The 427,481-nt window shown below is 63.7% G+C and carries 371 protein-coding genes, 2 tRNA genes and 6 pseudogenes; 171 read left to right on the forward strand and 208 right to left on the reverse strand.

Translation table 11 applies throughout. The annotated features are described in order from the left end of the window. Positions 1 to 181: 181 nt before the first annotated feature. Together T31B1_RS16855 and T31B1_RS16860 are read right to left on the reverse strand one after the other, a co-directional pair. Positions 182 to 1,801 carry an electron transfer flavoprotein-ubiquinone oxidoreductase gene (locus T31B1_RS16855; RefSeq protein ID WP_353250703.1) on the reverse strand — a complete coding sequence of 540 codons (1,620 nt, stop codon included), beginning with the start codon at positions 1,799 to 1,801 and terminating at the stop codon, positions 182 to 184. A gap of 307 nt (positions 1,802 to 2,108) precedes the next feature. After that, positions 2,109 to 2,900: an SDR family NAD(P)-dependent oxidoreductase gene (locus T31B1_RS16860; RefSeq protein ID WP_353250704.1), complete on the reverse strand. Its 792-nt coding sequence runs from the start codon at positions 2,898 to 2,900 to the stop codon at positions 2,109 to 2,111. Between the two features lie 720 nt (positions 2,901 to 3,620). On the opposite strand from T31B1_RS16860, the gene T31B1_RS16865 reads away from it, so the two are divergent. From T31B1_RS16865 to T31B1_RS16915, 11 genes are all read left to right on the forward strand, one after another. Then, positions 3,621 to 4,484 carry a branched-chain amino acid ABC transporter permease gene (locus tag T31B1_RS16865; RefSeq protein WP_353250705.1) on the forward strand — a complete coding sequence of 288 codons (864 nt, stop codon included), beginning with the start codon at positions 3,621 to 3,623 and terminating at the stop codon, positions 4,482 to 4,484. Next, on the forward strand, positions 4,484 to 5,524 hold the full coding sequence (locus tag T31B1_RS16870) for a branched-chain amino acid ABC transporter permease (protein WP_353250706.1): 1,041 nt from the start codon (positions 4,484 to 4,486) through the stop codon (positions 5,522 to 5,524). Before T31B1_RS16865 ends, T31B1_RS16870 begins: the two co-directional genes overlap by 1 nt. Beyond that, positions 5,517 to 6,284 (forward strand): ABC transporter ATP-binding protein, encoded by a 768-nt coding sequence (locus T31B1_RS16875; RefSeq protein ID WP_353250707.1) that lies wholly within the window; start codon positions 5,517 to 5,519, stop codon positions 6,282 to 6,284. Before T31B1_RS16870 ends, T31B1_RS16875 begins: the two co-directional genes overlap by 8 nt. Continuing rightward, entirely contained in the window at positions 6,271 to 6,978 is a 708-nt protein-coding gene (locus T31B1_RS16880) for an ABC transporter ATP-binding protein (protein WP_353250708.1), read from the forward strand. Before T31B1_RS16875 ends, T31B1_RS16880 begins: the two co-directional genes overlap by 14 nt. 64 nt (positions 6,979 to 7,042) lie before the next feature. Further along, positions 7,043 to 8,218, forward strand: a complete 1,176-nt coding sequence (locus tag T31B1_RS16885) for an ABC transporter substrate-binding protein (RefSeq protein ID WP_353250709.1) — start codon at positions 7,043 to 7,045, stop codon at positions 8,216 to 8,218. 72 nt (positions 8,219 to 8,290) lie between these two features. Continuing rightward, positions 8,291 to 9,322 (forward strand): NADPH-dependent curcumin/dihydrocurcumin reductase, encoded by a 1,032-nt coding sequence (gene curA, locus T31B1_RS16890; protein WP_353250710.1) that lies wholly within the window; start codon positions 8,291 to 8,293, stop codon positions 9,320 to 9,322. A gap of 15 nt (positions 9,323 to 9,337) precedes the next feature. Then, positions 9,338 to 10,807, forward strand: coding sequence for a DHA2 family efflux MFS transporter permease subunit (locus tag T31B1_RS16895; RefSeq protein WP_353250711.1), 1,470 nt, complete (start codon positions 9,338 to 9,340; stop codon positions 10,805 to 10,807). A gap of 592 nt (positions 10,808 to 11,399) precedes the next feature. Next, positions 11,400 to 12,788, forward strand: coding sequence for a hypothetical protein (locus tag T31B1_RS16900; RefSeq protein WP_353250712.1), 1,389 nt, complete (start codon positions 11,400 to 11,402; stop codon positions 12,786 to 12,788). 37 nt (positions 12,789 to 12,825) lie between these two features. Then, the gene (locus T31B1_RS16905; protein ID WP_353250713.1) at positions 12,826 to 13,851 is read left to right on the forward strand and encodes a hypothetical protein; all 1,026 of its coding nucleotides are present in this window, start codon (positions 12,826 to 12,828) and stop codon (positions 13,849 to 13,851) included. Positions 13,852 to 14,205: 354 nt separating this feature from the next. After that, positions 14,206 to 15,009, forward strand: a complete 804-nt coding sequence (locus tag T31B1_RS16910) for an IclR family transcriptional regulator (protein ID WP_353250714.1) — start codon at positions 14,206 to 14,208, stop codon at positions 15,007 to 15,009. 42 nt (positions 15,010 to 15,051) lie between these two features. After that, positions 15,052 to 15,507: a PaaI family thioesterase gene (locus T31B1_RS16915; RefSeq protein ID WP_353250715.1), complete on the forward strand. Its 456-nt coding sequence runs from the start codon at positions 15,052 to 15,054 to the stop codon at positions 15,505 to 15,507. 25 nt (positions 15,508 to 15,532) lie between these two features. On the opposite strand, the gene T31B1_RS16920 is transcribed toward T31B1_RS16915, so the two are convergent. After that, the gene (locus T31B1_RS16920) at positions 15,533 to 16,027 is read right to left on the reverse strand and encodes a MaoC family dehydratase (RefSeq protein ID WP_353250716.1); all 495 of its coding nucleotides are present in this window, start codon (positions 16,025 to 16,027) and stop codon (positions 15,533 to 15,535) included. Between the two features lie 23 nt (positions 16,028 to 16,050). Next, positions 16,051 to 17,187, reverse strand: a complete 1,137-nt coding sequence (locus T31B1_RS16925) for a TAXI family TRAP transporter solute-binding subunit (protein ID WP_353250717.1) — start codon at positions 17,185 to 17,187, stop codon at positions 16,051 to 16,053. Between the two features lie 614 nt (positions 17,188 to 17,801). Here T31B1_RS16925 and T31B1_RS16930 point away from each other — a divergent pair. The 13 genes from T31B1_RS16930 (at position 17,802) to T31B1_RS16990 (ending at position 33,226) form a co-directional block, all read left to right on the forward strand. After that, complete coding sequence (locus T31B1_RS16930; protein ID WP_353250718.1) at positions 17,802 to 19,019, forward strand: acyl-CoA dehydrogenase family protein; 1,218 nt, start codon at positions 17,802 to 17,804, stop codon at positions 19,017 to 19,019. Between the two features lie 129 nt (positions 19,020 to 19,148). Further along, positions 19,149 to 19,913 carry an SDR family NAD(P)-dependent oxidoreductase gene (locus T31B1_RS16935; protein WP_353250719.1) on the forward strand — a complete coding sequence of 255 codons (765 nt, stop codon included), beginning with the start codon at positions 19,149 to 19,151 and terminating at the stop codon, positions 19,911 to 19,913. Between the two features lie 2 nt (positions 19,914 to 19,915). Continuing rightward, positions 19,916 to 20,998, forward strand: coding sequence for a phosphotransferase family protein (locus T31B1_RS16940; protein ID WP_353250720.1), 1,083 nt, complete (start codon positions 19,916 to 19,918; stop codon positions 20,996 to 20,998). A 199-nt stretch (positions 20,999 to 21,197) separates the two neighbouring features. Next, positions 21,198 to 22,010 (forward strand): 5'/3'-nucleotidase SurE, encoded by an 813-nt coding sequence (gene surE / locus T31B1_RS16945; RefSeq protein WP_353250721.1) that lies wholly within the window; start codon positions 21,198 to 21,200, stop codon positions 22,008 to 22,010. A gap of 163 nt (positions 22,011 to 22,173) precedes the next feature. Next, positions 22,174 to 23,850 (forward strand): long-chain fatty acid--CoA ligase, encoded by a 1,677-nt coding sequence (locus T31B1_RS16950; protein ID WP_353250722.1) that lies wholly within the window; start codon positions 22,174 to 22,176, stop codon positions 23,848 to 23,850. Between the two features lie 137 nt (positions 23,851 to 23,987). Beyond that, positions 23,988 to 26,075 carry a 3-hydroxyacyl-CoA dehydrogenase NAD-binding domain-containing protein gene (locus tag T31B1_RS16955; RefSeq protein ID WP_353250723.1) on the forward strand — a complete coding sequence of 696 codons (2,088 nt, stop codon included), beginning with the start codon at positions 23,988 to 23,990 and terminating at the stop codon, positions 26,073 to 26,075. A gap of 27 nt (positions 26,076 to 26,102) precedes the next feature. Then, positions 26,103 to 27,281, forward strand: a complete 1,179-nt coding sequence (locus T31B1_RS16960; protein WP_353250724.1) for an acyl-CoA dehydrogenase family protein — start codon at positions 26,103 to 26,105, stop codon at positions 27,279 to 27,281. Between the two features lie 27 nt (positions 27,282 to 27,308). Continuing rightward, positions 27,309 to 28,460 carry an acyl-CoA dehydrogenase family protein gene (locus T31B1_RS16965; protein WP_353250725.1) on the forward strand — a complete coding sequence of 384 codons (1,152 nt, stop codon included), beginning with the start codon at positions 27,309 to 27,311 and terminating at the stop codon, positions 28,458 to 28,460. Between the two features lie 107 nt (positions 28,461 to 28,567). Next, complete coding sequence (locus tag T31B1_RS16970; RefSeq protein ID WP_353250726.1) at positions 28,568 to 29,506, forward strand: ketopantoate reductase family protein; 939 nt, start codon at positions 28,568 to 28,570, stop codon at positions 29,504 to 29,506. A 103-nt stretch (positions 29,507 to 29,609) separates the two neighbouring features. Further along, positions 29,610 to 30,722 carry a histone deacetylase family protein gene (locus T31B1_RS16975; protein WP_353250727.1) on the forward strand — a complete coding sequence of 371 codons (1,113 nt, stop codon included), beginning with the start codon at positions 29,610 to 29,612 and terminating at the stop codon, positions 30,720 to 30,722. Beyond that, complete coding sequence (locus T31B1_RS16980) at positions 30,719 to 31,192, forward strand: GNAT family N-acetyltransferase (protein WP_353250728.1); 474 nt, start codon at positions 30,719 to 30,721, stop codon at positions 31,190 to 31,192. Before T31B1_RS16975 ends, T31B1_RS16980 begins: the two co-directional genes overlap by 4 nt. Positions 31,193 to 31,384: 192 nt before the next feature. Then, positions 31,385 to 32,989, forward strand: coding sequence for a class I adenylate-forming enzyme family protein (locus tag T31B1_RS16985; RefSeq protein WP_353250729.1), 1,605 nt, complete (start codon positions 31,385 to 31,387; stop codon positions 32,987 to 32,989). A gap of 78 nt (positions 32,990 to 33,067) precedes the next feature. Continuing rightward, entirely contained in the window at positions 33,068 to 33,226 is a 159-nt protein-coding gene (locus tag T31B1_RS16990) for a DUF2256 domain-containing protein (protein ID WP_353250730.1), read from the forward strand. 611 nt (positions 33,227 to 33,837) lie between these two features. Here the strand turns inward: T31B1_RS16990 and T31B1_RS16995 are convergent. Together T31B1_RS16995 and T31B1_RS17000 are read right to left on the reverse strand one after the other, a co-directional pair. Further along, on the reverse strand, positions 33,838 to 35,283 hold the full coding sequence (locus tag T31B1_RS16995) for an alanine/glycine:cation symporter family protein (protein ID WP_353250731.1): 1,446 nt from the start codon (positions 35,281 to 35,283) through the stop codon (positions 33,838 to 33,840). Between the two features lie 383 nt (positions 35,284 to 35,666). Then, positions 35,667 to 36,167 carry an OsmC family protein gene (locus tag T31B1_RS17000; protein WP_353250732.1) on the reverse strand — a complete coding sequence of 167 codons (501 nt, stop codon included), beginning with the start codon at positions 36,165 to 36,167 and terminating at the stop codon, positions 35,667 to 35,669. A gap of 234 nt (positions 36,168 to 36,401) precedes the next feature. Here T31B1_RS17000 and T31B1_RS17005 point away from each other — a divergent pair, with 234 nt between their 5' ends. Continuing rightward, positions 36,402 to 37,820 carry a dynamin family protein gene (locus T31B1_RS17005; RefSeq protein WP_353250733.1) on the forward strand — a complete coding sequence of 473 codons (1,419 nt, stop codon included), beginning with the start codon at positions 36,402 to 36,404 and terminating at the stop codon, positions 37,818 to 37,820. 222 nt (positions 37,821 to 38,042) lie between these two features. Further along, positions 38,043 to 38,558 carry a hypothetical protein gene (locus tag T31B1_RS17010; RefSeq protein ID WP_353250734.1) on the forward strand — a complete coding sequence of 172 codons (516 nt, stop codon included), beginning with the start codon at positions 38,043 to 38,045 and terminating at the stop codon, positions 38,556 to 38,558. 122 nt (positions 38,559 to 38,680) lie between these two features. On the opposite strand, the gene T31B1_RS17015 is transcribed toward T31B1_RS17010, so the two are convergent. Together T31B1_RS17015 and T31B1_RS17020 are read right to left on the reverse strand one after the other, a co-directional pair. Continuing rightward, complete coding sequence (locus tag T31B1_RS17015; RefSeq protein ID WP_353250735.1) at positions 38,681 to 39,439, reverse strand: class II aldolase/adducin family protein; 759 nt, start codon at positions 39,437 to 39,439, stop codon at positions 38,681 to 38,683. A gap of 84 nt (positions 39,440 to 39,523) precedes the next feature. Next, a complete protein-coding gene (locus T31B1_RS17020) occupies positions 39,524 to 40,984 on the reverse strand; it encodes a hypothetical protein (protein WP_353250736.1) in 1,461 nt (486 codons plus the stop codon). Positions 40,985 to 41,371: 387 nt separating this feature from the next. Here T31B1_RS17020 and T31B1_RS17025 point away from each other — a divergent pair, with 387 nt between their 5' ends. Both T31B1_RS17025 and T31B1_RS17030 read left to right on the forward strand, forming a co-directional pair. Further along, on the forward strand, positions 41,372 to 42,580 hold the full coding sequence (locus T31B1_RS17025; protein ID WP_353250737.1) for a 3-oxoadipyl-CoA thiolase: 1,209 nt from the start codon (positions 41,372 to 41,374) through the stop codon (positions 42,578 to 42,580). Further along, on the forward strand, positions 42,577 to 43,743 hold the full coding sequence (locus tag T31B1_RS17030) for an acyl-CoA dehydrogenase (RefSeq protein WP_353250738.1): 1,167 nt from the start codon (positions 42,577 to 42,579) through the stop codon (positions 43,741 to 43,743). Before T31B1_RS17025 ends, T31B1_RS17030 begins: the two co-directional genes overlap by 4 nt. 425 nt (positions 43,744 to 44,168) lie before the next feature. On the opposite strand, the gene T31B1_RS17035 is transcribed toward T31B1_RS17030, so the two are convergent. The 5 genes from T31B1_RS17035 to T31B1_RS17055 all read right to left on the reverse strand — a co-directional run bounded on the left by T31B1_RS17035 (position 44,169) and on the right by T31B1_RS17055 (position 48,203). Beyond that, positions 44,169 to 44,801 (reverse strand): hypothetical protein, encoded by a 633-nt coding sequence (locus tag T31B1_RS17035; protein ID WP_353250739.1) that lies wholly within the window; start codon positions 44,799 to 44,801, stop codon positions 44,169 to 44,171. 106 nt (positions 44,802 to 44,907) lie between these two features. Then, complete coding sequence (locus tag T31B1_RS17040) at positions 44,908 to 45,360, reverse strand: MarR family winged helix-turn-helix transcriptional regulator (protein ID WP_353250740.1); 453 nt, start codon at positions 45,358 to 45,360, stop codon at positions 44,908 to 44,910. Between the two features lie 78 nt (positions 45,361 to 45,438). Then, complete coding sequence (locus T31B1_RS17045) at positions 45,439 to 46,458, reverse strand: LLM class flavin-dependent oxidoreductase (RefSeq protein ID WP_353250741.1); 1,020 nt, start codon at positions 46,456 to 46,458, stop codon at positions 45,439 to 45,441. An 84-nt stretch (positions 46,459 to 46,542) separates the two neighbouring features. After that, on the reverse strand, positions 46,543 to 46,701 hold the full coding sequence (locus tag T31B1_RS17050) for a YqaE/Pmp3 family membrane protein (protein WP_353250742.1): 159 nt from the start codon (positions 46,699 to 46,701) through the stop codon (positions 46,543 to 46,545). Positions 46,702 to 46,982: 281 nt separating this feature from the next. Beyond that, on the reverse strand, positions 46,983 to 48,203 hold the full coding sequence (locus tag T31B1_RS17055) for an acetamidase/formamidase family protein (RefSeq protein ID WP_353251066.1): 1,221 nt from the start codon (positions 48,201 to 48,203) through the stop codon (positions 46,983 to 46,985). A gap of 340 nt (positions 48,204 to 48,543) precedes the next feature. Here T31B1_RS17055 and T31B1_RS17060 point away from each other — a divergent pair, with 340 nt between their 5' ends. Beyond that, positions 48,544 to 50,130, forward strand: a complete 1,587-nt coding sequence (locus tag T31B1_RS17060) for a BCCT family transporter (RefSeq protein WP_502951044.1) — start codon at positions 48,544 to 48,546, stop codon at positions 50,128 to 50,130. A gap of 160 nt (positions 50,131 to 50,290) precedes the next feature. Next, a complete protein-coding gene (locus tag T31B1_RS17065; RefSeq protein WP_353250744.1) occupies positions 50,291 to 50,626 on the forward strand; it encodes a YMGG-like glycine zipper-containing protein in 336 nt (111 codons plus the stop codon). 91 nt (positions 50,627 to 50,717) lie between these two features. On the opposite strand, the gene T31B1_RS17070 is transcribed toward T31B1_RS17065, so the two are convergent. The 5 genes from T31B1_RS17070 to T31B1_RS17090 all read right to left on the reverse strand — a co-directional run bounded on the left by T31B1_RS17070 (position 50,718) and on the right by T31B1_RS17090 (position 57,550). Beyond that, positions 50,718 to 52,199 carry a peptidoglycan DD-metalloendopeptidase family protein gene (locus tag T31B1_RS17070; RefSeq protein ID WP_353250745.1) on the reverse strand — a complete coding sequence of 494 codons (1,482 nt, stop codon included), beginning with the start codon at positions 52,197 to 52,199 and terminating at the stop codon, positions 50,718 to 50,720. A 114-nt stretch (positions 52,200 to 52,313) separates the two neighbouring features. After that, a complete protein-coding gene (locus T31B1_RS17075) occupies positions 52,314 to 53,108 on the reverse strand; it encodes a ZIP family metal transporter (RefSeq protein WP_353250746.1) in 795 nt (264 codons plus the stop codon). A 71-nt stretch (positions 53,109 to 53,179) separates the two neighbouring features. Next, on the reverse strand, positions 53,180 to 54,703 hold the full coding sequence (locus T31B1_RS17080; protein ID WP_353250747.1) for a DHA2 family efflux MFS transporter permease subunit: 1,524 nt from the start codon (positions 54,701 to 54,703) through the stop codon (positions 53,180 to 53,182). Then, positions 54,700 to 55,947, reverse strand: a complete 1,248-nt coding sequence (locus tag T31B1_RS17085) for an HlyD family secretion protein (RefSeq protein WP_353250748.1) — start codon at positions 55,945 to 55,947, stop codon at positions 54,700 to 54,702. The genes T31B1_RS17080 and T31B1_RS17085 overlap by 4 nt, the downstream gene beginning before the upstream one ends. 31 nt (positions 55,948 to 55,978) lie before the next feature. Beyond that, positions 55,979 to 57,550: an efflux transporter outer membrane subunit gene (locus T31B1_RS17090; protein WP_353250749.1), complete on the reverse strand. Its 1,572-nt coding sequence runs from the start codon at positions 57,548 to 57,550 to the stop codon at positions 55,979 to 55,981. Between the two features lie 135 nt (positions 57,551 to 57,685). Between T31B1_RS17090 and T31B1_RS17095 the strand changes: the two genes are divergently transcribed. The 3 genes from T31B1_RS17095 to T31B1_RS17105 all read left to right on the forward strand — a co-directional run bounded on the left by T31B1_RS17095 (position 57,686) and on the right by T31B1_RS17105 (position 60,918). Next, positions 57,686 to 58,318 carry a TetR/AcrR family transcriptional regulator gene (locus T31B1_RS17095; RefSeq protein WP_353250750.1) on the forward strand — a complete coding sequence of 211 codons (633 nt, stop codon included), beginning with the start codon at positions 57,686 to 57,688 and terminating at the stop codon, positions 58,316 to 58,318. 73 nt (positions 58,319 to 58,391) lie between these two features. Continuing rightward, positions 58,392 to 59,789 (forward strand): APC family permease, encoded by a 1,398-nt coding sequence (locus tag T31B1_RS17100; protein WP_353250751.1) that lies wholly within the window; start codon positions 58,392 to 58,394, stop codon positions 59,787 to 59,789. Between the two features lie 103 nt (positions 59,790 to 59,892). Further along, the gene (locus tag T31B1_RS17105; protein ID WP_353250752.1) at positions 59,893 to 60,918 is read left to right on the forward strand and encodes an SH3 domain-containing protein; all 1,026 of its coding nucleotides are present in this window, start codon (positions 59,893 to 59,895) and stop codon (positions 60,916 to 60,918) included. A gap of 68 nt (positions 60,919 to 60,986) precedes the next feature. Here T31B1_RS17105 and T31B1_RS17110 read toward each other — a convergent pair whose 3' ends face one another. From T31B1_RS17110 to T31B1_RS17125, 4 genes are all read right to left on the reverse strand, one after another. Beyond that, on the reverse strand, positions 60,987 to 61,679 hold the full coding sequence (locus T31B1_RS17110; RefSeq protein ID WP_353250753.1) for an SDR family oxidoreductase: 693 nt from the start codon (positions 61,677 to 61,679) through the stop codon (positions 60,987 to 60,989). Between the two features lie 123 nt (positions 61,680 to 61,802). Further along, entirely contained in the window at positions 61,803 to 62,282 is a 480-nt protein-coding gene (locus T31B1_RS17115) for an FKBP-type peptidyl-prolyl cis-trans isomerase (protein WP_353250754.1), read from the reverse strand. Positions 62,283 to 62,380: 98 nt separating this feature from the next. Next, positions 62,381 to 63,082: a glutathione S-transferase family protein gene (locus T31B1_RS17120; protein WP_353250755.1), complete on the reverse strand. Its 702-nt coding sequence runs from the start codon at positions 63,080 to 63,082 to the stop codon at positions 62,381 to 62,383. A 92-nt stretch (positions 63,083 to 63,174) separates the two neighbouring features. Continuing rightward, positions 63,175 to 63,600: an OsmC family protein gene (locus T31B1_RS17125; RefSeq protein ID WP_353250756.1), complete on the reverse strand. Its 426-nt coding sequence runs from the start codon at positions 63,598 to 63,600 to the stop codon at positions 63,175 to 63,177. A gap of 305 nt (positions 63,601 to 63,905) precedes the next feature. Between T31B1_RS17125 and T31B1_RS17130 the strand changes: the two genes are divergently transcribed. Next, a complete protein-coding gene (locus T31B1_RS17130) occupies positions 63,906 to 65,258 on the forward strand; it encodes an MFS transporter (protein WP_353250757.1) in 1,353 nt (450 codons plus the stop codon). A 41-nt stretch (positions 65,259 to 65,299) separates the two neighbouring features. Here T31B1_RS17130 and T31B1_RS17135 read toward each other — a convergent pair whose 3' ends face one another. From T31B1_RS17135 to purT, 3 genes are all read right to left on the reverse strand, one after another. Further along, complete coding sequence (locus T31B1_RS17135) at positions 65,300 to 66,073, reverse strand: SDR family oxidoreductase (protein ID WP_353250758.1); 774 nt, start codon at positions 66,071 to 66,073, stop codon at positions 65,300 to 65,302. A gap of 114 nt (positions 66,074 to 66,187) precedes the next feature. Next, a complete protein-coding gene (locus T31B1_RS17140) occupies positions 66,188 to 66,412 on the reverse strand; it encodes a hypothetical protein (RefSeq protein ID WP_353250759.1) in 225 nt (74 codons plus the stop codon). Positions 66,413 to 66,555: 143 nt separating this feature from the next. Then, a complete protein-coding gene (purT, locus tag T31B1_RS17145) occupies positions 66,556 to 67,746 on the reverse strand; it encodes a formate-dependent phosphoribosylglycinamide formyltransferase (RefSeq protein WP_353250760.1) in 1,191 nt (396 codons plus the stop codon). Positions 67,747 to 67,879: 133 nt separating this feature from the next. Between purT and T31B1_RS17150 the strand changes: the two genes are divergently transcribed. From T31B1_RS17150 to T31B1_RS17160, 3 genes are read left to right on the forward strand one after another with little or no spacing between them, the layout of a single operon-like run. Further along, the gene (locus tag T31B1_RS17150) at positions 67,880 to 69,091 is read left to right on the forward strand and encodes a CaiB/BaiF CoA transferase family protein (protein ID WP_353250761.1); all 1,212 of its coding nucleotides are present in this window, start codon (positions 67,880 to 67,882) and stop codon (positions 69,089 to 69,091) included. Continuing rightward, positions 69,088 to 69,801: a glutathione S-transferase family protein gene (locus T31B1_RS17155; protein ID WP_353250762.1), complete on the forward strand. Its 714-nt coding sequence runs from the start codon at positions 69,088 to 69,090 to the stop codon at positions 69,799 to 69,801. Before T31B1_RS17150 ends, T31B1_RS17155 begins: the two co-directional genes overlap by 4 nt. Before the next feature lie 36 nt (positions 69,802 to 69,837). After that, complete coding sequence (locus tag T31B1_RS17160; RefSeq protein ID WP_353250763.1) at positions 69,838 to 70,266, forward strand: hypothetical protein; 429 nt, start codon at positions 69,838 to 69,840, stop codon at positions 70,264 to 70,266. 20 nt (positions 70,267 to 70,286) lie between these two features. Here the strand turns inward: T31B1_RS17160 and T31B1_RS17165 are convergent, their stop codons facing one another. Then, positions 70,287 to 71,498 (reverse strand): sensor histidine kinase, encoded by a 1,212-nt coding sequence (locus T31B1_RS17165; protein ID WP_353250764.1) that lies wholly within the window; start codon positions 71,496 to 71,498, stop codon positions 70,287 to 70,289. A 144-nt stretch (positions 71,499 to 71,642) separates the two neighbouring features. On the opposite strand from T31B1_RS17165, the gene T31B1_RS17170 reads away from it, so the two are divergent. Further along, a complete protein-coding gene (locus T31B1_RS17170; RefSeq protein WP_353250765.1) occupies positions 71,643 to 72,263 on the forward strand; it encodes a response regulator transcription factor in 621 nt (206 codons plus the stop codon). 90 nt (positions 72,264 to 72,353) lie between these two features. Here the strand turns inward: T31B1_RS17170 and T31B1_RS17175 are convergent, their stop codons facing one another. From T31B1_RS17175 to T31B1_RS17190, 4 genes are all read right to left on the reverse strand, one after another. Then, a complete protein-coding gene (locus T31B1_RS17175; protein ID WP_353250766.1) occupies positions 72,354 to 72,530 on the reverse strand; it encodes a DUF1328 domain-containing protein in 177 nt (58 codons plus the stop codon). 178 nt (positions 72,531 to 72,708) lie between these two features. Then, complete coding sequence (locus tag T31B1_RS17180) at positions 72,709 to 73,143, reverse strand: host attachment protein (protein ID WP_353250767.1); 435 nt, start codon at positions 73,141 to 73,143, stop codon at positions 72,709 to 72,711. 91 nt (positions 73,144 to 73,234) lie between these two features. Further along, positions 73,235 to 74,167, reverse strand: a complete 933-nt coding sequence (thpD, locus tag T31B1_RS17185) for an ectoine hydroxylase (RefSeq protein ID WP_353250768.1) — start codon at positions 74,165 to 74,167, stop codon at positions 73,235 to 73,237. 311 nt (positions 74,168 to 74,478) lie between these two features. After that, positions 74,479 to 74,676: a CsbD family protein gene (locus T31B1_RS17190; protein ID WP_353250769.1), complete on the reverse strand. Its 198-nt coding sequence runs from the start codon at positions 74,674 to 74,676 to the stop codon at positions 74,479 to 74,481. Positions 74,677 to 74,828: 152 nt separating this feature from the next. Between T31B1_RS17190 and T31B1_RS17195 the strand changes: the two genes are divergently transcribed. Next, positions 74,829 to 75,869, forward strand: coding sequence for a hypothetical protein (locus T31B1_RS17195; RefSeq protein ID WP_353250770.1), 1,041 nt, complete (start codon positions 74,829 to 74,831; stop codon positions 75,867 to 75,869). Between the two features lie 16 nt (positions 75,870 to 75,885). Here the strand turns inward: T31B1_RS17195 and speE are convergent, their stop codons facing one another. After that, positions 75,886 to 76,731: a polyamine aminopropyltransferase gene (speE, locus tag T31B1_RS17200; RefSeq protein ID WP_353250771.1), complete on the reverse strand. Its 846-nt coding sequence runs from the start codon at positions 76,729 to 76,731 to the stop codon at positions 75,886 to 75,888. A 55-nt stretch (positions 76,732 to 76,786) separates the two neighbouring features. On the opposite strand from speE, the gene speA reads away from it, so the two are divergent. Beyond that, entirely contained in the window at positions 76,787 to 78,640 is a 1,854-nt protein-coding gene (speA, locus tag T31B1_RS17205) for a biosynthetic arginine decarboxylase (RefSeq protein WP_353250772.1), read from the forward strand. A 126-nt stretch (positions 78,641 to 78,766) separates the two neighbouring features. Here the strand turns inward: speA and T31B1_RS17210 are convergent, their stop codons facing one another. After that, positions 78,767 to 82,045 carry a DUF748 domain-containing protein gene (locus T31B1_RS17210; protein WP_353250773.1) on the reverse strand — a complete coding sequence of 1,093 codons (3,279 nt, stop codon included), beginning with the start codon at positions 82,043 to 82,045 and terminating at the stop codon, positions 78,767 to 78,769. Between the two features lie 71 nt (positions 82,046 to 82,116). Here T31B1_RS17210 and T31B1_RS17215 point away from each other — a divergent pair, with 71 nt between their 5' ends. Further along, positions 82,117 to 82,986 (forward strand): NAD(P)-dependent oxidoreductase, encoded by an 870-nt coding sequence (locus T31B1_RS17215; RefSeq protein ID WP_353250774.1) that lies wholly within the window; start codon positions 82,117 to 82,119, stop codon positions 82,984 to 82,986. Between the two features lie 841 nt (positions 82,987 to 83,827). Here the strand turns inward: T31B1_RS17215 and T31B1_RS17225 are convergent. Together T31B1_RS17225 and argH are read right to left on the reverse strand one after the other, a co-directional pair. Next, positions 83,828 to 84,340 (reverse strand): DUF1269 domain-containing protein, encoded by a 513-nt coding sequence (locus T31B1_RS17225; RefSeq protein ID WP_353250775.1) that lies wholly within the window; start codon positions 84,338 to 84,340, stop codon positions 83,828 to 83,830. 80 nt (positions 84,341 to 84,420) lie between these two features. Continuing rightward, the gene (gene argH, locus T31B1_RS17230; protein ID WP_353250776.1) at positions 84,421 to 85,806 is read right to left on the reverse strand and encodes an argininosuccinate lyase; all 1,386 of its coding nucleotides are present in this window, start codon (positions 85,804 to 85,806) and stop codon (positions 84,421 to 84,423) included. A gap of 168 nt (positions 85,807 to 85,974) precedes the next feature. Here argH and T31B1_RS17235 point away from each other — a divergent pair, with 168 nt between their 5' ends. Genes T31B1_RS17235 through T31B1_RS17265 form a run of 7 tightly spaced genes read left to right on the forward strand, consistent with a single transcriptional unit; the run spans position 85,975 to position 93,366 of the window. Beyond that, positions 85,975 to 87,024, forward strand: a complete 1,050-nt coding sequence (locus T31B1_RS17235; RefSeq protein ID WP_353250777.1) for a sensor histidine kinase — start codon at positions 85,975 to 85,977, stop codon at positions 87,022 to 87,024. Beyond that, positions 87,021 to 87,749, forward strand: a complete 729-nt coding sequence (locus T31B1_RS17240) for a LytR/AlgR family response regulator transcription factor (protein WP_353250778.1) — start codon at positions 87,021 to 87,023, stop codon at positions 87,747 to 87,749. Before T31B1_RS17235 ends, T31B1_RS17240 begins: the two co-directional genes overlap by 4 nt. A 56-nt stretch (positions 87,750 to 87,805) precedes the next feature. Further along, entirely contained in the window at positions 87,806 to 88,729 is a 924-nt protein-coding gene (gene hemC / locus T31B1_RS17245) for a hydroxymethylbilane synthase (protein WP_353251067.1), read from the forward strand. Between the two features lie 10 nt (positions 88,730 to 88,739). Further along, complete coding sequence (locus T31B1_RS17250; protein ID WP_353250779.1) at positions 88,740 to 89,519, forward strand: uroporphyrinogen-III synthase; 780 nt, start codon at positions 88,740 to 88,742, stop codon at positions 89,517 to 89,519. Positions 89,520 to 89,553: 34 nt separating this feature from the next. Next, on the forward strand, positions 89,554 to 91,284 hold the full coding sequence (locus tag T31B1_RS17255; protein WP_353250780.1) for a uroporphyrinogen-III C-methyltransferase: 1,731 nt from the start codon (positions 89,554 to 89,556) through the stop codon (positions 91,282 to 91,284). Then, positions 91,284 to 92,465: a heme biosynthesis HemY N-terminal domain-containing protein gene (locus tag T31B1_RS17260; protein WP_353250781.1), complete on the forward strand. Its 1,182-nt coding sequence runs from the start codon at positions 91,284 to 91,286 to the stop codon at positions 92,463 to 92,465. Before T31B1_RS17255 ends, T31B1_RS17260 begins: the two co-directional genes overlap by 1 nt. A gap of 28 nt (positions 92,466 to 92,493) precedes the next feature. Further along, on the forward strand, positions 92,494 to 93,366 hold the full coding sequence (locus T31B1_RS17265; RefSeq protein ID WP_353250782.1) for an SDR family oxidoreductase: 873 nt from the start codon (positions 92,494 to 92,496) through the stop codon (positions 93,364 to 93,366). A 7-nt stretch (positions 93,367 to 93,373) separates the two neighbouring features. Here T31B1_RS17265 and T31B1_RS17270 read toward each other — a convergent pair whose 3' ends face one another. Then, positions 93,374 to 93,841 carry a hypothetical protein gene (locus T31B1_RS17270; RefSeq protein ID WP_353250783.1) on the reverse strand — a complete coding sequence of 156 codons (468 nt, stop codon included), beginning with the start codon at positions 93,839 to 93,841 and terminating at the stop codon, positions 93,374 to 93,376. Positions 93,842 to 94,075: 234 nt separating this feature from the next. Between T31B1_RS17270 and cynS the strand changes: the two genes are divergently transcribed. Further along, positions 94,076 to 94,522 carry a cyanase gene (gene cynS, locus T31B1_RS17275; RefSeq protein WP_353250784.1) on the forward strand — a complete coding sequence of 149 codons (447 nt, stop codon included), beginning with the start codon at positions 94,076 to 94,078 and terminating at the stop codon, positions 94,520 to 94,522. Between the two features lie 32 nt (positions 94,523 to 94,554). On the opposite strand, the gene T31B1_RS17280 is transcribed toward cynS, so the two are convergent. The 4 genes from T31B1_RS17280 to T31B1_RS17295 all read right to left on the reverse strand — a co-directional run bounded on the left by T31B1_RS17280 (position 94,555) and on the right by T31B1_RS17295 (position 101,245). Next, positions 94,555 to 97,671 carry an efflux RND transporter permease subunit gene (locus T31B1_RS17280; protein ID WP_353250785.1) on the reverse strand — a complete coding sequence of 1,039 codons (3,117 nt, stop codon included), beginning with the start codon at positions 97,669 to 97,671 and terminating at the stop codon, positions 94,555 to 94,557. Continuing rightward, positions 97,668 to 99,044, reverse strand: coding sequence for an efflux RND transporter periplasmic adaptor subunit (locus tag T31B1_RS17285; RefSeq protein ID WP_353250786.1), 1,377 nt, complete (start codon positions 99,042 to 99,044; stop codon positions 97,668 to 97,670). Before T31B1_RS17285 ends, T31B1_RS17280 begins: the two co-directional genes overlap by 4 nt. Next, on the reverse strand, positions 99,041 to 100,537 hold the full coding sequence (locus T31B1_RS17290; RefSeq protein ID WP_353250787.1) for an efflux transporter outer membrane subunit: 1,497 nt from the start codon (positions 100,535 to 100,537) through the stop codon (positions 99,041 to 99,043). The genes T31B1_RS17285 and T31B1_RS17290 overlap by 4 nt, the downstream gene beginning before the upstream one ends. Before the next feature lie 150 nt (positions 100,538 to 100,687). After that, positions 100,688 to 101,245: an EF-hand domain-containing protein gene (locus tag T31B1_RS17295; protein ID WP_353250788.1), complete on the reverse strand. Its 558-nt coding sequence runs from the start codon at positions 101,243 to 101,245 to the stop codon at positions 100,688 to 100,690. A 214-nt stretch (positions 101,246 to 101,459) separates the two neighbouring features. On the opposite strand from T31B1_RS17295, the gene T31B1_RS17300 reads away from it, so the two are divergent. The 15 genes from T31B1_RS17300 to T31B1_RS17370 all read left to right on the forward strand — a co-directional run bounded on the left by T31B1_RS17300 (position 101,460) and on the right by T31B1_RS17370 (position 120,900). Next, entirely contained in the window at positions 101,460 to 102,182 is a 723-nt protein-coding gene (locus T31B1_RS17300; RefSeq protein WP_353250789.1) for a response regulator, read from the forward strand. A 5-nt stretch (positions 102,183 to 102,187) separates the two neighbouring features. Then, on the forward strand, positions 102,188 to 103,528 hold the full coding sequence (locus tag T31B1_RS17305) for an ATP-binding protein (RefSeq protein WP_353250790.1): 1,341 nt from the start codon (positions 102,188 to 102,190) through the stop codon (positions 103,526 to 103,528). 66 nt (positions 103,529 to 103,594) lie between these two features. Then, positions 103,595 to 104,398 carry a phosphatase PAP2 family protein gene (locus tag T31B1_RS17310; RefSeq protein WP_353250791.1) on the forward strand — a complete coding sequence of 268 codons (804 nt, stop codon included), beginning with the start codon at positions 103,595 to 103,597 and terminating at the stop codon, positions 104,396 to 104,398. Between the two features lie 351 nt (positions 104,399 to 104,749). Beyond that, positions 104,750 to 105,433: a type 1 glutamine amidotransferase domain-containing protein gene (locus tag T31B1_RS17315; RefSeq protein ID WP_353251068.1), complete on the forward strand. Its 684-nt coding sequence runs from the start codon at positions 104,750 to 104,752 to the stop codon at positions 105,431 to 105,433. 83 nt (positions 105,434 to 105,516) lie between these two features. After that, positions 105,517 to 105,978 carry a GNAT family N-acetyltransferase gene (locus tag T31B1_RS17320; RefSeq protein ID WP_353250792.1) on the forward strand — a complete coding sequence of 154 codons (462 nt, stop codon included), beginning with the start codon at positions 105,517 to 105,519 and terminating at the stop codon, positions 105,976 to 105,978. Positions 105,979 to 105,993: 15 nt separating this feature from the next. Next, a complete protein-coding gene (locus T31B1_RS17325) occupies positions 105,994 to 107,475 on the forward strand; it encodes a RimK family ATP-grasp domain-containing protein (RefSeq protein ID WP_353250793.1) in 1,482 nt (493 codons plus the stop codon). 103 nt (positions 107,476 to 107,578) lie between these two features. After that, positions 107,579 to 109,747: a malate synthase G gene (locus tag T31B1_RS17330; RefSeq protein WP_353250794.1), complete on the forward strand. Its 2,169-nt coding sequence runs from the start codon at positions 107,579 to 107,581 to the stop codon at positions 109,745 to 109,747. A gap of 234 nt (positions 109,748 to 109,981) precedes the next feature. Beyond that, a complete protein-coding gene (locus tag T31B1_RS17335; RefSeq protein ID WP_353250795.1) occupies positions 109,982 to 110,251 on the forward strand; it encodes a DUF4212 domain-containing protein in 270 nt (89 codons plus the stop codon). A 9-nt stretch (positions 110,252 to 110,260) separates the two neighbouring features. Beyond that, positions 110,261 to 112,033, forward strand: a complete 1,773-nt coding sequence (locus tag T31B1_RS17340) for a sodium:solute symporter family protein (RefSeq protein ID WP_353250796.1) — start codon at positions 110,261 to 110,263, stop codon at positions 112,031 to 112,033. 184 nt (positions 112,034 to 112,217) lie between these two features. Further along, the gene (locus T31B1_RS17345; protein ID WP_353250797.1) at positions 112,218 to 113,468 is read left to right on the forward strand and encodes a DUF445 family protein; all 1,251 of its coding nucleotides are present in this window, start codon (positions 112,218 to 112,220) and stop codon (positions 113,466 to 113,468) included. A 48-nt stretch (positions 113,469 to 113,516) separates the two neighbouring features. Next, positions 113,517 to 114,290, forward strand: a complete 774-nt coding sequence (locus tag T31B1_RS17350; RefSeq protein WP_353250798.1) for an Abi-alpha family protein — start codon at positions 113,517 to 113,519, stop codon at positions 114,288 to 114,290. A gap of 130 nt (positions 114,291 to 114,420) precedes the next feature. Beyond that, positions 114,421 to 117,276 carry a PAS domain-containing protein gene (locus T31B1_RS17355; RefSeq protein ID WP_353250799.1) on the forward strand — a complete coding sequence of 952 codons (2,856 nt, stop codon included), beginning with the start codon at positions 114,421 to 114,423 and terminating at the stop codon, positions 117,274 to 117,276. 135 nt (positions 117,277 to 117,411) lie between these two features. Then, complete coding sequence (locus T31B1_RS17360; RefSeq protein ID WP_353250800.1) at positions 117,412 to 118,599, forward strand: acetyl-CoA C-acyltransferase; 1,188 nt, start codon at positions 117,412 to 117,414, stop codon at positions 118,597 to 118,599. Positions 118,600 to 118,605: 6 nt separating this feature from the next. Then, on the forward strand, positions 118,606 to 119,733 hold the full coding sequence (locus tag T31B1_RS17365) for an acyl-CoA dehydrogenase family protein (RefSeq protein ID WP_353250801.1): 1,128 nt from the start codon (positions 118,606 to 118,608) through the stop codon (positions 119,731 to 119,733). 282 nt (positions 119,734 to 120,015) lie between these two features. Continuing rightward, positions 120,016 to 120,900 (forward strand): M23 family metallopeptidase, encoded by an 885-nt coding sequence (locus T31B1_RS17370; RefSeq protein WP_353250802.1) that lies wholly within the window; start codon positions 120,016 to 120,018, stop codon positions 120,898 to 120,900. A gap of 106 nt (positions 120,901 to 121,006) precedes the next feature. Here T31B1_RS17370 and T31B1_RS17375 read toward each other — a convergent pair whose 3' ends face one another. From T31B1_RS17375 to rpsU, 16 genes are all read right to left on the reverse strand, one after another. Continuing rightward, positions 121,007 to 121,792 (reverse strand): transporter substrate-binding domain-containing protein, encoded by a 786-nt coding sequence (locus tag T31B1_RS17375; RefSeq protein ID WP_353250803.1) that lies wholly within the window; start codon positions 121,790 to 121,792, stop codon positions 121,007 to 121,009. A 192-nt stretch (positions 121,793 to 121,984) separates the two neighbouring features. Beyond that, positions 121,985 to 122,713 (reverse strand): ABC transporter permease, encoded by a 729-nt coding sequence (locus tag T31B1_RS17380; RefSeq protein ID WP_353250804.1) that lies wholly within the window; start codon positions 122,711 to 122,713, stop codon positions 121,985 to 121,987. Then, positions 122,713 to 123,423 carry an ABC transporter permease gene (locus T31B1_RS17385; protein ID WP_353250805.1) on the reverse strand — a complete coding sequence of 237 codons (711 nt, stop codon included), beginning with the start codon at positions 123,421 to 123,423 and terminating at the stop codon, positions 122,713 to 122,715. Before T31B1_RS17385 ends, T31B1_RS17380 begins: the two co-directional genes overlap by 1 nt. Positions 123,424 to 123,428: 5 nt before the next feature. Beyond that, on the reverse strand, positions 123,429 to 124,199 hold the full coding sequence (locus T31B1_RS17390) for an ABC transporter ATP-binding protein (RefSeq protein ID WP_353250806.1): 771 nt from the start codon (positions 124,197 to 124,199) through the stop codon (positions 123,429 to 123,431). A gap of 106 nt (positions 124,200 to 124,305) precedes the next feature. Next, entirely contained in the window at positions 124,306 to 125,373 is a 1,068-nt protein-coding gene (locus T31B1_RS17395) for an AbrB family transcriptional regulator (protein ID WP_353250807.1), read from the reverse strand. A gap of 27 nt (positions 125,374 to 125,400) precedes the next feature. Beyond that, positions 125,401 to 126,696 (reverse strand): TRAP transporter large permease, encoded by a 1,296-nt coding sequence (locus T31B1_RS17400; protein ID WP_353250808.1) that lies wholly within the window; start codon positions 126,694 to 126,696, stop codon positions 125,401 to 125,403. Positions 126,697 to 126,771: 75 nt separating this feature from the next. Continuing rightward, positions 126,772 to 127,302: a TRAP transporter small permease gene (locus tag T31B1_RS17405; RefSeq protein ID WP_353250809.1), complete on the reverse strand. Its 531-nt coding sequence runs from the start codon at positions 127,300 to 127,302 to the stop codon at positions 126,772 to 126,774. A 25-nt stretch (positions 127,303 to 127,327) separates the two neighbouring features. Next, entirely contained in the window at positions 127,328 to 128,371 is a 1,044-nt protein-coding gene (locus tag T31B1_RS17410) for a TRAP transporter substrate-binding protein (RefSeq protein WP_353250810.1), read from the reverse strand. Between the two features lie 346 nt (positions 128,372 to 128,717). Next, the gene (locus T31B1_RS17415; RefSeq protein WP_353250811.1) at positions 128,718 to 129,389 is read right to left on the reverse strand and encodes a GntR family transcriptional regulator; all 672 of its coding nucleotides are present in this window, start codon (positions 129,387 to 129,389) and stop codon (positions 128,718 to 128,720) included. Positions 129,390 to 129,525: 136 nt separating this feature from the next. Next, positions 129,526 to 130,644, reverse strand: a complete 1,119-nt coding sequence (gene tcuB, locus T31B1_RS17420) for a tricarballylate utilization 4Fe-4S protein TcuB (RefSeq protein ID WP_353250812.1) — start codon at positions 130,642 to 130,644, stop codon at positions 129,526 to 129,528. Next, positions 130,631 to 132,037, reverse strand: coding sequence for an FAD-dependent tricarballylate dehydrogenase TcuA (tcuA, locus tag T31B1_RS17425; RefSeq protein WP_353250813.1), 1,407 nt, complete (start codon positions 132,035 to 132,037; stop codon positions 130,631 to 130,633). Before tcuA ends, tcuB begins: the two co-directional genes overlap by 14 nt. 298 nt (positions 132,038 to 132,335) lie before the next feature. Continuing rightward, a tRNA-Ile gene (locus tag T31B1_RS17430) sits at positions 132,336 to 132,412 on the reverse strand. A gap of 82 nt (positions 132,413 to 132,494) precedes the next feature. Then, on the reverse strand, positions 132,495 to 134,351 hold the full coding sequence (gene rpoD / locus T31B1_RS17435) for an RNA polymerase sigma factor RpoD (protein ID WP_353250814.1): 1,857 nt from the start codon (positions 134,349 to 134,351) through the stop codon (positions 132,495 to 132,497). 78 nt (positions 134,352 to 134,429) lie between these two features. Then, complete coding sequence (dnaG, locus tag T31B1_RS17440) at positions 134,430 to 136,178, reverse strand: DNA primase (RefSeq protein WP_353250815.1); 1,749 nt, start codon at positions 136,176 to 136,178, stop codon at positions 134,430 to 134,432. 51 nt (positions 136,179 to 136,229) lie between these two features. Then, a complete protein-coding gene (locus tag T31B1_RS17445; RefSeq protein ID WP_353250816.1) occupies positions 136,230 to 136,676 on the reverse strand; it encodes a GatB/YqeY domain-containing protein in 447 nt (148 codons plus the stop codon). Between the two features lie 99 nt (positions 136,677 to 136,775). After that, positions 136,776 to 136,991 carry a 30S ribosomal protein S21 gene (rpsU, locus tag T31B1_RS17450; RefSeq protein WP_006915178.1) on the reverse strand — a complete coding sequence of 72 codons (216 nt, stop codon included), beginning with the start codon at positions 136,989 to 136,991 and terminating at the stop codon, positions 136,776 to 136,778. 110 nt (positions 136,992 to 137,101) lie between these two features. Here rpsU and tsaD point away from each other — a divergent pair, with 110 nt between their 5' ends. Further along, positions 137,102 to 138,130, forward strand: coding sequence for a tRNA (adenosine(37)-N6)-threonylcarbamoyltransferase complex transferase subunit TsaD (tsaD, locus tag T31B1_RS17455; protein WP_353250817.1), 1,029 nt, complete (start codon positions 137,102 to 137,104; stop codon positions 138,128 to 138,130). Positions 138,131 to 138,134: 4 nt separating this feature from the next. Here the strand turns inward: tsaD and T31B1_RS17460 are convergent, their stop codons facing one another. Further along, positions 138,135 to 139,049 (reverse strand): AEC family transporter, encoded by a 915-nt coding sequence (locus T31B1_RS17460; protein WP_353250818.1) that lies wholly within the window; start codon positions 139,047 to 139,049, stop codon positions 138,135 to 138,137. 169 nt (positions 139,050 to 139,218) lie between these two features. On the opposite strand from T31B1_RS17460, the gene folB reads away from it, so the two are divergent. Continuing rightward, entirely contained in the window at positions 139,219 to 139,575 is a 357-nt protein-coding gene (gene folB / locus T31B1_RS17465; protein WP_353250819.1) for a dihydroneopterin aldolase, read from the forward strand. Then, positions 139,572 to 140,075: a 2-amino-4-hydroxy-6-hydroxymethyldihydropteridine diphosphokinase gene (folK, locus tag T31B1_RS17470; protein WP_353250820.1), complete on the forward strand. Its 504-nt coding sequence runs from the start codon at positions 139,572 to 139,574 to the stop codon at positions 140,073 to 140,075. Before folB ends, folK begins: the two co-directional genes overlap by 4 nt. Here folK and T31B1_RS17475 read toward each other — a convergent pair. Then, positions 140,072 to 140,809, reverse strand: coding sequence for an SDR family oxidoreductase (locus T31B1_RS17475; protein WP_353250821.1), 738 nt, complete (start codon positions 140,807 to 140,809; stop codon positions 140,072 to 140,074). The two genes, folK and T31B1_RS17475, sit on opposite strands and share 4 nt — an antisense overlap. A 92-nt stretch (positions 140,810 to 140,901) precedes the next feature. Between T31B1_RS17475 and T31B1_RS17480 the strand changes: the two genes are divergently transcribed. Further along, entirely contained in the window at positions 140,902 to 141,708 is an 807-nt protein-coding gene (locus T31B1_RS17480; RefSeq protein WP_353250822.1) for an undecaprenyl-diphosphate phosphatase, read from the forward strand. An 86-nt stretch (positions 141,709 to 141,794) separates the two neighbouring features. On the opposite strand, the gene T31B1_RS17485 is transcribed toward T31B1_RS17480, so the two are convergent. The 9 genes from T31B1_RS17485 to T31B1_RS17525 form a co-directional block, all read right to left on the reverse strand. Continuing rightward, positions 141,795 to 143,015, reverse strand: a complete 1,221-nt coding sequence (locus T31B1_RS17485) for a multifunctional CCA addition/repair protein (RefSeq protein WP_353250823.1) — start codon at positions 143,013 to 143,015, stop codon at positions 141,795 to 141,797. Between the two features lie 49 nt (positions 143,016 to 143,064). Beyond that, on the reverse strand, positions 143,065 to 144,987 hold the full coding sequence (locus tag T31B1_RS17490; protein WP_353250824.1) for a transglycosylase SLT domain-containing protein: 1,923 nt from the start codon (positions 144,985 to 144,987) through the stop codon (positions 143,065 to 143,067). Positions 144,988 to 145,090: 103 nt separating this feature from the next. Next, complete coding sequence (locus T31B1_RS17495; protein ID WP_502951045.1) at positions 145,091 to 146,053, reverse strand: hydrogen peroxide-inducible genes activator; 963 nt, start codon at positions 146,051 to 146,053, stop codon at positions 145,091 to 145,093. Between the two features lie 19 nt (positions 146,054 to 146,072). Beyond that, complete coding sequence (gene hemF, locus T31B1_RS17500; protein WP_353250826.1) at positions 146,073 to 147,002, reverse strand: oxygen-dependent coproporphyrinogen oxidase; 930 nt, start codon at positions 147,000 to 147,002, stop codon at positions 146,073 to 146,075. 3 nt (positions 147,003 to 147,005) lie between these two features. After that, a complete protein-coding gene (locus tag T31B1_RS17505; protein WP_353250827.1) occupies positions 147,006 to 147,578 on the reverse strand; it encodes an L-threonylcarbamoyladenylate synthase in 573 nt (190 codons plus the stop codon). Between the two features lie 54 nt (positions 147,579 to 147,632). Next, positions 147,633 to 150,116 (reverse strand): DNA topoisomerase I, encoded by a 2,484-nt coding sequence (locus T31B1_RS17510; protein ID WP_353250828.1) that lies wholly within the window; start codon positions 150,114 to 150,116, stop codon positions 147,633 to 147,635. A gap of 156 nt (positions 150,117 to 150,272) precedes the next feature. Continuing rightward, complete coding sequence (locus T31B1_RS17515; protein WP_353250829.1) at positions 150,273 to 150,743, reverse strand: Smg family protein; 471 nt, start codon at positions 150,741 to 150,743, stop codon at positions 150,273 to 150,275. A gap of 50 nt (positions 150,744 to 150,793) precedes the next feature. Next, a complete protein-coding gene (gene dprA / locus T31B1_RS17520) occupies positions 150,794 to 151,918 on the reverse strand; it encodes a DNA-processing protein DprA (RefSeq protein WP_353250830.1) in 1,125 nt (374 codons plus the stop codon). Positions 151,919 to 151,962: 44 nt separating this feature from the next. Next, positions 151,963 to 153,060 (reverse strand): LysM peptidoglycan-binding domain-containing protein, encoded by a 1,098-nt coding sequence (locus tag T31B1_RS17525; protein ID WP_353250831.1) that lies wholly within the window; start codon positions 153,058 to 153,060, stop codon positions 151,963 to 151,965. A gap of 191 nt (positions 153,061 to 153,251) precedes the next feature. Between T31B1_RS17525 and def the strand changes: the two genes are divergently transcribed. The 4 genes from def to T31B1_RS17545 all read left to right on the forward strand — a co-directional run bounded on the left by def (position 153,252) and on the right by T31B1_RS17545 (position 156,699). Continuing rightward, on the forward strand, positions 153,252 to 153,773 hold the full coding sequence (gene def / locus T31B1_RS17530; RefSeq protein WP_353250832.1) for a peptide deformylase: 522 nt from the start codon (positions 153,252 to 153,254) through the stop codon (positions 153,771 to 153,773). A 15-nt stretch (positions 153,774 to 153,788) separates the two neighbouring features. After that, entirely contained in the window at positions 153,789 to 154,715 is a 927-nt protein-coding gene (gene fmt, locus T31B1_RS17535; protein ID WP_353250833.1) for a methionyl-tRNA formyltransferase, read from the forward strand. Then, entirely contained in the window at positions 154,708 to 156,036 is a 1,329-nt protein-coding gene (gene rsmB / locus T31B1_RS17540) for a 16S rRNA (cytosine(967)-C(5))-methyltransferase RsmB (RefSeq protein ID WP_353250834.1), read from the forward strand. The genes fmt and rsmB overlap by 8 nt, the downstream gene beginning before the upstream one ends. A gap of 96 nt (positions 156,037 to 156,132) precedes the next feature. Next, entirely contained in the window at positions 156,133 to 156,699 is a 567-nt protein-coding gene (locus T31B1_RS17545) for a type 1 glutamine amidotransferase domain-containing protein (RefSeq protein WP_353250835.1), read from the forward strand. Positions 156,700 to 157,266: 567 nt separating this feature from the next. On the opposite strand, the gene T31B1_RS17550 is transcribed toward T31B1_RS17545, so the two are convergent. The 10 genes from T31B1_RS17550 to trkA all read right to left on the reverse strand — a co-directional run bounded on the left by T31B1_RS17550 (position 157,267) and on the right by trkA (position 165,672). Then, entirely contained in the window at positions 157,267 to 157,977 is a 711-nt protein-coding gene (locus T31B1_RS17550) for an SIMPL domain-containing protein (protein ID WP_353250836.1), read from the reverse strand. Between the two features lie 31 nt (positions 157,978 to 158,008). Continuing rightward, on the reverse strand, positions 158,009 to 158,794 hold the full coding sequence (gene hisF / locus T31B1_RS17555; RefSeq protein ID WP_353250837.1) for an imidazole glycerol phosphate synthase subunit HisF: 786 nt from the start codon (positions 158,792 to 158,794) through the stop codon (positions 158,009 to 158,011). Continuing rightward, a complete protein-coding gene (gene hisA / locus T31B1_RS17560) occupies positions 158,791 to 159,549 on the reverse strand; it encodes a 1-(5-phosphoribosyl)-5-[(5-phosphoribosylamino)methylideneamino]imidazole-4-carboxamide isomerase (RefSeq protein ID WP_353250838.1) in 759 nt (252 codons plus the stop codon). Before hisA ends, hisF begins: the two co-directional genes overlap by 4 nt. A 62-nt stretch (positions 159,550 to 159,611) precedes the next feature. Next, positions 159,612 to 160,256, reverse strand: a complete 645-nt coding sequence (gene hisH, locus T31B1_RS17565) for an imidazole glycerol phosphate synthase subunit HisH (protein WP_353250839.1) — start codon at positions 160,254 to 160,256, stop codon at positions 159,612 to 159,614. Positions 160,257 to 160,274: 18 nt separating this feature from the next. Continuing rightward, the gene (hisB, locus tag T31B1_RS17570) at positions 160,275 to 160,868 is read right to left on the reverse strand and encodes an imidazoleglycerol-phosphate dehydratase HisB (RefSeq protein WP_353250840.1); all 594 of its coding nucleotides are present in this window, start codon (positions 160,866 to 160,868) and stop codon (positions 160,275 to 160,277) included. A 103-nt stretch (positions 160,869 to 160,971) separates the two neighbouring features. Beyond that, entirely contained in the window at positions 160,972 to 161,409 is a 438-nt protein-coding gene (gene dtd, locus T31B1_RS17575; protein ID WP_353250841.1) for a D-aminoacyl-tRNA deacylase, read from the reverse strand. After that, positions 161,406 to 162,383, reverse strand: a complete 978-nt coding sequence (locus tag T31B1_RS17580; RefSeq protein WP_353250842.1) for a homoserine kinase — start codon at positions 162,381 to 162,383, stop codon at positions 161,406 to 161,408. The genes dtd and T31B1_RS17580 overlap by 4 nt, the downstream gene beginning before the upstream one ends. Further along, positions 162,383 to 162,727 (reverse strand): tetratricopeptide repeat protein, encoded by a 345-nt coding sequence (locus tag T31B1_RS17585; RefSeq protein ID WP_353251069.1) that lies wholly within the window; start codon positions 162,725 to 162,727, stop codon positions 162,383 to 162,385. Before T31B1_RS17585 ends, T31B1_RS17580 begins: the two co-directional genes overlap by 1 nt. A 46-nt stretch (positions 162,728 to 162,773) precedes the next feature. Beyond that, a complete protein-coding gene (locus T31B1_RS17590; protein ID WP_353250843.1) occupies positions 162,774 to 164,243 on the reverse strand; it encodes a TrkH family potassium uptake protein in 1,470 nt (489 codons plus the stop codon). Positions 164,244 to 164,280: 37 nt separating this feature from the next. Continuing rightward, the gene (gene trkA / locus T31B1_RS17595; RefSeq protein ID WP_353250844.1) at positions 164,281 to 165,672 is read right to left on the reverse strand and encodes a Trk system potassium transporter TrkA; all 1,392 of its coding nucleotides are present in this window, start codon (positions 165,670 to 165,672) and stop codon (positions 164,281 to 164,283) included. 102 nt (positions 165,673 to 165,774) lie between these two features. On the opposite strand from trkA, the gene hisI reads away from it, so the two are divergent. From hisI to T31B1_RS17675, 16 genes and pseudogenes are all read left to right on the forward strand, one after another. Further along, positions 165,775 to 166,206, forward strand: coding sequence for a phosphoribosyl-AMP cyclohydrolase (gene hisI / locus T31B1_RS17600; protein ID WP_353250845.1), 432 nt, complete (start codon positions 165,775 to 165,777; stop codon positions 166,204 to 166,206). Beyond that, positions 166,199 to 166,522, forward strand: a complete 324-nt coding sequence (locus tag T31B1_RS17605) for a phosphoribosyl-ATP diphosphatase (RefSeq protein ID WP_353250846.1) — start codon at positions 166,199 to 166,201, stop codon at positions 166,520 to 166,522. Before hisI ends, T31B1_RS17605 begins: the two co-directional genes overlap by 8 nt. A gap of 28 nt (positions 166,523 to 166,550) precedes the next feature. After that, a pseudogene (tatA, locus tag T31B1_RS20080) lies at positions 166,551 to 166,692 on the forward strand (twin-arginine translocase TatA/TatE family subunit); the annotation flags it as partial. Between the two features lie 200 nt (positions 166,693 to 166,892). Continuing rightward, complete coding sequence (gene tatB, locus T31B1_RS17615; RefSeq protein WP_353250847.1) at positions 166,893 to 167,318, forward strand: Sec-independent protein translocase protein TatB; 426 nt, start codon at positions 166,893 to 166,895, stop codon at positions 167,316 to 167,318. Beyond that, positions 167,315 to 168,094 carry a twin-arginine translocase subunit TatC gene (gene tatC, locus T31B1_RS17620; RefSeq protein WP_353250848.1) on the forward strand — a complete coding sequence of 260 codons (780 nt, stop codon included), beginning with the start codon at positions 167,315 to 167,317 and terminating at the stop codon, positions 168,092 to 168,094. Before tatB ends, tatC begins: the two co-directional genes overlap by 4 nt. A 95-nt stretch (positions 168,095 to 168,189) precedes the next feature. After that, complete coding sequence (locus tag T31B1_RS17625) at positions 168,190 to 168,873, forward strand: EF-hand domain-containing protein (RefSeq protein WP_353250849.1); 684 nt, start codon at positions 168,190 to 168,192, stop codon at positions 168,871 to 168,873. A 314-nt stretch (positions 168,874 to 169,187) separates the two neighbouring features. Then, positions 169,188 to 170,036, forward strand: a complete 849-nt coding sequence (locus T31B1_RS17630) for an NAD-dependent protein deacetylase (RefSeq protein ID WP_353250850.1) — start codon at positions 169,188 to 169,190, stop codon at positions 170,034 to 170,036. Positions 170,037 to 170,248: 212 nt separating this feature from the next. Further along, a complete protein-coding gene (locus T31B1_RS17635; RefSeq protein ID WP_353250851.1) occupies positions 170,249 to 171,181 on the forward strand; it encodes an ROK family protein in 933 nt (310 codons plus the stop codon). A 97-nt stretch (positions 171,182 to 171,278) separates the two neighbouring features. Then, a complete protein-coding gene (locus tag T31B1_RS17640; protein WP_353250852.1) occupies positions 171,279 to 171,890 on the forward strand; it encodes a thermostable hemolysin in 612 nt (203 codons plus the stop codon). After that, the gene (locus tag T31B1_RS17645; RefSeq protein WP_353250853.1) at positions 171,884 to 173,350 is read left to right on the forward strand and encodes an AMP-binding protein; all 1,467 of its coding nucleotides are present in this window, start codon (positions 171,884 to 171,886) and stop codon (positions 173,348 to 173,350) included. The genes T31B1_RS17640 and T31B1_RS17645 overlap by 7 nt, the downstream gene beginning before the upstream one ends. 20 nt (positions 173,351 to 173,370) lie before the next feature. After that, positions 173,371 to 174,042, forward strand: coding sequence for an iron-containing redox enzyme family protein (locus tag T31B1_RS17650; protein WP_353250854.1), 672 nt, complete (start codon positions 173,371 to 173,373; stop codon positions 174,040 to 174,042). After that, positions 174,039 to 174,836 carry an SDR family oxidoreductase gene (locus T31B1_RS17655; protein WP_353250855.1) on the forward strand — a complete coding sequence of 266 codons (798 nt, stop codon included), beginning with the start codon at positions 174,039 to 174,041 and terminating at the stop codon, positions 174,834 to 174,836. Before T31B1_RS17650 ends, T31B1_RS17655 begins: the two co-directional genes overlap by 4 nt. Before the next feature lie 43 nt (positions 174,837 to 174,879). Then, positions 174,880 to 175,536 carry a tetratricopeptide repeat protein gene (locus T31B1_RS17660; RefSeq protein WP_353250856.1) on the forward strand — a complete coding sequence of 219 codons (657 nt, stop codon included), beginning with the start codon at positions 174,880 to 174,882 and terminating at the stop codon, positions 175,534 to 175,536. Further along, positions 175,523 to 176,206 carry a response regulator gene (locus T31B1_RS17665; RefSeq protein WP_353250857.1) on the forward strand — a complete coding sequence of 228 codons (684 nt, stop codon included), beginning with the start codon at positions 175,523 to 175,525 and terminating at the stop codon, positions 176,204 to 176,206. The genes T31B1_RS17660 and T31B1_RS17665 overlap by 14 nt, the downstream gene beginning before the upstream one ends. Beyond that, positions 176,203 to 177,630, forward strand: a complete 1,428-nt coding sequence (locus tag T31B1_RS17670) for an ATP-binding protein (protein ID WP_353250858.1) — start codon at positions 176,203 to 176,205, stop codon at positions 177,628 to 177,630. The genes T31B1_RS17665 and T31B1_RS17670 overlap by 4 nt, the downstream gene beginning before the upstream one ends. 73 nt (positions 177,631 to 177,703) lie before the next feature. Then, positions 177,704 to 178,930 (forward strand): ATP-grasp domain-containing protein, encoded by a 1,227-nt coding sequence (locus tag T31B1_RS17675; RefSeq protein WP_353250859.1) that lies wholly within the window; start codon positions 177,704 to 177,706, stop codon positions 178,928 to 178,930. A gap of 84 nt (positions 178,931 to 179,014) precedes the next feature. Here T31B1_RS17675 and T31B1_RS17680 read toward each other — a convergent pair whose 3' ends face one another. Continuing rightward, entirely contained in the window at positions 179,015 to 180,976 is a 1,962-nt protein-coding gene (locus tag T31B1_RS17680) for a hypothetical protein (RefSeq protein ID WP_353250860.1), read from the reverse strand. A gap of 492 nt (positions 180,977 to 181,468) precedes the next feature. On the opposite strand from T31B1_RS17680, the gene T31B1_RS17685 reads away from it, so the two are divergent. Beyond that, on the forward strand, positions 181,469 to 181,657 hold the full coding sequence (locus T31B1_RS17685; RefSeq protein WP_353250861.1) for a helix-turn-helix domain-containing protein: 189 nt from the start codon (positions 181,469 to 181,471) through the stop codon (positions 181,655 to 181,657). Positions 181,658 to 181,666: 9 nt separating this feature from the next. Here the strand turns inward: T31B1_RS17685 and T31B1_RS17690 are convergent, their stop codons facing one another. Together T31B1_RS17690 and T31B1_RS17695 are read right to left on the reverse strand one after the other, a co-directional pair. After that, positions 181,667 to 182,143, reverse strand: coding sequence for a hypothetical protein (locus T31B1_RS17690; RefSeq protein WP_353250862.1), 477 nt, complete (start codon positions 182,141 to 182,143; stop codon positions 181,667 to 181,669). Further along, positions 182,140 to 182,499 carry a DUF4870 family protein gene (locus T31B1_RS17695; RefSeq protein WP_353250863.1) on the reverse strand — a complete coding sequence of 120 codons (360 nt, stop codon included), beginning with the start codon at positions 182,497 to 182,499 and terminating at the stop codon, positions 182,140 to 182,142. Before T31B1_RS17695 ends, T31B1_RS17690 begins: the two co-directional genes overlap by 4 nt. A gap of 84 nt (positions 182,500 to 182,583) precedes the next feature. Between T31B1_RS17695 and maiA the strand changes: the two genes are divergently transcribed. The 3 genes from maiA (at position 182,584) to T31B1_RS17710 (ending at position 189,402) form a co-directional block, all read left to right on the forward strand. Next, positions 182,584 to 183,237, forward strand: coding sequence for a maleylacetoacetate isomerase (maiA, locus tag T31B1_RS17700; RefSeq protein WP_353250864.1), 654 nt, complete (start codon positions 182,584 to 182,586; stop codon positions 183,235 to 183,237). Positions 183,238 to 183,363: 126 nt separating this feature from the next. Further along, positions 183,364 to 188,187 (forward strand): NAD-glutamate dehydrogenase, encoded by a 4,824-nt coding sequence (locus T31B1_RS17705; RefSeq protein WP_353250865.1) that lies wholly within the window; start codon positions 183,364 to 183,366, stop codon positions 188,185 to 188,187. Positions 188,188 to 188,238: 51 nt separating this feature from the next. Beyond that, the gene (locus tag T31B1_RS17710) at positions 188,239 to 189,402 is read left to right on the forward strand and encodes a hypothetical protein (protein WP_353250866.1); all 1,164 of its coding nucleotides are present in this window, start codon (positions 188,239 to 188,241) and stop codon (positions 189,400 to 189,402) included. Here T31B1_RS17710 and T31B1_RS17715 read toward each other — a convergent pair. Next, the gene (locus T31B1_RS17715) at positions 189,385 to 190,452 is read right to left on the reverse strand and encodes an AraC family transcriptional regulator (RefSeq protein WP_353250867.1); all 1,068 of its coding nucleotides are present in this window, start codon (positions 190,450 to 190,452) and stop codon (positions 189,385 to 189,387) included. The two genes, T31B1_RS17710 and T31B1_RS17715, sit on opposite strands and share 18 nt — an antisense overlap. Positions 190,453 to 190,542: 90 nt before the next feature. Here T31B1_RS17715 and T31B1_RS17720 point away from each other — a divergent pair, with 90 nt between their 5' ends. The 3 genes from T31B1_RS17720 to T31B1_RS17730 are packed head-to-tail and all read left to right on the forward strand — an operon-like array spanning position 190,543 to position 195,276. Continuing rightward, positions 190,543 to 192,174, forward strand: a complete 1,632-nt coding sequence (locus T31B1_RS17720) for an FAD-binding oxidoreductase (RefSeq protein ID WP_353250868.1) — start codon at positions 190,543 to 190,545, stop codon at positions 192,172 to 192,174. Then, positions 192,164 to 193,708 carry a glycerol-3-phosphate dehydrogenase/oxidase gene (locus tag T31B1_RS17725; RefSeq protein WP_353250869.1) on the forward strand — a complete coding sequence of 515 codons (1,545 nt, stop codon included), beginning with the start codon at positions 192,164 to 192,166 and terminating at the stop codon, positions 193,706 to 193,708. Before T31B1_RS17720 ends, T31B1_RS17725 begins: the two co-directional genes overlap by 11 nt. Further along, complete coding sequence (locus T31B1_RS17730; RefSeq protein ID WP_353250870.1) at positions 193,705 to 195,276, forward strand: FGGY-family carbohydrate kinase; 1,572 nt, start codon at positions 193,705 to 193,707, stop codon at positions 195,274 to 195,276. Before T31B1_RS17725 ends, T31B1_RS17730 begins: the two co-directional genes overlap by 4 nt. Here the strand turns inward: T31B1_RS17730 and T31B1_RS17735 are convergent. From T31B1_RS17735 to T31B1_RS17755, 5 genes are all read right to left on the reverse strand, one after another. Continuing rightward, positions 195,223 to 196,704: a glycosyltransferase family protein gene (locus T31B1_RS17735; RefSeq protein ID WP_353250871.1), complete on the reverse strand. Its 1,482-nt coding sequence runs from the start codon at positions 196,702 to 196,704 to the stop codon at positions 195,223 to 195,225. The genes T31B1_RS17730 and T31B1_RS17735 overlap by 54 nt on opposite strands. Next, on the reverse strand, positions 196,701 to 197,438 hold the full coding sequence (locus T31B1_RS17740; protein ID WP_353250872.1) for an SDR family oxidoreductase: 738 nt from the start codon (positions 197,436 to 197,438) through the stop codon (positions 196,701 to 196,703). Before T31B1_RS17740 ends, T31B1_RS17735 begins: the two co-directional genes overlap by 4 nt. Then, positions 197,435 to 198,778 (reverse strand): FAD-binding oxidoreductase, encoded by a 1,344-nt coding sequence (locus tag T31B1_RS17745; RefSeq protein ID WP_353250873.1) that lies wholly within the window; start codon positions 198,776 to 198,778, stop codon positions 197,435 to 197,437. The genes T31B1_RS17740 and T31B1_RS17745 overlap by 4 nt, the downstream gene beginning before the upstream one ends. Before the next feature lie 86 nt (positions 198,779 to 198,864). Next, positions 198,865 to 200,310, reverse strand: coding sequence for a UbiA family prenyltransferase (locus T31B1_RS17750; RefSeq protein ID WP_353250874.1), 1,446 nt, complete (start codon positions 200,308 to 200,310; stop codon positions 198,865 to 198,867). Next, entirely contained in the window at positions 200,310 to 201,281 is a 972-nt protein-coding gene (locus T31B1_RS17755) for a lysylphosphatidylglycerol synthase transmembrane domain-containing protein (protein ID WP_353250875.1), read from the reverse strand. Before T31B1_RS17755 ends, T31B1_RS17750 begins: the two co-directional genes overlap by 1 nt. A 334-nt stretch (positions 201,282 to 201,615) precedes the next feature. Between T31B1_RS17755 and T31B1_RS17760 the strand changes: the two genes are divergently transcribed. Beyond that, the gene (locus T31B1_RS17760) at positions 201,616 to 203,373 is read left to right on the forward strand and encodes an acyl-CoA dehydrogenase (protein ID WP_353250876.1); all 1,758 of its coding nucleotides are present in this window, start codon (positions 201,616 to 201,618) and stop codon (positions 203,371 to 203,373) included. Positions 203,374 to 203,485: 112 nt separating this feature from the next. Here T31B1_RS17760 and T31B1_RS17765 read toward each other — a convergent pair whose 3' ends face one another. From T31B1_RS17765 to T31B1_RS17805, 9 genes are all read right to left on the reverse strand, one after another. Next, positions 203,486 to 205,666, reverse strand: coding sequence for a dihydrolipoyl dehydrogenase family protein (locus tag T31B1_RS17765; protein ID WP_353250877.1), 2,181 nt, complete (start codon positions 205,664 to 205,666; stop codon positions 203,486 to 203,488). A 23-nt stretch (positions 205,667 to 205,689) separates the two neighbouring features. Beyond that, positions 205,690 to 206,388 (reverse strand): DUF3047 domain-containing protein, encoded by a 699-nt coding sequence (locus tag T31B1_RS17770; RefSeq protein ID WP_353250878.1) that lies wholly within the window; start codon positions 206,386 to 206,388, stop codon positions 205,690 to 205,692. 77 nt (positions 206,389 to 206,465) lie between these two features. Further along, positions 206,466 to 206,831 carry a glutaredoxin family protein gene (locus T31B1_RS17775; RefSeq protein ID WP_353250879.1) on the reverse strand — a complete coding sequence of 122 codons (366 nt, stop codon included), beginning with the start codon at positions 206,829 to 206,831 and terminating at the stop codon, positions 206,466 to 206,468. Between the two features lie 603 nt (positions 206,832 to 207,434). Further along, positions 207,435 to 208,547 carry a fatty acid desaturase family protein gene (locus T31B1_RS17780; protein WP_353250880.1) on the reverse strand — a complete coding sequence of 371 codons (1,113 nt, stop codon included), beginning with the start codon at positions 208,545 to 208,547 and terminating at the stop codon, positions 207,435 to 207,437. A 54-nt stretch (positions 208,548 to 208,601) separates the two neighbouring features. Beyond that, positions 208,602 to 209,660, reverse strand: coding sequence for a ferredoxin reductase (locus T31B1_RS17785; protein ID WP_353250881.1), 1,059 nt, complete (start codon positions 209,658 to 209,660; stop codon positions 208,602 to 208,604). A gap of 534 nt (positions 209,661 to 210,194) precedes the next feature. Further along, positions 210,195 to 210,797: a helix-turn-helix transcriptional regulator gene (locus tag T31B1_RS17790; protein ID WP_353250882.1), complete on the reverse strand. Its 603-nt coding sequence runs from the start codon at positions 210,795 to 210,797 to the stop codon at positions 210,195 to 210,197. Positions 210,798 to 210,885: 88 nt separating this feature from the next. Beyond that, positions 210,886 to 212,001 (reverse strand): fatty acid desaturase family protein, encoded by a 1,116-nt coding sequence (locus tag T31B1_RS17795; RefSeq protein ID WP_353250883.1) that lies wholly within the window; start codon positions 211,999 to 212,001, stop codon positions 210,886 to 210,888. Positions 212,002 to 212,066: 65 nt separating this feature from the next. Beyond that, positions 212,067 to 213,176 carry a ferredoxin reductase gene (locus T31B1_RS17800; RefSeq protein WP_353250884.1) on the reverse strand — a complete coding sequence of 370 codons (1,110 nt, stop codon included), beginning with the start codon at positions 213,174 to 213,176 and terminating at the stop codon, positions 212,067 to 212,069. Between the two features lie 236 nt (positions 213,177 to 213,412). Further along, complete coding sequence (locus tag T31B1_RS17805; protein WP_353250885.1) at positions 213,413 to 215,023, reverse strand: long-chain fatty acid--CoA ligase; 1,611 nt, start codon at positions 215,021 to 215,023, stop codon at positions 213,413 to 213,415. Positions 215,024 to 215,295: 272 nt separating this feature from the next. Here T31B1_RS17805 and T31B1_RS17810 point away from each other — a divergent pair, with 272 nt between their 5' ends. Genes T31B1_RS17810 through T31B1_RS17820 form a run of 3 tightly spaced genes read left to right on the forward strand, consistent with a single transcriptional unit; the run spans position 215,296 to position 217,041 of the window. Then, a complete protein-coding gene (locus T31B1_RS17810; protein ID WP_353250886.1) occupies positions 215,296 to 216,069 on the forward strand; it encodes a pentapeptide repeat-containing protein in 774 nt (257 codons plus the stop codon). Between the two features lie 55 nt (positions 216,070 to 216,124). Beyond that, positions 216,125 to 216,586 carry a MaoC family dehydratase gene (locus tag T31B1_RS17815; protein ID WP_353250887.1) on the forward strand — a complete coding sequence of 154 codons (462 nt, stop codon included), beginning with the start codon at positions 216,125 to 216,127 and terminating at the stop codon, positions 216,584 to 216,586. Beyond that, positions 216,583 to 217,041 carry a MaoC family dehydratase gene (locus T31B1_RS17820; RefSeq protein WP_353250888.1) on the forward strand — a complete coding sequence of 153 codons (459 nt, stop codon included), beginning with the start codon at positions 216,583 to 216,585 and terminating at the stop codon, positions 217,039 to 217,041. The genes T31B1_RS17815 and T31B1_RS17820 overlap by 4 nt, the downstream gene beginning before the upstream one ends. On the opposite strand, the gene T31B1_RS17825 is transcribed toward T31B1_RS17820, so the two are convergent. Further along, a complete protein-coding gene (locus T31B1_RS17825) occupies positions 217,042 to 218,040 on the reverse strand; it encodes an alpha/beta fold hydrolase (RefSeq protein WP_353250889.1) in 999 nt (332 codons plus the stop codon). A 79-nt stretch (positions 218,041 to 218,119) separates the two neighbouring features. Then, entirely contained in the window at positions 218,120 to 219,214 is a 1,095-nt protein-coding gene (gene zapE / locus T31B1_RS17830) for a cell division protein ZapE (RefSeq protein WP_353250890.1), read from the reverse strand. A 47-nt stretch (positions 219,215 to 219,261) separates the two neighbouring features. On the opposite strand from zapE, the gene xerD reads away from it, so the two are divergent. Both xerD and T31B1_RS17840 read left to right on the forward strand, forming a co-directional pair. Continuing rightward, positions 219,262 to 220,170 (forward strand): site-specific tyrosine recombinase XerD, encoded by a 909-nt coding sequence (gene xerD / locus T31B1_RS17835; protein ID WP_353250891.1) that lies wholly within the window; start codon positions 219,262 to 219,264, stop codon positions 220,168 to 220,170. Beyond that, positions 220,145 to 220,696 carry a class IV adenylate cyclase gene (locus T31B1_RS17840; RefSeq protein ID WP_353250892.1) on the forward strand — a complete coding sequence of 184 codons (552 nt, stop codon included), beginning with the start codon at positions 220,145 to 220,147 and terminating at the stop codon, positions 220,694 to 220,696. Before xerD ends, T31B1_RS17840 begins: the two co-directional genes overlap by 26 nt. A 10-nt stretch (positions 220,697 to 220,706) precedes the next feature. Here the strand turns inward: T31B1_RS17840 and fdxA are convergent, their stop codons facing one another. Further along, positions 220,707 to 221,030, reverse strand: coding sequence for a ferredoxin FdxA (fdxA, locus tag T31B1_RS17845; RefSeq protein ID WP_353250893.1), 324 nt, complete (start codon positions 221,028 to 221,030; stop codon positions 220,707 to 220,709). Between the two features lie 57 nt (positions 221,031 to 221,087). After that, positions 221,088 to 221,669, reverse strand: a complete 582-nt coding sequence (locus T31B1_RS17850; RefSeq protein WP_353250894.1) for an NUDIX hydrolase — start codon at positions 221,667 to 221,669, stop codon at positions 221,088 to 221,090. 150 nt (positions 221,670 to 221,819) lie between these two features. Between T31B1_RS17850 and ppc the strand changes: the two genes are divergently transcribed. The 3 genes from ppc to T31B1_RS17865 all read left to right on the forward strand — a co-directional run bounded on the left by ppc (position 221,820) and on the right by T31B1_RS17865 (position 225,700). Next, positions 221,820 to 224,621 carry a phosphoenolpyruvate carboxylase gene (gene ppc, locus T31B1_RS17855; protein ID WP_353250895.1) on the forward strand — a complete coding sequence of 934 codons (2,802 nt, stop codon included), beginning with the start codon at positions 221,820 to 221,822 and terminating at the stop codon, positions 224,619 to 224,621. Positions 224,622 to 224,693: 72 nt separating this feature from the next. After that, positions 224,694 to 225,227 carry a hypothetical protein gene (locus tag T31B1_RS17860; protein ID WP_353250896.1) on the forward strand — a complete coding sequence of 178 codons (534 nt, stop codon included), beginning with the start codon at positions 224,694 to 224,696 and terminating at the stop codon, positions 225,225 to 225,227. A 71-nt stretch (positions 225,228 to 225,298) separates the two neighbouring features. Continuing rightward, a complete protein-coding gene (locus tag T31B1_RS17865) occupies positions 225,299 to 225,700 on the forward strand; it encodes a hypothetical protein (protein ID WP_353250897.1) in 402 nt (133 codons plus the stop codon). 24 nt (positions 225,701 to 225,724) lie between these two features. Here T31B1_RS17865 and T31B1_RS17870 read toward each other — a convergent pair whose 3' ends face one another. From T31B1_RS17870 to T31B1_RS17880, 3 genes are read right to left on the reverse strand one after another with little or no spacing between them, the layout of a single operon-like run. Next, complete coding sequence (locus tag T31B1_RS17870) at positions 225,725 to 225,928, reverse strand: SlyX family protein (RefSeq protein WP_353250898.1); 204 nt, start codon at positions 225,926 to 225,928, stop codon at positions 225,725 to 225,727. Then, positions 225,925 to 226,344 carry an HIT domain-containing protein gene (locus T31B1_RS17875; RefSeq protein ID WP_353250899.1) on the reverse strand — a complete coding sequence of 140 codons (420 nt, stop codon included), beginning with the start codon at positions 226,342 to 226,344 and terminating at the stop codon, positions 225,925 to 225,927. The genes T31B1_RS17870 and T31B1_RS17875 overlap by 4 nt, the downstream gene beginning before the upstream one ends. A gap of 50 nt (positions 226,345 to 226,394) precedes the next feature. Continuing rightward, positions 226,395 to 226,616 carry a hypothetical protein gene (locus tag T31B1_RS17880; RefSeq protein ID WP_353250900.1) on the reverse strand — a complete coding sequence of 74 codons (222 nt, stop codon included), beginning with the start codon at positions 226,614 to 226,616 and terminating at the stop codon, positions 226,395 to 226,397. A gap of 211 nt (positions 226,617 to 226,827) precedes the next feature. Here T31B1_RS17880 and T31B1_RS17885 point away from each other — a divergent pair, with 211 nt between their 5' ends. The 6 genes from T31B1_RS17885 to T31B1_RS17910 all read left to right on the forward strand — a co-directional run bounded on the left by T31B1_RS17885 (position 226,828) and on the right by T31B1_RS17910 (position 254,547). Further along, positions 226,828 to 247,560: an Ig-like domain-containing protein gene (locus T31B1_RS17885; RefSeq protein ID WP_353250901.1), complete on the forward strand. Its 20,733-nt coding sequence runs from the start codon at positions 226,828 to 226,830 to the stop codon at positions 247,558 to 247,560. Positions 247,561 to 247,638: 78 nt separating this feature from the next. After that, the gene (locus T31B1_RS17890) at positions 247,639 to 249,450 is read left to right on the forward strand and encodes a TolC family protein (RefSeq protein WP_353250902.1); all 1,812 of its coding nucleotides are present in this window, start codon (positions 247,639 to 247,641) and stop codon (positions 249,448 to 249,450) included. A gap of 58 nt (positions 249,451 to 249,508) precedes the next feature. After that, on the forward strand, positions 249,509 to 250,255 hold the full coding sequence (locus T31B1_RS17895) for a SapC family protein (protein WP_353250903.1): 747 nt from the start codon (positions 249,509 to 249,511) through the stop codon (positions 250,253 to 250,255). After that, complete coding sequence (locus T31B1_RS17900) at positions 250,239 to 251,042, forward strand: efflux RND transporter periplasmic adaptor subunit (RefSeq protein WP_353250904.1); 804 nt, start codon at positions 250,239 to 250,241, stop codon at positions 251,040 to 251,042. The genes T31B1_RS17895 and T31B1_RS17900 overlap by 17 nt, the downstream gene beginning before the upstream one ends. Before the next feature lie 18 nt (positions 251,043 to 251,060). Next, positions 251,061 to 252,401: an efflux RND transporter periplasmic adaptor subunit gene (locus tag T31B1_RS17905; RefSeq protein WP_353250905.1), complete on the forward strand. Its 1,341-nt coding sequence runs from the start codon at positions 251,061 to 251,063 to the stop codon at positions 252,399 to 252,401. Between the two features lie 4 nt (positions 252,402 to 252,405). After that, positions 252,406 to 254,547, forward strand: a complete 2,142-nt coding sequence (locus T31B1_RS17910) for an HlyD family efflux transporter periplasmic adaptor subunit (protein ID WP_353250906.1) — start codon at positions 252,406 to 252,408, stop codon at positions 254,545 to 254,547. A gap of 575 nt (positions 254,548 to 255,122) precedes the next feature. Here T31B1_RS17910 and mobH read toward each other — a convergent pair. The 28 genes and pseudogenes from mobH to T31B1_RS18050 form a co-directional block, all read right to left on the reverse strand. Beyond that, positions 255,123 to 256,949: a MobH family relaxase gene (mobH, locus tag T31B1_RS17915; RefSeq protein ID WP_353250907.1), complete on the reverse strand. Its 1,827-nt coding sequence runs from the start codon at positions 256,947 to 256,949 to the stop codon at positions 255,123 to 255,125. An 802-nt stretch (positions 256,950 to 257,751) separates the two neighbouring features. Then, entirely contained in the window at positions 257,752 to 258,636 is an 885-nt protein-coding gene (locus T31B1_RS17920; RefSeq protein ID WP_353250908.1) for an ArdC family protein, read from the reverse strand. Between the two features lie 260 nt (positions 258,637 to 258,896). Beyond that, positions 258,897 to 259,397: pseudogene (locus T31B1_RS17925) on the reverse strand (STY4534 family ICE replication protein); the annotation flags it as partial. A gap of 906 nt (positions 259,398 to 260,303) precedes the next feature. After that, positions 260,304 to 262,718, reverse strand: coding sequence for a heavy metal translocating P-type ATPase (locus tag T31B1_RS17930; protein WP_353250910.1), 2,415 nt, complete (start codon positions 262,716 to 262,718; stop codon positions 260,304 to 260,306). Further along, complete coding sequence (locus T31B1_RS17935) at positions 262,715 to 263,119, reverse strand: MerR family transcriptional regulator (protein ID WP_353250911.1); 405 nt, start codon at positions 263,117 to 263,119, stop codon at positions 262,715 to 262,717. Before T31B1_RS17935 ends, T31B1_RS17930 begins: the two co-directional genes overlap by 4 nt. Before the next feature lie 125 nt (positions 263,120 to 263,244). Further along, a complete protein-coding gene (locus T31B1_RS17940) occupies positions 263,245 to 263,952 on the reverse strand; it encodes a DUF4396 domain-containing protein (RefSeq protein ID WP_353250912.1) in 708 nt (235 codons plus the stop codon). Positions 263,953 to 264,077: 125 nt separating this feature from the next. Continuing rightward, a complete protein-coding gene (locus T31B1_RS17945) occupies positions 264,078 to 264,887 on the reverse strand; it encodes a copper resistance protein B (RefSeq protein WP_353250913.1) in 810 nt (269 codons plus the stop codon). Beyond that, entirely contained in the window at positions 264,880 to 266,805 is a 1,926-nt protein-coding gene (locus T31B1_RS17950) for a copper resistance system multicopper oxidase (protein WP_353250914.1), read from the reverse strand. The genes T31B1_RS17945 and T31B1_RS17950 overlap by 8 nt, the downstream gene beginning before the upstream one ends. 34 nt (positions 266,806 to 266,839) lie before the next feature. Then, positions 266,840 to 267,505, reverse strand: coding sequence for a c-type cytochrome (locus T31B1_RS17955; RefSeq protein ID WP_353250915.1), 666 nt, complete (start codon positions 267,503 to 267,505; stop codon positions 266,840 to 266,842). 860 nt (positions 267,506 to 268,365) lie between these two features. Continuing rightward, positions 268,366 to 268,932, reverse strand: coding sequence for a UbiA family prenyltransferase (locus tag T31B1_RS17960; RefSeq protein ID WP_353250916.1), 567 nt, complete (start codon positions 268,930 to 268,932; stop codon positions 268,366 to 268,368). 560 nt (positions 268,933 to 269,492) lie between these two features. Then, a complete protein-coding gene (locus tag T31B1_RS17965; RefSeq protein ID WP_353250917.1) occupies positions 269,493 to 270,110 on the reverse strand; it encodes a protein-disulfide reductase DsbD domain-containing protein in 618 nt (205 codons plus the stop codon). 4 nt (positions 270,111 to 270,114) lie between these two features. After that, the gene (locus tag T31B1_RS17970; RefSeq protein WP_353250918.1) at positions 270,115 to 271,284 is read right to left on the reverse strand and encodes a protein-disulfide reductase DsbD family protein; all 1,170 of its coding nucleotides are present in this window, start codon (positions 271,282 to 271,284) and stop codon (positions 270,115 to 270,117) included. Beyond that, the gene (locus T31B1_RS17975; RefSeq protein ID WP_353250919.1) at positions 271,281 to 272,117 is read right to left on the reverse strand and encodes a TVP38/TMEM64 family protein; all 837 of its coding nucleotides are present in this window, start codon (positions 272,115 to 272,117) and stop codon (positions 271,281 to 271,283) included. Before T31B1_RS17975 ends, T31B1_RS17970 begins: the two co-directional genes overlap by 4 nt. A gap of 387 nt (positions 272,118 to 272,504) precedes the next feature. After that, positions 272,505 to 273,140, reverse strand: a complete 636-nt coding sequence (locus T31B1_RS17980; RefSeq protein WP_353250920.1) for a peroxiredoxin — start codon at positions 273,138 to 273,140, stop codon at positions 272,505 to 272,507. A gap of 80 nt (positions 273,141 to 273,220) precedes the next feature. Next, positions 273,221 to 273,511 carry a hypothetical protein gene (locus tag T31B1_RS17985; protein ID WP_353250921.1) on the reverse strand — a complete coding sequence of 97 codons (291 nt, stop codon included), beginning with the start codon at positions 273,509 to 273,511 and terminating at the stop codon, positions 273,221 to 273,223. A gap of 13 nt (positions 273,512 to 273,524) precedes the next feature. After that, positions 273,525 to 273,851 carry a hypothetical protein gene (locus T31B1_RS17990; protein WP_353250922.1) on the reverse strand — a complete coding sequence of 109 codons (327 nt, stop codon included), beginning with the start codon at positions 273,849 to 273,851 and terminating at the stop codon, positions 273,525 to 273,527. Positions 273,852 to 273,882: 31 nt separating this feature from the next. Beyond that, entirely contained in the window at positions 273,883 to 274,323 is a 441-nt protein-coding gene (locus tag T31B1_RS17995; RefSeq protein WP_353250923.1) for a DUF411 domain-containing protein, read from the reverse strand. A gap of 617 nt (positions 274,324 to 274,940) precedes the next feature. Beyond that, on the reverse strand, positions 274,941 to 276,539 hold the full coding sequence (locus tag T31B1_RS18000) for a multicopper oxidase family protein (protein ID WP_353250924.1): 1,599 nt from the start codon (positions 276,537 to 276,539) through the stop codon (positions 274,941 to 274,943). Continuing rightward, positions 276,536 to 276,772: a hypothetical protein gene (locus T31B1_RS18005; RefSeq protein WP_353250925.1), complete on the reverse strand. Its 237-nt coding sequence runs from the start codon at positions 276,770 to 276,772 to the stop codon at positions 276,536 to 276,538. Before T31B1_RS18005 ends, T31B1_RS18000 begins: the two co-directional genes overlap by 4 nt. A gap of 61 nt (positions 276,773 to 276,833) precedes the next feature. Next, complete coding sequence (locus T31B1_RS18010) at positions 276,834 to 279,965, reverse strand: efflux RND transporter permease subunit (protein WP_353250926.1); 3,132 nt, start codon at positions 279,963 to 279,965, stop codon at positions 276,834 to 276,836. Next, the gene (locus T31B1_RS18015) at positions 279,962 to 281,371 is read right to left on the reverse strand and encodes an efflux RND transporter periplasmic adaptor subunit (RefSeq protein ID WP_353250927.1); all 1,410 of its coding nucleotides are present in this window, start codon (positions 281,369 to 281,371) and stop codon (positions 279,962 to 279,964) included. Before T31B1_RS18015 ends, T31B1_RS18010 begins: the two co-directional genes overlap by 4 nt. Before the next feature lie 235 nt (positions 281,372 to 281,606). Further along, complete coding sequence (locus T31B1_RS18020; RefSeq protein WP_353250928.1) at positions 281,607 to 282,992, reverse strand: TolC family protein; 1,386 nt, start codon at positions 282,990 to 282,992, stop codon at positions 281,607 to 281,609. A 563-nt stretch (positions 282,993 to 283,555) separates the two neighbouring features. Beyond that, a pseudogene (locus T31B1_RS18025) lies at positions 283,556 to 285,985 on the reverse strand (heavy metal translocating P-type ATPase). Between the two features lie 56 nt (positions 285,986 to 286,041). After that, complete coding sequence (locus T31B1_RS18030; RefSeq protein ID WP_502951037.1) at positions 286,042 to 286,563, reverse strand: hypothetical protein; 522 nt, start codon at positions 286,561 to 286,563, stop codon at positions 286,042 to 286,044. Positions 286,564 to 286,694: 131 nt separating this feature from the next. Next, positions 286,695 to 286,913 carry a heavy-metal-associated domain-containing protein gene (locus tag T31B1_RS18035; RefSeq protein WP_353250929.1) on the reverse strand — a complete coding sequence of 73 codons (219 nt, stop codon included), beginning with the start codon at positions 286,911 to 286,913 and terminating at the stop codon, positions 286,695 to 286,697. Between the two features lie 133 nt (positions 286,914 to 287,046). Continuing rightward, positions 287,047 to 287,403, reverse strand: coding sequence for a MerR family DNA-binding protein (locus T31B1_RS18040; protein ID WP_502951038.1), 357 nt, complete (start codon positions 287,401 to 287,403; stop codon positions 287,047 to 287,049). A gap of 409 nt (positions 287,404 to 287,812) precedes the next feature. After that, a complete protein-coding gene (locus T31B1_RS18045; RefSeq protein WP_353250931.1) occupies positions 287,813 to 288,157 on the reverse strand; it encodes a YnfA family protein in 345 nt (114 codons plus the stop codon). Positions 288,158 to 288,209: 52 nt separating this feature from the next. Further along, positions 288,210 to 288,521, reverse strand: coding sequence for a hypothetical protein (locus tag T31B1_RS18050; RefSeq protein WP_353250932.1), 312 nt, complete (start codon positions 288,519 to 288,521; stop codon positions 288,210 to 288,212). A 197-nt stretch (positions 288,522 to 288,718) separates the two neighbouring features. Here T31B1_RS18050 and T31B1_RS18055 point away from each other — a divergent pair. After that, positions 288,719 to 289,854 (forward strand): IS3 family transposase gene (locus T31B1_RS18055; RefSeq protein WP_353250933.1). Its coding sequence is split into 2 segments (ribosomal slippage): positions 288,719 to 288,962 and positions 288,962 to 289,854, totalling 1,137 coding nucleotides; the frame shifts between segments, so codons are not numbered across the junction. Positions 289,855 to 289,874: 20 nt separating this feature from the next. Here T31B1_RS18055 and T31B1_RS18060 read toward each other — a convergent pair. From T31B1_RS18060 to T31B1_RS18070, 3 genes are read right to left on the reverse strand one after another with little or no spacing between them, the layout of a single operon-like run. Then, positions 289,875 to 290,003 carry a hypothetical protein gene (locus tag T31B1_RS18060; RefSeq protein WP_353250934.1) on the reverse strand — a complete coding sequence of 43 codons (129 nt, stop codon included), beginning with the start codon at positions 290,001 to 290,003 and terminating at the stop codon, positions 289,875 to 289,877. 36 nt (positions 290,004 to 290,039) lie between these two features. Then, on the reverse strand, positions 290,040 to 290,396 hold the full coding sequence (locus tag T31B1_RS18065; RefSeq protein WP_353250935.1) for an ArsR/SmtB family transcription factor: 357 nt from the start codon (positions 290,394 to 290,396) through the stop codon (positions 290,040 to 290,042). Next, the gene (locus tag T31B1_RS18070) at positions 290,393 to 291,049 is read right to left on the reverse strand and encodes a glutathione S-transferase family protein (protein WP_353250936.1); all 657 of its coding nucleotides are present in this window, start codon (positions 291,047 to 291,049) and stop codon (positions 290,393 to 290,395) included. Before T31B1_RS18070 ends, T31B1_RS18065 begins: the two co-directional genes overlap by 4 nt. Positions 291,050 to 291,200: 151 nt before the next feature. Here T31B1_RS18070 and merR point away from each other — a divergent pair, with 151 nt between their 5' ends. The 3 genes from merR (at position 291,201) to T31B1_RS18085 (ending at position 293,640) form a co-directional block, all read left to right on the forward strand. Further along, complete coding sequence (merR, locus tag T31B1_RS18075) at positions 291,201 to 291,602, forward strand: mercury resistance transcriptional regulator MerR (RefSeq protein ID WP_353250937.1); 402 nt, start codon at positions 291,201 to 291,203, stop codon at positions 291,600 to 291,602. 89 nt (positions 291,603 to 291,691) lie between these two features. Continuing rightward, positions 291,692 to 293,173, forward strand: coding sequence for a mercury(II) reductase (gene merA, locus T31B1_RS18080; RefSeq protein WP_353250938.1), 1,482 nt, complete (start codon positions 291,692 to 291,694; stop codon positions 293,171 to 293,173). A gap of 44 nt (positions 293,174 to 293,217) precedes the next feature. After that, the gene (locus tag T31B1_RS18085; RefSeq protein ID WP_353250939.1) at positions 293,218 to 293,640 is read left to right on the forward strand and encodes a hypothetical protein; all 423 of its coding nucleotides are present in this window, start codon (positions 293,218 to 293,220) and stop codon (positions 293,638 to 293,640) included. A gap of 109 nt (positions 293,641 to 293,749) precedes the next feature. On the opposite strand, the gene T31B1_RS18090 is transcribed toward T31B1_RS18085, so the two are convergent. The 7 genes from T31B1_RS18090 to T31B1_RS18120 all read right to left on the reverse strand — a co-directional run bounded on the left by T31B1_RS18090 (position 293,750) and on the right by T31B1_RS18120 (position 299,059). Continuing rightward, positions 293,750 to 295,057, reverse strand: a complete 1,308-nt coding sequence (locus tag T31B1_RS18090) for an arsenic transporter (protein WP_353250940.1) — start codon at positions 295,055 to 295,057, stop codon at positions 293,750 to 293,752. A 23-nt stretch (positions 295,058 to 295,080) separates the two neighbouring features. Then, positions 295,081 to 295,809, reverse strand: a complete 729-nt coding sequence (gene arsH / locus T31B1_RS18095) for an arsenical resistance protein ArsH (RefSeq protein ID WP_353250941.1) — start codon at positions 295,807 to 295,809, stop codon at positions 295,081 to 295,083. Next, positions 295,809 to 296,219, reverse strand: coding sequence for an arsenate reductase (glutaredoxin) (arsC, locus tag T31B1_RS18100; RefSeq protein ID WP_353250942.1), 411 nt, complete (start codon positions 296,217 to 296,219; stop codon positions 295,809 to 295,811). Before arsC ends, arsH begins: the two co-directional genes overlap by 1 nt. Positions 296,220 to 296,322: 103 nt before the next feature. After that, the gene (locus T31B1_RS18105; RefSeq protein ID WP_353250943.1) at positions 296,323 to 296,745 is read right to left on the reverse strand and encodes an arsenate reductase ArsC; all 423 of its coding nucleotides are present in this window, start codon (positions 296,743 to 296,745) and stop codon (positions 296,323 to 296,325) included. A 17-nt stretch (positions 296,746 to 296,762) separates the two neighbouring features. Beyond that, complete coding sequence (locus T31B1_RS18110) at positions 296,763 to 297,155, reverse strand: metalloregulator ArsR/SmtB family transcription factor (RefSeq protein WP_353250944.1); 393 nt, start codon at positions 297,153 to 297,155, stop codon at positions 296,763 to 296,765. Next, entirely contained in the window at positions 297,152 to 297,655 is a 504-nt protein-coding gene (locus T31B1_RS18115) for an arsenate reductase ArsC (RefSeq protein WP_353250945.1), read from the reverse strand. Before T31B1_RS18115 ends, T31B1_RS18110 begins: the two co-directional genes overlap by 4 nt. 204 nt (positions 297,656 to 297,859) lie before the next feature. Further along, positions 297,860 to 299,059, reverse strand: coding sequence for an MFS transporter (locus T31B1_RS18120; protein ID WP_353250946.1), 1,200 nt, complete (start codon positions 299,057 to 299,059; stop codon positions 297,860 to 297,862). A gap of 66 nt (positions 299,060 to 299,125) precedes the next feature. Between T31B1_RS18120 and T31B1_RS18125 the strand changes: the two genes are divergently transcribed. The 3 genes from T31B1_RS18125 to T31B1_RS18135 are packed head-to-tail and all read left to right on the forward strand — an operon-like array spanning position 299,126 to position 301,605. Beyond that, entirely contained in the window at positions 299,126 to 299,398 is a 273-nt protein-coding gene (locus tag T31B1_RS18125) for a metal/formaldehyde-sensitive transcriptional repressor (protein WP_353250947.1), read from the forward strand. 14 nt (positions 299,399 to 299,412) lie between these two features. After that, positions 299,413 to 301,422 carry a heavy metal translocating P-type ATPase gene (locus tag T31B1_RS18130; protein WP_353250948.1) on the forward strand — a complete coding sequence of 670 codons (2,010 nt, stop codon included), beginning with the start codon at positions 299,413 to 299,415 and terminating at the stop codon, positions 301,420 to 301,422. Between the two features lie 3 nt (positions 301,423 to 301,425). Beyond that, positions 301,426 to 301,605: a DUF1289 domain-containing protein gene (locus tag T31B1_RS18135; RefSeq protein WP_353250949.1), complete on the forward strand. Its 180-nt coding sequence runs from the start codon at positions 301,426 to 301,428 to the stop codon at positions 301,603 to 301,605. Positions 301,606 to 301,698: 93 nt separating this feature from the next. On the opposite strand, the gene T31B1_RS18140 is transcribed toward T31B1_RS18135, so the two are convergent. After that, a complete protein-coding gene (locus tag T31B1_RS18140; RefSeq protein WP_353250950.1) occupies positions 301,699 to 302,529 on the reverse strand; it encodes a cation efflux transmembrane domain-containing protein in 831 nt (276 codons plus the stop codon). Positions 302,530 to 302,670: 141 nt separating this feature from the next. Between T31B1_RS18140 and T31B1_RS18145 the strand changes: the two genes are divergently transcribed. Together T31B1_RS18145 and T31B1_RS18150 are read left to right on the forward strand one after the other, a co-directional pair. Further along, a complete protein-coding gene (locus T31B1_RS18145; RefSeq protein WP_353250951.1) occupies positions 302,671 to 303,387 on the forward strand; it encodes a ZIP family metal transporter in 717 nt (238 codons plus the stop codon). A 322-nt stretch (positions 303,388 to 303,709) separates the two neighbouring features. Then, a pseudogene (locus T31B1_RS18150) lies at positions 303,710 to 304,554 on the forward strand (cation diffusion facilitator family transporter). A 159-nt stretch (positions 304,555 to 304,713) separates the two neighbouring features. Here T31B1_RS18150 and T31B1_RS18155 read toward each other — a convergent pair. Next, complete coding sequence (locus T31B1_RS18155; RefSeq protein ID WP_353250952.1) at positions 304,714 to 305,136, reverse strand: MerR family transcriptional regulator; 423 nt, start codon at positions 305,134 to 305,136, stop codon at positions 304,714 to 304,716. A gap of 166 nt (positions 305,137 to 305,302) precedes the next feature. On the opposite strand from T31B1_RS18155, the gene T31B1_RS18160 reads away from it, so the two are divergent. From T31B1_RS18160 to T31B1_RS18180, 5 genes are all read left to right on the forward strand, one after another. Further along, on the forward strand, positions 305,303 to 307,879 hold the full coding sequence (locus tag T31B1_RS18160) for a heavy metal translocating P-type ATPase (RefSeq protein WP_353250953.1): 2,577 nt from the start codon (positions 305,303 to 305,305) through the stop codon (positions 307,877 to 307,879). Positions 307,880 to 308,102: 223 nt separating this feature from the next. Next, complete coding sequence (locus T31B1_RS18165; protein WP_353250954.1) at positions 308,103 to 309,056, forward strand: cation diffusion facilitator family transporter; 954 nt, start codon at positions 308,103 to 308,105, stop codon at positions 309,054 to 309,056. 101 nt (positions 309,057 to 309,157) lie between these two features. After that, on the forward strand, positions 309,158 to 309,598 hold the full coding sequence (locus tag T31B1_RS18170) for a CopD family protein (RefSeq protein ID WP_353250955.1): 441 nt from the start codon (positions 309,158 to 309,160) through the stop codon (positions 309,596 to 309,598). A 31-nt stretch (positions 309,599 to 309,629) separates the two neighbouring features. Continuing rightward, positions 309,630 to 310,286: a class I SAM-dependent methyltransferase gene (locus T31B1_RS18175; RefSeq protein WP_353250956.1), complete on the forward strand. Its 657-nt coding sequence runs from the start codon at positions 309,630 to 309,632 to the stop codon at positions 310,284 to 310,286. Between the two features lie 548 nt (positions 310,287 to 310,834). Beyond that, entirely contained in the window at positions 310,835 to 311,548 is a 714-nt protein-coding gene (locus tag T31B1_RS18180; protein WP_353250957.1) for a ZIP family metal transporter, read from the forward strand. 157 nt (positions 311,549 to 311,705) lie between these two features. On the opposite strand, the gene T31B1_RS18185 is transcribed toward T31B1_RS18180, so the two are convergent. Genes T31B1_RS18185 through T31B1_RS18210 form a run of 6 tightly spaced genes read right to left on the reverse strand, consistent with a single transcriptional unit; the run spans position 311,706 to position 319,752 of the window. Beyond that, positions 311,706 to 312,611, reverse strand: coding sequence for a cation diffusion facilitator family transporter (locus T31B1_RS18185; protein WP_353250958.1), 906 nt, complete (start codon positions 312,609 to 312,611; stop codon positions 311,706 to 311,708). 57 nt (positions 312,612 to 312,668) lie between these two features. Then, positions 312,669 to 313,697: a tetratricopeptide repeat protein gene (locus T31B1_RS18190; RefSeq protein ID WP_353250959.1), complete on the reverse strand. Its 1,029-nt coding sequence runs from the start codon at positions 313,695 to 313,697 to the stop codon at positions 312,669 to 312,671. After that, positions 313,694 to 314,023 carry a P-II family nitrogen regulator gene (locus T31B1_RS18195; protein ID WP_353250960.1) on the reverse strand — a complete coding sequence of 110 codons (330 nt, stop codon included), beginning with the start codon at positions 314,021 to 314,023 and terminating at the stop codon, positions 313,694 to 313,696. The genes T31B1_RS18190 and T31B1_RS18195 overlap by 4 nt, the downstream gene beginning before the upstream one ends. Positions 314,024 to 314,037: 14 nt before the next feature. Continuing rightward, entirely contained in the window at positions 314,038 to 317,142 is a 3,105-nt protein-coding gene (locus T31B1_RS18200) for an efflux RND transporter permease subunit (RefSeq protein ID WP_353250961.1), read from the reverse strand. 13 nt (positions 317,143 to 317,155) lie between these two features. Continuing rightward, entirely contained in the window at positions 317,156 to 318,445 is a 1,290-nt protein-coding gene (locus T31B1_RS18205; RefSeq protein WP_353250962.1) for an efflux RND transporter periplasmic adaptor subunit, read from the reverse strand. Next, the gene (locus T31B1_RS18210; protein WP_353250963.1) at positions 318,442 to 319,752 is read right to left on the reverse strand and encodes a TolC family protein; all 1,311 of its coding nucleotides are present in this window, start codon (positions 319,750 to 319,752) and stop codon (positions 318,442 to 318,444) included. Before T31B1_RS18210 ends, T31B1_RS18205 begins: the two co-directional genes overlap by 4 nt. Before the next feature lie 91 nt (positions 319,753 to 319,843). Here T31B1_RS18210 and T31B1_RS18215 point away from each other — a divergent pair, with 91 nt between their 5' ends. Then, complete coding sequence (locus T31B1_RS18215; protein WP_353250964.1) at positions 319,844 to 320,122, forward strand: hypothetical protein; 279 nt, start codon at positions 319,844 to 319,846, stop codon at positions 320,120 to 320,122. A gap of 393 nt (positions 320,123 to 320,515) precedes the next feature. On the opposite strand, the gene T31B1_RS18220 is transcribed toward T31B1_RS18215, so the two are convergent. Then, complete coding sequence (locus tag T31B1_RS18220; protein WP_353250965.1) at positions 320,516 to 320,695, reverse strand: hypothetical protein; 180 nt, start codon at positions 320,693 to 320,695, stop codon at positions 320,516 to 320,518. 418 nt (positions 320,696 to 321,113) lie between these two features. Here T31B1_RS18220 and T31B1_RS18230 point away from each other — a divergent pair, with 418 nt between their 5' ends. After that, positions 321,114 to 321,545 carry a hypothetical protein gene (locus T31B1_RS18230; RefSeq protein ID WP_353251076.1) on the forward strand — a complete coding sequence of 144 codons (432 nt, stop codon included), beginning with the start codon at positions 321,114 to 321,116 and terminating at the stop codon, positions 321,543 to 321,545. Between the two features lie 485 nt (positions 321,546 to 322,030). On the opposite strand, the gene T31B1_RS18235 is transcribed toward T31B1_RS18230, so the two are convergent. The 6 genes from T31B1_RS18235 to T31B1_RS18260 form a co-directional block, all read right to left on the reverse strand. After that, a complete protein-coding gene (locus T31B1_RS18235) occupies positions 322,031 to 322,234 on the reverse strand; it encodes a hypothetical protein (RefSeq protein WP_353250966.1) in 204 nt (67 codons plus the stop codon). Positions 322,235 to 322,356: 122 nt separating this feature from the next. Next, the gene (dsbG, locus tag T31B1_RS18240) at positions 322,357 to 323,181 is read right to left on the reverse strand and encodes a thiol:disulfide interchange protein DsbG (RefSeq protein WP_353250967.1); all 825 of its coding nucleotides are present in this window, start codon (positions 323,179 to 323,181) and stop codon (positions 322,357 to 322,359) included. Positions 323,182 to 323,248: 67 nt separating this feature from the next. Then, a complete protein-coding gene (locus T31B1_RS18245; RefSeq protein ID WP_353250968.1) occupies positions 323,249 to 323,767 on the reverse strand; it encodes a PH domain-containing protein in 519 nt (172 codons plus the stop codon). A 340-nt stretch (positions 323,768 to 324,107) separates the two neighbouring features. Continuing rightward, on the reverse strand, positions 324,108 to 325,043 hold the full coding sequence (locus T31B1_RS18250; protein WP_353250969.1) for a JAB domain-containing protein: 936 nt from the start codon (positions 325,041 to 325,043) through the stop codon (positions 324,108 to 324,110). A gap of 104 nt (positions 325,044 to 325,147) precedes the next feature. Beyond that, entirely contained in the window at positions 325,148 to 325,594 is a 447-nt protein-coding gene (locus T31B1_RS18255) for an antirestriction protein (RefSeq protein ID WP_353250970.1), read from the reverse strand. 88 nt (positions 325,595 to 325,682) lie between these two features. Next, the gene (locus T31B1_RS18260) at positions 325,683 to 326,141 is read right to left on the reverse strand and encodes a hypothetical protein (RefSeq protein WP_353250971.1); all 459 of its coding nucleotides are present in this window, start codon (positions 326,139 to 326,141) and stop codon (positions 325,683 to 325,685) included. 576 nt (positions 326,142 to 326,717) lie between these two features. Here T31B1_RS18260 and T31B1_RS18265 point away from each other — a divergent pair. The 3 genes from T31B1_RS18265 to T31B1_RS18275 all read left to right on the forward strand — a co-directional run bounded on the left by T31B1_RS18265 (position 326,718) and on the right by T31B1_RS18275 (position 327,669). Further along, positions 326,718 to 326,957 (forward strand): type II toxin-antitoxin system ParD family antitoxin, encoded by a 240-nt coding sequence (locus T31B1_RS18265; protein WP_353250972.1) that lies wholly within the window; start codon positions 326,718 to 326,720, stop codon positions 326,955 to 326,957. After that, a complete protein-coding gene (locus T31B1_RS18270; RefSeq protein ID WP_353250973.1) occupies positions 326,947 to 327,243 on the forward strand; it encodes a type II toxin-antitoxin system RelE/ParE family toxin in 297 nt (98 codons plus the stop codon). Before T31B1_RS18265 ends, T31B1_RS18270 begins: the two co-directional genes overlap by 11 nt. 117 nt (positions 327,244 to 327,360) lie before the next feature. Further along, a complete protein-coding gene (locus tag T31B1_RS18275) occupies positions 327,361 to 327,669 on the forward strand; it encodes a hypothetical protein (protein WP_353250974.1) in 309 nt (102 codons plus the stop codon). Between the two features lie 25 nt (positions 327,670 to 327,694). On the opposite strand, the gene T31B1_RS18280 is transcribed toward T31B1_RS18275, so the two are convergent. The 23 genes from T31B1_RS18280 to pilL2 all read right to left on the reverse strand — a co-directional run bounded on the left by T31B1_RS18280 (position 327,695) and on the right by pilL2 (position 347,754). Further along, positions 327,695 to 329,203: a conjugal transfer protein TraG N-terminal domain-containing protein gene (locus T31B1_RS18280; protein WP_353250975.1), complete on the reverse strand. Its 1,509-nt coding sequence runs from the start codon at positions 329,201 to 329,203 to the stop codon at positions 327,695 to 327,697. 11 nt (positions 329,204 to 329,214) lie between these two features. Beyond that, positions 329,215 to 329,589, reverse strand: coding sequence for a hypothetical protein (locus tag T31B1_RS18285; RefSeq protein ID WP_353250976.1), 375 nt, complete (start codon positions 329,587 to 329,589; stop codon positions 329,215 to 329,217). After that, on the reverse strand, positions 329,576 to 331,030 hold the full coding sequence (locus T31B1_RS18290) for a hypothetical protein (protein WP_353250977.1): 1,455 nt from the start codon (positions 331,028 to 331,030) through the stop codon (positions 329,576 to 329,578). The genes T31B1_RS18285 and T31B1_RS18290 overlap by 14 nt, the downstream gene beginning before the upstream one ends. 12 nt (positions 331,031 to 331,042) lie before the next feature. Then, a complete protein-coding gene (locus T31B1_RS18295; RefSeq protein WP_353250978.1) occupies positions 331,043 to 331,462 on the reverse strand; it encodes a hypothetical protein in 420 nt (139 codons plus the stop codon). A gap of 10 nt (positions 331,463 to 331,472) precedes the next feature. After that, positions 331,473 to 332,423: a TIGR03756 family integrating conjugative element protein gene (locus T31B1_RS18300; protein ID WP_353250979.1), complete on the reverse strand. Its 951-nt coding sequence runs from the start codon at positions 332,421 to 332,423 to the stop codon at positions 331,473 to 331,475. 2 nt (positions 332,424 to 332,425) lie between these two features. Next, positions 332,426 to 332,917, reverse strand: a complete 492-nt coding sequence (locus T31B1_RS18305) for a TIGR03757 family integrating conjugative element protein (RefSeq protein WP_353250980.1) — start codon at positions 332,915 to 332,917, stop codon at positions 332,426 to 332,428. Then, complete coding sequence (locus T31B1_RS18310) at positions 332,914 to 335,802, reverse strand: conjugative transfer ATPase (protein WP_353250981.1); 2,889 nt, start codon at positions 335,800 to 335,802, stop codon at positions 332,914 to 332,916. Before T31B1_RS18310 ends, T31B1_RS18305 begins: the two co-directional genes overlap by 4 nt. Then, on the reverse strand, positions 335,799 to 336,236 hold the full coding sequence (locus tag T31B1_RS18315) for a TIGR03751 family conjugal transfer lipoprotein (protein WP_353250982.1): 438 nt from the start codon (positions 336,234 to 336,236) through the stop codon (positions 335,799 to 335,801). Before T31B1_RS18315 ends, T31B1_RS18310 begins: the two co-directional genes overlap by 4 nt. Before the next feature lie 22 nt (positions 336,237 to 336,258). Beyond that, the gene (locus T31B1_RS18320) at positions 336,259 to 337,704 is read right to left on the reverse strand and encodes a TIGR03752 family integrating conjugative element protein (protein WP_353250983.1); all 1,446 of its coding nucleotides are present in this window, start codon (positions 337,702 to 337,704) and stop codon (positions 336,259 to 336,261) included. Further along, positions 337,691 to 338,602: a TIGR03749 family integrating conjugative element protein gene (locus T31B1_RS18325; RefSeq protein WP_353250984.1), complete on the reverse strand. Its 912-nt coding sequence runs from the start codon at positions 338,600 to 338,602 to the stop codon at positions 337,691 to 337,693. Before T31B1_RS18325 ends, T31B1_RS18320 begins: the two co-directional genes overlap by 14 nt. Next, complete coding sequence (locus T31B1_RS18330) at positions 338,602 to 339,291, reverse strand: PFL_4703 family integrating conjugative element protein (RefSeq protein WP_353250985.1); 690 nt, start codon at positions 339,289 to 339,291, stop codon at positions 338,602 to 338,604. The genes T31B1_RS18325 and T31B1_RS18330 overlap by 1 nt, the downstream gene beginning before the upstream one ends. Continuing rightward, entirely contained in the window at positions 339,288 to 339,644 is a 357-nt protein-coding gene (locus T31B1_RS18335) for a TIGR03750 family conjugal transfer protein (protein WP_353250986.1), read from the reverse strand. The genes T31B1_RS18330 and T31B1_RS18335 overlap by 4 nt, the downstream gene beginning before the upstream one ends. A 39-nt stretch (positions 339,645 to 339,683) precedes the next feature. Next, positions 339,684 to 340,097 carry a TIGR03745 family integrating conjugative element membrane protein gene (locus tag T31B1_RS18340; protein WP_353250987.1) on the reverse strand — a complete coding sequence of 138 codons (414 nt, stop codon included), beginning with the start codon at positions 340,095 to 340,097 and terminating at the stop codon, positions 339,684 to 339,686. A gap of 19 nt (positions 340,098 to 340,116) precedes the next feature. Beyond that, positions 340,117 to 340,350, reverse strand: a complete 234-nt coding sequence (locus T31B1_RS18345) for a TIGR03758 family integrating conjugative element protein (RefSeq protein ID WP_353250988.1) — start codon at positions 340,348 to 340,350, stop codon at positions 340,117 to 340,119. After that, the gene (locus tag T31B1_RS18350) at positions 340,347 to 340,715 is read right to left on the reverse strand and encodes an integrative conjugative element protein, RAQPRD family (RefSeq protein ID WP_353250989.1); all 369 of its coding nucleotides are present in this window, start codon (positions 340,713 to 340,715) and stop codon (positions 340,347 to 340,349) included. The genes T31B1_RS18345 and T31B1_RS18350 overlap by 4 nt, the downstream gene beginning before the upstream one ends. A 143-nt stretch (positions 340,716 to 340,858) precedes the next feature. Next, positions 340,859 to 341,557, reverse strand: a complete 699-nt coding sequence (locus T31B1_RS18355) for a TIGR03747 family integrating conjugative element membrane protein (RefSeq protein ID WP_353250990.1) — start codon at positions 341,555 to 341,557, stop codon at positions 340,859 to 340,861. 2 nt (positions 341,558 to 341,559) lie between these two features. Next, entirely contained in the window at positions 341,560 to 343,788 is a 2,229-nt protein-coding gene (traD, locus tag T31B1_RS18360) for a type IV conjugative transfer system coupling protein TraD (protein WP_353250991.1), read from the reverse strand. Beyond that, positions 343,788 to 343,976 carry a hypothetical protein gene (locus tag T31B1_RS18365; protein WP_353250992.1) on the reverse strand — a complete coding sequence of 63 codons (189 nt, stop codon included), beginning with the start codon at positions 343,974 to 343,976 and terminating at the stop codon, positions 343,788 to 343,790. The genes traD and T31B1_RS18365 overlap by 1 nt, the downstream gene beginning before the upstream one ends. Beyond that, on the reverse strand, positions 343,973 to 344,506 hold the full coding sequence (locus T31B1_RS18370; RefSeq protein WP_353250993.1) for an integrating conjugative element protein: 534 nt from the start codon (positions 344,504 to 344,506) through the stop codon (positions 343,973 to 343,975). Before T31B1_RS18370 ends, T31B1_RS18365 begins: the two co-directional genes overlap by 4 nt. Beyond that, on the reverse strand, positions 344,493 to 345,191 hold the full coding sequence (locus T31B1_RS18375) for a transglycosylase SLT domain-containing protein (RefSeq protein WP_353250994.1): 699 nt from the start codon (positions 345,189 to 345,191) through the stop codon (positions 344,493 to 344,495). Before T31B1_RS18375 ends, T31B1_RS18370 begins: the two co-directional genes overlap by 14 nt. Before the next feature lie 3 nt (positions 345,192 to 345,194). Further along, a complete protein-coding gene (locus T31B1_RS18380) occupies positions 345,195 to 345,944 on the reverse strand; it encodes a TIGR03759 family integrating conjugative element protein (protein ID WP_353250995.1) in 750 nt (249 codons plus the stop codon). Between the two features lie 3 nt (positions 345,945 to 345,947). Next, positions 345,948 to 347,120, reverse strand: coding sequence for a hypothetical protein (locus T31B1_RS18385; RefSeq protein WP_353250996.1), 1,173 nt, complete (start codon positions 347,118 to 347,120; stop codon positions 345,948 to 345,950). Positions 347,121 to 347,175: 55 nt separating this feature from the next. Continuing rightward, entirely contained in the window at positions 347,176 to 347,754 is a 579-nt protein-coding gene (pilL2, locus tag T31B1_RS18390; RefSeq protein WP_353250997.1) for a PFGI-1 class ICE element type IV pilus protein PilL2, read from the reverse strand. A 298-nt stretch (positions 347,755 to 348,052) separates the two neighbouring features. On the opposite strand from pilL2, the gene T31B1_RS18395 reads away from it, so the two are divergent. Both T31B1_RS18395 and T31B1_RS18400 read left to right on the forward strand, forming a co-directional pair. Continuing rightward, positions 348,053 to 349,066, forward strand: a complete 1,014-nt coding sequence (locus tag T31B1_RS18395) for a nucleoid-associated protein (RefSeq protein ID WP_353250998.1) — start codon at positions 348,053 to 348,055, stop codon at positions 349,064 to 349,066. A gap of 75 nt (positions 349,067 to 349,141) precedes the next feature. Next, the gene (locus tag T31B1_RS18400) at positions 349,142 to 350,260 is read left to right on the forward strand and encodes a hypothetical protein (protein WP_353250999.1); all 1,119 of its coding nucleotides are present in this window, start codon (positions 349,142 to 349,144) and stop codon (positions 350,258 to 350,260) included. Positions 350,261 to 350,513: 253 nt separating this feature from the next. On the opposite strand, the pseudogene T31B1_RS18410 reads toward T31B1_RS18400, so the two are convergent. Further along, positions 350,514 to 352,511: pseudogene (locus T31B1_RS18410) on the reverse strand (DNA topoisomerase III). A gap of 651 nt (positions 352,512 to 353,162) precedes the next feature. Here T31B1_RS18410 and T31B1_RS18415 point away from each other — a divergent pair. Together T31B1_RS18415 and T31B1_RS18420 are read left to right on the forward strand one after the other, a co-directional pair. After that, a complete protein-coding gene (locus tag T31B1_RS18415) occupies positions 353,163 to 354,173 on the forward strand; it encodes a hypothetical protein (protein ID WP_353251000.1) in 1,011 nt (336 codons plus the stop codon). Between the two features lie 133 nt (positions 354,174 to 354,306). Then, positions 354,307 to 354,912 (forward strand): tyrosine-type recombinase/integrase, encoded by a 606-nt coding sequence (locus tag T31B1_RS18420; RefSeq protein ID WP_353251001.1) that lies wholly within the window; start codon positions 354,307 to 354,309, stop codon positions 354,910 to 354,912. On the opposite strand, the gene T31B1_RS18425 is transcribed toward T31B1_RS18420, so the two are convergent. The 13 genes from T31B1_RS18425 to dacB form a co-directional block, all read right to left on the reverse strand. After that, a complete protein-coding gene (locus T31B1_RS18425) occupies positions 354,820 to 356,061 on the reverse strand; it encodes an IS256 family transposase (protein WP_353251002.1) in 1,242 nt (413 codons plus the stop codon). The genes T31B1_RS18420 and T31B1_RS18425 overlap by 93 nt on opposite strands. A gap of 138 nt (positions 356,062 to 356,199) precedes the next feature. Continuing rightward, the gene (locus T31B1_RS18430; RefSeq protein ID WP_353251003.1) at positions 356,200 to 356,619 is read right to left on the reverse strand and encodes a single-stranded DNA-binding protein; all 420 of its coding nucleotides are present in this window, start codon (positions 356,617 to 356,619) and stop codon (positions 356,200 to 356,202) included. A gap of 387 nt (positions 356,620 to 357,006) precedes the next feature. Next, positions 357,007 to 357,513 (reverse strand): hypothetical protein, encoded by a 507-nt coding sequence (locus tag T31B1_RS18435; RefSeq protein ID WP_353251004.1) that lies wholly within the window; start codon positions 357,511 to 357,513, stop codon positions 357,007 to 357,009. Positions 357,514 to 357,536: 23 nt separating this feature from the next. After that, complete coding sequence (locus tag T31B1_RS18440; RefSeq protein ID WP_353251005.1) at positions 357,537 to 358,322, reverse strand: PFL_4669 family integrating conjugative element protein; 786 nt, start codon at positions 358,320 to 358,322, stop codon at positions 357,537 to 357,539. Positions 358,323 to 358,513: 191 nt separating this feature from the next. Further along, positions 358,514 to 359,971, reverse strand: coding sequence for a hypothetical protein (locus T31B1_RS18445; protein WP_353251006.1), 1,458 nt, complete (start codon positions 359,969 to 359,971; stop codon positions 358,514 to 358,516). Next, entirely contained in the window at positions 359,968 to 360,528 is a 561-nt protein-coding gene (locus T31B1_RS18450) for an STY4526/YPO1902 family pathogenicity island replication protein (RefSeq protein WP_353251007.1), read from the reverse strand. The genes T31B1_RS18445 and T31B1_RS18450 overlap by 4 nt, the downstream gene beginning before the upstream one ends. Next, a complete protein-coding gene (locus T31B1_RS18455) occupies positions 360,515 to 362,134 on the reverse strand; it encodes a ParB family protein (RefSeq protein ID WP_353251008.1) in 1,620 nt (539 codons plus the stop codon). The genes T31B1_RS18450 and T31B1_RS18455 overlap by 14 nt, the downstream gene beginning before the upstream one ends. A 38-nt stretch (positions 362,135 to 362,172) precedes the next feature. Continuing rightward, the gene (locus T31B1_RS18460; RefSeq protein ID WP_353251009.1) at positions 362,173 to 362,988 is read right to left on the reverse strand and encodes a ParA family protein; all 816 of its coding nucleotides are present in this window, start codon (positions 362,986 to 362,988) and stop codon (positions 362,173 to 362,175) included. A 34-nt stretch (positions 362,989 to 363,022) separates the two neighbouring features. Then, entirely contained in the window at positions 363,023 to 363,238 is a 216-nt protein-coding gene (locus tag T31B1_RS18465; protein WP_353251010.1) for an AlpA family transcriptional regulator, read from the reverse strand. A 118-nt stretch (positions 363,239 to 363,356) separates the two neighbouring features. Continuing rightward, positions 363,357 to 364,112, reverse strand: a complete 756-nt coding sequence (locus tag T31B1_RS18470) for a hypothetical protein (RefSeq protein WP_353251011.1) — start codon at positions 364,110 to 364,112, stop codon at positions 363,357 to 363,359. A 603-nt stretch (positions 364,113 to 364,715) separates the two neighbouring features. Beyond that, the gene (locus T31B1_RS18475) at positions 364,716 to 365,918 is read right to left on the reverse strand and encodes a tyrosine-type recombinase/integrase (protein ID WP_353251012.1); all 1,203 of its coding nucleotides are present in this window, start codon (positions 365,916 to 365,918) and stop codon (positions 364,716 to 364,718) included. A gap of 167 nt (positions 365,919 to 366,085) precedes the next feature. After that, positions 366,086 to 366,172, reverse strand: a tRNA-Leu gene (locus T31B1_RS18480). Positions 366,173 to 366,236: 64 nt separating this feature from the next. Further along, positions 366,237 to 367,688, reverse strand: coding sequence for a D-alanyl-D-alanine carboxypeptidase/D-alanyl-D-alanine endopeptidase (gene dacB / locus T31B1_RS18485; RefSeq protein WP_353251013.1), 1,452 nt, complete (start codon positions 367,686 to 367,688; stop codon positions 366,237 to 366,239). 180 nt (positions 367,689 to 367,868) lie between these two features. Between dacB and tgt the strand changes: the two genes are divergently transcribed. The 5 genes from tgt to T31B1_RS18510 all read left to right on the forward strand — a co-directional run bounded on the left by tgt (position 367,869) and on the right by T31B1_RS18510 (position 374,163). Next, a complete protein-coding gene (tgt, locus tag T31B1_RS18490) occupies positions 367,869 to 369,002 on the forward strand; it encodes a tRNA guanosine(34) transglycosylase Tgt (RefSeq protein ID WP_353251014.1) in 1,134 nt (377 codons plus the stop codon). Positions 369,003 to 369,110: 108 nt separating this feature from the next. Continuing rightward, positions 369,111 to 369,440 (forward strand): preprotein translocase subunit YajC, encoded by a 330-nt coding sequence (gene yajC, locus T31B1_RS18495; RefSeq protein ID WP_353251015.1) that lies wholly within the window; start codon positions 369,111 to 369,113, stop codon positions 369,438 to 369,440. A gap of 69 nt (positions 369,441 to 369,509) precedes the next feature. Continuing rightward, on the forward strand, positions 369,510 to 371,363 hold the full coding sequence (gene secD / locus T31B1_RS18500; protein WP_353251016.1) for a protein translocase subunit SecD: 1,854 nt from the start codon (positions 369,510 to 369,512) through the stop codon (positions 371,361 to 371,363). Between the two features lie 34 nt (positions 371,364 to 371,397). Further along, positions 371,398 to 372,339 (forward strand): protein translocase subunit SecF, encoded by a 942-nt coding sequence (gene secF / locus T31B1_RS18505; protein WP_353251017.1) that lies wholly within the window; start codon positions 371,398 to 371,400, stop codon positions 372,337 to 372,339. 255 nt (positions 372,340 to 372,594) lie between these two features. Then, on the forward strand, positions 372,595 to 374,163 hold the full coding sequence (locus T31B1_RS18510; RefSeq protein ID WP_353251018.1) for a cation:proton antiporter domain-containing protein: 1,569 nt from the start codon (positions 372,595 to 372,597) through the stop codon (positions 374,161 to 374,163). Between the two features lie 7 nt (positions 374,164 to 374,170). On the opposite strand, the gene T31B1_RS18515 is transcribed toward T31B1_RS18510, so the two are convergent. Next, positions 374,171 to 374,956: an inositol monophosphatase family protein gene (locus T31B1_RS18515; RefSeq protein ID WP_353251019.1), complete on the reverse strand. Its 786-nt coding sequence runs from the start codon at positions 374,954 to 374,956 to the stop codon at positions 374,171 to 374,173. Between the two features lie 107 nt (positions 374,957 to 375,063). Between T31B1_RS18515 and T31B1_RS18520 the strand changes: the two genes are divergently transcribed. The 14 genes from T31B1_RS18520 (at position 375,064) to der (ending at position 387,977) form a co-directional block, all read left to right on the forward strand. Then, a complete protein-coding gene (locus T31B1_RS18520; RefSeq protein WP_353251020.1) occupies positions 375,064 to 375,915 on the forward strand; it encodes an RNA methyltransferase in 852 nt (283 codons plus the stop codon). A 54-nt stretch (positions 375,916 to 375,969) separates the two neighbouring features. Then, complete coding sequence (gene cysE, locus T31B1_RS18525; protein ID WP_353251021.1) at positions 375,970 to 376,695, forward strand: serine O-acetyltransferase; 726 nt, start codon at positions 375,970 to 375,972, stop codon at positions 376,693 to 376,695. 37 nt (positions 376,696 to 376,732) lie between these two features. After that, the gene (locus T31B1_RS18530) at positions 376,733 to 377,902 is read left to right on the forward strand and encodes a cysteine desulfurase family protein (protein ID WP_353251022.1); all 1,170 of its coding nucleotides are present in this window, start codon (positions 376,733 to 376,735) and stop codon (positions 377,900 to 377,902) included. Continuing rightward, positions 377,899 to 379,077: a cysteine desulfurase family protein gene (locus tag T31B1_RS18535; protein ID WP_353251023.1), complete on the forward strand. Its 1,179-nt coding sequence runs from the start codon at positions 377,899 to 377,901 to the stop codon at positions 379,075 to 379,077. Before T31B1_RS18530 ends, T31B1_RS18535 begins: the two co-directional genes overlap by 4 nt. Beyond that, positions 379,074 to 379,448: an iron-sulfur cluster assembly scaffold protein gene (locus tag T31B1_RS18540; RefSeq protein ID WP_353251024.1), complete on the forward strand. Its 375-nt coding sequence runs from the start codon at positions 379,074 to 379,076 to the stop codon at positions 379,446 to 379,448. The genes T31B1_RS18535 and T31B1_RS18540 overlap by 4 nt, the downstream gene beginning before the upstream one ends. A gap of 57 nt (positions 379,449 to 379,505) precedes the next feature. Next, a complete protein-coding gene (locus T31B1_RS18545; protein WP_353251025.1) occupies positions 379,506 to 379,853 on the forward strand; it encodes a HesB/IscA family protein in 348 nt (115 codons plus the stop codon). A 116-nt stretch (positions 379,854 to 379,969) separates the two neighbouring features. Further along, positions 379,970 to 380,395: a nucleoside-diphosphate kinase gene (gene ndk / locus T31B1_RS18550; RefSeq protein ID WP_353251026.1), complete on the forward strand. Its 426-nt coding sequence runs from the start codon at positions 379,970 to 379,972 to the stop codon at positions 380,393 to 380,395. A gap of 19 nt (positions 380,396 to 380,414) precedes the next feature. Continuing rightward, positions 380,415 to 381,599 carry a dual-specificity RNA methyltransferase RlmN gene (gene rlmN / locus T31B1_RS18555; RefSeq protein WP_353251027.1) on the forward strand — a complete coding sequence of 395 codons (1,185 nt, stop codon included), beginning with the start codon at positions 380,415 to 380,417 and terminating at the stop codon, positions 381,597 to 381,599. Then, complete coding sequence (gene pilW / locus T31B1_RS18560; RefSeq protein ID WP_353251028.1) at positions 381,596 to 382,351, forward strand: type IV pilus biogenesis/stability protein PilW; 756 nt, start codon at positions 381,596 to 381,598, stop codon at positions 382,349 to 382,351. Before rlmN ends, pilW begins: the two co-directional genes overlap by 4 nt. Further along, the gene (locus tag T31B1_RS18565; protein ID WP_353251029.1) at positions 382,348 to 383,382 is read left to right on the forward strand and encodes a RodZ domain-containing protein; all 1,035 of its coding nucleotides are present in this window, start codon (positions 382,348 to 382,350) and stop codon (positions 383,380 to 383,382) included. Before pilW ends, T31B1_RS18565 begins: the two co-directional genes overlap by 4 nt. 14 nt (positions 383,383 to 383,396) lie before the next feature. Continuing rightward, the gene (gene hisS, locus T31B1_RS18570) at positions 383,397 to 384,668 is read left to right on the forward strand and encodes a histidine--tRNA ligase (RefSeq protein WP_353251030.1); all 1,272 of its coding nucleotides are present in this window, start codon (positions 383,397 to 383,399) and stop codon (positions 384,666 to 384,668) included. A gap of 77 nt (positions 384,669 to 384,745) precedes the next feature. Continuing rightward, positions 384,746 to 385,423 carry a YfgM family protein gene (locus tag T31B1_RS18575; protein ID WP_353251031.1) on the forward strand — a complete coding sequence of 226 codons (678 nt, stop codon included), beginning with the start codon at positions 384,746 to 384,748 and terminating at the stop codon, positions 385,421 to 385,423. After that, positions 385,420 to 386,592 (forward strand): outer membrane protein assembly factor BamB, encoded by a 1,173-nt coding sequence (bamB, locus tag T31B1_RS18580; protein ID WP_353251032.1) that lies wholly within the window; start codon positions 385,420 to 385,422, stop codon positions 386,590 to 386,592. The genes T31B1_RS18575 and bamB overlap by 4 nt, the downstream gene beginning before the upstream one ends. 20 nt (positions 386,593 to 386,612) lie before the next feature. Continuing rightward, on the forward strand, positions 386,613 to 387,977 hold the full coding sequence (gene der, locus T31B1_RS18585; protein WP_353251033.1) for a ribosome biogenesis GTPase Der: 1,365 nt from the start codon (positions 386,613 to 386,615) through the stop codon (positions 387,975 to 387,977). 615 nt (positions 387,978 to 388,592) lie between these two features. Here der and T31B1_RS18590 read toward each other — a convergent pair. Both T31B1_RS18590 and xseA read right to left on the reverse strand, forming a co-directional pair. Further along, entirely contained in the window at positions 388,593 to 389,669 is a 1,077-nt protein-coding gene (locus T31B1_RS18590) for an SH3 domain-containing protein (RefSeq protein WP_353251034.1), read from the reverse strand. A gap of 81 nt (positions 389,670 to 389,750) precedes the next feature. Continuing rightward, entirely contained in the window at positions 389,751 to 391,121 is a 1,371-nt protein-coding gene (gene xseA, locus T31B1_RS18595) for an exodeoxyribonuclease VII large subunit (RefSeq protein ID WP_353251035.1), read from the reverse strand. Between the two features lie 152 nt (positions 391,122 to 391,273). Here xseA and guaB point away from each other — a divergent pair, with 152 nt between their 5' ends. The 7 genes from guaB (at position 391,274) to T31B1_RS18630 (ending at position 399,376) form a co-directional block, all read left to right on the forward strand. Next, entirely contained in the window at positions 391,274 to 392,746 is a 1,473-nt protein-coding gene (gene guaB / locus T31B1_RS18600) for an IMP dehydrogenase (RefSeq protein WP_353251036.1), read from the forward strand. Positions 392,747 to 392,847: 101 nt separating this feature from the next. After that, complete coding sequence (guaA, locus tag T31B1_RS18605) at positions 392,848 to 394,425, forward strand: glutamine-hydrolyzing GMP synthase (RefSeq protein ID WP_353251037.1); 1,578 nt, start codon at positions 392,848 to 392,850, stop codon at positions 394,423 to 394,425. Positions 394,426 to 394,517: 92 nt separating this feature from the next. Beyond that, positions 394,518 to 394,715: a ribbon-helix-helix domain-containing protein gene (locus T31B1_RS18610; protein WP_353251038.1), complete on the forward strand. Its 198-nt coding sequence runs from the start codon at positions 394,518 to 394,520 to the stop codon at positions 394,713 to 394,715. Between the two features lie 113 nt (positions 394,716 to 394,828). Next, the gene (locus tag T31B1_RS18615; protein ID WP_353251073.1) at positions 394,829 to 395,113 is read left to right on the forward strand and encodes a type II toxin-antitoxin system RelE/ParE family toxin; all 285 of its coding nucleotides are present in this window, start codon (positions 394,829 to 394,831) and stop codon (positions 395,111 to 395,113) included. Between the two features lie 51 nt (positions 395,114 to 395,164). After that, positions 395,165 to 395,407, forward strand: coding sequence for a hypothetical protein (locus tag T31B1_RS18620; protein ID WP_353251039.1), 243 nt, complete (start codon positions 395,165 to 395,167; stop codon positions 395,405 to 395,407). 74 nt (positions 395,408 to 395,481) lie between these two features. After that, positions 395,482 to 398,217, forward strand: coding sequence for a hypothetical protein (locus T31B1_RS18625; protein ID WP_353251040.1), 2,736 nt, complete (start codon positions 395,482 to 395,484; stop codon positions 398,215 to 398,217). Next, positions 398,153 to 399,376: a hypothetical protein gene (locus tag T31B1_RS18630; RefSeq protein WP_353251041.1), complete on the forward strand. Its 1,224-nt coding sequence runs from the start codon at positions 398,153 to 398,155 to the stop codon at positions 399,374 to 399,376. The genes T31B1_RS18625 and T31B1_RS18630 overlap by 65 nt, the downstream gene beginning before the upstream one ends. A gap of 141 nt (positions 399,377 to 399,517) precedes the next feature. On the opposite strand, the gene T31B1_RS18635 is transcribed toward T31B1_RS18630, so the two are convergent. From T31B1_RS18635 to T31B1_RS18650, 4 genes are all read right to left on the reverse strand, one after another. Next, positions 399,518 to 400,402 carry an HNH endonuclease gene (locus tag T31B1_RS18635; RefSeq protein WP_353251074.1) on the reverse strand — a complete coding sequence of 295 codons (885 nt, stop codon included), beginning with the start codon at positions 400,400 to 400,402 and terminating at the stop codon, positions 399,518 to 399,520. 285 nt (positions 400,403 to 400,687) lie between these two features. Continuing rightward, entirely contained in the window at positions 400,688 to 401,119 is a 432-nt protein-coding gene (locus T31B1_RS18640; protein WP_353251042.1) for a YybH family protein, read from the reverse strand. 101 nt (positions 401,120 to 401,220) lie between these two features. Beyond that, positions 401,221 to 401,805, reverse strand: a complete 585-nt coding sequence (locus T31B1_RS18645; RefSeq protein ID WP_353251043.1) for an O-methyltransferase — start codon at positions 401,803 to 401,805, stop codon at positions 401,221 to 401,223. After that, entirely contained in the window at positions 401,802 to 402,731 is a 930-nt protein-coding gene (locus T31B1_RS18650) for an alpha/beta hydrolase family protein (protein ID WP_353251044.1), read from the reverse strand. Before T31B1_RS18650 ends, T31B1_RS18645 begins: the two co-directional genes overlap by 4 nt. A 103-nt stretch (positions 402,732 to 402,834) precedes the next feature. On the opposite strand from T31B1_RS18650, the gene T31B1_RS18655 reads away from it, so the two are divergent. Continuing rightward, positions 402,835 to 403,770, forward strand: coding sequence for a LysR family transcriptional regulator (locus tag T31B1_RS18655; RefSeq protein WP_353251045.1), 936 nt, complete (start codon positions 402,835 to 402,837; stop codon positions 403,768 to 403,770). Between the two features lie 229 nt (positions 403,771 to 403,999). Here T31B1_RS18655 and T31B1_RS18660 read toward each other — a convergent pair whose 3' ends face one another. Then, the gene (locus T31B1_RS18660) at positions 404,000 to 404,965 is read right to left on the reverse strand and encodes a LysR family transcriptional regulator (RefSeq protein WP_353251046.1); all 966 of its coding nucleotides are present in this window, start codon (positions 404,963 to 404,965) and stop codon (positions 404,000 to 404,002) included. Positions 404,966 to 405,580: 615 nt separating this feature from the next. Between T31B1_RS18660 and T31B1_RS18665 the strand changes: the two genes are divergently transcribed. After that, positions 405,581 to 406,369, forward strand: coding sequence for an NAD(P)H-dependent oxidoreductase (locus tag T31B1_RS18665; protein ID WP_353251047.1), 789 nt, complete (start codon positions 405,581 to 405,583; stop codon positions 406,367 to 406,369). A gap of 194 nt (positions 406,370 to 406,563) precedes the next feature. Here T31B1_RS18665 and T31B1_RS18670 read toward each other — a convergent pair whose 3' ends face one another. Continuing rightward, positions 406,564 to 407,484 (reverse strand): LysR family transcriptional regulator, encoded by a 921-nt coding sequence (locus T31B1_RS18670; protein WP_353251075.1) that lies wholly within the window; start codon positions 407,482 to 407,484, stop codon positions 406,564 to 406,566. A gap of 150 nt (positions 407,485 to 407,634) precedes the next feature. On the opposite strand from T31B1_RS18670, the gene T31B1_RS18675 reads away from it, so the two are divergent. The 3 genes from T31B1_RS18675 (at position 407,635) to T31B1_RS18685 (ending at position 409,358) form a co-directional block, all read left to right on the forward strand. After that, a complete protein-coding gene (locus T31B1_RS18675; protein ID WP_353251048.1) occupies positions 407,635 to 408,288 on the forward strand; it encodes a hydrolase in 654 nt (217 codons plus the stop codon). A 54-nt stretch (positions 408,289 to 408,342) separates the two neighbouring features. Then, the gene (locus tag T31B1_RS18680) at positions 408,343 to 408,999 is read left to right on the forward strand and encodes a hydrolase (protein ID WP_353251049.1); all 657 of its coding nucleotides are present in this window, start codon (positions 408,343 to 408,345) and stop codon (positions 408,997 to 408,999) included. A 62-nt stretch (positions 409,000 to 409,061) separates the two neighbouring features. Further along, entirely contained in the window at positions 409,062 to 409,358 is a 297-nt protein-coding gene (locus T31B1_RS18685; protein WP_353251050.1) for a putative quinol monooxygenase, read from the forward strand. Between the two features lie 173 nt (positions 409,359 to 409,531). On the opposite strand, the gene T31B1_RS18690 is transcribed toward T31B1_RS18685, so the two are convergent. Beyond that, a complete protein-coding gene (locus T31B1_RS18690; protein ID WP_353251051.1) occupies positions 409,532 to 409,888 on the reverse strand; it encodes a DUF1428 domain-containing protein in 357 nt (118 codons plus the stop codon). 989 nt (positions 409,889 to 410,877) lie between these two features. Here T31B1_RS18690 and T31B1_RS18695 point away from each other — a divergent pair. Further along, positions 410,878 to 412,470: an esterase/lipase family protein gene (locus tag T31B1_RS18695; protein ID WP_353251052.1), complete on the forward strand. Its 1,593-nt coding sequence runs from the start codon at positions 410,878 to 410,880 to the stop codon at positions 412,468 to 412,470. A 342-nt stretch (positions 412,471 to 412,812) separates the two neighbouring features. Here the strand turns inward: T31B1_RS18695 and T31B1_RS18700 are convergent, their stop codons facing one another. From T31B1_RS18700 to T31B1_RS18710, 3 genes are all read right to left on the reverse strand, one after another. After that, the gene (locus T31B1_RS18700; protein WP_353251053.1) at positions 412,813 to 414,828 is read right to left on the reverse strand and encodes a M48 family metalloprotease; all 2,016 of its coding nucleotides are present in this window, start codon (positions 414,826 to 414,828) and stop codon (positions 412,813 to 412,815) included. Between the two features lie 350 nt (positions 414,829 to 415,178). Further along, entirely contained in the window at positions 415,179 to 415,334 is a 156-nt protein-coding gene (locus T31B1_RS18705; RefSeq protein WP_353251054.1) for a hypothetical protein, read from the reverse strand. A 522-nt stretch (positions 415,335 to 415,856) separates the two neighbouring features. Beyond that, entirely contained in the window at positions 415,857 to 416,606 is a 750-nt protein-coding gene (locus T31B1_RS18710; protein ID WP_353251055.1) for an AraC family transcriptional regulator, read from the reverse strand. Positions 416,607 to 416,789: 183 nt separating this feature from the next. Between T31B1_RS18710 and T31B1_RS18715 the strand changes: the two genes are divergently transcribed. The 3 genes from T31B1_RS18715 (at position 416,790) to T31B1_RS18725 (ending at position 421,024) form a co-directional block, all read left to right on the forward strand. Then, the gene (locus T31B1_RS18715) at positions 416,790 to 417,839 is read left to right on the forward strand and encodes an MBL fold metallo-hydrolase (protein ID WP_353251056.1); all 1,050 of its coding nucleotides are present in this window, start codon (positions 416,790 to 416,792) and stop codon (positions 417,837 to 417,839) included. A 515-nt stretch (positions 417,840 to 418,354) separates the two neighbouring features. Next, positions 418,355 to 419,635 (forward strand): WD40/YVTN/BNR-like repeat-containing protein, encoded by a 1,281-nt coding sequence (locus T31B1_RS18720; RefSeq protein ID WP_353251057.1) that lies wholly within the window; start codon positions 418,355 to 418,357, stop codon positions 419,633 to 419,635. 771 nt (positions 419,636 to 420,406) lie between these two features. Next, positions 420,407 to 421,024, forward strand: coding sequence for a trimeric intracellular cation channel family protein (locus tag T31B1_RS18725; RefSeq protein WP_353251058.1), 618 nt, complete (start codon positions 420,407 to 420,409; stop codon positions 421,022 to 421,024). 176 nt (positions 421,025 to 421,200) lie between these two features. Here T31B1_RS18725 and T31B1_RS18730 read toward each other — a convergent pair whose 3' ends face one another. Beyond that, positions 421,201 to 421,947, reverse strand: a complete 747-nt coding sequence (locus T31B1_RS18730; protein ID WP_353251059.1) for a glucose 1-dehydrogenase — start codon at positions 421,945 to 421,947, stop codon at positions 421,201 to 421,203. Between the two features lie 99 nt (positions 421,948 to 422,046). Between T31B1_RS18730 and T31B1_RS18735 the strand changes: the two genes are divergently transcribed. Continuing rightward, complete coding sequence (locus T31B1_RS18735; RefSeq protein ID WP_353251060.1) at positions 422,047 to 422,397, forward strand: ArsR/SmtB family transcription factor; 351 nt, start codon at positions 422,047 to 422,049, stop codon at positions 422,395 to 422,397. Between the two features lie 562 nt (positions 422,398 to 422,959). Here the strand turns inward: T31B1_RS18735 and T31B1_RS18740 are convergent. The 3 genes from T31B1_RS18740 to T31B1_RS18750 form a co-directional block, all read right to left on the reverse strand. Then, positions 422,960 to 424,222 carry a TAXI family TRAP transporter solute-binding subunit gene (locus T31B1_RS18740; RefSeq protein ID WP_353251061.1) on the reverse strand — a complete coding sequence of 421 codons (1,263 nt, stop codon included), beginning with the start codon at positions 424,220 to 424,222 and terminating at the stop codon, positions 422,960 to 422,962. A 316-nt stretch (positions 424,223 to 424,538) separates the two neighbouring features. Further along, complete coding sequence (locus T31B1_RS18745) at positions 424,539 to 425,021, reverse strand: hypothetical protein (protein ID WP_353251062.1); 483 nt, start codon at positions 425,019 to 425,021, stop codon at positions 424,539 to 424,541. 192 nt (positions 425,022 to 425,213) lie between these two features. Beyond that, positions 425,214 to 426,110: a LysR family transcriptional regulator gene (locus T31B1_RS18750; protein WP_353251063.1), complete on the reverse strand. Its 897-nt coding sequence runs from the start codon at positions 426,108 to 426,110 to the stop codon at positions 425,214 to 425,216. A 202-nt stretch (positions 426,111 to 426,312) separates the two neighbouring features. On the opposite strand from T31B1_RS18750, the gene T31B1_RS18755 reads away from it, so the two are divergent. Beyond that, complete coding sequence (locus T31B1_RS18755) at positions 426,313 to 426,954, forward strand: glutathione S-transferase family protein (RefSeq protein WP_353251064.1); 642 nt, start codon at positions 426,313 to 426,315, stop codon at positions 426,952 to 426,954. 66 nt (positions 426,955 to 427,020) lie between these two features. Beyond that, positions 427,021 to 427,481, forward strand: a pseudogene (locus tag T31B1_RS18760) (pyridoxamine 5'-phosphate oxidase family protein); the annotation flags it as partial.

Below are 427,481 nucleotides of genomic sequence, written 5' to 3' on the forward strand. Positions count from 1 at the left end.
CACGTTGTAGTCGATCGCGCGCTTGATGCTCACAAGTACTTTCATAGCCACCTTTTATTCGTGATGGACCGGTTGCGATCGAGCTCGCCCACCGGTGCGTGATTCAAAGATGCAAGGCCGGATCGAGCAATCGTACACTGTATACCGAACGCCTGCATCTCGCCTCCATGGCCTCCCGCCGCTACATATTGTAGTAGTTGGGGCCGGCCCCGCCTTCCGGCGTCACCCAGTTGATGATCTGATACGGATCCTTAATGTCGCAGGTCTTGCAGTGGACACAGTTGGCTGCATTGATCTTGAGTTCCTGCTCGCCGGCTTCGTTGTCGACCATCTCATAGACATTGGCCGGGCAGAACCGGGTACAGGGATTGCCGTACTCTTCGGTACAGCGCGTGGTGCAGATATCCGGCTCGAGAATCTGCAGGTGGACGGGCTGATCCTCGTCGTGTTCGGTCTGGGCGAAATATACCGAGGCGAGCCGGTCGCGGGGCGGCAGATCCCGCTTCACATAGCCCTGCGCTTCGTCCGGCGTCTGGTCTTCGAGTTCGCTGAGTTTCTTGGTCGCGCGCCAGTCGGCGTGGTTGTGCAGTGTCCAGGGCGACTTGCCGGCCACGACGGTTTCCCAGCCGGCGTTCATCAGCCCGACCCATTTGCCCTTGAAGAAACCGGGTCGGATGTTGCGCACCTTCTTGAGCTCGGCGCCCACGCTGGACGCGCGCAGTGCGGCATCATAGCCGTCGACCTTGCCGGTCTCGATGACGTGATCGGCGGCGATCATGCCGCTCTTCATGGCGGTATGGATACCCTTGATCTTGGGTACGTTCAAAGTGCCCCCGGCATCGCCGACGATTACCGCGCCGGGCATTTCCAGCTTGGGTAGCGACTGCCAGCCGCCTTCGACCAAGGCCCGCGCGCCGGCCGAGACGATCTCGCCGCCTTCGAGCAGCGGCTTGATCTTGGGATGCTGTTTGAGCTGCTGGAACGCCTCGAACGGCTTGAAGCGCGGGTCTTCATAATCGAGCCCGACCACGAAGCCGATGGCGATGCGATTGTCATCCAGGTGATAGATGAAGCTGCCGCCGTAGGTGTCGTTGGACAGCGGCCAGCCGATCGTGTGCTGGATCAACCCGGGCTTGCACTGGCCTTCAGGAACCTTCCAGAGTTCTTTCAGACCGATGCCGTAGGTCTGCGGATCGCAGTCCTTGTCCAGCTCGAATTTCTTGATCAGCTGCTTGGTGCAGTTGCCGCGACAGCCCTCGGCAAAGATCGTGATCGGTGCGTGGATTTCGATGCCGGGCGTGTAGCCATCCTTGGGATTGCCCTGACGGTCGAGCCCCATATCGGGCGTACGCACACCCTTGACCGCGCCGTTTTCGTCGAAGACGGCCTCGGCAGCGGAAAAGCCGGGATAAATCTCGACCCCGAGCGCCTCGGCCTTCGGCGCCATCCAGCTCATCATGTTGGCCAGCGAGACGATCACGTTGCCGTGGTTGTTCTGCTGCGGCGGTGTGGGCATCTTGGTGGCGCCATCGGCCTTGAGCATCCAGAACTCGTCGTCGGCCGCGTTTACGCAGATCGACGGCGGATCGTCACGCCAATCGGGAATGAGCTCGTCCAGCGGGCCGGTTTCGATGACCGCGCCGGCCAGGTTCTGCGCACCGACTTCGGATGCCTTTTCCAGCACACAGACGTTGCGCTCCGGATCCTTTTGCTTGATCCGCATCGCCGCCGACAGGCCCGCCGGGCCCGCACCGACGACGATCACGTCGTACTCCATTACATCGCGTTCTTGTTCAGTCATCGTGTTAAATGCTCGTCGCTAGAGAAAATGGCACCGATCAAATCGACGACACTTTAACGCCACCGGAGCGCGGGCGCGTCCGGAATACCGCGCATCGTTCAAAATGAAACGCCATTTTACGTTTTCGGCTTGTGCAATGCACGTATGCCGCCGTTACTGGCTCCGGGGAATCGTCTCGCGGTATCGATGCCCGATCACTCTATGCGATTCGCGGAGTAAATGAACAAACGATAATTCATGCCAGCCCAACCTTAGTTACTGCCGGACCGGACGAGCAGATGCCCGAAGCTGTCTGCCGGGTCGCCAGCTATACCTTCATCCCCGGCATGTTCAGCGAACTGCTGTTGCCGCCGTCGACCGGTAAGATCTGACCGGTGATATAGCTGGCATCGTCGCTAGCCAGAAACGCGATGGCCGCGGCGATCTCTTCCGGGCGGCCATAGCGCCCCAGCTCGCATCGGTTTCCGAGTTTGTGAGTCTTGTCATGGGCTTCGGCGTAGTCGAACACGCGCTGGGTCATGCCCGTCCGCACGAGGCCCGGGCAGACCGCGTTCACGCGGATGTTGTAGCTGCCCAGGTCGCAGGCGCTGGTCTGGGTGAGATTGATGATCGCGGCTTTCGATGCACTGTAGGCATTGCCGCCGGCGCCGGAGCGCAGGCCTGCCACCGAGGCCGTGTTGACGATCGCACCGCGACCAGCGCCGCACATCACGCGCGCCACCGCGCGGGTCAGATACATCGTACCCAGCAGATTGACATCCACGACGTCGCGCCAGGTCTGGCTGTCGTTGTCGGTTATCGGCGAGTAATCGCCGCCGGCCACGCCGGCGTTGTTGCACAGCACGTCGATACGTCCGTGTCGTTCCACCAGTTGGGCAACCAGTGCGGCGATGGCCTGTTCGTCGCGGACATCGACGCCGTGTCGCTCGTGTGTCGTGCCGGCCACAGGCAGGCCAGTGAACACATCGGCCAGTGCCTCGGTATTGCGATCGACCGCGATCACGGTCGCGCCCTCCTCGGCGAATCGTGCCACGCAGGCACGGCCGATACCGCTTGCCGCGCCGGTGACGATGACGCTGCGCTCGGAAAATCTCTGCACTGTGTTGCTCCCCGTTTTATCCGGATTCTACCGCTCGCGCGCGGGGCGTCAATTGACGGCGAAATAGGGTTTCGCACGGGCGTTGCGCAATTCGAATCCAGCAATCGCTGCGCGCCGGCCGGCACACGTCTCGGCCTGTCTCCACGGGTTAGACATTGGTCGAGGTTCGCGGTTTAGCAGCCACCCGCCGAAAAACGCATGTTGGACCCCGCGACATCCGCGCGTTCGGGGGCGAATGCGATGCACTCGATGGGGTTCATCCGACAGCACCGGTGCCCGCGATTGTCGCGCCAGCGTGGTCTTAAGACGTTTTGAATGATCGTTAATTATCGGTAATCAAAAGAGAAATTTATGGATCGAGTCCGCCGGGTTTGATGGTTCATTCAAATGAAACGAGATTTCAAAATCCTATTGACGGGTATGGGGCGGCGTGGCAGCGTTGACGGCAACGAAAGAACAGGCGGCGAGGACAACCGGCGCAGATCGGGCCGTCCGCGACCGACCACGGATCGATGGAGGAGATCTGAGATGGCAAAGCGTCATGCCGCCGTGTGCGTGTGTGCAAACGGTTCATCCAGGCCGGTGGGCCGGCTCGACACGTCGGCCGGGGCCGATGTTGCCGCGCACGCCGTTCGATGTATTCCGGTCTCCGGCGAGCGCCATGTTCATGGCGATGTCGTCGCGACGGCCGGCTAGCCCGCCCGTCGAGGAGAATACGTCTTGGAACTGTTCCTTCAGCAGGTGCTCAACGGCCTGACGCTCGGCAGTATCTATGGCCTGGTTGCCCTCGGCCTGACGCTCGTCTACGGCATTCTGCACGTCCCCAATTTCGCCCATGGCGCGCTGTACATGATCGGTGCGTACGTAGCGTATTTCGCCATGGTCGATATCGGCCTGAACTACTGGGTGGCGATGGTGGTCGCAGCGGCGGTCGTGGCCATGGTGTCGGTCGTCTGTGAGCGGCTGGTATTCCACCCGCTGCGCAACGCTCCGCCCATCCACGACAAGATCGCGGCGATCGGCATATTGCTGTTTTTCGAAGCGGTGGTGCAGATGGTCTGGGGGGCTGATTTCCGGCGTCTGCCGACGCCTTATACGGAGATCTTCCATTTCGCCGGGCTGACGCTGCCGGCCCAGCGATTGCTGATCATCGTCGGCGCGTTTTCGCTGATGGCCGGGCTGCATCTCTATCTGAAGAAGACCATGACCGGATCGACCATCATCGCCATGGCGCAGAACCGGGAGGGGGCCTTTCTGGTGGGCATCGACGCCAACCGCGTGGCGATGATGACGTTCGCCATCGCCGGCGCGTTGGCCGCAATCGCGGCCACGCTGTTCGCGCCGATCAACCTGGTCTATCCCGCCATGGGCAATCTGGTGCTGCTCAAGGCGTTCGTGATCATCATCCTGGGCGGCATGGGCAGTATTCCGGGGGCGATCATCGGCGGGCTGATCATCGGCTTTTCCGAAGCGCTCGGGGGGTTCTATCTGTCCAACGACTATAAGGACCTGATCGCCTTCGGTTTGCTGGTGGCCATACTCTCGATCAAGCCCACCGGACTGTTCACGCGGGGGGTGCGCTGATGAACGCCGTCACGAACTTCCTGACCAGTTCGGCGATGCGCTGGCTGCTGCTGGGCCTGGCGATCGTCTATCCGTTCGTTGCCCCGGGCGAATACCAGATCTATGTGATGGCGATGGCCTTCGTGTGGGCGATCGCGGTCTACGGCATGAACATCATCACCGGTTACTGCGGGCAGCTGAATCTGGCCCATGGCGGCTTCTTTGCCATCGGCGCCTACACGGTGGCGATTCTCACCGTGGACCATGCCTGGCTGTTCTGGCCGGCCTTTATGGCCGCCGGCGTGGCCGGTGCCGTGTTCGGGCTCGTGGTCGGCCTGATCTCGCTGCGCTTGAAAGAACACTACTTCGCGATCTTCACGCTGTGCGTGGGTTTCATCATCTATATCCTGATCGAGAAATGGGGGGCGCTGACCCACGGCACCCTGGGGATCATCAACATCGCGCCGCCGGAAGGCTTCGGCGTATTCGATTTCGCCCGCACGCTGGATTTCTACTATCTCGTGCTCGGTTTTCTGGTGGTCGCGGTCTGGCTGACGCGGCGCATCTCTGAATCCTTGCTGGGTCGCACCTTCCGGGCGATCCGTATCAGCGACGACCTGGCCGCCTCGCTGGGCATCAATCTCATGCGCAACAAGGTGCTGGCCTTCGTGCTGTCGACCATCTATGCGGCGCTCGCGGGTGCGCTCTATGCCGGGGTCGTACGCTTCATCGGCCCGGCCGAAGCCGACATCCTGCATACCTTCGACATGATCGCCTATCTTCTGGTCGGCGGGATCGGCACGCTCATGGGCCCGATCGTCGGCACGCTCATCATCACCTGGGCGACCCAGTGGCTGCAGTCGTTCGAGGAGTACCGGATGATCATTTTCGGGCCGATGCTCGTCCTGCTCGTGATCTTCTTCCCCAAGGGTATCGTGGGCAGCTTCCTGGCGTGGCGCGCTCGGCGCGCGGCACGCCGGGCAACCGTGCCGGCGCGCTCGTCGCCGGTCTCCACAGCCCGGAGCACCCCGCGCGCCTCGGAGGGCCGGGATCATGCTTAAAATCGAATCGCTGACCAAACGATTCGGCGGGTTGGCGGCGGTCAACGATGTCAGCATCGAGTTCGGCGCCCACCAGATCAATGCCATCATCGGGCCCAACGGAGCGGGTAAGACGACCTTTTTCAATCTGGTCGCCGGTGCGATGGCGCCGTCGGCCGGACGTATCGAGTTCAAGGGCACCGATATCGCGGGCCTGGCGCCCGACCGGATCGCCCGGCTGGGCATCGCACGCACGTTCCAGACGACCATGCTGTTCGAGGAGTCGACCGTGCTCGACAACCTCATCGTCGGTCATCGTCTGCGGACCGAAGCCCGTCTGTGGGATGTGATCGTCAACTCCAAACGGCTTCGCCGCGACGAAAAACGCTGCCGGGACAAGGCCGAACAGACACTCGAATTCGTAGGCCTGTCGCATCTTGGCCAGCGGTATATCGCCGATACGAGCCAGGAGGAGCGCAAACGGGTGGCGTTCGCACTGGCGCTGGCCACCGATCCGGAGCTGGTCCTGCTCGACGAGCCGGCCGGCGGCATCAATCCGGAAGAAACCGACAGCCTGGCGGCGATGATTCGCAAGATGGTCGACCACGGCATCACCGTATGTCTGATCGAACACAAGATGGACATGATCATGGCACTGGCCGATCAGATCCTGGTGCTGGATCACGGCGAGATGATCGCCGCCGGCACGCCGGAGCAGATACGCCGTGATCCGGTGGTCATCGAAGCCTACCTCGGGAGCGATGAAGATGCTGACGCTTGAGAATGTCGACGCCCGATACGACAGTTTCAAGGCGCTGGACGGCGTATCCATGGAGATCGCCGCCGGCGAACTGGTTGTGCTGCTGGGCGCCAACGGCGCCGGCAAAACCACTCTGTTCAACACCATCAGCGGCCTGCTCAAGCCGGCGGCCGGCCATATCCGGGTCGATGGCCGCGAGGTGACCGGTGCGCGCCCGTCGGCGTTGGTCCAGGCCGGTGTGGTGCAGTGTCCGGAAGGCCGTAAGCTGTTCCCGGACATGTCGGTGGCCAAGAACCTCATGCTCGGTGGCTATGTTCATCGCCGCGACCGGGCGGGCATGAAACGCACGCTCGAACATGTACTGGCCATGTTCCCGATTCTCGAGGAGAAGAAGGACGAAGCGGCCGGCTCGCTGTCTGGTGGCCAGCAGCAGATGGTGTCACTCGGCCGGGCCCTGATGGGCCGGCCGAAGTTGTTGCTGCTCGACGAACCTTCGCTAGGCCTGGCGCCGCTGGTGGTCAAGCAGGTCTTTGCCACCGTCAGCGAAATCAATCGCGAGGGCACCACCGTGCTGCTCGCCGAACAGAACGCATTCGCCGCACTCAAGATCGCAACCCGTGCCTATGTCATCGAAAACGGCCGCCTGGTCATGTCCGGCGATCGTGACGAAATGCTGGGCAACGAAGCGGTGCGGCGTGCCTATATCGGTGCCTGAAGGCCACCGGGCTGCGGTAGGACACATTACGTCACGACAAAAACCGAGAAGGGGAGACACGATCATGAAGCTCAACCGAATCATCCGCCGGGCAATCGGTGTAGGTGCGGTCACCGCCGTCCTTGGCCTGGGCACGGCCGGTCTCGCGCAGGCCGCCGAGGTGAATATCGGCTTCACCGGCCCGCTGTCCGGCGGCGCCGCGTTGTATGGCCAGAATACGCTCGAGGGGCTCAAGATGGCGGCCGCCGAGATCAACGAGGCGGGCGGTATCGAAGTCGACGGACAGTCCTACGATATCAATCTGGTCTCTCTGGACGACAAGTACGCACCCAGCCAGTCGGCGGTCAATGGCAAACGGCTGGTTCAGCAATACCACGCGCCGGTGGTGTTCGTGCCGCATTCGGGGGGCACATTCGCGCTGCAGGCGTTCAACCAGCGCGACAACTTCCTGGTGATGTCCTATACCTCGATCCCGTCGGTGACCGAGAAGGGCAACAAGCTCACGGTCAAGATTCCGCCCAATTTCACCGACTACATCAAGCCGTTCGTGAATATCGAGATGCAGCGCTTCGGCAAGAAACTGGCCGTGGCCAACGCCACGCACGACTACGCCAAATACTGGACCAAGGCGTTCGTGCCGGCCTGGGAAGCCGCTGGCGGCGAAGTTGTGGCCAGCAACCCGATGGACTACAACAAGTCGGCGGATTTCTATACCGGCGTGAGCAAGGTGCTGGCTGCCGATCCCGACGTACTGTTCGTCGGCGGTGCCTCCGAGCCGACCGGCCTGGTGGTGCGCCAGGCCCGCGAATTGGGCTTTGAGGGTGGTTTCGTGATCATGGATCAGGCCAAGATCGATGAGGTCGCGCAGGTCGCCGGCGGCATGGATGCGGTCGAGGGCGCGGTCGGTGTAACGCCACTGGCCGAATCCACCAATCCCGGTGCGCCGATTTTCGTGAAGAAGTTCAAGGCCGACCACGACGGTCTGCCGACCTCGGAGACCGCTTACAACTACTTCGCGCTGCATCTGATCGCCCGCGCAATGCAGGCGGCTGGCAGCGTCGACGATCCGAAGGCGATCCGAGCGGCGATCCCCGAGGCGCTGGCCGATCTGCCGATCGAACAAAATCCGTACGACGTGAAGAAAATCACCGACTCCGGCAATCTGGCGGTCGACGTCGAGATCGCCGAAGTCGTCGACGGCAAGATCGAGCTCAAGCGAAAATCCGATATCGACGAATAGACACCGCGATCGCCGATCCACCACGCCGGGGCGCCTTGAGCGCCCCTTTTCGATGCCACGAGGCCAGAGCCTATGACCATGAACCGACAGATCATCCTTGCCGAACGTCCGGACGGCATGCCCGACGCCACGCACCTGCCGCTGCGCGAAGCCGCCATGCCGAAGCCGCAGGACGGGCAGGTGCTGGTGCGTACGATCTACCTGTCTCTGGACCCGTACATGCGCGGTCGTATGAGTGCAGCCAAGTCCTATGCGGCCAGCGTCGAGGTGGGGGCCGTGATGGAAGGCCAGACCGTCGGCCAGGTGGTGGCTTCACGCCATCCTGAGTTCGCCGAGGACGATTTCGTGCTTGCGCCGGGCGGCTGGCAGGCCTACGCGGCGGTGGCCGGCAAAACGCTACGCAAGCTGGATCCGGCTGTGGCCCCGATCAGCACCGCGGTGGGTGTGCTCGGCATGCCCGGCTTCACGGCGTATGCCGGGCTCGAGGAGATCGGCAAGCCGCAGGCCGGCGAAACCGTGGTCGTATCCGCGGCGGCCGGCGCGGTCGGCCAGGTGGTGGGCCAGATCGCGCGTATCAAGGGGTGTCGTGTGGTGGGTGTCGCCGGCGCCGACGACAAATGCCGGCATGTGGTCGAGACCTATGGCTTCGATGCCTGCGTGAATTACAAGGACGACGATTTCGCCGAGCAGTTGGCCGCTGCCTGTCCGGACGGAGTGGACGTCTATTGGGAGAACGTCGGCGGCAAGGTGTTCACCACCGTGCTCGATCTGTTCAACGATTTCGCCCGGATTCCGGTATGCGGACGGATCGCCCATTACAATGACAGCGGCGCGCCGGACGGGCCCGATCGTCTGCCTGGGCTGATGGGCCGGATCCTGGTCAAGCGTCTGTTGTTCAAGGGCTTCATCCAGTTCGACTATCGTCATCGGCAGCCCGATTTCGTGCAGGACATGGGTGCCTGGGTACGCGACGGCAAAGTGCGTTATCAGGAAGATATCGTCGACGGGCTGGAGCACGCCGTCGATGCGTTTCAAGGCCTGTTGTCCGGCCGCAACCGCGGCAAACTGCTGGTTCGCGTCGGTGACGATCCCACCCGCAACTGATCCGGGTCGCATGTGATGCGCGACCGCCGATACGCGCCGCCGACGCTCGACACACTGTTCGAGCGCTTCGGGTCGCGCTATCGCTGGTATGTCACCACCACCGTCATGCTGGGCACTTTCTCGGTGATCCTGGCCTCGACGATCATCAACGTCGCCGTACCGGCGATCATGCAGGAGTTCGCGGTCGCCCAGGACCAGGTCCACTGGCTGGCGACCGGTTTTCTAGCGGCGATGACGGTCGGCATGCTCCTCAATGCATGGGCCGTGTCGCGGTTCGGCTCGCGCGGGGCCTTCGCGATCGCGATGACATGTTTCATCGCCGCCTCGATCGTGGGCGGGTCGAGCACGCAGTTCGGTGTGCTCGTCGCTGCGCGCGTGCTTCAAGGGCTGATGGCCGGTATGATCCAGCCGCATGCGCTGGTGGCGGTGTTCCAGGTGTTTCCGGTGGCGCGCCGCGGCCAGGCGATGGGCATCTACGGCATGGGCGTGGTGCTCGGCCCGGCCATCGCGCCGGCGCTGGGCGGGATTCTGGTCGATGCGGTGTCTTGGCGTGCGACCTTCTTCGTGGTGATTCCGGCCTGTCTGCTGGCGACCGGCATGGCGTGGTGTTTCCTGCCGGGCCGGCATCGGCGCAATACGCCCCGGCCCGATCTGCCGGGGTTGGTTCTGTTGAGCGCCACGCTGGTGACCTCGCTATGGGCTTTGGCCTCTGTGCATCGGCGCGGCCTGACTGATCCGGTACTGTGGGCAGCCCTGACCGGCGGTGCCCTGTTGGCGGCGTTATTCGTCGGATGGCAACGACGCGCGGACAATCCGTTGTTCGAGTTCGCGGTGTTTCGGGAGCCGGGCTTCGGTGCGAGCTTTCTGCTGTCGATGGCCATGGGAGCCGGCCTGTTCGCCAGTACCTACCTCACGCCGCTTTATTTTCAGCAGGTGGCCGGAATGAGTGCGTCCGCTGCGGGGCTGACCCTGGTCCCCGCGGGGCTGGCCATGGCCTTCATCTTCCCGATCGCCGGGCATCTGACCGACCGAGCACCGGTCGCGCGCGTCATCGCGGCCGGCATGCTGCTATTCGTGGCCAGCCTCGTGCTGCTGTGTCTGGCCGGCCCGACGACCGCTGGATTGTGGCTGATCCTGTGGAGTGCACTCGGGCGGTTGGGGATCGGGCTCATGATGCCGCCGGTGACCACCGCCGGCCTGTCGCTGCTCGGGCCTGCGCTGCTGGATCGTGGCTCGGGCATCATCAACTTCGCGCGCCAGATCGGCGGGGCGATCGGGATCAACCTGTGTGCCGTGATTGCCCAATATGCCAGCGATTTCCATGCGATGGGCCCGGGCTACCGCGTGGAAAGCGTGGACGCTTTCGAGGCCGGCTTCGACAGCGCGTTTGCGGCGCTCGCGCTCGCCTTCGTACTCGCCGCATGGGCGCTGTACCGCATGCAGGCGGCACTGCGTGTGCAAGGTGCTCATTCGGCCGGCCACTGACGCCCGGCGACGGTCTCCGCCGTGTCGCTCTGTTCGAACGGCGGTGGCCTGCCCCGTGGCGTCGGTCTGGCAACCGATGCCGCATCTTCAGCGCATACGACGGATCGAGTCAGCGGGTAATCGTGGGCTTGCCGGTCGATGTATGGGACGCACATACGAGCGGGCGCATACATTCAAACAGCAGGCCGTTGGCGGGTCGAATTAGACCAATGTCGTATGATCGGACAAGACCAGCGGAAGACGATATATTTAAAATAAAATCAAATGCTTGTGTTAAATAGCGAGACCTTGACACGGGTATTCGTTATGCATGGATGTCGTTTGCTTGGCCGGTGCTATTAAATGGCTTGCCAAGAAAAATGAAATCCCGTATCAAAATAACGGCGCGCCTTCGCGGCGACGCGACAGGGGATTGAAATATAACGCTGGTTACGTTTGGAGGCTGCTTTGGCAGCCGCCCGTGCCGCGCCAGCACGCACGACGGCCGTACTCCGATAATCGCGAATCTTGCCCAGCCGGAAACGATATAACCGGGCTGGTCCGGCCGCGGGTTGTGCAGGCGACAACGATAATAATTCTGGGAGGAGTTGGGATGTCGAACAATCAAACGCCGTGGTGTGCCACGAGCGGCCGTCGAACCGTGTCCTGTGCGGCGAGCCTCGTGGCCGCTCTGGCCACGAGCACGCTCACCCTGTTTTCGGCCAATGCGCTGGCCATGAAGACCGATTTCAATATCGACTACCGGGCGACCGGCTTCTATGCCGAGTCCGACTCATTCGACACCAACGATGAAAGCAATGCCGGCAGCGACACCGGCTTTGCCCAGTACCTGCGCCTGGGCGCGGATTTCAAGCACGAAGAGACGGGGGTCGAGGTCCATACCCGGCTGGAGCTGGCCGGTGACCGCTGGTCCGGCGACAACCGTGACTACACCACGACCGCGGATCGCGCGTTCAATCCCAGCAACCGGGGCGATAATGTTCGTCTGGACATCGGTTTCGTACAGGTTCCGCTGGGCAAGACCCTGCTTCGGGTGGGGCGGCAGGAATCCAACTGGAACAACTGTTTTCTGGTCTGCGACGACCGTCGGGACCGTATCTTCGTTGCACGCAGTTTCGGCAAGGTGAGTGCGTTCATCGGCTATGACCGGCGCAACGACGATACCTCCTTCGCCTCGATCGACAACGGAGATCAGTTCTTTCCGGGCTTCGTCACGCCGATCTTCGATACCGGTTTTACCGGCGGCTTTCTGTTCCTGTACTACCTCGACAACTATCAGGGCAGCATTGCGGACTACCCGCTACTGGCACAGGGCAGCCAGCCCTACGTGCTCGACAACGCCAAGGCGATTTCGCCGTACGTGACCGGCAAGATCGGCCCGTTCCAGATCGAGACCGGCTTCAACTACTTCGATGGCAGCCACGTAAGCAGCCCCACGCCCGAGGACGGTGATTATTTCACCGACGCAGGCTGGTCGGAGTATTTCCGTATCGGCACCGAGTTCGATCGCTACGAGGCCCGCTTCCAGTACGTGGGCGCGCAGGATGGTGGCCTGATCTCCTCGGGTTTCGATACCTATTCGAGCCTGATCAACTCCAACCCGGAGTCCACGGCCAATCCGACCAGTGTCTATAACATGGGCGGTTTTCTCGGGCGCAAGGGTTTCGACCAGTCGCTCTATATTGCTAACCTGACGGCCGACATCACGCCCAAGCTCACGTTCGGCGGCTCGGTCGGGCTGCTCGATATCGATGTGGGTGACAGCCTCGGCGGTGGCAGCGACTCCAGCATGGTCTACGATGTCGAACTGAGCTATCAGTACAACGCGGTCTTCCGTACCTGGGCGACCCTCGGATTGCTGGAGAAGAACGATGTCGGCGCGCTCACCGGCAACTCGTTGCTCGGTGCGACGCCGAACGGCGGTGCGTTCGCCGAAGATGATGTGATGGCCGGCAGCGTCAATATCGGCGTCAAGTTCTGAACACGTCTGGCGCGCCCGGATATTCAAGGAGAGGTTCGTGAAACGCTTGGTCAACGCCCGCCATCTCGCGATACCGGCCGTCTGTCTGGCCGCGGTCGTATCCGGCTGTGCTGTGCAGGGCGGTCCGGTGACCGAGGACGGCGACGACTTCGCCATGATCGACTCGGACGCGGCGTTCGGCTACCAGCAGACCGATTGGAGTCAACCCTTCTGGGAACGCTGGATTGCCGAAGCCCGTTCGGGACGGCCGGCCGAGCAGGCCGACGGTCGCTCGTCGCGGGCTGCGCCGGCCATCGCCGATACCGGGGCGCCGTCGGCCTCCGCGTCGGCCGGAACGGCCGGTGTGTCGGCCTCGACCGCCTCCGCAGTCGGCGCGTCGTCGGCGCTGCGGCCGGCCATCGCCGTCATCGTGGATCCGGACGATCGGAACGACCCGGCTGCTTATGAGCTGGTTTCACGTATTCGCCAGCGGGCGGCCAGTCGTGGCATGACGGTGATCGCTTCTGAGATCGTCTACGACGCCATCGCGGGCAGCCAGCCTTGCCGCCAGGCCGATGCCCGGGCCTGTCTCCAGACGCTGGCAGTCTATCCCGGTGTGCGCCTGCTCATCCGTGCGAGCGTGGAAGACAGCAAGGACGGCGAATTCGCTACCTTGTCCACCCGGATGATCGACACCGATTTCGGCATGGAATACGAGCCTCGGGCGGTGAAATGGCGACCGGGGGCGGGCGACGACGTATCCGTGCCCGTCGAGCGTCTGCTCGATGCCGCCCAGGCCCGGCTCGAAGTCGCGCCCTGGTTCACCCATGTGTTTCAGAACAGCGGGGATGCGTTCTACCTGAGCGCGGGCTCTGCCGCAGGATTGCAGGTCGGCGACGAACTCACCGTCCACGACGAGGGCACGCTGATCCGTATGGGCGGGGGGCAGAGTGCGGTCTGGCAGCCCGGTGAGGGAGTCGGCCGCGTTCGGGTCGAACAGTTCCTGGGTGATCGCGTGGCGATTGCGCGTCTGGTGAGCGGCCGTGCGCCGACGCCGGCCGATCGTCTGACGCGCGCGCGTTGACGGCGCACGGGCGGGCTGTACGCTCTCCACGGCGCGCGTTCCATGATGCTATTCCGTTATGTGGAATGCGACAGGCGCGCACGCGGGTCACGCACGCGTCCCCGTCAGAGGTTGCTTTAGTCGGTAATTGTCTTTTAAAAACAGTACGGTTTTTGTTTGAGCCGGCAAGTTTTCCGACGTCAGGGCCGATGCCGTGCGGTCAGGCGAGTGGCCTCCGGCGCGAAAAATGCCTACTGTTCCGCATCGCAGTCGTCCAGTGACCGCAGCTCGTTTGTACGACAGCGTTGAAAAAGCGGTATTGCCCGATCAGAGCGTGGATGCCGTGATCGGAAATTTGTCGGGAGCAGCATGTCCATGCGCAAGACGCAGTTGAAAACGGGGACGAAGGCCAAGGGCCATAATTTCGTCACCGCCCTGGCGCGCGGGCTGGAGCTGCTGCGCTGTTTCGGCGATGCGTCGGAGTATCTCGGCAACGCGGAGCTTGCGCTGCGCACCGATATCCCGCGTCCGACGGTCTCCCGATTGACCGCGACGCTGACCCAGTTGGGTTATCTGATCTATATGCCGCAGCTGGAAAAATACCGGCTCGGGCCACGGGTGCTGGATCTCGGCTATCGATATCTGGCCAGTGAAGGCGTGGGCAGTATCGCGCGCCCGTTCATGCAGGAGCTCGCCGATGCGACCGACTGCATGATCGCACTCGGCGTGCCGGAAGGCAGTCAGATCACCTATACGCAAACCTGCCAGGGGCCGGGGCCACTGATCCTGCGCCTGCAGGTCGGCTCCCGGGTGCCGATGGCGCACTCTGCCATGGGCCGCTCCTTCCTGGCGGCCACCCCGCCGGCACAGCGCAAGCCGTATTACGAGCTCATCGAAGCCGACAATCCGAGCGATTGGCCGGCAATCCGCGAGTCGCTCGAGCAGGCCTATGCCGATTATGCCCAGTACGGCTTCTGCATGACCGTCGGTGAGTGGAGCCGCGATATCAGCGGCGTCGGAGTGCCGCTGGTGCTTGAAAACGGCCAGCGTGTCGTGTCTTTCAACTGTGGCGGGGCGGCCTTGCGATTGACCCGTGAGGTGATGGTGGAAAACCTAGGGCCGCGCTTGAAGGCGGTGGTGGATCAGGTGCGCGAGCTCGTGGTCGGCGGCGGGGCGTAAACCGTATACACTGGGCGGTTGATCCGATTCACCGCTGTTTTCATGACCCAATTGTCAATGGCCCAGGCCACCGCGAAGTACGATCGAGGGTTCGCGATCGTGCTCGGATTCGAGTTTCTGGAATGGGGCCCGGAACGCGCCGTCATCGGCATGCAGGTACGGCCCGAGCACCTGAATCTGGCCGGCATCACCCATGGCGGCATCCTCGCCTCGCTGCTGGATATCGCCGGATCGGCGGCCGGCAGCTACTGCCCGTACCCGGATCGGATTCGCAAAGTGGTCACCCTGTCGATGACCACAACCTATACCGGCCAGGCCGGGGTCGGCTATATCCGCGCCATTGCCCGTCGCCGGGCAGGCGGTCGCCGGATCTTCAATGCCAGTGTGGATATCTTGGCCGATGACGATCGGCTGCTGGCCATGGGCGAAGGAACCTTCCGTTTCCGCACCGGAAGCGAAGGTCCGGAAGGCGTGCCGTTCGAGTCCGACGCGGCCTGAGCCCGAACGGTAGCGCGCCGAAGCCCTAGACCACGGGCCGCATGCGCACGAGATACCGCTGCTGGCCCTCGAGCACGATCACGCCGTGCTGATTGTGGATCTGTGAGGCCATGGTCAATACGCCGGTCGTCCGCTGGGGCACCCGTTGGGCGACTGTCAGCGTCGGATAGAGCGTATCGCCGAGATACACCGGGGCCGCGAAGCGTGAGGACTGGTCCAGAAACGCGATCAGGGAATCGCTGACTTCATGCGGAAACCGTCCAGCACCGGCGGCCGTGAAGCACAGAACCTGCAGGCCGTGGGCGAGCAGGTCGGGATGCCCATGGGCGCGACAGAACGGCGCATCGTAGTGAATCGGATGGTTGTCGCCGGACAATGCCTGGAACGCCGCGAACTGGGCGTCGGTCACAGTACGGCTAGGCAGGATATAGCGCTCTCCGATCTCGAAATCCTCGAACCAGCGCTGACGGGTCATTCGATGATGTCGCGGATCGAAATCCGGATCGCGTGCGCCTGCCATGGCCGTACCGGTGTGCGTGAATATCAGAGCGAATCGATGACCTGGCGACGCTTGGCCTGCCAGGCCTGGGCGAATGCGTCGTCCGGTTCGTCACCGTGGGTGTCCATGGTCTGCTGCCATGCCTCCCGCAGCGCGTTGAGACGCCGCAGACGCTTGTCCTGCCAGGCCTGATCGTCCGCGTTCCAGATGCCCTTTTCTCTCAGGTAGCGGATCGCACCCGGGTGAAAAGGTGCCCCCATCGGCGCATGGCCGGATTTGTCCAGAGCCCAGCGTGGCATGGCTGCGGTGACGTTGCGATAAATATCGAATGTCTCGTCCAGGCCTTTGATTACCTGGTACACATAGTCTTCGCTTTCGTCGGCACGCACCACGATCTGGGGGTAGCGATAGCCCATCAGCTCGACCGGATGGTCGGCCGATACGCCGGCGCCCACGGTCTCGGTATAGGGGCTGGCATAGGGTGCCATTTTCTGCACGCGTGCCCAGGCAGCGGTGTCGCTTGCCGGCATTTGTGGCCAGTGGATGCCGCGCGGGGATTCGGCCAGCTCGTACATCAGGCTCGGTGTGGTCAGCGTGCAGGTGGCATCGGCCTTATCCTGCTTGAGTGCGCTCATGGCCGCCGTGTACGTGGGAAACATCACGATCTTCACGTCGCTGCGATCCAGTCCGGCGAACGCGAGCACGGCGTCGCATTTGACGTTGACCGACGGATTACCGGCCACATAAGCCAGGCGTTTGCCCGCCACGTCGGCGATGGTGTCGATATGCGCATCGGCGGCGGTCGGCATACCGAAGGCAGCGACCTTGCCGGCTACGACACGCAGGTCCTGAGGACCCCAGCGTTTTTCCGAGAAATCGACGATACCCTCGGTGGCAAAGAAGGTGCCCGTCGACAGAAAGCCGAGATTGGCGCGCTCGGAAACCAGCGGCTGAAGCCGGCCGATCGCGGTGCTTGAGGGCTGGATTCGGATACGGGTGCCATATTTGCGTCCGAACGCATCCGCAATCGCCGAGGCATTCGCATACCCGGCCGAGCCGACGTTGTAGGCCGTCCATACCATCGAGTCGGGCATGGCGTTGTTATCGTCGGCCGCGCAGACGGCCAGGCTCGTGGCCGCCACGGCGGCGCACACGAACGACTTGATCAGACGTGATCTCATGAATCTCCTCGGTTTCGCTTGACGGGTCATTGCCGGGTATCGAGCGTCATAGCGCGCTCTCGGTCCATGGGACACCGGCGACCGACTGTATACCGTAGCCGAACGGCCTCGGCAATGCGGTGCGCAAACCCCGACGCCCGGGTTTGTTCGCACTCACGCCCGTGACAGGGCGTACATCGAGGTCCACCGGGCGATCCGGTGCACGACGCCCGCGTCGGCGTGTGCGACCTATGTCGCATACGCTGGGACGACGCGACGGGTCGTGTCGCGCAACCCCCCGCGCCGGCGCGCCAACCGTGCTCTGACGGTTGTCCAGCGCGCTTGCCACGGCACGGTTCGAACCGGACGAGTAATGGCCGCAGCCGTTGGGCCGGCAGCGATCGACGCGCAGGACCCGCACATCACAGCTTGCCTGCGGCGCGCGTGACCGGCGCCGAAACGTTGATAAATCGAACGTTCGTTCGGCAGCCGCTGTGGAACTGCATTTCGAAAATTGACGGTCCTAGGAAGCTGTGTCAGGTTCATCGCCACAGCGGATGGACCGCCCGAGCCGCGAACCACACGGCCGTCTCGTCCTTCGCTCGCCGAGCCCCGTTTACAACGAAGGAGATCCCATGCAGGCGCTATCCGATCGTGCCCAGGAACTGCGCGCCCAGCTGCTCGCATTCATGGATGCCCATGTATATCCCGCCGAAGCGGAATATGCCCGTCAGCAGGCCGAGTCGTCCGATCGATGGACGCCGCCGGCGATTCTCGACGAGCTCAAGGCCAAGGCCAAGGCGCAGGGGTTGTGGAACCTGTTCCTGCCGGAGAGCGAGTACGGTGCCGGGCTGTCGAATCACGACTATGCCCAGCTTTGCGAGATCATGGGCCGCTCCTCGATTGCGCCGATCGTGTTCAATTGCAGCGCGCCGGATACCGGCAACATGGAAGTGCTCACCCGCTACGGTAGTCGGGAGCAGCAGCGGCAGTGGCTCCAGCCGCTGCTCGACGGCGAGATCCGGTCCTGCTTTTCGATGACCGAACCCGACGTGGCCTCATCGGATGCCACCAATATCCGGACCGAGATCAAGCGCGACGGGGACGAATACGTCATCAACGGGCGCAAGTGGTGGTCGTCGGGTGCCATGGCCAGTAATTGCAAGATCGCCATCGTCATGGGCAAGACCGATCCGTCCGCGGCCAAGCACCAGCAGCAGTCGATGATTCTGGTGCCCTTAGACACGCCCGGCGTGGAGATCGAACGCGCGCTGCATGTGTTCGGCTACGATCATGCGCCCAAGGGCCATGCCGAGATCCACTACAACAATGTGCGCGTGCCCGCAGCCAACCTGATCCTCGGGGAAGGGCGCGGCTTCGAGATCGCTCAGGGCCGACTCGGACCGGGCCGGATTCATCACTGCATGCGTACGATCGGCCTGGCCGAGCGTGCACTCGAGGCGATGTGTGCACGCGCCGACGAGCGCGAGGCCTTCGGCCGCAAGCTCTCCGAGTTCGACTCCATCCGCAAGGATATTGCGCGTTCGCGTATCGAAATCGATCAGGCACGGCTGATGACCCTCAAGGCCGCCCGCATGATGGACGAGGTCGGCAATAAACAGGCACGCCAGGAAATCGCGATGATCAAGGTCATCGCCCCCGAGATGGCGCTGCGGGTCATCGACCGAGCCATTCAGGTCCACGGCGCGATGGGCGTCTGTCAGGACAGCTTCCTGGCCTCGGCCTGGGCGGGCGTACGAACGCTGCGTCTAGCCGACGGGCCTGACGAGGTGCACCTGGACACCATCGCCAAGCTGGAGATGCGCCGTCAGCGCAACGAACGCGGCGAGTAGCGCTCCGATTGCGGCCGGCAGCCAGCAGGCCCCGTACTTGGCGCCACCCCGGCTTTCGGGGCGGCGCGCATTCGACAACACCTACCCCGCGTCGTGCCCAGCGTGCGCCGCGGGTAACAGGAGACAATCATGGCGAATCTGTTCGACCTGACCGGCAAGGTCGCGGTCATCACCGGCTCCAGCCGCGGTATCGGCCGGGCGATCGCCCATCAGATGGCCGCACATGGCGCCAAGATCGTGGTGTCCAGCCGCAAGCAGGACGCCTGCGAAACGGTGGCTGACGAGCTCAGGAAGAGCGGCGCCGATGCGATCGCCATCGCCTGCCATGTCGGCAAGAAAGCCGACCTGCAGAATTTGGTGGACAGCGCGACCGAGCATTATGGGCGTATCGATATCCTGGTCTGCAACGCGGCGACCAACCCGGTCTACGGACCGCTGTCGGAAATGCCCGACGAGGCGTGGGACAAGATTCTGGAGACCAACGTCCGCGGCACCTTCTGGCTGTGCAACATGGTGCTGCCCGGCATGGCGGCTAACGGCGGCGGCAACGTGGTCGTGCTGTCGTCGATCGCCGGTATTCGCGGCAATCCGGTCATCGGCACCTACGGCGTATCCAAGGCGGCCGAAGCCGCACTGGCACGCAATCTGGCCGTCGAGTGGGGGCCGAAGAACATTCGCGTGAACGCCATCGCGCCCGGTCTGGTACGCACCGACTTCGCCAAGGCGCTGGTGGACGATCCCGAACGGCTGGCGCAGGCCGAGCAGCGAACCCCGGTGCGCCGGATCGGCGAGCCGGACGACATTGCCGGCGTGGCGGTGTTTCTGGCCAGTCAGGCGGGCGCGTATGTCACGGGTCAAACCCTGGTCGCCGACGGCGGCGAAACCATCTGCTGATCATGGCTGACGTCAGTTACAGCGGCGCACCGGAGATCGTGGATATCCGGTCTGCGCATCGTATCGATCTCGACGCCCTGGCCGCCCATCTGGCACGCCACGACCTGCTCGACGGCACGTTGAGCGTGCGTCAGTTCCAGGGCGGTCAGTCGAACCCGACCTACTTCTTGGAGACAGGCACCGGCGAGCGTCAGCGGCGCTACGTATTGCGCAAGCAGCCACCCGGCGAAATCCTGCCCTCGGCGCACCGCATCGATCGCGAATACAGGGTCATGTCCGCTCTGGCCAACGCCCCGGATGTGCCGGTGCCGACCATGCGGCTGTACTGCGACGACGCCGACGTCATCGGCACGCCGTTCTATGTGATGGACTACGTGGCCGGGCGGGTGTTCAGCGCGCCGGCCCTGCCGGCGCTGGCCGCGTCCGATCGACGGCGCGTGTATCACGCGCTGGTCGATACGATGGCCGCACTGCATGCTGTCGACGTGGAAGCGGCGGGGCTGACGACCTTCGGTCGGCCGAACGGCTATGTCGAACGCCAGATCGAGCGTTGGCGTAGCCAGTACGAGGCTTCCGCTCAGGCGACCGATCCGGCCATGGATCAGCTTGGGCAATGGCTGGGCGATCATATTCCGGCCGACACGCGGCCCGCGATCGCGCACGGCGATTTTCGTATCGGCAATCTGCTTCTGGCCCCCGACCTGTCCAACGTGGCCGCAATTCTGGACTGGGAGCTGGCCACCATCGGTCATCCGATCGCAGATCTGGCCTATGCGTGCATGCCGTATTATCTGCCGCACGGCGTGGCCGGCGTGAAGGGCATTGACGGGCTGGATCTGGCTGCGCACGGCATTCCAGACGAAGCCTCTCAGCTGTCCCGCTATTGTCAGCAACGCGGTATTCCAGCCATCGACGACTGGCCGGTATTCGTCGCGTTCGCCCTGTATCGGACCGCCGCGATCCTGCAGGGGGTGTATGCGCGCGCGTTGCAGGGCAATGCCAGCAACGCCGATGCGCTACAGGTCGGCGAGCGCGCCGGCCTGATCGCCGAGCGTGGCTGGGCCGTGGCGCAACGCTTCGATTGAACATGCCGCGCCAGAGCCGGGCCGGTATCGGCTCGGGTGGCGCTCAAGCACTGACCTGTGCGTGTGTGCCCGGGGCTGGTTCCAGTTGTCGGGCATACCGCCTGTCTTATGCTGAGGCCTGATATGGAACACCATTGTCTAACCCTGGCCCGCAACCGCCGGGCCTAACGGCGGCCGACGCCGTGAGCCGGAGTATTGAATGGAACGTCTGAAACGTGTGCTGGTAACCAACGACGACGGCATCGATGCGCCGGGGTTGAAGATCGCCGAGGCGATCGCGGCCGAGCTGGCCGATGACGTCGTCACGATCGCCCCGCTGGGCGACCAGAGCGGCGTGGGCCAAGGTATTTCGATGCATAACCCGCTGCGGCTGAGTCGCTACGGCGACAACCGCTATGCCGTGACCGGTACGCCGGCGGACTGCGTGATGTACGCAATGGCCGAGTTTTTCACCGACACGCCGCCGGATCTTGTGCTCTCGGGCGTCAACTGGGGGGCCAACCTGTCCGACTCGGTCATGTACTCGGGCACGGTGGGCGCGGTGCTGGCCGCCAATCATCTGGGCCTGGATGCCATCGCTCTGAGCCAGGCGTTTCATCGCCGGGACGCGGTGGATTTCAGCGTGACCTCGGCGTATGCGGCCAATGCGATCGAGTGGCTCTGGGCGGAGCGAACGCGGTTCGGCTGTTGCTGGAACATCAATTTCCCGATGATCGAGCCCGAGGCGGTGGCCGGGCTGAGATTCACCCGACAGGTCGGCGGGTCGATCCGCGCCCCGCATCTTATCGAAGGCGCGGACGGACGCGGGCTGGCCTATCACTGGCTGAGTTTCCAGCGCGATACCGGCGCGGTGGTGGATGTCGACGCCGATGTGGTGGCGCTACGCGACGGGTTCGTCTCGGCCATGCCGCTTCATGGCACCCGCTGCAACGAAGCGATGCTGTCCGAACTGGCCGGCGCCGAGCCGATGACGCTGAACACGGGCAAGCGCGCTCAAGGGGCGACCGGGTAATTTTCGAAACGGCGTTTCAGGAAATTTTGACGGCCTGCAGACTTGCTGCCAGAGTTTGAGGCCATCGAATGTATCGGCTACAGATCGTGGGCAACAGGCACACCACAACGCGACGCCCGATACGAGCGAGCCGCCATTGACCTGATTCGAGGAGATCGTTGCCATGTTCGACCGGCATCATGCCGTCTGGCCTGAAGGCCTGCCCCATCATCTGGGCCTGCCGCAGACCAGCCTCTATAGCAATCTTGCCATCTCAGCGCTGCGCTATCCCGAGCGGCCGGCCATCATCTATTACGACACGCCGTTGAGCTATCGCCAGCTCGACGCCGAGGTTCAGGCGTTGGCGGGTTATCTCCAGCAGCGCGGCGTGGCCGCCGGCGATCGGGTGCTGCTGTTCATGCAGAACGCACCGCAGTTCGTGATCGGCTACTACGCAATACTGCGTGCCAACGCCGTGGTGGTCCCGGTCAACCCGATGAACCGCAGCGTCGAGCTCGAGCACTATGCCGAGGATACCGACGCCACCCTGTGTCTGTGCGGCCAGGAACGTTTCGAAGCGGTGGCGCCGCTGCTCGAATCCGGCCGGCTGGCGCATGCCGTGGTGGCCACCTACGGTGATTACGTCTCCGGCGAGACCGATCTGGATCTGCCGGCCGAGGTCGCGGCCACCGCCACGCCGATCGATGCCGGCAACGCCATCCACTGGTCGGCGGCGATCGCGGCCGGGCACGTACCGGGCGAGCTGACCGTCGGACCCGATGATCTGGCGGTGCTGCCCTACAGTTCCGGTACCACCGGTGCGCCGAAGGGCTGCATGCACACGCATGGCACGGTCATGGCCACCGCGGTGCAAAGTGTCTACTGGAGCCGTAGCACCTCGGAAGGCAAGTCGCTGGCCACGTTGCCGTACTTTCATGTCACCGGCATGCAGAACGGCATGAACGCGCCGATCTTCATCGGCTCGACAGTGGTTCTGATGACGCGCTGGGAACGGCGCACGGCTGCGACGTTGATCGAGCGTTATCGAATCACCCGCTGGACCAATATCGTGACCATGGCCATCGACATGCTCGCCGATCCGGAGATCGAGCGCTTCGACCTGTCGAGCCTGGAGAACATCGGCGGTGGGGGCGCGGCCATGCCCGAGGCCGTCTCGGAGAAGCTCTTCAAGCTGACGGGCCTGCGCTATATCGAGGGCTACGGGTTGTCGGAGACCATCGCCGGGACGCATATCAACCCGTTCGACGGGCCCAAGCCACAGTGTCTGGGCATTCCCGTGTTCGATGTGGATTCACGCATTATCGATACCGAGACGCTGGCGGAATTGGGTCCGAATCAGGTCGGCGAGATCGTTACCCGCGGGCCCCAGGTGTTCATTGGCTACTGGCGCCGGCCCGAGGCAACCGAGGCCGCCTTCATCGATATCGACGGGCACCCGTTCTTCCGGACCGGTGATATCGGCTACTACGACGAGCAGGGATATTTCTTTCTTGTCGATCGGGTCAAGCGCATGATCAATGCCTCGGGCTATAAGGTATGGCCAGCCGAGGTGGAAAGCCTGATGTATCGACACCCGGATATCCGCGAAGCCTGCATCATTTCTACGCCGCACGCGCGCCGCGGTGAGAGCGTCAAGGCCTGTGTGGTACTCGTCGACGAGGCCGTGGGGCGGGTCGACGGCGCGGATATCCGCCAGTGGTGTCGCGACAACATGGCAGCCTACAAGGTCCCGCAGGTCGTCGAGATCTGCCAAGCGCTGCCCCGTTCGCCGACCGGCAAGGTGATGTGGCGCGCTTTGCAGGAGGCCGAATGGCCCGGCGACGACGCGGCCAATGGCTGATGCCGGGCAACGCCCAAAACAAAACACCGTTTCACAATAATTGATTTCCGCCAGGCTTTTCGTTTAGCTTGGCATCCAGCCAAACTGCCGAACGCGCGTTCGTTGCGCGCGGCGGCTGTCATCTACAAGGAGCCCTTATGAGCGATGTCGTGTCCTACCAGTGCGAAGACGGGATTGGTGTCATCACGATCGACAACCCGCCGGTCAACGCCCTCGGGCATGCCGTGCGAGCGGGTATCCTGGAAGCCCTCGATCAGGGCATGGCCGACGATTCGGCGCAGGCACTGATGATCATCGGCGGCGGGCGTACCTTCCCGGCCGGGGCCGATATCCGCGAGTTCGGTCAGACCCCGAAAGAACCCGCGCTGCCGGACGTCATCAACCGTCTGGAAGCCAGTGACAAGATCCTGGTGGCTGCCGTGCACGGCACTGCGTTGGGTGGCGGCATGGAGATCACCCTCGGCTGCGACTACCGCGTTGCGCTCGATTCGGCGAAGATGGGGCTGCCCGAAGTCAACCTGGGCCTGCTCCCCGGCGCCGGTGGCACCCAGCGCTTGCCGCGTCTGATCGGCGCTCGGGCTGCGCTGGACGCCATTGTCTCGGGCAAGCCGATGAAAGCCGCCCAGCTCGAGAAGATGGGCGTGGTCGATCACGTGGTCAGCGGCGATCTCAAGAGCGAAGCACTGGCCTACGCCAAGCAGCTCGTGGCCGATGGTGCCGCCCGGCGGCCGGTGCGCGATCGCGACGTGGAGAAGGAAAGCGCCGACGTATTCAGCGACTACGCGCAGTCGATCGCGCGCAAGAAGCGCGGTTTTCTGGCGCCATTCCATTGCATCAAGGCCGTGCAGGCCGCCACCGAGCTGGATTTCGACGCCGGGCTCAAACGTGAGCGCGAGTTGTTCACCGAACTGCTGAATTCGCCGCAGTCGGCGGCACAGCGTCATGTGTTCTTCGCCGAGCGCGAAGTCGCCAAGGTTCCGGGAATCGCCAAGGACACGGCCAAGCGCGAGATCAAGCAGGTCGGCATCATCGGCGCTGGAACCATGGGCGGCGGTATCGCCATGAACTTCCTTAACGCGGGCATTCCGGTGCGGCTGCTGGAGATGAAGCAGGAAGCGCTCGACAAGGGCGTTGCGATCATTCGAAAGAACTACGAAGCGACCGCCAAGAAAGGCCGTATCAGCAGCGAGCAGGTCGAAAAATGCATGGCGCTGCTCGATACCACGCTCTCCTATGACGATCTCGCCGAGGTGGATCTCGTCATCGAGGCGGTGTTCGAGAACATGAAGGTCAAGAAAGAGGTCTTCGGCACGCTCGATCGCGTCTGCAAGAAGGGCGCGATTCTGGCAACCAATACCTCGACGCTGGACGTCGACGAGATCGCCCGCGCGACTTCGCGCGCCGAAGACGTCATCGGCATGCATTTCTTCTCGCCGGCCAACGTCATGAAGCTGCTGGAAAACGTCCGCGGCGAGGCGACATCGGACGAAGTGATCGCTACGGTCATGGATCTGTCCAAGCGTATCGGCAAGGTCGGCGTGCTCGTCGGCGTGTGCTACGGCTTCGTGGGCAACCGTATCCTGCACAAGCGTCAGAGCCAGGCGGTATCCCTGGTCAATCAGGGCGCGACCCCGGCACAGGTCGACAAGGTGCTGTACGACTTCGGCTTCCCCATGGGCCCGTTCGCCATGTGGGATCTGGCGGGGCTGGATGTCGGCTATCGCATCCGCGAGGGGCTGCGTGAATCCGACCCGGCCAATGCACCGGCACGCAACTGGCTCGACGAGCTCGTCGAAGCCGACCGCTACGGTCAGAAGACCCAGGCCGGCGTGTTCGATTATGCCGAGGGCGATCGCACGCCCAAGCCGTCGGACGTGACCGCCGCCGAGATCGAAAAATATCGGGCCGAGCAGGGAATCGACACCCGCGAGGTCGGCGATACCGAGATCCTCGAGCGCTGTCTTTACGTCATGGTCAACGAAGGGGCGCGTATTCTCGAAGAAGGTATCGCCATGCGTCCGCTGGATATCGATATCGTATGGATCTATGGCTACGGCTTTCCCGTTTACCAGGGCGGGCCAATGTTCTGGGCCGATCAGATCGGGCTCGACAAGGTGCTCGCCAAGATCAAGCAGTTCTACGACGAAACCGGCCACGACGACTGGAAACCGTCGCCGCTGCTGGAAAAACTCGCCAATGAAGGAAAGGGCTTCGGCGACCTGTAAGGCGTCGACACCGCGGAGACAGTATCAATGGAAATCGATTACAACGACGCCGAACGCGCTTTCCGTGATGAAGTGCGCGCTTTCCTGGCCGATAACCTGCCCTCGAGCATCTCCTATAAGGTCAAGCAGTCCGAGCGGCTGACGCCGGAAGAGACCGTACAGTGGCATAAGATTCTCGGTGAAAAAGGCTGGCTGGCCATGCACTGGCCGGTCGAATATGGCGGGCCGGGCTGGAGCCCGATCCAGAAGCATATCTTCGAGGAAGAATCGGCCGAGGCCGGCGCGCCCCGGCTGTTGCCATTCGGTATCAACATGGTCGCCCCGGTGATCATGAAGTTCGGCACCCAGGCCCAGAAGAACTATTACCTGCCCCGTATCCTCAAGATGGAGGACTGGTGGTGTCAGGGCTATTCCGAGCCGGGCGCCGGTTCGGACCTGGCCAGCCTGAAGACCCGGGCAGTGCGCGAGGGCGATCATTACATCGTCAACGGCCAGAAAACCTGGACGACCCTCGGCCAGCACGCGAACATGATGTTCAATCTCGTGCGTACCGATCCCAACGTCAAGAAGCAGGAGGGCATCTCTTTTCTGCTGATCGACATGAACACGCCCGGTGTGACCGTACGCCCGCTGATCACCCTCGACGGCGAGCACGAGGTCAACGAAGTGTTCTTCGACGACGTCAAGGTGCCGGTCGACAACCTGGTCGGCGAAGAGAACAAGGGCTGGACCTGTGCGAAGTACCTGCTCACCTTCGAGCGTACCGGGATTGCAGGGGTGGGTATTTCCAAGGCCGCGCTGGCCGATCTCAAGGAGATCGCCCATACCCAGATCGTGCACGGCCGGCCGCTGATCGAGCAGCCGAGTTTCGCCGAGCGACTGGCGGATCTGGAAATCGAGCTGATGGCTGTCGAGATGACCAATCTGCGGACCGTCGCAGCTGCAGAAGCCGGCGGTGTGCCGGGCGCGGAGAGTTCGTTTCTCAAGATCATGGGTACGGAAGTCCGGCAGGCGATCTCCGATCTCTACCGCGAGGCTGCCGGGCCGCACGCGCTCGCCTTCCAGCCGCATGCGGAGGATCCGGTCGGGCCCGAGTTCGCAGCGCCTGCCGCACCGAGCTATTTCAATCTGCGCAAGCTCTCGATCTTCGGCGGATCTAACGAGATCCAGAAGAACATCATTTCCAAGGCCATTCTGGGCCTTTAAGCCCAGGCCTCGAACGAGACAGACACCATGGATTTCAGTTACAGCGACGAGCAGCGCATGCTCAAGGACATGGTCGACCGCGTCGTGGCCGACCAGTACGACTTCGAGTCGCGCAACGCGATCGTCAATTCCGAGGCCGGCTTCTCGGCCGATGTGTGGAACCAGTTCGCCGAGCTCGGCCTGCTGGCAGTGCCGTTTTCCGAGGCCGCAGGCGGTTTCGATGGCGGCGGCGCCGAGCTGATGGTCGTGGCCGAGGGTTTCGGTCGTGGTCTGGTGGTCGAGCCGTATCTATCCAGCGTGGTGCTGGCCGGCACCTTCATCGATGCCATTGCAGCCGACGAGCGCGCCGCCGAGCTCATCGAGCCGATCGTCTCGGGCCAGACACGCTATACGCTGGCCTGCTACGAGGCGGCCGGCCGCTACGATCCGTACTGGGTCGAGACAACCGCGCAGGCCACCGATGGCGGGTTCACGCTGAACGGCACCAAGGCCGTAGTGCTCAACGGCGACAGCGCCGACCAGCTGATCGTGATCGCTCGTACGGCCGGCGAGACGGATTCGCCCGACGGGCTGAGCGCATTTGTCGTCGATGCAAACGCTGACGGCGTGACGCGTCGGGGCTATCCGACCATCGATGGACACCGTGCTGCCGACATCACGCTGGTCGATGTGACGGTGTCCGCCGAAGCGCTGCTTGGCGAGCCGGGCCAGGCCGCCTCTGCGCTGGAATACGCGATCGACCGCGGTATTGTAGCGCTGTGTTCGGAGGCCGCCGGGGCGATGGAAGTTGCCTGTGATCTGACCTTGCAGTATCTCAAGGATCGCAAGCAGTTCGGCGTGCCTATCGGCAGTTTCCAGGCGCTGCAGCACCGTATGGTGGATATGCGGATGGCGCTTGAAAAGGTCCGCTCGCTGACGCTGTGGGCGGCCTGCTCGCTGGAATCCCCCGAAGCCGAGCGGCGTCAGCGTCTGTCGGCGGCTAAGGCGATGGTCGGCAAGGCCGGTCGCAAGGTGGCCGAAGAGGCAATCCAGCTGTTCGGCGGCATGGGCATGATGGAAGAGTCGGCGATCTCGCACTATGCCAAGCGAATCGTGATGATCGACCACTATCTGGGCGATCGCGAATATCACATGGCCAAGCTTCGTGATATGACCCTGGCTGGGCGCGACGCCGCCTGACCCGGGCGCTTTCTAGGCGGCTTTGCGCGATCCCCTGACGGCCGGCATCATTGCCGGCCGTTTTGTTTGTGGCGCCGGCGACCGGCGCGGTGAGACAAGGAACCCCCATGGCAGACAAACCCAGTATCGTCATCATCGGCGCCGGCGCGATCGGCAGTTTCTACGGCGCCATCCTCAAGCGCGCCGGCTGTGCGGTCAGCGTCGTGCTGCGCAGCGAATACGACGCCGTGCAGGACGCCGGCTTCGTCATCGACAGCCCGCTCGGGAACCTGTCGTATCGTCCGGATCGTATCTATCGCGACGGTGAGACGCCCGACCAGGCGCCCGATTACGTGATCTGTTGCGTGAAGGTGCTGCCCGGCATCGACCGCGCTCGGCTGCTGTCACCCTGGGTCGGTGAGGGCACCCGTATCGTGCTGATCGAAAACGGAATCGATATCGAGCCCGAGATTGCACGGGCGTTTCCCGAGCAGGCGCTGATCAGCTGCCTGGCCTTCATTGCGGTCAGCCGCACCGCCCCCGGCAAGATCGAGCACAAGGCCTTCGGCCAACTCACCATGGGCGCATGGCCACAAGGGGTCAGCGACGACTGTCGCACGCTCGAAGCCCTGTTCGTCGAAGGCGGTATCCATATCAAGCTGGCCGAGCAGGTCGTGGGGGAGCGCTGGCGCAAGAGCCTGTGGAACACGCCGTTCAACCCGCTGTCCGTGCTGGCCGGCGGCGCGGATACGGTGACGCTTCTCGACAGTCCCGGCGGTGAACGGCTGGCACGCGAGATGATGGCCGAGGTCGTGGCGGTGGCGGCCGCCGACGGCCATGCGTTGCCTGAAGACGCCATCGACAAGAACATCGCCGGCACGCGCAAGATGCCGGCCTACCGCAACAGCATGGCACTGGATTATCTGGCCGGTCGGCCGATGGAGATCGAGGCGATCCTGGGCAACGTGGTGGCTCTGGCTGAACGCCATGGGGTCGATGTACCCAGGCTTCGGACCATGCATGTCGCTTTGACGATGCGTGACGTTCAGGCCGCCAAGGACAGCTGATCGCATCGCGCGCGGAAATATCCGGGCGACAGGGGCAGGAGACATCGCTATTACTGTTTTGCGACGTTATGCTGCCTAGCGATGCTTCCAGGAGACTCGAGCTGTGGTAGGCGATAGAGACGTACTGGTGATCTATGACGAGCGGGTGCTGCTGCACCGGCCCGAGGCCGAAGAGCCCTTTCTGCCGGGCCGCATGGAAAAGCGGATCCGCAGCATTCTGGACGGACTGGGCCTGAGTGCCGAGGCCAAGTGGAGCTATCCGGAGCATCCCGGCCGGGTGACGGCCGTGGCCGACCTGCTGCGTGCCGAGCCGGTCGCCGGCGTACGTATGGCCACGGGTCAGGCGGCCACGCGCGAGCAGTTGGCGCGTGTGCATACCGTGTCATACCTCGAAAGCCTGTACGAGCTCGAGGGCAAGCAGGCCTGGCTGGACGTGGATACCACCGCAGTCTCGGCGGGCAGCCTGGATGCCGCCGAGGTGGCCGCCGGCTCGGCGATCGCCGCCGTGGATGCCGTGTTCGACGGGAGTGCCCGATCGGCATTCGTGATCAGCCGGCCGCCCGGCCACCACGCCAACGCGGTGCGCGCGCGGGGTTTCTGTCTGTTCAACAACATTGCGGTGGCGGCTGCCCACGCCCAGTTCCAGTGGGATATCGAGCGCGTGCTGATCATCGACTGGGATGCCCATCATGGCAACGGCACGCAGGATATATTCGCCGCCGATCCGAGCGTCATGTTCTTCGATACGCATCGGGCCGCACCGTTCTACCCCGGTACCGGCAGCATGGAGGAGATCGGCGAGGGCCTGGGCGAAGGCACCACCGTGAATGTGCCGCTGCCCGAGGATGCCGGCGATCTGGCACTGGTCGCGGCGTTCGAGAATATCCTCGTGCCGGCCGTGGAATGGTTCAAACCCGAGCTGATCCTGGTCTCCGCCGGCATGGACGCGCATCGCAACGAACTGTGTCTGCAGATGAGTTACGACGGCTACAGTGCGCTGACCGGCATCGTCCAGCGTCTGGCCGACAAATACTGTGATGGGCGTCTGGTGATGGCCCTGGAAGGCGGCTATAACCCGGATACGCTAGCCAAGTGCACGCGGCGCGTGCTCGAAGTCATGGCCGGTGGCGAGCCGGCGGTTCCGCGCGAGCCCGGCATGGAAGAGGTCGCCGAGATCGCCGAATTCCATCAGTCTGCGTTTGCGGATATGGAATGAGCCCGCGCGAACGCGATGAGCCGGCGGATACCGGGCCGGTCCTCGCGCTGGCTCCGGTGACCCAGCGGAACTGGCAGCACTGTATTCATCTGCAGCTGGCACCGGACCAGACCCACCGGCTGGCCTCCAACCTGTATTCGCTGGCCGAAGCCTATGTCGAGCCAAGGTGTACGCCGCGCGCGATCTATGCCGACGCGCAGATGATCGGCTTTGTCATGTACGAGTTCTACGAGCACAGCGGCGCGTTCAGTATTCCGCGCTTCATGATCGATGTCCGCTGGCAAGGCTACGGCTATGGCCGCCGTGCGATGCGTCTGATCGTGGATACGCTCAAGAGCGAACGGCCCGATGCGCCCATTCTGATCAGCCTCACTCCGGACAACATCGCCGCACGCCGACTCTATGAAGCGGTCGGCTTCGAGGATACCGGCCGGCACAGCCACGGCGAGGACGTGCTGCGCCACCCCTGATCTGTCAGAACGGGGGCAGAGCGCTGATGGCTCGACTGCGCGGTTCGGGCAGGGCACGACGCGCGCCCAGGCGGCATGTGGCCCGCGCGTGTGTCGCTAGGGTCAGGGGTGGAGCGCACGCCGCGCCAGGGCGCCAGCGATCGAAAAACGAAGTTCTACCGGATAACAATCCATTGCGTTCGAGGGTAAGAGATGGGGAATTATGTCGCCACGATGGCCGTCCATGCACCGCGGGTTGTCGACGAGCCGTTCGTGGGCATGGGCGAGCAGATCCAGCGCCTCGCCCGAAGCCAGCCGAACCGCGTGGCGCTCATCGATGCCGGCGCCGAGATATCGTGGGCGGCGCTGGTCGCTCGGGCCAACCGTATCGCCAACCGCCTGCGCGAGGCCGGGATGACGGTCGGCGACATGGTCGCCGGGCTATCGGAGAACAGCGCCGATTACATCGCTTTGTATCTGGGCGTGCTGACTGCCGGCGGGTGCATGGTGCCGTTGTCCGGCATGGCCAGCGGCGACGCGCTGGCGCTGATGATCAACGACTGTGACGCGGAATTCCTGTTCGTATCGGCACACAATGCGCCGCTGCTGGCCGAGGTGGGAGACCGCCTGAGCCGTATTCCGCCGGCGGCGCGCATCGGCCTCGACGAGCCGTTGCCCGACAGTGGCCTGAATCTGGACAGCTGGCTGGGCGATATAGACGATACCGCATCGCCAGCGGCGGTGACTCCGGACGATCCGTTCAATCTCATATACAGCTCCGGGACCACCGGCACGCCGAAAGGCATTCTGCACGACCATCGGTTTCGCTACCGGCAGCTGTCTCGGATGGGCGCCTACGGGCTGGGCGCCGGTGCGATCAATCTCGTGTCCACGCCGCTGTATTCCAACACCACTTTGGTGTCGGCGCTGGCCACGCTGTTTCATGGCGGTACGCTCGTGCTCATGGCCCGGTTCGAGACGAGCCGGTTCCTGGCGCTGTCCGAACGGTACCGCGTGACCCATGCGATTCTGGTGCCGGTACAGTTCCAGCGCCTGCTGGACGATCCCGAGTTCGACCGGTTCGACCTGTCGAGCTTCGAACTCAAGCTGTCCACCGGAGCGCCCCTACACAGCGAACTCATCGGCCGCGTCATGGCGCGCTGGCCTGGCAACCTGCGCGAGCTGTACGGGCTGACCGAAGGCGGTATCAATGCCAGCCTGGATTGCGCTGCTTATCCCGACAAATGGGATACCGTCGGCCAGCCGACGGCCGGGGCCGAGATCCGCGTGATCGACGAGCACGGCCGGCCGCTGGCACGCGGCGAGGTCGGCGAACTGGTCGGCCGCGCGCCGAGCATGATGCGCGGCTACTATCATCGTGAAGCCGAGACAGCGGCGATGTTGTGGACGAGTCCGGAAGGCTCGGTGTTCTATCGCAGCGGGGATATCGGCCGCGTCGACGAGGACGGCTTCGTGCACATACTCGGTCGGCGCAAGGACGTGATCGTCTCGGGCGGATTCAACATCTATGCGGTGGATATCGAGGACCTGCTCGGCCAGCACCCCTCGGTGGCCGATGTGGCCGTGATCGGCATTCCCAGCTCGCGCTGGGGCGAAACACCGCTGGCGTTGGTCGTGTTGCGACCGGGGGCGACCGCAGGCTGCGAGGAACTGCTCGCCTGGGCCAACGACCGACTCGGAAAGACTCAGCGGCTGGCCGGCGTCGAGTACCGTGACGCGTTAGCGCGCAGCGCGGTAGGCAAGATTCTCAAACGCGAGCTGCGCGCACCGTATTGGTCCGACGACGAGCCGACCTGATCGCAGACAAGCATCCGGCGCGCCGGGACGCTGCGTAGGCCGGTGACCCCTTCTATTTGGAAGCCGCCCGTGGCCCGCATGCGTAAAAAGGCCGATCTGCCGGAAAAACCATGCCTGTATTGCGGGCGGCCGTTCACCTGGCGGCGCAAATGGGCCCGCGACTGGCACGCGGTACGCTATTGCAGCAAAGCCTGTCGCGCCGCGGCCAGGCGCGCTGCCCACCGAGCCGGATCCTAGCCCCCCGGAGACGTTTTTGAACGCCCACGGCGGCCTGGTATCGCTCGCCCAGTTCGGTTGCCGGCCCCGCGCGACTGATCGAACATGCCGGTTTCGTCATCGGTTCGGGCTTCACCGGACACATCGGGGCGGTGTGCATGCCCCGGGCGGCTTGTTGCAGACGGCGCCGGGGTTGGCCTGTCCTTTTCTGAGGCCGACCGATGGCGTCAGATAAGGGCGCTGATACCCACTGCAAGTGGCCGAGCATGCCGGCACTATCATCGGATGTGTCCGCCTGAATGCGGCCCGGCAGGGCCAGCGGGTTGATCACGCCGTGCGGGCCGCCAGATGGTCACGGCCTGATTTCGCCGCATCGGCTCGTTCGCTGTTATGCGCGGTTAGGCCGATCGCGCCCCATTTGGCATGTCGCGCAATAGCGGCGCGAGTTCCCTGGGGCTCGAATCGACGGGTAGGGGATGGGACTACTCGCCGGGTCCGAGAACGACTATATCCCGGCCACACACAGCGCATCTGCCCGCATTGGCCTGCGCGCTGCGCGCGGTTGGGTGCGGTGACGAGATGTCGGTAGAGGCCGGGCGAGGCGGCCCGAGCGGCTGCCTCGCCCCGGTTGGCTAGTTGCCTTCGCGTTCGGCGGCGACGTCCTTGTTCCAGATCGTTTCGTCGATCTTGCCGGCAAGCTCCGGATACTGCTTGACCCGGAACAGTGGCTCGACGCCCTGACGGCGCTGCTCGAAATAATCCCGGGTGAGGGTGATGACCGTTTTCGACAGGATCAGGATGGCCACCAGGTTGATCACAGCCATGGTCGCCATAGTTGCGTCTGCGAAGTTGAACACGGTCTGTACTGGTTGAATCGCACCCCATATGACCATTGCCAGCGCCCCGATCTTGAGCACGGTCAGGGAACTACGCTGGCCCAGTCCCAGAAACTCCATTGCGTTTTCGGCATAGGAATAGTTGCCCAGAATCGAGGTGAAGGCGAAAAAGAAGATCGCTACCGCGGCGAATATGGGCCCGGCGGTGCCGATATGGGCACTGAGCGCGTTCTGAGTCAGCTCCATGCCGGTGACGCCATCCGGGCCGTAATCGACAGCACCAGAGAGCAGAATCATCAGCGCGGTGGCAGTACAGATCAGCAGCGTGTCGATGAATACGCCCAGACCCTGTACCAGCCCCTGGCTGGATGGGTGATGCGGATCCGGGACCGCCACGGCCGCGATGTTCGGCGCCGAGCCCATGCCGGCTTCATTCGAGAACATGCCCCGCTTCACGCCGTTGAGCAGCGTGGCCATGATGCCGCCGGTAAAGCCGGAAGCGGCTTCGTTGAAGCCGAACGCCGACTTGACGATGAGTGCGAGTACGCCGGGAACTTCGGTGATGTGAATCGCGACCACGTACAGCGCCAAAAGAAGATAGACACCGGCCATCACCGGCACCACTTTCTCGGCGACGTTGGCGATGGAACGGATGCCGCCGAACATCACCACGCCGGCAATCACGGCCACTACGATGCCGGTGGCCAGCTTGGGTACGGAGAACGCCGATTCCATGGCGTCCGCGATCGAGTTGGACTGGACCGCCGAGAACACCAGCCCGAACGTGGCCAGCAGGCAGATCGAGAACGCGATGCCCATGGCGCGCGAGCCGATGCCTTTCTGCATGTAGAAGGCCGGGCCGCCGCGGTACTGGGAGTCGGCGTTGCGCACCTTGTACAGCTGCGCCAGCGTGGACTCCGAGTAGGCCGTGGCGATACCCACGAGCGCGACCATCCACATCCAGAACACTGCGCCCGGGCCACCGAGGTAGATCGCCACGGCCACGCCGGCCAGGTTCCCCGTGCCGACCCGCGACGCCAGGCTGACGGTCAACGCCTGCACCGGAGAGATGCCGTTATCGGTCGCCCCCCGTGAGCCGATGATGACCCGGAAGAACTCGGTGACATGCCGGAACTGGATAAAACCCAGCCGGAACGTGAAGAACACGCCCGTGGCGAGCAGACCGTATACCAGGACATAGCCCCAGAGCAGGCTATTGACGAAATCGATGATCGCGGACATCACATCCCCCTTGAAGATGGCCGCGCGGGTATGCGGCCGATATGCGTGGCCCGATGGCACACAACCCTGTCGACTATCGGCCCTGCTCGTCGGGGCCGCTACGCGACCATCGGCTGATAGAACAGGCTCTGCCTGTGTACAGCAAGAAAGAGGCCAGCTGCCCGCGGGCCGTGCCCAGACCAGACCGATCCAGATAGAGCCTGCGGCCGAAGCCGGTCGGTGTCGATGCCTGGCGTTCGTGCCGGGGCGCAGCCTAGCGTGCGGGCGATATCCGACTGCCCGGCCGGTCCCGAACTCGACCGGCCCTCGGGTCAGCTCGGCGCGGCCTCCGAACGCACCCGAGCCGGCTTACCCGCGGCGCGCAGAGCTGCCGGGCCGGGGCGCTAGGCGCGGCGCACGCTCAAGCTGGGTGGCTGGCTGATTGTCTGCAGCACCACGCAATAGCGCTCGGTCAGCTTGAGCAGGGTTGCGATCTGGTCGTTGTCTGCGTCGGTGTCCAGCGCGAAGCTCAGTGCGATGGACTTGAACCCTACCGGCACGGTCCTGTCGACGCCGAGCGTGCCCCGGAAATCCAGAGTGCCTTCGGCATGGATGTCCGCATCGCGCAATTCGATACCCATCGAGGTAGCGACGGCGTTGAGGGTGACCCCGGCACAGGCCACCAGTGCTTCGAGCAGCATATCGCCCGAGCACAGGCTCCGGCCATCGCCGCCACTGGCCGGATGCAGTCCCGCCTGGGCCATGGCCTGGCCGGTCTGTACGCGGCAGGTTACGCCTTCAGCGAGGCGCCCGCTCGCGCTGAGCGTGACCGTGGCCGCGTCGGGCTCCTCGCGATAACGGGCTTTCAAGGGGGCCTGGGCGGCCTTGAGGTCTTCACCACGCATGACGGTCTCCTCGATGGTCCTGCTCCGATCAGCCGGTTTTCCTGGCCACGATTCCGATACTAGCCCGACACCCGATCCATCCGCCAAGCCTGAGTCGTCGACGCGCGACAACGACGCCGGCCGGAGGACGATCGCCTGCCGGTCAGCCGGGTTACCGTGGCCGGGTGATCGCGTAGGATAGTGCGGCTGCCGTCCATCGGGGACGGCTGTGCGTCGGTTTCCAAGAGAGTGCCCATGAGTTCATCCGCGCCCGCTGCTACCCGTACGGATTCGCTGGAAGCCCATTTGAAGCGTGAAAACCCGCTGCTGCTGGAACCGCTGGCCGAATTCCGCCGGCTGGACGCCATTGCGCGTCGCATGGGCCTGCTCGCCCGGCACGAGAGTTTCACACGGCGCGTGCCGTGGTGGCCGGTGATCTCGCTGCTGGGCACCTTTTCGGCGGGCAAGTCGAGTTTCATCAACAGCTATGTCGGCAAGAATCTTCAGCGCACCGGCAACCAGGCCGTCGACGACCGGTTTTCGGTGATCTGCTACGGCGAGGACGCGGAACCGCGGACGCTGCCCGGTTCGGCGCTGGATGCCGATCTGCGGTTTCCCTTCTACCGAATCAGCGGTGATATCGACGATGTGGCCGCCGGAGAAGGCCAGCGCATCAACAACTATCTGCAGTTGCGCACCTGTCAGTCCGAGGCCGTACGCGGCAAGATCCTGCTCGACTCGCCCGGCTTCGATGCGGACAGCCAGCGTTCTGCGACGCTGCGTATCACCGATCGGATCATCGACCTGTCCGATCTGGTACTGGTGTTCTTCGATGCGAGACATCCGGAGCCGGGTGCAATGCGCGACACGCTCGAACACCTGGTCGCAAAGACCATCCACCGCGACGACGCGTCGAAGTTCGTGTTCGTGCTCAACCAGATCGATGCGACTGCGCGCGAAGACAATCCCGAGGATATCGTGGCCGCCTGGCAGCGGGCGCTGGCCTCCAGCGGGCTGACCGCCGGGCGATTTCTGCGGATCTATGACGAGGCGTCGGCGGCTCCGATCGAAAACGAGGCCTTGGCTCAGCGCTTCAAAGCCAAGAAGGATGAAGATCTGGCAGAGATCCATCGGCGGATGACCGGCGTCGAAGTCGATCGCGCCTACCGCGTGGTCGAGCTGATGACCAGCGCTGCCGACACGCTGGCCGGCGAGGCTGGGGTGGGTCATCTGCAAACCCTGCGAACACGTTGGCGCAATCGCACGCTGGCCTTTGACGCGTTGATCGCCGTGCCGTTGCTGGCCGGGGTCGCTGCGGCATTTGTCTGGGCGCCCCGGGCGACCCGCGAGCTTGGCGCCACGCTGTTGAGCGGCCGGCCGGCTGGCTGGCTCATGCTGGCGCTTATCGTCACCCTGCTGGGGGCGATCCACTTTGGGGTTCGTTCGCTGGTCGCCACGCGGATCGCGCGCTCTATCGCACCGGCCTCGCAGCAGCCGTTCGATCTGGATATACGCCGGGCGTTCGTGGCCAATACGCGCTGGTGGCGCAGTGTGTTCGGCGCGCATCCCAAGGGCTGGACGATGCTTGCACGGCGTCGTGTCGCCAAGATCCGCAGCAAGCAGGAGACGATCATCCGCCGACTCAACGATCGCTTCACCCAGCCGTCGGGTTGAGCGCGGCTGCCGGCGGGCCGCCGGGCGCTGCACGAATTCGATCCGGCGGACGCGCCGGGTCGAAGTGGTCGAGCCATCGCGATAATGGCCGGCGAAAGGCAACGTTATGTTTCGTAGATAAAAAATTGTTCCTCGCTGCATCTGCGAGGCGGTCGGTCATCGTACCCGCGACGGTTTTTGCAAACGTCGAGGAAGACAACGATGTCCTATCGATCAACTATCATGCTGACGCTTCTCAGCGGCCTGATCGCCGGCTGTGCCAGCCAGCCGCCCACCTTCGGCGATCGAGTGCTCGCCGACGGACAGAACCGGGTGGAAATCGCCCGCCAGTGGGAGCAAGGCAGCGAGGCGGCCAAGCGCGGCGAAGATCAGATCAAGCAGGGGCGGCGCCAGGTCGACAAGGGGCGCGCCGATCTTCGCGAGGGCCAGAAGCTGATCGCCACCGGCAACGCCGCCGTAAAGGAAAGCCGTCAGGCGTATCGATCGCTGGCACAGGCCGGCGAGGCCGCGGTATCGGCTCGGGATGCCGGTCAACGCAACAAGCGCCTGGAACGTATCGCCACCCGTTGGCGCGAAGGCGAAGACCGGATCCGTCAGGGGCGGGAACGCGTCGAGCGTGCCAACGAGCGAATCGAAAAGGGGCAGGACCAGCTGCGCCGGGGACAGCAGTTGATCGACCACGGTCGTGACCAGATGCAGGCTGCCGAAACCCGCTACCAGCGAAAGACACAATCATGAGTGCCCGGCGCACATGATATGAACCGAGCGCGGGCCGGACGGGCGCGCATTCGACACCGCGAATATGAAGAAGCCGGGCGATCGCCCGGCTTCTTTCGTCGCGCGAATACGGCGCTGGAGACTCAGCTGGCGTAGTCGCTGCCCATGCGTTCGAGCTTGCGGATCAGCGCCGGCCAGGCCAGCTTGCTGCCCTTGCCGAGGCTCTGTGCCTGGTCGGCCGTGGTATCAAGCGCGTCCTGATTGGGCAGATAGGGCTTGCCCATGGCCATCGTCCGTACCTGAATCTGGCAGGCCTTCATCAGGAAATACATATAGGTGAACGCTTCGCCCACGTCCTTGCCCACGGTCAGCGTGCCGTGGTTGCGCAGCAGCATGATGTCCTTATCACCGAGATCGGCGACGAGCCGCTCGCGCTCTTCCAGATTCAGGGCCACGCCCTCGTATTCGTGGAAGGTGATATGGGGGATACACAGCATGGCCGTCTGGCTCAACGGCAGCAGTCCGTCTTCGTGGGCGCTGACCGCAACCCCGTCGGCCGCATGCAGATGCAGTACTGCGCCGGCCTGTTCACGCGCCATGTGCACCGCGCTGTGAATAGTGAAACCGGCCGGGTTGACGCGGTTGGTCGCGCCCGGATCCACGATCTCGCCGTTCTCGTCGACCTTGATCAACGACGACGCAGTGATCTCGTCGAACAGAAAGCCGTAGGGGTTGATCAGAAAATGATGCTCGGGGCCGGGTACACGGGCCGACAGGTGCGTGAACACCAGGTCGTCCCAGCCATACAGATGGACCAGCCGATAGGCGGCGGCGAGGTCCTTGCGAACCTCCCATTCCGCATCGCTCATGTCGGGTTTACGGGCGGTTGCAGTGACGGACATCGTCGCCTCCGGAGTGCTCGAAAATAAACGGGATCATGAAAGGTAGACCGTACACGGTGGCTGGTCAATCGAGGCGTTTTGCAGCTACCAGATCATCCAGTGGCCCGTCAGCACGCCGTTGAGTACGAACAGCCAGGCACTCAGGACCGCGACGGTAAGCAGGAAATACAGCCCGTTCCAGCGCCAGGTGATGGCATAGACCGAGCGCCCGGTCAGACCCGACAGAATCAGCATGACCGCGGTGAACGGCGACGACAGCATCGACAGTGCCCAGGCGCTCATCAGTGCACTGGCCAGTAGCACGGGCGGCAGGCCGATCGAGCTTGGATCCGGCAACACGCCCAGCAGCAGGGTCGCAGAGACGATCGGATTGAGTCCGCACTGAGCCAGCATGACGATCATCAGCATCGCAGCCACGGCCGCCGCCGGGCCGTGCAGGTTGGATGCCAGCAGCCAGGCGCTTAGCTGCTCGGTATCGACCAGGGGCGCGATCAGTGCGCCCAGAAAACCCGAGCCGCCGAGGATGGCGATCTCGACGCGATTCGCGCCGAAGATCAGGCGCGCATGGCGCCACAGCAACAGTCCGGCCCGGCGGGCGCCGGTGCCGCCGCCGAGCCGGCGTCGTTGCAGCGCCAGCCAGACGAACGAACTCAGCGGGCATGCGATGAGCACGGCCACCGGCAGGCTCAGATCGAGCAGGCCGGCCACCATGAACACCGACGCCGTGATCGCCGCGGCCAGCAGGCCGAAGCGGATGAAGGCGGCCAGTGAGGCCGGGCGTGGTTCGGGCAGGGCGAGCCCCGTGGGCGCGGGACGCTGCAGCCAGTCGAAAAGCCAACCCAGTGCAAACACCAGTGCTGCGGTGGGAAGGGCCAGCGGCACCAGATCCCAGTAGGTCAGATACGGCATGTTCGACAGGATCACCGCCACCGTGATCGATAGCGGCGAGGCCAGCGGCACCATGGCAAAGCCGCGCAGCATGGCCAGCATCATGCGCCGCTCGCGGGTGGCACGAATCGATTCGTGGCCGCCGGCCGCCGTGAGCGTGTTGCTACGTTTGATCAGCGCGCCGAACAGGCTGAGCACACCGATATTGACGATAATGCCGAACAGCCCGGTGCCGGCCGCCAGAATCGGGTAGCGGCGGCTCGGCGACTGGCGAATCAGCGACTGCCCGGCCTGGCGAATCAACCGCGAGCGCAGCGCGGCCACCCGCAGCATGCCCAGTGCCGATACGAAGGTGGCAAAGAAGCAGAAGCGGTCGAGTGCGGCGGCCAGCAGTTCGCTGGCATCCTCACGCCACAGCGCAATGGCCAATGCGACACCGAGCCCGACCAGCAACAGCGATTTTGCCAGACGGCTCTGGGCGCGCCACTGGGCGGCCAGATAAACGATCAGGGCCAGGCGGGCAGGCCAATAGGCCAGTTCGATATCGGCGGTGATACGAACAAGCGTGAGCACCATGCACGCCGGCAGGCTGTAGTCGGCGGCGCGCTGCCATAGCGGCCGACTCGGGTGCATGCGGCTGGCGATCGCCACGCTCACGCGGACATCGGTCGAGGTCTGGTGGCCATCCGTGGCCGCGCTGTCTGGCGCCGGCGGCCAGCGGCCGAGCAAACTGAGTTGGTTAGATCACGCCTGGGCCGGAACACGCGGCATCCTTGTTGCTGACTCGTAGCGCAGGGCAGCCGATGCGCTGCGGGGCCGGTTGCGTTGTGCACTGTCTCCGCCTATTCTCTGCACGTCAAGTTTTAAAACAGCGTTTCACTGTGCGGCACTGCGCGCGTTGGCGCGTGTACGCGATCGGCGTGCAGTATATAGCGCAAACACGCTTTAATGCGTCGGGCCGGACCCGTGCCGCAGCTAGGTAATGCGGCGACAGCCCCCGACCGACGCCGCGAATGGCCTTCGACGATCTGTGCTGGAGAACTCATGCTAGACGCTTATATATATGACGGTCTGCGGACCGCGTTCGGCCGCCATGCGGGCGCCCTGGCGCCGGTGCGCCCCGATGACATGCTGGCGGCGGTCATCAAGACCGTGGTCGGCCGTAACGGTTTCGATCCGGCGAAATACGAAGACGTAATCGCCGGTTGTACTAATCAGGCCGGTGAAGACGCTCGCAACGTGGCCCGACATGCCGGCCTGCTCGCAGGCCTGCCGGTATCGGTGGCTGGACAGACCGTCAACCGGCTGTGTGGCAGCGGACTGGCTGCGATCGTGGATGCCGCGCGTGCGGTCTCGGCCGACGAGGGAGAGCTGATCATCGCCGGCGGCGTGGAGTCGATGAGCCGCGCGCCGTTCGTGATGGCCAAGGCCGACAAGGCCTATTCGCGCAACATGTCGGTCTTCGATTCCACCATCGGTGCCCGCTTCCCCAACCCGCGGATCCTATCCGAATACGGCGCCGATGCGATGCCCGACACGGCCCAGAACGTGGCCGACGACTTCGGCATCTCGCGCGAAGCCGCCGATGCCTACGCCGCCCAATCGCAGGCACGCTATGAGGCCGCGCGTGCGGACGGGTTCTTCGACGAAGAAATCATGCCGCTGGAGGTCTCCCAAGGCCGCAAGAAGCCGGCGCTCACGATCGACGCCGACGAGCATCCGCGCCCCGGCAGCACGGCCGACAAGCTCGCCGAGCTTCCGCCCATCGTCAAGGACGGCATCATCACCGCCGGCAATGCCTCGGGCGTGAACGACGGCGCGGGCGCGCTGATCATCGGCTCGAAGAAGGCCGGTGAGGCCGCCGGTATTGCACCTCGCGGGCGCATCATCGCCGGGGGCGTCATGGGCGTGCCGCCGCGCGTGATGGGGCTGGGCCCGGTCGGTGCCTGCCGCAAGGTGCTCGATCGCGCGGGACTGACGCTCGACGACATGGACGTCATCGAGATCAACGAAGCGTTTGCTGCACAGGTGCTGGGTTGCTGCCACGAACTCGGCCTGCAGGGCGACGACGAACGTCTCAATCCCAACGGCGGCGCGATCGCCGTCGGTCATCCGCTGGGGGCCTCTGGGGCGCGTCTGGCACTGACCGGCCTGCGTCAGCTGGAACGTATCAACGGACGCTACGCGCTGATCAGCCTGTGCATCGGCATCGGTCAGGGCGTGGCCATGCTTATCGAGAGGACACCGAAATGATCGACTTCAACTGGGCGGATGCGCTGAACCTCGACGCGCAGCTCACCGAAGACGAGCGCATGATCCGCGATGCGGGCCATGACTATTGCCAGAACAGCCTGATGCCGCGCGTGCTCGAGGCCAACCGCCACGAGATATTCCATCGCGAGATCATGAACGAGATGGGCGAGCTCGGCATGCTCGGCGCGACCATTCCCGAGGAATACGGCGGTGCCGGCCTGAACCATGTCTGCTACGGCCTGCTGGCCCGCGAGGTCGAGGCGGTAGACTCCGGGTACCGGTCGGCGATGAGCGTGCAGTCGTCGCTGGTGATGTTCCCGATCTTTACCTTCGGCAGCGAGGCGGTGCGCAAGAAGTACCTGCCCAAGCTGGCGACTGGCGAATGGGTCGGCTGCTTCGGCTTGACCGAGCCCGACCACGGCTCGGATCCGGGCTCGATGAGCACCAAGGCCAAGAAGGTCGACGGTGGCTACGTGCTCAACGGCGCCAAGAACTGGATCACCAATTCACCGATCGCCGATGTGGCCGTGGTATGGGCGAACCTCGATGGCAAGATCAACGGCTTCGTGGTCGAACGCGAGTTCGGCGGCATGGAAACGCCGAAGCTGGAAGGCAAGTTCTCGCTGCGCGCGTCGGCTACCGGCATGATCATGCTCGAGGATTGCTTCGTACCCGAAGAAAACCGGCTGGACGTGGAAGGACTCAAAGGCCCGTTTTCCTGTCTGAACAAGGCGCGCTACGGTATCTCCTGGGGCGCGATGGGGGCTGCCGAGTTCTGCTGGAAGGCCGCCCGCGAATACACACTCGATCGCAAGCAGTTCGGCCGCCCGCTGGCCGCGACCCAGCTGATCCAGAAAAAGCTGGCCGACATGCAGACAGATATCACCCTGGGTTTGCAGGGCAGCCTGCGTCTGGGTCGGCTCATGGACGAAGGCAACTGGGCGCCGGAGATGGTGTCGCTGATGAAGCGCAACAATTGCGGCAAGGCGATCGACATCGCACGCCAGGCGCGCGACATGCATGGCGGCAACGGCATTTCAGACGAGTATCACGTCATCCGGCACGTGATGAATCTCGAAGCCGTGAACACCTATGAAGGCACTCACGATGTGCATGCGCTGATACTCGGCCGTGCGCAGACCGGGATTCAGGCGTTCGGCTAGTCCCTCGCCAGGCTCGCTAGACGACAGGCCCGTGCGTTCATTCGTACGGGCCTGTTTCGTTTGCAGTCGGTGCAGGCCGCGCGGCGGCGCGCCGGCGCCGAAGTATCGGCACAACCTGAAGATAGAACTTTGTAGCGCCGATCTGACTCGGATCACTTCAAGTTAATTGGGAAAATAAGCCCTAAAATGCCGATACGGCAACTGGCGTGTTTCAAACCCTGAGCCCGGCGCGGGCGCTCGTCTGATCGGCCCTGGTCTGCCAGCGATCGATCTTCGGGCCGGCTGTAGGCCGCAAACAGCGGTCAGGCCTTCACAGGCGCGATACGTCGACGATGCACGAGGTAGCTGCCTGTCTCTGGCCGGCGGCGGCCGACGATCGCGCGTCCCCGATCGTATCGAGCGCGCCCGGTGCCACGGAAGAGGCGCTAGAGTTCATCCTCGAGCCAGCGTTGCAGGCGTTTACGTGCGCGTCGCTTGGCCATGCGCTTGGTCGTTGTCGCCACCGGACGCATCAGTTCGTTGTCTTGTCCGCGGACGATGAACTTGCGCTGCGCCCCGACGATACCTCCTTCGGGGCCGTAGCTTGCGATCACCGTGATCTTGAAGTTTTCTACCTCGAGCGTACGGATGGGTTTATTCTCATCGGCGGTCAGGCTCTTGTGGCGTTTGGCCGTCTGCCGAATCAACGAACGGAATGTCCCTAGATTGATCTGCTCGCCGGATTGCAGCGGTCCCTGACGTGTGACCTCCTGCGGCTTGTCCTGGCTGTCGCTGGGTTCGGCGCTATCGAAATCGGTGATCGACTCGGTGTACTGACTGTTCTGGGTGCGGATGGTCAGCAGTACGCTGTGGACATAGATCGGTTCCTGGCTCATGTTGCCGATCAGACATACGGAATCGATCTGCTGCCCCCAACCCTGATTGATCAGTATGCGGGCTCGCCGTTGACGCCTGAACCCCGAGAACAATAGCTGTGCATAGAAGACCCATACGGCCAGCGTGCCGACGCTGGCAAAGAAGGACAGGGCCTGTGCGTTATCGTTGATCCATTGCCACATGGGGGTCATCGGGCTGAAGCGGCCGCGCAGGATGCGGGCAATACCGCGACCAGGCCATGGGTACTAATACTCAACCCGGGCCCGCCCGGGGCCGCAGCCCGGTGTCTCAGCTCAGCGTCTGGGCGAGCTGCATCAGGCGTTCACGCAGTTCCAGTGCTTCGGGGCGGGACAGTTCGGTATGGCAGAGCATGGAATGAGCGATCTCGCCGGACTTTTCGCGCAGCTCGCGTCCTTCGTCGGTGAGAAAGATCAGCACGCGTCGTTCGTCGTCGCTGTCGCGCTCACGTACGACGAAGCCGGCTTTCTCCATGCGCTTGAGCAGCGGGGTGAGTGTGCCGCTGTCCAGGTGCAGCCGCGAACCGAGTTCGCCGACCGAGCGCGGCGTATGCTCCCAGAGGACGAGCATCACGAGATACTGGACGTAGGTCAGACCCAGTGGTTCGAGCAATGGCCGATAGGCGCGGATGATGCGGTGCGTCGCGGTATACAACGAAAAGCACAGCTGCTCGTGTAATACCGGGAGAGTGTCATCCTGTTCTCGCGGAGAACGTTCACCCATAAAACTGCCCGTTCAAAATTAACTAGAGCCTACATTGTGTCGCGTTTTGGCGACGCAGGCCAACAAATTCCGTTTTTTTCATCGGCCGATGTCATCGGTGGCGTTGATCTGGTGCATGGCCCGGGCGACCAACTCGTAGCTGCGCAAGCGTTTCGATGCGTCGTGAATATTGGATACGACCATCACTTCATCGGGCTGCCCGTCGGCGATACGCGCTTCGAGTTCAGCCCGGACCGTATCGGGGCTGCCGATCACGTGGCGCGAGCGGTTTTCCTGGATCGCCGCACGCTCCATGTCGCTGTAGTCGTAGGCCAACGCCTCTTCGGGCGAGGGCAGGGGTAGAAATTCGCCCTTGCGCAGGCGTAGCCACATCAGATCGACGGTCGCGGCCAGGTGCTCGGCTTCTTCGTCGGTCGGCGCGCAAATCACCGATACGCCAAGGATTGCGTGCGGAGCGTCGAACGCGGCCGAGGGCTGGAACGCGCCCCGATAGCGTCGCAGCGCCGGTTCGGCCGGCACCGGGCTGAAATGGCTGGCAAAGCTGTACCCCATGCCGGCGGCCCCGGCGACATGGGCACTGGCGCCGCTCGAGCCGAGGATCCAGATTGGCGGGAGCTCGACATCGCCCGGGCTGACGGTCACGCCGTGGAAGGGGTGCCCCGGGCGCAGCGTATTGCGCGACAGGCCGATCATTTCGTTGAGCAGGTCGGCGAACTGTTCGCCGGATGCCGCGCGCAACGCGCGGCTGGCACGCTGATCCGAGCCGGGCGCGCGGCCGAGCCCGAGATCGATACGGCCCGGATAGAGCGCTTCGAGCGTCTGGAAGATTTCAGCGACGCGAAGCGGCGCGTGATTGGGCAGCATGATGCCACCGGAGCCGATACGGATGGACTCGGTCAGGGCGCCGATGCGCGCCAGCAGAACTTCCGGGGCCGAGCTGGCGATACTCGGCATGCCGTGATGCTCGGAGATCCAATAGCGGCGGTAACCACAGCGCTCGGCCAGACGCGCCAGATCGAGACTGGCCCGGATCGCCTGTGACGGTGCTGTGCCGCTCGGCACGGGAACGAGATCGAGGACTGAAAGGTCGGTGCTCATGACGGGGTCCGGACCGGAACTGTAGTCGATCTAGATGGGCACGATACGGCGTGTTTGCAAACGCCGTACCGTGCCGATATCCGGTCAGCGCGTCACGATGATGTACACCGCGTGGATGACGCCCGGAATATATCCGAGCAGCGTCAGTAGCACGTTCACCCAGAACTGAAGCCCGATGCCGACCTGCAGAAACACGCCCAGGGGCGGGATCAGGATCGACAGAAGAATACGGATGACATCCATGGTAGGTCTCAAGCAATGATCAAACGGTCATCCTACGCCATGGACGCCACCGAGCGCTTGACCATCGTGGCCTGTCGGGCCGGCTTGCTGGCCCAACGCAGCCCGGGCTCGGCTGGTATGTGTGGTCGGCCTGGCCGACCGTGGGTGGACGAGCAACCAGCGCGGGCACTTGGCGGCGAGCGTGCGGACAGCGTCTCATACGCTGTCCGCACGCCGTTGCGCGGCTCGCCGCTCATATCTTGCGAGATCGGCCGTCGACCCGGCCGAGCGTGCCCGGGTCTTCAGCGGGCGGCTTCCTCGGTTTGCGAGCGCACGGCCGTATCGAAATCGGCGAAGTCGGCCTTGCGGATCATGGCGTGGATGCCCTTGGTCTTGTCTACCACCTGCGAGACTTCGAAATCCGTGGCTGCGCTCAGATAGGCCAGGGCCAGTGACTCCTCGATATCGTACTGTTGGTGTAGAAACCGGATCGATTCGCGCACGGCGTCCTTCATGGCCAGATCCAGATCCGGGTCGAGCCCGACCGTGATCCAGTAGTCGCTGGTTTCGCCGAGCAGCTTGTCGACCTGCTTGCCGGGCAGTTCGGCCTGGCCGCTCTTGAGCAGCGTCAGCTTGAGCGTGGCGCGCATGGAGCCTTCAAGCGCGGTCAGGGCCACTTCGCCGTCGCCCTGGGTGAAGTGACTGTCGCCGGTATAGAACATGGCCCCCGGTACGGCGACCGGATAATAGACTGTGCTGCCGGCACCGAGATCGTTGATGTCGGCATTGCCGCCGACGCGCATCGGCGGCACCGAGTTCACCTTATCATCGGTGTCGGGGGCAACGCCCATGATCCCCATGAACGGGTGCAGTGGAAACCGGATCTGGCGGCCCTTGCCGGCCTCGAGGACCCCGACCCAACCGTCGTCGGTCTTCTCGATCGGGGCGAATACCGAGACGTTGCCATAGCGTTCCGGATGGGCTGCGCTCGGATCCGGCTCGGGTTCGGTCTTGGGGTATTCGCCCGGCAACGCGCCCTTGCCGTGACGGTTGGAGATCACCCCATAGGGCACACGCGGCTCGAGCTTGATGACTTCCACCTTGAGTACATCGCCGGGTTCGGCACCTTCGATGGCGACCGGGCCGGTCACGATATGGGGCCCGTCATGCTTGAAATCGTGCGGCATGTCCGAGCCGGTGATCGCGACGGCGTCTTCGAGCACGCCGTCGGCCGGCACTCCCAGCTTGGCGAAATAGGCCACGGGATCGCGGCCTTGATCCTCAAGAATGCCTTCGTGCGAGATCGTGTCGAACGTCACGGTGCTCCCTGATGGAACGCTCAGTACGGCTTCTGCACTGTTATTGGGCAGATAGCCCCAGAGCACGGTCGACACTGTCGAAGGCACATAATAGTTGCCCGCATAATCGCCGTCGGCCATTTTCTGCGGCGCGTCGGCGAGCGGTTGCAACACGTCGAACCCGCCCAGGGCGTCGGCGTTCGGCTCGTCAGCCGCCAGAGCCATCTGGCAACACAGCGCCAATGCGCCCGCGCCCAAGATATGTCTTTTCATTGCGTTGTCCTGATCGGTAGTGAATCCGACAGGCTTCACGCACGAACCGGGCCATACTGGCGCCTGCATTATGCAGTTAAATCGATGTTTGCCGGGCCTTGGGCAAAGTGCTAGTAATGAAACCAAGCGTCGCGTTCTGAAGTTGAGCGCGGTGTCCGTCACCGCCCGACCAGTGACGGGCGTATTCAATATTTTGTCCGGGGGTCTCTTGAGTAATCTCTTATCACGTAGCCAGCGGGTCTATGTCGGGTCCGCACTCGTCATCGTGGCGCTGGTCATCGTGGGCGCGTCGATGCCGGAAGCGTTCGGCAACTTCGCCAATGCCGCACTTGAACGCGTATCGCACTACTTCGGCTGGCTGTATCTACTGTCGGTCTTCGGTTTCGTCATATTTCTCGTCGGGCTGGCGTTCAGCCGATACGGCAAGATTCGCCTTGGCGATCCCTACAGCGAGCCGGAGTACAGTTTCTTCTCCTGGGTGAGCATGCTGCTGGCGGCCGGATTCGGCGTGGGACTCGTGTTCTACGGCCTCGCCGAGCCGGTGCTGCATTATCTGCATCCGCCGTACAACGACATGCCGGGCGAGACCGCGGAATCGGCGCGCTATGCGATCCAGTACAGTTTCTTCCACTGGGGTGTCAGCCAGTGGGCCGGGTTTTCGATCGTCGGCCTGATCATCGCCTACTTCCAGTTCCGCAAGAAAAGTTCAGGACTGGTATCCACGGTGCTGGAGCCGATGACCAACAAGCTGCCCAAGGCGGCCCGGCAGCCGACCTCCGATGCGCTCAACATCTTTGCCGTGGTCGCCACGGTCATGGGTGTGGCGACATCGCTGGGCCTGGGCGTACTGCAGATCAATGGCGGGCTTAACCAGATGTTCGGCGTGCCGGATTCCACGATGTGGAAATTCATCATTCTGGGCGTCATGTGCGCCTGCTACACCATGTCGAGCTATTCCGGGCTCGACAAAGGCATCCAGTATCTTTCGAACATCAATATGGCGCTGTGTCTGGGGCTGATGGGCTGGGTGCTGTGCACCGGGCCGACGATCTTCATCCTCAACACGATCGTTGTCGGTGTGGGCGACTATATCGAGAACTTCATCGCGATGAGCCTGCGCATGAACCCGTTCGAGGATACCGGCGAGAACTGGATCTCGACCTGGACGGTGTTCTACTGGGCGTGGGTGATCGCGTGGTCACCGTTCGTGGGCACGTTCGTGGCCCGGATTTCCAAGGGTCGGACGATCCGCGAGTACGTCATGGGCGTACTGATCGTGCCGCCGCTGCTGGCCTGCGGATTCATCGGTGTGTTCGGCGGTGCCGCATTGCACATGGAACTGTTCGGCGATGCGGGCGGCACGCTGACGAGTGCGGTCGACGACAACATCACCTCGGCGCTGTTCACGTTCTTCGAAATGATGCCCTTCACCAACGTGCTGTCGATCCTGGCCATGTGCCTGATCTTCGTGTTTTTGGTGACATCGGCGGATTCGGCTTCATACATTGTCGCCCAGATGACCGACGAAGGCTCGCTAGAGCCGCCGCTGTACAAGCGTTTGTCGTGGGGCCTGCTGATCTCGGCGATCTGTCTGACGCTGATCGTCGCCGGGGGCCTGAAAGGGCTGCAGACCGGTTCGCTGCTTGCGGCGTTGCCGTTCGTATTCATCCTTTACTGCATGATCTTCGTGCTATGCGGGGAACTGCGCGCCGATCGCCGTCAGATGCTGCTCGATCTGCATCAGAAGTACGAGTCGAAGCCGGTCGGGGCCGACGCATTCGAGGCCCGCGACATCTTCCATAACAAGTGGGAGGATGACGACGACGACGATTTCGAAGACGCCGACTACGAAGGCACCCGGGCGTCGTCCAGAGGCTAGTCTCGAGTCGAGCACGGGCTCGCTCGAAGGCCGCGCCGGCATGTCGCCGCCGCGGCCTTTTTTCAGAACGCGGTAATCCCGGAGCGGTGGTTCAGGGATAGTTCACCGAGGCAGGCTATATTCATCGGTATGTAAAGCAGTCATGCAGCGGAGACATACGATGAAGTACAGGATGGGACTCTATGCCGGTACGTTGGCGCTGTGTATGGCGAGCTCGGCAGGCTATGCCGGGGATCGCCTGAACTCGGCGATCGGCGGCGGCCTGGGCGGTGCAGCGGGCGCCGCGGTGGGACAGATGATCGGTGGCGATGCCGCGACCGTCATCGGCGCGGGCATCGGCGGCGCGGGCGGTGCGGTGCTGGCCGACAGTTACAACGATCGTCACGACGACCGCTATTATCGTGATCGCCGCAACTACGATCGCCACCATGATCGCGGCCGCCACTACGGAAAAGGCCGCGGCCATGGCAAACACGGGTGGCACCACCGCCACTAGACCCGCCGGGCGTCGCTCAGCCGGTCATAAAGCCGCACGGTATTCGACCGTGCGGCTTTTTCAATGGGCGAACCATCGACGACGAGGCGATTCAGGCGTTGCTCTGTGCAGCTACCACGCAGAACAGCTCGGACAGCGGATGCCGATCGTCGGCATGGGCCGGCGAGAGTGCCAGCGCCGCGTTGATTGCACTGGCTTGATTGCAGTTCGTACCGCGCAGCTGCGTATCCGAGGCCGAGGCGAACAAGGTGCTCGTGGTTGTGCCCGTACGACCGTCCAGCCGCGCGATCAGGGGCTGGATGCGGCTGACGAACACCGCCAGCCGGTTCGGCGACAGCGGATGGCCCTCCGGTAGGGGCATGGTCAAGGGATTGTGCGCAATGCCGTCCTTGCGAATCTCGAAATGCAGGTGCGGGCCGGTGGCTTCGCCGGTGGAGCCGACATAGCCGATCACATCGCCCTCGTGGACCCGCTCGCCATCGTGGAGCCCTTTGACGAAACGCGCCATATGCCCATAGCGCGAAGAATAGCCGTCCGCATGCTGGAGTTCGACCAACCGGCCATACCCATGCTTGCGGCCAACGAACTTGACTACCCCATTGGCGGCCGCGTGGATCGGCGTGCCACGCGGGGCCGCCATATCCACGCCCCAGTGCGGACGACGGATATGCAGAATCGGATGCATCCGGTTCGGGTTGAACGGCGAGCTGATGCGCGAATAATTGACGGGATGGCGCGAAAACGACGGTTCGTAGGCGCGGCCGCGCGTATCGTAATAGGCACTTCGACCATCGTCGTCGACCACGCGAAACGCGGCGTGTTCGGTACCGGCGGTGGTGATCCGAGCCGCGACGATCGGGCCGCTCGCGATGCGGTGACCGTCGGCGAACTGGGCATCGTAGATGATCGAGAATCGATCGCCCGACTGCATTCCGTGCGACAGATCGGCGCGATAGCGATAGATATGCGCCAGTTCGGTGGCGATCTTCGCCGGCACGCCGGCTGCGGCCAGCGACCCGGATAGCGATCCGTCGACCACGCCCTGTGCGGTCAGCCGGCGAGTCTCGGTCTGGCGTTGAATGATGTCGGCGACCAGTGCGTCGTCGCCGCTCGCGGTGCGACGAACGGCGAGCGTATCCACCGGGCCCAGCGAGTACTGGAGCTCGGCCAGGCGCCCGCCGGGTGTCTTGCGGATCTCCACGGTTTCCCCGGCGCGCAGCGTTTCGAGCGGCTCGACCGGGTCGCCCAGCTTGAGCAAATCCACCCATTCACGCGCCGGCAGGTTGGCACGGGCAAACAATCTCGATAGCGAATCGCCCGGCTCCACGGTCATGGTCTGCCAGGGCGTTATCTGGGGCGCCCGGGAATGGGTATGTGCGATCTCAGCCGGTGGCGTGTCCTGTCCGACGTGTGTCGCCGGGGCGGAAGGGTCGACGCCAGAGCTGGCCTGAGCGCGCGCGTCGTGGCGTTCGGACGCCGACGGCCGGGCGGTGACGGTCGACGTTTGGCCGATCAGCAGCCCCATGCCGATCGCACCGATCAGACCGGCACGTGTCCAACTGTAGCAACCCATTGAATACCCTCGTGTTGTCTCTGCATGAAGCGCGACGCACCCGATGTGGCGGCTTGGACAATCAGATCAGGGTGAAAGTTTCATGACGCCCGGTTTCGGGCAGTAGACGAACGATCAGCCGGGCCCGCGAATCAACCGGTCCAGGAGGACGACCGCCGCCAGCCCTAACAGTATCTGTGCCACGATGAAGCCGATCCGACAGAGACCTTGCCAAGGCAGCTGCGCGACAAACACACCGGCCACCGTCAGAAACAGGCCGCTGGCCAGACCGAACAACAGTCCGTGCGGCAATCCGGCGGGAAGTGCCAGCAGCGCGACCGGCAGGCTCACCAGCCCGATTGCACAGGCCGGTAGCGCCACACTTGCGATCGAATCGCCATTGTCACGCAGCGCGCCGGCCAGCGCATACCCGGCCGGCAGCTTGTGTGCCACGATGGCGAGTCCCAGCGATAGGCCGAGCGCTGGCATGCCGGTATACACCACCCCGAGCACCAACCCGGCGCTCGCGGCATGCAGGGACAGCCCGGCGAGCATCGATCGATGTGCCTGTCCGCCCGCATGCTGGTGAATCGCGCCGCCGACCGCGGCGCCGAGCAGCAATCCGGCCGCGCCGCCGAGCGGATGGCCCACGAGCGCGGCAGGGAGCACGTAATAGATGGCGCTGCCGATCAGTACGCCCGCTGCGATCGCATCCAGCACATGGACCCGGACCCGGGTGCGCACCCCCAGCGCGAGCCACGCGCCCACCGCCATCGCCAGGGCCTGAAGGGTTGTCAGCCCGGCCAGTACCGTCAGCCCCTGCGTGACCGCGTAACCGGTCATCAAGCCCCAGCTCGATATCACCGCACCTGCGACCCATCGCCAACGATGGACGGTCTGCATATCGGTGGCGCTGGGGCTGGCGGGCATGAATCGGTTCCGGTCGGGCACGGGCGCAGCCGGTTATAACATAACAATCCAGGCGCGCGCCGCGCCGACGGTCATTGATTGGGTCGCGACAACCAGATCAGCGCGGTCAGGCCGATGAACAGACACCCAGCCAGAAAATACATCTCGTTGAGTCCGATCATGAACGATTGTTTCGAAATTTCTTCGGCGAGCGCGCCGTAGGATTGCGATTCGGTGAGTCCCCGTGCCTGGGCCTGGGCGAGCCATTGCTGGGTCAGTGGGTCCGAGGCGCGGGTATGGGCCGACAGGATATGGTCGTGATAGGCCTGCCGGCGGTCCCACAGAGTCACGCTCAATGATGTGCCGAAGCTCAGTGCGATCAGACGCATGAAGTTGAATAACCCCGAAGCACTGGCGACCTTGCTTGCGGGCAGGCCGGTCAGCGACAGCGTGATCAACGGAATGAAGAAGCACGCCAGCCCGATGCCCCATGGCAGACGGGTGAGAAACAGCCGTTGGAAACTGATATCGGTATTGGCATCGGCCTTGATGAACGACAGCCCGGCGAACAGCAGCATGCCGAAGGTCACGATCCATCGGATATCGATCTTGTCGGTGAGTCGCCCGACGATCGGAGAGAATATCGCGCCCATCAGCCCGAGCGAGGCGGTGGTGATGCCCGCCCAGGTCGGCGTGTAGCCCTGTTCGTTCTGAAGCCACAGCGGCAGCAGCACGACACCTGCGAAATAGGTCATGAAACCGAGTGTCACGCATAGTGTCGCGACGGTGAAATTGCGCCGGCCGAAGAGCCGAAGATCCACCACCGGATTGTCGTCGGTGAGTTCCCAGACCACGAAGAAAGCCAGGAACACCGTGGCCGTGATCGCCAGCGTGACAATGAAAGGCGACTGGAACCAGGCTTCATCGTTGCCCTTGTCGAGCATGATCTGCAGCGCGCCGACACCGACGATCAGCAGCGCCAGCCCGACGAGATCGATGGGCAGCGTCTGGGTCTCGGTCTCGCGGTTGCGCAGGATGAACCAGGTACCGGCGGCGGCGAAGATGCCGACGGGCACGTTTATATAGAAGATCCACGACCAGCTGACGTTGTCGGTGATCCAGCCGCCCAGGATCGGCCCGGCCACTGGTCCGACCACGGCGGTCATGCCCCAGATACCGTTGGCGAAGCCGCGCTTTTCCGGTGGATAGTTCGCCAGTAGCAGGCTTTGCGACAGCGGGATCATCGGCCCGGCGACCACGCCCTGGGCGGCACGCATGATCAACAGCATTACGAACGAACCCGACACGCCGCACAGAAACGAAAACAGCGTGAAGGCGACTGTGCACGCGACGAACAGCTTCACCTCGCCGACCCGCTTGGCCATCCAGCCCGACACGGGTACGGCGATGGCGTTGGCCACCGCGAACGACGTGATCACCCACGTTCCGTTGCTGGTCGATACGCCGAGATTGCCGGCGATCGTGGGGATCGAAACGTTGGCGATCGACACGTCCAGCACGTTCATGAACACCGCCAGCGCCAGGCTCAGCGTCACTACGACCAGTGCGCCCGGCGGCAGCGGTGCCGGGGCGTTGCTGTCCGCGGTATCGCTCATGACGGCGGCGACAGGCGTCCGAGGGTCGTGGTGGCGTTGTCGGGCCGGGTATCAGGGTCGCCGTCATTGGCTGCGATGATGCGGTCGATAATCCGCGCCGCACCGTCCTCGCGCTGGCGATAGACGTCGGTCTGGTAGCGCGTTTTGGCCGGCGTCTGTTCGGCCAGCGGGCGGCCAGACGTATCGTGCAGATCCACGCTCACGGTCATGGACAGCCCCAGACGGAGGGGATGCCGGTCGAGTTCGCGGGCATCGAGCGCGATACGCACCGGCAGCCGGCGCACGATCTTGATCCAGTTGCCGGAAGCGTTCTGGGGCGGCAGCAACTCGAACGCGGCACCGGTGCCGGGGCTCAGGCCGGCCACGTGCCCGTGATAGACAACATCGTCGCCATAGAAATCGGCATGCACTTCGGCGGGCTGGCCGATACGCATCGCCGCCAGCTGAGTCTCCTTGAAGTTGGCGTTCACCCAGACATGATCGATCGGCACGATCGAGAGCATCGGTTTACCGGGGTCGACCTTCTGGCCGAGCTGGACATCGCGCTGGGCGATATACCCGGTCACCGGTGCCGGGACCGACGAACGCCGTACGTCGAGATAGGCCGTGCGCAGTTCAGCGGCGGCCTCCAGCACCTGCGGGTGATCGCGCAACGTCGTGCCATCGGTCTGGGCCTTGAGCTCGGCCAGCCGTGCCCGCGCCGCGGTGAGCTGCGACTGGGCCTGGTTATATGCCGAGCGGCTATGCTCGAAGGCCTTCTCGGTCACGCCGTGGACCTTGATCAGGCGCGCGTCGCGACGATAGTCGCGACGCGACTGCTCGAGCTCGGTCTCGCGGAGCGCGACGGTGGCCTGTTGTTCGTTGGCCTGCGCGTAGAGCTGGTGGACCTGGCGTACGGTCGAGGCCAGGGCAGAGCTGGCGCGGGCGAGTTCGTTGTCTACGTCGGTGTCGTCGAGTTCGATCACCGTATCGCCGGCGTTGACCAGATCGGTATCGTCGGCACGGATCGCGGTGACCGTGCCGGCCCGCTGCGGGGTCAGCATCACCCGGTTGCCGTGTACATAGGCATCATCCGTGGCCGCGTAGTACTGGGCGACCAGCACGTAGTAAAGGGCATAAGCGATGCCGATGATCAGAAACAGCGCGGCCAGGCCGAGCAGATACCACTTGCGTCGGCTATTTTTCTTGGGCGTTGCCGCGGCCGTCTGTCCGGCGTCGGTCGCCGGGTCGGTTTGCTCTGTCATGGATCGAGCCTGTAAAGCGAATCGGAGAAAATCACTCGGCGCGCATTGTCGACATGGTCTGGCGAGCGCGCGGGTCCGGGTCGGCCAGCGGTGAGCGGTCCGCGTTCCACCAGCCGCCACCCAGTGCGGCGAACAGGTCAGCGCTGTCGCGATAGCGCAAGACCCGGGCCTGGGTGGCGTCCAGCAATGCCTCCTGATACTGCTGTTCGGCGGTATACAGGCCGATATAGTCGGCCGCGCCGTTGTCGACCTGTGCCTGCACGGTGTCGAGATTCTCGCGTGCCTGATCCACGGCGACCTGTTGGTCGCGCAGCGCCCGGGCATCGGATTCCAGCGAACGCAGGGCGTTGGCGACTTCGCCGAATGCCGTGAGTGCAGTGGTGCGATAGTCGGCCAGCGCCGCGACATATTCGTCGCGCGCGGCACGCTTGTTCGCACGCAGCCGACCACCGGCGAACAGCGGGGCGCTCACCGAAGCACCGAGCTCGTAAAGCGCGTTCATCGGATCGGTCAGATCGGCCACGCTTAGCCCTTCCCGGCTGTAGTAGCCGCTGATCGAGAAATCAGGCAGCAGATTGGCGGTGGCAACGCCGATGCGCGCGCTCGCGGCATGGGTCAGGCTCTCGGCGGCCAGAATGTCCGGCCGCTGGCGTACCAGTGCGCTGGGTACGCTGACGGGCAGCTGCGCCGGCAGGGTCAGTTCGTCGAGTGTGAAGCCAGGGTCGCTGAAATGCCCGGGCGCCGCGCCCACCAGTGTGGCCAGCCGGTTGACGGCGACCGCACGTTGTTTCTTCAGTGGCTCGAGCGAGGCCTGGGTACGTGCCAGGCGCGTGCGGATCTGCGATGCGTCGGCGCTGATCGCCACCCCGTACTGGACCTGCTTGGCGACGATGTCCAGCGTCGAGCGCTGGCTGTCGATGATCTGCTCCGTGGTTTGAATGGCCGCGTTCAGGCCCGCTTCGGCAATCGCCGTGGCCACGATGTTGTTGACCAGCGTGACGTAGGCGTCGAGAACCTGGAAACGTTGGAAATCCAGCTGTGCGGCGCTGGCTTCGATCCGTCGGCGGGTCTTGCCGAACACGTCGAGATCGTAGCCTGCACTGACCCGACCTTGGTATAGATTGAACACGTTGATGAACATCGGATCGTCGATACCCAGATCGATGCCGCTGGCCCGCCGGCGGGAAACACCGGCCGAGGCCCCGATCTGGGGAAACATGGCGCCCCGACTGGCATCCACCGCCGCCCGCGCGGCTTTCAGACGCGCACGGCCGGCTGCCAGCGTGGGGCTGTCGGCCAGCGCGCGAGCGATGAGCGCATCGAGCCGATCCGAGCCGAACAGCCGATACCAGTCCGCTCGAACATCGGCTGCGCGCGCGAACGTCTGCTGTTGCAGTCGACTGTCGGGCGTGTTGCCGCCCACGGTGCTCGCACCGGCTGTATAGGCCTGGGCATCCGGCGCGGCCGGGCGCTCGAAGTCCGGGCCCACGGTGCAGCCGGCAAGCAGAGCCAGCCCGCCAAGGCAGGCCAGCCGCAGGCCGGAACGTAAGGCGGCCCGCCGGGCAGGGCGCCGGGCACGGAAAACAGCAGACAGCGGTGACATTCGGTTCGTCGTTCGATCGCCGCAGGATACGGCGGGGATTGGGTGAACTGTACGGTTCAGTTCAGATGCGATAATTTATTTGTATACAGCATTAATTGTCAAATACAGGATCGCGATGCTGCTCGCGTGCCGCCTATGAATCAGATGCCGCCATCCGACGCCGCCGAACTGTTCGAATGCAAGCGCGAGGCCGTGTTGCGGGCCGCCAAGCAGTTGTTCATCGCGCAGGGGTACGGCGCGACCAGCATGGATGCGATCGCTGCCGCGGCGGGTGTGTCCAAGGCCACGGTCTATGCGCACCACGCCGGCAAGAAAGCGCTGTTCGCAGCCGTCACCCGCGCCGAATGCCAGCGTGTGACCGCGAGCATGGCGGTCGCCGACGACATCGAATCGCTGACTCTGGGCCCGGCACTGCGTCAGATCGCCGCCTCGTTCATGGAGGCGATCTGTGCGCCGCAGAGCCTGGCGCTGCTGCGCATGGTGGCCACCGAGTCGAACCGCTTTCCCGAACTCGGCGCGATCTTCTACGACTGTGCCCCCGGGCAGACGCTCACCAGCGTGACAACCTATCTCGAACGGCTGCGCGCACGCGGGCTGATCGATGCCGCGGATTGCGAGACCGTCGCGGCTCAGTTTCTGGGGGCGGTACGCGGGGATGTCCATCTGCGCGCGGTGCTGGGCCTGTCGATCGAGACCGGTGACCGCACGGCGCTGATCGAGGCCGCGGTTGCTACCTTTGTCGCGCGTTACGCCACCCAGCCGCGGTGATACGCTCGACCGACGGCGCGCCGAATCTTGCGGTGCCGCCCGGCGATCGACGAACAAGACAGGGGGTAGTGCGATGAACGCTGAGACTGCGCGGTTCGTACGTGTGCTGGCACGCAAGGACGTACTGGCGCTGGCCTTCGGGGCCATGATCGGTTGGGGCTGGATCGTGATGACCGGCACCTGGATTCTGTCGGCCGGTAGCCTCGGCGCGGTGAGCGCGTTTCTCATCGGCGGCGTGGCGATCGTGCTGGTCGGGCTGACCTATGCCGAGCTGGCCGCGGCCATGCCGCAGGCCGGCGGCGAACATGTCTACAGCTACCGCGGGCTCGGCCACCTGGCGTCGTTCGTGTGTACCTGGGCCATCGTGCTGGGTTACATGACCGTGGTGTCGTTCGAGGCCGTGGCGTTGCCCACGGTGGTCGAAAACCTGCTACCCGGCTACAGCGTCGGTCATATGTGGACCATCGCGGGCTGGGACGTGGAAGCGACCTGGGTCCTGGTGGGTGTGGCCGGATCGCTGTTCATGATGTGGGTCAACTACATCGGCATTCGTACCGCGGCCCTGCTGCAAAAGCTGGTGACCGGGCTGATCGTGGTCGTCGGGCTGATGTTCATCACCGGCGCTCTGTTCACCGGTAGCGGTGCCAATCTTTCGCCGCTGTTCACCGGCGAGGCCAGCGTGGCCGGGGGTATCCTCAGCGTGCTGGTGATGGTGCCCTTCATGTTCGTCGGCTTCGACGTGATCCCGCAGGCCGCCGAGGAGATCGACCTGCCGCATCGCGACATCGGACGGATTCTCATCTTCTCGGTGCTTCTGGCCGTCGTGTGGTATGCGGCGATCATCTTCGGCACCGCATACGTGCTCGCCCCGAGCGCCATCGATACCGAATCATTGTCGGTACCGGACGCCATGGGCACGGCGTTCTCGAGCGTATGGGCCGGCAAGCTGATGGTGCTGGCCGGTATGGCGGGAATCGTGACGAGCTGGAATGCGTTCTATATCGGCGGTTCGCGGGCGATCTACGCACTGGCCAAGGCCGACATGCTGCCGCGTGTGTTCGCCGAACTGCATCCGCGTTACAACACGCCGGCGAACGCGATCATCCTCATCGGGGTCGTCACCTCAATCGCGCCGCTGCTCGGGCGAAGCGCGATGGTCTGGCTGGTGGATGCCGGCGGGCTGGGAATCGTGCTGGCCTATCTGTTCGTGGCGGCCTCGTTCGTGGTCCTGCGGTATCGCGAGCCGGGCATGAACCGGCCGTTCGTCGTGCCGGCCGGGCGCGCAGTCGGCATCACGGCGGTGGTGCTGTCGTTTGCGCTGGTGCTGCTCTATCTGCCGGGCAGTCCTTCTGCGCTCAAGCCCGTCGAATGGTTGATCTTCGGACTGTGGATGGTTGGCGGCATGCTCATGTATGGGTGGGCGCGGATGCGTTACGGTGTCTCCGCTGCACATCATATGGATGCGACGTAGTCGGCCCAGCCGTCGCGACGGTTGACCGGTGTGACAGACCTCGGGTAGAAAACCGGTCGTTCGATTCGACGGCGGCCGGTCGTGCCGCAAATAAGGACCTGACATGAACAAAACAGCGATCGCACGGGCCATGATGCTGGCCGTATCGCTATCCGCCCTGTCGTGTGTCGTCATCGCCCAGGAACGCCCGAGCGACAGCGAGGCCTCGCAGGTACTGGAGAACGCCCGACCACTGGCCGAGCAGGGCAATGCCAATGCCCAGTACAACATGGGCGTGCTCTACGACGAGGGTTACGGCGTAGAGCAGAACTACGACACGGCGCGCAGTTGGTATGAAAAGGCGGCCGCCCAGAACTATGCCAAGGCCGAGCACAACCTCGGCATCATGTATCAGGCTGGCCACGGCGTAAGCGCGGACCCCGACCAGGCCGCGCAGTGGTTCAAGCGTGCTGCCGAACACGGCGAGCCGGCGGCACAGAACAACTTGGCCGTGATGTACGTGCGCGGGCAGGGTGTGCCACAGGACCTCGTGGAGGCCGCGCGCTGGGCGGCCCGGGCGGCGTCTGCGGGCAACCAATCGGCGATCACCAACCTGCCGGAAATCGTGGCCAATCTGCCGCGTTCGCGAATAGACGGCGATAACGTCAACATCCGCAGTCAACCCAATACAAACGCGCAGGTTCTGCGCCAGGCCGGCCGCAATACACAGGTCGTGGTACTGGATACCCGCAACGACTGGGCCGAAGTACTGTTTCCCAAGGACTACGACACCGGCTGGGTCGCGGGCTTCCTGCTCGCCGGCAGTTCCGCGCCGCTGGACGAGCCCAAGACTGGTTCGGCCGATTCGCAGAACGCGACGACGGCCGACAGTCAGGCATCGGCCTCCGATTCTTCGACCGACCCGGATCCCAGCGCGAGCGCCAGCGACGCCCCGACAAATCAGTCCACGCGCACGATCGGCGGCAATGTGGTGAACATTCGTGCGCGGCCGACCACGAACTCGGACGTCGTGTTCCAGGCGCGTCGCGGCGATACGGTGACGGTCATCGGACAGGACGACGACTGGCGGGAGGTGCGCTTTGCGAACGGCCGCACCGGCTGGGTGGCTGGTTTCCTGCTCGTCGATTGATCGAGGCGCATAAAAAAACCCGGCCCCAAGGCCGGGTTTTTGCCCATCGGCTCGACAGGCCGTGAGCGCTAGTCTTCGATGGCCGGGGTCGGGCGAACCAGGATTTCGTTGAGATCGACTCCTGCGGGCCGGGTCAATGCGAACAGAACCGCCTCGGCGATGTCGTGATCGGCCAAGGCATGCTCGGGGCGCTCATCGAAGAACGGCGTGTCGACCATGCCGGGTTCGATGAGTGTCACCCGCACGCCGGTACCGCGCAGCTCTTCGCGGACTCCGTAACCGATCGCCGAGACCGCCCACTTGGTGGCGCTGTACATCGATCCGGCGATCGTGGCCCGGCCGGCTGCCGAGCCGGTGATCAACAGATGCCCGCGGCTGGCTTTCAGCGCTTCGGCGGCTGCCTGTATGGTCAGGCCGACGCCGTAGACGTTGGTCAGGATCATGTCCTTCCAGACATCGCTGTCAGCGCCGCAGAAACCACCCGGTGTGCCACCGATACCGGCATTGGCAAAGACGGCGTCGAGCTGTCCGAAGTGCTCGAGCGTCGCGGACACCATCTGCTCCTGCGACGCCTTGTCGGTGACATTGCAACTCACCGCAAGCGCTTTGTCGGCGCCGCCGAGTTCGTCGACCAATGCGTCGAGCTTGTCGGCCGAACGTGCGGCCAGCACAACCCGATAGCCTTGTTCTGCAGCATGACGGGCTGTGGCCGCGCCGATGCCGCTGGAGGCGCCGGTGATCAGAAGAACCGGTTCACTCATATCATGGCCTCATGTTCTCAGCGTGTTTGCGCGACGCTCCCGATCCTCGGGCACGCGGGATACGGCGACGGGCTCGCACCGGCAAGCCGCGCCGCCGTCACACCACGCCCTTGCCGGGCAGCGCTAGCCGTGCGTCGAGCCGTCGTGCACGTGCCCGTGCTCGATCTCTTCGCTGCTGGCCTCGCGGACTTCGGCGATGTTCACGGTGAAATCCAGCGTCTGGCCGGCCAGTACGTGGTTTCCGTCGACAGTCACTTCCTCGCCGTCGACTTCCTTGACCGTCACGATCATCGGACCGGCATCCGACTCGGCGCGGAAACTCATGCCCGGCGCCAGTTCGTCGACGCCCTGAAAGGCATCGCGGCTGACTTTCTGCACGAGCTCTTCGCGATAGGGGCCGTAGCCTTCCTCCGGGTCGACGGTCGCCTTGACCTCTTCGCCTTCGCTATGACCTTCGATCGCTTTCTCGAGGCCCGGCACGATGTTGCCGTGACCGTGTAGATACGACAGCGGCTGCTGTTCGCCCGACTGATCGATGATCTCACCTTCGGTGTCGCGCAGCACATAATGAATGCTGACGACGCTGTCCTGCTTGGCTTGCATGCTTGTCTCGCTCTCGTTTTGGCGCGTATGAACCCAAAGACCTTGCGACGATCGGCAAAAATACAATGCCCGACATCGAAATCGCGGCTTGGCGAATGTTACGGGTCGAGGTGCGACAACTCGTCGAGCCCGCTGCCGCCGTCGCCATAAGCTTTCTTGAAAGCATCTCGTGATTTCCAGCGCTGCCAGTGCGCGTCGATATGCTCGAAGCGTTCGTCCAGCGGTGTTTCGTTGGGCCCGAACTTGCCGAACGCCACGGCCGTGCAGAGCGTGATGTCGGCGAACGTGGGCTCGTCGCCGCCGGCGAGCCAGTCGCGGCCATCGGCCAGATGGGTATCGACTATGCCGGCGTGGGCGATCGCCTTCTTGCGCGACGATTCGCCCCAGGCCGGGTTGTACGTTGGCTCGAGCTTGAAGCCGAGCCCGGTGTGCTGGACGTGGAACATGGTCACGATCGGCAGCAGCACATGCAGATAGCAGCGCTGGTCCCACATGATGTCGCGTGCCTGCGCCAGGGGGTTTTCGCCGGTGATCTTGCGACCGGTGTAGCTGTGATCGATGTAATGCACGATCGCCGGCGTTTCCGACAAGGTCGTGCCGTCGGCCAACTCCAGTACCGGTGCCTCGCCGAACGGATTGCGACGGTAGTGGCGCCAGCTACGCTGTTCACCGCCCGGGGCCATGTCGAGCAGTTGCTCGTCGAACTCTGCCGCGACCCCTTTTTCATGCATGAACAAACGCAGACGCTGCGGGTTGGGGAAGGCTGACGGCGCGGTGTAGATCGTGGGTCGTTGACTCATTTCAGCTCCTCGGGACAGCGGGCAGGGCGGGTCGGGCCGGAAACAAAAAAGCCGGGTCATACCCGGCTTTGATGAGCAGCGCTGGTGGCGGCTTAGCTTTCCAGCGCAGCGTCGAGCGTGATCTCGGCGCCTTTATACAGCCGGGACACCGGGCAGGCGTCCTTTGCCTTGGCGGCGATTTCCTTGAACTGGGCGTCGTCGATGCCCGGGACCTTGCCACGAGTAATCAGCGTGATCTTGTCGATCGTAGGCGTGCCATCCACCGAGAAATGCACCTTCGCCTCGGTCTTGATCGAATCCGGTGGGTTGCCTTCTTCGGCCAGCATGGCAGAGAACTGCATGGAAAAGCAGCCCGCGTGTGCGGCGCCGATCAGCTCTTCGGGATTGGTGCCGGTACCTTCTTCGAAACGGGTCTTGAAAGAAAACTGGCCTTCATAAGCGCCGCTCTCGAGCGCCATGTTGCCCTGGCCGGACTTCAGATCACCCTGCCACGTCGCGTTTGCCTTGCGTGTCGGCATCACTGCCTCCTGTATTGATGACCCCCCAACCGTACGGCCCGGAGGCAACAAAGACAAGTATTGTGCGCAATATAAATTCGGAAAGCGTCGGTGTTCTCAACCGTAAGAACATCGAGCGTAACCGGGCGACCGGATGCGTGAAGCCGCTGTCGATAGCGGCTGGCCAAGGTTGCAGCGGTCTGCCGTCGGCGGCCACGCACGGCAAAGGCCGTCCCGGGTATTCGAAAATACGCTAATTGTATGCAGCACCCATTGGTGCTAGCGTCGATTATCCCTTCCATACAGCCCGCCGGTGGGTCAGGAACATGAACGACACAGTGTCCAGCGAACAGACGGTCGACGAAGCCGACGTGCGCAAAGCCGTCGGCGCTGCCGGGATGGGCAACGCGCTCGAATGGTTTGATTTCGGCGTATACAGCTATATGGCGGGCACGGTCGGACACGTGTTCTTTCCATCGCACAGCGATACCGCATCGCTGCTGTCCTCGTTTGCAGTATTCGCCATCGCGTTCCTGGTGCGCCCTCTGGGCGGGCTATTCTTCGGCCCGTTGGGCGACAAGATCGGCCGAAGCAAAGTGCTTGCCACCACCATCATCATGATGTCGGCCGGTACTTTCGTGGTCGGACTGCTGCCGAGCTTTGCCGCGATCGGCATCTGGGCGCCGATCTTGCTCATCTGTGCGCGGCTGATACAAGGGTTTTCGACCGGCGGCGAGTACGGCGGGGCCGCGACGTTCATCTGTGAATACTCGCCCGACGACCGCCGTGGCTTTCTCGGCAGCTGGCTCGAATTCGGTACGCTGGCCGGCTATTCGCTCGGCGCGTTTCTGGTCACCGGCATTTCGATGCTGCTGGGAGACCAGGCGTTCGGGGATTGGGGCTGGCGTATCCCGTTCCTGGTGGCCGGGCCGCTGGGGCTGATCGGCCTGTATCTGAGGTTGAAGCTGGAGGACAGCCCCGCCTTCGAGAACATGAAGGCCGAGGAGGCCAACAAGGATTCGAGCCTGCGCGAGATCTTTGTCGACAACGCGCGGCTGATGCTGCTCTGCATCGGGCTGGTTCTGATCCTCAACGTCGCCTATTACACCGTGCTCACCTATCTGCCGAGCTATCTCACCGATGTGCTCGACATGAGTTCCTCGAACTCGCTGGTGTTCCTGGTGGCCACGATGATCGGCATGATGTGTGTGATCGGTCTGGTGGGCAAGCTCTCCGACAAGGTGGGCCGGCGCCCGGTGCTCATCGGCGCCTGTGTCGGTTTCATCGTGCTGTCCTACCCGGCCTTCATGCTGCTGTCGGTGGGCAGTATCTTCACCACGATCTGTGGACTGGCGCTCCTGGGCGGGCTGGTGGTGTTGCTGGCCGGCACGATGCCGGCCACGCTGCCGGCGATCTTCCCCACCCGTATCCGCTACGGTGGGTTCGCCATTTCCTACAATATCTCGACGTCGCTGTTCGGCGGCACTGCGCCGTTTTTGATCACCTGGCTGATTTCGGTAACCGGTGACAATTTCGTGCCGGCTTACTACCTGATGCTGGCGGCGGCGATTGCGATTGCCCCGATTCTGATGATCCCCGAAACCGCCAACCGCGCGATGCCGGGATCCAAGGCGCTGCGCGGTCACAGTGCCAGCACGGGTTCGGCGCAGCCTGCGTGAACGCGGCCGGCTGGCTCGTCACCGGCCGGCCGGTATGATTCTCAATGCTGATAGATCATCCGGCGGGTCATGCCACCGTCGATGACCAGCGTCTGGCCGGTGATGAACGCGGCCTCTGCCGAACATAGAAATGCCACGGCCGCGGCGATGTCTTCGCCACGGCCCACGCGTCCTGCAGGATGCTGGGCGTGGTCCATGTCGCGAAGCGGTGAGGGCGGCTCGGCGTGTTTTCGCTGATCGCGAACGTCGATCCAGCCCGGCGCGATGCCATTGACACGAATGTCCGGGCCCAGGCTGATCGACAACGCATGGGTCAAGGCGTTAATGCCGCCCTTGCTGGCTGCATAGGCCTCGGTATGGGCTTCTGACTGCAACATCCGCGTCGAGGCCATGTTGACGATACAGCCGCCGGACCGGCGCAGCAGTGGCGTGGCGTGCTTGGACAGCAGAAAGTAGCCGGTCAGATTGACCCGGATCACCCGCTCCCAATCGGACAGTGCCAGCGATTCGATCGGGCCGTTGAAGGGGTCGGCCAGCCCGGCATTGTTGACCAGTACATCCAGGCGCCCATGGGCCTCGTCGAGTGCCTTCACGGCCTCGGCTACGCCCGGCTCGTCGGCCACATCCACCGTGCGCACGGTCAGTTGCGCCGACTTGCCGCGTGCGCGCTCGTAAAGATCGTCGAGCGCGTCGCGGTCGATGTCCAGTGCATGAACGTGATAACCGTCGGCGAGTAGACGCCCGGTGATCGCGCGGCCGATGCCCTGACCGGCGCCGGTGACGATTGCAGTCCGGCTGGATGGTTCGAGACTCATGTGCGGCTCCGTTGAAAACGCAGACGATGATTCAGGCCAAAAAAAACCCGCCGCGTAAAGCGGCGGGTCCGAACGACCTCCGGGGCGGCTGACCGCGCCGGAGTGGCCGACAACTTAGCTGTTGTTGTCGGTGGCGTCTTCCATCTTGTCGCCAGCGTCGTCCATCTTGTCTTCCATCTTGTCGCCAGCGTCTTCCATGCTGTCCTGGGCGTTGTCGGTGGCGTTGTCGATCTTCTCGCCGGCATTCTCGGCCGGGCCGTCGTTGTCGCAGGCAGCCAGCGTCAGCGTGCCCATGCCGAGCAGCATGGCCAGGAGAATCGTGGTGAGTTTCTTCTGCATTGGTGAGCTCCTTGGAATTCGGTTGATTAAAGCCCTGCTTCTCTGTATGCCGTGTCGACATCCCCCGGCAGGCCTTGGACCAAAGTATAAGTCACTTCCGGCTTTCCCGTATATGAACAGACAGGTTTTAACTTTTCGAGGGCTCAGTATTCGACCTGCACGTACGCTGCGCTCTCGCGTGCCAGTGCGCGTGCCGCCTCGACGGTGTCCGCGCGCGCCAGGGCCACGCCGAGCCGGCGCGCGCCGTCGATGTCGGGTTTGCCGAACAGGCGCAGCTCCGTATCCGCGGCGGCCAGGGCACGCGTGAGTCCGCTGTAGCGCATCGATCGGCTCGTACCCTGGCCCATGATTACGGCCGAAGCCGCCGGGCCGCGCTGTTCGATGGTGGGAATGGGCAACCCGAGGATGGCGCGCACGTGCAGGGCGAATTCCGACAGGTTCTGGCTGGACAGCGTTACCAGGCCGGTGTCATGGGGGCGTGGCGACACCTCGGAAAACCAGACCGTATCGCCGGCGACGAAGAACTCCACGCCGAACAGGCCATGGCCGCCCAGGGCCTGGGTGATCGCGCCGGCCTGGCGCTGTGCTTCGACCAGCGCCGCCTCGCTCATCGCCTGCGGCTGCCAGGATTCACGATAGTCGCCGTCGACCTGGCGGTGGCCGATGGGCGCGCAGAAGGCAGTGCCGTCGATATGGCGCACGGTCAGCAGCGTGATCTCGTAGTCAAAATCCACGAAGCCTTCGACGATGACCCGCGAATTGCCGTGGCGCTGGCCGCGGCCGCCGGCCTGGGAGTAGCGCCACGCCGGCTCGATATCGTCGGCATGGCGCACTGTGCTCTGTCCTTTGCCGGAAGACGACATCACCGGCTTGACCACGCAGGGCAGACCGACTGACTCGACCGCGGCCCGATAGTCCTGTTCGGTCTCGGCAAATGCGAATGCGGACGTGCGCAGGCCCAGCTCGTCGGCGGCCAGACGACGGATGCCTTCGCGGTCCATGGTCAGGCGTGTCGCCCGAGCGGTGGGCACGACATGAAAGCCTTCGGCCTCGAGCTCGATGAGTGTGGCGGTGGCGATCGCTTCGATCTCCGGCACGATCAGCGCCGGGCGCTCGGCCCGTATGAGCGTGCGCAGCGCATCGGCATCGCCCATGTCGACCACGCGTCGGTGTGAGGCCACATGCATGGCCGGGGCGTTGTCGTAGCGGTCCACGGCGATCACTTCGCAGCCCAGTCGCGCCAGTTCGATGGCGACCTCCTTGCCGAGTTCACCGCTGCCCAGCAGCATGACCCGTGTAGCCGAGTCGGAATAGGGGGTGCCGATAGATGACATGGAACTCCTGGGACAGATGGAACGCGAGTGGCGCATATTGTCGCCAAGCGCGACGGTGGTTGGAAGCGGCGAAGGTTTTCCGGCCGGCGACGCGGCGCTAGACTCGCCGAATTGTCTGTATCAGCAACACAACATGAAACATCCTTTGAGCGGTTATCGCGTGATCGATACCACAGCCATGGTGTCGGGCCCGCTGGCCACCATGCAGCTGGCCGATCAGGGCGCCGAAGTGCTCAAGATCGAACGGCCGGGCGTAGGCGACTACACGCGCCTGGCCTCGAACCGGCGCCATGGTTTTTCGGCCAGCTATCTGAACAACAATCGCAACAAGCGTTCGGTGGCGCTGGATCTCAAGCAGGCCGACGGTTTGGCGGCGCTCGAGCGCCTATGCGAGAACGCGGACGTGTTCGTGCAGAACTTCCGCCCCGGCGTGGCCGAGCGTATGGGCATCGGCGAGCAGGCCATCCGAGCGGTCGCGCCCCACATCATCTATGTCTCGATCAGCGGTTTCGGCGATGCCGGGCCGTATGCGGGCTACCCGGTGTACGACCCGCTCGTTCAAGCGCTGTCGAGTCTGGCCAGTATCCAGGGCGGCGCCGATACGGCCCGTCCGCGTCTGGTGCGAACGATCGTGCCCGACAAGCTCACCGGCTATGTCGCCGCCCAGGCGATCACCGCGGCACTGCTGGCCCGCGAGCGTGGCGCGCCGGGCCAGCACGTGCGCGTATCCATGCTGGACGCGGTGATCGACTTCCTCTGGCATTCGGATATGAACAGCCAGACGTTCGTCGGCGACGAGTTCGACCAGGCCCGAGCCGCGAGTTTCATTGACCTGATCTATGAAACCACCACCGGGCATATCAGCGTGGCCGTCCAGTCCGACAAGGAGTGGCAGGCCTTGATCCGAGCACTGGACACGCCGGAGTGGAACCAAGACCCCCGTTTTGCCACCCCGGCCGATCGCCAAGACAATATCGACGCCCGCCTGGCGCTCACGCAGCAAAAACTGGCCACGGCCAGCGCTGAGCACTGGCTCGAGCGCCTGGCCGAGTACGGCGTGCCCTGTGCGCCGGTACTCACCCGCAGCGATCTGCTCGAACACGAACAGATCGCCGCCAACGCCATCATTGTGGAAAACGAGCATCCTCAGGCGGGGCGTCTGCGCCAGGCACGCCCGGCAGCGCGGTTTTCGGCCATGCCGGACACGGACTATGCGGGCGCGCCGGCGCTCGGCGCCGACACCGCGGCCGTACTGGCCGAGCACGGTTACGACACGCAGGCCATCGAACGACTGGTGGAACAGGGCGCGGCGGCCGTCGCCGCGCCGCACGAGGATACCCAATGATCGACTTCTACTATTGGCCTACGCCCAACGGCTGGAAGATCTCCATCATGCTGGAGGAGTGCGGGCTGGATTACCGCATGGTGCCGGTGGATATCAATGCCGGCGATCAGTTCGAGCCGGCCTTTCTGGCGATCTCGCCGAACCATCGCATGCCGGCGATCGTCGATCACGCGCCCCCGGCCGATTATGGCGATGCACCCGTGCCGATCTTCGAATCGGGCGCGATCATCCGGTATCTGGCCGAAAAGGCGCAGTGCCTTTATCCGGCCGAAGCGCGGCTGCGCAAGGAAATCGACGAGTGGCTGTTCTGGCAAGTCGGCAACCTGGGGCCCATGGGCGGCCAGATGAGCCACTTCGTCAACTATGCGCCCGGAGAACATCCATACTCCTACAAGCGCTATACCGGTGAATATCATCGGTGTCTGGGCGTACTGGAACGGCGTCTGGCCGATCGGCGCTATCTGGTCGGCGAGCAATACACCATTGCCGACATCATCAACTGGCCCTGGGTTCTTATTTCCAAGGCCATGGGCCAGCCGCTGGACGAATTTCCTCGGGTCGCGGCGTGGCGACAGCGCATCAAGGAACGCCCGGCCGTTCAGCGTGGCGTGGATCTGGGCAAGGACATGCGCGGCGGTCAGCCCAAGAGTGAGGCGGCGCGTCAGCGGTTGTTCGGCCAGACCGCGAATACGGCCGGTACCGGCGAGTGACATCGCCGATCAACGATCATTCACAGAGGATATTTCATGTTTGCGTTCGTCAAGGCGTTCATCGCCGGCTTTCTGGCGGTGTTGAGCTTCCACCAGGGCCTGGTATGGCTGCTCGACATGCAAGGGGTCATCGATGCCACGCCCTGGGCCATGACCCCGGTGCCGCCTCTGGGCGTGCCCAAGGTTGTTTCGTCGGCCCTGTTCGGTGGCCTGTGGGGCGTTCTGCTGTGGTTGCTCATCCGGCGTGCGCTGGCCGCCGGTTACTATGTCGGCGCGATCATTCTCGGTGCGATCTTTCCGAGCCTGGTGGCACTGACCCTGGTGACGTGGCTCAAGAACGGTCAGGACACCGGCGCCATGATCGATAGCTGGAACATGCATCGCATGTGGATCGCACTGGCCGTCAACGGTGCCTGGGGCCTCGGCGTGGCGGTGTTCATGCGCATCATGCACCCACCACGCTGAATCCGGCCTGGGACAGCGATTCAGGCCAGTGGCAAACGCAGGACGAACGCGGTACGGATCTCGTCGTTGGCCGCCCGAGCGGGTGCGCCGGCGCGGCCACGGTTGGCGACCATCAGGTCGCCGCCATGGCTGCGTGCCAGCGTACGGCTGATGGCCAGTCCCAGGCCAAGGCCCTCGGCCTTGGTGGTGGCAAACGGTTCGAACAACGCCACGTCTTCGCCGATGCCGGGCCCGTTGTCGGACACCTCGATTTCGATATGGTCGTCGACCTGTGCCGTATCGATCCGTATATCACGACTGGTGTGATCGACATCGAATGCGTCGATGGCGTTGGTGATCAGATTACGCAGGATCTGCTGGGTTAGGATCCGGTCGATCGGCACCTCGACGTCCTGCAGCTTTGCCGGGTCCGGTCCGTAGTAGCGGACATCGTTTTCGCGCAGGGCGGCATCCATGATCTGGTGGATATCGTCGATCAACGGCGCCAGGGGAATCACCCGCCGGGCCGGTTCGCCGTCGCGCACGAAATCGCGCAGGTGATGGATCATCGAAGTGGCCCGCTCGATTTCGGTGTCCGCGCGCGTTAGGGCCGTACGTGCCGGGCGAGCGCTGGCGGCCAGGTGCTGGCCCGCATGGGCAATGAAATTGCGGGCTGCGGTCAGCGGCTGGCTCAGGTCGTGTGCCAGTCCGGTACCCAGCGCCGCGAAGATGGCCATGCGATCACGTGTGCTGATGGAGTCGTTCAAGCGGGTGAGACGGTCGTTGTTCTGGATGCGATCGGTGATATCCAGCGCGAAGCCGGCCAGACGGTAGAGTTGCCCGGCATCGTCGTAGACCGGATAGGCGCGATCGCGGATCCAGCGCATCTGGCCGTCGGGACGGTCGATACGAAAGATTTCGTCGTAGTCGCCGGTCGCGGCATCCCGCTTGAAGGCGACCAGTACCTGTTCGCGATCGGCCTCGTGGACCCACGTTAGTCGGCTGCCGGGGTCTTCATACAGGCTGTCGCAAGTCTGGCCCCAGATGTTTTCGTAGGCCGGACTTACATAGACCAGCTCGTCGCCCATGGCGTTGGTCATCCAGAACACTTCTCGAATATGCTCTGCGAGTTCCCGAAAGCAGCGCTCGTTGTTCTCCGCGCGATAGCGCCGTTCGCGTTCCTCGACGAGTTCGTGTTCCAGTTCGGTCAGACGCCTGGGCGTGTCGTTCGTTTCGCTAGGCTGGTGATTCATCGTCGAGTTTCTCGAGTAGTGGAAGATCGGCACCGGCACGCGGGCGATCAGTGGAGCGCGAACGGTTCTTGCTTAATCCGAACGAGTCATTTAAAACGAACCGCCCGTCGATCCATCGACTTTCAACGAGAGGTATCAGGCCTGATGGCGTTTGCTGTTCACATCGTCGACGACGATCCGGGCGTGCGCGAATCTCTACGCGCGCTGCTGGGTGATGCGGGCTATACCGTGCACTGTTATTCGAGCGCCGAACAGTTGCTCGAGCACAGCGCCGGTATCTCAGGTTGCGCCTTGATCGACCTTCGGCTCAAGGACATGAACGGCATCGAACTACAGCAGCATCTGATTGCCGAACAGTCCAACGTCGATATCCTGATGATGAGCGCGTACGGATCGATCGAGTCGGCGGTTACCGCGATGCGCCGCGGTGCCGTGGATTTCATCGAAAAGCCGTTCGTGCCGGAAAAGCTTCTGGCGCGTATCCGCTCGCTGGCCGAGGCCACCGACGGCGACGAGACAGTACAACGGGATGCGCGGCATTGCGCAGCGCTGGTGGAACTGCTCACCCCGCGCGAAAAACAGGTGCTGAGCATGATTGTCGACGGATTCGCGAACAAGCAGGTCGCCAGCGCCCTGGATATCAGCGCACGCACGGTGGAAACGCATCGCGTGCATATCATGAACAAGCTGAATGCCGAATCGCTTCCGCATCTGGTGCGGATCTGGATCACCGCAGGACACCATCTGGAAACGCCGGGTATGTGATCGGCCGGTGTCTGGTCGAAACACGGCCGGCCCGGCAGGGCCGACCGTATTCGCAATGCGGGCCGTAGCCCGCTCATTCATGCAGCCGCGTCAGATCTTGGGCCCGCGTCCACGCACCGCGTTGGATACCAGTGCGAGAATGAACAGCACCAGGAAGATGAAGAACAGGATCTTGGCAATGCCTGCCGCGCCGGAGGCGATACCGCCGAACCCGAACAGAGCGGCAATGATTGCGACGATGAAAAAGGTGATGGCCCAACCCAGCATAGGTTTTCTCCAGTGATTGAGGGATTGCGTGTGTGCGTACAGTTCATTGAGATTAGACGCCGGACGAACACGGGCCAATCCGTAAATGCCCTCACGCATTCACGCCTGTTCAGTATGCAGCAAAATACGACCGTTAGTGCTTTCGACTAGACGTTTCGCCGTGGGCCGGCGTGCCCGATTACAGTCGATCGTCGAGCAGGCGTTCGATGTCGGCCGTGTCGTGCTGGGCCCAGTTCTTATCGATCGATGTCGCTACGGTGTCTGCGACCGGCGAGTCAAGCTGGTCACGTAGCAGACCCAGAAACGATGGGTCGGCAGCGATCACCAGACTGTCGAACGCGTTGTCGTTGAACGCCGATTTCAATGTCTGCGCGATCTGCTTGGCAAAGATGTCCGCGTGCTTTTCACTCGTGGTGGTCTGCGGGTCGGCCTGATGGCGACCCGAGCCGCCGCTGTCGTGCACCTCGCCCTTGCCGCCAGTGCGGAGGTCACCTTCATGAGCCCGGCTCTGGGCATGGCTAAGCGTGTTTTCCGGCGTCAACTTGCCATCGTTGGTGCGGGTGAAGATCCGTGCCTGAGCGGCATCGGCGACCACGATCCATTGCTTGTTCATGGGTGTCTGTCCTGAATGAGTTGAGTTGAACCAAGACTGGTTGAATAGACGCCGCGGCGTGGCGCCGGGGCTGGCATGTCCGCTGTCGTAATCAGGCGCTACGCCGAAACGGCATACCCAATGGGTCCTGCATCTCGAGCGGTTCGGGATGGTCCCGGTTGGCCAGAAAGGACGGCCTGGGCGTTTCGGCCGCGAACGGCTGTTCCAATGCGTTGTCGACGCTGTTGTACACGAAGAACAGGTTCGAGCGCGGCCACGGCGACATATTCGAATTGGACGCATGCAGCGTATTGCATTCGAACAACAGCAGCGAGCCGGCGCGGCCCTTCGGCGCGACGATACCCCCGCGATTGACCAGCGCCTGAAGATTGGACTGGCTGGGCACGCCGGCTTCCTGAGCCTTGAGCGAGCTCTTCCAGTTGTCGTCCGGCGTGGTGCCCTGACACGGCACGAAATGATGGTGCGACCCGGGGATCAGCATCAGCGGGCCGTTGAACTCGTTGTTGTCGGTGAGCATGATCGACGCGCTGACCGCCCGCATGCGCGGCATACCATCCTCGGCATGCCAGGTCTCGAAGTCAGAGTGCCAGTCGAAGCCGGCGCCCTGAAAACCGTACTTGTCATTGATGCGCGACTGATGAATATAGACATCGCCGCCCAGCAACTGACGGACCATGCCCAGGATGCGTGGATCGCGGGTCAACTCGTCGAAACGTTGAGAGATGCGGTGCATGTCGAAAACCGAGCGGATCGCACCGGACTTCGGATCACGGATGACGCCGTCCTGACGCAGCAGATCCTCGTCGCGGCCCATTTCATCCAGTTCGTCGAAGAACGGCGCCATCCGCTCTTCGGAGAAAAATCCTTCGAAGGAAAGAAAGCCGTCACGCTCGAAGTCGGACAACGCCACTTCGCCCAGCGGGCCGTCCCAGCGCTGCGTCGTGGGCATATGGACCACCGGGTCGCAGCGTATGTGGCGCTCGCGTTCGACCCGCGTGCGCGTAACGTAATCGTCGTGTCGCATATCGGTCTCCTGCTGGCTGATTTCGGAGTCACGGCATACCTGGCGGACCGGTCTCAAGCGCCTGGCGGCAGCCCGCGATCGGTCTGCGAAATAGAGCCGGTCGCATCGGCTTGGCCGTGCCTTTCGACTCCGGTCTCGTGCGCGTGCGTTGCCGGCAGAATTACATGACAGGGCGCGCCCGGACCGGGCGGGTGGTCGCGCAGTCATCGTCCGAGGCTTGGCTCGGACCCGCCGAACGCAGGCAAGCCCCGTCGGACCGCGTCGCCTCGGACGATATCCATCTAGACTGGCCGTGCGCCGGCCAGACCGTTCTAAAAACGGCGCTCGAACTCCACGAGCTTTTCTTCGGCGGCTTCCTTGGTATCGCCGTACTTCTCCTGAATCTTGGCGAGCAGGTTCTGGCGTCGGCCGCGTACCTCCTCCACATCATCATCGGTCAAGCGGCCCCAATGTTCGCGGACCTTGCCCTTCATTTGTTCCCACTTGCCTTCGAACTGGTCATCGTTCATCGCGTTTCTCCAATCGGGTTGAAAGTCGACGGTGCCCACGCTAGGCATGGCCTGAAAGCCTCTCAATCCGAACTAGTACGGAGCGTTGTCGGCTCGCAGGCAGGGCGTCGAGCGGGTAAGCTCGCCTGACGGTTTCAATGTTTCAGTGGTCCATGACAAAGTCCAAATCGCTCGGTGATCACGCACAGGCTTTGCTCGAGGCGCATGTCGCCTTCGAAGTCGACCAGTGGCAGGGCAAGCCGGCCGCCGGTCGGCTGCGCGATGAGATCGATGCCCTCTGGCAGTGGGCCGAACGCACGCCGCTCAGCCAGCTGGCGGATGTCGATACGGTACGTGGTGCCGCGGAACGATTGGCGCTGGACATGGATTTGCCCGATCAGTTGGCCGGTGTGATCGGCGCGATCGCGGATACGCTCGTCCGGCTGGACGTAAACAAGCAGACACGAGTCCAGGACGTGGTCGATGAATCGCTCTTCGAGGAAGGCGTGACGCTGTTCGTCGAACTCGAGGATCTGCGCGCGCGCCTGATCAAGCGGCTGCTGGACAGCCCGGTATATACGGCTCTGGCGTCGGATGTGCTCTACCAGGGGATCAAGGACTATATCTTCGCCGATACGGGGGCGATCAAATCGATTCCCGGCGTATCGTCGCTGATCAAGGGATCGACCAGCGCCGTCAGCAAGCGCCTGCCGGGGCTCGAGGCGCAGGTGGAAAAGCGCGTCCGTGCGTATATCGAGAACAACACTGCCAAGACATTGGCACGCAGCGAACAGCTGCTGCTCGAATCACTCGACGAGGCGCGCATACGCGCGATCGCCGCCGATATATGGGCCGCCATCCACGACAAGCCGCTGTCGATCGACGACGTGGTCGATGAAGACGAGTTGCAGGCGCTCATCGATTACGGATTTCGGGTCTGGAAAGAGCTGCGCCAGACCGAATACGTCGGCGAACTGGTCGACCAGGCCGTGATCGCTTATTTCGATCACTACGGAGATCGGCCGATCTCCGAACTACTCGGCCAGGTGGGCATCGACGCGCCGCTGCTCCACCAGGAGGCCGAAACCATCGCGCCGGTCGTGATCGACGGACTGGCAGAAACCGGCCTGCTGGAGGAGCTGATACGCCGCCGGCTGCGGCCGTTCTATGCGTCCAAGGCGTTCGACAAGGCGCTGGCCGCCGGCAACGGGTGACCGTCCGCGGCTATGGTCAGCGCGCCAGAATACGCGCCATGAACGCAGGCTGGGCGAACGCACCGTCGTGGATGGCTGGCGTGTAGTAGAAGGTCTCGAAGTCCGGCGCTGCCGCCGGACGGCCGAGCGGGCGGGCATCACGCAGCGCCAGCGTGGCCGACCACCAGCCGGTGGGATAACTCGGCTGCGGGAAACTCAGAAGATGGGTCTCGGCGAACCCTGCGCTGCGAAGTCCGCCGTGCATCTCGCCGATCAGCTCGCTGTGGACCAGCGGCGACTCGCTCTGCTGGACCAGCATGCCGCCCGGCCGCAGCACGCGGTGGCATTCGCGATAGAAGGCCGCGTTGAACAACCCTTCAGCCGGACCGATCGGGTCGGTGCTGTCGATGATCACCAGGTCCACGGACGCATCGGGGGCGTTCGCCATCCAGGCCACGCCATCGGCGAACGCCAGGGTGGCACGCGGGTCGTCGTTGGCCTCGCACAGGGCCGGAAAATAGGTTTCGGCCACGCGGGTGACGCGTTCGTCGATATCGATCTGGGTCACCGTGGCGACACCAGGATGCTTGAGGACTTCGCGCAGGGTGCCGCAGTCGCCGCCGCCGATGATCACCGCGTCGGCCACCTCGCCGTGGGCATACAGGGCAGGGTGCGTCATCATCTCGTGATAGACGAAGTTATCGCGATCGGTGAGCATCACCAGACCGTCGATGGTCAGCAATCGGCCGAAGGTCTCTGTCTCGTATACGGCGATGGTCTGATACTCGGACTGCTCCTCGTGGAGCTTGTCAACGATCTTGAGCGAAAACCCGAGCCCGAGCGTGTCGCTGGCTTCGGTATACCAATGCTGATCCAGTACCATGCAGCTCCCTTCGACGCCTGCAGCGCCTTGCGAATCCAGCGCGTGAGTATAAGTTATGTCCGTATCCCGTACCCAAGCCGACTGGTCGATCGACGACGCCCGCGCGCTGTACCGCATCGCCGCCTGGGGTGAAGGCTATTTCGATATCAATGCCCGCGGCGCGGTCTCGGTCACGCCGGTGCCCGGTGGGCCGGCCATCGCGTTGGACGAGCTGACCGAGCAGATCAAGCGTGCCGGGCTGCGCCTGCCCGTGCTGGTTCGCTTCACCGATATCCTCGGCGACCGTATCGACCGGCTGACGCGTGCGTTCGAGGACGCGCGCCGCCGGCATGACTACGATGGTCGTTATACGGTGGTCTACCCGGTCAAGGTCAACCAGCAGCGGGCCGTGGTCGAACAGCTGGTCAGTGCCGGTGGCGAGCGCGCCGGCCTGGAGGCCGGCAGCAAGCCGGAGCTCATGGCCGTACTGGCGCTGGCCGCGCCCGGCAGCACCATCGTGTGCAACGGCTACAAGGATCGTGCATTTCTGCGCCTGGCCCTGATCGGTCAGCAGCTGGGCCATCGCGTGTTCATCGTGGTCGAAAAGCCCTCCGAACTCGCACCCATCGCCGAGCTCGCCGATGAACTCGGGTTGCGGCCGGACCTGGGTCTGCGCGTGCGGCTGGCAAGCGTCGCCGCCGGCCACTGGCAGAACACCGGCGGCGAGAAATCCAAGTTCGGGCTCACCGCCGATCAGGTTGTCTCCGCGATGGCCGAACTCGAGCGCCTGGGCTATGCGGACTGTGTCCGCATGCTGCACGTGCACGTCGGCTCCCAGGTCGCCGACCATGCGGCACTGTCTCGTGCGATGGACGAAACCGCCCATCTGTATCGCAGCCTGCGGGTGCTGGGAGCGCCGGTCGCCTGTGTCGATGTCGGCGGCGGGCTGGCCGTGGACTACGAAGGGCGCGGAGCGCGCTCGTTCTGCTCCATGAACTATGGCGTGCCCGACTATGCCGATGCGGTCGTCGCCGCGCTGGCGCGCGTGGCGCGGGGCTTCGATCTGCCCATGCCCGATATCATCAGCGAATCCGGACGGGCTTTGACCGCGCACCATGCCGTGTTGCTGGCCCAGGTCATCGATAGCGAAACCCCTCAGCCGGTTGCCCCCGCGACTCTGGACGATACCCTGTCGGCAAGCGCACAGCTCGATCGCGTACAGGCCAGTCTGGCCGATGTGCAGGCCCGTTTTCTGGCCGGTGACGTCGGACTTGTCGAACGCGCACAAGCCGAACGCGAAGCGGCGGCCGTTCATCGTGCGCTGGCCGCGGTGGTCGCAAGCAGCGCCGACGACCGCGAGGCGGTGGCTGCAGCCGCCGACAAGCTGGCCGCCAAGTATTTCGTCAATTTCTCGGTCTTCCAGTCGGTCCCGGACGTGTGGGCGCTGGATCAGGTCTTTCCAGTGATGCCGCTGACCCGGCTCGACGAAGCGCCCACCCAGCGTGCACGTCTGTGCGATCTGACCTGCGACTCGGACGGCCGCCTGGATCGGTATGTTGATGAAGACGGCGTCGATACCTCGCTGCCGCTGCATCCGCTGCGCCCCGGTGAGCCCTACCGGCTGGGCATATTCATGGTGGGTGCCTATCAGGAGAACCTGGGCGACATGCACAACCTGTTCGGCGATACCGACGTGGTCAACGTCGAGGTCGAGCGAAGCGGTGACGGCCAAGGCTGGCGGCTGGCCGGTGCCGAGCAGGGTGACCGCGCCGACGAACTGTTGCGCTATGTGCACTTCGAGCCGGAAGCGCTGCGCGCAGCCTATCGCCGCAAGCTGGCCGCGGCGGGCTTGAGCACACGCGCCCGCCAGGACGCCGAGGCGCTGCTCGAAGCGGGCCTGGCCGGCTACACCTATCTGCTGGAATCCTGAGCGAACCGTTCAGCTGCCAAGGCCCCGGCCCGGGGGCAAGCTCGGACGCGGTCCTCGCATACCCCGGCCGGCTCGGGTGGACGGCGCCGCTTCGCCCCGGCGCCCGGGCGCGCCAGGCGACGCGTTCTATCGGCCACTGATGTCGAAGGTGGCCTGCGCCTGGGCGTCGGGCGAACGATCGACTACCGGTTCGGCAAGCGAGATACGATCCGGATTGACATCGCGGGCGGCCAGATAGTCGCGTACCGCCTCGCCCCGCTTGCGGGCCAGACCCTTGAGTTCGACCAAGTTGTCTTCGTCCACGGATGCGCCGTGGAATAGCGACATCTGGTCTGCGTCCCCGGGCACCGCATGGCCCTGAACGGTCAGATGCAGGTCCGGTTTGTCGCGCATGGCCTGGGCGATCCGACCGAGATACTGGCGATCCGCCGGGCGGATGTAATGCTTGCCCAGTTCGAAACCTGCCGGCTTCGAGACCAGTGAACGGCCCAGATTGAGAACGGCGTTCTTGGCGCGATTGAGCAGACCCAGCGGCGAATAATCGCTCATGATCGCGGTACGCAGGCCGGCCAGTACCGCTTCGCGGACCAGGTTCTTGATCGAGAAGTAGGGGTTGGTCACATCGCCCAGGATCAGGGTTTCGAAATTGATTAGGTCGTCCTGGCCGCGGACAAGCGCCAGCGCCGTGTCCAGCGATATCCCGAGCGCCACGTCGGTTTTGGCATGCGGGTCGTCCACGAGCCGGAAGTTCGACAGCGTGGTGTCCAGGTTGCCGTCGAGCTGGCCGGCGCTGGCCTCGAGATGAAGGGTGCCGTCGGCGACACCGTTGGCGATTCGGCGTCCGAGCGCGGCGTTGAGATAGCCGGACAGCGGTTTCATCGCCAGCGACCGGAGCCAGGCGTCCAGATTCATATTCATGCCGCCGTTGGCCATCGGCGCGATCGTGCCGCGGCTGTCGAGATGTCCGTAGGCGCCGACGTCCATTGCCAGCCGGTAGGTCGCACTCTGATCCAGCTGCGCGGTGTCGAGATCCTGAATGGCGAGATTGATGTTGCTGCCGCTGATCGCAACCGGCGGATCGACCGCCACATCGTTGAACATGAACACCGGCCCGGAGATCGCTACATCGCTGAAGGCGTAGCTGTTGGCGGGCCCGTCGGCGGCAGCACGCTTACCGGACCCGCTGGCGCCAGCGTCGTCGTCGTTGGAGCCGGCAAAGAACTCGGCCATGACGCCCATGCCCTGGCGGTCGCGGCGAACATGAATGCTGGCACCGTCCAGATCCAGCCGTGCCAGGCGATAGTCGCGCAGATCGTCCAACCGGAACTGGTCGGCGGTCGTGGTCACCGACTGCAGCACGGCTACATCGGAATCGGTATCGCCCAGCACGCGCACCCCGTGCGAGGTCAGCGAGTCGAGCCGGATCCGATCGAGGCCGTTAACGGACAGCCCGGCGGCATGGGTCTGCAATGCGGCGACCCAAGGCGCCTGAATATCCGTATTCATCACCTTGAAATCGTGGCTGTCGATCTCGCCGGCCATGGTCAGTTTCAACGCGCTGCCGTCGGTCTGCGGTTGCTCGGCATAGCGACCGTCGTAGGCCAGGCGTGCGGCCGAGAGCGAAATGGCGGTTCCGGGCAGCGCCAGACCGGCATGGTCGGTGCTCAGCTGGCCTTGGGCAGTGCGAGCCAGCAGCGGACCGAAGTCAGTGCTGGTCGTACCCTGCCAGTTCAGGTGGTCGGCCGTGAACGTGGCGCTGTCGACGATCTCGAAAGACAGATCGCGGGTGTTCAGCTGGCCATCGGTCGCCAGCGTCGGTGCCGAGGCGCCGATCCGGGTATCGGTGGTTCCCTTGAACGCGATCGGCCCACTGGCCAGCGTCACGCCTGCCGGCACGCGGCTCGACAGCGCCGCGGTGTCGAGCTGTCCGTCGGTGTGGACTGTTTTCGTGCCGGTACCCAGTTTGGTACGGGTGGCGCCGTCGAACCGTACTTCGTCGCTGGACAGTTGCAGCCCGTCAGGCACGTCGATGGCAAACCCGTGCAGGCCGAGCGCGCCCTGACTGTCGACCTCGCTGGGCTGGGTCAGATCGAGCTTCACACGGCCTTTCCAGTTCAGACGCTCGGCCCGGGTTGCGGTGCCATCGGCGGTGACGATCGCCTGGCGCTGGCCGGTGAGTGTGCCATCGGTCGTCAGGCGGCGGCCGTCGCCAGTCAGTACGATCGTGGTCGTGCCATCCCAGGCGCCCTTGGCCTGGCGCAGGGTCACGCCATCCGGGTAGGCGATCTCGAACGCGGTGACGTCGATCTTGGCATCGACCGAGACGGTATCGGCACCGGCCGGCGGAGCGGGTGTCGTTTTCGCCTGGCGCGGCGACGCGCTAGGCATGGAGGTCAAACCCAACCGTGGGGCCCAGGCCAGCCCATCGTCGGATGCCGGCTCCGGCGCGCCAGCGGCGTCGGCGGTTGGCCCGGTTTTGCTTGATGCGGCGGAACTGGCGACCGGGCCCAGCAGATGCAACCGGATTCCGCCCTGCCATTCGAATCGATCGCTCGACAACGCCGGGCCGCCGGCCAGTTCCAGCCGCGAATCCTGCCATGTGGTCTGTCCGTCGATCTGGATGTCCAGTCCCGCATCGGGGCCGTAGGTCAGGTCGATGGCCTGATGGCCGTCGAGCGTTCCGGTGAGGCGCTCGAGGCGGCCGGCCTGGGTGATGGGTGATAGCAGATCGAGCGCGAACTGTTCGGTGGTGATCTCGAAATGCGCGCTTACGCGCCGGCCGAACGGCGTGACGCGGCCCTGCAGGCGGATGCGGCTGTCGCCGACGCTCAGATCGGCGTCCAGGGGCACGTCGTTGTCCGGTTCCCAGCTGACCACGTCGCGGGCATTGGACTGGTTGAACACCAGTTCGCGCTCCACGGCGGGAAAATCGTCGGTCGCCGGTTGAGAATAGCGCAGGCTCAGCCCGCCGATCCCCAGTTGCTCAATGGCGATGCCCCAGTTCAGGGAACCGCCGCTCGGCTGGTCCGAAAGCACCGTGATGCCGCCGACCCGAACGGCGTTGTCGGCGGTCCGGCGCACGTCGAGGATTGCGTCAGCGACGGCCAGGCGGGTCACCCGCAGCTGTTTGGACAACAGCGGGAGGTAGTCGATGGATATATCGAGATGACCGATCCGGAAGCCTTCATCGCGCTGGGTTTGCCCGGTCAGACCGTCATAGGCGATCGTGCCGGTCAGCAGGTTCACGTCGACGTTGTCGATCTGGGCGTCCACGCCGGCTTGGGCCAGATAATACAGCGTGAGCTCGCGCGCGATCAGCGGTGTGGCCGCCAGCAGCGCGGCACCGAGCAGGGCGATCGCTACAACGAAGATGAGTACGCGGCGTATGCCCCGTGAAAGCGTCATGAAATGGTCTGATTGGCCGCGCGGACTACAGACCTTATCATCGGGGCTTCGTTTTCCTCATCACAGATGCCATGAAAAGTGCATTCATCGGTCTTGGCGGCATGGGCCAGGGTATGGCCGCAAACCTGCAGGCCGCGGGCCTGCTGAGCGCGGTCTACAACCGAACCCACGAGAAGGCCGAGGCATTCGCGCGCGAGCATGACGTCAAAGCGGTACGCACCCCGGCCGAGACGCTCGCCGAAGCCGAGATCATCGTCATTTGCGTGAGCGCCGATGACGATGTTCTGGCGATGGTCGACGAGATCGCCGACCAGCTGACCGATCGCCATGTCGTCATCGATTGCTCCACCGTCGCCAGCGACACTGCGCGTGAAGCCGCCCGCCGGGTGGCCAGGAACGGCGCCGGCTTCGTCGACGCGCCGGTCTCCGGCGGCACCGAGGGGGCGAAGAACGGCACGCTGTCGATCATGGTGGGCGCTGACGACGCCGTATTCGAGCGCGTCATGCCGGTGCTCGACGCCATGGGTGCCAAGATCACCCATATGGGCGGCGTGGGAACCGGTCAGGCGACCAAGGCGGTCAACCAGATCCTGTGTGCCGGCATCAATCAGGCCGTCTGCGAGGGTCTGCGGTTCGGCGCAGCGCTGGACCTGCCACTGGACAAGGTCGTGGACGTGGTCGGTTCCGGGGCGGCGGGCAACTGGTTCGTCAACCATCGCGGCAAGACGATGGTCCAGGATATCTTCGAGCCGGGCTTCAAGCTCAAGCACCATCACAAGGACCTGGGCATCTGCCTGCACATGGCCGAACTCAACGGCGGCACGCTGCCGCTGTCGGCCAAGACCCGCGAGGAATACGCGCGGCTGATGGAGCAGGGCCACGGTGACGAGGATATCTCGGCGCTATACCGCCTGCGTAGCGACCTGTTCCAAAAAGACTGAGCCGGCGCACGCGGCCCCCGCCGAGCGCGCGGGTTCGGGCACTTGCCCGAACCCGCGTCGCGGCCAACGCATATACAACCGTCGCCAACTCAGACTGACTCGCCTGATCCCCGGAACCGTCGGCGAGCAGACATGGCGAACGAACCGGCCCACACGCGCAAGATCGCCCAGGTCAGGCGGTCTCCTGGATCACGAAGATCTGTGCCACCACGGTGGGTGAGACCCAGGGTGACCTGATCGTCGATGACGCTGCCTATCGGCTACGCCGTGAGCTCGCTGATTCCGGTCGCTCTGTTTCTGATCGCCTTTGTGGCCCAGCTGCGGGCGCAAACCTTTCACCCGGCTTTGTACTGGATCGTGATCTTGGCGACCAGTAGCGCCGGGACCACGCTTTCCCAACTAATGAACCGAACTGTCGGACTCGGCTAGGCGAGCGGCTCGATCCGGCGGGCCGGGTTGCTGATATTCGTGCTGCTGATCCGGCGATTGAGCCTGGGCTCAATCCCGGCCGACGACACCCGCCGACCGAGCGTCGAGCGCGTCTACTGGGCAGCGATCCCCGTGCCCGGCTATCGTTTTACCTCGCGAGCGTGCAGGGCGTTGTTCTGGGCCGCCCCGCCCTGGTGCTGATCCGTCTTTTCAGAGCCCGATGGGCGATCTGCTCACCAGGCGCCGGGTACAGGGCGTACCGGGGACGGGCATGAGCGGCGCCACGCAGGTACTGGTGTCAATTCTGGTCGTGCGGGTCGTGGTTCGCGGCGGCCAGCACCGCGAACCACGCCACCGCATCGCCCGAGCGCCACCGCCACGGGCCGAACACGGCCCGGGTGGCAGGCTACGGTCAGGGAAAAGCGGGCTTGTGTGGATCGGTGCCCTCGATCCTGGCCTCGGGATGGTTGTTACGCACGACCGCCTCGATACGCTCGACGTCTTCGGCCGGCACGTCGACCATCATCAGGACGCGGCCCTGTTTTATCGCCTGTTCATACTCGCCGACCTGGGGATGGTCGTGGCGGATGCCGATCATGCTCGAGGCCCAGGCGCCGAAACCTGCGCCGGCCACGCCCGTAGCCGCCACCGCACCGCCGCCGATGACGATGCCCGCCGGCGGAAACGCCATGGCGGCCAGCCCGGCGAGTACGCCCGTGACCGCACCGGCGGCTGCACCGCGTCCGGCCGAGCCGGCCAGATCCGTGGTCTGGCCGACGCCAGCGCTCGGCAGGTCGGCGGTATCGGTGTCATGGCTGGCGACGACGTACATGTGATCTTCCGGCACACGCGCTAGCAGAAGCTCGTCGACCACCTGATGCGCGGTTTCGACTTCGGGAAGCAGAAAATACAAGCGACGCGACATACGAAATCCTTCGTCAGTGTAAGAGCCAATGAATCTGGGACTGCAGATCCGCACCCAGGTTCAACACCGACGGGCGGGATCTACAGCATGGCGCGAGCCCTCGAGACGGCGGCACGCACCTGAGCCGGCGCGGTACCGCCAATATGGTTGCGGGCGGCGACCGAGCCATCGAGGGTCAGTACGTCATAGACGTCGGATTCGATGACCGTCGAGAAACGCTGCAGGGTGGTCAGTTCCAAATCAGCCAGATCGCAGCCCGCGCCGATGGCGTGCTGCACGCTCTGGCCGACGATCTCGTGGGCATCGCGAAAGGCCACGCCGCGACGTACCAGGTAATCGGCGAGATCGGTTGCCGTCGAGAACCCCTTGCGCGCGGCCTCGCGACAGACCGACGCATGAACGGTCACGTGCGGCATCATGTCGGCATACAGCGCCACGCTGGCCAGCAGCGTGTCGACTGTGTCGAAGATCGGTTCCTTGTCTTCCTGGTTGTCGCGGTTGTAGGCCAGCGGCTGGCCTTTCATCAGCGTCAGCAGGGCGACCAGGTGGCCGTTCACGCGGGCGGTCTTGCCGCGCACGATCTCGGCGACGTCCGGGTTCTTCTTCTGCGGCATGATCGAACTGCCGGTGCAGTAGCGATCTGGCAGGTCGACGAAACCGAAGGCCGGGCTCATCCACAGCACCAGTTCCTCGGAGGCGCGCGACAGATGGGTCATGATCAGGCTCGCCGCGGAGACGAACTCGATCGCGAAATCGCGATCGGAGACCGCGTCCAGCGAGTTGTCGATCACGCTGTCGAAGCCGAGTTCGCCGGCGACCATCTCGCGGTCGATCGGGAAAGTGGTGCCGGCCAGCGCTGCCGCGCCCAGCGGCAGTCGGTTCACGCGGGCGCGCACTTCGCGCAGGCGTTCGCTATCACGGGCGAGCATGGCCTGCCAGGCCAGCATGTGGTGGCCGAACGTCACCGGTTGAGCGACCTGCATATGGGTGAAGCCGGGCATGACGGTTTCGGCCTCACGCTCGGCCAAGTCGATGAGCGCACTGCGCAGCCGCACCACCTCCGCGATGAGCGCATCGATGGCATCGCGCAGCCACAGACGGATGTCGGTGGCGACCTGGTCGTTGCGCGAGCGGCCGGTATGCAGTTTCTTGCCGAGGGCGCCGATATCCTCGGTCAGCCGTGCCTCGATATTCATGTGGACGTCTTCCAGCGCCGGGTCCCATTCGAACGCCCCGTCGGCGATACGTTGGCTGATGGCCTCCAGCCCGGCGGCGATCTGCTCGAATTCAGCGTCGGTAAGCACGCCCACCGAGGCCAGCATGCGCGCATGCGCGATCGAGCCACGGATGTCGTGGGCGGCCAGGCGCGAATCGAAGGATACCGATTCGGTGAAGGCCGCCACGCGGGCGTCCGGGCCCTCGGAGAAACGGCCGCCCCAGGTCTGATGGCTGTCGCGTCGGGTCATGTGTCTGGCTCGTGTGCTGGCAGTGCGTGGCCGGTCGCCGCTCGGCTGGGCGACCGGAATCATGGCGCGCGAGTATATCAACGGTTCAGGCCAGTCTGGCCGGCCACGGATCGGCGGCCGCCGGACCCCACGCTTGACGCGGGCCTCGGGGGCTCGAACACTCGCCCGATGCTCACCAGCCGTCCCGACGTGGAGTTCCTGCCGGATTTCTGTACCGGCGCGCGCGTGCTGCGCGTGCTCGTGGTCTGCCAGGCGGTCGCCTTGGTGCTGGCCCTCGGCGGATCCTGGAGCCACGAACTCGCCCCGAGATTCTTGCTGCTCTCCGTCTATCTGCAGTGGATCGGCGTGTGCAGCGCGGCCGCGCTGTGTCTGATCCGTCGCTACGCGGGGCATCTGTCGGCCCGAAGCGTGATGCTGCTGGCCTATCTGACCCTGCTGGGGGTGACCCTGGCAATCACCGAGATCACCTTCGCGGCCGGGCGATATACCGGGTTTGCCCTGTTGCTGGCCGATGCTTCGCACCTGGGCTTTGTCGGCCGCAGCCTGGGGATCTGTGCGGTCGTCGCGGCACTGGCCTTGCGTTATTTCTGGCTTCGCTCGGCCTGGCAGGATCGCGCCGATTCGGAAATGCGCGCGCGTCTGGAAGCCTTGCAGGCGCGTATCGAACCCCACTTCCTGTTCAACAGTCTCAACAGTGTGGCGGCCCTGATCTCAATACGACCGCAGCAGGCCGAGCAGGCACTCGAGGATCTCGCCGCACTTCTGCGCGCGCGCCTGTCGTCGCAGGCGCCGGCGTTGACGACGCTGGCCGACGAGATGGTTCTGGTCGAGGCTTATGTCCGTATCGAGCAGCTCCGTCTGGGTGAACGGCTGTGCATGGCCGTCGACATCAGCCAGGCCGCGCGGGCCTGTCATCTGCCGGCGCTGTCGGTTCAACCGCTGATCGAGAATGCCATCGGGCACGGCGTGGCCCGACTGGCCCAGGGCGGCACGGTTTCTTTAAGTGCAGCACGCCGGGCCGATCAACTGGTACTGAACGTCACCAACCCGCTGGCCGGCCGCACAGCGGCCGCACCCGGCAACCGACAGGCGCTGGAAAACATCCGGCATCGTCTGGCGCTGCGCTATGGCCCGCAGGCCCGGCTGGACATCCACGCCGATACCCAGCGATTCGTCGTTGAAATGCATATCCCGCAGCACGCAGGCTGGGATACATGAAGCTCGTGATCGTCGATGACGAACCGCTGGCGCGCGACCGCCTCCGCCGCATGGTTGCCGAATTTCCCGGCTACGAGGTGGTCGCCGAGGCCGGCAACGGCGATGCGGCGATCCGCTGCGTGCGCGAGCAGCTGGCCGACGTCATTCTGCTCGATCTGCATATGCCCGGGCTGGACGGTCTACAGGTGGCGCGGACCCTGGCCGAACTGGATGTGCCGCCGGCGGTGATCTTCGTGACCGCGCACAGCGAGCATGCGTTGTCGGCTCATAACAGCCATGCCGCCGGCTACCTGCTCAAGCCGGTTCGTCGAGACGACCTCGCCGCCGCACTGGCGCGGGCAAGCCGGCCCAGTCGGGCACAGGTGGCTGCGCTGGCCGGGCTGGATATGGCCGACACACCCGCTTACGTCAGCGCACGCACGCGTGAGGGTATCGAGCGGGTGGCGGTCGGCGATATCCTTTACTTCTGGGCCGACCAGAAATACACGTCGGTTTATCATCTGAGTGGCGAGCTGCTGATCGAACAATCGCTGCTCGCGCTCCAGCAGCAGCTCGGCTCGGCGTTCATGCGCGTGCACCGCAAGGCGCTGGTCGCGCGGCGACATATCGTCGGGCTGCGTATCGACAGCCGGGCGGGGCCGCTACTGAGCCTGCGTCATTGTCGTTGCAGCATACCGGTGAGTCGTCGGCGGCTGGCCGAGGTCCGTGCGCTGCTCGAAAACTAACGCGCGGGCCATGCGTCCGGCTGTTTCCACGTTTCTACTATTCAAGGCATCCATCAATCATGTCCCAGACCCTGCGTATCGCCACCCGTCAGTCAGAGCTTGCGCTGTGGCAGGCTCGACACGTCCAGGTGCGTCTGCAGACCGCGCTGCCCGAGATCGAAGTGGTACTGCTGCCGATCCGAACCGAGGGCGACCGCGTGCTCGATCGTCCGCTGGCCGAGATCGGTGGCAAGGGGCTGTTTCTCAAGGAGCTCGAAGCGGCCATGCTGGCCGGCGAAGCCGACATGGCCGTGCATTCGATGAAGGATGTGCCGGCCGAACTGCCGCCGGGCATGGCGCTGCCAGTGGTGCTGGCGCCGGGCAGCCCGCTCGATGCGTTCGTATCCAACGACTACGACACGGTCGAATCGCTGCCCGAAGGTGCACGTGTAGGGACATCCAGCCTGCGGCGTGCGGCCATGCTCAAGCATCTTCGTCCGGACCTGTCGATCGGCAGCCTGCGCGGCAACGTCCAGACGCGCCTGGCCAAGCTCGACGCCGGCGATTTCGATGCCATCGTGCTCGCCTGTGCCGGTCTCGAACGCCTGGAACTGGCCGCGCGAATCAAGAGCGAGCTCACCGCGGAACAGAGTCTGCCGGCGATCGGCCAGGGGGTGCTGGGTATCGAGATCCGTGCCGACGACGACCAGACCGCTGCCTATATCGCCGCGCTCGACGACGAGTACACGCATATACGTATCGACGCCGAACGCGCTGTGAATGCACGACTCGAAGGCAGCTGCCATCTGCCGATCGCGGCCTATGCGGTGCATGACGGTCAGACCCTGCGTCTGCGCGCCTGTGTCGGCAAGCCGGACGGCTCGGTCATGGTGCGCGACGAGATTTCGGGACCGACCGGTCGCGCCGCCGCGCTGGGTCACGAACTGGCCGATCGGCTGCTAGCCGCCGGTGCGGACCGCATCCTGGCGACGCTGTCGTGAACCCTCCGCGATGTGCGCGCTGACCGGGCAGACGGTCTGGCTGACGCGGCCCGCCCACCAGGCCGGCCCGTGGGCAAAGGCCATTCAGGCGGCCGGCGGTACAGCCATCTGCGAACCGCTGCTGGCCATCGAGCCGCCGCAAGATGCGGCCGGCCTGCCCGCGGCTCTGGCGGCGGCCGAGTCGGCCGATGCGGTGATCGCTACCAGTGCGAACGCCATCGCCAGCGTCGCCCGTCTGGCGCCCGGTTTCGCGCCGGCGGGCAAGCTGTACGGCGTGGGCGCGACAACCGCGGCAGCGCTGGCCCACTTGACCGGCACGGACGTGGCCCAGCCGAGGGACTGCTTTACCAGCGAAGATCTGCTCGGCCTGCCTGCACTCAATCAGGTGGCCGGCCAGCGGATCGTTCTGCTGTCCGGAGCCGGGGGGCGATCCCGACTGGCGGACACCTTGGTCGGACGCGGGGCGGCTGTCGACAAGATTGCACTCTATCGGCGCCGGGCCTGCTCCATTCCGACCGCGCGTCTGGCCGAACTGGCCGGCTGTTGCCAGACGATCGTGGTGACCAGCGGCGAAGCGCTCGATCAACTTGAGCATTTGCTCCTCAGCGAGGCCGATCGGCCAACCCGTGAAAGCCTGTTGGCGTGTCAGTTGGTGGCGCCGAGCATGCGTGTGGTAAAACAGGGCGATAGACGCCTACGCTGGTCCCGCCCAGCGGTCATCCTCGACCGTGTCAGTGCCGAAGCGGTCGTGGCCGCGCTTGCGCGGATCCAGCGAGGCGACCGACAATAGCGGCCACTGGTTACTGGGGGAATCCGCCACTCTTATGAGCGAAGATAAGCGCAACGACGCCCAAGCAGACAAGGGCGCCGGCAACGAGGCGGGCAAGCATTCCGCATCCAAGCCGTCCAGCACCGGTCAGACGACCGGTTCGAACCAAGGCGGCGGCTCCGCCTCGGCGCCGGCAGCCAAGCCGGATTCGTCCAAGACACAGAGCAAGGCGGCCGCGGCTGCGCCCTCGAACGCGCGTGCCGACGGCAGTACGCCGGCCGACGGCTCGAAGAAGGCGACGAGCGAGTCGTCGCGAGCCGCGGACAAGACCGGCGGTAGTGCTGCATCCGCCACGGCTTCGAAAAAGCAACCCCAGCGCGGATCGAAGCCCGCCGCGGCCGCGGCCGCGTCCGATGCCAGCAGCAGCGCCCGCGACGGCAAGACGGTCAGCGCATCCAAGCCGAGTGCAACCGCCACGGCCGCGACCGGCGGCGGGTCGGCCCATGCGCAGACCGGTCACCGTGGCGAGCGGACGGACGATGCCGGCCGGAAGTCGCTCTTGGTGGCGATCATTGCGCTGATTATCGCAGTCGTCGCGCTCATCGGCGCCGGCTGGCTGTGGTTCCGGGGCGAGCAGAAGCTTGCGTCGCTTGATTCGCGCGTGAATACCGTCGAGCAGGGCATTCAGTCGAGTGTCCAGAAGGTGGTCATGCCGCGGTTGTCCGAAGTCGACAAGCGTATGCAGTCGCTGTCGGGCGACCTCGACGGGCTGCGTCAGGCCGATCAGCAGCAGGCCGATCAACTGGCGACGATGAAACAGTCGGTGCAAGCCGCCCAGACTCAGACCGCCGAACTGTCGGACCGGATACAGGGCAATGCCCGTCGCTGGGATCTCAACCAGATCGAGTCGCTGCTGCGGGCCGCCAATCAGCGGCTGCAGCTCTACAACGACCCGGCCGGCGCCCGGCAGGCCTTGCAGTTGGCCAGCGAGGCGATCGCGCGCCAGGGCGATCCGAGGCTGTTCAAGGTACGCAGCGAAATCGTCAACGAGATCGCGGCGCTGCGTGCCTTGCCTGATCCGGATATCGAAGGCCTGTCGCTGGACCTGGCCGCCATGGTCAAGCAAGTGCCCTCGCTGGCGCTGGCCTCCACGGTCCCGGGTGAGTACCGCCAAGGTGCATCGGGCGATACTGCCGCCGACAGTTCGGACAACCCGCAGGCGGGTGAGGGCGACGACGGTATGTCGTTTGACGAGTTCAAGTCGCAGTTCACCCAGGGCTGGGGGCATTTCAAGAACTCGGTCGGCCAAGCGCTGTCCGGCATGCTGACCATCCGTCGTGCCGACGGTACGCAGAGCGCCCTGTTGCCGCCCGACCAGGTGTTCTTCCTCAACCAGAACCTGCAGCTGCAGCTGCGCACGGCACGCCTGTCTCTGCTGGAGGGCGACACCGACGCCTATCGCGACAGCCTTGCCTCGGCGCGCCAGTGGCTGGGCGACTACTACGACACCGACACATCGCCGGTATCGAGCATGCGCAACCGGCTCGACCAGATGAGCAACGTCAAACTCGATTGGCAGGCACCGGATATCTCCCAGAGCCTGGCCATGCTGCGTGAGCGGATGAGTCAGCCGGCCGGTCAGGCTGGTGGGGAACAAGACGGTGCACAGTCGGCGTCGTCCGATGCCCGCAGCAATGCTGCGAGCCCGGAATCATCCAGGGACGCCGGGTCCGACGCCCAATCGCAGCAGCCGTCCGGTGACGCCGCCGGTCAGGACGGTCGCTGATGCGCCGCCTGCTGCTCATATTCTTCACTTTCATCGTTCTTGGCGTCGTGCTGGCGCTGGTCTTTCGTGATCATCAGGGCTATATCCTCATCTCGTTCGCCGGCTGGCAGATCGAGACATCGCTGCTGTTCGCAGTCGGCGCGCTGCTGGTTTTCCTGTGGGCGGCGATCACGCTCTGGCGGTTGATCGTAGGCGGCGTGCTGCTGCCACGACGAATTCGCGAGCGGTTGGCCCGACGGCGGGAGCGCAAGGCCCGTCGTTCGCTCTACGACGGCCTGCTGCGGCTTGCCGAGGGCCGCTGGGGCCGGGCCGAGGACGAGCTCAACCGTCTGGCCGAGAACAACGAAGCACCGGGGCTGAATTATCTGAATGCCGCGCGTGCGGCACAGCACCAGGGCCGGGTCGCCGATCGTGACCGGTATCTGGAAAAGGCTGCGTCCAAGCGCGGTGTCAGCGAATTGGCGGTCTTGCTCACCCAGGCCGAGCTGCAGATCGAGCAGGGACAGACGGCCGATGCCATGGCGAGCCTGTCCCGGCTGTATCAAATGGAGCCACAGCACGACGTGGTGCTGCGACTGTATGCCGAGCAGTGCCAGCGGGCGGGTGACTATGAACAGCTGCGCGCGCTGGTGCCGGCGCTGTACAAGCACAGCGGCATGCCCCAGGAGCGCGTCGATACGCTGGCCATCGAGGCCTGGGGCGACGAGCTGTCGCGCCACAGCCGGGATTCGATCGCTCTCACCACCGCCTGGAAACGCGTGCCCAAGCGTCTGCGCAGCAAGCCCGAGATGGTCAAGCGTTACGTGACCTGCCTGCGCGCGGCCAAGGCCGACGGCCAGGCGGCCGACGTCATTCGCGATGTGCTCAAGCAGGAATGGAATGCTTCGCTTGTGCTGATCTTCGGGGATCTGAAATGCGAGGACCGCACCGCTCAGCTGTCGACGGTCGAAGGGTGGCTCAAGCAGTATGGTGAAGAACCCGAGTTGTTGCTGATCGCCGGGCGGCTGTGTCTGCGCAACCGGCTCTGGGGTCGTGCCCGCAGCTATTTCGAAGCCAGCCAGAAGAATCAGTCGCGCCCCGATGCGCTGCTGGAACTGGGCCGGTTATTAGAAGAGATCAACGAAAAGGACGAGGCTCGAGCCGCCTATCGCCAGGGTCTGGAGCTGCGCACCGACTCGTGAACCCGGTCGCCATTCGCAGTTCGCGCCCATGAGTGGCCTGCCCGTGCACAACCTGATCGTCGGCTGCGGCGAAACCGGGCTACGGGTGGCCGCACGCGCGGTCGGGGCCGGCCAGAGCGTGACCGGCATCGTACGCAGCGCCGACAGCGCGCGCCGTGTGCGTTCGGTCGGGGCGGTCGCCCGAACGGCCGATCTCGACAAACCGCTCGCCGGTCTGCCCGTCTGCGATCGCCTGTTCTATTTCGCGCCGCCGCCACGCGAAGGCCGCGCCGATACGCGGCTGCAGCGGGTAGTCGACGCCATGGGTCCGCCGCCGGCCCGGGTGGTGTATATCAGCACCACCGGCGTCTACGGCGATTGCGACGGTGCCTGGGTCAACGAGGATCGTGCCGTCAACCCGGCTACCGACCGGGCCCATCGACGGGTCGACGCCGAACGTCGAATCCACGCCTGGCAGCCGCTTGCAACCGTGCTCCGTGCGCCAGGCATCTACGGACCCGGGCGGCTACCGGTGGAGCGCGTGCGGTGCGGTGAGCCGATCGTCGATGATGCCGAGGGTGGCTGGAGCAACCGGATCCATATCGACGATCTCGCCGAGGTCGCCTGGCAGGCCGGTCAGCGGCCATGGCCACACCGGATCTATAACGTCACCGATGGACATCCCACGCGTTTGGGCGACTACTACGACGCCTTGGCCGGCCTGTTGGGCGTGCCATCGCCGCCGCGGATCCCATGGACCGAAGCCGAGCGACAATTTTCGGCCATGCGGCTATCGTTTCTGCGCGAGTCGCGTCGGCTCGACACCCGCCGGCTGTTGGACGATACCGGTCTTGAGCTGACCTTCGCCGACTTTCGCGACGGCCTCAAGGCCAGCTTGCGCGCAGAGCCACGGCCGGCCTGAGTCGGCTCTAACTGGGGCCGGAGGCGGGCGGCGAGAAGCGCTTGCGGTCGAGTTCGTCACCGAACCGTTCGATGGCGGTCTCGCGGCATTGGGCGCCGGTCATCGCCGCGATCACGCCGCCCCCGTCGTTTTCGATCACCGCGACGTTATAGAGATAGCTGGCGTCGCCGTTTCGACAATCACCAATCCGCTTGCTCGACAGCGTCATCCGGTAGCGTGCCAGTGTTGAAAGGCGCTGGTAGCCGCGATTGTCGGCGAGCGCCGACGGGTCGTATTGCATCAGCGACCAGCCGCGATCGGTGAGGCTGGCCTGCAGGCCCTGGCCCAGGGGATCGTCGGCGGCCGGTACCGCGACTGTATGACTGGCTGCCGCTGGGCGGGCCGGCCGTTGCGTTTTGGGCGTGGCCGCACAGGCGCTGATCAGCGCGCAGCAGAGCAGACTCGACAGGAACACAAGTGGTGGGCGCGACAGCATCGGCGGCGTCCGGTATCGGGCATCAACGGGCCACCAGCATAACCGTTGCGATGGATAGCGCCTACCGATGGCCACGTCCCGACACGAGCGTGGTCATGGGTAGGCGGCGACAGGGTGGGAGCGCCGGCGAACAAAACGCTATCACTGCCGGTCACCGATTGGCACGAATTCTGCTCGGTTCGAAACAAGCGGCGGCCACGCAGGCGGTCGCATTCACCACAGGCGGAGTTCGAGATGGACAAGCAGCAGATGACCCGGACCATACTGGAGGCGAAAAAAGCCCAAAAGATGCGCTGGAGCGAGATCGCGGCCGAGATCGGCATGTCACCGGTCTGGACCGCCTCGCTGGCCCTGGGCGAAAGTTCCGCGCCCCAGGACATCGCCGAAAAACTGTGTGCGGTACTGGATCTCGACGACGAGGTGGCCGAGGCGCTGCAGGTCTGCCCGCTCAAGGGCGAATGGATGACCCATACGGTGCCCCGCGATCCGCTGATCTATCGCTTCTACGAGATCATGGCTGTCTACGGCCCGGCGGTGAAGGCCTGCGTGCACGAGGAATTCGGCGACGGCATCATGTCCGCGATCGATTTCAAGCTGGACATCGAGCGCGAGCCTGATCCCAAGGGCGATCGGGTCAAGGTGATCATGAGTGGCAAGTTTCTGCCCTACGTACGCTGGTAGCCAACGGGCGCGGCGCTCATGCTGCGGGGGATTCAGGCGGTGCGATCGTCGCCGAGCAGGCGTGCGGCACGGCGTGCCAGCCAGGTCTTGCCGTCTTCAACGATCACGTAGAAGCAGGGCACGAGCGCCAGGGTGATACCGGTCGCGAACAGGATGCCAAAGCCCAGCGAGATCGCCATGGGAATCATGAAACGCGCCTGCAGGGAGGTCTCGAAGATCATGGGCGCCAGTCCGCCGAAGGTGGTCAGCGTGGTCAGCAGAATCGGTCGGAACCGGCGGATAGCGGCCAGGCGTACCGCCTCGGTGGGCGACAAGCCGCCGTCGCGCAGGGTGTTGGCGTAATGGATCAGTACCAGCGAGTCGTTCACGACCACGCCGGCCAGCGCGACCACGCCCATGAGGCTGATCACCGACAGCGAATACCCCATGATCTCGTGGCCGATGATGGCGCCCACCACCGCGAACGGAATCGCGATCATGACGATGATCGGCTGGATATAGCTGGCGAAGGGTATCGCCAGCAGCATGTAGATACCGGCCATCGACAGGATGAAGCCGACCAGCAGCGAATGCATGGAGTTGGCGGTGTCTTCCTGGCGGCCCGAATAGCCATAGGTCAGCCCCGGATAGTCGGCGGCCAGCGCCGGTAGCGTGGTCGCATTGAGGGTCTGGGTCACGCGACTCGTGGCATCGAACGGCGTGACGTTGGCCGTGACCTCCACGCTGCGCCGCCCGTTGCGGCGGGTGATCGAGGTGTAAGCGCGGGTGTAGTCGATATCGGCGACCTGACGAAGCGGTACGTAGGTGTTGTCGGGGGTGCGGATGAGCAGATCGCGGATCGCCGCAGCGCTGTCGCGCTCGGAGGCGGGCAGGGTGACCATTACCTTGACTTCGTTGCGCCCACGTAGTTGGCGCAGCGCTTCGTCGCCGTAGAAGGCCGCACGGACCTGTGCGCCGACCAGGGCGTTGGTCAAGCCCAGACTGCGCCCGGCGTCGTTGAGTTCGAAGGTGACCTGATTCTTTCCCTGGGCCACGCCGCTGTCGATATCGGTCACGCCGGCGAATTCGCCCAGTTCGGCGGCCAGCGCCTCGGCTGCACGGTCGAGCGTGTCGGTGTCACGGTGCGACAGTTCCACGGTGATCGCCTTGCCCGCACCCGGGCCGCCGGCGTCGGACTGGAACTGCGATGACTGCAGGCCGGGAATCTCGCCGAGTTCGTCGCGCCAGTCGGTGATGAACTCAGCGGTGCTGATCGGTCGCACATCGGCGGCGGTGAGATACACGCGCATCTCGATACTGTTCTCTTCGATGGTCGCGAACACGCCGGTGGCCAGCGACTGGCCGCCGTGTGCGGCGATCACGCGGTCGGCGGCTGCTTCCAGACGATCGCGCACGGCCGTCATGGTCGACATCGGGCTGCCGTAGGGCAGGGTCAGCGTCGCCTGGGCGCGATCCGATTCGACCTTGGGCATGAGCGCAAACCCCATTCGCCCACTGGCCGCCCACGCCAGCACGATCAGCAGTACGCCCACGCCGATGGATGCGGTCAGGTATCGGTGTCGTACCAGCCAAGACGAGAACGGCGCGTAGTAGCGTTCGACCATGGTCGAAAAGCCACGCGAAAAAGCCTGCTGGCGACGATGGATGGCGCCCGATATGCGTCCACGCTGGCGCGGACGGGCGTGCGCCAGATGGGCCGGCATGATGAACAGCGCCTCGACCCAGGAGACCAGGAAGACCGTGATTACCACCATCGGGATCACGCCGAACAGCTTGCCCAGGAAACCGGGTACGAGCAGCAGCGGCAGGAAGGTCACGATGTTGGTCAGGATCGAAAACGACACCGGCATGGCCACGTCGCGGGCGCCACCGATCGCGGCGTCCATGACGCTCGCCCCGCGTTCGCGGGCTTCGTAGATGTTCTCGCCGGCCACGATGGCGTCATCGACGACGATGCCCAGCGCGATGATGAACGCGAACATCGAGATCATGTTGATCGTCACGCCGATCAGCGGCAGAAACAGAAACGCGCCGAGAAAGGCCGTGGGGATGCCCATGGTCACCCAGAACGCCAGGCGCATCTCCAGGAACAGGCTGAGCACGACCAGTACGAGTACCAGGCCCATGAAAGCGTTCTTGAGCAGCAGTTCAAGACGTTGGGCATAAATCTCGGAGCTGTCGCCGTTGATGGCGTAGTGCAGCGCCGGCGGCAGGTCGGGTTCGACATCGGCCATGGCCGCTCGAGTGGCCCGGGAGACCTGGATCGGCGTCTGTTTGCCGACCCGGAACACCTCCAGACCGATCGAGCGCTTGCCGTCATAGGTCGCCTCGGTCTTGGTGTCTTCAAAGCCGTTGGTCACCGTGGCTACATCGCCGATATGGATGACCGTGCCATCCGGCGTGGTCAATAGCGGTACCCGCTCGAACTCGCGGGCCGTATCGCGTCGGCCCTTGAGCCGCAGCAGCACCTCGCCGGACTGGGTATCGGCGCTGCCGCCGGCGACATCCACCGCGGCCGATGCGATACGGTCGGCGACGTCGTTCAAGGTCAGGTCATAGCTGCGCAGGCGCTCCTGCGAGATGGCGATACGGGTGACATAGTCGCGCGCACCCTCGAGTTCGACCTGGGTGATGTCGCCCGACTGCAACAGCCGGTCGCGTACTTCTTCTGCGTAGGCACGCAGCGCGGTTTCGCTGACATCGCCATAAAGCTGGATATCGAGCACATCACGCTGGTGATCGGACAGCGAGATCACCGGCCGTTCGGCGTCGTCGGGGAACGTGGTGATCTGGTTGACCGCTTGCTGGACGTCCTGGAAGACGGCCTGCCCATCGGCGGATTCGGCCAGTTCCAGGGTGATGGTGCCGGCGCCCTCGGCGGCCTGAGCGGTCATTTCGTCGATGCCGGAGATATCGCGTACCTTCTCCTCGACGGCCAGCACGATGTTCTGTTCGACCTGTTCGGGGGTCGCTCCCGGATAGGCGACCGTGACCGTGACCATGTCGAGACTGAATTCCGGGAAGACCTCCTGTTTGATCAGCGTGGTCATGAGCAGACCGCCGGCCAGCAGGGCCAGCATGAGCAGATTGGGGGTGACCCGGTTGGCCACCATCCATGCGATCGGTCCGCGGCGGCTGGTATCGCTCACGAGCGCGGCCCGTCGTCCCGATCCGCGCGTGCCGTGTGGCTCAGCCCCTGCGCCGGTGCTTCGACCAGTCTCAGATCCAGCGACCGGTCGATCGCCTCGGCCGGGACCGGCTGCTGCGCCCCGGCGGCGGCAACGTCTGTGTCCGCCGACGGATCACGCGGCCGTCGATCGGCGTCCGCGGTCTCCACCCGGATCGGCATCCCCTGGATGGGGGCGGTCAGTTCGCTGGTGATGACCTCTTCGCCCGGCGCCAGGCCGGCAGCAATCACGGCCTGGTTGGCGTCACGGTAGGCGATATTGACGCTACGTATATCCAGCGTACCGGTATCGCTCATCACCCAGATCTGGTTGTTCTCGTGCACGAAGGCGGCATCGACCAGAACGCTGCCGCTGGGGATATCGGCCTGGATGCGTGCGGCCACATAGGCGCCCAGCAGCAAACCGGCGCCGTCCGGTTTGTCCGGCCCCAGCGGGTCGGGCACGCGCAGTAATACGCGCGCCATGCGGCCGTCGGCCTCGAGCGCCGGTTGAATCCGTAGCACCTCGGCTTCGACGCTGGCCCCGGCGCCCCAGGCATCGGGATAGAACACCGCCGCCGGCGAGCCGTGGCCGGCCGCGCCTGCAGCGCGCAGCCAGCGCAGTTGGTCGACAGGCAGCGACACATCCACCCAGTAGACATCGGTCGCCGCGATCGTGGCCAGCGTGTCGCTGGTCGTGACCACGTCGCCGATGGATGCGCTGCGCTCGGTCACGATACCGGCAAAAGGTGCGGTGACGTCGGTGCGCCCGAGATCTAGCCGGGCCTGATCGACGGCGGCCTGTGCGGACTGCACATCGGCCTTGGCTTGTTCCAGCTGCGGCCCGCGCAGGGCCAGGTCGCGCTCGTCGGCACTGACTTTGGAGCCGACCAGCGACAGCTCGCGGCGGGCCACGGCCTGCTGGCCTTGCTCGACGCGCAGTGCCGCCCGGGCACTGGCCAGCTCGCTACGGGCGTTGCTCAGTGCGATGCGATAATCGCTGGCATCGATCCGGGCCAGCACGTCGCCCTTGTCGAAGCGGGTGCCCGGAGCGAGACGATCGGTCAGCGCGACGACCTGACCGCTGACGCGTGCCCGCAGTTCGGTGGCATCGGCTGCCTCGACCGTGCCGTTGGCCTGCAGGTCCAGCGTGGGCGGCGCCGCCTCGGCGGGCGTGACGGTCACCAGTCGCGCCTGACGCGGCTTCGCCTGTGCACGCGGGGCGGTGGGCTTGGTGTCGAGCACGATGAAGGCGACCGCGACGCTGATGGCCAGAACGATCACGGGCAGAAGGAATCGCAGCAGCCGCATCGCACGACGACGAGGCGGGCGGGTCGGCTCGGACGACATGTTCATGAGGCGGCGTCGCTGTGCTGATCGGTGGGCTCGGGCGGGCGCAGCGGTACGGGCGGCGCATCGGTATCACGGCGGTCGCGGCCGAGCAGGCGCGCATCGCCCACGCCGCCGGCCAGCGATCGGTAGAGATTGATCCGGTAGTCGAGCAGCTGGCGCTGTGCGGTCAGCCGGTCGACCTGAAGGCTCTGGCGGGTCAACAGCGCATCCAGCACATCAAGATAATCGGTCGCCCCGCGCAGATAGCGCAACCGTAGATTGGCCACGACATCCTCGGACAGATCGAGCTGACGGTCGATCCGTACCAGATAGCGCTGCTGACGGTATTCGTTGGTGAGTGCGTCCTCGGTCTCCTGCAGGCCTTCGAGCAGCGCCTGCTGATAGTCGGCGAGCTGTTCGTCGACGACCGCCCGTGTGCGGCGTACCTCGGCCGCACGCGCGCCGGCATCGAACAGCGGCTGGGTCAGACTGGCGCCGAGCTGGGTCACCCAGTTGGTGAACAGTGGCGCCGAATCAGTGGTCGTCGATGTGCTGGCACTCAGCGACAGTTGTGGATACTGATCGGCGATGGCGACAGCCACACGACGATCGGCGGCCGCCACGGCCAGAAATTGCTGGCGAACATCCGGGCGCTGCATCAGTGCCGCCGTCGGCACGCCGGTGGCCGGCAGCGGCGGCAGATCGACCAGCCCGCCGGGCGGGGCCACGAAATGCTCGGGTGCCACGCCGACGAGTACGGCCAGCGCATGCTCGACCACGTCGGCCGACGCGTGCGCCTGTTCCAGCTGGCCTTGAACCGATTCCACGGTCTGACGTTGACGCAGCACATCGGCGGCGGCCGCCTGGCCGTGATTGAAGGCGAAGGTTGTCAGATCGAGCACGTCGCGGTTGGTCTCGATCTGGCGTTGGAGCAGGTCGATGCGGGCCCGCAGCTCGGCCAGCGAATACCAGTTGGTGGCAATATCCCCGGCAAGCGAGACCGCCGCGGCCTGCAGATCGGCCGCGCTTGCCTGTTGCTCGAAGCCAGCCGCATTGCGCGCGTTGCGAACCCGGCCCCACAGATCGAGCTCGTAGCTGGCCGAGAACTGCAGCGTGCGCGTGTCGCTCCAGTTCGAGGCATCGCGATCGAAGGAAAACGCATTGCCGTTGGTGCTGTTCACGAAGCGCTGGTTGCCGCTATTGGACTGGCGGGTTGCGCTCTGGTCGATGCTGGCATCGATATTGGGAAACAGGTCGGCCCGTGCGCTGGCCAGCGTGGCGCGGGCCTGGGACAGACGTGCGTAGGCTGCAACCAGCGTGAAGTTGCTGGTCAGCGCCCGCTGGACCAGCGAATCGAGCGCCGGATCGTCGAAATTACGCCACCACCGGGAGTCCATCGGGGCCTCGCCACTGCGGGCAAAGCGCTGGGGCATGACGAACGCCGGCTCGGCGAGCTCGGGTAGCGGCGTGGTGGCACAGCCGGCCGACGCCAGAACTACTGCGGTGAGCAGACACAAACCCGCGCGGCGGCCACGAACAGCTCGGCGAGGACAGGCGGATTGGTCAGACAGCGAAGGGTAGAGTGGCATACGCTTCAGGCGTGGTTCGGCGTCGGCACGGTGGTGCCGACGCCGGATTCTACGCGCTCGTGGAATCGGCGTGCCCGATCAGCCGTTGTGATCGGCTTCGTCGCGTTGGTGACGATCGTGCATCTTCTGCATGGCGTCGTTCCATTCGGTGCGCGATATGCCGCCATCGCCGTTGGCATCCATGCGCTTGAACCAGCGCTGGCTGCGATCGCCCTTGGCATGGTCACGCTCATGGGCTGCGCCCTTGTCGTCACGATCGTGATGCTTCTTGCCCTTGCCGTGCATGCCGTGATGTGACGGTCTGGCTTCATCGGCGTCCAGGTGGCCGTCGTCGTTGGCGTCCATTCGCTTGAACATGGACTCGGCCCGGCGCTGAGCCTGGGCCATGAATTCGTCGTGGTCGATCTTGCCATCACCGTTGGTATCGGCCGCATCGAAACGGCGCTTGGCCATGACCTCGCGCATACCCTTGAGCTCGTCGGGGCTGAGGCTGCCACTGCCGTCGGTGTCGAGCTGGTCGAAGACCTGTCCGGCTTGTTTGTCGGCGGACGTCGACGCGTCGCCGGACTGGGCCTGGGCGGTGCCGATGCCCATCAGCGCGGCGGCGATCGCGGTCGCGAGAATACGGTTGTTCATGTTCATCTCCTTTGCGGATGTCATTGCCGATAGCGGGGTGCTGTGACGGCACCTGCCTATTAGCGCCCGAAGATGTCGTGCAAGTCTGTCGCCGCGCGGCTTTTTTGTCGCAAAGTGTGTCAAGGTCGATGTCTGGCAGATCTGGATACACTTGCCATGCCGAAGCCGATGCAGGGCGCGATATATTGGCGCGTCAGTTCATCGGACATCTGCCATGGCCGAACAGCCGCATATCCTCGTCGTCGACGACCACCGCGATATTCGCGATTCGCTGTCGCGTTATTTGCGTGACCACGGCTTTCGGTCGGCCAGTGCGGCCGATGCGGCGGCCGCACGCAGCCAGATCCGCGATGCGGCCTTCGATCTGGTCGTGCTGGATATCATGATGCCGGGCGAAGATGGGCTGAGTCTGTGCCGGTGGCTGCGTGAAACCACCGATATCCCGGTCATCCTGCTCACGGCGGTAGCCGAAGAGATGGATCGTGTGATCGGCCTGGAGATGGGCGCCGACGACTACGTCACCAAGCCGTTCTCGCCGCGCGAACTGCTGGCCCGCGTCCGGGCGGTGCTACGGCGTGCCGCTGCGCTGCCGGCCCAGCGCAATCAGGCCGAAGACAACGCGGTTCGCTTCGACCGCTGGGTATTCCGAATCGCGCGTCAGGAACTCATTGACGACGAAGGCGTCTCCGTGGCGCTGTCCACCGGCGAATTTCGCCTGTTGCTGGCCTTCGTTCGCCATGCCAATCGGGTGCTTTCGCGCGATCAGCTGCTGGATTTGACTCAGGGTCGCGAGGCCGAGGTATTCGATCGCAGCGTGGACAACCAGGTCAGCCGCCTGCGCCGCAAGATCGAGCGTGATCCAAGCCAGCCGGCGCTGATCATCACTGTCTGGGGCGGCGGCTATCGCTTTGCCGCCGCCTGCGAGCCGATCGAATGATGCGTATGCCACGCCTGCTGCCGGCGAGCCTGTCCGCTCGTGTGGTCTGGCTGACGCTGCTGGCACTGATCGTCTCGCAGATCGTCAACTTCCTTATCTTCATGCACGAGCGAGACCGCTTTCTCGAGCGGGTGATCCTGTCCAACATGGCCGAGAACGTGGCCGCGACCACGCGCGCGCTCGACTATGTCGCACGCGGGCGACGGGCCGATGCGGTACGCAGTCTGTCCACACACGATCTGCGCTATCGTCTGCTGGCCGCCGATCGCGCGTTTCCGACCACTTCGGACACGCGTGCGCGCGGCTATGTCGACGAACTGGCCCGAAGGCTCGGCGTCGCCGTCGAACGGGTGCGGGTGGCCATTGGCCCCGGGCTTGCCCGCGGCCCGGCCCGGAACGGGCCCGACGCGCTGATCGTGCTGGTGCGTCTCGACGATGGCCGCTGGTTGCGCGCGCGCCAGCGCCTGTTCGACCCGACGCGTCGCTGGGCGCGATCGTCGCTGACCTCGCTGGCCGTCAGCGCCCTCGTGATGATCGTCATCGTGGTGGCCACCAGCCGCCGCATGACCCGGCCGCTGCGCCAGCTGGCCGGGGCGGCCGAGCGTTTCGGGCGCGGCGAGACGGTCGAGCCGCTGGCCGAGCGCGGGCCTGATGAAATCCGTCGCTCGATCGCTGCATTCAACCGCATGCGCGAACGCCTGGCCCGTTTCGTGGCCGAGCGCACGCGGCTCGTGGCGGCGATCGCCCACGATCTGCGTACGCCGATCACCGCGCTCCGCCTGCGCCTGGAATTCCTGCCCGCCGACGACAACACGCGGGCCATGGACGAGATTCTCGACGACATGGCGCGCATGGCCGAAGCCTCGCTGACGTTCATGCGCGAAGATGCGGCCGTCGAAGCGACGCGCAAGGTCGATCTGTCGGCACTGGTCGACGCCCTGTGCGAGGACTATCGCGCGGGCCAACACGACGTGCGGTTCGAGCCGGCCTCGCGTGTGACGCTGGTCTGTCGCCCGGCAGCGATACGACGTGCGCTGAGGAACCTCATCGACAACGCGCTGGCCTATGGTCGTCGCGCGCAGATCACCCTGGAGGATGGTTCGGATCAGGTCGTGCTCTCGGTCGCCGACGACGGTCCGGGTATCGGCCCGGCCGACCGGGAGCGCGTGTTCGACCCGTTCGTACGCCTGGAATCGTCACGCAGCCGCGATACCGGCGGTACCGGGCTTGGGCTGGCGATCGCGCGTTCGGTCGTACAGGGCCATGGCGGTGAGATTCGGCTGGAGGACGTGCCGCAGGGTGGGTTGATGGTGATCATTCGTCTGCCGCGCGAGCGCACGGGGTAGCTGCGCTATGCAGGTCATTAAAAATTAGTTAATAATATATGAGGAATTAATTTAAACCTCTTGCTCATGGTGGTAACCGACCGAGACTGGCACCTGCCCGGCCTGTTCTGGTCCTATGGCCTGGCCGCGGTGCTCGTGTTCTCGTTTCTGGCGCCGGCCACGCGAGAACTCTGGAACAGTCTCGATATCGGGCTGGCGTACGGCTTCAATTCATGGGTGGCATCGAATGCGCTGGCGCAACGCCTGTGGGCGGTCGCCAATCTACGGGTGATCGACTACATCGCCGCGATATTTTTGTGCAGCCTGCTCCTCTGCTACGGGCTGTTTGGCCGCAACGCCTGGGCACTCGAACGTGCGGCTCGTCTCATCGTGTTGTGTGCGGCGCTGCTCGCAGTGGTCGCACTCACGCGTGCTTTCGTGTTTGACGACATCAGCCGCGACAGCCCGTCGCTTGTCCTCGAGCCATTCACCCGTCTGTCTGAACAGGTCGATTTCGCGGTCAAGGACCATTCGCCCAAGAGCTTTCCCGGCGATCACGCCACCGTGGTAGCGGTCTTTACGTTCCTGCTCTGGTTTTTCGCCGGCCCGCGGTATGGTCTGGTATCGGCTCTGCTCGCGGCGCTGCTGGTTCTGCCCCGCCTGGTCAGCGGTGCGCACTGGACGACCGATGTCGTAGTGGGGGGTGTGGGCACGGCCCTCGTGACGGTACCGATGGTGATCTTTACCCCGCTGCAGTTATACGCAGTGGCCTGGACCGCGAAAGGACTGAATCGGATCGTCTGCCGATGCGCTTTGTTCAGCTCGCGATCCGGGCCGACCGGGCCGGGCCGCGAACGGGCACGCCCTGGGAACGGCTCGCGAACGCCCTGACCGCAGCCGGCGCCCGGCGACTATCGGGGCAGGCGATCGGGATCGTGTGGACGCGGAGCACGGTCCCCGCTCGGTGCAAGTGCGGCGGTCATCGGCCCGGTGATCGTGGCAACGGCCCGTATACGGGGCGGCCCGTCAGCAGACGACTGCCCATATTCCATCGTCGGATGTGACAGCCCGCTATGGGTCAGGACGCATGTGTCGCATACGGTCCGGCCACGGTTCGCTCGTCTGGTCGGGGTTTGCGTGCCGATCACGGCAGGCGATACTTGTTACTGCGGCCAGCGCCCCGCGCTATCGCCGCAGGCCGATGTGCCGATCGGCATCACCCTTCTAGGCGAGAACACGACAATGCAGATACTCATGGTGCTGACATCCCACGACCGGCTGGGCGACACCGGGGACAAGACGGGGTTCTGGCTGGAGGAATTCGCCGCGCCATACTATGTCTTCACCGATGCGCGGGCCGAGGTGGTGATCGCCTCGCCCGCCGGCGGTCACCCGCCGCTGGATCCGCGCAGCGACGACGCCACAGCGCAGACCGAGTCCACTGCGCGTTTCAAGTCAGACGATGCAGCCGGTCGTGCGCTGGCGGATACGCGCCGTATGGCCGAGGTCCGCGATATGCGCTTTGATGCCGTGTTCTATCCGGGCGGGCACGGCCCGCTATGGGACCTGGCCGAGGACCGCGACTCTATCGCCCTGATCGAGCGCACCTATGAACAAGGCATCCCGCTGGGTCTGGTGTGTCATGGGCCGGCCGCTCTGCGGTGGGCGACCAACGGCCGGGGCGGCCCACTGGTGCACGGCCTTCGAGTGACCGGTTTCAGCAACTCCGAGGAAGCGGCGGTGGGCTTGTCCGAGATCGTTCCGTTTTCGATCGAGGACATGCTCAAGTCGCAGGGCGGGGTGTATTCACAGGGCCGCGACTGGGCGTCGCACGTGGTCACGGCCGGCAACCTGGTCACCGGCCAGAATCCGGCGTCGTCGGCGGCGGCCGCACGGATGGTCCTGGCCCAGCTACAGCCCAAGTGAGCGGCGGTCGAGCGGGCTGATCGTCCAACACGGTGGCGGCCGGTTTCCCGCGTATAATCGGCGCCATGCCGGCAGCTGTGTCCGTGTCCGTTCGTCGTGCGCTTGGTCGAGATCTCGATGCGATCGAGGCACTCGAGCGCGCCTGCTTCACGATCGACGCGCAGAGCCGCCGCAGTCTCGCATACCTGCTGGGCCGGGCGAATTCGGCGGTGTTTCTGGCCGAAGCCGACTCGGTGGTGCTGGGCGACGTAATCGTGTTGTACCGCCGGTCGAGCCTTGTCGCACGCGTGTATTCGATTGCCGTGGCGGTGCCGGCCCGCGGCCGCGGGGTAGCCCGTGCCCTGTTGAGCGCTGCCGAGGAAGACGCCCGTGCGCGCGGTTGTCGTACGATGCATGCCGAGGCGCGCACCGGCAATCTGGCATCGCGCGCGTTGTTTACTACGAACGGCTATGACACCGGCGCACGGCTGGCGGCTTATTACCCCGACGGCGAGGACGGGATCCGCCTGTTCAAACGCCTGCCGGAACCGATTTCCAACCCCTAATCGCGGAGTACGGCCATGGCCGAGCCGATCGTCGTCGTGGAGTCGTTGAAGGACTGGAAGGCCGAGCGTCAGCCGGTGCGCCTGGTCGAGGCCGACGAGTATCTGTCCGACCCGGCGTTCGCCGAGCGCGGGCTTCACGTGATCAATCTGTGTCGAAGCACCCGATACCAGAGCCTGGGCTACTATTGTTCGCTACTGGCCGAAGCACGGGGCCATCGTGTGGTGTCGTCCGTGGCCACGCTGCAGGATCTGTCGCGCAAGATACTCTACGGCGGCGAAATTCCGGCGTTGGCGCGTTATCTCGACCGGCTGGAACCCAAGGTGCGCGCGGCGCTGCCCAAGCATTGCCATATCTTTCTGGGTCAGTGCGAGCATGCCGATCTGGCGCCGCTGGCGCGTCGTCTGTTCGAGCAGTTCGCCGTGCCATTGCTCGACGTCGAACTGCGCCATCATGAAGGCCGTGTCCGGGTGGCCGGACTGCGGCCGTTGTCGATCCGCGCGCTGGAAGCCAGCGAGGCGGAATTTCTTGCCGATGCGGTCGCAGCGCATGTGACCCGAGGCTGGCGGGCGACGCGCAAGCGTCGGGCCTCGCGGTTCGATCTGGCAATGCTGGTCGATCCCGATGAAGACCAGCCGCCGTCCAACCGCGGTGCGCTCAAGGCGTTCGTTGCCGCCGGGCGCAAGCTGGGCCTGGAAGTCGAACAGATCGGCAAGCGCGATCTCGGACGCCTGGCCGAGTTCGATGCACTGTTCATCCGCGAAACGACACGTCTCAATCACCATACCTATGCCTTCTCGCGGCGTGCCGAACAGGAGGGCCTGGTGGTCATGGACGACCCGACCTCGATCCTGCGCTGCACGAACAAGGTTTATCTGGCCGAATTGCTCACCCGCCATCGGGTGGCTGCCCCACGTGCCTGTATCTTCGGCGAGAACGAGGTCGATCGCCTGCCGGAGCTGCTGGGTTTTCCCATGGTCCTCAAGGCCCCGGAGGGCGCTTTTTCCAAGGGCGTGTTCAAGGCCGAGGATCGGGTCGAACTCAAGCGCATCGCTGCGCGCCTGCTCGACGACTCCGAGCTGGCGCTCGCCCAGGAGTTCATGCCCACGGAGTTCGACTGGCGGGTCGGCGTACTGGGTGGCAAGGCCTTGTATGTCTGTCAGTACCTGATGGCCGGCGGCCATTGGCAGATCGTGGATTACGCCGCCGAGGGCGGGGCCAGCGAAGGCGATTCGCGTACGCTGGCCGTCGAGGACGCCCCGGCCCACGTCGTTCGCACGGCGGTGCGGGCCGCCAACCTCATCGGCGACGGCCTCTACGGCGTGGATCTCAAGCAGACCGTGCACGGGTTAAAGGTCATTGAAATCAACGACAATCCGAGTATCGATGCCGGCATCGAGGACCTGGTCGCCGGCGAGGCTCTCTACGATGCGATCATGGGCGAGTTTCTGCGCCGGCTGGAGCGACGAACCGAGCCGCGACCGCGACGACGGGCGTAGACGGCGTACCGATTACCTGTCGCAGGCCTTTTGTTATCATGCCGGACTGATGTTTTGCGGTGGGTCAAGCGATACCGCCGCCAAGAGAAATCAAAGGCGAACTATGACTGACCGTATCGAAAAGTCCGGCCTGCAGATCGGCAAACCGCTTTATGAGCTGATCGAGAAAGCGCTGCCCGGCACCGGTGTCGAATCGGACGTGTTCTGGCAGGAACTGGCGGATCTGGTCGCCGAGTTCGGCCCGCACAACGCCCAGCTGCTGGCTCACCGGAAGGAACTGCAGGAGACGCTGGACAAGTGGCACCGCGAGCATCGCGGCGACCAGTTCAATTTCGAAGAATATCGCAAGCTGCTGACGGAGCTCGACTATCTCGTGCCGGACGTCGACGATTTCAAAGTCTCCACCGACAACGTCGACCCGGAAATCGCCACGGTGCCGGGTCCGCAGCTGGTGGTACCGATCACCAACGCGCGGTTTTCGCTCAATGCGGCCAATGCCCGGTGGGGCAGCCTGTACGATGCGCTCTATGGTGCGGACATCATTCCCGAATCCGACGGCGCGGAGAAGGGCACGCGTTACAACCCCAAGCGCGGCGCCAAGGTCGTAGCCTGGGCGGCCCGCTTTCTGGACGAGAACTTCCCGCTTGCCGAAGGCAGTCATGCCGATGCGACCGCCTACAAGGTGGATAACGGCACCCTGTCGGTCGATGTCGGCGGCAGCCATACTGCGCTCAAGGAGCCCAAGCAGTTCGCCGGCTACCAGGGCGAGGCGAGCGCGCCGAAGGCGGTGCTGCTCGTCCACAATGCGCTGCATGCCGAAATCCAGATCGATGCGACCGACCCGGTGGGCAAGGACCACGCGGCGGGGGTGAAGGACGTGCTCATGGAAGCCGCCGTCACTGCCATTCAGGATTGCGAAGACTCGGTCGCGGCGGTCGATGCCGAAGACAAGGCGCTGGTCTACGGCAACTGGCTCGGCCTGATGAAGGGCGATCTGGAAGAGAAAGTCGAGAAGGGCGGCCAGACCATCACCCGCAAGCTCAACGATGACCGGGTCTATACCGCGCCCGACGGCTCGGAGCTGTCGCTGCCGGGTCGCAGCCTGATGCTGGTGCGTAACGTCGGCCATCTGATGACCACGCCCGCCGTGCTGGACGGACAGGGCAACGAGATTCCGGAAGGCATTCTGGACGCGCTGGCTACCGGCACGATCGCACTGCACGATCTCAAGCGCAACGGCCCGCATACCAACAGCCGGGCCGGCAGCGTCTATATCGTCAAACCGAAGATGCACGGCCCGGCCGAGGTCAACTTCACGGTCAAGCTGTTCGAGCATATCGAGAAGGCGATCGGCATGAAGCCGAACACGCTCAAGATGGGCATCATGGACGAGGAACGGCGCACCTCGCTCAATCTCAAGGCCTGTATCGCCGAAGCGCGTGAGCGCACCATCTTCATCAACACCGGCTTTCTCGACCGTACCGGCGACGAGATGCATACCTCGATGGAAGCCGGTCCAATGCTGCCCAAGGGCGAGATGAAATCGCAGCCGTGGCTCAAGGCCTATGAAGACAACAATGTCGATACCGGTCTGGCCTGCGGGCTGCGCGGCAAGGCGCAGATCGGCAAGGGCATGTGGCCGGCGCCCGATAACATGGCGGACATGATGGAGGCCAAGATTGGCCATCCGAAGGCCGGTGCCAATTGCGCCTGGGTGCCGTCGCCGACGGCCGCGACGCTGCATGCGATCCACTATCATCGCTGCGACGTGCTCGCGCGCCAAGGCGAACTCGAGTCGCGCCGCGAGGACTATATCAACGACCTGTTGACGATCCCGCTGCTTGATCGCGAGCTCTCCGAAGAGGAAATCTCCAAGGAACTGGATAACAACTGCCAGGGCATCCTCGGTTATGTCGTGCGTTGGGTCGATCAGGGCGTGGGCTGTTCCAAGGTGCCGGACATCACCGATACCCAGCTCATGGAGGATCGTGCGACATGCCGTATCTCCTCGCAGCACGTCGCCAATTGGCTGCACCACGGCGTGGCCAACGAGAACGACGTGCGTGAAACGCTCAAGCGCATGGCCAAGGTGGTCGATCGTCAGAACGAGGACGACCCGAACTACACGCCGATGTCGGCGGATTTCGATGCGTCGATCGCCTTTCAGGCGGCCTCGGATCTGATCTTCAAAGGCCGCGAGCAGCCGTCCGGTTATACCGAACCGGTCTTGCATGCGCGTCGTCGCCAGCTCAAGGCGGAACGCGCCGGCTGAGCCGCGTCCAGCAAAGCCTGCGTACACAGAGCCCGGCTTCGGCCGGGCTTTTTCGTGTCTGGAATTCGGACGCAAGCGCTTGAATCAGAACAATGCATGGTGCAGACAATTGTGATAATCCCTGTGTTTGCCATGTTTTTCGGCTACGCGCTCCGATAGCCAAAAGTCTCATTGCCGGGCGAGCCCGCTTGAAGCACCCTTGCGGCGATCCGAATTCAACAACAGGGAGGGGTCATGTCCGATCGCCCGAGTGGTTCCGCCGCCGATTACTGGCGTGCGAACATCCGGTTACTGCTCAAGCTGCTTGTGGTCTGGTTCGTGGTGTCCTACGGCTGCGGCATCCTGCTGGTGGATGTGCTCAACAACATCCAGATCGGCGGATATCCCCTGGGCTATTTCTTCGCTCAACAAGGCGCGATCTATGTGTTCCTGTTCCTGATCTTCTTTTACGCCTGGCGTATGAACAAGCTCGATCGGGAATTCGGCGTCGAAGAAAAGGATTAGGGGAGCACGATGGACACACAAACCTGGATCTATCTCGCGGTCGGCGGCAGTTTTCTGCTGTATTTCGTCATCGCGATTCTGGCCCGTGCCGGCAGTACCGAGGAGTTCTATGTTGCCGGCGGCGGCGTCGGACCGATCGCCAACGGCATGGCCACCGCGGCCGACTGGATGAGCGCGGCGTCGTTCATCTCCATGGCGGGTCTGATCGCCTTTCTCGGCTATAACGCTTCGCCGTATCTGATGGGCTGGACAGGCGGCTTCGTATTGCTCGCCTTGCTGCTAGCGCCTTATCTGCGCAAGTACGGCAGCTTTACGGTTCCGGCGTTCATCGGCGAGCGCTACTACTCCAACGTCGCGCGCACCGTGGCCATCATCTGCCTGATCGTGGCGTCGGTGACGTATGTGATCGGCCAGATGAAAGGCGTGGGCGTGGCCTTCGGCCGATTCCTGGAAGTGGAGTTCGAAACCGGTGTCCTTATCGGGATGGGGGTGGTGTTCGTCTATGCCGTGCTCGGCGGCATGAAAGGCATCACCTATACCCAGATCGCCCAGTACATCGTACTGATCTTCGCCTTCACGGTGCCGGCTGTGTTCATCTCCATTCAGCTGACCGGCATTCCGTTGCCTCAGATCGGGCTCGGCTCGACCATGGCGGACGGCAGCGGGGTGTATCTGCTCGACAAACTCAACACGGTCATCACCGACCTGGGTTTCGACCGTTTCACTGACCCCGAGCATTCCACTGTCAATATCTTTCTGCTCACCCTGTCGCTGATGATCGGCACGGCCGGCCTGCCGCACGTGATCATCCGCTTTTTCACCGTGCGCAAGGTCACCGATGCCCGCAAGTCGGTGGGCTGGGCGCTGGTGTTCATCGCCATTCTCTACACGACCGCGCCGGCGGTCGGTGCCATGGCTCGCCTGAATCTGATGCAGACGGTCCAAACCGGCCCGATCGGCGAGCAGACGGCCAATCTCGATTACGAACAGCGGCCCCAGTGGTTCAAGACCTGGGAAGGCACCGGCCTGCTGGGCTTCGAGGACAAGAACGGCGACGGCCGTATCCAGTACTACAACGACAAGAACCCGGAGTTTCAGGCGACGGCGAACGAGATGGGCTGGCAGGGCAACGAGATGACCACGGTCGACCGTGACATCATGGTGCTGGCCAATCCCGAGATCGCTCAGCTGCCCTCCTGGGTGATTGCGTTGGTCGCGGCCGGCGGCGTGGCGGCCGCGTTGTCGACCGCGGCCGGCCTGTTGCTGGCCATCTCCTCGGCGATCTCGCACGATCTGCTCAAGAGCATGCTGCGGCCCAACATCTCTGAAAAAGGCGAGCTCATGGCCGGGCGTATCGCCATGGTCGGCGCGATACTGGTGGCCGGCTACCTGGGGATCAACCCGCCGGGGTTCGCCGCCGAAGTGGTGGCATTGGCGTTCGGGCTGGCCGCTTCGTCGCTGTTCCCGGTGCTGCTGATGGGCATCTTCTCCAAGCGGATGAACCGCGAGGGCGCTATCGCCGGCATGCTGGCCGGTCTGGTTGCCACCGTGGCTTATATCTTCATCTACAAGGGGATGTTCTTCATTCCCGGGACCAATCTGTTCCCGGATTCGGCCGATGCCTGGCTGTTCGGCATCCAGCCGGAATCGTTCGGCGCGATCGGGGCCTTGGTCAACTTTGTTGTGGCCTATGCTGTATCGAGGGTGACGGCACCGCCACCGCCCGAAATCGAGCAGATGGTCGAGAACATCCGCGTGCCGGGGGCTCTGCGACAAGCCTGACCGTCGATAACGACGAAACAGCCCCGCATCCGCGGGGCTTTTTTGTGGTTGGAACCTTGTCTGGCGGTTCGAGACAGGCACGACAAACAAGCGTATGGTCTATCGGAAACCAGATCTTTTCGGTTGTCCACATGGCCGATCCGATCAATAACGCCCGCGGTGCATAGATGAGGAGTCGGGCCACATGGATATGGGCTTTCTCGCGACGGCGACGTTCTGGAAATACGCCTCGATGCCGTTCATCAGCGCGATCATCGGTTATATAACCAATGTCGTGGCGATCAAGATGATGTTCCACCCGATCGAGTTCGTCGGCCTCTGGAAGCCGTATCTCGGCTGGCAGGGCATCGTGCCGCGCAAGGCGGCCAAGATGTCGGCGATCGCCACCGACACGATCACCCAGAATCTGATCGACAGCGAAGAGATCTTCGCCCGGCTGGATCCCGAAGAAGTCGCCGAGCACCTCAAGGTGCCGCTCAACGAGATGACCGAGGATCTCGTCGACCAGGTCATGCGTACTCACCATCCCGAAGTGTGGTCGCGAACGCCGCAGGCCGCACGCGAGACCATCGTCGCGCGCATCCAGTCCACCATTCCACAGGCGATCGCCGACACGGTGCGCGATCTGCGCAAGGATGTGAACCAGGTGTTCGATCTGAAGAACATGGTGGTCACCAATCTGGTTCATCACAAGGAACTGATGAACCGGATCTTTCTGGAGACCGGCGATAAGGAATTCCGCTTCATTGCGCGCTCCGGTGCATATTTCGGGTTTCCGCTGGGCCTACTGCAGATGTTCGTGTGGATGTTCTATCAGCCGTTCTGGCTATTGCCCGCGGTGGGGCTGATGGTGGGCTGGTTCACCAATTGGGCCGCGCTGAAGATGATCTTCAATCCGAAGGACAAGCATCGGGTCGGCCCGTTCGAGCTACACGGGCTGTTCTTCAAGCGACAGCGCGATGTCGCCAGCGCCTACGGCGACCTGGTGGCCAACGAAGTGCTCTCGCCGATCAATATCCTGCAACAGGTACTGCGCGGACCGTATTCCGATCGAATCTTCACGATCATCGCGCATCGCGTGGGCGAAGCGATCGACGAAAGCGCCGGCCCGATCCGTTCGTTCATGAGCTGGACCGTGGGCGACGTGAACTATATTCGCCTGAAGCAGACGGCCGTGGAGCGGCTCATCGCACAGACGCCGGACGCCCAGGATCGGCCATCGCCGGCCATGCAGTCGTTTGTCGATTACGCCGACCGGGAGCTGGCCATCGAGCAGACGCTGGTCGAGCGCATGCGCCAGCTGCCGCCGCGGGAGTTCGAGGGCATGCTTCGTCCGGCCTTCGAAGAAGACGAATGGATCCTGATCACCGTGGGCGCGGCACTGGGTCTGGCCGTGGGCGTGTTTCAGTTCGTCGTCCTGTTCGGCGGCGGCTGATACTCGTCAGCCAGCGACGTGCGTCCGTGTAACGACAAGGAAGACTGCGTGAACAGATCAAGCGAACACGAGGAACCCACGCCGGATCTCGGCCAACATTTCGATCCCGAGCCACGTGGCCCCCTGCCGCTGCATGCTTTCCATCAGGCGTTGCTGAAACTGGCGCAGCGGCCGGTGGCCGGCATCGGCCTGAGAGCCCTGCGCCGGGCCGAGAACTGGCTGCTGATCGAGCTCAATCAACGTCTGGCTCGGGCCGGCGGCGAGCCGCCGGACCCGTTGGGCACCACATCGGACCACCAGACCGATGTGGATCCCAGCGAAATTCTGCAGGCACTGCTGCGCGCCTCGCGGGGCACGGATCAGCACGCCATCGAGTTCGATTTCTATGTCCGCGTACTGCGTCAGCTCAACCCGTCCCAGGCCCGTATTCTCGTGCTCATGGCCGGGGGCCGAGCCTGGCCGATGATTCATGTCTGTGCCGGATCGCTCATCGGCGGCGCGCGCGAGCGTGTATTGTCGTTCGCCTCCAGCGTCGGTAAGGAGGCGGGCGTGCTTCTGCGCGATCAGGTGCCGCATTTCATTGCCCATATGCACTCGCTCGGTCTACTCACCGTCGGCCCGGAGCGCGATGATCTGGAACCGGAATACGAGATCCTCGAAGCCGAGACGCTGGTACGCGACGCTCAGGTGTATATCACCGACGAACTGGGTGCCTATGCCCATATAGAGCGCAGCACGATACGGCTGTCGGAGTTCGGCATGGCCCTTTGCAATGTCGCCCTGCGCGACGACGAATCCGCACCTGGGCATGATCGGTCATGACGGACCTGATCGTGGCCAGGCCGACCGTGTGAGGGCAGGGATCTTTCGAAGTCGATAACATGACATATCGCGGTTGCTTCACTGCCAGGTCGGGAGGCGATGGCAGACCTGGCCTGAACGGATGACCGATATGCATGACATCGCCGTCGATGTACTCGAGCGCCATGCCAAGGGGGGCAGCTGGCTATTCGATCTGGAGACCCGAGACATCTTCTGGTCCGACGGCGTCTACAACCTGCACGGACTCACTCGCCAGTCGTACACGCCGGCGCTGGACACGGCGCTGGATTTCTATACTCCCGAGTCGCGCGTGCAACTGGAAGCCGCGCTGGATGCCGCGTTGGCCGACGGATCTGGCTGGTCTCTCACGCTGGATATCGTGCGTGCAGACGGGCAACTGCGTCATGTCCAGACGATCGGCCAGGTCGAGGTCCGCAACGACCGCGCCCCCCTGTTGGCCGGTGCCATCCTCGATGTGCACGACCAGACCGAGGAGCGGTTGAAAAACCAGGCGCTCGAGCGCCGTCTGGCCGAAGACGGCGTGCGTTGGCGCATGGCGGGCGAAAACGCGGGGCTGGGTCTGATCGAGATCGACTTCAGCACCGATACCTACCGGATATCGGGTGCCTTCGTTCAGCGAACCGGTCTGGGTGGGCTCGACCGGCTGGAGGTGCCGCGCAGCGAATGGCTGAGTTGGATCCACCCGGAGGATTTCGACTCACGCCAGCAGCTGATCGAGGCCCAGTCGAGCGATCCGAGCCAGGGTTATATCGCCGAGTATCGTCTGCGGCCGCCGGATGGCACCGAGCTATGGGTCAAGGAAGCTGGGCGGGGTATCGCCGACGATCAAAGCCGTATCGTCGGAATACTCTCCGATATCCGAGAACGAAAGGAAAGCGAACGCGCGCTGCGCCATTCGCGACGCCGGTTGGGCCAGACTCTGCAGGAAGCGCCGATCGGCATCGCCCTGGTATCGCCCGAGGGGCGCTGGCTGACCGTCAACCGATCGTTGTGCGACATGCTCGGCTACGACGAGCCTGCTCTATTGTCCACTACGTTCCAGCAGATCACCCACCCCGACGACCTCGAAGCCGATCTGGCCAACGTACAGGCGCTGCTGGCCGGGCGGATCCGTGCCTACCGCATGGAAAAGCGCTATTACCATCGCACCGGCCGGATCGTCGATGTCCAACTGGACGTGTCGCTGCTGCGTGACGATCAGGGCGAGCCGCTGTATTTCATCTCCCATATCCAGGATATTACCGAGCGAAAACAAGAACACGCCGCGCTGTTCGAGGCGCGGCGGCTGGCCGAGGTCACGCTGGAGGCCATTGGTGAAGGCGTGATCCGGGTCGACGCGCTCGGCCTGATCACCGATATCAATACGGCCGCCTGCAGCCTGCTCGGGGTATGCGAACAGGCGCTCGTGGGTGAACCCTTCGAACGACATGTTCTGTTTCACGACCCGGACCGCGACAGGCGTCTGCCCGATCCGCTGGCTGGTGTACTGCGTGACGGCGAGCGCGTCCGGGTACCGATCTTCACCCGGCTGCAGCGGCTCGATGGCAGCTTCATATCCATCGTCGATTCGATTTCGCCGATCCACGACGAAAACGGCGCAATCGCCGGCGCGGTTTTCGTGTTCCAGGACATCAGCGATGCGCGTCGCATGACCGACGAGCTGACCCACCAGGCGCGGCACGACGCGCTGACCGGGCTGCCCAATCGGCGCGGCTTCGAGGATGCGCTCACGCTCAGCTGGCAGCGCCTGCGAGCCAGCAAGCTGCCGACGTTCGTGATGTATCTGGATCTGGATCATTTCAAGACCGTCAACGACACCTGTGGTCACGCCGCCGGTGACGAACTGCTGCGCCAGATCTCGGTGAAGTTCCGGGCTGCACTGCGCGAGAGCGACGTACTCGCCCGACTGGGCGGCGACGAGTTCGCCGTCATCATTCACGCCAAGGACGCCCACGGCGCACAAGTCGTCGCCGACAAGCTGATTCGTGCGGCGCGGGACCTCGGCTTTTCGTTCAACCAGCGTCGGTATGCGGTGGGTGTGAGTATCGGTATCGCAGCACTGACACCGGACATCGAAGCCACTGCGACCGTGCTGATGCACGCCGATGCCGCGCTGTATATCGCCAAGGATATGGGCCGTAATCGCTATCACGTGTACCAGGCCGACCACGAGCAGGGCGCTGCGGCTGCCTATATGGGTACTGCGCAACTGCTGCAGAGCGGGCTCGAGCAGAACCTGTTCACACTCTATCTGCAGGCCATCGTCGATACCACAGGTCGACGCATTGGCTACGAGGCATTGCTGCGGTTCGACGGGCCGGACGGCGTGATTGCCCCCGATCATTTTCTGCCGACCGCCAAGCGCCTGGGCATGATGAGTCGTATCGACCGCTGGGTCGTGACCGCGGCGCTGGATCTGGTCGCCGCCTACGAGCGCCGGGGCCTCTGGCCTGCCGAGACCTATCTGAGCATCAACATCAGTCCGGTCAGCCTGGCCGATCCGCAATTTCATGCAGAACTGATCACCTTGCTCGACCAGAGACGACCGCAGGCGCAACGTTTCGTCTTCGAAATCACCGAAAGCGATGCTCTGTTCGGCGAACACTACCCGAAGCTCATCCAGAACCTGCGTCAACGCGGCTTTCGTGTCTGGCTCGACGATTTCGCGAGCGGCTACAACAGCTTCGACATGCTCAAGCGTGCGGCGGTCGATGGACTCAAGATCGATCGCTCGTTCGTCACCGACTTGCAGCGTGACCCGATCAATCGCGCGGTGATCCGTTCGATCGGCGATGTATCCCGCGCGTTGCATCTCGGTGTGATCGCCGAAGGCGTGGAGACCGTCGAGGTGCTGGAACTGCTCACCAAGGCCGGAGTCGAGCGTTTTCAGGGCTATCTGTTCCACCGGCCGGAGCCTGCGGAGACCGCGCTCGCCGACCGCGGGTATCTGATCGCTGGCTGTTGAAGTGTAGCGGCACGCCATTCGGGCGTTTGCGATCGGTGCGCCGATGGGCTTGTTGCGGCGATCCGCCGGTCGTGATTGTATGGCCCACGGTCGCAGCTGATCGCGAGCGATCGCCAGTTCTCAAGGAGTTTCGTCATGCGGGATGATCCCGTTGTCATCGTGCGGGCCCGACGTACGCCCATGGGCAGCTTCCAGGGCACGCTTGCCGGCCTGGCTGCGCCCGAGCTCGGCGCGGCGGCGGTGGCGGCCGTTATGGCCGGCACCGGCCTGGCGGACACCGAAGTCGATGAAGCGCTGATGGGCTGCGTCCTGCCGGCCGGCCTCGGCCAGGCACCGGCGCGCCAGGCCGTACTCGGCGCCGGCCTGGCCGAGGCCACGCGCTGCAGCACGGTCAACAAGATGTGCGGCTCGGGCATGCAGGCCGCGCTCATCGGCCACGACATGCTGGCCGCCGGCAGTGCCGAGGTGGTCATCGCCGGCGGGATGGAGAGCATGTCCAATGCGCCCTACCTGCTTGATCGCGCCCGTGCCGGCTATCGTATGGGCCACGGCCGTATCGTGGATCATATGTTCCTCGACGGGCTCGAAGACGCGTACGAGCCGGGCCGGCTGATGGGCACCTATGCCGAGGACTGTGCGGCCGAACAGGGTTTTTCGCGCGCGGATCAGGATGCGTTCGCGATCGCGTCGCTGGAGCGTGCACGCCACGCGATCGATACCGGCCTGTTCGACGACGAGATCGTGCCGGTCGAGGCGCGCGAACGCCGGCAGTGCGTGAGCGTGGACACTGACGAACAGCCGTACAAGGCCAGCATCGAACGTGTGCCGGAGCTCAAGCCTGCCTTCCGCGAAGACGGTACGGTGACCGCGGCCAACGCCAGCTCGATATCCGACGGCGCCGCTGCGCTGCTGCTCATGCGTCGCTCGGCCGCCGAACGACGGAATCTGGCGCCGCTGGCCACCATCCGCGGCCATGCGGCGTTCGCCGGCCCGCCGGGCTTGTTTCCCACCGCTCCGATCGGCGCCATGCAGCGGCTGGGCGAGCGTACCGGTTGGGCAATGCGTGATGTGGATCTGTTCGAAATCAACGAAGCCTTTGCGGTGGTGCCCATGGCAGCGATGCGCGCCTTCGATCTGTCGCACGATACCGTCAACGTGCGCGGCGGAGCCTGTGCACTGGGTCACCCGATCGGTGCGTCCGGGGCGCGCATACTGGTGACGCTGCTGTCGGCGATGCACGAGCGTGACGTGCGTCGCGGGGTCGCAGCGATCTGTATCGGCGGTGGCGAAGCCACCGCGATCGCCGTCGAGCGCGAAGGCTAGCCCCGCATGCTGGTCAGCGAGCAACAGCAGCAGGTCGCCGACGCGGTACGCGAGTTTGCACAGGCGCGGCTCAAGCCGTTCGCCGGCCAATGGGATCGTGAACATCGCTTTCCCACCGAGGCGGTGCGAGAAATGGCCGAACTCGGCCTGTTCGGCATGCTTGTCCCCGAAGCCTGGGACGGGTCCGAAACCGGCTATGTCGCCTATGCGATGGCCTTGGAAGAAATCGCGGCCGGCGACGGCTCGTGTTCGACCATTGCCAGCGTGCACAACTCCGTGGCCTGCGTGCCGATCCTGAATTTCGGCAGCGACGCGCAGCGCGAGCGCTTTCTCCGGCCGCTGGCCCGGGGCGACATGCTGGGTGCGTTCGCGCTGACCGAGCCGCAGGCCGGCTCGGATGCGCGCAACATCCAGACCACCGCACGCCGCGAAGGCGACGGCTATGTACTCAATGGTGCCAAGCAGTTCATCACCTCGGGCGCGCATGCCGACGTGGTGCTGGTCTTTGCCCGCACCGGTGATCCCGGGGCCAGGGATGCAATCACTGCCTTCATCGTGCCCACCGACACGCGGGGCTTCTCGGTCGCCCGGGTCGAGGACAAGCTGGGCCAGCGCGCATCCGATACCTGCGTGCTGAATTTCGACGATCTGCACCTGCCCGCGGACTGCCGACTCGGCGAAGAGGGCGCGGGGTATCGCATCGCCCTGGCCAATCTGGAAGGCGGGCGCATCGGGATCGCGGCACAGGCAGTGGGCATGGCCCGGGCCGCCTACGAAGCCGCACGTGACTACGCACGTGAGCGCAGCAGCTTCGGACGGCCGATCATCGAGCATCAGGCTGTGGCCTTTCGGCTGGCCGATATGGCAACGCAGATCACCGCCGCCCGGCAATTGGTATTGCATGCCGCAGCGCTGCGCGAAGCCGGCCGGCCCGGCTTGGAGCAGGCCTGCATGGCCAAGCTGTTCGCATCTGAAATGGCCGAGCGGGTCTGTTCGGATGCAATCCAGACGCTCGGCGGGTACGGCTATCTCGCCGACTACGGTATCGAACGCATCTATCGCGACGTGCGGGTGTGTCAGATCTATGAGGGGACGAGCGATATCCAGCGAATGGTCATCGCCCGGAATCTTTAGTAGCCGCACCTGACGATGCGATCACGGTTTCGGCACATGGAGCGCCAGGGGAGTGTGCGTGTCCGGTCGCAGCCAGGAACGCCGCGTCGTTTGCGCACCTAAAAGCCGAACCGCGCGACCGGCCTGGCCAGCCACACGCGGGGCCGCAATGGTCGAACGAACGACCCGGGCCGCCCGTCGCGTTCGCGATCCGGCTTATGCTGGGCGGTATTCGGTCTTTCAGTGGCTGTTCTCTAAGCAGTCCGCGAATGAAAGCGCAGTACGACAAACAGGAGTGTGCCCATGCAGTCAGTCCGTCCGATGCGTCCAGGTCGGCGTCGATTGTCGGCCCCGTGGGGCCGCCCGCTCTGCCTGGCAGCAATCGGCACGCTGCTGTGGACGATATGGACCATCGCGGCCGCGGCCGGGCCCCTGGCGCCGACATTCCCTGGCGCCGTATCGCAGGGGGCAATGGTGATCGGCCGGGTGGCGCCCGACAGCCGGGTTGTCTATGCCGGCCGTGAACTGCGGGTGACCGACTACGGCACTGTGGTGTTCGGTATCGGTCGCGATGCGCAAGGCCCGGCGCGTGTGCAGATCACGCCGCCCGGGCAGCCGACAGAAACGGTCTCGATCCGCGTGACGCCGCGGGACTGGCCGATCGAGCGCGTCGATGGCGTGCCGCCCAAGACCGTGTCTCCGCCAGCGGCGATCGCCCGACGTATCGCCCGCGAGCAGGCCAGCGTGGCCGCCACGAGACAAACCAGCGACGACGGCCTGGGCTTCGCCGAGGATTTCATATGGCCGGTGAAGGGGCGTGTCAGCGGTCGCTTCGGCAACCAGCGAATCTATAACGGTACGCCCGGTTCGGCGCACTCGGGAATGGACATCGCCGCGGCCACCGGTACGCCGGTCGTGGCCCCCGCCGCCGGAGTGGTGACGTTTGCCGAGCCGGATCTCTACCTGACCGGCGGCACGCTCCTCATCGACCACGGCCACGGGATCGGCTCCAACTTCCTGCATCTGTCCAGGCTGGATGTCGGCGTGGGCGAGCATGTGGCACAGGGCCAGGTCATCGGCGAGGTCGGCGCCACGGGCCGGGCCACCGGGCCCCATCTGCATTGGGGCATGACCTGGTATGCGACCCGCATCGACCCACTGCTCGTGCTCGAGCGCTCGCGCCGCTGACAGCGCGCGGCTGATACGCGCCGTGGCGGCCCACCTCGGCCCCCAAAAGAAGAGCCCGCATTAGCGGGCTCTTGCTCGGGGAGGTTCCGCCGGACGGCGGCGTGGATCAATCGGTGGCCGTCTGCTCGTCGCCGAAGTACTTGGCATAGATACGATCGTAGGTGCCGTTGTCCTTGAGCTCGGCCAGCGCGGCGTTGAACCGGTCGGCCAATGCCTGATCGCGTTTGCGAAAGGCAATCCCGAAACCTTCTCCGAAGTATTTCTTGGGCTCGGTCATCTTGTCGCCGATGCTCTTGTAATCCTTGTCTTCAGGCTCGAGCAGCGCCGACAGGCCCGTGGGATAGTCGAAAAACGCCGCATCGAGACGGCCGACATCCAGATCGAGCACGACATCGTCGGCGTTGGCATAGCGTTTGACGTCCACCACATCGCCCAGCGTTTCACTGACATAGTCGTCCTGTACGGTGCCGCGCTGAACGCCGACGGTCTTGCCTTGAAGTTGATCGGCCGTGGGCTGACTGATCGGGCTGTCGGCGGGCACGAACCACGCTGAGGGCGGCACGATATATGGTTCGGAGAACAACAGCTGCTTGCGCCGTTCGTCGTTGATCGTCATCGACGACATGATGGCGTCGAACCGGCGTGCCTGCAGGCCGGGGATGATGCCGTTCCAGGACTGCTCCACCCAGGTGCAGTTGAGTTCGGCCTGCTTGCACAGCGCGTTGCCCAGATCGATATCGAAGCCGGTCAGGCTGCCATCGGGCTTCTGGTACTCCATCGGCACATAAGGGGTGTTCACGCCGATACGGACGTCATCGCCGCGGGCCAGGGCGGTCGTGGCGGTTGCGGCGAGCATCGCCGCGAGGGCCAGCTGCACGATACGGTTTGTCATCAGTGTTCCTCGTTTGAGGTCGGCAACCCGCGGGCCGCCGGTGAGTTCAGAATGTCGAGTACGGTAGCCGACCGGCACGCCGGACGGCGGCTGGGCGATCGTGATGCACGAATCGCTCCAGAACGCGGCCGTGATGCGTCATCGTAACCAAGCTCGCGGCTCGGGGTTATCGGCCAATCGTCGGAGGCGCCGCTATCCTGGGCTGGCCAGATGCCGAAGCAGGCGGTGTTCCAGCAGCCGGAAGGTCAGCTGGATGGCGAAGCTCAGAACCATATAGACCAGTGCGGCGAAAAGAAAAGGCGCGAACGCCGCGTTGTAGTCGGAATAGGTGTCGTAGGCCGCACCGGTGAGATCCGTGATCGTCACCGCGCTTGCGATCGCACTGGCGTGGAGCATGAAGATCACCTCGTTGCCGTAGGCCGGCAGGGCGCGCCGGAACGCGCTCGGCAACACGATGCGCCGGTAGGTCTGCGCCGTGGACATACCGTAGGCACGTGCGGCTTCGATCTCGCCGCGGTCGGTTGCGCGGATCGCGCCGCGGAATATCTCGGTGGTGTAGGCCGCGGTATTGAGCGTGAATGTGAACAGTGCCGGGTAGATGGGGCCTTCAAGAAAGAACCACAGCCAGGTCTCCTGGATACCCGGAATGAACGCGAAGCCGTAATAGACCAGATACAGCTGGATGAGCAGCGGCGTGCCGCGAAACACGTAGGTGAACAACCAGACCGGCGCATTCAGCCAGGCATGTCGGGAGCCGCGCATCAGGGCCAGCGGAACGGCCAGTACCAGTCCGACGATCAGGGATACGAAGACCAGCTGAACGGTGCTCACCAGCCCGTGCCAGTACACCGCAAGCGTCACCGGCGTGAAGATATCGTTGGCCGAGAGCCAGGGTGCGATGTCGTTGAGCCAGGCTTCCATCAGTCGCCTCGGGCAAAACCGGTGTCGTAGCGGCGCCGCAGCCAGAGCATGATCAGCTCCGACAGGCTGCTGATCGCCAGATAACCCAGCGCGACGGGCACCATGAACAGAAACGGCTCATGGGTATCCTTGGTCGCCTTGCTGGCAACCAGGACCATGTCGGTGAGGCCGATCAGCGATACCAGCGCGGTACTCTTGAGCAGCACCAGCCAGTTGTTGCCCAACCCCGGCAGGGCATGGCGCATCATCAAGGGAAAACGCACGCGAGAAAAGACCAGCCAGGGGCTCATGCCGTAGGCGCGTGCGGCTTCCATCTGGCCTTCGTCGACCGCGAGAAAGGCACCGCGGATCGTCTCTGCCATATAGGCGCCGTAGATGAAGCCGAGCGTGGCCACGCCGGCCGCGAACGGGTTGATGAGCACGAACCAGTCCAGTCCGAACCATGCATAGATCTGGTCGGTGATCAGGTTCAGCCCGATCTGGCCGCCGTAGAACAGCAGCATCATCAGCACCAGGTCCGGGACGCCGCGTATCAGCGTGGTATAGCCCATCGAAACGCCGGCGGCCACACGCGAGCCCGACAGCCGCGCGCTGGCTGCGATCAGGCCGAGGACCAGCGAAACCACGAGCGACAGCACCGCCAGCTCGAAGGTCAAGAGCGCGCCTTCGAACAGCCGCGGCCCGTAGCCCTGAAAATCGATCGGCCACACGACGATCAGAACCGCGGCGCGAGGAACTGCTGCAGGCGCAGGGAGGCCGGTCGGGTCAGGATATCGCCGGGGGCGCCGGCTTCCTCGATACGTCCATCGTGCAGGAAGATGACCTGGCTGGACACTTCGCGTGCGAAATCCATCTCGTGAGTGACCACCACCATGGTACGGCCCTCGTCGGCCAGTTCGCGCATGACCTTGAGCACGTCGCCCACAAGTTCCGGATCGAGTGCCGAGGTGGGCTCGTCGAACAGCATCACCTCGGGTTCCATGGCCAGCGCGCGGGCGATCGCACCGCGCTGCTTCTGGCCACCGGACAGCTGGGCCGGATAGTGATCGGCGTGCGAGACCAGGCCTACCCGTTCCAGCAGTGCCATACCCTGTTCGCGTGCCGCCTTGCGCGGCGTACGCAGTACATGGATCGGCGCTTCGATGACGTTCTCGATCAGCGTCATGTGAGCCCAGAGATTGAAGTTCTGGAACACCATCGACAGGCGGGCCCGGATCCGTTCGACCTGTTTCCAGTCGGCCGGGCGACGCCGGCCTCGCTTGTGTTCGAACACGATGGATTCACCGTGCACGGTGATTTCGCCGGCGTCGGGCTGTTCGAGAAGGTTCATGCAACGCAGAAACGTACTCTTGCCCGAGCCGGAGGCGCCGATCAGCGTGATGACATCACCCTGGCGGGCGGTGAGCGACAGACCCTTGAGGACTTCGTTGTCGCCGAAACGCTTGTGAAGGTTGTCGATTACCAGCGGTTGCTGTGAGTCGGCCATCGCGAGAAATCGCCTGGGTTGGGGCGTGATCGGGCCGCCGCCGGCGCCCGTGCGTCTGGCGCGCAGTCTAACAAGCTCGACGCCGCCCGGCTGTACCGATAAACGCTCATTCGCTGGCGTCGGCCTTGACGCGCGCGCCGAACAGGGCCGGACCGGCCACCAGGATCACCAGCACCCGGGTCATATTGTGAACCGTCACGAACGCCGGCTCGATGTTCAGTGCCAATGCGATCAGGGAGATGCCCGACATGCCGCCTGGAGAGAACGCCAGCAGCAGTGCGTCGATGGGCAGGCCGCTTAGCGCGTGTACGGCGACAGCGAACACCCCGGTCAAGGCCAGCATGAACAGCGTCGAGATCAAAGAAAGCAAGAAGCCGCGCCGCAGTTCGGCCAACGTCGCGCCCGCGAACTGGGCGCCGATGGAACTGCCCAGAACGATTTCCGCGACCACGATCGGGGCGCTCGGGACCGCGATATCGATCACGCCGGTCAGTCTCAGACTGGCCATGACCAGCAAAGGCCCGAGCAGGGTGTGTGCGGGCAGTCGCAGCACGCGTGCGGCCAGCGCACCGAGCGCGCCGAGGCCCGCGAGCGTAGCCAGGTCATACGGGGATATCGATCCCAGTGCCACGTACTCCGCAGTGTTGGCGCCGCTCGAACCCACGATCAGGTGATAGCCCATGACGATGATGAACACCACCAGCACCACGCGCACGGCGTGCATCAGGGCGATGGTGCGTTCCTGGCCGCCGAAAGAGCCGCCGATGACGGTCATGGCCATGAACCCCCCGGGCGCGGCAGAAAAGTAGGCGGTAGGGGCGTCGTAGCCGCCGACCCGTCTTAAGAACTGATACTGGCCGGTCGTGGCCACCGCGACATACAGGATCACGCCAATCAGCGAGACCGGCCACTGGGCGAGATGGCCAAGCACGGCCGGGTCGAGCGTGGCGCCGATCATCAGCCCCAATATCACCAGCACGAGATCGCGCAGCACTGACGGCACGCGGACCGGTAGTCCGCCCATGGTCGCTATCGCAGTGCCCACGATCGAGCCGAGCAGCCATGGCATGGGCAGGCCGACGACGGCGAACAAGCCGCCGCCAACCAACGCACTGGCAATGGCGGTCACAAAGCCCGGTAGCGAGCGACGCAGGTTGGGCGCGGCCCCGCTCACGCAGTGCGCCGTTGCAGCAAGCGGTGGCTAGCCACCGAGCGAGGGCAGCCAGAGTGCAATCTGCGGAAAGATCATCACCAGCGCGAGCCCGATCAGGCCCATGAGCGCATAGGGCAGCGACCCGACAAGCACGTCGCGGATGGTGTAGTCCTCGTAGAGTGATTGCACCACGAACAGATTCATACCCACCGGCGGCGTCACCGCGCCGATTTCCATATTGATGACCAGGATCACCCCGAACCAGATCAGATTGATATCCAGAGCCTGCAACGCCGGCAAGAAGATCGGCACGGTCACGAGAATAGCCGCCGAGGCATCCATGAACATGCCCAGCACCAGATAGAGAATGTTCACCGCGATCAGGAACTGCCACGGCGCGAGGTTGAGCGAATCCAGCCAGCTGGCGACATCCTGCGGTACACGCAGGAGAGACAGCGTGTTGCCGAACACCGACGCGCCGGCGATCAGCATCAGTATCATGGCACTGGTCACGACGCTGTCTCGGGTGGCGCGATAGAACAGCCCCGGGGTGAGCGTGCGCTTGACCAGCGCGGTCAGAAGCAGGGCATAGACCACCCCGATCGCAGCCGCCTCGGTCGGCGTGGCCCAGCCGAGATAGATCCCGCCCAGGACCACCACGATCATCAGCAGGCTGCCGAACATGCCGACCGTCAAAGGCGGTTTTTCCAGCGCTGTGGTTGCTTGGGCGGCCTGAGGGTTGCGTGCCTCCTGGCGGCGGGTCGCCCATATCGTATACAGCGAAAACAGTGCGGCCAGGAGGATGCCGGGCAGGAGCCCTGCGCTGAATAGTTTGCCCACCGACGCACCGGTGACCAGCGAATACAGAATGAACGAAATACTGGGCGGGATGAGAATACCAAGACTGCCGGCCACGGCCACCGCGCCGGCGGCCATCCGACGGTCGTAGCCGCGCTTGAGCATCTCCGGAATGCTGATCGAGCCGATCGTTGCCGCGGTCGCTGTCGACGAGCCCGATATCGCCGCGAAGATGGCGCTGGCCAGAATCGAGGCGATCACCAAGCCGCCGGACAGCCGCCCGGCCACGCGCTGTGCGAAGTCGAACAGGTCACGCCCGGCCTCGCCCTTGAGCATGATCTGGCCCATGAAGATATAGAGCGGAATCGCGATGATCACGAACGAGTTCACGTCCGAGTAGGCGGTCTGGGACAAGGCGGTGATGCCGGGTGCGATGCCGATGACCAGGCTATAACCGAGTACCCCGCTGATCAGCAGCGCTATCGCGATCGGTATGCCCAGCACCAGCAGGACGGCCAGGCAAACCAGCATGATGAGGAAATGCATCGTGAGGCCTTCGTTGTTGCCGGTCGGGCGTGTATTGAGATGGCTTCGACGACCGCGGCCGGCCGTTCGAGCTGGCTAGCGGGCCGGCGCCAGCCGGGCAAGGAATTTGTGGATTTCGGCTGCAAGCCAGCACACCGCACCGAGCGGCAACGATGCTTTCGCAACCCAGACCGGCCATTGGATGATGTCCAGCGTGGTCTCATGGTTGGTGTAGCTCGTTAACGCCTGGTTGAAGCTGGAATAGGCGAACACGACCAGGAAAACGGCCACGATCAGAAAACGGACAGTTGCCAGAGCCAGCGCCGCACGATGGCCGCCGAGCATGTGCTCGAGTGCAACGCCCGAGGTCACGTGGCCGTTACGCAGCGAGGTGAACGCCGCGCCGAAGAATGCCAGCCAGATCAATGTGAACAGGTCGAGATCGTAGGTCCACGAATTGTCGATCCCCACGAGGCGCAAGATCACCCCCAGCGTGACCGATATGGTCAGCAGGATCATGATCAGTGCGGCAAAGTGGCCGGCCAGATCCGCGATCCGGCCGGCCAAGCGACCGCTTGTGCCCAGCAGGCCGGCCGCGCTCCGTTGGTGCAGCGTCGGTGAGCTCATGGGGCGCTCCGGATCCACTGACGGATCATTTGTCGGTGCTGGCGCTCTGCTGGAAATCGGCGAGGATCTTCTGGCCCGCGTCGCCAGCGTCCTCTAGATAACTTTTCTTGGCCTGCTCGGTGGTTGCCTCGCGCCATTTCTGCAGATCGTCGTCGCTTGGGCGATAAACCTTGTTGCCGTGCTTCTCGGCCATAGCGATCTGGCGTTTGAACTCGTCCTCGATTTCCTTGACCGCGTCCGATTCCGTGCTGGCGACCGCTTTTTCGATCGTGGCACGCTGGGCATCGGTCAACTCGTTCTCCCACCAGTTGCGGTTGACCTGGATCGGATAGACCAGCGGCACGTAGTGAATGGCGGTGATGTAGTCGCCGACTTCATACCACTTTCGGGACACGATCGACGACATGCCGGATACCCCGCCATCCAGCGTGCCGCGCTGCATGGCGGTATAGACCTCGCTGGAATCGACGGCCACCGGGGTCGCACCCTGGGATTTGAGGAACTCCGCCGACAGCTTGCCCTCCGAGCGCATCTTCAGGCCCTTGAGATCCGACGGCGTCTTGATCGGCTTCTTGGTATTCAGATAGCTCTCGGCATAGCCATAAAAGCCCCAGCCGACGACCTTCACACCGAACTTGTTGAGCGTCTTGTCCACGTCCTTGCCCAGCGGTCCGTGTAATGCAGTGAGCAGGTCCGAGGCGTCGTCCACCAGAAACGGGATCGTATCCCATGCCAACGAGGGCGCCTGATTGGACCACCAGTGCATGCCCAGGATCCCCATGTTGGTCGTATTGTTGGCGATGCCCTGGCCGATGTTCGATTCCTTGAGCAGCGAGCCCGAAGGAAATGTCTGCACCGCGATATCGCCGTCGCTGAGCTTTTCGATCTGCTGCGCGATTTCTTCGCCCTGGGCCGACACGGCGGTATTCGGCGGCATATACCAGGCCAGACGTACGGTCAGATCGGCGGCCATGGCCATCTGGGCCGTAGCGAGGCTGCCGAGACAGATAAAGCCGGCCAGCGCCAAACGCTTGAGCGGACGCGGGGAACTTGCGATGAGATGTTTCATAGAGACTCCTGGCGGGCGGTTCGGGTAGCGCGATGAGCCAAGTGCCGACAGGCCATTCGCTCTACCGCCGAAGCGGGGGCGACAGGCGTACCCGCTGGGCAGACGGAACCGTCATCGTGACGAGGTCGTTGTATATTGAAGTATACAAGCGAATCCATCCGGGTTAAGCCCGACGAAGGTCGTACATCGTGGGTCGTGCCGGGCGGGTGTCTGCCTGCGAAGTGACCATGTGGTGGGCGTTCGACAGGACTTGCACACGCCGGCCAACCCGCCTCGCAGGGCTGCGGGCGAACGGGATTTAGACAGGAATTCGCACTTCGGCAGAATCGCCTCGCGCGGGTGCGGATTATCCGTCGAGCGTGCCGGCGCCGAGGACCAGATGTTCGCGCATGAGTTTGAGCCGTGCGCGCTGGGCGTTACGAATATGGTCGCGTGCTGCGGTATCGGCGGCCTGCGGGTCGCGTGCGGCGATAGCGGCCACAATGGCACGGTGTTCGTGATGCGCGGTTTCGAAGCGGCCGGTGACGCGCAGCGACGTGCCGCCGAGCAGGGTCATCGAGTCCCGTAGCCCGAGTAATGCGCGTTCCAGAAAACGATTGTGTGCCGCCCGATAAAGCGATGCATGGAATATGCGATTGAGATCGGCCAGGCGATTGGGATCGTCCCCGATGGCGGGCTCTGCCGAGATCAGCTCGTCCAGCTCCTCGATCTCGGCGGGCGATGCATGACGAGCGGCGAACCCGGCCGCCGAGCCTTCGAGAATCTCGCGCAGATCGTAAAGCTCCATGGTCTCTTGATGATCGAGCTTCGAGATCACCGCACCGTGGCGGGGCACGAACGACACCAGTCCGTCGCTTTCCAGTCGTCGGATGGCTTCTCGCGCCGGCGTACGACTGATGCCGAGCCGCTCGGCGATCTCGACCTCACGCACCCGCGTGCCCGGCTGTAGATTGCCGGACTGGATCTCTTCCTTGAGTCTCAGATACGCGGTCTCGCCACGGGACACGTTGCCTGCCATCACATGTATGCCTTGTCGTTGATCGAAGCGGTCACCAACACAAGCATCGCCGGGTCCCGTAACGTCAATGCCCGAGCTTACCGGAACCCCGGCTGACCGGCCACGAATGGCAAGACCTCGACGGTCGGCCGACGGGTCATCCGCCGCGCGCGGCCCGCTGCTCGTGAGCGTGTCGGACGAGTGCGGCGACGCGGTAGAGCGCATGTACGAACTTGCCGTAGGGCAGGGTTACGAATAACGCGAACACGATGCCGAGATGGATCGCCAGCAGCAGGCCCATCGCCGCGGTCGATCGAAACACCAGGAGCAGCAGGCCGGTGAGCCCGGTCAGGAGCAGCATCCAGATGAACGTACGGCCCATGTCGAACGGTTTGATGGTCGAGATGGCGTCGTCACGCTGGCTGCGCCCGACGAGCAGACCGATCGGCCCGATGAGTAAGCCCAAACCGCCGAGGATGCCCAGCACCACGGTCGGATGCCAGACGGGATACGGTGCCTCCCAGCCAAAATAGTGGAACAGGGTGCCGGTGGCCGTCGAGGCAAAGCACAGCATGAAGCCACCGGATGTGAAGTGATGATACAACCGACGCCGATCGTCTGGGCGCTCGCCGTCGTTCATGCAGCCACGGCCGCCGCCATCCAGATAGCGAAGGGTCACCGCATCGCGTGCTGCCTGCCAGAGCGAGCCCGAGGCGAGTTTGTCGATCGGCTCCGAGGCCTGCCAGAAGCGACGCACGCTCATCGTCATGGCCACGATCGCGTAGACGAACGCCGCACCGAAGATCAGAGCCATCGCGTTGTGAGGGAGCAACTCGTAGAACGCCCCCGGCGCGGTATAGGTGTCGAACAAGGCGGCCGGGCTGCGTAGCACGATCAGGCCGATGATGAACACGGCCACCGCCAGGGCCGTGGTCAGCCCGATCCACAGCCCGTTGCGTTCGAACACGCCGGCAAAGGCGCGCGGCCAGGCATAACGCGCATAGGTTTCTTCGCGCAGCTCGGCCATGGCCACCGGCACGTTGATGGCGAACTCGTGCGGCGGCACGTACTGGCAGCCGTAGTAACAGGCGCCGCAGTTGTGGCAGAGGTTTGCCAGATAATCCACGTCGCCGCCGGCGAAATCGCGCCGCAGCTCCATGGCCGGGAAAACGGCACACAGCCCCTCGCAGTAGCGACAGGCATTGCAGATGGTCATCTGACGGGCGGCTTCTTCCTGTGTGCCGCTGGCCAGGGCTATCAGATCAACGTTGGACATGCTGTGCGGCTCCTGTACCTGCGATGCGCCCGAACACGCTGCCGATGGTCATGCCGATCCCGGCCAGATACCCCTGGCCCAGAACGTTGCCCGCCATGATCTCGCCGGCCGCGAGCATGTTCTCGGCCACGCGCCCGTCTTTCATCACCATGCGCGCGTCGTGGTTCACCTTGACGCCCAGATAGGTAAAGGTGATGCCCGGCCGCAGGGTGTAGGCATAAAACGGCGGTGTATCGATCGGGCGGGCCCAGTGCGATTTGGGCGGCTCGAGGTCGACGGTGTGGCAGTCGTCATGGGTGGTGTGGTCGAAATGGCCCGGCTGACAGGCGGCGTTGAAGCGTTCGATGCTCGCCTGCATGGATCCCGGGTCGAGACCGATCTTGCCGGCCAGTTCTCCGAGCGTGTCGGCGCGCTCGGGCGGAAACACCGACGGCATGAACAGGCGGATGGATTTCTCGTCGATGATCACGTGCCCGATCTGATCCGGTTGACCCGCGATCAGCCGGCCCCAGATGGCATAGCGCTTGGGCCAGAAGTCCTCGCCCTCGTCGTAGAAGCGTTGCCCGTTGGCGTTGAGCACCACGCCGAAGGGCACGCAGTCCAGCCGGGTGACAATGCCGCCGTCGAACTTGGGTGCGCGACCATCGATGGCCACGGCGTGGCCCTGGGTCGCATCGCCGACCTGTTCGATGCCGTGGTCCAGCAGCAGACGCAGGATTTCGCCGCGATTGTAGGGCGTGCCGCGAACGAGGAAATTCTTGGCGGCCGGTCCCCAGGCTTCAGCCAGCCATTCCATGTTCGCCTCGAAACCGCCCGAGGCAGCGACGAACGCCCGGGCGGACACGCGTTCGCGCCGGGTGTCGTGCTCGAGGGTGGCGCTTTTAAAACGTCCATTGTGAATCTCGAGATCGACCAGCGTGGTGTCGTAGCGAAAGGCCACGCCCAGCTTTTCGGCGGTTTCATAGAGCGTATTGAGCATGGTCCGGCCGCCGCCCAGGAAGAACGCGTTTGTGCGTCCGAGCGATAGCGTGCCGCCCAGCGAGGGCTGGAAACGCACGCCCTGGGCCCAGAGGAAATCCCAGAGCTCCTTGGATTTCTCGAGCGTCAGCTGGGCGAGTTCGTGATCGGTCTCGCCCTTGGTCACACGCAGCAGATCGTCCCAAAACTCGGCGACCGGATAGGGCCCGGTGAGAATGCCGTTGCCGGCGTCGTGGGCCACCCGCATGTTGCGGGTATGGCGGGTATTACCGCCGCGATAGGTCTTAGGGGCACGTTCGACGACCAGCACGCGCGCTCCGGCGCGAGCGGCCGTAATCGCGGCACAAAGTGCGGCGTTGCCGCCACCGGCGATGAGAACATCCGGGTCAGAGAACGAATGATGGCTGTCGGGCACGAGCGTAGCGACTGCGGATCGATAAGGTATTTATACAATTGTATCCGAAAGAATACAATGCTGTTTCAAGCCTTCGAGACAGCGCGACCGGCGGCATGGCGTGCCGAACGGCCGTTGGTAGCCATCGAGCAACCGAATGGAACGGGGGCAGGTAAGGGAGGCTAGCGCTCGTCGGCGCGGACTAGCGTGCGGATTCGCAAGGGCAGCCGTGCCGAAAAGTCAGGCCGGAGGCGGTCACCTCGCACGTTCGCAGGAACGCGCGGAGTGGCCGCGATGTGACCGGATATCGGCACGGAGATGGTGGGCCCGGCAGGACTCGAACCTGCGACCAAGGGATTATGAGTCCCCTGCTCTAACCAACTGAGCTACAGGCCCCCAAACGACGGCGCCGGGCATTGCGCCCGGCGCGGAACTATAGCGTGTCGTGCCAAGCGCTTGCCAGCACGACACCATCGGACTACTCGTCCAGGAAGCTCTTGAGGAACGTCGCACGCGAGGGGTGGCGCAGCTTGCGCAGCGCCTTGGCCTCGATCTGGCGAATACGTTCGCGGGTGACATCGAACTGCTTGCCGACTTCCTCGAGGGTGTGATCGGTGTTCATGTCGATACCGAAGCGCATGCGCAGGACCTTGGCTTCGCGCGGCGTGAGACTGGCCAGGGTGTTGTGGGTGGCTTCGCGTAGCGACTCGCCCGAGGCCGAATCGTCCGGCGCGACCGCATTGACGTCTTCGATGAAGTCGCCCAGATGCGAATCCTCGTCGTCGCCGATCGGCGTTTCCATCGAGATCGGTTCCTTGGCGATCTTGAGCACCTTGCGAACCTTCTCCTCCGGCATCTCCATGCGCTCGGCCAGCTCTTCCGGCGTGGCCTCACGGCCCATTTCCTGCAGCATCTGGCGAGAAATGCGGTTGAGCTTGTTGATCGTTTCGATCATGTGCACCGGAATACGGATGGTGCGCGCCTGATCGGCGATCGAACGGGTGATGGCCTGGCGAATCCACCACGTCGCGTAGGTCGAGAACTTGTAGCCGCGACGGTATTCGAACTTGTCGACGGCCTTCATCAGGCCGATGTTGCCCTCCTGGATCAGATCCAGGAACTGCAGACCGCGGTTGGTGTATTTCTTGGCGATCGAGATCACCAGACGCAGGTTGGCCTCGACCATTTCCTTCTTGGCGCGACGGGCCTTGGCCTCGCCAATCGACATCTTGCGGTTGATTTCCTTGATGTGATTGACGCTCAGCGCGTTCTCGGCCTCGATCTGGCGGATACGGCCCATCGAGCGCACCAGTTCCTCGCGGCGGGTGGCGATGGTCGACGAATAGCGACGCTTTGCCCGGATGAGCTTGTCCAGCCAGTCTTCGCTGGTGAGGTTGTCCGGCAGCTGGCGAACGAAATCGCGCCGCGGCATACCGGCCTCGGTGACACAGATCTGTAGCATTTCGCGCTCGGTGCTCCGGATATCGAGCATGGTCGTGCGCAGCTGCAGGGTCAGATCGTCGGCGGTCTTGGGCACCAGCTTGAAGCGCATGAAATGCGTAGCCAGCTTGGTGAGCGCCTCTTCGGTGGCCGCGTGTTCGCGACCGTGTTCGTCGAGGGCCTTGACCGCGTCGTTGTGCAGGCTCTTGAGCTTTTTGAACTGGGCCTTCGCTTCTTCCGGGTCCGGGCCGTCGTTGGCCGGGGCCGAACCTTCCTCGTCGTCCTCGTCGTCGCTCGATTCGTCCTCGTTGACGATGGGGTCGCCGGTATCGGGGTCGACGAATCCCACCAGTACGTCGGTCAGGCGCTTGTCGTCGGACTCCACCTGGCTCCACAACTCGAGCAGACGGCCGGTGGTCGCCGGGAAATAGGCGAGCGAGAACATCATCTCTGCCAAGCCTTCCTCGATACGCTTGGCGATACGGATTTCGCCCTGACGGTCCAGCAGCTCGACGGTGCCCATCTCGCGCATGTACATGCGCACCGGGTCGGTCGTGCGGCCGAACTGAGGATCAAGCGCCGCCAGCGTGGCCGCCGCCTCCTCGGCGTCGTCGTCATCGTCCTCGTTGACGGTGTTCTCGTTCATGAGCAGGCTATCGTCGTCCGGCGCGGACTCGTGCACCGTGATGCCCATGTCGCTGATCATGTTGACGATGTCTTCGATCTGCTCGGGATCGACGATATCGTCCGGCAAGGTATCGTTGACCTCGGCGTAGGTCAGGTACCCTTTCTGCTTGCCGTGGGCAATCAATAGCCGAAGCTGAGATTTCTTGTCTTTGCTCATGTGTGATCTGCTGCTCGTGGGGACGTGACGTGCGCTGCGATAACCGTCCATGATACCAATTCGACCGCGCCGCAGCGACTTGAACGGCCATTGGCCCGATTTATCGGCCGTTGGCGGATGCCGATCAGGTCATTTACGTTGTAGCGCACGCCTGAGATGTTCCAGTTCGTGCGCGGCCTCGGCATCCAGTGGCCCGGCGTCCAGTCGCGCCAGTAACGCGTCGTAGCGCTGGCGCATCGACGATCGGGAGCCGGTATCGGCCGAGAGTCGTTCGATCGCCTCGTCGAAGGCCTGGGCGCGCTGTTCGTCGTTGCCCGGCGGGGTGGTGCCCGCAATCTGTTGTAACCGGTCGAAAAACCGATGCTCGCGATAGCGTTCCAGCCAACGCGATACCGGGATAGTTGGGTTGTTCGAGAAAAACTCAATCGCCTGGGTCAATATTTCTGTTCCCTTGGTCCGACTGTCGCGCAGTGCGTCCAGGTCTTTCACGCGGGCGGCCAGGCCCGTGTCGGATAGCAGTAACGACAACGCACGGCTGACCGGCGTAACCCGGATATCGTGGTCTCCCAGTTTTTTATCGGCCGCGCGCGGGGCCTTTGAATGCGCGGCGGAATACATCTGGCGCAGATCGTCGGCGGGCAGACGCGCCAGCTCGGCCAGCTCGCCGATCAGCTCGCTGCGGAAAGCCTCGGGCGGCAACGCATTGATCGGTTCGCGCGCGTTCTCGATCAGCGCGGCGCGCCCATCGGGCGATGCCAGATCGGCGTCGCGTGTCAGTCCCTCGATAAGCACTCGGGAAGCCGGCTGTGCCGCATCGATCGCCCGGGCGAAACGGGCCGGTCCGTCGGGGCCACGCACCAGCGTATCCGGGTCTTCGCCCTCGGGAAGAAACAGAAACCGCACACGCCGGGCGCCGCGCATCACCGGCAGGCTCTGGGCCAGCGCCTTGTCGGCCGCGCGCACGCCCGCCGCGTCGCCATCGAAGCAGAACACCACTTCCTGGGTATGACGAAACAGGGTAGTCAGATGCGACGCCGTGGTGGCCGTACCCAGGGTGGCGACCGCATTGGGAAAGCCGTGCTGGGCGAGGGCGATCACATCCATATACCCCTCGACCACGATCAAGCGCGGCAAATCGCGCAAGGCCTGGCGCGCCTCGAACAGCCCGTACATGTGATCGGACTTGTGGAACAACGGCGTTTCCGGCGAATTCAGATACTTGGCCTTGTCGTCACCCAGCGTGCGGCCGCCGAAAGCGATGGTGCGCCCGCGTGAGTCGCGGATGGGGAACATCAGTCGATTACGAAAGCGGTCGAAATGACCGCCGGAGTCCCGGGCTATCAAAAGCCCGGCCGTCTCGGCCGCGCCGCGGTCGCGCAGGCGCTCGGTCAGGGTGTTCCACCCGTCGGGTGCATAACCCAGCCCGTATTCACGCGCCATCTCGCCGGTCACGCCGCGATCCTTGAGATACTCGATAACCCCCGGGTTGCGCCGCAGCTCGGCGCGGTAAAGTCGGTCGGCGATACGCAGCGCTTCGAATAGCGGGTCGCGCGGCGGCCCGGCACTGGCGCTCGACTGGGCGTCCTGGGGAATGTCCAGACCGGCCGCATGGGCCAGCACTTCGACCGCGTCGCGGAACTCCAGGCGATCGTATTCCATCAGGAAACTGATCGCCGTACCGTGCGCGCCGCAACCGAAGCAGTGATAGAACTGCTTGCTGGGCGATACGGTGAACGAAGGTGATTTTTCGTCGTGAAACGGACAACAGGCCGCGTATTCGCGACCTGTCTTTTTCAGCGGTACCCGCGCGTCTACCAGCGCGACGATGTCGGTACGCTCGAGCAGCTGGTCGATGAAGTCCTGCGGAATACGGGCCATACGCGTGCTTTTCGTCCCCGATCCGAAGGTCGCGGCCGCGCCCGACGCGGGTCAGCCCTGTAAGCGCGCCTTCAGCCGCTGGCTGACGACCGCCATGTCGGCCTGGCCCTGCAGCCGGCCTTTGAGCGTGCCCATCACCGCGCCCATGTCGCGCATCGAAGACGCGTCGTGCTCGGCGATCGCCGACTCGATGGCGCGATCGATCTCGGCTTCCGACAGCTGCGCAGGCTGGTAATGCTCGAGCACGCCGATTTCGGCGGCTTCGGCATCGGCCAGTTCGTCACGGCCTGCATCCCGGTACTGGGTTTCAGCATCGCGACGTTGCTTGATCATTTTCTCGAGCACCGCCAGGATATCGGCATCGTCGAGTTCGGTGCGTTCGTCGACTTCCCGTTGCTTCACGGCCGCCATGAGCATGCGGATAACCGCCAGGCGCTCCTTGTCGCGCGTGCGCATGGCCGATTTCATATCGTCCTGTAGCTGGGCTTTGAGACTCAAGCGAACTCCCTCGTCTGGCGATACGGGCTGGAAAATAAAAACAGCGGCTCGAGGCCGCTGTTCAATACGTCGAAACTGGCAGCGCGCCGCGGCCGACGACTAATACTGACGCGTGAACCGCTGCTGCTCGCGCTGAAGCTTCTTCGCGTGACGCTTGACCGCGGCAGCGCGTTTGCGCTTACGGGTCTGGCAGGGCTTTTCAAAGAACTCGCGACGGCGTACTTCGGTGACAACGCCCGCTTTCTCGCAGCTGCGTTTGAAACGACGCAGGGCGACTTCGAACGGTTCGTTTTCTTTGACGCGTACGCTAGGCATTGAGCAATCACTCTCCGGGAATATTCGGTGTGTCGGGTATCCGGCGGTGGGTGGAATACGCACCCACGCGCTAGAATAGGACGCAGAATCTTAATGGCTGCTTCTGAGTTTTGCAACGACCCTCTATCATTCTCGGTATCGAGAGCTCCTGCGACGAGACCGCGGCCGCCGTTTACCACGGCGAGCAAGGCCTGATCGCGCATGCCCTGCATAGTCAGGTGGCCCTGCACGCCGATTATGGCGGCGTCGTGCCCGAACTGGCATCCAGGGATCATATCCGCAAGATCACGCCGCTGATCGAGCAGGTGCTGGCTGATGCGGGCCAGCCCTCGCTGACCGGTATCGCCTACACGCGTGGCCCCGGCTTGGTCGGGGCGCTGCTGGTCGGCGCATCGGTGGCCGCCGGTCTGGGGATGAGCCGCGCGCTGCCGGTATTGGGTGTCCATCACATGGAAGGACACCTGCTGTCGCCGTTGCTCGAGGACGATCCGCCCGCGTTTCCGTTCGTGGCCCTGTTAGTCTCTGGCGGCCACACCCTGCTGGTTGCCGTCGAGGGCGTCGGGCGTTACCGGGTGTTGGGCCAGAGCCTGGACGATGCGGTCGGCGAGGCGTTCGACAAGAGCGCGAAAATGCTGGGACTGGGTTATCCCGGCGGGCCAGCGCTCGCAGCGTTGGCTGCCGACGGCGACCCGCAGGCCTACGCATTTCCCCGTCCCATGCTCAAGCGGGCCGGGCTGGATCTGTCGTTTTCCGGGCTGAAGACGGCCGTGATGCTCGCGATCAAGGATGCGGCCGGTGCCGAGGCATCGGCGGATATCGCCGCCAGCTTCGAGCAGGCGGTGGTGGACACGCTCACGACCAAATGTCGAAGAGCGCTCCGACAAACGGGCATGGCACGCTTGGTGGTGGCCGGCGGGGTCGGGGCCAATCGTCGGCTGCGCCAGACGTTGACGAAACAGGCGGCGCACGACGGTTTCGGCCTGTATTTCCCGCGCGCCGAGTTCTGTACCGACAACGCCGCCATGATCGCTCTTGTCGGCCATCTGCGCCGCGCGGAGATGTGCTGCGGCCTATCGACGGCCGATGCCAAGCCGCGCTGGTCCCTCGATACCCTGGTTCCGCCGGGCGTACCGGCGTAGCCGGTCAGCTGAGCAGGCCCAGCCATAGCGGCAGGGTGAGCATGGCGAGCAGCGTCTGGCCGGTGATCAGCCCGGCCATGAGATCGCTGTCGCCGCCGAGTTCGCGCGCCAGCACATAGGCCGAGGTCGAGGTGGACATCGCCGTGAACAATAGCGCCACGTCGCGGGTGACCGGATCCAGCCCGAGCAGCAACGCGGCGAGCATCGCCAGGGCCGGCAGCGCGACAAGCTTGATTGCGCTGGCGACCCAGAACGCCCGCCCGGCCCGCATCAGCACCGCCGGACGCAGCGCAACGCCGACGGCCAGCAGCCCCAGCGGTAGGGCGGCGCGGCCCGTCAACCCCAGCAGCGCGTCGCTCCAGCCGGGCAACCCGATCCCGGACAAATTCAGTACGATTCCGGCGATACACGCCAGGATGAGCGGATTGCGCAACAGCTCGAGCACGCTGCGCCACAAGCCAGTGCGCCCGAGTGTGCCGGCTGCGATGAAGCAGCCAACGCAGAGCACGTTCACGGTGGGCACCATGAGCGCGATCGCGACTGCCGAGGCTGTGGTGCCGGCCGCGCCGTGCAGCGCGGTGGCGCCTGCGATGGCCACATAGGTATTGAAGCGCAGCGCGCCCTGAAAGACCGATGTGAAAGCCGGGCCGCTCAGGCGCAAGCGCCAGCGCAGCATCCAAAGGACGGTCGCGAAGACCAGCAGGCTGCCGATCACCACGACCGCCAGCCGCCCGATAGGCACCTCTGCGACTGGGGCAATCGCGAGGGTATGCGTCAGCAGCGCGGGAAATAGCACGTAGTAGATCAGACGTTCGGCCCGGGGCCAGAAATCACCGCCGGGATAGCGCATCCAGCCGAGCGCTGCACCGACGAGTATCAACAGGAACAATGGGCCAAGCGCGTTCTGAACAGCCAGCATGGGCGGGCGGATCCTTGTCTGGATAACAGCTGACGCGGGGCGTGCCCGGTCGACGACGGAGGATTGTGGCATGCACAGATGATTTGCGTCCGGTGCTAAGCTTGCCGCTGCGGGAATAGGCACGCGAGGTGTCGGTCGCTCGGGCCGGCGGATCGCCCGAGGAGGCTGTTTGGACACTATCTTCATCGACGGGCTGAGCGTCGATACGCGTATCGGCGTCTACGGCTGGGAGCGTCGGATTCGCCAGCGTGTCGTCATTGATCTGGCCATGGATTTCGATATCCGGCCTGCTGCGGCGGCCGATGATGTCGATCTGACGCTGGACTACAAATCGGTCGCCAAACGGGTAATCGCCTATGTCGAAGCCGCTGAGTTCCTGCTGGTGGAAACCCTGTCCGAGCGTGTCGCTGAGCTCATTCTGAACGAGTTCCCGGTCGCCCGGGTCTCGCTCAAGCTCAACAAGCCTTATGCGCTGCGCGGTGCGGCCGGCGTGGGGGTGCGCCTGATCCGGAGCCGCAATCCATGACCGCCGTCTTCGTCGGCTTGGGCAGCAACATCCAGCCGCATGCCCACGTACCGCTCGCCTTGCATTTGCTCGAGCGCAGCTTCGGCGCGCTGCAGGTCTCGCCCGTCTATCAGTGTCCGGCGGTCGGATTCGATGGGGAGGATTTCGTCAATCTCGTCGTCGGGTTTGACACCGCCACCGACGTCCATGCACTGCAGGACCAGCTTCGCGATATCGAAGCCGCCTGTGGCCGCGACCGCGCCGAAGCGATGGCCTCCCGGACGATGGATATCGATCTGCTGCTCTACGGCGATCTGATCGTCGACGACGACCGCCTCTGCCTGCCGCGTTCGGATATTGTCGAATACGCGTTCGTGCTCAGGCCGCTTGCCGAATTGGTGCCCGAGTCGGAACACCCGGTGCTCAGACGCAGCTACCGGGCACTTTGGGAGGCGTTCGATGATCCCGGCCAACCCCTGACCGAGATCACGCTTCGGACCAACGAGCCGCTCAGTCGCTAGCCACCAAGCCGGCGGCCGCCGTCGACCGCAATGACCGCGCCGGTCTGGAAATCGTTGCCCATGATCGCCGCGATCGCGCGATAGACATGCTCGGGCGTGCCCGTTCGACGCAGCGGTGTGTCCGCGATGATCGCCTCACGGCAGGCCGGGTCATGCCACGCCTCGAAGCTCAACGGACCGGGCTGGATGACGTTGACCTTGATCGCAGGGGCCAACCGTTTTGCCTGGGACAACGCCAGACTCTGCAGGCCGGCCTTGGTCGCGCAGTACACGTCGTATTCCGAGACGGGCCGGTCCGCGTGGATATCGGTGATATGCACGATATCGGCCGGTGTCGCGGCGGAACCGGTCATCAGCGGCGCGAGCGAGGTGTTGAGCAGATACGGCGCGAGCATGTGAACCTCGAAAAAGGCCTGGAACTGGTCGGCGGCATCCGTCGGGGTGCTGCGGGTCGGCGCGAATGCCGAGGCGTTGTGCACGATGGCGCGCAAGCCGGAGACCACGGCGCCGATGCGCTGCGCGATTGCCAGGCAGCTATCACGATCGCCGAACTCGCCCTGGACCAGTTGCGCACCGCGTGCGGCTAGCCGTTCGATCTCGTCGGTATGGCTGCGATATTGGGCGATCACCGCATAGCCGTCGTCGATGAACCGATGGGCCAGATGTGCCCCGACGTTGCGATTGGCGCCGGTAATCAGGATCTGTTCGTAGTGCTGGGAAGAGGACTCTGTCACGGACAAATCATCGGCCTCGCGGTATAGTTCGACGCCCGTTGGCGGCCCGCGGGCCGTTGCGGTCTTCCAATTCTTGCCGCCTGGTTACGTCTATGGACTGGTATCAGATGTTAGTGCTCGCGATTGTGCAGGGCATTACCGAGTTCCTGCCAATCTCGAGTTCGGCGCACCTCATCCTGGTGCCGCATTTTCTTGGCTGGACGGATCAGGGGCTGGGCTTCGATCTGGCCATGCATCTGGGCACGCTGGTCGCGGTGATCGTCTATTTCCGTCGCGATGTAACCCGACTGCTTACGGCATGGATACAGTCGATGGTCGCAGGCCGCCGGGATGGCGATGTGGCGATGGCCTGGGGACTGGTGCTGGCTACGATACCTGCGGTGATCGCGGGGCTGGCGATCGGCCTGATGGGCGAGGACATGCTGCGCGCGCCCGGCATCATCGCCACCACCAGCATCGTCTTCGGGTTGCTGCTCGGCCTGGCCGATGCCCGGCCTCGGCGCGATCGTGAACCCACGGACCTTGGATGGCGCGAGTACCTTGGCATCGGCCTGCTGCAGGCGGTCGCGCTCATTCCCGGCTCCTCGCGTTCTGGCATGACCATTCTCGGCGGCCGCGCCTTTGGCTTGAGCCGGCCCGCGGCCGCGCGGGTATCGTTCTTCATGGCCATTCCGATCACCGTGGCCGCCATTGCCTTCGAGATCGTGTTGCTGCTGGATGCGCAGACTGCGACGCCGTGGGGTCAGATGGGCGTCGCAGCGGTCCTGGCCTGCGTGAGCGCGATGATCGCGATCCACTACTTCCTGCGCATGCTTCAGTCGATGAGCATGATGGTGTTCGTGGTCTACCGTCTGCTGCTGGGTATTCTGCTGTTCGCGATCTTCGGCTGGTCCGGCTAGCCGGACCAGCGGGCACCGGGCTGGCCCTGATACGGGCCTGAAAGACCGCCCCGCCCGAGCTGAGCCCTCGGCCGTGCAGGGGCGGTTCAGCCGGCGAGCACGTCGGCGATCGCTCGTGTCCGTTCACGGGCCAGTGCCGCGCCGATATCCGCGCCTCGCAGCCCCGCACGCACCAGCGGTTCGGCCGTCACTGCACGTGCTGCTTCGAAAGCGGCGCGCGCCCGGGCCGGCTGCGCATAGTGCCGATATTCGAAGCCCAGGCGGCCTCTGACATCGGCATCGCAAACCGCGAGCAGCGTCTCGAGTCGCTCGGGGCGCCGGAATGCGTCAAGGCCTTCGAAGAGTTTGAGCAGCGTCGCCGGGCGCAGTTCGTACAGCCGATGGATATGGGTATGCCAGCGAGCGGTCAAGCGTCCGGCGTCTCGCAGGGCCTTGGGCACGCCCAGGCGCAGGCTGGCCTGCTCGGCGGGCGCCACGCCGCGCTCTTCGTGGCCATGATGAGCGGGCAGCATGCGCGCTGGGGTCGAAGCCTTGCCGTAGTCATGACACAGCGCGGCATAACGCGCGCTCAGATCGCCACCCGCCGCGGCGACCTGGGCGAGCACGAGCAGCGTGTGCACACCGCTATCGATCTCCGGATGGTGACGAACCGGCTGGATGACACCGAACAGATCGTTCAATTCCGGAAAAAGTCGGGCGAGCGCGCCGGCCCGACGCAGCAGATAGAAGAACAGATGTGGCTCGTCGTGCATGAGTGCACGTTCGCTTTCGGCCCAGACGCGCTCGGGCACGAGATGATCCACCTCGCCGTTGGCGACCATCGTCTTCAGCAGCTCCAGTGTTTCGTCGGCCACCGTGAAGCCCAGTGGCGCGAATCGGGTGTAATAGCGTGCCAGTCGCAACAGACGAACCGGGTCTTCGACGAAGGCCGGCGAGACATGCCGAAGCACGCGTGCCTGGATATCGGCCTGGCCGTCGTGGGGGTCGATCAACCGGCCGTCGTCGCTGCGCGCGATGGCGTTGATGGTCAGATCGCGCCGAACCAGATCCTCTTCCAGCGTCACACCGGGCTCGGCATGAAACACGAATCCGTGATAACCGCGACCGGACTTGCGTTCGGTGCGTGCAAGGGCGTGTTCTTCACGGGTTTCGGGATGCAGAAAGACCGGAAAATCCCGTCCGACCGGCGTATACCCGGCCTGGATCATCTGTTCCGGGGTGGCTCCCACAACCACCCAGTCGCGATCGGCGCCGGGCTGGCCTAGCAGCATGTCCCGGACCGCCCCGCCCACGAGATAGCGTTCCAAGGCTAGCGCCCGAACGCCGGGCCGAACGCCGCGGTCATCGTTGGGCTCATCAATTGAGGCTGCCGGTGTCGGCGTAGTCGGTCTTGACGGTATCCATGCGTGAATCCAGAGGCACGATGGTCTCGTCCAGACGCGCCTGGAAGACCGTCATGTGCGACATCGCGCGCTGGACGTAACCGCGGGTTTCGGTGTAAGGAATATTGGCGACCCAGATGGTCGGGTCCATGGGTTCGCCCGGCAGCCAGCGTTCGATCCGGCCGGGGCCGGCGTTGTAGCTGGCGCTGGCCAGCGCGAGATTGCCATGCCAGCGGTCGAGCATGTCGGCCAGATAGCGGCTGCCCAGCTGAATATTGACTTCCGGTACCGTGAGCGCGGCGCTGCCCGGTGAGGCCGTGCCGAGCTGGCGCGAGACCAGCCGAGCGGTGCCCGGCATGAGCTGCATCAGGCCGACCGCACCCGCCGGCGATCGTACCGCCGGCTGAAACAGCGACTCCGTCCGCATGATCGCGAGCACATACGCCGGATCCAGATCGTTGTCGTCGGCGAAGCGGCCGATGGCATCGCTATAGGGCATCGGGTAGCGAATATCCAGATCGTCCCAGTAATCGGCCTTGGCCAGCGTGATGATCGCTCGCGAATACCATTGCCATTGATAGGCGATGCGCGCGGCCTCGGCCAGGGCGGCGTTATCGAGCCCGTCGATGAGCGCGTTCCATTCGAGTCCGGCCTGATGGTCGCGCCCCAGCGCACGCAGCTCCTCGGCACGGGCCAGCGCCGGGCGCGCACGCACGCGCGCCGCAGCGGCCGCATCGGCGGGCAGCGGGCGTTCGTTGAGGCTGTACTGGCGATCCAGCGCATCTGCGGCGAGATAACCGTGATAGGAGCGTTCTCGAGACAGCGGCTCGAGAATCGCCTGTGCTTGCGTGTCCTGTCCCATTTCGAAAAGCGCGCGTCCGTGCCAGTAGCGCCACTCCTCATCGGCGCCGATATCGGCCGGCAAATCCCGGATCGCCTCGACCACCAGCGGCCATCGCTGTTGATAGATCGCCGACCGAATCTCCCAGCCCAGAGCGTGGCCGTCGTCGGCCATGCGCGCATGGTCGATACGTGCAAACCAGGCCAGCGCCTGGGCCTGATGGTTCTGGGCGTACAGCAGCGCCACATAGCGCTTCATCTCGTAGCGCTGCTCGGCGTCCAGATCCATCCGTTCGGCAAGCACGGGCAGCAGGTCGGCGGCCGTGTCCAGATCCGACAGCGCCAGACGCTTGAAGGCATGGACCGCGACATCGGCATCCAGCGAACGATCGGCGTTGGCGAGCTGGCGTGGCGATTGCGACACGGCCAGCCACTGGTCGATCGTGGCGGTCTGTGGGCCGGGCATCTGTTTGGCGAGATAGCGGGCCAGACCGTACTGGCCTTCGATGACGGCCAGTCGCGCCCGGCGCCGGATCTCGTCAGGACCGAGCAGGCCCTGGTCGTCGAGCCAGGCGAATACGGGGTCGCAGGCATCGGGCTGGCTGCGGCCGACCCGCCAGAGATCCAGCGCCTGGGCGCGCGGATTCATGCCGAGCCGGATCTGCGCATTGATCCTGCGACAGGTGGCAGCGGTCCCCTCGTCGGCGCCGCTGTTGTCCAGCACCGCTTGCCAGCGGCCGCGCCGCGCGAGGCTGTTCAGCCAGTGACGACGCAGACTCACCGCCGGCGGCAGATCGGGGTTGGCCGTGACGAACCCGCGGATTTCGTCGTCCAGAGACGGACCGGCATCGTGGTCCAGCCGATACCGCAGGTCGGCTGCGCTGATGTAGTTGTATAACGGATACGACTGGAGTTGGGCCAGTGCAGCCTGCTCGCTGTCCAAACGGCCCTGCTGGGCTGCAGCGAGCGTGTCGAGGAACAGGCTGCGTTGGGCCGGCGTTGCGGCCGTGGCCAGGCTGGCGCAAAGCCACAGGCCGGCAAGCAGAACTATACGCATGGCGTATCGATGGCGAAGGCGGAACATGTGCAGGCAGTGTACCGCAGCAGACGCCGCGGACTCAGGGTCGCCCAGCACGTCGCCCGGCGCGGATGGCGCCGGCTCAGAGCGTTGCGGTGAAGCTGTCGTCGTCGATATTGAAGGCCGGCTCTCCGGCCAGCAGGGTCACGCCCGACGGATCGCAGTTCATGACCGCCTCGCGCAGCATGTTGATCGCCTTGGGCCGCGGGAAGCTCTTGCGCCAGGCAATCGCAATCCGACGGGTCGGAGCGGTGCCGGCGAACGGACGTGTCTCGAGCAGATTCGAATCGTGCGCCAGCCCCGGTATCGAAGAGCGCGGCAGCACGGTGATACCGAGGCCGCTGGCGACCATGTGGCGAATGGTCTCGAGGCTGGAGCCGGCCTGCGACTGCCGGGTTTCCTCTCGGTCGCGACAGTCTTCGCATAGCGACAGGACCTGGTCGCGGAAACAGTGGCCTGGACCGAGCAGCAACAGATCTTCGGTCGCCAGATCGTTGGCCTCGATCTGCGTACGCGAGGTCCACGGATGGTTCTGGGGCATGACCACCACGAACGACTCGTCGTAGAGCGCCCAGGTCGACAGGCTGGGTACGTCGAACGGCATGGCGATGATGACCGCATCGAGTTCGTTGTTGCGCAGCTGCTGGGTCAAGGTGCCGGTGAAATTCTCTTCGATGATCAGCGGCATGTCCGGTGTGGACTCGCGCAGCTTGGGAATGAGGTGGGGCAGCAGATAGGGGCCGACCGTATAGATCACGCCCAGGCGCAGCGCGCCCTTGAGTTCGTCGCGGCCCTGTTCGGCGACCGCCTCCAGTGCGCTGACTTCACCGAGCACGCGATAGGCCTGCTCGATCACGCGGCGTCCGATCGGCGTCACCCGGGCCTCGCCGCGATTGCGTTCGAACACGGTCACGCCGAGCTCGCCTTCGAGCTTCTTGACCGCGACCGACAGCGTCGGCTGGCTTACGAACGCCCGCTTGGCGGCACGGCCAAAATGCCGTTCCTTGTCCAGCGCGATCAGGTAGCGTAGTTCGGTCAGGGTGATATGCATCGGATACGAAGTATCAGGCGGTCGAAAGGCCGAGCCAGTCCTGGGGCTTGAGATAGGTCTCGTACAGCGTGGCCTCGGGGCTGCCCGGGTCCGGCTGATACCCATATTGCCACGATGCAACCGGTGGCATTGACATCAGGATGGACTCGGTGCGTCCGCGCGATTGCAGGCCGAACAGCGTACCGCGGTCATAAACGAGATTGAACTCGACATAACGGCCGCGTCGATACAACTGGAAATCCCGCTCGCGCTGGCCGTAGGTCTGCGCGCGGCGTTTTTCGACGATCGGTGCATAGGCGTCGATGAAGCCTTGTCCAACGTCGCGTACGAAGGCGAAGCTGTCGGTAAAACCCAGCTCGTCGAAGTCGTCGAAGAACAGTCCGCCCACACCGCGGGTTTCGTCCCGATGCGGCAGATAGAAGTATTCGTCGCACCATGTCTTGAAGCGTGGATACAACGACGCATCGTGGGCAGCGCAGGCCGCTTGTGCTGCGGCATGCCAGGCCACAGCGTCCTCGCGGTAAGGATAGTACGGCGTCAGATCGAAGCCGCCGCCGAACCACCAGACCGGTGCTTCGCCGGGCCGTTCGGCAACGAAGAAGCGGACGTTGGCATGGGCCGTCGGCGCATAGGGATTGCGCGGATGTGCCACCACCGACACGCCGGTGGCAATGAACGACCGACCGGCCAGCTCCGGTCGGCGAGCCGATGCCGACGCCGGCAGGTTGTCGCCGGTCACGCGAGAGAAATTTACACCGGCGCGCTCGAAGGTGCTGCCCTCGGTCAGCACTCGGGTGTCGCCGCCGCCGCCCGCCGGCCGCTGCCAGGTATCGATCAGAAACTCGGTATCGGGCTCGAGCGCGGTGAAGCGCTCACAGATATGATCCTGCAACTCGCGGAAATAGGCGATCACCGCGTCCGGGTCGATACACTGATCCGACATGGGCTAACCGCGCAGGATATGGCCGCTGACCATGTCCCGTATCTGGGAGGGCGTACCCGGATGATCGGGGAGGCCGCCAAGGATGAAATCCACGGCCGAGCTGCCGAATCGGGCCCTGATCTGCCAGGCCGACCGGGCCGGCGGATGACCGGACAGGTTGGCGCTGGTCGATACCAGAGGCCCGCCGAAGGTGCGCGAAAGCGCGGCGGTCAGCGCATGATCGGTCTGGCGGAGCGCGATGGTGTCGTGGTCGCCGGTCAGCCACCAGGGCGTATCGTCATGCGCGGGTAACAGACAGGTCACCGGAGCCGGCCAGAAGGCCACGGCCGCATGCCAGGCATCAGTGGCACCGGGGTCGACAAACGGGGCCAGATCGTCGGGCTCGGCCCCGACCACGATCAATCCCTGGGCAGGATCGCGTCGCTTGAGTTCGATGACCCGCAGCACGGCTTCGGGCTGGAGCGGATCGCACGACAGCCCCCAGACACCTTCGGTGGCATGCGCGACCACGCCGCCGGCTCGCAGCACCCGCACGGCGCGCGCCAGTCGATGGGTGGAGGGCAGAGTCGGATTCATCGGCATCCCGTCGTTTCGGTGCAAAAATGCGAGGCGCGCGTATCGTCGGCCCGATCAGGAGCCGGACTTGTCATCCGATCCGGCCGAGGTCTTGCGCTTGGCGGGCGTGCGCTTGGCGGCCGGTTTTTTCGTCGAGCCAGACTTCGCAGCCTTCGGCTTGGTCTTGGCCTTGGCCTTGGCCGTATCCTTGGTCGTGCTTTTCGCGGTTTTGTCGGCGGTCTTTTTAGACGCTGTCTTGCGTCCGCGCTTTTTCTTCTCGGGCGCCTTGGCAATGATGTCCTGACACTGCTCGAGGGTCAGCGATTCGGGCTCCACGTCCTTGGGCACGCTGGCGTTCTTCTTGCCGTCGGTGATGTATGGGCCGAACGGGCCGTGCTGCACTTTGATGCCTTCGGCCTCGAAGTGCTTGATCAGTTTCTTGGCGTCGGCTTCCTTCTTGGCAGCGACCACTTCCTTCGCGCGTTCGGGCGTAATGGTGTAGGGGTCGTCCTCCTTGAGCGAGGCGAACTTCTTGCCGTAACGCACATACGGGCCGAAGCGGCCGATATTGGCCACCATCGGTTCGCCCTCGGGCGTTTCGCCCAGATCCCGCGGCAGGTTGAACAGATACAGCGCTTCGTCGAGCGTGATCTTGTCCATGTCCTGGCCCTTGCGCAGGCCGGCGAACTTCGGCTTTTCCTCGTCGTCCTTGGTGCCGATCTGCACGAATGGGCCGTAGCGGCCGATACGCACGATCACCGGCTTGCCGGACTTCGGATCGGTGCCCAGCTCACGCGCCTGGGCGACTTCCTCGCGCGACAGATCCTGCTTGGACTCGATCTGCTCGGAGAAGCGGTCCCAGAATTCGCGCAGCAGCGGCTGCCACTTCTCTTCGCCGCGGGAGACCGCGTCGAGCCGGTCTTCCAGCTTGGCGGTGAACTCGTAGTCCACGTAGCGGGTGAAGTGGTCGGTCAGGAACTTGTTGACGATCTTGCCCAGCGGCGTCGGCATGAAGGCCTTGCCGTCCATCTCCACGTATTCGCGATCCTGCAGGGTGGAGATGATCGAGGCATAGGTCGACGGCCGGCCGATGTCGTATTCCTCGAGGGTCTTCACCAGCGCGGCTTCGGTGAAGCGCGGGGGCGGCTCGGTGAAATGCTGGGTCGGCACGATCTGCTGCAGCGCCAGCATCTCGTTTTCTTCGAGATGCGGCAGGCGCTTGTCGGAATCGTCGTCGGACTTGTCGTCGTCCTTGCCCTCCTTGTAGACCGACAGGAAACCCGGCTCGCGCAGGGTTCGGCCGGAGGCCCGGAACAGGTGCCTGCCGTCGGCGTCGGCGGCCAGGTCGGCCGAGACGGTATCGAACAGCGCGTGCACCATTTGGCTGGCGACCGTGCGCTGCCAGATCAGCTCGTACAGCCGGAACTGGTCCGAGGACAGCGACGTCTTGATCTCTTCCGGAATGCGCGCGCTGGCGGTCGGGCGGATGGCCTCATGGGCCTCCTGGGCATTCTTCGACTTGGTCTTGAAGGTTCTGGGCGCGTCGGGGAGATTTTTCGCCCCGTAGCGACGCCCAATCATGTCCCGCAGCTCGGCGATGGCGTCATTGGCCAGGTTCACCGAGTCGGTACGCATATAGGTGATCAGGCCGGTGGCTTCGCCGCCATCGACCGATACGCCTTCATACAGACTCTGGGCCGTACGCATGGTGCGCTTGGCGGTGAATCCGAGCTTGCGCGCGGCTTCCTGTTGCAGCGTGGACGTGGTGAACGGCGGCGCCGGATTGCGCTTGCGCTGTTTCTTTTCAACCTTGGCGACGCGCAACTGGCCGTTTGCGGCCTTGGTCAGCGTCTCGAACGCCTCGTCGGCGCTGCCCTGATTATTGACCGTGAACTGCTCGACCTTCTCGGCGTTGAGCTGGCTCAGGCGCGCAGTGAACGGTATGTCGTCCTTGTCGACCTGGGCCTCGATCTTCCAGTACTCCTGGGGAACGAACGCTTCGATCTCGGCGTCACGCTCACAGATCAGGCGCAGGGCAGGGCTCTGGACACGACCGGCCGACAGGCCGCGCTGGACCTTGCGCCACAGCAGCGGCGACAGGTTGAAGCCGACCAGATAATCCAGCGCGCGGCGGGCCTGCTGGGCGTTGACCAGATCGTCTGATATCTCGCGCGGGTTGGCCACGGCCGAACCTACGGCCTTCTTGGTGATCTCGTGAAACACGACACGGGCGACGTGCTTGTCGCCGATCAGGCCGCGTTCGCGCAGCAGCTCGAGCAGATGCCAGGCAATGGCTTCGCCTTCGCGATCCGGGTCAGTGGCCAGCAGCAGGGAATCGGACTTCTTCAGACTCTTGACGATCTTGTCGACGTGTTTGACGTTGCGATCGATCACGTCGTAGCGCATGGCGAAGTCGTGCTCGGTATCGACCGCGCCTTCCTTGGGGATCAGATCGCGCACGTGTCCGTACGAGGCCAGGACCTCGTAGTCCTTGCCCAGATATTTTTCGATCGTCCGGGCCTTTGCCGGCGACTCCACGATGACGAGATTGCGGCTCATCGACTCACGCTGATGGGATGGAATGTCTGCGCCTGAATGACGGCGCGCTGCACACTAGCACAGCCTTTGAAGCATGCGCGAGCGTGTTACGTCAATGTTCGGCAGGCCGGTGACGCAGAGCGTCAGTCTGGAATAGTCGGCCGAACAGCGGCTGAATCAGTGGGCCGCGCCGGGCGATTCGGCGTGGATCATGGCCTCCATGCGCGCATAGGCCTGGTCGTGACCGGTCGAGGAGAGCACCATCATCACGACCCACTTGAGCTGCTCGATCTCGGCGCCTTCGAAGGCATCCTCGGCCAGTGCCATGAGCCGATCGATGACGATCTCGCGGGCCGTGGCCGACAGTACGCCCGACTGCTGGAGAAAAGCCAGAAAGCCGCGGCATTCGGCGTCGAGGACGTGCATCTCGGCTTCCGAATAGACCCGGATCGCATCCTCGCTCGGGGTTGCAGCCAGCGCCTGGCCGGCGGGATCGGTGGCACGGATCCATGCGAAGGCGTCATCGATCTCGTCGGGAAAGAAACCGGCTTCGTCGAGGTCGTCCCGGATGTTGGCCGCATGTTCGGCGTCTGCCAGAGAGAAGTTCTCGAACAGATACAGCAGGACGTCGAGCAGGTTTTCGTTCATGAGCACAGGTCCGTTGTTGAACAGTCCTCGCCGGTAAATGGTCCGGAGCGTCAGACGACCCGGCTGTAGGCACCGCCCGGGGTGGTGACCACGTGTCCTTCCAGCTCCAGAATGAGCAGCGTCGATGATACCGCATCTGCCGACCAGCCCGTCCGTGCGATCAGTTCGTCGATCCGCGCAGGGGCGTGGCCGAGCGCTTCGAGCAGCACCCGGTGGTCATCGTCGGCGATTGCCGCATCCGCTTGATCGCATTGACGATCCGGCGACTGACCCGGTTCGCGCTCCGCGGGTGCCGACGCGCGGAAGCCGGGCAGCACGCCGGCGATATCCTCGAGTATGTGCTCGGTCGTCTCCACCAGTTTTGCGCCATCCCGGATCAGTTGATGACAGCCGCGAGCCAATGGGTTGTGAATCGAGCCGGGCAGGGCGAAGACGTCGCGCCCGGCTGCGGCCGCCATGCGGGCGGTGATCAGCGAGCCTGACGCACGGGCGGCCTCGATCACAAGTGTTGCCGAGCACAGACCGGCGATGATGCGATTCCGGCGCGGGAAATTGCCGCGTATCGGCTGGGTGCCGAGCGCGAATTCGCTGAGCAGCAGCCCGTCGGCCGCAATCCGCTCGGCCAGCGGCTTGTTAATGGCCGGATAGACGCGGTCCAGCCCCGTACCGCATACCGCGATGGTCATGCCGTCGGCCGCCAGCGCGCCTTCATGGGCGGCGGCATCGATGCCGCGTGCCAGGCCCGACACCACGACCAGCCCGGCGGCGGCCAGTGCGCCGCCGAATTCGCGCGCCGCGTCCAGCCCCGCCGGGGTCGGGTTGCGGCTGCCCACGATCGCAATCGCGGGGTAGCGCAGCAGGTCCGTGTCGCCGTTGGCAAACAGCCAGAGCGGTGACGGGTCGAGCTCGGCCAGCGCCTGGGGATAATGCGGATGTTCACGGCTTATCAGCTCGTGGTGAGGCTCGGCCAACCACTGCTCGGCCTCGACCAGGCGGGGGTTGTCGCGGCTCGCACGGGCCGCGAGCACCGCGCGCGGAACGCCGAGTTCGCGCCACGCGCTATCGCCAGCGGCAAGCGCAGAGGCCGGGGTGCCGAACCGTTCGATCAGGCGCGCGGCGAACGTGGGCCCGATGCCCGGAATACAGGCCAGTTGCAGCCAGTCGCGCCGACTCATCGCGGCTGCTGTGTGCGCTTGGCGTGGAGCGAGCCCATGAACACTCAGGCCTGCGGGGCCGCGACCGTATCGCCGACATGAACCGCACGTTGTGCCCGCATGATCAATGCGAAACTCACCCGGGCATCGGTCTTGAACACCATCAACTGGCCCGATTGCAACGGCGGTAACTGAACCTGGCCGCCCTTGACCGGGTCGCGCACGACACGGCCGGCTTCGAATATATCCAGCACATGACCGCGTTCGATGCCGTCGTCTTCTCCCACGTCCAGCGTGACCACCTGGTACTGGCCGACCGCGGCGACACCGTCGTACACCGAGATGATGCGTCCGTCGACCGGCGCCCCGGGCGCATGCGGATAGAAATGCCGCACCAGATCCTGCTGTTCGAGCGGTAACAGGCGATCGCCTACCAGCGCTTCGCGGTAGCTGCGGGTGATCCGGCCGGTGGACACCGTATCGAATGTATCGATATCGATCTCACCGACCGGGACCGCCTGGCGCCCCAGAATCTCGCCGTTGACCGGATCGGTATACGGACCGCTGTCGCGTACGAGGCTGTAGCTTTCCGTAGGCGCGCCGTCGAGGTCGATATCGCGGATATAGACTGTAGTGCCCTTGCCGCCGACCAGATGCTCGTCGACAAACGACACGACATAGGGCGCTGCGTTGATCTGTTTGGCCGATACCAGCCGCGGGCCTGTGAGAAAGGCGCGGATTGCGTCCAGGGGAATGGTGGCGATGTTGTCGAGCGGTTGCTCGCGCACGTGCGGCGACAGGCGCTCGGTGCGCGCGCGGGCCAGCATGGGCTGGCCGTCGGCGCTGCGCGTGAGTATCAGCACTTCGCCAGGGTAGATCAGATGGGGGTTGGCGATATCGGGGTTGTCGTCCCAAAGCTGGGGCCAATACCAGGGATCCCGCAGGTAATATCCGGCAATCGCCCAGAGCGTGTCACCCGGTTTGACTACGTACCGCAGCGGCGCATCGGCGCGCATGTGGGCGTCGAGATCGGCGGCGTTCAGCTCGGGCAGCGCGCGCGCTGCCAACGGCTGGGCAGTCGGCGGGTCGATCACGGGCTGCACGTTGTCGACCGGCGCGGCCGGTCGGCTGGCGCAGCCGGCCAGCAGCGCGATCGAAAACATGCCCGCTACCAGCCCGCCAAGCCTCGGCGTCCGATCCAAACCGTTATACTCTCGCATCCAGGACGCGCCCCCTTCTGTTGCATGGCCGCTTCGATGTCGTCATCGGATCGTCGGCCGGCCCCGCGCATCGCATCGCCGGGGCCGTCGATCGGGGCCCGGTCAATTTTGCGACGCGTTGAAAACGACAGAGTATGGCGATTCTAGAGATTTTGCATTTCCCCGATCCGCGGCTCAGGGAGGCCACCAGCCCGATCTCGACATTCGATGATGCGCTATCGCGCTTTATCGACGACATGTTCGAGACCATGTACGACGCCCCGGGCGTGGGGTTGGCGGCGACCCAGGTCGGGGATACGCGCCGCGTGGCCGTCATGGATTGCTCGGACGACAAGACTGAGCCTCTGGTGATGTGCAACCCCGAGATTCTCTGGGCCGAGGAGCTGGAGACCGTCGATGAAGGCTGCCTGTCGGTGCCGGAGCATTACGACCGGGTAAAACGCTACGCGCGTCTGCGTTTTGCCGCTCAAGACCGGCACGGCGAGCGCTATGAGATGGACGCCGAGGGCCTGCTGGCCCAGTGTGTTCAGCATGAGCTGGCTCATCTGGACGGGGGGCTGTATATCGACCAGTTGTCGCGTCTCAAGCGCGAGCGAATACGGCGCAAACTGGCCAAGGCCGCGCGTCAGTCCGAAGCTGAAAAGGCCGGCGGCTGAGCGAATGTGATGCCCATGAATATCGTCTTTGCCGGCACTCCCGAATTCGCCGTACCGTGCCTGGAGGCCATCGCAGCCAGCGGGCATCGCCTGGTGGGTGTGCTCACCCAGCCGGATCGGCCGGCCGGCCGGGGGCGCCGTCTGGCCGCCTCACCGGTCAAGCAGCGCGCGCTTGAATTGAACGTGCCCGTACAGCAGCCGGAATCGCTCAAGAACGCGCATGCCTTTGGCGAACTCGCCGCCCTCGAGCCGGACCTGATCGTGGTCGTGGCCTATGGTCTGCTGCTGCCGAAAAAGGTGCTGGCATTACCGCAATACGGCTGCATCAATGTGCACGCCTCGCTGTTGCCGCGCTGGCGTGGGGCCGCGCCGATCGCGCGTGCCATTCTGGCCGGCGACAGCGAAACCGGTGTGACGCTCATGCAGATGGCCGCGGGCCTGGATACCGGGCCCATGATCGTGCGTCGCGCCGTGCCCATCGACGGAGACACTACCGCCGGCACGCTGCACGACACGCTCGCCGAGGTGGGCGCGAAGGAGCTGGCGGATTTTCTGGGCCAGCTCCCGGACGGGGTGCACGCCGAGCCGCAGGACGAGTCCCAGGCCTGCTATGCCCATCGCCTGGACAAGGCCGAGGCGGCCATCGACTGGCGTCGACGTGCCGATGAAATCGTGCGGGCGGTGCGTGCGTTCGTGCCGTGGCCGGTGGCGCATGCGCGTCTGGATGGCCAGCCGGTGCGCTTCTGGCGTGCCACAAACGCCCCGGCTACCGGCGATACAGCCGAGCCGGGTACGGTCGTTGCGGCGAGTGCGAAGGGGATCGATATCGCCACCGGGGCCGGTACGCTGCGAATCCAGGAGCTGCAATTGCCGGGCAAGAAGCGCATGGATGCGGCCGCGGCAGTCAACGGTCGTGACTGGGTCGGTCGCCGTTTTGAATAAACACCGACGCCACGCGGGCAACGACATCGCCGACGGCGCGGCCTCGCGCGCCCGGGCCGCCCGGATCGTCGCTGCGGTGATGAACGACGGGCGCAGTCTCGATGCTGCGCTTGCTGAGATCGCGGCCGATCCGGGCGCCGGCGATCGCGGGCTGGTGTCGGCCATGGCCTATGGCGTATTGCGCGACTACCGAGCGCTGGACGCGCGGCTTGCGCCACGGCTGTCGCGCAAGCCGCAACCGCTTTTGCGCGCGCTGCTGCTGGTCGGTCTCTACCAGCTGGAGTCCATGCGGGTGCCACCGCATGCAGCCGTGCACGCCACCGTCGCGGCGAGTGCCGTGCTCAAGCTCGGCAAGGCGCGCGGCATGGTCAATGCGATTCTGCGCGGCCATCAGCGTCAGGCCGCGGCCGCGGGTAACGATGAGGCCGGCCCGGGGGTGCGCTATAGCTATCCGGATTGGCTGGTCGAACGGATTCGCACCGACTGGGGCGGCCAGTGGCCAAACGTGCTCGCCGGCGGCAATCGGCCGGCGCCCATGCACCTGCGTGCCAACGCGCGCCACGGCGATCGCTTTGTTGCCATGCGTGCGCTGGTCGAGGCCGGCCTGCACAGCGAGGCTGCCCGTGTATGCGACAGCGTGCTCACGCTCGATACGCCGATTGCCGCCGCCGAGCTGCCGGGATTCGCCGACGGGCGCATCTCGATCCAGGACGGCGCGGCGCAGCTGGCCGCCGTGCTGGTCGGCGCGCGCGACGGTGATCGGGTCCTGGATGCCTGTGCGGCGCCGGGCAACAAGAGCGCGCATCTGCTGGAGCGGGCCGATATCGATCTGTTGGCGCTGGATATCGACGCCCAACGGCTGGCTACGCTCAACCAGACGCTTGCCCGGATCGGGCATACCGCCAAGGTCGAGACGGCCGACGCCGCCCGGCCCGAGGTCTGGTGGAATGGCCGTGCTTTCGATCGCATCCTGCTGGATGCGCCGTGCAGCGGCACCGGCGTGATCCGTCGCCATCCCGATATCAAATGGCTGCGTCGGCCGGCAGATATCGCCGCGGCCGCCGAGCGCCAGCTCGCTCTGCTGGAGGCAATGTGGCCCACACTCGCGCCGGGCGGCCGGCTGGTCTATGCGACCTGTTCGATTTTGCGTGCCGAAGGCGTCGATGTGGTCGATACATTTCTCGCGCGTACGGCCGATGCGCACGAGCACGTCATCGATGCGCGCTGGGGGTTTGCCGAACGCTACGGGCGACGCATCGCGCCTGGCATGCACGGCTTCGACGGGTTTTATTACGCCGTACTCGAACGTGGCTCGGCTTGACGGGCGCCGGTATTACGTAGCATTACGGAGTTGAATCGATTGCGCACAACCGCACGCTTGGTCGGGTACTGATTCATCGACCGAACTGGAGTTGTGATGAGCGACGAACTCAAAGGCAAGAAGATTGCATTCTTGGCCACGAACGGTTTCGAGTACTCCGAGCTGACTCAGCCGTGGGACGAAATCAAGGCCGCAGGCGCTGATGTCGAACTGATCTCGCTCGAATCCGGCAAGATTCAGGGCGAAAGCGGCGGCGAGCCGAAGGGCGATCCGAAACCGGTCGACAAGACCGTCGATCAGGTCTCGGCCGGCGACTACAACGCACTGGTGCTGCCGGGCGGCCTGGCCAATCCGGATACGCTGCGTACCAACGACAAGGCCGTATCCTTCGTGCGCGATTTCTTCGCCCAGCACAAGCCGGTCGGGGCCATCTGCCACGCGCCGTGGGTGCTGATCGAGGCGGATGTGGTCAACGGCCGCACGCTCACGTCGTTTCCCTCGGTACAGACCGATCTGAAAAACGCTGGTGCAACCTGGGTCGACCGCGAGGTCGTCTGCGACGAGGCGCTGGTGACCAGCCGTACCCCCGATGATCTCGACGCGTTCTGCGCCAAGATGATCGAAGAGATCGCCGAAGGCAAGCACGAAGAACAGACCACCTGATACCGTATAGGCGTCCAGCGGCGGCAGGGACCAGGGCCAGATGCGTTGGCGCCTGGAAACTGCCCGCTATATGTCGATCCGGCTCTCGTTGCAATGAGGGCCGGATTTTTTTTGCCCGGTCGCCCGGTCTCACACCGTCCGGCGATGCACGCCAGCCGGACGCGTCGCAGCAACGCCCGGGCCGTCGGATCTGCCACGGGTACGCGCTACGCGCCGATGCCTCCGTTCTGGTGCCGGGTGTGACGACGCACACCCGCCGGCCGAAGCCCGCCGGGGTTGAGCCTGGGTCGGCGCGGGCTCCTGGCCGGACCGTTCGTGGCATGCCGTGCGCCAGCACGTCGACCGCAGGGTAAGCGAAGACGGGATGCGACAGCGCCCGGCCCGGCGTCGCGATCGCTCGACATTCAGCTAGCGGACATGGGCCGGGTCTGGGACGGTCCTAGAACGGACGTTCGATCCGAACGCCACGGAATCGATTCCAGGGGATCGGCGAGGGGCCCGAGGTGCCGGCACCGGCCGTACGTCGTGGCGTATTTGGCTCGCGTCGATCGGGACTCGCCGCGGAGTTCAGTCGTCCAGGGCGTAATCGATGGTCGTGACTACGCGCACTTTCTTGACGTCGGGCGTATAGCTGTCCAGATCCTCGATCGAGAAATAGCCCTGCGTCGCGCTGCGTATCTGGCCGACATCGCTACCGGAGTCCTCGGCGAATTGCCGCGCGGCGGCTCGGGCATCGGCCGTGGCGGCGGCGATCATGTCGGGCTTGATGGCTTCCAGTCCGGTGAACAGGAACTCGGTACGGTAGTTGTAGTTGGGCGACAGCAGCACGCCCTGTGCGATCAGTGAACCCACCCGCGGCATGGCGTTCTTGACGGCGGAGATCTTGGCGGTGCGCACGAGCACGGTGGCTTCGGCCGAATAGCGATCTTCCGGGCGCTGATTACCGTAGTTGTTGGCGTACTGGTCGGTGACCTGAGGGGAGGTCAGACTCACTTCCTGGGCATCGAAACCAGCGTCTCGAAGGAACGCCCGAATGACCGCTGCCTGGGTATCGACCTGTCGCTGGACGCTGTTCAGGTCGTTGCCGGTCACGGTGAAGTGCAACGGCCAGAGTGCGAGATCGGCCGGTACCTGACGTTCGGCCAGGCCCTTGACGGTGACCGTGCGGTCGGCCGATTTCCAGCTCACCGCCGCGCTGTTGAGATAGCTGCCGCCCAGCACCAGGCCGACGGCGACGAACAGGCCCAGAACGGCCGCGGCCAGAACGTTGTTGTGCATGGACCGACTCCGGTAGCGCGCCTGCAACCGGTCAGCGGTAGATCGGGTCTCGAACCACCACGCCGCGCTCGGCGAGAAAACCCTTGGCCTGTTGAATAGTATAGGTGCCGAAATGGAAGATCGAGGCCGCCAGTACCGCGTCGGCTGCGCCGATCTCGAGACCGTCGTGCAGATCCTCGAGGCTGCCGACACCGCCCGAGGCGATGACCGGTACATCGACCGCGTTGGAGATCGCCCGGGTCAGCTTGAGATCGAAGCCGGATTTGGTACCGTCCTTGTCCATGCTGGTCAGCAGCACTTCGCCGGCGCCCAGCCCGACGAGCTTGCGGGCCCATTCGATGGCATCGATACCGGTGGACTTGCGTCCGCCGTGGGTGAATATCTCCCAGCGCGGCGGTTCGTTCTTCTTGGCCACGTTCTTGGCGTCCAGGGCGACCACGATGCACTGAGATCCGTAGCGATAGGCGGCTTCACGTACGAAATCGGGGTTGGAGATCGCCGCGGTGTTGATCGAGACCTTGTCGGCACCGGCCGACAGCAGTCGGCGTACATCCGGCAAGGATCGCACGCCGCCGCCCACGGTCAGGGGAATGAACACTTCGCCGGCGACGCGCTCGACCACGTCCATCAGCGTACCGCGATCCTCGTGGCTGGCACTGATGTCCAGAAACACCAGTTCGTCGGCGCCCTGTTGATCGTAGCGCCGCGCGATCTCCACCGGATCGCCGGCATCCTTGATCTCCAGGAACTTGACGCCCTTGACGACGCGGCCCTTGTCGATATCCAGGCAGGGGATGATGCGTTTGGCCAGGCTCACGCCGAGCCTCCGCTGCGCTGCTGGCGATAGTTGACCAGCTGGCGTGCCGCGGCGAGGTCTATCGTGCCCTCGTAGAGCGCGCGGCCGATGACCGCGCCGGCCACGCCGTCGCTGACGGCGCCGAGCAGGGCTTCGATATCGTCGATGTTGGTCACCCCGCCCGAGGCGATGACCGGAATGGTCAGTTCCGCAGCCAGGGCACGGCTGGCCTGCACGTTCACGCCCTGCATCATGCCGTCGCGGCTAATGTCGGTATGGATGATCGCGACCACGCCGTCGGCCTCGAACTGCTGGGCCAGGTCAGCCACCGTGTGGTTGGACAGCTTGGACCAGCCGTCGGTGGCGACCATGCCGTCGCGCGCATCCAGACCGACGATGATCCGCCCGGGAAATTCGACGCCCACGTCGGCCACGAAATGCGGCTCCGAGACCGCCCGCGTACCGAGAATGACGAACTCGACGCCGCGCTCCAGATACGTCTCGATAGCGGCTTCGTCGCGGATGCCGCCGCCGACCTGAACCGGAATCCGGCCGGCCGCGGCCACGATCTCGCCGATCACCCGGTCGTTGACGGGGTAGCCAGCCTTGGCGCCGTCGAGATCGACCACATGGATCCGGTCGGCGCCGGCTTCACACCAGCGCCGGGCCACCGCCACCGGGTCGTCGTCGAACACGGTGACGTTCTTGTCCATATCGCCCTGGCGCAGGCGTACGCACTGGCCGTTCTTGATATCGATCGCGGGGATAAGTAGCACGCCGGAATTCCTCGTCTACGGCTGGGATGAATGAGACATGCGATATGCGCAGGTCGAATGGGTCAGGCGCTGCCGTCCCATTCCAGGAAGTTGGCCAGCAGTTGCAGCCCTGCCGACTGACTCTTCTCAGGATGGAACTGCACGGCAAATACGTTCTCGCGCAGGATCACCGACGCAAAGCGGACGCCGTAATCGGTCGTGCCGGCGATATGACGCTCGTCCTCGGGCACGACGTGATAGCTGTGCACGAAATAGAACCAGCTCGCCGGGGCGATGTCTTTCCACAGCGGGTGATGCCGCTCCTGGCGTACCTGGTTCCAGCCCATGTGGGGAATCTTGCGGCGTACGCCGTCGGGCTGCTCGTCGGGGCGGGCGAAACGCACCGTATCGCCGGGGAATGCGCCCAGGCAGGCCACGCCGCCGGATTCCTCCGAATGCGCCATCAAGGCTTCGATACCCAGGCAGACGCCCATCAAGGGTTTGCTGCCGAGCTGCGAGCGGATCATGTCGTCGAGCTCGAGCCGATGCAGTTCTTCCATGCAATGGCCGATCGCGCCGACGCCCGGCAGTACCAGACGGTCCATCTTGGCGAGCGCATCCGGGTCGAAGCTGACCTCGATCTGCTCGTCCGAGGCGACATAGCGCAGGGCCTTGGCAATCGAGTGCAGATTGCCCATTCCGTAATCGATGATACCGACGGTTGCCATAAGCTCGCTTGAAAGGTTTTAGAGACTGCCCTTGGTCGACGGCATGGCCTGTCCGGCGCGCTCGTCGGCCGACACGGCCATGCGCAGCGCGCGTCCGAAGGCCTTGAAAAGCGTTTCGGCCACATGATGGGCGTTGGCGCCCTTGATTGCGTCCATGTGCAGGGTCAGCGCCCCGGCGCTGGCCAGGCCCTGGAAGAACTCGCGTACGAGCTCGACATCGAAGGTGCCGATCTTGTCGCGGGTGAATTGGGCATCGAAGAACAGGCCCGGCCGGCCCGACAGGTCTACCACCACCCGCGACAATGCTTCGTCGAGCGGCACATAGGCATGTCCATAACGCACCAGCCCGCGCTTGTCGCCCACGGCTTCGCGCAGCGCCTGGCCCAGGCAGATGCCCACATCCTCGACCGTGTGATGATCGTCGATATGCAGATCGCCGACCGCGGCCACGTCGAGATCGATCAGCCCATGACGGGCGATCTGATGCAGCATGTGGTCGAAAAACCCCACGCCGGTGTCGGCCTTGAACACGCCTTCGCCGTCCAGGTCGACGGTGACCCGGATATCGGTTTCGGCGGTCTGGCGTGCGATGGTCGCGCGTCGTGCCTTCATGGGCCTGAAATAAGCTCTGGAACACTCCGGAACGCGGGATAATACGCCCATTGCATGGGCAACGCGAACGCATCGACGGCCGTGCCGGCCGCACCGCATGCGACTAGCTCTGCAGCCAGAATGTGACCGGTCCGTCGTTGATGAGCCCGACTTGCATGTCGGCGCCGAACAGACCCTGGGCCACCGGCCTGTGGGTGGTGCGCAACGCGGTGACGAATACATCGAACAACGGGGCGGCGCGATCAGGCGGGCAGGCGGAGGAAAAACCGGGCCGGGTGCCACGACGTGTGTCCGCGGCCAGCGTGAACTGAGGTACGGCCAACACGGCCAGACCGGCATCGATTGCGCTGCGGTTCATGCGTCCACTGGCATCGGCGAACACGCGATAGCCCAGGACCCGCTCGGCCAGTCGTTCGGCGCGGGCGGGCGTGTCGTCGGGTACGGCGGCCACGAATACGAGCAGCCCGGCGCCGATCGCGGCCTGTTCCTGATCGTCGATGGTCACCGAGGCGCGTGTGACGCGCTGGAGCAGCGCGATCACGACGCGTGATCGACGCCGCTGCCCTGTTCCACGCAGTTCGGGGGCCACCGCCGATGCTGGCGCAACAGGCGCTCGAAGGGCGTCGGGTCATGTACGTGAGTGACCGCGCCGTCCATCGGAAAATGGTAGTCCACCAATCGCGAGACCCAGAACCGCAAGGCGGCCGCACGTAGCATCGCCGGCCATGCGGCCTGTTCGTCAAATGTCAGGGCGCGCCGGCGGGCATAGGCATCGATGAACGCTCGCCAGTGCGAGGCACGATAGATGCCCTCGTCGTCGAAAGCCCAGTCGTTGCAGATCACGGCCAGATCGAACAGCAGATAGTCGTGGCAGGCGTAGTAGAAATCGATGATGCCCGATACGCGATCGTCCTCGAACAGAACGTTGTCGCGGAACATGTCGGCGTGCACGACGGCTTCGGGCAATACGGAGTAGACCTGTCGCGTCTGCGTGGTCTGGTAGGCGATCTCGTCGTCGAGCAGGGCCAGGGTGTCGGCATCCAGCCGTTCGGCCAGTCGGGACCGTGCGTCCGCGATCCAGCTCAGCCCGCGCGGGTTGGCCTGGCGCTGGTCGAATGAACGCACCGCCCGATGCATTTCCGCGACGACGCCGCCCAGCGACGCACACTGGCGCGGTGAAGGCGCAATGACGCTGGCCCCGGCCAGCCGGTAGACCAGTGCCGCCGGCCGGTCACGGACCCGGCTCAGGAAACCGCCATCGTTGCGGGCCACCGGGTGTGCGCCCGGCACGCCATGACCCGCGAGGTGGTCCATCAGCTGCATGAAGAACGGCAGCGAGCCGGTATCCATCTGCTCGAACAGGGTCAGCACCCAGCGGCCCGAACTGGTATCGACGAAGTAATTCGTGTTCGTAATGCCGGCCGCGATCGCGCGATGGCCTTCCAGCTCGCCGATGGAATAGTCGGCCAGCAGCGCGGCGAGGTCCTGTTCGTCGACGCGCGTATAAACCGACATCAGGGGGCATCCGCTGTGTCGCGAGACCCGCCCTGCTTGGCGGCCCGGCGCAGGAACACCTGCATTTCTCGTGCCGCCTGATTGTCCCCGCGCGCTTCGGCCACGGTGATCCCATGTTCGAGCGCGTCGATCGCCGGCTCGACCTGGCCGCTGTCCAGCAGCGCCTTGCCGTAGAGTTTCCAGGCTGCGGAATAGTCCGGGTCCAGGGCGACCGCTTCGCCGAGATGCTCGGCCGCCGCGGCGTGCTCGCCTTCCTTGGCCAGCAGTTCGCCGAGCGAAAAACGCAGCAGCGCGTTGTCCTGGCCGCCGGCGAGCATGTCTTGGAGTCGCTGTTTCATGTCCATGCCGCGCAGTGTAACCGAGCCGGGCAGTGGCCCGGCCATCACCGGATCAGCGACGCCAGAACGCCGGCGAGAGGATGACCAGCAGGGTGAACACTTCAAGACGGCCGAGCAGCATGGCCATGCACAGCACCCACTTGGCGATGCCCGGCAGGCCAGCCATGTTCGACGACACCTCGCCCAGGCCCGGACCGAGGTTGTTGATCGAGGCTGCGACCGCCGAAAACGCGGTGAGCTCACTCAGACCGGTCGATAGAAGGATCAGAAACATCACCACGAACACGGTGATATAGACGGCGAAAAATCCCCAGACCGCCTGAATGACCCGGTCGGGGATCACCTTGCCGCTGATCTTGATCGGAATCTCGGCGTTGGGATGAATCAACCGGCTGATCTCGCGCAATCCCTGCTTGGACAGAAGGATGAAGCGCACTACTTTCATGCCGCCGGTGGTCGACCCGGCACAGCCGCCCACGAAGCTGCCCAGCAGCAGAAACATCGGCAAAAAACTGGGCCAGAGCGAGTAATCGGTCGTCGTGAAGCCGGTCGTGGTGCCGATCGATACCACCTGGAACATGGACTTGATGAACGCCGAGGGCAGCGACACGTACGTGCCGGAGACCATCAGCACCACCGTGGCCAGCAGGGTGGCTGCAGCGACCATGATCAAGAAGGTGCGCGTCTCGGCATCCTTCCAGTAGGTCAGCGGGTTGGCCGAACGCCAGACCATGAAATGCATGGAAAAACTGATGGAGCCTACGATCATGGCGATGATTGCGGCCAGTTCGATGACCGCGCTGTCGTGGTGCCCCAGCGATAGGTCGTGGTTGGAAAACCCCCCGGTGGCAATCGACGAGAACGCATGGCTGATGGCGTCGAAGCCGTTCATTCCGGCGAGCCAGAACACCAGCGCACAGAAGGCGGTCAGCGACAGATACAGGTACCAGAGTGCTTTGGCGGTTTCGCGAATACGCGGGGTGAGCTTGGAATCCTTGACCGGCCCCGGCGTTTCCGCGCGGTATAGCTGCATGCCGCCGACGCCCAGCATGGGTAGCACCGCCACCGCGAGCACGATGATGCCCATGCCGCCCATCCAGTGCAGCAGCTGACGCCAGAACAGCACCGCGTGGGGCAGGGTGTCGAGCCCGGTAAGTACCGTCGCGCCGGTCGTGGTAAGCCCCGAGACCGATTCGAACACCGCGTCGGTGATGCCGATATCCGGGCGCGTGGCCAGATACAGCGGCACCGCGCCGAACAGGCTCAGCACCATCCAGAACAGCACCACGACGAGAAAACCGTCGCGGATCTTGAGTTCACGCCGAACGTGACGAACCGGTAGCCACAACAGTACCCCGGTGCCGAGCGTGATCAGGAAACCGATGCCGAAAGCGTCCGCCTCGCCGTCGCCGTAGACCAGGCCGAGGATCATGGGGATCAGCATGCTGGTGGAAAAAATCATCAGCAGCAGGCCCAGCACCCGCTGCACCACGGCGAAATAGTAGTTCAGCTGCAGTCTCATCGACGGTCCGCCGGGCCGCTAGGCCCGGACGCTGCGGCTAAACATACGACACGCCCACCTGGAACAGCTTCTCGACATCGGCGGTGTATTTCTTATCGATGATGAACAGCATCACGTGATCGCCGGATTCGATCAGAGTGTCGTGGTGAGCGATGAGCACTTCGTCGCCGCGTGCGATGGCGCCGATGGTCGTGCCCGGCGGCAGCTTGATCTCCTCGATACGGCGGCCGACCACACGGGAGTTGTCCCGTTCGCCGTGGGCGATGGCCTCGATGGCTTCGGCCGCGCCGCGCCGCAGCGTATGTACGCGAACCACATCGCCGCGGCGCACGTGGGCCAGCAGCGCCGAGATGGTCGACTGCTTGGGCGAGATCGCGATATCGATCTGCGTGCCGGAGGATTCGATGAGATCCACGTAGGCCAGCCGGTTGATCAGCGACATGGCCTTGCGCGCACCCAGGCGCTTGGCCAGCATCGCGGACAGGATATTGGCCTCGTCGTCGTTGGTGATCGCACAGAATACATCGACCGACTCGATATTCTCCTCGAGCAGCAACGACTCGTTGGCGGCATCGCCCTTGAGCACGATCGAGCGATTGACCTTCTCGGACAGCCAGCCGGCTCGTTCGGGATTGTTCTCGATGATCTTGACCTGGCAATGATTTTCCAATGCCAGCGCAAGCCGCAGGCCGATATTGCCGCCGCCGGCGAGCATCACCCGCTTGACCGGGCGGTCGATCTTGCGCAGCTCGCTGATCACCTGCTTGATGTTGCGGCGTGCGGCCACGAAGAAGACTTCGTCGTCGGCTTCGATGACCGTATCGCCCTGGGGGATCATCGGTTTGCCGCGGCGATAGATCGCGACCACGCGCGTATCGGCTTGGGGCAGGTGCTCCCTGAGCGCGCGCAGTTCCTTGCCGACCAGCGGTCCGCCGTAGTAGGCCTTGACGCCCACGACCTGGACCCGCCCCTCGGCGAAATCGACCACCTGCAGCGCACCCGGGTACTGCACCAGCCGCTTGATATAGTCGGTCACCAGCTGTTCCGGGCTGATGCTCATGTCGATCGGGATCGCGTCTTGATGGAACAGACGGCCTTCGACGAGATATTCGGAAGCGCGGATGCGCGCGATCTTGGTCGGCGTATGGAACAGCGTGTAGGCGATCTGGCAGGCCACCATGTTGATCTCGTCGGTGGCGGTGACCGCGATGATCATGTCGGCATCGTTGGCGCCGGCGTTGCGCAAGACATCCGGATGCGCGGCATAGCCGTGGACGGCGCGGATGTCGAGCCGATCCTGGAGCGGGCGCAGCAGCGACTCGTCGGTATCCACCACGGTCACGTCGTTGGCCTCGTGCGCGAGATTCTCGGCGAGTGTCGCCCCCACCTCGCCGGCCCCCAGGATTATGATCTTCATGCGGCGCAACATTAGAGCGCGCCTTGTCCAGTTGCAACAGCTGACGTTGGCCTGTGTTCGTGATGCCAGCCAGGGCGTAAGATGACGAACGACGAAAGGATTCCAAGAGACACCGTGAGTCGAGACAACCCCACCCCGCCCGCTGTCGGCTCCGACGCCGATTGGCTGGATCATGTCGCCTGGGACGCGCGCGGACTCGCGCCTGCCATCACCCAGTCCGTGGACAGCCATCGCGTGTTGACGCTGGCCTGGATGAATCGTGAATCGCTCGCCGCGACCATCGAATCCGGCTATGCAACGTATTGGTCACGTTCGCGTGCCAAGCTGTGGCGCAAGGGCGAGACGTCAGGCAATCTTCAGCGTATTGTCGAAATCCGGCTGGATTGCGACAACGATGCGCTATTGCTGATCGTCGAGCAGATCGGCGGCGTCGCCTGTCATACCGGCCGCGAGTCGTGTTTTTTCCAGGTTTACGACAATGGCCGCTGGGTCACACGCGATCCGGTCGTCGTCGATCCCCAGGCCATGTACGGTTTGCATGAGTAATATCGATATCTTCACGGCTCTGGACAACGCATTGGCCCAACGGCGTCAGGCCGACCCGGCCAAGAGCTACACGGCGTCTTTGTATGCTGGTGGCACGAGCGCGATCAACACCAAGATCACCGAAGAGGCCGGCGAAGTGGTGGAGGCCGCGCTCGAGGACGACGACGCCCATCTGGTGCACGAGGTCGCCGATCTCTGGTTTCACTGTATGGTGTTGCTGCAGTCACGCGGGCTCGACGTGAAGGCCGTCGAAGACGAACTCGCCCGGCGATTCGGCATCTCCGGGATACAGGAAAAGGCCGCCCGCTCGCGCTAGGCGCCGGGTCTACAATTCAGACGAGGTAATCATGATTGGTGGTATCAGCATCTGGCAGCTTCTGATTCTTCTGGTAATCGTCGTGCTGGTTTTCGGCACGAAGCGCTTGCGCAATCTCGGGGGCGATCTGGGTTCGGCGCTCAAGGACTTCCGTGGCGCCATGAAGGACAGCGAACACGATGACGACAGCACGACCCAGGACGCCCGCAAGCGCCCTGAAGATCCGCAGCTCGTCGACGAACTGGGCAAGACCAAGCCCAATACCGGCCCCGTCGAAGAGGCGCGCCAGCGCAACCCCCATCGTGAGGAATCCGATCGGCACGATTAGAGAACGTTCCATGCCGCACCGATTGTCTACCGCCGAGGCGTCATGTTCGACGTAGGTTTCTGGGAGCTTGCGCTGATGGCCGTGATCGGCCTGATCGTGCTGGGCCCGGAGCGGCTGCCCGTGGTCGCCCGTACCCTTGGCACCTGGATTGGCCGTGCCAAGGGTTATGTACGCGGGCTGACCAGTGAGCTCGAGCGCGAAGTCAATGTCGACGATCTGCGCTCGCAGGTACGGCGCGCCCGCGAGCAGATCGAGGCCGATACGCGCGAGACCGCCAGCCAGGTCAAGACTTCGGTCGATCCGGACGCGCCGCGCTCGCGCGCCGAAGCCACCGCCCGCATGAGCGAGCGTGGCGAACCCACCCAGGCCCGCACCGCTTCGCCGGACGATTCACAGTCATCCCCGGGCGAACAGGACACGACCAACCCGGTGGCCGATGCCGCCCGGCATGACGATCGACATTCATGAGCCACGATGATTTCCAGGCCGAAGAACAGCCGCTGATCGCGCATCTGCTGGAACTGCGTACACGGTTGTTGCGTATCGTGATCGGCATCCTGATCGTATTCGTGCCCGCGGCTTATTTCGCCCGCGATCTGTTCACGTTCCTGTCCGGGCCGCTGCTGTCGCACATGCCGGTGGGCAACAGTCTGATCGCGACCGGCGTAGCGGCGCCGTTTCTGGCACCGTTCAAACTGGCGATGCTGGTCTCGGTCGCGCTGTCGCTGCCGTGGACTCTATATCAGATATGGATGTTCGTCGCCCCCGGGCTCTATGCGCAGGAAAAACGCCTGGTCACGCCACTGCTGATCTCCAGCACGGGGCTGTTCTATCTGGGGATGGCGTTCGCCTATTACGTGGTCTTCCCCGTGGTGTTCGGGTTTTTCATCTCGGTCGCGCCGGCCGGCGTGGCGGTCATGACCGACATCTCGGCGTATCTGGACTTCGTGCTGGGCATGTTCATGGCGTTCGGCATCGCTTTCGAACTGCCGGTGGCGATTTTCCTGATCGTCTGGGCCGGTTTCGTTACGCCCCGCCAGCTGGCCAGTTACCGGGCGTATATCGTGGTGGCGGCCTTCGGCGTGGGAATGCTGCTGACCCCGCCCGATGTGATATCGCAGACGCTGCTGGCCGTGCCGATCTATCTGCTCTACGAGATCGGGATCTGGATGGCGCGCCTGTTCGTGCCCGGTATGAAGGAAGTCGAGGCGCAGCAGGATGAACAGCGGCGCGACAACGGTTAGACCGGTTCCGTCGGCCGGGGCTTAAGCAGGCATTCAGATCGATGGCGTAGTGTGGTGGCGGTAATTCGCAGACGACCCGACAAGGAAGGGTAGTTATGTTCAAGAAAACCGCAATTGCGCTCAGTCTGGCCATGGTGGCCGGGTCCGGCCTCGCGGCCCAGGGCAGCGCCATGAGTGGCAGCGCCTCGGCGTCGGGTATGGATCAAAACGCCAACGTCGATGCCTCAGTCGCGGCCCAGTTCCGCTCGCTCGACACCAACGGCGACGGCGTGATCAGTCGCTCCGAAGCGTCGAAAGATCCTGCCCTGGCCAAGGCATACGACTCGTTCGATACCTCGGCCACGATGGAGGCCGACGCCCGACAGAACGGTCCGGTGGGTGGTATCACGCTGGAACAGTACGAGGCCGGCATGCAGGCGGCACATTCGAATGCCGGCGTCGTCGGGGATTCGGTGTCCGGTGGGCAGACCTATATCATGATGAAGGACGGCTCGAAACGGCTCAAGAGCGACACATCGAACGCTCAGCAGCGCATGCGCAGCGGCGCATCGAACATGCAGGAGCGCGCCGGCGGTGCCATGTCGTCGTCGAGCCAGCGCATGCAGCAGGGCGTAGGACAGGCGTCCGACACCATGCATGAAAAAACCATGCGGCGTGCCAGCGATGGCTATGACAAGGCCCGCACAACCGGTAGCGATACCTACGACAGCGCGCGCGGTACGGCCGGCGATGCGGGTATGCGGAGTCAGGGCGAAGTGCACGAGCAGGCCAACTACTAGTCCGCCATCGCGCTGCAGGCGTGAGCGTGCGTACGCTTAGGCGCCCGCATCCCCGGGGATGCGGGCTTTTTTGTGTTCGGCGCCAGCGACCCGCGCCCATCGGCCGCAGTGCATCCTGAGCGAGCGGCGGTACGTAGAATCGCGCCTATGAACATCAAACCTTGGTCATCGGCACCCGGCTGGGGCGGCCTCGCGCACGAGTCATCGGTCCCTCGTGGGCGCCAGTGGACGCTTGATCGTTGCCGACACGCGCAGCGAGCGGCCCTGTGGGATGTCCATGGTCGTGGCGCAGCACCGGCCTCGCGGTGGGCAGTTTGAACTCTGGACCGGAGGCTGACGTCGATCGGCTGCGGGCGTTCATCGACGATCATCCCCGTTTGTTCGTGCTGACCGGCGCCGGAATCAGCACCGACTCGGGTATTCCGGACTACCGAGACCGCGACGGTGGCTGGAAGGGCGCCACGCCGATACAGCACCAGGAATTCGTGCGACAGGCGGCCAAGCGACAGCGCTATTGGGCGCGCAGTATGGCGGGCTGGCCACCGGTCGCCCGAGCGCGACCGAACGCCGCGCATCACGCGCTGGCCGCGCTCGTTTCGAGTGGCCGAACCGCCGCCCTCGTGACTCAGAATGTGGACGGACTGCATCAAGCCGCGGGTGCCCGTGGGGTAGTGGATCTGCACGGCCGGCTGGACCGCGTGATCTGTCTCGATTGCAACACACGTCTGTCCCGTCATCGCGTCCAACAGATGCTCATCGCGCACAACGGTGATTGGCTGGCCGACGCCGGCGCCATCCGTCCCGATGGCGATATCGAACTCGGAGCGGTCGATTACAGCCGGTTCCGAGTGCCCGACTGTCCTGTCTGTGGCGGCGTCTTGAAACCGGACGTGGTGTTTTTCGGCGGATCGGTGCCTCGGCCGGTCGTCAACCGGGCCTGGGCGGGGCTGGCACACGCGGATGCGGTGCTTGTCGCGGGATCGTCCCTCATGGTCTGGTCGGGATTTCGCTTCGTGCGCGATGCGGCGCGGCGGGGACTGCCCATACTCGCGGTCAACCGCGGCCGCACACGCGCCGACGATCTGATCGACTGCAAGCTCGAAGGCGATTGCGCCGAACTGCTCGGCGCGGCGATCCGTCCGGCGCATGTGGGGCCAGACTGAGCCCGAGCCCGCCGGCGGCGCAGTCGTCAGCGCAATTCGCCGCTGCCGTCGATATGGCCGAACGGAATGCCGCCCACGACGAGCCGGGCCGCGATAACATAGCCGATAAATTCCAGATGCCGTCGGATCATGTTCGCCACCTCCGCATGCTTGGACCCGTTACCTCCCGGATCGTTCGTCAGAATGGATCGCCCGCATGACGAGCGCATGACATGAAGGGCAGCGCAATGCGGCTCGGCGTGGACCTCGGAGGCACCAAGATCGCCGGCATCGTGCTCGGCGAAGGAGACCGCGTCGTGGCCGAGCGGCGCGTAGATACCCCTTCCGGCGACTACCGCGCGACCATCGCTGCGATCAAGGCGTTGGTCGATGCGCTCGAGTCGGAGGCGGGGGTGGAGAGATTGCCGCTGGGAATTGGTACGCCAGGCAGTGTCGTACCGGGCACGCGCCGCATGCGAAACGCGAACTCGCAATGCCTGAATGGCCGGCCGCTGGCCGACGACCTGCAGTGCGCGCTGGCGCGAGAGGTTCGTATCGCCAACGATGCCGACTGTCTGGCGCTGTCGGAAGCCCATGACGGAGCCGCGGCGGGTGCGGCCAGCGTGTTCGGCGTGATTCTGGGTACCGGCGTCGGCGGCGGCGTGATCGTCGAGGGTCGGCCGCTGCGCGGCTGCAACGGTCTGGTCGGCGAGTGGGGCCATATCAACCTGCCATGGCCGACCGCCTCGGAGGCGCGACAGCCGCCTCGGTGCTGGTGCGGGCTCGACGGGTGTCTGGAGACCTGGCTCTCCGGGCCCGGCATGAGTGCTGATCATCTGCGCCGCGGCGGCAGCCGTCTCGATGCCGAGGAGATCGTTGCGCGCGCCGAGGCCGGTGAGCGTCTGGCCGGTGCTACGCTGCGCGCCTGGCTCAGGCGGGTCGCCCGGGCGATGGCGCTGGTGATCAATCTCATCGACCCCGAGGCGATCGTGGTCGGCGGCGGATTGTCCCAGATTCGCTGGTTGTACAGCGAAGTGCCCAAGATCTGGACCGAGCACGTTTTCGCCGATGGCATCGAGACCCGTTTGCTGCCGGCACTACACGGCGACGCCTCGGGTGTACGCGGTGCCGCCCGGCTCTGGCCGATGGATACGACGACCGCCTGAGACGCCTCGGCGAGCGTGCGCCCGGCATAAGCAAACCTTAAGTTTCGCTGTCTAATCTCGGCCGCATCATCCACGGATGGGGCCGCCGATGGCAGCCATGTCGAGAGCGGTGCGCGGCGCGCATCTTCGCTATTACCAGCCACAGACCTGTGGCCGGGCGCAAATCGAGCGCTTCGTGACCGAGTGCTATGCGCGCCAGTACGGCGCGCGCCTGGCTGATTTCTTCCCGCATCAGCTGGCTCTGTTCGACGAAGCAGGCCTGAGAGGTTGTCTGGGCTTCCGACCCGCCGACGCCGGCGGGCTGTTTCTCGAGCAGTACCTCGATGCCCCGGTCGATACGCTGCTGGGCGGGCGCTTGGGGATGGTTGCCCACCGGTCGGACGTGGTCGAGGTCGGTGGGCTGGCCGCGGACTGGTCCGGCGCCGCTCGGCGGCTGATCCTCATGGCCATCGGTTGGCTGGGTGCGGCGGGCTATCGCATCGCCGCATTCACCGCCACCCGCAGTCTGGTCAACAGTTTTCGTCGTCTCCAGCTGCAGCCGTTGGACCTGGGCCTGGCCGAGCCGTCCCGGCTTGCGCGCAGCGACACCGACTGGGGCCGGTATTACGACCATGGACCCCATGTCTATGCCGGTCTGATCGGAATCGGGCCGGCGACGCGCGTGCCCGCTGCGGCCGAGCCGGTATCAAGCCAGCCACAGCCATGTTGAACCCCGGCTGGCTCAATACCAACTGCGCAGTCGCCGGACCGGCACTTCACCTGGATCGGCGCGGCCTGGAGCAGGCCATCGACGGCTGGCGAGCGAGCTTCACGGATCTGGGAGCCAAGGTGGTCGGCCTGTTCGCCGACAACGGCCCGCACTGGTTGAGCTGCGATCTGGCCATGCTCGCGGGCGACGTCGTGGCCGTGCCGCTGCCGTCGTTCTTTTCCGATAGTCAGCTGATTCATGCGATCGAGCGTGCGGGCATCGATCACGTGGTAGCCGACGATCCGTATCGGCTGACGGGGCTTGGCCTGGGACTGCAGTCAGCCGGCCGCTGCCATGGCTTCGAGCTGCTCGCGCGTGGCGACGTCGAGCCCGTCGCGCTTCACGCCGGCACCACCAAGATCACGTTCACGTCGGGCAGCACCGGCACCCCCAAGGGTGTATGCCTGGATCAGACGAGTGCGCTGCGGCTGGCCGCGACGCTGGGCGATGTACTGGCCGAGCTGGGCATCACCCGGCATCTGAGCGTACTGCCCTTTGCGACGCTGCTGGAGAATGTGGCCGGTGCCTATGCCGCGCTGGGCGTGGGCGCGACCGTACTCGCCGTGCCCCTGGCCCATATCGGTTTCGGCGGTGCCGGCGGATTCGATCCCACCCGGCTGCTGTCGTGTCTTCACCAGTACACGCCCGACAGCGTCATCCTGTTGCCCGAACTGCTGCGCGCGCTCGTACAGATGGGCGAAGCCGGCGCGCCGATGCCGGGCTCACTCAAGTTCGTGGCCGTCGGTGGCGGCAAGGTCGGGGTCGGGCTGGTCGAGCGGGCCTGCGCGCTGGGCTTGCCGGTTTACGAAGGCTACGGGCTATCGGAATGCGCATCGGTGGTCAGTCTCAACCTGCCAGGCGCTGCGCGTCCGGGCAGTGTGGGCCGTGCGCTGCCGCACGCACGGGTACGGCTGGCCGATGACGGCGAGATTCACGTGATCGGCAGCGCGATGCGCGGCTATCTGGGCGAAGCGCCGGCCCCGGCCGAGATTGCCACAGGCGATCTGGGAGCCTTTGACGACGATGGCTACCTGTACGTGCGCGGGCGCAAGAAAAACCAGTTCATCACCAGTTTCGGCCGCAACGTCAATCCGGAATGGCCCGAGGCCGTGCTGCTGCAACACACGGCGCTGCGCCAAGCGGCGGTGTTCGGCGAGGCCATGCCGATCAATGTCGCAGTTCTGGTGGCTGCACCCGGCGCAGTCGATGCCGATCTCGATGCGGCCGTCCAGGCAGCCAACCACGTGCTACCCGTTTATGCGCGCATCGGCGCGTGGCTGAGAGCCGATGCGCCGTTCTCTGCGTTCAATTCACAGGCCACCGGCAACGGTCGATTGCGACGCGAAGCCGTGGCCGCTTGTTACGAGACACGTATTGCCGAACTCGCGAGCGCGATGCGAGCGGCTTCCCATCCAGGCTGAACCGATAAAGGCAGACCCCTATGAATTTCTACGATCAACTCCAGGCCGATACCGCCGCCGATCGCGAATACCTGCGCTCGGCACCGATCATTCGCGCGGTGTTCGACGGCCGGGTCACGCGTGACAGCTATATCGCGTTCCTGACCCAAGCCTATCACCACGTCAAGCATACGGTGCCACTGCTCATGGCCTGCGGGTCGCGTCTACCCGCGCGTCTGGAATGGTTGCGCGAGGCGCTGGGCGAATATATCGAAGAAGAGATGGGCCACCAGGAGTGGATCCTGGCCGATATAGACCGGGTGGGCGGTGATGCCCAGGCGGTTCGCGAGGGTGGCCCGGCCATGGCAACCGAGCTGATGGTCAGCTATGCCTATCACGTGGTCGATCGGGGTAACCCGGTGGGGTTCTTCGGCATGGTGAACGTGCTGGAGGGCACCAGCATCGAGCTGGCCACACCGGCCGCCGAGATCATCCGCAAGCAACTCGGCCTGCCGGACAAGGCGCTGACTTATCTCAATACCCACGGCAGTCTCGATCAGGACCATATCAAGTTCTTCGAGCAGCTCATGAACCGACTGGAGGATGACCAGGACAAGGCTGCGGTCACGCATGTGGCCCGGGTCATCTTCCGGCTTTACGGCGACATGTTCCGCGGCCTGCCGGTGCCCGACGAAAATCGGGCGGTCTCATGAAGATCGCCGACGCGCGCGTACTGCTTACCGGTGCCACCGGCGGTATCGGTCAGGCCATCGCTACCCATCTGGCGGCGCAGGGCGCTTGTCTGCTGCTCAGCGGCCGCCGCGAGCGTGAACTCGAACAGATGGCTACGGGCCTGCGTGAGTCCGGCGCGCGGGTGGCCATCGCCCCGGCCGATCTGGGCGACGGGGGGGCGCTGTCGAACCTGGCCGAGATCGCCGGCGGTTGGCAAGGCGGTGTGAACGTGGTGGTGCACAACGCCGGCATCAACGTGAGCGGCTTGCTGGAATCGATCGATACGACGGCGATCGCCGACGTCATGGCCGCCAATGTCGTCGCCCCCATCCAGCTTACGCGCCTGCTGTTACCGGGGCTGCTGGAACGCAGCGAGGCCCAGCTGCTGTTCATGGGGTCGGGTTTCGGCACGCTCGGTTATCCCGGCTTTTCGATCTACAGCGCCAGCAAGTTCGCGCTGCGAGGCTTCGCCGAGGCGCTGCGTCGGGAAGTCGCCGATACCAACCTCTCGGTTTCGCTGTTGGCCCCCCGTGCGGTGGACACCCCGATCAACGATGCCCGGGTACGCGGTCTGCAAGGCGCGCTGAAAATGGCGGTCGATCCGCCGGCCCGTATCGCCGCGGCCGTGGCCGGGCTCATCGAAAAGCCACGTGCCGAGTGCCAGGTCGGCTGGCCGGAACGCATGTTCATGCGTGTAAACCGGTTTGCGCCGAGTCTGGTGGATGGCTCACTGCGGCGGCAGTTGCCCGAGATTCGTGCCCATCTGAAACCATGAGCGGCGCGGACAACCTCCGGCTGCGTGAAAAGGAACTCGTTCGATGAAAAAGCTGCTGTGGCTTTATCTCCTCATATTGATGATGCCGTTCACGACGGCGTGGGCCGCCAGCGGTCTGGATGCGCGACTGCTAGCGCTGCAGCACGGCTGGGCACATGCCAATTATGAAGTCGACTCAGACAAGGCACGGGCCGAGGCGTTCGCTGCCCTCGAACCCGAAGCCCAAGCATTGGTCGACGATTATCCGGGACGCGCGGAGCCTCTGATCTGGCAAGGCATCGTCCGTTCCGGCCATGCCGGTGCCAAGGGCGGACTCGGGGCCTTGAGTCTGGTGAAAAAGGCACGCGAGGATTTCGATACCGCGATTCGTATCGATCCGCGAGCACTCCAGGGATCGGCTTATACGAGCCTCGGTGTGCTTTACTACAAGGTGCCCGGTTGGCCATTGGCCTTTGGTGACGACGACAAGGCGCAGAGTAATCTGGAACACGCGTTGGCGATCAATCCCGACGGAATCGACCCGAACTATTTCTATGCCGAGTTTCTCGCCGAGCGCAAGAAGGATTACGCACAGGCGCTGTTGTTCCTCGACAAGGCCGATGCCGCAAAGCCTCGCCCGGCCCGACCACTGGCCGACGCAGGCCGTCGCCGAGAGATCGCTGCACTGCGATCACGGGTAGAACAGCATGTCGGCGAGTGAGGGCGTGGCCTCGGTATTGATCGTCGAGGACGACGAGTCGCTGCGTCTGGGCCTGGAGCGCGGCTTGACGCAGGCTCGGTATGCATCGGTGTCGGTCGGCGATGCCGCCTCGGCCCTGGCGGCACTGGCCAAGCACGAGTTCGCGGCCGTGGTGCTGGATCTGGGGCTGCCCGACCTGGACGGTGTCGCGCTGCTCAAACGGATTCGTGCCGAAGGGTTCGCCGTGCCGGTGGTGATTCTCAGTGCGCGCGATGCCCTGGACGAACGTGTGCGAGGCCTGGATGCGGGAGCGGACGACTACGTGCTCAAGCCCTTTGCGCTCCAGGAACTCATGGCGCGTGTCAGAGCGGCGATCCGCCGCGGCGTCGGCCAGGCCAGCCATCGTCTGTCACACGGCGATGTAGCCCTGGACACCGCGGCATGGCAGGCTCAGTTGAAAGGCCGTCCGCTGGCCTTGAGTCGACGCCAGTTCGCAGTGCTGGCCGAGTTGTTGCGCAACGAGGGGCGGGTGTTGACGCCGGATCATCTAGAGGCGGCGGTGTACGGCTGGAACAGTGATATCGAGAGCAACGCGATCCAGGTGCATATCCACGCATTGAGGCGCAAACTGCCGGCCGGATTCATTCAGACGGTACGCGGTGTGGGCTACATGGTCTGCGAGCGTCCGTGACCCTGTGGCCGGGCTCTATTCGGGCGCGTCTGCTGATCGGTCTGCTGTTGGTCGGCATCGGCATGAACGCCGCGTTGCTTTCGTCGAGCTATCGCGCAGCGCGTCACGAGATCAACGAGTTGTTCGATGCACAGCTCGCCCAGTCGGCACGCGTTCTCGAAGGTGTGTTGGCGGCCGGGCCTGATCGCGCCGATGATCGGTTGCGTCGTACGCTGGTCGAGCACGGTTGGCACGGTACGTCCGGCGACGACCGCGCAGACGATGAAGGCGACGAGGCGACGGCCGACGGTCACGAGTACGAAAGCAAGCTGGCTTTCCAGCTGCTCGACGGCTCGGGCACGATTCGTGCGCGCACACTCAGTGCGCCGGAACGGCCGTTCAGCGGCCAGACACGCGGATACGACACCGTGGAGCTGGCTGGTTACCAATGGCGAGTGTTCGTGCTGCCGCTCAGCGATGGCGACGGGCGTATCCAGGTTGGCCAGCGTGAGGATATCCGCGGCGAGCTCGAAGGTCGGATCGCCTGGAAGACCGTACAGAAGAGCCTCTACGGCCTGCCGCTGCTGGCCTTGCTGGTGTGGCTGCTGGTCAGCGTGGGGCTACGGCCGTTGTCCCGCTTGAGCGCAACCATCGGCCAGCGCGATGAAAGCCAGCTGGGTCCGGTGTCACTGGCCGGAACGCCGCGCGAATTGCAGCCGATCATCCGTGCGCTCAACAGCCTGTTCGAACGGCTGCGCGGCGCATGGGCGCGTGAGAGACGCTTTATCGATGAAGCCGCACACGAGCTGCGTACACCGCTGGCCGCCATCCAGTTGCATGCCGAGTCGCTCAGCGCCGAACGCGATCCGGCGATGCGTGAGCGGATCATCGAGCGCCTGCTGGATGCCAGCAATCGCGGATCCCGCCTTGCCTCGCAGTTGTTGACGCTCGCACGGGTCGAGTCGAACGAGGCGCGCGTCGTGCTGCGGCCGATCGCACTGGCCCCGTTACTGCGTGAGGAGGCGGCCCTGCAGGCGCCGCTGGCCGCACGGGCGCACAGGGCCATCGAACTCGATGCGCCCGCCGATCTGCCGTTCGTGATGGCTGAGCCCGGCCTGCTCGGGCTGATGGTCCGGAATCTCATCGAGAACGCGCTGCGCTATACGGCCGAAGGCTCCACGGTCCATATCGCAGTGGTGCCCCAGGGTGACCATGTCTCGGTCCGTATCGTCGACGAGGGCCCGGGTATCCCCCGCCCGGCACGCGAACGGGCCATGGCACGTTTTTCGAGTCTGAGCGACGGCCGTTCGGGTAGCGGCCTCGGGCTGGCCATCTGCAGCCGGATTGCCGAGCAGCATCGAAGCCAGGTGGAACTGCTCGACCGGCCGGACGGCCAAGCTGGATTGTGTGTGCAGATACGGCTGATAGCGGCCTCGATACAATGATTGCTACTGCAAACGTGATCCTCACAACCCGTGTGTTAGAGTCGAAGACGTTATTCGAATCTACGGAGCAGGTATGGCAGAGAAGAATCCCGACAAGGGTTACGTGGCCCTGCTCGGCTGGTCGCTGGGTGCGATCGAGGCGGCGGATCGGTTCGATCGTCGCTATGTCGTGGTCGCCCCGGACTGGGCCGAGACATACTGCCAGGAACACGATATTCCCTATATCCCGTGGAATTTCGAGCGCTTGAACGATCGCTCGCTGGAAATCGCGGAGAAACTCAAGGAAGCCGGTGTCGACGTCGCCATTCCGCTGTTCGAGGAAACCGTGGAATGGTCCGGCGCGATCAACGCCGTGCTCATGGACAACCCGCGCCTGCACGGTCAGGCGGTACTGTTCCGCGACAAGGCGCTGATGAAGCGGCGCGCCCAGCTGGGCGGCATACGCGTGGGCATCTTCGAGGAAGCGCACGAAAAGGATGACGTGGTCCGCTTTCTCAAACGTGTCAACCAGACGCTGCTCAAGCTCGACGGTGACCCGGACGATCCGATCCATCTCAAAGCCTTCGACAAGGCCGGCTGCCTGGGTCATCGGATGATCCGTACGCCCGAGGAAGTCGACGCCATTCCGGACAGCGAGTTTCCGCTGCTCATGGAAAGTCATCTAGACGGCTGGGAGTTCGCGGTCGAGGCGTGGATCTGGGACGGCAAGATCCAGTTTCTGAATATCTCGGAGTACGTGACGCTGGGCTATTCGGTGTTCGTGCCGGCAACGCCGGAACTCGAGAGCTGGCGTACGTTGATCACCGAACAGATCGAGAAGCTCATCAAGACCTTCGACATCAAGTTCGGCCAGATTCATCCGGAGTATTTCGTGACCTCGGACGGCACGATGTACTTTGGCGAGGTTGCTTATCGTCCGCCGGGTTTCAAGGCCTTCGAACTGATCGAGCGTGCCTACGGCTTCAATGCCTATCAGGCGTCAATTCTCGTATTCGATCCGAAAACGACGGCCGAAGAGGTCGAAGCCTTTTTTCCGGAGCCGGTCAAGGACGCGCTGGGCTATGCAGGCTGTTTCGGGGTGTATCCGCGCCGCCGTGTGGTCAGCAAACTGGAAGTGCCCAAGGAGACCGAGGATCACCCGTACTTCGATTTCCATGAGCTGACGGCACCGATGCAGGAGACAGTCACCAAACGCTCGGCGTTCGGGACCCACTGGGGTCTGGTGTTCTTCTTCGGCGACAATCCGCACAAGCTGCGGGATCTGCTCAAGCATCAGGAAGAGTTGGACTTCTACGTCTAGCGTCGACTCGTGCCGTCTTGACGGCTCATCACCAAAGCCCGTGCCGGCTCCGCCGACACGGGCTTTTTCATGAGCGGCGAGTCGCTATTCGGCCCAGCTCATCCCGGCCGCCCAGCTGTCGGCGACGAGTTCGCGCACCCGCGCGATCGCATCGTCGGGCACGGTGTCGGTATCACCGGTTTCGCGCCGCTTGTAGTGGTAGACATAGACCCGGGCCAGAAACTGTTCGAACGGAAGTGACGATTCGCCTTCGAGTTCGCCGTGATCATGCGTGGATGTCACGATGTCCTGGCCCCAGTTCTGGCCCTTGTCGCGGTTCGGGTTGAAGAAATAGACCCGCCATTCGCCGGCCGGATCGTAGGCCACCCGCTGGATGGCGATCGCGTGCCAGCCCACTAGCTCGCCGTTGTAGTTGGTGGTCGCGATACCGCAGGGCTGGGCATAGACCAGATCGCGCCCCCCGTTGTACAGCGGGTGATACGAGACATAAAACGTGCGAAGGAACGCATCGCATTCGGTGATTGCGCCGGTTGCGGTATCGATGAGTTCTGCGAAGCCGCGGTGGACCCACCAGCCATGCAGTTCCGGGTTCACCCAGCGATGGCCGTCGCCAACGCGGCCGATCGTGAGCCGGCTCATCTCCATGTAGATACGGTCCAGATGCGGCGTGAGCAACAGCGACACCGGATCCAGCTCGGTATGCAGATCGGTCGCCAGGCCGAACGACAGTTCGCTCGAACGAATGGTCTTGCCCTCGAAATGCATGAGCAGCTCGTTCTCGCGCGCTGCGAAGGCGATCAGCTCCAGCAGATAGCCGACGTCGTTCTGCGCCCAAAGGCTGATCGCACGGGCGGACTGGCAGGTCGGATTGTGTCCCTGATCGACGCCGCGCGGCTGGCCCAGTACCGACAGCGTACCGGCGAGCAGCAGCACGTTGGCGTCGGGTGGATCGGCCCATTCGCTGGCGTCGCGCAATGTCTCGGCCACCTCGGGATGGATTGACAGCACGATCAGCCGACGCAGGCCCGGTAATACCGGGCGGATGAAGGTCATGCCCTGCTCGAGCAGCTTCGACAAGCCATAGATCGCGCGTGCGGTCTCGCGCCAGATGGAAAACCGGATCAGATCCGAGATCAACGTCTGGTGGGCGCCAAGGCTGACCTTGCCGACCGCGTTGAGCGATAGCGCGGGGCCAACCAGTTCGGGCGCGTTGTCGACCAGGTGGCGCAGCAGATCGGCATGCTGGGCCGAGACCAGACCGGTTCGCGTCATCGCCTGGCCAAACGTGCGCGCTTCTTCGGCCAGCGCGTTGATATCCAGCTGCTCCAGAGCGCTTACGTAGTCGTCGCGGGTGCCGGCGCGCGATAACGGGCTCGGGCCGTTGAGTGCGTTGATCCATTCGCGCGCCCGGAAAACCGCGGCATCGTCGTTCGGCAGTTGTTCGGTGGCCCGCGTGGCGGCGCGCAGTAGCGCCTCGGCCCGTTGAACCATGATCGGACGCTGCAACAGCACGCGTTCGACCTCGTAGATCAGAGAATTGAGGATGGCGCCGACGCCGATCCGCTCGAGCACGAAGTCGAACAGGTTCTTGACGCGGGCGGCGGCCTCGACGTCGCCTTCGCGGGTTTCTTCGGTGGCGACCGGAAACAGTAGATCGAGGTTCGCGGCCAGCACCTGCTCGAGGAAGTTGCGGGCCTCCGCGGCCGTCATGGCCGTGTGGGTGCTCTGGTTTTCGGCCAGTGCGAGCATGCGCAGCTCGCTCAGGCATTCCAGTATCGCGCTCGGCCCACCTGCACGCAGCGTTCCGCTGACCAGCCCGGTTTGAAGCACGCTCGGATCGAGCCAGTCGCCGCCCTCGAACACGCCGGCGTCGTCGAACCGAGGCGCGAATCGATACAACTCCGCGATGCCCTCGGGGCTGCGCAGCAGCTTCTTGGCACGCGCCAGCAATTGTTGTTGCTGGCTGAGCTTGCCGAACGAGCGAGCTGCCTCGAGGCGTTCGAGCACGCGCTCGAAATCTTGGGCCAGTCGCGAGGGATCGTTCATGGGGTCGATGTCAGCCGCGTCCATCGGTACCGGCCCGGCTGCAATCGGTTGCTAGCGATGAGAATCTGCGGTGATCGTGCATGATTGTGAGTCCGTGCCGAACGTCGGGCTTGCGCTGAACGTACGCGCCGCGCGCGTTGTCCGGCGAGGATCCGGTCGTTGGAATTGCATGCACGGTAGCATAGCCGGCGTGTTCATCCGGTTCGACTTGCACCATTCGGTCGCCGGGGCCACGACCGGCCGGCGACGACGGATGTCCGCCCTACAAGCGGCTGGAACGCCGGGCGATGCTGGTGGTGCCGGTCAGGAAATCGTCTTCCGGGTAGCCGCTGGAAGCGCCAGGCCGAACCTTCGTCGGGGCCCTACGAGATCGCGGTCGGCCAGGCCCGCCTGTCCATTCGCCTGGCGGGTCCGGCCGGTACGGACGGCTGGATACTGACCCTGGTCGAGTTCGACGACGAAGCCTCGATCAACGATTTCGTCGAGCGCTTCGTGCTCACCCCGCGCCAGGCCGAGGTGCTGCTATGGATATCGCGCGGCAAGACCAACCGCGATATCGGCGAAATCCTCGATATGAAACCGCGGACCGTGAACAAGCACCTCGAACACATCTTTCCCAAGCTGGGCGTGGAAACGCGGGCGGCCGCCGCGGCGACCGCCCTGCAGGTGATCGGTCCCTAGGGCCGGGGTTCATGCCGGGCGGCGATCGGCCCAGCGCAGCCAGCGAAGGATCAGGCGTACGCTGATCCAGAGTGTGACTAGCAGCCACCCGGCCGTCGCGATCAACCCGGCGGCCATCAGCTTGCCCAGGCCCAGCTGCGGCCACGCTACGGCTAGCGTTTCGGCCGGATGCGGCGCATAGGCCAGGGTATTGACGAGCGTGGTCAGGCTCGTGTGCAGGGTCGGGATTGCCAGCAGGGGCACGATCAACACCAGCAGCAGTGCCAGCACGGACAGGGTGTGATGTCGCGCCAGCCAGCGATGGTGCGAATCGGCCGGTTCGGCCTGTTTATGCACTCGTGGACGGCCCGCATGCCAATGGATGATGGCTGCGACTGCCATGAGCGGCAGCAAGACGATGCCAATGCCGAACCACAGCGCAACGGCCGCAGCACCCGCTGCCAGGTAACCCAGGGTCACGCCGGCGATCAGGGACTGCGCGTTCACATGCTCGGGCCGGGCAGGGCGCGGCGTTCGGCAAAGGCGAGCACGCCGCGGATCAGCCGATAGGCGCACCAGACCCAGAGCACAGCAAAGCCGAGCAGGCCGACGAACGCGATGGCCAGTACGCTGCATACCGCAAACCAAAGCACGCCGAACCAGAAGGTACGCATGAGCCAGCGGTGATGCGTGTAGGCCACGCCGTCACGACAATCGCGCAGCTTGACGTGGTTGATGATCACACCGGCCACCGCCGGCAGGAAGGTGAAAAAGCCCAGGCCATAAAGCACATAGGTCACGAGCAGCACATTGCGCTCGACCTCGCTGCGGGTTACCGGGGTGTGGTCGGATTGTGGCGGCATGGCTTGGTCTGGTTGGACGCCCGCCGGAACGGGCGTGTTTGCTAGAATCGCGATCACTCGGGCCATTCAACCGGCAGATGCCTCATGCTCCAGCTCTTCACGCACCATCGCAGCGTGTCCGCGCATCGCGTGCGTATCGCCCTGAACTACAAGGGCGTGTCGTACAAGTCGATCTTCACCGACCTGGACCGCGCCAAGGGCGATCGCCTGAGCTATCTCAACGTCAACCCACAGGGCCTGATTCCGGCGCTGTGGGCCGAGGACGATCTGGTGATCTCCCAGTCGTCGGCCATTCTAGAATATCTGGAGGAGCGCTATCCTGAACGGCCGCTGCTGCACGGCGATATCGCCCAGCGCGCACGGATACGTTCGTTCGCACAGATTGCCATTGCCGATACCCATCCGCTGAACAACCTGCGCGTGCTTCGTTATCTGCGCGATGGCATGGACGTGGCGTATGCAAAGCGCCGGCAATGGTTCGAACACTGGATAGCCAAGGCTTTCGGGCCAATGGAATCGATTCTCTCGGCACAGGCCGAGGCCAGCGACAATCTCAGCTACTGTTTCTCCGACAAGCCGAGCCTGGCGGATGTCTGCCTGGTGCCCCAGGTATCCATGGCCGAGCGCTACGACGTGAATTTGTCGGACTATCCCACCTTGCGTCGTATCTATCGCTCGTGCATGACGCTGGCTGCATTCCAGGCGGCCGATCCGGACACGCAGCCGGATACGCGCTAGCTCGATACGGCGGTTTTTGCGCTGCGGCCCGGCTCCTGTCGGCACGCCGCCGCGATAGAGCTTGTTTCCGTCATATAGCCGGCGCTAGGGTGGCGTTGATGGCCCACCCCTGAGCAAGAGCCGGCAATGCGAAGCACCGCGACCCGAGTGGCAGACGTCCGCGCACGAGCCAGCGCATCCACGGCGAGCGACAGCGGCGACCTGTTGCTGGATTTTGTCGACGCTTGTTTCGACGGGGTCAGCCCGGAAGCACTGGCGCCGCGTTCGCCGGCGGCTCTGTTTGCGGCGGTGCGTGATCTGTTCGAACTGGTCGGCCGTCCGCGTCGCCGCGGCGAAGTGCATGTCGCGACCCAATCGCTGGACGGTAGCGAAGGCCGCTGCGATACCGCGCTGCTGACCGTCGCCGACGATATGGCCTTTCTGGTCGATACGGTCAGCATGGCCGTGCGCGACACTGGCGCCGAGATCGACTGGATGATGCACCCGGTGGTACGCGTTACCCGCGATGGAGACGGCCGGGTGGTCGCCGTTCGCAGCTCGGCGGAGACCACCGACCACGGCGATGAGGAATCTCTGATCCGGCTCGAGTTCGCGGCCGCGGCCGGCACCGACATGGATGCGCTGATCGCACGCGTACAGTCGAACCTGCGCGATCTGGCGCGGGTGGTCGCCGACTGGCAGCCGATGCGACGCCAGTTGCAGCGCGTGGTCGCCGAACTGGACGTCGTGCCGACCGGGGTCGACGCGGACGAATGCGCCGAAACCCAGGCGTTTCTGCGGTGGCTGGCCGACGACCATTTCACGTTGATGGGCTATCGCTGTCGCCAGATCGTCGAAGGCCAGGGCGAGCACGACGAAGACATCATGACCGATGTTCCCGGAACCAGCCTGGGCCTGCTGCGCGAGGACCGGCCCGACGTCGATCCCGACGGCTATGTCGCCCCGGCGGCCGCACTGGATAAATACACCCAGTCGGCACGGGTGCTGGTCGTGGCCAAGGCCAACATGAAGGCCTGGATCCATCACGCCGAGACCATGGACGTGATCGCGATCAAGCGCCTCGACGACATCGGCAACGTCATCGGTGCGCATCGTTTTCTGGGCCTGTTCTCCGGCGAAGCCTATGCGATGAGTCCGCGCCAGATTCCGCTGCTGCGACGCAAGGTGCGCGACGTGATGGCGCGCTCGGCGCTGCGCCCGCGTTCGCATTCGGCCAAGAGCCTGCGCTATATCCTGGAAACCTTTCCGCGCGACGAGCTGTTCCAGTCGTCCGAGGACGAGCTCTACAACACCGTCATGGGCGTGCTGGGCCTGCGCGAGACCGAACGGCTGCGACTGTTCATGCGGCGCGACCGCTACGACCGGTTCTATTCCTGTCTGGTCTACATGCCGCGAGAGCGGTATACCCTCGAACTGCGCGAACGTATCCGCACGGAGCTGGAACACCGCCTCGATGGCCAGACACACGAATCGGATGCCCAGTTCCTGCGCGGCGAACTGGTTCGGGTCTATTACCAGATTGCGATCGAGTCGGGTCATGGTGAGACGCTCGATACCCCGACCCTGGAAGCCGAGCTGATCGCTGTCACCCGGGCCTGGCCGGAGCGCTTCGCGGCCGCGGCCGAGGCCGCCGGCATGCTCATGCCGGCCTACGGGCGCGCTTTCGATACCGGTTATCGGGAACGGTTCAGCGCCGACGAGGCGGTCGCCGACGCCCAGATCCTGGCTGCGCTGGATGACGAAGCGCGGCCGGAACTGCGGGTCGTCGCCGCCGTCGATCACGAAGTCGGCCTCAAGCTCTACGGCAGCAACGACGAGATGCCGCTGTCGAGTGTGCTCCCGATTCTCGAGAACTTCGGGCTGTCCGTACACACCCAGCGGCCCTATGCGGTCAGCCGCCCCGGGCGGGCCCCCCAGTGGATTCACGAATTCGAGGCCGACCACCCGCATGGCCAGCGTCTGGCGGCGGGCGACGAGGCAGCCGAACGAATGGCCGGTGCGATCGGCGAGGCGTTTGCCGATATCGTGGCCGGACGCGCGGAGGACGACAGCCTCAACCGTCTGATCATCGCTGCCGGTTTCACGCCCCGCCAGATCGTACTGGTCCGCACCATTGCCCGTTATCTCGTGCAGACCGATCTGCCGTATTCGCCGGCCTATATCGAAACCCAGCTCACCCAGCACGCCGATCTGGTCTCTCATCTGGTGGGCCTGTTCGAGCAGCGCTTCGATCCGGCGGGGGCGAGCGCGGACGGTAGCGGACACGAGGACATGCACCGCCAGGCCGAGATCGATGCCGCGCTGGACGCAGTGGCCAGTCTCGATGCCGATCGGGTGCTGCGCGCGTTCTATGGCGTTGTGCTGGCCGCGCTGCGAACCAACTACTACCAGCACGACGCCGCGGGCGCGCGGAAGTCCTATGTGAGCATCAAGCTGGATTCGGCGCGCATGCCCGAGCTGCCCGAGCCCCGGCCGATGTTCGAAGCGTTCGTCTATGCTCCCGAGGTGGAGGGCGTGCATCTGCGGGGCGGCAAGGTGGCCCGTGGCGGGCTGCGCTGGTCGGACCGGCGCGAGGACTTCCGTACCGAGGTACTGGGCCTGATGAAGGCGCAGATGGTCAAGAACGCGGTGATCGTCCCGGTCGGGGCGAAAGGCGGCTTCGTGGTCAAGAACGCCCGCACCGACGATACGCGCGAGATGCGCCAGGCCCGTGGCATCGCCTGTTACAAGACGTTCATTCGCGGTCTGCTGGATGTCACCGACAACCGTGTAGGCGAGGCGATCGAGCATCCACCCGAAGTGGTGCGCTTCGACGACGACGACCCCTATCTGGTGGTGGCGGCCGACAAGGGCACGGCCACCTTTTCGGATATCGCCAATGGCCTGTCCGCCGACTACGGTTTCTGGCTGGACGACGCCTTTGCATCCGGAGGTTCGGCCGGCTACGACCACAAGGTGATGGGCATCACTGCCCGCGGGGCCTGGGAAGGGGTCAAGCGCCATTTCCGCGAGATGGGCCACGATATTCAGCGCGAACCGTTCACTGTGGTCGCCATCGGTGACATGGCCGGCGACGTGTTCGGTAACGGCATGCTCGCCTCGGAGCAGATCCGTCTGGTGGCGGCGTTCAACCACCTGCATATCTTCATCGACCCGGATCCGGATCCGGCGATCAGTTTCGCCGAACGAAAACGGCTGTTCGAGGCGCCCCGTTCGGCTTGGACCGACTACGACGAGTCGCTGATCTCGGCCGGCGGCGGCGTCTACGAGCGCAGCGCGAAGGTCATCGAGCTGTCGGCCCAGGCGCGTGCAGCGCTGGGGATACAGGCGAGCCGTCTCGCGCCGAATGCGCTCATCCACGAATTGCTGCGGGCGCCGGTGGACCTGCTATGGAACGGCGGCATCGGCACCTATGTGAAGGCCCGCGCGGAATCCAACGCGCAGGTCGGCGATCGCGCCAACGACGGCCTGCGTATCGACGGGCGCGAACTGCGCGCCCGAGTGGTCGGCGAAGGCGGAAATCTGGGCCTGACTCAGGCCGGACGTATCGAGTACGCGTTGGCCGGCGGGCGTCTCAACACCGATGCCATCGACAACTCGGGCGGCGTGGACTCGTCGGATCTTGAGGTCAATATCAAGATCGCCCTGGGTACCGTCGAAGCCGACGGCCGGCTGGAGCGCGAAGCACGCAACACCCTGCTCGCCGAGATGACGCCGGGGGTGATCGAACTGGTGCTGCGCACCAACTATCTGCAGACCCAGCAGATCAGCCTCATGGAGGCCGACGGCCTGGCGCGTTTCGATGAACAGATCAGCTTCATGCGGACGCTGGAACGCGACGGACGCCTGGACCGGCGGCTGGAGCGACTCCCCGACGACGAGACCATCGAAGAGCGGGTGCGTAATCGCCAGGGGCTGACACGTCCGGAGCTGGCAGTACTGATTTCCTATAGCAAGATTGCGCTGGCCGATGCGGTGCTCGCCAGCGATCTGCCGGACGATCCCTATCTGCAGGGCACATTGGCCGAGGGTTTCCCCCGGGCGTTGGCTGCGCGGTTTCCCGATGCGGTGGCCGGGCATCGCCTCAAGCGCGAGATCATCACCACGCTGGTGACCAACCAGATGGTGGACCGACTCGGTATCGCCACCGCACACCGGCTGCCGGCCGGTTTTGGCGCGCGCATGGATTCCGCCGTCGGTGCCTACGTGCTCGCCGACGCCTGGTTGGGTGGCGAGGCCCTGTTCGAGTCGATCGAGACGCTCGACAACCGTATCGATACCGCATCCCAGTACGCCGCCCACAAGATCGTCATCGCGCTGCTCAAGCATGCGATGAGCTGGTGGTTGAGCACCACCCATGTCGAGCATGATCTGGGCAGCCTGATCGATCGCTATCAGCCGAGTGCGCAACGCCTGTTCGACGAACTGTCCGAACACCTCACCGGCGGCTATGCCGAGCGCTGGAACACCGACCGCGATCGGTGGATCGCGGCCGGGCTGGAAACACCGCTGGCCGAGCGCATCGCCAGCGCCGATACCGGCGGCGGCATCATGGACATCGTCGCGCTGGCCGACGAACGCGGGCGCGATGTCGGCGAGGTGGCCGATATCTATTTTGCGGTCGGTGACCAACTGGGCGTGGACTGGCTGCAGGAGGCCATTCATCAGCTGGCCGCGGACGGGCGCTGGGCGGCACTGGCCCGGGCGAGCCTGCGCGGTGACAGTTACCGGATTCACGAACAGATCGTCGGCCAGGTGCTGGACACCCCCGGCGAACAGCCGCTGGAAGCCTGGCGCACCGAGCACGAGCGCACGTTGGCCTTCATCGGCGCACGCACCGCCGAACTGCAGGCGATCGACGCGCCGGGCCACGAACACCTGACCGTCGCGGTACGGGACATGGCGCGCCTCGCCACAGCCCGTCCCACCAGTCTGAGTGGCGCGGCCTGAGCCCGGCGGGTGTGGCCGCGCTCGGTGCACGCCGGAGCGGCCGGCCCGCCGGTGAGCGCCGAGCGTTTTTTTCCTGGCTGGCTGATCGGCTGCTGGGGCCTGGCCGTCGCGGTGGCGGCCGCTGGCGCGCTCAGCCAGTACGCGCTGGCTGCGACAGTGGCTGTCGAGGGTGCGCACGTGCCGTTGTTCAGCAGCTTCAACGCGGCCCATTTCCAGCTCGATTATCTTGCCCAGGGCTTCATCAAGCGGGGGCTGGCCGGGACGCTGCTGGCCGCGTTCGATGGGGCCGAACGCCGGACGCTGGCGATTGCTATCGCTGTGGCGGCGCTGCTTGCATTGTGTGCAGTACTGGCGATCGTGCTGTGGGCGTGCCGGCGGCGGCTTGCCCGAGCGGACTTCCGGCTGCTGGCCGCGCTATGGCTGGCCCTGCCGACCGGCGTGATCAATCTCGGCTACGATATCGGCCGGCTCGATCACCTGAACCTGCTGCTACTGGTCGCTGCGCTGGCCGCCCAGCGCCGAGGCCAGGGTCTGTGGGTCTGTATGACAAGCGTGCTGGCGCTGCTGATCCACGAGGCCTATCTGTTCTACGGCCTGCCGCTGCTTATGGCCGACGCATTGAGCCGGCCGCGACCGTCCGGGCCAACGCGCGCACGCTGTGAGCCCGGCGTCTGGATACACGGGCTGGTCGTGGTGGCCACGCTGGCCGTTCTCTGGGGCTGGGGTCGCTTCGAACCCGGGCGCGCGGCGCTGATTCAGAGCCTGGACGGTCGCGTGCCCGCCGCCCACAACGTGCTCAATGTTTGGCTGCGATCGCTTGCCGAGAATCTCGGGTACGTCGGCGAGCGCTGGGCACAGGGGCTGTTCGCGCCATCCGAGCTGCTGCTTTTCGGTGTCCTGATCGGCACCGCGCTCGGGCTGGCCTGGTCGGTTGCACGTCTCAATCGGCAATCGCTCGACATGCGCTGGTTCGCGAGCCTGGCGGTGCTGCCTCTGTTCGCGCTCGGGGTCGACTATGCGCGCTGGGTGGCCTTGTTCTGGACGGTAAGCCTCGCGGCGATCACCCTGGGCGTGCTCGACGGCCGGTTCACACGCCTGTACCCACCCCGCTTGGCAGGCATCGTGACAACGGCCGCAATCGCGAGCCTGGCGCTCGGTCCGGTCGGCAGCGTCCATGCGTTTCCGGTGATCTCGGCGCTATGGCAGGCGCTCTGATCGCAGGGTGGCGTTCGGGCCCTGTTGTCGGCGCCAGCGCAGGGGCGTGATGCCGTACCAGCGCTGGAACGCGCGCTGGAACGCACTCTGCTCGGAGAAGCCGAGCCGGATCGCGATATCGCCGACCGACAGTCCCGGCTGGCTCAGGTAACGCTCGGCCTGGCGACGACGTACAGCCGCGATCCGCGCGCGATAATGCGTGCCGGCTGCATGCAGATGCTGCTGAAGCTGCCGTCCGCCCAGACCCATCGACGCGGCCGCCGTTGCAAGATCCGGTACGCCAGGCTCGAGGTGCAGGGCGAGCCAGTCATCGAGCGTGGCGACCAGCGTCCGCGCGCGATCATCGGCGTCGTCGCGTTCGATACGACCGTGCAGTCCCGCGGTCGTCTCGGCGTTGGCTTCACGGCAGGCGAACGGTCGGCTCAGCAGGGCAGGGTCGAATACGATGGCACTGTCTGCCTGTTCGAATGCGACCTCACAGCCGAAGAATGCGCGATAGACGGCCGGATCGCCCTGTGGCCGATGAGCCAGATATACCGCCAGGGGCGCCTCGGCGCGCCCGCCGGCCCAGCGAGCGAAATGGACCCATGCCGCCAGAGCCTCCTCGGCCAGTGCCGGCATGCGGGTGATGCGGCTCTGCCAGACCAGTGCGCAGTCGCCGTCGTGTATTGCCAGCCGGCCCTCGCCGATGGCGTTGACCAGGTGCGCATAGCGACGTTGATAGGCCAGCGCCTGCCCGAGCGTATCGCATTGGCGCAGCAGCCGCCCCAACGTGCCCCAGCGCGAGGTATCGGCGGCCATGCCGAATTCCAGGCCGAGCAGCGGGTTGCCGGTGAGTTCGATTCCGTATCGCATCAGGTCGATGAAGCATCGCCCGTCGATCCGTCGTCCGGGGTAGTTCAGATCCGCTGCATCCAGCCGGGCGGAGCGAATCAGCGTCTCGCGCGCATGCCCTCGCTCTACGAGATAGGCCAGCAACGCCCGGAGCATGGATACGGCCACGGTCGCATGAATAGCCGCAGTGGCCGGAAGACCGCTCCGCTCGCTCATCTGTCTCTCAAGTCAATTTTTATGACTGTATATTCGGCTAGCCTCGGAACCGGTGCAACAATCGGTTCGACAAGACTACGGGGCAGGACGATGCGGCGTTGGAATGGATGGGGCGACGATACCTTCGAAAAGCCCTTGCCCGAGACGGCCCGACGGTTTCTGGCCGAGCGCCTGGGCCATGCCGATTCACCGGCCGATGCGAGCTGGGACAGCGCCTGTGCCCAGGTGGGGCCGTCCCGACTAGCCGCCGAGACGCTGCTGGATACCGAGGCCGCGATCCGTTTGCGGCATGCCCACGGGCAGAGCTTCGCGGATTGGGCGGCGTTGCGGCACGGCCATGTCGGCCCTTTCCCCGATGCCGTGGCCCGGCCGGCAGACCATGCCGCGACGCGCGCAGTCATCGACCGCGCGCGTGCGCTGGGCGCGGTGATCATTCCCTATGGAGGCGGCACCAGCGTGGTGGGACACCTGGCCGTGGTGGACGACGGGCGGCCGGTGATCAGCGTCGATATGTCACGCCAGGCTCGGTTGCTCGACCTGGATCCGGTCGATCGAATCGCGCATCTTGGTGCCGGCGCGCCCGGGCCGGTACTGGAGGCACAATTGCGTGCCCATGGTTTCGTGCTCGGCCATTATCCGCAGTCATTCGACTATTCCACCCTCGGCGGCTGGATCGTGACCCGCTCAGCCGGGCAGCAGTCACGCCGCTACGGACGAATCGAGCAGATGCTGCACGGCGCACGCGTGGCCGGCGCAGCCGAGGATCTCGATATCGGCCACCAGGTGGCGTCGGCGGCCGGGCCGGACCTGCGCCAACTGCTGCTGGGCTCGGAAGGTCGCCTGGGGATCGTGACCGAAGCGGCCATGCATATCCACCCGGTGCCCGCCTTCGAAGCCTTTCATACCGTGTTCTTCGACGACTGGACGCAGGCGCGTTCGGCCGCGCGTGCCATCGCGCAGGCCGGCGTGGAGGTCTCCATGCTGAGGGTGTCCGATGCCGAGGAGACCGATACCCAGCTGAGAATCGCCGGTCACGATTCGGCCATTGCCTGGCTGCGACGCTATCTCGGCTGGCGTGGAATCGGCGATGCGCCCTGCATGATGATGATCGGCGTCAGCGGCGCACGCGGCCCGGCGTGGTCCGCGCGCCGTCGGGCGCTGGCGCTGACCCGGGCGGCCGGCGGTGTGCACGTGGGAACACGTATGGGCAGCATCTGGGCGGCCAACCGGTTTGCCGGCGCCTATCTGCGCAACACGCTCTGGGAGGCCGGATATGCAGCCGACACCATGGAAACCGCGGTGCCTTGGTCGCATACGGATACCGCGCACCGGGCCATGGTCCAGGCCGCCCATACCGCACTGAACGCGTACGGCGAACGAGCACTGGCCTTCGTGCATCTTTCGCATGTCTATGCCGCTGGCAGCAGCCTTTACATGACCGTGATCTGGCGGCGAAGCCCCGATTATGAAACCGATATCGGCCGCTGGCGCAGCCTCAAGGCGGCGGTGAGCCGGGCGATCGTGGACGTGGGCGGCACCATCAGCCATCAGCACGGCGTGGGTCGGGATCATGCCCCCTACCTGCGTGCCGAAAAGCGGCAAGCCGGACTGGACCTGCTCAGTGCGGCCTGTCGTGCCCTGGATCCCCAGGGCATGATGAATCCGCACAAGCTGATCGAACCCTCTCGGGCCGCGTCGGAGGCGGGCGAAGATGTGGACTGACGGTTGGCGTGTGGCGTTCGAGGCCGCCTGTGGCGCGACGGCTGATGTGCTGGTCATCGGCGGCGGCATCACGGGAGCCGGTATCGCGCTGGAGGCCGCTCGTGCGGGAGCGCGAGTCGTGCTCGTCGAGCAGAACGACTTCGCCTCGGGCACGTCGAGCTGGTCGTCCAAACTGGTCCATGGCGGGCTGCGTTATCTGGCCGGTGGCCACTGGCAACTGACCCGCGAATCGGTACGCGAGCGCCAGCGTCTGATGCACGACCTACCCGGTCTGGTCACGCCGGTGGATTTCATCCTGCCGGTGTATGCCGGCGACCGGCCGGGTCGGATCGCTCTCCGTGCGGCGCTGAGTGCCTACGACGCCATGGCCGGCCATCGGCATTCGCATCATTTGAATCGGCACGCATTGGGCAGCGCCGTCCCGTATCTGCGCCCCGATCGGCTGACCGGGGGTTTCTGTTATCGCGATGCCATCACCGACGACGTGCGGCTGACCCTGCGGGTGCTGGCCGAGGCGCGAAGCTTCGCCGCTGCAACCGCGAACTACGTGGCGGCCGAATCCCTGATCGTTGCCGACAGGGAGGTGGTGGGCGCGCGCCTGCACGACCGCATCCGTGATCGGCGTTTCGAGATCCGCGCGTCGTGCGTGGTCAACGCCACCGGACCCTGGAGCGACCGTCTGCGCGATGAGGTCGCCGGTGCACCGCGACTGCGGCCCTTGCGCGGATCGCATTTCGTATTCCCGTTCGATGTTCTGCCCGTCGCGCGAGCGGTCACCCTGTTTCACCCGGCCGATCGCCGGCCAGTGTTCGCCCTGCCTTGGCAGGGCGCCACCGTGTTCGGAACCACCGATCTGGATCACGAGGCATCCATGGATCAGGCGCCGTACATGAGCGAGTCGGAGTCGGACTATCTCATCGTAGCAGCGCGCCATTATTTCCCCGCACTGGATCTGAGCGCGGCGTGCGCGGTGTCGCGTTTTGCCGGCGTTCGTCCCGTGATCCGCGGCGAGCCTGGTGCGTCGGCGTCCGACGAGTCACGCGAATCGGCGATCGACGTGGAAGCGGGCCTGGTCAGCGTGACCGGCGGCAAGCTGACCACGTTCCGGGTCACCGCCCACCAGGCGCTCGTACCGATCGGCGACCGTCTCGGCCGGCGGCTGCATGTCGATCGCCGCGCGCCGATCTTCCATCACCGCGTGCTGGGCCGCGGTACGGACGCGGCGCGTGCGCATCGCTACGGCCCGGCCTATGCACGCATGCCCGCCGCCGCGAACGATGAGCGAACCGTGGCAGCGACCGGTTATTGCATGCGGGAACTGCGTTTCGCGCTAAGTCATGAAGCGGTAGAGCATCTGGACGATCTGCTGCTGCGGCGGACTCGTATCGGGCTGATTGCCCGCCGGGGCGGGATCGAGGCCTTACCCGAGCTGGCCGGGCTCTGCCAGGAGGCGCTCGGCTGGGACAGGCCACGCTGGGAACGCGAGGTCGAGCGCTACCGCGCGCACTGGCAGGCTGTGCACGCACCAGTATGAACCGCGACCGCATACTCGTGTTCGATATCGGCACCCAGAGCGTGCGCGCACTGGTGTTCGACCGGTTCGGCCAACTATGCGCAACATCCCAGCTGGCGCTGGATCCGCCGTATCAGACACGCCAGGCCGGTTGGGCGGAACTCGCGCCGGAGCGAATCTGGCAGACGATGATCGAGGCCTGCCACGGCCTCTGGCGCGCCGATCCAGCGCTGTCGGCGCGCATCGCGGGCCTGGCGCTGACCGCCCAGCGGGCGACCAGCGTGTTTGTCGATGCACACGGCCAGCTCCTGGGCCCCGCCATTTCGTGGCTGGATCAGCGCCGGGCTGACGTCATTCCGACGCTGGGCTGGCCAGTACGCGCGTTCGCGCGCCTGGTCGGTGCGGCCCGAGTGATCGAGGACTTCCAGCGGGCCGCGCCGGCTAACTGGCTGGTCGCCCACGAGCCGGCGATCCATGCACGCATCGCACATGCGCCGCTGTTGTCAGGCTATCTGGTGTACCGGCTGATCGGCGCCTGGCGCGACAGCACCAGCGCCCAGGTCGGCTATATTCCCTTCGACTACAAGCGCCGGCGCTGGGCCCGCGCCGGCGACTGGAAATGGCGGGCGATCGCCTTGCGCGCCGAGCAGATGCCGGCCCTGGTCGAACCGGGAAGGCCGCTGGGGCGGCTGAGCCCGGCGGCTGCCCAAGCGCTTGGTCTGGGCGCCGGCCTGACCCTGTTCGCCGCCGGTGCCGACAAGGCCTGTGAGGTGCTGGGTGCCGGTGCCCTGTCGCCGGAGACCGCCTGCGTGTCGTTGGGCACCACGGCGACCATCAATACCTGTCGCCCCGACTATCGTGAAGTGACCCGACTCGTACCGGCCTACCCGGCGGCCGTGCCGGGCGCCTATACCGATGAGATCCAGATCTATCGCGGGTTCTGGCTGGTGTCGTGGTTCAAGCAGGAGTTCGCTGCCGATACACAGCGTACAGCCGGTCGCGAAGGGCGAGCGGTCGAAGCGCTGCTCGACGAAGCGATCGCCGGGGTGGCGCCGGGCTCAGACGGCTTGATCGTGCTGCCGACCTGGGCGCCGGGCGTGCGCGAGCCCGGCCCGGAAGCGCGCGGGGCGATGATCGGCTTTACCGACGTGCATACGCGTGCCCATGTGTATCGGGCGATCCTGGAGGGCCTGGCCTACGGGCTACGGGGCGGGCGTGAGCGTATCGAGGCCCGTACGCACGTGCCGATCACGCGCCTGCGGGTGGCAGGCGGCGGTTCGCAGTCCGATCAGGCGATGCAGATACTCGCCGACGTGTTCGGCCTGCGCGCCGAGCGCAGCCATACCCATGAGACCAGCGGACTGGGTGCGGCCATCAATGCTGCGGTGGGGCTGGGGTGGTATGCCGATCATGGCCAGGCGGTGCGCGCGATGGTGCACGACGGCGCCTGTTTCGCCCCGGATCCGGTAGCGCGAGGCCATTACCAGCGCCTGTACGATGAGGTCTATCGCAGGCTCTACGCCGATCTCAAGCCGTCACTGGTCCGCCTGGCGCGTGTGATGGCCGCCGTGCCAGCTGGTCCTGCGTAGCGATTCGAACAGGCGCTGGGCGAGCACGGCCAGCAGACAGGCAATGAACGGATTGACCGAGAACCGGAACCGCTGGTTCTCGTCGACCTCGAAGGCGTTGCCGATCACGCTGACATACATGATGTTCAGCCACAGGAAGATGATTACGGCATCGGCGGCGCTGACTCGGCGACGGACGGCGGCCCGGACCAGCACGTAAAAGCCGAACAAGACGGCCAGGCCATAGCCGACGGCGATCAGCCAGCCGATCTGGCCAGGTTCGAGATCGAAGCCGGGCTTGTCGGGGTACACGGGCTGGGCGGCGAGATAGCGCGAGAACGCCCGGCTCCAGGGCTCGATCGCGGCACGGTTGTCGGCCAAAAACGGGTAGTCGCTGGCCGGGCGCAAGAACATCAGCCAGGCGGTGGCCATCGAATCCAGATACACGTCGGGATGGGTACGGATGGCGGCCAGCGCATCGTCGAGCGCCTGTTGCGAGACCTCGGCATAGGCCAGGTGGTTGTAGTTGATATGGCCGGTCGAACGGCGTTTCTGATCGAGCACGGGTATGCCGGTCGCCGGGGTGGCGGCGAAGATCTCCGGGTAGGTCTCCGGCGTGTTGAACGGGAAATCGATCATGGCCATGTCGGAGAGCGCGCCGGCCTCGACCATGCGCTGGCGCTCATCGTGGTCGATGGCCAGCGTGGTGAGCTTGGACAGACTCATACCCATCCAGTCCGAAGTCGCGAAGTGGCCAGTGATCATCAGGTTCTTGCCATACAACGCGAAGATCGCGATCAGCGGCACGGCGGCCGCCAGCAGCACCTGGCGCCGATACCCCGGCAGTACGAGCGCGCAGTAGGCCGCCAGCACGACGAACCACTGCCACTGGAACATCGAGCGGGTATAGATCAGTACCGCCATGGCAACGAACAGTGCCAGGCAGTGGCCAAGCGAAAATCGCGTCATCAACGACTGGAACAGCCAGGCGATCGCGCCGAGCAGCGCCAGTATCGGCAGCGTGTAGTAGGGAATCGCCTCGTAGAGAGCCAGTGCAGGGGTGAGCATGAACACCAGCGCCACGGTGAACGCGAGCGGCTTGGACACGCCCAGGCGGCGCATCACACCGAACAACAGCAATACGCTGGCCAGTGCCATGGCGCTGTAGAGCAGCCGGAACGTTGCGGCCAGCAGTAACGTGTTGTCGCCGAGCTTGAGCACCAGCCCGAGCATCAGGTTGTACAACGGCGGCTGGCCGGGCATGTAGAAAACGCTCTGCAGCAGATGCTCGCGCAGGAGGACCGGATCCAGTATCTGCCAGGAGGTGTCGAGCGGACTCAGATCGAACCGGACCCCAGCCAGCCAGAAACCGACACGCGAGACCACGTAGAGCGCCGAAAGCCACGCGATCGCACGAAAGCGCGGCGATGATGCAGCGGCTGCCGTCATAGCTTGCTGCGATGAAACACCGCCCGCGGCAGACAGGTGATCACGGTCATGATCAGCCGCCAGAACCCGGGGGTGTAGAGCACGGCACGCCGTCGGCAGATTGCCTTGTGTATGTCGCCGGCCACCTTGTCGGGCTGGGCGAACAACGGACCCTTGTCGAAGTCGGCGGTCATGGGGGTGTCGACCATGCCCGGGCGGATGCTCAGGACCTGCACCCCACGGGCGAACAGGCGGTGGCGCAGCCCGTCGAGAAAAGCGTTCAGGCCCGCCTTGGCGCTGCCGTAGACATAGTTACTGGCCCGGCCGCGATCGCCGGCGACCGACGATATCGCCGCGATCAGGCCGCCGCCGCGACGTTCGAATCGATTGGCGACGTCGGTGAGCAGGGCCACCACACTGACCGCGTTGGTATGCCAGGCGGCCACGGCGGCGCTCGGGTCGGCCTGACAGGCCGTCTGGTCGGGTAGCGTGCCGTAAGCCACGAGTACCGTGTCCAGCCCGCCGAGTTCGGCCTCGGCGGCGTCGAGCATCGGTCCATGGGCCGACAGATCGTCGGCGTCCATGACGTGGGTGGCCACCTGCGCGGCCCCGCGTACACGCAGATCTTCGGCGATCGCGGCCAGACGCGTGTCGTTTCGACCGACCAGGAACAGCGCGTCGCCGTCGGCGGCGAAACGCCGGGCGGTATGTTCGGCGATGGTCGAGGTTGCACCCACGATCAGCAATTTTCTCATGTCGGTCGGTCCTGGTTGGGATCGGTGTCGTGGTCGGTGACCCGGCGCCAGAAGTCGGAATTGAAGGCGGGGTCGACATAGGCACAAAAGGCGCGCCAGTCGGGGAAGTAACGATCGAAGGCCGCCGCGCTCATGCGCGCGTCCTTGGCCGGGTATACCGCGCCGCCCGCGGCCATGACCACTTGGTCGAGTGCGTCCAGCAGCGCGAACGTACGCGGCCCCGGGTTCGGGAAATCCAGTGCCAGCGTCACGCCTGGACGCGGGAACGACAGCATGCCCGGCGAGGGCACGTCGCCGAAGATCTTGAGCACCGACAGGAACGAGCCGGCATTCGCGGCCGCAATTCGGTCCAGCAGTTCGGTGATCGCGGCGCGGCCGTCGTCGTGTGGTACGACGCATTGGTACTGCACGAAGCCTCTTGGCCCGTACGCACGGTTCCAGTGGGCAATGCCGTCGAGCGGGTAGAAGAACGGCTGGTAATGCTGGTTGGTGCGCGATCGGTTCTTGATACTGCGGTAATAGTAGAGCGTGTTGAGCGGTTTGAGGGTGAAGCGGTTGATCATCGACACGGGCGTGACGAACGGAAACGTCGGCCCCGAACGACGCCCCGGGTCGGGCGACTGGCCCAGCGCCGGCCGGTGGTTGGCCCGCATGAACCAGCCGCGTCCCAGCCGCGTGCCGCGTGCGGTGCAGTCGACCCAGGCGACCGTGTACTCGTAGTCGTCGTTGGATTCGGCCGACAAGGCGAAGAAGTCATCGAGATGGCCGAAGCGCCGGCTTTCGACGTCCATGAACGCGCCCTGGATCCGGCGCAGCGCGATGCTCGCCCGGGTGATCGCGCCGGTCAGGCCCAGTCCGCCGACGGTGGCCGCGAACCAGTCGGCGTTGTCGTCGGGCGTGCAGACCAGGTGCGAGCCGTCGCTGCGGCATAGCTCCAGCGAGCGGACATGACGCCCGAACGTGCCGGCACGGTGATGGTTCTTGCCATGCACATCGTTGGCGATCGCCCCGCCCACACTCACGAACTGGGTGCCCGGCGTGACCGGGAGAAACCAGCCCTGCGGTATTACCAGCGCGAGGATATCGCCCAGCAGCACCCCGGCTTCGCATTCGAGCAGTCCGCTGGCCGGGTCGAAGGCGATGAAACGGTCCAGCGAGCGCATCGCCAGCAGCGTGCCGTCGTGGTTGAGACAGCTGTCGCCGTAGCTGCGTCCGTTGCCGTAGGCCAGCATCGACGAGGCCCGGCCGGCGATCGCGTGCTCGCGCGTGACCGGCCGATGCACCTCGGCCGGCGTGGCCGCCGGGTAGCGGCCCCAGGATCGGTAGTCGTGGCCGGCCATGGCGGGCTAGCGTCCTGTCATGTCGATAGGGGTCTGGCCGGCTGCGAAAAGGCTTTCGCCGCTGCGGGTCCGTGCATCGCGAAACACTAGATCGCCATGAACATGATCAGGGCGCCGAGCAGCACGCAGACACGGCTGCCGTTGTCGCGCGCTGCGAACACGATCGGATCGTCGTGCATATCCCCGCGTAGCGTCTTGAGCCATATCCGGCTGATCCAGTACAGCACCACCGGGCACAACAGCCAGATGCGCACCGGATGGCTGTAATGGTCGGTGATATCGGGACTGTTGATATACAGTGCAAGCACCACGACGCTGGCATAACCGGCCGCCGTGCCGAGACTGCGCAGCATAGGCAGATCCGTGGCGATATAGCCGCGGCCCAGCGGCGCATCGCCGCTGTGTTCGGCCATCACCAGCAGTTCGGTACAGCGCTTGGCCATGGCCAGGCTCAGGAAGATCGACATCGACAGCGCCAGCAGCCAGAACGACAGATCGATGCCCGTGGCCGCGCCGCCGGCGATGATCCGCAGCGTATACAGTGCCGCCAGGGTCAGCACATCGAGCAGGGCGAGCTGCTTGAGGCCGAGCGAGTAGGCCAGCGTCAGCACGTAATAGATCGCCAGTACGCCCCAGAACAGCGGCGGCAGGAACGCGGCAATCGCCACGGAAACGATCAGCAGGACCGGGATGGCGAGCACGCCGTGGGCGATCGGCAGTCGGCCGGAGGCGAACGGTCGTTCGCGTTTGCGCGGATGCTGGCGATCATCGCCCAGATCGACTAGATCGTTGAGCAGATACACGCTCGAGGCGAGCAGACTGTAGGCGACGAATGCGGCCACCGCCATGGAGACCGTCACCGCATCGGCGAACTCGTGGGCGGCCAGCAGCGGCACGAAGATCAGCGCGTTCTTGGCCCACTGATACACCCGCAACGCCTTGACCCAGGTGCGCCAGTCTCCGCCTTCGCGGACGAAGTTCTGGCCGACATCGGCCTCGTCGCGCACGCGGGATTCGAGCTTCGAATGGCCGTTGACCAGAATCGCCCGACGCGCATGGCGCCAGATGACGCGGTCGACATCATGATCGGCGGCATAGTCGAAGGCGCCGCCGTTCAGATGGTCACGCAGCGCGTCGAGCTTGGTCTGGCCGGACAGGTTGGTGTGCTCGTCGCTGGCCAGTACCGCATCGAACAGACCCAGGTGTTCGGCCACCTGGCGGGCATATTTCTCGTTCGAGGCGGTGGCCAGTATGAGCGTGCGGCCGTTGGCTTTCTCATGCTCGAGCAACGCGATCAGGCGCTTGTCGTAGGGCAGATCGGCGATGCCGAGATCCGCCCGACGCGCCAGCTCGGCCTTGAGCTTCGCCTTGCCGGTGCCCAGCCAGCGTGGAATGCCCAGCAAACTGTGCGGCGAGGTATGCGCGACCATGAAAGCGGACTCGATCAGCAGATCGCTGTTGACCAGCGTGCCGTCGAGATCGACGACGAGCGGGACATCATCCGCCTTGGGCGCGGTGTTGGTCGAGTTCATCAAGACATCCTGTTCGTGGAAGAGGTATCCAGCGCACGGGGCCGGCGGCGACGGTCGATCTCCAGGCCGCCGAGCGCCACCAGGCCGATGACCACCGCGAACCACAAGGTAGCGATACGTGCGATCAGGGTGATGGCGATGGCGGTCGAGCCATCCACACCGGACAGTTTGAGCAGCAGGGCCATGACCGCCTCGGTACCGCCCAGACCGCCCGGCACGAACGACAGGGCACCGACCAGCATGCTCACCGCATAGATTCCGATCGCGGTCTCCAGCGCGAGTTCGATCCCCAAACCGTGGGCGATCACGAATAGCGACACGCCTTCGGCCGCCCAGGCCAGCAGTCCGACCGCCAGCCCGGCATACAGCGGCCGGTTGGCCATCAGCGCGAAGGCCTGGTCCCAGGCGGTGGCGATGCTCTGCAGCATGGACTGGATACGGGTTTCAGGCTTGGCGGTGCGTCGCTGCAGCGCTTCGAGCAGGCGTCGTTGGCGAATGGCCACGAGCATGACGCCCAGCGCGACGATGGGCGCGATCACCCACCATACATAGCCGGAAAAGGCGATCAGCACGAGCATCGACAACAGCGCAATCGCCAGCAGATCGAGAAACCGCTCGGCAAAGAAGGCCGCCAGGCTGTGGGGATAGGGCACGCCGAGACGCGCCAGATACACCGATCTGAGGCCTTCGCCCGCCTTGCCGGGGGTGGTGGTCAGGGCGAAGCCGGCGAGATAGATCACCGCATGCCGCAGCACCGGCACATGCTCGCCGAGCCAGTGCAGATAACCGTGCCAGCGCCCGAATCGCAGCGCATAGTTGATCAGCGACAAACCCAGGATGGCCGCCCACCAGCGTGCGTCCAGCCGTTGCATGGCCGCGAGCGTGCGCTGACCGTCCAGCCCGGCGCCCAGTGTGATATAGAGCACGACGGCAAGGCCGAGCGAGAAGACGATGGTTCGAGTTCGGGGCAATGCAGGGCCTCGGTCGGTCGCGGTTCCACGCAAAAACGGCCGCTCCGACCGTTGTGAAAGACAACGCCACGCCACGACAGGCGACGTGGATACGCGCATGCCCTGGACCGGTTCCCCTCGACACCGCTCACGTCGTGCGCCGGCTGTCGCAGCGCTCAGCTTAGCGTAAAAACCGGTGTGCGCGACAGATCGGCGAATCTCGATCCCGGCGGCCGGAGGTCTGGACATGCCAGACGCGGCCTGCGGTAAGTAACGGCGATTACCCTTACTATTCGTCCGGCGCTGCGCTTGGCAGCGTTCATGAAAGCCATCGACTACAGGGCAACAGGACATCATGGCCGACTACCGTGCACCCACTCGCGACCTGCTGTTTGTATTGCAGGAAGTTCTCGACGCCGAGCGCATACGCCGGCTGCCGGGCTACGACGACTACGACCCCGACACCGTGGCGGCGATCGTCGACGAAGCCGGGCGATTCGCAGCCCAGGTGCTCGCGCCGCTCAACCGCGTGGGCGATCAGCAGGGCGCCCACTGGTCGGCCGACGGGGTCGCGGCGGCCCCCGGTTTCGGTGACGCCTATCGTCAGTATGTCGATGCTGGCTGGAACGGGCTGACCGGGAGCACGGCGTTCGGCGGCATGGGCATGCCGCGCGTGCTCGGCTCGGTCGCCACCGAATTCTGGAATGCCGCGAACATGTCGTTCGCGTTGTGCCCGCTGTTGACCGCCAGCGCCGTGGAGGCACTGGCCCACCACGGCAGCGACACGCTCAAGCGTATCTATCTGGAAAAGCTTGTCACCGGAGAATGGACGGGCTGCATGGACCTGACCGAACCCCAGGCCGGTTCGGATCTGGCCGCCGTGCGTACCCGTGCCGAGCCGGATGCCGAATCCGACGGTGCCTACCGGCTGTACGGCCAGAAGATATATATCACCTGGGGCGACCACGACATGGCCGACAACGTCGTTCATCTGGTGTTGGCTCGTCTACCCGACGCGCCAGCAGGCGTTAAAGGCATCTCGTTGTTTCTGGTGCCGAAATTCGTACTCGACGAGGATGGCTCGCCGGGCGAGCGCAACGACATGCGCTGCGTGTCCATCGAGCACAAGCTCGGTATACACGCCAGCCCGACGTGCACGATCGCCTACGGCGAGAATGGCCACGGCGCGCTCGGGTATCTGGTGGGCGAGCCCAACCGGGGTCTAGCGCACATGTTCACGATGATGAACGCCGCGCGCCACAAGATGGGTGTGCAGGCGCTGGGCGTGGCCGACCGCGCTTATCAGGACGCGCTGGCCTATGCCCGGGATCGGCAGCAGGGCGGCTCGGCGATCGTCGAGCATGCCGATGTCAAGCGCATGCTCCTGTCCATGCGCAGCCAGATCGACGTCTTGCGCGCGATGTGTCTGGATGCGGCCAGCCAGATGGACATCGCCGAAGCCGAGGCCGACGAAACCGCGCGTTCGGCGGCGCAGGCCCGCGTCGATGTTCTGATTCCCATCGTCAAGGGCTGGGGTACCGAACTCGGCGTGGATCTGGCCAACACTGGCATCCAGATCCACGGCGGGATGGGTTTCGTCGAGGAGACCGGTGCGGCGCAGTATCTGCGGGACGTACGGATCGCGCCTATCTATGAAGGCACCAACGGTATCCAGGCGATCGATCTGGTAGGCCGCAAGCTGCTGCGAGACGAAGGCCGCGGGATGCGGGCGTTCATTGCCGACATGCGTGCAACCGCGGACGGTGTGACCGAGGGTTCGCAGCCCCACCCGGCGCTGGCCGAGGCGCTGGGTCTGCTCGAACAGGCCACCGATACATTGCTCGAGGCCGGGCGAGGCCCGGCGATGGCCAACGCGTTCAACTACCTCATGCTCTGCGGTACGGTCGCCGGCGGCTGGTATGCCGCGCGTATCTCGGATGTCGCCCGCGCTGCGCTGTCCGAGGGTACGGCCGAGGCCGATTTCTACGAGGCCCGCCAGGCCTGTGCGCGGTTCTATGTCCGCCAGGTGCTGCCCCGCGCCCGCGGCTATGCGGCCATGGTCGAGGGCGGTTCGGAGGTGATCGAGGTCGTGGATACGGCGCGTCATCTCTAGGACCGTTCGAGGCGTCACCCGGCCGGATTGCCCGGCGGAACGGCGCCTGCAAGGGCGTCGGCCGGGCAGCGCCGGCTAGACCCGCGGCCTGGCCGTCGGGGTTCGGGCGGTCTCAGGCGGGCGGGCCATCTGACTGGCCGGGTTTTCCCGAGCTTGCGGAGCCGCGCCGCCAGGCATGAAAGCGCTCGAGCCAGGCCAGGACACGTTCGGGCGCATGCGCGCGTTTCCATTCTCCGGCCGCGTACTTGTTGGCCTCGATCAAGGTCGGGTAGGCATGAATGGTGCCCAGGATCTTGTTCAGACCGAGTTTGTGCCGCATCGCGGTCACGAACTCGCCGATGAGCTCGCCGGCGTGGTCGCCCACGATCGTCGCACCCAGGATTCTGTCCTTGCCAGGCACGGTGAGCACCTTCACGAAGCCGTGCGCTTGGCCTTCGGCGATGGCGCGGTCCAGCTCGCCGAGATCGTAGCGGGTGATCTCGAAGGCCACCCCGTCTTGTTCGGCCTGGGTCTCGTTGAGGCCGACATGGGCGATTTCCGGGTCCGTGAAGGTCACCCGAGGAATGACCGAATAATCGGTCTTGAACCGGCGTATACCCAGAAAGAGCGCGTTGACGGCGGCGTACCATGCCTGGTGCGCCGCGGCATGGGTGAACTGGTAGGGACCGGCGACGTCGCCGCAGGCGAATATGTTCGGATAGCGCGTCTGCAAGAATTCGTTCAGCGCCAGCGTGCGGGTCGAGGCGATCTCGATGCCCAGGTCCTCGAGGCCGAAGCCGGTCGTGTTCGGCGTGCGTCCCACCGCGACCAGGATGCGGTCGAACATCAATGCGACTTCTCGGCCCTTATGCTCGCAGACCAGCACATTGGCACCGTCGCGCTGCTCGACGGCCTGGGCGGTGTGGTCGGTACGCACGTCAATGCCGTCGGCGGCCAAGCGCGCGGTCAAATAAGCCGAGACCTCCGGGTCTTCGCGCGTGAGCAGGCGCGGTGCCATCTCGACCTGGGTCACCTGACTGCCGAAGCATGCGAACGCCTGGCTGAGCTCGCAGCCGATGTTGCCACCGCCGAGCACGAGTAGCCGGTCCGGTAGCTCGCGCAGATCCCATACCGTGTCCGAGGTGAGATAGTCGACCGTCTCGAGCCCCGGGATCGGCGGCACCATCGGTCGCGCGCCGGTGGCGATGACGATACTGCGCGTGGTCAGCGTGCGCCCGTCCACCTCGACCGTGTACGGCGAGGTGATACGAGCCTGGCCTTGGATCGTATCCACGCCGAGTGATCGATAACGCTCGACCGAGTCATGCGGTTCGATCTCGGCGATCACGCGCTGGATACGCCTCATGACCTCGGCGAAGTCCACGCGGATATTGTCCGCATGAACGCCGAACTCGCCGCCGCGGCGCATCAGCGATGCCACGCGCGCCGATCGGATCATCGTCTTGGATGGAACGCAGCCGTAGTTGAGACAGTCGCCGCCCATGCGGTTTTTCTCGATCAGGGTGACCCGGGCACGTACGGCGGCGGCGATATAGGCGGTGACGAGCCCGGCCGATCCGGCGCCGATGACGATCAGGTTGCGATCAAAACGCCGCGGCTTGGTGTAGCCCTTGAGCACCTTGTGCGAGGCCACCCGCTCGACGAGCTTGCGTGCAACCAGGGGGAACAGGCCCAGCAACACGAAGGCTGCAATCAGCCCCGGTGAGACCACATCCGACACGTGTTCGATCGTCGCGATCTGCGTGCCGGCATAAACATAGACCAGGGTGCCTGCGAGCATGCCGATCTGGCTGACGACATAGAACGTGGCGATACGTATCGGCGTCAGGCCCATGACCAGGTTGATCACGAAAAACGGGAAGACCGGCACCAGTCGCAGCGTGAACAGATAGAAGGCGCCGTCTTTCTCGATGCCTCGGTTGATTGCCTTGAGCCGCTGGCCGTACTGCTTCTGTACCCAATCGCGCAATACGAACCGCGCGGTGAGAAACGCCAGGGTCGCGCCGATCGAGGAGGCAAATGATGCCAGCAGCGTGCCCCAGCCCAGGCCGAACAGCGCGCCGGCCACGAGCGTCATTACCGCCGCGCCGGGCAGCGACAGGGCAGTCACCGCAATATAGACGATCAGAAACAGCCCGGCCGATACGAGCGGGCGCGAATCCACCGCCGACTGCAACCGCGATTGCTGGGCCTTGAAATAGGCCAGATCGAGAAACTGGCCCAGGTCGAACACGAAGAAGGCGGCGATGGCCACAGCGACCAGGGCCAGAAGCAGCAGCTTGGTTTTGTTCATTCGAATGGCTCTGGCAGAGAAGGCTACTGGGCGGTGAACCGGAGTCTGCGATATTCCGCGCGCGCCGAGCGACCGCCGTTGTCGCAGTCGGTCATCAGCGCTACGCCGTCGATCGCACTGAGATCCAGTCCGTAGAAGCGTTTGAAGTCGTCGCGGACATTGCGCGATTGCTCGACCCATTGGTCGGGCTCGGCCGGGGTGCCGGATTGAACCGCGACCATCATCGCCTTGTCCGTGAAGGCGTTCGGCCAGTGCGTGTCGCGCGGCTCGGTGTTGGCCCAGACATAATTGATCGCACGCGTACGCCAGACCAGTGCGCCGCCGTCGTGAATGACATACACCCGTGCGGCATAGTCGTCGCCCTCTCGTGTGCGCCCGTCCAGGCCTTCGTGGACATGGTCGATACGCCACTGCCAACGCAGCACCGGCGTCTGTACGAGATCGATCTGCCGGCGCAGCGCGATCGCCGATGCGCTTGCCTGGCAACGGGCCTCGAGCGTGCGCGTGGCACCGTCGCCGATCAGACGGTATGTCGTTTGGCCCTTGAACGATCGAGACTCCCAATCCGTCAGGCTGTTGGGGGCGAACCGGCCGACCCAGGCATCCGCCGCCGAGACCCCGGTGCAGGTCAGCGCGCACAGGAACCCAGCAACAATGCGCGTCCGTCGCCCGGCACACGAACGCCTAGCGTGCGGCGTGGGCCCGCGTCGGTCGGCCCGCACGCAAGACCGATTCCACCCCCAAAGCGCGAGAAACGCACGGCGGGGCGCCGGCTGTTGCTGAATCGAGGCGGGCCTGATCACGGTCCGGCGTCGGGCCCGAAACGCCGATTCAGATAGGCGATGATGTCGTCGGATTCATACAGCCAGGTAGGCTGTGGTTCATCGTGGATATGCAGACAGGGCACCGTCGGGCGTCCGCCGCCCTCGATCAGTATCTGGCGCGCGCTGTCGTCGGCACGGATATCGCGCATCGCGATCGGCAGATCCAGCCAGTGGATCGTGCGACGGACCCGCACACAGAACGGACAGCTGGCGAAGTGGTAGAGCACCAGATGCCCGGCCGCCTGCGCCGCGGCGCGTTGGCCTTCGGTCGAGCGCACGAGCTGTGTTCGGCTGCGTGCCGGATGAACGATATCGAGCGCGGTCTGTAACCAGTCTGGCATGTGGAGTCTGTCCTCTCGGGCACGAATGAGGGGGCGGTTGTCACCCAGTGTCGCCTGCAATCGCCCTGCAACGCATCACGTGCGTATCACGTGTCCGGGTCCACCGCTGCGCCGGGCGTTTCGCCGCCGCTGGCGACCGCAGGGATGTTGGCGGTCGAGACAGCAATCGACAGGCCAACGCACGCCGTGACGGGTTGACGCTGCGCAAGCCGGCGTGCGTCCCGAGGCTTGTCCATCCGCAGTCCGGCGTTTCGCTCAGCGCGTATCGACGCCAGCCAGCGATCGAACACGATACCGCGTCATGACGGTAAAACCGCGGCACGGGCCGGTCCAGTACAACCAGGACGCCGGGGGCCCCGGGCGGTGTCCGGTCTAGGTGATACCGGTTGATGCTCGGCAACGCTGGGCCCTGGGCGCTGGGCCCTGGGCGGCGCGGAGTCCTGCGGGTTCGCCCGCTGTTGGGGCGACAAGCGTGCGACCCTGGCGCGGGCCGATCTCCACCCGTATCTAAACGGCGGCGCCGCGGCATGGGAGGCACCGGGCAAAACCGGCCGAACCGACGCCTCGATTGCACGGGGCGGCGGCAAGCCGGGAATACCGCCGCTAGGCGCGCGCTGGCTGCTTGTGATGGATACTCGAAGGCATCGGCCCGCGGCGCTTGCGCCGATGTGGCAAGGCCATGCGCAGAATGCGCTTGGCAACGCCGCCGAGCTGTCTGGAGAAAGGCCCGGTGTTGTAGTTCAGGTTGTAGCGCTCGCAGATCGCCTGCACCTTCGGACCAATCTCGCGGTAGCGGTTCGATGGCATGTCGGGGAACAGATGGTGCTCGATCTGATAGCCCAGATGCCCGGTCATCACATGGAAGGGCACCGAACCGTTCACGTTCGACGAGGCCAGCATCTGGCGAAGGTACCATTCGCCCTGGGTTTCGCTTTCCGTTTCCTCGATCCGGAACATCTCGGCCTGCTCGGTGAAATGGCCACAGAAGATGATCAGAAACGACCAGACGTTACGATTGAAGTTGGCCGCCATGTTGCCGGTGAACACGAACGGCGCCATCGGTCCGGCGAGCGCCGGAAACAGGACATAGTCCTTGAGAACCTGCTTGCGGACCTTCTTCCAGATATCGCGGCCCTGGGAGAGCGCTTCGGCATAGCTCTTGTCCTTGCCCAGTCGCTCCCATTCGAGATCGTGCAGGGCCACGCCCCACTGGAAGAAGGCAGCCAGCACGAGCACATACAGCGGCTGGGCGAGGAACGCCGGGTGCCATTTCTGATCCTCGCTCATGCGCAGGATCGAGTAACCGACATCGCGGTCCATGCCCACGATATTGGTGTAGGTGTGGTGCATGTAGTTGTGCGAATGCTTCCATTCCCGGCCCGGACAGGTGTTGTCCCAGTCGTAGGTGGCCGAATCCAGCGCCGGATCCTGCATCCAGTCCCACTGGCCATGCATCGCGTTGTGTCCGATCTCCATGTTCTCCAGGATCTTGGAGACCGACAGCAGGGCGGTGCCGGCGAGCCACGCCGGCGGCAGGATGCCGGCGAACAGCAGGGCGCGCCCGGCGAGTTCGGAAAAGCGCTGGGTGTTGAGCACGCGATAGATATAGCGCGCGTCTTCCTTGCCCAGGCTGTTCATCACCTCTTCGCGCAGGGCGTCGAGTTCGGCGCCGAGTTGTTCGACGTCCGCGTCGGTCAGATGTGTCGGTCGGCCCATGAGAATCTCCTGCAATCGGGCATGTGTGCGTCCGGGCGAAGCGAACGCGCGGGGTCAGAGTTCGATCGCGACATCGCCGGCTGCGGCATGGATACACAGCTGGATATCGGTATCGCGGATGTCCTGGACTTCGTTGCTGCGCAGGTTGCGGACCGTACCCTCGGTCACCCGGCATTTGCAGCTGTGACAGATACCCATGCGACAGCCGTAGGGCGGATTCAGGCCGGCCTGTTCGGCGATCTCGAGCAGCGAGCCGTCGTCGCCCGATGCCGCGACATCCGACTGCACGAAATGGACTTCGCCCTCACCGTGGGCGGCCTCGCGGCGGCTGGATTCGAACTGTTCGCGAAATACCGGCTTGGTGGTGCGTGCGTCGAGCAGCGGCTGCACCGAGTCCATGAAGCCTGCGGGCCCGCACAGCCAGGTCATGCGTTCGTCGAGGTCCGGTACCGCGGCATCCAGCGTGTCGGCCGAAATACGACCGTCGGCGGACGTGAACCGTTTGACGAGCTCCAGCGACGGCTGTTCGTCGGCCAAGCGGTCGAGCGCGTCTTCGTAGATCATGTCGGCCGATGTGCGCGCGTAGTGCATGAACACCACGTCGGGCAGTTCGTCGGCGGCGATCCAGGCCCGTAGAATGCTCATCATCGGCGTGATGCCGCTGCCCGCGCTGAGCAGCAACGCCCTGGCCGGCGGGCTTGCGTTCGGGTAGAACTCGCCTTCGGCGTGGGTCAGGTAGACGAGCTGGCCTGGCTCGACGTTATCGACCAGGAAATTGCTCACCGCACCGTCGCCGTTGCGCTTGACCGTGATTTCGAGCGAGTTCTCGTCGGGTGCGCCGGCGATCGAGAAACAGCGACGATGGCGTACGCCGTCCAGATCGATGCCGAACAGAATATGCTGACCCGGCGCCGGCCGTGTCCAGTTGTCGTTGGGCTCGATGGTGAGGGTCACGCTGTCCGGAGTCTGCCGGGTGGCCTCGGCGATGCGCCCGCGCGGCTCGTCGACCGACAGCTTGCTATCGATGAGGCCCAGATAGTGGTCCACCGACAACGGCGTGGCGAGCGACTCGGCCAGGGAACTCTTGAGCGCTTTTCTGATGATCGGTTTCATCGGCGGTCAATCTCCTGTCTCACATTCGGCATGGAACGTGTCGGCCTCGCTCGATGCCGCCGCCCCTTGATCGTTGTTTGTATCGTTCTAGCACACCGCAGATCGCTAATGGGGCGCGGCACGGGCCAGACCGCGGTCGACAAAACATGCCGGCGCACAAGCGCTTGCGCCAACATCCGCGGTCATTGGAAACGAAAAATTTTAAGAATTGGTTGAAAACCAGAGACTTGTGCTTCGACCGTTGCGTCGCGCCGTTTCCGACACGTGCTCGGAAATCGTCATGTCCGCGCTGCGTGCGCGACTTTTCGGGCGCGTGCTGGGCAACCACGATGCGTGACGCCGGCCGCGCGCCACAACGGACGCTGACGGGCCATCGAGGCCTTGAGCCGGCCGGCGGCCGCGCCGCGCCTGTTTGCGTGATGTTCGCCGGCGTGCGATATACGCCCGGCTGCGGGCCTTGCCGACCTGGCCATCAGTCATCACGGCCGGGTACACGCCGACGGTTGCCCACACCGGTCGGCCGAGCGACGGTCGTCAGCAGCCGTGCATACGCCGGATCGACATCGGCACCGCTTCCTCGCAGAGCTGTTTTTCGATGAGTCGTTCCGCGGTGGCCTGCTCGAGACGGCGCAGACGCTGCCAGAGCAGACCACGATCGGGATGCCAGCGAACACGGCGAAACCGGATCCGGTGCTGCACGCTACAGCGGCGGCTATCCGCACGGCGGCGCAGGGTGAGCAGATAATGATCGTTGCGATAGGTGAGCCAGGCCTGGTCGGTCGCGTTGTCGCGAGGCGGCAGATCGGTGAATATCCGGTCGAGCAGGGCATGCAGGCTGTTGTGAAGCGTGCCGCCGTCGGGTTGCGTTGCCGACCCCTGCCAGGCCAGCCAGAGCCCGTCGATATCGGCGTCGGAGTCGCTCAGCTGTGCCAGCCGCACTCCCAGCGCGTTCGCCAGCGCCTGAGCATAGCGTGTCCAGACACGGCCGTGATGCTCCCAGTGCTGGATCCGCCGCAGCGAGGAGGCCGCGGTCACACGCGTGCCGAGCACGGCCTGGCCGAGCGCCTGCTGGGTCAGCCCGCGCAACTCGCGCCAATAGCGGATACGGCCTGGGTCGAGATGAGTCGTGCGTTTCATGACGAGATGGACATCGTGATCGCGTGCGCCGGTCGCCCGCCCGTGCAGCGGACCGGCAGCCGGGCGACGCAGCGAGGCGCGTATCCGTTCAGGCGGCCAGCGGCTGGGCCTGGACCGACTCGCCCATGGGCTGTCCGGTCCGCCGGCGTCGACGCAGCCGTGGTAGCGACAGGCGCGCGATGCGCTTCCAGGTCGAGGCGGCCTGTCGCAGGAACGAACCGCTGTGATAGGGCAGGCCGTTGTCCTCACAGATTCTGCGCACCGTGGGTGCCATCTCGGCATAGCGACAGGCCGGGATATCCGGGAACAGATGATGTTCTATCTGATAGCTGAGGTTGCCGCTCATCAGGTGCATGAGCTTGCTGCCCTCGAAGTTGGCGCTGCCCAGCAGCTGGCGGACATACCACTGGCCGCGGGTTTCGCGGTCAAGCACCGATTCGTCGAATTGCTCGACGTCTTCCGGAAAATGGCCGTTGAAGATCACCGCGCAGGCCCAGACGTTACGCACCAGATTCGCGCCCATGTTGCCGATGAACACCATGGGCGCCAGCGGGCCGGCCAGCAGCGGAAAGACCACGTAGTCCTTGGCCAGCTGGCGGCGCAGTTTGCGACCCACCGGTTTGAACTCCTCGGCAAGCTGCGCGCGGGTCTTGGTCTTGTAGACCAGATAGTCCTCGAGCCGCAGGTTCTGGACCGCCACGAAGTGCTGGAAGAACAGATGGAGCAGGACGGTCAGCGGCAGGTTGAGCAGAAACCTTGGCTCCCACGGCTGGTCTTCGGACATGCGCAGCAGCCCGTAGCCGATATCGTGATCGCGGTCGACGACGTTGGTGTAGGTGTGATGCTCGTAGTTGTGGGTATGCTTCCAGTTGTCCGCGGTGTCGGCGCTGTCCCACTCGAAGGTCTGGGAGTTGATCGCAGGATCGCCCATCCAGTCGTACTGGCCGTGCATCACGTTATGGCCGATCTCCATGTTGTCTAGAATCTTGGACAGCGACAGCGATGCCACCCCCAACGGCCAGGCCGGCGGGATCATCATCATCACGCGGCCCGCCACTTCGAACTGGCGCTGCCGCTTGATCACGGTACGGATATAACGGGCGTCGCGTTCGCCCAGCTCGGCGAGCGTGCGCTTGCGCAGCGCGTCGAGCTCGGTGCCGATGCGTTCGATCTGACTCTCGCTGAGTTGGTTCAGTTGGGTCATGGCAATGTCCTCGGTTGTTCGGGGCAATCGGTCAGTGGGGCCGCCCGGGCGAGCGGCCGGACCGTTCAAAGGTCGAGCGCAACCGGGCCGGCCGGCACGCTCACGCAGATCTGGATTTCGGCGTCACCGTCGGGGCCGACCTCGCCGGTGCGCAGATCCCGCACCCGGCCGCTCGTCTTGCGACAGGTGCAGGCGTAGCAGACCCCCATGCGACAGCCGTGGGTCGGGCTCAGTCCGGCAGCCTCGGCCTGTTCGAGCAGCGTTCGGCCGTCGTTGGCCACCGACTGCGCGCTGTGTGCGAAACGGATATCGCCGTTGGCGGCGTTTCCGGGCGGGTCGGCCGCGGCCGGGCCGAAGGCTTCCTGATGCAGCCGCTCGCCGATACCGCGCATGCCGAAATGGGCGCGGGTCGCCTCCAGCAGGGGTTGCGGGCCACAGACGAATGTCTCGGCCTGCGCGTGATCGGGCACCAGCGCGTCCAGCTGCGCGCCGGTGAAATGCGCGCCGCCGCCGCGGGTGTGGAAACGGTGGATATGCAGGCCCGGCAGGGCCGTGCTCAGTGTGTCTAGCGCTTCAGCATAGAGTTCCTCGTCCGGCGAGCGCGCATAGTGGATGAAATCGATACGCCCGGCGTGCCGTTCGTCGATGAGCGTACGCAGCATCGACAGCACGGGCGTGATGCCCGAGCCGGCGCTGATCAGTACCAGGCGTTGCGGGCGCGCGTCGGGCAGGTGAAACGTCCCCGCGGCCGCGCCGAGGATGACCCGGTCGCCGGCCCGGGCATTGTTTTTGATATGGCGGGTCAGACGTCCGTCCGGCTGTACCGCCATGGTGAATTCGAGTTCATCGCCGGCGTGCTGCGACTGGGCGGGCGAGAACATTCGGCGTTCGCGCCGGCCGTCGATCTCGACGGCGAGTTCGACATACTGGCCTGCGCGAAAACCTTGCCAGCGAGCATTCGGACGGACCGCCAGACGTACGCTGCGCGGCGTCGGATGCGTAACACGGGTGACCATGCCCACGGTCTCGTCGGCAACGGCCGTGCGATCGAACAGCTCGATGAAGCGGTCGGGGCCGTGCGGGTAGGTCAGGGTGCGGCCCAGGCGCGAACGCAACATGTTCACGATCGGGCCACGAATGAAACCGGCAGGACGAGGGCAGACGACAGTCGACATGGCGAACTCGATGTGTACGAATGTTCACATTGTCGGCAGTTTCAGTGACCGATGTCAACAACTGTTCACAAGAATGTTCAACCGCTTGATAAGACGATTAAATATAGGTCCAGTTCTGTGCTGCCGATAGCGAGCAGTGCCTGCGTCAATCTTGCGGCCTGCCGCGTTGCACAATAAAAAAACCCGGCACGCCGTCTATGCGTGCCGGGTTTTTGCCGCACTCAGGCCTGTCGCGTTCAGGCTTTTTCGAGCAGTTGCCTGCGCAGATCGAGCTTGCTGAACTTACCGGTCGACGTGCGCGGAATCTCGTCCACGAACACGTAGTTCTCCGGCACCATCCATTTGTCCATGCGCTCGCGCAGGAAGGCAGCCAGATCGTCGCCGGACAGTTCGCGGCCTTCGCGCAGCACCACCGCGGCCAGTGGGCGTTCGCCCCACTTCTCGTCGGGCTGGGCAACCACGGCCGCTTCGGCGACGTCGTCGTGCGCCATGATCGCGTTTTCCAGCTGCACCGACGAGATCCATTCGCCGCCGGACTTGATCACGTCCTTGGTACGGTCGGTAATGTTGATATAGCCCTCGGCGTCGATCGTGGCGATATCGCCGGTGCGCAACCAGCCGTCGCGGGTGAACTTCTCATCGCTGTTGTCGAGACGGTAGTAGCTGCCGGTGATCCACGGCCCGCGGACCTGGATCTCGCCCATGTCCTTGCCGTTCCAGGGCAGAGGATCACCGTCGTCGCCCACGATACGGGTGTCCACGAACGGCACCGGCATGCCGGCGGTCGCGCGGATCGCGTACTGCTCGTCTTCCGGGAGTTTCTGGATCGCCGGCTTCAGGCGTGCCGCCGAGGCCAGCGGCGACGTCTCGGTCATGCCCCAGGCCTGGATGATGGTCAGCCCGTACTTGTCGAAGCGTCGGATCATGGCTTCGGGCACGGCCGAGCCGCCCACGGTCATGCGCATGCCCTCGGGCAGTTTCCAGCGCTTCGGTTCAGCATCCAGCGCATTGATGATGCCCATCCAGATGGTCGGCACGCCGGCCGTTACGTTGACCTTTTCGCCTTCATAGACATTGAGCAGGCTCTCCGCATCCATGTGCGGACCCGGATAGACCTGCTTGGCGCCGACCATTGTCGAGACATAGGGCAGACCCCAGGCGTTGACATGGAACATCGGCACGACCGGCAGGATCACGTCGTTGTACGACAGATCGAGCGTGTCCGGCGTGGCCGCGGCCATCGCGTGCAGCACGCTCGATCGGTGCGAGTACACCACGCCCTTGGGCTTGCCGGTGGTTCCCGAGGTGTAGCACATCCCGCAGGCGTCGCGTTCGTCCTTGTCCGGATAGCGGAACTCGCCCTCGGCCGAGGCCAGGAAGTCCTCGTAGCTTTCCATGCCCTCGGGCACTGGCTTGCCGGCCAGCGGCACCACGATGATCTTTTCGAAGTTCACTTGGTCGGCGAACTTTTCATACAGCGGCAGCAACACGTCGTCGATGATCAGAAAGCGATCCTCGGCGTGGTTGACGATCCAGGCCACGTCGTCCGGCGGCAGGCGCAGGTTGAGCGTATGCAGCACCGCGCCGGTGATCGGGATGCCGAAATAGGCTTCCAGATGCGCGTAGGTGTTCCAGGAAAACGTGGCGACCCGGTCGCCGTGCCTGATGCCGGCCTGGGTCAGCGCCTGGGCGAGCTGCTTGGCGCGCCGGACCATGTCGGCATAGGTCTGCCGGTGCAGCGATTTGTCCGGCATGTGCGTGACGATTTCCACATCGCCGAACTGTGTGCCGGCGCGCTCGAGAATGTCGTCGAGCAGCAGCGGGCGGTCCATCATCGTGGATTGCATGGTTCTCCTCGTATCTTGTCTCTGTACGAATTATTTTTCCGCGACCTCACCGAGAATGGCATCGATCGTCGGCCAAGGTCCAAAATCCTTGTCCTATACCTGTACCGGGCTGGCCAGCAGCGTCAGTAATTGATATTACTGTTCGAGCCTTCTCAGGAAGCCGTTACCGGTCATCGGAACCGGGTGCGGCGTTCAGTTGCCATACGCACGACCGCGTATGCTTCTGGCCATGAGTCGGACCGCGTTCTCGTGCCGGCGATGGAGATGGACCAATGAAAAACCGATTCCTGTCTTTGGTGTTTTCGATAGCGGTGGCGATCGGCCATGTCGGCGGCGCTCTGGCCGATGAACTGACCGCCGACGAAATCCAGGGCGAGCTGGATGCTGCAACCCCGGAACAGCCGGCCGATTTCTCGGGCCATGACCTGAGTCGTCTGGATCTGTCGGGTATGGATCTGTCGGGTGCGAATCTGGCCGGGGCGAACCTGTCCAACGCCCGTCTGCAGGATACGAAACTGATCGGGGCGAACCTCAAGGGCGCCAATCTCGACGGCGCGTGGCTGATCGGCGCAGACTTTTCCAACGCCAATCTGCAGAACGCACACATGTTCGGGCCGGTGGTCGCTCAAGGTCTGGAACCCTCGCGTGAACAGTCGCCGGTTTTCGCCGGTGCGGATCTGTCCGGGGCGCGGGTGATCGCCAAGCTCAGCCAGGGCAACGACGAGAACGCCAATTTCAGCTCAGGCGAACTGGGCGCGGATATGGGCAACCAATCCATGGGGCTGATGCGTTTCGAGGCTGAAGGCGCGCACTTGGCCGGCGCCGACTTTTCCAACGCATCACTCAACCACGCGTTGTTTCGTTTCGCCGATCTGACCGGCGCCGACTTCACCGGTGCCGATCTGCGCAGCGCAGAGTTCGACGGGGCCAACCTGAGCCGGGCGAAGTTCGCCGGCGCAGATGCGACCGGTGCGAGCTTCGACAGCGCCACGCTGACCGACGCCAGCGGCCTGGACCAGGCCAAGGGCATGCCGGCGTCGCCATAGCGGCGCAGCGGCCGCGGCTGCTATATTCGCCGGCCTATCGGGTGGAGGCAGGCGGATGCGCTACTGGGAAGATTTCAATGCGGGCGAGGTATCGACGTTCGGTGCCTATCATGTAAGCGAGGCCGAGATCATCGAATTCGCCGAGGCTTACGACCCGCTGCCTTTCCATACCGATCCCGAGGCCGCCAAGACCAGCCCCTACGGCCGGCTCACCGCGCCGGGCCTTCTGACCTGCGCGATCTTCATGCGCATGCTTGTCGACCATGTCCTTGCCGATGCGGCTTCGATGGGGTCTCCCGGCGTGGATTCGGTGCGCTGGCCGCGGCCGGTACTAGCCGGCGATACGTTGAGCGTGCGTCAGCAGATCCTGTCTACGCGCGTATTGGCCAGTCGTCCCGAGATGGGGCTGGTGGTCAACCGTTTCGAGGTGCTCAATCAGCACGGCGAACTGGTCTGCGAGATCGCCTCCAACGGCCTGTTCGCTCGGCGCGATGCGGCCGGGGAGGCTCGGCCATGATTCATTACGAAGACCTGGCGGTCGAACAGGTCGATCTCTTCGGGCCGGTCGAGGTCACCGCCGAGGCCGTGGTGGATTTTGCTCGCCGCTACGACCCGCAGCGGTTTCACCTGTCGGACGAGGGCGCACGCGATACCTATTTCGGCCGGCTGGCCGCTTCGGGATGGCATACCGCGGCATTGACCATGAAGCTGATGATGACCGGCCGCGAAGCGCCGCTGGCCAGTCTCGGCTCGCCGGGGCTGGACGATCTTCGCTGGCATCGCCCGGTGTATCCCGGCGACCGGTTGTCCGTAGAGGTCACAGTGACCGACAAACGGGTTTCACGCTCACGGCCGGAAATGGGCCTGGTTCATTTCGGTATCGCCACGCTCAATCAGGACGAGGTCGTCGTGATGAGTTTCAACACGGTATCGATGGTGGCCCGGCGCGACGCCGGCTCGGACGATCGGTAACTAGTCGGCCGCGCCCAGCCTCGGCGGCCGCGTTCCCGAGCGGTCGCAGCCGTCGGTCGGCTCGCCGGCGCGTCCCAGCGTCAGACAGATCGCCTGGATGACCAGTTCGGGTTGTTCGAGCTGGATATAGTGGCCGCTGTCATGGGCCACGAAATGTACCGTGCCCGGGTGGCCGTCCACGAACTCTTGCTGGAGCGTGCGCCACAGATGCTCGCGATCGGCATGGCCTGAATCCCGAGTGTCGATCCGCGCGCCCCGACTGACGACCACCATGGGCACGCCAGGCAGCGGGCGGGACTCGGCCACTTGCCGTTCGCTGGTGCGAAAGGCCACCAGCTCGCTGTAGGCGGTACGCCAGGTCAGCGGATCATAGCTCAGCTCGCGGGCGCGTCGGGCAGCCTCGGGCGGCAGCCCGGGCGGTATATAGGGCGTCATGTTCATATGGAACTCGCCCTTGGGTGCGATCGTGGTACCGGTTTCTCGCGCATAGCGCTCGATCTGGTCCACCTGGCTGCTGTCGACCAGGACCAGGCCGTCGATCTCCTCAGGCCAGGTCGAGGCATACAGCTGCATGTTCCAGCCGCCGAACGAATGGCCGACGAGCAGATAGGGCGGCTCGATATCGGCGGCTTCGAGCAGCCAGTGCAGTTCGTGGACGATCTCGCGGCTGGTACGCGGGGGCGGGCGGGCGTCGCTTTCGCCGTAGCCGGCGCGATCATAGCTGCAGGCGCGCACGCTGTTCGCCACGATCGGCTGCACCCGCGACCACACCAGCGCGCTGTCGCCCAGGCCTGCGTCGAAGACCACGGTCGTGCCACGGGCCGCACCGGGCCGTCCGCGACAGTCCAGATACATGCGCGGGCCGCCGACATTCACAAGAGCGCCGGGCAGACCCGGGGCAGGCTGACTCGGGGCGCTGGCCGCGCCGGTGGCGCCCGACGCCAGAGCGAACAGCAGCCCGGCGATCGAGCCTGCCCATCGAGCTGCCTGCCAGTCCATCGTCGACCTCGCGTGTGGACGATCCTCGACGATAGTGTACGCAGCGCCGCATCAGCCGATGCATACACACGGGATAGCCTCAGCTGCGGTGCGATTCGCCCAGATAGTCGTTCGAGCTCATTTCATGCAGGCGGCTGGCGGTCCGTTCGAACTCGAAGGACAGACGAGTACCGTTGTAGAGGTCGTCCGGGCCGGCTTGGGCGGTGCAGAACAGCTTGACGCGGCGATCGTAGAATTCGTCCACGGCGTTGATGAAGCGCCGGGCCGCATTGTTCTCGGTATCGTCGAACACCGGCACGTTGGAGAGCATGATGGTCGGGAATTCCCGCGCCAGCTCGATATAGTCGTTGGCCGATCGATTGCCGCGACACAGATCCTCGAACTCGAACCAGACCACGCTGTCTCCGCGTCGGCGAACGGGGATCTTGCGTCCGAGCACCTGCACATTGTTCGCCTGGTCGTGCTCGCGCGCGCACAGACGGTCGAAATGGCGGGCGAGCACGTCGTCGGCGGCCTCGTCCGCGGGCGTCTGGTAGGTCGCGGCTTCATCGATATGGTCGAGCCGGAAGTCGGTGCCGTCGGCCAGATGCATGACACGGCAATAGGTCTTGATACGCTCGATGGCAGGCAGGAAACGCTCGCGTTGCAGCCCCCCGGCATACAGATCGTCGGGATCGACGTTCGAGGTGGTCACCAGCGTGACGCCGCGCTCGAACAGTTCTTCTGTCAGTCGGGCCAGGATCATCGCGTCGGCCACGTCCGAGACGAAGAACTCGTCGAAGCACAGCACCCGGTCACTCGACCATTCCTTGGCGATCAGCTTCAGCGGGTCGGACTGGTTTGCGTAGCGCTTGCGTGCCTCGTGGACCTTCTGCATGAAGCGATGGAAATGCAGCCGGGTCTTTTCCTCGAAGGGCAGCGCATCAAAGAAGCAGTCCATGAGGTAGGTCTTGCCACGGCCGACCCCACCCCATAGGTACAGACCCTGGACCGGCTGGCGTTTTTTCTTCCCGAATAGTGATTTGCTGGTCGGACGATCGAGCAGTTTTCGATAGATATCCTCCAGCGCGTCGACGGCTTCGGCCTGTGCCGGGTCGTGCTGGAAATCGTCGTTCTCGAGGTCGGCCTCGTAGCGAGCGCGTGGGCTGCGCCGCTGGTTGTCGCCGTCGGCCATGGGTGAAACTCTCGCAAAAGATTGGCCGGGATTATAACCTCGCGGCCATGGCTGCCATCGATACCCTTGCCGAGGAGACCGCCGCGCATATCGAGGCCTTTGTCGACGGCCTGTGGGCCGAGCGCGGTCTGGCCGATGCCACGCTCGGCGCGTATCGCAACGATCTCGCCCACTTCGCCGCCTGGCTGGACTCGCGATCGCTGATCGGCGTCCGGCGCCACGATATCCAGGCCTACCTCGCGGCGCGCAACACGCCGGGCTCGAGCCCTCGGAGTGCGGCGCGCCTGTTGTCGAGCCTGCGTCAGTACTATCGCTATCAGCTGCGCGCCGGCGTCATCGACGAGGACCCGACGGCGCTGATTGCCATGCCCAGCCAAGGACGCCGATTGCCGAAGTCGTTGAGCGAGGCCGATGTCGTAGCGCTGCTGCGCGCTCCGGATACGGACACCGAGCTGGGCCTGCGCGACCGGGCGATGCTGGAGCTCATGTATGCCGCAGGCCTGCGCGTGTCCGAACTCGTCGGCGCCACCCGAGCCCAGGTCAACACGCGCCAGGGCGTGATCCGGATCACCGGCAAGGGCGGCAAGGAACGGCTTGTGCCGCTGGGCGATACCGCCGTGGCCTGGCTCGAGCGTTATCTGGTCGCCGCTCGCGGTGCGCTGCTGGGCTCGGCAGCCAGCGACGCGCTGTTCGTGACCGCGCGCGGTGGCGGCATGACCCGCCAGAATGTCTGGCACCGTATTCGTACTCACGCCGGCCAGGCCGGTATTCGCGCGGATATCTCCCCCCATGCGTTGCGGCATGCTTTTGCCACGCATCTGCTCAACCACGGGGCCGACCTGCGTGCCGTACAGATGCTGCTCGGCCACGCGGATCTGTCCACTACCCAGATCTATACGCATGTCGCACGGGCGCGGCTGGCCGCTCTCCATGCCGAACACCACCCACGTGGGTGAAGACGTGGCGCGCAATATCGAGATCAAGGCGCGACTGGCCGATCGCGACCGGCTGGAGGCATGTCTTGCGGGAATGGCCGCGGACGGACCCTATGAGATCCGTCAGAAAGACACGTTCCTGGTGTGCTCGAACGGCCGACTGAAGGTGCGCGATTTCGGCGACGGCCACGGCGAGTTGATCGGTTATCGGCGCGACGACGTCGCCGGGCTCCGCGCGTCGTGTTATCGACGTACGCCGACCTCGGATCCGGCTGGGCTGGTCGCAACGCTGGCCGATGCCCTGGGTATCCGGGGCGTGGTGAACAAGACCCGCACGCTGTATCTGCTCGGGCGAACCCGAGTCCATGTCGATCGGGTGGCCGGACTAGGCGACTTCGTCGAACTCGAAGTCGTACTGGCCGCCAACGCTCACCTGTCGACGGGCCGTGACGAGGCGCGGCGGCTCATGCAGACCCTGGCGATCGACGCGAGCGCGCTTGTGGAGGGCGCCTATATCGACCTGATCACGGCCGTACCGTGCCGATGAAACAGGCGGCTCAGCGTTCGAGCAGCTCGCGCTTGTTCGGCTTGTCGGCCCATTCGTCGGCGTCTTCCGGCGGCTTCTTGACCTCGGTGATCACCGGCCATTGAGCCGCCAGCTCGGCGTTGAGCTCGAGGAAGTCGGCCTGATCCTCGGGCAGGTCGTCCTCGGATAGGATCGCCTCGACCGGACACTCGGGCTCGCAGAGGGTGCAATCGATGCACTCTTCAGGGTCAATGGCCAGAAAATTCGGGCCCTCGTGAAAACAGTCCACCGGACAGACTTCGACACAGTCGGTGTATTTGCACTTGATGCAGTTTTCGGTGACAACGAATGTCATCGCACGACCTCGTGACAGGACGGGGAGATAGCCGCGAAGTTTACCAGCTGCGGCTGGTCAGGTGCGCCCGCCGTCCGGCGAGCGGGCCAGCTGCATGGCCTTCCAGTCGTTGGCGCCGAGGCTTTCGGTATGCAGGCCGAACGTGCCGGCGCGGCGATCGGCGAAGTAGCGTTCGAGTGCTCGGTAAATGGTCGGAAACGCGAGCTGCGGCCAGTCGATGTCGTCTTCGGCAAGCAGGCTCACCAGCTGGCTTTCCTGGCCCGCCCCGTAATGGCTGCCGGCCAGGCGTGCGCGGTAGAAGATATGCACCTGTCCGATATGGGTGACGTCGATCATGGCGAACAGCTCGGCGTCGACGACTTCGGCCTGCGCTTCCTCGCGTGTCTCGCGAGCCGCACCTTCGTAGATCGTCTCGCCGAGCTCGAGAAAACCAGCCGGCAGAGTCCAGAAACCCAGACGCGGCTCGATCGCGCGCCGGCACATCAGGATCCGGCCTTCGTGCTCGACGATACAGCCGACCACGTTGCGCGGGTTGTCGTAGAAGATTTCGCCGGTGGCGCTGCAGATATTGCGCTTGCGATCGTCGCCCTCGGGTACGCGGAATTCGATCGGCGCGCCGCAGTTCGGGCAGAAGGACATGGGCTTTGGCATAGGACGTGCAGATTATCAGACCGCAACGCCACGGCGAGCCCCCTCACGGTTTTGCAGGTCCCTGCCAGGCCTGGACGGCGACGACGAACCCGCTGCTATGCTTTGATGCCATCGATACGAACCGGTGAATTGTCTGCGATGAATCCTGCCATCAACGAAAAACACCCGGCCGCCAGTCAGGCCGATCAGACCGAACACGACCGTGCCCTGCGCGCCCAGGTCCGTGCCGCCGGGGCGCTGTTGGGCGACGTGCTGCGCTCACAGGCCCGTGAAGAGGTCTTCGATACGGTGGAGAAACTGCGCCGCGGTTATATCGCTCTGCGCGAGCACGACGACCCTGACCAGCGCGCCGAATTGCAGCAGCTCATCGACGGCCTGCCGGCCGAGACCATGACCGAGGTCACGCGTGCGTTCGCGATCTATTTCAACCTCGCCAATCTGCTCGAGGAGCTGCATGCCCATCGAACCCGCCGCCGGCTGGCCGCCGAAGGCAATCCGCAATGGCCGGGTTCGTTCAATCGCACGCTGACCGACATGGCCAATAAGGGGGTGAGCTGCGACGAAGCCGTTCGGCGTCTGCGCAGACTGGCGTTCGTGCCGGTGTTCACTGCTCACCCGACCGAAGCCAAGCCGCGAGCCGTGCTGGACGCGTTGCGACGCCTGTTCGAATGGTTTCACGAGTTGACCTTCGGCTCGCCGGACATGCGCCGCCAGGCCGATATCGAAGAACATATTCGCCAGAATATTCAGGTGCTCTGGAAGACCGAGGAAGTCCGTGGATCGCGGCCCACGGTCGCCGACGAGATCCGCAACGGGCTGTATTACTTCCGGGCATCGCTGTTCGCCAGCGTGCCGCTGATCTACCGCAACCTGGAGCGCGCGCTGGCCAACGCCTATGGGGAAGACGTGGAGGCGCCGAACGTGCTGACCTTCGGCTCCTGGATCGGCGGCGATCGCGACGGCAATCCCTATGTCACCGAGCGCGAGACGCGTTACGCGCTGCGCATGCAGGCGCGTGAAGTGCTCACTGAATACCTGCGGCGTATCGACAATCTCTCCAGCCGGCTTTCGTTCTCCACGCGCTGGTGTACGCCCAGCGACGAATTCTGGGCCTCGCTAGACGCCGATGAACGCCTGATCGCTGCCCATACCGGTGCCCGGGCCGAGCGGTTTGCCGCCGAGCCTTATCGTCGCAAGCTTTACCTGATGCGTCAGCGTATCGCCGCCATGGTGGATCAGATCCAGATCGAACTGCGGCTGCGCGCCGAGCGTACCGAGGCCGCGTCGATCGCCTACGCACGCGCGGGGGATCTGTTGACCGATATCCAGATCATGCGGGCGTCGCTGATCAGTCACGGCGACCGGGCCATCGCCGACGCCGAGATCAAGGACTGGCAGCGGCTGGTCGAAACCTTCGGGTTCCATCTCGCCCGGCTGGACCTGCGGGAAGAATCCACGCGTCATGCGCAGTGTGTCGACGAGCTGCTGCGCGCGCTCGAGATCGAGTCCGATTACGGCGACGCCGACGAGGACCGCCGTGTGGAGATTCTCGGCCGCCAGCTGGATCGCCAGGACACGCCCTCGATCGAGCGTCTCGATGTGTCGTCGGAAGTCGCCCATACGCTGGCCAGCCTGGCCGTGGTCCGCGAGTTCACCCGCACGCTCGGCGGCGAGGCGTTCGGCAGCTACGTGATCTCCATGACCCACAGCGCATCGGATGTGCTCGCCCTGGTCTGGCTGATGCGCGTGACCGGCGTGTATGAGCCGGGAACCGAGCGTACTCCGCCGCTGGCGATCTCGCCGTTGTTCGAGACGGTGGCCGATCTCGAGCATATCGAGCCGGTGCTCGACGCGCTGCTCGGCCATCCGGCCTATCGCGCGTTCATGGCGGCGGCGAGCGACGCCGACGGTACGCCGGTCCAGGAGGTCATGCTCGGCTATTCGGATTCCTGCAAGGACGGCGGCATCATGACCTCGCGCTGGCAGCTTTATCGGGCCCAGCAGACAGCGGTCGCGTTGTGCCAGCGCCACGGCGTGGAGTGCGTGTTGTTCCACGGCCGCGGGGGCACCGTGGGTCGTGGCGGGGGGCCAACCCATCAGGCGATCATGTCGCAGCCGCCGGGCACCGTCCGCTCGAAGATCAAGTTCACCGAACAGGGCGAAATGATCTTCGCCAAGTACAGCAATCCGGAAACCGCGGTTCACGAACTGACCCTGGGGATCACCGGAACGGCCAAGGCCAGCGCGCAGACCGAAGGCGATGCCGATTTCTCGGACATCGCCAGCCGCCTGGCCGATACCGGCGAGCGCTATTATCGCCAACTGACCGAGCAGACCGACGGATTCTTCGACTATTTCCAGGCGGCCACGCCGACCGCCGAGATCAGTGCGTTGAACATCGGCTCGCGGCCCGGCTCGCGGCCGTCCTCGGCCAGCATGAGCAAGAGCTCGATTCGCGCGATCTCCTGGGTGTTCGCCTGGGCCCAGTCGCGACACACGCTGCCCGGCTGGCTGGGCCTGGGAACTGCTCTGGCCGAGGGCGGTGCCAGCGCCGACGAGTTGCAGACGCTCTACAAGCGCTGGCCTTACTTCGCGACCATCATCGACAACGTACAGATGTCGCTGGCCAAGGCCGACATGCCGATCGCCGCCCGCTATGCCGCGCTGGCCGCCGAGCATCATCAGGTGTTCGAGGCCATCCGTGCCGAATACGACCGGGCCGTGGCCGGCGTGCTGGCCATCACCGGTGAGTCGCAGCTACTCGACGACGACCGCGTACTGCAGACGTCCCTGGACCGGCGGCGGCCGTACCTTGACCCGCTCAACCATATCCAGATCGTGGCGCTTGCGCGCTATCGGGAAAGCGGCGACCGGGTCTGGCTCGATCCGGTGCTGCGCTCGATCAACGCCATCGCCGCCGGCATGCGCAACACCGGCTGACAGCACAACGGTTCATTTTCGGTTCGGCTGCGCACCCTAGACTGGCGGCCTGTATTCGAAAAGGACAAAGCCATGCACAGCGTTCGTGGTCCATTCCTGCGTATCGGCGCCATCGGTCTGATGCTGTTTGTATTCTGTGCAGCAGCGCTGGCTCAGCCGGCGGAGGATCAGACACGGCGCGCCGCGCCGGAGCGGCCGGTTTATATCGATGTCATGCCGGTAGCCGACGCCGGTAACTCGATCCTGCCCGACGACGTGGTGGCGGCCATGGCCAGCGAAGCCCTATCGGGTGCGCGGCAGGCGAGTATCCGTATGCACGGTCAGGACCTGCCGTCCGGCGTGCGCGTGCTGCGGGTGATGTACATCGTCCACGAGCAGCCCGAAGCGGACGGGGTGACGCTGGCCGCCTCGGCATCGACCGAACTGCTGCGCACCGTGGCCACCGGCAACGGCGAGATGCAGACGCTTTCGGTCTACAACGGGCTGCAGCAGACGCTGGTCAGCGGCCCCGACATGGAACGCGCCCAGTCGTTGTTGCGTGATGCGTTCAAGAAGGAGTTGCAGGCTCGGATCGATTCGGCCTTTCAGCGGGCCGAGGCGCTCTAGCGGGCCGGGCTTAGCCGCGGGCACCGGCGCTGGTATCCTTGCCGCCATCCATTTTTTGACAGAGTGAACTCATGGCTGCCAACGACATGCCCGAAATCAAGATCGACGCCGACAATATGTTCCGCGAGGAATCCTTTACGGATCTGAAGGTCGGCAGCATCCGACGGCTGGTACCCGTGACTGCCGACGGCGACGACGACAGCGCGCGCGAGACACGATACGAGGGTCAGGCCAGTCTGATGACGCCCGCCGGCAGCCTGCCGTTGTCGTTCGAGCTGGAAGCCGACAGCCTGTCGGGCGCTATCGAGCAGTTCCCGGAGGCGGTCAACGCCGCCGCCGAGCGTGCGATCGAAGAGCTCAAGGAAATGCAGCGCCAGCAGAGTCAGAAGATTCAGGTGCCGGGCCAGGGCGACTTCGGTGGCGGCCAGGGCGGCATGGGCGGTGGCCAGGGCGGCGGTCGGATTCAGTTCTAGACCGGGTCGGGCCGTGGTGCCGGTTCAATAGTGAGGCGGCGGCGCATCTTCGTCGCTGCCTTCGCCGGCCTCGGCCAGCGCCTGTAGCCGGTTTTCGAGCGCCTGGCAGCGTTGCTCCAGCCGCTCGATCGCCATTGTCTGGCGGTAGAGCGTGTCGCTGAGCTGCTCGATCGCGTCGTCCTGGTAGGCGATACGCGTCTCCAGCGATTCGAGCGACTGCTCGCTCATGCGGCATGGGCCGGGGTCAGGCCCAGTTCGGTATCCAGCGCCTGCCGGAGCGCCTCGATCTCGGCTGCTGCATATTCGCGCGACTCGGTCAGATGGCCCCAGACCGGCTGCGGCCAGCAGGCATCGTCGTAATGACGCGCGATCAGATGGATATGCATCTGGCGAACGACGTTGCCGAGGGTGGCGACGTTGAGCTTGTCGGCGGCAAACCAGCGCGCCGTGAAGCCGGACAGCGCCCGGATCTGCAGACTCAGCTGATCGTGCTCGGCGTCGTCCAGCTCGTGCCAATCCACGGCTTCGGTAGCCGGCACGAGTATCAGCCAACCCACGCAGGCATTGCGGTTGAGCAGTACGGTCGCACGGTCCAGCGTGCCGATCAGGTGGCAATCGCTCAATAGTTGCGGATCGAGAGTCATCGGACAATCCGGATAGGGTTCGTTGAGCCGCGACACACGGTCCGCGCGCATCATACAGAAAAGACAGCGTTTCGAACCGCGCGATAAGTCACGCTGCGCACATCGCGCCAGCGCACGATGTGCCCGACCATGTGGCGTCCGGCAGCGGCTGTCACGGAGCGCGTCGTCACCTGCGCAATGGCGTTCCATTGCCTCTCCTGATCAACCGAAATCGCAAGGGTTCGAGCGTCGGTGCAGCGGTTGCGATCATCGGCGTCGGCTTCCGGCTTCATAGGGCGGCGAACTGGCCGATACCTCAGGTATATCAGTCGCAATCCTGATGTACACGATATTGTTTCGGATGACGCAGTCCTCCGTGCTGAACGTTTTTCGTAATGTTTTCCGTGACATGGTATTCGTCTTGAAAAGTTGACAGTATCCTTTGATGCTGTCATTAACATTGCAAGGCGCGCCTTTTCGATGACAAGAGACCGACCTCGACAGATGAGTAAGACCCCCCGGGCCCCCTTCATCCGCGCACTCGAACCTCGTCTGCTGTACGACGGGGCCGCGGCCGGCACCGCAATGGATACGGCCACCGACCAGGCTTATGCCGGGCACCAGGACGCAGCGCCGTCCGACCACGGTCAGGCCCATGACGCCAGCCAGGCGGCTAAGGGCGTCAATGTGTCGCAGTCGCCGATCGTCAAGGCACTCGAGGCCAGTCGCACGGCGCGCGACGATGCCGACGGCCGCAGCGCGGTATTCATCGATTCCGAGGCCGCGCGCGACGCACAGGATACGGTCCGGGCGCTCGAGAACCGGGCAGATGTCGACGTCTATCTCATCGACCGTTCGCAGGGCAGCATGGCCGATGTGGCCGACCAGCTTGCCCAGCACGCGCCCTATGACACGGTAGCGGTAGTGGCTCGCGGCGATGGCAGCGATCTGTCGCTCGGCGCAAGCCGTTTCGACGCCCAGGGCGAGCATGGGATCACGCCCGTCATCGAAGCCCAGGGCGAGGGTCATGTCCTGTTGTTCGACGAATCCGGCCTGCAGTCCGAGGCGCGCGATGCGCTCGTGGAATCGCACTGGGCTCATCCCGACGCGCCGGACGGCATCGACATCGAACTGAATGCACCCGGTGAGCCGAGCCGTGCCGATGTGGACGCCATCAACGCCGACGTAGCGTTGCGCGCCGGCTCGAGCGTGGTCTTCGTGGACAGCAACGTGCACGACTACCAGGGTCTGATCGACACGCTGGACGCCGACCAGACCACCGTGGTGGTCATCGACGGCGCGCGCGACGGCGTGACCCAGATGGCCGACTATCTGCACGGCCGGCACGACGTATCGGCCGTGCACGTGCTATCGCACGGCGGCGACGGCCAGTTCAGCCTCGGCTCGGCGAGCGTCGACGCCGAGTCGATCGAGGGCCGTTATGCCGACGCGTTCGCTGCCATCGGCTCAGCCATGACCGCCGATGGCGATCTGCTGATCTACGGCTGCGACTTCACCGGTAGCGAGGCCGGCACCGAGGTGGCACGTCAGCTGGCCGAGGCCACCGGCGCGGATGTGGCCGGCTCGGTCGACGACACCGGCGCCGCGGATCTCGGCGGCGACTGGAATCTGGAAACCCATATCGGCGATATCGAGACCCATGCGCTCGACGCCGCGGCGTGGGGCGGCCGCCTGGCGGATCCGATCAGCCTGGATTTTTCCGGCAACGCCACGCTGGTCAGCGGCACGGCCAACAGCGTCGGCGCGGTCTATCGGTTCACCAACGTCGCCACGGGCGTCGATGCGCTGGTCACCATCGACCAGATTTCCAATGCCACGCTGGTCACCTTCGACGATAACAGCGCGAATGGCATCGCCAAGGCCTTCTCGCCGACCGTATCCGGCGGGTCGGCCAGTGCCTTCGTGCAATTTTCCTTCCGATTCGTCGACAGCGGCACCAATAACGCGCGCGTGGTCAGCTTCAATGCCAACGCGCTGGACGTGGACTCCACGACCGAGAGCATTCAGTTCCAGCGTGCCAGCAACTACACGACCGAGCGAAATACGGTCGTCAGCCTGACGGTCGACGCGCAGAACAATCTCGATATCCGCGGCAACGGTCCGGGCGTGGCGCCGACCTCGCGAGGCGATACGCGCTATATCGTCTCGGCCGGTTATCGCGACACGACGTCGTTCACCTACCGCGCCGGCGTCAACGGCGGAGAGCGGTTCACCTCGTTGCTGTTCGAGAACTTCGAGACCGGTACCCCGAACGCGAACACGATCCGCTACGCCGACCCGGTCACCGTGCAGCTGCCGGTCGCCCAGGACGATCGTGTCGCCACGAATCAGAACACGCCCGTCACCTTCAATCCGCAGGCCAACGACAGCGCCGGCGCCGGAAACGCGACCGTTACCCAGGTCAACGGTACCGCCATCACCGCCGGCGGGTCGGCGGTCGCCCTGGCCAACGGCAGCGTGCGCCTGACCGCGGCCGGGGATTTCGTCTATACCCCGAATACCGGCTTCGACGGCACCGAATCGTTCAATTACACGATTCGCGACAGCGCCGGGCGTATCTCCACGGCTACGGTGACCACGCTCATCGATAACGACCGCGACGGCGTGGCCAACAACATCGATATCGACGACGACAACGACGGCATCCGCGACGTCGACGAGGGCTACGCCCCGGTTGCCCAGACCGGTACCTGGACAGTCCAGGGCACCAGCGCGGTCATGAATCTCGGCAATGGCGTGGTGATTCGTGCCACAGGCATCGGCACCGATGCATTCAGCCAGGACAGCTTCAACGCGAACGGCAACGGTTTCTGGAGCGGAGACCAGTCCGGCGATGCCAGCCTGGCGACGTTGTTCGACAACAACGACACCATCACGTTCTCGTTCGAAGACACTAGCGGTAACGCCATCCAGGTCCGCAACCCGATCCTGCACATGGATCGGATCGGCGGCCGATCCGGTCTTGGAGTCCAGACCTCACAAACGTTCACGCTGCTCAATGGCCTGACCTGGTCGCAGTTGGCGGGCACGAACGACTTCGGCGCCACATCGACCAGCGTGAAGGATAGCGGCGACGGCACGGCCGCGGCCAATGGGTGGGTCGCCAGTTCGACCCGGGAGGACGCAACCGGCACCGCCGCGGGTTCGCTGCGTGTCAACGGTCTTGTCAGTTCGTTCACCATTCGTTCGACCGGCGCGGCGGCCGATGGCGTGGGGTTCATCCTTGAAGCCCAGCCGCAGGCGCGCGACACCGACGGCGACGGCAAGCCCGACTATCTGGATATCGACTCCGACAACGACGGCATCACCGATAACGTCGAAGCCCAGACCACCGCCGGTTACAAGGCGCCGTCGGGCCGCGGCGGCACGTCGGCATTCATCGATGCCAATGGCGACGGCCTGGACGACAACTACGACCCCGGCGCCCTCGGCGCGGCGGGCGGCATCGGCCTGACGCCGGTGGATACCGACAGCGACGGCATCGCCGACTATCGCGATACCGACAGCGACAACGACGGCATGCTGGACATCGCCGAAGCCGGCAACCCGACCACCACGCTCACCGGCGCCGACAGCGACGGCGACGGGCTGGACAACGCCTTCGATACGGTCAGCGGCTACGACGTCAACGACGACGAAATCGCCGGCGATGCCGGCGGTGCGGCCGGCGCCTATACGCGCTTCACGCTGCCCGACAGCGATCAGGACACCAACGCCAACGAAGCGGTGCCCAACCGGACCGGCAACGATGCCGTCGCGCGTGCCGCGGATCTCGATTTCCGTGACAACCAGCGCCCGAATGCGGCCGCGGACACGGCCACCACCAACGAAGACACCACGCTGGATCGCAACGCGGCCAACGGCCTGCTCGCCAACGACACGCGCTCGAACAACCAGGCGCTGTCGGTACGCAGCTTCACGGTCAACGGCCAGACGTTCACGGTGGACGCCACCAACGGCGGCACCGCGGCCATCGCCGGCGTCGGCGCGCTCACGATCCGTGCCGACGGCAGCTACACCTTCGTGCCCGCCGCGAACTTCAACGGCACCGTGCCGCGTGTGACCTACACGGCGGCAGCGAGTAACGGCCAGACCACATCGACGCTCGACATCACCGTGACGCCGGTCAACGACGCGCCCGTCAACGGCGTGCCCGGCGCCCAGACCGTGGCCGAGGACGCCACGCTCACGTTCTCGGCGGCCAACGGCAATGCCCTGTCGGTTAATGATGTCGACAACGACGTGCTGACCGTCACCCTGAGCGCCACCAACGGCGCGATCAGCCTGTCGCGGACCACGGGTCTGACGTTCACCAACGGCGACGGGACGGCCGACGCCGCGATGACGTTTTCCGGCAGCGTGGCGAACATCAACGCCGCATTGGCCGGCACCACGTTCGTGCCGAGCGCCGACTACAACGGCAGCGCCCAGCTCACGCTGACCAGCAACGACGGCGCGGCAAGCGATACCGACACCGTGGCGATCAACGTCACGCCAGTCACCGATATCGCGGCCGATACGGCCACGACCAACGAAGACAGCCCGGTCACGATCAACGTCCTGGCCAACGACAGCTTCGAAGGCAACAACCCGCAGATCACGGCTATCAACGGCACGTCCATCACCGCCGGCAACAGCGTGGCCGTGACCAACGGCGTCGTGCGTCTGAACGCCGACAAGACGCTGACGTTCACCCCGAACGCCAACTACAACGGCGCGGCGGGCTTCAATTACACGGTCAGCTCGGGCGGTGTGACCGAAACCGCGGCCGTCACCGTGACCGTCAATCCGGTCAACGATGCGCCGGTGAACACGGTCCCCGGCACGCAGACGGTGGCCGAGGACGCCACGCTCACGTTCTCGGCGGCCAACGGCAATGTCTTATCGGTGACCGACGTCGACGGCGACAGCCAGACCGTGACGCTGAGCGTGACCAACGGCGTGTTCAATCTATCGCGCACGACCGGCCTGACGTTCACCAGCGGCGACGGCAGCGCCGATGCCAGCATGACCTTCCGGGGCAGTCTGGCGAATATCAACGCCGCGCTGGCCGGCGCGACGTTCGTGCCGAGCGCCGACTACAACGGCAGCGCCCAGCTCACGAGTGCGTCCGATACCGACACCGTGGCGATCAACGTCACCCCGGTCGCCGATATCGTCGCCGACACGGCCACGACCAACGAGGACACGCCGGTCACGATCGACGCGCTGGCGAACGACAGCTTCGAAGGTGCCAATCCGACCATCACGGCCATCAACGGCACGGCGATCACCGTCGGCGGCGGTGCGGTGGCGGTGACCAACGGGTCCGTGCGGCTGCTCGCCAACGGCCAGCTGCAGTTCAGCCCGGCGGCCAACTTCAACGGCAACGCCAGCTTCAACTACACGGTGGCCTCCGGCGGCGTTACGGAAACGGCTGCTGTCGAGGTATTGGTCAACGCGGTCGACGATGCGCCGCAAAACAACCTGCCGCCCAGTCAGGTGGTGCCGGAAGACAGCGTGATCACCTTTGCGCAGGCCAACGGCAACCCGATCACCGTTCAGGATATCGACAGCGATACGGTCACGGTCAGCCTGACGGCGAGCCAGGGGCTGGTCACGCTCAGCCGCACCACCGGCCTGAGTTTCGCCGCCGGCGACGGCGTTGCCGACGCGGCCATGACCTTCACCGGCAGCCTGGCCAACGTCAACGCAGCGCTTGAAGGCGCCCAGCTCGCGCCGTCTCCGGGCGATTATATCGGCAACGCCAGCCTCACCGTCCGCAGCAACAGCGGCGGCGCGCAGGGCCCGAGCGATATCGATACGCTGCAGATCAGTTATACGCACGTGGCCGACATCGTCGACGACCGCGCGACCACGGCCGAGGACACGTCCGCGATCATCGACGTGCTGGCCAACGACAGCTTCGAGAATCCGAACGCGTCCGTCAGCGCGATCAACGGCACGGCGATCACCGCCGGCGGCAGCGCAGTGACGGTGTCCAACGGCAGCGTACGTCTGCTCGCCGACGGACGGCTGCAGTTCACGCCGACACAGAACTTCAACGGCGATACGAGCTTCAATTACACGGTGGCCACGGCCAACAACACCGAAACGGCCACGGTGACGGTCGCCGTGACGCCGGTCAACGATGCGCCGGTCGTCACCGCGCCGTTGCCGGATCGCAGCGGCCAGGACGGCGATACGATCACCATCGCCACCGCCGGCGCGTTCAGCGACGTCGACGGCGATACGCTGACCTATAGCGCGGCCGGGCTGCCCGCCGGCCTGTCGATCGACGCCAATACCGGCCAGATCACCGGCAATCTGCCGTCCGATGCCTCGGTACTGGGCCCGTACGAGGTCGTGGTGACCGCGCGGGATGGCAACGGTGGCGTGGTCAGCGATACGTTTTCGATTACCAGCCGGAACGTCGCGCCGACCGCCGGTGCCGACACGGCCACGACCGGCGAGAACACGGCCTCCGTCGGCAACGTGCTGGCCAACGACATCGACGGCGGCAACGACCGCGACACGCTGACCGTCGGTCAGGTCGAGGGCGCGGCGGGCAACGTCGGACAGCCGGTCGCCGGCAGCAGCGGCGGTACGTTCACGGTGGCCGCGGACGGCAGCTACACCTTCGATCCGGGTACCGATTTCGACGATCTCGCCGCTGACGAATCACGCACCTCGCAGATCAGCTACACGGTCAGCGACGGCCAGGGCGGGCGCGACACCACCACGCTCACCGTCACCGTGGTGGGCGCGAACGATGCGCCCATCGTCGCCACACCGCTGGACAACCAGGCCAGCAGCGACGGCGACACGGTTTCGCTGGCGACCGCGGGCAGCTTTCTTGATGTCGACGGTAACGATACGCTGACCTATTCGGCGGCGAACCTGCCGCCCGGCCTGTCGATCGATGCGGCGACCGGCCAGATCAGCGGCCGACTCAGCCCCGATGCTTCGCAGGGCGCGCCCTATCGCGTGAGCGTTGTTGCCACCGATGGCGCCGGCAAACAGGCCGAGTCGATCTTCACCTGGGCGGTCGCCAACCCCGCGCCGGTGGCCGGCACCGACAGCGCCACGACGACCGAGAACGCCATCACCACCGGCAACGTGCTGGCTAACGATGTCGACGGCGGCGACGATACCGATACGCTCACCGTCAACCATGTCAACGGCGATCCGGCCGCTGTCGGGCTGGCGACCGCCGGCGATGCCGGTGGTGCATTCACGATCGCCGGCGACGGCAGCTACGTGTTCGACCCCGGCACCGACTTCGATTATCTCGCGGCCGGCGAGACCGCCACCACCCGCGTGATCTACCAGGTCAGCGACGGCCAGGGCGGCACCGATACCAGCGTGCTTACACTGACGGTCACCGGAACCAACGATGTGCCGGTGGCGCAACCGGTGCCGGATCAGGCCGGCAGCGATGGCCAGAGCGTCAATCTGCCGACGGCCGGTTATTTCAGCGACGCCGACGTCAACGACACGCCGAGCTTTGATGCCACCGGTCTGCCGCCCGGGCTGTCCATCGACCCGGCCACGGGCGTGATCACCGGCCAGTTCGCCGCTGATGCCTCGCAGCGCGGCGACAACGGGCGTTATACCGTCACCGTATCGATCGACGACGGCCAGGGCGGCACGGCAAGCACGAGCTTCGACTGGACCATTGTCAATCTGCCGGTCAACGGTGTCGACGATGCCGCGACCACCACCGAAGATACGGCCGTGAGCCGCGATGCCGCGACCGGGGTACTCGCCAACGACCTCGATCCGGATAACGACCCGCTCACCGTGACTTCGGTGAACAATACGGCCGCCAACGTGGGCGGCGATGTCGTCGGCAGCAACGGCGGCACGTTTAATCTGAACGCCGACGGCTCGTACGACTTCGACCCGGGCGCGGATTTCCAGTATCTGTCCGCGGGCGAGAGCGCGACGACGTCGGTGATCTATCAAGTCAGCGACGGACAGGGCGGGCTCGACACGGCGCGCCTGACCGTCACCGTGACCGGCATCAACGACGCGCCGCAGGTGGACAGCCCGTTGCAGGATCTTGCCAACGGCGACGGCGAGACCGTATCCGTACCCACTGCCGGTGCGTTCACCGATGTCGACGCCAACGACAACCTGAGCTTTTCCGTCGACCAGCTGCCGCCGGGCCTGACGCTCGATCCTGCAACGGGCGTGATATCGGGTACGCTCTCCGCGGATGCCTCGCAGGGCGGGGCCGACGGCGTGTATACGATCACCGTCACCGCGGACGACGGCAACGGTGGTACGGCGACGAGCACGTTCGACTGGGCGGTGACCAACCGGCCGCCGATCGCCAACGACGACGGCGCCGCGACCACCGAAAACGCGGCCGCGATCAGCGGCAACGTGATTGCCAACGACACCGACGGCGGCGCCGACAGCGATACGCTGACCGTCGCGCAGGTGAATGCCGCGGCCGGCAACGTCAGCGCAGCGGTCGGCGGCAGCAACGGCGGTGTGTTCATCGTCAACGCCGACGGCAGCTACAGCTTCAGCGGCAACGGCGATTTCGACCGTCTCGCCGAAGGCCAGACGGCAACGACCTCGGTGACCTATCAGGTCAGCGACGGTCAGGGCGGCACTGACACCGCCACGCTCACCGTCACCGTCACCGGCACCAACGACGCCCCGATCGTGCGCACGCCGCTGGGCGATCTCGCCGCCAACGACGGCGACAGCGTATCCGTGCCGACCGCCGGTGCCTTCCGCGACCCGGATACCAACGATACGCTCACCTACAGTGCGACCGGCCTGCCGCCCGGGCTGAGCCTGAACACGCAGACCGGCGTCATCTCGGGCATCATCGACCGATCGGCGTCCCAGAACGCTGGCGGCCAGTACAACGTCGTCGTCACCGCCAGCGATGGCCGCGGCGGCAGCGTCAGCGACACGTTCGCCTGGAACATCGCCAACCGCCGTCCCGTGGCGGGCGACGATACCGCCAGCACCGGCGAGAACACGCCGGCCAGCGGTAACGTGCTCGGCAACGATCGCGACGGGGCCAACGATACCGATCCGCTCGTGGTCGATCAGGTGGACGGTCGGGCCGGCGGTGTCGGCAACGCGGTAGCCGGCGGCAACGGTGGTGCGTTCACGATCAACGCCGACGGCAGCTACACCTTCGAGCCCGGCACCGATTTCGACGATCTCGGCGACGGTGAAACGCGCATGACGTCGGTGACTTATCAGGTCAGCGACGGCCAGGGCGGTACCGACACGGCGCGCCTTGTCGTCACCGTCACGGGCACCAACGATGCGCCCGTGGTCGTGGGCGGCGGGCTGGCCGACCTGAGCAGCAACAATTCGGAAGTCGTTTCGGTGCCGACCGTGGGCGCCTTCAACGATGTCGATGCCAACGATACGCTGACCTACAGCGCCACGGGTCTGCCCGAGGGGCTGACCATCGATCCGGCGACCGGCATCATCAGCGGCATGGTCGACCCGAACGCCGCGGGTGGCGGGCCGAACAACGACGGCGTGTATACGGTGACCGTCACCGCCAGCGACGGCACCGCTCAGGTGCAGAGTCGCTTCGACTGGACGATCAACAACCAGCCGGTCGTGGCCACCGACGATATCAACCAGACCGGCGAGAACCAGCCGCTGGCAGTCGATGCCGCCAACGGCGTGACCGCCAACGATATCGACGCCGACGGCGGCGGTATCGAGGTGATCGGCGTGGCGGGCGCCATGGCGAATGTCGGCAACGAGATCGCCGGTGGCAATGGTGGCGTGTTCGTCATCAACGAAGACGGCAGCTACAGCTTCGACCCGGGTGCCGACTTCGATTATCTGTCGGCCGGCGACCAGGCCAGCACCTCGGTGACCTACCAGATCGCCGACGAACAGGGCGCTTCGGATACCGCGCGCCTGACCGTGACCGTGACCGGCGCCAACGATGCGCCCACCGTGGTGCGCGCGCTGCAGCCGCTGGCCAGCGGTGACGGCGATACCGTGACCGTGCCCACGGCCGGCAGCTTCGTCGACGTCGACCGCAACGACACGCTGACCTTCAGTGCGAGCAACCTGCCGCCCGGGTTGTCCGTCGACTCCGCGACCGGGGTGATCAGCGGGCGTATCGATGCTGCCGCTTCCGCCGGCGGCCCCGACGGCGATGGCCGCTACAGCGTGGTCGTGAGTGTGAACGACGGCACTGCCAGCGTGGACACGGCCTTCACCTGGACGGTGACCAACCGGGTACCGGTCGCGGTCAACGACACCGCGGCCGTGACTGTGGGCGACACCGCCAGCGGTAACGTCATCGCCGGTGCGGCCGACGGTACGGGCGCCGATCGCGACGGCGGCAACGATACCGATCCCCTGACCGTGTCGAGCGTCAACGGCTTGGCCGTCGACATTGGTACGGCCACCGCCGGCGACAACGGCGGGACGTTCACGATCGCCGCCGACGGCAGCTACGTATTCGATCCGGGCACGGGCTTCGACGGACTCGCCGCCGGCGAGCAGGCGACCACCAGCGTCGTCTACCAGATCAGCGACGGCCAGGGCGGCACCGACGAGGCCCGACTGACCGTCACCGTCACCGGCGTCAACGACCCGCCGACGGTGGTCGGCGACGGGCTGGTCGACCAGTCCAACAACGACGGCGAGGCCGTGTCCATTCCCACGGCCGCGGCGTTCGACGACGTGGACGACAACGACACGCTCACTTTCAGCGCGGACGACGGCGCGGGCGGCAGTACGCTGCCGCCGGGCCTGTCGATCGATGCCGCGACCGGCCGCATCACCGGCTCGCTCACCGCCGACGCCTCCCAGGGCGGGCCGAACGCCGATGGCGTGTATACGGTCACCATCACCGCCACCGACGCGGCGGGCACGGCCGTCAGCACCGCATTCACCTGGTCGGTGGCCAACGTCGCGCCGAACGCGGTCGACGATAGTGCGGCGGTAACCGAAAACCAGTCGGCCAGTGGCAACGTGCTCGTCGGGCCCGGCGCGGATCGCGACGGCGGCCCCGATACCGATCCGCTGACCGTCGTCGATGTCGACGGCAGCGCCGTGGCACCCGGCCAGCCGGCCACGGTCCCCGGCGATCTGGGCGGTACGTTCACGCTCGATGCCGACGGCGACTATACGTTCGCGCCCGGCACCGACTTCGACGGCCTGGCGGCCGGCGAGACCGCGGTCACCGGCGTGACCTACCGGATCAGCGACGGTCAAGGCGGTTTCGACAGCGCGCGCCTGACGGTCACCGTCACCGGCACCAACGATGCCCCGACGGTCGACAGCCCGCTGCCGGACCTCGCGGCCAACGACGGCGACGCCGTCAATATCGCCACCGCCGATGCCTTCGCCGACCTCGACAGCAACGATGCGCTGACCTACAGCGCGACGGGTCTGCCCGACGGGGTGACCATCGACAGCGCGACCGGGCAGATCTCGGGCCGTCTGAGCCCGGACGCCTCCCAGGGTGGTGACAACGGCAGCTACAGCGTGATCGTGACCGTACGTGATTCCGCCGGAGCGACGGTCAGCGACACCTTCAGCTGGACCATCGCGAACCCCGCGCCGATCGCGGCGCTCGACACGGCGAGCACGACCGAGAACACCGCCATCGATCGTGCCGCGGCCAACGGCGTGCTGGCCAACGACACCGACGGCAACCGCGACACCGATACCCTGACCGTGTCGAGCGTTGGCGGCGCGGCCGCCAACGTCGGCCAGGGCATCACCGGATCCGGAGGCGGCCAATTCACGATCAATCCCGACGGAAGCTACCGTTTCGATCCCGGCAACGCCTTCGATGACCTGGCCGTGGGCGAAAGCCGCGAGACCGCGGTGACCTACCAGATCAGCGACGGCCAGGGCGGTACCGCGATGTCGCGGCTGGTCGTGACCGTCACCGGCGGCAACGATGCGCCCGTCGTGGTCACGCCGCTGCCCGATCTGTCCGATCGTGACGGCGATGCCGTATCGATTTCGGTGGCCGATGTCTTCAGCGATGCCGACGCGAGCGACCGACTCACCTACAGCGCGCTCGACGCCAACGACAACAACACGCTGCCGCCCGGCCTGACCCTGGATCCGGACACCGGACGGATCAGCGGCACCATCAGCGCGGATGCGTCACTCGGCGGGCCCTATACCGTGACCGTGTCCGCGACCGATCCTTCCGGCGCCCAGGTCAGCACCGTATTCACCTGGCGCGTGGCCAATCCGGCGCCGGTCGCGGCCCCCGACACCGCCGCGACCGACGAGAACACGCCGGTATCGGCCGACGCGATCGCCGGCGTGCTCGCCAACGATGTCGACGGCGGCAACGATCGCGACACGCTGACCGTCTCGCAGGTCGAGGGCAGCGATGCCAATGTCGGCGTCGCCGTGGCCGGCAGCAATGGCGGTTCGTTCACACTCCAGGCCGACGGCAGCTATACCTTCGAGCCCGGCGCGGACTTCGACGATCTGGCCGTCGACGAGACCCGTACCACCCAGATTGCCTATCAGGTCAGCGACGGACAGGGCGGTTTCGATATCAGCACCCTGACCGTCACGGTCACCGGCACCAACGATGCGCCCACGGTCGCGACACCGACGCCGGACCAGAGCGCGCGCGACGGCGACACGGTCAGCATCGACGCGGCGGCGGCGTTCGCCGATCGCGACGCTGCTGATCAGCTGACCTACAGCGCACAAGGGCTGCCGAATGGCCTGACGATCGACCCGGATACGGGCCTGATCACCGGCATGCTCGGCCCGGACGCCTCGCAAAACGGCCCGTTCAGTGTGACGGTCACCGCCGACGACGGCAACGGCGGCACGGTCAGCGATTCGTTCCAGTTGGCCGTGGCGAACGTGGCCCCTGTGGCCACCGCCGACAACGCCGAAACCGCCGAGAACGACCCGGTCACCGGCAACGCGCTGGCCAACGACACCGACGGCGGCGACGACACCGACATGCTCGTGGTGTCCCAGGTCGCCGGCGATGCCGACAGCGTGGGCCAGCCGACGGCCGGCAACAACGGCGGTCTGTTCACGGTGGCGGCGAACGGCGACTACCGTTTCGATCCCGGGACCGATTTCGACGATCTGGCCGTTGGCGAGAGCCGGACGACCACCGTCAGCTATCAGGTCAGCGACGGCCAGGGTGGCACCGCGACCGCGTCGATCACCGTGCTCGTGATGGGGGCCAACGATGCACCGACGGTGGCACAGGGTACGCCCGACCAGACCGCGCGCGACGGCGACACGCTGTCGATCGCTGCCGGTGCCGCCTTCGCCGACGCCGATGTCAGCGACACGCTCCGCTATACCGCCGATGGTCTGCCGGCCGGGCTTTCGATCGACCCCGATACCGGGCTGATCAGCGGCACGCTGGGTCCGAACGCGTCGCAGAACGGCCCGTTCTCCGTGACAGTCACTGCCGACGACGGCAACGGCGGCCTGGTGACCGATACGTTCACGATCACGGCAGCCAACGTGGTACCGGTGGCCGGCGACGATGCTGCCAGTACCACCGAACGCGACCCGGTCACCGGCAATGTGCTGGCCAACGACCGCGACGGCAGTGCCGATACCGATCTCCTGACCGTGTCCGCGGTCGGCGGCGATGCCGCCGGTGTGGGCATCTCGGTCGCCGGCAGCAACGGCGGCACGTTCACCGTCGATGCCAACGGCAACTACCGCTTTGACCCCGGCGTCGATTTCGCCGATCTCGGCAATGGCCAGACACGCGATTCCCTGGTCATCTATCAGGTCAGTGACGGCCAGGGGGGTACCGCCACGGCCACACTCACCGTGACCGTCACCGGCGGCAACGACGCGCCGGTGGTCACCGGCCCGATGCCGGACCAGACGGCACGCGACGGCGATACGGTCTCGATCGCCGCGGGCAATGCATTCTCGGACGCCGAGGGCGACGATCTGTCCTATAGCGCCGACGGCCTGCCGGCCGGTTTGTCGATCGACCCCGACACCGGCCTGATCACCGGCATGCTCGGCCCCGACGCCTCGGCCAACGGCCCGTTCGAGATCACGGTCACCGCCGATGACGGCAACGGCGGCACGGTCAGCGATACGTTCATTCTGAACGCGACCAACGTGGCGCCCGCTGCGATGGCCGACAGTGCGAGCACGAGCGAGAACACCCCGGCCACCGGCAACGTGCTGGCCAACGACGTCGACGGTGGCAACGACCGCGATACGCTGGTCGTTTCTCAGGTCGGCGGCGACGGCGCGGCCGTCGGCACGCCCGTTGCGGGGCGTAACGGCGGGGCATTTACGGTCAACGCCGACGGCAGCTACACGTTCGAACCGGGCGTCGATTTCGAGGATCTCGCTGTCGGCGAAAGCCGCAGCACGTCGGTCGATTACCAGGTCAGCGACGGCCAGGGCGGGTTCGATACCGCCACGTTGACGGTCACCGTCGACGGCCGCAACGATGCGCCGACCGTCGTCCAGGCCACGCCCGACCAGAGCGCGCGCGACGGCGATACGTTGTCGATCGCCGCGGGCGCTGCCTTTGCCGACGCCGATGCCAGCGACCGACTGGTGTTCAGTGCCACCGGTCTGCCGGACGGGCTGTCGATCGATGCCGGCACGGGCCGGATCACCGGCACGCTGGGTTCCGACGCCTCTGCCAACGGGCCGTTCAGCGTGACCGTGACCGCCGACGACGGCAACGGGGGCACGACCAGCGATACGTTCGTCATCTTGGCGACCAACGTCGCGCCCGTGGCCCGGGCCGATACCAACACCACCGAGGAGAACAGTCCGGCATTCGGGTCGGTGCTCGCCAACGATACCGACGGCGGCAACGACGGCGATACGCTGGTCGTGGCCCAGGTTGACGGCGACGCGGCCAACGTGGGCCAGGCGGTGGCCGGCGGCAACGGCGGCACGTTCACGATCAACGCCGACGGCAGCTATCTGTTCCAGCCCGGTACCGATTTCGACGATCTGGGGGCGGGGGATACCCGCACCACAACGATCGCGTATCAGGTCAGCGACGGGCAGGGCGGCACCGATACCCAGACCGTGACCGTCACGGTCACCGGTACCAATGATGCGCCTGCGGTGGTCGATCCGACGCCCGATCAGAACCTGGCCGACGGGGATGCCGTCTCGATCGCCGCGGGCGATGCCTTCATCGACGTCGAGGGCGACGCACTGGCCTTCACCGCCGATGGTCTGCCCGCCGGGCTGACCATCGATCCGGATACGGGCCGGATCACCGGCACGCTCGATGCCAACGCATCGATCAATGGCCCATTCGCGATCACCGTCACCGCGACCGACGATGACGGCGCCGCCGTCAGCCAGCGGTTCACGATCACGGCGACCAACGTGGCGCCCGTGGCCGCCGCCGACACGGCAACGACCGATGAAAACACGCCGGCGACCGGCAACGTGCTCGCCAACGACATCGACGGCGGCAACGACCGCGACGCCCTCACCGTCAGCGAGGTCGGCGGCGATGCCGCCAACGTCGGCCGACCGACGGCCGGCAGCAACGGCGGGTCGTTCACCATCGGCGCGAGCGGCGGCTACAGCTTCGACCCGGGCACCGACTTCGATGATCTGAATGCCGGCGAAAGCCGCACGACGACGATCCGCTACCAGGTCAGCGACGGCCAGGGCGGTTTCGATACCGAGACCGTGGCCGTCACGGTCACCGGGGTCAACGACGCACCGGTGGTCGCACAACCCACCGCCCCGCAGCGCGCCAGCGACGGCGACGCGGTGGCGATCGCCGCCGGCAGCGCGTTCGCCGACGCCGACAACGGCGAGCTGAGCTATACCGCGACCGGCCTGCCGGACGGCTTGACGATCGATCCCGATACGGGGCTTATCACGGGTACGCTCGGTGCGAATGCCTCGCAGGATGGCCCGTACATCATCACGGTCACGGCCGACGACGGCCAGGGCGGTACGGTCGAAAACCGCTTCACGTTGACCGCCGACAACATGGCCCCGGTGGCTGCGGCCGATTCCGCCGATGCGACCGAAAACACACCGACCACGGGCAACGTGCTGACCAACGACCGCGACGGCGGCAACGATAGCGACACGCTGACGGTGTCCCAGGTCGGCGGCGCCGGCGCCAACGTCGGGCAAGCGACGGCCGGCAGCAACGGCGGCACGTTCACGATCGCCGCCGACGGCAGCTACACGTTCGATCCCGGCGCCGACTTCGACGATCTCGGCGCGGGCCAGACCCGTACCAGCACGATCAGCTACCAGGTCAGCGACGGCCAGGGCGGTGTCGACACCCAGACCGTGACGGTCACCGTGACCGGTGCCAACGACGCGCCGACCGTAGTCCGGCCGACGCCCGACCAGACGGCAAACGATGGCGATACGGTCTCGATTGCCGCCGGGGACGCCTTTACCGACGCCGAAGGCGACACGCTCACCTATTCTGCAGCGGGTCTGCCGGCCGGCTTGTCGATCGACCCGGATACGGGTCTGATCACCGGCACGCTCGGCGCGGATGCCTCTGCCAACGGCCCGTACACCGTCACGGTCACCGCGAGCGACGGCAACGGCGGCACGGTCACCAACCAGTTCACCCTGACGCCCGCGAACGTCGCCCCGACGGCTAGCCCGGACACCGCCACCACCGGCGAGAACACGCCGGCGACCGGCAACGTGCTCGCCAACGATCGCGACGGTGGTAACGACAGCGACGATCTCACCGTCAGCCAGGTTGGTGGTAATGCGGCCAACGTCGGGCAACCGACCGCGGGCCGCAACGGCGGCACGTTCACGATCGACGCCGACGGCAGCTACACATTCGACCCGGGCGCCGACTTCGACGACCTGGGCGAAGGCCAGAGCCGTACCACCACGATCAGCTATCAGGTCAGCGATGGCCAGGGCGGCTTCGATACCGAAACCGTGACCGTGACCGTGACCGGCGCCAACGATGCGCCCATGGTCGCGCGTCCGACGCCGGATCAGACCGCACGCGACGGCGATCCAGTGTCCATCGCGGCGGGCGAAGCCTTCAGGGATCCCGAGGGCGACACGCTGACCTTCACGGCCGACAATCTGCCCGAAGGCCTGCGCATCGATGCGGATACCGGCCTGATCAGCGGCACGCTCACCGCGGCCGCCTCGGCCAACGGACCGTATACCATCAGGGTCACGGCCGACGACGGCAATGGCGGCCAGGCGACCAGCACCTTCGAACTGACGCCGGCCAACCAGCCGCCGCTGGCCGCGCCCGACCGCGTGACCACCGGCGAAAACACGCCGGCGACCGGCAACGTGCTGGCCAACGACATCGACGGCGGCAACGACAGCGATCCGCTGACCGTCTCGCAGGTCGGCGGCAACGCGGCCGCCGTCGGTACGCCCACACGGGGCAGCAATGGCGGTTCGTTCACCGTCAACGCTAACGGCAGCTACACCTTCGAACCGGGTGCGGACTTCGACGATCTGCCGGTCGGCCAGGCCCGTACCACCACGATCAGCTATCAGGTGAGCGACGGACAGGGCGGCTTCGATACCGCGACGCTCACGGTCACGGTCACGGGCGCCAACGATGCGCCGGTCGTCAGCGACACGCCGCTGGCCGATCGCGCCGGGCGCGACAGCCAGGATGTGGTTGTCGGTACGGCCGGGGGCTTTACCGACGTCGACCGCGATACGTTGACCTACAGCGCGACCAACCTGCCGCCGGGGCTGTCGATCGACCCCGATACCGGCGTGATCAGCGGTCGCCTGACGCCCAGTGCCTCACAGGGCGGCGACGGTGGTATCTACCGCGTCGTGATCACGGCCAACGATGGCCAGGGTGGCACGGTCAGCCAGGCCTTCGACTGGTCGATCAGCAACGATCCGCCGATCGCCAACGACGATCTGGCGTCGACTACGCAGGGTCGGTCGATTACGGTTTCCGCGGCCAGCGGTAACGGCGTGCTCGCCAACGACAGCGATCCGGACGGCGACGGCATCACGCTGATCGCCGTCGACGGGGCGGCCGGCAATATCGGCCGTGCGGTAGCCGGCGATAAGGGCGGCCTGTTCACGATCGGGCCCGACGGCAGTTATACCTTTGACCCGAACGGTGACTTTGCCGGCTTGCGCGAAGGCCAGAGCGCGACGACCACCGTCACCTATCGAATCGACGACGACAATGGCGGTACCGCGCTCGGTCGGCTGGTAGTCGTGGTCAACGGCGCCAACGACGCGCCCACCGTCGCCCGGCCGACCCCGGACCAGACGGCCAACGACGGCGACCGCGTGGTGATTCGGGCCGGCGAGGCGTTCGCCGACGCGGACCGCGATACGCTCACCTATACGGCCGCCGGACTGCCCCCGGGGCTGTCGATCGATCCGCGTACCGGGCTGATCACGGGCCGGCTCGGTCCGGACGCCTCCGCGAACGGCCCGTACACGGTCACCATTACCGCCAATGACGGCAACGGCGGCACGGTGACCGACCGCTTTGCGCTCACGCCCGCCAATGTCGCACCCGTGGCACGGCCGGACAGTGCCGTGACCGGCGAGAACACGCCGGCCACCGGCAACGTGCTGGCCAACGACCGCGACGGCGGCAACGATAGCGATACGTTGACGGTGACCCAGGTCGGCGGCGCCGGCGCCAACGTCGGGCAATCGACGGCCGGCAGCAACGGCGGCACGTTCACGATCGCCGCCGACGGCAGCTACACGTTCGCCCCGGGCACCGACTTCGACGATCTCGGCGCGGGCCAGACGCGTACCAGCACGATCAGCTACCGAGTCAGCGACGGCCAGGGCGGCTTCGACACCGAAACCGTCACCGTGACCGTCACCGGCACCAACGATGCGCCGACCGTGGCCCGACCCACCCCCGATCGGAGCGCCGACGACGGCGATACGCTCTCGATCGCGGCCGGCGATGCGTTCCGCGACGCCGAAGGCGACGACCTGAGCTTCACTGCGACCGGCCTGCCCGCCGGTTTGACGATCGACCCGGACACGGGTCTGATCACCGGCACGCTCGGGCCGGACGCGTCGGTGAACGGCCCGTATACGATCACCGTGACCGCCAACGACGGCAACGGCCGGACCGCGGTCGACCGTTTCACGATCGCGGCGGCCAACCGTGCGCCGGTGGCGGCCCCCGATGCAGCGACCGCCGGTGAAAACACACCGACCACGGGCAACGTGCTGGCCAACGACCGCGACGGCGGCAACGATAGCGACACGCTGACGGTGTCCCAGGTCGGCGGCGCCGGCGCCAACGTCGGGCAAGCGACGGCCGGCAGCAACGGCGGCACGTTCACGATCGCCGCCGACGGCAGTTACACCTTCGACCCGGGTGCGGACTTCGACGATCTCGGCGCGGGCCAGACCCGTACCAGCACGATCAGCTACCAGGTCAGCGACGGCCAGGGCGGTGTCGACACCCAGACCGTGACGGTCACCGTGACCGGTGCCAACGACGCGCCGACCGTAGTCCGGCCGACGCCCGACCAGACGGCAAACGATGGCGATACGGTCTCGATTGCCGCCGGGGACGCCTTTACCGACGCCGAAGGCGACACGCTCACCTATTCTGCAGCGGGTCTGCCGGCCGGCTTGTCGATCGACCCGGATACGGGTCTGATCACCGGCACGCTCGGCGCGGATGCCTCTGCCAACGGCCCGTACACCGTCACGGTCACCGCGAGCGACGGCAACGGCGGCACGGTCACCAACCAGTTCACCCTGACGCCCGCGAACGTCGCCCCGACGGCTAGCCCGGACACCGCCACCACCGGCGAGAACACGCCGGCGACCGGCAACGTGCTCGCCAACGATCGCGACGGTGGTAACGACAGCGACGATCTCACCGTCAGCCAGGTTGGTGGTAATGCGGCCAACGTCGGGCAACCGACCGCGGGCCGCAACGGCGGCACGTTCACGATCGACGCCGACGGCAGCTACACATTCGACCCGGGCGCCGACTTCGACGACCTGGGCGAAGGCCAGAGCCGTACCACCACGATCAGCTATCAGGTCAGCGATGGCCAGGGTGGCTTCGATACCCAGACCGTAACGGTCACCGTGGACGGCGCGGTTGATGCCGTCGGCACCTTACCGGACCGCGACGTGGCCTTTGGTGCCGGCTTTCGGGCCGATACCGCCAGTGCGTTCGACAACGCCGGTCTGGCCGGCCCGCTGCGCTACGGCGCGACCGGTCTGCCGCAGGGGTTGAGCATCGATCCGCAGACCGGCGTAATCAGCGGCAACCCGATCGGTATCGGCGATTTCGATATCGTCGTGACGGTGACGTCGGCCCGCGGCACTCAGCTGAGCTCGAGCTTCACACTCGGGGTCTCGCCGCCGGCGGTGTACTTCTCCGACGAGCCGGGCACGATCCCGGGCCTCGGGCAGTCGGCCGGCCAGTCGCCATCGCTGGTCACGGCACGTTTCGCCGGTCTTGCGCCGGATATCGACACGCGTCTGGCCTACGAGCCGATCGTATCGGATGGACTCCTTCGCGAGGTCGATTTCGGCTTTGGATTGCCGCGCGAATTCGAAGCGTCCGGGGTGGAGGCGGTCAATCTGCGTTTCCAGGCGACACAGACCGACGGCAGCCCGCTGCCCGGTACGCTCACCGTCAATTCGCAGACCGGCGAACTCAGCGGCCGTCTGCCGGACGGCATGAGCCAGGCGCGTCTGACGGTGATCGCGGTGGACGATAACGGCAACACGCGGACCCAGGAGGTATGGGTCGATGCCGACGGTCACATTCTGCCGTCACCGACAGCCGCTACCGCCCACGACGCGGTGCGGACCGACGCCTATCGGCGCTCCGAGTTCGTCATCCATCGCGACGGCACCGCGCGCATGGTGTCCGACGATAGTGCGGGCAATCGAATGGCGGTCCAGTCGATCACCGCACGCGCCGGTCGCTTGGCGATCGATATCGCCGATCCGCAGGCCGGCGCCGGCGCAGGCTATAGCGCCAGCCTGGCCGACGGGTCGCCGCTACCGCCCGGTCTGACCGTCGACGAGCGCACGGGCGATATACGCGGCGAATGGCCGGCGCCGCGCCAGCAGTTGAACCTGCGGGTCATCGCCGAGGGGACCGACGGCACGACCCGTGTACTCGAGATCGATATCTCGAACCCGTCGGACGCGGGGCGCAGTGCGTGGCGATCTCTCGCGGACGAAGCGGACGCGGCGCTTGCCGATATCGGCGACGGTGGGCGTGCTTCCTACGGCGCGCGCATCGCGGCCGCGTTCCGTTCGTAGTGGCTGTACAGGGCGCCGGCTATACGGACACGCCGTATCGGAACAGATCAGGGACTACTAAGGGTATTGGGGATTCACATGATTGATCGATTCCACGTTCGCTGCCTGGGAGCAGCCATGGCCGTGGTGATTCTGGGCGGCTGTGCGGTCTCGCCCGAGCCGCTGGATCGCGGCGAGGTGCTCGATCGCTCGCGCGATAACATGATGCAGCTGGACGATCACGAGCCGCCGCTATCCGGCGAACTTACGCCCGACAAGGCTATTGCGCGTGCGTTGATGTACAACCTCGACCGGCGGGTCAAGGCCATGCAGGCGGCGCTTGCGCGGGGCGAGCTGTCGGCCGCCAACTACGACATGCTGCCATCGTTGACCGCGCAGGCCGGTTACACGACGCGCAGCCAGTATGCCGCCACCGAAAGCGTGCCGTTCGTCGGCGGCGAGCCGCTGGACAACCTCGGGCCGTCCCAGTACAGCGTCGGTCAGGAGAAGAGTCGTTATACCTACGGCATCGATTTTTCCTGGAGCGTGCTCGATTTCGGCTTGTCCTACGTGCGGGCCAAGCAGCAGGCCAACCAGTATCTGATATCGGTCGAGGACGAGCGCAAGGTCATGCACAACCTGGCCCAGGAGGTGCGCACCGCCTACTGGAAGACCGTGTCCGCGAATCGGCTGCTCGGCAAGATCGATCCGCTCATGAAGCGCGTGGACGACGCGCTGGCCAACAGCCGCGAGATCTCACGCAACCGGCTGTCGGATCCGTTGAACAACTTCTCCTTCGAGCGCAGCCTGCTGGACGTCAAGCGCAGCCTGGAGAGCCTGCGCAGCGAGCTCGTCGGTGCGCGCGAAACGCTTGCCAGCCTGATGGGCCTCCCGCCGACCACGCCGCTGAATCTGCCTGACTACGACAGCGGCGACTTCCCCGCAGCCGAGCCGCGGCTGGATATGGATACGATGGAGCAGACGGCGCTGATCATGCGACCGGAGATCCGTACCGCCGACTACCGCGAACGCATCGCCCGCGACGACGTCAAGGCCGCGTTTCTACAGATGTTCCCGGATCTGAGCCTGACCGCCGGCTACCAGCATGACAGCAACGATTTCCTGCGCTATCAGGACTGGACCAGCGCCGGTGCCGCGGTGAGCTACGATCTGCTCAATGTGTTCAAGGTCAACGCCAAGCGCAACGCCGCCAAGATGAGCGTCGACGTCGCGCGTCAGCAGCGGCTGGCGGCCTCGTTGGCTGTGCTCACCCAGGTGCATCTGGCTGCATTGCAGTACCAGGCGTCCCAGGACACCCTCGATACGGCCGAACAGTATCTCGGCGTATCCCGCAATATCTCCGAGCTGGTGGATCGTCAGTCCAGCGCCGGCGGCGTCGGACAGCTGACCGTCATCAAGGAGCAGCTCAACGCACTGGTCGCCGAACTGCGGCGCGATCTGGCATACGCCAGAATCCAGAACGCGACGGCGCGTGTCTATCAGAGTATCGGCCTGGATCTGTACCCGACCACGCCGTCGCAAACACCGGCCGAGTTCGCTGCCCGGATCGGCGATCGAAAGCAGGCCTGGGAGGACGGCGGAATCGCTGTGGTCGTGACGCCCATCGCCGAGCAGGAGCCGGTGCTGAAGACACGCGCCCCGGGTCAGGCGCCGTCGTTCACCTTTGCCGGGGACACGTTTGCGCTTGCCGGTGCGCGGCACTACCGGTTCTCGACCGACCAGGGCAGCGGTCTGCCGAGCTGGCTCGACTTTGACCCGGCCACGCGCACCTTTACGGTCAACGAACCGGCGGCGGCGCGCCCGGTCACCGTGCGCATGCATATAGAGAACGACAAGGGCATCTACGCCAACGACCGGTTCGTGTTGCGCCCGGGCTGGCAGAACTCTTGATTCGGGTGCAGCTGCGAGGCCACACCGTGGCCAGCATGGCTTCGCAAGGAGGCCGCCGATGAACTCAGGCGCCGCAGTGCCCGCGCTGTATGGCCAGCTCGAACGCCTGGCCGGCAGTACACACGGGGACCTGCGCCTGCGGATACCGCCCGGCTACGCGTTCGCGCGGCCGGTCAGCCAGGCGCCGCTGGTGGTCGACGAGATCGGCGAGTCTGCCAAGCATTTTCCCGTGGTGTTTCCCGAGGGCGAGACCGTGCGGCCGATCGCCCTGCTTGGGGTGAGGCTCGGTGAATGTGCGTTCGTGGACGCCGACGGCGGTTGGCAGGCGGACTACATGCCGGCCTGGTTACGTCGTTATCCGTTTACGTTCGCCCGCGGCGCGGCGGCAGACGACGCCCGGCTCGACGTCATGATCGATCGGGCGGCACCGCATTTTTCGACCACGGACGGCGAACCGCTGTTCCAGGCAGGCGAGCCCGGGTCGCAGGCGCTCAAACCCAGCGCGGTGATCGAGCGAGCGGTGGCTTTTCTCAGCCGCTATCAGCGCGCGGCGGACGCCGTGCCGGATTTCTTCGCGCCGCTGGCCGCCCACGATGTACTCGTGGCCCGCGCGCTGCGCGTGCGCGTGCCCTCGGCGCGCGACCGACGCATCGGCGGCCTGTGTGTCGTCGATCGTGATCGTGTGAAAGCACTGGATGACGTTACGCTGGCTGCCTGGACACGTTCCGGCCTGATGGAAGTGATCCATGCACACTGGCAATCCCTGACCAACTTCGAGCGACTCGCCAATGCAAGCCACCACTAGCTCCCGGCATGCAATTCGTGGACTGCGTGCGCTGTGTGTCGGCGTCGGGCTGTCGCTGACGTTCGCCGCACACGCCCAGAACGACCGCGACCAGCGCGCGCAGATCGAAGCCGTTCAGCGTACGGTGATGTCGAGCCAGCTCTCGGGCCAGATCGAGGCGTTGCCCTATCGCGAGGGGCAGTCCTTCGAAGAGGGCGCGCGTCTGGCCCGTATCGACTGCACGCTCTACAACGCAGAGAAGGACCGCGTCGCGGCCAAGTATGCCGCCGCCCGGCGCAAGCGCGACAGCAACGAGGAACTGGCGCGGCTGCAATCGGTGGGCAAGCTCGAGCTGGACCTGTCCAAGCTCGACGTGCAGGAGACGCTGGCCGAACTGCGGAGCGCCCAGGCCAATGCGAGTCGTTGCAGCGTCGACGCCCCGTTCGCCGGTCGTGTCGTGCGCCTGTTCGCGCGTGAAGGTCAGAGTGTCAAGGCGCAGGACAAGCTGCTGGAGATCGTGGGCAGCCAACTCGAGGCGCGTGTGATCGTGCCTGCAACCTGGCTGGCGTGGCTGGACAAGGGCGCGCGCGTGGAATTCGAGGTGGCTGAAACCGGACAGCGCGTCGCGGGCACCGTGGAGCGAGTCGGCGCGAGCGTCGATCCGGTCAGCCATACCATTCCGGTGTGGGCGCGCCTGGCTGATTCGCAGTCTTTGCGTCCGGGCATGACTGCGAGCGCCCGTTTTCCGCAACGTCCCAGGACGGATGACGGCAACGAGGCGGCCGGCGATACGCCGGCCGCCTCCTGAATACGGGCAACCGAGCCTGTGGCGGACCAGGAGCATGTCGATAGCCAGCGCCTGTCGGCGCTGTTCGAGATCGAGCACCGGCTGCGCGGTGCCGAATCGCTGATCACGCTGCGGTTTGTCGTCACCAACGAAGTGCGCGGCGTGGTCGATTATGGCCACGCCGCGCTGCTGGAGCCGGGGGTGTCGGGCTGGCGTATCACAGCGCTTTCGGATGTGCCGGCCGTCGATCGCAACAGTCTGTTCGCGCAGTTCGTCGAGCGCGCCTTCGCGGCTCAGGACCGCGCCGAGGCCGGCCCGCGGGCCCTCGACGCCGACGCACTCGGCGAGTGGGAGCGCGGCGTCTGGTCGGAAGTCAGCCCGAGTTCGGTGCTGCTGGCGCCGTTGGCCGGTCCGGGCCGCGAACCGGTGGCCTGGCTCTGGCTGGCCCGCGAGCCGGACTGGAGCGAAACCGACCGCTTCATGTGTGCGCATATCGCCGAAGTGGCCGGGCACGCCTTCGCCGCGCTGGCGCCGCGCCGCGACCGGGCCGGTTGGCTGGCCGGCCTTCGCCGCCGGCGTGTGGCCATCGGCCTGCTCGTGCTGCTGGCGCTGGTTCTGGCACTGCCGGTGCATTTGTCGGCACTGGCACCGGCCGAAATCGTGGCACGCGATCCGGCCATCATTGCGGCGCCGATGGACGGCGTGGTGGAGCGCGTGCTGGTCGAGCCGAACGCGCGGGTCAAGGCCGGTCAGGCGCTGGTGCGCATGCAGGATATCGAGGCTCGCAACCGCTACGCGGTGGCCAGCGAGGCGCTCAAGGTCGCCCAGGCCCAGTACGACACCGCCCAGCAGCAGGCATTCGACGATGCTGATTCGCGCGCCGAACTCGCCCAGCGCGCGGCGGAAGTCGATCTGCGCCGCGTACAGAAGGCCTACGCCAAGCAGCAGCTCGATCGCGTGGTGCTATCGGCCGACCATGCCGGGCTTGCGATCTTCAACGACCCCAGCGACTGGGCAGGCCGTCCGGTACAGACCGGCGAACGTATCATGCAGCTGGCCGATCCGGACTCGCGCGAGGTACGCGTTGAACTGCCGGTCGAGGATGCCCTGCTACTGGCCGCCGGCGCCCCGGTCAAGCTGTTTCTGGACTCGCATCCGCTGGCGCCGGTGCGGGGCGAGGTGACTCGGGTGGCCTACAAGCCGGTCGCCAACGCGCGCGATCAGATGGTGTACCGGGTCACGGCCCGTTTGTCCGAACAGCGGGACTATCTCCGGATCGGTTTGCGCGGGACGGCCAAGATATCCGGCGGCCGGGTGCCGCTGGCCTACTACCTGCTGCGGCGACCGTTGACAGCGCTGCGGCAGATGATCGGGTACTGACGCCGTGGCGATCCCGTTGCAGCCGTCCGACGACGATCGCGCCTTCGTCCTGCCCGGGCTGCGCAGCGATCTGCGCCTGGCCCGAGGCGCGCCGGATACCGACGGCACGCCCATGTGGACGCTGTTCGATCCATTGCGCAACCAGTATTTTCATCTGCACCTGCAGGGATTGCGCCTGATTCGCCAGTGGCACGGCGGCGACACCGCCGGCGAGCTGGCCGACGCTGTGCGCGAACGTGGTGTGGCGGTGTCCGCGGAGGAAGTGGTCGGCATGGCCCGATTCATGACCGCGAACAACCTGATCGCCGCGCGTGGCGCCGCCGATACCCAGCGTCTGGCGCAACAGCATGCGCGCTCGCAGACGCGTTGGCATCAATGGCTGCTGCACCGGTATCTGTTCTTCCGTATTCCGCTGCTGCGTCCGGATGCCGCACTGTCGCGCTGGCTGCCCTGGGCGCGGCGGCTGGTATCGCGTCCGGCGCGCTATCTGTTCGTGCTGGTGGGCCTGATCGCGCTGGCGCTGGTGATCCGGCAGTGGGAGCAGCTTGCTGGCACGTTCATGCGGTTTCTCAGCTGGGAGGGGCTGGCGTGGTACGGCGTGGCGCTGATTTCGGTCAAGAGCGCGCACGAGCTTGGTCATGCGTTCGTCGCCAAGCACTACGGCTGTCGAGTGCCGACCATCGGTATCGCGTTTCTGGTGCTCGTGCCCATGCTCTACACCGACGCCACGGATACCTGGCGGCTGACCCGCGATGCCGAGCGGTTGCGCGTATCGCTGGCCGGTGTGGCGACCGAGATGGCCATCGCGGTACTGGCCACGTTCGCCTGGGGCGTGCTGCCGGACGGTGGTCTGCGGCAGGCGGCATTCTTTCTGGCCACCACAAGCTGGGTCGCCACGCTGCTGATCAACCTGTCGCCGTTCATGCGGTTTGACGGCTATCACGTGCTCAGCGACGTGTGGGGCATACGCAACCTGCAGCCGCGGGCCTTCGCACTGACCCGGTGGCGGATGCGTGAAGCCCTGTTCGGCTTCGGCGAGGCGCCGCCGGAAGCGTTCGCGCCCGGCCGGCGCCGCCTGATGATCGCCTATGCGGTGGCCACCTGGATCTATCGCTTCTTTCTGTTTCTGGGTATCGCGCTGCTGGTCTATCACTTTGCCTTCAAGGCGCTGGGCATCTTTCTGTTCTGCGTGGAAATCGGCTACTTCATCCTGCGACCGGTGCTCAACGAGATCGGCGAGGTATCGCAACGCCGGCTGCGCTGGAACCGGGCGCTGCTGCGCACGCTGTTGTTCGGCGCCGGGTTGGTGGCGCTGCTGTTCGTGCCCTGGCGCGGCACGCTCGGACTGCCGGCCGTGCTCGAAGCCGCCGAGCATGCCGCGATCCACGCACCCGAGGCGGCACGGATCAAACGTGTGGCGGTGGAGTCGGGTGCGCAGGTGAGCGCGGGTCAGACGCTGTTCGTGCTCGACAAGCCGGAACTGGCACTGGGCACGGAGCAGGCCCGTCGCAAGATCGATGTCATACAGACCCGGCTGGCACGTCGGGCCGGCTCGCAGCGCGACCTCGACGCCGAAGGCGTGCTGCGTACCCAGCTGGCCGAGCTGCGAGCCGAACTCGCGGGGCTGGCTGCACGCGAACGCGCGCTCGTGCTGGAAAGCCCGTTCGATGCCCGGGTGGTCGATCGCGCCGACCTGCGGGCCGGCCAGTACGTATCTGCCCGCGAGGAACTCGCCGATCTGGTCGCGCCCGGCGCGGGGCGGGTATATGCGTATGTCGGCGAGCAGGATGTGGCCCGGATCGAACTCGGGGCCAAGGCGCGCTTCATTCCCGACGACGGCGATCACGGCGCCCGTGATCTGGAGGTCGTGCGCGTGGAAGATGTCGGCACGGAACGGTTGCCGTACCCGGTGCTGGCCAGCACCTACGGAGGCCCGCTGGCCGTGTCGCCCGAGCGCACAGAGGGCGATCGTGCGCTACGACTGGAAGACGGTGTCTACCGCGTCGTGCTCAGGCCCGTGGGCGAAGGTGACGTGCCGCGATGGCGCCTGGCGGGTACAGCGGTGGTGGACGGGCCGCCGGAAAGCATTGCCGGCCGGTTGTTCCGGCATGCGGCCAGCGTATTCATCCGCGAGAGCGGCTTCTAGCCGAGAGACCCGTCACCGACATTACGGCTCTGGCGGGATCGTTGGCTGCGGCGCTCGATTGGCGAGCCCGACGTGGGGGCTTTGGCCCCGGCGCGAGGCCAGAACCGGATCGATGGTGCCGGGGCGGCTCCAATAAATAGCCACTAAGGCACTGCTTATAAATATTTTTTCAGTTGAACTAAATGTAAGGTACCCCCAGAAATACCCCCAGAGTTGTGTGGTTAGATATTCCGGGAATGCTACGAGAGTATGATACTCAAGTGCCTACCTTCCGCCAAAGGCTATTTTCGACCACCCTATGTAAATGATGGCCCGCACAGTTTGAAGCGTGTTAGCTGTCAGGACAGCCGCGCCTATTACAGCGAATTCTCAAACGCGCGCAAGGCGCGAAACGCGGGCAACTCGTCAGAGACGGCGTCAGTCTCGGACACGCCAACGGCCTAGTTTGCCCACTCGGCCATTGCCGCGGCAGTGAAATGAGCGCAACGAATTGTCAACTGATAGGGCGTGCGGCTGTCGACCATCGATACCACGATGGTAAACGGTATTTTGCTGGGCTAGCCGAGGAAAGAAATTCATTCCGTCTGCAGCAACGTAATCGCCGCGTTCGGCATCGGCAGATTTACGCCCAACGTTGCGGCGGCATCCGGGATCAGAATCACTTTCAACAATGACCGTTTTCGGCTGCCTGCCGCCTGACATGTCCAAATGTTTTCGTCGCGAGGTGTCTTGCGGTGCAGCTTGAGCTTCTGAAACCGCTTCTGCGCATGGCTCCAGTTCGCCGAGTCGAAGTCCCGAAATATCCGGGGTGACACCAGGGCCAAGCCCTCGGGCAGTACGTGGATTCGTGCCTGAGCTGTGTTGATCGGCACCGTCTGGTTTTCTATGGAGTGTTTGAGCCAGGCCACGAAACGCTCGCCAGCGTCTTCGCTGGCCTCCATGCCGGCGACTTGGCCGTCCGCTTTATGGGCTGCGGCAAACTCGCGCTGAACGGTCGATTCGGAGCCTGTTGCAGTGCTCTCTTGAGCCTTGGCCGGGGGCGTGTTAACTGGTGCAGTCTCATCTTCGCCCGCCGCGTCGGCCGGTAGGTCGAACGGCAAAGTCAGATCGTCGATCGATGATGCTGTTTGTTGATTGTTTCCCTCCGGAGCTGTTGCAGCCCCGGTTGAGCGCGGTTCTGCGGACTGGGCGGATTCACTTGGTCTGTTGGTGACTTGGTCGGCTGCGCCTTTGGCTGTCTCAGATCCCAGCGGTTCAACGTGGCCATGCATCGACGTCGGGCGACGGGTTGGATCCGGCCAGATCTGGCTGGCATGCACGCGCAGACACGTCAGCTGTTGCTGCCAGTCCGCGATTGTGATCGAGCAGAGCCAAACCGCGCGGTCGTCGTTGGGAACCAACAGACTATGTTGTTGCATTTCATCCATGAGCCGGTCATTGCGCGTCGGGATCCCTGGCTGTCCTTCCTCGATCAGGTGGGTGCGGAGCTTGTCGAGCGTGGTCTTCGACACCAGCCACAGCGTATCGTCATCAAGATAGGCGGCCGCGCCGCGGCGGTTGATCGGCAAGTTGCCGTTATCCAACAGATAACGCAGTCCTGTGAGCAAGCGCTCGACAAGCGGTTTGGCCTTAGCGGTCGGTAGCTGCACGTTTTTGCTGCCACTGAGATTGCGCGCCACCGACAGACCGTCCGCCTGGCCCACGATTTCACCGATGGCGCCGGCATCCGATGGATCGCCCTGGATTGCCGTGAGCCAGTCATGCAGCGCGTCCTGGTCGCTTGCGATCCACTGCAGCCCCTCGGTCGGTAGCAGATGGTGTACCAACAACGGGGGAATCCGCTCGTGGTGGCGATAGACACGCTTGGAATTGAACTCAATGCCATAGGTCGCCCCGACCGGCATCGGACCGTGCACGGGCGACCAGGCGCTGCGACGGGCATGCGGCCCGTCATAGCGTGTGATGTGCTGATCTGTTACGGGTTTGCCGAGATCGTGGAGCAGGGCGGCGGTGAAGCACGCATACGTCCACAGATCCTGGACTCGGGATTGCACCTCGGGTGCTTCGCCGCGCGGCAGGATGATGCCCTGTTTCAGATCCAGCGTATGGCGCGCGACTTCGATGCCATGCTGTAGCAGCCCACCGGCGCCGGCGTGATGATGGGATTCGGAGGCCGGCAGATGCTGTACCAGCGCCGCATAATTATCGAAGACCACTTGGTACAGCGAACGCCAATGTTCGGCCGGTACGCCCGCGCGTGCACGGATGGCCGCGAGCTCGCCTTCAAATGGGGCGAGCAATTCCGAAGCCGAGCGAACCTTGAAACGATTACGCTCGACACGGCCGGCTGTTCCAGCGTCTTCGCTGGAACGGAGCCATTTCTTGAAACGCGAAACGATCACGGTGATCGAGCGTGCCGGATAAAGCGGGTTTTTGGTGCGACAAATTCACTCGGCGACCGAGTGAATTTCTGCCCTTGCGCGTATGCGCGGCCCTTTCGCCCTTTCGAGCAGGCTCTATCGGAGCCTTTCCACGGGTAAGTCCATTACCATTCAAAAACCTATTCCATTCGGCCCTTTACGCCAGCCCTTCGCTGTCATCGCTGGCCCAACGTAAAAGGCCGCGCATCGGCGCGGCCCGGGTGACTACCGTATTGAGCGTGTTGATCGCGACGCGCAGCATAGTGAAAACGTGCATCGCCGGATTGGAGGATTGCCCCAAGGCTATGACATCGGCCTCGTCGTCGGTAAGGCCCGGTCACGCGGGTTCGGTATCGGGGCGTCGGAACCTGATTCATCTTTGGGCACGGCTCACCGCACAAAGGGGCACCGTCGACTTCCGGAGACGGGCAGCCGGCGTGGTCAAGAAGGCCGTGGCCTTCCCGAGATCGGCTCCGAGAGCCGGCCCTGGGAAGGCCACGGCGCGACCACGCCTGAATCAGCTTGAAAGGAGCGCATCAATACACGCCTGGCGCTATGTGGCGCGTTTTCGAGTGGAGATGAATTTGTTCGAGCGTCCGACCCGGCCGAGCGCGCAAGATCGCTGCTCCGAAGGGCTCATACCTTTTCCACGATCGGAAGAGGGCTGCTACCGTGGCAGAAGGGTTACTCACGATACGGATAAAGCGCCGCTATCAGTGCCAGCTGCCTTTTGATGTCGGAAAAAAGCCCCGCACGGTGTGCAGGGCTTGAGTGAAGGCCGTCATCAGGCGGCGGTATCAACCGATCCGCTTTTAAGCGGAGCGATCAGCCATTGATAGGCTGTTTCGGCGTAGGCTGCGGCTCGAAAAATGGCGGACTTATCCTCTTTAAGGATACTGAGCCAGTGGTCGATATAGCTGGCATGTCCGGCGATTTCGCCGTGCAGGCCTAGCGCCGACATACAATAGAGCGAGCCGAGCTCGGCGACCAGTTCCTCGAACGCATAAGCGCCCTCGCGGACAGTGGTTTCGTATCGTGGTCGAGCACAACGTGACGCATGTTGGGTCGCATGTGCCAGTTCGTGTAACGCCGTGGCGTAGTAGTCGGTCGCAGAGCCGAATCGATCCCGGTCGGGCATCGTGATGATGTCCGTGTTGGGTCGATAGCAGGCGCGGGCGCCGCCATGCAGGATCGTGATACCGGACGCATTCAGGATGCGCTCGGCTGCCTCGACCGGCTCGAAGCCGAACCGCGGACGCGAATCAGGCGCCTTGAGGTCGTCGATCTGATCCAAGTTGAAGACCTTGAAGTGACGCAGCACGCGAATCTGCTCAGTGACAGCATCGCCGTTGTCGTCGACCTCGCCGGTTTCTTTCTCGAACGCCTTGTAGAAGATCGCCGGTGAGCTGTGCTCATTTTTGCGAACTTGGCCGCCCAGCTCCTGAGCCTGCCGGTACGTCAGCCAGTGACCGGTGCTATAGCGCTGTTGCAACTGACAGCACCACAGAAACACGACGTTGAAGCCGTGGTAATCATGGCCGGTGCTCAAATTGACCGGGATGTTGAGGGTGTGTGTGCGGTCCCAGGGACAGCGCCAGGGCAGGGTGCCCTGTTCCAGTGCGTCTATGATCTGATCGGTAATCTGCTTGCGGATATCGGTTTTGGACATGGTGTTTCTCCTGATCATTCGGCGAGAAACACCGCGCCCGATAGGGAACGATGTTCCCCGGCCGGGAGTGAAAACGAGTGGTTGAAAATCGGGACGCGAACGTCCCGATGTCGTTTTATGGCCTATACGGCCGCGGTTGCAGCGGACAGACGCCAGACCTTGTCTTGGCCATCGAAGCGATAGCCCGCTTCCTTGAGTGCTTTCTTGCGCTCCTGAAAGTCGGGATCGTCCTTCGACAGCGCGACTTCGGTCGGCATGCAGTCCGGACTCGACTCGGACGATTCAGGCGTGGCCGCTTCCGATTCGGATGCGGTCTCGGATCGGGAGTCGCTGTGCTGCGATTCCGTTTCCTCGCCGTCGTCGGATGCCGTCTCGGCGCTGTAAACAGTCACGCCATCGATCTTGATGAAGCCGATGTAGAGCAGGCGGGATTTCAGGCTGACGCCCGTCTCGCCGGCACGTTCGCCCTTGGCATAGGTGAACGTGTCTACGTATAGATCGCCGAGCCGGAAACCGATCAAGACCTTGCGGTCCTGTTTTACGGCGTCCTGATACTGCTGGACCAGGTCGATCGCTTTGGCACCGCTGACGCGGCAATCAAAACGTGTGGTGTTGACGTTGTCAGCCGAACCGTGCAGTGCTGCGATGTCGCAGGCCCAGAACGGCGTGCCGTTCTGGGGACGAACCTCGCGAACGCGGTTCAGATAGCCGATGCCTTGCGTGTGAAGGTCGAAGTATTCAGACATGGTGTTTCTCCTGATACGGGACACACCACGCCCTTTCGGGATGATGTTCCCGAAAGTGGGTTGGAAGGTGCTGCTGATGCAACGATGAATGGAAACTGGATCGGACTCGAAAGCCGCCTCGTTACACGATCCGTCGAGGCTTAAAGGGCCGCTATGAACCTAGCGGTAGGCGTTCGGATAAAGGCTAAATAGATTCGATGCGCAGTGTCAATAGTGCGTGATGGGCCGTTTATTCGATAAACCGCCAATGCTCGGATAGTTTGTCCGGTACGTGGTTATAGGCACACGGGCAGAGGCCGGGACTTCGACCAATCTTAGCCGAAAAAGGAAGGCCTACCCGATTGCCTTTGAAGTCGCCGGTTCATGAGAAGATCAGCGTATATATACATTCTGGCGGGTCAGCGAACCTGCGGCTAGCTTCAGATTTGCGAAATGCTACGGGTCTTCCCAACCTAGCTCTCTCGCCATCCGGCCAACTATTTCCAGGGGTTCGGCCTCGTCCAGCAAATCGAGCATTTCCATTTAGACACGATTGGCGACGACACTTTCTTTACCGTCGGATTGGGGCGGATTGGGGTGTCGCGGCCGTGTCGTCACCGTTTCAAGATTTCGAGGCCTGTAACTCGGGAAACGGCAGCCATTCCGGCGCCGACACAAGCTGAAACGGCGATACAAGGCTTGAGACACTCGCGGGCCCGAATCTCGGCAACGTATGCAACGCCGACGTGTCGGATGACCGGTTGGCTTGCGGTAGCCCAGTTTCTCAAACGGTGTTGAGTCGCCGATGGTTGGCGTATGACGGGCGATTATGACGAAATCTCGATCTCATTGGGGCTGTCTTCTGCTCGCAAAACTCGACCGGGCCCATGGCGCGCCCGAGTCGGTTTACGCCGGGGTGAAAGGGTGCACACGCTAAGACAGTCAAAGGCCGATTCGCCGCAACCGTAGCGCGTTGGTGATCACTGATACCGAAGAAAAACTCATCGCAGCAGCAGCCAGCATGGGCGAGAGCATTGCGCCGAAAATCGGATACAACACGCCCGCGGCCACTGGCACGCCGGCGCCGTTGTAAATGAACGCGAAGAACAGGTTCTGGCGGATATTGCGCATCGACTGTTCCGATAGACGTCGGGCCTTGGCGATACCGCGCAGGTCGCCCTTGACCAGGGTGACACGCGCGCTCTCCATTGCCACGTCCGTGCCCGTGCCCATGGCGATGCCGACATCGGCCAGGGCCAGTGCCGGTGCGTCGTTGACGCCGTCGCCGGCCATGGCCACCTTGTAGCCGTCGCCCTGGAACTTCTCCACCAGCGCGTGCTTGTCCTCGGGCAGAGCGTTGGCATGCACCTCGTCGATGCCGAGTTGTTCTCCCACGGCACGGGCGGTCGCCTCCGAGTCGCCGGTGAGCATGACGATCCGCAGGCCGGCTTCGTGCAGGATACGCACGGCCTCATCGGTGGATTGCTTGATCGGGTCGGCGACTGCCACCAGCCCGGCGATGGCGCCGTTCACGGCGGCCAGCATGACTGTTTCGCCCCGGGTGCGGCGTTCTTCGGCCGTATCGGCCAGTGCGCCGGGGTCGATATCGTTGTCCTGCATCAGACGGGTATTGCCGATCAGGACAGAGCGGCCATCCACGGTGCCACGTACGCCCTTGCCGGTGATCGAGTCGAAATCGCTCGCATCGACCGGCGTAATACCGCGTTCGGCGGCACCGTCGACGATCGAGCGGGCCAGCGGATGCTCGCTGGCGTGTTCCAGGGAGGCCACCAGCTTGAGCAGGTCGTTTTCGTCGACGCCGTCGGCGGTTTCCACCGCTACCAGTTTGGGTTTGCCTTCGGTGAGCGTCCCGGTCTTGTCCACCAGCAACACATCCACCTGTTCCATGAGTTCCAGCGCTTCGGCGTCACGGATGAGCACGCCCTCGCGCGCGCCGCGGCCCACGCCTACCATCACCGACATGGGCGTGGCCAGGCCCAGCGCACAGGGGCAGGCGATGATCAACACCGAAATCGCGGCGACCAGCGCATAGGCCAGCGCCGGCGCCGGGCCGACCAGGGCCCAGACGATGAACGCCACGATCGCGGTGCCCACGACCGCCGGCACGAAGATCCCGGCCACCTTGTCGGCCAGGCCCTGGATGGGCGCGCGCGAGCGCTGGGCCTGGGCCACCATGCCGACGATCCGGGCCAGCACCGTATCGTCGCCGACCTGGCCGGCGGCCATCACGAAACCGCCCGTCTGGTTGACGGTGCCGCCGGTGACGCTGTCGCCGACGTCTTTTTCCTGTGGAATGGGCTCGCCGGAGATCATGGATTCGTCCAGGGTCGAGCGACCCTCGACGATCTCGCCGTCTACCGGCACTTTCTCGCCGGGGCGTACGCGCAGCCTGTCGCCGGCGGCGAGGGCGTCCAGCGAGACTTCTTCTTCGTCGCCGTCCGTGTTGATGCGATGGGCGCTGGGCGGCGCCAGGTCAAGCAGCGACTTCAATGCCTGCGAGGTCTGGCCGCGGGCGCGGGCCTCCATGACCTGTCCCAGCAGGATCAGGGTGATGATGACCGCCGCCGCCTCGAAATAGATCGGCGCGTGGCCGGCGTCGCTCAGGAAGGCGGCGGGCAACAGGCCAGGCAGCAGCAGCGCGAATATCGAGAAGCCGTAGGCCGCGCCGACGCCCAGCATGATCAGCGTCCACATATTGGGGCTGGTATTGCGTATCGATTTCCAGCCGCGCTTGAAGGCAAAGCCGCCGCACCAGAACACCACCGGCGTGGCCAGTGCGAACTGGATCCAGCCGAAGGCATTGCCGAACAAGCCGCGAATACCCAGCCCCGGCACCATTTCGCCCATGGCCAGCAGCAGCACGGCCGCCGACAGCGGCACGCTCACCCAGAAGCGCCGACGCATGACCGTGAGTTCGCCGTTCTCGTCGTCGGCGGCGGATACGCGCGTCGGCTCCAGTGCCATGCCGCACTTGGGGCAGTCGCCCGGTTCGTCCTGGACGATCTCCGGGTGCATGGGGCAGGTGTATTGGGTCTGGCGCTTCGGCGGGCCGGATGCCTCCAGCGCCATGCCGCATTTCGGGCAATCTCCCGGATGATCCTGCTCGATTTCCGGGTGCATGGGGCAGGTATAAGTAGCGCCTGCGGGGACTGGTTTCCGCGCTTGCCTGGCCGGGTTCAGGAATGTTTCCGGATCGGCCACGAAGCGATCAAGGCAGCGCTCGCTGCAGAAATGATAGCGGTTGCCGTCGTGCTCGTGCGCGGGTGCATGGTCGGGGTCGACGGTCATGCCGCAGACGGGGTCCTTTACGGTCGCGGTCGCGTTCTGTTCGCTCATGAGTGCTGTTCCTTGTCGGTCAGCGTTTCAATGATGGGGCACCCGGCCACCGGGCCTTCGCCGGAGCAACGTCGAGTCATGTCCTGCAACGCGGCGCGCATGCGTTCGAGATCGGCCAGACGCGCCTCGATTTCCGAAAGTTTAGCCAGGGCGATACCCTTGACCTCGGCGCGCTCGCCGCCGGCCTGCAGGCCCAGCAGCGTCGTGATCTCGTCGAGGGTGAAGCCGAGTTGCTTCGCGCGTCGGATGAAACGCAGCCGGTCCGCGGCGCCCGGTGGGTACCGACGGTAACCGCTGGCGGCCCGCGGAGGCTCCGGCATGAGACCACGCCGCTCATAGAAGCGAATGGTTTCAACGCCGGTGTCCGCGGTTTTCGCGAGTTGGCCGATGGAGTAAGACATGACAGCTTCCATGTTGCTCAACGAGCGTGATACTAAGTCCGTAGTGGAGTACGGAGTCAATAGCTATTCAATTTCTCGATACGGGGCCGTTGTCAGTTCGGGTGGCTCACTGCCGCCGCCGGGGTCTACATTTTCTCCTTGACGCCAATACGAATCAGCCACCAGTTGACCGGGTAACTGGTGGCAAAGCCGAACAGCATCGCGATCTGCATCATGAACCAGAACTCGACTGTATTTGTCTTCAGTTCAGTACCCAGAAGGGCCGCGAAGATCCAGAAATGCGCCACGGCCATGAAGCCGTACATACCGATTTGCCATGCGGTGAGTGATAGCGTGTCGGCTTTAACGGCGGCAATCAGACCCTGCCAAGCGGTAACGTCACGCATGGGTTTGATGGTGAAATACTGAAAGGCAATCCCGAAGCCAAAAGCGAAGAGGTAATCAAGAACCCATACTGCGAACATCTTGGTTTCGAACAGCGTGTGCCAACCGAACCAGGTCGCAATGACTGGAAGGGAGAACGCCAGCCACTCCGCACAAATGTCGCCCAAGGTGCAGCCACTTCCACAGTGACTCGAGCCTTTGCCTACCATGGCTGGGTAGGGCGTCGCGGCCGTGTGGTCCTCGACGCCGTCCTGTGCGGCGAGGCGCCCGTAGCGATAGTAGCCCCATACCGCGAAGACCGACCCGAAAAGCGCGGTGACCGGCCAGACCACGTTCATGATCCACATCTTCTGTGGATGCGTTCGCTCGTCCGCTGCGATGATGGAGGCGCAGGCGAATGCCACGAGTAGCGACGCGATGGACAGCCAGTGAAGCCAGTTTGGAATCATGGAGTACCTTATTCTGTCGTTGAACAGCCAGTCATAACGATGTGCCCATGTCGGGCTTGTTTACCGTGTCGAACAGGGAGCGGGCGTCGATCCAATTCCGGATCGACGCCCGCTCATAGCACCGGCTAGTACCAGGCGCGGACGCCGACCACGAAAGCGGTCGACGATGTCGATTCGCCTTCCGCACGTGCGATGTCCTTGGTATCACCGTATTTTTGTTCCCAGCGCACGCCGATATAAGGCGCAAATTCGCGCCGGATTTCGTAGCGTAGGCGTACACCCATCTCGGTGTTGTTCAGGCCTCTTCCTAAGCCATATTCAGGTGTGTCGCGTGCCGAGGCGTTGATTTCCAGCCGGGGTTGCAGGATCAAGCGCTGGGTGAGCAGCAATTCGTACTCGAACTCGCCACGAAAGCTCACGTCGCCGTCTTCGCTGACGAACAACGCGGTATCGGATTCGAACCAGTAGGGCGCGAGCCCCTGCAGGCCGATGACTGCAAAACCACGGTCCGGATTAGGGTTGACGTCGTAACGCAGACCGACCTGAGCGCCCCAGAACGGACTGATCATTCGGTTGTACAAGGCCTGAAATTCCGTGGATTCAGGCGAGCCGCCGCTGATCGGCCCTTCGCCCTCGGTCTTGAGCCAGAGCTTGTTGAAGTCGCCACCGACCCATCCCTGCGCATCCCAGAGATAGTTATTCGGACCTTCCGGATCTCCATATTCGAGACGGTCGATTTGCACGAACTTATGCAGTTTCTGATCGTTGATCGGCTTGGACCAGGCCACCGGGGCACCGCTGGCGGAATCCATCGGGCCTGCCGGCACTACAGAGTCCAAATCCGACTTGCCATTGGAGGCGGCCTGAACGGCACTGACTGACGCCAGAAAAAGCAAAAGGCTACCGCCGCTACGAAGTAAATAATTGTTAAGCATTCTTATCTCCCGATTGATCACTCACGCGCACGACGCGGAACATGCCCATTTCCATGTGGTAGAGCAGATGGCAGTGAAAGGCCCACCGGCCCGGTTCGTCGGCGGTGATCAGCAGCGATACTCGAGAGCCGGGCATTACGCTGATGGTGTGCTTGAAGGGCAGATAATCGTCCTGCTTGTTCTCAAGCTCCATGAACATGCCGTGCAGATGGATCGGGTGTTCCATCATCGTGTCGTTGACGAGAATCAGTCGGATGCGTTCGCCGTAGGGAAACTCGATCGGCGTGGCGTTCGAGTACTTCACGCCATCGAACGACCACATGTAGCGGTCCATATTGCCTGTTAGATGAACTTCAATGGTTCTGGACGGGTCGCGGCGGTCCTGCATCGGCACGACGTTGCGCAGTTGGCTGTAGGTGAGAACCCGGTGGTTTACATCCTCCAGGCCGGTGCCGCGTTCCCCGAGCCGATAACGCTCGACATTGGCCACCGTCAGATTGCCCGGGCCGTGATGATCCGGGCCATGCCTGGCGATGATCGGTCCCGACTGCTCCATCATCGCGCCAGTGCCCATGCTGCCCGCCATAGCGCCGGTGCCGTGAGCCATCTTTCCCGACATCTTGGAACCGCCCATGTCGTGGTCTTTATGTGACATGCCGGCCGGGCCTTGGCTGCTACCGGACATGTCCATCTGCTTCATCGAGCCGTGGCCCATGGAGCCACCGCCCATTTTCATGCCGCCCATGTCCATTTTGCTCATATCCATGCCCATATCGACCATGGTGCGCTGTGGCTGCTCGCGCAGAGCGGGCACAGGTGCCATCATGCCGGCACGCGGAGCCAGCGTGCCGCGGGCATAGCCGCTGCGATCCATGGTTTCGGCCATGATCGTGTACGCCTGATCCGCCTTGGGCTGAACGACCACGTCGAACGTCTCAGCCACGCCTATCTGGAACTCGTCGGTTTCGACCGGTTGGATTTCTTTGCCGTCTGCCGCGACCACCGTCATCGCCAGGCCCGGCAGGCGGACGTTGAAATAGGTCATTGAGGAGGCGTTGATTACGCGCAGACGAATGCGCTCACCAGGGGTGAACAAGCCGGTCCAGTTGGACTCAGGGTGCATGCCGTTCATCAGGTAGCTGTAGGTATAGCCGGTAACGTCGGCAATATCGCGCGGGCTCATGCGCATGTTGCCCCAGGCAAGACGGTCACGCAGTGCAGCCTGTACACCCGACTTTGAGACGTCCTCCATCAGGTCGCCGACCGTTCGCTCGCTGAAGTTGTAGTAGTCGCTCATTTCCTTGAGCTTGGCGAGCAGCCGATGGGGGTCCTCGAAGGTCCAGTCGTTGAGAACGATCACGTATTCACGGTCGGCATTTATGCCATCGTCTTCAGCCGAGTGGATGACGGTAGGACCGGTCTGCCCGACCTGTTCCTGAAGGCCGGAATGGCTGTGATACCAATAGGTACCGGCCTGGCGGACCGGGAAGTCCACCTCGAAAGTATCGCCCGGGTCTATGCCAGGGAAGGCGACGCCGGGTACGCCGTCCATCTGGAAGGGCAACAGGATGCCGTGCCAATGAATGGAGGTGGATTCGTCAAGATGGTTGTGGACCCTCAGGTGCGCGTTCTTGCCCTCCCATAGTTCGAGGATCGGGCCCGGTGTCAAATGGTTGAGTGTGATGGCTGATGCGCGGCCGCCGGCGATATCGATGGTTTCGCGACGCACATGGAAATCCATCACGACATCACGTGGCTTCCCACCCGGGACTTGCGCCGCAGCGGCGTTTAGATGGGAACCGCCGATGCTGCTTCGAGCATAGGCAGGAAGGAGGGCATTAAAACCGGCCAGCAGGCCGGTCGCGCCCATGGCGCGCAGCAAGCGTCTTCGATCACTGTCGTGAGAGTGTCTATTCATGGTGTTCGTTCCTGAATTGATTTGTTGATGCCGTTCATCCGTGCGCGTGCGCATCGTCGTGAGAATCGGATTGGGACGGGTTTTCGTTGTGCCCGCCGTCGGCATGCTCGTCGCCGTCGTCGTGACCCGCTTCGCCGTGTCCGTCTTCGTGACTTTCTCCGTCGTGGTGCCCTATGCCGTCGGCCTTGGCTGTCATCAATAGGCGGTCGTAGTCGGTTTTTGACATGTCGGGCAGCTGCTGAATAAAAGCGGTCATCGCCCACATTTCCTCGTCGCCGTGCGACGCACCCCAAGCGGGCATGCCAGATGCCTTGATGCCGTTCTTGATGACCCAGTAAATCTCGCCCGGCGACATCTCTTTGCCGGCATGAGCCAAGTTGGGTGGGCGGGGATACATACCTTGTGCAGCAACCGAGGGCTTCGCGCCCGGCGGTTCATGACAACCGCTGCACATCGCGTCGAAATTAGCTGCGCCGGCAAGCAATTGCTGTTCACTACCCAACTCAGGCGCTTTGATATCCGCCGCGTGCTGTTCCACGGAGTGGTGGACCGCCGCGGTGAGGACCCAGTGTGTAATCGGCCAGTGTTTGGCGTTGGCGCCAACGTTGTAAGCGCCCGAATAGACCACGCCCGCAGCCGCCAAACCGATGACCAGCCCGCTGACAACCAGGGTTGCCAAGACTGTCTTCCAGACTTTCATTATTTTGTCTCCGTCAAACGGTGACGCTCATGCAGGAACGCTGTCCTCGAAGCCGTCGTTCAGGGCCGAAAAACTGGAATTCCGACGATTCGACTTAGACTTCAGGCAAGCGAACGCAATGCGCTTTCACCACCGTTAACCAAATAGTCGGTGCAACAGGTGCACCGCGTATGTTCAGCTATACGGTCAGAGACGGGGGGCGGTACGGGGGACTGTAGAAGCCGCGCGCGACAGAATCGACAATACGGCTCACCAAGGGCGCAGTGGGAGCTGGCTGCGCATCGCCCGGTGAATGACTATCGATGGCACTCGATGAACAATGACCCATGAACGTGCAACAGCAACGTTCGTGGGTGGGGGATTCATCGTTCATATGCCCATTGGCACTTGAATGCGCGTCCGTCTGCGCGTGGAGATGCGTTGCGGTGGTGACGTCTGTGGACGTATTACCGCTGGTGTGTAGGCAAGAAATTCCCGGTACACCGGCTTGAGCAACCAGTGCTTGGAGCAAAAGAAGTGTGATAAGGAATGCACGCATCTTGTTCAAAATTAGCAGAAAATTGCACGCCTCACAATATATTTCATTGCCCCGCGAACTGGACCGATAGTCACTTATGGGAAGATTCATCACCAACGATGAGATACGAGCCAGAAAGAGAGCAGATCAAATTGAACTCTATTTCGGACTGGCTAACGCACTCGCGCTGAAACCCTGAGTACTTAGCTTGGTCGCAACGAGTTGAAACTCCGCGGCCCGGTGGGCACCTGCTCGAGTTTGCGACTGACTACTAAAAGAGATCGGGGCATTTACGGTGCCCCGATCTGTCTATGCAGGCCGGTGGGCCTCTCTCAATAGTGGATTACTTCTCCGGATGCGGGCCAGCGTGCATGTGCGACTGAGGGTCGACATTTACGTTATCCGAGTAAGGTTTGGTCGCCTCCATTCCGTAATTACTGCTTTTATCCCCATTGGCCGCACTATCAACGGATAAGCTTTGGGGATCTGGCCGGTCATTGTTGCCGTCGAAGTCGTCAGAGCCCATTGTGCCCTCCGTCTCTCCCCGCACATGCGCCATGCCGTGGTCACTCATGGGATGGCCTTTTGTTGCACTGTCGACCGAACCGGCGCCTGGTTCTAGACCCTCGGCATGGGTATCGCTTCCAACGGCTTCGCTGTGTGCGTCGCGGTGGGGGTTCATTCCCTGATCGCTGAGCCGTTCTCCGGACCTGCTACTGTCCGTCGACATCGCTCCGCCGGTATTTGTCTGGGCTGCTGTTGCGGTCACACTAACCAGAGCCATCGCGGCAGCTCCTATCAGCGTATTGAACAGGGAATTTCTCTTTAAATAGTACATGTTCCAATCTCCGTTATAAGACATCCAATGTCTTGAATTTCGTTTCATGATGAACGTTTCGCTATGAGACACGATGGGTGCGTCGATCCAGGCGCTCTGGATTTAGCGGCGCGGCTTCTGTTTCAGAAAAGTGAGACAAAACCGATTGAGGCGGTCTATCTCGCCCATCGCTAAAACTGAGGTGAGCCGTGGCGGGTACAGACGTACCTCAACGGCTGTTTATAGCGTCGGAGAAGGGGGGCGGTATGGAGGGAAAGCGAAGCCGCTTTCGGGTTCATTGCGAACTCGAGTGGCGGTTCTCGAAGCGCGCATGCGCGCCGCTTCGTACACAAAATACTCCGCGCCGATGGCGCTTGCTGTGCAATGACCGACTGTCGCGCAGCGGTCGTGGGAAGTAGTTTGCTCGGTGCCCACAGGATGCTTTGAGGCCGAGGCGGATGGCGCAGCAGAGGAGGCATGTGCCAGCGCATTGTCGTGCGGATTAGCCGCATGGGCATGCGTGGCATCTGGCGCCATAGCCTGTGCCGCTACAGCGACGATTAAGAGAATGATTACGGCGAAGCCACGCATAATCAGAAAATAGAGCCTATCTCAAGATTTTTCAAGGCGTGCGCCCACAATGATCGTAAGAGTCACGGCAGTACTTCGGTAGAAAGCATCGAGGGTGGCAGGCATAGGCCTGAATCATTGCATGCTTGTACTTGCGCCTTGATCTCCAAAGGCCCATCGCTGCTTCGCTCTGGCAGGCTCGCGACGAGATCGGTTCGACCAGAATAAACATGAATGGGCTCATCCAAGCCGACTGATATCTGATCTCCCACCGGATAATCCATAGTGATCGGCAATTGGGTACCGTCGGCAGTGATATGGACCTCCGTAGGGATAAGAAAATCGTATGAGGCTGGGTTCGCGTTGATGTGCCATTGGTCGTCGATAATGAGTTCGACACGAACGTGGCCCGCCTCGCGCGATGCATGAAGTTGAACGAAGCTCGCGCTTGAAAGGCGCTTTGATCTCGAGGGCAACTGGTCACCCACTACGGCGTCGGTAGCCGTACTCTCTTGCGAATATAGATCTGCGATCTCAGTACTCGAAAGGGCGTCTGCCGATGCGGGAACACTGTCGCTGGCGCCGGGATCAAACACGTTTGATTGCGATGGCCACTGCCAATAGAGAAAATAGCCGCCTACGACTATTGCGCCCAACAGGGGTATGAGCCAGTGGGTGATGAGGTCTTTGCGATCTGCCATGATTTCAATCGGTGCTCGTTTCGATGGCTGCTTTAAGCGTGCTTACAGTGAATAAGTCTGGCAAACGACGATGAATCGAGCCGTCGGCTCTCAAGACGACGGCAAATGGAAGACCGGCCCCTCCGAACGAACGCAGGTAGGCGTCGAGTCGCGCGTCCGGACGCGTGAGATCAGCTCTAAGCAAGCGGATGTTCTTGGCCTGTGCCGATTTCACGATGGTGTCGCTGGCATACACGGTCTGCTCCAGGACTTTGCAGTTGATGCACCAATCGGCAGTGAATTCAATCAGTACCGGATCGCCTGCGGTACGCGCAGCGACTAGTTCAGATCCGGTCAGCGGTCGCCACGCCAGGCGGTCGCCCGCTGTTCCAGCCTGAGTGAATTGGATGGCGAGGGAGGCCGTGGCGAGCGTCGCAAGCACCACGGCGGGTACCAAACGCGCGCCGAACCCCGGACCAATCCATAACGCACGCAACAACCAGAACGTCAGAACGCCAAGCCAGCCACTCCACAGCAGCATTCCAAATCGCTCTGGCCCTACGGTGGTCGCGAAGAAGGTCGCGCCCGCCAGTAGAACGAGGCCCATAACCTGTTGCACGCGTGACAACCACGGGCCACTGCGCGGCACACGTACGATAAGCCCTGGCCGTGCCAGCAGAAGCAGATAGGGCAGAGCCAACCCCACGCCAACTGCTATGAACAGAGCGAAGATCGTGCTGGGTGCTTGGGTCAGTGCGAAAGCCATGACGCCGCCCAGAAACGGGCCGGTGCAGGGGGTGGACAGTATCGCCGCCAACAAGCCGGCCAGATAGGGTTCGGCGTAGCCTGCGCCTTGCACCCGATAAGCCCATTGAGGCGGCTGGAATCCGCGTCCGGCGAGGCTATACACACCGAGCCCTGCAAGCACGGCGGCCAGTGCTGCCCGGAACCATACTGCCTGGAACAGAGTGCCCCAAGTCCAGTTCAACCATGCAGTAGCCAGGGCGAGCGCGCCGAAAAAAGTCAACGTACCGGCAAGCAAAGCGACGCCGGCGAGCAGACGCTCGCGCCTGCCGTTGCCGACAACGCGCCCTATGCTGCGCAGTTTGATTGGCAGCGCGGGAAGCACACAAGGCGTGAGGTTGAGCAGCACGCCGGCAACCGTGGCCAACAATAGATTCGTCGAGATCGTCATCGCGTGGATTGTCCGGGTGAGCGGCCCCGCACGGCGGCCGCCGATCGTCCCGTCTCGTGGCCGCGCGCACGCAATCGCGTAGCCATGTGGACTGCCGCAAAGATAACGACTAGAGCAACACTTGCGAGAATCCAGGCATATACGGGCAATTCAAGCGCCTGACTTCCCAGTACAACGCTGAGGACGGTCAACGGCAATATGCCGAGGCCAGTCGTCCAAAGGAAAGTTAAGCGTGGCACACCGGCTAATCCGGCCGCATAGTTGATCAAGTTGAATGAAACGATGGGTAGCATGCGCGATACCAGCAGGGGCGCAATCCCGATATTTATTGAGAATGCGTCGAGTCGGGTCCGGTAGCGCGACGGGACGAAACGCTCTCGTGCGGCCGGCCCGAGGCCGCGCGCCACCTCGTAGCTCAGGGTCGCGCCGAGCATGGCGCCGAGCCAGGTCACCACGACGCCGATCCATGGCCCGAACACGATGCCGTTGGCGACCGCGATTATCTCGGCTGGGAAAGGCAGGAACGAATGGGCAGCCATCAGACCAACGGACGCGAGCGGCGCCCAGAGGCCGGCTTGCTCCATCAGGACGCGCAAGCCCATGGTGCTGAAATCGATACCCAGCAACCCGTATTCGACAAGGCACCACAAAATCACGATATCGATCCAGAGCAGACTGGCGGTCAGCATCACCGTTACTGCCAACCGAAGACTGTTTGTCGACCCGCGTCTTTTTGTATTTTCCAGCGATGCTCGGAGCGCAACGATCAGAAACATCGATCCGATCGCAGCCAACGCCGTACAAGCCCACAGCATGCCAGCGGTCATTGCCATGGTTGTCTTCCCCGGCGATGACTTGCCATGTGCAACCTAGCGGAAGCATGGGTATATTGGGCGCTCATGCGAACCCATAGGCCGTTGGTTTTGTAAGTCTCGATTCTCGAGGTGGCATCGCCAAAACCGATATCGAGCAATCGATCGTCGGTGGCAAGCGACAAACACGCAATGGTTTTGAGCGGGGTAGCCTCGGTGCTGCACGCCCGCCTCGCATCATATGTCTTCGACAGACGTGCGTATGTGGCAACCATCTGGCTATGCACGCGTAGGTACCTGCTTGAAAGGTGTTCCATTGGACTCGGAATGGCTTCGGCATGGCCCGCGTCGGGGGTACGGCCCTGGCTTCTACCCCCGACGCTTTTGCTCTAATGCGTTACCGGCTCGCTATTTATTCGGCTGCTTAGTCATGCGCAGATAGGGCTTGAGCTCGTTCCAGCCGGCCGGGAACAGCTTCTCGGCCTCTTCATTGGACAGCGCCGGCGACACGATCACGTCGTCGCCGTCTTCCCAGTTGGCCGGGGTGGTGACCTTGTAGTTGTCGGTCAACTGCATGGAGTCGATCACCCGCAGGATTTCGCGGAAGTTGCGGCCCGCGCTCTTCGGGTAGGTCAGCGTCATGCGCACCTTCTTGTTCGGGTCGATCACGAACACGCTACGCACCGTCGACGTATCACCCGCGTTGGGGTGAATCATGTCGTAGAGCTCGGCGACCTTGCGATCCGTGTCGCCGATGATCGGGAAGTTCACCGCGCAGCCCTGGGTTTCCTCGATATCCGCCGACCAGCGCTTGTGGTCCTCCACCGAGTCCACCGACACCACGATGACTTTCGTGTTGCGCTTGGCGAACTCGTCCTTGAGACGGCCGGTTTCGCCCAGTTCGGTGGTGCACACCGGGGTGAAATCCGCCGGGTGCGAGAACAGCACACCCCAGCTGTCGCCCAGCCAATCATGAAAATTGATCTTGCCTTCCGTGGTATCGGCGCTGAAATCGGGAGAGTCGTCGCCTAAATGTAAACTCATTATTGCTACCTATGAAATTGTTCTAGAAGATCGATACAGTCCCCCGGAGAGGACTGTTTCAGAAGTTGCTACGGTTCTTGTTAAGCGCCGTCGGGACGTAGAGATTTATAGGCGTTCGATGCACTATCGGGCGCAGACCGTTGTTGCATCATCGTGTCGCAGCTCGCCAGCATGTCCTTCATGTGGAGCATCATCTTCTTCATGTGGGGCTGACTCATCATTTTCATTCCATGCTGTTGAGACATGCTGGAATCCATCGGTTTGTCGTTGGTCAATTGAGATTCAACAAATTCCTGTTGCGCGGTTGCCGTCGATGTCAGGCTCGCAGCTATTAGAGTGCCTGCGATGACGGTGTAGATAAATTTTTTCATGGATGTGGTCCGTTTAAACATGAGTAATGCGATTAGAACTATGTTCATCGGTTTGCGTCTGCGACCTTTCTTCTGTCTTAGTCGTCATAGACGGTTGGTCTTCAGTGGATTGCCGTGGCCGCATACTCCACATCATCCAACCCATCATGATCATGCAGGGCAGGGTGAATAGCAGGGGTGCGACCCCGACGGCCACGATCCAGTTCCAGTTGAAGATCAGGCCAATCGCTGCGACGGCGATGCCGCCAACGATCATGCTTCGCGGCTCAAGCCAGCGCTGTCCGGTTTGATGCGATTCCTGCTGCGACGACGATGCGTCGGAGTTCGAGCTTTTCATCATTGATTCTCCTTGTTATCGATCAAGCTGCGGGTTAGTAGGTGGTGTAGACATCGTCATTCAGGGTGCGGATCACGAACGGCGATGCTTTCTCGCCGCCCATGCCCGGGGAGCCCATGGGCATGCCGGGCAATGAAATACCGCGAATATCCGGCTGTTCGTTCAGCAGCTCCCTGACCACTTCGGCAGGCACGTGGCCGACTACCACATAGTCGCCAACCATCATGGTGTGGCAGGAGGCGAGATTTGGCGGCACGCCGTGTTCACGGTTGGTGCTTGCCATGTCGTCGCTGTCGACAACCTTCACATCGAAGCCGTTTTCATTTAGATAGTCCGCGTATTTCTCGCAGCACATACAGCCGGGGTTGTGATACAGCGTTGCTGTAACCGGTGCGGACGAAGCGACACCGGCAAAGACCGATACCAGAACCCACAGCGACAGCGTCGCGATGGCGCGGTTGAGATGATTTTTCATTGTGATATGACTCCATGTCACTTGAACTGATGCGTATCCGGATAAGTTCGGTGAGAGCACGGGTTTGCACGATCGCCTTTCAGGTCGTGGCGAACGGAGACTGCCGATGCGTTACGCGCGCACAGCAGTACCAAGTATGCTCGTCAGGAAATCCGGACAGTGATGGGCTAGAGGCCCACCGGATCAAGCGTTGCAGTGACGCGGAGGGAAGGGCTCGGGACCGTCGAGCAGTCGTCCGCGGTGAACGCAGACCGAAGAAACACGTGTCGCGGAGATAGGCTGGACACTCTGTAATCTCGCACTGTCCACGCTGGCAAACATTGCACAGGCAGAGGCAGCACAAGTGGTTGGTGTGCCTGGTGCCGCTTGGGACTGGTCCGACGCATCGGACTGACACAGCGCACAGGCGTCGACGGCGGCGGGCGCGGTCTGGACAGCCGAGTGCATGGAAGACGCCATAATCGCCGGGCTCGACAACACGCTGCCGACCACGACAAATATCATAAGGAAATTGGCGATAATCTTCTTCACAAGTTGAATATAAGCGTATGTTTTGTGCTTTACAAGACTGAAGTCGGGTACAGAGTTGGGAGTTTTTTTTGTTGAAAAGGCCCTATTCATGCTCGCACCCTGTAGTAGCGCATCATGCCGTTGTCCTCGTGTTCCATATTGTGGCAGTGATAGAGATACAGACCATCGAAATCGGTAAAGGTCAACGCAATTCGTAGGTGTTCGCCCGGCAGTACGAGTATGGTGTCGTGCAGCCCTGCGTCGACCAAACCGGCCGCGAGCCCGGACCAACCACGGCGACTGCCGACCTGCTTGCGTCCGATCACCGCAAACTGCAGGCCGTGCACGTGCATGGGATGCGGCATCATCGTGTTGTTGACGAACTCCCAGATTTCGGTATCGCCGAGGGTTACGGTTTCGTCGTCGGCCACCGTCGCGCCTCGAAATTGGCGCCCGTTGATGGCAAAGCCGCGCATCATGACCACGCCCAGTTCGAAGCGGCGCACCCGGGTGTCTTGGTCCACGGTCGGTAGTTGCAGAGCGTCGGCCAGGCGCTTGGGTAGCGGCGCTCCGCCGCGCTCGCGGCGCGTGACGCTGAGAGTGAGCACATCGAAGCGTGCGCCGGCAGGTAGCGCCATGTCGCTCATCATGCCGCCCATGCCGCCCATCATTCCGGCTCTATAGCTGTCGCTAACCAAGCGTAGCGCTTTGCCGGGTTCGGTCGTCGATAGATCGACCCACAGGTCGATACGCTGGGCGGGGGCCAGGGTGACGAACGGACGCTGTTCTGGCGCGGCCAGCAAGCCGCCGCCGGTGCCGATCACGGTGACCGGCCGGTCGTCGCTCCAGGCCAGCTTGTAGATACGGGAATTGGAGCCGTTGAGAATGCGCAGGCGATAGGGCCTAGTGCCAACGTCTCTGGTTTCAGGCGGCCGGCCGTTGACCAAAACCTGATCCCCGAGGAAGCCGCGCATGCGCGTCATCATCGATCCCATGCCGCCATCCAGATAGGTCAGCTCGTTGTCGCCGGCGAAACTGCGATCCTGCAACAAGAGAATCATTTCCTGATCGCCGGCCGGTAGGCCTAGCGCACGCTCGGTGTCGTCCTCGATAATCAACGGCCCGGCCAGCCCGGCATAGCTTTGAAAGCCCACGCGGCCGCCGTCGGGCCCATGCGGATGCGGGTGATACCAGTACAGTCCTGCACGATCGACCACGTTGAATGCCACGGTCATGGCCGCGCCAGGTCCGATTGGCAGGCGCGGTTGGCCATCGACATCCGGCGGTACGTGTAGGCCGTGCCAATGCACAGTGGTGTCCTCGGGTAGCCGGTTTTCCAATCGCATCCGTACACGCTGGCCGCGCCGCAGCCGGATGACCGGCCCACAATAGCCGTCGCCCAGGGGCGTGAGCGTATCCTCCGGGCCGCTCAGCCGGTTAGCGGTATAGCGCCAGACTTCGCTGGGCGACCCGGACAAGATCGACACCGTATCGGGATGCGCGCGCAGGCGCATGTCGACGCTGAACCGGCCATCTGTGATGCCGTGGTATGCACTGCCATTGCCGTTTTCATCAGCCGCCGTCTTATCATTGCAGGCGGTCAACAGGAGGGTCGGCGAGACCACCGTGACCCCCGCGAGGCTCCCGAGGCCACGCACTAGAATCCGGCGCCCGCGGTCAATGGGCGTGGTGTGCGACGTGCTCATTTGCGCAGGTACTTGACCAGCGCCATGATGGCAAGCACCAGCAAGGCGAGCAGCAACACCGCGAACAGCATGCAGGCGACCATCATTGGCCCGCCCAGCATACCGCCTTGCATCATCGAGCCGCTCATCATGCCGCCGGCGCCCATCTGGCCGGACCCATCGCCTTCGGCTGCGTGGGCGACCCCGAACAAGGCAATGAGCAGGCTCAGAACGATTGTCGTGACGTATCTCATTGTATTTTCTCGCGGTTCATCTGAGTTTATCGATGCTATTCGTAGGCGATTGGGCGGCGTGTCAATGATTTCTCCGCCTGAGGCGGGGCCATTCCCACAGCAGATACAAGGCGGGCATGACCAGCATGGTGAGCACCAGTGAGCTGAGCATGCCGCCGATCATGGGTGCGGCCACGCGGCGCATGACTTCCGAGCCGGTGCCGTGGCCGAACATAACCGGCAATAAACCGGCGACAATCGCAGCGACCGTCATGGAAATCGGACGCAGGCGTTGCAGGGCACCGTCGCGTACGGCATCACGCACGCCGTTGAAAGAGATTTCTCTGGAGTCGGCCGTGCAGCGTTCTAGGTAAAGACCTACAGACAGGTTCAGGTACACAAGCAGCACCACGCCGATTTCTGTCGTGACGCCTGCCAGAGCGATGAACCCAACCGCGACCGCGACCGACATGTTGTAACCGAGCCAATAAAGCAGCCAGATGCCGCCGGCCAGCGCCATCGGCAGCGTGCCCAGGATAATCAGGGTCTGGGCGACGCTACGAAATGCCATATAGAGCAGCAGGGCGATCAGGGCAACCGTGACGGGGATCACCAATGCCAGGCTCTTCCGCGCCTTTTGCATATATTCGTATTGACCCGACCAGGTCAGTGAATATCCAGGTGGGAGCTGGATCTGGTCGGCCACGACCTTTTGGGCTTCGGCCACATATGAGCCCACGTCCCGATCGGCAATATCGACATAGGTCCAGCCCGTCAGCTGTGCGGCTTCGCTCTTGATCATGGGCGGCCCATCTTCGATATAGACATCGGCGACATCGCCGAGCCTCACATGACCGCCGCGGGCCGTGACGATCGGCAATTGGCGCAGGCTGTCCACCGAATTGCGCCAGTCACGCGGATATCGCAGGTTAACCGGATAGCGTTCCAGGCCCTCGACGGTTTCCGTGATATTCATCCCGCCGATGGCCGTGCGGATGACGTTCTGTACATCATTGATATTTAGACCCAGACGGGCAGCTCGACCTCGATCGATATCCGCCTTGATATAGCGCCCCCCGGCAACGCGCTCGGCATAGACCGACATGGTGCCTTCGACCTTGGGCAGCAGTTGCTCCAGTCGTTTACCAATTTTCTCGATCTCATTCAGGTTCGGGCCGCCGACCTTGATGCCGATCGGGGTTTTTATGCCCGTGGACAGCATATCGATTCGTGTCTTGATCGGCATCACCCAGGCGTTGGTCAGGCCGGGCAGATGAACACGCTCCTCGAGTTCCCTGCGTATATCGGCCTTGGTGATCCCAGGCCGCCATTCTGACTCGGGTTTGAACTGGATAATCGACTCGACCATCGCCAATGGGGCCGGGTCGGTGGCGGTTCTGGCGCGTCCCATCTTGCCGAATACGGACTCGACCTCCGGTACGCTCATGATCAGCTTGTTGGTCTGCTGCAGTGTCTGGCGTGCTTTGTCGGCTGAGATGCCCGGTCGCGCCGAAGGCATGTACATGAGATCGCCTTCGTCCAGCGGCGGCATGAACTCGGAACCCAGCTGGTTCGCGGGCCAGATGCTGGCCGCTATGACGACCACTCCCGCGATCAGAACGGGCCAGGGATAACGCATCACCGTGTTGATGGCCGGCCGGTAGATAGCGGTCAGAAGTCGGTTCACCGGATTACGGTGTTCGGGCATGATACGGCCGCGAATGAAATAGCCCATCAGCACCGGCACAAGCGTGATCGCAAGAATCGCGGCTGCCGCCATCGCATAGGTTTTGGTATAGGCCAGCGGCGCGAACATACGGCCGGCCTGTCCTGTCAGCGTAAACACCGGCAGGAATGACACTGCAATAATCACCAGAGCAAAGAACAGGGGCGGGCCGACTTCGATGGTGGCGTTGGCCACGATCCGCCATCGGTTTTCCTTGGTTACAGTTTCGCGCTCCATGTGTTTGTGCAGGTTTTCGATCATCACGATGGCCCCGTCCACCATCGCGCCGATTGCAATCGCGATGCCGCCCAGCGACATGATGTTCGCGTTGAGTCCCTGCATGTGCATGACGATGAACGCCATCAAAATGCCAACCGGCAAGCTGACAATGGCCACCAACGCCGAACGCAGATGAAACAGGAACAATCCGCAGATCAGTGCGACCACCAGGAATTCTTCAATCAGCTTGCCGCGTAGATTCTCGATGGCTTTGTCGATCAATTCCGAGCGGTCATAGGTGGGCACGATCTCAACGCCGGGCGGCAGGCCGCTCTTCAACGCAGCCAGCTTGGTCTTTACGCCGTCGATGACTTCCTGTGCGTTTTCGCCCGACCGCATGACGATGACACCGCCCACGACTTCGCCCTGACCGTTGAGTTCGGTGATACCGCGCCGGATCTGTGGCCCATGGCGAACCTCCGCGACATCCTTGACCTGTACCGGCGTGCCTTTGTCGTCTGTCATCAAGGGCACTTGCAGCAGATCCTTGATGTTCTGTAGATAACCGCTGGCCCGGACCATGTATTCGGCTTCGGCCAACTCCACCACGGCGCCGCCGGTCTCTTGATTCGCGTTCTGGATCGCTGATTTGACCCGCTTAAGCGTGATGCCGTAGGCGCGCAGCTTGTCGGGATTCACCACGACCTGGTACTGGCGCACCATGCCGCCAGCGGTCGCCACCTCGGCGACGCCGGAAACAGTCTGCAACTGATACTTCAGAAACCAGTCCTGAATACTGGTCAGCTCGGCAAGATCGTGTTGACCGGTCTTGTCCACCAGCGCGTACTCGTAGACCCATCCGACCCCCGTGGCATCCGGCCCGAGGCTTGGATTGGCCTCGGCAGGTAGGCTAGGGGCGACTTGGTTCAGGTATTCAAGGACTCTGGATCGTGCCCAGTAGAGATCCGTGCCTTCCTCGAAAATGATGTAGACGAACGAGTCGCCAAAAAAAGAATAGCCACGCACCACGGTCGCCCCGGGCACCGCCAGCATCGCCGTTTCCAGCGGGTAAGTGACCTGATCCTGTACCACCTGTGGCGCCTGGCCAGGGTATGACGTTTTGACAATGACCTGAACGTCCGACAGGTCGGGGATCGCGTCCACCGGCGTTCTCTGCAGGGTATACAGACCGGCGACGACGGTGAGTGCCAGTCCTAAAAGGACGAAGGCGCGATTGGTCAGTGACCAACGGATGATGGCCGTGATCATGGCTGTGCTGCCTTGTCTTGCTCGGGTTGCATTGCGCCGCCCATATCCATATCGGGCATATCATTGCCAGGCATCGCAGACGGCATTTTCTCGGCTGTTTCGGGTGTCGCGGTACCGGGGTTCGCCATCGACATGGTCGACATGCTCGCTTCCGTCGACGTAGGTTCGGCCGCGCAGCCGGGTTTGTCGGTGCCAAGCCGTAGCGCGGCTGCGTCGACATTGGCTTCGGAGTCGAGCATGAACTGGGCCGAGGTAACGACGTGCTGGCCGGCTCGCAGGCCTGCGAGAATTTCAACCCGGTCGCCGGAACTCGTACCGGCCTCGACCGGGCATACATCGAAACGACCGTCACCGCGCGAGACAACCACGCGCTGACTCTGACCAGTACGAATCAGCGCCATCTGCGGAATGAATACCGCATTTTTCTGCGGTGCCGTCTTGATCGTCACGTGCGAGTACATGTTGGGCTGCAGCTTGCGATCCGGATTCTCGAAGCGCACCCGCACCTTCACTGTCCGTGTTTTTTCGTCGACCGTCGGGTAGATATAGTCGACCGTGCCCTCCCACTGCCGGTCGGGAAACGCCTCGAACTTTGCGATCGCCGTCTGTCCTTTTTCTATCAGCGCCGCGCTACCCTCATCCATTTCGACCTGCACCCAGACCTTGCTGAGATCGGCCAGCTTCATGACCTGAGTGGCCGGCTGCACGTACGCGCCTTCACGGATATTCAGCTCAACTACGACGCCAGCCGTTGGTGAACGCCGAGACACCCGGTCGCTGACTTTCTGGCCGCGCCGGGTCTGCTCAATCTGCTCGGTCGTGAAGCCGAGTGAGCGCATCCGCTGGCGTGACGCACTGATCAATGACTGACTGCCACTCGTCAGGGCGGTCTGGTATTCGCGCTGTGCGGTCTCGAGTTTGGGCGAGAACAGCTCGTACAACATCTCGCCGGGCTCAACGGCGCTGCCGACAGTCTTGACCGCCAGTTTTTCCACCCAGCCGTCGGCACGCGTATTGATGCTGGTGATGGTGTCCTCGTCATAGGTGACATAGCCGACGGCTTCGAGGCGATTGGAAAGTGAACCTTGTTTGACTTCTGCCGTACGGACACCGAGATTATTCACAACCGCAGGATTTATCCTGACGTCGCTGGATTCTCCATTTTCATTTTCGTTCGCGTAGACCGGTACCAGGTCCATACCCATGGGTGACTTACCGGGCTTGTCGCGCCGAAAGTTCGCATCCATCGGGGCTTTCCAGTACAACACCTCGCGCTCGTTCGACGCCGAGTCGTTGGACGCCATCGAGCCAGACATTTGCCCGCTGCGCACGCCGATGCCGTAGCCGACCAGCGTTGCAAGCGCCAATACAACGAGTATTACGAAAAACCAGGCGTATCTTTTCATGGCGTATGTGTTCTGTTGTGTGGGGCCCATGCGGAGATGCCGCCGCGCTGGCGCGGCCGGATGATGTGTGGGTCGCGCAGGCTTGTTATGCAGGTAGCGGCGCTTGATTTGTACGCTTCTGGCATGCGCTCTCGAGCTGGCCCGTGGCGGCTGCGCGCGCTGTGTTTCGGCGCAGTAACAAACGCCGTTTCCAGCACTATCAAGGCCTGAGTGGCGTGCTTTGCCGTCACCGCCTTCATTGGAAGAACATGTCGAGATTGAAGCCGGTATCAGCAGACGTCCTGTCCATCCGCGACCCGGACCACCGCGCCAGCTGTGCCCGTGCGGCGAAATAGTCAGCACGGGCCCGTTCGAGATTCAGATCGATATCAAGCTGTTTTTCTTCCGCGCTCATTACATCGGCAAAAGAGCCGTTGCCGGCGCCGTAGGTCGCGCGTGCTGCGCTCAGGTTGGCCCGTGCGAGCGGGGTCAGTTGTTTTTCGTAGAGCGCGATCGTGTGTCTGGCTTCCTCGGCCGCTGCGTAGGCCTGCTCCAATTCGCTGAGCAGTTCGGCGCGTTGGTCTTGGAGCTCGAACTCGCTCTGCATGATCCGAGCCTGGGCTTCATCGAGCCCGGCCCGGTACTTGCTTCGATCCAGGGGCAAACTCACGCCTACACCGACCACCCAGCGTTTTTCCCTGGCATCCCACAGGCTGTTGTAACCGCCGAATACCTTTAAGTCGGGATAGAAGGCCTTGTGCGCGAGCGCTTCGCGATCCTTGCGTGCGGCAATCTGTCGTTCGATCTTCACAAGCTCGGGGTGCGAGGCAATCGCCTGCTGGCGCAGCGCGTCGAATTTCACCAACGGGCCCAGTAAAGGCAGTGCAGAGGGCGCAGCGATCGTGGCGTTGGGAGAGCGCGTGAGCAGACGGTTGATCTTGGCCCGCACATCACGCTGCAGGCGTTGAAATTGTATCGCCTGATGTTTGAGGCGTTGGCGCTGCACGGCGGCCTGCAGAACGTCCTGTTGCTCGCCCAGCCCAGCCGCATAACGGCTCTCGGCCACGTCGTACAGATCCCCGACGAGCTTTTGATTGGCCTTGTTGATCTCCAGTGCACGATGTACATAACGCCAATCGGCATAAAGCACACGGGTAGCGGCCGCCAGCCGCAGCCGCAAAGAAGCAACGCTCTGGCTAGCGGCTTGTGCGTTCTTGCGCGCCGCGTCGGCCCGTAAGCCCAGGGTTCCGGGCCAGGGTATTTCCTGAGAGATCTCGAATCGTGCATTCGGTCCGCGCGTGCGACCCGCTGGCGTGTCGAGACCGTCGAGGGTTTCCGGCGCGACGGCCACTGACAGCTGTGGATCCGGTAACGACCCGGCCGGTTTCACTCGCGCCTCGGCGGCATCGACCGCCGCCCGAAGAGCGTGTATGCCGGCGTTCTGTTGCAATACCGATGCGACAAGCGGCTCGACGGCAAGGCGTGAGCTCTCCGGTAGGGCATTCTGGGCCGAAGCCGCGTTGGAACTGATAACCAGTACGATTGCCAGTAGCAGCAACGAGTTTATGAATAGCGCTCGCCGCAACTGCGCGCGCACGCTTGCAGGCACAGGCAACACCTGTGCCAGGGGGCCGATGGCCATGATTGATCTCCAAAGCTAGGGGAGCAGGGCGCAATCGAGAGCGCACCCTGCGATCATGCGATTTAGCTTTGAAACAACCTCGGTGGTCGGAGCAGGCCGGCACCATGTGCAGTGAGCGGCGAGGTCGGACGCGGGGCGAGCCCGGAATGATCCCGCGGGCTCGCCGGGACGAGCGCGCCCACGTGGCTTGTCAGCGCTACGCATCCCGAGGCGCACGGGGCCTGGCAAGTGGAATCGTCTGAGCACTCCAGCGCAGTGTTTTCGGCCGTGTTGTTTTGCAAGGCAATGGTTGCGGTCGAAGACATCGGGCTTGCCCGAACTTTGGAATCGGTCGTGTCAACGCTGCTCATCGCCAACGGCGCATACACCGGAAGTAGCAACAGCAGCAGTAGATAGACGAGGGACGATTTCAAGGACGACGTCAGCCAAGAATTAATATCAAAGAATGATAAGCCCGTACAGCAGTACGGAGTCAAGTGCTTGATTTGGATAGTCACTTGAAACCGAGCCTTTGTCTTGTTGACGTCATGGCCGTCGCCACATGAGCTTGTCAGGCCCCTTGCTTATTCAGCCACACTCGCCACAGCATCAAAAAACATCGACGGCCGCTGCCACAGAGAATTGACGAAGATGGCGGTCACGCTGGCCGCCATGGCGACCATCGCCCAGACCGAGTAGATGAGTCCGGTGGCGGCGAGCGGGATACCGATGCCGTTGAAGGCAAACGCGAGGCCGACGTTCTGCAGCATCTTGCGATAGCCCCAGCGGCTGATCTGCCAGGCGGTGATCACGGCGCCGACCTGGCCGTTGAGGAGAATGATGTCGGCCGCGTCGATGGCGATATCGGTGCCGCTGCCCATGGCAATGCCGACATCGGCCTGCATCAGGGCCGGGGCGTCGTTGATGCCATCGCCGACCATGGCGACCCGCGCGTCCTGTTGCATCGTACGCAACACCTCAGCCTTGTCGGCCGGCAGTATCCCGGCATGAACATCGTCGATCCCGGCGCGCTCGGCGATATGTCGGGCCGTGCGTTCATTATCGCCGGTGAGCATCGCCGTGCGAATGCCCAATGCGCGCAGCCGGGTCACCGTTTCGACGGTATCGGCGCGCAGCGCATCACCGAGCGCGATGGCACCGAGCAACTGGCCGCCGCGGGCGACCCCAATCACGGTATGGCCGGCTTGTTCCGATGCTTCGATGCTTTGCATCAAGGCGACGAGTTCAACCCCGGTCGAGTTCAGAAATACCGGGCTGCCCACGAGAATATCGGCGCCGTTCACACGCGCGGTCACCCCGCGCCCTGACTCGGCCTGAAAATCCTCTACGTCAGGAAAGTCCAGGCCGCGCGCCAGCGCCGCTTCTACCACGGCCCGGCCCAGTGGATGCTCGGAGGCGGCCTAGACGGCGGCGGCGAGTGAGAGCAGATCGTCCTCGCTCTGATCGGACGTTGCGCACTCGATCTGGCGCACCGCGGGCCGGCCTTCGGTCAGCGTGCCGGTCTTGTCGAACACCACGGTCGTGATCTTGCGCAGGGCCTGGAAGGCCTCGCCGGTGCGCATCAATACGCCCTTGTCGGCCGCCTCGCCCGCGCCGCGCACAATCGACAGCGGCGCAGAGATGCCGACCGCGCAGGGATAGCCCATCACCAGAACCGTCAACGCGGCAAACACGGCCCGCTGGAAATCGGGATCGGCGCCGGACAACAGCGGCGCCAGCGTCCAGCCCAGAAAGGCGAGGATCGAGATCGTCAACACGGTGGGCGTATAGACCTGCAGCACGCGGTCGACGATATGCAGCAAGCCGGGCTTGAGCGCCCGCGCATCTTCCACGCTGCTGATCACCTGGTGCAGAAAGCTTTCGTCACCGACCGCGGTGACCCGGACCAGCAGCGTGCCGCTGCCGTTGATGGCGCCGCCGACGACTTCATGACCTTCAGATTTTTCCACCGGCAAGGGCTCCCCGGTAATCAGCGATTCGTCCACGTCCGAAGCGCCGCCGACGATCTCGCCGTCGACAGGAATTCGTTCGCCCGGCCGCACGCGCACCTGCATGCCGACGGTGACCTGCTCGACTGCCCTATCCTGTTCGCCCGTGTCGGTCACCACGTGCGCGGTGTCCGGCTGCAGATCGAGTAACCGCTTGACCGACTGCGCGCTGCGCGTCTTGACGATCAACGACAGCCATTCGGAGAACAGATGATAGGTCAGCACCATCACGGACACCGCGAAAAACGCCGCCGTGGGGTAGCCTTCCGGGCGCAGGATCAGGCCGATCGCACCGCCGGCGAGGCCCGCGAAGGCGCCAATTTCGACCAATACGTGCTGATTGAGAATACCGCGCCGCAGCGACTGAAAGGCCATCATCCCCATATGCCGCGCCAGCCCGAACACCATGGCCACCGCCAGCGCGGCGACCAGCAGCGCTTCGAATCCCGCGATCACGCCGCTTAATCGCAGCGCGAACAGTGCCAGCCCGCCCGCGGCCAGCGCGCCGTTGCCCGTCAACGCGGTCATCGGGCCGGCGCCGCGCAACACCGCGTATCCAAAACCGACCAGGCTGACGTAGACGAGCGCCGACAGCGCCAGCGTCCAGGCGCTACTGAAATCGACAATCAGGCCGACCGCCGCCAGACTCACGGCCAGGGCTGCGACGAAGCGGTTGCGCTCGACCGCCAGTGCGGCTTCCTGGCGCTCAAACGGTTCGACCTTGCGCGGATCGCTCAACGTATAGCCGATCTGCTGGAGCGTGCGCATCAGGTCTTGCGCGCTGGTCTGTCTATTGTCGAACTCGACTAGCGCCTGCTCATGGGTCAGACTCGCGGCGACCCGTTGCACGCCCGGCTTGGCGCCCAGTGCCTGTTCGATAGTGCCGGTGCATAGCGAGCAGTGCAGTCCGCCAATATGGGCACGCACACGGCGGATGCCCGTGTCGCCGGTGGCTTCTTCACTCCAGGGAGTGAGACCGTCTGGGGTGGCTGTTGCGTTGTTCATAGCGCTTGCTCCTGCGGATTACCGGATCGCGTTTTGATAGCGCTCAAATCCTGTGACTAATAAAATGCTAATGAGATGGACCAAAAGCCGAGTAGCACCAGCACGGCGCCGGTGACGCGCGGCATGCGCGAGGCCAGCCGGGCGACCCAATTGAGCATCCGGCGTCCACGCGGGGTAAAAACCGCGAACACCAGCGGGCTGGACAGGGCCAGACCGAACACCAGCAAGGTCGAGGCGCCGTAGACCATGCCGCCACCGGCGGCCGCCTGCGCAGCGGAGCTGCCCAGCAGCACGGCCAGCAGCGGCCCGGCGCAGGCCGGGATATTCAATCCGAATACGGCGCCCAGCGCGATACTGCCCGTACCAGTCGAGACCTGGGGCAGCAGGCGGTTAGTCTGGCGAATCATCCAGGACGCGCCGCCGGCCAGATAGACCAGCCCCAGCACGATATAGGCGCTGCCCAGAACGACCCACAGACCATGCCAAATGCCCAGAAAGCGTGCCCCGATCACAGCGGCGGGGACACCCAGCCCGGCCATCAATGAGCCACGCACCGCAGCAAACACCAGCGTCTGCAAAACACGCTGGCGCTCCGGGAGCCGGTCCAGAAATTTCAAAAAGAGGAGGTGGCTGCCGACCGAGCACGGCTCCACGAAACCGAGCAGACCCAGGCCTGCGGCCAGTACCAGCGTTGGCGCCAGATATATGTTCAGCGGTCGGCGACCGTCGCTTTATAGCCAGCCTCCTGAACAGCCTTGGCCAGTGTCTGGGCCGACACCTGATCGGCGTCGTGGGCGACACGCGCCTGCTGTGGGTCGAGCGATACCGAACAGCCTTTCACGCCGGCTTGCTGCTCGATGACGTGCTGCACGATCTGTACGCAGCCTTGGCAGTGCATGCCGTCGATTGTCAGCGTCGCGGTCTGCATCGTTCGCTCCTGATGAATCGGCACTCGGGCAAACCGAGCCCCGGTGTATGTATGTCAGGAGAGCTTAGATGCTGGAGTTGACTCCAGGTCAAGTGTTCATTTCAGATGACTTGCTCAGACTGACAAGCGGGGATCAATCCGGCGTATCGAGGCCGTCGATGATCGGGCAGCCGTGATCGCTGCCGCGGCACAATTTAAGGAGTCGTTCGAGTTCCTGTTGCAGCTGATCGAGATCCGCCATGCGGTGACGTATCTCCTGCAGCTTGTGTTCGGTCAGCTGCGCGACCTCCGGCCGGGCGGCATCCCGGCAGCCTTTGAATTCGAGTAGTTGCCGAATTTCATTGAGCGAGAAGTCGCATCGCTGCGCGCGCTGGATGAAGTGCAGTCGCGAAAGGTCTCCGGACTCGTAGCGCCGGCGGCCGCCAGTATCACGTGCAATCCGTGGCAGCAGTCCGATCTTTTCGTAATAGCGCAGCGTGTCGACGGACATGCCGGCTTGCCGTGCTGTTTCGCCAATACTCAGTCCGGACATGGTCGATCAAGACTTATTGAGGGGTTGTTATAGGGCGATTCTAGACCTCATGGATTGCATCGCAATCCATGACGCCTTTGGGATCGACCAAAATTTCGCCCAAAAAACCCTTTTCACAAATACTCCCGATTCAATCCGTATCAGGGGGCTGTCGTACTCAAGACCAGTCGACTGCGCGGGGCTCGGCTCGCTATTGACATCCAAATGGCATGCCCTTACCGCCGGCGCGGCTTTGGCGGCTTTGTTGATCCGAACGTTGATTGGCGTGACCGGCAGGGCTCGAGGCGAGTGACGGACTAACGATCGCGCTGAGACTGCGGCCGGCTAATACTGATCACTTTGGTTACCGATACGGCTGACGACCCCATCAACGGATCACTTGCGTGCCGACCAAGATGACCAGCGCGCCGGTGATCGCCAATCCGGCGCCCGCGACATCCCAAGCGTTCGGCCGTATCCCCTCGGCCAGCCACAGCCAACCCAGTGAGGTGGCGATATACAGACCGCCATAGGAGGCATAAGCGCGGCCGGCAGCACTGACATCGATCCGGGTCAGCAGATAGGCGAACAGCGCCAGCGAGAGCAATCCCGGGATGAGCCACCAAGCACTCTTGTCTTGACGCAGCCACGCCCAGAACGCGAAGCAACCGGCGATTTCTGCCAATGCGGCACCCAGATAAATCGCAGTGCTTATCGAGTAGAACTGGATCATGGCGATGCGATATCCGGATTATTCTTCAACACAGACGAACCGATCGACGTATTCACGATGAATCGGCGATACGGTCGCTGCGGCGCGCCGTGCCGCCCAAGCCGCAACGGCACAGTCCCCAGGCGAACAGAGCAAACAGCAGGTGATTGATCAGGAACACGAAGATGAGTGTCGGGCCGACCGCCAAGCCGAGGAAACCCCAGCCGACAATCGGCAGAAAGACCACGAGCAGAAAAGCCCACAGCGCCAGACCGAGTGCCAGTGCCTTACCGAAACCAAAGCGCGGAAACGCCCAGACCGCATAGACCATCGTCCAGAACGTCACGTAGGCCAAGTGGAAGATCAGGCCTACCGGAAGCGGCATGTGCTGGCCAGTCAGCGTGTCGACAAACGCCAATGCCAGCGGTTTCGGCAGCGGGCTGGAGCGGCCCAGCTTCCACGGACATTAATCAGAAGGGACTGGACTTGTCCGGGTCCGTTAGACACTTCTGGCCTATGATTGGACTTGTCCGGGTCCGTTAGACACTTCTGGCCTATGATTTGAGCATAGGAGGAAGTGTAATGAGCAGTCAGCGATATACCCCGGAATTCAAGGACGAAGCGGTTCGGCAGGTGCTGGACCGTGGCTATCCAGTCGCCGATGTGGCCGAGCGTCTCGGCGTGTCGGCTCATAGCCTGTACAAGTGGGTAAAGGCGGTGAAGCCGGACGACACCGAGCAACGAGCTAACGAGCTGGTCGAAGCCAAAAGCGAGATCCTTAAGCTGCGCGCACGGTTGCGCCGTACCGAAGAGGAGCGCGATATCCTAAAAAAGGCCGCGAGGTACTTCGCTCAACAGCCCGAGTGAAGTACCAGTTCATCAACGATCATCGCGCCATGTTCAAGACCGCCATGATGTGTCGAGTGCTGCGCGCTTCGCGCAGCGGCTTCTATGCGTGGTTGCATAAACCGTTGTCGGATCGTGCGATCGAAGACCGGCGTTTACTCGCTCTGATTCGCGACTCGTACGCAGCCAGCGACGGTGTTTACGGTTATCTGCGCGTCTACGCCGATCTTCAGGAAGCAGGCGAAACCTGTGGCAAGCATCGCGTCGCGCGGATCATGCGAGAGAATCGAATCAAAGCATTACGCGGCTATAAGGCACCACGACATATCGTCGGTCGGCCTTCGATCATCGCGCCGAATCGCTTGAACCGCGAGTTCACCGTCGCCCGGCCGGACCAGGTCTGGGTGACTGACATCACCTATATCCGGACCTGGCAGGGCTGGCTCTATCTCGCCGTCGTCGTCGATCTCTATGCCCGCAAGGTCGTCGGCTGGTCGATGAAGCCCACGCTGGGGCGCGAGGTCGTGCTCAATGCGTTGTTGATGGCGGTCTGGCGGCGCAAACCCGCCCGTCGGGTGCTGGTGCACTCCGACCAGGGCACTCAGTTCGGCAGCGACGACTGGCGCCGCTTCTGTCGCGAACATAACCTCGAACCCAGCATGAGCCGGCGTGGCAACTGCTGGGATAATGCGGTGGTCGAGTCGTTCTTCTCGAGCCTGAAGAAAGAGCGGATCAAGAAACGGGTCTACAAGACCCGTGATCTCGCTCGGGCTGACATCTTCGATTACATCGAAGCGTTCTACAATCGAACCCGTCGACACAGCCATCTCGGCGGCATCAGTCCCGAGGCCTTCGAACAGGCCTCGTCGTGAGGGTCACGAGTGTCTATGGATCAGGGTAAGTCCAGGCTGACCCCGGTTTTGAGGGCCACCACCATGATGATGGCCAGGGCAATGCCATTGAGCAGGCCCAGCCCCAGGGCTTTGCCCCACTGGCCGGCAGTGAATCGAGAAACGGTCATATCGCCATCCTTTGAAACATCGGTTTATTTGCAGCGTTATTTCGAGTCATTAGCATCGGATGAGCAGCACTGGCCTTGTGGCCGGCAGGCGGGCGGGCAACCCTCGGGCGCGTCCTCGCAGCAGTGCTCGATCAGATAGGCCACCAGGCCGTGGGTGGCTGTGTAGTCGACGGCATAACGCATCTCGCGCCCGGCGCGACGGGTCGTCACCAGGCCGGCATGCTTGAGATCCTTGAGATGGAACGACAAGCTGTTGGGCGCTACGCCGATCGCTTCGGCGACCTGCTTGGCGGCGACGCCGTCCGGCCCGAAACGGGTGAGGTAACGAAACACGTTCAAGCGGGTGTCATTACCCAATGCACATAACAAGGTGACGGCCTGTTGCTGGTTCATGCTTGCGCTCTCGAAGTCGGCGTTTCGCGCGGGCGGGATGACGTCGGCACTTCGAAGCCGCGTCGCACCACCGGGCGCTCGGTCAGATGGGCATACCACCGCTCCAGGTGGGTAAAATCGTCAAGTGCCAGCCCCCACTTCTGCACCGCCCGGATCCAGGGCAGTAGCGCAATATCCGCGATAGAATAGGCGCCGCCGATGTAGGTTCGCTCTTGCAGCGCGCCGTCAAGCACGCCCAACAGTCGCAACACCTCGCTGCGATAGCGGGCCAGGGCGTGGGGTTCGCCCTCTCGAAGACGAAAATGATTGAACTGCCCGCTCATGGGCCCGAGGCTGCCCGCCTGAAAGAACAACCACTGCAGCACGTCTAGCCGCGCCGCCGGGTCCGCCGGCAATAACCGGCCGGCTTTCTCGGCCAGATAGATCAGAGTCGGACCGGACTCCCACACAACGCGTCCGGTGTCCGTATCCCGGATCACCGGAATCTTGCCGTTGGGGTTGAGCCGACGAAACCACGCAGCGTGTGGTTCGCCCTTGGCGATATCGAGCAAACGCGCTTCATACGCTAAACCGGTTTCTTCCAGCATGATAGCCAGCTTGCGGCCGTTAGGGGTGAGGGCGGTATAGGCTTCGATCATGATGGATGCAATCATTTTTAACGATTCGACTATTCTATAATACTACGTTTGTCGTAGTTATTGTCAAATACTTGCACCCTCGGCCGGGCAGGCCGACTCTTGCCAGTTCATCGGCTACGCCCTGTTGCTAAAGTGAGAACTCTCGGTAACCCCGATCTGACGCGTTATGATTGAAACCGGAAAAACCATCGGACAACTGGCGGCTGCGGCCGGCGTCAATGTGCAAACGGTGCGCTACTACCAACGGCGCGGATTGATCGAGCAACCGCCCAAACCGTCTTCTGGCTACCGCCGCTATCCGCGCGCGACCATGGAGCGCATCCGTTTCATCAAGCGCGCGCAGGGCCTGGGTTTCAGCCTCGACGAAATCCGCGAGTTGCTGACATTGGGCGACGGCCATTGCGATGACGTGCGTCGTGTGGCCGAACATCAGCGCGCGATGGTCGCGGCCCGCATCGCCGATCTGGCCGCGATGCAGGACACGCTGGATGGGCTGATCGATCGCTGCCGGAACGCCCATCCGCCTGGCCATTGCCCGCTGATCGAGACCCTGTCCCACCGCGACTGAAATAATCCGCCCAACCTCTTGACACGGTACCTGGGTACCGCGCTTAAGCTCTGCTCCGTCGGTTTATAGAACCATCACGGAGCCTTGCCATGAACGATTCCACTACCGCGCGCGCCTGGAACGACGACTCATCGACGGCCGCGCCGTCGCGGATCGCGCAAGACAGCGGCGACGACAACCTGCATGTCGCCATCATCGGCAGCGGCAGCGGGGCGTTTGCGGCCGCCATCCGCGCCGCCGAGGCCGGAGCGCGTGTCACCCTGATCGAGTCGGGCGATATCATCGGCGGCACCTGTGTCAACGTCGGCTGTGTGCCCTCCAAGATCCAGATTCGCGCGGCTGAACTGGCCCAGCATCAGCGCCACAATCCGTTCGAGGGGCTGGCAGATCGCGAGCCGAAGATCGACCGGTCCCGTCTGCAGAGCCAACAGCAGTCGCGGGTCGAAGAGCTACGCGAAGCCAAGTACCAGAAGATCCTTGATGATAATCCGGCGATTACCCTGCGTCGCGGGCAGGCCCGTTTCGAGGATGCTCATACGCTGATCATCGCGGCACAGGACGGGACCGAACATCGCTTGGCGGCCGATCGGATCCTGATCGCCACAGGTGCCTCGCCGACGATCCCCCCGATACTGGGCCTGGCCGACACACCGTATTGGACCTCCGATGAAGCGGTCTTCAGTTCGGAGGCGCCCGAGCATCTACTCGTCATTGGGGCCTCGGTGGTCGCCGTCGAACAGGCCCAGGCGTTTCGCCGTCTGGGTTCCGAGGTCACCGTGCTGGCCCGAAGCACGCTGCTGTCCAGCGAGGATCCGGCGCTGGGCGACGGCATCGCAGCGGCTTTTCGAGCCGAAGGGATCGACGTGCGTGAGCATACCCAGGCGCGTGCGGTACGTTTCGAGGCCGGGCAATTCATTCTCGACACCGACGACGGCCCGATCCAGGGCGATCGACTGCTGGTCGCCACGGGACGCGCCCCGAATACCCGTGATCTGGCGCTGGACAAGGTCGGGGTGGAGACCGATGACAGCGGTGCAATCCTGGTGGACACGTCGCTGCGTACCAGCGCCGAGGCTATCTATGCCACCGGCGATTGCACGACGCTGCCCCAGTTCGTCTATGTGGCCGCTGCCGGCGGTACCCGGGCGGCGGTCAACATGACCGGCGGACACGCCCGGCTGGACCTATCCGCCATGCCCGCGGTGATCTTTACCGATCCGCAGGTGGCAACCGTGGGATTGGATGAACGCCAGGCACAGGCGCGGGGCCTAGAAGTCGAGACCCGCACGCTGGGCCTGGAACACGTACCACGGGCGCTGGCCAACTTCGAGACCCGCGGCTTCGTCAAACTGGTCGCCGAGGCGGGCACTCATCGCCTGCTGGGCGCCCAGATTCTGGCCCCCGAGGCCGGCGAGATGATCCAGACCGCCGTACTGGCCGTGCACCACGGCATGACCGTCGAGGCCCTGGGCGATCTGCTGTTTCCTTATCTGGTGCACGTCGAAGCGCTCAAGCTCTGTGCCCAGACCTTTACCAAGGATGTCGAGCAGCTGTCCTGTTGTGCCGGCTGAGATTTTTCGTTTTTTGTCATCAGTCTATTTGAAGAGGTATGACCATGAGTTTGTCACGTCAATCGGTCGGTCTGGTCGGTTCATTGTTCGTCAGTGCTTGTTGTCTGGGCGCCGGCCCGATCCTCGCGGCGCTGGCCGCGGCGTTGGGTTTTAGCGCGTTCCACTCGATCCTCAATGTCTACCTGCTGGGGCCGCTGATGGCGATCTCCGTGTTATGGATCGTCGGTAACCTCGCGCTCCAGGGCCGCGTCCTGACGGGAGCGGCGCATGGCTACCGACCGTTCTGGATCGGTCTGGTGGGCGGGTCACTGGCCTGGGTGGGCGTTTTACTACCGCATGTGGTCATGGGCACAAGGGCCGCAGGCACGGCTCTGATTGTTATTGGCATGCCGTTATTGATCGGGGCATCCGTTTGGAGTGTGATCGATCAACGCCGCTCGCGTCACACCACCGTTCACGACGGCTAGCCAAACTAATGTGGAAATATAATCGGCGGGAGAACAGAAAGACGCTTACACGTACGATTTTTCCGTTTCGTGCGTGGTCCACGAATTCCTAGCGAGGCAAATGAGCGGTCTACGTCGAAATGAACGGCAACCAGACCGCTAATGCAATCAAGGTGGCCAGTAAAACCGGTGGTGTCAGCATGAGGCCGATCTTCATATACTGGCCCCAACCAATCCGGTAGCCCTTGCCGGCCAGCACGTGCAGCCATAGGAGCGTCGCCAGGCTGCCGATCGGTGTGAATTTAGGACCGAGATCGTTGCCGATGATGTTGGCATACACCATCAGGCGGTACGTCAACTCCGGCACATGCGCCTGTTTGATAGCCAGGGCACCCACGAGCGTCGAGGGCATGTTGTTCATGATGGATGCGACCAGCGCGGCGAGAAAGCCGGTGCCCAGCGTGGCCACGAGCGCGCCTTGTTGCCCCAGCCAATTGAGTACCGTCGCGCCGTAATCCGTCAGTCCGGCTTGCCCCAGGCCGTAGACCACCAAGTACATGCCAATCGAGAACAGCACGATCTGCCAAGGCGCGTTACGAAGGACCGGACCAAGCGAGATGACAGCACCATCGCCGCGGCGCCACCAGCGGCCGGCAATGGCCATGAGAACAATCGCCCCAGCGCCGGTCACCAGGCAAAACGGCACATGCCACGGCGCCAGGACAAAATAAGCCACAAGCAGCACGGCGAGCACGGGCAGCGCCGCACGAAACACGTAAGGATCAACGATCGCGCTGGCCGGCGGGTCAAGCGCGGCCAGCGGATAAAGAGAAGGTATGCGCCGCCCAAACGCCAGCCAGAGAACGCCCAGCGTCGCAGCGATCGAGTCCAGATCGACGGGCACCATGACCGCGGCGTATCGGCTGAACGACACATCGAAGAAATTCGCACTGACGATATTGACCAGGTTGGAGATCACCAGTGGCAGACTGGCCGTATCGGCAATGAAGCCGGTGGCGATGATGAAAGCCAGCGCTGCCGAGGCCGAGAATTCCAGCCGCAGCAAGATCGCGATGACGATAGGCGTGAGCAACAGCGCCGCACCGTCATTGGCGAAGAATGCGGCGATCACGGCACCCAACAACACGATCAGGGGAAACAGCAGATGTCCGCGCCCGTTGCCCCAGCGCGCGATATGCAGTGCCGCCCACGAGAAAAAACCGGCCTCGTCGAGAATCAGGGAGATGATGATCAGCGCCACGAACGTGAACGTCGCATCCCAGACGATATCCCAGACAACGCGCACATCGGCCCAGTGCACCACGCCGGTGGCGAGTGCAACCGCCGCGCCGCCCAGCGCGCTCCAGCCAATACCGAGGTTTTTCGGTTGCCAGATAACGAGCACGAGCGTGACGATGAAGATGGCCAGCGCCAGCATGGCCTCCGCTCCAGTGGTTTTGCTTAGTGCGCGACTTGGTTGACGCGCCGGGACGTTTCCTCGGCGCTTTCCACGCGCTCGGAGTAGCGATGGGTCAGATAGTCGCCCCGGTCGCGCATTAGCCAGGTGAATTTCACGAGTTCTTCGCACACATCGACGACCCGTCGATACAGCGGCGAATCCTGCATGCGGCCGTCGTCGTCGAACTCGCCGAATGCTTTCGGCACGGAGGACTGATTGGGAATCGTGACCATGCGCATCCAGCGGCCCAGAATCCGGAGTTGATTGACGGCGTTGAAGCTCTGGCTGCCGCCGGAGACTTCCATGACCGCCAGGGTCTTGCCTTGGGTGGGGCGCACGCCACCCAGCGACAGCGGAATCCAGTCGATCTGAGTCTTCATGATGCCGGTCATCGCGCCGTGGCGTTCCGGGCTGACCCACACCATGCCTTCCGACCAGGTCGCCAGTTCGCGCAGCGCCTGTACCTTCGGATGACCGGCCTCAGTGTCGTCCGGCAGCGGCAGGCCGGACGGATCGAATAGCCGCACCTCGCAGCCGAACCACCGCAACAGGCGGGCGGCTTCCTCGGCGACAAAGCGCGAATAGGACCGCGCCCGAAGCGAACCATAAAGAATCAGAATCGGCGGCGCATGCCGCGACGTGTTGGGGCCGGCCAATGCCTCGATATCAATCGGCCGTAGCGACGCCGGATCGATGTTGGGCAGATCGTGAAAATCTATGCGGTGCGTCATCAGCGGTCCTTCGAATACGTGACGACTTCACCGTCTTCCTTGGTGAAGGTTTCGACCGGGGCGGCCAGCAAGTCCAGAACTCTTTCAGACGGCCGACACAAACGCACGCCCCGGTCAGTTACCACGATCGGTCGGTTGATTAGGATGGGGTGCGCCCGCATGGCGTCGATCAGTTGGTCATCACGCAACGCTGGATCATCAAGACCCAGCTCGTCGTAAGGCGTGCCCTTGCGCCGCAACAGATCGCGCGGCGGCATGCCCATCCGGTCGAGCAGCTCAAGCAGCCGCTCGCGCGACGGTGGATTCTTGAGATATTCGACGATCTCCGGCGTCTCACCAGACGCTTCGATCATGGCCAATGTGTTGCGCGACGTGCCGCAGTCCGGGTTGTGGTAAATCAAAGGTTGCATGAGAGTTCGTCTCCAGTTGGGCTGCCACTCGTAGCGGATGAGTGGGGCAATCTGTGGGGTGTCAGCGTTCCAGTCAGCCGCATCCCGAGGTGGCGCACACTTATCAGTTCAGGGTGGTCGCCGGCTCGTTGAGCAGTTGTTCCACGTAAACACGCATGGCGTCTCGGGTGGTGGCAAACGCGTTCTCGATTTCCTGCGCGTTGCCAACTACACGGGCCGGATCTTCGAGCGGCCAGTGGATATTACGTGTACCGGTCGGCAGCACAGGACAGTGTTCATCGGCATGGCCGCAGACGGTCACCACCACGTCTGCCCATTCGATATCGGCGTTGTGCAGCACCGACGACGGCTGGTTGGAGATATCAATGCCGACCGCCTGCATGGTTGCGACCGCGTTGGGATTAATGCCGTGGGCTTCGAGACCGGCCGAGCGCACCGATACCCGGTCGCCGCCCAGATGCCGGGTCCACCCTTCGGCGATTTGCGAGCGGCAACTGTTGTCGGTACAGACATAGAGAATATTCATCGGACGTCCTTGGCCCATCAGTTGGCGCAGCGTTCGCTGGGGCGGTCCGGCATGGTCGCCAGTTGCAGGGCGTCATCGGCGAAGGGCGACGACTCGACGTTTGCCGCGACCGTCGTCGCAATGACTTGTCGCGCCCAGGTGGACAGGTTCTTGGCGATGCGGTAGTGCACCCAGATGCGCTCGCGTCGATCGCCCACGATGCCGGCGTCGCGCAGCAGTTTCAGGTGGCGCGAAATTTTCGGTTGGGACAGGTCGAGCGCGTGCACCAATTCACAGACACACAGTTCGTCGTGTGTGGCGATCAGCACGAGGCAGCGCAGGCGTGTGCTGTCCGCCAATGCCTGGAAGAAATCTTCGGGTTGCAGCGCTGAGGTATCGGATTCGATAGGTCGAGCCGGTGCACCGTTCATGTCTCGGACTCCGAGCTGGCATCCGATGTATCGCGGCCGATGATCTCAACGTCTCGTTGCAGCGTGAGTCGATCGCGCGACGCGATCGGCAGGCTCATGAACAGTTGTACCCGGCGACTGATGTCATGCAATGCATCGCGGAACGCTTGACGCTCTTGTTCCGGGTCGTCGACTACGCGCGATGGGTCAGCGATGCCCCAGTGCCCCGTAACCGGTTTGTTCGGCCACGCCGGACAAATCTGGCTTGCCGTCTTGTCGCACACGGTGAAGACGAAATCCATGGGCGGCGCGTCGGAGGAGGCAAAAATATCCCAGTGCTTGGGATGCAGCTTATCGGTAGGAATCGAAAGTGATTCGAGCAGAGCCAGCGTTTGCGGATGGACCGCATCGGCCGGATCGCTTCCAGCGCTGTAAGCGCGAAGGCCACTGGCCGGCATCGAGTTCACCAGTGCCTCGCCAAGGATACTGCGGGCGCTGTTGTGCTGACACAGAAACAGCACGTTATAAGAGCGCTCGTTGGCATGGATAAATATGGTTTCCCGTATATTTCATAAATAGTATATACGGGAAAACAAATATGGCAATACCATGCCTTCAGAAGAAGTGCCGAGAGCGCTTAGCTGTTGAAGGCTATCTTGGTGACAGAATAAGCGGGTTATGCCTAGCGCCGGCCAGTATGTGAGTGCTTCGGTTGAACTGCGCTCTTATTCAGATCGCCATAAACGGCCGGCCACGGCCCAAGCAATCAGAGCAATGGCACCGAGCATCAGCAACGTCGGGCGCGGTCCGACCGTCGAACCGAGCACGCCAGCCAGCGGATAGCCAACCAGCCAGCAGGCATGGGACAACGCAAACTGGGCCGAAAACACGCCTGGCCGGCTGCTGCTATCGCTGGCGGCGGTCAACAGGCGCCCGACAGGGGTCTGGGTCAGGCCCAGGCCGATACCCAGCACGAACCAGACGGCAAGCAAGCCAGCAAAACCCGGCAACCAGAGACCGCCGACCAGCAATGCCAGGCCGAGTAACAGGCCGCCGGCGAGCATTGCGGAGCGTTCGGAATGGCGATCCAGCCAGCGCGGTAGCCACAACGCGGCGAGCATTGAGCCCGCGCCCGAGGCCATGAACGCCTGCGCGACCTGCACATCGCCGCCGCCCAGCGTCTGGCGCACATAGACCACGGTATTGACGATAATCATGGCCCCAGCGGCGGCCACCCCAGCGTATAGCGCCAACACCGCGCGTAGCCTATGGTTGCCCAGATATCGACGGACGCCGGCCGATACCCGCTGCCAGACATTGATTGATCCCGTTTCGTCAGCAACCGCCGGTAGAACGGTCGTCACGACCAGCGCCGCCGAACCTAGAAAGGCGAGTCCGTTAAGCATGAACAACTGGTTATAGGACACGAGGAACAAAAGCGCGGTGGCCAGCGCCGGACTGAGCAGATTCTCCAGTTCGTAAGCCAGGCGAGACAGCGCCAATGCGCGCGTGTATTGGGCGTTATCGGGCACCACTTCGGGAATCGTGGCCTGGAATACCGGTGTAAAGCCCGCCGAGCAGGCGTTCAGCAGAAAGATCAGCACATAGATCTGCCATACCGCCGTCACCCAGGGCAGACACAAGACAAACCCGGCCCGCAGCAGGTCCAGCGTCACTAACAGCGTCTTACGCGGCAAGCGTTGAGCATAGCCACCAACCACCGGGGCGATCCCCACATAGGCGACCATCTTGCACGCCAATGCGATGCCCAGCACGCGTCCTGCGTTGCCGCCGGCCAGGTCGTAGGCCAGCAGCGCCAATGCGATCGTGGTCAGACCGGTGCCGATCAGCGCCGAGATTTGTGCGGCAAACAGATGTCGATAGACCCGATTACGCCACAGGCCGCCGATGGGCTTCGTCGTCATGTTGCAGTGCTTGAGTGATAGAATAGGGGGCTATACTATCTGAGTGAGCCACGGCGAGAAACCAAAGTGCATACGATCCGCGAGAAACAGAAGCTATTAAACCGAGTGCGCCGTATACGGGGCCAGATGGAGGCGGTTGAGCGGGCGCTCGAAGACGAAAAAGAGTGCGCCGACGTCATGCAGCGAATCGCCGGCGTGCGCGGTGCCCTCAATGGCCTGATGGCCGAAGTGCTCGAAGACCATATTCACGAGCACGTGGCCGCCGAGGCACTGGCAGCCGAGCAACGGTCCGAAGGCGCGGCCGAACTCATCGATATCGTCCGCGCGTATCTGAAATAACACCGGAGTTCGTCATGGCCGCCCAGAAAACAACCCCGTATCAGCCATTGGCCGATGATGCCCAAGCGAGAACGGTCGCGCCGGACGCCTCGCATCATCACGATCATGGCTCGCATGGCCATTATCATGGCGATGACGATCATGGGCATGATCACGACCATTCGTTCGAGTGGCCTGAGGCGTTGCGCATCGGCCTGGTGGCCTTGGCCTCGGTACTCGTGTGGTTTCGTGTCTGGGAACCGGTTTCGGCAATCAGCCTCATCGGCGTTGTCGGGCTGGTGATCGGCGGCTGGCCGATTCTCAAGGAGGCATTCGAGAACGTCATCGCGCGGCGTATGACCATGGAACTATCGATGACGATCGCGATCGCGGCGGCCGCCGCGATTGGCGAATTCTTTACGGCCTTGGTCATCACCTTGTTCGTGCTGGTCGCCGAAGTGCTGGAAGGCTTGACCGTCGGCCGTGGCCGCAAGGCGATCCGCGATCTGCTCGAGTTTCTGCCCGACGAAGTGTCGGTTCGCCGGGCCGGTGCGATTCGAGCCGTCGCGGCGCAGGAATTGGCGGTGGGCGATGCGGTCCTGGTCGCGCCCGGTGGCCGACTGCCGGGCGATGGCGTGGTGCTTTCAGGGCATTCGTTCGTCGACGAATCCCGTATTACCGGCGAATCCATGCCGGTGGAAAAGACCGCGGGCGCGCCGGTCTTCGCCGGCTCCATCAACCAGTCCGGCGCGCTGGAGATCGCCGCTGAGCGAATCGGCCGGGATACGAGTTACGGCAAGATCATCGAGGCGGTCGAACGGGCCGAGCAATCCCGCGCGCCGGTTCAGCGCCTGGCGGATCGTCTGGCCGGTTATCTGGTGTATTTCGCGCTCGGTGCGGCTGTCCTGACCTTCCTGATCACGCGCGATATCTATTCCACGATCTCGGTGATCATCGTCGCCGGGGCCTGCGGCATTGCCGCCGGCACGCCGCTGGCTATTCTCGGCGCGATCGGCCGGTCAGCGCGATTAGGCGCCATTGTCAAAGGCGGCATCCATCTGGAAACCCTCGGTCAGGTCGACACGGTCGTGCTCGACAAGACCGGCACGCTGACCTTCGGCCGACCCGAAGTGCAGCACGTCGTACCGGTCGCCGGCGTTACCCGCGAAGAGCTGCTCGATGCCGCGGCGGCCGCCGAGTTGCGTTCCGAGCACCCGCTCGGCAAAGCAATCGTCGCGTATGCCCAACGCCAGAACCGCCCGGCAGTCGAACCGGCCCGCTTCGATTACACACCAGGGCGTGGCATCTCGACCCAGGTCCGCGAGACCACGGTCCTGGTCGGCAACCGCCCCTGGATGGCGGATCATGGAATCGACGTGCCGACTGCGTTTGATCAGGACAGCGAGACCGGCTCGGAAGTCCTGGTTGCCCGCGACGGCCACCTGTTGGGCGCCATCGAGATCGCGGATACCGTGCGGCCTGAAGCACAACGCGCGGTCGAAGCATTGCACCGGATGGGTATCCGGGTGGTGCTGCTGACGGGAGACGCCCGCCGGGTGGCGGATGCCGTGGGTACGGCGCTCGGCATTCAAGATATCGAAGCGCAATTGCTGCCCGAGGACAAGCTGGCGCGTATTCAGGCACTCGTTGGCCTCAAGCACAAGATCGCTATGGTCGGCGACGGGGTCAATGATGCCCCGGCCCTGGCCCAGGCCGATGTCGGCATCGCCATGGGATCAGGCACCGACGTGGCGCAGGAAAGCGCTGACGTGGTGCTGTTGGGCAACGATCTCGAACGCTTCGTCAAGACGCTCGCCGTGGCCCGGCGCACGCGTCGCATCATCTGGCAAAACTTTGTGGGTACCATCGGCGTCGACGCGCTCGGCATTGCGCTGGCGGCCTTTGGGTTCCTCGACCCGTTGCTCGCAGCGGCGATCCATGTCGTCTCGGAGCTGATCTTCATACTTAACTCGGCTCGACTTCTGCCAGCACCTGAGAAAACCAGGACGGCAGCCGCGCCCGAATCCAAACCCGCGGCGGCATGAAGCGTGGCCGTCGCTTCACCGTGCATCGACATCTGCAAGCTCGACCGCAAGACCGACCTGTGTGTCGGATGTTTGCGCACGGCAACCGAAATTCGTCAGTGGCGCAGGCTCAGCGACTCCAGGCGCCGTCGAATCCTGGCCGAACGCTGCCGGCGTGAGGCGAAGTTGGCCTGGCGCCGCTGACGACCAAGGTTCCAATCGTAGTAACTATGGGCTCCATCGATTGGTCGTGGGCTAATACTCGAGCCACAAACCGCGACGCAGGAGTGCGGCGGTCTAAATCTTTTCTGTCATACGCTTTCCGGCTGTTGCAGCTTGCCCCGAGGCCTCGCGCAGGATGCCCACGGCCGTGTAACCAAATAAGAGCGCGACCAGGGCCCCCACGATCCAATCGGGCCATGGCACGTTGAAGACGAGCACTAGGCCACCCGCGACTACGGTTGCGGCATTGCCAATGGCATCGTTACGCGTACATAGCCACATCGCCCGCATGTTGATGTCTTGGTGACGATAGCGCATTAGAAGGCCAGCGGAGGCCAGATTGGCCAGCAGCGCTATGAAGCCCATGCCGATCATAATAGTGGCTACGGGCAATGCGCCGGTCACAATCTGATGAATCAATTGCGCACCAATGCCCGCCGCAAGTACAAGCTCAATCAAAGCATTTGTGAAACCGGCGCGGGTGCGAGCACGAAGCGTACGGTTGAGAGCGAATAGCCCGATCCCTAGACCCACCGCATCGATCAACATATCGACCGAATCGGCCTGCAGTGCGCTTGAGTGCGCCCAGAGGCCAACACTCATTTCGGCCACGAACATCACGGCATTGATTACCAGCGCCGCGATCAGGGCGCGTCGTTGTCCCCCGGACGCCTCACTGAGATCGCCGGCAGAACAGCCACAGCAGCTCTCGGCCATCGTCGAATTCCTCGTCTGTTGTGTTGCCGCCTGGCTACAAAGTAGCGACCGACGCCAGCCGATCAGGGTATCAGTGCGATCCGTCGCACCGGACTCGCAAGATACTTGCTGATCGAGTGAATGGCGATAGCCGAAAAGCGTCGATCCGTACGATCGGACAACGATCGCAACGCGGTAATAGTTTTTCAATACATAGCGCTACGGTTCAGCGTATGGGCGAGAACGTAGCCTGAACTCAATAATAAAGCATAGTAATACATTGATTGTTATAAGTTTTTATATATAGTGCGCCGCAAGCAACCTGCCTGTATCGCTTGAGAAATATCCGACGTGTACGTACAACCGCTGCTCTACACGCTGATCCCGGTGGCCGCAGCCGCACTGTCCGGGGCAGTGGCCGCCGTTCGCGTTCCGGGCGAACAGGCGACTAGTGCTGTACAACACCTGGCCGCCGGCGTCGTATTCGCGGCGGCAGCTATTGAACTTGTTCCAGGGGTGCTGCACTCGGCACCGTTACCCGCCATTATAGGCTTCGCGCTCGGGATTGTGGTCATGTTTGCCCTGCGCCACCTCAGTGATGCCGCGGAGCGGCGAGCCGAGCGTCGGGGATTGCCACTGTCGATCGGGCTGATCGTGACCATCGGCATCGACTTTTTCATTGACGGCGTGGTGCTCGGCGCCGGCTTCACTAACGACAGCCAAACCGGAATCTTGCTCACCATCGCGATCACGCTGGAATATCTGTTCGTCGGCCTTTCCGTGGCCGCGACTCTGCCCACCCGGGCGCCGTGGGCATTAATCGCACTCCCTACTGGCCTCGCGCTGTTCACGATAGGTGGCACCGCGTTGGGGGTGGCAATGCTCACCGGCGCCTCAAAGCCGGTTATGGCGGCCGTGTTGGGTTTTGGTGCCGTGGTCTTCATGTATTTGGTCACTGAGGAGCTTCTTGTCAAAGCGCATGAGCAAGGCGACACCGCATTTGGATCGGCCACTTTCTTCGTCGGCTTCCTCTGCTATCTCCTGATTGAGCAGGCGCTCGCGACGTAGAGCATGCGGCGCTTGACTCGTCGTTTTGAGCGTCAGGCGCTTTCCATGCCTTTATCGGCCACGGGTGTTCGTGCGCACGGCTGTGAGGTCGCCATACTTCGAATGGCGTTCGCGGCAACGATCAGGACCGGCCGCCTGAAATTATGTAACCAGGGCCGACCGATTCATCGTGAAGTCGGTCGTACACGGCCTCGTCGCGCGATAAAGCGCGGCATGTGTTTACACGGAGCATGCCAAGAGTCACGAACAACGCCACCATCACAGCTCCGGCGTTTCGGCCGATGCCGACCGGCGCTATCTGTATACCGCGCTCGGATTGTTGATGGCGTTCATGGTCGTGGAAGTGATCGTCGGGCTCATCGCGCAGTCGCTGGCGCTGATCACGGACGCCGAACACATGCTCACCGACGCGGGCGCCATCGGTCGGTCTCTGGTGGCCATGCGGCTGGCCAGTCGGCCACCCAAAGGCCGATTCACCTTCGGTCTGAAACGCGCCGCAATCCTGAGCGCGCAGACCAACGGGCTGGTTCTTTTACTGCTGTCGATCTGGTTCCTGGTGGAGGGTGTCATTCGACTGATTGAGCCGCCGCAGGTCAACGGATTGTTGGTCGGCATCGTCGCGCTGGTCGGCATCGTGGTGAACCTGGCCGCGACCTGGGCGCTGAGCCGTGCCAGTCGCGAGAGTCTCAACGACGAGGGCAGTTTCCAGCATATCCTGACCGATCTATATGCGTTTATTGCGACCGCGATCGCCGGTTTTCTGATTTTCTGGACCGGCTGGACGCGCTGGCCGCCCTGACCGTGGCCGCGCTCATGCTCAAGGCCGGCTACGGTCTGGTCCGCGAATCGGGACGTGTCTTTCTCGAGGCCGCGCCCGTGGGGCTCGACCCGTCAACACTGGAATCGGCCATCCGCGAAGTGCCGGGCGTGCGCAACGTGCGCGATCTGCATGTCTGGGAGGTGACTTCTGGCATGCCGTGCTTGTCGGCCGAGATCCACGTCGATGAAGGGATCGATTGTCATGGGATTCGTCGCTCGGTGGACGCGATGCTGCACGAGCGTTTCGACATCGCCCACAGCACGCTGCAAACCGAACACGTATCGTCGACCGGCGAGATCGAGACCGATCCCCATCATGTCTGTGTATTCGAGCAGCCGGCTTCGTAAGCCGTATGCGCGCGGTGTTTGCGCTGTAAGCGCTCACGTGAAGTCGTAGGCACGATGGTTGCCATGCCCGCCAGATACGCCTGCGTCGATTCCGGGCGGCGTGGGTCCGGTCCGCCGAACTCGAACGGCGCGAAGTCGAGGGGCTATAAACTCACGCGCTCAATGCGCGTCATGCAGGCATTGGTCGTGATCGGCCAGGATCTCGATCACCCGGCAATCGCGAACCCGGCCGTGCCGATCGCAATCGGCCATGCGCTCCAGTTCCTCTTTCAACGCCGTCAAGCGTGCGATGCGGCTGTCAATCGCCGCGAGCTGGGCGGTCGCGATGGCATCGGCCTGTTCACAGGAGCGCATCGGATGGTGCTGCATCTCGATCAATGTCCGGATGGCGTCGACCTCGAAACCGAGTTCGCGCGCATGCCGGATGAAGCGTAGTTGTTGGGCCGCCTCGGCGCCGTAGCACCGCCGATTACTGGCGGTGCGCGGCGGCTCGGGCAACAGACCGATCTGCTCGTAATACCGGATCGTCGGGATCTTCACCCCACTGGTTTCGGCCACCTGACCGATCGACAAGGTAGTCACGGTTTCCTCCTTATCCTATAGCCGCTATAGATATAGAGATTGGATGTCGCCGCGTCAACCATCAAGCCTTGTAGAAAATCAAGGCGTCGATAAATAACGCTTGATCCTATAGCGGCTAGAGCATTTAAGGTCTGAGGGCATTGAAGCACCGACGACGGATCGAGTCATGAGCACATTGGTAAACCAGAACCGCTATCGCATCGACGGCATGGATTGCGCGAGCTGTGCGGCCAAGATCGAAGGCGCGGCACGCCGTGTCAAAGGCGTGAATCACGTCGACGTATCGGTGGCGGCCCGCAGCATGACCATCGAGCATGACGACGAGGTCCGACTGGACAAACTGGAAAAACGGATCCGCACGTTGGGCTATGGCGCCCGCCGATTGGCTGCCGACGAAGGCTTGTCGCCGAGCGCCGAGTCGGCATGCTGCGAGCACGAGCACCGCCATGGCCAATGCGGGCATGGAGAGCCGGATGCGTTCGATGCCCCGCTGGAAAGCGATGACCAGAGGCGTGTTACGCGCTATCAGGTCCACGGCATGGACTGCGCCAGCTGCGCAGCCAAGATCGATGGCGCCGCTCGGCGTGTTAACGGTGTGGACGAGGTACAGGTGTCGGTTGCGACAACGAGCATGAGCGTTCGTCACGCGCCCGACGCGAACCTCGCCCGCCTTGAAAAACGCATCGGCGCGCTGGGGTATGGTGTCCAGCGACTGACCGCGAACGCACCGCCGTCCGACGCGCAAGCGCCGTGCGGTTGTGGCCATGATCACGCATCGTCTCACGATGAGCCGGCGGCCGATAGCGACAAAGCATCCAGCCCACCGCCTTGGTATCGCCATGCGAAGATCATGACGACCGCAGCCTGTGGCGCGGCGCTCGCGGTCGCGTTTGGATTGTCGCAGGTGATGCCGGCCTATGCCGTCTTCTTCTTTGGCGTTGCCATGCTGATCGGGCTGATACCGGTGGCGCGCCGGGCCATCACGGGCGCGCTGCTGGCCGGTACGCCGTTCTCGATCGAGATGCTGATGACCATTGCCGCGGTCGGCGCGGTCGCACTAGGCGCCACCCGCGAAGCAGCGGTCGTGGTGTTGCTTTTCCTGATCGGCGAATGGCTCGAAGGCGTCGCGGCCGGGCGGGCGCGGTCGAGCATTTCGGCGCTCGCCGACCTGGTACCCAAGACCGCACGGATCGTCGATCCGCAAGGCACAATCCGCGAAGTTGCTGCCGACACGCTCGACAAAGGCGTGACGGTTCTGGTCCGACCGGGCGATCGCATCCCCGCGGACGGCACGGTCATCGACGGTGAGAGTGCGGTTGATCAGGCGCCGGTTACGGGCGAGAGCACGCCGGTCACCAAACGAGTCGACGATTCGGTCTTTGCCGGGACGATCAACGGTGCGGCCGCGCTTCATATCCGCGTGACCGCCGCCGCCCAGGACAACACGATCGCCCGCGTCGTGCGGCTCGTGGAAGAGGCCCAGGAATCCAAGACCCCCACTGAACGCTTCATCGATCGCTTCGCCCGTTACTACACGCCGGCGGTCGTCGCCGTGGCGGCCCTTGTGGCCATCGTGCCGCCTCTGGCGTTTGGTGCTGCGTGGAGCGTTTGGATATACAAAGCGCTGGCGATTCTCTTGATCGGCTGCCCGTGCGCGCTGGTTATTTCCACGCCGGCCGCAGTCGCGGCTGCCTTGTCGGCGGGCGCCCGGCGCGGCCTGTTGATCAAAGGCGGCGCGGTACTGGAAACACTCGGTACTATCGGTGCCGTGGCCTTCGACAAGACCGGCACGCTAACCGAGGGCAAGCCGCGCGTGACCGACATCGTCGCGCTCGGCGACCACGACGAGAACGAGATCTTGCGTCTGGCGGCCGCCCTGGAACAGAGCGCGAGCCATCCGCTGGCCGCGGCCATTGTGGACGCCGCTCGCCGGCGCGCGATCACGATTCCGGGCGTCGAACGCGCCGCGGCCGTCCAGGGCCAGGGCATCACCGCCGATCTGAGCGAGCGCAGACTGTTTCTCGGCTCGCTGACTGCCGCCCGTGAGCGAGCCGCGATCGATACGGCCACCACGTCGCGGATTCAGGCACTCAACGACGAGGGTAAGAGCGTGGCAGTGCTGGTCGCCGACGATCAGGTGATGGGCGTGCTCGCCCTGCGTGACGAACCTCGGCCCGAGGCCGCCGCGGCCCTGGGCGAGCTAGCGCGGCGGGGGGTGCAGTCGGTTATGCTGACCGGTGACAACGCGCGTACCGCCAAAGCGATCGGTCGTCGTCTTGATATTGAGGTGCACGCCGATCTCATGCCCAAAGACAAGCAGCGGATCGTGCGGGAACGTCAGGCTCAGGACGTGCACGTCGCCAAAGTGGGCGATGGCATCAATGACGCGCCGGCGCTGGCGGCCGCCGATGTCGGTATCGCGATGGGCGGTGGCACCGACGTCGCGCTCGAGACCGGTGATGCGGCAAGCCTGCACGGTGATTTGCGCGATGTGGGCGACATGATTGCGCTCTCCCGGCGCACGATGGCCAACATCCGCCAGAACATCGGTATCGCTTTCGGCCTGAAGGCTGTTTTCTTGGTGACCACGATCGTTGGGCTGACCGGTCTATGGCCGGCGATCCTGGCCGACACCGGCGCGACTGTGCTGGTGACCGCCAACGCGTTGCGTCTTTTGCGTACCCCTCGGCGATCGCGCAGGACGAAACCGGTATCGGCATCCCGTGAATTAGCCCAAGCGTAGTCGTCGACGGGCGGCTGTGGCCTTGGTTGAAGGGCTCATCGCTTTTGACTGGAGCCCACTCGGAATTAACGAAAATTGCATCGACTTTCTTGAGACGGATTAGGGCCGCAATATGTGTAACGCCATCATGCAAACATATATTCAACTGTAACAATGAAAATCCACTCAGCGGAACACCACACAGCGTATCGGTCGTTCGAGCGCAGCGAAAACGGAGCTTCTTATGAGTCATGATCATAGTCATCACGATCACGGACATGCCATTTCTGCCGATGCGGATCGACGCTATCTGTATACCGCCCTCGGGCTGTTAGTCGCCTTCATGGTGGTCGAGGTCGTGGTCGGTATTATCGTCAATTCGCTGGCATTGATCGCGGACGCCGGCCATATGCTCACCGACGCGGGCGCGATTGGGCTGGCACTCGTTGCCATGCGCCTGGCAAGCCGGCCCGCCAGCGGGCGATTCACATTCGGGCTAAAGCGGTCTGAAATCCTGAGCGCACAAGCCAACGGCATCACGCTGCTGCTGTTATCGGTGTGGTTCGTCATCGAGGGCGTCATGCGGCTAGTCGCACCGCCGCAGGTCGACGGGTTGTTTGTCGGGGTGGTGGCGCTTGTCGGCATCGTGTTCAATCTCGGCGCGACCTGGGCTCTGAGCAAGGCCAATCGCGAAAGCCTCAACGTCGAAGGCAGTTTTCAGCATATCCTGACCGACCTCTATGCTTTTATTGCGACCGCGATTGCGGGCTTTGCCATCTGGTGGACCGGCTGGTATCGCCTGGACGCGGTGGCCGCGCTGATCGTGGCCGGGCTGATGTTCAAGGCCGGCATCGGTCTTGTGCGTGAATCCGGGCGCGTCTTCCTTGAGGCCGCGCCCGCCGGCCTGCATCCGACAACCCTGGATGCCGCCATCCGCGACGTGCCCGGCGTCTTGGGCGTCGAGGATCTGCATGTTTGGGAAGTTACGTCGGGCATGGCCTGCCTGTCGGGCGATATTCTGGTCGGCACGAACGCCGACTGCCATGCGATCCGGCGCGCCGTCCAAACGATGCTGCACGACGACTTCAAGATTGAGCACAGTACGCTCCAGGCCGAACATGTGACTGATGACTCGGCGCGTATCGGTACAAGGGAAGGTCCGGGCGATTCCTGTGTGTTCGCTGGCGGGCACGCATAAACGGTGTCGGCCGCGCGCTCTACTAGGCCCGCAACTGCCTTGCCCCTGTCCCGGGCGCTTTGATGGCGCCACTGATCTAAACGCGATCCCTTGAGGGTTCGATGCTCGTCTGGCTGAAGGTCTTTCATATCACTTTCATGGTCATTTGGCTGGCCGGCCTGGTCAGCCTGCCGCGCTTGTTCGTGTATCACGCCGGCGCGAAAGACCGACCAAGAAGTGATCAGAGCTCCGTGCTCTTGGCGGGTACGATCGAGCGGAATCTATCGCGGCTGATGTCGGTCGGAGCAGGCGTCACGATCATTGCCGGGGTGTGGATGCTGGTTCTCCTCGGGGGAAGCTGGATCGCTCACAACGGCTGGTTTCATGCCAAGCTCGTTCTCGTCCTACTTCTGCTCGGCTTCCATGGCTGGTGCCAGTTGCAAAACAAGAAATTTCGCGAAAACCGCAATCACGGCACGCGGGGTTACTTTCAGGCCATGAGCGCGATGCCCATCGTGTTGCTGTTCCTGATTCTCTCGCTCGTCGAGATCAAGCCTTTTTAGGCTTCCATGGGTTGAGTAGCCGGGAGTTCATATGGCGTGGGACAAAAACGAGTTTCGCAAGCGCTACAACACACTGGCCCGTATCTACGACCCCGGATTGGGGTTGTATCGAGCTGTTGGTTTGCGTATCGAGACATATCGACAAGAGACCGTTGCTGCGTTGCAACTTCGGCCGGGCGATACCGTGGTCGATCTGGGATGTGGTACCGGTTTGAATTTCTCGTATTTACATGCCGCGGTCGGTGACTCCGGTCATATTATCGGTGTGGATCTAACACCGGCGATGTTGGCAAAGGCGAAGCATCGCGTACAGAAGGCCGGATGGAATAATGTGACGTTGATCGAGGCGGACATGTCAACGTTCTATTTGCCGCCGCAGGCGAACGGCATTTTATCGACCCTGGCGCTGGCCACTGTGCCCGATTACGGCGACGTGGTCGCGAAAGTCGCATCCTCTGTGAATGCGGGCGCGCGGATTGCCAATTTTGAGTTGCAATGGCCGGAGCGCTGGCCAACCTGGCTGGCTCGGTTGGCTGTCTTTTTGAATCGGCCGGCCGGGGTGACACCCGATATCGTCAGGCGCCGACCGGCGACTGCGATCGAACGGTACTTCGAGCAGGTTGAGACCCGCGAACTTTATTTTGGCGCCGCTTATATCTGTTCCGGTACGGCTCCGAAAGAAAACTAATCACGAGTGCGAGTACCGCCCAAACCAGGCGCAAAATCACGTTTTTTCCTCGTCCATGCGCGATTTTTAGACCGTTCAGGCTGCATCCCAAGCCGTAGTGCGTTCTGAAAACGGATAGAAGCAAATCGCCAAGCTCGCCAATGGGTCGCCAATCGACCGGCCCACCACCCGTGGAACAAGGCGTTTAGCACGAGACCAAGCAATACGGCGCTCGCTAGGTTAGTTATCGTGCTGAGTCGGGTGTTCTTGAGTTAGGTATTTGCCTGCGCGGTAGCGGTCGCCACGAGACGTAAGGGTATAAGTGCGGCCTTATTCTTAAAACACCGAGCCATCCGTGGGCGTCGCAAGATTGGAAAGTGTCGATGCACGTAAAGGACAACAATCCCCACGCGGTAATAGGGTATTCAATACCGCGTACCGCGATTTGGCAGACACAGGACAACACAGCTCGGACTTAATAATAAAGCATCATAATACGTTGAATTAATTATTATTTTATATATAGTGCCCCCTCAGTGTCTACAGGTTCCGCTTGAGGGAACCCTGCCTTGTATCTACAACCGCAGCTCTACACGCTGATTCCGGTTGCCGCTGCCGCACTGTCGGGGGTCGTGGCCGCGATCCGAGCGCCTGGAGAACAGGCAACCAGCGCCGTGCAGCACTTGGCCGCCGGGATTGTATTCGCGGCAGCGGCTATCGAACTTGTTCCGGGCGTATTGCACTCGGCGCCGCTACCCGCCATCGTCGGTTCCGGGCTGGTGATTCTGGTTATGTTCGCGATGCGTCACATCAGTGATGCAAAAGAGCGACGGGCAAAGCGGCAGGGTTCGCCGCTGGCGATCGGTCTGATCGCGACCATCGGCATCGACTTCTTTATTGACGGCGTGGTGCTCGGTGCCGGCTTCGCTAACAACAGCCAAACCGGCATCTTGCTCACCATCGCGATTACGCTGGAATATCTGTTCGTCGGCCTCGCCCTCGCGGCAACTCTGCCGACCCGGTCGCCTTGGGCATTGATCTCACTGCCGACTGGCCTTGCCCTATTTACGATTGTCGGTACGGCATTGGGTGTCGCCGTGCTTACTGGCGCCTCAAAACCGGTCATGGCCGCCGTGCTGGGCTTTGGCGCCATGGTGTTCATGTATCTGGTGACCGAAGAGCTGCTTGTCAAAGCGCATGAACAGGGCGATACCGCATTCGGGTCGGCCACTTTCTTCATCGGCTTCCTCTGCTATCTCCTGATTGAGCAGGCGCTCGCGTAGCTACTACCACAGAGACTTAGCGTACGAGCTTTTCTGTTTCGTGAATTGACCGCTCGCTGCGATCTAAAAACCGCTTCCGCAGGAGGGGACCTCGTCTCATTCGGCGAGAAAGGCAAGGCGCCACACTCGGGCGGCGGCTCTCGACGGTCGTAAACCGTCACGACCGCTTCTCGTCACCTGTACTCGTCTCACAATCAGCCAGGTTTACTGATGTTTCGGCCTGCAACGTCGTGTGTGTGATCTCGAATCGCTCGTTGAGCACCGCTTGCAGTTGTGGGAGAAGTGCTTCCCACTGAGTCATGTCAACTGGCTGGACGTGGGCCGAGAGGGCATGGCGGCTCGATGACAACGACCAAATGTGCACGTGATGAACGCCTGTGACGCCGTCAATCTTGACCAATTCCCGCTCGACTTCTCTGACATCAATGCCCTTCGGGACACCTTCCATGAGTACTCGCAATACGTCGCGTAGAATGCCAACACTACCGATGGCAATCAACACGCTGATGAACAGTGATAAAAGCGGATCGATCGGCAGCCAGCCGGTCATATAGATAATCAAGCCGGCCGCAAGCGCGGCCACTGAGCCAGCCAAGTCGCCCACGACGTGCAACAGCGCCGCTCGCACGTTTATGCTTTTTTCGCCGCGCATCAGAAGCCAGGCTACGGCAATATTCACGATCAGGCCGACGAACGCGACGGCCATCACCGTGGCGCCGCCAACCGGTTGCGGATTGGCCAGCCGCTCTATCGCTGCAATAACGATCCAGACGACAATGCCGAACATGAACAGAACGTTGACCAGTGCACCTATCACTTCGGCTCGGGGAAGCCCATAGGTGTGATTTGTAGAGGCGGGACGCTGGCTCAGCCACGCCGCAAAAGCACCGATTCCTAGTGACATGGAGTCCGTGATCATGTGGCCGGCGTCGGCCACCAAGGCCAACGAGTTGGCCCATAGGCCGCCCACTACTTCGACGCCCGCATATGCGGTCGTGAATAACAAGGCAACCAACAGCAGGTTAGTGCTGCCGTGACTATGACTGTGGTCATGTCCTGACATGATTATCTCCTGACAGGTTGGGTCAATAATCCAAGGCTCTATATCTTGCCAAGCGGATTAGTTCGCATCGCCCGCCTGAGAGCGCGACTCGAAGGCTTCCAAACCCGAAATCGGATCCGAGCTTCCGTTATCGAAATAGCTGTTTTCCCGATGGCCATGGGTTTGCGCGGGTGCAATTTGGGCGGCCAATTGTTTTGAGAGTGTTTTCGCCTGCTCAAGCTGTTCGGGGCCTAGTACTTTCGGGAAAGCCTCGCGGTTCTTGATGGCAGCAGGAACACCTTGACTGGCAGCCAATTCAGACCAAGCGTACGCTTTGACGAGATTCTTCTCGACTCCTTTGCCGAGCGCATACAGCGCACTGAGGTTGTATTGTGCGATCGGCGAATTGCGAAAAGCAGCGCGCTCGAGCCAGCGGAACGCTTTTTCATCATCGGCTGCGACCCCACTGCCCGATGCGTATTTCGTACCGACTTTTATCTGGGCGTCAACCACGCCCTGCCTAGCAGCTCTGATGAACCACAAGAACGCCGTAGCCTCGTTCTTCGTCACGCCTCGCCCATCTTCGTACAGCCGCCCAATATTATATTGAGCTGGCGCATACCCCTGGGCGGCGGAAGACTCATACAAAGTTGCAGCACGCGCCAAGTCTCGGGGCTCGTTGGCCTCGCCTTTGCGATACAGCTCGGCCAAGCGGAACTGGGCCAGTACCAATTCGTGGTCGGCGGCGGCATGCAGCCATTTCGATGCCTGCTCGGCGTCTTTCTCGCTTACATCGACGCCTTGAGTCAGCAACAAATACATATTGTACTGGGCCACCGGATGACCCTGTTCTGCGGCGCGTTGGAACCACTCGCGGGCCTTGTCCTCGTCCTTCCTCAGTCCATCGCCGATAGCATAGGCTTTTCCGATCGAATTCTGAGCCTCCGCTTCGCCCGCCTGTGCACGCTCGTAGGTCTTGAGGATACGGGTCCGAACTGCTTCGTTTTCGACCGTTATATCGGGCGATTGATCGGCCGAGCAGGCGCTAAGCAGGACGGCACATATCAACGCGAGACCCGTCAGTTTACGGATGTCATGGCGGCTCATGGCGCCCCCATATCAGAGTCGTGTCCGCCATCGGCAATTCGAACGGCTCGACCGAGGTCGGACACAAAAACCCGACCATCGCCAGGGTGTCCGCTCCCGGTGCGGGCATGAGCGACGATTACCTCCACCACTCTATCGGCCAAGGCGTCGCCGACATCGATCTCCAGTTTTGCCATATCAATTCGTACTAGTCCGCCCTCATCTGTCGCGTGGCCGTATTCACGGAGGTGCACGACGGCGATCCCGGGCATTCCCGGGATCGCGGCCAATGCATCGATGACCTTGTCGAGCATGTGCTCACGCACGTAGGCTTTTATTTCTTTCATGGGTTTCCTCCTGTTTACACGTCGACTTCGCGCCGAGGTTCGGCGAACCAGCGGTAGATGCTCGGCAGCACCAACAGCGTGAGCAGCGTCGAAGTGATGAGCCCACCGATGACGACGGCGGCCAGCGGGCGCTGCACGTTCGAGCCGATACCGTCAGCCAGCAACAACGGAATCAGCCCGAGAATGGCGACCGACGCCGTCATGAGAACCGGACGTAGCCGGTGCTCGGCGCCCGTGCGCACGGCTTCGGCCATTTCCATGCCCTGATCGCGCAGCTGATTGATATAAGACACCAGCACCACGCCGTTTAGCACCGCCACGCCGAATACGGCGATAAAGCCCACGGCTGCCGGCACCGAGACATAGAGCCCGGAAACCCAGAGCGCGAAGATGCCGCCGGTGATCGCGAACGGCACGTTCAAGAAGATCAGGGCGGCATAGCGCAGGCTGCCGAACGCGCTGAACAACAGTAGAAAGATCAGCCCCAGCGTGACCGGCACGACCAGATACAGTCGGGCCATGGCGCGCTGCTGGTTCTTGAACTGGCCGCCGAACTCGACGAAATAGCCCGGCGGCATATCGATGTTGGCGTCGATACGCTGGCGCAGATCGCGCACCACGCTGCCCATGTCGCGGCCGCGCACGTTCATCTGCACATAGATCCGCCGGCTGGCCTTGGAACGCGATATTTTCTTCGGCCCGGTATAGACCTCGATATCGGCGACCCGCGACAACGGCACGATCTCACCGCTGCTACTGCGGAGCGGCAGCGCCCGAATGGAATCCAGACGCTCGCGCTGATCTTTCTGTAGGCGCAGGAAGATATCGAATCGACGCACGTTGTCGAACACCTGGCCGACAGTCGCGCCACCCACGCCCACGTTGAGCGTGCTGAGCACGTCATCCACGGCGATCCCGTAGCGCGCCAGCGCGCCGCGATCCGGCTTGACCACGATCTGGCGCTTGCCGCTTTGCTGCTGCGTGCGTACGTCGACCGCACCCGGCACTTGGCGTGCCTGCACACTCACCTCCTGGCCGAGACGAGCCAGCGTATCCAGGTCTTCCCCGAAAATACTGCCGACCAGCTGAGCCTGCACCCCGGAGAGCAATTCATCGGTACGCAGCTGGATCGGTTGCGAGAAGTTATTGGCCAGCCCCGGAATTTGCTCGTTGACCTTTTCCGACATCGCCGACTGTAACTGCTCGTAGGAACGACCCGACTGCCACTCATCCAACGGTTTCAGATTGACCGTGGTAGCCACGACATTGACCGGTTCCGGGTCGCCGCCCACCTCGGCGCGGCCGACCCGCGAGTAGCTGCCGGTGACTTCCGGGAAATCGCCCATCACCGATTCGACGCGCTTGCCGTATTCGATTGCCGAATCCAGGCTCGCGCCGGGCGGCAGGGTCGATCGCACCATGAACGTGCCTTCGCGAAGGGTCGGAACGAATTCCGTACCCAGCTGCGGGAAGATTGCCAGACTCGCGATGAACAGGACCACGGCCACCCCCAGCACCACGGCCGGCACCTTGAGTACCGCATCGCGCATCGGCCGATAACCGCGCTTGATCCAGCCGATCAGCCGCGGCTCACCGTGCACGCTGTCCTTCTTGAACACCATCGTGGTCAATACCGGCACCAGCGTGAGGGCCAGTAGCAACGCGCCCAGCAGGGCAAAGCTGATGGTATAGGCCATCGGCGAGAACAGCTTGCCTTCCACGCCCTGCAGGGTGAACAGCGGCAGGAAGACGATGATGATGATGGCCATGGCGAACGTGATCGGACGTGCAACTTCGCGCGCGGCCTCGCTGACCAGCCGGAGCATCGAGATGTCTTCCCCGGCGCGTTCTTCCATATGCCGGAAGATGTTCTCGATCATCACCACTGAGCCATCGACCATCATGCCGATACCGATCGCGAGCCCGCCCAGACTCATGAGGTTGGCCGACAGGCCGACCGCGTTCATGGCGATGAACGCGACCAACACCGACAGCGGCAGGCTGGCCACCACGATCAGCGTCGAGCGCAGGTTGCCGAGGAACAGATACAACAGGATGAACACCAGCACCGCGCCTTCGAGCAACGCATCCTCAACGGTGCCGATCGCTTTTTCGACCAAATTCGCCTGCGAATAGTAGGCGTTGATATGCAGACCGTCCGGCAACGAGGATTCGATCGTGTCGATCCGTTCCTCGACGTCAGCCAATACCTGCTGGGTATTGGTGCCAATCAACTTGAGCACATAGCCGCCGACGGCTTCTTCGCCGCTGGCCAGTTGCGTGCCACGGCGAATGGCCGCCCCATATTGCACCTCTGCAACATCGCCGATCGTGACCGGTGTGCCGTTATTCTCGGCCACCACGATATTGCGGATATCCGCCAGGCCTTGCGCGTCGGCCGCGATCCAGCCGTAGCCGCGCACGATATATTCCTCGCCGCCGCGTTCAATGAACGACGCGCCGACGTTGCGGTTGTTGGCCTCAAGCGCACCGCGCACGTCGGCCACGGTCAGGTCACGCGCCAACAGCGCATTGCTGTCGAGGCGCACCTGATACTGTTTTTCCTCGCCGCCAATCGACAGTACGCCGGTCACGCCGGGTACCGTCAACAGCTGCGGCTTGACGATCCAGTCCTGAATCTCGCGTTTTTCCATCAGCGAGAAATCCGCGCCGTCTTCGGCTTCCAGAGTGTACTTGAGGATATTGCCCAGGCCGGTGGTGATCGGCCCGAGCTGGGGTTCGCCCAGCCCGGTCGGTATCTCGCGGCGCGCAGCCGTCAGGCGTTGACTGACCAGCTGGCGGGCAAAATAGATATCGGTGCCGTCCTCGAAATAGACGCTCACCCGGGACAGGCCGAAGATGGACGTCGATTGCACCTTGTCCAGACCGGGCAGGCCGTACATGCTGATTTCGATGGGGTAGGAAATTTGCGTTTCGATATCGACCGGCGATAATCCGGGCGAGGCCGTAAAGATCTGTACCAGGGTTGGTGACGCGTCCGGGTACGCGTCTACCGCCAGTTGGTTATAAGACAAGTAACCGCCGATAGCCAGCGCGATAATCGCCACGAGCACCATCAGACGGTTCGCTATGGCATAGCGAACGATTGCATCAATCATGTGCGGCTCCGGATTAGTGGCTGTGCGCCGCGCTGCGGCCGCCGGCCGTCATCGCGGAAGCCAAATCGAAGGACCCGTGGGTGACAACCGCGTCGTTCGCGTTCAGTCCCTGGCGTATCTCGACCTGGCCGCCCCCCTCATCGCCGAGCTTCACGGGCACCGCGTGGAACGCGCCGGATTCATCGCCGGGCACGAACACGATGTCGCGTTCACCCATGCTCTGTACGGCATCGATAGGCACCAGCGCGAATTGGCGTTCGGATTCGGTCTGTATGCGGGCGGTCCCGAACATGCCGGTCTTGAGCACGCCGTCCGGGTTGTCGACGGTGGCGCGCACGCGCACCGTGCGGCTCTGTGCATCCAGTTCGGCCGAAATCCAGTCGACCGTGCCGGTGAAGGCCTGGTCGGGCAATGGACGAACCGTCAGTTTGACCGTCAAGCCTGTTTGCAGCCGCGGCAGCGACTGCTCATCGGCTTCGATAATCACCCACATGCGGCTGTTGTCAACGACATGAATCGGCGTTTCGTTGGCGCTGACCGATTGTCCCGGCACCAGATCGCGCTGCTGGACAACGCCAGCCATCGGTGTCGTGAGTGGGTAGCGCGACAGCGGCGCACCGTTGTTCGACCCGATATTGTCGATAGCGGCTTCATTCATGCCGTAGAGCTTGAGCTCGCCACGCGCGGCTTCGCGCTCTGCCCGTGCCTGTGAATACTTCGCCCGCGACTCGAGCAACGTGGCCTCGCTGATAATCTTGTCGTCGGCCAGCTTCTTGTTGCGCTGATACGCCGCCAAGCGGGTCTGGTAGCGCGCGGCTGCGGTCAGGTACGCTGCCTTCGACTGGCCCAATGCGACGCTGTCTAGGATCGCGACGGTATCGCCGGCCTCGACCCGAGCGCCCAGATCAGCGGTGACTTTGAGCACTTTGGCGCTCAAGCGCGGACCGATACGCGCCACTCGATCGCTGTCAAAGGCAACCGTGGCCGGCGCGCTGACCACTGCGGTCGCACTGCCCGATCCGGCCTTGCCGACCTTTATATCCAGTCGGCTGCGTTGGGCGGGCGTCAGATGGACCCGGTCCGGGGATTCTTCATCGGCATGATCCTCTCGACCAGCCGCGTTTTCGCTGTCGTGCGTCGGCTCGGAATCGTGCTTATCCGCGTTGTCGGCGCCCTGTTGCGACGCCTTCTCCGGGGTCTGGTTATTGGACGGCGGCGCGGGCTGGCCACCGGTGTCGCTACAACCGGCAACGGTCAACGCCACTGCAATGAAAAACAGGGAAAAACTGCTGCGACAAATCATTGATTGGGCTCCGAGGAATTGTCTGCGCTCTGCATCACGACCAACCCGCCCGTGGCGCGTTCGAGATCGGTGCCGGCGGCAATCAGGGCGGATAGCGCGTTCAGGTAGTCCTGGCGCACCGCGATGAGATTGTTCTGGGCCGTGGTGATCGCGGGTGCGGCCACCTGGCCGGCCGCGAACGAGCGGCGCGTGAGATCGAGCGTCTGCTGGGCGGCATTCAGGATTGCGTCGTTGAGTGCTGCGACCTGCTGGCTGGCGGCGTCATAGTCGGAAATCCCGGCCAGAATCTGCAGGCGCACCTCGCGCTGGAGGTTGTCCTGCTCGAGCTGCGCTTGGCCAAGCTGCGCACTGGCGCTTTTGCGCTCACCGGCGTAACGATGAAGAATCGGCACGTCGAAGCCGATACCGACGCCGGTAATATCTTCGCCGCCGCTGCCCTTGCCGTCGGCCTCCTGGCGGTAGAACCCGAATACCGTGAGGTTGGGGATGATCTGGCGTTGCGCGAGCGACAGCCGCTTTTGCGCGGCCACCACGCGCTGGGCCGCAGCGTTGAGGTCCGTGCGCCGTGCGACCGCGCGGGTGAGCAGTTGCTCGTTCGTGGGTAAATCAAGCGGTGCGAAGCCCAGATCGCCCTTGATCGCGAGCCGTCGCTGCGGGTCGATCGCCAACAGGTCGTTGAGCACCAGCCCGGCTTGGCGTGCCCGATTTCGAGCGCGCGCCAACAGTGCCTGCGCTCGACTCTGACCGAGCGTGGCCGCGTTGGCCTCCAACTGGGTTCCCGCGCCGGCGTCGAGACGCTTTTGGGCGTAGGTCGCCAGCTTGTCGTTGGCGTCTACAACCTGGCGCGCGGTATCCACCGCACGCTGTGCCACCAAGCGGGACAAAAAAGCCGCGCGGGTTCGGGCCTGCACCGAGGCTTGCAGGAAGGCGTAGTCCGCGCGCGCCGCGCCGACGTCGCTTTCGGCCGCGGCCTGGCGCAGACCACCTTGCCCGGCGATCCAGAGTTCCTGGCTGACCTGCACGCCGATATCGGTCGAATCCTGCAGCCGGCTACTGCGCTGGCCGGCTTCCAGTTCGACCCGCGGATTCGACGGGACCGCGACGTCGGCATGGATGGCTTCGCCGGTCAGACGCTCGACCTGAAGGCGAGCGGCACGTACGGCGGGATTATATTGCTGAGCCCACGCCAGCGCTGCGTCCAGCGTCAGCGGTTGGGGAATCTGGGTGACAGCGAACGCCGGGACGGCCGACGCCATTAAACACAGGCCAAACGCCAAAGCGCTTGCCCGGAAGTAACGAGTAAACATTGAGAATCCTCATCGCAAGAGAACACGGGCAAGAAGCCCGCAGTTGGGAGCGCGAAAGGATTCAGACTATAGGAGGCTCAACCGGTGGCCGGTGATCGATGCTCCGGTAACCATCACGGTCGGTGACATCAACTATCGCCGCGCCGCCTGCCGGCAGGTCAACCGCCTCTTCGTTGAGGCCTATGTGGTGGGTCCCGGCATGGCCGCAATGATCGTTATGACCGAGGTCCGGTTGCCCGGCTGTACCCGCACTATCGGTGCTGTCCGCTACGTGGTCGGTCGTCTGGCCGGCGACCGCTTGCTGATCGCTCGCCGACCAGTGCAGATGGCTCGCCCAGGACTGCGCGCTCAACGCGACCAGGCACACTAGAGCTGTGGCCAGCCAGCGAGCGGCAGTATGATTGCGAATCCACATGAGCTTAGATACTACACGAATTGCTAACAGCCCGCGTAATGTCCGACGTAATGTGGCTGACGATTAAAAAATACGATATATGCAATATTCCCTGCAGACGCTTACTGGGCCGGGGCCATTCGAAGTCATGCGCAGCGGATTCATCGCCTGTTGACACTCTTCATGTTTGCCAATGGACTGGCAAGATCTCTCGCTAACTTGTCGTTAGTGTGTGGCGAGTATTGCGCTCTGGTGCTGTGCGGCGGGCTCGTCACGGTTTGGTCATGCCGGTGGCTATCAACGCTCTAAGAGCCACGCCTGTCGCCCTACGTTAACTGCGTTGGCAGGCACGCTACTCTCTCAGCTGGGTCATCGCGATATGCCTAGCACGTATTCGCTCAGATGCTGATCGACGGCGAAAGAATGCGTCGAGTAACCAGCGAGGCCGGCGTTCTTCGCAATACGGCTTTTCGCTTGCGCCACCGGTTGCTGGCTGCGCAGGCGGCCGTCCAGACCAACCGGGATTGCCGAGATGGATGAGACGTTCATACGCCGATCGTACAAGGGCTCACGATCGCTGGAAGTCCCGCCACACCAGCGCAGTGGCGGGACGAATAAGAGTCGAAAAGCTCATGATCTCGACGGCGAAGTCGGGGCACTCGTCATGGGCGATCAGAGAGGGCACCCGCTCGGACGCGCTGAAAACGGTCGATTACCAGAGCATTAATGACACGATAGGTATTCGTCCTTAAGGAGAAAATGTATGCCGACCGAATTGTGCGTCGAATGATCAATGCTACGCCCGGTATCGAGGCATGACGCATGAGCCAGTCAATCTATTCGCGTACGATGTCCAGCGTTTCACGTGCCAACGTCAATGTGTATCACAGTCGATGGCAAGGCTGGATGGTGCGCTTACACGGCGTGGCTATTTGCCACCTCGACCACTATCTAACGTTGGCGTCGAATGCTCGACGCTGTCGGCGACTCGGTCACACCGCGCAGAATGCTGGTTGACACGCGCGATCATGCATATCAATTGTCAACAATGACGCAGCCTTCGATCGGGGAGGGCGGCATCATTGGTTTTGCTCTCTTTTGCGCAAGTATCGAATGGTTGGCGCCGATCATCCATCTCGTTTTGACATACGCCCGTAGTGGTCAGACGGCTTTTGATAAGGATCTGAGGTCACAACTCGGCAGCCCTCCTACATCAAATCATGGGGCGCTGCGAGCCCGGTTATTGATGGTTGTCGCGCTTGTTGTGTGGCGCTGGGCTCTTAAAATAAGCACACCTCGTGGCGGTGGCTGCGATTTAAGCGGGCGTGGCATCGGCCAGCGTTGCGTAGATGTCCTCTGCGCCGACTCCGCGGGCCGCATCGAGCATGTTGGCCATTGATTCGACGGGTGAGTGGCTGTCGGGGAATTTCCACTCGCCCAGTGCCGCCGGCTGGCAGCATTCCAACTCGAACTCGATATCGCCGAATCGATCAGCTCTGGCTCTTTGAATTTCGAGAAGAACCGACCGCTGACGCCGGAAGAACTCATGACAACCCGCGTATCCTGATCTTGGCAGCCCGAAGACGTTGTGCGTCGAACTCTCCCTCATCGACCATTTCTTGATCCCTTGGCGTGTAGGGCGTTCAGATACGGCTTAATAGAAAGAGTTTGAGATTCGCAGTGGAGCGTTGCAGGGTTTTCGGCTCTACTGGGCGAGGACCAGCGCAATAACACCGACCCAGCTGGCGTATTCGCTAGATACCAGTGCGCCACGCCGATCAAGGTGAATGTAAAAAGCACGGTGACTAATGTCACGACGAACTAGCCAACGGGCCCCATTGGGTGGTTTCGGACGTCGGTCGTTCTGTCATCACGCACCGGGACTCAAATACCCAGCGCCTCGCGCCAACCGGCGACGAGCTGGGGATCATGATCGGCCAGTATATCCAGCTGCGCCTCTATGTCGACGCCGGCGATGATCTCTTGATGACCGCAGGACATGCAAATCCAGATCTCGCCCTCAATCAGATCCAGCCGTGTAACGGGCGTTTGGCTGCACTCGGGACAGGGAACGTCGACTTTAACCATGGTCACTCCTGGAGCGAGCGTCGGTTAATTGTGTGGCGGGCAGGTATGACGCTGCTTCTGTCTCTCACTATTCATGATTTAGGACGACTTGGCAGGCGAGCGCAACTTTCGTTAGTAGGCCTTTATTCATTGTGCCTCGGCAGGTCGGCGTAATGATCCAGCCAACTTTTTGGCGGCATGCCTTCGCGTTCATGCCAATGCCCGCCGCGGCCCCGGAACAGTACGGTGGGCGTGCCGCTGCCACCCACGTCGAACATCGCCTGTCGGTTCGTCTTTAGAACGCGGCCAAGCGCACCTTTGGGTTGTCCGACCGCGATACCACCTTGCTCATGCTGGACGTCGAAATTCGATTCATTCCGAGCCAGATCCGCCGCTGGATCCTTGGCTTTCAGGATCGTGGCGGCGCGGCCGACACTACTCGGCCCGAGCACACCGACCATGATCCAGTGAATGCGTAGTCGTCCGGCTTTCACCAAAGGCTCGACCTGCTGATACAAGTGGTGGCAGTAAATGCAGTTTGGATCCGCGAACACATACAGTGTCGGCGCATCCTTTGGTCCTTCGGTCACCATGCGATCGGCGTCGAGCGAATGGATGACCTTGCCGATGTCGGGTTTCGGCTTGTACTTCCGCGCGTACTGCTTGGACAGATTGTGCCCTTGTGGGTCGTAGAGCGGCCCCAGCATCAGATAGCCGTCTTCGCCATAGACGACGGTCTGGTAGCCGCGGTGCTCCACGAGATAGCCCGTGAGGCCGTTCTTATCGGTGGGAAATTGCTTCATGACCTGCGTCTTGCCGGCATCGACCATGTCCTGAAGCACTTTCGGATAATGCGTATTGGATGCCGGGGCTGACCAAGCCGGCCACGCGGTGGTGATCGTCAGGCCAAAGGCGAGGACGAGGCCTTGAGCGATCGGGGCGAGATCGGTGACGTCGCGTCGTTTCATTGCGGGCTCTTGTCTCTGGAAAGGGTGCAGCCGCACTGGCAGCGTGCCGCTGTGATCGGATCTCGATCTATTCGACTAGACGCACGCCCTTGGCGCGACGCATAGCCTCAACGCGATCGCGGATCGTATTTCGAACCGTCTCGTAATCCTTGATTGCCCGGAGCGTCAGGCTGTCAGCGCTGCGGTCGGTCGAGAGCACTTCAACATTCCCGCGACCGCAGAGACGATAAAGAAGCGGCGCCGTGGGATTCGTATCTTCGACACGATAGAGTTCGACCTCCTCGCCGCGGCGCGTCAGGATCCCCCAGGTTTTGCGCAGACGCTCATTCGTGAGCGCATAACGGATGCTCTGCACCGACCAGGCGTAAAAGCCGGCGATCGCTACGGGTACCAGGGCGACACCAGCCCAAGGCCAGGGGGCGTAGACGCCGGGAATGCCGGCGACGATTGCGGCGATCAGATAGACATGTAGGTTGACGACCTGACCCGGGCCCGCCGACCAGATGATCTGTTCATCCTCGACTGTGCCAGGGGCCGCTTTACGGCCGGCCGGGATATGGGTGCCATCGTCGCTTGAATCGTTCATCGACTGTGCCAGGGGAAGTGACGGCACTAATCTGCTGGGATAGTCGCGTTGCGAAAACAAAAAATCCCGACACGACCGTGCGGAATTAGGGGTAGCCGCATGGGGCGTCTCATCGCCTCAAGTGTCACACGCAATCTGTGCGGTCTCGACATGACAGGCAATACAACATCTAACGGCACGGTGTCGGAGTTTGGGCCGGACCGTGGCGCGGCGATGGTCAGAAACTGACCAGCACCCAGTCGAGCCGCGACCTGTCAGCGATTGCGCGGTCGAAATTCGAGGTTTTCCACAGCGACTGTGAGGAAAAAGGAAGGCCCCTCGAAAGGGGCCTGGATGTGGATCAGACTGCTGGTTTGATCGACGCGATGCACTGGCGTGGAATCCGCCAGTGTGAACCGTCGTCGGCGCGACCAATCAGCGGCTTCTTGGAGGCCAGCGTCACCGTTTGCGGCACACAGCCCTCGGTGAGCGTGACTTGGTCGCCGATGGATGCCGCGGTCACCGTGCGCTTGAGGCGTTGTTTGTCGGCATGACGCCGGCGAACACGCGCTCGCCACGGTGCGGCGAACTCACTGCCGGGTACCGGCACCTCGTCGAGATAGGACACCGGGCACGAGAGCTCGGCCGGTCCCATCGATTCGGTGACGGGTTTGTAGCCCCAGCCATAGCCCGGATCGCGCACCATCAGATAAGCGACGATGAATCGACCAAACTCGGGGTATTTCAGGTTTTCCTGAACGGTCCAGAGCACGTTGCCCCGCACGCATTTGCGATGCGTGCGCAGGTTGGGATCACCTTCGGTGAGATGCTGGATGAGTTCGGCCTTCGTCTGGCCTTGTGTGATTAACCATCCCATGGTGCTGCTCCTGTAAAAAAGGGGAACACCGGAGCCCGCCAAGGACACTGTGTTCCCCGCAGGTGGATGAAGACAGCTGAAACTGTCCGATATGGCGTATGAAACGCCCGACGGATGGTTGTGGTAGAAGATGACGCCGGCGGCGTTGTGCATCAGACACTCCTTGGCGACTTCTCGCGGATAGACCGCAGCGCCGTCAAGCGTGCCCCGGAACAGCGTTTGGTTATCGATGACACGGTTCCGGGTGTCGAGAAAAATCGCCCCGAAGACCTCGTGTTCGAGGCGGGCGAGTTGCAAGCGCAAGTAGTCGCGCGTGGCTGCGGGATCGGAGAGCACGTTCCTTTTAATGAGTCCGCGCTCGATGATCTCGATGGCTTGTTGGACGATGGCGGACTCGTCCGGCGTGATGGATAGCAGCATGGTTTTGCTCCTTGGAAAAAAGGGCACACCACGCCCAGCGGGGCGTCGGGCGCCCCGCGGTGGGTCGAAAATGCTCGCTGGAAACGAGCGGGTAGGCAGTCAGATCAGTCGATGGCCGCGAAGATGGCCGGGCCTTCGGTATGGTCGCCGGCATAATCTCTCAGCCGATCGAACATCTCCTCGTGCCTTGGGCTGCGCGTCTTCCAGACCAACGCATTGAGTGCAAAAAGTGTCGCGACGACGCCGGCGGCATCGGGCGACATGTCGCCTTCGTATCCGTTGCCGGCACAGCAGATCCGGATGCTGTCGCAATCGAGATCCGGGGCCATGTAATAGCCGCCGTTGCTCAATTCGTAAAACGTCCAATAGCCGCCATCGTAGTCCGGCGCCAAGTCGGACAGCGCGTTGTAAACCAGGGATTCGCCGATCAGCATGTTCGCGCCACGGCCGAAAAACCGAGGCAGGAACCGCATCCGTTGATGGTCGGGAACCCACGTTGCCGTGAGGAGAATGGACTGGCCGTCGACGGATTCGTCAATTGCATAGGGCATGGTGTTGCTCCTTGGTGAATAGGGGCAGACACCACGCCGCACGGGGTGGAATTGCCCCGGGGTGGGTGAAAAGTCTCGCGTCAGCAATTCAGCCGGTGCCGAGGCTACTCGGCGAACACGGCGAATTGAGGCCTTGTTCGCCGGCAAAACGATCGAGCCGATGTGCCAGTTCGTCGATGAAGAACGTGTCGAAGACGCGATCCGACCCCGCCGCGTTCTTCACGGCGATGTCGTGCTCGCCCTGAACACCGGCCAGAAAGCCAATATCAGAGATCGTGAGATCGGCCTGGCCGAAGACATCGAAAAGCGCGTCGGTATCCTGATCGTATAATTGGCAAACCGACAGGTTGACTAGCGGTTCGCGATCGGGTCGCCCTTCGGTGTCGCAAATACCGATCGCACACGACACAAGACGTTCCTCGTCGTCGTAGCTGCGATAGATACAGCTGGCACCGCTCAGCCGCCCGGCGGGCTGCCGATTGACGATAAAATGGGTATGCACCCGGTTGAGGATTGTCTGACGATCGTCCTCGGTGAGATAAGCCATGGTGTTTCTCCGGAGAGCGGGAAACATCGATCCCCAGGGATGATATTTCCCTGGGTGGGCAAAGAACCGCCAGCAGAGCGGCAGTCGATGACGAAGTTTGGATCGAAGCTCGAAAGCCGCCTCGTCGCACGATCCGGCGAGGCTTTAAGGGCCGCTTTATACCCAGCGGTAGGGTTGACATATATAGGTTGGCCAAAATCGTGCCGCCGTGTCAACAGTCGGTTCAGAACTATCCGGCCGAACGTCGAGCCTCATGAACAAAGCCGGGTTATAAGCCGAATCGACCGTTTGGGAATTCCTCGGTTGGGACCGTCGGCTCGATCCCGTCGGCGTATCACGCCGAGAATGCGCGCCTGAGGGCTCGTGGTTCGGCAAGAAAACGGGAAGCGGTGCCCCACCCTCAGCGGCCGCATGCGGCGGATGCCCAAGGGTGTCTTTCAGGTCCGTGGGGTGCTAGTTCGGCGGCGAACGTTCGCCCGCCCTGACATATATAGCGATCAGAGACGCTAAAGATACTTCGCACCCGACCCGCACCAGGTGTACTATTTGATAATACAGTTGGCAGGAGGCCATGCAATGCCACGCACCACCAGCGTCATTCTGAGCTCGCATTTCGAGCAATTCGTTCAGAGACAATTGGCCAGCGGTCGCTATAGCAACGTCAGCGAAGTCATCCGCGAGTCACTACGTCAAATGGAGGACCAGGAAACGCGCTTGTCCGCGTTGCGCGCCGAGCTCGATACCGGAATCGGGCAGCTGGACCGGGGTGAGCATACCGATTGGAAAAGCCTGAAAGCCGAATTGGATGCCGGTTAAGGCCGTCCGTCTATCGCCAGCGGCGGCGACGGATCTGCGAAAGATTCAGCAATACACGAGCGAGCGATGGGGCCACGAGCAGTGGCTGCGCTATTCGGATGAAGTGGATCGTCTATTCGAGCAACTGAGCGAAAATCCGGAGCTCGGGCGGCTACGTGACGAGATACGTCAGGGGCTACGCAGCGTTCCGATGGGTTCGCACGTCGTTTGGTATCGCACGCAGGCCACCAATCTAGACATTGTGCGCATACTCCATGCGGCTATGGATCCGAATATGCGGCTGTAGATACGAAAGACGCGGCGCTGCAAAACAACGTGAAGTCGGAGTGAAGCGGTTGCCCGTTTACCGGTATACGCCGGCAGAGCTATGCTTTGTAGTGGAGAAGTCTCAAAGGGAGGCGATATGACCACGGACAACAACGCACAGACGCAGTCGACCGCGGCGCCCCAAGGGCGGTTTCGAACGATGGCGCGCTGGCTCGGTGTTGGCGCCGCTGTGGCATTCGCGGCGACGGTCATCGTCTTGGCCATCATGAACTGGCAGAGCGTTCTAATCGTGCTGGCGGTCGCAGCGATTCTGGGCCTGATGCTCAAGAATGGAATTCCTAAAAGCAATCATGATAGCGACCTGGAATGGCGATATGGGCTTGCCGGCCCAGGTTGGTATCGCGGAGACACATTCATATGCTCTGATGAACGGGATGATCATTAGCGTCATTTAAAGAGGGAAGCTGTATTTACAGCTTCCCTCCCGAGACCGTGCTTTGAGTTTTCTGGCCACCTTGCTTGCCAGCATTTCCTGTTTCGTTCCCACCTTGTTTCATGGCACCTCCCAACGCACTACCGGCCCCAGCACCAGCCCACCCCAGCATCGCGAGCCAGGCCGTGGGAAGCACCACCACCATTGACGCCTGCACCAGGGTCAGAATAGAAATGTCATAAGCATTGGTGAGCCCGGCCATGAAGCCGAGCTTGGCTGCGTTGCTCTGGTAGAGCATGGCCACCAGGTTATTGCTCAGCCAGCGGGACAGGCCGAACCAGAACGTCAAGGACGCCAGACCAAAGTAGGAAAACGTCAGAATCCCAGCCACCTTGAAGCTATACCCGGAGATCACGATCAAGACGGGCATGGCGATGACCATCGCCATCATCAGCAGATACTGAACCATGGGCATGGCACGCGCGGCGACATCTTTCATGCCCTCCGCGGGGAGCCAGCCCAGGCCGGCGCCGATCGCGCCGGCCACGGTTCCGACGGTACTGTTGAGTTCATTACCGCCGCCGGAACCGGACACGACATCGCTGCCCGAATTGCCGTTCGCCATCCCGCCCTGTGTGTTCAGCAGGGCCCGAATGGCATAGTCGTCAGCCGTGGCCGACGTGAACGCTGCATGGATATTCTGCCAGAGGTTGGGGTCGATCTGATCGTGTAATCGGGCCTTGAGCCCGTTCCCGGACGCCGACCACCATTGTTTGCAGGTGGGATACCCGCCTTGCGATGGGCCGGTCCCGAAGCCGGAATCGCGCGAGGCGTTGTAAGCAAATCCCTTGACCGGCCGATGGGACTGAAAGCTGTCGTAATAGCCCGCGGTATTTAGAAAATAATGCGACCCGATCCAATCCGTATCCTTCGCCGTGGCCGCGTCCAGACTCGTGGATTTGCGGAACAGTTGGGTGCGCGATCGGCCGTAACACCAACGCTGGAACCGGACGACCTCGCTGCGCAAGGTCGGATCCTGGATCGCCGTGCGATCGAGCTCGGTGCGCAGATACTGGTAGTCGGTATCACAGGGCAGGGCTGCAAGCGCGGCATTGGTCACGCCGTTCGACACTGCGTGAACGAAGGCCCACCACAATGGAATATCGGCGGTTTTGCCGCCCAAGGACGCGCCGGCGCCGGTGGACGTGCCGCCGGTGCCCACCTTGATGCCGCACTTCTCATAATGCTGTTGATCGTAATTCGCCGGTGCGAACTGCACGCTCATCAGGGGCACCGCAGCAAACGCATACACCAAAAGCATCGCGTACAGCGTGGTTTCGATCCGGTTGAGCGCGAGCAGCCCCTTGTTGCCTTCGTCCTCGCCTTCGCGGCGTGCGGTATACCACTCTCGCAGAATGAGCGCGGCAAAGGGCAAGGCGGCGAGCATCGTTTTATTCAAGACGCCCCAGATCGCGTTGTTCACGATCCAGCCGAGCATCAGCACGACGTTCTCGAAAAAATCGAATACGGACAGATCCACGCTCATGACAACCTCCGTCAGCCCGCCATCATCCAGTCGATGAGATCGGGTGCATTCGCCACCTCGACCGCGACGATCACCACCAGGAACATCCGCTCGACACGAACGAGTCGTTGGTGTGCGGCCTCACCGCCGTCCGTCTGACGGTTCTGCAGAGCGCGCAGCCGCGGGCGCCAGCGCGTGATATAGAGCGTGCCGATGACGACATAGATGCCGATACGCCAGAGCAGGGCGTAAGGGGCGATGCGGGTCAGGCAGTGGCTGAAGGCAACCGCGCCGCCGGCCATTGATACCCCAACCGCAACGAGCGCGAGCGCCACGACGAGGACCGCGGCCCAGGCGAACACAAAGACCGTCCAGGCGCCGATCCGGCTGGCTCTACTGGCTGCCATCGATAGCGCCCCGGCTGTCGGTCTCGCGATCGCCTGTCCGCGTGTTGGCCGGCGCGCCGCGATCGGCGGCACCGCGGTTGCGGGTCAAGGCCATCGCGGCGGCGTTGTGGGCCAGCGACCGGCGGACCTCCATCTCGGTGCGCAGTGCCTGGATCCCGCGATCGAGATGGGTCAACTCGCCGTCGATGGCGTCCTGGCCTTTCCTGTTGTTGGCGATACCGGGCTCGTCCGAGCCGGCTAGTATGATTCGCCGGGCCCAGAGGGCTTGCGTGAGCGTGCGCGCCAACGCCATCTCGGCGGCCAGACGGTGTGTCAACAGTGGCCCCTGCGGGTCATGTTGTAGCGATTTGATGACGCCGCGGGAGACCGACAAGGTGGCGCCCGCTGAGACTTCGCGCAGTTTGGCGGCCGTGATCGGCTGACTGCCGTTCGCCATGGCCGTCAGTTTCTGCTCGATCGCGTCCTGCTGGTCCTCGAGCGCGCGCATCAGGCCGGTACCGGACTTCGACTCAACCTTCTCGCAGCCGCTGCAGGTCCGGATCTGTTTATCGCCGACGACATCGGTAATCCAGTCTGAGGCATCGGTGGGCGAGCCCCAGACGGTGCACATGCCACCGTGACACCCGGTACCCGTGCCGGCGTTGCTCCCACCGGATCCCGAACCGCCGCTGCCAGGCCACGCGCCGCTGGACGTCGGCACGCTGCCCCAGCCCTGGCCACCGCCGGATACCGGTTGCGTGCTGGTCGGATCCGAACGCCCGTGCAGGATGTTGTATCCGGCCACGGCGGTATCGTGGATTACCTTAACAGGCTGTTGCGCGATGCCGCCGCGCTTTTCACCGCCGACCCAGGTCACGCCCTTGTCGCCACCCTGGGATTCGACGGTCTGCTCGGCAGCCACGGCATCGCCATTGGTCGCGGCCGTATACTGCCAATTCTCGGCCTGGGCCTGTTGCTGCCAGCCGCCCGACGTGATCGCATCGGCGGCGCGCTTGGCCATGGCCTTGCACGACGTCTTGGCTTTGTTGAAATCCAGCCGACCTTGTAGCACGCCGTTGGACAGCAGGTCATAGAGACCGGGCGCGGCGCGTTGGATGATCATGGCGGGCAGGGCGGCCACCGCGCCGGTGGCGTTCTGCACGACCGAGCCCATCATGTCCTGAAAGCCGCGGGTTGCGCCGTTGAGCTGATTGGCGACGGTCGCCTGCGGATCGAGTCCGCTGCAGGCCGAGCCTTGATTCCAGTTGATGCCCAGCCCGAGGCTGCCGGGCTGATAGCCGCGGCCGGCCGACGCGCTCACCGGGCCACCGCCGCCAATCTGGTAGTAAAGATCGTCGCCGGCGGCCGATGAGGCGATTGGTGGCAGCATCAGGCATATTGCGCCGGCAATCGCCATACCAGCAGTCAGCGTGCGGCGTCGTGCAAGTCGATCGCGCAACATGGCGTCTCCCCCTTATTGGTGGCCCGGCTGGATCCGGGACAACTGCCAGAGCTCATCGCCGGCGCGGCGATAGAGCAGGATCATGGGTTCGGTTGTGCCGGCACTACGCCGGGCCCGGTCCAACGCCGCGTTGTAGCCGGGGAGTACCCGGTTAGCCTGTTGGGCGTGCTGTATCTGTTCGACATTGAGCTTGTAGCTCGCCGTGGCATGGAACTGAATACGGTTCTCGCTCAACTGATTGCGGTGGTCGACCGTGAACTGGTCAATATCGAGCAGGCCGTGAAAGCGTTGATTCAGACGATCGAGAACGTCCAGGCGCACCGTGTCGGCGGACGGCCCGACATCGGACCCGCAGCCGGCCACCATCGTGATACACAGCATCAGCGCCATCGGCAGTGCGGTGCGCAGAGTTGAAGACCGGAAATGGCTCATCGGGGTCTCCCTAGCTGGCAAAAATCAGTTCCTGGCCGCGGCGCTGGCAGCATTCATAAGGCCGCCACAACGCCCAGACGTAGTCGCCGTCGTCGGCGAGCACGTCGCTAAAGCTGGCCGTGATGCCGCGATCGGGAAACACCGAGCACGATTGGGTCGGGTCGGGTTGCAGGCGTTGCCATTTGCCCGTCGACGCATCACCCTCGGTGATCGGATCCGGCGGCCAGTAGCCCGCACGTGGGCTCGCGTTCAGCGGCGTGTATACATGCGGCTGCCCCTCGCGCGTGACGAAGTCGGCCACACGCTGGGCGATCACGGCCGCAGCCTTGTAGTCGTTGGCCTGATTGATGAAGCCCGAGCGGGGATAGACGTTGCCCCAGATGTCACCGGTCGACCCGACTTCCCGCATACCGGGCGTCAGAGCTTCGGGGTAACCCGACTCCGGCACGCCGCCACGCCAAGCCAGGGAATCGAAGACCGACAGGAAATAGGGCTGCATCGGCGTGGCCGCGGAGTCGCAGGTATAGCCCACACTCGACAGCAGATCGAAGCCGGCCGCGGCGGGATGGCCCACCGCGTCGGCGTTCTTGAACCGGACGTTACGGTGATCGCGGCCGGCCCGACCCTCGGTCTGGTTGCCACCCGCTTGGGCCGTGGCGTTGCTGGGTGCCAGGGGCGAAATCACCGACCAGGGATTGTCGCCGGTCTGCTGATACACCGACACCACCAGATCCGGCATGTAGTGCCGGACCTTGACGCTGGTCTGCGTATAGCAGCCGAACGGTGTACAGGTCAGCCATACGCAGACGCCAGTGACTTTATAGTCCAGGCAGTTCCATGAGGCCGCCGAGGCAACGATCGTACCGGTATCGATGGCCCGGGCCGAGCGTGGCACGATGGACGCACTCACGAGCAGCGTCAGCGCGGCAAACAGTAGAATCGGGGTGCGTCGATGACTCATGATCATTTCTCCCTGGCTGCGGCCCGGTGGATCTCGGCGACCGCGGCTTTGACGTTTGGTTGGCCATAGACGACGTACCGGCCATCAACCACGACGGCCGGTACTTTCGTCACGCCCAGACGCCAGGCCCGCAAAAGGCCCTCGTAGGCCTGGCCATAGGATTTTCTGAAGCGGGACAGACGCTTCTGAACCGCCCGAGCGGCGGCGTCTTGCGTGCCGGGCAGGCCGTCCGACAGCTGCTTGTCGAGCCGCGAGGGCTGGTCGAGCTCGACCACGGTCACGCCATCCGGGACATGGGTGACCGGCACGCCCGCGATCATGAAGACCTCGGTCTTGGCCATCGCCGGCAGACTCGCGAGCAGTAAACCCGCGCAGAGTGTCGTGACCGCGAGCGCGGCAATAACCGACGCCTGACGGAATTTGACCCCCCGCTTGCCTTTGACCGTCTTGAACGGCGCGCGTACCTGGGACGCGTCGAGACGATTCGGTTTCATGATGCGCCCTGATGGTTGGCGCCGGCGGTCGATTTCATGCCGCGCGCTTCGTCCATCTTCGCGGCGATATGCAACGCCGCATCAAGCTCGCTGCAGCCAAGCTCGTTCATCACTTGGCGGCGCTCGGCTTTTTCCTCGCCCTCGGTGCCGGCCAGCGCCAGATAACGGCTTTGCGGCACGATCCGGAACAGCGCCTCGAGGCGATCCGCGAGTACCACGCCCTCGGTATATTTGCCGTTGGCTTTGGTCGCCGACCGGATCAGCTGTTTCTGGTCAGCCGACAGCGTTTTGAAACGCGCCAGTTGCTCGATTTCATCGGGGGGCGTCACCAGACAGACATACCACTCGATCATGTTGAGCAGCCGTGTGGCGGCGTCCGGGAAATCCTCGAGGTTCTGGGTTGCCAGCCAGATCCAGTAGGACAGCTTGCGGCCCATCTTTCCGGCCTTGACCAGATAGGGCGACAGCAGTGGGTTGACGGTGACGACGTGACACTCGTCGATCGCCTGGATGATCGGTCGCCCGGAATACTGGTCGCGCTCGGCGATGCCGATGATGATGTTGGTGAGGCTGATCACCGACAGCGCCAGCTGGGCTTCGTAGCCGTCCCGCGAATAATGGGCCAGATCGACTACGGTCACGTCGCACTCGGGCCAGGCGTCGCCTTCGCGGTTGAACACCTGGCCGTCGAAGCCGTCGCACAACAGGCCCATGGATTCGGCCATGTCGTGGGCCTTGGCCCGGCGGACATCGGGCAGGTCCTCGCTGCGCGACAGTGCATACAGCGCATTGCGCACGTCCTCGGCCAGGCACTGGCGGTTCTCGGCCTTCGTGGTGACGGCCGCGTTGTAGATCGCATCGCGGACCAGGCGCCGATCCGAGCGCCGGAACTCCGCGTCCTCCTTCGCGTCGCCGCCGGTGATCATCAGCCGCGCAGTGATCTCCATCTCGCCCAGCAGATCGCGCTCGCTGTCGTCATCCTCGTCTTCGGCGACCGGTGCGGGTTCATCCGAATGGCGATCGTCGGCCCGGTCAAACACGCTGCGCGCCTGAGCCGCATCTGCCGCGAGCAGCCGATGGGCGTCGGCGAACAGCGGCAGGGGCGGGGCCGCGCCCGGCGCCAGTTTCACTTTGTTGACCGACAGGCCATGCCGGGCCAGATCGTCGGCCAGCAGGCCGAAGGAGTTGCCGACCTCGATGATGAACAGCCGCGGCTTGCGCAGTGCCATGACCTGGGAAAAGATCGCGTTCAACGTCGCCGACTTGCCGGCGCCGGTGGGTCCGAATATCAGCATATGCCCGTTCTTGGCGCGATCGTCGAGCGACAGCGGGTCGAACGAGAACGTGCCGCCACCGCGGTTGAAGAACGACAGCCCCGGATGGCCGGTACCGCGCGAACGCCCAAAAAACGGCGTCAGGTTGGCCAGATGCTGCACATAAGCCAGCTGGGTATACCAGGCGTGCTTGTCCTCGGCCGGGTCGTAGGCCATGGGTAGCCAGCGCAGGTAGGTATTCAGTGGTGCGACTTCGTCTTCGGCCGCGACCGGCTTGAGCTTGGCCTGTTGCAGCTGGGTGGTCAGGGTGAGCATGCGTCGCCGCAGGTCCGCATCGTTGTCGCCCCGGATGAAAAAGGTCAGGGCGTACTGATACAGCTTATGTTGTTCGGCCAGCATTGCCCGCGCCTTGTCGCAGTCATGGCGGACCTGTGTGGCTTTGACGCTGTCGCCCACGGCTTTGGCGCGCAGCCGGTTGATATGGTCTTCCAGCGGCTCCTGGGGCGTGGCCACGATCGTGAGTGCCATGATCGTGTCCTCGGGCAGCTGATCCATGATCGCGTTGTAGGCCTGGCCCTTGGAACGCGACATCTCGCCGGTGATATGACCGACGTCGGGTGCCCGGCGCATTTCCTCGACCGGAATCGCCCGATGCGGCAGACCGTCGAAATACCAGACGCCGGTCTCGACGTCGCCGACCGGGTTGTTGTGGATCACGTCTTCGCCGAGATCGTAGTGCGCGAGCGCCGCGATCTCGTCGTCACCGGGATAGGTCATGCGTTGATAGAACGGATCCGGATCGTCCGGGTCACTGGCCGGCGCCGGATTGAACCAGGGCAGCAGCCAGTGTTGGACGGCCGCGCCATCCATACGCTCGATATGCACACCCGAGCCGGACAGGGCCGCGGTCACCCGGTCATAGACCCGGTTGGCCTCGTCCTCGGCGACCGGCGCCTCAACGCTCGATCCGAGCCAGCGATACAGTAGCAGCCGCACGCGGCGCGTCTGGCCGCGCCAGCGTGTATTCGTGATGCGGTCATCGTGAAAGATGCCGCCCGGCCGGGAAATCGTGTGCAGATGATCGGCCATACCATTCAGCCAAGCCTGGGTGAACGCATCATCGGCCAGATGCGGCGCGGCATGGGCCCGCAACGCATTCACATCGTGGGTCGGATCGATCTCGTCGCGCGCGAAGATTTGGATCACCCAGGGATTGTTGTCGTACTCGGGCAGGCCGTCCTGGAATCCCGATTCGATCTGATCACGCACGGCCGACAGGGCGTCCTGCGAGCGGCCCTCGGTCGGGACCGGCCGAATCTCGGCCGCGATGCCGACCGACATCCCGTCCTCGAGCAGGAAACAGCCCGATTCGGCCAGATACTCCACGAAGGGCAAGTAACGGCTGAATGAGGGCCCGCGGTCATAGGATTGCCTGATTTCGCTGCGCGTGAGCGGCGTGCCGCGCGGCTGACCGTGCTGGCTGTTCGTGTCGTCGACGGGATCCGGCTGCGGCGTGTGGCCGTCGCCGGCGTCGGCGCTGGCCTGATGGAATCGCTTACTCGGCAGCAATCGGAAGATTGGACCGAATAGCGCGTCGACCGGCGTGCTCATTGTGGGCTGCTCCCATGATCGGCAATCGGCTGATAAGCGGTGCGCTCGCCCGGTTGGCCATAGTGCGGCCGGCCATACAGCGGAAAGATCGTGGTGTAGCCGGGCACCGGCACCTGTTCGCCCGATCCGCCCGAAAGATGCGGGAAGATATAGAGCGTCAAATCCGGATTGGGCAGTCGCGAGAACTGGCTGTGAATCTCGTTGGTCGCGGTGCGCGTGTAGGCGCTGCGCTCGGCAGTCAGCTTCTGCGCGCCGAGCGGCCGGCGCAGCGCCGAGCGGGCACGTTGTAGATTCGTCGTGTGATCACCGTCACTGTCGCCGTCTGACGCTGGCGAAGCTCGACCGGTGGTCGTGTTCTGCCAGATCCCGGCCATGGTCGTGCCGTGGGTCGGCAGCAACTCCTCCTGCGAGGTCGCACAGCCCAAGAGGGCCATGGCCGCCGTCAGCGCGAGGCCGCTAATCGAGGCTGCTTGCGCGTGTGGGATGCGCATAATGCACCTTCCGTCCTTGGTGTTCGTAGTCGATGGGCAGCTGCTTGTCGATGTTCACCGCGACGGCCTGGCCCGGCGGGACATAGACGGCATCGAAAGTCTGGCCAAAGCGTTTCTGGATCCACTGGCGCACTTCGTTAAGGCCGGAGGACGCCGCCGAACCGGCGATATACTTGCCGACATTGCCGGTGACGCCCGTGGTGGTACCGAGGCCCGATACGCTGGTGGTGGTCTCACCGCCGGCATAAGCGTTGGCGCCGGCCGCACCGGCCGACAGCAGCAGACTCGTCAGGATGAATGAGCGCGCATTGGTCTTGCGCGTGCCGGCGACACAGGGCACGCCCTGGGGATTGGACAGATAGCCGATCTCGTCATCATTGCTGTCATTGGAGCCGCCTTCGCCCGGCGTGTCGGATTTCGGCACGGTCCGGATCGTGCCGTCTTGGAAGACGAACGCGATCGACTTGACCTTCCCGCGCACGCACGACAGCGTCCAGTCGCCGGTGGCCGTGCCGGAGACGATCGCGCCCTTGAGCTCGGGCAACTGGATACCGTTGGCGGTCAGGTTCTTCGGGCCGATGACCACTTTGAAGGGATAGGGGTCGGTGACCGACCCGTTGATCGGCACACGGCCGAGCAGGGCGGTCATGGCCACGGACCCGACCAACGTCGCGTTCTTCGGTACGGTATAAACCGGCGTGCCGGCCGCGGCCTGGTTGTCGTTACCGGACAGGGCCCGGTCGGCGCGTTGGCCGGCCGAGGCCACCGCCTGTTTGCCGGAGGCGAACGCCGTCGAAAACGCCGAGCCGCCGTTGTCGGATTGACCGTTGCCATCCTCGGAACCGGCGCTTGCGGCGCTGACTCCCAGCGGATTGACCCACGACAGCCCGCCCTGAGCGTCGGCCGGCGTCTCGTCGTTCAGGCCGAGGCCGACCGGCATGTCGTTGTTGTTTTTGTTGTCATCGGAGTCGATGTTGATCGTCGCGCGCAGACCTTCGATCTTGCGATTCAACGACTCCACCAGTGAGCTACGCTGATGCCGGCTTTCCGATTGTTGCTTGGCCAGAGCGTTGTTGATCGCGCCCTGCATATTGTGTTTTTGCTTGGCCAGCTGCTCGTTCTGTTCGCGCAGCTTTTCCGACTGCTTCTGTGAGTCGGCTAACTGCTGTCGCATCTGCTGTACCTGTGCGACCAGCGTCGAGACCGTGTCCTTGGGGCTGTCGGCCTCGACGCCAAGCGCATTGCGCTCGCTTTCGGTCAACTGGCGGGTGGCCGGACCCTGTTTCTTGTCGGCCGTGGCCGTTTGATCGTCACCGCGGTGCAGGCAGGAGCGCAGGCCGAGCACCAAACCGATGGCGATCAATACCGGCACGCCGAACTTGAGCAGGGCATTGGACTTAATCTGCATCATCGGCCTCCGTTGCCCTATCGCCCGCCGGCGGGGTCAGCGCATCGGACAGCCCGCCGTTTTTCGTTACCGCGAACAGCGTTGTGGTATCGATCAGCGCGCCGGCCGGCCCGACCGTGTCGTGCATGAAACTGGCCGCATAGAAGGCGCCGGCGAGATTCCGCGGATCGAGCTGAAAGCGTCGGTTGGGATCGCGATTGGTGATTTCGATCGCGGTCACCGTGTAGGGCGCTTCGCGCCATGCGGCGAGCGGCTTAGCGGCCACTGGATAAGCTGGCAGCAAGCCTGAAATGCCGCCATGGGCCACCGCGATGCGATGAATCCGGCGGCTTCCGGCCACAATCCGCTGCGGTGAATACAGCGCCTGTGCGGCGTGGCGGACCAGCGCCACCGGAATCGGCGCGCCCTGATAACGCGATCCGCCGGGGAACGCGTCGGGCGGTACCGGTTTGTATTGGGCTTGCGACGTCGACCCCTGATCGGCGCCGCCGGAAGCCTGGCCCTTCGACGTCTGATCGGGATCGATCTCGACTTTCACGGTCTCGTCAGACGCGTGTTTCACGCCCGACAGATCGAACAACAGGATCTGGCCGGTTGTCATGTCCTGGATCTGGACGCGCTGGGTATCGAATGGCTTTTTGGCTTTCAGATACACCGCGCCGCCCGTCGACTGCACGCGCAAAACGTCGGGATTGGCGATTTTCGGCGGCAGGCCGACCCGGACTTCGTGGCCGAAGACCACGATGCGTTCGGTACCGACCGGCAGCTTGATGTCGATGGGCTCGCGCTTCGAGTGCCGAATATCGGTCGCGTGGGCGCTCGTAAACGCGGTCAAGGCAAGCACGAGCACGCCGAACAACGCCCGCCAGTAGCTGCGATCGGTTGGATGGGCGGGTTTCATCAGGAATCATCCTCCCCGGTACCGGCCTCGGCCGGGCTGATATTGGTGGTCTCGGAGGCCGGTGTCTTATGCGGCCAGCTCAGGCGCACCGCCGGCTTGGCAAAGCAGTCCAGTTGCAGGCCGAAGGGATTGGTTTCGGGATCGACGTCGGCTCGCACCACCCGCAGGAAATAACGGATATACAGGTCGCGAACCGGGGTTCCCTGCAGGTATTCGTTGATCTCGGCGTTGAGCGAGATGACCCAGTGATCGCGATCGAGGATCGTGACGTCTTCGGGTTGATAACCGTGGCCGGGAATCTCCTGGAGGGTGCGCACGCGATCATCAAGCTCGTTGCGATGCACACGCCGCTTGTAGTTGCGGGCGAGTTCGGTCTGGCAACTGGGCGTCAGATAAGACGCATAACGGCGCAGATTGGCCTTGTAATCGACCTCGCCGTCCTTGGGCCAGTGGTTGATCTGTTGCCAGATATACAGGCCGAAGGAATACACCGTGGACGGAGGCACTTGCCACCACTTGCGGGTCGAGCCACTGCGCAGATCGGGCGGATTATGGATGGTCAGATCCTGTGGGGCCTGGTACCAGCCGTAACCCGCACCGCACAGGAGCAGCGCCAACACCGCGATAATAACGCGCAGCGTTGCGATATGTGCGTCGCGGGCCGCGTTGCCATGGCGAAACCTGCTCACAGGGGGTCCCCGGTATGAAAACTGCGATCTCGGCGGGGGCGATAGGTCGCGGTCTCAATGATCAGTCCGGCGCTGTTGAAGCCGCGTTGGGCCGCGATCCACTGCAGGCGGCGGTACAGCCAGGTCTCGGGCCGGCCGCGCCGCAGCCGACGCATGAGCGTGCCGCCGAACCAGATCGCGATGCCGGCGCACACGAACATCACGGTCGGCAACATCGCGATCATGCCGATGGACCACCAGCCGATAATGCCGAGCGGAATGCCGGCCAGTAGGCCGCTGACCGCCACGACGCCGACCTCGCGGCCCGTCATGCCGCGAAAGACAATCGGGGCCTTGTTGAGCCGGGTCGGCACGAACGCGATGGTGTATTGGTCCGCCATGAAATACGCGCTTCACGCCAGGATGTCGGACGCCTTGTTGGCGAGCCAGATCAGGATCACGACGAGCACGACACCGACCACGACGACGGTGGCGAACTCGCCCCATTCGCCGCGCTTGGTGGCCTCCCGGAACTTGCCGAGCGCACTGCCGGCAACCACCAGAAACCCGGCCGTGGTCAGAATCAGACCGAGCAGGACCGCGGCATCGGCGAGATAGCCCTGGATGTTGTCGTAGAGGCTGCCGCCCCCACCGCCATTGCTCGGCTGTTCGATGCTGGGCAGATCGGCAAGCGCGACCTGCGGCAGGATGGCCAATGCCAGAAGCGCTGCGGATAGGGGCTTCCGGACGCGGCCTACGGCGTGTCCGAGGGTTCGCGCCAAGGCGAGCCGCTGAACAAAGGCGGTCAGTTTGATAAGGCGTTGCATGGTGCAGTTCCCCCGTGGGTCAGAGGTTGGAAAGCGCGATCCAGAGGATCACGAGGGTCAGCGCGACGATGCGCACAACGGCACGCTGCGCGATGGGCGTATCCACGCGGGTCTTCGCCCAGCCCAGATACACCGAAAGCAAAGCCCAGCCGGCCCAGAGCAGGATCGCGGTGGCGATAACGCCGGCCGCCATCACCGCGATGGTCGATGTCGACCCGCCGGCGGCGTTGTCGAAGGCCGCGCTCGGGCTCATGGACGGGGGCCGGGATCCTGGGCCAGATATTGGCCGGACAGCGGCGCCGGCTGGCGGGGCGGCAGTCGCGGCGGCGCGAGATAAGCCCGCAGGCCGTTTCGGATGTTGTTCACATTGGCCCGCAACCGGCCGACATCGAGAAGTACGCGTCGGCCGGATTGTTCACGTTGTCGGACGGCCAGCCGGTCGATGACCGTATTGATGCGGGCCAGCTGTTTTTCGATCAGGGCGATGTCCTCGCGCTGGATCGGATCGCGCGGTTCGGCCGCGTTCGCGGCCTGGCATGCGCTGCCCGCGGCCACCCCGCCGATCGTCAGCGCGATGGCGAGTTTCAGCCCGGCTCGAGAAGAAGTGGCATCAGTCACGTCGATGGCCCTCGTGATGGCTGACTAGGACGTGGGCCGCATCCTTCCAAAGCGGGCGCGCGGTGTGACAAAAAACCCCTGCAGCGGGCGTCGGAATTTTTTCGAGGCTCGCCCAGTGCCGTTAAGCCGGGCCTGGATCACACCTAGAGATATTTCTTGAACGAGCCGGTCGTCACGGAGATCAATAAGCCGAACAAGAGTGCGCAGGGCACAAGAAACGTGTTCGGGTTGACCGAGAACGGCACCGACAGATAAATGAGCCAACCGAGGATGAACACGGGGCCGGTCAGACGTTTGGCGTGGTGATAGATGAACGCCGACTCACGCCCGGCGCCGAACTTGCGCAGATCGCGCCGGACCAGGCCGTCGACGATGCCCACGAACGCGGCCATGACGAACAGGGGCACGGTCAGGGTCAGAATGAATACGCGTACCAGGACCACGAGCGAGACGTCGATCCCGGCCTGGCCGTAGGTGGCGATCGTGGCCGCCCAACCCTCGCTGCTGGTGTGTGCGGCAAACCAGGTCGCGATGCCGGTCCAGACAAAGACCGCGTCATAGACTTTGGTGATGACCAGGCGAGCCCTATCCACCGGGCGGGCGAAGATCAGCGAGTGGGTGAACTGTGTATCGATCCAGCCGAGCTCGTGGGTGAGCACGCCCTGCGCGTGGCGCGCTCCCGGCTGGCTCCACCAGCCGCAATAGATACCGATCCATTCGACCGCAATCGAGGTCAACATCGACACGGCGACCACGGCGATGATCCGAAACGGCAGGCCGACGGCCCAGCCGAACCAGGTCGGGCTTTTCTTCGCCGGATGGCTATCACGACCGCGCGCCATGCTTAATCCTCGTCGTCGGTGTCGAGCGCGAGGTCGTGAATGTTGTCGCCGGCCCAGGCACTGGCCGGGGCAGCCGAGCGCTGTCTTGCATCAGCATCGGTATCGGCGCCCGACGCGCCGGGCGACGCGAATCCGGTGGGTGCCGCGTTATCGATCGTGATCGGCGGCGGGGCGACATCGTCCCACCAGTGATCGGCGGTCTGGTAGCGCTCGCGCATGTGTTCGGCGATCTCGGACAGGTTGTTCGGGAGTTCCGCCGAGTCCTCGGCCTTGGGCAGCGGCATGCGGATCTTGAACAACTGACCGCCCTCGATCAGGGCGAACGCCTGACCCTTGGGCAGTGACACCACATCGGCGGGCTCGAGCATGGGCTTGGGTATGGTCGACACGCGATCGCCGCCGCTCGAGGAAAAATCGGTGTCGGTATCGACATCGGAATTGTCCGAGGCCATGGAGACCAGCATCCGGGCGCTGACCATGACTTCGCGCAGCTGGCGCGTGAGCAGCTGGGCGGTGGTTTCCTCGCGCACGCGCAGCATGACGATGTTGTTGAAGTTGCCGATGACCTGGCGCGCCTTGGGCGCGTTGCCGAGCCGCGCTTCGATATCGGACAGGGTCTGGGTATAGGCCGTGACCTGGATCCCGGCGCCGCCACCCTTGTTCATGAGCGGAATGAATTCGTCGCCGATGAGCTCGTTGAACTCGTCGCAATGCAGGTCGATCGTCGGTTTGGTGTCGGGATCCGCGCCGGGCAGACCGTCGTCGACGCCGCGCTTGTAAATGTCGCCAGCGACCGAGACCAGATCCGCGAACATGGAATTACCCACGGCCTGGGCGACCTCGAAGTCTGACAGGGCGTCCAGGCCGACATAGACGATACCGCGCTGACGGATCACCTGACGCCAGTCGAAGATCGGCCGTTCGTCGTCGATATCGTTGTAATCCGGCGATAGGAGCTCGGCGGTCTTGCCGGTGGTCAATTTTTCCAACAGCGGCAACAGCGAGGCCACGATCTTGTCGAAATAGGTCTTGTCGTAGCGCACGGCGGATCTGAGGCCCGCCAGCACGGGATCGGCAACCTTATTGCGCTGTAGGTAGATCTCGATCGCGACCACGCGATAATCCCGCCCCTGCATGTTGCGGGGGATTTTCTTCTCGTTGAGCCCGCCTTCGATCTCGATGATCTGTTGCCAGGCGGTCTCGTCAACCGCAGGCAGGGCGTGCTTGCCGTACTCGATCATGAGCTCGTCGATCGCCACCACGTCGGCCAGGATCTGTTCGTAGGTCGGCCGATAACCCAGCGCGTGCCGGGCTCGCGCCACGATATTCACGAAGCGCCAGGCGAACTCCCGAAAGGCCGCCGAGTTGCCTTCGCCGGATAACTGGCCGGACAAGCGCGTGGCGACTTCCGAGATCCGGCCAAAGCGGCCGACCGCGTTGTACCGCGCCGAGACTTCCGGATAGCCGAGATGGAACACGCGGAACGCATCGAGTCGGCCGGCACGTTTGGCTTCGACGTATAGGCGTTTCATGAGATCGGCATCGCCCTTGGGATCGATGACGATCACGACCTCGCCGCCGCCAATCTGTCGGCGGATGTCCTGCGTGACCAGCACTTCGGCAAACCGTGTCTTGCCGACACGGGTCGTGCCCTGAACCAGAGTATGGCCAACGCGTTCGCCCAGCGGCATATAGATATCGGTCTCGTTGGGCTCGACTGCATGCAGCGCCGGATCGCCACCGACTGGCGGCAGCGGGCGAACCGGATTCAGGATTGTATCGGCGCGCAGCGCATCCACTAGCCAGGTCAGATGCCGCCGTTCCAGGGGTGCTTCGAGGGCGCGTGCGGTGCGATACGCCAGGCTCGGGCGCAGAAAAGACTGCGCTTCGGGCTGCTGGGCTTCATACAGCCGGCGCGTGTGCTGAACCTGCCAGCGGAAACCGCGCCCCAGCCAGAGATAGCGCTTGCTGACCGGGATCCGTCGAGCGGACACGGCGAAACGCGGGAGACGCCGCATGCCCCGGCGATAGCGTATGACCCGCCAGGCCTGGATGAAACGATGCCCGCCGAAAACCATGAAACCCCCGGCCATGCCGTAGCCGACGCTCGGAGCAAGCGCGAGCATCCAAGGCGAGACCACGCAGGCACACGCACACAGCCCGCAGGCGCCGGCCGTATAGATCTCGACGGCCGGTCGCAGATTGGCTTCGATGGGATGCGCGCTGGCCATTACGGCGTGCGCAGCGCCTTCGCCGTGCGACCGCCGTTCGCCTGTTCGCGGCGAATCTCGTCATAGAGATTGACTCGGGCGCGCCGAAACACGTCGTGGATGGCATCGGTGGCCCCTTGCCGGGTGGCTTCGACGTTCTCGTGATAGACACTCGACTGATCGATGGGGTGAGGCGCGTGTTGGCTCATTGCTGAACGCCCTGGGGCGTGATGAGGAGGGGGTAGTGCGCTAGGTCCAGGCGGGCCGCGATGTCGTTACCGGCCACCGGCCGCAGCACGAGGCCTTTGCCTATGCGGCGCAGCTGTTTCAGTTGGGTCGCGGAATCGACGTTGACGACCAGGCCCACGGCGTGCAGATCCCGCAAGCGGTCGCCCCGTTGTTTCAGCCAACGCAACGACAGTGGATCGGCGCCGATGATGAAAAACGGGGTCATGCCCGCCGGCAGCGTCAGGTGTCGCGCGCGCACCGAGCCGGGCGAGAGCCGGTCCGAGTGGACCGGCAGCATGTCGGCTTCGCGCACGGGGCCGCGGCTCATCGCCTCGGCCCGGGCGCTGTAGGCGTGTTGCTCGTCGACCCCGGCCCCGGCAATCGGGGCGTAGTAGGACCGCGCCGATTGTCCGCCGTGGTCGGCGACCACGGTGAGCTTGGCCTGGGCGACGGCCAGCGGCGCCAGGCCGGCGATCAAAGCGCATAACAGCGTCCGATCAATCGAGCGCATGAGAACTCCCGCTATCATGGGTGGGACTGATCCAAGTCACGCGGCTTGGGCTGCTCGCATGCGCCTCATCGGCCGCGGGGCCGGCCGCTGCGACCGACTGTGCGCGTGCCGTGCGTGACGTGTGGCCGGTCGCCACGTGCACGGACGCGTCGCGCAATCGCGCGAGCTCGCGCTTGAAGGCCGCGCGATAGCGCGCGGCCGGGGCGCCGCCGGCGGGACGGTGATAACAGCCCGCCGCGTCAATCCAGCTGCCGCCCTGGCGTTGATGACAGTGATAAAGAATCGCCGCCGCGGCATCCAGGTTGGCGTAGGGATTGAGCGCGGCACAGGGATCGGCGAAACGCCCGCCGGCACTGAACAGCGTCTTCTGCCAATGCACGTTGAGTTGGCTGATGCCGACATCGACGATCTTCGTGTGTGTGAGCGCGGTGGTCAGCGCCTGGCATGCTGCGGCGCGGGTGGCATAGCGCTCGCCGGATCCGGCGATGTTGAGTGTCCAGGGCCAGGGCCGGCGACCGAACGACAGCGTCGTAGCGGATTCAGTCAGCGACAGGGCATAGAGCATCACCGGCGGCACCTGGTGGGCGTGGGCGGCGTTCGTATACGCCGCCGGCACGGTGTGCGGCCCGGCGAACGCCAGCGGGGCCACGCACCAAACAAGCCAAAGCAGGGTGCACCGGCGCATGATTCAGCGCGAGAACACGTGCGGCAGCGAATCCGCATCGATGGTGCGTACCAGCTTTTGCGGCGCGTGATTGAGCGTGATGTCGCCACTGCGCACGCGTTTTGGATTCAAGCCGACCTGTATCGCCCAGCGGCGAATCGCGTCGTCGCTGTCGGCATCCACGACGTAGATGTCCATAGGCATTTGAGAGTTCGCCTGCTTTTGCACGATGCGCTTGCAAGCCGAACAGTCATGGATGCGGACTACAATGGCCGGGCGTGACGACTGATCCAGGCCCAGCTTGGCTGCGGACTGCGGGCCGGCCATGAGGGCCTGGGTCATGCCCTGGGCATTGACCGGTGTTTGGCCGGCGTACATCTGGGAAAAGACCTGGTCATAGGTTTTCTGGAAGGCGAGCACGCGCTGGGTGCGCTCGTGTTCGAGGCGGGCGAGCTTGCGCGCGTAGCGGCGCCGTTCGGCCGTCGAGCGCGCCCGGATACCGAGTTCGGTGAGCGGGTCCAGCTTGTCGGAGCGATAGCCGTCGATGCCTTTAAGCAACGTCTTGTAGCGTTGCCATTCGGACACCGACAGATCCCATTGCTGTGCGGGTTGCTTGGTGATCGCTTTCTCGCGGGTCTCGCGTGATTGCGTGGCCTGGTCGGTGGTGGTCGGCCGCTTGAGCATCGCCGGCGCCGGATCCGACTGCGCCGCGGCCGGCAGGGACAGCGCCAGTGTCAGGCCGAACGAAAAGCCAATGAACGAGCGTCGAGCCATGGCTTAACCTCGCCGCGGCAGGGCGACGGCGACCGTGCGACCGTCGTGCGTGAAGGTGGCCGTGCCGGCATTGGTACGAATCGCGCGCAGCGTCCAGGTGCCGTAGGCGTCGCCGGGCGTCAGCCACGACACGCCGGACAGGCGCGCCGCGCCCTGGGGCCCGACGCCAAGAAAGTGATGCGTGCCGCGGACTTCGACGCCCACAATCGCGAACGGCGCATCAGTGGCTACCGGCGGCCGGATCGCTTGTGTCGCGGCACGGCGCACCGCCGAAGCCCCATGACCCTGCGCGCCGTAATCGCGCGCCCGGCTGTGGGTCGCGCTCGTGCGGCGCGGGGTGACCGCCCGAATATTTAGCGCCAGGCCGGTCCGCTGATGGACGTCGGCCCGGCGGTGTGCGGCCAAGGGGCAATTGCCGTAACGACCGACAAAGAGGCGGCGCATGCGGGCGCGCGCGAACCAGTCCGAGATCCCGGCCGACTTGACCTGGTCGGCCGCGGCATCCAACGCATCGGCGTTCGCGGCCTGAAAGAACACGTCGAATTGCTGATCCGAGCCGCCTGAGTTGGGGCAGTTTTTGACGATATTCTCGCCGGAGACCGGGCCCGCGGCCGGCGACGCGTCGTCGGATGGGGCGTTCGCGTCGCTGACATCGGCGTCGTCGGCCGATGTGTTTTTGTTACCACCATCCGTGGCGTCGTTGTCGCCCGCTTGCGGCGAGACCGCACCCGGGGCCGGCGTGCTGTCGGCTTGGGGCGATTGTCCGTCGGAATCCGTCTGGGCCGCGGGCTGCGGCAGCCGTTGCAGGCGTTTGGTGAGTGCAGCGACCTGTTGTTCCAGTGCGTCGATGCGCCGGGCCTGGTCATTCAGGCGCTTCTGATGGGTCTGTTTGATCGTGGCGATCTGCTGAGCCAGCTGTCGGACACGGTCAGGCGCTGGTGGCTTGGGTTTTGATGCCGCCGCAGTCACCTCCGACTTATCGCTGGCGTTGGGATCGTTGACCGGGATCGGTGAATCGTTGTGTGAGCGGTTGCCGGCGTGATCGGTAGTCTGGTCGGCTGCGAGATCGCTGTTTTGATCCGGTGTGTTCGCCGACTCGTCGTGATCGCTGCAGCCGGCGATCGGCGTCAGCGATGCGGCAATCAACAGAGCGATCGAAAGCGTGCGGTGTCGCATGGTCAGGGCCTCGTGGACTGGAACGAAACGGTCACCGTGGTCGTGGGCCGCGTGATCACTCGCGCGCCGATACGACCGAACCGTCGTTGGGTGCGGCCGGCGTGCGTGTCGTTGCAATCGCCGCCTGGCTGCGTCGGCTAAAGCACACGGTGCGATCGGCTAAATTGACGTGCAGCTGCCAGGCCGGGCCGGCGAGCACCTGCAGGGCGTCGGACAGCGTGGTCGGTCCGAGCTCGCGATGCACCGCCGGCAGCGATTCGGAGAAAAAACCGGCCTGCGCCTGGCGGGGGCAGAGACGCAGCCCGGAATCCCTCAGCACATGTTCCAGGCCGTCACGTACCGTCAGGTGCATCGATTGGGGGAGATCGATGGATACGGCTTGGGCCAGCAGATCCCGCTGACCGGAGGTCGGGGCCAGCGGGACCAGCTGATAGCGGCCCGTGCGCACGACATTCGCCGTGGGAACGTCCGAGGGGGAAGCATAGATGTCCGGCAAGGCCGGCGTGGCGTTTGCCACTGTGGGCGACCCGAGACGATGTTGGGTGCTGGCGCAGCCGCCCAAGGCCGGCAGCAGGATAGCGATAGCGGCAACGGCGACCGTCGCACGCGCGCTCGAAAACAAGGGGTGGGTCATGTCGTGACATTCCGCCGTGAGTTCACAGCCAAGCTGACCGAGGGGCGTAAGACGAGCAACAGAAAATCCCGCCGCGGCCTTGAGGAATTTTTGCTAGGGGGGCTGCAGGGTAAGAATCAGGCCGACGGGGCGGCGGCCCTAAGCAGACAATCGTCTGCAAGATGTTGAGTAAGGCATCTTGTTAATCCGATGAAATGAGCAATCTCTCGATTGCCCGAGCCAACGTTACGCAGGAGAGTGATAAGATTTCCGACGGCCACGCAACGGCACGAGCGAATAACTACAGACTGGGGGAAATATGGAGATTGTTAACGCAATTGTTCACAAAATCATAAAGGAATCAGGAGTTGTCGGCGCGACGACTCAAGACTCTGACGAAGAACTCGAGCGGACCGGTGAACTTAATGACCTAATGTTCACTTTGCTGGACAGCTACAACAATCGTAGTTCCCGCTACGCCGGTTCTTTTAATACGGACACAAACAACTACCCTTTAAGCTCGCATTTACAGCGGGTCCTTAATGGGAAGATATCATTTAAGGACTTTTCCGATTTAGCCGTAGAGCGCCTGCGAGAAGAGATGAACAGTGTTGTTTTCGCGAGTGGTGGTTATCTCCTCCTGATGCGCTATAGCCATAATGACCGAGACATGCTCCTCATCGCCAAACTGAACTCGCAGTCCGGCGCTATCTTCTCGGAAGACCTTCACAAGGTTGTCAGGGCACCATACCTCAACCTCGACAAGCTTCAAGTGGCTGCGCGGGTTGATCTTCGAGCGTGGCTCGAGGATGCTGAGAGGTACCTCACTTTCGTGCTGCGCCGCGATAAAGATGCAGGTCCGTCCGACTATTTTCAGAACTTCGTCGGATGCCAAGTCGACCAGGACTCGAAGGCTGAATCGAAAAAACTGGTAATTGTTGTCAGGGACTTCGCCAATGGGCTGGTTGAAGCTGGCGTATTACCTGAAAACGAAATGCCCGATGTACGCAGGCGAGCCTTTGACTATGCAGACGCCTTGCGAAAGAGCGACGCCCCAAGGGTGGAAAGCTTCGAAGCGCTGGCCAACGCTGTCTGGCCGGACGAACCGGAGGCATTTCTCCGCTTCTTCAACAATCACGACGAACCGCCCTCTGCAGGCTTTGTGCCTGATGCAACAACTATTAAGGCACTTTCAGATATTAACTATCGAAGCAAAGAGCTGACTCTTAAGATGACCTACGAGTTCAAATCAGCTCACGTTCGTGTGGTTGATGGCAAAGTTGTCATCGAGCAAGCGCCGGACCGGCTGTTACGAGAGCTTGCAGAGGGCTAAGTCGTGGCTGGATTCGAATCGATCGTCCAACTCTGCCGAAAGGCGGACAGCGCGAGTGTCGTAGGCACTGACCTAATGCTTGAACTCCGAAAGGAGGTTGATACTGCAACGCTTTACGATGCTATCGAGGCGGCAGGGTGGCGCGTTACATTAAGGGTCAATGGCCGCGAAGTCCCAACACCGTTAAACCGCCTTCCCGACAACGCCCATGCCACTTTGATCATTCATGGCATGACGCGTGAAAGAGAAGTACTCGCTAACAATATTGCCTCATTGTTGGCTTATAACGGTGGTCGTTTCCTTGGCGAGATGCCAAGGAATTTTTACCTTATCGAAGAGGATTACGCTGCGGGCGAAGTTCCTGTTCACGCACACGTTGCGCAATACCAGCGTGTACTACGAGTCGTCGAGTTCATTCGCGAGATTGCTGATGATGTACGAGAGGCATCGGACGCCGACGGCTACGCTGTGTTTCTAACAAATCGAAAGGTTGGTGTGCCACTGATCTACAAACACTGGGATCTTGATCACGTTGGTACTGATACTGAAATAGATGAAATTTTCGCTAGCGTCTTCAACCAGCACCATGAAGACGCAAGAAAAGACATCGCTCGGAGAGCGATCGTCAGAATGCTTGCTGGTGTTGCTCGAGAGGATCGATTCTCGTCCTTCGTGCGATCGCTTAGACACTTCAAAGAGACTTATCTTGCAGATTTCGATATCTATGCCTCCGCTTTCAACTTCGATAACGCGCGGGACGATTTTGAGCGAAAAAAACTCGATTATGTCGTCAAGCTTAACTCCATCGCCACAGACGCCATGGGGAAATTGATTGCCATACCAGTTGCGCAAGGTCTTCTCGCAAGCCAGATAAAGCCTGAGGCGGCAATGGCAGTTGCTAATCAAGCGCTGTTAGTAGCATCGTTTATCTTCGCGGCTATCGCCATCATAATCATTTTGTCTTACTCGCTTTCAATCCACCAGATTGAAAGCGAACTGAAATCAGAAGTTAAACTACTTAAAAGCCAGTCACGTTTGACTTACGAGAAGTTAAAGCCAGTTATTAATCGACTCGAGCTCCGAATCTGTATCCATCTTTGGGGTATCCCGGTCATCATGGTCGCGTTGCTTTGCGTAACCACGGCGATGACGTATTACGCATACAGCGCTATAGCAGTTACGACGTCTACATAGAGCGGTCGCTGTGCTGAGACGACTAGGTTCAATCCACGAACATTATGCAATCGCCGCTTCTGGCCGATAGAAGAAGCCACGCACGTTTTCATATAACGTAGTTAACCTGCAGTGACCGGTCGGCTGTGGTGGCCGGCGCGACAATGACCACTGTGAACTGTTGCAACGACTGACTTGTCGGTATCGGGCGCGCTCATACGGTATCAGCGCGCGATAGCTCTTGGGCGACGTCTTTTCCATGGAATAGAGCAGGTCATTCTTTGGCGATTTTCTTGCGACGTCGCTCGCTGCCGATCTGCACAGTGGCCGTGCAAGCGGGATATCCGGTACAACCCCAGAACGACCCATACTGGCCGGTGCGCTTGCGCATTGGCTTCCCGCACTTGGGACATTTCTTCCCCGCCGTGGGTTCGACGCGTTTGGGTACATTCAGGCCGCGCTGCTGCACCTGATCGACAGCTTGGCATACCCAATTCACCTGTCGTGCCACGAAGTCGTCGAGCGTCATGCGCCCGGCGCTGATCTTGTCCAGGGCCTGTTCCCAGGCGGCCGTCGTGGCGGGATCCGTGATCGCGCCGGGCAGGATGGAAATCAGGGTGCGACCGGCATCGGTTGAGACCAGTTTCTTCTTCTTTTTCGCCAAGAAGCCGCGGTCAATCAGCGTGGCGATAATGCCGGCGCGTGTCGCCTCGGTTCCAAGGCCTGCGGTATCTTTCAGGATCTTCCCTAGCCGATCATCGCTCACCATCGAGGCGACATTCTTCATCGCTGCAATCAGCGTGCCTTCGGTATAGTACGCTGGCGGCCGAGTCTGCTTGGCTTGAATTTCGGTACCGACCACACGGCATACGTCGCCTTCGGACACAGCCGGAAGACGAGCATTGTTGGTTTTTTCCCCGTCAGCCTCATCGAATGCGGCGACCGCTTTCCAACCGTCGACCACGACGGTCTTACCAGTGGCGCGAAATACAGCGCCGGCGATGTCGATCGACAAGATGGTGCGATCGTACTCGTGATCATCATAGAATTGGACGAGATAACGGGTGCGGATCATCTCGTATAGGTGTCGTTCCGCCGCGGACAGGCGACTCAGGTCTGCGTGTTTCGTCGTCGGAATGATGGCGTGGTGGGCCGTGATCTTCGTGTCGTCCCAGGCCTTCGACCGGCGCTGCGGATCCGCCTGTGCGATCGCAGCAACAGCATGCGGATCCGTTCGATGCATCGCATCGAGCACTGTGGCAGCCTCGCCAAACATGCTAACCGGCAGATAGCGGCAGTCGGTACGCGGATAGGTCACGGCCTTGTGCGTCTCGTAAAGCGACTGAACCGTGTCCAGAACGGTCTGCGCGCCCATATCCGTCGCCTTACTGGCGTCCTGTTGCAGCGTGCCGAGATCGTAGGGCAAGGGCGGCGCAACGCGCTCACGCTTTGTTACGGTGGCATTAATCCGTGCGGCAGCGTCCCCAATCTGCTGCGCCATGCGGCGGGCTGTACGTTCATCGAGACAGTGGCCCTTGTCGTCGGCGACGGCCGCCGGTGGTTGCCACTGTGCGGCGAACGTCTCGCCACCACCGGTCGCCAGCGTCGCCACCAGATCCTAGTAGGGGTCCGGCTTGAACGATTCGATCTCGTGATCACGATCGACAACGAGGTTCAGGGTCGGTGTTTGGACTCGTCCGACCGGCAACAGGCGGTCGTAGCCTTGGGTGCGCGCGACCACGGTATAGGCGCGGGTCAGGTTCATGCCGACCAGCCAGTCCGCGCGTGCGCGACCCAGGCCGGCGTGATAGAGCGGTTCGGTTTCGGTGCCGGGTTTCAAATTATCGAGCGCGTGGCGGATGCTGGCGTCGTCGAGCGCCGACAACCACAGCCGCGAGATCTGCCCCTGATACCGGCAACGGTCCAGAATCTCACGGGCGATGGTTTCGCCTTCGCGGTCGGCATCGGTCGCGACAACGACATGCCCAGCCTTGCCTACCAGATCCGTGATGGCCTTGTACTGCGCTTTGACCTTCGGGCGAACATCGAGCCGCCATTGTTCCGGAATGATCGGCAGGGTCTCCAAGGCCCACTTCTTGTATTTCTCGCCATAGCGATCGGGCGACGCCATCTCGAGCAGGTGACCGAAGCACCACGTAACCGTAACGTAGCTGCCGGACAGGTAATGCTTGGTCTTTTTCGTCGCGCCGAGGATTCGGGCGATATCGCGCGCCTGAGATGGCTTTTCGCAGAGAAAGACGATGCCAGCCATGGCGCTGCCCGGTGTGAGTTACGCCGACAGAATTGCAGGCAGGCCGACCTTATAGCGGGAAAATCAAGGCGTCCGGCAGTCCAATTTCACGAGTAACAATACGAAGAGCAGAGGAGGCGATGATGTAGCGTCACATTCCCGATAAGAGACAGCGCGGTACGCATAAGATCGCGACATTAAGAAGGGATGCAGATGACCGTGTCCTTCGTATCGCCAAGGTGGGTACACTGTGGCCACCTGCACGCTGGAGGTGCCGCTGCGATATCCCGATATCGGCTACATCGTGCACGCCGTCACTCGAATACTGACGTGCGTTAAAGTGACTCTGCCAGTCGAAGACGCGATCCGCGCTTAGGCGGCAAGTATTGCATTCAAGCCCACGCTGCAACTTCTGCTGTCGGGCCAATAGCTGCCATTCTGAGTTTTATGTCAAGACTCGTGTAATTACCCCGCGAAACTGCATACGGTGTCATACCGTAGAATTCGCCACTATCATCTAGAAATCAGACGAATACTTTTAAACGAGGTATGTCATACGCCAAGTTTTATTAAACGGATTGGAAGAGTTCAAGCACGGTTGTTTCGCAAACCGTTAATCGCAAAAGCATTTGCGGCTCGACCTCAAAGCAGTATCAATCAGGAAATTCGGCCATGAAACTCTTAAGATTTGCGAAGTTTTATTTGAGTAAAGAGCCTCACCAAGAATGGGCTGAAAACAAAAAAACTAATATAGGCGATGTCACAATAACTATAGTGAGCGTGGAGCGAACAGAAAATAAGGTTAGGTTACTAGTTTATGGGGAAATATCTATAGATTTGCCGAATATCGGACACGGTATGGTCGAGATTCCTGTAGTAGAGCGAGAAAAGTGCGAGAATGCGTTGGGTTTTTTAGCAAACCTGATAGCCTGTCAAGCTTGGTGTTCGAGAGAGATAGGCACAGTACTGCCCCCAGTTATGCTTGTTATAGAAAGCGATGAAGATAAAAAACATTTGGAAAAAGCGGAAGGAATAAGCCAAGACATTAGGTTATCAAGGTTTCAACCCTATATTGCTCCAGATATTATTCATACATTAGTTTCTGATGATGATCGCAGAGAAGGGGTCATGTTACTAGCAGAGGCATTAGCGCATTCTAATTCATCAGGGAAATATCGCGACCTAGTTCGCCTTTTTGAAAGTGCGTTTCAAAAGCCTTGTAAACAATTGTCAGGCAAGCTTCGTCAGTTCTTAAACCCGAAAATGAACTATAAAAAACAAGAAATTGATAGCTGGTTTTCACTAAGGAATGGCGCAAGCCATGGCGATATAGGCCAAGCCCCGAAGCGCATCATTGAGGCCGACGTAAGTCAAATAGTCCCCCGTATGGAGCAAGCAGCGCTTGATGTTTTGTTCAACAAGAATTATTGGCACCGATTTGATAAGTGTCGGCGTGATCTATGGCGTCCCGAATCATTTACAACTTCGCCAAGTCTCGAGGATATGCATTTATCCGGTAGTCCCGGTATTATAATGACATTTATTGATTCTTATCGAGTGTATTATCTTAAAGAAGATATTCCTCATTTATTGGAAGAGGCTCGGCCGGCGAACTGGTGGCCTGAAATACCCTATACTCGAAGCAGGCCGCCTAAACTTAAGGTGAGTGTCGATAAGAGTTGACGTAAGCGCAATAGCCGAGCGTTATGTAAAAAAGCAGATGCATTTTCAAGGATTGAATGGCCGCTTCGGGTCGCTACCTGATCACCAGCGATCGGTCGGATATTGACGGTTCCGTTAAGCAAAAGGAATCGTCATGGAGCATGTCGACCAATGGGAAAGCGCTCATAAAAAAAGCGCCATCGTTCCGTGGAACAAAGGCCGCTTAGTCGGCCCGAAGCCACCGCTAAGGCTCAAAGAAATCTGGGGTATCCGGGTAAGGCTACAGCTTGCCGCCCAGACGCGGGATCTTGCACTGTTTAATCTCGCGATCGACAGCAAGCTACGCGGATGTGATCTCGTCAGGCTGAAGGTTCAAGACGTCGCGCACGGTGGCCGCGTACTGTCCCGCACCGCGATTGTTCAGCAGAAGACGGGCCGACCTGTACAGTTCGAACTGACAGAGCAAACGCGTACTTCAATCGAAACATGGATAAGCGCCGTCGCGCTGCGAGCCAACGATTATCTATTTCCGAGCCGGGTGTCTGGTTCTCCACATCTATCTACGCGGCAATACGCCCGAGTCGTTAAATCGTGGGTTGAGAGTATCGGCCTCGACCCTCTCGAGTACGGCACGAGTTACTGTCAAATCTGGTGTATGGGAAAGAAGCTAGGCGGCTTTCCTGCTGAGTTGGCGTTCGTCTATTCCGTCGATGAATTGGACGCCGTTGATGACGTCGGCGAGTTGTTTGAAGCCGCGTAGCCGGCGCCAGCGCTGCTGGGCGCTCATCGCCAGTTGATGGACCAGCGCCAACCCGCTTTTAGCACTCACGCAGTTGCGTGTCGCCGCGGTTCGCAGGTGAATTGTGGCGAAGGTCGACTCGATCGGATTACTGATCCGTAGATGCTGCCAGTGCGCCGCCGGGAAGTCGTAGAACGCCAGTAGCTCCGTGCGATCCTTGGCCAGACACGCCGTGGCCTTGGGGTATTTGTCGCCGTACGTCGCAACAAAGCGATCAAAGGCCTGCTCGGCGTGGTGACGCGTGTTGGCTTGCCAGATCTCATGGAGATGGCCTTTGGCCTGCGGCTGAATCCGCTTGGGCAGCTTGTCGAGCACGTTCGCGGTTTTATGGACCCAGCATCGCTGAACGCAGGTCTTGGGATAGACCTCGGCCAGCGCACTCCAGAAGCCCATCGCGCCGTCGCCGACGGCCAGCTTGGGCGCGACGGTCAACCCGCGGTCACGCAGACTCAGCAACAGCGCTTTCCAGCTCTCGGTCGATTCCCGAAAGCCTTCTTCAATCGCCAGGAAGTGCTTGCGGCCGTGACTATCGCAGCCGATGACCACCAGCACACAGCGCCGCTCGGCGGCGCGCACATTAATATAGATGCCGTCCGCCCAGAGATACACCATCTCGTGGCCGCGCCAATCACACTCACGAAAGGTCTCGTACTCGGTCCCCCAGCCAACCTTGAGCCGGCTGATCGTCGACGCCGACAGGCCTTTGACCGACTCACCGAACAACGCCTTGAGCGCTTCGTCGAAATCGTTGGTCGACACGCCCTTGAGATACAGCCACGGCAATACCGATTCCAGTCGGCGCGTCTTCTTCAGATACGGCGGCAACAACGCGGAAGAAAACCGTCGGCCCTGTCCGGCCCGATCGCGGGTCTTGGGCAGCGCAACCGAGACCGGGCCAACGCCCCTGAGCACGTCGCGTTCGGGTTGATACCCATTGCGTACGATTTCACGGCGCCCAGTGCCGTCGCAATCGGCGTGGGCCTGCAGAAACGCATCCAGCTCGGCTTGTACGGCCTGTTTGATGATGCGCTGGGCGCCATCGCGCACCAGGTCGGACAAAGCATCCGCAAAGCTTGGATCGGCGAGGGGAATCGTCGTATCGTCTCGCATGGTGGTGGCACCTGTTCTGTGCTTGAAATCAGTGACTTCGTCATCGCTAATTTCAGCAGGTGGGTGCCGCTTCCTTCAATCGCTCATACACCAGAAATGAGCGTAGCTCGAGTCCGTGTATCAGTCGCCGTAAACCGTTTACTCGGCTGCATCGATATCATTCGAGTCAGCCTGTTGCTGACCATTGCTCTCTTGGCGGCGCGCGCGCTGGGTGACCGATTCGATTCGGGACAAATCCAGCGTGATGTCGTCGGCCGATAGTTCCAGGCGGGAAAACTTCTCGCCGTCCTTCTCCCAACTGTTCTGCACCAAGGTGCCCTCGACCTTCACGCGGAAACCCTTGTCGAGCACACGCGCGGCATGTTCGGCCGCCGCACCCCAGCGGGATACGTTCAGCCAGAAACCGCCTTTGTCCTTGAAGCCGTCGTTGCCGTCTGGGACGGGACGATCGCAGTACATACGCATCTCGGTGACTTGGCGGTTCTCACCGTTGACGGTGACAGTTTTCAGTCCGGGTGCGGCAGCGAGATTGCCGCGTGCGGTGAAAGAGTTCGACATCGGTTCGCTCCGTTGGTCAGGTGTGAGTGTCGCTATTGGACAGGGACAGCCTCGACCGGAGCGGCGCGCCATACAACAATGAATCGCGCGGCGTTACCTCGAAAATTAGAGCTGTGAGCGCTCGCGCGGATGGGTCGCGAGGGTTCGATTAAGATTGAGATTACCGGGTTTGTCCGCATGCACCACGCATGTTTGGCAGCGGGCGCCATGATTCATAGGCTCTGATTCCTCTTTGAGGCAATCCGCGAGCTCGTACCAGGGACGCAAAGCCTCCCCACCGCCGTGATAACGGGTGGCCACACTGTGGCCACCTTCGGAACATCGGTCGACGATCGGCTCAGAGGGTCACGCCGAAAACCGGCGCTCGATCGCCGATCGCGTTGGCAGTTATCCGTAATCGTTATTGTTGTCAGGCGCGCCGGCCACAAGGCCGTCGCGTTCGATGGCTTTGATCGCATCCAGGGCATCGAGCCAATCCTGGAGCCGGTAGAGCTCGTAGGCCGCGATCGACAAGCACATGTTGAGATAGACTCGTCGCCGCTCGTAATTGAGCCAGTGCTGACGTGCCGTTGCCGGCACGCGGGCCAGCAATCTCTGGCCGGCGTCGCCCGTCAGATTGACGGCCGTCGTCTTGTTCGACCCCCAACGGCGAGCGCTCGATTGACGCCACCGATAAAACGTCAGGCTTCGGTCGTTGTAGCGCACGATCTTCGCCGGTGCCTTTGGAAACTGGGCCTGGAATGCCTCGCAGAGTTGGGTGCCCTCGGCTTCGCCGTCTCGGACGACCTGTTCGAGCGCCGCGATTCGCTGGCGTGCCTCCCTTACCCTTAAAGGGCCCTTTAAAGGGGTTTCGTCAAAAACTGCGGCAGCGGCTTCGTCAGATTGGGGGGTCATAGCGGCCGGCCTACGACGGGTCGTCATTCGCCCGTTCCCGGGCCGTCTGGATCTGAATCAGCCGCGTCGTCGTACGTCTCGTCCGGGGTGGCCACAGTGTGGCCACTCTCGTTGGATGACTGCTGCAGTCCCTCGATCGCCGGCGCATGCTCTGGGCGCAGCTCTCCGTCGATCACGGCTTGAGGCAGCTCGCCCATGGCCTGTTTCGCGATCTCGGCACGACGGGTGCCGTCAATGATGTCTTTCCGGGTCACCGCCGTGGTTCGATATCCCTGGGCTGAGGCAAAGGCCCGGCGAACCGCGCGGCCGGCCGTCTGCAACAGACGTTCGGAGGCGTCGCGCGTCATCAGGCCCACATGGCGCGCGGTCAGCGCCGACAGCACCAATTCGTCCATGTCGACGAGCAACCAGCCGCCCATGTAGCCATAGGGATTCGAGAAGGTGAGCTCCACCTTGGCGGGCTCGATGGAATGCGCCAGACCCACCTGCACTGCCGACATGCGTTCCATGTCGGACTCGATGGTTTGCTTTACGGTTGCGAGTTCATCCTTCGATTCGGTCAGCGCCTGTTCGATCTGCAGCAGGCACCAATCGGCATAGGGATCATTGCGCGCGGCACCGGCCCAGATCGTGCGCACTATTGCGCCGTAGCGATACAGTCCAATGATCGGCGGCTTGTTATCCGCACCGCGGCGGCCTTGGAGGAGACGCTGCGCCTGGCGCGTCTGGAGGGTCATCTCGACGAAATTGCGGAGCCGGCCCGGCACGATTGCGGGCGTACCCGTTCTGGAAGAGGGCGTGTCGGTCATGCGATCTCCGATACATCGGTCGCGACATCCGCTGCCGCAGTGATCAGGTGCCTACGAACCGTAGCGATCCCGCGTCAGACGGGCACTGGGAAACACCGATGACGGTCAGCCGAATTTTTCAGATAGCGTGGCAACACTGTGGCCAGGGGCACGGTGTCGTGGCGGTGGCCACAGTGTGGCCAATCTCCGATTTACATAGGGGAAGGATCGGCGCTGGCGGGGGCTCCGCCCGGGTTTCGCAACCGTCGTCTCAGCTGCTCCAACTGCTGACGCAGCCGATCCCGTTGGGACTCGAGGGCAGCGCGACTGCCCGGAGGCGCGCCTGGAATTAGGGTAGACTCCATGGCCTGGATCTCGCTCCGCAGGTTGCGCATCTGCTGGCGAAGGTCGCTCGCTTTGGCATTCGCCGGCGAGTTCGACTGATCCGTTTTTTCGGGTTGCGTCGGGGCGCCGACTGGCTGGAACGTGCCCGACTGGATGTGTTTGCATAGCGATACGGCGTATCCGACTGGGCTGCGCAGCGGGTTGTCCGGATCCTGCAGCTTGCGGGCCAGGGCATCGAGAACATCCTGTCGCTGCTCGGGGCGCAGATTGCGCGAGACAAAAGCCCGCTCGATCAGCGTCCGTTCGTTGGCCGGCAGCGCATCCGGCCAACGCAGTGGTAATGCCATGTCGGCGTTGGCCACAGTGTGGCCAGCTGGCCCGGTGGTGGTTTTTTCCGCGCGCGCGGAATCCGTCTCACTGTGTGTAGTAGTAGTAGTAGTTTTATTACTACTACTACAGGTAGGCCCGATGGTAGATTTTTCCACCCGAGGGCGATTTTGTGAAAATTCTTTTTTATCAGTGGCTTGCAAAAAAATCGTAAAATTTGCCATTGGATCGGTTTCACCAGGGGTCGTTTTTACCCCTGGCTCGCGGATCGTAACTTTTTCCTCGACCAACGCGGTGGCCACACTGTGGCCAGCCGCAGACGACTTATCTTGTGGGGCGTCGTGGCGGCTCCCGGTCATGAGCAAATCGAAAAACGAACCCCCGCCGTTGTGAACGGCGTTGGCCGCGTCCAAACGACGGATCATGGGGTCTGCAGGTTCCAATGGATCGCGGCCCTCTTGTAAGGCTTGGTCGACACTGGCCAGAGCGGCTTGGGCCGCTTGGCGAAGGTATCGATCGGTATGTTCTTTCGCCGAATCGAGCAACGACAGATAGCTGGCATCGAGCCGATTCGCCTCGCTGAGCGAACAGGGCTCGCCGTGGACGGCGTTGACGGTGCCGCGATACCGGCCCTTGTCATCACGTAAACGGGTGTACTGACTGATCCAGCGGCAGACCCGGAGTAGGGTACGGTCGCGGTTGATGGTCTTCTTGGCATGCCCCAGGACGTCGGCCGTTTGGTCCAGCGAGGGCATCGCGATGGCGCGGTGCGGCTGCCGGCTGGATTCTTGTGTGAGGTACAGCAAGTGCACTTTGGCGCTGTCGCTCAGAAACGGATCGCGAACCAGTATCGCGGGATAGCTTTGATGCCAGGCGCCCAGAAAGAGCAGTCCCTCGGTATCTTGGCCAAGAGACTTTCCCGACTGAGGCAACGCGTCGGCCGCGTGTTCAAGATAGCGGCCGAGCTTGTCGTTGGGATGGCGAAAGGTTCCGGTCACGATGTCCGCTCGAGGGCGTTCGCGCCACGAATGAACCGCCATACGGTGCGACAATCCACGCCAGACGCATCCGACAGCTGCAACCATTCAATCGCCGATTGAGGTTCTCGGCCATCGAGATGGCGTTGCCAAGCCGCCCAGATCGTGTCCATCGTTTCGGTATCCGGTTCAGCGGGCCGGCCGGGGCCGCGTTGACTGCAGCGAAAGCGACGCCGCATCGCCGTATATTGACGATCGGTCATGCCGAACAGGTGGCGCATCATGTCGGCCGGCGCTTCGCGGCAAACCATTTCGGTCTTCAACTTCTCGATCGCGCGTTCGGCCTTCATTTCCTTCAGCACAAGCCAGAAACGTTCGCGATCCAGGCTGATATCGAGTACGTGCCCGTCCATACGATCGGCAATCGATAGAAATTCGGAGAATTGCAGCGACTCCAAAGCCTCGATTTCCTGTTGGCCGAAGTTCAGGTCGCGCAGCACCGCCCAATCTCCGTTCTCCAGACAGGCCGTGGCGTAAATCAGAATGGCGAGCGTCAGATCTGCGTTACCGGCGGGCATCGTCATCCCCCCACGGCGCGTCGCCCGTCGTGCGATAAATCGCCCGATAGGTCTCGACCAGGCGAATCCAGTCGTGCCAACGCGACTCGGCCCAGTTCTGATAGAGCATGGGCCCCAGGTCGTTGGGTTCGAGCGGTGGTACATCGGCGAACAGGTCGCGATCCGCCTGTTGCCATTGCCATTGAGAAAACGCCTGTTGGCCGTCGCGGGCCTGGCGCATCGCGTCGCCGATCCGGCGCTGCCGCCACGTGTCTGGCATATAAGGGCAGGCCCGACCGTGTCGGGCGAACTGTTCGGCCAAGGTGGCGAGATGCCACCAGACACACAGCGCCCGGCGGCCAACATCGGGCGTCCAGGATTGCTGCGTTTCGAGCGCGACCGGTCCCACCAGAAAACCCAGTCCATCGCGAATCGGCAAGACGATGTCGCCGAGTCGCGATCCCTGTGCGATACGGCTTGCCAACGTCCACGCCCGGCTGCGTAGGGATTTGAGGTCGCGCGGCAGTGACGCGTCGGTTGCTGCCGGCGAGGGGACGTCCGCGGCATGATCTTCTTCATCGATGGGACATGAGTCCGTCGTGCCAGGGCGAGCAGTGCGACTATCCTCGGCCGAGTCATTCCGGTGGGGCGGGCCACTGTCCGAGCCTTCGCATTGTTTGGCATGCGTGTCGGGCGCACCGGCCGACTGGCCGGTTTCCGGGGCAGTACGCGCCGTATCGTCGCGATTCGTATCCGACGGAGTCTCGATCTCGGTGTTTGATCGACCGTGTAGCGCGCCGCCAAATTCGAGACTCGCGCGCTGCATGTCGCAGTCGGCGCTGACCGACAGTTCTTCCTCGAGGTCGCGTCGCAGCCTGTCGGGATCGAAGGCCTCGCCGTCATGGCGCTGCAGCGTCTGTTCGAACAGATTGTTGGCTGCCTCGGCCTCGCCGAGATCCAGCGACTGCCAAGCTTTGCCGAAGGCTTTCTGCAGGTCGTAGATCTTGGTGATCGTCGGGCGACCCATGCCGGTTTGCAGCAGGGCCGGGATCAACGGAAAGAGGGTGTCGACGGTGTATTGATACCAACCGATCATCGTGCGGCTGATTGGGTAACCGCGCTCTGCCAGGCGATCGCGCAACGCGCGTTGCGATAACGATTGGCCGGCCTCGGCCTCGAGCATGTCACGCAGTTCCTGCACAGCGATGGCGCGGTCGATGAAGATCAGTTCGCCGCGCAGATCGTTGTCCTGGATATGCGCCACCAGCGTCTGGGTCTCACCGGTCCAGGGCTGAAATTGACACCACACTTGCTGGAAGTGCGCATCACCGGTCTCGTGCCATAGCTCCTGGACAAGGCGCAGCCGCGTGTTACCGCCGACGCCAATCATGTACAACTCGGGGTGGTCGGTGTCGGGGCGTTGGGTAATCGTCAAAACCTGATTGAATCCGGTTTCCCGGATATAGGCCTTGAGCTCGTCGCGCTTATCGTTCGGACTGCGGCGCGGGTTACGGTCATATGGCACGATCTGGTCGACGTCGACCAACATCGGCGTCGTGGTGGCCGGCGCATGGGAGGGATCGGTGCTGGCCACAGCCTCGTCGCGTCGGAAATGTGGCTGTGACATTAGTTGATCCATCTGGTCCGGAGTAGGGCGCTTGCGACTCATGGCGGATTTCTCGCCCATGCCGTATCGACTTGCGGCAGCAGCTCGCGAACGAGCGCAGCCATGGTCTCCAGCGCGGCCGGCGCCGTGCCACCGCGACGGCGAGGCTCCCAGACATGGATGGGGACTTGGGCACTGGCGGCCTCGCGGTAGGCCACCGTGGCCGGCACTACGGTATCGAGGATCGAGATGCCGCCATGGGTTTCGGCAAACGGCGATTGCCGCAGCGTGTTCGCCACCAGGCGCGCATCGACCGTGCGGTCCATGCGATAGCACAGCCCGTACAGATGCCCGACGGGCGCACCCAGCAGGCGCATGGGCCGCAAGCGCTCCAGCATGGACAGTGTGCCGCGGGCGAACTCCCGCGCACTCAGGATTTCAGGCGGAATCGGCGAGAGCAGGAGGTCGCCGGCGAGCACGCCGAGATCCTGCAGTGGACCGATCGCGCCTTGGGTATCGATCAGGACGAAGTCGTAGTCGATATCGGCGAGCGCACGGCGTAGCCGAATCCGGCCATCGGGGGTGTGCAGGATCCAGTTTTCAAGCCGCCCCTCTGGATCGTCCGAGATGATGATGTCCAGATTGGGCAGAGTCGTGTGGCTGATCGCCTGCGCTATGGCCCCCGTGGTGACGACATCGTAGAGTCCGCTGGCGGCACGATGCTCGAACGGATAGTACGAACTCAACGTGGGCTGGATATCCGCATCGACCATGAGGACGCGATAACCTGCAAGTGCTAGGAATCCGCCCAGGTTGGCGGTCACGGTCGTCTTGCCGACCCCGCCTTTGCTCGACACGATGGCGATCACCGGCATGGCGGTACCCTCGAAACGCTCGGCAGGGACAACGTTAAGCGCGCTCGTTGAGGCGCTCGGCGATCCACGCCTCGATTTCGAGCGAGTCCCAGCCGACGGCGCGCACGCCAAGCCGCATGGGCTTGGGAAATCGGCCCTGTTTGATGAGGTTGTAGATATGGGCGCGCTTGAAGCCGGTTTTGGCCTCGACCTCGGGGCGCCGCAGGATACGACGCTCGGCGGAAGCGGTTGCAACAGTTGATTCGGACATGGAGATCACTCCTTGATGCGCCTTGGCTTTTTCAGGACGTGATCTCCATTCAATAGATCTCGGCGGCAAAGAAAACCGTAAATGGGGTATTGCTGACCCTAATGGGGGTAAGTGCGCTTCAACCAGCCCGCAAATGCCGCTTTGCTTGGGCGAATTTGTTCTCCAGCGTGCTCTGGGATATGCCGAGCTGCTCGCCGTGGTGCGCGATCAGGGTGCTGATCACAGCGTCTTGGGTGTTGAAGCTGGAGTAGGGGCGGCCGGATGGTGAATGACCGAGTAGCAACGTCAACAGTCCGGCGACGATATTCAGGTAGGTGGACTCACTACGTGGACTAGGCTCCTGAGCCTGTTTCGCGTGTCTTATGCCGGCTTCATGCTCATGGCGAAGCGTATCGAGCTGGATCTGGAGTCGTTCCGAGGCTTTCGCTTCATCGGTCAGGCGTATCTTCAAAGCCTCGCGGTCGGCAAGTAGCGTCTGAACGGTCTCGATAGTTACCGTGTGGCATAACCGGCGTTCGACGGCGTTGAATAGAAAGCCGGGTTTTTCCCCTGGATAGAATTCGCTCATCCAAGCTTTCAGGTCCACATGGCGAACGGTCAGGTCGGGTGAGTCAAGCAGCGTAGGATCGTCGCAGGTGATGCCGTTCTTCCCGTAAGCCAGATCACCGTTGGCCAGGGCGTCGATAATCCGTTCGGCGTTCAAATGTAGGAGCGGCCACTCGGAAAAGTCGCCGGGTCCCGGTCGCTGTTGCATACCGATGCGCTCGATAATCTGTTGCTCGTGTTGTAACAGTCCGCTCCATCGGATCGCGGCTTCGATCGGACGATAGAATACCTTCTGGCCGGTGCTTGGATCTTCATGTGTCGTGGGCATAAACCATACTCCCCCGCCCGCGGGCCCTCACGATGTTGCGCCGGTCCATTGGGGGCCGGAATTTGAGGTCCAGACTTGAAGGCGCCAACAAGAGAGTCGGGGGCAATGGATGAGGTATGCCCTGTGTCGCACGAGGTCTTGGTTATCCGGCTGTTATGAAAGCGCAGACCGCATAGACCGTTCGGCGATGACTGGAAAAGAATTTCGCAGTCCTGATAAAAATTTTTATTGACTTAAGGCCAGAACCGTCCAGTTATGTGTCCAACGGGGACGCGCACGACTATGGTGCTAAGCTCGTTGCGAACGGTACTGGCGAGAACATTTGCACTATACAGGTAAGCGCGTATTTTGCCTTCTTTGATGGCGTTAGAGTCTCGCAGCAGAAAAAAGGAATGAGAACGACAGAGGTCGTTCGGGGCTCGTGACCTGAACGGCTTTAGAGACAGTTAACTGGTGACGCGAGCCTGATAGGGCGTCTCACGGTCGGTGGGGGGTCTTCATGAGTAAGAAGGTTCGTGCTGTGGAATAGGTCTTCTATATCAGGGCGGCATACGTAGGAAATTACCGATATTGGGTGTATCGGTTGCATTGATTCAGCATGAATTAGGCGCGCATCGAAGTGATCTTAGAGCCTCGTTTAAGATCGTCGAGATAATCACCCCACCATTGCATCATCTGGCGGCGCTCCTTCAGGTATTCGGATCTGTGGTATGCGGCTCGGACCTTATTACCCTCTGCATGTGCGAGTTGACGTTCTATCGCGTCTCGGTTGAATCCGCTCTCATTAAGGATGGTCGAGGCAGTGGCTCTAAAGCCGTGAACGGTCGCTTGGCGCTTATAGCCCATGCGATACAGTGCATAGAGCAGCGTGTTCTCGCTCATGGGGCGCAACGTACTATTTCGGCCGGTAAAGACATACTCATATCGGCCGGTGATTTCGCTTAACGCTTCAAATAGTTTTATGGCCTGCTCGGACAGCGGCACGATATGTTCATCGCCCAGTTTCATGCGTTCGGGCGGTATGCGCCATTCCGCGCGCTCGATATCGATCTCTGTCCACCGAGCAGCGCGTAGTTCGCCGGTGCGTAAGAAGGTCAGACCGACGAGCTGTAGACCGTACCGCGTGATCACATGCCCATCATAGGCATCGAGGGCCTGTAAAAATGCAGGTAGCTCATCGCGAGATAGCGCGGCATGGTGTTGCGCCTTACGGGTTTTCAATGCCCCCTTGAGGTCCGAAGCGGGATTATAGGTCGCCTTGCCCGTGACAATGGCATATCGAAACACCATGCCGATGCGCTGCAGAACGCGGTGGGAGTAATCGAGTGCATCGCGTTCCTCGATTTTGCGTATGACCCGTAGTACTTCTGGCGGAGTGATCTCGGCCACAGGTCGACTGCCAAGCGCCGGGAAAACATCGTTCTCAATCGAGCGTATAACCTTCGTGGCGTGTTTTTCACTCCATCGTGGACGTTTGTGCTCGTGCCATTCGCGGCCAATCGTTTCGAATGCATTGGCCTGACGTGCTTTGGCTGTTTCCTGGACCCGCCGCTTAAGCTCCATTGGATCGTTACCATCGACGAGTTGCTTGCGCGCCTCGTTTCGTTTCGAGCGGGCGTCGGCTAATGACACGTCCTCCGCGGTGCCGAAAGCGAGTGTTTTTTCTTTTCCATGAAATCGGTATTTCAATCGCCAGTACCGGCCGCCATTAGGTCGCACGAGCAGATAAAGCCCGCCGCTATCCGAAAGCTTGTACTGCTTCTTGCGGGGCTTGGCTTGTTTAACCTGAACGGCGGTGAGCGTCACGGCTGGGGGTATCTCTTGGTGGCCTTGAAGCTGGTACCCCCAAAGATACCCCCAGTTACTCCCGGATGGCAATGGACCGCTCTAGACGTTGGCGCATTAAAAAAGCCCGTAATCGCTTGGATTCGGGCTTAATTCTGGACGACCATGGACGTCGTTGGACTTGTTGATGGTGCCCGGGGCGAGAATCGAACTCGCACTCTGTTGCCAGAACCGGATTTTGAGTCCGGCGCGTCTACCAGTTCCGCCACCCGGGCCGGTGGGATGCGAAGTATACCGATCGCGCGGCTCGCGACCAATGGGGCGAATCGACGACCGCGATCAGTAGTCGGACAGGATCGCTTCCATATCGGTCTGATAGGCCGTCACGGTCTGGCGGTAGGTCAGCGACGGATTGGACGACGTGCCGTTGATCACGAAGGCGAATGCGCCAAACCCGCCGTCTGCCTTGCGGAAATAACCGGCCAGGGCGCGGACGGTCACCGGCTCGGTGAGTGTGCCGGTCTTGGCGGTCAGCCGCGTGAGCCAGTCGAAGTTGCCCTGCTTGAGGGTGCGCGAAGGTGCCGACAGCGGCACCGGCATACTGCCGTAGAGGGCCGGGAACAAGGCGTTCTGACGGTACATGTAGCCCAGCAGGGCGACCAGATCGCGGGCCGACAGCTTGTTGCTCACGGCCAGCCCGCTGCCGCTGTCGAAGATCGGCCCGGGGCCGGACGTCGCGTGGGTCGGGTAGGTTTCGCGCATGGCACGATCGGCGAGGGCTTCCAGCGCCTGAGAGGCCAGCGGCAGGGTCAGCGGCCGGTTGTACTGGCTGTCAGCGGCCAGATCGAGCGTGAGCGTATCGGCCATGTAGTTGTTCGAATAGGCCATCAGCGGAATCAGCTGTTCGGCCAGGGTATCGCTCTCGATGCGTGCGAGCATGTCCGCGCCGCTGCCGGCGTTGGTTTCGACACGGATGTTGCCGTCGATCTGGACGCCCATGTCGGCAAGCATCGCAGCCAGGATACGCGCGGTTTCGGTAGCCGGGCCGGTGACCGCCCGATGAACCTCGTATGGGCCGCCACCGGCCGGGAGCGAGCCGCGCAGATGCAGCGTGGACGTGCCGTTGTCGTAGGTTCGCCACGCCGTGAGCGTGGCCCGGGCGCCGGCGCTAGCGGTATCCACGCGGTTGTCCAGCGTATAGCCGGAGACGTTGGCTGGGTTGAGCACTACCCGCGCGGGCTCGCCTGCACTGCGGCCGCCGTAGACGCTGGCATGGACGGTCGCGAAGTTGCTGCCGGCCGACGACAGTGGAGCGCTGTAGGCATGCCAGGCTTTTTCCTCGGCGTCGCAGCGATCCTTGGTCAGACAGGGCACCGCACCGAACAGGCCATCGTCGACGACCAGGTTGCCGGTCACATGCGTGATGCCGCGCCCGCGCAGACGTCCGATCAGCGACCAGATATCGGCATTGTCCAGCGCCGGATCGCCGCCGCCGACGAAGACCAGGTCGCCATTCAGGGTCGTGCCCGCAACCGGGCCGCGGCTGGCGAAACGGGTCACAAAGCGATGATCCGGCCCGAACTGTTCGAGTGCTGCGCTGACCGCGAACAGCTTGCTGACCGAGGCAGGGGTGAGCCGCTGGTCCGGGTTGAGTTCGGCGATCGGCGACATGTCGTCCAGATCGACCACCAGCGCGCTCACGTGGGCACGCTGGGACAGCGCGCGCAGTGAATCCAGATAAGCGGCGGCGCTGGCCGACGCGTTCGTCAGCAGCAAAATGGTGCCGACCATCGTCAATGCCAGTGTTCGATGAACGACCGAGCGGCGCGCAACTAGCATAAGGACCCCGATGCCCTGGACAGCGTGACAAAGATCGGCAGTGTATGCGGTGTCTTGCGCGCGACTCAATCGCGGCAGCACCACGCCGTCGAACGTCGACGCGCCTGATCGCGACGTCTACACTGCGCCGCCATGCATCTCGAACGCCTGACTCAATCGCAGGACGCCCGGCGCGGTTGTCTGCATCTGCCGCACGGCCGCGTGTCCACGCCGGCGTTCATGCCCGTGGGCACCTACGGCACGGTCAAGGGCATGACGCCCGAGGAAATCGAGTCGCTGGGCGCCGAGATCGTGCTCGGCAACACCTATCATCTGATGCTGCGGCCGGGCACGGAGGTCGTCGAGGCCCACGGCGGGCTGCACGATTTCATGCACTGGGACAAGCCGATTCTCACCGACTCGGGCGGGTTTCAGGTGTGGAGCCTGGCCGAGATGCGCAAGCTCACCGAGGACGGCGTGGCGTTCCGGTCTCCGCTGGACGGTTCGCGGCAGTATCTGTCGCCGGAGCGCTCGATCGAGGTTCAGCATGCGCTGAACTCCGACATCGTGATGTGTCTGGACGAGTGCACGGATTACCCGGTCGCCAAGGAAGACGCGGCGGCGTCAATGGGCCTGTCCATGCGCTGGGCCGCGCGCTGTCGCCAAGCGCACGGCGATAGCACCAATCTACTGTTCGGTATCAATCAGGGCAGCGTGTTCGACGACCTGCGCGCCGAGTCCATGGCCGCACTGGTGGATATTGGTTTCGATGGCTACGCCATCGGCGGGGTATCGGTCGGCGAAGCCTGGGATGACAAGGCGGCCGTACTGGCCGGCGTGCTGCCGGTCACGCCGGCGGACTACCCGCGCTATCTGATGGGCGTGGGCACGCCGTCGGATCTGGTGGCCGCGGTATCGTTCGGGATCGACATGTTCGATTGCGTCATGCCGACACGCAATGCACGCAACGGTTATCTGTTCACCAGTGCCGGGGTGGTCAAGATCAAGAATGCCGTACACCGGCACGACACCGGTCCGCTGGACGCCGACTGCGACTGCTACACCTGTCGGCACTACACGCGTGCCTATCTGCATCATCTGTATCGCTGCGGCGAGATTCTGGCCGCCCGGCTCAACACCTGGCACAACCTGGCCTACTATCAGCGTTTGATGCAGCGCATTCGCACCGCGATCGAACAGGACCGCTATGCTGAATTCATGCGTGAATTCTTCGCATCGCGCGAAGGCGCGGGGACCGAACAGGCCGCTTATTTCGGCTATGGCTGACCACGCGGGTGGCCGCGGCGCAAACGCTCGCCGGTCGCCGCGATCCCTGTGGCATACTACGCCGCTTGTTAGACGCCGTACGACCTACAGTTCATTCGAGGGCACGTTATGGATTTTCTGATTTCTCCGGCCTATGCGCAGGGCGGCGCGCCTGCGGGCGGCGGCATCATGCCGACGCTGATCATGGTCGGCCTGTTCTTCGTGTTCATGTATTTCATGATCATCCGGCCGCAGATGAAGCGCCAGAAAGAACACAAGAAGCTGCTGGAAAGCCTGGACAAGGGCAGCGAGATCGTCACCTCCGGCGGGCTGGCGGGTCGTATCCGTCAGGTCGGCGAGAACTTTCTCGTCGTCGAGGTCTCCGAAGGTGTCGAGATCCGTATCCAGAAGAACGCGGTGACCAGCGTCGTGCCCAAGGGCACCCTGGAATCGCTTTAATCCAGTAGGCTTTGCCGGCGCGCCGACGTTCGGCCGGCGACCGGCCCCAATATCCGAGATCGGGGCGCTATGAACCGCTATCCGCTGTGGAAGTACCTGTTGCTGTTGGCCGTGATTGCCGTCGGCGTTCTGTATGCGCTGCCCAATCTCTACGGTGAACAGCCGGCGGTACAGGTCTCCCAGGCCAGCGGCGATCCGGCGAACCAGGCGCTGGTGCAGCGGGTACGCCGCACCCTGGACAATGCAGGCATGCCGCCCGTCGACATCACGCTCGAAGACGGGCGGCTGCTGGCGCTCTATCCGGGCACCGAGGCGCAGCTCAAGGCGGCGGGTGCGCTCAAGCGCGAACTGGGCGACGACTACACCGTCGCGCTGAATCTCGCCTCCAGCACGCCCGACTGGCTGCGTGCCATCGGCGCCGAGCCGATGGCGCTGGGCCTGGACCTGCGTGGCGGTGTGCATTTCCTGCTCGAGGTGGACATGGACAGCGTGTTCAATTCCACCTATGACCGCTACGCGCGTGATATTCCGCGTTTTCTGCGCGACCAGTCGATCCGTTACAGTCGTGCCTCGCGGGACGGCGATTCGGTGCGGTTGATCTTCCCCAACGAACAGGTGATGGATCAGGCGCGCAGCGCACTGTCGTCCGAGTTCAACGTGCTCGATTTCCGGCCCGCACCCAACGCCGAGAATACGCTGGTGGCGGTGCTCAACGAGACCGAACAGCGGCGTATCACCGATTTCGCTCTTCAGCAGAACCTCACCACGCTGCGCAACCGCGTCAACGAGCTCGGCGTCGCGGAGCCGCTGGTCCAGCGACAGGGCGATTCGCGCATTGTGGTCGAGCTGCCGGGCGTTCAGGACACCGCGGAAGCCAAGCGCCTGCTGGGCAAGACCGCCACACTCGAGTACCGGCTGGTCGCCCAGGGCGAGGACGCACAGGCGGCCGAGCGCACGGGCAACGTGCCGGCCGGCACCCAGCTCTATCACACGCGTGACGGGCAGCCGATCCTGCTCGACGACGACGTGATCGCCTCGGGCGACCAGCTCGTCGACGCCTCGTCGGGATTCGATCAGCAGTCCGGCACGCCGGCGGTATTCGTAACCCTCGACGGCCAGGCGGCCAGCAAGATGTTCGATGTCACCTCGGCGCACGTGGGTGACCCGATGGCCGTGCTGTTCATCGAGAACAAGGTCGATACGCGCTACGAGGACGGCAAGGAGATCCGTACCCGCCGCAAGGTCGAGCAGGTCATCAGCGTCGCCAACATACGCAGTGCGTTCGGCAAGCGTTTCCAGACCACCGGCCTGGAGCGCGGCGAAGCTCACGATCTGGCGCTGCTTCTGCGCGCGGGCGCACTGGCCGCGCCGGTGAACGTGGTCGAAGAGCGCACCATCGGCCCGAGCCTGGGCGCCGACAATATCGCACAGGGCCGGCTGGCCGTGATCGTCGGCTTTCTGCTGGTGGTCGGCTTCATGATGGTCTACTACCGCGCGTTCGGCCTGTTCGCCAACGCCGCACTGTTCATGAACCTGATCCTGATCGTTGCGCTGCTGTCGCTGCTCCAGGCCACGCTCACGCTGCCCGGTATCGCCGGCATCGTGCTCACCATCGGTATGGCCGTCGACGCCAACGTGCTGATCTTCGAGCGAATACGCGAGGAACTGGACAGTGGGAACACCCCGCAATCGGCAATCAAGTCAGGCTACGACAAGGCGTTTTCGTCGATCGCCGATGCCAATATCACGACGCTGATCGCCGCCATCGTGCTGTTCGGTTTCGGGACCGGCCCGATCAAGGGTTTTGCCGTGACCCTGTCGCTGGGCATTCTCACCTCCATGTTCACGGCCATCGTGGGCACCCGTGCGATCGCGAATCTGGTCTACGGCCGCAAGCGCCGCCTGAATTCGCTGTCGATCTGATCCGCGTTCCTTCGTTCTTCCAGTCGAGCCCGCCATGCGCCTGATCAAATCCGATACTCATATCGACTTCGTCAGCTACGGCAAGTACGCGATCGTGTTCTCCGTGCTGCTGATTCTGATGTCGTTCGTATCGTTCGGCTTCGAAAAACTTACCTTCGGCATCGACTTCACCGGCGGCGTGATCGTTGAAGCCGGCTATCCCGAGGCCGTCGAACTCCAGAACGTTCGCAACGCGTTGGCGGACGGCGGGTATCCGGGTGCGACCGTCCAGCATTTCGGGGCGTCGGACTCGGTGATGATCCGTCTGGCCACCGATGAAGGCGCGGATACTTCGGCGGTGAGCACTCAGGTGATGAACGCGCTGCATGCACAGAATCCCGACGCCCAGCTCCGTCGGGTCGAGTTCGTCGGGCCCCAGGTCGGCAAGGAACTGATCAACAAGGGCGCGCTCGCGCTGCTTTATACGGTGATCGCGATTCTGATCTACGTCATCGTGCGCTTTCACTGGAAGCTGGCCAGCGGTGCGGTGGTCGCGCTGGTGCACGACGTGCTGATCACCCTCGGCGTATTCTCGCTGTTCCATCTGGATTTCGATCTGACCGTGCTCGCGGCGCTGCTCGCGGTCATCGGCTATTCGCTCAACGATACGATCGTGGTCTACGACCGCATCCGCGAGAACTTCAGGCGCATGCGCAAGGCCACGCCGACCGAGGTGGTCAATGCCTCGATCAACCAGACGCTGTCTCGTACGCTGATGACCTCGGGTACCACCATTCTGACTCTGCTGGCACTTTTCTTTCTCGGTGGAGAAGTGATCCATGGCTTTGCCACGGCACTGCTGATCGGCATTCTGATCGGCACGTATTCGTCGATCTTCGTCGCCAGTGCGCTGGCGTTGCGGCTGAAAATTACCAGTCAGGATCTGTTCCCGCCCAAGGAAGAAGACGCCGAAAAGGCGGCCCGCGTCACGCGCTGACCCCAAGCTGCGGCCCCCGGTCGACCGGTCGCTGAGGTCCGCTTCCGGTACGGCACGATAGCCCGATTCGTCCGTACGGCTGTCGGGGCCGTGTTCGAAAGGCGTATCGTCTAGTCTGCGCTTTTTCAATCCGTGCGCGACCGACCCGCGGACGCACGGAGTGCCCTTGGGGCAGGGGGAGGTTGTGGGTGGACGGTGGTATGGCCTCGCGCGTCGGCCCGTCGTTGCCGCGCGTTCCGAGGTCGGCGTTCGATCATGGAACTGATCTGGCTCGCGCTCGCCCTGGGCGGCGGCCTCGCGGCTGCCCGGTTGCAGTTGCCCGTGTTCGTTGGCTATCTGATGGTGGGACTGGCGCTGGGGCTGGTTGGCCAGCAGTCGACACCACTGCTGGTAGAGGCCGGCGAGATCGGCGTGCTGCTGTTGCTGTTCGGGGTCGGGCTGCACCTGCGCCCGGCGACCCTGTTCAACCGGCCGGTGCTTATCGGCGGCGGGCTGCATCTGACGGCCAGCCTTCTGGTGCTCGGCGTGGTCGCCTGGGCGCTCGGCCTGACGGCTATCGAGGCCTTGCTCTGTGCCTTGCTGCTGAGTTTTTCCAGTACGGTGCTGGCGGCCAAGACGCTGGATACGGCCGGCGAGCTGGGCGCGTTTCATGGCCGTCTGGCGATCGGCATTCTGATCGTTCAGGATTGTGTTGCGGTACTGGTGATGATCGCGGTCTCGGAGACGGCGTTGTCGTGGTGGACACTGATCGTGCTGCCGGGGCTGGCCTGTCTGCGCTGGCCGCTGCTCTGGCTGTTGTCGGCGATCGATTCGGACGAGCTGCTGCTGCTGGCCGCTGCGCTGCTCGCCCTCGGCGTCGCCCGCCTGTTTACCGAGCTCGGCCTGTCAGCCGAGCTCGGTGCAATCGCCGCCGGTGCGCTGGTGGCTGCTCATCCGCGCGGTCAGGCGCTGGCTGCCCATTTATGGGCGGTCAAGGAATTGCTGTTGAGCGCGTTCTTCTTGAGCGTCGGGCTGCAGGTATCGCCCGGGCTCACCGATTGGGCGCTGGCTGCGGCTCTGGCCCTGTTGCTGCCGGCCAAGGCCTGGCTGTTCTTCGCGCTGCTGGTCTCGCTCGGGCTGCGTGCGCGCACCGCTTTCCTGACCGGCAACGCGCTCACCAGCTACAGCGAATTCACGCTCATCGCCGGCATGGCGGCCCATGCCCAGGGATTGCTATCGAGCACGGTGCTGAGTGTTCTGACACTGGCCACCGTGCTGTCGTTCGTGATTCATCTGCCGCATAACCGTCTGGGTCATGCCATCTACGACCGGTTCGAGCGCGGTCTGCGTGCCTTTGAACGTGACGTGCCGCATCCGGACGAGCCGGTGGCGAGCATCGGTGCGGCGCATTATCTCGTGCTGGGTATGGGCCGAACCGGTACGGCCGCCTACGATTTTCTGCGCCGCAGCGGTCAGACCGCGGCCGGCCTGGACACCGATCCGGATGTGCTGTCGCGCCATGTGGCCGCCGAGCGCCGGGTAGCCTACGGCGACGCACAGGATCGAGAACTGTGGCGGGATCTACGCCTGCGTTCGGTCCGTGGGGCGGTGGTGGCACTGCCGAATGCGCCGGGACGGCTGCGCGCGACCCGGTTGCTGCGCGAATATGCACCGCAGCTGGTGATCAGCACCTTTGCCATGCACGCCCATGAGGCCGAGGCCCTGCGCGAGGCTGGCGCCGACAACGTGAGCTATCTGCTGGCCGAGGCCGGCGAACGCATGGCCGAATTGAGTTGCACGCCGGCCGATCCGGGCACGGACGAACGGCCGCGTCTGCCGTCGTGAGACCCGATCAGCGGGCCGGCGTCTTCGCGATCTTGTCGGCCAGCTGAGGATAGAGCTTGGGGTTGGCCGCCACTATGTTGCCGGTGTCCATCGGATCGCCGTCGTGCGCATCACCGGCGATGCCACCGGCGGCACGGACCATCAGGATGCCGGCGGCCATGTCCCATGGTGCCAGCCCCATTTCCCAGAAGCCGTCCAGACGGCCGGCAGCCACATAGGCCAGATCGAGCGCGGCCGAGCCGGCACGACGGATGTCCGACGATGCTGACAGCAGCCGGTTGAACACGGGCATGTGCGTGGCCACGTCACCGGACTTGCGATAGGCAAAGCCGGTCGCCAGCAGGGCCTGACGCATGTGCACGGTCTTCGAGACGCGGATCCGCTTGCCGTCGAGCGTGGCGCCGGCGCCGCGATCGGCGGTGAACAGCTCGTCCTTGACGGGATCGTAGATCACCGCGTGTTCGAGTACGCCGTTGACCTGGCAGCCGATCGAGACACAGAAATGCGGGATGCCACGCATGAAATTCGCGGTGCCGTCGATCGGATCGATGATCCAGATCGTGTCCGACTCACCCTGTTCGCCGGATTCCTCGGCGTGGAAGGCATGCCCGGGATAGACCCGGCGAATGGTGTCGATGATGGTCATCTCGGCGCGCTGATCGGCCTCGGTGACGTAATCGTTGCGGCCCCGCTTGGCGGTGACTTCGCCGGTGTCGCCGCGCCGGTAATAGGACAGAATCACGTCGCCGGCGCGGCGGGCGGCGGTTACGGCGATGTTGGTCAACGGTTGCATGAGCGGCTCTTGGGAATCTTGCGGGCGCGGCCGCCGTTGCCGGGCAGGCCGTCGAAAGCCGGCTAGCGTACCATTTGCCGGCGAACGACGACGTGCCCGGAAAGCCCATGACCCTAGCCGACATTACTGCCGCGACCGATGACCGAGCCTTGGACCGCTTCGAGCCCGAGCGGCTGGCACGCTTGCGTATCGTGCTGGTCGGGGCGCAGCACCCCGGCAATATCGGGGCCGCGGCCCGTGCGATGAAGGTGATGGGCCTGGCCGATCTCGTCCTGGTCGCGCCCGAGCGCTATCCCGACCCCGAGGCGTCGGCCCGTGCGTCCGGCGCCGACGACGTGCTCGAGGCCGCGCGCGTGGTCGACACGCTCGATGAGGCGATCGCCGACTGTGTGCTCGCGATCGGCGCCAGCGCCCGCCGTCGCAGTACCAGCTGGCCGCTGGTGGATGCGCGTACCGCGGCGCATCGGGCGGTCCGTCTGGCGGGCGAACATCGGGTCGCGCTCGTGTTCGGGCGCGAGCGCAGCGGTCTGGACAACGCCGAGCTCGACCGTTGCCAGCTCCACCTGCAGGTCCCGACCAATCCCGACTATCGCTCGCTCAATCTCGCCGCTGCGGTGCAGGTCGTGGCCTACGAGCTGCGCATGGCGGCCGGCGATCGGCCCGAAGCCGAGCCGCTCCACGAGCCGGTTCATGCGGCCGACATGGAAGGCCTGTACGGCCATTTCCACGATGTGCTGATCGCGGCCGGTTTTCTCGATCCGGAATCGCCCGGCGTGCTCATGCGACGGCTGCGCCGGCTGTTCAATCGTGCCGCGCCCGATCGCACCGAGCTCAATATCCTGCGGGGCGCGCTACGGGCGATGGATCCGCGTCGCCGGCCGCTCCGGCGCGCGCCCAAACCCCATTCGGCCGATGACGCGCCGGCAGGGCTTGATCCGGACGCACAAGACCCGAAATAGTGAAGATCGACCCACGGCGTACCCGTCGCCGTCGCCAGGCCCTGGGAGAGACTCATGCTTGCACGCATGCGCGAAGACATAAAATCCATATTCGAACGCGATCCCGCGGCGCGCAGTTTCTGGGAGGTGGTGTTTTCCTATCCCGGCCTGCATGCGCTGTGGTGGCATCGCGTGGCGCACTGGTGCTGGACACATCATCTGAAGTGGATCGGCCGTTTCGTATCGCATCTGTCGCGTTTTCTCACCGGCATCGAGATCCATCCGGGCGCGGTGATCGGCCGGCGGTTTTTCATTGACCACGGTTTCGGCGTGACCATCGGTGAAACGACGGTGATCGGCGACGATTGCACGATCTACCAGGGCGTGACCCTGGGCGGCACCAGCTGGAACCCTGGCAAGCGTCACCCGACACTGGAAAACGAGGTCATCGTGGGCGCGGGCGCAAAGGTGCTCGGCCCGTTCACGGTCGGCCAGGGCGCCCGGATCGGCTCGAATGCGGTGGTGGTCAAGGAAGTGCCGCCCGGTTGCACGGCGGTCGGCGTGCCGGCAAAGCTGGTCAAATGCAAGGACGGCACGCCCGAGGACCGGCGCAAGGAAACCGCCGACCGCATTGGTTTCTCCATGTACGGCGTGGCCCAGGACATGCCCGATCCGGTCTCCCGCGGCATCGATGCGATGCTCGATCATATCGACTCGCTGGAGCGCCGCCAGGACGAACTGGAGCGGCTGACCGCGCGGCTTTCCGAACAGTTCGAAGAACGTACCACCGACAAGGCCTGAGCCGGCCCGCCGGGCACGGCTCGCCAGGACGGCTGTCATGACGATCTATTTCGACCACAACGCCACCACGCCGCTGCATCCTGGCGTGCTCGAGGCGATGATGCCCTGGCTGACTGAAGGGTACGCCAACCCCTCGTCGCTGCATCGCAGCGGGCGCGGGGCCCGGGCCGCCGTGGAGGCCGCGCGCGGCCAGGTGGCGAATCTGGTCGGTGCGCATCCATCTCAGGTGATCTTCACCGGCGGCGGCACCGAGGCCGACAACCTGGCGCTGGCCGGGGTGGCAGCGGCCGCTCGGCATCCTTCACGCATGATCATTTCGCCGATCGAGCACCCGGCGATCGTCGATACCGCCGACGCTCTGGCCGCGGCCGGCTGGCAGATCGAAACGGTCGCGGTCGACGATCAGGGCCGGGTGCTGTGCGACGATCTGGCGGCCCGCCTGGCAGAGAGGCCCTGTGCACTGGTCTCGATCATGGCTGCCAACAACGAGACCGGCGTGATCCAGGATATGGAAACGATCAGCCGGTGCTGCCGCCAGGCAGGCGTGCCGCTGCATACCGACGCGGTACAGGCCATCGGCAAGCATGGCTTCGATTTCGCGGCTAGCGGCGCGGCCTGTGCCAGCGTGTCGGCACACAAGATCCAGGGTCCGAAGGGCGTGGGCGCGCTGATCGTCGACCGGCATCTGCCGATCGATGCCATCGTTCACGGTGGCGGCCACGAGCAGGGCCTGCGTTCGGGTACGCTCAACGTCGCCGGGATCGTGGGTTTCGGCGCGGCGGCGGCTCGCCTGGGCGAGCATCGCGACCAAGAGATCGCCCATATGCGCACGCTGCGTGACCAGCTCGAAACCGGGCTGGATGCAATGCCGGGCATCACGCGTTTTTCACCGCATGCCGAGCGTCTGGCCAATACCTGCCAGTTCGCCGTGGCCGGCTACGACGGTGAAGGTCTGCTCATGTTGCTGGATCACGACGATATTGCGGTGTCGTCCGGGTCAGCCTGTGCCGCAGGCACCGGCGAGCCCAGCCCGGTGCTGTTGGCCATGGGCGTCGAGCCCGACGTTGCGCGCGGCGCGATCCGAGTGAGCCTGGGGCCTGGCAATACGCTTGCCGAAGTCCAGCGCTTCTTGCTGGTGCTGGGTCGCCTGGCCGGGGGCACCGGTGGCCTGCCCGGCGGTATCAGCGCGTCGGTGCTCACCGGATGAGCGACGTCCAGGCGCTCTATCTGGACCATGCCGCCACCACGCCATTGGTGCCGGGCGTGGCAGAACGCATGCAGGAAGTGCTTGCCGGGCCGTCCGCCAACCCGGCGTCGGCGCATCCGGCCGGGCGGGCGGCGGCGGCCTATATCGCAGACGCGGCGCGCGCGGTCGGTGAACTGATCAACGCCGACGCCGACTCACTGGTATGGACGTCCGGGGCGACCGAGTCGATCAACCTGGCGCTCAAGGGTGTGGTCGGCTTCAACGGCGGCGGGGGGCATCTGGTTACGGTCGCCACCGAGCATGCCGCCACGCTCGATGTGGCCGACTGGCTGGCAGCGCGTGGTACGCGGGTCACCCGGTTGGGCGTGGACGTACACGGGCGCATCGATCTCGCCGAGTTCGAAACAGCGCTGGCCGACGACGCGACGCTGGCGTCGATCATGCATGTCAACAACGAAACGGGCGTGATTCAGGATATCGAGGCGATCGGTCGGCTGTGCGAGTGCCACGACGTGGCGCTGCACGTGGATGCCGCGCAGAGTCTGGGCCGGCTGCCGATCGACGTGCAGCGGATGAACATCGCGTTGCTGTCGATGTCCGCGCACAAGCTCGGCGGGCCGCAGGGTATCGGCGCACTGTATGTACGATCGCGCCCCCGCGTGGGTCTGAGCGCACTGATCCACGGCGGCGGTCAGCAGGGCGGTCGTCGCTCGGGCACTTTGGCGACCCACCAGATCGCTGGCTTCGGCGCGGCGGCGGAATGGGTGGCCTCCACGCGTGAAGGCGAGCAAACCCGGTTGGCAGGACTGCGTGATGCGCTCTGGGCATCGATCGAGCAACGGCTGCCGGGCGTGCATCGCAACGGCGACAGCGCGCAGGTTGCCGCCCCGTTTCTTAACGTCAGCGTCGATGATGTGCACGGTGAAGCACTAAGGGTCGGACTGACCGAAGGCCAACCCAGTCTGGCGGTGTCGTCGGGCGCGGCATGCAGTGCGGCACGCGGTCAGTCGTCCTATGTGTTGCGTGCCCAGGGGCGCAGCCCGCGGCTGGCCGCGGCCAGCATACGTTTCTGTCTGGGTGCAGACATCGACCGGGCCGGGGCCGCATGTGCCGCCGATCGGTTCGTCGCCGAAGTCCAGCGTCTGCGCGCGCTGGGCCGGCCCGCGGCTGCGTGAGCACAACGGATACGCCAATCTGGCTGACGCATTTCCTGGCGCCGCAGCACGCATTGTCTAAATATGACATCATGCAATGGCAAGGTTCGGGGTCGGCGGATACGCCCGGTGCCGATGCGGTATGCCGTATGCTGTTGTGTCTGGGTGAGGATGGCCAGCGGATCAAGCATGCCGCATTCGAGGTGTTCGGTCCGCCGGTGGCCGTCGCCTGTGCCGACTGGGCCTGCGAGTGGCTGAGCGATCGAACGATTGCCGCCGCACGCAGTCTCAGCGTAAAGGATTTCGAGCAGGCACTGGCACTTGCGCCGAGTCAGCGGTATGCCGCGTTGCTCGTCGCCGACGCATTGGCTGAGGCCTTTCGCTGTCTGTGAGCGCAGTGGCCGCACGCCGACTGGCATACAGGTTCGCCAATCTGGGATCATGAGGTTATGAGCGATACAGCGATCGAAGAAGAGGAACTGACGCTTACCGAAGCGGCCGCCGAGCGGATCAAGAGCCAGCTGGCCAAGCGCGGCAGCGGCCTCGGTCTGCGCGTAGGGGTGCGCAAATCCGGTTGTAGCGGCTATATGTACACCATGGATTACGCCGACCAGATCGACGCGGACGACGACGTCTTCGAAGCCCATGGGGCCAAGGTCGTGGTCGAGCGCCGTCATATGGAGGTGCTGCGCGGCACGACCTTGGACTTTCGCTCCGAAGGTCTCAACCGTATGTTTCGGTTCGATAATCCTCACGCGAAGAACGCCTGCGGTTGCGGCGAGTCGTTCACCGTCTGATCGGCGCGCGATTGTACCCCTGACAACAGCCACGTCAGGGCGCTACAATGGTAAGTTAACCGCCGCGCAGGCATTCGTGTCGCGCGGCGTTCACTTTAGCAACGCCTGGAGACAACATGGCCGTAGAGCGCACCCTTTCCATCATCAAGCCGGACGCCGTCGCCAAGAACGTGATCGGCGAGATTCTTCGCCGCTTCGAGAACGCCAACCTGCGCATCATCGGTGCGCGCATGGTGCAGCTCTCGCGTGAAGACGCCGAGAAATTCTATGCGGTGCACTCCGAGCGTCCGTTCTTCAACGAGCTGGTGTCGTTCATGATTTCGGGCCCCGTCATGGTCCAGTGCCTGGAAGGCGAGAACGCAATTGCGGCCAACCGCGACCTGATGGGCGCGACCAACCCGAAGGAAGCCGAAGCCGGCACCATCCGTGGCGATTTTGCCGACTCGATCGATGCCAACGCGGTTCACGGTTCAGATGCCGAAGACACTGCCGCCCAGGAGATCGAGTTCTTCTTCGGCAAAGACGGCCTCTGCCCGCGCTGAGTCGGGTAACCGGCCCGTCATGAGCACCCCAGTCCGCGAAAACACGGGTTCGTCCCGCGCCGGTGCCGATGGCATCGCGCGCACGAACCTGTTCGGCCTCGATCGCGAGGCCATGGCGGCATTCTTCCGGTCTCATGGCGAGTCGGCGTTCCGTGCCAAGCAGGTCATGCAGTGGATCTATGCCCGCGGTGTGACCGACTTCGACGGCATGACGGATCTGTCCAAGAAGCTGCGCGAGCGGCTGCCGGCGATCGCCGAAATCCGCCCGCCGGCCAAGATCCGTGAACAACAGGCCGCGGACGGCACCCGCAAGTGGTTGCTCGCGGTCACAGAGGATCTGGATCCCGACAACGCCATCGAGGCGGTCTATATCCCGGAGTCCGACCGGGCCACGCTGTGTATCTCCTCCCAGATCGGCTGCGCGTTGGATTGCAGCTTCTGTGCCACCGGCAAGCAAGGGCTCAACCGCAATCTCACCACGGCTGAGATTGTCGGCCAGGTCTGGATGGCCGAACACGATCTGCGGGCCCAGGGCATGGTTCACGGCGAGCGTGCGCTGTCCAATATCGTGTTCATGGGCATGGGCGAGCCGCTGGCCAACTATCGCGCGCTCGTGCCGGCCATCCGAATTCTGCTGGACGACTACGGCTTCGGCCTGTCCAAGCGCCGGGTGACCGTATCGACCTCGGGCATGGTGCCGTTCATGGACCGGCTGCGCGAAGAGGTCGATGTGGCACTGGCGGTGTCGCTGCATGCGCCGACCGATGCGCTGCGCGACGAGCTGGTGCCGATCAACCGCAAGTATCCCTTGTCCGAACTCATGGCGGCCTGCGATCGCTACGTGGCCGACAAGCAGCGGCGGGCCCACGTGGTGTACGAGTATGTCCTGCTGGCTGGCGTGAACGACAACCCCGAGCAGGCCCATGCGCTGGCGCGGTTGCTTGGCAATCGTTCCGCCAAGGTCAACCTGATTCCCTTCAACCCGTTCGACGGCACCGAGTACAGCCGGCCGGACGAATCGCGTACCCGGGCGTTCCAGGACATCCTGCATCGCAAGGGTCTGCGCACGACCGTGCGCCGTACGCGCGGCGACGATATCGATGCCGCATGCGGCCAGCTGGTCGGGCGCGTACGTAGCCGCCAGAAGCGCCATTTCCGCGATGTCCCGATTCGGGTCGAGAGCAAGCAGGCCGCGCCGACATGACGTTGGCCGGACGTCTGGCCTACATCCTGCTGTTTGCCTGTGTGATTGCGCTGGCCGGCTGTGCCGGTCGCGAGAACGTCGTGGACAAGCCGCGCGCCGCGGATGCCAACGCCAGTCTGGGCGCCGATTTTCTGCGCAAGAACGACAACGAGCAGGCGCTGTCCCGCTTCAAGCGGGCGCTCGACTACGATCGCAACAATGTCTCGGCCACCTGGGGCATGGCGATCGTCAGCGATCGTCTCGGCGAGACCGACGACGCCCGCCGCTATTACGAACGTGCACTGGACCTGCAGCCCGGGCCCGCGATCTACAACAGCTATGGCGTGTTCCTGTGCAAGCAGGGCGAGACCGAGCGCGCACTGAAATATCTCGAGCGCGCGGCCAACGATCCTCGCTTCGCCGGCCGCGCCGATGCGCTTGCCAACGCCGGCCTGTGCCTGCATCGTGCCGGCCAGCCCGAGGCGGCCGAGCGCTACTACCGCACCGCGCTGGCGGCTGACGACAGTCAGGTGACCGCGCTGACCGACATGGCACGGCTCAAGTACGAACAGGGCGACTACCTCCGGGCGCGTGCGTTCATCGAGCGGGCCGACGCCGTGACCACGCTCGATGCCGAGCAGTTGCTGCTGGGTGCGCGTATCGAACTCGCGCTCGACGATCGCGCGGCGGCCAGCGGTTATCTGGAACGCCACAACGCCAGCGCGCCGACCGAGAGCCTGTCGCTGAATCAACTGGAGCAATCGCGCCGATGACCGATTCTTCCGACGAATACGAAGAGGACGTGGCCCCCACGAACCTGACGCGCAACAAGGCCGACGGGCAGTCCCCGGGCGAGATCCTGCGCGAGGCACGTCTGGCCAACGAGTACTCGGTCGAGGATCTGTGCGCGCAGACCAAGCTCTCGGCCAAGACCGTGCATGCGCTCGAGGACAACGACTTCGCGGCGCTGTCGCAGCCGGTGTTCGCGCGCGGCTACTACCGTCAGTGCGCCAAGGTGCTGGATATCGACAGCGAGCGGCTCATGGCGGCCTACAGCGCCTGGGGCGGGGCCCCGGTGGCCGCGCATGCCGCGTCGCCGGCGGCAGTCGATGTCGTGCCCCAGGACGTCACCCCGGGCGGTTGGCGATCGGTCGGGCTGATCGGCGGCGTGGTGCTGCTGCTGGTCGCGGTGGGCGCGGTCTACCTGCTGCTGCCCGATGCCGGACTGTCGGATAACGACACCCCGGGGACCGACAACGACACCATGGTGCTGTCGGATAACGATGCCCCGGGTGCGTCGCAGGCGCCTGCAGACGACAATGCGCTCGATCGGTCCACGACCACACCGGATATTGCCGGTGACGCGGCGGGCGAAACGGCTGGCGCTGCGGGCGTCGCCGGCTCGTCCGAAAATAGCGCCTCCGGCCAGTCGACGGCCGGCGGTCGTCGTACCGGCGGGCGCAATGTCAACGACACGCTCGGGCTCAATCGCGACGACGCCGAAGCCGAGGCCGCGCCCGCCGACGAGCCGACCGAGCCGGCGGTAGATCCGGCGCACCTGACGCTGGAGTTCACCGGCCGTTCCTGGGTGGACGTGCGTGATGCCGACGGCAGCCGGTTGCTCACCGGCATCTTCGAGTCGGGCGAGACGCGCGAATTCGATGGCACCCCGCCATACAAAATCACGCTCGGCTATGCGCCGGGCGTCAACGTCACCATCGGCGGCCAGCCGGTGGATGTGGCGGCCCAGACGACCGGTAACGCGACCGCACGCCTGACCGTGGCCGCGGCCGGCGACAACTGAGTTCGGCTGTTCCGATGAGTGATCGTATCCAGTCCATTCGCGGCATGAACGATGTCCTGCCGGCCGACAACGCCGCCTGGACCACGCTCGAACGCACCGCGGCGCGCGTGTTCGCCGCCTACGGCTACGAGCAGATCCGCTTGCCGATCATGGAGCGCACGGGCCTTTTCAAGCGGGCCGTGGGCGAAGTTACCGACATCGTCGAGAAAGAGATGTATACCTTCGAGGACCGGGGCGGCGAGTCGCTGTCGCTGCGTCCCGAGGGCACGGCGGGCGCGGTACGCGCCGGTATCGAGCACGGTCTGTTGCACAACGCCACCCAGCGACTGTGGTATGTCGGACCGATGTTCCGCTACGAGCGGCCGCAGAAAGGGCGCTATCGCCAGTTCCATCAGTTCGGCGTCGAGGCCTTCGGGCAGACCGGCCCGGACGTGGATATCGAACAGATCGCGCTGTCGTCGCGGCTGTTCGCGGCCCTGGGCGTGAGCGGCCTCCGTCTGGAGATCAACACGCTCGGCACCCCCGACGAGCGTGCCGAGTATCGCGATGCACTGCATGCCTACTTCAGTGCGCACACCGATACGCTGGATGCCGACAGTTTGCGCCGGCTCGACCGCAATCCGTTGCGGATTCTCGACAGCAAGAACCCCGACATGGCCGAGTTGATCGCGGCCGCACCCACGCTGCGCGAATATCTGGGCCAGGCCTCGAGCGCGCATTTCGATGCGCTGTGTGCCGGGCTCGAGGGTCTGGGCATCGAATACACCATCAATCCGCGGTTGGTACGCGGGCTGGATTACTACACCCGTACCGTGTTCGAGTGGATCACCCGCGATCTGGGCGCTCAGGACGCGGTCTGCTCGGGCGGGCGGTTCGACGGCCTTGTCGAGCAGCTGGGCGGCAGCGCCACGCCGGCCATGGGCTTTGCCCTGGGCGTGGAGCGCGTCATCGCGCTCATGCAGGCCCAGGGTGTGGCGTTGGCCGACGTTGCGCCGCAGGTCTATCTCGTCTACAAGGGCGCAACCGCCGAGGCACGCGTGCCGGTGCTGGCCGAACGGCTGCGCGATGCGGTCCCGGATCTGCGACTGCGGGTGAATGCCGGCGGCGGCAGCCTGAAGTCGCAGTTCAAGCGGGCTGACAAGAGCGGGGCGCGGCTGGCGCTGGTGTTCGGCGACGACGAGGCCGCTGCCGATCAGATTCAGATCAAGCCGCTGACCGACCGGCGCCCGCAGGAAACCGTCGCGCTGGACAGCGCGGCCGAACGCATCGCGGCACTGCTGGCCTGATGGCGCTGCAACCCTGGCCGTATCACGCGGTCTGATTCGATTCACGATACCGTCCGATAACAACGTAAAGACAACGCATGGCCGAATTCGACGACAACGAAGAACTCACCCGCTTCAAGCATTGGTGGTCCGGCAACGGTGCCGCCGTGGTGATCGGCCTGGCGATCGGTATCGTCGTGATCCTCGGCTGGCAGGGCTGGCGCTGGTACCAGAACAACCAGGCGATGAGCGCAGCCAATATCTACCAGCAGGTCGAACGCGGCGTGGCCAGCGGCCAGGTCAACGACACGGTCGTCAAGATCGTCGGCCAGCTGCAGGACGACTATTCCGGCACGCCGTATGCCGCCGACGCCTCGATGCGCCTGGCCGGCTACTACGTCCAGCAGAAAGACTACGACAAGGCCCGCGAGCAGCTCGACTGGGCCATGAACAACGCCTCGCGCGAGGGTATTCGGAACATCGCGCGCGTTCGTGCGGCGCGCCTGGCGTGGACGCAGGGCAACGCCGACGCCGCGCTCAAGCTGCTCGATGCCGATCATCCCGAGAGCTTCGACGCGCTGTATGCCGAACTGGCCGGCGACATTCATGCCGAGCAGGGCGATCGCGAGGCCGCCTACAAGGCCTACCAGGTCGCACTGGAAAGCCTGCCGCCGGACACGCCGCGCCAGCCGCTGGAAACCAAGCTGGCCGACAACGCACCGGCCGATTCGGCCGAGGCACCCGCCGACGATTCCAAGAGCGCTGCCGCATCATGAGTACCCGTCGCACGATTCCGATCCTTGCCGGCACGATCGCCGCGGCCAGTTTCCTGCTCGCCGGTTGCGGCGGCGGGGCGGCGGTATCCGAGCCCACGCCGCTGACCGAACTCAAGGCGCCGGCCTATCGTATGGAAACGCTGTGGCGGACCGACGGCGGCGATGGCGCGGGGGAGTATGTCAGCGGTTTCAAGCCGGCGGTGGAAGGCAACCGCGTGTACGTCGCCAACCGCGACGGCTATGTGGTCGCGCTGAACCTGAGCAACGGTAAACGCATCTGGCGCTCGCGGACCGGTGACCGGCTGATCGCCGGCCCGGCGGTGGCCGGCGACAAGCTGTTACTGGGCACCCGCGACGGCCAGATCGTGGCGCTGGACGTGGCCTCCGGCGAACGCGCCTGGACCACGGAGCTGTCCAGCGAAGTGATTTCCGCGCCGGCGTCATCGGCCGATCTCGCGGTGGCCCGCACGCTGGACGGGCGACTGGTCGCGCTGGATCTGGCCACCGGCGATCGTCGCTGGACGATCGAACGCAGCGTGCCCACGTTGACCATGCGCGGCACGTCCTCGCCGGTAATCAACGGCAACATGGTGTATGCCGGTCTGGACAACGGCAAGGTCATCGCGCTCGATCTGGCCACCGGCGAACAGCGGTGGGAGCAGGTCGTGGCGCTGCCGTCGGGCCGCTCCGAACTGGATCGCATCGTTGACGTGGACGCTGACCCGCTCGTGCTCGACAACGAGCTCTATGCGGTGAGCGTGGGCGGCGAAATGGCGTCGCTGTCGCTCACCTCGGGGCGTACGCGCTGGCAGCAGCAGATCGCTGCGGAAAGCGGCCTGGCCGCCGACGACAACAGCATCTATACCGCCGACATGGACGGCGATGTCTGGGCGATCAATCGGATTACCGGCAACAAGCGCTGGGAACAGGAAGCACTCAAGTACCGCAAGGTGTCGGCACCCGCCGTGTTCGACGGCGATGTCCTGGTCGGCGACTATGACGGCTACGTCCACTGGCTGTCGGCCGACGACGGCAGTGTGATCGCGCGCGGACGCCCGTTCGACGAGGCGATCCGCAGCCGCCCGGTGGTTGCCGGCGACCGCGCTATCGTGCTGGGCGCCGACGGCGAGATCGCAGCGGTGCGTTTTTCACCGACGCGCGCCGACTAGCACGGCCCCAGGCGCTCATCATGGAATCTGTCGGCCAGCCGTTGCCGGTCCTCGCCCTTGTCGGGCGACCGAACGTGGGCAAGTCCACGCTGTTCAACCGGCTCACGCGTACGCGCGATGCACTGGTCGCCGACCAGCCCGGCGTCACTCGCGACCGCCACTACGGGTTCGCGGCCCACGAGGGCCAGCGGTATATCGTCATCGATACCGGCGGCATCGGCCAGGACGACGAAGATATCGATGCCCAGGCCATGGCCCAGACCCAGGCGGCCCTGACCGAGGCGGATGTCGTGCTCATGGTCACCGATGCACGCCAGGGCCTGCTCGCCGGCGACGAGATCATCGCCGAACAGCTGCGCCGCCTGACTCAACCGGTCCACGTGGTCGTCAACAAGAGCGAAGGCCAGGTCGGCGTACAGGCCACCGCCGAGTTTCATGCGCTTGCACTGGGCGACCCCTGGGCGATTTCGGCCAGTCACGGTGACCGCATCTCGTTATTGCTCGAGCATGTGTTCGCCAACCTGCCGGCGCCGCGAGCGCAGGTCGGTGCGTATCCGGCCGATGCAATACGTCTGGCGCTGCTGGGCCGGCCCAACGCGGGCAAGTCGACGCTGGTCAACCGCCTGGTGGGGGAGACGCGGATGCTCACCCAGGATGCGCCCGGCACCACGCGCGATGCCGTGGCCAGCGAATTCCGCTTCGACGACCGCCCCTATGTGATCGTCGACACGGCCGGTATCCGGCGCCGTACCCGTATTGACGATACGCTGGAAAAAGTCAGCGTGGTCAAGGCTATGCAGGCCGCCGAGGCCGCCCAGGTCGTGATCATCATGCTGGATGCGGCCAGCGGTCTGTCGGCCCAGGATATCCGCCTGCTCAGCCTGGCGGTCGAGCGTGGCCGGGCAACTGTGATAGCGGTCAACAAGTGGGATGGGTTGTCGGCCAAACAGCGCGAGAAACTGCACGCGGAGCTGGTCGAGCGCATCGGCGCCTTCGACTTTCTGCCGCTGTTGTTCATTTCCGCGCTGCACGGCTCCGGACTGCGCGAACTGCTGGACGCGGTCCAGGCGTCGCACCGGGCGGCCTACGCCGAACTCAATACATCACAGCTGTCGCGTACGCTGGAAGACGCCGTGGAGGCGCACGCGCCGCCCGCGATCCACGGCCGGCGCATCAAGCTGCGTTTCGCTCATCAGGGCGGGCGCAACCCGCCGACCATCGTCATCCACGGCAACCAGACGCAGCGGCTGAGCGACGAGTACAAGCGTTTTCTCATGCGCCGCTTCCGTGAGAAGTTCAATCTGTTCGGGACACCGATCCACCTTGTGTTCAAGAACAGCGACAACCCCTACGCCGGGCGCAGCACCAAACGCAAGCGCTCCTGAGTACGGCTGGCGCCGCTGCATGCACGGGTGGCCTGCCGTCAGCTCTCTTCGCTGCGGGCGGCGCTCTGCCGGCCCGGTTCGTTCATGCCTCGCGAAGCGCAGCACAACGGCTTCATGCAAGCACGGCGACCGGCGACGGCGCGCGAGGCGCTGGCCAACCGAGCCGCCACGGACCGTGGCCTGGGCACGGTGTGGGTGCCTCGCCATGCCATCGGGCCATCCATTGCAGCCGAGCGGTCGCTAAGAACGGGCCTCGAAAACGGTTCGTGCCGGGTTCGGTCCGAGTAATGGTTGATTTCCTACACCGTAGCCGCCGACGTCGCTGCTGCGTCGTGTGTCCGAACAAACGATCGGCACCGATTCCCTGAGCGGCGCCTCGCCTGGTCGGCTGTTATCGTCGATGGGCGCCCGGCGAGAACGACAGGAGCGCCTGCTGGGTTCGGGGAAGGCGCATCGTGCCTTGTTGCCTGCGTGGGTGTGCCTGCGATCGTGGCTCTGCCGAGGGTGTGCCGAGCGGCGCATACGCCGCCCATGAAAAAGCCCGCGTCATTCGACGCGGGCTTTCTATTGACCAGCCGGGCAACGTCGCCCGCGGCTGGCGCTATGGCCGACTGACTATTTCTTGAGCAGGAAGTCAGCCACCCAGCCCTTGCGGTCATCGTCGAACTGCACGTAACTCCAGTCCTTTTCCTTTTTGAGGATCTTGACCGAGTCGCCTTCCTTGGCCTGGAAAAGCACCTTGGATTTCGTGGTCGATCCTTCGCGGATATTGACCGTGCTACCGCTGATCGTGGCCGACGGGTGGGTCGGCGCCGGCGGGGTCTTCGGCTTGGCGGCGGCAGCGCGCGCGGCTGCGGCGGCTGCTTCGGCCTCTGCCTTGGCCTGCGCTTCGGCCTCGGCCTCGGCTTTCTTCGCTGCGGCCAGCTTCGCACTACAGTCGGTGAAGGTGCGCTGGAACCAGTTGCACGATGTCGGGGCCGGGCTCGACGATCCGGCGCCCGGCTTGTACTTGTTGGCCGCTTCCTCGGTATAGGGTTCGGTATGGCCGTCTGCAAAGACCAGCACCGGGGCCATCTTCTGCGGAACGACTTCCAGCGGCGAAATGGTGATCGCGCTGTCGTCGGCGTTGGGCATGCTCGTGGGCTGCTTGCCGTCGATATAGAACTGCCACAGTTCGACCTTCAGCGTGTCGCCGTTCTGCTGCCAGCCGACCACGATGCCGCTGTTGTTATAGACATAATGGAGCCGGCGGATCTGCATCCAGATCGTGGCGTCGTCCATGTTCTCGAACCGGCGCTGGCCTTCCTCGTACTCGAGCTGGGTCACGCCTTCGGCGGGCTGCCAGACCGGCGGCTGGCCGTCGTAGGTGATGCCCATGCTACCGGCAAAGCGCGATTCGCGGGGTTCGACGACGGCGCCACGACGGACATCGTTCCAGGTGAATACACGGCGCAGACCAGGGCCGGCCTCGATCTTGATCGGGCCGAACGGGGCATCGGCAACCAACTGGGTGTTGTCCGACAGCACGACTTCGTTGGTCTCGGGCACGGGCGGCCCGCCGTCCGGGATCGGCGGCGGCTCGGGCGTGACGAGCTTCGGCCCGACGGCACAGCCGCTGGCCAGCAATACGATGACGCTCAGCGCGAGCAGCGGCAGGCGGCGCTGAACGGCCGCTTGGAAAACCTTGGTCATGGTCGGTGACAACCCCTGTCTATGGTGGATGGACCGGCGCCGCACTTGCCCTTCGAAAGCGCAGCGTCGTCCGACATCAGCTCACGTGCCATCGGGTCCGGTGACAGCGCGCACGTCGCAGTCGAGCCGGCCGCGGGCCAGGTCGACCGATACACGGTCGCCCGATACCACGTTATCGGCCGCGCGCAGAATATTTCCATCCGCGTCGCGGGCGATAGCATAACCGCGTTCGAGTGTTTGTAGTGGACTCACGCCGTGCAGCGTACGTGCTGCGATGTTAAAACGTTGTTCACTTGAAGTCAGGCGCGAACGCATGGCGCTAACCATTCGGTTATAAAGAACTTTATTCGCTGTCGTCCCAGCGGCGACAGCGCCGGCGGGCGAGGCCTGGCGCAGCCGCCGCGTAAGCGCCGTCAAGCGCTGGTCGTCGCGCGCCAATCGCGCGCGCACGCCGCGCAGCAGCCGCTGTTCGGCCAGGTCCAGCCGCTGCATCGGCACTTCCAGCCGGCGCCGCGGGTGCTGGCGGACCAGACGTGTCTGCAAGGCCGCCAGGCGCTGCTCGGCGGCGGCCAGTCGGGCCGTCATACGTCCGCGCAGACGGGTCATCGCCACCGGCAGCGCCTGGGCACGTGCAGCCAGGTCCGGGCAGACGAGCTCGGCGGCGGCCGTGGGTGTGGCTGCTCGGACGTCGGCGGCAAAGTCTGCGATGGTCACGTCCACCTCGTGGCCGACACCGGCGACGACCGGCACGCGGCAGGCCACGATCGCCCGCGCGACGGCCTCGTCGTTGAAAGCCCATAGATCCTCGAGCGAGCCACCGCCGCGTACCAGCAACAGCACATCGCAATCGGCGCGTGCGCTGGCGCGTTGGAGGGCGGCCACGATCGCCGGCGGTGCGGCCTCGCCCTGAACGGGCACCGGATAGACGCGCACCGAGCCGAGCGGATACCGCCGCGAGACCACGCTCAATACGTCGCGGATGGCCGCGCCGGTGGCCGAGGTGATCGCCCCGATACGTGCCGGCGCGGCGGGCAGGGCGCGCTTGCGCTCGACGGCGAACAGACCTTCGGCGTCGAGCCGGGCCTTGAGCTGTTCGAAGGCCTGACGCAGCGCGCCGTCGCCGGCGGCTTCGACGTGTTCGACGATCAGCTGATAATCGCCGCGCGCGGGGTACAGGCTCACCCGCGCCCGCAGGCGGACACGGTCGCCGTCGTTCAGCGGGCCGCGGATCAGCCGCGCCCGGTTGCGGAACAGTGCACAGCGCACCTGGGCGCTGCCGTCCTTGAGGCTGAAATACATATGCCCGGAGCGCGGCCGGGCGAGGTTGGAGATCTCGCCTTCGACCCAGAGCAATCCGAAGCTGTGTTCGAGCAGCTCGCGCACCGCCCCGTTGAGTTCGCTGACCGAGAACACGATACGGTCGGTCGAATCGGGGGCGGGGCGGTTGGGCATGAAACAGGGCTCGGGAACGCAGGACGGGCACGATCAGCGCGTGCGCGTGTATGAATGGAACAGACGTTGCTTTATAATTCGCCGTCTTTGTGGCGGCTGTTTTTCGCAACCGGAAACCCCGTTGCGAAAGCCCGCCCACTGCTGGCGAGCCTATGACTCTACGAATCAGCGAGCAAGCCCTGACGTTCGACGACGTCCTGCTCCAGCCTGCCTATTCCGATGTACTGCCGCGCCACGTGGATCTGTCGACTCGGCTGACGCGTGGCATCACGCTCAACCTGCCGCTGGTCTCCGCGGCGATGGATACCGTCACCGAAGCCCGGCTGGCGATCGCCCTGGCCCAGGAAGGCGGAATCGGCATCATCCACAAGTCGATGCCGGCCGAACGCCAGGCCCAGCACGTACGTACGGTCAAGAAATACGAATCCGGCGTGATCTCCGACCCGATCACCGTCGGCCCGGAAGCGACCATCCGCGAAGTGCTGGAGCTGACCCGTTCGCGCGGCATCTCCGGCGTGCCGGTGGTCGACAACGGTACGCCTATCGGCATCGTGACCAGCCGCGACCTGCGGTTCGAGACGCGCTTCGACGCCGCCGTGACCAGCGTCATGACGCCCAAGGAAAAACTCGTGACCGTGCGCGAAGGCGCCGATCGCGAAGAGATCCTCGGCCTGTTCCATCATCATCGGATCGAGAAGGTGCTGGTCGTCAACGACGACTTCGACCTGCGCGGCATGATCACGGTCAAGGATATCCAGAAGTCGTCGGATTTCCCCAACGCCTGTAAGGACGCCAACGGCAGCCTGCGGGTGGGCGCGGCCGTGGGCCCCGGCCCGGAAACCTTCGCCCGGGTGGCCGCCCTCGTCGAAGCCGGCGTGGACGTGGTGGTGGTCGACACCGCCCACGGCCATTCCTCCGGCGTCCTCGACACGGTCGCCCAGTTGAAGAAACGGTTTCCCGAACTGCAGCTGATCGGCGGCAATGTCGGTACCGCCGAAGGCGCGCGAGCGCTGGTCGAGGCCGGTGTAGACGCGGTCAAGGTGGGTATCGGCCCGGGCTCGATCTGTACGACCCGTATCGTGGCCGGCATCGGCGTGCCGCAGATCTCGGCGGTGGCCAACGTCGTCGCCGGCATCGCCGACACCGATGTCCCGGTCATTGCCGATGGCGGTATCCGCTATTCGGGGGACCTGGCCAAGGCGCTGGTGGCCGGGGCCCACGCGGTGATGATCGGCGGCATGTTCGCCGGCACCGAAGAAGCCCCCGGCGATATCGAGCTGTTCCAGGGCCGCTCGTTCAAGGCCTATCGCGGCATGGGCTCGCTGGGTGCGATGAGCGGGGACTCCGGCTCCGCCGACCGCTATTTCCAGGATCCGTCCGAGGAGATTCAGAAACTCGTGCCCGAGGGCATCGAGGGCCGCGTGCCCTACAAGGGCCCGCTGGGCGGCATCGTGCATCAGCTGATCGGCGGGCTGCGCGCAGCCATGGGCTATACCGGCTGCCATAACATCACCGAAATGCGGACCCGGCCCACGTTCGTACAGATTACCTCCGCGGGCATGAAGGAAAGCCATGTTCACGACGTGAACATCGTCAAGGAAGCGCCGAACTACCGCGTCGACTAGGCCCGGCCTCGGGTCGCACGCACAACGGGCGCAGGTCGGTATCGGTCTGCGCCTTTTTCGTTTCAAACCGTCCACGTATTCAACGCGAGCCAGGGAAACCGATGACCCAGGACATCCACGCCGAAAAGATCCTCATTCTCGACTTCGGCAGCCAGTACACCCAGCTCATCGCCCGCCGCGTGCGCGAGGCCAACGTCTACTGCGAAATCTACGCCTGGGACGTTACCGACGAGCAGGTGCGCGCCTTCAACCCGAACGGCGTCATCCTCTCCGGCGGGCCGGAGTCGGTCACGGCAGAACAGGGCCCGCGTGCGCCGAAGGCCGTGTTCGATCTCGGCGTGCCGGTGCTGGGCATCTGCTACGGCATGCAGACCATGGCCGCCCAGCTCGGCGGCGAGGTGGAAACCTCCGAGGTGAAGGAATTCGGCTATGCGCGCGTACGCGCTCGTGGCCACTCCAGGCTGTTCACGGACATCCAGGACCACGTCAACGACGAAGGCCACGGCCTGCTCGACGTCTGGATGAGCCACGGCGACCGCGTGGCCACGCTGCCCGAGGGCTTCAAGGTGATCGCCACGACCGACAGCGCGCCGCTGGCCGGCATGGCCGACGAAGAGCGCGGCTACTACGGCATCCAGTTCCATCCGGAAGTCACCCACACCACGCAGGGCAAGCGAATACTGGCGCGCTTCGTGCACGATATCTGCGGCTGCGGCGAACTCTGGACCAGCGAACACATCATCGAGGATCTGGTCGCACGTATCCGCGAACAGGTGGGCGATCAGCGCGTACTGCTCGGCCTGTCCGGCGGGGTGGACAGCTCGGTCACCGCCGCACTCATTCACGAAGCGATCGGCGACAACCTCATCTGCGTGTTCGTCGACAACGGCCTGCTGCGCCTGAACGAAGGCGACGAAGTCATGGCCACCTTCGCCCAGCATATGGGCATCCGTGTGATCCGTGCCGATGCCGAAGATCAGTTCATGAACGCCCTCAAGGGCGAGGTGGACCCGGAGAAAAAACGCAAGATCATCGGCAACACCTTCATCGACGTCTTCGATGCCCATGCCGCCGAACTCACCAATATCGACTGGCTCGCCCAGGGCACCATCTACCCGGACGTCATCGAGTCCGCCGGCTCCGCCACCGGCAAGGCGCACGTCATCAAGAGCCATCACAACGTAGGCGGGCTGCCGGAAGACATGAAGCTCGGCCTCGTCGAGCCGCTACGCGAACTGTTCAAGGACGAAGTCCGCGAGCTCGGCCTGGCCCTCGGCCTGCCGCGCGACATGCTGATGCGCCACCCGTTCCCCGGCCCGGGCCTGGGCGTGCGCATTCTCGGCGAAGTGAAGAAAGAATACGCCGACAAGCTCCGCAAGGCCGACGCCATCTTCATCCACGAACTGCGCGAATCCGGCTGGTACGACAAGGTCAGCCAGGCCTTCGCCGTCTATCTGCCCGTCTCCAGCGTCGGTGTGACCGGCGACGGCCGCCGCTACGAACACGTGATTGCACTCCGTGCGGTCGAAACCATCGACTTCATGACCGCCCGCTGGGCGCACTTGCCGTACGAACTGCTCGAACACGTCTCGTCACGGATCGTGAATGAGGTGAGCGGGATATCGCGGGTGGTGTACGACGTGACCGGCAAGCCGCCGGGGACGATTGAGTGGGAGTAGGGCATATCGTTTGTGCGATAGCGCCTAGCTGACGCGCTCAATCGGCGGTGCTACTTTGTTAGTACTGCTACTGCTACTGCAAAAGGGCTGTCATGTCGACCACGTCGTTAAAACTCCCGGACGAGCTCAAGGCACGAATACAACGGGCGGCCGAAGCCCGCGATACCAGCGCTCACGCCTTCATGGTGGAGTCGCTTCAGAATGCGGTGACGGCCGCAGAGCAACAGCTCGCTTTCCATGCGGACGCACAAGATGCCTGGCAGGAGATGTGCGAGACCGGTCAAGCCTAAGACGGCGAGGAGGTGCATCGGTATATCTCGGCCTGCGCTCACGGCGAAGTCGTAGAGCGGCCGCAGCCCAAGCCGTGGCGAGAATAATCTATTCGACCTGAGCACTTACCGATCTGGATCGCGTCACTGACTTCTTGTTTGAAGCCGATCCGGCCGCTGCAGCAGAGACGGCCTACGTGATCGTGTCGGCTCTTAGAACGCTGGCAGATCATCCGCTTATTGGCCGAGTATATGCGGACGGTATTCGCGAACTGGTCATCTCGAGAGGCCGCACGGGCTATGTCGCGTTGTACCGCCACATGCCGCAGCGATCGTTAATTGCGATGTTATCGATAAGGCGCCAGCGTGAGAACGGGTATTTGAGCGGTAAGCGATCCCGAATCGGCATGTGGCGATGAAAGCTCAAGAGAGCGAGCGCTGCGGTAGCGATGTATCACGCGGAGGCAAGCATGGAATACGTCTTCACGCTCCGGTTTCGCGCCAACAACTTGGATTGCGGCGATCAAGCGTTCATGGATCGTCTTTTCGAGGCAGGTTGCGGTGATGCGCTGGTTAGTATTGGTAATTCGGGAACACTCGCGCTCGAGTTCGCTAGAGAAGCCGATGGTGCTAGCGAAGCCGTCGAAAGTGCGATGGCAGATGCGCGGAAGGTGGTTGGCGGCGCTGAGTTACTTGAAGTGATTCCTAGCTAGTCTGAGGTCTGCGTTGTTGCGGGTTTTTATATGTCGCAGTGCTGTGTTTACGAGCTTGCCTAACTGAGGAACGAATGGCTAAAAATAATAAGAAGAAAAAGCGGCCACGAGGTAAAAAACGATCGGGCGGGTTAGCTAAAACTGCATCTAGCGCATCCAGATCTGGATCTAATGCGGGTAGGGGATTTCGCTACCAAGACGCCGTGTCCGCTTGGTTGGCGGTAGAAATATGGGCTGGTCAGCGAGCGCCCGCCATCGTGATCCCGGAAGGTGGCGACGACATTGAGCTGCGTGGCGAAGCAACGAGCTTTGTCCAGGTCAAGAGCCGGCGGGAACACCTTGGGGACTATACGGAAGGCGAGACGGTTGGACACATTGAAGACCTGTGGAATCGGTCGCTTGGCTTCGCACCGCGGCCGCAGCAACTTGAGCTCGTTCTTGAGCGGGAGGTAGCGGGCCTCCATCCCCTCGACCACCACCCCGCAGTCCGCCCAATCGAAGGTCCGATCAGCACCAGACTTGCAAAGTTCAGTGGGGCCTCTGATCTTCTCCCACGAACATCAATCGTCGTGGCAACCTCACCGCAGGAATGGGCGATCAGCCTGATCGTAGATCGATTGCACTGCGCCCCGATCGCAGCCCAGATGTGCTTTGCCGATCTGCTGGTCCGCGTGGGTGCTCTGGCAGACGCCAATGGCCGGTTAGCACCGGAGAACTATCGTGGCGTTTCGATCTCCGACACCGAAACGTCAATCCGCGATGTCTTGGCCGCTATCGACATTGACGCGATCGAACGCGCCCTCAGGGATGGCGTCTGCGAACCGGTAGATTTCCTTACGCCTCTCAACGACCCAAACTTCTATCTCGGGGTCGATGTAGAACCCGGTCACATCGCGGCAGGTTTGGTGGCCGAACGTCCCCGAAGCAGATCGGCGTTGGTGGAGGGTATTGAACAACGCCGGGCCGCGTTGATCGTCGGACCGTCAGGGGCCGGAAAATCCGCTTTGATGTGGGAGGCCGCCAACGCGTTGCGCCATACGGTGCGGTGGTTTCGTATCCGTCGTCTGAGTGCGGAGGATATTCCATCTCTGCGCCAGTTGGTCCGGACGTTTCGCGCTTCAGTAGACAGCCCCTTGGGCTTCGTCATGGATGATGTCGGCCGGAATGGGCCGGAAAGCTGGGGCGCCTTGCTCAAAGAGGCGATGTCTGTGCCCGGCGTCGTCCTGCTCGGTTCGGTCCGGGAAGAAGATGTTACGCTGATTGCAGAGCGCGCGCGGGCAGCCGAAATACGCGCCGTTCCCGATTACGAACTCGCAGAACGACTCTGGCGAGAACTGCGCGAAGCCGAAAAGACGAACTGGGCGGGTTGGTACGAGCCGTGGAAGATGAGCGATGGCCTTCTTCTCGAATATGTCCATATCCTGACGCGCGGACAAAGGATGCACGAACTCCTCGCCGATCAAGTCGCGGCCAGAGTTTCAGATCCGAAGCGTTCCCTTGAACTGGATATTCTGCGATCCGGCGCCTGGGCAGGCACAGCGAATGCTGAAGTCGATGCATCGCGATTGGCGCGCGCGCTTTCGGTCAGTGAGGCCGATCTGTCACGCGCCTTACAGCGCCTCATCCAGGAACATCTGGTTCGTTCACCTGCTCTGGGTGCGGTCACCGGCCTACACCAGCTTCGATCCGAAGAATTGCTGCAGCTCACGCACCAGACAACAGTGCCGACCCTCGAAACGAGTTTCGAACGGACGATCGCGAGTGTGCCCGCCGCCGATCTCGAGCCGTTGGTCGCGGACACGCTATCTGCGCGGCGCTTGCCTGTTCCAACGGTGCTCAATGGCCTGATTGCCCGCTTGAAGGACGAACAGGATGCGCGGGCATTGGCCTCAGCGCTCCGGGGTTTAGGTTCGGGCCGTGTTTCCTTGGGCGTCGACGAATGGCTGGAAACGCCTGAAGCGCGTGCGCTGCCGCGAACGCAAGTCGGAAGCGCCGCAATGTTCGGGATTGCGGGTATTGATCTGAGTGGTCTCAGCATCATCCCGGAGGTACAGGCCGCAGCGGATCGACTTTCGCAGATCAAAGGTTCGCCAGACGATGACCCTCGCCGCCTGTTGATGGAGCGTATGTCACCCTCTGTCCTGTCTGTCCTGATCGAGACAGCGGATTTGGCGAGCTTAGATGAGATTCTCGCAGCGTTGGTCGGAATGCCATTGCCAGCCGCGGTGCGGGCGAGTCTCATGCAGGCTCCAGAAGGCTTCTTGAATGCCAATCTCGATCTCTTGGGGTCTCTGATGGGCACCTTGTCCGCCCTGGATCGTGAGATCGCCAGTGATTGGGTCGCCGAGGTCGGGCAAGAGGCGCTGTTCGCACGGGTTCAGGCAGAGACAGCTTGGGCCGGGCCAGTAGCTACCGAAGATTCGGATGATGGAGTAATTGTTTGTTGCGATCTTTGGTACGTTGCCGGCTCCGTACAGCAAGAACCGCACGACGCGGTTGTGGGTTTGTGTGAGCTGATTTTGGCACTGTGTCCGTCGGCTGACATTGCGGTGTCCAACGCTATTACCGCAAGCGGCGAATTGGCTGGCCTTGCTCGGATGCCGTTCGCTACAAAGCGCATTCCCCGGAAGAATCTTCCTCCACCATCAGTTCCTCAGTGGAATCGACGGTGGGGTGATCTAATTTCCCGCCGTGTCGCCGCTCCCAGCTATAGCGACTATCTCTCGAGAGGCTTGGCGATTCTCGATGCGCTTGTACCGACGTTGGAGAAAATTTTTCGAGGCGCACGTTCGTGGCAAGAACGCGCCTAAAGGACTCTTTGAAACACTGAACTCCCTAAACGCTGAGACCGAAGCGCTAACGCCCCCTGCTATTTCGTCATTGGAAGCCTCGGGCGTGGGAGACAAAGGGGCCAACATCGCCGTCACCAAGTTTCAAAACCTCCTGCACAGTGCAAGTGTCAATGTCGTTAAGAGGTTCGCGATCCTGCCCTATCAAGCTGGCGCCTACATTGGCTGGCTGAGCGATCTCATCACCGATGTCGACGTGGCTGTTTCTGAAGAGCCTTGGCAGCTTGTTAGTGATGGACCTCCGACGATGCTTACACGGCTCAATAGGCTTTTAGAAACGTTGCGAGTTCTGGCCGGGGAAGCGCATGAGCGACAGGAGGCGCCAGCGATTACTTGGGCGGCCCGCGGCAAGGGCGCCCGGGCCGGTAACGCTTTAAAACTCGTATCGCTCCTCGCCAAGGCCGCGGGAGATAAAAGATTGGCTCGACGGAAGGCCGAAATTGAGCGGTCGGCGAACGAAGCCGGGATCGATGCCGTTTTCCATCTCCGCGTCGATCCGACCGGCATCCTTCCGTGGCCCCCGGCAAAGGTTCTGGCACTGCTTTCAGCGAGTGATGTCGCAGACGCGGTCAGCGCGCTCGCTGAACAAGCGGAAACGTTGCGATCTTTGGTAACGTCATCGGCGCATCTGACGGTCATGGCTTTCATCGACGGGATTGCATTCCCGGCGCTCGCGAGGTCTGGTCATCAAACTCTTTTTCCTTCCGTCGAACGCGCTGTTATTTGGGCTGAAGATCTCGGGCTGCGCTGCGCTCCGTCTGCCGTGGCCAGCCTGTTTGGAGAAGTGCTGACTCTGGCCGGTGAACTTGGCGCAATGGATCGTCTGGGGCTAGGCGCCGAATCCCGTCCCGAAGCGGAAGTCATTGCGCGCCGAGCCGTGGAGACCTCTTTCGACAAGAAGAGAGAAGATCTGGTTCGAGAACTGGAAACGTTCGAGCTGGATACTCAAACCGATATTTTTCGGTTGATCGAGCGGCTGCAAGCCGGGGTAATCGATTTTGCCGCCGAAGCGCAGGCCGCGCTTGGTGGGGCCTCTACGGAGATTGCGGAAGCGGCGGACTCTTTGGCTCTACTTCTGCTCGACTGTGAATTTCAAAGAGATGTCATCGTAAATCAATAAACTTTGTAGTGCTCGGATAGTCATTTTGCCATCGCCTTGCTGCTTAGTAATTGGAGCCTACCACTCGTTGCCGCTGTCGAGCTTGATGCAATACAGGCGCTAAGGCGTCGCGACGGGAGGCTGGCTGAGCGTTCATCCTGGTTAGGCCTCGCCGGCTGGCTGATTGGTTGTCTTTTCTTGAACTGAATCAAATCCGAAAATCGCAGGAACCTTTTCACCCTTCACCGGCTTGCGTCCGGTCAGATTCTCGACCTTTACCCTCGGCCGGCCGTGCAGTGCAGGGTTGAGCGATCCCGGCGTTGGGAAGGGCGGAAGCGACAGCGGTCGGCCATCGATGCAGCGGTCCTGCGAGACGAAGGGCAGAAAAACTTGAAGGACCTCATTGCCATAGGCCAGAGTGAAGAAGGCGTAGGGTACGGTGTCGATTCCGGCCCGCCGCCGCATTAACATGAGAACGATGAGGTCGTTTCGCATCGGGCCAGGGATGAACGTCCGAAAGATTGGAAACTCCGCGACGAAGTTCCGCGAATGGTTGGTGTCGCGAATCCAGTCATACGTTTCTCGGAAGTGTTGGGTCTCGACGTCAGGGATGAGAGTCAGGCCGATCTTAACTAGGCCTTTGAGGGCAGCGACCGGGATATAGGTGTCGCGGTGCAGCTCGAATCGAAGCTGCTTGACAGCCTCGTCCACCTCGAAGAACGGATCGTCTTCGTACTCCTCGAGCTGAAAGCCCGTGCCGGAATACTCGACGCGCCAGCCCTTGTTGGGACCTGGCTTCTTGATGGTTGGGACTCCATTTCGGCCCTTGATGCGCGAGAGCGTGCGTATAGGCTTGGTCCAGTTTCCGAGATGATTTTCGATACCCTCACCGAACAGATGGTTGCAGGCGTCGCACTCATAGTTGCTGAAAAGGCCGGTGTTGCCGAAAGCCGCCGGCATCGCGTGGGCTTCATCCTTAAAAGTCACGGCCGGCTCATCTTGGTAGCAGAATCGGCAATGCCGAGGATGATCCGCGCTCCCGAGCATCAGCTTAGCGCAAGGATCGGGGTCAGGTCTTGCATTTTGCGCACAATGCAAGACCTGACCCTATTTTCCTCTTCGGTTCAATGTGGGCTTGCTCGGCCGCTCAAGGGGGAAGGACAAAACAATGTTTGGATGGATTCTGGCGCAATGGCAAAAAAGCGGCCCAGAGGTCGCATGACGTTCTGGGCCACGTCTTTGGTAGATATGCCCACCAACTGGTCGCACGCTGGTCGTGGCAGCTGTTCCGCGCCTTGACTATCTACAGCACGATCACCTCGATGGGATCGCTCAGGGGCGGTAGTCGGTCACACCGGCGCCGGTTTTCAGATCGATGGGCACCGACACATGGTCGTGAATCATCAGCCATTGGCCATCGAGCTTGCGCAAACCGATGGTCTCGCGGGTCCACAGGTCGATCTTGTTGCCGGCCACAGAGCCCATGAAACGAGTGAAACCGGTGGTGAAGGCGACATCGCCGGAACAATGGACCTTCATGCCCTTGAACTCGAATACGGGGTCTTCGTCGAACATCTCGAAAAAGGTGATCCAATTCTGTCGGAAGGACTCCCAGCCCTCGAAGCTGAAGGGCGGCATCACATCGAAGCCGAGGTACTCCTCTCCCGGGTAATAGGTAGCCATCGTCCGGTCGAGATCGCGTGACTGGACGGCGTTCTGCCACTCTGCGCGCAAGGCGCGAATCTGTCTTTCATCCTGGGTCATGGGTCGGTTCCTGAGTGGGTTGAGCAAGTGACCATGTTGACGTGTGTCAGTGTCAGGGCATCGTCAGCAGAGGATTGAGACGAATCCCGGTGAGATCCGCGTCAAGTCGAGCCGCCGGTCTTGCGTATCAGCGACGTGGCTCCATTTTCGATATGACCATCGATATGCCAGCGTTCGGCGGTCGCGAACTCGGCGTCGAGCAGGCGCTGATTGGCACCGTGTGCAAGACACAGGTTGCCGCAGATGAGCAGTCCATTCGGCTTGAGCCGTTCGTACAGCTGCTCGATGAGCGACAGCGATGGGGCAAGACCATCGAAGAATGCGAGATCGTAGGGGCCAGGCAGATCAGCGAGAACGTCGAAAAAATCGCCGTGGTGCACGCGGACGTGTTCTGCGAATCCTGCGGCCTCAAGGTTCTCACGAGCTAAAGCCACGTGATCGGGATCGCGCTCGATGGTATCCATCTGCGCACGATCTTCTGCACTTGCCAGCAGGCAAGCGGTGTAGCCGATCGCTGTACCCAGCTCGAGAATACGCTCGGGGCGCTCTGCTCGTGCCGCGGCCAACAGTCCAGCGCCATCCTCGAACACATAGGCATGGCAACCGTGACGCTGGCGATGCTCATCGGTTTCAGCGCGCAAGGCTTCGAAGCGAGCAACATCGGAATCGATATTCGTAGTCTTCATGTCATGTACCGGTTGAGCCAGTTGAGCATCGGCTCGGGGCGGCGCTGGAATTCCAGATAGCCATCCCAGCGGGCCTGGGTGCCGTGTATCCAGTGCAGCGATTTCTCGTCGATCGGAAGCGCATCGAAGGTGGCCTGGACGTCGGCAGGCGTGGTCATCAGGTCGTCGTGAACCTGGTAGATGAACGTCGGTGTGTGAACGCTGCGGGCCCAATCGTTGGGCGACATCTGGTCGAAGGTGCAACTGGCGGCGAGTTGCACCTCGCGTTCGAGCGTGTCGAGGTGATCGGCCAGGTTCATCATTTCCAATTCACGACGCATGACCGAGCCGATCGACAGCGGCTGACAGAGCACCAGGCAGCGCACGTCGTCGAATTCCCGCGGTTCGGTGTGGATCGCGAAGAGCGTCGCGTTGGCGCCGTTGCAGCGCGAAAACAGCCCTACTGCCACGCCCTCGAGATCGGCCCGCGAGCGCACGTAGCGCAACGAGCCGATGACGTCGCGTGCTTCGAATCGACCGCCGCTGTTGAGTCCGCCGTTGGCTGATCCGCTCAACCCGAAGTTGCGCTCGTCGTAGGTGAGTACGTGATAACCCGCCTCGTGGAGAATGCGGTAGTCGGCCAGATAATCGACCTCGAAGGTGTTGCCGCCGGCGGCGCCGAAGGATCGCCACGGTTCCAGATGGCTGGCCAGCCCATAGCGGTTGAACGTCAGTGGATGATTGACGATGACGAGTCGCCGGGAGTCTGCGCAGGGGATGTACCATGCTTCGAGCGGCACCCCATCCTGTGACGGAAAGGTCACGTTCTCGAAGACAAGCCCCTCATCCGCCGGTGTCTTGAGTACGGGCGAGCGCCCGGGCTGACTCCAACTCTTGGCCATGGCCTTCAGGGTCTGAGTGATGTCGTTTTCTGGCAGTGGCTGCATGATCTCGATTCTCTGGCACGTTTCGGGGCAATGCCATGTCGTCTGGGACCGTATCTAGCCAGCTCTCTTGTATTCGGGGAATGACGAATTACGATAGATGGTCATGCAAAAAGTGAATGCTCGCGCCACGGGACACCTTCATTTACGCTCGCTGCGTTTTCTGGCGCAGGTGTTGAGTCTGCGCAGTGTGACCCGCGCGGGAGAGGCGATGGGGTTGAGCCAACCCGCCGCGAGCCGGCTGTTGGCGCAGCTGCGGCGTGCGTTGGCAGACGACCCGCTGCTGGTGCGTACTCAGGGTGGTGGCTACGTGCGCACCGCGCGCGCGGAGGCCTTGATGCCGCAACTGGCCGAGGCGATCGCCGCTGAGGACCGCTTGTTTCAGCCGCCGAGCTTCGACCCCTCGTACTCCGAGCGTGCCCTGCGAGTGGCAACGACCGACTATGGCGCGGCAGTCGTGATCAGGGAGTTTGCGCGCGTGACCGCCTGCGAAGCGCCGGGCGTATCGCTGGATTTGCGCGGCTGGGAGAGTGAAACGCTGGTCGAATTGGAGGAGGGCCGGCTCGACTTCGCGCTCTATACCGACGAGGCAGTGCCGCCAGGATTCCATCACGAGAGTTTGTTTACCGAACGCTTCGCCTGCGTCGTACGGCACGACCATCCGGTTTTGGCGTATCGAGACGCCGACGGCCGCATCTCGCCATTACGACTCGCCGAGTTACCTCGCGTGGTCCTGCTCTACCCCGAAGGCAATGCCACGGCAATCGACGACCCGTTGGCGTGCCATGGTCGAGCAAGAGGACCGGGAGATACCGTAACGCCATATTTTCTCTCCAGCCCGCTGCTCATCGGTCAGTCCGAACGCGTACTTTGTCTGCCGCGGCGGGCGGCAGAGCTCGTCGCGCCGTTGGCCGATCTCGCCGTGATCGATTTCCCGCAGGCGGGGGAGATCCACTACTGCGTGATCTGGCACGAACGGGCAGCACGGGACCCGGCAATTGCTTGGGCGAGAGCGTGTCTTCGACGAGCGGTGGGGCGTTGAGCGAGATTGATGTTCACCGCTCAACATGAGGCCGAACCTATCGAGCGGCTGGGAATGACCCCGGCATGAGATAAGGCATACCCACCATCAATCCGCGCGGAATTGGGGTCACGCGGAATTGGGGTCAGGTCTTGTATTGTGCGCATAATGCAAGACCTGACCCTATTTTCCTCGGTGCCACTTAACCCGTTTGCATGCTGATCGGCGCCGCGCAGCAGACCTGCCAGGGTCAGGAGCCGTTGATGTAAGGCGCGTGATGTGATTCAGGCTCCGCGACCCTAGACCCGCTCTTATTTTGGTCCTCAACCAGACGTCCGATGAAGTCGCGGATCCAGCGGTGGCCCGCATGCCTATGACATCTCTCGTGCCAGATCAGATTGATTTTGAATTGTTCTCCTAGCCAAGGGACGTCAACCATCATGAAGTTTTCTGACTGCCTCAGAAATAGGCGCCTTGGCACGAGCGCAACCAGATCACTATCTAAGACGATCTCCGGCAAGAGCAAAAAGGAGGCCGCTGACACGACGACGTTGCGTCGGTAACCAAGTGTCGCCAAAGCACTGTCCACTGGCGTTTCGAAATCTCCGCCCCGCGGTGACACCACGACGTGTTCCAGTTCGACATATTCGTCTATCGTCATATCCGCCTTCAGCCGAGGGTGATCGCGCCTTCCTATGAGGACATAACTTTCGTCGAATAAGTGACACGTCCGCAGGTGCGGAGCCGGTGGCCTGGGAAGGGCGATGACAAGGTCGACGTCCTTGTTCCCCAGTTGCTGCTCCACTAGCTCGGGCATCAGGTTCCGAACGGCCACCCGTACTCCCGGCGCTGTCTGCCGGAGAGCCAGGACGAGCGGCATCACCACCGCGGCCTGGATATAGTCAGAACAGCCGATTGATATGGTCAGCTTCGCCGTGCCGGAATCGAAGTCTTGATGAGAATGTAGCGCGTTGCGCACGTGATCCAGCGCGTCTCTCAGTTGCGGTGCAAGTTCGATTGCCTTGGCGGTCGGGATCATGCCTCGACGAGTCGGAAGCAGAAGCGGGTCGTCAAACAAATCCCGAAGCCGCGCGAGTTGCGCGCTTACCGCCGGCTGACTGAGGTTCAGTTGATCTGCCGCTTTCGTTACGTTTTGTTCGGCGAGCAGGACTTCGAGCGTCGCCAAGAGATTGAGGTCGATGCGACTGTTATTCACTCTGTCTATTCCTGGTCGCCGTTTAATCAACTCTATATATGAAAATCGCGGCGCTGCCCATCAACGGCTTGGCCGGCTGAGGGGAAGCTGGTTGTGTTGGCGTCGGGCTCCTGGCGCGAACGCGATTGCGGCCGATCTTACGATTGATAGATAGCCGCCAAACCGGAGCTTACGGGGCCGTGCCGCGCCGACTGTCTAATCGAACACCCGCGTGCACAAGCTGCCAACGTGGTGATCAGCGACTAGGTATCCGCCATCTGGATACCACATGTTAAGAAAATCGATTTCAAAAATATTATTCGAATGCGCATATTAAGGCTATCGGGCTTTCAATCCCGAGCCGGAGGCATCGAGTGATCTTAGTCAGCATCCCATTCCGACTAGCTCAGCGCATGCTTCGGCGCGAACTGCTGCGACGAAACAAGCACACTGCTGGCGATCGAGGAGTCTCGCCGCGCCATCAACAGAGTAAGTAGCGAAATCGATGTCGGCATCATCGGGCCGAGTGTGCCCGCGGGTGCACGCTGATTCTACGAAAACGTCTGTGTCACCAGCGCGCGTGACATGACAAGCAATTGATACTGAACGGGAAAATAAAAAATCGGAGATAGTCTTGTGAAGAAAAATATTCTCATCGTTCACGCGCACCCGGAGCCCACTTCGCTGACACGGCAGCTGGTCGACGTGACCGCTGAGACGCTGTCGGCAGCGGGGCACACCGTGGTCCATTCGGACCTCTACGGCATGAAGTGGAAGGCGGTGTACGACGCCGATGACTTTCCGATGCGCGACAATCCTGAACGGCTGTCGTTCGTCATGGAATCGGGCCATGCTTATGCAAGCGGCCATCAGACGCCCGACGTGATCACCGAGCAGCAGAAGCTGCTCGAGGCCGACGCTGTGGTCCTGCAATTCCCGTTGTGGTGGTACGCCGTGCCCGCGATCCTAAAGGGGTGGATAGAGCGGGTCTATGCCTTCGGTTTTGCCTACGGCTATCAGAATGGCTCCAACGAGTTCCGTTTTGGCGAGGGCATCCTCAAGGGCAAACGGGCGCTGGTCAATGTGCAGGCCGGCGGCCCAGCGGCCGACTATGGCCCGCGGGGTATCAACGGGCCGATCGAGCAACTGCTGTTCCCGCTCACTCATGGCGCGCTGTTCTACCCCGGCATGGACGTGCTCCCGACGCACGCGGTCTATCGCGCGGCTCACGTTTCCACGGCGGAGGAAGTGGAGGCGATCAAGGAAGCATGGCGTATGCGGCTCGCCGGGCTATTCACCGACGCGCCGATTCCCTTCCGGTCGCAAAACGGCGGTGACTTCCCCGATCGCCACACCATGGCCGACCATGTTGCGCCGGGCCAAACCGGCCTCGCCGCGCACGTTGCCGATTTGATCGACGGGTAGAGAGCAACACCGATGTCGCCTGCATTGTTAGCGCTTGCCGTGGCGGCCTTCGCCATCGGCACGACGGAGTTCGTCATCATCGTGCCTGTTCCGGAGACTGCGCGCGAATAATAGGTGTCAGACTACAGTTCGGTTCCAAATAACGCGTCCTGACGTTAAAAATTGCGGTCTATCCCCGATTACCTCGATCGTTTCTACTGGCGATCCCTGATGTCGTTCTTAAACGGCGTTTCCTTCGCGAAATGCGGCGCTTCTCCGAAGTACTCGATCAGGAGTTCGGTGAGAACCCGTACTTTCCGCGCAGGATGCTGACTCGGCGGACGCACGACATATGTACCGGCAGGCGGCGGCGGATAACGTTTCATGACCGGTACCAGTGCGCCCGACGTTATCTCGCTATGGGTGAGGCAGTCGGGCAACCAGGCGATACCCAGGCCCGCCACGGCGGCGGCAACCAGCGCGGTGCCGTTGTCGGCCTTGAAACGCCCGTGCGGACGAACCGTGATGGCTTTGTCGCCATCCATGAGCTGCCAGGCCTCGGTGCCTTGCATCAGGGCCTGATGGTCGAGGAGTTCTTCCGGCGTCTCCGGCGACCCATGCGCTTCTATATAGGCCGGGCTCGCGACGAGTTTCCCGTAAAGCGGTCCGACGCGCCGCGCGAGCAGGTTGGAGTCCTGTAGATAGCCGACTCGTATCGCACAGTCGTAGCCTTCGGCGATGAGATCGACAAACCGATCGCTGTAGGAGGTATGGATGTGCAGTTCGGGGTGGCGTAGCGCCATTGTCGCGAGCAGAGGTGCGAAGTGAGTCGGGCCTAGAGAAATCGGCATCGCGACTCGCAAACGGCCGCGAAGGTCAGCCGCGGGCAATATCGTTTCTCGCGCCATGTCGATCTCGCCGCAGACCCGGGCGGCGTAGTCTCGGAACGTGGCCCCCGCTTCCGTGAGAGCGGCTCCGCGGGTCGATCGTGCCAGGAGTTGGACGCCGAGTTCCGCTTCCAGCCGGAGCAGCCGTCGGCTCACGATCGATTTCGATATCCCAAGCCGGCGCGCTGCCGGAGATACACCCCCGGAATCAGCAACCTGCACGAATGTTTCCAGCGCTTGTATGTCCAGTTTGGTGTTCCTCTTTGTGCGACACAGTGTGGCCTCGGAGAGGACTACTTTAGCGAAAACCGGGATGACAGTATTTATCTCGGCCGCGTCGCAACAGTCGCGTGCCATTCGGCAATCGAGCCTGATTCACAGCGACAGCAGGGGATAAGCATGGCACTTCGTAACGGTTTGACCTCACTTCTTCGCCCCGAGGAGTCGGTAGTCGTCCTGATCGACCACCAGCCTTATCAGCTCGCAAACGTGAACAGCCACGAACCCCAGATGGTGGTGAACAATTCGGTCGGTCTGGCAAAAGCCGCGAAAGCTTTCGACGTCCCCACCATTCTCACCAGTGTCATCGCGAAAAACGGGGGCGTGTTGTTCCCGCAGATCACCGACGTCTTTCCGGGTCAGGAAGTGATCGATCGAACGCTTATCAACACCTGGGAAGATCGTCAGGTGGTTGCGGCGGTTGAAGCGACGGGGCGCAAGCAGCTGATTCTCGCCGGCCTGTGGACCGAGGTGTGCGTGGCGATGCCGGCGATCCAGGCGCTCGGCGAAGGCTGGGACGTGACGGTCGTGACCGATGCGTCGGGCGGGGTGTCGGTAGAGGCCCATGAGGTCGCCATCCAACGCATGCTCGCAGCCGGCGCGAACGTAATGACCTGGCTCGCCGTCGCGGCCGAATGGCAGCGCGACTGGGCCCGAACCGAACACGCGGCCGGGCTGGCGGAAGTGATCACACAGCATGCCGGGGGTAGTGGCATAGCGTTCTTGTGGGAGCAGCAACTGCTCAAAACGCCGGTGCCGGCCATCCCCGACTGATCAACGACCTTTTAGCCCGACGAACCTTCACCACAACTGAAAAAAGAGCGACTCATGGCAAGCGAACCCATCCGTAACCCGCAGACCGACCAACTTCTCACACCCGAGAATTCGGCGTTCATCGTCATCGACTATCAGCCGATCCAGGTTTCGTCGATCCGCTCGATGCCGCGTGACGAGCTGGTATTCAACATCACCAGTACTGCGAAGGCCGCCGTCAATTACGACCTTCCCATCATCCATTCGACAGTCAATGTCGAATCGGGCCGTAACAAACCGCCGATCCAGGAGCTACAGGAGGTGCTGGGCGATCTGCCTACGTATGACCGCACGTCCATCAATAGTTGGGAAGACACCGAGTTCAAACAGGCGGTCAAGGCGACCGGCCGCCGCAAGCTCATCATGACCGCGCTGTGGACCGAAGCGTGCCTGACTTTCCCGGCGCTCGATGCGATTCAGGAAGGCTTCGAGGTTTATGTGCCGGTCGACGCGGTTGGCGGCACATCGGTCGCCGCGCACGAGGCGGCGCTGCGGCGTATGGCGCAGGCCGGTGTGAAGCTCATCAGCCGCGTACAGATGTACTGTGAGTTGCAGCGCGACTGGGCGCGCGAGGCGACCGTTTCCGGTTTTATGGGCGTTTTCGACAACGCCGACGGCTTCAATCCCGAAAAGGCGGCCGAAAAAGCAGCCAAGAGCGCCGCGGGTCGTTGATACGTGATCGCGGTGGCGACCGCAACGTCGGTCGTCGCCGCCACTAAAAGGATAGAAAGCTGATGAGTGAGCTATTCATCGTGGTCGGCTTGAAAGCCAAGGCCGGCAAGGAAGACGAACTTCGTCGTGACCTGGCTGTGCTGGTCGAGCCATCGCGTAACGAACAGGGCAACATCCGCTACGACCTGTTCGAAGATCAGGACGAGCCGGGACGCTTCGTATTCGTGGAGCAGTGGGCGTCGGTCGAGACGCGTACCCAGCATCACGAGCACGGCGTCCATATTCAACATTTTCATGCCAACGGCGTACGCAACGTCGAAAAGACCGAATTCGCGCATATGTTGAAGCGCGTCGACTAATGAACGTTCGGGAGCGGGCCTCGGTGCGCCGGTCTTCGGGTCACAGAAAGCGCCCTCTCCAGAGGCGGCCGCTCGACGCTCGCTCCGCCGATCCCGTCGAAATTCGGTGACAGACTATTAATCTCGGTGCCAGGCCAGTGTTTTCCGCTCTATAGGATCACGCCCGTTTTATCCTATTCGGCACCCGCCTTGAAGATCGTCTCGAAACCGCCGTGGATCATGCGTTTGCCGTCGAAGGGCATGTCCAGTTGGCGCCAGCGCTCGTCGTGTTCGACGCTGGCCATGCAGGCATCGGCGGTTGCCTTGTCTGGCCACAGGACCCAGCTGAAGACGACGGTTTCATCTTCTTTCAATACGACCGCACGGCGCATATCGGTCTGCTTGCCGTCGGGAACGTGGACGCCCCAGTTCTCGACCAGTTCGAGTGCGCCGTATTCGGCGAACAGCGGCCAGGCGGCCTTCGCACTGGCGATATAGTCCGCTTTCCGGCGATCTTCCACCGGGCTCATAAAGCCGCTTACATAAGTCATGTCGGGTTGCCTCACTTTCGTGCATCGGTCGTGTCGCCGCGCCGGGCGGCCTTGATGGCGCCAACGTAGATCTTGTGAATTGTCATCATTGCGGCCATGCCACGGAGATCGCAAGTCAGGGGGGCCGGTTGCGTATCTGGGCACCGCGCGAGTGCCTTTGGCCCCACTTGATGGCGAGTGGTACGACACTGCGGCCCGTCTTGGAGCGAAGTCGGCGTGCTCGTTGAGCAGCCGAGACGACCGGCGGCGTCGAGACAGCCGATTTCGTGCCTGCAAGCTTTTGCTTTGAACCTGGGCTGAAGGACGCGGGTATGGCCCGGCGCACGGGACACGCACTCTTAAAAAATACGACGGAGCGTAATCGACCAGAAGTGCAGCGTGCAGCGGCGCTCGAAACTGGAACGAGCTCGTCCGATCGATGGGCTCGTCGGTTACCGGGTCTGCCTATAGGTATCGACCAGTCGACGTGATCCGACACCCGTGGGTTGTTGCCCGGCGATCCGGAGGCCAGAGCGTGTCCAGCCATCGTGTCCAGCAGGTCGAAGTACTCGCCTTCATTGATGCGATGTCAGCGCGGGCACGGTACTTGCCGCTCGGCATTGAGCGACTCGAGCTCGGCCTCCGGTTTGGCTTTGCCGTGTTGTCGTCATCGTCGCCCGTGGCGATGTCGAGGGTTGGCGCATAGGTCAAGCGGCTGCCGACTGCGAACACGGAGGCCGCGTTCGAGTGGCGCGCAGCACCGGCGATCCACACGACTTATGCGTCGTCGATCGCCTTTGCCGGGGCTATGCGACCAATTGCTGCGTTGATCTAAAGCCGCTGTTTATTCGACAGGTTTTCGATCGGCGTGCGTTCACAAGAAAAAAAACGGTTTGTCGCGTTGGGCGACGGTCGTACGTTTAAACCAGGCCAGACGCGGCACTCTGATGCGTGTCGTGTCGGCGATGGGCGAGGCGTGTTTAAACGATGGCTTTTCAAGGGGTGAGGTCATGCCGTTGAATTCGAGACATCCGTACCATCCGATCATCTATGTTCGCGGTTTCGCCGCCACCCAGGGCGAAATCGAAGACACGGTGGCCGATCCGTACATGGGCTTCAACATCGGTTCGACCAAGGCCCGGGTTGCCTGGACGGGGGACGTGAAACGCTTTTATTTCGAGTCGCCGCTGGTGCGCTTGATGAGCGACCACAAATACGAGGATGTGTTCGTCGAAGGCGACGACTTGCTGGCCGCGGAGCAAAGCGAGCGCAAGATTCCCTACCAGTGCATCGTGATTTATCGCTATTACGATGAGGCATCGGCGGATTTCGGCGACGATAGCGTGACGCCGCCGATCGAGCATTTCGCCCGCGGGCTGGACCGCCTCGTCCTGAGGCTGCGGGACAAGGTCTGTGCCAATCCCGACAACGGCGTCACGGTGGACGCGTTCCGAGCTTATCTGGTGTCCCATTCGATGGGCGGACTGGTCTGCCGTGCGTTTCTGCAGAATCCGGACCTGGGATCTGCCGAGGCGCGCGGCGCCATCGACAAGGTCTTTACCTATGCCACGCCGCATAACGGGATCGACCTGCGCATCGTACGCAATGTGCCCGGCTGGCTTTCGTTCGGCGACGTGAACAACTTCAACCGCGAACGCATGGCGACATATTTGGGCCTCGAACCCGGCCCGGACGTTTCCCGGGTGACGAACTTCCCGGCCGAGCGGATTTTCAATCTGGTCGGTACGAATTCACGGGATTACAAGGTGGCGGGCGGGGTATCGGCCTGGGCGGCGGGTGACGCCAGCGATGGCCTCGTACGTATCGAAAACGCGACCACGCACGGTCTGGATGCGCACGGTAACGCCGTCAGCTCGCCGCGGGCGTTCGTGCACCGCAGCCATTCCGGTCATTACGGCATCGTCAACTCGGAAGAGGGCTACCAGAATCTCACCCGATTCCTGTTTGGCGCGCTGCGTGTCGATGGTCATCTGGATCTGGATGACGTCACCCTGCCGATCGAGGTGCAGAAGGCGCTGGACGAGGGGCGCAAGATCCGCGCGTCTTATCAGTTCGAAGTGGCGGTGAGTATCCGCGGCTGTCAGTGGGAGATGACCCGCCGGGAAGCACGCGAGCATTCGGCCATGTTTCGGACCTACGATGCACTGTTTCCGGCCGATCACAACGGTCAGCGCAGCCCGGATCGCAGCCAGAGCCCGCATCTGTTCTCGGTATTCCTAGATCCGGCCAAGAGCGTCAAGTCATCGAAATCGATCAGCTTTGCGTTCGATCTCAAGGTGCTCGTGCCCGATTACGAGGTCGACGGCATTGCGTTTCTCAAGCGTCATTACGAAGGCGGCTTTCTCTACCGCGAGCTGGTTCTCGTCGAGGCGATACCGGACCGCCAGGCGCCGAGTGGCTGGCGCGCGAAATATGGTTTCCAAAGTACCAACCCGGGCAAGCCGGGCGTTGCCGCCTCGGAGAATCAATCGAACCACCTCGAAAACCAACACGGCGGCCTGCGTTTCGAGGTGCCCATCGAACAGAGCGCGCGGCCCGGTTTGCGGGGGCGGTTGCGTATCGAGGCGCGACCGTGGCGGTGATCGCGGCCACGCTCGGCGCGTCTTCGTATGTCGAGCAGGCCGGCCCATGGCCCGACGCGGGTATGAGGCGCAATCCGGGGCCAGCCTAGCGTCGTCGTTCTGCGCGCGTGCCAGCCGTCGGCAGCTCGGTGACGACGGGCACTGTCTTTCGAATGTTCGATTGGCTGTTCGTGCCGACCGTGATCGGCGCAGCCGCGCTGTGCAACATTTTCTGCGGTAACGTCATGCGATGCGGCTGGGGTTCGACGGTGCCGCGGGGCCGCGTGATCGTCTGCACATGAATGCGCTGGGGCCGCTGTGCCCGGGCCCGGCGCCGAGCCGCCGCCTGTCGGTGGGCGTTCGTCAGTGCCCGGGATCCTGGCCTGGGTTGTCGACGCCGAGCGTGTCGAGCACGGTTGCCGCGGCCCGGCCCTGGAGCGCGGCCGTGAACCGTTCGGCGAATCGTTCGTGCGTCACGCGCTCGCAGGCGGTACGCAAGGGGCCGAACTTTAGTACCACATGGCGCGAGCGCGGGTGGATTTCTGCGGCGCCGAGCGTGATACGTCGGCGGCGCGGCAGCGGCGCTTCGTTGTGCAGCTGCAGATAAACGCTGAGCTGGCCGTTGCGGCGATCAAGGCTGATGTTGTCGAGCGAATCGATCGGAATCGGATCGCGCAGTTGGCAGCTGATAATCGCGCGCTCGGTGACCTGGACTGCGACCGGCGATGTGCCGGCCATCCGCCATGCCGCCAGGCCCAGGCTGAATACACCGGCGCACGGCATGACGATCGCCGGCAGCAGCAAATCGTGGGTTGCGTAGCCGGACCCGAAGAGGAACAACCCGCCGAGCAGGCCTGCGATACCCAGCACCGCGCACAAAACGATCACCGCTCGCATATCCGCGTAGTAGGTATTGTCGACGGGCGTGTCGTGTTTGTCCTGTACCAGCTCGTGCAGCCAGCGGGCGTAGTTGTCGGCAAGCAGCTGGGCGAGATCGCGATCGACTCGTTCGACGATGGCACAGGCAGGGCCCATATAACGCGCCAGTGCGCTTTGCCCGGGCGGGACGATGCGTTCGGCGCAGGTCCTCACATCGCGGTTCTCGGCAACGCCGAGCGCGGCCAGGCGTTCATTCAGGCCGGGGTGGCGTGCGTGGGGATCGCCCGCGTCGGTGGCGTCCAGTGCCACGCGTGGCATGGCGTTCTTGCTCAGCCAGGCATCGGCGGCGGTGAATGGCCGCTGTGGGTGGGGGATCTCACCATTCTGGCAGGCGACGACTGCCTGCCGGGCCACCTGCTGGCTGGCCGCGGCACGTAGCACGGTTGCGGCGGCGACCGGCGCCGAGCTGGCCTCGGCCGCGGCCCGATCGGCGCGATATTCTGCCGTGCGCCGTTCCCGGGCCACGGCACGATCCAGGGCTGCCATCACGCTCTTGGCAATACAGGCGACCGGTCGAGTGAGCAGGCCATTCAACTGGGCACGGGCCGCGCTGTTCTGGAGAGCAGCATAGCCGCGGCCGATGGCGCGTTGTTCGGCGCCGAGAATCAGTGCCTGCTCGATGTCGGCGTTGGCGACGTGCGATAGCTCGTGGGCAATCAGGGCCGCACATTCGGCTTCGTCGAGATGCGCGAGCGTAAGCATGGGCAGGTGTAGCGTGCAGCCGTGTACATCAGTGCCGGCAGGCTGAACGCGTACCGGGGCGGCGGTGACGAAAGCCCCGTCCACGAAACCGAGCACGATCTGGTCGGGCAGCTGCGTGTTCTGTGCCTGGGCGATACCGCGTACGGCCTGCCAGACCGCCGGGGCCGCGGATTCGGTCAGCAGTTGGCCGGCTATCGGCATGACCGGCTGCTCGTCCATAGTTCGGGATAACGCACGGGTGCCGGCCACGAAGCGAAACAGGTCGAAACCGGCAAACAGCGCCAGGCCGGCACAGGCCATGACCGCAGCGTGATGCAGGATCGGCACATCGCTCTGCAAGGGATCGAACACGGCCAGCGCGACCATGACCCAGACCGCGCCGCCGGCGAAGGTCGCCGCCAGTGCCGCGGTGGTGGCGATCAAGGCCGGACGCAGCCGCTGACGCAACCAGCGCGCTGCCGTGATGAGATGTGCCGGCGACCGAGCGGCCTGTCGGGCCTGACGATGACCGGCGACGAGGAGATAGAGGCCGAAAACCAGCCATAGGCCGGCGGATACGGTCATGACGGCCGCGGCAAACGCCTGGATACGGAACAGGCCGACTACCGCGATCTCGCCCGGCACGTCGGATGCCGAAGGGCCGTGTAGCCACCCCAGAATGGCCAGGGCTAGACAGACCGCCGGGGCAAAAAACGCGGCGCCAAGGGTTCGGGCAACGACAGGCAGGGAAGACATCATGACAGTGATCAGCGGCCGAAAGCGCCCGCGAATATAAACGATCGCGTATCCCGTGGCAGTGCATCCGGCCAGAGTCGCGGTGGCTCGAGGGTGTGCCGGTCGGACAACGCGTGGCGTCACCCTTGGACGATGGGTTGCGTCTATTCCGGCACCGGTACCCGTGGTTTGTTCGGGGAGGGGGATCGGGGGCGCAGTTTGATCTGTTTACCGAGAGAGCGCCTGCGGGCGGTGTGGTGCGCCAGGTCGATAGATTCAGGCGGACAACTACGGGTTGACCGAGAGAATCGTCACCGTTTGTCGGATTTGGTGGCAACGCGCCAGTTCCGGATCAGGCGGCAGACCCGACTCAGTCACTCGAATGCCGGATAAAATAGTCCGAACGCGTAGGCCGGGTGAGCCGCGTGGTAGAGCTGACGCCAATCCAGAAGCATCAGCAGAACGGGGCGATCGTCCATTCGTGCGGCCGGCTTTTGCTCGGCGACACTCGGGTCAGGCAGAACGGCCATCTTGTCGATTCGGGCGGCACCGCGTGTCGAGCAGGCCAGTCCCCGGGCTTTCATGGACACAGTTAGGGCAGATCGCTCTCCCGCAGCCGCGACGAGTGCCGACTGCGGCCACGGATACGTGATCGAAGTACTTCAACGTCTTTAAATGGCTGTTTCGGTACGCGCCTGCGCAACGTGGTGGCATTTGATCGGTGGCCCACCAATCGAGTGGCCCGGGCGGGGCACGCCATCGAAAGCCTGCGTTCACCGGTGCTTGGTAATAGGGCGACGGCATGAGTATGGCCTGCGCCCGATATATCGTCGCGGAGTGGCCGGGAAGTTCGCCATCTTCAAGGCTCGGTCGGGAGCCCGGCGCACCCGGATGGGACGACCGACCGCATGTCCGGCAAGCCACTGACCGACGTTGCGGATCGATGGACCGCCGGTTGCCGAGCCGCTCGCGATACAAAAAAGCAGCGATCCTGGCCGGGCCAGGCAGAGCCCGCAGTCTCTGCATCGAAAAACCGTAGGCCCAGAATGGCCTCAGCTGCGCAGGCGCGCCAGGCTGACCGAGGGCGGCGCACCGAAGGTGCGACGGAAATCATGATTGAAATGAGACTGGTCGGAAAAACCCGCCGCGTACGCGGCCGTCGTGAAACTTGAGCCCGCCACGATCTTGTCGATCGCGATCCGCATCCGTGCCCAGGCGCGATAGCGGCGGAAGGGCACACCGACCTGCCGGCTGAAAAGATGCTGGAAACGAGAACCGGACAGGCCCGCGTCGGCTGCAAGCCGGGCCAGGGCGATCGGCTCGCCCTGGCCGGAGGACAGCGTCGATACGCTGGCGGCAATACGCCGATCCATGCGTACGCATGCACGGGGGCAGGCGAAATTCAGCACATCATCGAGCAGCAGCCCGACCGATGCCATTCCAATACGGCCCTCCCAGAGTTCGCGGAGTATGGCGTATTCACCGGCGCTGCTGGTCAACACGCCGTCGACTTCACGCGGGTGATGCATCAGCGGGAACAACGCCTGAACGCCTTCGATCGACGGCTCGATATACAAGCCCGCGATCGGGTTGCCGTGTACGTTCAGCTCGTGCGCCGCGCCTGCCGGTATCACCGCCGTACGGCAGGACTGCCAGCCACCGCCCGCCACGCGCAGATCGAAACGGTCGTGGATACCGGCCAGAAATATCGGCGCGCCGTGCTGGTGGACGCGGTTGTGCCAGAGCGGCGCGACAAAGAGCATTCGCCCGATATCCAGATGCCACAGTGCTGTGGCCGTCATGCGTCAGTCGACAGCACGTTTGTACAAGTCACCGGGACCCTCCATCAGCCAATCTCTCCGAACAAGCGGTCATGCCAAGTGATACGCGTCATCGGTGACCCGGCAGACAGCGTCCGGGCGACCGAGCCAGTAAAGACGATATCAGCTGCCGCCGAGTCTGCCTTTTCGCAACGGAGAGAGCCGATGTTCGACAAGCGAACCGACCCCACGCGTCGACGTATTCTGGGCGCGGGCACTGCCATTCTCGCCTTGCCATTGCTCGCTGGCCAGGGGCTGCGCCCCGTGCAGGCGGCGGCCCCCTCGCTGGGCTCGGCAAGGCCGACCCATTACCGATTCCAACTCGGTGATTTCGAGGTGACCACGCTCCTCGATGCCGGCGCGATGCTCGACGGCCCCTGGCCCGTGGTGGGCGAAGATCAGCCGGCCGAGGCGGTGCAGCAGTTGATGCATGCCAACCTGTTGCCCGAAACCCGATTCCAGCCCGGTTTCACCCCGGCGCTGGTCAACACCGGCAAGGAATTGGTCCTGTTCGATACCGGCAACGGTGCCCACGGTTTCGTGCCGCCACCGGATGGCGGGTGGCTGGCGCGCATGCTCGGCCCTGCCGGGTACAGCCCCGAGCAGGTCGATGTCGTGGTGCTTACACATGGGCATATCGATCATATCGGCGGCATGCTTAACGCCGGCCGGCCCGCGTTCCCGAACGCGCGCTATGTGATGGGCACGAAGGAGTTCGAGTACTGGGCCGCGACCGACGACCGGCTGCGTGCGCCGGCGGGGGATATCGAGGTTCTGTCGGCGCGTCTGTTTACCACCCATGTCGCCCCTTTTGCAGACAGGATGCGTTTCATAGATCCGGGCGACGAAGTCGCCTCCGGTATCCACGCCATCGAGGCCTACGGCCACACGCCGGGGCATCTGGCGTTCCATATTGAAAGCCGGGGCCAGCGCCTGCTGCTCTGGGGCGACTGTGCACACCATGAAGTGGCGTCGCTGGCCCGGCCCGGCTGGCATGCGCTGTTCGACCGCGACAAGGCGCAGGGGGCGCGCACCCGCGAGCGTATCTATGCCATGGCAGCCCAGGAACGCATACCGGTCATCGGCTACCACACCTCGTTTCCATCCGTGGGTTTCGTCGATGAACAGCCCGAGGGCTACCGCTGGATTCCGATCACCTACCAGCTCGACGTGGCGTCGGCCGGCGCCAAGGCAGATGCCAATCGGCCTGCTTGAGCCCGGTCTTGGAGAACCCGCCGTATTTCATAACGCTTGATGCATTGGCCATAGCCCGCTGGCCGGTGCGACTACGCCAGATCAGGGCGGGCCTGCGGGTGGCAAGCCACAGCCCAAGCCCGACCGGGATACCGGGCCGGCCCAGCCGATCGGACAGGACCGCCGGTCGGGCAGCCGCAAGCCACCAAGCGCGTCGGCCCCAGTTCGACACACACCAAGCCGGCCGACGCGGCGTCTCGGCGCGGGTCGATCTGTATCGGTCCGTGCGCCCGTGCTCGGCCACGGCACTTCACGCATAATAGGCCAAATCACTGTTTTCGTATCGATAGTTGATTGAACTCGGGCATTGCGCCGGGTCGCTGAACGTGCCGGGTGATGTCGCCGCGCATGCCCGGCTGCCACGGGCGCCGATGCGGCTCACAGCCGGAGTGCGGTGCGCCCTACGTGCCGACGTGTGCCTTGTAAGTATCGATGCGGGTCCTTCATGCCCATGAAATTATCGTGGAGAGTCACTGTTGTCTGCTTCGAATATTCGCCTGTTGTGCCTGGCGCTGGTGTCTATCGGCTTGCTGTATTTCTTCCTGCCGTGGCTGAGCGCGTCCGCCGCGTCGCCTGATATCGAGTCGCTTTCCGAGGTCGCCGAGGGCCAGCGCCATCGGCAATGTCTGCCGTTTACCGAACAGGAGCGTCTCGGCGGTCACTGTCGCAACCTGCACGATATTTCCGCGCCCGAGCGCCAGCAGATCGAGCGGCTGGACATGCGCCTGCAGGAGGACGGACGGGATGTGACGGCGTCCGGCTTTTCCGATATCACCGGTTATTTTCGCGATATCGTGGTGCTGCCCTCCGGTGAGCTCGTGGTGGTCGGTGGCCGTGGCCTTAAGGTAGCCCGCAGCGACGCCGACGCGCGCCACTGGACGCTGGATTCGTATTCCGGCTTTGCCGACGGTCTGCTGGGAGTGGCCATGGGCCCCGACGGCCGCGGCTACGCCGTGGGACAGAACGGTGGGGTGATTTTTGAAACCCGTAACGGCGGTCGTGACTGGGAGCCGTTCAACCGTGTCTTCGACGATCTGAACGATGCGCAGGTCGAAGCGCTGAACGTGCCGATGGGCTTGTTCGACGTGGCTTTCGCCGACGCTGACACAGCCGTCGCCGTAGGCTACGAAAGCCTGTTGCGTACTATCGACGACGGCCTCGACTGGCATCGGATCGAGCTGCCGATCGATATGGACGACGTCAATCTGCAGGAAGTCGTCTTCACCGGGCCGGATCGGGGCTGGACCGTGGGCAGTGGCGGGACCGTGCTGCGCACCGACGATGCCGGCGCGGATTGGCAGGCCGTGGATATCGGCGCCGAGGACGCGCACCTGACCACGGTCGCCTTCGTCGATCCTGACCATGGCTGCATCGGCGGTGGTCTGAGCGTCTGGTGTACCCGCGACGGTGGCGGGACCTGGCAGGCCACCAAGCTGACGCTGCCGCGTCCGGTGGCCTACGAGCCGGATGTCGGCGTGTTCCGCCTGCGCTTTCTCGATGCCAACCAGGCTTGGCTGATCACTCAGGACGGGCTCGTCTACCGTAGCAAGGACGGGGGCGACAGCTGGACGCTATGGCTGGATCTGACCCGCCCCGGCCGCGAAGACAGCGCGGGCGTCATGCTGGCGGGCCTGGCCCTCGGGAACGGGCGTGCCTGGGTCGTGGGTTCGGGGACACTCAAACCGGGCCCCGACGCCGACCCCCGGTGGGATACCCGGCGTTCGCCCATCATGTTGTCCTGGCCGCTTGATCCCTGATGCCGGCCTGACCGACCGGCACGGTTCATCGCACGGCCAGCGTCGAATGCCGCGCAGGCGGGCGTATCGATAAAGCCAACCCGCACAGTACAGAAGAACCCGGCCCGGCACGCGTATTCGTGCAATTCGACGACATTCGCGTGTCGTCACAGGCGAGCGTCGAGCGATTTGCGTCCGGGTGCGCCGTTCGAATGCTGGCGGTATCGGTGCCGGCCTGCACCCGCAGTCCGAGTCGTGGCTGTCCCCGGCGCACGCGCTCGAAGGCGCCGCTTCGATGAGCCAGTTGCGTGACAGATACCCGGCGCCTGCGTGTTCTTCCGGGGGGTTGAGTCGGCCCGGTTCGAGTCATTGCTGCTTCGCCAATAGCGTCACATTCGCTCGGGATGCTGGGGACGGTGATGCGGGCGCCATGGCGTCGCCATTCGATCCGGTTCGCTCCATGATGCCGCGGCTGTTTCGGGACGGGCGGAGTCAGCGGCAGGATCATGCGCGCGGCGCTGCACAGCCGTTGCAGGCAGGGCCGCAGCACCGGGCCGGAACGGAGACGCCCGGGTCTTCGACGGGGCCACGCGCGCTTTCACGTGCTCCGTATCGCCGACGACAGGCGTGCCGGGTTGTAAACCCGTTCTGGCGTGGCCGGAGCAGGTGGGGCGATGTCTCGGCTTGTGGTATCGGGTTGCGCGCCATTTGCCCGCCATGGCGCCGGTTCGGACGTAGCCATTAAAATAGGATGGATCTCGCATCCGCCGTGCTCCCACCGGTCCGATCATTATGCATCTGTTACTTTCCGGGCTGGAACTGGCGGGCACGTTCGTTTTCGCGCTCAGTGGCGCGATGGCCGCAGTTCAGAAGCGACTCGATATCTTCGGGCTTGCGGTACTGGCCTTTGCCACGGGCACGGTGGGCGGCATCACGCGTGATCTGCTCATCGGTGCCACGCCGCCGCTGGCGATCGCCGATGCGCGCTATGGACTGATGACGATCGTGGCCGCAGGCGTGGTCTTCTTCGGCCATCATCTGGTCGACCGCATCAGCCGGCCGGTGGCGATCTTCGATGCGGCCGGTTTGTCGCTGTTCGCTGTCGGCGGCTCGATACGGGCGCTGGAGTACGGTATTTCGCCGGTAATGGCAGCCCTGATGGGCATGATCACAGGCATTGGCGGCGGCATCATGCGCGACGTGCTGATCGACCGGCTGCCCATGGTGCTGGCACCGACCGAGCTCTATGCGACCGCCGCGCTGCTCGGGTCCGCGATTGCGGTGACCGGCATGACCCTCGAATGGCCTTACCTTCCCACGGTCATCGGCGCGGCCGCCTTGTGTTTTTTCCTTCGCTACATGGCGATGCGCCGCGGCTGGCATCTACCGGTCCCGCGCCTGGAAAGATAAGCACGCCCCGGGCGAGGCACGAGGCTGGGTCGCGCCGGGCATCGTGCACCCGGAGGATGAGGGCGGCATTCGAGCGTGGCTGCGCGTGGCGTCCGCTGTGTTGGCTTGGACGGTAACGGCTCGCCCTTGCGGGCGAGCCATTCCGAGTCCAGCGACCCCTGCGCCAGAGGGGTGGTTCAGCGCACGCCACCGCCGGCATAAAGATTCTCGCCGGTCAGCCAGTACGAATCGTCGGAGGCCAGGAAGGTCGCGATGGAGGCGATATCCTGCGGTTGGCCGAGGCGACCGAGCGGTGTCTGGGCGATGGTATCGGCGGCCATGTCGGAGCCGATGATGCCGGCCGTCTGCGTGCCTTCGGTTTCCACCATGCCCGGGCTGACGGTATTGACGCGGATGCGCCGCGCGCCCAGTTCCTGCGAGAGCACGCCGGTGATCGCCTCGACCGCGCCCTTGGTCGCGCTGTAGACCGCGCTGTTGGGCGGCACGATACGCGTTACCAACGAGCCGATATTGATGATGCTGGCGCCTTCGCTCATGTGCTTGGCCGCTGCCTGGGTCACGAGTAGCAGGCCGAGTACGTTGGTATTGAACAGACGGTCGTAATGGTCTGCGGTGATATCTTCCAGCGCGCTGAACTCGTATACGCCGGAGTTGTTCACCAGGATATCGAGCCGGCCGAAATGCTCGATGGCGGCATCGGCCAGCGCCTGGGCATCGGCGGCCTGTGATACATCCCCGCGTACCGCGACGGCCCGTCCACCGTCCTTGACGATATCGGCGACAACGGCCTCGGCACCCGCCTGGCTGGAGGCGTAGTTCACGACGACGGCGGCCCCTTCGCGGGCCAGAGAGCGGGCGATGGCCGCGCCGATGCCTTTCGACGCGCCGGTGACGAGGGCGACTTTATCTGCGAGCTTGCTCATGAGATTGATCCTTGTTGAGCGGGACGACAGTCCCAATATTCGGTAGTTCGGTAAATATGAACTAAAGAACGATCACACAAGTCCCGGTAGAATATTTTTATGCGCCCGCTGATCCATCCCGCAATCGAAGACGTTCGCGTGGAAGCCATCCTGCATGCCCTGTCGGACCCGGTCCGGGTGGCGATCTATGCGGGCATGGAGGACGCCGGCTGCCCTCAGACCTGTACGCGCTTTGCCACGATTCTCGATCGGGAAATCCCCAAATCCACGCTGTCGCAGCATTTCCGCGTGCTACGCGAAGCAGGCCTGATCCGTAGCGAGCGCCAGGGCGTGGAAATGCGCAACACGTCACGCCGCGACGAGATCGAGCAGCGCTTTCCCGGGCTGATCGGCGGCATCATGCATGCCCACCGCGTCCAGGTGGCCGAGCGCTCGAAGGCGCCGGTGTAACCGCCAGCGCCGGATACGCGGTTCAGGCGCGCGTCAAGGCCGGACTGACCGCCGCCGAGATCGTCATCCGCCACGTCGTCGCCCACGCTTTCGAGTGTCAGGCGCAGTGGCTCCGCACGGTTGAACAGATACCACCCGATCGTGCCTACCGGGGGCACGGTGCGTCGAACCGTGTTCAGCGGGTCGGGTCGCCTCGGCATGCCTCTCGTCGTCGTGGCCGACCAGATCGGCATCGAACCGATAACCGCGCAGCGAGCGGCCCCGCTCGTCATAGTTGCTGAATGTCAGGTCGCCGCTGTTCGGATCGACCTCGAACCCTTGGCCCGGCGGACGGGCGTCTTCGTGGGCGAATTGCGAGTGCCGACTTCGCCTCGTCGGCCCGTTGGCAAGGCAGCCAGAGCCGTACGATACCAATGCCTCGGGTGGTTACGGCCGCTGCGACATGTGCAGCGGGCGGGTCCGGGATGCGCCGGGCTCGAATCCGACCGCGCGGTGTCCGGCATCGAGGTGAGGACGCCGGCAGCGTTGGGGTGGCAACCGCGCGCCGGGCGGCGGGATCGGTTCATCCCGCGCGATTGGCGATCCGTTTGCGCAGCAGATCGATATGCAGACGTGCGTCGTAGGCATAGCCGCGATACGTCAGGGGCAGATGCAGGCTCGCGATTTCCCGGTCCAACTCGGCGAGCTCGGTTTCCAGCGCGTGCAGCTGCTGCGGATCGTCGGTCTCGGCGGCCGCTTCATCGATTTCGCGGATACGGGCGTAGTGGCGGAAGACGCGGTTGCGTACGCTCCATTTGTACAGCCCGGGCAGGGTGCGCAGAAACGGCAGCAGTAGAAAAACGATCGGCAGCAGCAGGATCGCGAAGCGGCTGATCTGTGCGGTCACCCAGTACGGCAGAAAACGGGCCAGCGGGCTGGGGCCGTCGGCGATCAGATCGCGTGCATAGCTGTTCTGCGGCAGCGAGGTATTGTCCATCGTGGGAAACCGGCCCTCGGGGGTGATCATATCCCCGGACTTGTGGACCTGGCGTGCAGCCTCGACCAGACGGTCGACGATCGCCGGATGCAGGTCCGGCTGGGCCACGATCCGGGCGACCAGGCCCAGCAGCTGGCGTTTGCGCGGGGGCAGGGGCGGGTTGAGGCCGAATGCACCCGAGGGCACATCGACAAGGATCGATTGCGGCATCCGCCGCGACAACGCCACGATATGATCGAGTGGCAACAGGCTGGCTTTCGGATCGGCCAGCACCGGCTTCAGATACGGCGCCGACAGCGGGGCGACGAACAACGCGACGTCGGCCTTGCCAGCCGTCAACGCCTGTGCGGCCTTGGCGCCGCCCAGCGGCAACAGGGTGTTGGCATTGTCGGAAAGGCCGGCGGCGTTCAGGAACGCGCGCGTGGCCGCTCGCGTGCCCGAGCCTTCGCCGCCCGCGGCGATTCGTAGACCCGACCACCGGGCCGGGTTGCGCGGTACCTCCACGCCGTCCGTCGGCCGCGCGAAGATCAGAAACGGCTCCGTGAATACCGCGCCCAGCGTCTCGATGTCGTCGCCGGCATCGATGCCGCCCTGCAACAGCGCCACATCGGCCTTGCCGTCCGCCATCAGCTGTGCATTCTCGACCGAGCCTGCCGTGGCGATCAGCTTCAGGTCGATGTTGTCCTTCGCGAGTATGTCGCGATATTTGGTGGCGATCTTCCAGTAGCCGCCGTTTTCGATGCCGGCTGCGAAACGCACCGTCGACGGCGGCAGGATGCCTCGGCTCAACCACCATACTGCGGCGACCGCTATGACGACCGCGAGAATCACGGCAGATACTCGATACATCAGGATTCCCCGCTCCAGAGTCGTGGCCCAAGCCGGATCAAAGTGGGCTCGGCCAACATTTTGCAAGCGCGTCGCCCACCGATGCGCACGGCACGTTTGCAGGCCGCAGGCCAGCCCAGCTCAGCGGTCGCCCGGCCGGCGCACCGGCCTGCACCGATCGACGAATGTCGGCCCGCGCAGTCATGCGCTGTTGCAGCGCGAGTCGATGAGTCGGTCCCCGGCCGTCGCGGCCGGGAGTCGCCGAGCGGCGCACGACTTGGCGGTCCCGGCAGGACACGGCGGGGCTGATGACAAGTGAGAACCTCATGCCGCGCCATCACCGGTCGGCGCCGGCCGACGCCGGCAATGCATCGCCGGCGGGTTGTTCCAGCGCAGGTGTCCCGCCCAGCGACGGGGCGACAAAGCGTGCGCACAGGCTGGCCACCAGCGCGGCCAACGGCATGATCCAGAGACTGTCCAACTGGCCCGGGTCCTTCAGTGCGAGGGCGAGCACCGTGCACTGTCCGAGCCATCCGAGCACGCCGCATAGACCGCCCAGCCGCCATCGACTGCGGTGCTGTGTGCGTTGTTTGACCAGGCCATAGAACAGTCCGGCGAGCAGTGCGGAAAGCCCGACGAACGCATAGCTGAAGATCGAGAAGAACAACCAGCCGCCGACAATATCGTCCGGCGGCGAGGCGCTGAACACCATCGCCGGTACGATAACCAGCGCAACACCCAGGGGCGGCCCGGCTGCGCCGAAACGCCAGGTACAGGCAGCGATCCAGCGCCAGGTGTCAGATGCTGTCGGACGGCTCATGCGTGTCGATCCTTCATGCCGGACGCACTCCAGCGCCTCGTTCGCGGCTGTCCGGCGTAGCGACTCACGCCGAGTTCTCGATCGTTATCGTCCCATATTCTGCCGGGCGGCGAGCGCCCGGGCCCGTGGCCGTGATCGATTGCGGCTGAGGCCGTGCCTTGAGCCGGGGCCGGGCGGTTGTAAGGCTTATGATCAACGCAGCACCTGAAGACGGCGCAGGCGTTCGACCGCGAAATCGATGAAGGCTCGGACCTTCGCTGCCGCACGCCGGCCTTCGACGTGGACGAAATGGATCGGCAGCGGATCGGGCTCGTAGGCTTCCAGGACCCGCTCGAGCCGGCCTGCGGCGAGATCGTCGGCGACCTGATAGGACAGCACGCGGGACAGCCCCCAGCCGCGTTTGGCGATATCGATCGTGGCGGCCACGGTGCTGACCGTCAGGCGCGTGTCTGGGCGAGCCGCGCGCGGGTCGTCGGCGTCAAAGCGCCACTCGCTCGACGCGCTGTCGGCGGCGCGCGACACGAGCGAGTGGCGGGCGAGATCGCCCGGCGTGCGCGGTCGGCCGTGGCGTGCGAAGTAGTCCGGCGAGCCGCAGACGATGCGCCGAACCTGGCCGACGCGTACGGCCGAGAGTTCGGACGAGGGCAGGTGACCGATCCGTACGGCGATATCGAAGCCTTCCTCGACCAGGTTCACGAGACGGTCGACCATCAGCACATCAGCTCGGATTGTCGGGTGGATATCGAGAAACTCGATGAGCAGCGGCGCGACATGAATACGCCCGAATTCCTGCGGACAGGTGATACGCAATTGCCCGACCGGCGTGTTGGCAGCCCCCGAGGCCGTGTCGTCGGCGGCTTGCAGATGCGCGAGGATCTCCCGCACCTCGGCGAGATAGGTGCGGCCCACGTCGGTCAGCCGGACGCGCCGGGTCGAGCGGGTGAAAAGCCGGGCGCCCAGGGCGGTTTCCAGCGTATTCACCGCGCGGGTGGCCGATGGCGCACTGACGCCGGTAGCACGGGCGCCCCGAGCGAAGCTTTCGGCCTCGGCGACGGCAACGAAGACGTTCAATGCCTGCAGACGATCCATGGCGACGCGACGATCTCCATAGCCGATAAATTTCAGAAATGGGAATAGTGACTTTCAATTTAAGCCGATTCTTCCCGGCAGTGGCAATGAATATATTGGATGGCGTGACAGGCCGCAGTCGGGTCGTCTGTAGCGGGCGATCGTGACCTACTGCGGCGCTGTGCTTCGAACAACCCGATTCGCTATCGACAGGAGCTTTGCCATGCCTGACACCCACGCGCTCAACGACCGTCCCGTAACGGTATATCGCCACCCAAAGTCGGGCCATTGCCACCGGGTCGAGCTCATGCTCGCACTGCTGGAGGTGCCCTACGAGACCGTCGATCTGGATATGGCGAACGGCGCCCATCGAGCGCCTGAGTATCTGAAGATCAGCCCGCTCGGGCAGGTGCCGGCGATCGAGGACAACGGCATCACGCTGGCCGACTCGAACGCCATCATCACCTACCTGGTTGAACGCTACGGCGAGCCGACCACGTGGATCGGTACGGACCCGCTCGAGAAAGCGCAGGTCCAGCGCTGGTTGTCGATCGCGGCCGGCGAGATCGCGGCCGGCCCCTGTGCCGCCCGGCTGGTGACCGTGTTCGATGCACCGCTCGACCACGAAGCAGCCAAGGCCAAGGCACGCGACCTGCTGGCGGTCATGGATTCGCACCTTGACGGACGCGACTGGCTGGCCGCCGATCGGCCGACACTGGCCGATATCGCCGGCTACAGCTATATCGCCCATGCACCCGAAGGCGGCGTGAGCCTCGCTGAATACCCGCACGTGCGGTCGTGGATCGCACGTGTGGAACACATGCCACGCTTCGTGGCCATGGCCGGCTCGCCGATTCTCGCCTGATACCGGCATCGATCGTGCGGGGGGCAAGCCACCCGACTGTCGCTTTCACACAACGGGAGGTCGATCGTGACGGCCCAGACGAGCCCTTTTCATGTCGGGGAGATCGAGGCCCAGCAACGCGCCGGCGTGGACGACCTCGCCGCCTCGGGCGGGCGCTTCATCCGGGGACACATGCCCGCCCAGCACCGACAATTCTTCGCTGCACTGCCGTTCGTCATCGCTGCCGCCGGCGACGAATCTGGCCGGCCCTGGGTGACGTTGCTGGAAGGTGACGAAGGTTTCATCACCTCCCCGGATCCGCGCACACTGACCATCACAGCACGGCCCGGTGCCCAGGACCCGCTGGCGGCGGCGTTCGCCACCAAGACCGATGTCGGCTTGCTGGGTATCGAGCTGTCCACCCGGCGGCGCAATCGTGCCAACGGCGTGCTGCGGCCCGCCGGAGAGGCGCTTTGCATCGAACTGAGCCAGAGCTTCGGCAACTGTCCTCAATATATCCGGGAACGCGAGTGGCGGCGGGGGCGGGA

Origin of the sequence: Salinisphaera sp. T31B1 (genome assembly GCF_040361275.1) — a bacterium.
In the GTDB taxonomy this organism is placed as follows: Bacteria; Pseudomonadota; Gammaproteobacteria; order Nevskiales; family Salinisphaeraceae; genus Salinisphaera.

Coding starts and splice junctions, on each gene's coding strand:
- T31B1_RS18345 (WP_353250988.1), bottom strand. CDS start 340,350: ATGAGCCCGAGCGCGGCCTTCGACAACGCCGCCGGCGGGTCGACATCG.
- T31B1_RS17900 (WP_353250904.1), top strand. CDS start 250,239: ATGCAAGCCACCACTAGCTCCCGGCATGCAATTCGTGGACTGCGTGCG.
- T31B1_RS18065 (WP_353250935.1), bottom strand. CDS start 290,396: ATGAACCAGCAACAGGCCGTCACCTTGTTATGTGCATTGGGTAATGAC.
- maiA (WP_353250864.1), top strand. CDS start 182,584: ATGCTCCAGCTCTTCACGCACCATCGCAGCGTGTCCGCGCATCGCGTG.
- dacB (WP_353251013.1), bottom strand. CDS start 367,688: ATGGTCGGCACCATTTTGCTGCTGACGAACGCGTCGGCCAGCGCCGCC.
- xerD (WP_353250891.1), top strand. CDS start 219,262: ATGGCTGCCATCGATACCCTTGCCGAGGAGACCGCCGCGCATATCGAG.
- T31B1_RS16915 (WP_353250715.1), top strand. CDS start 15,052: ATGACCCAATTGTCAATGGCCCAGGCCACCGCGAAGTACGATCGAGGG.
- T31B1_RS17085 (WP_353250748.1), bottom strand. CDS start 55,947: ATGACAGAGCAAACCGACCCGGCGACCGACGCCGGACAGACGGCCGCG.
- T31B1_RS17335 (WP_353250795.1), top strand. CDS start 109,982: ATGTCCGATCGCCCGAGTGGTTCCGCCGCCGATTACTGGCGTGCGAAC.
- T31B1_RS17380 (WP_353250804.1), bottom strand. CDS start 122,713: ATGGAAGCCTGGCTCAACGACATCGCACCCTGGCTCTCGGCCAACGAT.
- T31B1_RS16870 (WP_353250706.1), top strand. CDS start 4,484: ATGAACGCCGTCACGAACTTCCTGACCAGTTCGGCGATGCGCTGGCTG.
- T31B1_RS16855 (WP_353250703.1), bottom strand. CDS start 1,801: ATGACTGAACAAGAACGCGATGTAATGGAGTACGACGTGATCGTCGTC.
- T31B1_RS18020 (WP_353250928.1), bottom strand. CDS start 282,992: ATGGCCATCGGCCCCCTGGCACAGGTGTTGCCTGTGCCTGCAAGCGTG.
- T31B1_RS17825 (WP_353250889.1), bottom strand. CDS start 218,040: ATGGACTGGCAGGCAGCTCGATGGGCAGGCTCGATCGCCGGGCTGCTG.
- T31B1_RS17075 (WP_353250746.1), bottom strand. CDS start 53,108: ATGCCCGCCAGCCCCAGCGCCACCGATATGCAGACCGTCCATCGTTGG.
- T31B1_RS18365 (WP_353250992.1), bottom strand. CDS start 343,976: ATGAGCCAACACGCGCCTCACCCCATCGATCAGTCGAGTGTCTATCAC.
- T31B1_RS17370 (WP_353250802.1), top strand. CDS start 120,016: ATGCAGTCAGTCCGTCCGATGCGTCCAGGTCGGCGTCGATTGTCGGCC.
- T31B1_RS18370 (WP_353250993.1), bottom strand. CDS start 344,506: ATGCGCTCGATTGATCGGACGCTGTTATGCGCTTTGATCGCCGGCCTG.
- T31B1_RS18070 (WP_353250936.1), bottom strand. CDS start 291,049: ATGATTGCATCCATCATGATCGAAGCCTATACCGCCCTCACCCCTAAC.
- T31B1_RS18420 (WP_353251001.1), top strand. CDS start 354,307: ATGGAGCATGTCGACCAATGGGAAAGCGCTCATAAAAAAAGCGCCATC.
- T31B1_RS17735 (WP_353250871.1), bottom strand. CDS start 196,704: ATGACGGCAGCCGCTGCATCATCGCCGCGCTTTCGTGCGATCGCGTGG.
- T31B1_RS18195 (WP_353250960.1), bottom strand. CDS start 314,023: ATGAAAGAAATAAAAGCCTACGTGCGTGAGCACATGCTCGACAAGGTC.
- hemF (WP_353250826.1), bottom strand. CDS start 147,002: ATGTCGGATCAGTGTATCGACCCGGACGCGGTGATCGCCTATTTCCGC.
- T31B1_RS18040 (WP_502951038.1), bottom strand. CDS start 287,403: ATGTCCGTCGACACGCTGCGCTATTACGAAAAGATCGGACTGCTGCCA.
- T31B1_RS17785 (WP_353250881.1), bottom strand. CDS start 209,660: ATGAAACCGATCATCAGAAAAGCGCTCAAGAGTTCCCTGGCCGAGTCG.
- T31B1_RS17980 (WP_353250920.1), bottom strand. CDS start 273,140: ATGAGTTTACATTTAGGCGACGACTCTCCCGATTTCAGCGCCGATACC.
- T31B1_RS17070 (WP_353250745.1), bottom strand. CDS start 52,199: ATGGGTTGCTACAGTTGGACACGTGCCGGTCTGATCGGTGCGATCGGC.
- T31B1_RS18200 (WP_353250961.1), bottom strand. CDS start 317,142: ATGATTGATGCAATCGTTCGCTATGCCATAGCGAACCGTCTGATGGTG.
- T31B1_RS18045 (WP_353250931.1), bottom strand. CDS start 288,157: ATGATCCAGTTCTACTCGATAAGCACTGCGATTTATCTGGGTGCCGCA.
- T31B1_RS18440 (WP_353251005.1), bottom strand. CDS start 358,322: ATGACCGACACGCCCTCTTCCAGAACGGGTACGCCCGCAATCGTGCCG.
- T31B1_RS17865 (WP_353250897.1), top strand. CDS start 225,299: ATGGCTGCCAACGACATGCCCGAAATCAAGATCGACGCCGACAATATG.
- T31B1_RS18735 (WP_353251060.1), top strand. CDS start 422,047: ATGCGCCCGCTGATCCATCCCGCAATCGAAGACGTTCGCGTGGAAGCC.
- ppc (WP_353250895.1), top strand. CDS start 221,820: ATGAATCCTGCCATCAACGAAAAACACCCGGCCGCCAGTCAGGCCGAT.
- T31B1_RS17655 (WP_353250855.1), top strand. CDS start 174,039: ATGAAGATCGCCGACGCGCGCGTACTGCTTACCGGTGCCACCGGCGGT.
- T31B1_RS18645 (WP_353251043.1), bottom strand. CDS start 401,805: ATGAAGACTACGAATATCGATTCCGATGTTGCTCGCTTCGAAGCCTTG.
- T31B1_RS18160 (WP_353250953.1), top strand. CDS start 305,303: ATGAGCACATTGGTAAACCAGAACCGCTATCGCATCGACGGCATGGAT.
- T31B1_RS17345 (WP_353250797.1), top strand. CDS start 112,218: ATGGATATGGGCTTTCTCGCGACGGCGACGTTCTGGAAATACGCCTCG.
- T31B1_RS18465 (WP_353251010.1), bottom strand. CDS start 363,238: ATGTCCGAATCAACTGTTGCAACCGCTTCCGCCGAGCGTCGTATCCTG.
- T31B1_RS17580 (WP_353250842.1), bottom strand. CDS start 162,383: ATGTCGGTTTATACGCGCGTCGACGAACAGGACCTCGCCGCGCTGCTG.
- T31B1_RS17160 (WP_353250763.1), top strand. CDS start 69,838: ATGTTTGCGTTCGTCAAGGCGTTCATCGCCGGCTTTCTGGCGGTGTTG.
- T31B1_RS17550 (WP_353250836.1), bottom strand. CDS start 157,977: ATGCACAACAACGTTCTGGCCGCGGCCGTTCTGGGCCTGTTCGTCGCC.
- T31B1_RS18235 (WP_353250966.1), bottom strand. CDS start 322,234: ATGGTTAAAGTCGACGTTCCCTGTCCCGAGTGCAGCCAAACGCCCGTT.
- T31B1_RS18455 (WP_353251008.1), bottom strand. CDS start 362,134: ATGTCACAGCCACATTTCCGACGCGACGAGGCTGTGGCCAGCACCGAT.
- T31B1_RS17815 (WP_353250887.1), top strand. CDS start 216,125: ATGCGCTACTGGGAAGATTTCAATGCGGGCGAGGTATCGACGTTCGGT.
- T31B1_RS18265 (WP_353250972.1), top strand. CDS start 326,718: ATGCCACGCACCACCAGCGTCATTCTGAGCTCGCATTTCGAGCAATTC.
- T31B1_RS17165 (WP_353250764.1), bottom strand. CDS start 71,498: ATGAATCACCAGCCTAGCGAAACGAACGACACGCCCAGGCGTCTGACC.
- T31B1_RS18110 (WP_353250944.1), bottom strand. CDS start 297,155: ATGAACGGTGCACCGGCTCGACCTATCGAATCCGATACCTCAGCGCTG.
- T31B1_RS16995 (WP_353250731.1), bottom strand. CDS start 35,283: ATGTCCGCGATCATCGATTTCGTCAATAGCCTGCTCTGGGGCTATGTC.
- T31B1_RS17060 (WP_502951044.1), top strand. CDS start 48,544: ATGCCGGAAGCGTTCGGCAACTTCGCCAATGCCGCACTTGAACGCGTA.
- T31B1_RS18120 (WP_353250946.1), bottom strand. CDS start 299,059: ATGACGACGAAGCCCATCGGCGGCCTGTGGCGTAATCGGGTCTATCGA.
- T31B1_RS17170 (WP_353250765.1), top strand. CDS start 71,643: ATGGCGTTTGCTGTTCACATCGTCGACGACGATCCGGGCGTGCGCGAA.
- dnaG (WP_353250815.1), bottom strand. CDS start 136,178: ATGGCCCGTATTCCGCAGGACTTCATCGACCAGCTGCTCGAGCGTACC.
- T31B1_RS17665 (WP_353250857.1), top strand. CDS start 175,523: ATGTCGGCGAGTGAGGGCGTGGCCTCGGTATTGATCGTCGAGGACGAC.
- T31B1_RS17215 (WP_353250774.1), top strand. CDS start 82,117: ATGAAAAGTGCATTCATCGGTCTTGGCGGCATGGGCCAGGGTATGGCC.
- T31B1_RS17965 (WP_353250917.1), bottom strand. CDS start 270,110: ATGGCAGATCGCAAAGACCTCATCACCCACTGGCTCATACCCCTGTTG.
- purT (WP_353250760.1), bottom strand. CDS start 67,746: ATGTCATCTATCGGCACCCCCTATTCCGACTCGGCTACACGGGTCATG.
- T31B1_RS17995 (WP_353250923.1), bottom strand. CDS start 274,323: ATGAAAAATCATCTCAACCGCGCCATCGCGACGCTGTCGCTGTGGGTT.
- T31B1_RS17055 (WP_353251066.1), bottom strand. CDS start 48,203: ATGGCTCTGGCGGCTGACGAGCCGAACGCCGACGCCCTGGGCGGGTTC.
- T31B1_RS17190 (WP_353250769.1), bottom strand. CDS start 74,676: ATGAACGATGACCAGTTCGAAGGCAAGTGGGAACAAATGAAGGGCAAG.
- T31B1_RS17210 (WP_353250773.1), bottom strand. CDS start 82,045: ATGACGCTTTCACGGGGCATACGCCGCGTACTCATCTTCGTTGTAGCG.
- T31B1_RS18300 (WP_353250979.1), bottom strand. CDS start 332,423: ATGAGTCATCGACGCACCCCGATTCTACTGTTTGCCGCGCTGACGCTG.
- T31B1_RS17635 (WP_353250851.1), top strand. CDS start 170,249: ATGAAGGGCAGCGCAATGCGGCTCGGCGTGGACCTCGGAGGCACCAAG.
- merA (WP_353250938.1), top strand. CDS start 291,692: ATGAACGATTCCACTACCGCGCGCGCCTGGAACGACGACTCATCGACG.
- T31B1_RS18725 (WP_353251058.1), top strand. CDS start 420,407: ATGCATCTGTTACTTTCCGGGCTGGAACTGGCGGGCACGTTCGTTTTC.
- T31B1_RS17780 (WP_353250880.1), bottom strand. CDS start 208,547: ATGGGCCGACCGACACATCTGACCGACGCGGACGTCGAACAACTCGGC.
- T31B1_RS18435 (WP_353251004.1), bottom strand. CDS start 357,513: ATGACCCCCCAATCTGACGAAGCCGCTGCCGCAGTTTTTGACGAAACC.
- T31B1_RS18680 (WP_353251049.1), top strand. CDS start 408,343: ATGGCAAGCGAACCCATCCGTAACCCGCAGACCGACCAACTTCTCACA.
- T31B1_RS17790 (WP_353250882.1), bottom strand. CDS start 210,797: ATGAAACGCACGACTCATCTCGACCCAGGCCGTATCCGCTATTGGCGC.
- T31B1_RS18590 (WP_353251034.1), bottom strand. CDS start 389,669: ATGACCAAGGTTTTCCAAGCGGCCGTTCAGCGCCGCCTGCCGCTGCTC.
- T31B1_RS18460 (WP_353251009.1), bottom strand. CDS start 362,988: ATGCCGGTGATCGCCATCGTGTCGAGCAAAGGCGGGGTCGGCAAGACG.
- T31B1_RS18005 (WP_353250925.1), bottom strand. CDS start 276,772: ATGAGATACGTCACGACAATCGTTCTGAGCCTGCTCATTGCCTTGTTC.
- T31B1_RS17640 (WP_353250852.1), top strand. CDS start 171,279: ATGTCGAGAGCGGTGCGCGGCGCGCATCTTCGCTATTACCAGCCACAG.
- T31B1_RS17155 (WP_353250762.1), top strand. CDS start 69,088: ATGATCGACTTCTACTATTGGCCTACGCCCAACGGCTGGAAGATCTCC.
- T31B1_RS17890 (WP_353250902.1), top strand. CDS start 247,639: ATGATTGATCGATTCCACGTTCGCTGCCTGGGAGCAGCCATGGCCGTG.
- yajC (WP_353251015.1), top strand. CDS start 369,111: ATGGATTTTCTGATTTCTCCGGCCTATGCGCAGGGCGGCGCGCCTGCG.
- T31B1_RS17390 (WP_353250806.1), bottom strand. CDS start 124,199: ATGGCCGACTCACAGCAACCGCTGGTAATCGACAACCTTCACAAGCGT.
- T31B1_RS17130 (WP_353250757.1), top strand. CDS start 63,906: ATGAACGACACAGTGTCCAGCGAACAGACGGTCGACGAAGCCGACGTG.
- T31B1_RS17765 (WP_353250877.1), bottom strand. CDS start 205,666: ATGAACAAAACCAAGCTGCTGCTTCTGGCCCTGGTCGCTGTGGCCATC.
- T31B1_RS17625 (WP_353250849.1), top strand. CDS start 168,190: ATGTTCAAGAAAACCGCAATTGCGCTCAGTCTGGCCATGGTGGCCGGG.
- T31B1_RS18700 (WP_353251053.1), bottom strand. CDS start 414,828: ATGATGTCTTCCCTGCCTGTCGTTGCCCGAACCCTTGGCGCCGCGTTT.
- secD (WP_353251016.1), top strand. CDS start 369,510: ATGAACCGCTATCCGCTGTGGAAGTACCTGTTGCTGTTGGCCGTGATT.
- T31B1_RS18250 (WP_353250969.1), bottom strand. CDS start 325,043: ATGCTGCTATCCATCACGCCGGACGAGTCCGCCATCGTCCAACAAGCC.
- T31B1_RS17330 (WP_353250794.1), top strand. CDS start 107,579: ATGACTGACCGTATCGAAAAGTCCGGCCTGCAGATCGGCAAACCGCTT.
- T31B1_RS18340 (WP_353250987.1), bottom strand. CDS start 340,097: ATGCAACGCCTTATCAAACTGACCGCCTTTGTTCAGCGGCTCGCCTTG.
- dprA (WP_353250830.1), bottom strand. CDS start 151,918: ATGAGTCGGCGCGACTGGCTGCAACTGGCCTGTATTCCGGGCATCGGG.
- T31B1_RS18280 (WP_353250975.1), bottom strand. CDS start 329,203: ATGAGCGTGGATCTGTCCGTATTCGATTTTTTCGAGAACGTCGTGCTG.
- secF (WP_353251017.1), top strand. CDS start 371,398: ATGCGCCTGATCAAATCCGATACTCATATCGACTTCGTCAGCTACGGC.
- T31B1_RS17750 (WP_353250874.1), bottom strand. CDS start 200,310: ATGAACTCGACCAACACCGCGCCCAAGGCGGATGATGTCCCGCTCGTC.
- T31B1_RS17660 (WP_353250856.1), top strand. CDS start 174,880: ATGAAAAAGCTGCTGTGGCTTTATCTCCTCATATTGATGATGCCGTTC.
- arsH (WP_353250941.1), bottom strand. CDS start 295,809: ATGACGCACCGCATAGATTTTCACGATCTGCCCAACATCGATCCGGCG.
- T31B1_RS17360 (WP_353250800.1), top strand. CDS start 117,412: ATGCGGGATGATCCCGTTGTCATCGTGCGGGCCCGACGTACGCCCATG.
- T31B1_RS17935 (WP_353250911.1), bottom strand. CDS start 263,119: ATGTCTTACTCCATCGGCCAACTCGCGAAAACCGCGGACACCGGCGTT.
- T31B1_RS18740 (WP_353251061.1), bottom strand. CDS start 424,222: ATGTATCGAGTATCTGCCGTGATTCTCGCGGTCGTCATAGCGGTCGCC.
- T31B1_RS17775 (WP_353250879.1), bottom strand. CDS start 206,831: ATGCCAGACTGGTTACAGACCGCGCTCGATATCGTTCATCCGGCACGC.
- T31B1_RS18175 (WP_353250956.1), top strand. CDS start 309,630: ATGGCGTGGGACAAAAACGAGTTTCGCAAGCGCTACAACACACTGGCC.
- T31B1_RS17820 (WP_353250888.1), top strand. CDS start 216,583: ATGATTCATTACGAAGACCTGGCGGTCGAACAGGTCGATCTCTTCGGG.
- T31B1_RS18675 (WP_353251048.1), top strand. CDS start 407,635: ATGGCACTTCGTAACGGTTTGACCTCACTTCTTCGCCCCGAGGAGTCG.
- T31B1_RS17860 (WP_353250896.1), top strand. CDS start 224,694: ATGCACAGCGTTCGTGGTCCATTCCTGCGTATCGGCGCCATCGGTCTG.
- T31B1_RS18715 (WP_353251056.1), top strand. CDS start 416,790: ATGTTCGACAAGCGAACCGACCCCACGCGTCGACGTATTCTGGGCGCG.
- T31B1_RS17585 (WP_353251069.1), bottom strand. CDS start 162,727: ATGGACATGAAACAGCGACTCCAAGACATGCTCGCCGGCGGCCAGGAC.
- T31B1_RS17490 (WP_353250824.1), bottom strand. CDS start 144,987: ATGCGTATAGTTCTGCTTGCCGGCCTGTGGCTTTGCGCCAGCCTGGCC.
- T31B1_RS17695 (WP_353250863.1), bottom strand. CDS start 182,499: ATGCCGCCACAATCCGACCACACCCCGGTAACCCGCAGCGAGGTCGAG.
- T31B1_RS18305 (WP_353250980.1), bottom strand. CDS start 332,917: ATGAAACCGAATCGTCTCGACGCGTCCCAGGTACGCGCGCCGTTCAAG.
- T31B1_RS17985 (WP_353250921.1), bottom strand. CDS start 273,511: ATGAAAAAATTTATCTACACCGTCATCGCAGGCACTCTAATAGCTGCG.
- T31B1_RS16980 (WP_353250728.1), top strand. CDS start 30,719: ATGAGCCCGCGCGAACGCGATGAGCCGGCGGATACCGGGCCGGTCCTC.
- T31B1_RS17590 (WP_353250843.1), bottom strand. CDS start 164,243: ATGAGACTGCAGCTGAACTACTATTTCGCCGTGGTGCAGCGGGTGCTG.
- T31B1_RS17365 (WP_353250801.1), top strand. CDS start 118,606: ATGCTGGTCAGCGAGCAACAGCAGCAGGTCGCCGACGCGGTACGCGAG.
- T31B1_RS17140 (WP_353250759.1), bottom strand. CDS start 66,412: ATGCAGAAGAAACTCACCACGATTCTCCTGGCCATGCTGCTCGGCATG.
- T31B1_RS17745 (WP_353250873.1), bottom strand. CDS start 198,778: ATGGCCGGCCACGACTACCGATCCTGGGGCCGCTACCCGGCGGCCACG.
- T31B1_RS17175 (WP_353250766.1), bottom strand. CDS start 72,530: ATGCTGGGTTGGGCCATCACCTTTTTCATCGTCGCAATCATTGCCGCT.
- T31B1_RS17895 (WP_353250903.1), top strand. CDS start 249,509: ATGAACTCAGGCGCCGCAGTGCCCGCGCTGTATGGCCAGCTCGAACGC.
- T31B1_RS17645 (WP_353250853.1), top strand. CDS start 171,884: ATGTTGAACCCCGGCTGGCTCAATACCAACTGCGCAGTCGCCGGACCG.
- T31B1_RS17740 (WP_353250872.1), bottom strand. CDS start 197,438: ATGAGAAAATTGCTGATCGTGGGTGCAACCTCGACCATCGCCGAACAT.
- guaB (WP_353251036.1), top strand. CDS start 391,274: ATGACTCTACGAATCAGCGAGCAAGCCCTGACGTTCGACGACGTCCTG.
- bamB (WP_353251032.1), top strand. CDS start 385,420: ATGAGTACCCGTCGCACGATTCCGATCCTTGCCGGCACGATCGCCGCG.
- T31B1_RS16990 (WP_353250730.1), top strand. CDS start 33,068: ATGCGTAAAAAGGCCGATCTGCCGGAAAAACCATGCCTGTATTGCGGG.
- cysE (WP_353251021.1), top strand. CDS start 375,970: ATGCTTGCACGCATGCGCGAAGACATAAAATCCATATTCGAACGCGAT.
- T31B1_RS17505 (WP_353250827.1), bottom strand. CDS start 147,578: ATGAATCCGACTCTGCCCTCCACCCATCGACTGGCGCGCGCCGTGCGG.
- rlmN (WP_353251027.1), top strand. CDS start 380,415: ATGAGCACCCCAGTCCGCGAAAACACGGGTTCGTCCCGCGCCGGTGCC.
- T31B1_RS18085 (WP_353250939.1), top strand. CDS start 293,218: ATGAGTTTGTCACGTCAATCGGTCGGTCTGGTCGGTTCATTGTTCGTC.
- T31B1_RS16930 (WP_353250718.1), top strand. CDS start 17,802: ATGCAGGCGCTATCCGATCGTGCCCAGGAACTGCGCGCCCAGCTGCTC.
- T31B1_RS17250 (WP_353250779.1), top strand. CDS start 88,740: ATGTGCGCGCTGACCGGGCAGACGGTCTGGCTGACGCGGCCCGCCCAC.
- T31B1_RS17015 (WP_353250735.1), bottom strand. CDS start 39,439: ATGTCCGTCACTGCAACCGCCCGTAAACCCGACATGAGCGATGCGGAA.
- tcuB (WP_353250812.1), bottom strand. CDS start 130,644: ATGTCCAACGTTGATCTGATAGCCCTGGCCAGCGGCACACAGGAAGAA.
- T31B1_RS18290 (WP_353250977.1), bottom strand. CDS start 331,030: ATGTTGCGCGATCGACTTGCACGACGCCGCACGCTGACTGCTGGTATG.
- T31B1_RS18685 (WP_353251050.1), top strand. CDS start 409,062: ATGAGTGAGCTATTCATCGTGGTCGGCTTGAAAGCCAAGGCCGGCAAG.
- folK (WP_353250820.1), top strand. CDS start 139,572: ATGACCGCCGTCTTCGTCGGCTTGGGCAGCAACATCCAGCCGCATGCC.
- T31B1_RS17840 (WP_353250892.1), top strand. CDS start 220,145: ATGCCGAACACCACCCACGTGGGTGAAGACGTGGCGCGCAATATCGAG.
- T31B1_RS18430 (WP_353251003.1), bottom strand. CDS start 356,619: ATGTCGAACTCTTTCACCGCACGCGGCAATCTCGCTGCCGCACCCGGA.
- T31B1_RS17715 (WP_353250867.1), bottom strand. CDS start 190,452: ATGAGCGAGCGGAGCGGTCTTCCGGCCACTGCGGCTATTCATGCGACC.
- T31B1_RS18310 (WP_353250981.1), bottom strand. CDS start 335,802: ATGAGCACGCCGGTCGACGCGCTATTCGGTCCAATCTTCCGATTGCTG.
- T31B1_RS17235 (WP_353250777.1), top strand. CDS start 85,975: ATGCTCACCAGCCGTCCCGACGTGGAGTTCCTGCCGGATTTCTGTACC.
- T31B1_RS18415 (WP_353251000.1), top strand. CDS start 353,163: ATGAAACTCTTAAGATTTGCGAAGTTTTATTTGAGTAAAGAGCCTCAC.
- hisB (WP_353250840.1), bottom strand. CDS start 160,868: ATGAAGGCACGACGCGCGACCATCGCACGCCAGACCGCCGAAACCGAT.
- T31B1_RS17650 (WP_353250854.1), top strand. CDS start 173,371: ATGAATTTCTACGATCAACTCCAGGCCGATACCGCCGCCGATCGCGAA.
- T31B1_RS18380 (WP_353250995.1), bottom strand. CDS start 345,944: ATGGCTCGACGCTCGTTCATTGGCTTTTCGTTCGGCCTGACACTGGCG.
- T31B1_RS16985 (WP_353250729.1), top strand. CDS start 31,385: ATGGGGAATTATGTCGCCACGATGGCCGTCCATGCACCGCGGGTTGTC.
- dsbG (WP_353250967.1), bottom strand. CDS start 323,181: ATGAAACGACGCGACGTCACCGATCTCGCCCCGATCGCTCAAGGCCTC.
- T31B1_RS17110 (WP_353250753.1), bottom strand. CDS start 61,679: ATGAGTGAACCGGTTCTTCTGATCACCGGCGCCTCCAGCGGCATCGGC.
- T31B1_RS17315 (WP_353251068.1), top strand. CDS start 104,750: ATGCAGATACTCATGGTGCTGACATCCCACGACCGGCTGGGCGACACC.
- T31B1_RS17730 (WP_353250870.1), top strand. CDS start 193,705: ATGAACCGCGACCGCATACTCGTGTTCGATATCGGCACCCAGAGCGTG.
- der (WP_353251033.1), top strand. CDS start 386,613: ATGGAATCTGTCGGCCAGCCGTTGCCGGTCCTCGCCCTTGTCGGGCGA.
- T31B1_RS18450 (WP_353251007.1), bottom strand. CDS start 360,528: ATGCCCGCCGGTAACGCAGATCTGACGCTCGCCATTCTGATTTACGCC.
- T31B1_RS18470 (WP_353251011.1), bottom strand. CDS start 364,112: ATGCCCACGACACATGAAGATCCAAGCACCGGCCAGAAGGTATTCTAT.
- T31B1_RS17125 (WP_353250756.1), bottom strand. CDS start 63,600: ATGCCGACACGCAAGGCAAACGCGACGTGGCAGGGTGATCTGAAGTCC.
- T31B1_RS18230 (WP_353251076.1), top strand. CDS start 321,114: ATGCTCGACGCTGTCGGCGACTCGGTCACACCGCGCAGAATGCTGGTT.
- T31B1_RS17675 (WP_353250859.1), top strand. CDS start 177,704: ATGGCAGAGAAGAATCCCGACAAGGGTTACGTGGCCCTGCTCGGCTGG.
- T31B1_RS17680 (WP_353250860.1), bottom strand. CDS start 180,976: ATGAACGATCCCTCGCGACTGGCCCAAGATTTCGAGCGCGTGCTCGAA.
- T31B1_RS17805 (WP_353250885.1), bottom strand. CDS start 215,023: ATGCAATCCACGATGATGGACCGCCCGCTGCTGCTCGACGACATTCTC.
- T31B1_RS17920 (WP_353250908.1), bottom strand. CDS start 258,636: ATGTCCAAAACCGATATCCGCAAGCAGATTACCGATCAGATCATAGAC.
- T31B1_RS17010 (WP_353250734.1), top strand. CDS start 38,043: ATGCTGACGCTTCTCAGCGGCCTGATCGCCGGCTGTGCCAGCCAGCCG.
- T31B1_RS17120 (WP_353250755.1), bottom strand. CDS start 63,082: ATGAGTCAACGACCCACGATCTACACCGCGCCGTCAGCCTTCCCCAAC.
- T31B1_RS18730 (WP_353251059.1), bottom strand. CDS start 421,947: ATGAGCAAGCTCGCAGATAAAGTCGCCCTCGTCACCGGCGCGTCGAAA.
- T31B1_RS17265 (WP_353250782.1), top strand. CDS start 92,494: ATGAGTGGCCTGCCCGTGCACAACCTGATCGTCGGCTGCGGCGAAACC.
- T31B1_RS16880 (WP_353250708.1), top strand. CDS start 6,271: ATGCTGACGCTTGAGAATGTCGACGCCCGATACGACAGTTTCAAGGCG.
- T31B1_RS18545 (WP_353251025.1), top strand. CDS start 379,506: ATGAGCGATACAGCGATCGAAGAAGAGGAACTGACGCTTACCGAAGCG.
- T31B1_RS17225 (WP_353250775.1), bottom strand. CDS start 84,340: ATGTCGCGTCGCTTGTATTTTCTGCTTCCCGAAGTCGAAACCGCGCAT.
- T31B1_RS17795 (WP_353250883.1), bottom strand. CDS start 212,001: ATGACCCAACTGAACCAACTCAGCGAGAGTCAGATCGAACGCATCGGC.
- T31B1_RS18620 (WP_353251039.1), top strand. CDS start 395,165: ATGGAATACGTCTTCACGCTCCGGTTTCGCGCCAACAACTTGGATTGC.
- T31B1_RS17255 (WP_353250780.1), top strand. CDS start 89,554: ATGAGCGAAGATAAGCGCAACGACGCCCAAGCAGACAAGGGCGCCGGC.
- T31B1_RS18375 (WP_353250994.1), bottom strand. CDS start 345,191: ATGCGCCGGTGCACCCTGCTTTGGCTTGTTTGGTGCGTGGCCCCGCTG.
- T31B1_RS18630 (WP_353251041.1), top strand. CDS start 398,153: ATGCGCTTGTACCGACGTTGGAGAAAATTTTTCGAGGCGCACGTTCGT.
- T31B1_RS18535 (WP_353251023.1), top strand. CDS start 377,899: ATGAGCGACGTCCAGGCGCTCTATCTGGACCATGCCGCCACCACGCCA.
- T31B1_RS16920 (WP_353250716.1), bottom strand. CDS start 16,027: ATGGCAGGCGCACGCGATCCGGATTTCGATCCGCGACATCATCGAATG.
- guaA (WP_353251037.1), top strand. CDS start 392,848: ATGACCCAGGACATCCACGCCGAAAAGATCCTCATTCTCGACTTCGGC.
- T31B1_RS16960 (WP_353250724.1), top strand. CDS start 26,103: ATGGAAATCGATTACAACGACGCCGAACGCGCTTTCCGTGATGAAGTG.
- T31B1_RS17880 (WP_353250900.1), bottom strand. CDS start 226,616: ATGAAGCCGGAAGCCGACGCCGATGATCGCAACCGCTGCACCGACGCT.
- T31B1_RS16955 (WP_353250723.1), top strand. CDS start 23,988: ATGAGCGATGTCGTGTCCTACCAGTGCGAAGACGGGATTGGTGTCATC.
- T31B1_RS18255 (WP_353250970.1), bottom strand. CDS start 325,594: ATGCCCTATGCAATTGACGAATCCGTCGACGGCCAGTCCATTCTCCTC.
- T31B1_RS17970 (WP_353250918.1), bottom strand. CDS start 271,284: ATGACGATCTCGACGAATCTATTGTTGGCCACGGTTGCCGGCGTGCTG.
- zapE (WP_353250890.1), bottom strand. CDS start 219,214: ATGGCCGACGGCGACAACCAGCGGCGCAGCCCACGCGCTCGCTACGAG.
- T31B1_RS16875 (WP_353250707.1), top strand. CDS start 5,517: ATGCTTAAAATCGAATCGCTGACCAAACGATTCGGCGGGTTGGCGGCG.
- T31B1_RS18105 (WP_353250943.1), bottom strand. CDS start 296,745: ATGAATATTCTCTATGTCTGTACCGACAACAGTTGCCGCTCGCAAATC.
- T31B1_RS17340 (WP_353250796.1), top strand. CDS start 110,261: ATGGACACACAAACCTGGATCTATCTCGCGGTCGGCGGCAGTTTTCTG.
- T31B1_RS17305 (WP_353250790.1), top strand. CDS start 102,188: ATGCCACGCCTGCTGCCGGCGAGCCTGTCCGCTCGTGTGGTCTGGCTG.
- tatB (WP_353250847.1), top strand. CDS start 166,893: ATGTTCGACGTAGGTTTCTGGGAGCTTGCGCTGATGGCCGTGATCGGC.
- T31B1_RS17545 (WP_353250835.1), top strand. CDS start 156,133: ATGAGCGACGAACTCAAAGGCAAGAAGATTGCATTCTTGGCCACGAAC.
- T31B1_RS17760 (WP_353250876.1), top strand. CDS start 201,616: ATGGCCGACTACCGTGCACCCACTCGCGACCTGCTGTTTGTATTGCAG.
- T31B1_RS17025 (WP_353250737.1), top strand. CDS start 41,372: ATGCTAGACGCTTATATATATGACGGTCTGCGGACCGCGTTCGGCCGC.
- T31B1_RS18245 (WP_353250968.1), bottom strand. CDS start 323,767: ATGAACGATTCAAGCGACGATGGCACCCATATCCCGGCCGGCCGTAAA.
- T31B1_RS18165 (WP_353250954.1), top strand. CDS start 308,103: ATGAGTCATGATCATAGTCATCACGATCACGGACATGCCATTTCTGCC.
- ndk (WP_353251026.1), top strand. CDS start 379,970: ATGGCCGTAGAGCGCACCCTTTCCATCATCAAGCCGGACGCCGTCGCC.
- fdxA (WP_353250893.1), bottom strand. CDS start 221,030: ATGACATTCGTTGTCACCGAAAACTGCATCAAGTGCAAATACACCGAC.
- T31B1_RS18755 (WP_353251064.1), top strand. CDS start 426,313: ATGCCTGACACCCACGCGCTCAACGACCGTCCCGTAACGGTATATCGC.
- T31B1_RS17955 (WP_353250915.1), bottom strand. CDS start 267,505: ATGAAAGTCTGGAAGACAGTCTTGGCAACCCTGGTTGTCAGCGGGCTG.
- T31B1_RS17065 (WP_353250744.1), top strand. CDS start 50,291: ATGAAGTACAGGATGGGACTCTATGCCGGTACGTTGGCGCTGTGTATG.
- T31B1_RS17150 (WP_353250761.1), top strand. CDS start 67,880: ATGAAACATCCTTTGAGCGGTTATCGCGTGATCGATACCACAGCCATG.
- T31B1_RS18015 (WP_353250927.1), bottom strand. CDS start 281,371: ATGAAAAGATACGCCTGGTTTTTCGTAATACTCGTTGTATTGGCGCTT.
- T31B1_RS16950 (WP_353250722.1), top strand. CDS start 22,174: ATGTTCGACCGGCATCATGCCGTCTGGCCTGAAGGCCTGCCCCATCAT.
- speE (WP_353250771.1), bottom strand. CDS start 76,731: ATGGTACTGGATCAGCATTGGTATACCGAAGCCAGCGACACGCTCGGG.
- T31B1_RS17180 (WP_353250767.1), bottom strand. CDS start 73,143: ATGAACAAGCAATGGATCGTGGTCGCCGATGCCGCTCAGGCACGGATC.
- T31B1_RS17100 (WP_353250751.1), top strand. CDS start 58,392: ATGAACGCTGAGACTGCGCGGTTCGTACGTGTGCTGGCACGCAAGGAC.
- cynS (WP_353250784.1), top strand. CDS start 94,076: ATGGACAAGCAGCAGATGACCCGGACCATACTGGAGGCGAAAAAAGCC.
- T31B1_RS18705 (WP_353251054.1), bottom strand. CDS start 415,334: ATGGCCGTTCTGCCTGACCCGAGTGTCGCCGAGCAAAAGCCGGCCGCA.
- T31B1_RS16895 (WP_353250711.1), top strand. CDS start 9,338: ATGCGCGACCGCCGATACGCGCCGCCGACGCTCGACACACTGTTCGAG.
- trkA (WP_353250844.1), bottom strand. CDS start 165,672: ATGTTGCGCCGCATGAAGATCATAATCCTGGGGGCCGGCGAGGTGGGG.
- T31B1_RS18035 (WP_353250929.1), bottom strand. CDS start 286,913: ATGCAGACCGCGACGCTGACAATCGACGGCATGCACTGCCAAGGCTGC.
- T31B1_RS17300 (WP_353250789.1), top strand. CDS start 101,460: ATGGCCGAACAGCCGCATATCCTCGTCGTCGACGACCACCGCGATATT.
- speA (WP_353250772.1), top strand. CDS start 76,787: ATGTCCGTATCCCGTACCCAAGCCGACTGGTCGATCGACGACGCCCGC.
- T31B1_RS17355 (WP_353250799.1), top strand. CDS start 114,421: ATGCATGACATCGCCGTCGATGTACTCGAGCGCCATGCCAAGGGGGGC.
- T31B1_RS17030 (WP_353250738.1), top strand. CDS start 42,577: ATGATCGACTTCAACTGGGCGGATGCGCTGAACCTCGACGCGCAGCTC.
- T31B1_RS18275 (WP_353250974.1), top strand. CDS start 327,361: ATGACCACGGACAACAACGCACAGACGCAGTCGACCGCGGCGCCCCAA.
- T31B1_RS18575 (WP_353251031.1), top strand. CDS start 384,746: ATGGCCGAATTCGACGACAACGAAGAACTCACCCGCTTCAAGCATTGG.
- T31B1_RS18695 (WP_353251052.1), top strand. CDS start 410,878: ATGCCGTTGAATTCGAGACATCCGTACCATCCGATCATCTATGTTCGC.
- T31B1_RS18325 (WP_353250984.1), bottom strand. CDS start 338,602: ATGAAACCCGCCCATCCAACCGATCGCAGCTACTGGCGGGCGTTGTTC.
- T31B1_RS16970 (WP_353250726.1), top strand. CDS start 28,568: ATGGCAGACAAACCCAGTATCGTCATCATCGGCGCCGGCGCGATCGGC.
- T31B1_RS17870 (WP_353250898.1), bottom strand. CDS start 225,928: ATGAGCGAGCAGTCGCTCGAATCGCTGGAGACGCGTATCGCCTACCAG.
- T31B1_RS18395 (WP_353250998.1), top strand. CDS start 348,053: ATGGAGATTGTTAACGCAATTGTTCACAAAATCATAAAGGAATCAGGA.
- T31B1_RS18000 (WP_353250924.1), bottom strand. CDS start 276,539: ATGAGCACGTCGCACACCACGCCCATTGACCGCGGGCGCCGGATTCTA.
- T31B1_RS17240 (WP_353250778.1), top strand. CDS start 87,021: ATGAAGCTCGTGATCGTCGATGACGAACCGCTGGCGCGCGACCGCCTC.
- arsC (WP_353250942.1), bottom strand. CDS start 296,219: ATGCAACCTTTGATTTACCACAACCCGGACTGCGGCACGTCGCGCAAC.
- T31B1_RS17515 (WP_353250829.1), bottom strand. CDS start 150,743: ATGAACGAAAACCTGCTCGACGTCCTGCTGTATCTGTTCGAGAACTTC.
- T31B1_RS18295 (WP_353250978.1), bottom strand. CDS start 331,462: ATGAGCCATTTCCGGTCTTCAACTCTGCGCACCGCACTGCCGATGGCG.
- def (WP_353250832.1), top strand. CDS start 153,252: ATGGCGATTCTAGAGATTTTGCATTTCCCCGATCCGCGGCTCAGGGAG.
- hisH (WP_353250839.1), bottom strand. CDS start 160,256: ATGGCAACCGTCGGTATCATCGATTACGGAATGGGCAATCTGCACTCG.
- T31B1_RS18625 (WP_353251040.1), top strand. CDS start 395,482: ATGGCTAAAAATAATAAGAAGAAAAAGCGGCCACGAGGTAAAAAACGA.
- T31B1_RS18050 (WP_353250932.1), bottom strand. CDS start 288,521: ATGCCGCTTCCGGTAGGCCTGATCTTCCACTTGGCCTACGTGACGTTC.
- T31B1_RS17135 (WP_353250758.1), bottom strand. CDS start 66,073: ATGAGTCTCGAACCATCCAGCCGGACTGCAATCGTCACCGGCGCCGGT.
- T31B1_RS17605 (WP_353250846.1), top strand. CDS start 166,199: ATGAGTAATATCGATATCTTCACGGCTCTGGACAACGCATTGGCCCAA.
- T31B1_RS18170 (WP_353250955.1), top strand. CDS start 309,158: ATGCTCGTCTGGCTGAAGGTCTTTCATATCACTTTCATGGTCATTTGG.
- rpoD (WP_353250814.1), bottom strand. CDS start 134,351: ATGGACGGTTATCGCAGCGCACGTCACGTCCCCACGAGCAGCAGATCA.
- T31B1_RS18260 (WP_353250971.1), bottom strand. CDS start 326,141: ATGGCTTATCTCACCGAGGACGATCGTCAGACAATCCTCAACCGGGTG.
- T31B1_RS17875 (WP_353250899.1), bottom strand. CDS start 226,344: ATGACTCTCGATCCGCAACTATTGAGCGATTGCCACCTGATCGGCACG.
- T31B1_RS17105 (WP_353250752.1), top strand. CDS start 59,893: ATGAACAAAACAGCGATCGCACGGGCCATGATGCTGGCCGTATCGCTA.
- T31B1_RS17270 (WP_353250783.1), bottom strand. CDS start 93,841: ATGCTGTCGCGCCCACCACTTGTGTTCCTGTCGAGTCTGCTCTGCTGC.
- T31B1_RS17950 (WP_353250914.1), bottom strand. CDS start 266,805: ATGAATAGACACTCTCACGACAGTGATCGAAGACGCTTGCTGCGCGCC.
- T31B1_RS18010 (WP_353250926.1), bottom strand. CDS start 279,965: ATGATCACGGCCATCATCCGTTGGTCACTGACCAATCGCGCCTTCGTC.
- T31B1_RS17975 (WP_353250919.1), bottom strand. CDS start 272,117: ATGGCAATGACCGCTGGCATGCTGTGGGCTTGTACGGCGTTGGCTGCG.
- T31B1_RS17090 (WP_353250749.1), bottom strand. CDS start 57,550: ATGTCACCGCTGTCTGCTGTTTTCCGTGCCCGGCGCCCTGCCCGGCGG.
- T31B1_RS17415 (WP_353250811.1), bottom strand. CDS start 129,389: ATGGCAGGCAACGTGTCCCGTGGCGAGACCGCGTATCTGAGACTCAAG.
- pilL2 (WP_353250997.1), bottom strand. CDS start 347,754: ATGACCCACCCCTTGTTTTCGAGCGCGCGTGCGACGGTCGCCGTTGCC.
- rpsU (WP_006915178.1), bottom strand. CDS start 136,991: ATGCCTAGCGTACGCGTCAAAGAAAACGAACCGTTCGAAGTCGCCCTG.
- T31B1_RS17940 (WP_353250912.1), bottom strand. CDS start 263,952: ATGATTCCAAACTGGCTTCACTGGCTGTCCATCGCGTCGCTACTCGTG.
- T31B1_RS17310 (WP_353250791.1), top strand. CDS start 103,595: ATGGTGGTAACCGACCGAGACTGGCACCTGCCCGGCCTGTTCTGGTCC.
- T31B1_RS18510 (WP_353251018.1), top strand. CDS start 372,595: ATGGAACTGATCTGGCTCGCGCTCGCCCTGGGCGGCGGCCTCGCGGCT.
- hisS (WP_353251030.1), top strand. CDS start 383,397: ATGAGTGATCGTATCCAGTCCATTCGCGGCATGAACGATGTCCTGCCG.
- T31B1_RS18655 (WP_353251045.1), top strand. CDS start 402,835: ATGCAAAAAGTGAATGCTCGCGCCACGGGACACCTTCATTTACGCTCG.
- xseA (WP_353251035.1), bottom strand. CDS start 391,121: ATGCCCAACCGCCCCGCCCCCGATTCGACCGACCGTATCGTGTTCTCG.
- T31B1_RS17080 (WP_353250747.1), bottom strand. CDS start 54,703: ATGAGCGATACCGCGGACAGCAACGCCCCGGCACCGCTGCCGCCGGGC.
- T31B1_RS18650 (WP_353251044.1), bottom strand. CDS start 402,731: ATGCAGCCACTGCCAGAAAACGACATCACTCAGACCCTGAAGGCCATG.
- T31B1_RS17800 (WP_353250884.1), bottom strand. CDS start 213,176: ATGTCGACTGTCGTCTGCCCTCGTCCTGCCGGTTTCATTCGTGGCCCG.
- T31B1_RS17400 (WP_353250808.1), bottom strand. CDS start 126,696: ATGCATTTCCTCATCATGCTGGTTTGCCTGGCCGTCCTGCTGGTGCTG.
- T31B1_RS17115 (WP_353250754.1), bottom strand. CDS start 62,282: ATGCAAGCCAAGCAGGACAGCGTCGTCAGCATTCATTATGTGCTGCGC.
- T31B1_RS17885 (WP_353250901.1), top strand. CDS start 226,828: ATGAGTAAGACCCCCCGGGCCCCCTTCATCCGCGCACTCGAACCTCGT.
- T31B1_RS18635 (WP_353251074.1), bottom strand. CDS start 400,402: ATGCTCGGGAGCGCGGATCATCCTCGGCATTGCCGATTCTGCTACCAA.
- tgt (WP_353251014.1), top strand. CDS start 367,869: ATGCATCTCGAACGCCTGACTCAATCGCAGGACGCCCGGCGCGGTTGT.
- argH (WP_353250776.1), bottom strand. CDS start 85,806: ATGACCCGACGCGACAGCCATCAGACCTGGGGCGGCCGTTTCTCCGAG.
- T31B1_RS18315 (WP_353250982.1), bottom strand. CDS start 336,236: ATGGCCCTCTTGGGCTGTGCGACCTCGCAGGAGGAGTTGCTGCCGACC.
- T31B1_RS18285 (WP_353250976.1), bottom strand. CDS start 329,589: ATGGCAGCCAGTAGAGCCAGCCGGATCGGCGCCTGGACGGTCTTTGTG.
- T31B1_RS17195 (WP_353250770.1), top strand. CDS start 74,829: ATGACAAAGTCCAAATCGCTCGGTGATCACGCACAGGCTTTGCTCGAG.
- T31B1_RS17260 (WP_353250781.1), top strand. CDS start 91,284: ATGCGCCGCCTGCTGCTCATATTCTTCACTTTCATCGTTCTTGGCGTC.
- T31B1_RS18515 (WP_353251019.1), bottom strand. CDS start 374,956: ATGCAACCGTTGACCAACATCGCCGTAACCGCCGCCCGCCGCGCCGGC.
- T31B1_RS16885 (WP_353250709.1), top strand. CDS start 7,043: ATGAAGCTCAACCGAATCATCCGCCGGGCAATCGGTGTAGGTGCGGTC.
- T31B1_RS18400 (WP_353250999.1), top strand. CDS start 349,142: ATGCTTGAACTCCGAAAGGAGGTTGATACTGCAACGCTTTACGATGCT.
- T31B1_RS17050 (WP_353250742.1), bottom strand. CDS start 46,701: ATGGATGTCATCCGTATTCTTCTGTCGATCCTGATCCCGCCCCTGGGC.
- T31B1_RS17325 (WP_353250793.1), top strand. CDS start 105,994: ATGGCCGAGCCGATCGTCGTCGTGGAGTCGTTGAAGGACTGGAAGGCC.
- T31B1_RS17040 (WP_353250740.1), bottom strand. CDS start 45,360: ATGGGTGAACGTTCTCCGCGAGAACAGGATGACACTCTCCCGGTATTA.
- surE (WP_353250721.1), top strand. CDS start 21,198: ATGGAACGTCTGAAACGTGTGCTGGTAACCAACGACGACGGCATCGAT.
- T31B1_RS17005 (WP_353250733.1), top strand. CDS start 36,402: ATGAGTTCATCCGCGCCCGCTGCTACCCGTACGGATTCGCTGGAAGCC.
- T31B1_RS17945 (WP_353250913.1), bottom strand. CDS start 264,887: ATGCTTAACAATTATTTACTTCGTAGCGGCGGTAGCCTTTTGCTTTTT.
- T31B1_RS16940 (WP_353250720.1), top strand. CDS start 19,916: ATGGCTGACGTCAGTTACAGCGGCGCACCGGAGATCGTGGATATCCGG.
- T31B1_RS17705 (WP_353250865.1), top strand. CDS start 183,364: ATGCGAAGCACCGCGACCCGAGTGGCAGACGTCCGCGCACGAGCCAGC.
- T31B1_RS18745 (WP_353251062.1), bottom strand. CDS start 425,021: ATGAGCCGTCCGACAGCATCTGACACCTGGCGCTGGATCGCTGCCTGT.
- T31B1_RS17510 (WP_353250828.1), bottom strand. CDS start 150,116: ATGAGCCGCAATCTCGTCATCGTGGAGTCGCCGGCAAAGGCCCGGACG.
- pilW (WP_353251028.1), top strand. CDS start 381,596: ATGACGTTGGCCGGACGTCTGGCCTACATCCTGCTGTTTGCCTGTGTG.
- T31B1_RS18425 (WP_353251002.1), bottom strand. CDS start 356,061: ATGCGAGACGATACGACGATTCCCCTCGCCGATCCAAGCTTTGCGGAT.
- T31B1_RS18610 (WP_353251038.1), top strand. CDS start 394,518: ATGTCGACCACGTCGTTAAAACTCCCGGACGAGCTCAAGGCACGAATA.
- T31B1_RS17460 (WP_353250818.1), bottom strand. CDS start 139,049: ATGCTGGCTGTTCAGAACGCGCTTGGCCCATTGTTCCTGTTGATACTC.
- tatC (WP_353250848.1), top strand. CDS start 167,315: ATGAGCCACGATGATTTCCAGGCCGAAGAACAGCCGCTGATCGCGCAT.
- thpD (WP_353250768.1), bottom strand. CDS start 74,167: ATGCGACACGACGATTACGTTACGCGCACGCGGGTCGAACGCGAGCGC.
- T31B1_RS18190 (WP_353250959.1), bottom strand. CDS start 313,697: ATGAGCCGCCATGACATCCGTAAACTGACGGGTCTCGCGTTGATATGT.
- T31B1_RS16910 (WP_353250714.1), top strand. CDS start 14,206: ATGCGCAAGACGCAGTTGAAAACGGGGACGAAGGCCAAGGGCCATAAT.
- T31B1_RS17035 (WP_353250739.1), bottom strand. CDS start 44,801: ATGTGGCAATGGATCAACGATAACGCACAGGCCCTGTCCTTCTTTGCC.
- T31B1_RS16900 (WP_353250712.1), top strand. CDS start 11,400: ATGTCGAACAATCAAACGCCGTGGTGTGCCACGAGCGGCCGTCGAACC.
- T31B1_RS18750 (WP_353251063.1), bottom strand. CDS start 426,110: ATGGATCGTCTGCAGGCATTGAACGTCTTCGTTGCCGTCGCCGAGGCC.
- T31B1_RS18520 (WP_353251020.1), top strand. CDS start 375,064: ATGACCCTAGCCGACATTACTGCCGCGACCGATGACCGAGCCTTGGAC.
- T31B1_RS18220 (WP_353250965.1), bottom strand. CDS start 320,695: ATGAACGTCTCATCCATCTCGGCAATCCCGGTTGGTCTGGACGGCCGC.
- T31B1_RS17095 (WP_353250750.1), top strand. CDS start 57,686: ATGAATCAGATGCCGCCATCCGACGCCGCCGAACTGTTCGAATGCAAG.
- T31B1_RS18210 (WP_353250963.1), bottom strand. CDS start 319,752: ATGTTTACTCGTTACTTCCGGGCAAGCGCTTTGGCGTTTGGCCTGTGT.
- T31B1_RS18355 (WP_353250990.1), bottom strand. CDS start 341,557: ATGGCGCGCGGTCGTGATAGCCATCCGGCGAAGAAAAGCCCGACCTGG.
- merR (WP_353250937.1), top strand. CDS start 291,201: ATGATTGAAACCGGAAAAACCATCGGACAACTGGCGGCTGCGGCCGGC.
- T31B1_RS17850 (WP_353250894.1), bottom strand. CDS start 221,669: ATGTCCTTCTGCCCGAACTGCGGCGCGCCGATCGAATTCCGCGTACCC.
- T31B1_RS18130 (WP_353250948.1), top strand. CDS start 299,413: ATGGCCGCCCAGAAAACAACCCCGTATCAGCCATTGGCCGATGATGCC.
- T31B1_RS18690 (WP_353251051.1), bottom strand. CDS start 409,888: ATGACTTATGTAAGCGGCTTTATGAGCCCGGTGGAAGATCGCCGGAAA.
- T31B1_RS18205 (WP_353250962.1), bottom strand. CDS start 318,445: ATGATTTGTCGCAGCAGTTTTTCCCTGTTTTTCATTGCAGTGGCGTTG.
- T31B1_RS17375 (WP_353250803.1), bottom strand. CDS start 121,792: ATGACAAACCGTATCGTGCAGCTGGCCCTCGCGGCGATGCTCGCCGCA.
- T31B1_RS17410 (WP_353250810.1), bottom strand. CDS start 128,371: ATGAAACATCTCATCGCAAGTTCCCCGCGTCCGCTCAAGCGTTTGGCG.
- T31B1_RS16925 (WP_353250717.1), bottom strand. CDS start 17,187: ATGAGATCACGTCTGATCAAGTCGTTCGTGTGCGCCGCCGTGGCGGCC.
- T31B1_RS18385 (WP_353250996.1), bottom strand. CDS start 347,120: ATGCGACACCGCACGCTTTCGATCGCTCTGTTGATTGCCGCATCGCTG.
- T31B1_RS18710 (WP_353251055.1), bottom strand. CDS start 416,606: ATGACGGCCACAGCACTGTGGCATCTGGATATCGGGCGAATGCTCTTT.
- T31B1_RS18060 (WP_353250934.1), bottom strand. CDS start 290,003: ATGACCGTTTCTCGATTCACTGCCGGCCAGTGGGGCAAAGCCCTGGGG.
- T31B1_RS17525 (WP_353250831.1), bottom strand. CDS start 153,060: ATGTTTTCGATCGCGCTGCTGGCCGGCTGCGCCAGCCGACCGGCCGCG.
- T31B1_RS17720 (WP_353250868.1), top strand. CDS start 190,543: ATGCGGCGTTGGAATGGATGGGGCGACGATACCTTCGAAAAGCCCTTG.
- T31B1_RS17930 (WP_353250910.1), bottom strand. CDS start 262,718: ATGAGCGAACAGAACGCGACCGCGACCGTAAAGGACCCCGTCTGCGGC.
- T31B1_RS16965 (WP_353250725.1), top strand. CDS start 27,309: ATGGATTTCAGTTACAGCGACGAGCAGCGCATGCTCAAGGACATGGTC.
- T31B1_RS17725 (WP_353250869.1), top strand. CDS start 192,164: ATGTGGACTGACGGTTGGCGTGTGGCGTTCGAGGCCGCCTGTGGCGCG.
- T31B1_RS17045 (WP_353250741.1), bottom strand. CDS start 46,458: ATGAGCACCGACCTTTCAGTCCTCGATCTCGTTCCCGTGCCGAGCGGC.
- T31B1_RS18530 (WP_353251022.1), top strand. CDS start 376,733: ATGACGATCTATTTCGACCACAACGCCACCACGCCGCTGCATCCTGGC.
- T31B1_RS18640 (WP_353251042.1), bottom strand. CDS start 401,119: ATGACCCAGGATGAAAGACAGATTCGCGCCTTGCGCGCAGAGTGGCAG.
- T31B1_RS17285 (WP_353250786.1), bottom strand. CDS start 99,044: ATGAACATGTCGTCCGAGCCGACCCGCCCGCCTCGTCGTCGTGCGATG.
- T31B1_RS17295 (WP_353250788.1), bottom strand. CDS start 101,245: ATGAACAACCGTATTCTCGCGACCGCGATCGCCGCCGCGCTGATGGGC.
- T31B1_RS18320 (WP_353250983.1), bottom strand. CDS start 337,704: ATGATGCAGATTAAGTCCAATGCCCTGCTCAAGTTCGGCGTGCCGGTA.
- T31B1_RS17990 (WP_353250922.1), bottom strand. CDS start 273,851: ATGATGAAAAGCTCGAACTCCGACGCATCGTCGTCGCAGCAGGAATCG.
- T31B1_RS17000 (WP_353250732.1), bottom strand. CDS start 36,167: ATGCGTGGTGAAGACCTCAAGGCCGCCCAGGCCCCCTTGAAAGCCCGT.
- T31B1_RS18565 (WP_353251029.1), top strand. CDS start 382,348: ATGACCGATTCTTCCGACGAATACGAAGAGGACGTGGCCCCCACGAAC.
- T31B1_RS18270 (WP_353250973.1), top strand. CDS start 326,947: ATGCCGGTTAAGGCCGTCCGTCTATCGCCAGCGGCGGCGACGGATCTG.
- T31B1_RS17810 (WP_353250886.1), top strand. CDS start 215,296: ATGAAAAACCGATTCCTGTCTTTGGTGTTTTCGATAGCGGTGGCGATC.
- T31B1_RS18090 (WP_353250940.1), bottom strand. CDS start 295,057: ATGCTGGCGCTGGCCATCTTCATCGTCACGCTCGTGCTCGTTATCTGG.
- T31B1_RS17405 (WP_353250809.1), bottom strand. CDS start 127,302: ATGAGCTCACCGACGCTGCACCAACGGAGCGCGGCCGGCCTGCTGGGC.
- curA (WP_353250710.1), top strand. CDS start 8,291: ATGACCATGAACCGACAGATCATCCTTGCCGAACGTCCGGACGGCATG.
- T31B1_RS18185 (WP_353250958.1), bottom strand. CDS start 312,611: ATGTCAGGACATGACCACAGTCATAGTCACGGCAGCACTAACCTGCTG.
- traD (WP_353250991.1), bottom strand. CDS start 343,788: ATGGCCAGCGCGCATCCCATCGAAGCCAATCTGCGACCGGCCGTCGAG.
- T31B1_RS16935 (WP_353250719.1), top strand. CDS start 19,149: ATGGCGAATCTGTTCGACCTGACCGGCAAGGTCGCGGTCATCACCGGC.
- fmt (WP_353250833.1), top strand. CDS start 153,789: ATGAATATCGTCTTTGCCGGCACTCCCGAATTCGCCGTACCGTGCCTG.
- T31B1_RS17480 (WP_353250822.1), top strand. CDS start 140,902: ATGGACTGGTATCAGATGTTAGTGCTCGCGATTGTGCAGGGCATTACC.